At 55.8% G+C, this 461,373-nt stretch carries 383 protein-coding genes, 2 tRNA genes, 1 other RNA gene and 3 pseudogenes (2 of these 389 running past the window's edge); 198 read left to right on the top strand and 191 right to left on the bottom strand.

Going from position 1 to position 461,373, the window contains the following annotated elements; all coding sequences use genetic code 11:
* Positions 1-493: the 3' end of a lysine--tRNA ligase gene (gene lysS / locus HMJ29_RS12090; RefSeq protein WP_171591738.1), read on the top strand. Its footprint begins 1,070 nt before the window's first position; only the last 493 of its 1,563 coding nucleotides appear in the window; its start codon lies off the left edge, out of view; it ends in the stop codon at positions 491-493.
* A gap of 657 nt (positions 494-1,150) precedes the next feature.
* Here the strand turns inward: lysS and HMJ29_RS12085 are convergent.
* The gene (locus HMJ29_RS12085; RefSeq protein ID WP_171591737.1) at positions 1,151-1,525 is read right to left on the bottom strand and encodes a YtxH domain-containing protein; all 375 of its coding nucleotides are present in this window, start codon (positions 1,523-1,525) and stop codon (positions 1,151-1,153) included.
* 141 nt (positions 1,526-1,666) lie between these two features.
* Positions 1,667-2,104, bottom strand: coding sequence for a CsbD family protein (locus HMJ29_RS20690; protein ID WP_171591736.1), 438 nt, complete (start codon positions 2,102-2,104; stop codon positions 1,667-1,669).
* 261 nt (positions 2,105-2,365) lie between these two features.
* Between HMJ29_RS20690 and HMJ29_RS12075 the strand changes: the two genes are divergently transcribed.
* Both HMJ29_RS12075 and HMJ29_RS12070 read left to right on the top strand, forming a co-directional pair.
* Positions 2,366-2,602, top strand: coding sequence for a Kazal-type serine protease inhibitor family protein (locus HMJ29_RS12075; RefSeq protein ID WP_171591735.1), 237 nt, complete (start codon positions 2,366-2,368; stop codon positions 2,600-2,602).
* A 49-nt stretch (positions 2,603-2,651) separates the two neighbouring features.
* Positions 2,652-3,023, top strand: coding sequence for a cupin domain-containing protein (locus tag HMJ29_RS12070; RefSeq protein WP_171591734.1), 372 nt, complete (start codon positions 2,652-2,654; stop codon positions 3,021-3,023).
* 198 nt (positions 3,024-3,221) lie between these two features.
* Here the strand turns inward: HMJ29_RS12070 and HMJ29_RS12065 are convergent, their stop codons facing one another.
* From HMJ29_RS12065 to HMJ29_RS12055, 3 genes are all read right to left on the bottom strand, one after another.
* Complete coding sequence (locus tag HMJ29_RS12065; protein WP_171591733.1) at positions 3,222-3,974, bottom strand: LytR/AlgR family response regulator transcription factor; 753 nt, start codon at positions 3,972-3,974, stop codon at positions 3,222-3,224.
* Positions 3,955-5,016, bottom strand: a complete 1,062-nt coding sequence (locus HMJ29_RS12060; protein WP_171591732.1) for a sensor histidine kinase — start codon at positions 5,014-5,016, stop codon at positions 3,955-3,957. Before HMJ29_RS12060 ends, HMJ29_RS12065 begins: the two co-directional genes overlap by 20 nt.
* A gap of 77 nt (positions 5,017-5,093) precedes the next feature.
* Complete coding sequence (locus tag HMJ29_RS12055; protein ID WP_171591731.1) at positions 5,094-5,867, bottom strand: hypothetical protein; 774 nt, start codon at positions 5,865-5,867, stop codon at positions 5,094-5,096.
* A gap of 191 nt (positions 5,868-6,058) precedes the next feature.
* On the opposite strand from HMJ29_RS12055, the gene HMJ29_RS12050 reads away from it, so the two are divergent.
* Together HMJ29_RS12050 and HMJ29_RS12045 are read left to right on the top strand one after the other, a co-directional pair.
* Positions 6,059-6,919 (top strand): dienelactone hydrolase family protein, encoded by an 861-nt coding sequence (locus HMJ29_RS12050; RefSeq protein WP_171591730.1) that lies wholly within the window; start codon positions 6,059-6,061, stop codon positions 6,917-6,919.
* 4 nt (positions 6,920-6,923) lie between these two features.
* The gene (locus HMJ29_RS12045) at positions 6,924-7,559 is read left to right on the top strand and encodes a hypothetical protein (RefSeq protein WP_171591729.1); all 636 of its coding nucleotides are present in this window, start codon (positions 6,924-6,926) and stop codon (positions 7,557-7,559) included.
* An 82-nt stretch (positions 7,560-7,641) separates the two neighbouring features.
* On the opposite strand, the gene HMJ29_RS12040 is transcribed toward HMJ29_RS12045, so the two are convergent.
* Complete coding sequence (locus HMJ29_RS12040; RefSeq protein WP_171591728.1) at positions 7,642-9,210, bottom strand: M28 family metallopeptidase; 1,569 nt, start codon at positions 9,208-9,210, stop codon at positions 7,642-7,644.
* Positions 9,211-9,545: 335 nt separating this feature from the next.
* Here HMJ29_RS12040 and HMJ29_RS12035 point away from each other — a divergent pair, with 335 nt between their 5' ends.
* From HMJ29_RS12035 to HMJ29_RS11980, 12 genes are all read left to right on the top strand, one after another.
* The gene (locus HMJ29_RS12035; protein ID WP_171591727.1) at positions 9,546-12,782 is read left to right on the top strand and encodes a PAS domain-containing protein; all 3,237 of its coding nucleotides are present in this window, start codon (positions 9,546-9,548) and stop codon (positions 12,780-12,782) included.
* A 31-nt stretch (positions 12,783-12,813) separates the two neighbouring features.
* Positions 12,814-13,221 (top strand): response regulator, encoded by a 408-nt coding sequence (locus HMJ29_RS12030; RefSeq protein ID WP_171591726.1) that lies wholly within the window; start codon positions 12,814-12,816, stop codon positions 13,219-13,221.
* A 239-nt stretch (positions 13,222-13,460) separates the two neighbouring features.
* Entirely contained in the window at positions 13,461-14,279 is an 819-nt protein-coding gene (locus HMJ29_RS12025) for a formate/nitrite transporter family protein (RefSeq protein ID WP_171591725.1), read from the top strand.
* A 144-nt stretch (positions 14,280-14,423) separates the two neighbouring features.
* Positions 14,424-14,714 carry a putative quinol monooxygenase gene (locus HMJ29_RS12020; protein ID WP_171591724.1) on the top strand — a complete coding sequence of 97 codons (291 nt, stop codon included), beginning with the start codon at positions 14,424-14,426 and terminating at the stop codon, positions 14,712-14,714.
* A gap of 16 nt (positions 14,715-14,730) precedes the next feature.
* Positions 14,731-15,381, top strand: a complete 651-nt coding sequence (locus HMJ29_RS12015) for a DUF4279 domain-containing protein (protein ID WP_171591723.1) — start codon at positions 14,731-14,733, stop codon at positions 15,379-15,381.
* Positions 15,382-15,438: 57 nt separating this feature from the next.
* The gene (locus HMJ29_RS12010; RefSeq protein ID WP_171591722.1) at positions 15,439-17,250 is read left to right on the top strand and encodes an ABC transporter ATP-binding protein; all 1,812 of its coding nucleotides are present in this window, start codon (positions 15,439-15,441) and stop codon (positions 17,248-17,250) included.
* A 29-nt stretch (positions 17,251-17,279) separates the two neighbouring features.
* Positions 17,280-17,543 (top strand): barstar family protein, encoded by a 264-nt coding sequence (locus tag HMJ29_RS12005; protein ID WP_171591721.1) that lies wholly within the window; start codon positions 17,280-17,282, stop codon positions 17,541-17,543.
* Positions 17,544-17,615: 72 nt separating this feature from the next.
* Complete coding sequence (locus tag HMJ29_RS12000) at positions 17,616-18,620, top strand: hypothetical protein (protein ID WP_171591720.1); 1,005 nt, start codon at positions 17,616-17,618, stop codon at positions 18,618-18,620.
* A gap of 50 nt (positions 18,621-18,670) precedes the next feature.
* Positions 18,671-19,492, top strand: coding sequence for an alpha/beta fold hydrolase (locus HMJ29_RS11995; RefSeq protein ID WP_171591719.1), 822 nt, complete (start codon positions 18,671-18,673; stop codon positions 19,490-19,492).
* Positions 19,493-19,647: 155 nt separating this feature from the next.
* Positions 19,648-20,343 (top strand): hypothetical protein, encoded by a 696-nt coding sequence (locus HMJ29_RS11990; protein ID WP_171591718.1) that lies wholly within the window; start codon positions 19,648-19,650, stop codon positions 20,341-20,343.
* Positions 20,344-20,461: 118 nt separating this feature from the next.
* Entirely contained in the window at positions 20,462-20,872 is a 411-nt protein-coding gene (locus HMJ29_RS11985) for an ACT domain-containing protein (RefSeq protein WP_171591717.1), read from the top strand.
* Positions 20,873-21,037: 165 nt separating this feature from the next.
* Complete coding sequence (locus HMJ29_RS11980; protein ID WP_171591716.1) at positions 21,038-21,766, top strand: hypothetical protein; 729 nt, start codon at positions 21,038-21,040, stop codon at positions 21,764-21,766.
* 227 nt (positions 21,767-21,993) lie between these two features.
* Here the strand turns inward: HMJ29_RS11980 and HMJ29_RS11975 are convergent, their stop codons facing one another.
* Complete coding sequence (locus HMJ29_RS11975; RefSeq protein WP_171591715.1) at positions 21,994-22,626, bottom strand: class I SAM-dependent methyltransferase; 633 nt, start codon at positions 22,624-22,626, stop codon at positions 21,994-21,996.
* A gap of 119 nt (positions 22,627-22,745) precedes the next feature.
* Between HMJ29_RS11975 and HMJ29_RS11970 the strand changes: the two genes are divergently transcribed.
* On the top strand, positions 22,746-23,426 hold the full coding sequence (locus HMJ29_RS11970; protein WP_171591714.1) for a metallophosphoesterase: 681 nt from the start codon (positions 22,746-22,748) through the stop codon (positions 23,424-23,426).
* A gap of 186 nt (positions 23,427-23,612) precedes the next feature.
* Here HMJ29_RS11970 and HMJ29_RS11965 read toward each other — a convergent pair whose 3' ends face one another.
* The 11 genes and pseudogenes from HMJ29_RS11965 to HMJ29_RS11915 form a co-directional block, all read right to left on the bottom strand.
* Positions 23,613-24,029: a TerB family tellurite resistance protein gene (locus tag HMJ29_RS11965; protein WP_171591713.1), complete on the bottom strand. Its 417-nt coding sequence runs from the start codon at positions 24,027-24,029 to the stop codon at positions 23,613-23,615.
* 141 nt (positions 24,030-24,170) lie between these two features.
* Complete coding sequence (locus HMJ29_RS11960) at positions 24,171-25,145, bottom strand: pectinesterase family protein (protein ID WP_171591712.1); 975 nt, start codon at positions 25,143-25,145, stop codon at positions 24,171-24,173.
* A gap of 550 nt (positions 25,146-25,695) precedes the next feature.
* On the bottom strand, positions 25,696-26,517 hold the full coding sequence (locus tag HMJ29_RS11955) for an enoyl-ACP reductase FabI (protein ID WP_171591711.1): 822 nt from the start codon (positions 26,515-26,517) through the stop codon (positions 25,696-25,698).
* Between the two features lie 176 nt (positions 26,518-26,693).
* Entirely contained in the window at positions 26,694-28,367 is a 1,674-nt protein-coding gene (gene recN, locus HMJ29_RS11950; protein ID WP_171591710.1) for a DNA repair protein RecN, read from the bottom strand.
* A gap of 152 nt (positions 28,368-28,519) precedes the next feature.
* Positions 28,520-29,440: a type IX secretion system protein PorD gene (gene porD / locus HMJ29_RS11945; protein WP_171591709.1), complete on the bottom strand. Its 921-nt coding sequence runs from the start codon at positions 29,438-29,440 to the stop codon at positions 28,520-28,522.
* Positions 29,433-30,083 carry a phosphopantothenoylcysteine decarboxylase domain-containing protein gene (locus HMJ29_RS11940; protein WP_171591708.1) on the bottom strand — a complete coding sequence of 217 codons (651 nt, stop codon included), beginning with the start codon at positions 30,081-30,083 and terminating at the stop codon, positions 29,433-29,435. The genes porD and HMJ29_RS11940 overlap by 8 nt, the downstream gene beginning before the upstream one ends.
* Before the next feature lie 77 nt (positions 30,084-30,160).
* Complete coding sequence (locus tag HMJ29_RS11935; protein ID WP_171591707.1) at positions 30,161-30,604, bottom strand: DUF4844 domain-containing protein; 444 nt, start codon at positions 30,602-30,604, stop codon at positions 30,161-30,163.
* Between the two features lie 36 nt (positions 30,605-30,640).
* Positions 30,641-31,189: pseudogene (locus tag HMJ29_RS11930) on the bottom strand (flavoprotein); the annotation flags it as partial.
* Between the two features lie 26 nt (positions 31,190-31,215).
* On the bottom strand, positions 31,216-31,566 hold the full coding sequence (locus tag HMJ29_RS11925) for a DNA-directed RNA polymerase subunit omega (protein ID WP_171591705.1): 351 nt from the start codon (positions 31,564-31,566) through the stop codon (positions 31,216-31,218).
* Positions 31,567-31,681: 115 nt separating this feature from the next.
* The gene (locus HMJ29_RS11920; RefSeq protein WP_171591704.1) at positions 31,682-32,509 is read right to left on the bottom strand and encodes an outer membrane protein assembly factor BamD; all 828 of its coding nucleotides are present in this window, start codon (positions 32,507-32,509) and stop codon (positions 31,682-31,684) included.
* A 93-nt stretch (positions 32,510-32,602) separates the two neighbouring features.
* On the bottom strand, positions 32,603-34,276 hold the full coding sequence (locus HMJ29_RS11915) for an OstA-like protein (RefSeq protein ID WP_171591703.1): 1,674 nt from the start codon (positions 34,274-34,276) through the stop codon (positions 32,603-32,605).
* Between the two features lie 190 nt (positions 34,277-34,466).
* Between HMJ29_RS11915 and tilS the strand changes: the two genes are divergently transcribed.
* A complete protein-coding gene (gene tilS / locus HMJ29_RS11910; protein ID WP_244679292.1) occupies positions 34,467-35,828 on the top strand; it encodes a tRNA lysidine(34) synthetase TilS in 1,362 nt (453 codons plus the stop codon).
* A 108-nt stretch (positions 35,829-35,936) separates the two neighbouring features.
* Here the strand turns inward: tilS and HMJ29_RS11905 are convergent, their stop codons facing one another.
* The 3 genes from HMJ29_RS11905 to HMJ29_RS11895 form a co-directional block, all read right to left on the bottom strand.
* A complete protein-coding gene (locus tag HMJ29_RS11905; RefSeq protein WP_171591702.1) occupies positions 35,937-37,019 on the bottom strand; it encodes an FUSC family protein in 1,083 nt (360 codons plus the stop codon).
* Positions 37,020-37,161: 142 nt separating this feature from the next.
* Complete coding sequence (locus HMJ29_RS11900; RefSeq protein ID WP_171591701.1) at positions 37,162-38,688, bottom strand: beta-helix domain-containing protein; 1,527 nt, start codon at positions 38,686-38,688, stop codon at positions 37,162-37,164.
* Between the two features lie 57 nt (positions 38,689-38,745).
* Entirely contained in the window at positions 38,746-41,601 is a 2,856-nt protein-coding gene (locus HMJ29_RS11895; protein WP_171591700.1) for a TonB-dependent receptor, read from the bottom strand.
* Positions 41,602-42,269: 668 nt separating this feature from the next.
* Here HMJ29_RS11895 and mdh point away from each other — a divergent pair.
* Positions 42,270-43,211: a malate dehydrogenase gene (gene mdh / locus HMJ29_RS11890; RefSeq protein ID WP_171591699.1), complete on the top strand. Its 942-nt coding sequence runs from the start codon at positions 42,270-42,272 to the stop codon at positions 43,209-43,211.
* 250 nt (positions 43,212-43,461) lie between these two features.
* Here mdh and HMJ29_RS11885 read toward each other — a convergent pair whose 3' ends face one another.
* The 3 genes from HMJ29_RS11885 to mutL all read right to left on the bottom strand — a co-directional run bounded on the left by HMJ29_RS11885 (position 43,462) and on the right by mutL (position 47,597).
* The gene (locus tag HMJ29_RS11885) at positions 43,462-44,361 is read right to left on the bottom strand and encodes a rhomboid family intramembrane serine protease (protein ID WP_171591698.1); all 900 of its coding nucleotides are present in this window, start codon (positions 44,359-44,361) and stop codon (positions 43,462-43,464) included.
* A 192-nt stretch (positions 44,362-44,553) separates the two neighbouring features.
* Entirely contained in the window at positions 44,554-45,336 is a 783-nt protein-coding gene (locus HMJ29_RS11880) for a rhomboid family intramembrane serine protease (protein ID WP_171591697.1), read from the bottom strand.
* A 188-nt stretch (positions 45,337-45,524) separates the two neighbouring features.
* Positions 45,525-47,597, bottom strand: a complete 2,073-nt coding sequence (gene mutL, locus HMJ29_RS11875; protein WP_171591696.1) for a DNA mismatch repair endonuclease MutL — start codon at positions 47,595-47,597, stop codon at positions 45,525-45,527.
* Positions 47,598-47,901: 304 nt separating this feature from the next.
* Here mutL and HMJ29_RS11870 point away from each other — a divergent pair, with 304 nt between their 5' ends.
* The 3 genes from HMJ29_RS11870 to HMJ29_RS11860 all read left to right on the top strand — a co-directional run bounded on the left by HMJ29_RS11870 (position 47,902) and on the right by HMJ29_RS11860 (position 52,925).
* Positions 47,902-50,853, top strand: coding sequence for a serine hydrolase domain-containing protein (locus HMJ29_RS11870; protein ID WP_171591695.1), 2,952 nt, complete (start codon positions 47,902-47,904; stop codon positions 50,851-50,853).
* A 260-nt stretch (positions 50,854-51,113) separates the two neighbouring features.
* Positions 51,114-52,253 carry an N-acetyl-alpha-D-glucosaminyl L-malate synthase BshA gene (gene bshA, locus HMJ29_RS11865; protein ID WP_171591694.1) on the top strand — a complete coding sequence of 380 codons (1,140 nt, stop codon included), beginning with the start codon at positions 51,114-51,116 and terminating at the stop codon, positions 52,251-52,253.
* Between the two features lie 144 nt (positions 52,254-52,397).
* Positions 52,398-52,925: a hypothetical protein gene (locus HMJ29_RS11860; protein WP_171591693.1), complete on the top strand. Its 528-nt coding sequence runs from the start codon at positions 52,398-52,400 to the stop codon at positions 52,923-52,925.
* A gap of 145 nt (positions 52,926-53,070) precedes the next feature.
* Here HMJ29_RS11860 and HMJ29_RS11855 read toward each other — a convergent pair whose 3' ends face one another.
* Positions 53,071-53,607, bottom strand: a complete 537-nt coding sequence (locus tag HMJ29_RS11855) for a DUF7935 family protein (protein ID WP_171591692.1) — start codon at positions 53,605-53,607, stop codon at positions 53,071-53,073.
* Between the two features lie 296 nt (positions 53,608-53,903).
* On the opposite strand from HMJ29_RS11855, the gene HMJ29_RS11850 reads away from it, so the two are divergent.
* On the top strand, positions 53,904-54,257 hold the full coding sequence (locus HMJ29_RS11850) for a HesB/IscA family protein (RefSeq protein ID WP_171591691.1): 354 nt from the start codon (positions 53,904-53,906) through the stop codon (positions 54,255-54,257).
* Positions 54,258-54,390: 133 nt separating this feature from the next.
* Here HMJ29_RS11850 and HMJ29_RS11845 read toward each other — a convergent pair whose 3' ends face one another.
* A complete protein-coding gene (locus tag HMJ29_RS11845; protein WP_171591690.1) occupies positions 54,391-54,717 on the bottom strand; it encodes a hypothetical protein in 327 nt (108 codons plus the stop codon).
* A 188-nt stretch (positions 54,718-54,905) separates the two neighbouring features.
* Here HMJ29_RS11845 and HMJ29_RS11840 point away from each other — a divergent pair, with 188 nt between their 5' ends.
* Positions 54,906-57,101, top strand: coding sequence for a penicillin acylase family protein (locus HMJ29_RS11840; RefSeq protein WP_171591689.1), 2,196 nt, complete (start codon positions 54,906-54,908; stop codon positions 57,099-57,101).
* Between the two features lie 143 nt (positions 57,102-57,244).
* Here the strand turns inward: HMJ29_RS11840 and HMJ29_RS11835 are convergent, their stop codons facing one another.
* The 5 genes from HMJ29_RS11835 to HMJ29_RS11815 all read right to left on the bottom strand — a co-directional run bounded on the left by HMJ29_RS11835 (position 57,245) and on the right by HMJ29_RS11815 (position 62,954).
* The gene (locus HMJ29_RS11835; protein WP_171591688.1) at positions 57,245-58,126 is read right to left on the bottom strand and encodes a 3-keto-disaccharide hydrolase; all 882 of its coding nucleotides are present in this window, start codon (positions 58,124-58,126) and stop codon (positions 57,245-57,247) included.
* Positions 58,127-58,225: 99 nt separating this feature from the next.
* Positions 58,226-60,331: a glycoside hydrolase family 97 protein gene (locus HMJ29_RS11830; protein ID WP_171591687.1), complete on the bottom strand. Its 2,106-nt coding sequence runs from the start codon at positions 60,329-60,331 to the stop codon at positions 58,226-58,228.
* Between the two features lie 104 nt (positions 60,332-60,435).
* The gene (locus tag HMJ29_RS11825; RefSeq protein WP_171591686.1) at positions 60,436-61,299 is read right to left on the bottom strand and encodes an alpha/beta hydrolase; all 864 of its coding nucleotides are present in this window, start codon (positions 61,297-61,299) and stop codon (positions 60,436-60,438) included.
* A 239-nt stretch (positions 61,300-61,538) separates the two neighbouring features.
* Entirely contained in the window at positions 61,539-62,459 is a 921-nt protein-coding gene (locus HMJ29_RS11820; protein ID WP_244679293.1) for an MBL fold metallo-hydrolase, read from the bottom strand.
* Between the two features lie 54 nt (positions 62,460-62,513).
* Entirely contained in the window at positions 62,514-62,954 is a 441-nt protein-coding gene (locus HMJ29_RS11815; RefSeq protein ID WP_171591684.1) for a GNAT family N-acetyltransferase, read from the bottom strand.
* A gap of 127 nt (positions 62,955-63,081) precedes the next feature.
* On the opposite strand from HMJ29_RS11815, the gene HMJ29_RS11810 reads away from it, so the two are divergent.
* Together HMJ29_RS11810 and glpK are read left to right on the top strand one after the other, a co-directional pair.
* The gene (locus tag HMJ29_RS11810; protein WP_171591683.1) at positions 63,082-64,704 is read left to right on the top strand and encodes a glycerol-3-phosphate dehydrogenase/oxidase; all 1,623 of its coding nucleotides are present in this window, start codon (positions 63,082-63,084) and stop codon (positions 64,702-64,704) included.
* 268 nt (positions 64,705-64,972) lie between these two features.
* Positions 64,973-66,502, top strand: coding sequence for a glycerol kinase GlpK (gene glpK / locus HMJ29_RS11805; protein WP_171591682.1), 1,530 nt, complete (start codon positions 64,973-64,975; stop codon positions 66,500-66,502).
* Positions 66,503-66,574: 72 nt separating this feature from the next.
* On the opposite strand, the gene HMJ29_RS11800 is transcribed toward glpK, so the two are convergent.
* From HMJ29_RS11800 to HMJ29_RS11770, 7 genes are all read right to left on the bottom strand, one after another.
* The gene (locus tag HMJ29_RS11800; protein ID WP_171591681.1) at positions 66,575-68,038 is read right to left on the bottom strand and encodes a carbohydrate-binding protein; all 1,464 of its coding nucleotides are present in this window, start codon (positions 68,036-68,038) and stop codon (positions 66,575-66,577) included.
* Positions 68,039-68,494: 456 nt separating this feature from the next.
* On the bottom strand, positions 68,495-69,139 hold the full coding sequence (locus HMJ29_RS11795; protein ID WP_171591680.1) for a hypothetical protein: 645 nt from the start codon (positions 69,137-69,139) through the stop codon (positions 68,495-68,497).
* Between the two features lie 192 nt (positions 69,140-69,331).
* Entirely contained in the window at positions 69,332-70,210 is an 879-nt protein-coding gene (locus HMJ29_RS11790; protein WP_171591679.1) for a ChaN family lipoprotein, read from the bottom strand.
* Between the two features lie 128 nt (positions 70,211-70,338).
* Positions 70,339-71,733, bottom strand: a complete 1,395-nt coding sequence (locus HMJ29_RS11785) for an ABC transporter permease (RefSeq protein ID WP_171591678.1) — start codon at positions 71,731-71,733, stop codon at positions 70,339-70,341.
* A 69-nt stretch (positions 71,734-71,802) separates the two neighbouring features.
* Complete coding sequence (locus HMJ29_RS11780) at positions 71,803-72,750, bottom strand: ABC transporter ATP-binding protein (protein WP_171591677.1); 948 nt, start codon at positions 72,748-72,750, stop codon at positions 71,803-71,805.
* An 84-nt stretch (positions 72,751-72,834) separates the two neighbouring features.
* Entirely contained in the window at positions 72,835-73,482 is a 648-nt protein-coding gene (locus tag HMJ29_RS11775) for a hypothetical protein (RefSeq protein ID WP_171591676.1), read from the bottom strand.
* Entirely contained in the window at positions 73,482-73,985 is a 504-nt protein-coding gene (locus HMJ29_RS11770) for an RNA polymerase sigma factor (protein WP_216634051.1), read from the bottom strand. The genes HMJ29_RS11775 and HMJ29_RS11770 overlap by 1 nt, the downstream gene beginning before the upstream one ends.
* A 277-nt stretch (positions 73,986-74,262) precedes the next feature.
* Between HMJ29_RS11770 and HMJ29_RS11765 the strand changes: the two genes are divergently transcribed.
* From HMJ29_RS11765 to HMJ29_RS11750, 4 genes are all read left to right on the top strand, one after another.
* Entirely contained in the window at positions 74,263-75,411 is a 1,149-nt protein-coding gene (locus HMJ29_RS11765) for a DUF4856 domain-containing protein (RefSeq protein WP_171591675.1), read from the top strand.
* Positions 75,412-75,504: 93 nt separating this feature from the next.
* Positions 75,505-76,617 carry an imelysin family protein gene (locus HMJ29_RS11760; RefSeq protein ID WP_171591674.1) on the top strand — a complete coding sequence of 371 codons (1,113 nt, stop codon included), beginning with the start codon at positions 75,505-75,507 and terminating at the stop codon, positions 76,615-76,617.
* On the top strand, positions 76,617-77,984 hold the full coding sequence (locus tag HMJ29_RS11755) for an HTTM domain-containing protein (RefSeq protein WP_171591673.1): 1,368 nt from the start codon (positions 76,617-76,619) through the stop codon (positions 77,982-77,984). The genes HMJ29_RS11760 and HMJ29_RS11755 overlap by 1 nt, the downstream gene beginning before the upstream one ends.
* Positions 77,985-78,003: 19 nt before the next feature.
* Positions 78,004-80,442 (top strand): TonB-dependent receptor, encoded by a 2,439-nt coding sequence (locus tag HMJ29_RS11750; RefSeq protein ID WP_171591672.1) that lies wholly within the window; start codon positions 78,004-78,006, stop codon positions 80,440-80,442.
* A 321-nt stretch (positions 80,443-80,763) separates the two neighbouring features.
* On the opposite strand, the gene dnaJ is transcribed toward HMJ29_RS11750, so the two are convergent.
* Both dnaJ and HMJ29_RS11740 read right to left on the bottom strand, forming a co-directional pair.
* Positions 80,764-81,903, bottom strand: a complete 1,140-nt coding sequence (gene dnaJ, locus HMJ29_RS11745) for a molecular chaperone DnaJ (RefSeq protein WP_171591671.1) — start codon at positions 81,901-81,903, stop codon at positions 80,764-80,766.
* Between the two features lie 27 nt (positions 81,904-81,930).
* The gene (locus HMJ29_RS11740) at positions 81,931-82,515 is read right to left on the bottom strand and encodes a nucleotide exchange factor GrpE (protein ID WP_171591670.1); all 585 of its coding nucleotides are present in this window, start codon (positions 82,513-82,515) and stop codon (positions 81,931-81,933) included.
* A gap of 86 nt (positions 82,516-82,601) precedes the next feature.
* Between HMJ29_RS11740 and HMJ29_RS11735 the strand changes: the two genes are divergently transcribed.
* On the top strand, positions 82,602-83,072 hold the full coding sequence (locus tag HMJ29_RS11735) for a hypothetical protein (protein ID WP_171591669.1): 471 nt from the start codon (positions 82,602-82,604) through the stop codon (positions 83,070-83,072).
* Between the two features lie 3 nt (positions 83,073-83,075).
* On the opposite strand, the gene obgE is transcribed toward HMJ29_RS11735, so the two are convergent.
* The 5 genes from obgE to HMJ29_RS11710 form a co-directional block, all read right to left on the bottom strand.
* The gene (gene obgE, locus HMJ29_RS11730; protein WP_171591668.1) at positions 83,076-84,071 is read right to left on the bottom strand and encodes a GTPase ObgE; all 996 of its coding nucleotides are present in this window, start codon (positions 84,069-84,071) and stop codon (positions 83,076-83,078) included.
* A 109-nt stretch (positions 84,072-84,180) separates the two neighbouring features.
* Entirely contained in the window at positions 84,181-84,804 is a 624-nt protein-coding gene (locus HMJ29_RS11725) for an adenylate kinase (protein WP_171591667.1), read from the bottom strand.
* 110 nt (positions 84,805-84,914) lie between these two features.
* Positions 84,915-85,547 carry a hypoxanthine phosphoribosyltransferase gene (gene hpt / locus HMJ29_RS11720; RefSeq protein WP_366670393.1) on the bottom strand — a complete coding sequence of 211 codons (633 nt, stop codon included), beginning with the start codon at positions 85,545-85,547 and terminating at the stop codon, positions 84,915-84,917.
* A gap of 78 nt (positions 85,548-85,625) precedes the next feature.
* Positions 85,626-87,857 (bottom strand): sodium-translocating pyrophosphatase, encoded by a 2,232-nt coding sequence (locus HMJ29_RS11715; protein WP_171591666.1) that lies wholly within the window; start codon positions 87,855-87,857, stop codon positions 85,626-85,628.
* A gap of 203 nt (positions 87,858-88,060) precedes the next feature.
* The gene (locus HMJ29_RS11710) at positions 88,061-88,975 is read right to left on the bottom strand and encodes a M20/M25/M40 family metallo-hydrolase (RefSeq protein ID WP_171591665.1); all 915 of its coding nucleotides are present in this window, start codon (positions 88,973-88,975) and stop codon (positions 88,061-88,063) included.
* Positions 88,976-89,192: 217 nt separating this feature from the next.
* Between HMJ29_RS11710 and HMJ29_RS11705 the strand changes: the two genes are divergently transcribed.
* Positions 89,193-90,338, top strand: coding sequence for a tol-pal system protein YbgF (locus HMJ29_RS11705; protein WP_244679298.1), 1,146 nt, complete (start codon positions 89,193-89,195; stop codon positions 90,336-90,338).
* Between the two features lie 11 nt (positions 90,339-90,349).
* On the top strand, positions 90,350-91,720 hold the full coding sequence (locus HMJ29_RS11700; protein WP_171591663.1) for a hypothetical protein: 1,371 nt from the start codon (positions 90,350-90,352) through the stop codon (positions 91,718-91,720).
* Here HMJ29_RS11700 and HMJ29_RS11695 read toward each other — a convergent pair.
* A complete protein-coding gene (locus HMJ29_RS11695; protein ID WP_171591662.1) occupies positions 91,672-92,739 on the bottom strand; it encodes a glycosyltransferase family 4 protein in 1,068 nt (355 codons plus the stop codon). The two genes, HMJ29_RS11700 and HMJ29_RS11695, sit on opposite strands and share 49 nt — an antisense overlap.
* Positions 92,740-92,910: 171 nt before the next feature.
* On the opposite strand from HMJ29_RS11695, the gene HMJ29_RS11690 reads away from it, so the two are divergent.
* Both HMJ29_RS11690 and rffA read left to right on the top strand, forming a co-directional pair.
* Positions 92,911-93,840 carry a glycosyltransferase family 2 protein gene (locus HMJ29_RS11690; RefSeq protein ID WP_171591661.1) on the top strand — a complete coding sequence of 310 codons (930 nt, stop codon included), beginning with the start codon at positions 92,911-92,913 and terminating at the stop codon, positions 93,838-93,840.
* A 1-nt stretch (position 93,841) separates the two neighbouring features.
* Positions 93,842-95,002 carry a dTDP-4-amino-4,6-dideoxygalactose transaminase gene (gene rffA / locus HMJ29_RS11685; protein WP_171591660.1) on the top strand — a complete coding sequence of 387 codons (1,161 nt, stop codon included), beginning with the start codon at positions 93,842-93,844 and terminating at the stop codon, positions 95,000-95,002.
* A gap of 18 nt (positions 95,003-95,020) precedes the next feature.
* On the opposite strand, the gene HMJ29_RS11680 is transcribed toward rffA, so the two are convergent.
* The 25 genes from HMJ29_RS11680 to asnB (HMJ29_RS11560) all read right to left on the bottom strand — a co-directional run bounded on the left by HMJ29_RS11680 (position 95,021) and on the right by asnB (HMJ29_RS11560) (position 123,479).
* Complete coding sequence (locus HMJ29_RS11680) at positions 95,021-96,256, bottom strand: glycosyltransferase (protein WP_171591659.1); 1,236 nt, start codon at positions 96,254-96,256, stop codon at positions 95,021-95,023.
* A 22-nt stretch (positions 96,257-96,278) separates the two neighbouring features.
* Entirely contained in the window at positions 96,279-98,135 is a 1,857-nt protein-coding gene (asnB, locus tag HMJ29_RS11675; RefSeq protein WP_171591658.1) for an asparagine synthase (glutamine-hydrolyzing), read from the bottom strand.
* A 74-nt stretch (positions 98,136-98,209) separates the two neighbouring features.
* A complete protein-coding gene (locus tag HMJ29_RS11670) occupies positions 98,210-99,124 on the bottom strand; it encodes a glycosyltransferase family 2 protein (RefSeq protein ID WP_171591657.1) in 915 nt (304 codons plus the stop codon).
* 38 nt (positions 99,125-99,162) lie between these two features.
* The gene (locus tag HMJ29_RS11665; RefSeq protein ID WP_171591656.1) at positions 99,163-99,936 is read right to left on the bottom strand and encodes a hypothetical protein; all 774 of its coding nucleotides are present in this window, start codon (positions 99,934-99,936) and stop codon (positions 99,163-99,165) included.
* A 26-nt stretch (positions 99,937-99,962) separates the two neighbouring features.
* The gene (locus HMJ29_RS11660; protein WP_171591655.1) at positions 99,963-100,766 is read right to left on the bottom strand and encodes a glycosyltransferase family 2 protein; all 804 of its coding nucleotides are present in this window, start codon (positions 100,764-100,766) and stop codon (positions 99,963-99,965) included.
* A gap of 9 nt (positions 100,767-100,775) precedes the next feature.
* Positions 100,776-101,651: a hypothetical protein gene (locus HMJ29_RS11655; RefSeq protein WP_171591654.1), complete on the bottom strand. Its 876-nt coding sequence runs from the start codon at positions 101,649-101,651 to the stop codon at positions 100,776-100,778.
* 13 nt (positions 101,652-101,664) lie between these two features.
* Positions 101,665-102,789 (bottom strand): glycosyltransferase family 4 protein, encoded by a 1,125-nt coding sequence (locus HMJ29_RS11650; protein WP_171591653.1) that lies wholly within the window; start codon positions 102,787-102,789, stop codon positions 101,665-101,667.
* Between the two features lie 17 nt (positions 102,790-102,806).
* Complete coding sequence (locus HMJ29_RS11645) at positions 102,807-103,712, bottom strand: glycosyltransferase family 2 protein (protein ID WP_171591652.1); 906 nt, start codon at positions 103,710-103,712, stop codon at positions 102,807-102,809.
* 31 nt (positions 103,713-103,743) lie between these two features.
* The gene (locus HMJ29_RS11640) at positions 103,744-105,462 is read right to left on the bottom strand and encodes an ABC transporter ATP-binding protein (protein ID WP_171591651.1); all 1,719 of its coding nucleotides are present in this window, start codon (positions 105,460-105,462) and stop codon (positions 103,744-103,746) included.
* 106 nt (positions 105,463-105,568) lie between these two features.
* Positions 105,569-106,573: a glycosyltransferase family 2 protein gene (locus HMJ29_RS11635; protein ID WP_171591650.1), complete on the bottom strand. Its 1,005-nt coding sequence runs from the start codon at positions 106,571-106,573 to the stop codon at positions 105,569-105,571.
* A 436-nt stretch (positions 106,574-107,009) separates the two neighbouring features.
* Entirely contained in the window at positions 107,010-107,969 is a 960-nt protein-coding gene (locus HMJ29_RS11630) for a glycosyltransferase family 2 protein (protein WP_171591649.1), read from the bottom strand.
* 494 nt (positions 107,970-108,463) lie between these two features.
* Positions 108,464-109,453 (bottom strand): glycosyltransferase family 2 protein, encoded by a 990-nt coding sequence (locus tag HMJ29_RS11625; protein ID WP_171591648.1) that lies wholly within the window; start codon positions 109,451-109,453, stop codon positions 108,464-108,466.
* Between the two features lie 51 nt (positions 109,454-109,504).
* Positions 109,505-110,530, bottom strand: coding sequence for a hypothetical protein (locus HMJ29_RS11620; protein WP_171591647.1), 1,026 nt, complete (start codon positions 110,528-110,530; stop codon positions 109,505-109,507).
* A 68-nt stretch (positions 110,531-110,598) separates the two neighbouring features.
* Positions 110,599-111,156, bottom strand: a complete 558-nt coding sequence (locus HMJ29_RS11615; RefSeq protein ID WP_171593315.1) for a GNAT family N-acetyltransferase — start codon at positions 111,154-111,156, stop codon at positions 110,599-110,601.
* A gap of 24 nt (positions 111,157-111,180) precedes the next feature.
* Positions 111,181-111,882 carry a WbqC family protein gene (locus HMJ29_RS11610; protein ID WP_171591646.1) on the bottom strand — a complete coding sequence of 234 codons (702 nt, stop codon included), beginning with the start codon at positions 111,880-111,882 and terminating at the stop codon, positions 111,181-111,183.
* On the bottom strand, positions 111,879-112,952 hold the full coding sequence (locus HMJ29_RS11605; RefSeq protein ID WP_171591645.1) for a DegT/DnrJ/EryC1/StrS family aminotransferase: 1,074 nt from the start codon (positions 112,950-112,952) through the stop codon (positions 111,879-111,881). Before HMJ29_RS11605 ends, HMJ29_RS11610 begins: the two co-directional genes overlap by 4 nt.
* Positions 112,953-112,988: 36 nt before the next feature.
* On the bottom strand, positions 112,989-114,107 hold the full coding sequence (locus tag HMJ29_RS11600; protein WP_171591644.1) for a DegT/DnrJ/EryC1/StrS family aminotransferase: 1,119 nt from the start codon (positions 114,105-114,107) through the stop codon (positions 112,989-112,991).
* 24 nt (positions 114,108-114,131) lie between these two features.
* Positions 114,132-115,070: a glycosyltransferase family 2 protein gene (locus HMJ29_RS11595; protein WP_171591643.1), complete on the bottom strand. Its 939-nt coding sequence runs from the start codon at positions 115,068-115,070 to the stop codon at positions 114,132-114,134.
* 64 nt (positions 115,071-115,134) lie between these two features.
* Positions 115,135-116,061, bottom strand: a complete 927-nt coding sequence (locus HMJ29_RS11590) for a GNAT family protein (protein WP_171591642.1) — start codon at positions 116,059-116,061, stop codon at positions 115,135-115,137.
* Entirely contained in the window at positions 116,058-116,453 is a 396-nt protein-coding gene (locus HMJ29_RS11585; protein ID WP_216634049.1) for a sugar 3,4-ketoisomerase, read from the bottom strand. Before HMJ29_RS11585 ends, HMJ29_RS11590 begins: the two co-directional genes overlap by 4 nt.
* A 90-nt stretch (positions 116,454-116,543) precedes the next feature.
* Positions 116,544-117,530 (bottom strand): UDP-glucuronic acid decarboxylase family protein, encoded by a 987-nt coding sequence (locus HMJ29_RS11580; protein WP_171591640.1) that lies wholly within the window; start codon positions 117,528-117,530, stop codon positions 116,544-116,546.
* A 44-nt stretch (positions 117,531-117,574) separates the two neighbouring features.
* On the bottom strand, positions 117,575-118,912 hold the full coding sequence (locus tag HMJ29_RS11575; protein WP_171591639.1) for a UDP-glucose dehydrogenase family protein: 1,338 nt from the start codon (positions 118,910-118,912) through the stop codon (positions 117,575-117,577).
* 137 nt (positions 118,913-119,049) lie between these two features.
* Positions 119,050-120,765 (bottom strand): hypothetical protein, encoded by a 1,716-nt coding sequence (locus HMJ29_RS11570; protein WP_171591638.1) that lies wholly within the window; start codon positions 120,763-120,765, stop codon positions 119,050-119,052.
* Positions 120,766-120,767: 2 nt separating this feature from the next.
* Positions 120,768-121,535, bottom strand: a complete 768-nt coding sequence (locus tag HMJ29_RS11565; RefSeq protein ID WP_244679302.1) for a glycosyltransferase family 2 protein — start codon at positions 121,533-121,535, stop codon at positions 120,768-120,770.
* 36 nt (positions 121,536-121,571) lie between these two features.
* Positions 121,572-123,479 carry an asparagine synthase (glutamine-hydrolyzing) gene (gene asnB / locus HMJ29_RS11560; RefSeq protein ID WP_171591637.1) on the bottom strand — a complete coding sequence of 636 codons (1,908 nt, stop codon included), beginning with the start codon at positions 123,477-123,479 and terminating at the stop codon, positions 121,572-121,574.
* A 127-nt stretch (positions 123,480-123,606) separates the two neighbouring features.
* Between asnB (HMJ29_RS11560) and HMJ29_RS11555 the strand changes: the two genes are divergently transcribed.
* On the top strand, positions 123,607-124,137 hold the full coding sequence (locus HMJ29_RS11555) for an acyl-CoA-binding protein (protein WP_171591636.1): 531 nt from the start codon (positions 123,607-123,609) through the stop codon (positions 124,135-124,137).
* Positions 124,138-124,216: 79 nt separating this feature from the next.
* Here HMJ29_RS11555 and HMJ29_RS11550 read toward each other — a convergent pair whose 3' ends face one another.
* Positions 124,217-125,626 carry an FAD-binding oxidoreductase gene (locus HMJ29_RS11550; RefSeq protein WP_171591635.1) on the bottom strand — a complete coding sequence of 470 codons (1,410 nt, stop codon included), beginning with the start codon at positions 125,624-125,626 and terminating at the stop codon, positions 124,217-124,219.
* A 192-nt stretch (positions 125,627-125,818) separates the two neighbouring features.
* Between HMJ29_RS11550 and HMJ29_RS11545 the strand changes: the two genes are divergently transcribed.
* The 3 genes from HMJ29_RS11545 (at position 125,819) to HMJ29_RS11535 (ending at position 130,158) form a co-directional block, all read left to right on the top strand.
* Positions 125,819-126,346 carry a C40 family peptidase gene (locus HMJ29_RS11545; protein ID WP_171591634.1) on the top strand — a complete coding sequence of 176 codons (528 nt, stop codon included), beginning with the start codon at positions 125,819-125,821 and terminating at the stop codon, positions 126,344-126,346.
* A 236-nt stretch (positions 126,347-126,582) separates the two neighbouring features.
* On the top strand, positions 126,583-129,687 hold the full coding sequence (locus tag HMJ29_RS11540) for a TonB-dependent receptor (RefSeq protein WP_244679304.1): 3,105 nt from the start codon (positions 126,583-126,585) through the stop codon (positions 129,685-129,687).
* 213 nt (positions 129,688-129,900) lie between these two features.
* Positions 129,901-130,158 carry a hypothetical protein gene (locus HMJ29_RS11535; RefSeq protein WP_171591632.1) on the top strand — a complete coding sequence of 86 codons (258 nt, stop codon included), beginning with the start codon at positions 129,901-129,903 and terminating at the stop codon, positions 130,156-130,158.
* Between the two features lie 4 nt (positions 130,159-130,162).
* Here the strand turns inward: HMJ29_RS11535 and HMJ29_RS11530 are convergent, their stop codons facing one another.
* From HMJ29_RS11530 to HMJ29_RS11520, 3 genes are all read right to left on the bottom strand, one after another.
* Entirely contained in the window at positions 130,163-132,364 is a 2,202-nt protein-coding gene (locus HMJ29_RS11530; protein ID WP_171591631.1) for a bifunctional alpha,alpha-trehalose-phosphate synthase (UDP-forming)/trehalose-phosphatase, read from the bottom strand.
* Between the two features lie 88 nt (positions 132,365-132,452).
* Entirely contained in the window at positions 132,453-133,283 is an 831-nt protein-coding gene (locus tag HMJ29_RS11525) for a cyanophycinase (protein WP_171591630.1), read from the bottom strand.
* A 296-nt stretch (positions 133,284-133,579) separates the two neighbouring features.
* The gene (locus tag HMJ29_RS11520) at positions 133,580-133,828 is read right to left on the bottom strand and encodes a hypothetical protein (protein WP_171591629.1); all 249 of its coding nucleotides are present in this window, start codon (positions 133,826-133,828) and stop codon (positions 133,580-133,582) included.
* Between the two features lie 490 nt (positions 133,829-134,318).
* Between HMJ29_RS11520 and HMJ29_RS11515 the strand changes: the two genes are divergently transcribed.
* Positions 134,319-137,816, top strand: coding sequence for a TonB-dependent receptor (locus tag HMJ29_RS11515; protein ID WP_171591628.1), 3,498 nt, complete (start codon positions 134,319-134,321; stop codon positions 137,814-137,816).
* A gap of 167 nt (positions 137,817-137,983) precedes the next feature.
* A tRNA-Ala gene (locus HMJ29_RS11510) sits at positions 137,984-138,057 on the top strand.
* 302 nt (positions 138,058-138,359) lie between these two features.
* Here HMJ29_RS11510 and cysK read toward each other — a convergent pair.
* Positions 138,360-139,280: a cysteine synthase A gene (gene cysK, locus HMJ29_RS11505; protein WP_171591627.1), complete on the bottom strand. Its 921-nt coding sequence runs from the start codon at positions 139,278-139,280 to the stop codon at positions 138,360-138,362.
* 89 nt (positions 139,281-139,369) lie between these two features.
* Complete coding sequence (locus HMJ29_RS11500; RefSeq protein WP_171591626.1) at positions 139,370-140,200, bottom strand: serine O-acetyltransferase; 831 nt, start codon at positions 140,198-140,200, stop codon at positions 139,370-139,372.
* Between the two features lie 188 nt (positions 140,201-140,388).
* Here HMJ29_RS11500 and HMJ29_RS11495 point away from each other — a divergent pair, with 188 nt between their 5' ends.
* Complete coding sequence (locus HMJ29_RS11495; RefSeq protein WP_171591625.1) at positions 140,389-140,730, top strand: cupin domain-containing protein; 342 nt, start codon at positions 140,389-140,391, stop codon at positions 140,728-140,730.
* 298 nt (positions 140,731-141,028) lie between these two features.
* Positions 141,029-141,244, top strand: a complete 216-nt coding sequence (locus HMJ29_RS11490; RefSeq protein ID WP_171591624.1) for a T9SS type A sorting domain-containing protein — start codon at positions 141,029-141,031, stop codon at positions 141,242-141,244.
* A 78-nt stretch (positions 141,245-141,322) separates the two neighbouring features.
* Here HMJ29_RS11490 and HMJ29_RS11485 read toward each other — a convergent pair whose 3' ends face one another.
* The 3 genes from HMJ29_RS11485 to HMJ29_RS11475 form a co-directional block, all read right to left on the bottom strand.
* Positions 141,323-143,308, bottom strand: a complete 1,986-nt coding sequence (locus tag HMJ29_RS11485) for a peptidylprolyl isomerase (RefSeq protein WP_171591623.1) — start codon at positions 143,306-143,308, stop codon at positions 141,323-141,325.
* Between the two features lie 68 nt (positions 143,309-143,376).
* Positions 143,377-144,450 (bottom strand): MJ1255/VC2487 family glycosyltransferase, encoded by a 1,074-nt coding sequence (locus tag HMJ29_RS11480; protein ID WP_171591622.1) that lies wholly within the window; start codon positions 144,448-144,450, stop codon positions 143,377-143,379.
* A gap of 250 nt (positions 144,451-144,700) precedes the next feature.
* Entirely contained in the window at positions 144,701-145,642 is a 942-nt protein-coding gene (locus HMJ29_RS11475) for a hypothetical protein (protein ID WP_171591621.1), read from the bottom strand.
* A gap of 374 nt (positions 145,643-146,016) precedes the next feature.
* Between HMJ29_RS11475 and HMJ29_RS11470 the strand changes: the two genes are divergently transcribed.
* The 4 genes from HMJ29_RS11470 (at position 146,017) to HMJ29_RS11455 (ending at position 151,474) form a co-directional block, all read left to right on the top strand.
* The gene (locus HMJ29_RS11470) at positions 146,017-147,501 is read left to right on the top strand and encodes an FAD binding domain-containing protein (RefSeq protein ID WP_171591620.1); all 1,485 of its coding nucleotides are present in this window, start codon (positions 146,017-146,019) and stop codon (positions 147,499-147,501) included.
* Between the two features lie 156 nt (positions 147,502-147,657).
* Positions 147,658-149,964: a xanthine dehydrogenase molybdopterin binding subunit gene (locus tag HMJ29_RS11465; protein ID WP_171591619.1), complete on the top strand. Its 2,307-nt coding sequence runs from the start codon at positions 147,658-147,660 to the stop codon at positions 149,962-149,964.
* The gene (locus HMJ29_RS11460; protein WP_171591618.1) at positions 149,925-150,401 is read left to right on the top strand and encodes a hypothetical protein; all 477 of its coding nucleotides are present in this window, start codon (positions 149,925-149,927) and stop codon (positions 150,399-150,401) included. The genes HMJ29_RS11465 and HMJ29_RS11460 overlap by 40 nt, the downstream gene beginning before the upstream one ends.
* Positions 150,402-150,478: 77 nt before the next feature.
* Positions 150,479-151,474: an XdhC family protein gene (locus HMJ29_RS11455; RefSeq protein WP_171591617.1), complete on the top strand. Its 996-nt coding sequence runs from the start codon at positions 150,479-150,481 to the stop codon at positions 151,472-151,474.
* Between the two features lie 249 nt (positions 151,475-151,723).
* On the opposite strand, the gene HMJ29_RS11450 is transcribed toward HMJ29_RS11455, so the two are convergent.
* From HMJ29_RS11450 to HMJ29_RS11435, 4 genes are all read right to left on the bottom strand, one after another.
* Positions 151,724-152,260, bottom strand: a complete 537-nt coding sequence (locus tag HMJ29_RS11450) for a DUF4136 domain-containing protein (protein ID WP_171591616.1) — start codon at positions 152,258-152,260, stop codon at positions 151,724-151,726.
* Positions 152,261-152,376: 116 nt separating this feature from the next.
* Positions 152,377-152,874 carry a GNAT family N-acetyltransferase gene (locus tag HMJ29_RS11445; protein WP_171591615.1) on the bottom strand — a complete coding sequence of 166 codons (498 nt, stop codon included), beginning with the start codon at positions 152,872-152,874 and terminating at the stop codon, positions 152,377-152,379.
* 63 nt (positions 152,875-152,937) lie between these two features.
* Positions 152,938-153,891: a bifunctional helix-turn-helix transcriptional regulator/GNAT family N-acetyltransferase gene (locus HMJ29_RS11440; protein WP_171591614.1), complete on the bottom strand. Its 954-nt coding sequence runs from the start codon at positions 153,889-153,891 to the stop codon at positions 152,938-152,940.
* 144 nt (positions 153,892-154,035) lie between these two features.
* Entirely contained in the window at positions 154,036-155,913 is a 1,878-nt protein-coding gene (locus HMJ29_RS11435) for an ABC transporter ATP-binding protein (protein WP_171591613.1), read from the bottom strand.
* 351 nt (positions 155,914-156,264) lie between these two features.
* Between HMJ29_RS11435 and HMJ29_RS11430 the strand changes: the two genes are divergently transcribed.
* Positions 156,265-157,863 carry a hypothetical protein gene (locus tag HMJ29_RS11430; protein WP_171591612.1) on the top strand — a complete coding sequence of 533 codons (1,599 nt, stop codon included), beginning with the start codon at positions 156,265-156,267 and terminating at the stop codon, positions 157,861-157,863.
* 98 nt (positions 157,864-157,961) lie between these two features.
* Here the strand turns inward: HMJ29_RS11430 and HMJ29_RS11425 are convergent, their stop codons facing one another.
* Positions 157,962-159,644 (bottom strand): catalase, encoded by a 1,683-nt coding sequence (locus HMJ29_RS11425; protein WP_171591611.1) that lies wholly within the window; start codon positions 159,642-159,644, stop codon positions 157,962-157,964.
* A 177-nt stretch (positions 159,645-159,821) separates the two neighbouring features.
* Between HMJ29_RS11425 and HMJ29_RS11420 the strand changes: the two genes are divergently transcribed.
* From HMJ29_RS11420 to HMJ29_RS11400, 5 genes are all read left to right on the top strand, one after another.
* Positions 159,822-161,003, top strand: a complete 1,182-nt coding sequence (locus tag HMJ29_RS11420; RefSeq protein WP_171591610.1) for an MFS transporter — start codon at positions 159,822-159,824, stop codon at positions 161,001-161,003.
* Positions 161,004-161,109: 106 nt separating this feature from the next.
* The gene (locus HMJ29_RS11415) at positions 161,110-163,137 is read left to right on the top strand and encodes a DUF3858 domain-containing protein (protein ID WP_171591609.1); all 2,028 of its coding nucleotides are present in this window, start codon (positions 161,110-161,112) and stop codon (positions 163,135-163,137) included.
* A 407-nt stretch (positions 163,138-163,544) separates the two neighbouring features.
* Positions 163,545-165,602: a transglutaminase family protein gene (locus HMJ29_RS11410; RefSeq protein WP_171591608.1), complete on the top strand. Its 2,058-nt coding sequence runs from the start codon at positions 163,545-163,547 to the stop codon at positions 165,600-165,602.
* A 2-nt stretch (positions 165,603-165,604) separates the two neighbouring features.
* Positions 165,605-167,560: a DUF3857 domain-containing protein gene (locus HMJ29_RS11405; RefSeq protein ID WP_171591607.1), complete on the top strand. Its 1,956-nt coding sequence runs from the start codon at positions 165,605-165,607 to the stop codon at positions 167,558-167,560.
* Between the two features lie 356 nt (positions 167,561-167,916).
* Positions 167,917-171,513: a reprolysin-like metallopeptidase gene (locus HMJ29_RS11400; RefSeq protein ID WP_171591606.1), complete on the top strand. Its 3,597-nt coding sequence runs from the start codon at positions 167,917-167,919 to the stop codon at positions 171,511-171,513.
* A gap of 112 nt (positions 171,514-171,625) precedes the next feature.
* On the opposite strand, the gene HMJ29_RS11395 is transcribed toward HMJ29_RS11400, so the two are convergent.
* From HMJ29_RS11395 to HMJ29_RS11385, 3 genes are all read right to left on the bottom strand, one after another.
* Entirely contained in the window at positions 171,626-173,740 is a 2,115-nt protein-coding gene (locus HMJ29_RS11395) for a helix-hairpin-helix domain-containing protein (protein ID WP_171591605.1), read from the bottom strand.
* Positions 173,737-174,645: a hypothetical protein gene (locus HMJ29_RS11390; RefSeq protein WP_171591604.1), complete on the bottom strand. Its 909-nt coding sequence runs from the start codon at positions 174,643-174,645 to the stop codon at positions 173,737-173,739. Before HMJ29_RS11390 ends, HMJ29_RS11395 begins: the two co-directional genes overlap by 4 nt.
* Before the next feature lie 151 nt (positions 174,646-174,796).
* On the bottom strand, positions 174,797-177,097 hold the full coding sequence (locus HMJ29_RS11385) for a S46 family peptidase (protein ID WP_171591603.1): 2,301 nt from the start codon (positions 177,095-177,097) through the stop codon (positions 174,797-174,799).
* 155 nt (positions 177,098-177,252) lie between these two features.
* Here HMJ29_RS11385 and yidD point away from each other — a divergent pair, with 155 nt between their 5' ends.
* The 3 genes from yidD to fbaA all read left to right on the top strand — a co-directional run bounded on the left by yidD (position 177,253) and on the right by fbaA (position 179,820).
* Positions 177,253-177,474, top strand: coding sequence for a membrane protein insertion efficiency factor YidD (gene yidD, locus HMJ29_RS11380; protein ID WP_171593313.1), 222 nt, complete (start codon positions 177,253-177,255; stop codon positions 177,472-177,474).
* 206 nt (positions 177,475-177,680) lie between these two features.
* Entirely contained in the window at positions 177,681-178,562 is an 882-nt protein-coding gene (locus tag HMJ29_RS11375; RefSeq protein WP_171591602.1) for an SdiA-regulated domain-containing protein, read from the top strand.
* Between the two features lie 169 nt (positions 178,563-178,731).
* Entirely contained in the window at positions 178,732-179,820 is a 1,089-nt protein-coding gene (gene fbaA, locus HMJ29_RS11370; RefSeq protein ID WP_171591601.1) for a class II fructose-bisphosphate aldolase, read from the top strand.
* Between the two features lie 246 nt (positions 179,821-180,066).
* Here the strand turns inward: fbaA and lgt are convergent, their stop codons facing one another.
* The 7 genes from lgt to HMJ29_RS11335 form a co-directional block, all read right to left on the bottom strand.
* Positions 180,067-181,059 (bottom strand): prolipoprotein diacylglyceryl transferase, encoded by a 993-nt coding sequence (lgt, locus tag HMJ29_RS11365; protein WP_171591600.1) that lies wholly within the window; start codon positions 181,057-181,059, stop codon positions 180,067-180,069.
* Between the two features lie 118 nt (positions 181,060-181,177).
* A complete protein-coding gene (locus tag HMJ29_RS11360) occupies positions 181,178-181,462 on the bottom strand; it encodes a hypothetical protein (RefSeq protein WP_171591599.1) in 285 nt (94 codons plus the stop codon).
* On the bottom strand, positions 181,455-182,087 hold the full coding sequence (locus tag HMJ29_RS11355) for an RNA polymerase sigma factor (RefSeq protein WP_171591598.1): 633 nt from the start codon (positions 182,085-182,087) through the stop codon (positions 181,455-181,457). Before HMJ29_RS11355 ends, HMJ29_RS11360 begins: the two co-directional genes overlap by 8 nt.
* Positions 182,088-182,296: 209 nt before the next feature.
* Positions 182,297-184,231, bottom strand: coding sequence for an NAD(+) synthase (gene nadE, locus HMJ29_RS11350; protein WP_171591597.1), 1,935 nt, complete (start codon positions 184,229-184,231; stop codon positions 182,297-182,299).
* 138 nt (positions 184,232-184,369) lie between these two features.
* Complete coding sequence (rnc, locus tag HMJ29_RS11345) at positions 184,370-185,092, bottom strand: ribonuclease III (protein ID WP_244679312.1); 723 nt, start codon at positions 185,090-185,092, stop codon at positions 184,370-184,372.
* A gap of 26 nt (positions 185,093-185,118) precedes the next feature.
* The gene (fabF, locus tag HMJ29_RS11340) at positions 185,119-186,366 is read right to left on the bottom strand and encodes a beta-ketoacyl-ACP synthase II (protein ID WP_171591595.1); all 1,248 of its coding nucleotides are present in this window, start codon (positions 186,364-186,366) and stop codon (positions 185,119-185,121) included.
* A gap of 173 nt (positions 186,367-186,539) precedes the next feature.
* Positions 186,540-186,776: an acyl carrier protein gene (locus HMJ29_RS11335; protein ID WP_019948606.1), complete on the bottom strand. Its 237-nt coding sequence runs from the start codon at positions 186,774-186,776 to the stop codon at positions 186,540-186,542.
* A 162-nt stretch (positions 186,777-186,938) separates the two neighbouring features.
* Here HMJ29_RS11335 and HMJ29_RS11330 point away from each other — a divergent pair, with 162 nt between their 5' ends.
* Both HMJ29_RS11330 and pyk read left to right on the top strand, forming a co-directional pair.
* The gene (locus tag HMJ29_RS11330) at positions 186,939-187,367 is read left to right on the top strand and encodes an IPExxxVDY family protein (RefSeq protein ID WP_171591594.1); all 429 of its coding nucleotides are present in this window, start codon (positions 186,939-186,941) and stop codon (positions 187,365-187,367) included.
* 181 nt (positions 187,368-187,548) lie between these two features.
* The gene (pyk, locus tag HMJ29_RS11325; RefSeq protein ID WP_171591593.1) at positions 187,549-188,988 is read left to right on the top strand and encodes a pyruvate kinase; all 1,440 of its coding nucleotides are present in this window, start codon (positions 187,549-187,551) and stop codon (positions 188,986-188,988) included.
* Between the two features lie 194 nt (positions 188,989-189,182).
* Here the strand turns inward: pyk and rpsT are convergent, their stop codons facing one another.
* Together rpsT and HMJ29_RS11315 are read right to left on the bottom strand one after the other, a co-directional pair.
* Positions 189,183-189,440, bottom strand: coding sequence for a 30S ribosomal protein S20 (gene rpsT / locus HMJ29_RS11320; protein ID WP_135529209.1), 258 nt, complete (start codon positions 189,438-189,440; stop codon positions 189,183-189,185).
* 361 nt (positions 189,441-189,801) lie between these two features.
* Positions 189,802-190,524, bottom strand: coding sequence for a DUF4142 domain-containing protein (locus HMJ29_RS11315; protein ID WP_171591592.1), 723 nt, complete (start codon positions 190,522-190,524; stop codon positions 189,802-189,804).
* Between the two features lie 290 nt (positions 190,525-190,814).
* Here HMJ29_RS11315 and HMJ29_RS11310 point away from each other — a divergent pair, with 290 nt between their 5' ends.
* Positions 190,815-191,801, top strand: a complete 987-nt coding sequence (locus HMJ29_RS11310) for a YheT family hydrolase (protein ID WP_171591591.1) — start codon at positions 190,815-190,817, stop codon at positions 191,799-191,801.
* A 261-nt stretch (positions 191,802-192,062) separates the two neighbouring features.
* On the opposite strand, the gene rsmG is transcribed toward HMJ29_RS11310, so the two are convergent.
* The 3 genes from rsmG to HMJ29_RS11295 form a co-directional block, all read right to left on the bottom strand.
* Positions 192,063-192,695 (bottom strand): 16S rRNA (guanine(527)-N(7))-methyltransferase RsmG, encoded by a 633-nt coding sequence (gene rsmG / locus HMJ29_RS11305; protein ID WP_171591590.1) that lies wholly within the window; start codon positions 192,693-192,695, stop codon positions 192,063-192,065.
* Between the two features lie 155 nt (positions 192,696-192,850).
* Positions 192,851-193,468, bottom strand: coding sequence for an RNA polymerase sigma factor (locus tag HMJ29_RS11300; RefSeq protein ID WP_171591589.1), 618 nt, complete (start codon positions 193,466-193,468; stop codon positions 192,851-192,853).
* Entirely contained in the window at positions 193,459-194,580 is a 1,122-nt protein-coding gene (locus HMJ29_RS11295; protein WP_171591588.1) for a glycosyltransferase, read from the bottom strand. The genes HMJ29_RS11300 and HMJ29_RS11295 overlap by 10 nt, the downstream gene beginning before the upstream one ends.
* 165 nt (positions 194,581-194,745) lie before the next feature.
* On the opposite strand from HMJ29_RS11295, the gene tgt reads away from it, so the two are divergent.
* The 4 genes from tgt (at position 194,746) to HMJ29_RS11275 (ending at position 198,417) form a co-directional block, all read left to right on the top strand.
* The gene (tgt, locus tag HMJ29_RS11290) at positions 194,746-195,876 is read left to right on the top strand and encodes a tRNA guanosine(34) transglycosylase Tgt (RefSeq protein WP_171591587.1); all 1,131 of its coding nucleotides are present in this window, start codon (positions 194,746-194,748) and stop codon (positions 195,874-195,876) included.
* A complete protein-coding gene (locus HMJ29_RS11285) occupies positions 195,834-196,232 on the top strand; it encodes a hypothetical protein (protein ID WP_171591586.1) in 399 nt (132 codons plus the stop codon). The genes tgt and HMJ29_RS11285 overlap by 43 nt, the downstream gene beginning before the upstream one ends.
* Before the next feature lie 54 nt (positions 196,233-196,286).
* Positions 196,287-197,366: an LptF/LptG family permease gene (locus tag HMJ29_RS11280; protein WP_171591585.1), complete on the top strand. Its 1,080-nt coding sequence runs from the start codon at positions 196,287-196,289 to the stop codon at positions 197,364-197,366.
* Between the two features lie 136 nt (positions 197,367-197,502).
* Positions 197,503-198,417, top strand: coding sequence for a DMT family transporter (locus HMJ29_RS11275; RefSeq protein WP_171591584.1), 915 nt, complete (start codon positions 197,503-197,505; stop codon positions 198,415-198,417).
* Positions 198,418-198,502: 85 nt separating this feature from the next.
* Here the strand turns inward: HMJ29_RS11275 and ispE are convergent, their stop codons facing one another.
* Positions 198,503-199,315 carry a 4-(cytidine 5'-diphospho)-2-C-methyl-D-erythritol kinase gene (gene ispE, locus HMJ29_RS11270; protein ID WP_171591583.1) on the bottom strand — a complete coding sequence of 271 codons (813 nt, stop codon included), beginning with the start codon at positions 199,313-199,315 and terminating at the stop codon, positions 198,503-198,505.
* A gap of 67 nt (positions 199,316-199,382) precedes the next feature.
* Between ispE and HMJ29_RS11265 the strand changes: the two genes are divergently transcribed.
* The 3 genes from HMJ29_RS11265 (at position 199,383) to HMJ29_RS11255 (ending at position 202,044) form a co-directional block, all read left to right on the top strand.
* Positions 199,383-200,036: a sugar transferase gene (locus HMJ29_RS11265; protein WP_171591582.1), complete on the top strand. Its 654-nt coding sequence runs from the start codon at positions 199,383-199,385 to the stop codon at positions 200,034-200,036.
* The gene (locus tag HMJ29_RS11260) at positions 200,033-200,746 is read left to right on the top strand and encodes an acetyltransferase (protein ID WP_171591581.1); all 714 of its coding nucleotides are present in this window, start codon (positions 200,033-200,035) and stop codon (positions 200,744-200,746) included. Before HMJ29_RS11265 ends, HMJ29_RS11260 begins: the two co-directional genes overlap by 4 nt.
* Positions 200,747-200,886: 140 nt before the next feature.
* Positions 200,887-202,044, top strand: a complete 1,158-nt coding sequence (locus tag HMJ29_RS11255) for a DegT/DnrJ/EryC1/StrS family aminotransferase (RefSeq protein ID WP_171591580.1) — start codon at positions 200,887-200,889, stop codon at positions 202,042-202,044.
* Positions 202,045-202,153: 109 nt separating this feature from the next.
* Here HMJ29_RS11255 and HMJ29_RS11250 read toward each other — a convergent pair whose 3' ends face one another.
* The 3 genes from HMJ29_RS11250 to atpD form a co-directional block, all read right to left on the bottom strand.
* Entirely contained in the window at positions 202,154-203,278 is a 1,125-nt protein-coding gene (locus HMJ29_RS11250) for a trans-sulfuration enzyme family protein (RefSeq protein ID WP_171591579.1), read from the bottom strand.
* A gap of 132 nt (positions 203,279-203,410) precedes the next feature.
* Positions 203,411-203,656: an ATP synthase F1 subunit epsilon gene (gene atpC / locus HMJ29_RS11245; protein WP_171591578.1), complete on the bottom strand. Its 246-nt coding sequence runs from the start codon at positions 203,654-203,656 to the stop codon at positions 203,411-203,413.
* An 80-nt stretch (positions 203,657-203,736) separates the two neighbouring features.
* Positions 203,737-205,242, bottom strand: coding sequence for a F0F1 ATP synthase subunit beta (gene atpD, locus HMJ29_RS11240; protein ID WP_216634048.1), 1,506 nt, complete (start codon positions 205,240-205,242; stop codon positions 203,737-203,739).
* A 267-nt stretch (positions 205,243-205,509) separates the two neighbouring features.
* Here atpD and HMJ29_RS11235 point away from each other — a divergent pair.
* The 4 genes from HMJ29_RS11235 (at position 205,510) to pth (ending at position 208,211) form a co-directional block, all read left to right on the top strand.
* Positions 205,510-205,582: transfer RNA gene (locus HMJ29_RS11235), tRNA-Gln, on the top strand.
* A gap of 175 nt (positions 205,583-205,757) precedes the next feature.
* Positions 205,758-206,687 carry a ribose-phosphate pyrophosphokinase gene (locus tag HMJ29_RS11230; RefSeq protein ID WP_171591576.1) on the top strand — a complete coding sequence of 310 codons (930 nt, stop codon included), beginning with the start codon at positions 205,758-205,760 and terminating at the stop codon, positions 206,685-206,687.
* A gap of 170 nt (positions 206,688-206,857) precedes the next feature.
* The gene (locus tag HMJ29_RS11225) at positions 206,858-207,430 is read left to right on the top strand and encodes a 50S ribosomal protein L25/general stress protein Ctc (protein ID WP_171591575.1); all 573 of its coding nucleotides are present in this window, start codon (positions 206,858-206,860) and stop codon (positions 207,428-207,430) included.
* Between the two features lie 214 nt (positions 207,431-207,644).
* Positions 207,645-208,211: an aminoacyl-tRNA hydrolase gene (pth, locus tag HMJ29_RS11220; protein ID WP_171591574.1), complete on the top strand. Its 567-nt coding sequence runs from the start codon at positions 207,645-207,647 to the stop codon at positions 208,209-208,211.
* Positions 208,212-208,383: 172 nt separating this feature from the next.
* Here the strand turns inward: pth and metG are convergent, their stop codons facing one another.
* Positions 208,384-210,429, bottom strand: a complete 2,046-nt coding sequence (gene metG, locus HMJ29_RS11215; RefSeq protein WP_171591572.1) for a methionine--tRNA ligase — start codon at positions 210,427-210,429, stop codon at positions 208,384-208,386.
* A 212-nt stretch (positions 210,430-210,641) separates the two neighbouring features.
* Here metG and HMJ29_RS11210 point away from each other — a divergent pair, with 212 nt between their 5' ends.
* The 10 genes from HMJ29_RS11210 to HMJ29_RS11165 all read left to right on the top strand — a co-directional run bounded on the left by HMJ29_RS11210 (position 210,642) and on the right by HMJ29_RS11165 (position 223,595).
* Complete coding sequence (locus HMJ29_RS11210; protein WP_171591570.1) at positions 210,642-211,292, top strand: hypothetical protein; 651 nt, start codon at positions 210,642-210,644, stop codon at positions 211,290-211,292.
* Positions 211,293-211,433: 141 nt separating this feature from the next.
* Positions 211,434-212,786, top strand: a complete 1,353-nt coding sequence (locus tag HMJ29_RS11205) for a sigma-54-dependent transcriptional regulator (protein ID WP_171591569.1) — start codon at positions 211,434-211,436, stop codon at positions 212,784-212,786.
* Positions 212,787-212,973: 187 nt separating this feature from the next.
* Positions 212,974-214,044 carry a TlpA disulfide reductase family protein gene (locus HMJ29_RS11200; protein WP_171591567.1) on the top strand — a complete coding sequence of 357 codons (1,071 nt, stop codon included), beginning with the start codon at positions 212,974-212,976 and terminating at the stop codon, positions 214,042-214,044.
* Between the two features lie 307 nt (positions 214,045-214,351).
* A complete protein-coding gene (locus HMJ29_RS20350) occupies positions 214,352-214,477 on the top strand; it encodes a potassium-transporting ATPase subunit F (RefSeq protein ID WP_216634047.1) in 126 nt (41 codons plus the stop codon).
* 101 nt (positions 214,478-214,578) lie between these two features.
* Positions 214,579-216,279 (top strand): potassium-transporting ATPase subunit KdpA, encoded by a 1,701-nt coding sequence (gene kdpA, locus HMJ29_RS11190; protein ID WP_171591566.1) that lies wholly within the window; start codon positions 214,579-214,581, stop codon positions 216,277-216,279.
* A 94-nt stretch (positions 216,280-216,373) separates the two neighbouring features.
* On the top strand, positions 216,374-218,419 hold the full coding sequence (kdpB, locus tag HMJ29_RS11185; RefSeq protein ID WP_171591565.1) for a potassium-transporting ATPase subunit KdpB: 2,046 nt from the start codon (positions 216,374-216,376) through the stop codon (positions 218,417-218,419).
* A 57-nt stretch (positions 218,420-218,476) separates the two neighbouring features.
* Entirely contained in the window at positions 218,477-219,046 is a 570-nt protein-coding gene (kdpC, locus tag HMJ29_RS11180; protein ID WP_171591563.1) for a potassium-transporting ATPase subunit KdpC, read from the top strand.
* A 222-nt stretch (positions 219,047-219,268) separates the two neighbouring features.
* A complete protein-coding gene (locus tag HMJ29_RS11175; RefSeq protein ID WP_171591562.1) occupies positions 219,269-220,402 on the top strand; it encodes a porin in 1,134 nt (377 codons plus the stop codon).
* An 88-nt stretch (positions 220,403-220,490) separates the two neighbouring features.
* Complete coding sequence (locus tag HMJ29_RS11170; protein WP_171591561.1) at positions 220,491-221,672, top strand: sensor protein KdpD; 1,182 nt, start codon at positions 220,491-220,493, stop codon at positions 221,670-221,672.
* A 156-nt stretch (positions 221,673-221,828) separates the two neighbouring features.
* Positions 221,829-223,595 (top strand): HAMP domain-containing sensor histidine kinase, encoded by a 1,767-nt coding sequence (locus HMJ29_RS11165; RefSeq protein WP_171591560.1) that lies wholly within the window; start codon positions 221,829-221,831, stop codon positions 223,593-223,595.
* Here the strand turns inward: HMJ29_RS11165 and HMJ29_RS11160 are convergent.
* The 3 genes from HMJ29_RS11160 to msrB all read right to left on the bottom strand — a co-directional run bounded on the left by HMJ29_RS11160 (position 223,588) and on the right by msrB (position 225,653).
* The gene (locus HMJ29_RS11160; protein WP_171591559.1) at positions 223,588-223,947 is read right to left on the bottom strand and encodes a hypothetical protein; all 360 of its coding nucleotides are present in this window, start codon (positions 223,945-223,947) and stop codon (positions 223,588-223,590) included. The two genes, HMJ29_RS11165 and HMJ29_RS11160, sit on opposite strands and share 8 nt — an antisense overlap.
* 173 nt (positions 223,948-224,120) lie before the next feature.
* A complete protein-coding gene (locus HMJ29_RS11155) occupies positions 224,121-224,918 on the bottom strand; it encodes a DUF3050 domain-containing protein (RefSeq protein WP_171591558.1) in 798 nt (265 codons plus the stop codon).
* Positions 224,919-225,077: 159 nt separating this feature from the next.
* On the bottom strand, positions 225,078-225,653 hold the full coding sequence (gene msrB / locus HMJ29_RS11150; protein ID WP_171591556.1) for a peptide-methionine (R)-S-oxide reductase MsrB: 576 nt from the start codon (positions 225,651-225,653) through the stop codon (positions 225,078-225,080).
* A gap of 256 nt (positions 225,654-225,909) precedes the next feature.
* Between msrB and typA the strand changes: the two genes are divergently transcribed.
* Positions 225,910-227,718, top strand: coding sequence for a translational GTPase TypA (gene typA / locus HMJ29_RS11145; protein ID WP_171591555.1), 1,809 nt, complete (start codon positions 225,910-225,912; stop codon positions 227,716-227,718).
* 69 nt (positions 227,719-227,787) lie between these two features.
* Here the strand turns inward: typA and HMJ29_RS11140 are convergent, their stop codons facing one another.
* Complete coding sequence (locus HMJ29_RS11140) at positions 227,788-228,069, bottom strand: acylphosphatase (RefSeq protein WP_171591554.1); 282 nt, start codon at positions 228,067-228,069, stop codon at positions 227,788-227,790.
* A 110-nt stretch (positions 228,070-228,179) separates the two neighbouring features.
* Here HMJ29_RS11140 and nagA point away from each other — a divergent pair, with 110 nt between their 5' ends.
* The 4 genes from nagA (at position 228,180) to HMJ29_RS11120 (ending at position 233,788) form a co-directional block, all read left to right on the top strand.
* Positions 228,180-229,313 (top strand): N-acetylglucosamine-6-phosphate deacetylase, encoded by a 1,134-nt coding sequence (gene nagA / locus HMJ29_RS11135; RefSeq protein ID WP_171591553.1) that lies wholly within the window; start codon positions 228,180-228,182, stop codon positions 229,311-229,313.
* Between the two features lie 216 nt (positions 229,314-229,529).
* Entirely contained in the window at positions 229,530-231,710 is a 2,181-nt protein-coding gene (locus HMJ29_RS11130) for a TonB-dependent receptor (protein WP_171591552.1), read from the top strand.
* A gap of 249 nt (positions 231,711-231,959) precedes the next feature.
* Positions 231,960-232,703, top strand: a complete 744-nt coding sequence (locus HMJ29_RS11125; protein ID WP_171591551.1) for a YqjF family protein — start codon at positions 231,960-231,962, stop codon at positions 232,701-232,703.
* Positions 232,704-233,122: 419 nt separating this feature from the next.
* Positions 233,123-233,788, top strand: a complete 666-nt coding sequence (locus HMJ29_RS11120; RefSeq protein ID WP_171591550.1) for a hypothetical protein — start codon at positions 233,123-233,125, stop codon at positions 233,786-233,788.
* 1,464 nt (positions 233,789-235,252) lie between these two features.
* Here the strand turns inward: HMJ29_RS11120 and HMJ29_RS11115 are convergent.
* Together HMJ29_RS11115 and HMJ29_RS11110 are read right to left on the bottom strand one after the other, a co-directional pair.
* Complete coding sequence (locus HMJ29_RS11115; protein WP_171591549.1) at positions 235,253-236,035, bottom strand: DUF1223 domain-containing protein; 783 nt, start codon at positions 236,033-236,035, stop codon at positions 235,253-235,255.
* Between the two features lie 515 nt (positions 236,036-236,550).
* Positions 236,551-237,357 carry a TrmH family RNA methyltransferase gene (locus HMJ29_RS11110; RefSeq protein WP_171591548.1) on the bottom strand — a complete coding sequence of 269 codons (807 nt, stop codon included), beginning with the start codon at positions 237,355-237,357 and terminating at the stop codon, positions 236,551-236,553.
* A gap of 188 nt (positions 237,358-237,545) precedes the next feature.
* Here HMJ29_RS11110 and HMJ29_RS11105 point away from each other — a divergent pair, with 188 nt between their 5' ends.
* From HMJ29_RS11105 to HMJ29_RS11055, 11 genes are all read left to right on the top strand, one after another.
* The gene (locus HMJ29_RS11105; RefSeq protein ID WP_171591547.1) at positions 237,546-239,060 is read left to right on the top strand and encodes a sensor histidine kinase; all 1,515 of its coding nucleotides are present in this window, start codon (positions 237,546-237,548) and stop codon (positions 239,058-239,060) included.
* A gap of 31 nt (positions 239,061-239,091) precedes the next feature.
* Complete coding sequence (locus HMJ29_RS11100; protein WP_171591546.1) at positions 239,092-239,502, top strand: response regulator; 411 nt, start codon at positions 239,092-239,094, stop codon at positions 239,500-239,502.
* 480 nt (positions 239,503-239,982) lie between these two features.
* Positions 239,983-240,186, top strand: a complete 204-nt coding sequence (locus HMJ29_RS20345; protein WP_216634046.1) for a hypothetical protein — start codon at positions 239,983-239,985, stop codon at positions 240,184-240,186.
* A 17-nt stretch (positions 240,187-240,203) separates the two neighbouring features.
* Positions 240,204-240,962: a hypothetical protein gene (locus HMJ29_RS20340; protein WP_216634045.1), complete on the top strand. Its 759-nt coding sequence runs from the start codon at positions 240,204-240,206 to the stop codon at positions 240,960-240,962.
* A gap of 105 nt (positions 240,963-241,067) precedes the next feature.
* Positions 241,068-241,811, top strand: a complete 744-nt coding sequence (locus tag HMJ29_RS11085; protein WP_171591545.1) for an endonuclease III domain-containing protein — start codon at positions 241,068-241,070, stop codon at positions 241,809-241,811.
* A gap of 67 nt (positions 241,812-241,878) precedes the next feature.
* Positions 241,879-242,079 carry a DUF5683 domain-containing protein gene (locus HMJ29_RS11080; RefSeq protein WP_171591544.1) on the top strand — a complete coding sequence of 67 codons (201 nt, stop codon included), beginning with the start codon at positions 241,879-241,881 and terminating at the stop codon, positions 242,077-242,079.
* 9 nt (positions 242,080-242,088) lie between these two features.
* On the top strand, positions 242,089-242,361 hold the full coding sequence (locus HMJ29_RS11075) for a DUF167 domain-containing protein (RefSeq protein ID WP_171591543.1): 273 nt from the start codon (positions 242,089-242,091) through the stop codon (positions 242,359-242,361).
* A gap of 77 nt (positions 242,362-242,438) precedes the next feature.
* Entirely contained in the window at positions 242,439-243,236 is a 798-nt protein-coding gene (locus HMJ29_RS11070) for a ZIP family metal transporter (RefSeq protein WP_171591542.1), read from the top strand.
* 319 nt (positions 243,237-243,555) lie between these two features.
* Positions 243,556-244,920, top strand: a complete 1,365-nt coding sequence (locus HMJ29_RS11065) for an ATP-binding protein (protein ID WP_171591541.1) — start codon at positions 243,556-243,558, stop codon at positions 244,918-244,920.
* Between the two features lie 18 nt (positions 244,921-244,938).
* Positions 244,939-246,042 carry a tetratricopeptide repeat protein gene (locus HMJ29_RS11060; protein WP_171591540.1) on the top strand — a complete coding sequence of 368 codons (1,104 nt, stop codon included), beginning with the start codon at positions 244,939-244,941 and terminating at the stop codon, positions 246,040-246,042.
* Between the two features lie 102 nt (positions 246,043-246,144).
* Positions 246,145-247,353, top strand: coding sequence for a tetratricopeptide repeat protein (locus HMJ29_RS11055; RefSeq protein ID WP_171591539.1), 1,209 nt, complete (start codon positions 246,145-246,147; stop codon positions 247,351-247,353).
* Between the two features lie 136 nt (positions 247,354-247,489).
* Here HMJ29_RS11055 and HMJ29_RS11050 read toward each other — a convergent pair whose 3' ends face one another.
* The 4 genes from HMJ29_RS11050 to HMJ29_RS11035 all read right to left on the bottom strand — a co-directional run bounded on the left by HMJ29_RS11050 (position 247,490) and on the right by HMJ29_RS11035 (position 252,594).
* Positions 247,490-248,872 (bottom strand): ammonium transporter, encoded by a 1,383-nt coding sequence (locus HMJ29_RS11050; protein WP_171591538.1) that lies wholly within the window; start codon positions 248,870-248,872, stop codon positions 247,490-247,492.
* Positions 248,873-249,325: 453 nt separating this feature from the next.
* Positions 249,326-250,522 carry a threonine synthase gene (locus tag HMJ29_RS11045; protein ID WP_171591537.1) on the bottom strand — a complete coding sequence of 399 codons (1,197 nt, stop codon included), beginning with the start codon at positions 250,520-250,522 and terminating at the stop codon, positions 249,326-249,328.
* A 65-nt stretch (positions 250,523-250,587) separates the two neighbouring features.
* The gene (locus HMJ29_RS11040; RefSeq protein WP_171591536.1) at positions 250,588-251,493 is read right to left on the bottom strand and encodes a LysR family transcriptional regulator; all 906 of its coding nucleotides are present in this window, start codon (positions 251,491-251,493) and stop codon (positions 250,588-250,590) included.
* Between the two features lie 231 nt (positions 251,494-251,724).
* Positions 251,725-252,594, bottom strand: a complete 870-nt coding sequence (locus HMJ29_RS11035) for a M28 family peptidase (RefSeq protein WP_171591535.1) — start codon at positions 252,592-252,594, stop codon at positions 251,725-251,727.
* A gap of 207 nt (positions 252,595-252,801) precedes the next feature.
* Here HMJ29_RS11035 and proB point away from each other — a divergent pair, with 207 nt between their 5' ends.
* Together proB and HMJ29_RS11025 are read left to right on the top strand one after the other, a co-directional pair.
* Positions 252,802-253,893 carry a glutamate 5-kinase gene (gene proB, locus HMJ29_RS11030; RefSeq protein ID WP_171591534.1) on the top strand — a complete coding sequence of 364 codons (1,092 nt, stop codon included), beginning with the start codon at positions 252,802-252,804 and terminating at the stop codon, positions 253,891-253,893.
* A gap of 25 nt (positions 253,894-253,918) precedes the next feature.
* Positions 253,919-255,163, top strand: coding sequence for a glutamate-5-semialdehyde dehydrogenase (locus tag HMJ29_RS11025; RefSeq protein WP_216634044.1), 1,245 nt, complete (start codon positions 253,919-253,921; stop codon positions 255,161-255,163).
* A 157-nt stretch (positions 255,164-255,320) separates the two neighbouring features.
* Here the strand turns inward: HMJ29_RS11025 and HMJ29_RS11020 are convergent, their stop codons facing one another.
* Positions 255,321-255,851 (bottom strand): RBBP9/YdeN family alpha/beta hydrolase, encoded by a 531-nt coding sequence (locus tag HMJ29_RS11020; RefSeq protein ID WP_171591532.1) that lies wholly within the window; start codon positions 255,849-255,851, stop codon positions 255,321-255,323.
* Positions 255,852-255,925: 74 nt separating this feature from the next.
* On the opposite strand from HMJ29_RS11020, the gene HMJ29_RS11015 reads away from it, so the two are divergent.
* Positions 255,926-256,144 (top strand): hypothetical protein, encoded by a 219-nt coding sequence (locus tag HMJ29_RS11015; protein WP_171591531.1) that lies wholly within the window; start codon positions 255,926-255,928, stop codon positions 256,142-256,144.
* Between the two features lie 46 nt (positions 256,145-256,190).
* Here HMJ29_RS11015 and HMJ29_RS11010 read toward each other — a convergent pair whose 3' ends face one another.
* Positions 256,191-256,685: a hypothetical protein gene (locus HMJ29_RS11010; protein ID WP_171591530.1), complete on the bottom strand. Its 495-nt coding sequence runs from the start codon at positions 256,683-256,685 to the stop codon at positions 256,191-256,193.
* Positions 256,686-256,786: 101 nt separating this feature from the next.
* Between HMJ29_RS11010 and HMJ29_RS11005 the strand changes: the two genes are divergently transcribed.
* Entirely contained in the window at positions 256,787-262,354 is a 5,568-nt protein-coding gene (locus tag HMJ29_RS11005; protein ID WP_171591529.1) for an alpha-2-macroglobulin, read from the top strand.
* A gap of 224 nt (positions 262,355-262,578) precedes the next feature.
* Entirely contained in the window at positions 262,579-263,361 is a 783-nt protein-coding gene (locus HMJ29_RS11000; protein ID WP_171591528.1) for a protease inhibitor I42 family protein, read from the top strand.
* Between the two features lie 97 nt (positions 263,362-263,458).
* On the opposite strand, the gene HMJ29_RS10995 is transcribed toward HMJ29_RS11000, so the two are convergent.
* Entirely contained in the window at positions 263,459-266,200 is a 2,742-nt protein-coding gene (locus HMJ29_RS10995; protein WP_171591527.1) for a S8 family serine peptidase, read from the bottom strand.
* A gap of 736 nt (positions 266,201-266,936) precedes the next feature.
* Here HMJ29_RS10995 and pbpC point away from each other — a divergent pair.
* From pbpC to HMJ29_RS10970, 5 genes are all read left to right on the top strand, one after another.
* A complete protein-coding gene (pbpC, locus tag HMJ29_RS10990; protein ID WP_366670354.1) occupies positions 266,937-269,222 on the top strand; it encodes a penicillin-binding protein 1C in 2,286 nt (761 codons plus the stop codon).
* 469 nt (positions 269,223-269,691) lie between these two features.
* On the top strand, positions 269,692-271,035 hold the full coding sequence (locus HMJ29_RS10985; RefSeq protein ID WP_171591525.1) for a TolC family protein: 1,344 nt from the start codon (positions 269,692-269,694) through the stop codon (positions 271,033-271,035).
* A 126-nt stretch (positions 271,036-271,161) separates the two neighbouring features.
* Positions 271,162-272,307, top strand: coding sequence for an efflux RND transporter periplasmic adaptor subunit (locus HMJ29_RS10980; protein WP_171591524.1), 1,146 nt, complete (start codon positions 271,162-271,164; stop codon positions 272,305-272,307).
* A 199-nt stretch (positions 272,308-272,506) separates the two neighbouring features.
* On the top strand, positions 272,507-275,734 hold the full coding sequence (locus HMJ29_RS10975; protein WP_171591523.1) for an efflux RND transporter permease subunit: 3,228 nt from the start codon (positions 272,507-272,509) through the stop codon (positions 275,732-275,734).
* A gap of 100 nt (positions 275,735-275,834) precedes the next feature.
* Positions 275,835-276,752 carry an alpha/beta hydrolase gene (locus HMJ29_RS10970; RefSeq protein ID WP_171591522.1) on the top strand — a complete coding sequence of 306 codons (918 nt, stop codon included), beginning with the start codon at positions 275,835-275,837 and terminating at the stop codon, positions 276,750-276,752.
* Positions 276,753-276,805: 53 nt separating this feature from the next.
* Here the strand turns inward: HMJ29_RS10970 and HMJ29_RS10965 are convergent, their stop codons facing one another.
* On the bottom strand, positions 276,806-277,270 hold the full coding sequence (locus tag HMJ29_RS10965; protein WP_171591521.1) for a hypothetical protein: 465 nt from the start codon (positions 277,268-277,270) through the stop codon (positions 276,806-276,808).
* Between the two features lie 339 nt (positions 277,271-277,609).
* On the opposite strand from HMJ29_RS10965, the gene HMJ29_RS10960 reads away from it, so the two are divergent.
* Entirely contained in the window at positions 277,610-278,482 is an 873-nt protein-coding gene (locus tag HMJ29_RS10960) for an EamA family transporter (protein WP_171591520.1), read from the top strand.
* A 223-nt stretch (positions 278,483-278,705) separates the two neighbouring features.
* Here HMJ29_RS10960 and HMJ29_RS10955 read toward each other — a convergent pair whose 3' ends face one another.
* Entirely contained in the window at positions 278,706-280,418 is a 1,713-nt protein-coding gene (locus HMJ29_RS10955; RefSeq protein ID WP_171591519.1) for an OmpA family protein, read from the bottom strand.
* A 266-nt stretch (positions 280,419-280,684) separates the two neighbouring features.
* Complete coding sequence (locus HMJ29_RS10950) at positions 280,685-280,999, bottom strand: hypothetical protein (RefSeq protein ID WP_171591518.1); 315 nt, start codon at positions 280,997-280,999, stop codon at positions 280,685-280,687.
* Between the two features lie 184 nt (positions 281,000-281,183).
* On the opposite strand from HMJ29_RS10950, the gene HMJ29_RS10945 reads away from it, so the two are divergent.
* Both HMJ29_RS10945 and HMJ29_RS10940 read left to right on the top strand, forming a co-directional pair.
* The gene (locus HMJ29_RS10945; protein WP_171591517.1) at positions 281,184-281,717 is read left to right on the top strand and encodes a YMGG-like glycine zipper-containing protein; all 534 of its coding nucleotides are present in this window, start codon (positions 281,184-281,186) and stop codon (positions 281,715-281,717) included.
* Between the two features lie 106 nt (positions 281,718-281,823).
* Positions 281,824-282,285, top strand: coding sequence for a YybH family protein (locus HMJ29_RS10940; protein WP_171591516.1), 462 nt, complete (start codon positions 281,824-281,826; stop codon positions 282,283-282,285).
* 118 nt (positions 282,286-282,403) lie between these two features.
* On the opposite strand, the gene HMJ29_RS10935 is transcribed toward HMJ29_RS10940, so the two are convergent.
* From HMJ29_RS10935 to HMJ29_RS10920, 4 genes are all read right to left on the bottom strand, one after another.
* Entirely contained in the window at positions 282,404-283,303 is a 900-nt protein-coding gene (locus HMJ29_RS10935) for a manganese catalase (protein ID WP_171591515.1), read from the bottom strand.
* 188 nt (positions 283,304-283,491) lie between these two features.
* Entirely contained in the window at positions 283,492-283,899 is a 408-nt protein-coding gene (locus HMJ29_RS10930) for a DUF779 domain-containing protein (protein WP_171591514.1), read from the bottom strand.
* A gap of 152 nt (positions 283,900-284,051) precedes the next feature.
* Positions 284,052-284,330, bottom strand: coding sequence for a hypothetical protein (locus tag HMJ29_RS10925; protein WP_171591513.1), 279 nt, complete (start codon positions 284,328-284,330; stop codon positions 284,052-284,054).
* Positions 284,331-284,479: 149 nt separating this feature from the next.
* The gene (locus tag HMJ29_RS10920; RefSeq protein WP_171591512.1) at positions 284,480-286,006 is read right to left on the bottom strand and encodes an aldehyde dehydrogenase family protein; all 1,527 of its coding nucleotides are present in this window, start codon (positions 286,004-286,006) and stop codon (positions 284,480-284,482) included.
* Positions 286,007-286,185: 179 nt separating this feature from the next.
* Here HMJ29_RS10920 and HMJ29_RS10915 point away from each other — a divergent pair, with 179 nt between their 5' ends.
* The 3 genes from HMJ29_RS10915 (at position 286,186) to HMJ29_RS10905 (ending at position 289,884) form a co-directional block, all read left to right on the top strand.
* Complete coding sequence (locus HMJ29_RS10915) at positions 286,186-287,112, top strand: AraC family transcriptional regulator (protein ID WP_171591511.1); 927 nt, start codon at positions 286,186-286,188, stop codon at positions 287,110-287,112.
* Between the two features lie 138 nt (positions 287,113-287,250).
* Positions 287,251-288,486 carry an MFS transporter gene (locus HMJ29_RS10910; protein WP_244679318.1) on the top strand — a complete coding sequence of 412 codons (1,236 nt, stop codon included), beginning with the start codon at positions 287,251-287,253 and terminating at the stop codon, positions 288,484-288,486.
* 315 nt (positions 288,487-288,801) lie between these two features.
* Complete coding sequence (locus HMJ29_RS10905; protein ID WP_171591510.1) at positions 288,802-289,884, top strand: fatty acid desaturase family protein; 1,083 nt, start codon at positions 288,802-288,804, stop codon at positions 289,882-289,884.
* A gap of 107 nt (positions 289,885-289,991) precedes the next feature.
* Here HMJ29_RS10905 and rfbD read toward each other — a convergent pair whose 3' ends face one another.
* The 5 genes from rfbD to HMJ29_RS10880 form a co-directional block, all read right to left on the bottom strand.
* Positions 289,992-290,849, bottom strand: coding sequence for a dTDP-4-dehydrorhamnose reductase (gene rfbD / locus HMJ29_RS10900; protein WP_171591509.1), 858 nt, complete (start codon positions 290,847-290,849; stop codon positions 289,992-289,994).
* Between the two features lie 228 nt (positions 290,850-291,077).
* Positions 291,078-292,010 (bottom strand): TIGR03915 family putative DNA repair protein, encoded by a 933-nt coding sequence (locus HMJ29_RS10895; RefSeq protein WP_171591508.1) that lies wholly within the window; start codon positions 292,008-292,010, stop codon positions 291,078-291,080.
* 10 nt (positions 292,011-292,020) lie between these two features.
* Entirely contained in the window at positions 292,021-292,905 is an 885-nt protein-coding gene (locus HMJ29_RS10890; protein ID WP_171591507.1) for an alpha/beta fold hydrolase, read from the bottom strand.
* Between the two features lie 51 nt (positions 292,906-292,956).
* Positions 292,957-293,142: a hypothetical protein gene (locus HMJ29_RS10885; protein ID WP_171591506.1), complete on the bottom strand. Its 186-nt coding sequence runs from the start codon at positions 293,140-293,142 to the stop codon at positions 292,957-292,959.
* Between the two features lie 132 nt (positions 293,143-293,274).
* Complete coding sequence (locus HMJ29_RS10880) at positions 293,275-294,540, bottom strand: putative DNA modification/repair radical SAM protein (protein ID WP_171591505.1); 1,266 nt, start codon at positions 294,538-294,540, stop codon at positions 293,275-293,277.
* 221 nt (positions 294,541-294,761) lie between these two features.
* Between HMJ29_RS10880 and HMJ29_RS10875 the strand changes: the two genes are divergently transcribed.
* The 4 genes from HMJ29_RS10875 (at position 294,762) to HMJ29_RS10860 (ending at position 299,194) form a co-directional block, all read left to right on the top strand.
* Positions 294,762-296,675 carry a BamA/TamA family outer membrane protein gene (locus HMJ29_RS10875; protein ID WP_171591504.1) on the top strand — a complete coding sequence of 638 codons (1,914 nt, stop codon included), beginning with the start codon at positions 294,762-294,764 and terminating at the stop codon, positions 296,673-296,675.
* 139 nt (positions 296,676-296,814) lie between these two features.
* Complete coding sequence (locus tag HMJ29_RS10870) at positions 296,815-297,648, top strand: CvfB family protein (RefSeq protein WP_171591503.1); 834 nt, start codon at positions 296,815-296,817, stop codon at positions 297,646-297,648.
* Between the two features lie 240 nt (positions 297,649-297,888).
* Positions 297,889-298,551, top strand: coding sequence for an NAD-dependent epimerase/dehydratase family protein (locus tag HMJ29_RS10865; RefSeq protein ID WP_171591502.1), 663 nt, complete (start codon positions 297,889-297,891; stop codon positions 298,549-298,551).
* A gap of 73 nt (positions 298,552-298,624) precedes the next feature.
* Complete coding sequence (locus HMJ29_RS10860) at positions 298,625-299,194, top strand: hypothetical protein (RefSeq protein WP_171591501.1); 570 nt, start codon at positions 298,625-298,627, stop codon at positions 299,192-299,194.
* 79 nt (positions 299,195-299,273) lie between these two features.
* Here the strand turns inward: HMJ29_RS10860 and HMJ29_RS10855 are convergent, their stop codons facing one another.
* The 7 genes from HMJ29_RS10855 to HMJ29_RS10825 all read right to left on the bottom strand — a co-directional run bounded on the left by HMJ29_RS10855 (position 299,274) and on the right by HMJ29_RS10825 (position 305,230).
* Positions 299,274-299,588 (bottom strand): hypothetical protein, encoded by a 315-nt coding sequence (locus tag HMJ29_RS10855; RefSeq protein ID WP_171591500.1) that lies wholly within the window; start codon positions 299,586-299,588, stop codon positions 299,274-299,276.
* A gap of 359 nt (positions 299,589-299,947) precedes the next feature.
* Positions 299,948-300,604 (bottom strand): OmpH/Skp family outer membrane protein, encoded by a 657-nt coding sequence (locus HMJ29_RS10850; protein ID WP_171591499.1) that lies wholly within the window; start codon positions 300,602-300,604, stop codon positions 299,948-299,950.
* A gap of 113 nt (positions 300,605-300,717) precedes the next feature.
* On the bottom strand, positions 300,718-301,779 hold the full coding sequence (locus tag HMJ29_RS10845) for a succinylglutamate desuccinylase/aspartoacylase family protein (protein WP_244678662.1): 1,062 nt from the start codon (positions 301,777-301,779) through the stop codon (positions 300,718-300,720).
* A 281-nt stretch (positions 301,780-302,060) separates the two neighbouring features.
* Positions 302,061-303,005 (bottom strand): 30S ribosomal protein S6--L-glutamate ligase, encoded by a 945-nt coding sequence (rimK, locus tag HMJ29_RS10840; protein ID WP_171591498.1) that lies wholly within the window; start codon positions 303,003-303,005, stop codon positions 302,061-302,063.
* Positions 303,006-303,083: 78 nt separating this feature from the next.
* Positions 303,084-303,548, bottom strand: a complete 465-nt coding sequence (locus tag HMJ29_RS10835; protein ID WP_171591497.1) for an ATP-dependent zinc protease family protein — start codon at positions 303,546-303,548, stop codon at positions 303,084-303,086.
* Between the two features lie 147 nt (positions 303,549-303,695).
* The gene (locus HMJ29_RS10830; protein WP_244678663.1) at positions 303,696-304,823 is read right to left on the bottom strand and encodes a PQQ-dependent sugar dehydrogenase; all 1,128 of its coding nucleotides are present in this window, start codon (positions 304,821-304,823) and stop codon (positions 303,696-303,698) included.
* A gap of 122 nt (positions 304,824-304,945) precedes the next feature.
* Positions 304,946-305,230, bottom strand: a complete 285-nt coding sequence (locus tag HMJ29_RS10825; RefSeq protein WP_171591496.1) for a 2TM domain-containing protein — start codon at positions 305,228-305,230, stop codon at positions 304,946-304,948.
* A gap of 286 nt (positions 305,231-305,516) precedes the next feature.
* Between HMJ29_RS10825 and HMJ29_RS20475 the strand changes: the two are divergent.
* Positions 305,517-305,871: pseudogene (locus tag HMJ29_RS20475) on the top strand (macro domain-containing protein).
* A 146-nt stretch (positions 305,872-306,017) separates the two neighbouring features.
* Positions 306,018-306,476: a DoxX family protein gene (locus HMJ29_RS10810; RefSeq protein WP_244678664.1), complete on the top strand. Its 459-nt coding sequence runs from the start codon at positions 306,018-306,020 to the stop codon at positions 306,474-306,476.
* A 13-nt stretch (positions 306,477-306,489) separates the two neighbouring features.
* Here HMJ29_RS10810 and HMJ29_RS10805 read toward each other — a convergent pair whose 3' ends face one another.
* The 6 genes from HMJ29_RS10805 to HMJ29_RS10780 all read right to left on the bottom strand — a co-directional run bounded on the left by HMJ29_RS10805 (position 306,490) and on the right by HMJ29_RS10780 (position 310,922).
* Entirely contained in the window at positions 306,490-307,287 is a 798-nt protein-coding gene (locus HMJ29_RS10805; protein ID WP_171591493.1) for an alpha/beta fold hydrolase, read from the bottom strand.
* A gap of 133 nt (positions 307,288-307,420) precedes the next feature.
* Complete coding sequence (locus HMJ29_RS10800; protein ID WP_171591492.1) at positions 307,421-307,975, bottom strand: DUF502 domain-containing protein; 555 nt, start codon at positions 307,973-307,975, stop codon at positions 307,421-307,423.
* Positions 307,976-308,117: 142 nt separating this feature from the next.
* Complete coding sequence (locus HMJ29_RS10795) at positions 308,118-309,005, bottom strand: 4-hydroxy-3-methylbut-2-enyl diphosphate reductase (RefSeq protein ID WP_171591491.1); 888 nt, start codon at positions 309,003-309,005, stop codon at positions 308,118-308,120.
* A gap of 47 nt (positions 309,006-309,052) precedes the next feature.
* A complete protein-coding gene (cmk, locus tag HMJ29_RS10790; RefSeq protein WP_171593307.1) occupies positions 309,053-309,796 on the bottom strand; it encodes a (d)CMP kinase in 744 nt (247 codons plus the stop codon).
* 35 nt (positions 309,797-309,831) lie between these two features.
* Positions 309,832-310,227: a hypothetical protein gene (locus HMJ29_RS10785; RefSeq protein ID WP_171591490.1), complete on the bottom strand. Its 396-nt coding sequence runs from the start codon at positions 310,225-310,227 to the stop codon at positions 309,832-309,834.
* Positions 310,228-310,241: 14 nt separating this feature from the next.
* Positions 310,242-310,922, bottom strand: a complete 681-nt coding sequence (locus HMJ29_RS10780; RefSeq protein ID WP_171591489.1) for a hypothetical protein — start codon at positions 310,920-310,922, stop codon at positions 310,242-310,244.
* 303 nt (positions 310,923-311,225) lie between these two features.
* Here HMJ29_RS10780 and ade point away from each other — a divergent pair, with 303 nt between their 5' ends.
* Positions 311,226-312,881: an adenine deaminase gene (gene ade / locus HMJ29_RS10775; protein ID WP_171591488.1), complete on the top strand. Its 1,656-nt coding sequence runs from the start codon at positions 311,226-311,228 to the stop codon at positions 312,879-312,881.
* A gap of 91 nt (positions 312,882-312,972) precedes the next feature.
* Here ade and HMJ29_RS10770 read toward each other — a convergent pair whose 3' ends face one another.
* Together HMJ29_RS10770 and HMJ29_RS10765 are read right to left on the bottom strand one after the other, a co-directional pair.
* Positions 312,973-313,392 carry a response regulator gene (locus tag HMJ29_RS10770; protein WP_171591487.1) on the bottom strand — a complete coding sequence of 140 codons (420 nt, stop codon included), beginning with the start codon at positions 313,390-313,392 and terminating at the stop codon, positions 312,973-312,975.
* A 39-nt stretch (positions 313,393-313,431) separates the two neighbouring features.
* Positions 313,432-314,406 (bottom strand): annotated as a pseudogene (locus HMJ29_RS10765) (PLP-dependent cysteine synthase family protein); the annotation flags it as partial.
* A 253-nt stretch (positions 314,407-314,659) separates the two neighbouring features.
* On the opposite strand from HMJ29_RS10765, the gene sucD reads away from it, so the two are divergent.
* Both sucD and HMJ29_RS10755 read left to right on the top strand, forming a co-directional pair.
* The gene (gene sucD, locus HMJ29_RS10760) at positions 314,660-315,541 is read left to right on the top strand and encodes a succinate--CoA ligase subunit alpha (RefSeq protein ID WP_171591485.1); all 882 of its coding nucleotides are present in this window, start codon (positions 314,660-314,662) and stop codon (positions 315,539-315,541) included.
* A 115-nt stretch (positions 315,542-315,656) separates the two neighbouring features.
* On the top strand, positions 315,657-316,796 hold the full coding sequence (locus HMJ29_RS10755; protein WP_171591484.1) for a beta propeller repeat protein: 1,140 nt from the start codon (positions 315,657-315,659) through the stop codon (positions 316,794-316,796).
* Positions 316,797-317,222: 426 nt separating this feature from the next.
* Here the strand turns inward: HMJ29_RS10755 and HMJ29_RS10750 are convergent, their stop codons facing one another.
* On the bottom strand, positions 317,223-317,960 hold the full coding sequence (locus HMJ29_RS10750; protein WP_171591483.1) for a hypothetical protein: 738 nt from the start codon (positions 317,958-317,960) through the stop codon (positions 317,223-317,225).
* Positions 317,961-318,107: 147 nt separating this feature from the next.
* On the opposite strand from HMJ29_RS10750, the gene HMJ29_RS10745 reads away from it, so the two are divergent.
* Positions 318,108-319,502, top strand: coding sequence for a mercuric reductase (locus HMJ29_RS10745; protein WP_171591482.1), 1,395 nt, complete (start codon positions 318,108-318,110; stop codon positions 319,500-319,502).
* An 11-nt stretch (positions 319,503-319,513) separates the two neighbouring features.
* On the opposite strand, the gene HMJ29_RS10740 is transcribed toward HMJ29_RS10745, so the two are convergent.
* The 7 genes from HMJ29_RS10740 to radC form a co-directional block, all read right to left on the bottom strand.
* Entirely contained in the window at positions 319,514-320,194 is a 681-nt protein-coding gene (locus HMJ29_RS10740) for a hypothetical protein (RefSeq protein WP_171591481.1), read from the bottom strand.
* A 210-nt stretch (positions 320,195-320,404) separates the two neighbouring features.
* Complete coding sequence (rny, locus tag HMJ29_RS10735; protein ID WP_171591480.1) at positions 320,405-322,102, bottom strand: ribonuclease Y; 1,698 nt, start codon at positions 322,100-322,102, stop codon at positions 320,405-320,407.
* A gap of 126 nt (positions 322,103-322,228) precedes the next feature.
* The gene (locus HMJ29_RS10730) at positions 322,229-322,519 is read right to left on the bottom strand and encodes a cell division protein ZapA (RefSeq protein ID WP_171591479.1); all 291 of its coding nucleotides are present in this window, start codon (positions 322,517-322,519) and stop codon (positions 322,229-322,231) included.
* A 32-nt stretch (positions 322,520-322,551) separates the two neighbouring features.
* Positions 322,552-322,848 (bottom strand): hypothetical protein, encoded by a 297-nt coding sequence (locus HMJ29_RS10725; protein WP_171591478.1) that lies wholly within the window; start codon positions 322,846-322,848, stop codon positions 322,552-322,554.
* 126 nt (positions 322,849-322,974) lie between these two features.
* Positions 322,975-325,410, bottom strand: a complete 2,436-nt coding sequence (gene pheT, locus HMJ29_RS10720; RefSeq protein WP_171591477.1) for a phenylalanine--tRNA ligase subunit beta — start codon at positions 325,408-325,410, stop codon at positions 322,975-322,977.
* 272 nt (positions 325,411-325,682) lie between these two features.
* Positions 325,683-326,333 carry a DUF1684 domain-containing protein gene (locus HMJ29_RS10715; RefSeq protein WP_171591476.1) on the bottom strand — a complete coding sequence of 217 codons (651 nt, stop codon included), beginning with the start codon at positions 326,331-326,333 and terminating at the stop codon, positions 325,683-325,685.
* A gap of 270 nt (positions 326,334-326,603) precedes the next feature.
* The gene (radC, locus tag HMJ29_RS10710; protein WP_171591475.1) at positions 326,604-327,368 is read right to left on the bottom strand and encodes a RadC family protein; all 765 of its coding nucleotides are present in this window, start codon (positions 327,366-327,368) and stop codon (positions 326,604-326,606) included.
* 114 nt (positions 327,369-327,482) lie between these two features.
* Here radC and HMJ29_RS10705 point away from each other — a divergent pair, with 114 nt between their 5' ends.
* From HMJ29_RS10705 to HMJ29_RS10680, 6 genes are all read left to right on the top strand, one after another.
* Complete coding sequence (locus HMJ29_RS10705) at positions 327,483-328,730, top strand: metallophosphoesterase (RefSeq protein ID WP_171591474.1); 1,248 nt, start codon at positions 327,483-327,485, stop codon at positions 328,728-328,730.
* Positions 328,731-328,910: 180 nt separating this feature from the next.
* The gene (locus HMJ29_RS10700; RefSeq protein WP_171591473.1) at positions 328,911-329,579 is read left to right on the top strand and encodes a hypothetical protein; all 669 of its coding nucleotides are present in this window, start codon (positions 328,911-328,913) and stop codon (positions 329,577-329,579) included.
* A 188-nt stretch (positions 329,580-329,767) separates the two neighbouring features.
* The gene (locus HMJ29_RS10695) at positions 329,768-330,409 is read left to right on the top strand and encodes a carboxypeptidase-like regulatory domain-containing protein (protein ID WP_171591472.1); all 642 of its coding nucleotides are present in this window, start codon (positions 329,768-329,770) and stop codon (positions 330,407-330,409) included.
* A gap of 143 nt (positions 330,410-330,552) precedes the next feature.
* Positions 330,553-331,470 carry a UV DNA damage repair endonuclease UvsE gene (gene uvsE / locus HMJ29_RS10690; RefSeq protein ID WP_171591471.1) on the top strand — a complete coding sequence of 306 codons (918 nt, stop codon included), beginning with the start codon at positions 330,553-330,555 and terminating at the stop codon, positions 331,468-331,470.
* Between the two features lie 35 nt (positions 331,471-331,505).
* On the top strand, positions 331,506-331,871 hold the full coding sequence (locus HMJ29_RS10685; protein WP_171591470.1) for a hypothetical protein: 366 nt from the start codon (positions 331,506-331,508) through the stop codon (positions 331,869-331,871).
* A 317-nt stretch (positions 331,872-332,188) separates the two neighbouring features.
* A complete protein-coding gene (locus tag HMJ29_RS10680) occupies positions 332,189-333,523 on the top strand; it encodes an NAD(P)/FAD-dependent oxidoreductase (protein ID WP_171591469.1) in 1,335 nt (444 codons plus the stop codon).
* Positions 333,524-333,641: 118 nt separating this feature from the next.
* On the opposite strand, the gene HMJ29_RS10675 is transcribed toward HMJ29_RS10680, so the two are convergent.
* From HMJ29_RS10675 to HMJ29_RS10665, 3 genes are all read right to left on the bottom strand, one after another.
* Entirely contained in the window at positions 333,642-334,730 is a 1,089-nt protein-coding gene (locus HMJ29_RS10675; RefSeq protein WP_171591468.1) for an acyltransferase family protein, read from the bottom strand.
* Between the two features lie 140 nt (positions 334,731-334,870).
* Positions 334,871-335,240: a transfer-messenger RNA gene (gene ssrA, locus HMJ29_RS10670) on the bottom strand.
* A 282-nt stretch (positions 335,241-335,522) separates the two neighbouring features.
* Complete coding sequence (locus HMJ29_RS10665) at positions 335,523-337,697, bottom strand: prolyl oligopeptidase family serine peptidase (RefSeq protein WP_171591467.1); 2,175 nt, start codon at positions 337,695-337,697, stop codon at positions 335,523-335,525.
* A gap of 227 nt (positions 337,698-337,924) precedes the next feature.
* On the opposite strand from HMJ29_RS10665, the gene HMJ29_RS10660 reads away from it, so the two are divergent.
* The 5 genes from HMJ29_RS10660 to HMJ29_RS10640 all read left to right on the top strand — a co-directional run bounded on the left by HMJ29_RS10660 (position 337,925) and on the right by HMJ29_RS10640 (position 346,493).
* Complete coding sequence (locus tag HMJ29_RS10660; protein WP_171591466.1) at positions 337,925-338,683, top strand: helix-turn-helix transcriptional regulator; 759 nt, start codon at positions 337,925-337,927, stop codon at positions 338,681-338,683.
* A gap of 60 nt (positions 338,684-338,743) precedes the next feature.
* On the top strand, positions 338,744-340,915 hold the full coding sequence (gene dnaX / locus HMJ29_RS10655) for a DNA polymerase III subunit gamma/tau (RefSeq protein ID WP_171591465.1): 2,172 nt from the start codon (positions 338,744-338,746) through the stop codon (positions 340,913-340,915).
* A gap of 229 nt (positions 340,916-341,144) precedes the next feature.
* Positions 341,145-344,207, top strand: a complete 3,063-nt coding sequence (locus HMJ29_RS10650; protein WP_171591464.1) for a M16 family metallopeptidase — start codon at positions 341,145-341,147, stop codon at positions 344,205-344,207.
* Between the two features lie 112 nt (positions 344,208-344,319).
* Positions 344,320-345,582 carry an NADP-dependent isocitrate dehydrogenase gene (gene icd, locus HMJ29_RS10645; protein ID WP_171591463.1) on the top strand — a complete coding sequence of 421 codons (1,263 nt, stop codon included), beginning with the start codon at positions 344,320-344,322 and terminating at the stop codon, positions 345,580-345,582.
* A 74-nt stretch (positions 345,583-345,656) separates the two neighbouring features.
* Positions 345,657-346,493 carry a hypothetical protein gene (locus tag HMJ29_RS10640; protein WP_171591462.1) on the top strand — a complete coding sequence of 279 codons (837 nt, stop codon included), beginning with the start codon at positions 345,657-345,659 and terminating at the stop codon, positions 346,491-346,493.
* 13 nt (positions 346,494-346,506) lie between these two features.
* Here the strand turns inward: HMJ29_RS10640 and HMJ29_RS10635 are convergent, their stop codons facing one another.
* Positions 346,507-348,000 carry a serine hydrolase gene (locus HMJ29_RS10635; protein ID WP_171591461.1) on the bottom strand — a complete coding sequence of 498 codons (1,494 nt, stop codon included), beginning with the start codon at positions 347,998-348,000 and terminating at the stop codon, positions 346,507-346,509.
* A 364-nt stretch (positions 348,001-348,364) separates the two neighbouring features.
* Here HMJ29_RS10635 and HMJ29_RS10630 point away from each other — a divergent pair, with 364 nt between their 5' ends.
* The 3 genes from HMJ29_RS10630 (at position 348,365) to HMJ29_RS10620 (ending at position 354,909) form a co-directional block, all read left to right on the top strand.
* Complete coding sequence (locus tag HMJ29_RS10630; protein WP_171591460.1) at positions 348,365-348,664, top strand: DUF3817 domain-containing protein; 300 nt, start codon at positions 348,365-348,367, stop codon at positions 348,662-348,664.
* Positions 348,665-349,248: 584 nt separating this feature from the next.
* The gene (locus HMJ29_RS10625) at positions 349,249-350,553 is read left to right on the top strand and encodes a DNA/RNA non-specific endonuclease (protein ID WP_244678666.1); all 1,305 of its coding nucleotides are present in this window, start codon (positions 349,249-349,251) and stop codon (positions 350,551-350,553) included.
* A 54-nt stretch (positions 350,554-350,607) separates the two neighbouring features.
* Positions 350,608-354,909: a T9SS type A sorting domain-containing protein gene (locus tag HMJ29_RS10620; protein ID WP_171591459.1), complete on the top strand. Its 4,302-nt coding sequence runs from the start codon at positions 350,608-350,610 to the stop codon at positions 354,907-354,909.
* Between the two features lie 159 nt (positions 354,910-355,068).
* On the opposite strand, the gene HMJ29_RS10615 is transcribed toward HMJ29_RS10620, so the two are convergent.
* Positions 355,069-355,605, bottom strand: coding sequence for a DinB family protein (locus tag HMJ29_RS10615; protein ID WP_171591458.1), 537 nt, complete (start codon positions 355,603-355,605; stop codon positions 355,069-355,071).
* 188 nt (positions 355,606-355,793) lie between these two features.
* On the opposite strand from HMJ29_RS10615, the gene HMJ29_RS10610 reads away from it, so the two are divergent.
* The 3 genes from HMJ29_RS10610 (at position 355,794) to HMJ29_RS10600 (ending at position 359,227) form a co-directional block, all read left to right on the top strand.
* Positions 355,794-356,990, top strand: coding sequence for a pyridoxal phosphate-dependent aminotransferase (locus HMJ29_RS10610; protein ID WP_171591457.1), 1,197 nt, complete (start codon positions 355,794-355,796; stop codon positions 356,988-356,990).
* Positions 356,991-357,122: 132 nt separating this feature from the next.
* Complete coding sequence (locus HMJ29_RS10605) at positions 357,123-357,611, top strand: hypothetical protein (protein WP_171591456.1); 489 nt, start codon at positions 357,123-357,125, stop codon at positions 357,609-357,611.
* A gap of 65 nt (positions 357,612-357,676) precedes the next feature.
* Positions 357,677-359,227 carry a serine hydrolase gene (locus HMJ29_RS10600; RefSeq protein ID WP_171591455.1) on the top strand — a complete coding sequence of 517 codons (1,551 nt, stop codon included), beginning with the start codon at positions 357,677-357,679 and terminating at the stop codon, positions 359,225-359,227.
* Positions 359,228-359,440: 213 nt separating this feature from the next.
* Here HMJ29_RS10600 and HMJ29_RS10595 read toward each other — a convergent pair whose 3' ends face one another.
* Positions 359,441-360,481, bottom strand: coding sequence for an NAD(P)-dependent alcohol dehydrogenase (locus HMJ29_RS10595; RefSeq protein WP_171591454.1), 1,041 nt, complete (start codon positions 360,479-360,481; stop codon positions 359,441-359,443).
* 177 nt (positions 360,482-360,658) lie between these two features.
* On the opposite strand from HMJ29_RS10595, the gene HMJ29_RS10590 reads away from it, so the two are divergent.
* Positions 360,659-361,315 (top strand): cytochrome b/b6 domain-containing protein, encoded by a 657-nt coding sequence (locus tag HMJ29_RS10590; protein ID WP_171591453.1) that lies wholly within the window; start codon positions 360,659-360,661, stop codon positions 361,313-361,315.
* 110 nt (positions 361,316-361,425) lie between these two features.
* Positions 361,426-362,376 (top strand): multidrug resistance efflux transporter family protein, encoded by a 951-nt coding sequence (locus HMJ29_RS10585; protein ID WP_171591452.1) that lies wholly within the window; start codon positions 361,426-361,428, stop codon positions 362,374-362,376.
* 12 nt (positions 362,377-362,388) lie between these two features.
* Here the strand turns inward: HMJ29_RS10585 and HMJ29_RS10580 are convergent, their stop codons facing one another.
* Both HMJ29_RS10580 and HMJ29_RS10575 read right to left on the bottom strand, forming a co-directional pair.
* The gene (locus tag HMJ29_RS10580) at positions 362,389-363,117 is read right to left on the bottom strand and encodes a DUF1990 domain-containing protein (RefSeq protein ID WP_171591451.1); all 729 of its coding nucleotides are present in this window, start codon (positions 363,115-363,117) and stop codon (positions 362,389-362,391) included.
* Positions 363,110-363,679 (bottom strand): hypothetical protein, encoded by a 570-nt coding sequence (locus tag HMJ29_RS10575; RefSeq protein ID WP_171591450.1) that lies wholly within the window; start codon positions 363,677-363,679, stop codon positions 363,110-363,112. Before HMJ29_RS10575 ends, HMJ29_RS10580 begins: the two co-directional genes overlap by 8 nt.
* A 368-nt stretch (positions 363,680-364,047) precedes the next feature.
* Between HMJ29_RS10575 and nfi the strand changes: the two genes are divergently transcribed.
* Positions 364,048-364,734, top strand: a complete 687-nt coding sequence (gene nfi, locus HMJ29_RS10570; protein ID WP_171591449.1) for a deoxyribonuclease V — start codon at positions 364,048-364,050, stop codon at positions 364,732-364,734.
* Between the two features lie 52 nt (positions 364,735-364,786).
* Here nfi and HMJ29_RS10565 read toward each other — a convergent pair whose 3' ends face one another.
* Complete coding sequence (locus HMJ29_RS10565) at positions 364,787-365,695, bottom strand: glutamate--tRNA ligase family protein (RefSeq protein ID WP_171591448.1); 909 nt, start codon at positions 365,693-365,695, stop codon at positions 364,787-364,789.
* Positions 365,696-365,954: 259 nt separating this feature from the next.
* Here HMJ29_RS10565 and HMJ29_RS10560 point away from each other — a divergent pair, with 259 nt between their 5' ends.
* From HMJ29_RS10560 to HMJ29_RS10540, 6 genes are all read left to right on the top strand, one after another.
* Positions 365,955-366,671, top strand: a complete 717-nt coding sequence (locus tag HMJ29_RS10560; protein ID WP_171591447.1) for a pirin family protein — start codon at positions 365,955-365,957, stop codon at positions 366,669-366,671.
* Positions 366,672-366,842: 171 nt separating this feature from the next.
* Positions 366,843-367,421: a nitroreductase family protein gene (locus HMJ29_RS10555; RefSeq protein WP_171591446.1), complete on the top strand. Its 579-nt coding sequence runs from the start codon at positions 366,843-366,845 to the stop codon at positions 367,419-367,421.
* A gap of 3 nt (positions 367,422-367,424) precedes the next feature.
* The gene (locus HMJ29_RS10550) at positions 367,425-368,135 is read left to right on the top strand and encodes a pirin family protein (RefSeq protein ID WP_171591445.1); all 711 of its coding nucleotides are present in this window, start codon (positions 367,425-367,427) and stop codon (positions 368,133-368,135) included.
* A 187-nt stretch (positions 368,136-368,322) separates the two neighbouring features.
* Positions 368,323-369,768, top strand: coding sequence for a hypothetical protein (locus tag HMJ29_RS20470; protein ID WP_253805638.1), 1,446 nt, complete (start codon positions 368,323-368,325; stop codon positions 369,766-369,768).
* A 28-nt stretch (positions 369,769-369,796) separates the two neighbouring features.
* Positions 369,797-370,774 (top strand): alpha/beta hydrolase family protein, encoded by a 978-nt coding sequence (locus HMJ29_RS20465; protein WP_253805637.1) that lies wholly within the window; start codon positions 369,797-369,799, stop codon positions 370,772-370,774.
* A 190-nt stretch (positions 370,775-370,964) separates the two neighbouring features.
* Complete coding sequence (locus tag HMJ29_RS10540) at positions 370,965-371,252, top strand: YMGG-like glycine zipper-containing protein (RefSeq protein ID WP_216634043.1); 288 nt, start codon at positions 370,965-370,967, stop codon at positions 371,250-371,252.
* A gap of 232 nt (positions 371,253-371,484) precedes the next feature.
* Here the strand turns inward: HMJ29_RS10540 and HMJ29_RS10535 are convergent, their stop codons facing one another.
* Entirely contained in the window at positions 371,485-372,534 is a 1,050-nt protein-coding gene (locus HMJ29_RS10535; RefSeq protein WP_171591444.1) for a methyltransferase domain-containing protein, read from the bottom strand.
* A 142-nt stretch (positions 372,535-372,676) separates the two neighbouring features.
* Between HMJ29_RS10535 and HMJ29_RS10530 the strand changes: the two genes are divergently transcribed.
* On the top strand, positions 372,677-373,609 hold the full coding sequence (locus tag HMJ29_RS10530; protein ID WP_171591443.1) for a D-2-hydroxyacid dehydrogenase: 933 nt from the start codon (positions 372,677-372,679) through the stop codon (positions 373,607-373,609).
* A gap of 138 nt (positions 373,610-373,747) precedes the next feature.
* Here HMJ29_RS10530 and HMJ29_RS10525 read toward each other — a convergent pair whose 3' ends face one another.
* Positions 373,748-374,272, bottom strand: a complete 525-nt coding sequence (locus HMJ29_RS10525; protein ID WP_171591442.1) for a GreA/GreB family elongation factor — start codon at positions 374,270-374,272, stop codon at positions 373,748-373,750.
* 131 nt (positions 374,273-374,403) lie between these two features.
* Between HMJ29_RS10525 and HMJ29_RS10520 the strand changes: the two genes are divergently transcribed.
* Entirely contained in the window at positions 374,404-374,805 is a 402-nt protein-coding gene (locus tag HMJ29_RS10520) for an NUDIX hydrolase (RefSeq protein ID WP_171591441.1), read from the top strand.
* Positions 374,806-374,890: 85 nt separating this feature from the next.
* Here the strand turns inward: HMJ29_RS10520 and HMJ29_RS10515 are convergent, their stop codons facing one another.
* Positions 374,891-375,613: a DUF72 domain-containing protein gene (locus tag HMJ29_RS10515; protein ID WP_171591440.1), complete on the bottom strand. Its 723-nt coding sequence runs from the start codon at positions 375,611-375,613 to the stop codon at positions 374,891-374,893.
* A gap of 208 nt (positions 375,614-375,821) precedes the next feature.
* Positions 375,822-376,568 carry a DUF72 domain-containing protein gene (locus HMJ29_RS10510; RefSeq protein WP_171591439.1) on the bottom strand — a complete coding sequence of 249 codons (747 nt, stop codon included), beginning with the start codon at positions 376,566-376,568 and terminating at the stop codon, positions 375,822-375,824.
* Positions 376,569-376,826: 258 nt separating this feature from the next.
* Here HMJ29_RS10510 and HMJ29_RS10505 point away from each other — a divergent pair, with 258 nt between their 5' ends.
* The 6 genes from HMJ29_RS10505 to HMJ29_RS10480 all read left to right on the top strand — a co-directional run bounded on the left by HMJ29_RS10505 (position 376,827) and on the right by HMJ29_RS10480 (position 385,151).
* The gene (locus HMJ29_RS10505) at positions 376,827-377,465 is read left to right on the top strand and encodes a (2Fe-2S)-binding protein (protein WP_171591438.1); all 639 of its coding nucleotides are present in this window, start codon (positions 376,827-376,829) and stop codon (positions 377,463-377,465) included.
* Positions 377,462-378,445, top strand: a complete 984-nt coding sequence (locus HMJ29_RS10500) for an FAD binding domain-containing protein (RefSeq protein ID WP_171591437.1) — start codon at positions 377,462-377,464, stop codon at positions 378,443-378,445. Before HMJ29_RS10505 ends, HMJ29_RS10500 begins: the two co-directional genes overlap by 4 nt.
* A gap of 223 nt (positions 378,446-378,668) precedes the next feature.
* Positions 378,669-380,891, top strand: coding sequence for a xanthine dehydrogenase family protein molybdopterin-binding subunit (locus HMJ29_RS10495; RefSeq protein WP_171591436.1), 2,223 nt, complete (start codon positions 378,669-378,671; stop codon positions 380,889-380,891).
* A 33-nt stretch (positions 380,892-380,924) separates the two neighbouring features.
* Positions 380,925-383,171: a xanthine dehydrogenase family protein molybdopterin-binding subunit gene (locus tag HMJ29_RS10490; RefSeq protein ID WP_171591435.1), complete on the top strand. Its 2,247-nt coding sequence runs from the start codon at positions 380,925-380,927 to the stop codon at positions 383,169-383,171.
* Between the two features lie 303 nt (positions 383,172-383,474).
* Positions 383,475-384,488: an alpha/beta hydrolase gene (locus HMJ29_RS10485; RefSeq protein ID WP_171591434.1), complete on the top strand. Its 1,014-nt coding sequence runs from the start codon at positions 383,475-383,477 to the stop codon at positions 384,486-384,488.
* A 66-nt stretch (positions 384,489-384,554) separates the two neighbouring features.
* A complete protein-coding gene (locus HMJ29_RS10480; protein WP_171591433.1) occupies positions 384,555-385,151 on the top strand; it encodes a hypothetical protein in 597 nt (198 codons plus the stop codon).
* A gap of 398 nt (positions 385,152-385,549) precedes the next feature.
* Here HMJ29_RS10480 and HMJ29_RS10475 read toward each other — a convergent pair whose 3' ends face one another.
* Both HMJ29_RS10475 and HMJ29_RS10470 read right to left on the bottom strand, forming a co-directional pair.
* Positions 385,550-385,936 carry a DUF3037 domain-containing protein gene (locus HMJ29_RS10475; protein ID WP_171591432.1) on the bottom strand — a complete coding sequence of 129 codons (387 nt, stop codon included), beginning with the start codon at positions 385,934-385,936 and terminating at the stop codon, positions 385,550-385,552.
* Entirely contained in the window at positions 385,914-386,705 is a 792-nt protein-coding gene (locus tag HMJ29_RS10470) for a HipA family kinase (RefSeq protein WP_171591431.1), read from the bottom strand. The genes HMJ29_RS10475 and HMJ29_RS10470 overlap by 23 nt, the downstream gene beginning before the upstream one ends.
* Before the next feature lie 210 nt (positions 386,706-386,915).
* On the opposite strand from HMJ29_RS10470, the gene HMJ29_RS10465 reads away from it, so the two are divergent.
* The 3 genes from HMJ29_RS10465 to HMJ29_RS10455 all read left to right on the top strand — a co-directional run bounded on the left by HMJ29_RS10465 (position 386,916) and on the right by HMJ29_RS10455 (position 389,904).
* Positions 386,916-387,869: a 1-phosphofructokinase family hexose kinase gene (locus HMJ29_RS10465; protein WP_171591430.1), complete on the top strand. Its 954-nt coding sequence runs from the start codon at positions 386,916-386,918 to the stop codon at positions 387,867-387,869.
* A gap of 139 nt (positions 387,870-388,008) precedes the next feature.
* Positions 388,009-388,800 carry an SDR family NAD(P)-dependent oxidoreductase gene (locus HMJ29_RS10460; protein ID WP_171591429.1) on the top strand — a complete coding sequence of 264 codons (792 nt, stop codon included), beginning with the start codon at positions 388,009-388,011 and terminating at the stop codon, positions 388,798-388,800.
* 333 nt (positions 388,801-389,133) lie between these two features.
* Positions 389,134-389,904 (top strand): DUF3891 family protein, encoded by a 771-nt coding sequence (locus HMJ29_RS10455; protein WP_171591428.1) that lies wholly within the window; start codon positions 389,134-389,136, stop codon positions 389,902-389,904.
* A 109-nt stretch (positions 389,905-390,013) separates the two neighbouring features.
* Here the strand turns inward: HMJ29_RS10455 and HMJ29_RS10450 are convergent, their stop codons facing one another.
* On the bottom strand, positions 390,014-390,505 hold the full coding sequence (locus HMJ29_RS10450) for a hypothetical protein (RefSeq protein WP_171591427.1): 492 nt from the start codon (positions 390,503-390,505) through the stop codon (positions 390,014-390,016).
* A gap of 519 nt (positions 390,506-391,024) precedes the next feature.
* On the opposite strand from HMJ29_RS10450, the gene HMJ29_RS10445 reads away from it, so the two are divergent.
* The 9 genes from HMJ29_RS10445 to clpB all read left to right on the top strand — a co-directional run bounded on the left by HMJ29_RS10445 (position 391,025) and on the right by clpB (position 402,816).
* The gene (locus HMJ29_RS10445; protein WP_171591426.1) at positions 391,025-393,313 is read left to right on the top strand and encodes a DUF6311 domain-containing protein; all 2,289 of its coding nucleotides are present in this window, start codon (positions 391,025-391,027) and stop codon (positions 393,311-393,313) included.
* Positions 393,314-393,360: 47 nt separating this feature from the next.
* Positions 393,361-394,098 (top strand): glycosyltransferase, encoded by a 738-nt coding sequence (locus HMJ29_RS10440; RefSeq protein WP_171591425.1) that lies wholly within the window; start codon positions 393,361-393,363, stop codon positions 394,096-394,098.
* Between the two features lie 360 nt (positions 394,099-394,458).
* A complete protein-coding gene (gene bla / locus HMJ29_RS10435) occupies positions 394,459-395,166 on the top strand; it encodes a metallo-beta-lactamase (protein ID WP_171591424.1) in 708 nt (235 codons plus the stop codon).
* 370 nt (positions 395,167-395,536) lie between these two features.
* Positions 395,537-396,661 (top strand): hypothetical protein, encoded by a 1,125-nt coding sequence (locus tag HMJ29_RS10430; RefSeq protein WP_317240696.1) that lies wholly within the window; start codon positions 395,537-395,539, stop codon positions 396,659-396,661.
* 369 nt (positions 396,662-397,030) lie between these two features.
* Positions 397,031-397,600 carry a hypothetical protein gene (locus HMJ29_RS10425; RefSeq protein ID WP_171591422.1) on the top strand — a complete coding sequence of 190 codons (570 nt, stop codon included), beginning with the start codon at positions 397,031-397,033 and terminating at the stop codon, positions 397,598-397,600.
* Between the two features lie 50 nt (positions 397,601-397,650).
* The gene (locus HMJ29_RS20335; RefSeq protein WP_216634042.1) at positions 397,651-398,115 is read left to right on the top strand and encodes a hypothetical protein; all 465 of its coding nucleotides are present in this window, start codon (positions 397,651-397,653) and stop codon (positions 398,113-398,115) included.
* 164 nt (positions 398,116-398,279) lie between these two features.
* Entirely contained in the window at positions 398,280-399,005 is a 726-nt protein-coding gene (locus HMJ29_RS10415; RefSeq protein ID WP_171591421.1) for an NADPH-dependent F420 reductase, read from the top strand.
* A 483-nt stretch (positions 399,006-399,488) separates the two neighbouring features.
* The gene (locus HMJ29_RS10410) at positions 399,489-400,049 is read left to right on the top strand and encodes a DUF4142 domain-containing protein (protein ID WP_171591420.1); all 561 of its coding nucleotides are present in this window, start codon (positions 399,489-399,491) and stop codon (positions 400,047-400,049) included.
* A gap of 148 nt (positions 400,050-400,197) precedes the next feature.
* A complete protein-coding gene (clpB, locus tag HMJ29_RS10405) occupies positions 400,198-402,816 on the top strand; it encodes an ATP-dependent chaperone ClpB (protein WP_171591419.1) in 2,619 nt (872 codons plus the stop codon).
* 86 nt (positions 402,817-402,902) lie between these two features.
* Here the strand turns inward: clpB and HMJ29_RS10400 are convergent, their stop codons facing one another.
* The 3 genes from HMJ29_RS10400 to HMJ29_RS10390 form a co-directional block, all read right to left on the bottom strand.
* Entirely contained in the window at positions 402,903-403,466 is a 564-nt protein-coding gene (locus tag HMJ29_RS10400; protein WP_171591418.1) for a hypothetical protein, read from the bottom strand.
* Positions 403,467-403,480: 14 nt separating this feature from the next.
* Positions 403,481-403,924 carry a hypothetical protein gene (locus HMJ29_RS10395; RefSeq protein ID WP_171591417.1) on the bottom strand — a complete coding sequence of 148 codons (444 nt, stop codon included), beginning with the start codon at positions 403,922-403,924 and terminating at the stop codon, positions 403,481-403,483.
* A 124-nt stretch (positions 403,925-404,048) separates the two neighbouring features.
* On the bottom strand, positions 404,049-404,732 hold the full coding sequence (locus HMJ29_RS10390; protein WP_171591416.1) for a hypothetical protein: 684 nt from the start codon (positions 404,730-404,732) through the stop codon (positions 404,049-404,051).
* Between the two features lie 848 nt (positions 404,733-405,580).
* Here HMJ29_RS10390 and HMJ29_RS10385 point away from each other — a divergent pair.
* The 4 genes from HMJ29_RS10385 (at position 405,581) to HMJ29_RS10370 (ending at position 409,817) form a co-directional block, all read left to right on the top strand.
* Positions 405,581-406,192, top strand: a complete 612-nt coding sequence (locus HMJ29_RS10385; protein ID WP_171591415.1) for a HupE/UreJ family protein — start codon at positions 405,581-405,583, stop codon at positions 406,190-406,192.
* A gap of 308 nt (positions 406,193-406,500) precedes the next feature.
* The gene (locus HMJ29_RS10380) at positions 406,501-408,864 is read left to right on the top strand and encodes a M1 family metallopeptidase (RefSeq protein ID WP_171591414.1); all 2,364 of its coding nucleotides are present in this window, start codon (positions 406,501-406,503) and stop codon (positions 408,862-408,864) included.
* 138 nt (positions 408,865-409,002) lie between these two features.
* A complete protein-coding gene (locus HMJ29_RS10375) occupies positions 409,003-409,377 on the top strand; it encodes a PH domain-containing protein (protein WP_171591413.1) in 375 nt (124 codons plus the stop codon).
* A 71-nt stretch (positions 409,378-409,448) separates the two neighbouring features.
* Positions 409,449-409,817 carry a hypothetical protein gene (locus HMJ29_RS10370; RefSeq protein ID WP_171591412.1) on the top strand — a complete coding sequence of 123 codons (369 nt, stop codon included), beginning with the start codon at positions 409,449-409,451 and terminating at the stop codon, positions 409,815-409,817.
* A 141-nt stretch (positions 409,818-409,958) separates the two neighbouring features.
* On the opposite strand, the gene HMJ29_RS10365 is transcribed toward HMJ29_RS10370, so the two are convergent.
* Positions 409,959-412,001: an alpha/beta hydrolase family protein gene (locus HMJ29_RS10365; RefSeq protein ID WP_171591411.1), complete on the bottom strand. Its 2,043-nt coding sequence runs from the start codon at positions 411,999-412,001 to the stop codon at positions 409,959-409,961.
* Positions 412,002-412,240: 239 nt separating this feature from the next.
* On the opposite strand from HMJ29_RS10365, the gene HMJ29_RS10360 reads away from it, so the two are divergent.
* A complete protein-coding gene (locus tag HMJ29_RS10360) occupies positions 412,241-413,107 on the top strand; it encodes an urease accessory protein UreD (RefSeq protein WP_171591410.1) in 867 nt (288 codons plus the stop codon).
* Positions 413,108-413,368: 261 nt separating this feature from the next.
* Here the strand turns inward: HMJ29_RS10360 and HMJ29_RS10355 are convergent, their stop codons facing one another.
* A complete protein-coding gene (locus HMJ29_RS10355; RefSeq protein ID WP_171591409.1) occupies positions 413,369-414,079 on the bottom strand; it encodes a DUF1353 domain-containing protein in 711 nt (236 codons plus the stop codon).
* A gap of 253 nt (positions 414,080-414,332) precedes the next feature.
* Entirely contained in the window at positions 414,333-416,528 is a 2,196-nt protein-coding gene (locus HMJ29_RS10350) for a sensor histidine kinase (protein ID WP_171591408.1), read from the bottom strand.
* Between the two features lie 693 nt (positions 416,529-417,221).
* On the opposite strand from HMJ29_RS10350, the gene HMJ29_RS10345 reads away from it, so the two are divergent.
* The gene (locus HMJ29_RS10345; protein ID WP_171591407.1) at positions 417,222-418,400 is read left to right on the top strand and encodes an acyltransferase family protein; all 1,179 of its coding nucleotides are present in this window, start codon (positions 417,222-417,224) and stop codon (positions 418,398-418,400) included.
* 47 nt (positions 418,401-418,447) lie between these two features.
* On the opposite strand, the gene ureG is transcribed toward HMJ29_RS10345, so the two are convergent.
* From ureG to HMJ29_RS10310, 7 genes are all read right to left on the bottom strand, one after another.
* Positions 418,448-419,200, bottom strand: a complete 753-nt coding sequence (gene ureG / locus HMJ29_RS10340; protein WP_171591406.1) for an urease accessory protein UreG — start codon at positions 419,198-419,200, stop codon at positions 418,448-418,450.
* Between the two features lie 5 nt (positions 419,201-419,205).
* On the bottom strand, positions 419,206-419,889 hold the full coding sequence (locus HMJ29_RS10335) for an urease accessory protein UreF (RefSeq protein ID WP_171591405.1): 684 nt from the start codon (positions 419,887-419,889) through the stop codon (positions 419,206-419,208).
* Positions 419,890-420,085: 196 nt separating this feature from the next.
* Positions 420,086-421,801 carry an urease subunit alpha gene (gene ureC, locus HMJ29_RS10330; protein ID WP_171591404.1) on the bottom strand — a complete coding sequence of 572 codons (1,716 nt, stop codon included), beginning with the start codon at positions 421,799-421,801 and terminating at the stop codon, positions 420,086-420,088.
* Positions 421,802-421,844: 43 nt separating this feature from the next.
* Positions 421,845-422,543 carry an urease subunit beta gene (locus HMJ29_RS10325; RefSeq protein ID WP_171591403.1) on the bottom strand — a complete coding sequence of 233 codons (699 nt, stop codon included), beginning with the start codon at positions 422,541-422,543 and terminating at the stop codon, positions 421,845-421,847.
* 25 nt (positions 422,544-422,568) lie between these two features.
* Entirely contained in the window at positions 422,569-423,225 is a 657-nt protein-coding gene (locus HMJ29_RS10320; RefSeq protein ID WP_171591402.1) for an urease accessory protein, read from the bottom strand.
* Between the two features lie 171 nt (positions 423,226-423,396).
* The gene (locus tag HMJ29_RS10315) at positions 423,397-424,782 is read right to left on the bottom strand and encodes an NAD(P)/FAD-dependent oxidoreductase (RefSeq protein ID WP_171591401.1); all 1,386 of its coding nucleotides are present in this window, start codon (positions 424,780-424,782) and stop codon (positions 423,397-423,399) included.
* Positions 424,783-425,060: 278 nt separating this feature from the next.
* The gene (locus tag HMJ29_RS10310; RefSeq protein ID WP_171591400.1) at positions 425,061-425,750 is read right to left on the bottom strand and encodes a carboxypeptidase-like regulatory domain-containing protein; all 690 of its coding nucleotides are present in this window, start codon (positions 425,748-425,750) and stop codon (positions 425,061-425,063) included.
* A 120-nt stretch (positions 425,751-425,870) separates the two neighbouring features.
* On the opposite strand from HMJ29_RS10310, the gene HMJ29_RS10305 reads away from it, so the two are divergent.
* The 5 genes from HMJ29_RS10305 (at position 425,871) to HMJ29_RS10285 (ending at position 429,159) form a co-directional block, all read left to right on the top strand.
* On the top strand, positions 425,871-426,269 hold the full coding sequence (locus tag HMJ29_RS10305; RefSeq protein ID WP_171591399.1) for an ArsR/SmtB family transcription factor: 399 nt from the start codon (positions 425,871-425,873) through the stop codon (positions 426,267-426,269).
* 24 nt (positions 426,270-426,293) lie between these two features.
* Positions 426,294-426,620 carry a (2Fe-2S) ferredoxin domain-containing protein gene (locus tag HMJ29_RS10300; protein ID WP_171591398.1) on the top strand — a complete coding sequence of 109 codons (327 nt, stop codon included), beginning with the start codon at positions 426,294-426,296 and terminating at the stop codon, positions 426,618-426,620.
* A 195-nt stretch (positions 426,621-426,815) separates the two neighbouring features.
* Positions 426,816-427,508 carry a YjjG family noncanonical pyrimidine nucleotidase gene (locus HMJ29_RS10295; RefSeq protein WP_171591397.1) on the top strand — a complete coding sequence of 231 codons (693 nt, stop codon included), beginning with the start codon at positions 426,816-426,818 and terminating at the stop codon, positions 427,506-427,508.
* A gap of 127 nt (positions 427,509-427,635) precedes the next feature.
* Positions 427,636-428,184, top strand: coding sequence for a hypothetical protein (locus tag HMJ29_RS10290; protein WP_171591396.1), 549 nt, complete (start codon positions 427,636-427,638; stop codon positions 428,182-428,184).
* A 456-nt stretch (positions 428,185-428,640) separates the two neighbouring features.
* The gene (locus HMJ29_RS10285; RefSeq protein ID WP_171591395.1) at positions 428,641-429,159 is read left to right on the top strand and encodes a CAP domain-containing protein; all 519 of its coding nucleotides are present in this window, start codon (positions 428,641-428,643) and stop codon (positions 429,157-429,159) included.
* A gap of 35 nt (positions 429,160-429,194) precedes the next feature.
* Here HMJ29_RS10285 and HMJ29_RS10280 read toward each other — a convergent pair whose 3' ends face one another.
* Positions 429,195-430,199, bottom strand: a complete 1,005-nt coding sequence (locus HMJ29_RS10280; RefSeq protein ID WP_171591394.1) for a glycoside hydrolase family 43 protein — start codon at positions 430,197-430,199, stop codon at positions 429,195-429,197.
* Positions 430,200-430,348: 149 nt separating this feature from the next.
* On the opposite strand from HMJ29_RS10280, the gene pruA reads away from it, so the two are divergent.
* Positions 430,349-432,019: an L-glutamate gamma-semialdehyde dehydrogenase gene (gene pruA, locus HMJ29_RS10275; protein ID WP_171591393.1), complete on the top strand. Its 1,671-nt coding sequence runs from the start codon at positions 430,349-430,351 to the stop codon at positions 432,017-432,019.
* A 57-nt stretch (positions 432,020-432,076) separates the two neighbouring features.
* Here the strand turns inward: pruA and HMJ29_RS10270 are convergent, their stop codons facing one another.
* Complete coding sequence (locus HMJ29_RS10270) at positions 432,077-432,676, bottom strand: Uma2 family endonuclease (protein WP_171591392.1); 600 nt, start codon at positions 432,674-432,676, stop codon at positions 432,077-432,079.
* 129 nt (positions 432,677-432,805) lie between these two features.
* Between HMJ29_RS10270 and HMJ29_RS10265 the strand changes: the two genes are divergently transcribed.
* From HMJ29_RS10265 to HMJ29_RS10215, 11 genes are all read left to right on the top strand, one after another.
* Entirely contained in the window at positions 432,806-433,195 is a 390-nt protein-coding gene (locus HMJ29_RS10265; RefSeq protein WP_135432825.1) for an NADH-quinone oxidoreductase subunit A, read from the top strand.
* A gap of 73 nt (positions 433,196-433,268) precedes the next feature.
* Entirely contained in the window at positions 433,269-433,823 is a 555-nt protein-coding gene (locus HMJ29_RS10260) for an NADH-quinone oxidoreductase subunit B (RefSeq protein WP_244678677.1), read from the top strand.
* Between the two features lie 96 nt (positions 433,824-433,919).
* Entirely contained in the window at positions 433,920-434,486 is a 567-nt protein-coding gene (locus tag HMJ29_RS10255; protein WP_171591391.1) for an NADH-quinone oxidoreductase subunit C, read from the top strand.
* Between the two features lie 17 nt (positions 434,487-434,503).
* Entirely contained in the window at positions 434,504-435,772 is a 1,269-nt protein-coding gene (locus HMJ29_RS10250) for an NADH-quinone oxidoreductase subunit D (protein ID WP_171591390.1), read from the top strand.
* A gap of 22 nt (positions 435,773-435,794) precedes the next feature.
* The gene (locus tag HMJ29_RS10245) at positions 435,795-436,364 is read left to right on the top strand and encodes an NADH-quinone oxidoreductase subunit NuoE family protein (protein WP_171591388.1); all 570 of its coding nucleotides are present in this window, start codon (positions 435,795-435,797) and stop codon (positions 436,362-436,364) included.
* Between the two features lie 20 nt (positions 436,365-436,384).
* Complete coding sequence (nuoF, locus tag HMJ29_RS10240; RefSeq protein ID WP_171591387.1) at positions 436,385-437,725, top strand: NADH-quinone oxidoreductase subunit NuoF; 1,341 nt, start codon at positions 436,385-436,387, stop codon at positions 437,723-437,725.
* A 144-nt stretch (positions 437,726-437,869) separates the two neighbouring features.
* Complete coding sequence (locus HMJ29_RS10235) at positions 437,870-438,871, top strand: NADH-quinone oxidoreductase subunit G (RefSeq protein WP_171591386.1); 1,002 nt, start codon at positions 437,870-437,872, stop codon at positions 438,869-438,871.
* A 10-nt stretch (positions 438,872-438,881) separates the two neighbouring features.
* Positions 438,882-439,964 (top strand): NADH-quinone oxidoreductase subunit NuoH, encoded by a 1,083-nt coding sequence (gene nuoH, locus HMJ29_RS10230; protein ID WP_171591384.1) that lies wholly within the window; start codon positions 438,882-438,884, stop codon positions 439,962-439,964.
* 54 nt (positions 439,965-440,018) lie between these two features.
* Positions 440,019-440,594, top strand: coding sequence for a NuoI/complex I 23 kDa subunit family protein (locus HMJ29_RS10225; protein ID WP_171591383.1), 576 nt, complete (start codon positions 440,019-440,021; stop codon positions 440,592-440,594).
* Positions 440,595-440,696: 102 nt separating this feature from the next.
* On the top strand, positions 440,697-441,206 hold the full coding sequence (locus tag HMJ29_RS10220) for an NADH-quinone oxidoreductase subunit J family protein (protein ID WP_171591382.1): 510 nt from the start codon (positions 440,697-440,699) through the stop codon (positions 441,204-441,206).
* A 381-nt stretch (positions 441,207-441,587) separates the two neighbouring features.
* The gene (locus HMJ29_RS10215) at positions 441,588-443,222 is read left to right on the top strand and encodes a serine hydrolase domain-containing protein (protein WP_171591381.1); all 1,635 of its coding nucleotides are present in this window, start codon (positions 441,588-441,590) and stop codon (positions 443,220-443,222) included.
* A gap of 88 nt (positions 443,223-443,310) precedes the next feature.
* Here HMJ29_RS10215 and HMJ29_RS10210 read toward each other — a convergent pair whose 3' ends face one another.
* Positions 443,311-443,685 carry a hypothetical protein gene (locus HMJ29_RS10210; RefSeq protein ID WP_171591380.1) on the bottom strand — a complete coding sequence of 125 codons (375 nt, stop codon included), beginning with the start codon at positions 443,683-443,685 and terminating at the stop codon, positions 443,311-443,313.
* 95 nt (positions 443,686-443,780) lie between these two features.
* On the bottom strand, positions 443,781-444,389 hold the full coding sequence (locus tag HMJ29_RS10205) for an RNA polymerase sigma factor (RefSeq protein ID WP_244678679.1): 609 nt from the start codon (positions 444,387-444,389) through the stop codon (positions 443,781-443,783).
* 291 nt (positions 444,390-444,680) lie between these two features.
* On the opposite strand from HMJ29_RS10205, the gene nuoK reads away from it, so the two are divergent.
* The 4 genes from nuoK (at position 444,681) to HMJ29_RS10185 (ending at position 450,091) form a co-directional block, all read left to right on the top strand.
* Positions 444,681-445,013 carry an NADH-quinone oxidoreductase subunit NuoK gene (gene nuoK, locus HMJ29_RS10200; protein ID WP_171591379.1) on the top strand — a complete coding sequence of 111 codons (333 nt, stop codon included), beginning with the start codon at positions 444,681-444,683 and terminating at the stop codon, positions 445,011-445,013.
* A gap of 132 nt (positions 445,014-445,145) precedes the next feature.
* A complete protein-coding gene (gene nuoL / locus HMJ29_RS10195) occupies positions 445,146-447,104 on the top strand; it encodes an NADH-quinone oxidoreductase subunit L (RefSeq protein WP_171591378.1) in 1,959 nt (652 codons plus the stop codon).
* Between the two features lie 60 nt (positions 447,105-447,164).
* Positions 447,165-448,634, top strand: coding sequence for a complex I subunit 4 family protein (locus HMJ29_RS10190; protein ID WP_171591377.1), 1,470 nt, complete (start codon positions 447,165-447,167; stop codon positions 448,632-448,634).
* Positions 448,635-448,681: 47 nt separating this feature from the next.
* On the top strand, positions 448,682-450,091 hold the full coding sequence (locus HMJ29_RS10185) for an NADH-quinone oxidoreductase subunit N (protein WP_171591375.1): 1,410 nt from the start codon (positions 448,682-448,684) through the stop codon (positions 450,089-450,091).
* 452 nt (positions 450,092-450,543) lie between these two features.
* Here HMJ29_RS10185 and HMJ29_RS10180 read toward each other — a convergent pair whose 3' ends face one another.
* The 5 genes from HMJ29_RS10180 to aspS all read right to left on the bottom strand — a co-directional run bounded on the left by HMJ29_RS10180 (position 450,544) and on the right by aspS (position 456,729).
* Positions 450,544-451,809 (bottom strand): OmpA family protein, encoded by a 1,266-nt coding sequence (locus tag HMJ29_RS10180; RefSeq protein ID WP_171591374.1) that lies wholly within the window; start codon positions 451,807-451,809, stop codon positions 450,544-450,546.
* A gap of 274 nt (positions 451,810-452,083) precedes the next feature.
* Positions 452,084-452,875 (bottom strand): 3'-5' exonuclease, encoded by a 792-nt coding sequence (locus HMJ29_RS10175; protein WP_216634108.1) that lies wholly within the window; start codon positions 452,873-452,875, stop codon positions 452,084-452,086.
* Positions 452,876-453,426: 551 nt separating this feature from the next.
* Positions 453,427-454,092, bottom strand: a complete 666-nt coding sequence (locus HMJ29_RS10170; RefSeq protein WP_171591373.1) for an SdpI family protein — start codon at positions 454,090-454,092, stop codon at positions 453,427-453,429.
* Positions 454,089-454,361, bottom strand: coding sequence for an autorepressor SdpR family transcription factor (locus tag HMJ29_RS10165; RefSeq protein ID WP_171591372.1), 273 nt, complete (start codon positions 454,359-454,361; stop codon positions 454,089-454,091). The genes HMJ29_RS10170 and HMJ29_RS10165 overlap by 4 nt, the downstream gene beginning before the upstream one ends.
* Positions 454,362-454,965: 604 nt before the next feature.
* Complete coding sequence (gene aspS / locus HMJ29_RS10160) at positions 454,966-456,729, bottom strand: aspartate--tRNA ligase (RefSeq protein ID WP_171591371.1); 1,764 nt, start codon at positions 456,727-456,729, stop codon at positions 454,966-454,968.
* A 374-nt stretch (positions 456,730-457,103) separates the two neighbouring features.
* Between aspS and HMJ29_RS10155 the strand changes: the two genes are divergently transcribed.
* Entirely contained in the window at positions 457,104-458,003 is a 900-nt protein-coding gene (locus tag HMJ29_RS10155) for an ABC transporter ATP-binding protein (RefSeq protein WP_171591370.1), read from the top strand.
* Positions 458,004-458,129: 126 nt separating this feature from the next.
* Positions 458,130-461,373 carry the 5' portion of an ABC transporter permease/M1 family aminopeptidase gene (locus tag HMJ29_RS10150; protein ID WP_244678680.1) on the top strand. The gene runs 293 nt beyond the window's last position, so 3,244 of the gene's 3,537 nt are visible here — the first part of the coding sequence; its start codon is at positions 458,130-458,132; its stop codon lies beyond the right edge, outside the window.

The raw sequence follows: 461,373 nt of genomic DNA, 5'->3' as shown, positions 1-461,373 counted from the left end.
CAAGGAGCTGAAAGTAGGCCTGGACCCCAGCATGGGCAAAGCCAAAATCATCGACGAAATTTTTGGAGAGCATGTGGAGCCCAAGCTGATTCAGCCCACCTTCATTACCGACTACCCAGTGGAAATGTCGCCGCTGGCCAAGAAGCACCGCAGCAAGCCCGGCTTGGTAGAGCGCTTCGAGGCTATTTGCAACGGCAAGGAAATCTGCAACGCTTTCTCGGAGCTGAATGACCCGATTGATCAGCGTGCCCGCTTTGAGGAGCAGCTGGAGCTGGGCAAGCGCGGCGATACGGAGGCTATGGTACTCGACGAGGATTTCCTGCGCGCGCTGGAATATGGTATGCCGCCAACCGCTGGCCTAGGCATTGGCATCGACCGCCTGAGCATGATCATGACCAACTCTACCTCCATTCAGGACGTACTGTTCTTCCCGCAGATGAAGCCGGAGTACACCAAATCAGAAAACGCACCCAAGCCCGAAGGAGAAGCCTAAGCAGCAGGTGGCCTAGGCCATAAAAAGAGAAAGCCTCCCGCTAGTAAATGGCGGGAGGCTTTCTTTTGTAACAAGCTTATTGGTCCGTTGAACAGCCTTTGCCTGAAGAAGCTTGCGATGGGCAAGTAAATTTTACTCTCAGGAATAATAAACCAGTTCCTAACAGAAGCTTTACAGCCGGCAATTTTACGACAGGTGCGTGTCCAACTTCTATCAAGCTGGTTATATATTCTTTAACGTGGCTAAGCTGACAAGGTTACGCATGCCTCAAAAAAACTGTATGATTAAGTATCAGGCCTCTTTTGCTTAGTGTTTACATGTAACGGCAGCCGTTATTCTGCCTTATACTGTAGCGTGAACCTTGGGCTGAGATTCGTGCTCTGAGCAGGTATAAAATCAGAAAGCCTCCCGCTAAAATAAATGCGAGAGGCTTTCCTTTTCTAAAACACAAAACAACTTACCAATCAGAAAGGGGATATCGGAGAACTGTGCGATGGACAGCGTATGATTTTACTGACGGGTTGATTGACCAGATCCTGTCAGAAGCTCTACGGTCGGCAATTTTACTCCAATATCTTCTCCAGTCTTCACTTTAAGCTGGTTTGTATAGTCTTTTACGCCGCAGTTACCGTAAGGTTACGATGGGCAGAAAATAAATTAATGCGAAGAGCTTGGTGAGTGCCGGGCATCACCGCCAATGCCATCATAGTCGGAGTCGCCATCGTGAGTGAAACCGGCATCTGAGACAGAAGGTCCGCTAGGCCTATCCATGGAACTGAGCAGGTCATCGGCCGCTGAGCGGTTAGCCTGGTGCTGGCTGGTGGCAGAGCCAGGGGCTGATTTTAAGTTACCGGCGCTGGCTAGGCCACTTTTGAGCAGCTTACTCAAGTCGTCGGTGAGTTTAGCAGCCGACTTTTTCAGGCCTGAACGCGTTTCATCACCCGTTTCGGGCGCCAGCAACAAACCCGCCACAATACCTGCGGTGGCGCCAGCCAGCAGGGAGAGAATTACTTTTCCTTTCGTGTCTTGCATGGTAATAGAAACGGTTGGGTACATAAAAAAGCCGTGGTGGCAACCATGGCTCATCCTATATACCAAATTGCCTACGTTCTGGTTAAGAAAAAGCCCCTGCTCTCTAACAGAAAGCAGGGGCTTTTTTTAGTGCTGAGTGGCCTACAGGTCGTTCAGCATTTTTACTACTTCCGCCTTGGCTTTGCCTAGCTTATTCTGCAGGCGGCCTACTAGCTCATCGCCCTGACCTTCGGCGTACTCCAGGTCTTCGTCGGTGAGTTGGGCGTACTGCTGCTTCAGTTTGCCTTTGGCTTCATCCCAGTTGCCTTTTAGCTTCAGTTTCGAGCCAGCGCCGGTCAGGCCCAGGTCTTCTAGCTTCTCGATGTAGCCTTTGAAGCGGGTATCGAGGTCTTCGCCATACTTAGAAAGCTGGTCGCCGAGTTGGCCGCTGTACTTAGTAGCCGTAGCGCCGAGCTTTTCACGAGTAGCTTTGCCTTTATCGGGAGCCATCAGCAGGCCAGCAATGATACCGGCACCGGCACCAGCTAGAGCAGCGAGGAGGATTTTACCCGAGTTGTCTTCTTCTTCGTAATGCGACATAATAGTGGAGAGAGAAAGGGAGTGAAAAATTAGAGTTCAGCTTTGAGGTGCCTACCGCAGCCTGGGAGAAAGCCAGTAGCTTTTCCGCCTGCTTAAGTAGGCGCCAATGTTCGAACTATACGAAGCTCCGTAGTCCAGGTTATGCTGGCGAGGTAAAAATAGTTGCTTCAAAATATTCGTCTAGGCTATTCACTACGGTTGAGGTTAGCGTATGGAGAACTGATTTATTGATTTCTTGCCAACTCTCTAGTTGATTACGCTATGAAAACCCTCCTGACGGCTCTCGCCCTCGTGCCTTTACTGGCTACATGCCAGCGCCCCGCCCCTACCACGGCCGCAACACCCTGCATTGATCCTGCTAAAATCAAGACCGATGCCATGTGTACCATGCAGTACGACCCCGTGTGCGGCTGCGACGGCAAAACTTATGGCAATGCATGCCAGGCCACCAATGCTGGTGTCACAAGCTTTACTAAAGGGCCGTGTGCCGGTAAGTAAGCCAGCCACTCCTCCCTTGCTCACCCATCCTTTTTTCTGACCTCACTTTATGTCTGAGAAGCGTTATTTCCGCCAGCAAAACCCTTTTATAGTTCCCACCACGGATGGCAAGCTCATTGAAGAGCATATTGGACACGCCAGCACCGGCACCGGCGAGTACAGTGTGGCCTACATGATAGCGCCTCCACACTGGAGCGAGCCACACCAGCGCCCGGAGTTTGATGAAGTAACCATTGTGGTGCGGGGTCGCAAGCGGTTTGAGATAGATGGCGATATAGTGGAGCTGGGCGCCGGCGAGTCACTGCTGATTAAAGCAGGTGCGCGGGTGCGCTACTCCAACCCGTTTGAGGCGGAGTGCGAGTACTGGTCTGTCTGCGTGCCGGCCTTTAGCCCTGCTACCGTTAACCGGGAAGAGGAATAAGCCCGGCGCAAAGCTTATCCTCTCATCCCTCGGTTAACGGTAGCAATTGTATTGTTGCAGTGTGCTTTCTACTTGGCCTCGCTTGAATAGCCAGTGGAGGTGGAGGGTACGCTGCGCAATAACAGGCAGTAACTTTCGCAGGCTCACCACAACTAAGAGCTCAATACGCTGTTCAGTTAGATCAAGAAGTCTTGCTTATTACCCATGCAGCCACTTGCGTAGTTCTGGCGTACGGTGTGAGCTGCTGGTTAAAGTACCCGAGAGCGGTGCCTTCAGATGTAAAACGAGCGTGTCGTTGAAATAGGGTTCAAACCGCTCAACAACGCGTAACTGTACTATTTCGGTCCGGTTCAGCCGGAAATACAGGGCGGGGTTAAGTACCGCTTCCAGCTGGCTTAGGGTCTCGTTGAGTACAAATGCCTTGCCCTGCTCACTTACGGCATGCGTAACGCCATTACGTAGTTGGAAATACGCCAGATCAGCCACTTCAAGCAGATAGATTCCCGCGCGGGTCTTGCTCACGAGTCGGGCTTTATAGCGTGGAGCGGGCGCTAGGTGTGCCGCTAACTGCTGCAACGCTGCGCCCTGTAGTGATTGCCGGAGCCGCTCATACTTTTGCAGGGCGGCCGCAAACTGCGTGTACTGCACGGGCTTCAATACATAGCCAATGCCGTTTTGCTCAAAAGCCTGCACCAAAAAGCTGTCGTAGGCGGTGATGAATATGATGGGGCTCGTAACCTGCACCTGACCAAACAGCGCGAATACATTTCCATCCAGCAATTCAATGTCGGAGAGAATAAGGTCGGGGGCGGGATACTGGCGCAGGTAAGCTACTGCTTCGCTTACTTGCTGGCACTCCGCCACAATGGTTGCCGCCGATTGGTATTGCTGCAGGAACCGGCGTAGCTGAGCTGCGGCGGGCTCTTCGTCTTCAATCAGCAGGATGCGCATGTGCAAACATGGGTAAAGCCGCTACCAGAGGCAACGTCACGGTAAAGGTGGTATCAGTAGCAAGTATGCGCACGGGCGTGGCCGCCACCAGAGCAAGGCGTGCCTGCAGGCCTGCCAAGCCGCTGCCTGCACCCACGGCCGGCTGCGGCCGGGGGCGTTGCTCGTTGCACACTGCCATTTCGGTGGCTAACACCCGGATACAGATACGCAGAGACTGGGTCCGGCTAGCGAGGTTATGCTTCACGGCATTGGTAAGCAATTCCTGCAGCACGCCGGGTGGCACTAGTTGCGTGCGGAGCTGCTCGCCGGTGGCTTGCACATCTTCCTCAAACTGATAGGCCACGCCAAACCGGTAGCGCAATAACTGGCAATAGTCGCGCGCAAAAGCTAATTCTTCTGCTACAGGCACTACCTCCTGGTCGCGGGTACGGACCAAATAGCGGTACACTTCAGCCAGGTGCTTCACGTAGGCGTGAGCATCATTATTGCCTGGTTCGATAAGAGCCGCCAGAATGTTAAGGTTATTAAAAAGAAAGTGCGGGTCTACGTGCTGCTGCAAGGCCTGTAGCTTAGCTCGGGTGGCTTCCTTTGCGAGGCGCTCCAGCTCTAGGCGCACTTGGCCAGCATGCTGCTGATACAGAAACGGCAGGTAAATACTTCCGATCAACAAATACAGAAACGCGTCAGATGATAAGCTGCGCACTGCTGAGTACCAGCTCCCAAAGTTGCCTTGGCCTACGCCAACCAGCATTAGTACCGCGCTCAACAGTTGTAACCCTCCCACAAACAATAAAGCGCCACGCCACAACAGGCCAAAATAGTAGTTGGCCCGGCCACTGGCTTGGTTCTGGCGCGTAGCGCGGACATGCAGCCGGTCAAGTAAAAATACCACCAGCAGGGCCTCCAGGAACAGCCAGAGCGGCGCATCCGGGAATAAGTAAAATTCCTCGGGACTCGGTGCCATGGTCAGGCGCGTGTAGAGCGCCAGCAGCACTGACAGGGCCAAGACAAACAGGTAAAACAAGGGCTTTTTGCGTATCACAGACGGAAAGTTACTGCCCAGCGGCCAATGTTAAGCAGAGAGCCCATACCAGCCGCCGAGCAGGCGAATTGGCTATATTACAGGCCCTGTGCCTTCACCTCCTTGCCCTGCTCATTAAGAAAGCGAAGTACTGGTTGATTGTTCTTATCAACCCCAATGGTCAGGCGAGTACGCCCCTGGTTGTCCTTAAAATCAAGGGTCGACTGCTCGGTATTGGCTACCAGCATCATACGGGTTTCACCGCGCTGATCAGCCATAATCATGGCCGAAGACCGGCCAGCGGTGGTACCCACATATACGCGGCGCATCAATCCTAATTTGCCTTCTTTTATGGCCTGCTGCCTCTGCTCAGCGGTGGCATTTTTATATTTCTCCTCCACAGTCGTCATAGACTCATCCGGAGCATCGCTGAATGTAAGCCCGGCCTTATATCCTCCTCCCTGCTCCTGGTAATTGAGCGCAATAACCTGGTCCTGCCCGAACCGATCAAGTGATAAATGGCTACCAGCTGACACGTTACCATTGGCATCTTTCTCGCCGCCGAAGATCAGGCCACCACACTCTTCGCCCTTGTCATTGTAAAATAACATGCCTGGGTGCTCGCGCTTGTAATCAATATGCTTGCCATCGATGGTGACACCCTGCGGAAAGCGAGCTTTATTACTCAGCAGCATTTTCACGGTTCCATCGCGCTCCACCAGGTTTAAACGCTCCACCGATATTTCTCCAAAGTGCACTGGCTTATCAGGTTTGCTGAAGGCGCAGAGCAGAACAGCCAGCGGAAGAATGGTGGTAGCCAGGGCGTAAGTCTTAAGAAATTTAACGTCGCGGGTTAGTTTGCAGGTATTCATCAGAAGCGGGGATTAGTGTGAGAAGATGCCCAAACTTGCCTGTCCTCACGCTCCCAGGCAGGTGAAATCGGGGGAGTGCCGGAAAAATCGAGGGAGTGCCGGAAAACCCAGAGTGAATCCTGTTTCTCCTACCGGCAAGAAGCGGCAAACCAGTACCTTGCCATTCTAACTCTATTCCCACGCCACTCCCTATGGACCAGCGCATCATTAACCTCTTTGACGAGTACACCCACGTTCCGCTAACCCGTAAGGAGTTTATGGAGCGCTTGGTGAAACTAACCGGTGGTACCGCCCTGGCCGCCGCCGCCCTGGCCGTGCTGGAACCCGGTTACGCCAAAGCCGCAACTATTGCCACCGATGATAATGACTTGGTAACCGAGGAAGTAACCTGGCCCGGCGATGCAGGCGTGACAATGAAAGGCTACCTAGTGCACCCCAAGGGCAAGAAGAAACGGGGCGCCGTAGTGGTTATTCATGAAAACCGGGGCCTCACCCCCCACATCAAAGATGTGACACGCCGCGTGGCCAAAGCCGGCTACTTGGCTTTAGGAGTAGATGCCCTATCGGTGTTTGGCGGCACTCCTGCCAATGAAGATGAAGGCCGCGCGCTCATTGGCAAGCTCGATAAGCAGCAGAACCTGAACAACTACCTAGCAGCACTGGCCTACCTGCGCCAGCGCCCCGACTCTAATGGCAAAACGGGCTGCGTGGGCTTTTGCTGGGGCGGGGCCATGGCCAACAGCCTTGCCACCCACGACCCCAAGCTGAATGCGGCAGTGGCCTACTACGGCACCCAGCCAGCCGCCGAGGAAGTTCCTAACATTAAAGCCGCCCTCATGATGCATTACGCCGGCCTTGATGAGCGCGTGAATGCGGGCATGGTGGCCTACGAGGCCGCGCTGAAAGCCGCAGGCGTGAAGTACGAGCAATTTGTATATCCCGGCGTAAACCATGCCTTCAACAACGACTCCTCCCCCGCCCGCTACAATGCCGAAGCCGCCAAGCTAGCCTGGGACCGGACGTTGAAGCTTTTCAAATCAACGCTGAGCTAACCCTATGATGCAGCTTTTACACAAAGGAGCCACATGTCTGACAGCCTTCGCGCTAAGTGGCCTAGTGCTGGCCGGCTGCCAGGATTCTGGCTCACAAAACGCTACCACTACAACAGACACTACCGCCGCTAACGATACCACCGCCCTTGAGCAGGAAATGGTTTTCGCGCCCGGCGAATATATTGACTGGAATACTGCTACCCTCAACGGCAAGCAGCCCGTGTTGGGCAAAACCGCTGAGCTGTACCGCGTGCTAGGCCAGCCTGATAGCTTGGTCAGCCCCAACATGAACGACGTGTGCGTATCATTCTATGACCAGAAGTTTCAGTACGCCTACTTCAAGCACAGCCAACTGGAAGTGTATGGTGATACGGCCGTAATCGGGACGCTGGATTTTCGCAGTAATCCGCAACTGGCGCTTCATACCTCCACTATGCGCCTGAACCATACTACCACGCTAGATGATGTAGCCAAGGAATTTCCGGAAGCGGTGAAGGGCCAGCATATGGTTACTGTTGAGAACTTGGGCCAGCTAACGGCCATACCATTGGCTACTGGCGAAACTCCCGGTGATGATGCCTGGATTCTGTTCTTCGACAAAGGTAAACTGGTACGCATAGATTATTGGATGCCCTGCTAGCCTCTAGGCCAGTGCCGCCCACAAGAAAAACCCCGCCAAAGTTACTCTGGCAGGGCTTTTTACTTTTTAGTTAATCAACTGACTAGAGGCGTTGCGTTTCCGGCTTGGCGGCGGGCAGCGGCTTGCGAGGCAGTTTCTGGTCGCGCATGGCAGCCTGGTACACAAAGGAGGCTACCAGCACCGAGGCCTGCTTCAGGTCGTCGGCGGGGAGACGCTCATAGGTGTCCATGTTGGTGTGGTGGGTGCGGGTGCCATAATCCAGGGGGTCCTGAATGAACTGGAAGCCCGGCAGGCCTACGGCATCAAAGGAGAGGTGGTCGGTGCCGCCGGTATTGCGCGGCGACACGGTAGTAGCGTCCAGCTCACCGAAGGGCTGCAGCCACTGCTGAAAAATGGGCATTACGGCCTCGTTGCCCTGGGCATAAATACCCCGGATTTTACCCGCGCCATTGTCGAGGTTAAAGTAAGCGGCCAGCTTCTCATGCTCGGGCAGCAGCTTCATGGTGGCGGGGTCGGCGAAGTGGTTTTTTACGTAGTTGCGCGAGCCAAACAGACCCTGCTCCTCCTCGCCCCACAGCGCAATCCGGATAGTGCGGCGCGGCTGCATGCCAGTGGCTTTCAGAATACGTACGGCTTCCATCATAACGGCGCAACCCGCGGCGTTATCGGTGGCGCCGGTAGCAGCGTGCCAGGAGTCGAGGTGGCCACCCAGCATTACAACCTCGTTTTTCAACTTCTTATCGGTGCCCGGAATCTCGGCTACTACGTTGTAGCCCTTCAGGTCTTTGTCCTGGAAACGGGTGCGGGTTTCCAGCTCAATCTCTACGGGAATGCCAGCGTCGGAGAGGCGGATCAGGCGCAGCTGATCTTCGGGGGCCATTTCCAGCTCGGGCAGCACGGGCTTGGCATCGGCGGCGTAGGGTGCACCGTTAGAGGTGAAGAATGTACCATCGGAGCCACCGCGGGTGCTTAATACGGCTGCGGCCCCTTCGGTCTGTAGCATCTCGGTGAGCTTGTTGCGCAGAGCCAGCCGGGCCCGATACGTAGCCATGCGGTCGGCATCGGGGGTAGCATTAGCCGCTGGGGCCGCCGGCTTTTCGGTCATCTTCTGTAGCTCCTCGGTGGTGTAGCGCTTAGCATCAGGCTCGAAGGAGGGCTTGGGCGGGTTAGGCACTTCCAGCAGGGCAATTTTATCGCGCAGCTGGCCTTTGTATTTGTCGAGGTCGGCTTCCGTAGTGGCCTTCACCACAATCACCTGCTTTTTCAGGGTACCGTTGGTGCTCGGCGTCCAGGCTTTGGGGGCACCAATAAGGGTGTGGTAGTAGGGAGCCGTCATGGCCACGTACGATTTCTCAATGTCCCAGCCGCGCCCGAAGGTACCCCAGGGCTCTACGTTAGCCTTCACTAGGCCCCAGCTGGTCAGCTGCTTTTTCGTCCATTCATTAGCGCGCTGCAGCCCCTCGGAGTTGGCGAGGCGGGGGCCGCATACGTCAGTGAGGTAAAAAGCCGTTTCCATCACTTTGGAACGGTTCATTCCTTCATCCTTGATTTTGGCCAGCGCGACCTGATCAATTTTTTCGGTTTGCTGAGCCAGCGAGGGGGCCGCAACCGCCAGGCTACCCGCCAAGGTTAGTAGAGTTAGTTTATTCATTGGGCTGAGATAGAGAAAAGAAGCTTCAACAGCTAAAGTACCCGGAAAGGCCCAAGTGTTGCGCCTGCGCGCTGAACATTCGAGTTCCGAAGCATTACCTCTTTACCTTACCGCCCGCTACGGGCCCTACCAACTGACATTGCGCTGCCTAGCTAAACCTAGAGCCGCTAATTTCAGTTTGTACCTAATGCCCCACGGTTGCACATCAGCTGCTTGGCTTACGGGGCAACCGCCGTATGTAATTCTGCCGTTATCACCACCTCATGAATCCTGCTCCCTCCGGGTTTGATCTCTCTGCGCTGCTACCTGTTTTTAACGCACTTCCCGGGGCGTACTTGCTACTTTCTCCTGATTTGCTGATTAAGGCGGCCAGTGATGCCTATCTGCTTGCCACGCTTACCACGCGAGAAGCAGTAGTAGACCGGCACGTACTGGAAGTTTTTCCAGATAACCCCGCCGCCCCCCATAGCAATGCGGTACGCAACCTAAAAGCTTCATTGACGCAGGTACTGGCCACGGGCCAGCCCCATGAAATGGTCCGGCAGCGGTACGACGTACCCGACCCAGAACATCCTGGGCAATTTATAGAGCGGCATTGGCTACCCCTTAATACGCCCGTGCTTGATGAGCAGGGCACGGTGCGCCACATTTTGCACCGGGTAATAAACGTTACGGAAAAGGTACAAGAGGAGGAGCAGCAGCGCTCAGCCCAGGCCGTCGTTGCTAAGGTTAAGCGTGAGAGTGCCCGCCTGGAAAGCCTCTTTATGGTGGCCCCTGCGGCCATCTGCTTTTTGAGCGGCGCTAACCTGGTGTATGAGCTGGTAAACCCTAGCTACCAAGAGCTTTTTCCTCACCGGGAACTTTTAGGCCGGCCCATTCTGCAAGCTCTTCCTGAGCTGGCCTACCACGAAGTGTACCGCACCCTGCGGCTGGTATATGACACGGGCATCACTCATAAAGAGCTAGGCATCCTTATACCGGTAGCCCAATCTGAAAATGGGGAGCTGGAAGACCGGTACTTCAACTACATTCAGCAGCCCCGCTACAACGAGGCCGGCCACATTGATGGCGTACTGGTGTTTGCTTTCGAAGTTACGGAGCAGGTGGTAGCGCGCCAGCAGAGCGAGGCTACTATCCGGCAGCTGCAGCTACTAACAAATGCGCTGCCGGTGCTCATTAGCTACGTAGACCGCAACCAGCGCTACCAGTTTGCCAACCAAGCGTACGAAACATGGTTCCGCCTCCCCGCCGACGAGTTCATAAACCAGCCAGTGCGAGACATAGTAGGTGAAGAAGCCTACAAGCGGGCGCAAGGGTATATGGAGCGGGCCCTGGCAGGCGAACGGCTGGAGTTTGACGTGACCATGCCCTACCGTCACGACTTTGTGCGGCATATCCGTACCAGTTATATACCCGACGTGCAGCAGGGCACGGTAATGGGCTTTTATAGCCTGATAACGGATGTCACTGAGCAGGTGCAGGCCCGCGAACAAGTACAGGCCCTCAATGAGGAGCTGGCCTCAATCAACGAGGAGCTGGCCGCAACGAATGAGGAGCTACAGACCTCCAACGAAGAGTTGCTGGCCAATCATGCTCAACTGGTGAGAAGTCAGCAGGCAGTACTGGAAGAAGCCCAACACCGCATACGGGAGCGAGAAACCTTTTATCAGATATTTGAGCAAACGCCCGCTTGCATTGCGCTGTTGCGAGGTCCCGTTCATCGGTTTGAGTACGTAAATGAGGCCTATCAGCAGCTGTTCCCGTCACGGCGGCTGGTGGGGCGCCCCGTGGCCGAAGCATTGCCTGAAACGGTAGGCCAGGGCTTTTTGAACCTGCTTGACACAGTATACCGGACCGGCGAAACCTTCTTTGGCACCGAGCTGCTGCTGCAGGTAGAGCAGCCAGATGGCCACCCCCCGCAGGACGTGTACTTCACCTTCACGTACCAGGCGTACCGCGAACAGGAGCAGATTGTGGGCATTTCTATTTTTGCCCATGATGTTACGGAGCAGGTACTGGCCCGGCAGGGGCGCGACGTTCAGCAGCGCCAGCTTCGTGATTTGTTTATGCAGGCGCCGGCCCCCATTGCTATTCTTGAGGGCCCGGATATGCGCTTCCAGCTCGTAAACCCGGCGTACCAGGCTATTTTCCCGGGCCGCGACCTGCTCTACCGTACCGTGCTTGAGGCCCTGCCGGAACTAGCCGACTCCCTCATCCCGAGTGTGCTGCAACGGGTGTACACCACCGGCGAAACCTATGTAGCCAAGGAAATGCCCCTCATGACGGCACGTCACGAAGGCGACCCATTGGAAGAGCTTTACTTTACCTTTACTTACCAGGCCCGCCAAAATGCCCAAGGCATTTCCGATGGCATTCTGGTATTCGCGCACGAAGTAACTGACCAGGTACGGGCCCGCCGCGTGGTAGAAGAACGGGAGGAATCATTCCGGAAAATGGCGGATAACGTGCCGGCCATGCTATGGGTGACTGCCCCTGATGGGCAGTGCCTCTATTTAAACCAGCAATGGTACGCCTACACGGGGCAAACCGAAGCCGAAGCGTTGGGCTTTGGCTGGACCAACGCCGTACACCCCACTGAAGCTGCCGCCGCTGGTGCAGCCTTTGTAGAAGCCAATGCACGCCGCATTCCGTTTCATATTATTTACCGGTTGCGCCGCCACGATGGCGTGTACCGCTGGGTAAGCGACTCCGGGCTGCCGCGTTTCAATGAGGCAGGCGAGTTTGAAGGAATTGTAGGGATTGTGATTGACCTGCACGAGCAAAAGCTGGCGGAGCTGGCCCTGCAGCGCCTCACCAAAAAGCTGCGCGTATCTCGCGACGAAGCCCAGGCACTCAACGCCGACCTGCGTGCCTCCAATGAACAGCTGATCCGGACTAACATCGACCTCGACAACTTCATCTATACGGCTTCGCATGACCTAAAGGCCCCCATCACAAACATTGAAGGGCTTTTGCATACGCTACAAAGTGAGCTGCCCGCGCAAAATCAATCGGGAGAGGTGGCCTACATCCTGTCTTTGATGCAGGAATCAGTAGACCGCTTTACCCGCACCATTGAGCACCTGACAGACGTAAGTAAGCTGCAGAAAGAGCACGACCAGCCCGCCAGCCAGGTGCTGCTGGCCCAGGTGATTGAAGAGGTAAGGCTTGATCTGGCTCCGTTGCTACAGGCAGTACATGGGCACCTTCACGTAGCTGTAGAGGAAATCCCGACGATTGTTTTTCCCGAACGAAACCTGCGCTCCGTAGTGTATAACCTGCTCAGCAACGCCCTCAAATACCATCACCCCGACCGGGCCCCCGAGGTATACATCAGGGGTAGAACTGAGCCCGACTTCCTGGTGCTGGAGGTGCAAGACAATGGCCTAGGGGTTGACCTAGCACGCGAACGGCAGCTGTTTGCCATGTTCCAGCGGCTGCATACCCACGTGGAGGGCTCTGGGGTAGGCCTATACATGGTTAAGCGCATGGTGGAAAACGCAGGAGGCCGAATTGAAGTACACAGTGAAATAGATCAAGGCTCTACGTTTACGGTATACTTCAAGCGCTAGCCCAGCTACCTTTTACTCTTATTACTTCCGCATGTCGCTTACTTTTCCCTCCACTCTACTCGTCGACGACGACCCTACCACCAATTATTTAAACCGCAAGCTACTGGAGAGAATAGGGTTTACTGATCAGGTGATGGTGGCCTTAAATGGGCAGGAAGCGTTGCAGGTGCTAAACCAGCACTGCCAAGACAACAGCCCAACCTGCCCCACGCTATTGTTTCTGGACGTGAACATGCCCCTGATGGATGGCTTCGAGTTCTTGACGGCTTACCAGAAGCTACCCCTGGCCGAGCGCCAGGCCATTGTGATAATGATGCTCACTACCTCTGTGCACCCGCGCGACCTGCAACGGCTGGAGCAGCTGCCCGTAGCGGGTTTCCTGAGTAAGCCACTTACCGAGGACAAAGTAAAAAAGGTACTGGCCGAGAATTTCAACTGAGCACATTGTGCTTCTGGTGGCGGTAGGGGTGAAAACCGGCTGCAGGTGGCCTGGCGTACCCGTGATAGCGCCTTGAACTGAACCACCAGATGGCGCTAGGCCACTTCCTTTTTGTTGTGTGAGCTGTGCTTGCCCAGAAACTGAGCAACCTGGCAGTTAGGTCACTATTATCAAACACGTTACCGAGAGTAGGCACGCGCCATCATCCTTAGCGCCTCTTTATCCGTAGTATCTTGCCTATGAGCGAAAAAAAAGAGGTTGAGGAGCAGCAGGTAGAAGACCGCAGCTCGCCCACGGGCAGAGTTATCTACAAGAGCATATTAAAAGAAGGTAAAACGGAGTTGGAACGCCCTTCGCCTTCGCTTTTTTGGTCGGCATTGGCATCGGGCCTGTCTATGGGGTTCTCCATGGTGGGCCAGGGTCTGTTAGACACCTATCTGCCCGATGCTCCTTGGCGGCCCTTGGTATCAAGCTTCGGCTACAGCCTCGGCTTCCTGATTGTGGTACTGGGGCGGCAGCAGCTGTTCACTGAAAACACCCTCACGCCTGTTCTGCCGCTGCTGCAGCGCCCTACCTTTGGTATGCTGGGCGAGGTATTGCGGCTGTGGGCCATTGTATTGGTAGCTAACCTGATAGGGGCAGCTCTTTTTGCCCTGGCAGTAACCCACTCCCCCGCTTTCGACCCCGATGTAAAGCAGGCCTTTGCTGAACTCGGGCACAAAGCCCTGGAGCACAGTTTTGGCACTACATTAATACGCGGCATTTTTGCGGGTTGGCTTATCGCCCTCATGGTATGGCTATTACCGCTGGCCGAAACGGCCCGTGTCTGGATAATTATTATTCTTACCTACTTCGTAGGCCTTGCCCATCTTAGCCACGTCATTGCCGGCTCGGTAGAAACGTTTACGGCGGCGGCTATGGGCTACGCATCCTGGGGCAGCGTGCTGGGCAGCTTCGTGGCTCCGGCCCTGATTGGTAACATGATAGGCGGAGTTATGCTGGTAGCCGTACTCAACCACGCCCAAATAGTAGCCGGCGGCGCGGGGGATGATATCTAAATGATAGTCGGTTTTCTGCTGACAGGCCTACACCTGCCCCGGAGGCGTGCTGGTATGCGGCACAACATCCTGACTTTAGATGAGTTTTCGCGGAAAACGGAGCGAAAAGAGTAACTTATTCAACGCACTCAACTAGCCTCCATCATGACCGTTGAATATATCCGCTACCGTATTACTGCGGAGCAGCAGCCAGCTTTTCTCGAAGCCATCCGCAGCGCCAACCAACTGCTTTCTGCCGCTCCCGATTGCCTTAACTACCAGCTTGGGCATTGTGAAGAAGATCCCACACTATTCATCTGGCGCATTGAGTGGACCTCCGTGGAGCGCCACCTCAGCGGCTTTCGTAAAAGCCCGGAGTTTGGGAAGTTTTTCCAGCTAGTGAAGCCTTTTTACCAGAGTATTCAGGAGATGAACCACTATGCGGTGGTTGAGTAGAGGTTGTCATATCACAATGACAGAACAGCAAATCAAACAACTACTTGCTCAAGAATTGGCCAACCCGACATTCGGCGTGACTCAACAGTTTTTGGCTATTCATCGCATCCTTCACGAGGAAGGCTTACCGGTAGTCCGAAGAATTGCAGAGGCTGAGGCAGGAATTGTAACAGCCTACATGGCAGTTGAGGGGCACAAATTCTACCTTGCTATCAGTATTGCCACTACAGCTGCTGAAATCGTTGACATAACCACGGAGGCTTTTCACGACATCTGGCTCCGAGCCTCTTCCGAGGAGTTGACTACTGCCCAAATGCTGACGCTAACTCATCTTACACCGATAAGGCAGTATAATAAAGGGGACGTCCGTATGGGTACCTTTAAGCACAAGCAAAGTGTCATTGATTTTCAGCCTCGTTATGAGCCGGATACCGTCGGAAGTAATCTCTACAATCTGCTTAGCTTATTAGAACAAGACACGAAAGGCATCAGAGATTTGGCCGCTAAAACCGAGTGCGTAGTTCGTGTGGCATCTTATTTTCATAACGGGAACGGCATGTTAGGCGGGCATTTTATAGATGCTTCCACACTAAAGCGAATCAGCAACCTAAACGTATCCGTTGATTTCGACCTGTATGCTGAGGGCAACAGTTACTTAGATGAATAACCCCACGCCCTGCTCCCGCGTCTAGCCGGCTACTCCTCAACCTAGCCCTGTTTACCCATGAGTCTCTGGGAGATTATAAAGCGCCTCTTCCCATACGTGCGCCCCTACCGGCCGCTGGTCATTGGCACGTTGCTGCTCACGCTGGTAGGCTCTTTGGCGGCGCAGGTAAACCCGTTTGTGCTGCGCTACACCGTGGATACGGTGCAGGGCTTGCTCGACCGCAACCAAGGGCTGGCAGCAGGCCTAGACCTGCTGCTGATGGTGAGTGCGCTGCTGCTGGGCAAGGAAATCATAAATACCTTCATCCAGTTTGGGCAGAAGTACTACGGCGAGAAAATCCGCATTAGTGTCTCGAGTACGCTTTCTCAGGATGCCGTGCGCAAGGTGCTGGGCTACCAGCTGGGCTTCTACGCCGATAACGGCAACCAGACCGGCAAGCTCCAAACCCGCATTGACCGAGGCGTGGAGAGCCTGATGAAGCTGGTGCAGAACTTCTTTATTGATATTCTGCCGCTCTTCGCCAATGCCATTGTGGCGCTGGTAGTCATGTTCATGAACAACCTGTACGTAGGCCTAGTGGCCGTGGCGGTGCTACCGGTGTACTTCTGGCTGAGCTACCGCCAAGCCGACCGCCTCAACGGGACCCGCCGCGCCTTACGTGGCCTACGCGAGGCCAAAAGCCAAGGGCTGGTAAACCTGATCGACTCGGCGGTGGTGATCAAAAGTTTCGTGCGCGAAGACTACGAGGAACACAAGCAGGCTGGCCTACAGCAGAACCTGCAGGAAGCCCAGCTCCAAACCCGCAAAGTCAACTTCCGCTACGATGGCCTCAAGACCTTCACCGAGCAGATTGGGGTGGTGCTTATCATCATCCTGACGGCGTATCTGGTGCTGGACCGGCAAATTTCCATCGGGGCCATCATGTTCCATATTCTGCTGTTTAATAACGTATCGGCACCCATCCGGCAGCTGCACCGCATTTACGATGAGATGAACGACGCCCTCACCTACTCCGAGGGCTTCTTTGATATTCTAGACGCCGACGACGCTACTGAGCAAACCGGCACCCTGCAGCCCGACCACCTCCGCGGCCGGTTCGAAATCTGCAACGTGGACTTCACTTACCCTAGTGGCACCCAAGCACTGCATGATGTGTGCCTGACCGTTGAGGAAGGCAAAACTACCGCCCTCGTAGGTCTGTCGGGAGCCGGTAAGAGCACCATCATCAACCTACTCTGCAAGTTCTACGAGCCCGACCACGGCAAAATGCTTCTCGATGGCAAGCCCCTGGCCGACTACGACACCCACGCCCTCCGCCAACAGATAGGCTTAGTGCTCCAAAAGAACCACATCTTCAAAGGCACTATTGAGGAAAACATCCGCTACGGCGTGATGGATGCCACTTTCGAGCAGATTCAGGCGGCCGCTAAACAGGCCTACCTGCACGAGCAGATTATGCAGTTGCCTAAGCAGTATGAGTCGGATGCCCAGCAACTTTCCGGCGGGCAACAGCAGCGCATTGCCATTGCCCGGCTGTTCCTCAAAAACCCGCCCATCATCTTCCTCGACGAGCCCACCGCCTCCCTCGACGCCATTGCCACCGAGCAGATTAAGAACTCCCTCGACGCCATCAAGAAGGGCCGCACCGTGGTCATCATCTCCCACAGCCTCGCCCAAATTGTAGATTCTGACTGCATCTACGTCATGAAGCAGGGCCGCATGGTGGAAAGCGGCACCCACGAAGAGCTCTACGACATGCGCGGCACCTACCGCGAAATCTTCGACGCCTCTGCCCGCAGCCTCAACATTGAGAAGCTGGCCCGCGTGATGGTGGATGACGAGGATGAGGTGAGCGATACAGCGGCGTAAACTACTTGTAAATCTCTCCCCCTCCCACCATGACCTTCGACCTCACCGGCATTACCAGCAAAGCCGCCTTACACCAGTTGTTCAAGGAGAAGCTAGGCTTTGAAGAGTGGTACGGACCGAGCTGGGATGCTTTCTGGGATTCTATTGTTGCCATTGTCGAAATGCCACCCGTGCTGACGCTTACCAACTGGGAGGAATTTGCCGATTGCTGTCCCCGCGATATGGAGATTTTGCGGCAGGTAATTCAGGACTATGCGATAGAAATGGCGCCAAAGCGCATTGTACTGGCCTAGTGTACTAGTGCTACTTACCGTTGCCCAGTATTCCATCGGCCCTACCTTTGAGAGCTGACTTGCTTTGCTCCTATGAAATACTTCTTGCTGGCGGCCCTATTAAGCACAAGCCTCACTACTTGGGCGCAGAAGCCGCAGTTTACCCCCCGGACCATTAGCCTACCCCAGGAAATTGCTGACCGCAACAACCAGTTTTCCGGGTTATTTATTCGCGGGGGTCAGCTGTTTCTGCTGGGGGAGAGCCGGCTGCAGGAGCGCGCCGAGGCCAAGGTATACGCCGTAGACTTGGCCAGCATTGACGGCCAGCTGGCGCAGAAGTCACAGGAAGTGGCCTACAAGAAGTACAGCATCCGAAACCTGGATAAAGTCAGGGCCCACATTGATAGTCTCTGCCAAGTGTACGAAGGGCTGGAGGGGCTGACCATGGTAGGCAACACGGCCTATTTCACTATCGAAACCACTACGCCCTCGGCCTACTGCTACCTAATTAAGGGTACCGTAGACGATGCCGGCGCTACCATCACCATCGACACGCGCTACCTGGTACCGCTGGCCAAACCCGCCCTTACCGACGGCTCCCACATTCACAACGCGGGCTTCGAGGCGGCTACGGGGTACAATAAGAGCCTGCTGTTGCTATTCGAGTACAACTACTTCACGCACGACAACTACGCCTTCCGCATCCCCGATGCCACCGACCTGCCCGATATTCCGCAGTACGTGCCCGTGGCCCGCTTACCCTTCCGCGTGACGGACCTAGTATACGAAGGCAAGAACCGGTTCACGGCCATCAACTACTTCTACAACGGCGACGATGACCAGGTATACCGCACACCGGCTCCCGATCCAAACGCCCACTTGGTACTACAGGATGGTAAGTACCAGAACTACTGCCGCCTAATCAGCCTGCGCTACAAGCGCAACAAAATTAGCTGGAAGCCTCTGTTTGAGCTGCCCCGAGAATACATGACTTACAACTGGGAGGGTCTGGCGGCTTACAAAAGCGGCTACTTCCTGATGAACGACAAATACGGGCCTTCCAATCAGTCTACCCTGCTGTATCTGCAGAAGCGTTAGGTAATACTCTTTGGTTGCTATCAATCACTCAAAAGCGCTAGCTTGGGTACATGGCTCGTTACTCGCTGCTTCTAATTCTGCTACTCTTCACCCAGCTGGCGCTAGGCCAGGTGGTGCCTTACGGCAATAACCCCGCGGCGGGGAAATACGCTACGGTGCGCGGCGTTAAGCTGTACTACGAAACGTACGGTGCGGGGGCGCCTCTGCTGCTACTCCACGGCAACGGCGGGAGCAGCAAAGCCTTCCAGAAAACCATCCCTTACTTCGCTAAGCGCTACCGCGTACTAGCGTTGGATAGCCGCGCCCACGGCAAATCAGTGGACCGGACCGACTCGCTGAGCTTTGAGATGATGGCCGACGATTGCGCGGCGCTGCTCACCCACTTGCGCCTCGACTCGGCCTACGTGCTGGGTTGGAGTGATGGAGGCATTACGGCGCTCTTGCTAGCCCAGCGCCACCCGGAGAAAGTGAAACGCTTTGCTGCCACCGGCGCCAACCTCTGGCCCGACTCTACGGCCCTGGCGCCGGAGGTGTGGCAGCAGATGAAACGGGGCTACCAGGAAGGTCGCACGCAAACGTTCACCGACCCCACCCGCCGCAACGACTGGAAAGTGTTTCTGCTCGACTGGCGCCACCCGCACATCTCCCTAGCTTCGCTGGCACAAGTCAAAGCTCCGGCCTTCATCATTGCCGGCGACCGAGACGTGATTCGGGCGGAGCATACGCTAGCCATTTACCAGAACCTGCCGCGCGCCTGGCTCTGGATAGTGCCCAACAGTGGCCACGCCACCTTACAGGAACACGCCGAGGAATTCAACCGCAAGGTGGACGAGTTCTTTCAGGCTAAGTCGGTGCCGGCACCAGCTCGCTAAGAGTACCTAGCTCCGCAGGTAGTCAGTTGAAGGTGTTGGTTTTATTCTCCTCATTTTATGGGTGTTTGCTGGGTAATGCCGTAAGCTGAACCAGTAGGGTGCGGACGTTCCGCGCCTTCGCGGCTGTTTCCAGCCGTTTGTCAGCCCCCCCATTCATGCAAACATTCACCGTAGAGCGTCTATCCTTCGATTCCCTAACTGAGCTACCTAACTCCTGGCAGCCCGCAGACTATAAGGCCCTCTTAGCTAAAACCGGCTACGACAACCCCGATGAGGTTGCTCCCGAAGAGTTACTGGAGATGACGCACATGGCCCTCACGGATCTGGAGCCCACCGAGGCGGCCCGGCTCGTGCTGGAATATCTGTTTGCCGATCAGCTCACCACGGGGCAAATTGATAACCTGGCCCACCAGATGCTCACGGAAAAGCTGTGGGAGGAAAACCCGGAGCTAGAGCAGCATGAGGGCTTTTTCAAGGCCACACAACTGCTGTACACCGCTTACAACGGTAAATTCCCAAGAGCCGAAGCCGTGCAGTTTCAGGTGCAGCTCACGGCCGCTGATGATGACGGTCTACAATTGTTCGATGCCAACCCGGAGGCGCCGTTACTGCGCTTGCTAGGCCAGGGTATGCCTGATAATACCCTGCTGAAACGCCTGTTTCATGAGCAGCTGGACGGTGCTAGCTTCCCCGAAGCCGCCTCTATCATCTGGCAGCTGCACCCCAGCAGGCGCACTGAGCAGTCCATTGTGTTTGAAGTGGTAAGTTCAGCCTATTGGCTCGATGACTTCAAATACGCCGATACTTATGAAGCCCAGACCCAGGCCGACGAGGTAGTAGAAGAAAGCTAGGCCACTCATTGTCTCAACAAGTAAACGGCGCCCGTCAATGACGGGCGCCGTTTACTTTTACTGGCAGGCCGCGCGGCGGCAGTTTGCCTTCGTATCAACCACCAGTATTCTTACTTCTATGCCTACAGGCGAAACCAACCTCTCTCGGCTGATCCGCACCATGAAGCCCGAGTTGCAGCCGGGCACCTACGTGTACTGCACGGTAGCCTCCTTAACTGGCCTAGAGCTTACGGAGTGCCTGGGTATGTTCCGGGAACGGGAGGGCATTACGCTCATTCTGCCCCAGACCACCGCCGACCGTCTGCACCTCTCCTACTCCTTCCGGGCCGCCTGGATAACCCTGACGGTGCACTCGGCGCTGGAAGCGGTGGGACTAACGGCGGCCTTTGCCCGGGTGCTAGCCCTGGCCGGCATTAGCTGCAACGTAGTAGCCGCCTATTACCACGACCACATTTTTGTGGCAGCTGAGGACGCGCAAAAGGCGCTAGGCCACTTGCGCCGCTTAGCCGAAACAGGTGGGGTAGCCTAGTACAGAACAATAAGCCCGCGCTGCTTTCTGTAGCCCATTGTGTTCTTCGCAAAATCCTACCAAGGTGGCTTCAATGTATAATCCGACAAAATAGCGGGAGCTGATCGGTACTGCTACTCCAACTTTACTATACCTTCGCCTCATTATCCGACCATACTCTTGTCCATGAGATTAATCTCTACCTCGTTATTAGCTACTCTTTTGTTGCTTGGTGCCTGCTCTAAGGATGATGATACCATTCCGATGCTGATGGGTCAGTACCGCACCGAATCTACCATTAAGGCCGGCACGATGCAGCTGCACACGAGCACCGGCATCATTACCAACCAGACCACTATTACGCGTTTCCTGCGCCGCCTAAACGGGGCCTCTACTACATTCCTGCGGCGGGATAGTACAATAACAGGGGCTTCACTAGAGCTACATTTCCGCGAGAACAACCGCGTAACGCTGGCTTCGGTGGTACCACCCGGCGCCGACGACCACATGACAGAGATGGAAGTGACAACTCGCGCCCGGGAGTACTACCTATTATCTGACCTAGATTCAGTATCAATCTATACTTCGCCCTCGGGATACAACGCTAATCCGTGCAATGAGCTTCCCGATAAGATTCGGCAACACCGGCCTGCCAGGAAGTGCTTCAATGTGTCACAGGCAAGCGGTTTCGGGCAGATGTGTCGGCTGCGGCCCCTCCGGATGCTTACCATCCGGAAAGGCCAGCCCGTGCTGTCGTTGTTCAGCTGGCTGGGCAAATCTGGCAGCAATGGGCGCTGGTGCTGGATAGCCACTGGCTTCGATTGGAATAGCCTGAACCCCAACTTGCGCAGCTCCCTCGCCCCCGGCGACACTGTGGTGGTTCAGACCAATGAATTAGCCTTACACAAGCAATAATACCGCGCTAGGCCACCTCGCTTTCATGGAGCAGCGCAACAGGCGTAGCTAACGGTAGAAGGGTCAATTATCTGATTGTCGCACAAGTGCTTAGAGTTTCAGCTAGACGCTTGCCCAGATGGGTGAGAAACCACCTACGCAACGAAGCACAGAATCAGCCCACAAAGCTTTTATGATCCTACGCTTTCTACTAAGCTAAACCCACAGTGCCTTTCGAGGCGGCCTGCTCAGTCTTCCCGCTGAAACAGGAAGGAGATAATGCGCGGCATGCCGGTACGGTCGTGGGTATCAAACCATTCCTGCAGGCGCGCACACCGTAACCCATGCTGGCGGGCGGCTTCGGTGTAGTCAGAAATGTGGTGAACGTGGCACTCCAGCTCACAAAGTGAGCCGCCGGCACGCTCAAAATGCGCCTTAGTGCCTTGGTATTGCTTGAAGGGGTGCAGCTCGCCCACGTAAAACAATCCGCCCACCCGTAGGGCTTGCTGAGCTTGGGCAAACACGGCATCGAGGTGCTCAATGTGCTCCAGAATCAGGCTACACACCAGCAGATCGGCGGGGCGTGAGGCAAAGAACCACGGCTGGGTAATATCAGCGGGCTGAAAGTTGATGTGCGGGTGCGGCAGCTTCTGGCGGGCGCGGTCCATCATCTCCTTCGATAGGTCTACCGCCGTGAGGTGACCGGCTTGGGTAGCGAGCCACTCGGTGTTTTTACCAGTGCCGCAGCCCAGCTCAATCACCTCGGCGTAGGGCCCCGGCGGAATAGTGGCCCGGATAGCCTGTGCCTCCAGGTCGCGGGTTCGGTTGGTGCCCGTGTCGTAGCTACCCGCCCACTCATTGTATGCGTCTTCAATTTTCATTGGTGGTGTAGTATTAGTACGCTTTTGCTTGCCCCTGAGAGCCCTAAGCTCGTCTGGATGTGGAGTAGCCCGCAAGCGCTACTGTAGCTTCTGTGGCGGCAGTGCCGTAAGAAGTAGTCATGGACACGTATGTATTAGGAGACATTCATGGGGCTTACCGGGCACTCCTGCAGGTGTTGGAGCGCAGTCCCTTCCGGCCGGGCCTCGACCGCCTGGTTCAGCTAGGTGACGTGGCCGATGGCTGGCCTGACACGCCGGAGTGTGTTAACCTACTGCTAAGTATTCCGAAGAGCATCTGGCTGCAGGGCAACCATGACTGGTGGCTGGCGGAGTGGATGGCCGCCGAAGCACCGCATGAACCAAGCAACAAAATCTGGCTCCGGCAAGGAGGACAGGCTACGGTTGACGGCTACCTGCGCGGCCTCCAGGGCCAGATCCGGCAGCATTTCCAGTCGTTTTTCTCTAAACAGCTGCCCTATTATGAGGATAAGAACGGTAACCTCTTCGTGCACGGCGGCTACGAGCCCAACGAGCCTATTGCCCAACAAGACCCTTATGACCTGATTTGGAACCGAGCGCTGTGGCGCTACGGGCAGCAGGCTCCTCACTACTCAGAGTGCTTTATTGGACACACGCCCACCTGGCCTACCAGCCCCACCCCATGCCAGCGCGCCAACGTTTGGAACCTCGACCAAGGCGCTGGTTACTCCGGCCGCTTAACCCTTATGAACGTGCGCACCAAAGAGTACGTGCAGAGTGACCCTGTGCCCACGCTCTACCCCGGCGTACAAGGTCGGTAAAGCTCCTCAAACTAGCCCAGACTGCCCCCCCTGACAGGAGAGATAATCTGAGGCAGATAATAGGGTTACTATCTCTATCCTCACATTAGCTTACCTGAAGAAAGGATCTTGCCACGCGGAAAAAGCTGGCCTACACCCGTTGCCTCCCGCGTGACAAGATCCTTCTATAAGCTGCGTACTACCCGCTTAGCTGACGGTAGGTGGGTTGCGGTTGCCCGACGGTTTGCCACCCGCCAGCTGGCTGACCATGTCATCGAGGATATCCTTGCTGTACCCGATGCGGTTCGCATATTCCATGCAGAGGCCGTATTCGCGGGCATCAATGTTGCCGTCTTGTAGCATCATCTGCACCAGGGTTTGCAGCTCCATGGTACGCTGGAGGCCCTCGGTGGGCACAATGAAGCTCAGCACGGCCAGGTTGTCAGCAATGGGCTGCACCTCCTCTGACTTGAGCCCCAAGCGGTTACCAATCTGCAGCAGAAACTGACTTTCGGCCTTGTCTAACTGCCCATCGGCGGCAGCAATCAGTACCAGGTTTTGAAAGAAAGCGAGCTTTTTTTGCTGGGTGTCCAGCACTCGTTCCAAGGAATGTTGCGCCTGCATATGCGGGAGAAATTCAGGGTGGATAATGAGCACAGAATAAAGTGCCTTCTATCAACGGTACCTCTCCCGGATAAGTTATTGCAGGGCAGCATCACCAAGGGCGGCACTGGCTACCCACCCTAAGCTGCCAGGCCACCTCCGCTATTTCTTCTCCGGACTCCAGGGCTGCTGGCTGGCAAAAATGTGCTTGATCGTGTATTGCTTAGCCTCTTTAGCCGTAAGCTGCCGCGACCAGCTCACCCGCTGCCCCACCGTGGCGCCGGGGCCCGATGAGCGGTATTCCACATACGAAGCCGTTTTCTCATTTTCCGGCTTCTTCCAGTTGTCCCAACCAGCCGGCCTGATGTGGGAGCCCATGTAGGTATTTAGGTAAGCCACCTTAGCATACGGCCGCCAGGGTCGCCCCAACGAGACATTGTTCGCCTGGCTAGTGTCGGCCAGCAGGCGGCAATTCAGGAACACGAAGCCGTAGGCCTGCTCCTGCGGCGTAGAGGCCGCCGTGATATGGGAGTTCTTCTTGCTGTAGATGTTACAACGGTCGAAAACGGCCGTTGCAGCCCCGAAAATGAAGTCAGTAGTGCCCTCGATGTAGCAGTCATGGAAATACTGGCGGGTGTGGTTACTGGCCAGGAAGAGCGTGTCCTGGTCGCCCAGTATGCGGCAGTTACGGAATACGCAGCGGTCAGCCTCCACGTGCAGGGCCACGGCCTGGCCGGCGCCCCGGCCGGCCGTATTCTGGAAGGTGATATTCTCCGCCCGGAAGTCGTTGCCCTGAATCAGGACGGAGTGTGAGGTATAGGTATTAATGTCGCCTTTGCCGGTATGGTCGTCGAAGGTAATGATGGTGGTAGCAGCGTTGTCGCCAAGTAGAGAGATATGCGTTTTGAGCGCCGGCACCACCAGCTTTTCCTTGTATACGCCCGGCTTCACCCGGATGATTACCTGCTGTTGAGACTGATTGGGCACGGCATTCACAGCCTCTTGCAGGGTTTTAAACTGCCCGCTACCATCTTGCGCGACAAGGATGGGGGCGCCGGCCGCAGCTACCTGAGCGTAGCCCGGAAGAGTGAGCAGGAGCAGCAGGCTCAAAACCAGAGAAAGCAGAATACGAGGCATAGTGGGAGTTTAAGCAGGATGGCACAGCTAGAGGCTGACGCAGAAAAGAGAGCCATACTAGCGAAAAGCTGCGGCGCTTGGCCGCAGACCCGAAGCAATTTCGTCGGAAACGTTGCCGGGAACGTTGTCATTCAGCTCTATTCTTGCTTCCTAAGCTTCAGTTAAACCTGTAGGCATGTGCCTTGCTTGATACCTGCCAGCCGGGTAAATAAAAACTGCAAGCTACCGGATACAGGTAACTCACCTTCTTGCCCTCCCACCCGAAAGCGCGTTTCCAGTACACCAGGCCACTACCTGCAGTAGAATGGGCAGTCACCAGCTGCTGCGGTTGCAACGCTGGGCAGCCCTGCTGCTGGCGCAGCTGTACCGGTCCGACGAAACTTGGTCATTACAAACCCACTTTGGGGTAGCGTGGGTACACGCGAGAGGTTGTGTAGTTCAGGTCCTGTGCCGGTACGTTGTAAATAACAGCATCATTGAGGCCACCATCCGACCACAAAAAAGCCCGACCATTCCTGGCCGGGCTTCATTTTTCATACTAACGACTGGCCTAGGCCTTGCTGTTGGTGATGAGCTCTACAATTTCCTCCGAGATGCCGGTGGTGCTGAAGCCACCATCGTGCATGAGGTTCTGCATGGTCACGTAGCGGGTCAGGTCCGAAAACAGTGAGATGCAGTAGTCGGCGCAGGCCTCAGCGGGGGCGTTGCCCAGCGGCGACAGACGGTCGGCGTACTCGTAGAACGCATCGAAGCCACTGATGCCGGTGCCAGCGGTGGTTTTGGTGGGCGACTGCGAAACCGTGTTTACGCGCACTTTTTTCAGCTTGCCGAGGCGCTGGCCGTAGCTGCGGGCAATGCTCTCGAGCATGGCTTTGGCCTGCGACATATCGGTATAATCAAGGAAGGCCCGCTGGGCGGCGATGTACGACAACGCTACTACTGAGCCCCACTCATTGAAAGCATCCTGCTTTTCGGCCACGGCCAGCATGCGGTGCAGCGACATAGCCGATACATCCAGCGTTTTCTGGTACCACTCGTAGTTCAGCTCGCCGTAGTGCTTGCCCTTGCGGATGTTGGCGCTCATGCCAATGCTGTGTAGCACGAAGTCGATTTTACCGCCCAATTGCTCCTGGGCGCCGCTGAACAGCTTTTCTAGGTCCTCCATAGAGGTAGCATCGGCCGGGATAATGGGCGCGTTGCATTGCTCCGAGAGCTTATTGATTTCGCCCATGCGCATAGCGAGGGGGGCGTTGGTCAGCACAAAGCGGGCGCCTTCGGCGTGGGCCTTCAGGGCTACCTTCCAGGCAATAGATTCTTCATTCAGGGCACCAGAAATGATGCCGATCTTACCAGCAAGTAGGTTGTTGGACATATGGCGAGTGGAATTGATTAGGGTTTGGATTACAAAAGAGGCGAAAAAAATAAAGAACGTCATGCTAAGCGCCTTCGAAGCGCCTCTACTGCGGGCCAACTTGATTAATTAGCCTCGGTAGAGATGCTTCGACTAGCTCAGCATGACGTTCTGTTTCTCTTTTGTTCTCGGTATTTCTACCCCACCAGTTCTTCCCCGCGCATGGCCAGCAATTCGCGGGCACTTTGGAAGGCATTTGGGCTGGGGTTGGCGCCTGAAATCATCTGGGCAATTTCCTGGATGCGCTCATTCAGATCCAGAGTCCGGATGCGGCTCACGGTACGGTCGGCGCGGTCTTCCTTGTACACGAAGTAGTGCGCGTCGCCGGCGGCGGCCATCTGAGGCAGGTGACTGATGGCAATGAGCTGGTGCTTCTTAGCCATTTGCTGCATCATACGGCCTACTTTCACGGCAATTTCTCCGCTGATACCAGTATCAATTTCGTCGAACACGATGGTTGGCAGGGCTGTTTTGTCGGCCAGCATGTACTTTATGCATAGCATGAGGCGCGAGAACTCCCCGCCCGAGGCTGACTTGCTCAACGTTTGGGGCTGAGCACCTTTATTGGCCGTGAACAGGATGCTGATGATATCAATACCGCTGGCGGCGGGGGCACCGGCCTGGTGCTGCACCACAATGCGCGAGTGCGGCATGCCCAGCTCGGACAATAGGCCTACCAGCTCTTTCTCGAACTTGGGGAACACCTTGCGGCGCGCCTCCGACAAGCGGGCAGCCTGCTTGGTTACGGTAGCCAATGCAGCTTCAGCGTCGCGGCGGAGACGGGAAATCTGCTTGTCCAGGTTCAGCACGGAGCCTACTTTGTCGCGCAGATCTGAGCGTACGGCCAGCAGCGCCACTACATCGCGCACCTGGTGTTTGCGCTGCAGGCTGTAGAGCACATTAAGGCGGCCTTGCAGCTCATCAATGCGGGCGGGGTCACCTTCGGTGCGACGCTCGGCGGCTTCTATTTCATCCGAAATGTCATGAATCTCGATCAGGCAGCTATCCAGGCGCTGCTTCAGTTCTTTGAACGAGTCGGAATAGGCAGCTACCTGGCCTAGCAGCGTGGCGGTTTCTTTCAGGCCGCTGGTTACGCAGTATTCGCTTTCCGTTAGGCTTTGCATGGCCTGGGTGAGCTTGTACTTGATTTCCTCGGCGTGCTCCAGCTGCTTTACCTCCTGCTCAACTTCTTCCTGATTTTCGTTGTCGAGGCGCGCATCTTCCAGCTCACTAAGCAGAAACGTGTGGTAATCGAGCTCCTTATTGGCCTGGGCTACCTGGTCTTCTAAGGTTTTCAGATCGGCTTCCAGCTTACGGTACTGGCGGTAGGCGTTGCTGTACTGCGCGCGGGTGGGGACCAGGCCAGCGTACAGGTCCAGGAGGTTTAGCTGAAACACTGCGTCGCCGAGCAGTAGGGTGTCGTGCTGGGAGTGGATGTCCATCAGGTTGGCCCCGATGTTCCGCAGCGTTTCCAGCGTTACGGGCGTGTCATTCACGAAGGCCCGTGACTTACCGGCCGGGCTTATCTCACGGCGCAGAATACACTGGGTATCGTAATCAAGGTCTTCCGACTCAAAGATATCCTGGAGCTGGTAGCTGGAAATATCAAACTGGCCCTCAATCACGCACTTCTTTTCCGTGTCAAAAAGCATGCGCGAGTCGGCGCGGTTGCCGAGTAGCAGGCCAATGGCGCCGAGCATTATGGACTTACCCGCGCCGGTTTCGCCGGTAATGATATTGAGTAGAGCCGAGGGTCGCAGCTCCAGCTGCTCAATCAGGGCATAATTGCGAATGCGAAGGTCAACCAGCATAGCAAACCAAATGAGGGCCGGGCAAGCGGCCGTAGCTGACAAAGAGAAAAGCTACCACACCAGCCCAGATAAAGCAGGCGTAGTAGCTTCCCAAAGCTACTAACTCATTTAGCCATTTACCAATTAAATTCGCAAATGAATTTTTTATACCTCTACCGCTGCTGCATAATAGCCTGGTACTTAGCCGAGTTGGTAGGATCAACCTCTGACAGCAAGGTGGCTACCTGTACCTTCTGCTGCTGATCGGGGCTGCTGCGAAATACGTTGGCTATTTCGTCGGATTTCGTGGTGAAAAAGGCTCGGGCCAGCAAAGTACCGGGCCTACGCTGCACGGCCTGCTGCACTCCCTGCAGGGCCGTAGCAATGTTGGCGCGGGCTTCTTCAGGCTTGGTAATGAAGATGTCCATACCCTGCCGGTAGTAGGCGTACATACCACTCCGAAAGGCTTCCAGCTGCGGATCCTGCAGGTTGTTCAGCAGCCAGTACCGGTTGCCCGACTCAGTATCCTTCCAGCCAGCATCCTGTTCATTCGTCGAGTTCTGCGAAGCGGCATTCGTGAGTATGGTGCGGGCCCGGTCGTAGTAGGCAGAGCCCCCCAGGGGCGAAAAGCTGTCTTGGTCCATGCCAATAATGGTAAAGGCATAAAACGTTAGCAGCGACGACAGATTACCCACAAACGTATTTTCGGAATAGTCTATCGGGTTCTGCGGCGTATAGTTAAACACCCAGCCTTTATCAGCGAAGCTCAGCAGATTGGTTTCATAGCCGGTACCATACACCGGGCGCGTGCTCAGCACCCGCACCGTAGCGCGGTAAGTACCGTTCTGCGGAATCTCGGTAATGCCCACGAAGAAGCGACACCGGATTTTTTCCTGGGGGCGGTAGGTCTGCCGGGTAAAGGAGCGCGTGTTCAGAAACGTCTGCATGTCGTTCTGCATCTGCTGCACCAGTTGGCGGTCGGCAATGGTCACATTTTCCGTCGTAACGCGCACCTCGGCCAGGAGTTCCTGGGCGTGGGCCGGCGCAGCCAGCAGCAACGGTAGCAAAAGGAGCAGCAGAGAGAATTTACGCATGATGGGAGTAGCGGGCAAGAACAGTCTCAACAATGTCGCGGGCCACGGCAACTTTGGGCTTTAACTCAAAGATAGTCATTTGCCCTCCGGCTTCCAGCAGCGTCACCTTGTTGGTATCATGGCGGAAACCCGCTCCGGCGTCGCGCAGGGAGTTCAGCACTACCAAGTCGAAGTTCTTGCGCCGGAGCTTGTCGAGGGCGTAGGCCTGCTCGTTATTCGTCTCCAACGCAAAACCCACGGAATATTGTTCAGGGCGTTTGGTGTGGCCTAGCGTACCGGCAATATCCACGTTCTTCACCAGCTCCAATGTGAGCGTGTCGCCGTCCTTCTTAATCTTGTTTTCAGCCATCTGCCGCGGCTTATAGTCGGCCACGGCCGCAGCAAATACCCAAATATCTGCCGCAGGCGCTACGGCAGCGGCAGCGGCGTACATTTCGTCGGCGGTTTGCACGCGCTGGGTGGTAATACGCGCATCAGCAGGATCAGGCAAACTGGTGGGCCCGCTCACCAGTGTTACTTCCGCTCCTTCGGCGGCAAAGGCTTCGGCCAGCGCGTAGCCCATTTTGCCGGTGCTATGGTTGCCGATGAACCGAACGGGGTCAAGGGGTTCATAGGTGGGGCCGGCAGTGATGAGGACGTGCATGGTGGTGATTATGGAATAAGAGGAGTTACGGTGCGACTCTGCATCCGTCATACAGTCTGTTCTCTTGCCTCGGATTTCTACGGTCTATCCGGCAGATTAAGGCCGTACATAAACTTGTTCAAGTGCCCACCTGAGCTCTCCAAACCAACAATATCCATCAGTTCCTCGAAATACAAACAGATCCACTCTCGGTCTTCTGTATCTAGATCTAAATAAAGGTCATCAAACTGGCGTAGGCCAGTAGCTATGGCTGCCTGGTACTCTTGAGGCGTAACAGTTGGCTGCTGCACGAGGCGCTCAAAATCATTGGCTACCCGGTTAAGCTTACGGTTTAGCGCCGGCCGCAGGGTCGCATGGGATAAGCGCGGGTGCGTGTCATCGACGAACTTTTTCTTTTTCCGAAAGGCCTCCAGTTTGGTTATAGTAGCACTTCTGTCCTGCCCATTTGTCTGCGTTTCACAACTCACCAACATCATGATGCTGATTAGCAACCAGCATTCTGCGCGTATAATTCGCCACATTCTTGCTTAATATGTTGCTGACAGGCCAGGTGCCGCATTAAAAAACTGCTCCAGTGCTGCCTGTATCTCCTCCGGTTCCAGCATGCGGCCAGGGCCCGCCAGGCCACTGGCCAACTCCCCCGAAGGTGAATCCCAGACGGTATTGCCGTACTGGCGCAGGCGGGCCAGGTTAGCCTGGGTGGCGGGGTGCTGGTACATGTCAAGGTCCATGGCGGGAGCCAGAAACACCGGGCAGCGGGCCGATAGATACACCGCATCGAGCAGCGTATCGCAGAGGCCGTTGGCCAGGTGGCCTAGCGTATTAGCCGAGGCGGGCGCAATTACCAGGGCATCGGCCCAGAGGCCCAGGTGCACATGGTTGTGCCACTCCCCCGCCCGTTCATCCTTCAGAAAACCCTGCAAAACAGGGTTTTTGGAGAGCGTACCCAGTGTTAAGGGCGTGACAAAGGCCGGGGCCGAGGGTGTCAGGAGTACCTGTACCTCTGCCCCGGCCTTCACCAGGAGCCGCACCAGCAACGCCGATTTGTAGGCCGCAATGCTTCCGCAAACGCCCAGCAAAATCTTACGCCCGTGCAGCGACGACATATGTGCTTGTCTAGAAACCGTGCAGATTACTCAGCCCGACGAGCAGCCTCTGGCAACTGTGGCACTTCCTCTTCGGTGCGGTACATCACTTTGCCCTCCAGGAACTCCTCAATAGCCAGGTTAGTAGGCTTAGGCAGGCGCTCGTAGTGCTTCGAAATCTCGATTTGCTCGCGGTTCTCGAATACTTCTTCCAAGTTGTCAACGGTAGTGGCAAACTCAGCCAGCTTGCCATTCAGCTCTTCTTTCAGCTTTACGGCCAGTTGGTTGGCGCGCTTCGAGATGATGGCGATGCTCTCGTATACGTTGCCGGTATCGTTGGCGAGTTCCGACATGTTGCGGGTCACGATGGAAGCAGAAACGTTGTTAGGAGTTTTCATATGACTTTGATCTTCTGATGTGCTGATTGTTGATGTAGGAATGCTAATGTGCTGATTTTTTGGTGAGCTGACGGGTTAGCAGAGGCTATCTATCAATTCGCTAAGGGCAGCGCATTTACTTGGCCGCGGTAGTTTCAGCAGTCTTCAGCTTGTCTACTTCGGCGCGGGCCGTATCGTACATCCGCTCAGCGTCTTTGAGGTTTTTGCTTTGCGGATAGGTATCAATGAAGCTCTGGTAGAAGGCAATAGCCTCCAGGTACCGCTCACGCTGCTTTTCTGGTACGCTCTCCGTAGCCAGATCAAACTGTGCACTAAGCTTGAGAAACGCAGCCTGCTCATTCAGGGCCGAGGCAGGAAACTGCTGCTGAAAGCCCGTGAAGGCCGTTACGGCCGACTGGTAGTAGCGCAAATCGTAGTAGAGGCGGGCGCTGAGGAATGCTTTGCTTTCCAGCTTTTTCTGCAGCTCCTGCGACATGCTTTCCGTTTCCTGGCGGAACTGGCTCTCGGGGTAGCGGTTCAGGAATTCCTGAATGCCTTCCAGCGCCGTAAAGGTGTTGGTCTGGTCTAGCTGAAACTCCGGAGAGTCGCGAAACAACGACTTAGCGTGCAGAAACATGGCCTCCTCGGTGAGGGGCGAGTTCGGGTACGTCTCGTAGAATGTTTTGAAGTAGTAAGCGGCCAGCGTATAGTTGCGCTGCTTGAAGTTGGTATTGGCGAAGTAAAATTGCGCTTTCTCGGCCTCAGGGCGGCCCTTCAACAGCGGAATTAGCTCTTCGAGCAAGGTGCCCGCCTTGAAGTAGTCGCCTTTATCGTAATACTGAATGGCGGCTTCATACTTCTTGTTCACGTCGCCGCTCTTGAGCAGCTTTTGGTAGCCCGTGCAGGAGCCGAGCAGCAACGTGCTCAATAACAGAACAAAGAAGGTAGGGCGAAAAGAGAGCATAAGGGGCGCAAAGGTAACGAAATGGTCTTAATTCACAGATAGCCGGGAGCGGGCCACTAAAGCTAGCCCCAGATACAACCGCTATTTGTTCATCTACTTTTTAAGCGTAACCGCTTTGGGGGCGGGAGCGGTAGTTTTAGGCTGTTTTTTAGGCGGAGCAGCAGGTGTTTTTTTCTTAGCTGGAGCTTTCTTGGTTGGCGCCTTTTTCTTGGGCGAGGCGGCAAAGTGTTTTCCTAACGTTTGCCGACGGGTGGGGCGTTCCGTAGGTCGCCACCGAAAGCCAGTCAGCTTGCTATCCTCAGCTTTCAACTCATTCGGAGGAATAAAGCTGGCATCGGGGTTGGTGAGAAAGGTAATGGTCTGCAGCTTGCTGTCGGCGAAGCGCATGGCCATGGTTGCGGAAAGGGCCCGGTTGACGCCCGATATGGCCGTGTCACCATCAAGAGCATAATAGAGGCTCTCGGCGTTGCCAAGCACGTCAATTTTTTTTATGGCCTTCTCTCCGAAGTAGGCTACCATATTGCGGCCCTTCACCTGGTTGAAGTTTAGCAAGGTATCCTGGCCAATGGTGAAGGCGTGCCCATATAGGCGCATCTGGTCAATCTTGCCTTTCCGCTGCTGAATCTCCATGCTGTCGGCGGTGAGCTGGTTGTTATTATTCCAGAGCACCGGGTCGTGGCTCAGATAGATGATGGAATCCTGCCGGTCGTAGGTCAGCGAGTCACAGCGGCCCTGCAAGTCGGAGCGGAAGATGCGGACTTTCCGGTAGGCATAGATTACCCCGGCCTTGTTCAGGGGGGGCTTTCCTTCTAAACTCACCAGCGTATCGGCGGCCAGGTATAGCGTATCCTTGTCGTTGATGTTGCGCATTACCGGAGCGCCATAGATCTTGGCCCTCCCCTGCCCCCGCCAGTAACGGCCCACATCGCCGCGAATGACGATGTTATCCTTTTTGGCGGTCATTGAGACGTTGCCGGTGGCCACGCCATACTGCCGGGCTTCGTCGTAGAACAGCTTGTCGCCACCCAGCAGGTAGTTGGGCGTTTCTATTTTAGCGTTGCGAGCGAAGTTTGAGACCTTGGTTACGGTGTTGTAGTTACCGTTCTCAGCATAGAGGTTACCCTGGGGGCCCTTGATGCGCGTGGGGCCGAAGAAGTAGGCCACCTTGGTAATAGTGTTGTACTGCAGCGTATCGGTGTCAATGGTATTCTCCTTGGTAATCAGCTTCACGTCGCGCTTGAAGCTGAATATCTTGGAGGCCGTGTTGTAGTAGCCGAACTGACTATCCAGGGTGTTCTCGGGGTCTTGAAGGTGGCCGCCGGTACTGTAGTAGGCCAGGTTACGGTTAAGGTCGTAGTCGAGGAGCTGAGTCGTGAGCGTCATGCGCGGGTCGCGCAGCGTCACGTTGCCGGTCATGCGGGCCTTGCGGGTGTCGCCATCATAAAAGCCCCGGTCGCCGGTAATAGTAATGGTGTCGTTTTGAATGATGCGCACATTACTGAACGCCTCCAGAGCATTGCGTTCCGTGTACTGATAGGCTGAGTCGCAGTAAAGCAGCGTAGTGCCCTGCTTCAGGCTCACGTTGCCGAGCAGTTTGCGAATCTGAACCCCATTAAAGCTGCCGCCTTGCAACTGGTTGGCTCCAATCAGTTCAATAGGCTGCCCCTTCGGAACCGGCGCGGGCCGCGAACCGGGGCGCTGCTGGGCCGCTGCCAGAAACGGCAACAGCGCGAAAAACAACAAAAAAAGTGACTTCGGGAATGACATTTCGGGGCAAAGGTACAGAAGGCCCGTCGGTAACGGTTTTCTTTGTGAAATAGTACGGATCTAGGCCAGTTATCATGGCAGTAATCCGCCCGTCATGCTGAGCGGAGCCGAAGCATCGCTACCGCTTCATTGCAATAGGCCTAGGCCAGTAGAGTTAGCCACAGGTAGCGATGCTTCGGCTGCGCTCAGCATGACGTCCTTCGTTCGCTTGAAAATACCTTCCATGCTCGACCGCATTCAACACTTCATACAAGAACAAGACCTCTTCTCCCCTACTGATACCTTGCTGGTAGCTGTGAGCGGGGGCATGGACTCAGTGGTGCTGGCCGATGTGCTGCACCGGCTGGGCCAGTCGTTTGCCATGGCGCACTGCCACTTCGGGCTGCGCGGCGAAGAGGCCGACGCCGATGAGCAGTTTGTGCGCAAGCTGGCCAAGAAGTACGACGTGCCCTACTTCGCTGAGTTCTTCCAGACCAAGCAGTTTGCCGAGCAGGAAGGCATCTCGACGCAGATGGCCGCCCGCGCCCTGCGCTACGAATGGTTTGAGCGCCTGCGCCAGACCCAGGGACTGGCCTACATAGCCACCGCCCACCACCAGCGCGACGCCGCCGAGACCATGCTGCTTAACCTCACGCACGGTACTGGCCTAGCGGGCCTGCATGGCATCCGGCCCAAGAACGGCTACCTCGTGCGCCCCTTGCTGCCCATCGGTAAAATGGAGCTCTACGACTACTTGGTGGAGCACCACCTGATGTGGCGCGAAGACGCCAGTAACGACAGCCCCGTGTACCAGCGCAACCGCCTGCGCCTGGAGGTGCTGCCGGTCCTGCGCGACATCAACCCCAACCTCGACCAGACCCTGCAGATTACTGCCGAGCGCGTGGGCGGGGCCGAGGAAATTGTGCGCCGCTACGTAGAAGATACCGCCGCCGAGGCCCAGCGCGAAGAAGCCGATGCCACCTACCTGGATATCCGGATGCTGCAGAAAACGGCCGCTACCACGCTGGTGCTGCACGAGCTACTGCGCCCCTTCGGTTTCTCCTACATCGTGACCAAAGACATTGTGCAAAGCTTCGGGGCTGAGCCGGGCCGCCGCTTTGAGTCGCCGACGCACCGGCTGGTGAAAGACCGGGAGCAGCTGGTCATCACCCGCAAAAACCTCACGAAGTTTGGCACGCATCAGCTGGCGCTAGGCCAGGAAGCCCTCAAGATTGATGGCCTGCACCTGCGCACGGAGCTACACGAGGTGGCAGAGGGCTTCGACATCCCGCGCGGTAAAGCCGTAGCCGCCCTTGATGCGGACGCGCTGAAGTTCCCCCTCATTGTGCGGGCCTGGCAGGAAGGCGACTGGTTTATGCCCATCGGTATGAAGGGCAAGAAGAAGCTCTCCGATTTCCTCATCGACCAGAAAGTACCGCTCAATCTTAAAGACAACGTGCAGGTGCTCTGCTCCGCCGACGGCAAAATTGCCTGGGTTATTGGCTTCCGCCCCGACGAGCGGTTCAAAGTGACCGAAGAAACGGAGCGCGTGCTGGTAGTAAAGCGAATGTAGTGGCCAAAGCCTGTTTGATTAAGTAGCAATAAGGGTGTCAGGCTGATTTTGCCGCTGCCTGACACCCTTATTGCTACTTAATCACGAGCCCTAAATAGCATCTCCCTTCTATGCAGCAGTTCTATCATGGCGTGGGCGCAATAGCAACTCACTAAACCAGAACAGTACCAAGGCAATACCTGCTCCTAGCAACGTATCCAGCACCCTGCCTTCTACTGTAACCAGCGTATTGCCGGCATGGCCGGCAGTGGCGTTTAACAGGGCTATGGGCGTGATAAAGAGCAGCGCAAAGGCGTAGTTTCGGGCTACCACAACTTCAGTGGCGCCTTGCAGCAGCATGAGCGCGGCCACTAGCCCCAAACCTATTGGGTGCAACAGTGAAAGCAGCTCAAACAGGCCTATCCCTAACAGCGTGCCCACTACCCGATGTACCGCCCGCAGGCCAGTAAGCTGCCGCGAGGGGCTGGACTGCAGCACCGCCACCGCCGATAGCACCACCCAGTATACTCGGTGCGCGCCCAATGGCCTAGCCACTAAGCTGGCTATTAATACAGCCACTACCACCCGTAAGGCAACAGCAGCAGTATCCCTGTCAAAGCTTAACCGCGGCAGTAGTACGCCTAACCCCACCGATGCTGAATAACGCCGCCCCGGTATCAGTAGCGGCATCACTACCACAAAATAGGCCAATCCGGCCCCTGCGGCCACTAGTCCCAGCAGCCGTAGGCCAGGCTGGCCGGCGCCATCCAGCGCAGCAGGCGCGGCAATGTGGCCACTCACGGCTGCCACCAGCACAAACATCATGGGGCCGGGCGGCCCCAGCCGAAAACCCAATACCAGTGTTGAGGCAAGCGCACTTACCAGCACCAAGCACGCTACGGGCAGCCATTCATTGCCAGCACAGGCAATACCCAGGGCCGCCGCCAGCACCAGCCCAGCTGCCACAAACGGCAACAACAGGGCGCGGTTTTGGCGACTAAGCGAGGCGCCGTACAAAGCGGTGAAACTTCCTAAAGCGGCCTGCAGACCCCATGCTTGGTTGCCAGCCAGCGTAAACACCGCCACGGGTAGGCCAATGGCTAAGCTGGCCTCCAGCCCTACTTTCCAGCGCCACGGCGCATCATGCAGCTTAACCAGACTTCTGACGGCTCGACGGGTGCGGGGAACGTAACGCGCAACAGACAACTTCATAGGGGCATGAGCAAAGTAGGCTACCCAGAATACGAACTTCTCCGGTACAGGATCGGCCGCTTGCCCCGCCTGCTTAACGCAAAAGCCCAGGCTATGTGGTAGCCTGGGCTTTGCTCATTGCTTCTGTACAGGCGCAGATGACCTAGTAGTCGGTTTGCTGCGGATCGAAGTTCGTCCAGGAAGCCAGCCAGTTATCGGCGGAAGCACCGGAACCGGAGAAGGCACCAACGTAGGCCACTTTCGTGAAGAAGGAATCCGTCACCTTGCTATCCGTAAAGTCGGGAGCGATACCGCCTGTGGTTGCCACAATGGGCGAAGCGCTCCGTGGAATGAAGCTCGGTGAGGTCAGGCTAAACGGGTTCAGAAGCTGCACGTTGTCTGACGTGGCGAAGCGCTTGTTGCCGTTGGCTTTCAGCCAGGTCAGGGGGCCTACCGCGCTACCCCAGGCCGACGAGTCGGAGGCCATAACGGTGTTGGTAGTCAGGCTACCCGCGCCACCGCTGCCGGCAATGTATAGTAGGCTGCGCTGCCCACCGGCAGAGTTGGAGCCCACCAAGCTGCCCGCCACAATGTTGTTCTTGAAGTGCAGGTTACCGCTGGCAGCGTTGCCGGCCGTCTGGGAGTTATCAATGAGCACGTTGGTGGGGTAGCCCATGATAACCGAATTCAGAATGCTGATGCTGGAATTGCGGCGAATGTGGGCCCCTGCCGTGTATTGCGAGCTATAGTTACCCCCGCTGGTGTTAACCACGGGACCAACGGCCGTTACGTTTGAGAACACGGCTGAAGTCTGGGGCTGCGCCGTGGTTGATTTGCTGTCGTTATCCGACTCGAAGGCCTTGGAGCCCGACTGGTCAGCCTGCAGTGGGTCGCGCAGCGACACGGCAAACTGAATTTTACCCGAGAAGCCGTTATCGGTATCGAAATCGTCGTCGAAGGTGCGGTGCGACACCAGATACTTGGCGTTTACCGTGCCCCCAAACCATTCGTAGGAATCATCACCACTGTAAGAAACCTGAATGTGGTCGATGGTAGTACCGCTTCCTACGGCAGCCAGGGTCAGGCCATTTACTTCGTTATCGGGCGAGAATGCTACCCCACCAAACTCAATGCGCACGTATTGCAGGGTGCCAGAGTTGTCATTGGCCACATCGCCCCCATACTTGGTAGAAGGCCCGCCCTCAATCTGGGGCTTAGAAGTGGCCGTCATGCTGTTTACCGGGGCATTGCCCGCAATAATGAGTCCACCCCAGTCGCCATAGTTGCGTGAGCCTCTGGGCTGGTTAGAGGTAAATACAATGGGCTTCTCAGCAGTACCAATGGCTACGATCTTGGCACCGGGCTCCACAATCAGGGTGCCTTTGGTGTCTTTGTCGCCTTTGATAATGGTACCCGCTTCAATAGTCAGGGTAGCGCCCGACTTCACGTACACGAAGCCTTTCAGCAAGTACTTGTTGCTCGCCGACCACGTAGTGTTTGTGGTGATAGACGATTCGCCGCTGCCTCCTACCGTTACTACCTGCCCGGTGGAGGGGGTGGTAGGCGTAGTGGGCGTAGTGCCGCCGCTACCAACAATGTTGGGGGCGGGCGTGGTGTCTTCCTTGCTGCACGATGCCAGTCCGGCCAGCAGAGTGGCTGCCAGGGCGAGGGAAAGGGTATTCTTTTTCATACGAAAGGGTGAAACGAAAAGCAGACTAGGAAAGGAGTTGGAAAGGAAGGCGAAGAGTTAGGGTAGCGGGGTGAGCTGACGGGCGCGGGGCTCCAGGTTGAAGCGCATTCCCACGGTGTAGTAAGTGCCCCGGCGGTAGTTGCTCAGCGAGGGGTCAACTTTTGATTCGTACTTCTTGTCGCGGTTGAAGTCCTGCACCAGGTTCACTTTCTGGTTCAGCACATCCTGAATACCGGCGTTCAGCGTCAGGCGGGGGCTCACCGTTTTCGTCAGGGACAGGTCTACCGTGTGGCGGGGCATTTCTACCACATCGGGGTAGTCGACGCTACCCGCGAACAGGATGCGGGGGCCAAACACGTTGTAGAGAGCCGTTACCTGCCAGCTGTTGCTGGGCGTGTTGTAGTAGAGGCCGCCGTTGAACACGTAAGGCGACTGACCCTGCAGAGCGCGCTTGTTGTCCCAGGCCACAAACTTGTCGCCGAGCTGCACTTGGCTCTTGATGAGGGAGGCATTGAACACGGCCGAGATGTTGCGCAGGCCAGTAGTGCCGAAGGCATCATCCAGGAAACTCAGGCTCTTCTTCAGGTCCAGCTCTACCCCGTAGGCGTAGGCGCTAGGGGCATTGGCGAAGGTGTAGGCCAGGTTAGTGGTCAGCACCACCGTGTTTTCGATGGGGTTCGTAAACTTCTTGTAGAACGCGCCGATGTGAATCAGCTCCCCGCTGGAGGGGTACAGCTCATAGCGTACGTCCAGGTTATCGATAGTCGCGACCTTCAGCGGCGTCTCCGGGTTCAGGTACAGCGAACCGTAGTTGAGCACGTTGAAGTCGAAGTCATAGTAGAAGAACGGCGCGGCTTCGCGGAACTCGGGGCGGTTAAGGCTGCGGCCGTAGGAGGCGCGCACCAGGTTCTTCTCGTTAAAGTTGTAGCTGAAGTTGGCAGAGGGCAGCACAAAGTTGGTCGTCACGTCCTGCTGCACGGGCTGGCCGTTGATGCCCGTTGAAATCGACTGCACATTGCGCTCGTAGCGGGCACCCGTCACCAGTTTCAGCTTTTCCGTCAGGGGAATGTTGAAAGAGAGGTAGCCGGCTTCCAGCTCGTTGCTGGCGTTGTAGCGGTACGTAGAGTTAAGGTCTTCCGTGAGGCGGAATCCGTCGCTGCCAATGTTCTGCGGATCGAAGATGTTGCCTACAGCCTCATTACGCAGCCCCTGCAGGCCATTCGCGTTCAGAGAGTAGCCAAAGGCCCGGGCATGGAAATCGCGCTTGCGGTACTCCAGGTAGGTGCCAGCTCCAATTTCTACGGCCCGCTCCCCCACTTGCACCTGGTGCTTCAGGTTCGCGTTGATAGTGTAGTTGCGCTCCGTAAGCTTCTGGTACAAGCGGCCAGCATTGTTCACGTCTACCTGGCCGGTACCGGGCGTCAGAATGGTTTCCGTGGGCTTACCACCTTCGTTAACTGCTGGCAGAGATTGGTAGGATGCCCGCCGCAGGTCGGGCTCGTTGCGGTTAGAGTATCCGTAGCCGGCTACCCAGTCAAAGCTGGTTTTATCTTCGTTGAAAGAATGCTGGCCGGCAAGCTGGCCAGTGTACGTAGTGCGGCCCTGGTAGCCTAGCTGGTAGCTGTTGCGCGTTGGGCGACCATCGTCATCGTAGCTCCGGCGGGTGGTTACCTGGTTGCGCGACTGCTGGTTAAACAGGTTGCGGAACTCCAGCCGGTCGCCGTTGCCTAGCACCATGTTAAAGTTCTGGATGGCACCAAGCCGCACGTTGTTCGACGACTGCTCATCCTTGATCTGATCAGTGCGCTGACCAACCCCATCATACAGGTTGCGGTTGATGTTGAAGCTGGTGAAGGTATTGGTGTAGTTCACCGACGTGATGCTACCTATAGCCAGGTCCTTGACGTTGATCTGGTCCATGTAGGCCGCATTGAAGCGGATATCGGGCATGGCCTTCAGCTTATAAATCGGGAAAGTGTTCTCGATTTGCTTGGCATAGAAGTCCCGCTCGTACTGCTGGTAGGCGGTGCTCAGCTCAGGGAAGCCGCCGGGCAGCTGGCGCTTCACCGCCCCAAAGCCAAAGGCATCGCCGGCCTGGGTTTTATCGGTGAAGAAGTCTTTGCCTGTGGTACCGTTGCGGTAGCCCGAGGAATAGTTGGCCGTGAATAGACGCTCGTTCTGAGCGGGCTTGCGCAGGTATACCTTTACTAGGCCCCCCGCGAAGTCGCCGGGCAATTCCGGTGAGGGATCTTTGAAGACCAGCACCCGATCAAGCAGGGAGCTGGGCACAATATCAAAGGAGAAGGACTTGCGGTCGGTTTCTGAGCTGGGTGCCGCTACATCATTCAGCCACACCGCGTTGTACCGGTCACTGAGGCCCCGAATCTGGATAAAGCGATTATCCACGATGGTTACGCCCGGAATACGACGGACCACTTCGGCCGCGTCGCGGTCCTGGGTTTTCACAATTTGTTCTGAGGAAACCCCGCTAACCACTACGTTAGCCTGCTTGATTTCCGAAATTACTGATACCTCAGTGTTGGTGCGGCGCACACCAGTTACTACCACTTCGTTTAGCTGCTGCTGATCTGATTCCAGCTTGTAGTTAACGGTAGTAGCTTGGCCGGCTTTAACGGCTACCTTTTGAATAGAGGCCGTTTTGTACGACACCGATGACACGATAAGCGTGTACTCGCCCACTGGCACTTTCTCCAACGAAAAGCGGCCATCCACATCGGTGGGGCCGCCAATTCCTGTGTTGTCCAGATGTACCGTGCCGCCTATAATACCCTCTTGGGTTTGGGCATCGGTGATGGTTCCTTTTATGCTGCCCGTACCCTGTGCGACAGCCGACGACAGGGCTCCGAAAAACAGCAAAAAAACGAGTGTGATTTTGGTAATTGTGTCCTGCATAGTGGCGGCAAAGGTAGAGTCGCCTTATTACCCCAATATGCCGCTTTGTTTACTGAATTGTTACGTCCAAACCCCTGCCTACGCTAGGCCTATCAGGGCCGCAACCAAATTTGAAATGTCTAATTTTCAGCAACTTACATTCATACAATATATCTGATTTTGGGGTATAGCAAGTAGTGGCCAGTAAGTACTGGCAACAGATCAGGCACCTGTGTTACACGCAGGGAATAGATCAGCTTGAAGCTATTTATGCCCCTCACTGTTGCCGCTACTCCCTGCCAGTATTTCGGGGGCGTTTGTAGTCCCGTATCTTATGCTGTCAAAGCAGCAACACGCACCTTAATAGCAGTAAAACGAATGCATAGTTACTTAGCCCCCATGCGGCAGGTAGTATCAACCACTGGCTCAGAGCTTCCCTGAGCCTGTGGGGTGCAGGCCACGCGGGCCGTATTATATAGGGTATGTGAGGCACGGTGCGCCAGCGGCCAATAAATGGGCAAACAACGCTACGGATTACGATGGCTGCCCCTCCTAGGCCAGTATTTTTTTCGCTTTCTAAAGAGCAGGTTACGAGCCGAAGGCGAACTTTCGCTGGATCTGGGTTTACCAGAACTGGTTTTGGGTTAGCTTTACGGCCTAACCCACATCTCACACCATATTCCATCCCAATGAAAGTTACCGTAGTTGGAGCTGGCAACGTAGGCGCAACCTGCGCTGATGTACTAGCCACCCGCGAAATTGCTAATGAGATTGTACTGGTAGACATCAAGGAAGGCTTCGCCGAAGGCAAGGCCCTCGATATCTGGCAGAAGGCTCCCGTAATTGGGTATGATTCCCGCACCGTAGGTGTAACCGGCGACTATAGCCGCACCGCTGGCTCCGACGTGGTAGTTATTACCTCGGGCCTGCCCCGCAAGCCCGGCATGAGCCGCGACGACCTGATTTCAACCAACGCGGGCATCGTGAAAACGGTAACCGAGCAGGTGGTAAAATACTCGCCTAACGCCATCATCATTGTGGTTTCGAACCCGCTGGACGTGATGACCTATCAGGCTCACCTCACCTCGGGCCTGCCCCGCGAGAAGGTGTTTGGCATGGCTGGCATCCTCGACACGGCTCGTTACCGCGCGTTCCTGGCTGAGGCGCTCAACGTAAGCCCCAAAGACATTCAGGCCGTACTCATGGGTGGCCACGGCGACACCATGGTGCCCCTCCCCCGCTACACCACCGTGGGCGGTATTCCCGTAACTGAGCTCATCGGCAAAGAAGAGCTTGACGCTATTGTGCAGCGCACGGCCGTTGGTGGCGGTGAGCTGGTGAAACTGATGGGCACCTCAGCGTGGTACGCCCCAGGCGCAGCTGCTGCCCAAATGGTAGAAGCCATTGTGCGCGACCAGCGCCGCGTGTTTCCCGTGTGCATTGAGTTGCAGGGCGAGTACGGCATCAACGGTGTATACCTCGGCGCTCCAGTTATCCTCGGCAAAAACGGCATCGAGAAAGTTATTGAGCTGCAGCTGAACGATGAGGAGAAAGCCCTTCTGGAAACCTCCCGCGGCCACGTGAAAGAAGTTATGGACGCCCTCGACAACATGAGCAAGGCAAACGCTTAGGTTTCCTGTTCTTCTGAAGGCTCTCGACCGGCCGTCTCACTTGCGTGGGGCGGCCGGTTTTTTATTTCTTGAGCGCCAGGCCACATTAGGCTAGCACGGATATATATCAACAATCATAATAACACGTCATCCTGACGTAGGAAGGATCTTGCCACGCGAGAACGGTTGGCCTAATGCCTCGTGCTAGCGTGAGAAGATCCTTCCTACGTCAGGATGACGTGCTTGTAATACTATGTTATTTATAAGGTCACTATTTCTGACTAGCTCGGAACAACTTCTGCTTTTCGTCCTTGGAGAGGCTTTCGTAGCCGGAGCGGGAAATTTTGTCTAGAATCACGTCAATTTCATCCTGCTCAGGTTTAGGCAGAGTGCCTTTCTTAACTGGCGCGGCAGCAGCAGGCGCAGCCGTGTTGCGGTGCGTTACACGCAGGCGAGGCCGGCCACTCAGTAGGCCACCTACAAACTCGCCCACGGCCTGCACTGGGCGGCCCAGGTCGCGGCCCGCCTGCAGCTGCTTGATGAACAGAAAGCCTATCAGCGCCCCCCCGATGTGGGCAATACCGCCGCCGGGGTTGCCCTGGTTGATGGCGATGATGGAGAGCAGAATAACTACAGCGGCAATGTACTTAATGCGTACCGGCCCAATCAAAAGCAAGTTGAAGGTGTACTCGGGCAGCAACGTAGCCGCCGCCATAATAATAGCAGTAACCGATGCCGACGCGCCCAGCAACGAGACATTAGGATATATGCGCAGGGCCGGAATGAGGTTGAAGCTCAGCAGAAAAAAGGCCGCGCCGGCTAGTGCGCCTAAAATGTACAAGCTCACTAAGCGCCGGTCGCCGAGGTATTCGCGCACCAGGGCACCAAACCAGTACAGGTTCAGTAGGTTGAACAGGATATGAAAGAAGCCTTCGTGCGTGAAGGCGTAGGTGAGCAGCGTCCAGGGGTGGCGCAACAGCGAGGATAAGTCGGCGGGCAGCTGAAACTGCCGAATGACGTTGGGGTAATACTCGAGGTAAGTACCCGTCAAACGCATTATGGCCTCAATCAGCACCAGCCCTACAAACACCAGCACGTTAATCAGCAGCAGCTGGTTTAACGCATTATCGCGGCGGCTGAAGGCAGTGCGAATGTCATTGGCAATACTCATAGGTGGACAAACAGGGGTAGAACGGAAAAATCAGCCAGACCAATAGATAACGGCCCACTGCTCCGGATGATGCAGGCAGGTGTCGCAATTTTCAGGCAACCTTTCCACAGGTGGTATTTTGCTGCCAAGCTGGCGGTAAGACTGGCAAGTATAGCACTAGGTTTTTGATGTTGAGCGGTTACTTAGCCTGGCTCAGTACATGCGAGTGCGGTTGCGCTGCCAGAACAGCAACACTATCAAACCTACTAACAATCCTCCGAGGTGAGCAAAGTGCGCCACATTGTCGCCGGGCGCTTGGTGCACGCCAGTATAGAGTTCGTACAAGCCGTACAAAACAACTAGGTATTTGGCTTTAATAGGGAAGGGAAGTGGGAATATGATCAGCGGCGTATTAGGGAAATAGAAAGCGAAGGCCAGCATTAACCCAAACAATGCCCCCGATGCGCCCACCATAGGTCCGTTTATGCTGCGTTGGTAAACGTAGTCCATGCTCTCCAACGCACTCCTGATCAGCCCTTGGTCATCAGGAGTAGCGTGTAGCTGACGCACCACAGCCGCATATTGGTCGCGGTAGTCTGATGCGTTATGGTCTACAAAATCCATCAGATTCACATCCGTGGGGTCGGCCCGAAACGCCTCTATATCTTGGCGCATTTGGCGCACCTCATACGTGCGCAAACCATTGTAGAGTATACCGGCACCTAGGCCACAAATCAGCCAGTACGTCAAGAAACGCTTTGCTCCCCAGCGCTGCTCTAGCATGGGGCCAAATACTACCAAGCCCAGCATGTTAGAGAAGATATGCCCGAGGTTAGCGTGCATAAACATATATGTCAGGAACTGCCAGGGCTGAAATAGCGGAGAGCCAATAGGGTACAGCGCTAAAAAGGCGAGCGGGTTAAGTTGCATCGCAGCGAAGAACACCACCACATTAGCGATGAGCAGGTTGCGAACCGTAGGAGTTAGTTGAAACATGTAGGGCGAAGTTGCGCTGGTAGAGGTAACAAAGCAGCAGTAGAAAGTAAACCTCTTCCGCTGTTCCTGCTGAGTACGGCTGAAACGGACTTTTGGCCGCCTCATAGCACGAGCTTCTGCCCATAGCTCCCCAAAGCCAAAACTGGAGAAGCTACGGGCTGAAGCTCACACAGTAGGTGCTAGGCCACTTAGCGGGTGAAGAAGGCCTGTAGCTCGCTGAGCTCCAGCAGCACCAGCGTGCGGCGGCCATCGGGCGTGTAGTTGGGCACGGAGCAGGCAAAGAGCTTATCTACCAGCGCCGTCATCTCAAAGTCAGAGAGACGGCTACCGGCAGCACTGGTAGCTACCCGCCGGGCCAGGGCGCGGGCCATCTGCTCACGCCGGTCCAGCTTCACTGGCCCAGCGTGCGTGCGAAACTGTTCAATGAGACCTTCCAACAACTCTTTCTCGTCGCGGGCCGGCACATCGGCCGGGATGCCTTCCACCGCAATAGTGTACTTACCAAAATCGGAGAAGCGGAAACCTAAGGCTTTCAACGGCTCTTCCACTTCCCGCAGAATGGCAAAGTCCTGGGGCGTAAATGTAACCGTGCGCGGAAACAGCAACGTCTGCGAAGCACTGGTTTCGCGCTCCAGGGCCTGCGCGTACTGCTCAAACAGAATTCGCTCGCGGGCAGCTACCTGGTCAATCAGCATTACCCCCGATTTTACCGGCACCATCAGATACTGCTGGTGCAGTTGCAGCACCTTATTACCAGGCGCGGCGGTTGCGGAAGCCTCGCGCAAAGGCAGCTCCGGGGTGGCCGCCGATGGCGCGGGCAGCACGAAGGGCGCCGCACCCTGGCCTACTGGCTCCTCAGATCCAGCTAGGCCATTCGTTACGTTGCTGGGCAACTCCGGCGCCGTCTGCTGGGCGGCTTCCTCTGCCTGGCGCGCGGCCGCAATGGCCGCCGCCGAAGGCACCGGTACCCCAATAGCAGTGGCCTCACGCTCCACATCGGGCACCTTCACTTGCTGTAGGCTCTTATAGAACTCTTCCAGCTCCCGCTTGGCCTGGTCGGTGGGGCGGGGCGGCAGCTGGCGCTCATACGCATCAGCGCGTCCCGACTTCGACTCATTCTTACTGGGGGTGCTGGCGGCGCGGGCTGCGGCCGAGGCCAGCGCATCGGGCTTAAAGTCGCCGGCAAAGGGGTTCTGCTCATTACCCGACAGGCGCAGGGGCTGAATGGGCGCAAAGTTTACGTCGCCGTCAAAGTCCAGCGATGGAGCCATGTTGTGCAGGCCTAAACTCTGTTTCACGGCGGCCCGCACAATGGCGTATACAGTCTTCTCGTCCTCGAACTTGATTTCCGTTTTGGTGGGGTGCACGTTGATGTCAATAGTCTTGGGGTCGAGCTCCAGGAACAGCACGTAGAACGGGTGCGTGTCTTTGGGCAGCAGGCCCTCGTAGGCCGTCAGTACGGCATGGTTGAGGTAAGCCGAGCGGATAAAGCGGTTGTTCACGAAGAAAAACTGGTCGCCGCGGCTCTTCTTCGCCGACTCCGGCTTACCGATGTAGCCCTTCACCGAGATAAAGGGCGTTACCTCCTCTACCTGCGCCAGCTGCTCTTTGTAGCCATTACCCAGCAAGGCTACAATGCGCTGGCTCAGCTTGCCGGCCGGCAGGTTAAACACCTCCAGATCATTCTGAAACAGCGAGAAGCTAATCTGCGGATTTGCCAGGGCCACGTGCTGAAACTCATCTAGAATATGGCGCATTTCCACCGCATTGCTCTTGAGGAAGTTACGGCGAGCGGGCACGTTAAAGAACAAGTTCTTCACGCTGATGCTCGTGCCATCGGGGCAGGCCACGGGCTGCTGGCTGGTAATCTGGGAGCCTTCTACCAGCAGCAGGCTGCCGGTATCCTGGCCGCGCTGCTTGGTGCGCAGCTCTACCTGGGCCACGGCCGCAATACTGGCCAGCGCCTCGCCCCGGAAACCCAGGGTGCGAATACGAAACAGGTCATCGGTGGTGCGGATTTTACTGGTGGCATGGCGCTCCAGGCTCATGCGCGCATCCGTAGCCGACATGCCGGTGCCATTGTCTACTACCTGCACCAGCTGCTTGCCGGCTTCTTTAACAATAAGCTGCACTTGGGTAGCCCCGGCATCCACGGCATTTTCCAGCAGCTCCTTCACTGCTGAGGCCGGGCGCTGCACTACTTCGCCGGCGGCAATCTGGTTGGCTAAATATTCGGGAAGCAGCTGAATAATATCCGCCATAAACAACTAAAATCAGAAGAAAAAAGAGGTGAAGCGCTGGCCTGAAAATGACAGCTATCCGCCTGATAACAACCGGCGTCGGGAAAATATCCGTAAGTTTGCGGCCAACTTTTGTGTGTGCTGCATGAGACGGATTCTTCCGCGCATACGTTAGGGGCTTGAAAAGGCAAAGTGCGAGGGCCAACAAAAAGGGCTCTTGGCCTAACCAAATCCAGCTCCTCACACGCTTCTACGAGGAGGCAAAAGTAGGGCTTTTGCCTCGCTTTTCACCTTACATTAACCTCAGCACGAACTACGGGAGCCGATGCTCAAAGACTTTAGGATTGGACTCTTCTTGCTCCTCCTGGCCATCACGGGTCTGATCATCTCCTCCTCCGCTCCCCGGGTAGAAGAGGTGCGTCCCATGTCGGTGGCGGAGCAAAATTGGGTCGATAGTGTATTCAGCTCCCTGACGCCCGACCAGCGCCTGGGGCAGCTGTTTATGGTAGCCGCGTACTCTAACAAGGACCGCAAGCACACCCAGTACATCGACTTCCTGGTAAAGAACTATAACATTGGTGGGGTGATGTTTCTGCAGGGCGGGCCGCGCCGGCAGGCCATTCTTACCAACCGCTACCAGGCCAGCGCCAAGGTTCCCCTGCTGGTAGCCATGGACGCCGAGTGGGGCCTGGATATGCGCCTCGACAGCTCCATGCACTTCGCCAAAGGCATGACCCTGGGCGCCATGGACGACGACCAGTACGTGTATCAGATGGGCCGCGAAATTGCCCTGAAGATGAAAACCCTGGGCGTACACGTGAGCTTCTCGCCCGTTATCGACGTCAACTCCAACCCCAGCAACCCGGTTATTGGCAACCGCTCTTTTGGCGAAAACAAGGAGCAGGTAGCCAAGCGCGGAGTGGCCTACATCCGGGGGCTGCAGGACCACGGCATTATGGCCGTAGTAAAGCACTTCCCCGGCCACGGCGACACCGATGTTGACTCGCACGTGGCCCTGCCGGTCATCAACTCCGACATGGCCCGCCTGACCAACGTAGACCTGTACCCCTTTCAGAAGTCGTTTGAGGCGGGTGTGATGGGCGTGATGGTAGGCCACCTTTACATGCCCCTTTTCGACACCGTCCGGACGCTATCGGCTACCATCTCCAAGAATCTGGTGACAGGCCTGCTGAAAGAAAAAATGGCTTACCGCGGCCTGGTGTTTACGGATGCGCTGAACATGAAAAGCGTATCTAACCTCTACAAACCGGGCGAGCTGGATGCCCTGGCCTTGGCGGCCGGCAATGATGTGCTCCTGTTTTCGGAGGATGTACCCATGGCCATTCAGAAGATCAAGGACATTCTGGCCGCTGGCAAGCTAGACCAAGCCGACGTAGATGCGCGGGTGCGCAAAATCTTGCGCGCCAAGTATTGGGCGGGGCTTAACCGATACCAGCCTGTTGATGTGCCTAATCTGATGACCAACCTGAACCGGCCGGTTAGCCGCATGGTGCAGCAGCAGATTTATGAGCACGCCACTACTATAGTTAAAAACGACGACGACCTCCTCCCCTTCCTGCGCCTGGATACACTGCGTATTGCCTCGGTGACCATCGGGTCTGACGCGCCAACGTACAAGGAGATTATGGGCAAGTACCAGAGCGGCCCCGTGTACGCGGTACCCAACCGCTACGCCCCCGACTCGTCGTTTGCCCGCTTGCTCACGCGGCTTACCCCCTACAACGTGGTGGTGGTGAGCTTGCACAACATGAACAACACGCCCGCCCACAACTACGGTATTGGGGATGGGGCGCTGAAGTTCCTGAAAGCATTGCAGGCTAACCCGAATCTTAAAACGGTGGTGGTAGCCTTCGGCAACGCATACGCTCTGAAGAACCTGGCCGATGCCCGGACACTGGTGTGCGGCTACGAGGATAACTACGCCTCGCAGCTGGTGATGCCGCAAATACTATTTGGCGCCCTACCCGCTAAGGGCCGCTTGCCTGTTACGGTATCGGAAACGCTGAAGGCGGGCCTGGGCCTACCTACTCCCGACTACAAGCGCCTGCGCTATGGCACTCCTGAAGCCGCTGGCCTAGACTCGCGCGTGCTGGCTCAGATTGATAACGTAGCGCTGGAATCAGTGGCCTATGCGGCCGCGCCTGGCTGCCAGGTTCTGGTAGCCAAAGACGGCATGGTGGTCTTTGATAAGAGCTACGGCTACTGCACCTACGATAAGTCGCAGCCGGTAAACAGCAGCACCCTTTATGATCTGGCTTCCGTGACCAAGGTGGCGGGCACCCTGCAGGCTATTATGTACCTGAAAGACCAAGGCAAACTTAGCCTGGATGAGCGGGTATCCTCGTACTTGCCGGAGCTAAAAAGCACCAACAAGCGCGAAATGACGGTGCGAGAGGTGCTTATGCACCAGGCGGGCCTCAAGCCTGGCATTGCCACTTGGGAGAAAACGGTAACCAAGACCGGCCCAAAACCCACGTTCTACGCCAGCACCGCCTCCCCAGACTTCCCTCGTGAAGTAACCCCCGATCTGTTCAGCCTGAAAACCGCCGACGACTCCGTTTGGGTGTGGGTGCAGCGCTCTAGTCTGTTGCCTAAAGTAAAAGGCAAGTACCCTGTGGAGTACAGCGACCTGAGCTTTATCATGCTGAAGCGCTTAGCTGAGAAGCTGCTCCAGGAGCCCATTGACGCTTTTCTGCAAAAGAATTTCTACCAGCCGCTCGGGTTGGGCACCATGACGTACAACCCGCTGGATAAATTCCCGAAGTCGTGCATTGCACCTACTGAGAACGACACTTACTACCGCCACACGCTGCTTCAGGGCAGCGTGCACGATCAAACGGCTGCCATGCTCGGGGGCATTGGGGGCCACGCGGGCCTGTTTTCGAATGCCAATGATCTGGCCATTCTGATGCAGATGAACCTGCAGAATGGCCGCTACGGTGGCAAGAAGTTCTTTCAGAGCCCGGTGGTATCGGAGTTTGCGACTAGCAAGGAAGCCGGCAGCCGCCGCGGCCTGGGCTGGGACCGGGGCGACCCATCGAAGCCGGAAGGACCAACCAGCAACCTCTCGCCGGCCAGCACTTTTGGGCACACCGGCTTCACGGGAACCTGCGTGTGGATGGACCCCGAAAACAAAATCCTCTACATCTTTCTTTCTAACCGTGTGTACCCTGATGCAGGCAACAACAAGCTGCGTCAGTTCAACATCCGGACCCGTATTCACGACGTGATTTACAAGTCGTTGCAGAAAACATGATCTGTTGTCAGACTCTTTTGCTTCTCTGATCTGCCCCGGCGGCAAGGCATCCAAGCGGGATGACTTGCCGCCGGTTTTTTTGTGCCGCTCACCTTTTGGCAAGCGGTACGTAACCAAATATTAATGCGGAGCTTCCTGTTAGCGGCCGCAACGGTTCGGCTTCGGCTGTGTCCGTTGCACGTTGAGGTAATTCCCCTTTCACATTCACACTCCCCTCTTCGCCTATACCCACCGCGGTAGGGCGCTAGCTGAAGCTCCCCATGAATATCGGCATTGTCTGTTACCCTACTTTTGGCGGCTCCGGCGTCGTGGCAACTGAACTAGGCAAGGCGCTGGCCCTCAAAGGGCACCGCGTGCACTTTATCACTTACAGTCAGCCCGTACGTCTCGACTTCTTCAACGAGAACCTCTTTTACCATGAGGTGTACATCCCGCCGTATCCGCTGTTTCAGTTTCCGCCGTATGAGTTGGCCCTGGCCAGCAAAATGGTAGACATTGTGCAGAATGAGAAGCTTGATGTATTGCACGTGCACTACGCCATTCCACACGCCTCAGCGGCGTACATGGCCAAGCAAATTCTCATAACCAAAGGCATTCGGGTACCCGTCATTACCACACTGCACGGCACCGATATCACGCTAGTAGGCAAAGACGCGAGCTACGAGCCGGTAGTTACCTTCAGCATCAACCAGTCGGATGGCGTAACGGCCGTTTCGGCCGATTTGCGCCGCGAGACCTATGAGTACTTCGCCATTGAGAAGGACATTGAGGTTATTCCCAACTTTATCAACCTAGAGCGCTTCAAGAAGCAGAACAAGAGCCACTTCAAGGCAGCTATAGCTCCCGATGGCGAAAAGCTACTTGTGCATACCAGTAACTTCCGCTCAGTAAAGCGGGTGGAGGATGTGGTGCATATTTTCGACGGGGTGCGCAAGCAAATCCCAGCCAAGCTCCTGCTAGTAGGCGACGGCCCTGACCGGCCCCGCATCGAGAAGATTTGCCGTGACTTAGGCCTGCTCAGCAACGATGTGCGCTTCTTGGGTAAGCTAGAAGCCGTGGAAGAGGTATTGAGTATTGCTGACTTGTTCCTGATGCCCTCAGAGAAAGAAAGCTTTGGCCTAGCGGCGCTGGAGGCTATGTCGTGCGAGGTGCCCGTCATTAGCACCAACGCGGGTGGCATTCCGGAGCTGAATGTGCACGGGGTTACGGGCATGGTTAGCAACGTGGGCGACGTAGCCGATATGGTAAAAAACTCGCTTTACGTTCTCGAAGACGACAACCTGCCGCGCTTCAAAGAAGCAGCCCGGGCCCGGGCCGAGGAATTTGCCGTTGATAACATTGTACCTCGCTATGAGGCTTGCTACCAGCGGGCTATTGACGCGCAACTGGCAGCCGTATAAGGTAAGAACACACTCTATGTTGAGCCCGGAAGCCAGAAATGGTCTTCCGGGCTCATTTATTATACTTTATTTGCATTATGGTATTCCAACGGGATACTGCCTTATCTGTTTCCGGCTCGCAGTAGGGCCGTCTTTTGCATGCTTATGAAATCTCTTTCCGCCGTTATTTGCTTACTCACGCTGCCCGTAGCAACCGCTTTGGCCCAAAGCAGCGAACCTGGTCCTCAGACCCTCGATGACACTTATGGATTTCAGGGTGCCCGCTTTGAAACCTCCGTTTCTAGCTATAAAGACATGGTGCTGGCAGAGAAAGCCGGAAAGACCCAGTACTACCGGCGCACCGGCGAGCAAAAGAAGCTCGGCAACGGCGAGGTAACCGATATCACGTATGGCTTTTACCAGGGCAAGCTAGCTGTGGTTATGCTAAAAACCTATGGCCAGACCAATAGCCAGCGTGTGCTGGAAGCCCTGCAGGAGCAAGCTGGCCCCGGCGTGCAAAACAACCGCTTTGCCCAACGCTACGCCTGGAATGCCAAACGGGTGCACATGAGCTACGACGAAAACGCCATGAGCGGCGACGCCCTCATTCTCATCACCTGCAAAAAGCTGAAGGAGCAGGAGATGAAGCAAGACCTTCGCTCCCGCCCTACCGCACCCCTGGGTAGCCGGTAAGACACTGAGTGGCCTAGGCCAGTAGCGCGAAAATCCGTTTTGCGACAAGCGGAGCGAGTATCCGGGGGTATGATCATCCGGAGAAACTCGCTGCACTCGTCGCGAAACGGACTTTCGCGTTACTTATACCTACTTTTTATGCAGGCTAAAACATGGCCACGGCCTCGCGCTTTACTGCCAAGAGGGCCTGCGCAGTAGGGTCGGCCTCATCGGTCATCAGGCTTTCGAGGATGCGCTTAGCCAGCTCCGGGCCACGGGCCTCTTTGGCATTTGGCAGGCTGCGGAATTGCGTGTTAATAAGATTCACCACGTTTTCCTGCCCTTGTTTGACGTAGGCCCAGGTTTCGGGCTGCATATAGAGCTGCTGGCTGAGGTTATGCTCTACCTCCGCCCGAATTTCCTGGAGCAGTAAGCGATGGTAATCAACGGCCGGAATACCAGCGCTGCTCACGCGTACCAGCAGGTTGCTGGGGGTAATACGCTCTAGCAGCATGGTTACGCGCTCCAGGGCCTGCAACCGTAAGGGTAGAGTGGTTTTGCTGGCTTCCATGCGCAGCTCAACCAAGCGGCGTTGCTGCTCTTTTTCGAGAAACTGCTGAAAAAGGAAATAAATGGTACCCGCCACAATAAGGGCTGGCAAAATGATTTTTAGCAGATCAAAAAAGTACGCGGTAGTATCCATGAGGGGATAAAGAAATAGAAAAGGCAGAAAGAATTTCGTGACTGGCCTAGCCAGATTTTACCAGAGTACAGTGAGCATACCCTAGCAGAAGTTGCTGCCTAGGCATTGCTCAATACGCTGAATAGTGGCCTAGGGCTGCACAAATATAGATGGTGAACCGTAGGCCCCGGTTTGTTGTTAAGGTAGCAAACGAAGTACGTACTCCGGTAGTACCCGGCACGCTCTGAGCGATGCATGTGGCTACTGCCGCCGTCTTCGTATCTTTGTCGCCTTACTTCTCTAACGACGAACACACTATGGCAACGGCCGTCTCCACGAAACTTGCTCCCATCACCCTCACCTCGCGCGCCTTGGTGGAGGTCCGGAATATCTTAACTGAGAAAAACGTGCCCGCTGAATACGGCTTGCGCGTGGGTGTACAGGGCGGTGGCTGCTCTGGCATGAGCTACCTGCTCGGTTTCGACAAAGCCAAAGATCAGGACGAAACTTTCGACCTGGACGGCGTAAAGCTGATCATGGATAAGAAGCACGCCATGTACGTTATGGGCATGGAAGTTGACTTCCAGGATGGCCTGAACGCCCGCGGTTTTGTTTTCAACAACCCTCAGGCCAAGAGCACCTGCGGCTGCGGCTCTTCGTTCTCAGCTTAATTTTTCAGAAGTTACTGGCCGCCCCTTACCCGGAAAGCCTTCTAATACTAAAAGCCCTGGCCTAGCGGTCAGGGCTTTTTTGTTTCTGGCTGTCTGTACCTAATGGTTAGGCTTTGGCTGGACTTAGCAGTTCTTACACGGCGGCCGCGTTTTCTACCTCGATGATAAGCTCGTCGTACTCATCGTGCTCCAGCTCAATGATGAGGGCGTTTTCGGCGTTATGCACGTCCCAGAAGATGCGCTTGTTATGCTGCAGGAAAGTACCCGCCGCAATAATACCAGGGATGTGGGTGCCAGGCATCCGGAATCCCTTCCACCACCCTTTTAATACTTCCGGGTCTTGCCGAATGCTTTTGATGTGGCCTACCGGAATCTGCAACTGGCTTTTAAAGGACCAGAGCTTATGCAACCCTTTTACCTGGAACAAGACGATGTCGCCTTCTTTACTCACTTCTACCATGATACTTTTACAGATAAGGGCAATGGAAGATATTGGCCGTAAGTTAGCGTTTCAGCCCAACCATCTGTCGTGTTGTAGGTACCAGAAAAGTTGAGTTAACCGTTGAGGCTCCTCCGCTGATTGCCTTAACCAGCTTACCATGTAGCACGCTCAGAATGGCACCGGTTTCCACCCAACTTCCTTCCATCATGCGCACTTTTCTACCTCTAGGCCTATTGCTCATTGCCGTGGGTGCCCAGGCCCAAGCCTTTACCCCCACGGAAATTGCTCGTTGGCAGCAGCAAGCCAAGCAGGTAACCATCACCCGCGACAACTGGGGGGTGCCGCACGTGCAGGGCAAAACCGACGCCGATGCCGTATTTGGCCTGCTTTACGCGCAGTGCGAGGATGACTTCCCGAGGGTAGAGACCAACTACCTTGATGCTATTGGGCGGCTGGCGGAAGTGGAGGGTGAGTCGGCTATTTACCACGACTTGCGGGCGCGCCTATTTATGGATAGCACCCAGGCCATCAGCATCTATAAGAAGAGCCCCAGCTGGATGAAGCAGCTCTTGGACGCCTTCGCCGATGGCACTAACTACTACCTCTACACCCACCCTACGGTTAAGCCCCGGCTGCTGCGCCGCTTCCAGCCCTGGATGCCGCTCATGTTCAGTGAGGGCAGCATTGGCGGAAACATCAGCGTGGTGCCCCTGGAGCGCCTGAAGAACTTCTACGCCAACCGTAAATCCACCTCCTGGCAGCGGCCCGATTTTGAGAAGGCAGAGCGGGAACCGGTGGGCTCCAATGGGTTTGCCATTGCCCCGGCCAAAAGCGCCAGCAGCCACGCCCTGCTGCTCATCAACCCCCATACCTCCTTCTATTTCCGCCCCGAGGTGCAGGTGACCAGCGAGGCCGGCCTCAATGCGTATGGGGCCGTGACCTGGGGCCAGTTTTTTGTGTACCAGGGCTTCAACCAGAACTGCGGCTGGATGCACACCTCCAGCCAGGCCGACTCCATGGATGAGTACCTGGAAACCATTGAGCAGAAGGATGGCAAGTACTACTACCGCTACGGTAAGAAGCTTCGCCCCGTGCAGGTCACTACCGTGTCTATTCCCTATCTGCAGGGCGGCAAACTGGTGCGGAAGGAGTTTACCACCTACCGCACCCACCATGGCCCCGTGGTAGGTCAGCAGGCCGATGACAAGTGGGTGACGGTACGCATGATGGATATGCCGCTGGAGGCGCTGGAGCAGTCGTACCTGCGCACCAAAGCCACCGACTACGCCAGCTTCAAGGAGACCCTCAAGCTCAACGGTAACGCTTCTAACAACACCGTGTTTGCCGACAGCAAGGGCACCATTGCCTACTGGCACGGCAACTTCATGCCTCGCCGCGACCCGCAGTTTGACTGGAGCCAGCCGGTAGATGGCAGCAACCCCAAAACTGACTGGAAGGGCCTGCATACGCCTGAGGAAATTGTGCAGGTAATGAACCCCGCCAGCGGCTTTATCCAGAACTGCAACTCCACGCCCTACACCGTATCGGGCCCCAGCAGCCCCAACAAGGCCAACTACCCCACCTACATGGCCCCCGATGCCGAGAACTACCGCGGCATAAATGCTGTGCGCGTACTCAGCCGCAAGAAGGTATTTACGTTGGATACACTCATTGCTGCCGCCAAAGACCCTTACCTGGCTGGCTTTGAAGAGCTGATTCCGGCGCTAGCCAAGGATTTCCAGTACGTACTGGATAGCACCAACCCGCCACAAGGCGAGGTAGTAGAAGCCATGAAGCTGCTGCAGGCCTGGGACAAACGTTACAGCAAAACCTCGGTGGCGCAAACGCTGGCTACTTACTGGGGCGAGAGAATCCTGCGTTTGGCCCGCCCCCGCGTACCCGCCAACCAGGTGCTGGACTACATTAGCCTCATCAAGTTCACCATTGCCAACACTACGCCCCAGGAAAAGGTAGCCGCCTTGCAGGAAACGCTCGATGAGCTGACCCGCGACTTTGGCACCTGGAAGAAGCCCTGGGGTGATATTAACCGCTTCCAACGCCTTACCGGCAACATTCAGGAAACCTACGACGACCAGAAGCCCAGCCTGCCGGTGGCCTTCACCTCCTCGGCCTGGGGCTCGTTGGCTGCGTTTGGCTCTCGCACCTTCCCCGGCACCAAGAAACGCTACGGCTACGTAGGCAACAGCTTCATTGCGGTAGTGGAATTTGGTCCGCGGGTAAAGGCTCGCTCGGTGCTGGCCGGCGGCAATAACAACCAGCCTTCCTCCCCGCACTTCACCGACCAGGCCGGCCTGTATGCAGAGGAGAACTTTAAGGATGTGCTTTTCTACCCCGAGGACGTGAAGCAGCACGCAGAACGGACGTACTCGCCGGGTCAATAGTGGCCTAGGAAGATTAAAGGTTACGTTTGAACGCGAGATGCTTCAGCTCCGCTCAGCATCTCGCGTTCAAACGTAACCCTCTTCGACTAACTAGCTTTACTTACCGCTGCGCCGCAAGCTGCAGCTTGCGCCTATTTTGCTACTCATTTAAAATATGTAGCATACTGAGTGGGCATTGCATCTAGCGGCTTAATCAGTATGTCTTTATAGAACACTTCAGCAGCTTCGCTTTGCAGTTGAATTTTGCCGTGCGTAAGCGGCTGACGCTGCCCGTTGACTACGGCTCCGGAGTTATCAACTGCCAGCACTACATGCCCATTTACAATATGTATGCTGCGGCCGTTCACGTTAATGAGCTCCAGCTCATTCCATTGGCCGTTAGGCACTTCGTAGTTACCAGATGCTTGGCAAAACCCAGGCCCACCGCGACCCATCGTTACGGGAGCTGCCTTAGGGTTGTAGCGTAGGGTATCCTTGGTCTTGTTGTATGCCGCTTTGATGTTGGCAGTGGAGTTGGCAATGCACCAGAAGTCGCCCATAGCGTTACCTCGTTGCCCTTCTGATACCTGAAACTCCTGGCTTAGCATCCAGCTGCGCCAGTAGTCCACGCCGCATTTGCCCTGGCTGTTGTACAGAATGCCGCTATCCAAGGGCTCATCGAGGCGGGGGACCCATTTTTTGGTGCCCCATTTCACTTTTAGCTTCAGGTGGTAGTTGGTGAAATCCTGCTTGGTAAACACACAGCCGTAAATTTCGCCGCTGATGCGCAATACCGGCTCTCCCGCCTGCATCATGACCGAGAAAACGTTTGCCTCGTTTTTGTTGTAGCCAATGGGAGTCAGGAGTTTACCCTGAGCATCGGTGGGCTGCTGCCCTTTATAGCCCAGCTGGTGGCGGTAGCTCTGGTAGGTCTGCCACTTGCTGAGGTTTTTGTCGAGCAGCGGCTCCCATCCTTTTGGTGCGGTGGAGGCAGTAGAAGTCAGGAGCAGGACGGCACTGGCTAGTAGGATGCGCGCATTTTTCATTATTCGGAGCAGATGAACGATAACAAGGTGTATTAGCTAGCCAATCTACTGATTTCGAGCAATCCTTAGTCGGGGCAGTAGGCCTAGCCACCTTTTACGTTACCTCCCCACTGGCTTGAAGCTGATAGCCGCCCCGCCACCGGGCGCCAACTGCAGCCTCAGCGTAGTTTTGCTATTTACCTTCTGCTTGCGGATTTGGTAGGCCTGGGGGTTTTGGTCCCAGGAGGCGCCTTTGCCATCAGCGTAAATAGTGGCTTCGTAGCGCTGGCCGGGGTTCAGGAAATTGAGCTTGACGGTTTGGGTGCGAGCATTTTCGTCGGTGATGGCGCCGAGATACCACTCTTCCTTGCCCTTAGCTTTGCGGGCGGTGGTGATATAGTCGCCGGGTTCCGCGGCCAAGATGCGGGTGTCGTCCCAGTCCACGGCTACATCCTTGATGAACTGGAACGCGTCAAGGTGTTGCTCATAGGCTTCGGGCAGGTCGGCGGCCATTTGCACGGGGCTGTACATCGTTATGTAAAGGGCCAGCTGCTTAGCCAGCGTGGTGTGCACCTGCTTGCCCTGGTTACGCTCGGGGTTCCAGCCTTCCAGCTTGATCTGGAAGATGCCGGGGGTATAGTCCATGGGTCCGCCCATGAGGCGGGTGAAGGGCAAAATGGTTTCGTGCTCGGGTGGGTTACCGGTGCTCCAAGCATTAAACTCGTTGCCACGGGCCGCTTCCGAGGCCAGCCAGTTAGGGTAGGTGCGGTGTAGGCCAGTCGGGCGTACCGACTCGTGCATGTCCACCATGATCTGGTTTTCACCGGTTTTCTGGGCGGTGCGGTTATAGTGATTCACCATCCACTGGCCGTCGTGGTGCTCTCCGCGCGGGATGATGCGGCCCACGTAGCCGGTTTTCACGGCGTTGTAGCCGTACTGCTTCATAAAGCGGTATGCGGCATCCTGGCGGCGCTCATAGTTCGTGACGGAGGAGCTGGTTTCGTGGTGCATCATCAGCTTCACGCCTTTGCCGGCAGCATAGGCCTGTAGCTCCTGCACGTTGAAATCAGGGTAGGGCGTTACAAAGTCGAAGACCTCCTCCTTCCAGTTATTGGCCCAATCTTCCCAGCCCACGTTCCAGCCTTCTACCAGCACGCTGGCCAGGCCATGCTGAGCGGCGAAATCGATGTAGCGCTTCACGTTGGCGGTGTTGGCGCCGTGGTGGCCGTTGGGCTTGAGCTTGCTCCAGTCGGTGGTGGCCAGCTTGATGTTGCTGGTATCGGCGTAGTTCCAGCTAGAGCGGTTCACGTGCATTTCCCACCACACGCCCACAAATTTTTGGGGCTTAATCCAGTTGGTGGTGGCGAAGGCGGTAGGCTCGTTCAAGTTCAGGATAAGCTTACTGGCCAGCACCTCGGGAGCTTGGTCGCTGACCACAATGGTGCGCCAGGGTGTATGCTCGGGTGCTTGCAGATAGGCGGCTGCGCCGGTAGCGGAGGGCACCAACTGGCTGCTTAGGCTGAAGCTCTTGGTATCCACGTTCAGCATCATGGCCGGATAGTTCACCAGGGCCGCCTCATGGATGTTCACGTACAGTCCATCGTCGGACTTGAGCATGAGCGGCGTTTGGATGCGTTGGGGCGCCGCCTTCTCCTGAATGGGCTCAATGGGCGTGGTGTTTACCTCGCTCAGGCGGGTATGGCTGTAGGTATACTCGTTGGAGTCGTAGTCGCCGGGAATCCAGAAGGCCTTGTGGTTGGCGGGCAGGTTGAACTCGGTTAGCTCCTGCTGCACCACAAAGTATGTGAGGCCGGGCTGCTGCGGAAACTCGTAGCGGAAGCCCAGGCCATCCTCATACAGCCGGAAACGCACCACTACGCGGCGGCCGTTGCTGGCGGGTTGCTGCAGCGTCACGGCCAGCTCTTTGTAGCGGTTCCGGATGTTTTTCACCTCGCCCCACACCGGCTGCCAGGTATCATCGTGCTGGCTGGAATCGACTTGCGCAATAGTCAGGCCCTTATCCAGCGCCGGCTGGCCTTGCAATAACATGCCTAAGCGACTAGGCTTCAGGACTGGCCTAGCTCCAAAGCGAAGCTGATACGTGGGCTCACCGCTGGGGCTGAGCTGAAAGCTGAGGGTGAGCTTGTTATTGGGCGAATGAACGGTTTGCGCCTGGGCAGAGAAACCAAGGAAACCAGCCAGTAGCAGGAAGGAAAGTCGTTTCATAAACGGAGCAGGAATGGAATAGGAAAGATACGTTGCCGCTTTCCAAGCCTGCTAGGCCAGTGTTGCCCGCTTGTGGTAGTGTGTTACCCAACGCGCTTCCCCAATTATTTCTGCTTCTTATACAGCGTCTCAAACCCTTTGTACACCGCCCGGTGCAGGATAGTGGCATGCGTTTCTTCGGGGAACGGCACGTATTCAATGCGCCCTACCCGGGCCGGAGTGGCGCGTAGCAGTGAAACCATCGACTCCGTAGCTTTCTTCATCTCGGGGCCTTCGTTGCCGAGGGCGACAAATACGTTGGCGGGAGTAGCCGAGGAGGTCTGTTTCAGCAACGTGGGAGCCTGCGCTACCAACGACTCATCATCCCACCACAGGCTGGGGCTGGCGATGATGTAGGTGTTAAACAACGTGGGCTTTTTCAGCAGCACCTCCATGGCAAACAATCCACCCAACGACTGACCTATGAGCGTTTTCTGCCCATTGGTGCGGTACGTTTTCTCTACATATGGCTGCAGGTCCTTCTCCAGAAACCGCATAAACGCGGCTGACTTACCCGTGGTCGGGTAGTCCTTCAGGTCCTTGGCATTGTGAGTGGGAAAGGTAAAGTCGCGCCGTCTATCCACCGTTGCAATGCCCACCACAATGGACTTGGGCAGCGCATCAATCCAGGGAAACGTCAGGTACTGCACCAGCCCTACGATGTGGATGAAGTCTTCGTCGGCGGAGCCATCCAGCAGGTAAATCACGGGGTACTTTACCTTGGGGTCGGCGTCGTACCCGTCGGGCAGGTAGATGTTCAGTACCCGGTCCTCGTTCAGCTGCACCGATTTGATACGGTCGATGTGGCCTAGCACAAACGGTTCACGCTTTGGCGCCGGGCTTTGTGCATTTGCGGCAGGAGTGGCCAGAATTAGCAGGAGCAGCAGGCCGTAGCTCAGCGCTACTTTAGAGAAGTTGGGTAGAAGCATGCAGCTAAGCTACTAGAGAAATACATCTGAAAGTCAAACGAACCGGTCATGTCGAGCTTGCAGAGATACTTCGCGTGCTGATGTTGCCAAACCATCTGTCATGCAGAGCTTGCCGAAGCATCTCTACCTCTGACTAATCAACTGGCCTCGGCTTCTAGCAACGAAGCGGTAGAGATGCTTCGACAAGCTCAGCATGACGTTCCATTGTTTCTTCTAGATCCAACGGTTCATGAGCCACCTCAAAACTCCAACCGCCTTCCCTGTTCCGGGAACACCAGTTTCAGTTGGAGCTTGTTGGCTTCGGTGAGCTGCTTTTTGATGAGAGCCTCGTTGCCGGGCGAAGGCTTGAGGTGGGTGATGATGACGGGCAGTCCGCGCAAAGCGGCCGGGCCGGTTAACTGGCCTAGCGCGTCCATTTCCTGCATCAACAGCGCCGGTGTAAGGTGGCCGAATAGCTGCTTCTCCGGCTGCGTATTGGGGTAGGAAGCTTCGATGAAGATAGCCTTGAGCTGGTGAGCCTTGATGAGCGGCTGCACGGCCTGCCATACGGTGCGCAGGTTCTGGCTTTGCTCCACGGCATCGGCGCCCGTGTCGCCGAGGTAGAGCAGGTAGCTACTGCCGTGGCGCACCAGAAACGCGGCGCTTTGGTAGGGCTTGCCGTGGCTGAGCGGAAACGCCTGCACCTGAAGCGCAGTGTTTGCAATGGCTGTTTCCTGCTGGGGTACCAGCGCCCGCAACTGGTATTTCTTTAGGGCTGGTGGGTTGCCGCCATCACCGAAGTTCGGCCAGGCTTGCCAGTTGAAGTAGTTGTTTTGGATGGTGGTTAGGCAGCTCTGAAGGCCATAGATGCTCTTAGGTGAATCATCGGGAGCACCAATCAGCATTCCGGCGACGTGGTCGAGGTGGGCGTGAGAAATAAGGTAGGCCTTAATCTGGTTGCGTACTACCTCACCAGCTGGCACGGAGAACACCTTGTTGCTGATGGCTTTCTCTACGCCGCTGTACACGGTACCGGCATCCAGGCAGATGTAGGAAGCGGAGCCAGCTGGAGCCACCAGATAGGCCGAGAGGTTGTTTTCCTGTAGGCCACCTTTTACACCTAGCGGAACTACCGTGAAGCTCGGCTGAGCTACAGCCGGCAGGGTAATCAATATGCTCACTACAAGCCAACTCCCTATCACCTTTTGTAAGGTTCTTTTGTCAGCATTCATTATTTACGCCTTCTGGTTCCACTCCCCCACTGTCATTTCAAAGCGCACCTCACCGCTCTTGGTGAGGCCCGTATCCTGCCAGCCTTGACGACGGTAGAACTCTTCAGCGCGAGTACCGCGCGCTGTGCTAAGCCACACGGTTCCGGAGGTTTGGGCGAAATACCAGTTTAACATCAACTCATGCAGCTGCTTGCCGATGCCAAGCCCGGCAAACTCCGGCTGCACAAAAAGCGCCCAGATGCTGTGGCCTAGCCTATCCGCAATGCCAAACCCCACAATGCCCCCGTTTTCCTCGCACGCCCAGCCTTTGCCGCGCTGGGTGAGGTAGTCGACGTAGTCCTGGGTTGTGACCAGGGCCGGGTTAGACAATCGGTTTTCCAGCACCGACAGCCTTACTACGCTGAGCTGCGGAATATCTGCCACTTGGGCCTCGCGGAATAGCATAGGAGCGCGCTTCAAGGTTTTTTGTGGCTTACCAGCCGCCGAGTATGGCTGAAATTATCTATTTCCGCGACAATCCGTTGATGTAGGATAGTGAGCAGAGCCGTTGAGCTAGGTTTACTACCTCCCTATGCAGCAAACCCCACCCGAACTACTTTTCCAGCGCGAACACCTTCTACAACAGCTTACCCAGCACCCGCTCTGGGATTTGCTCGTGATTGGCGGCGGCGCAACTGGCCTAGGCATTGCCCTCGATGGCGCCAGCCGGGGCTATAAAACGCTGCTGCTGGAGCAGGCCGACTACGCCAAGGGCACCAGCAGCCGCAGCACCAAGCTGGTACACGGCGGCGTCCGTTACCTCGCGCAAGGCGACGTAGGCCTGGTGCGCGAGGCTCTTTACGAGCGTGGCCTCCTGCTGAAAAACGCGCCGCACCTCGTCAAAAACCAAGATTTTATCATTCCGAACTACGACTGGTGGGGCGGCCCATTCTACACTATGGGCCTGAAGATGTATGATCTGCTGGCCGGCGAGCTAAGCCTGGGCGCCTCGGTGCACCTTAGCAAAGACGAAACCCTGCAGCGCCTGAGTAACATCAAGCCGCAGGGTCTGCGGGGCGGCGTGCTCTACCACGATGGGCAGTTTGATGATGCCCGCCTGGCCATCAACCTGGCGCAAACGGCCATTGAGCAGGGCGCCGTGTTGCTCAATCACTTCGGGGTGCACGGGCTGCTGAAAGATGCGCTAGGCCAGGTGGCAGGCGTGTCGGCTACCGACGAAGAAACCGGCACCACGTACGAACTGCGAGCGAAAGTCGTGGTGAATGCCACCGGCGTTTTCGTAGATGATATTCTGCAGATGGACCAGCCCGGTGCCCGCAAGCTGGTGCGGCCCAGCCAGGGCGTGCACATTGTGGTGGAGAAGTCGTTTCTGCCCGGCGATGATGCCCTGATGATTCCCAAGACCGAAGATGGTCGCGTGCTGTTTGCAGTGCCCTGGCACGGCCGCGTGGTGCTGGGCACTACCGATACCCCACTCCAGGAGCACAGCCTGGAGCCCCAGGCCCTGGAAGAGGAAATCGACTTCATTCTGCGCACTGCCGCCCAGTACCTCACCCGCGCCCCCCAGCGCAGCGATGCGCTGAGCATCTTTGCGGGTTTGCGGCCCCTGGCTGCTCCGCAAGACGGCTCCGAGAAGACCAAGGAGATTTCGCGCAGCCACAAAATCCTCGTCTCACCGGGCGGCCTCATCACCATCACGGGCGGCAAATGGACAACTTACCGCCGCATGGCCCAGGATACGGTCGACAAAGCCATTGCCCTCGGTAAGCTCCCCCTCGCTCCCAGTCAAACCGCTTACCTCTCCATCCACGGCGCTCAGCCTACTTCCGACCGCAGCAGCCACCTCTACGTGTACGGCTCCGACCTACCGGCCCTTCAGCAGCTCATAACCGAGCGGCCCGAGCTAGGCCAGAAGCTGGATGAAGCACTAGAATTCCTGCAAGCCGAGGTAGTGTGGGCTGCCCGCCACGAAATGGCTCGCACCGTGGAAGACGTGTTGGCCCGGCGCGTCCGGGTGCTGTTCCTGGATGCTCGCGCCGCCCTGCGCATAGCCCCAACAGTAGCCGCCCTGTTGGCTCAGGAACTCGGTAAAGACCAACAGTGGCAGGAGCAGCAAGTAGCTGGTTTTACGAGGGTAGCACAGCATTACGTGCTAAAGGAGAAACCAACAACGTTAGAAAATGCAGTCGTTTGAGTGGCCTAGAACGAGTACAGTGGACCCTCATGCTGAGCGGAGCCGAAGCATCTCTACCTCTGACTACCTCAACTGGCCTAACGACGGCTCAACGAAGCGGTAGAGATGCTTCGGCTCCGCTCAGCATGACAGCTAGTAAGGCGACGTCAGCATACGTGATACTTTGGCTCCGCTCAGCATGACAGTCTTTTCATTATTTGATAGAAGCTGGTTTTCATTTCAATAATTATCTATTTCCCATCCCTACCTCACCTCTACCCTACTTCCCATGCCGCAGTACATCCTTGCGCTCGACCAAGGCACGACCAGCTCCCGGGCTATTCTGTTTGATAAGAGAGGTCGCATTGTGGCGCAGGCGCAGAAGGAGTTCACCCAGATATTTCCCCGGCCGGGTTGGGTGGAGCATGATCCGTTGGAAATCTGGTCGACGCAGGCGGGCGTGGCGGCGGAAGCGACAGTGAAGGCGGGCCAGAACGGGAAGAGCATTGCCGCCATTGGTATCACCAACCAACGCGAGACGGTGGTAGTCTGGAACCGTAAAACCGGCAAACCCATCTACAACGCCATTGTGTGGCAAGACCGCCGCACCGCCGAGTACTGCGACCAGCTGCGTGCCGAAGGCCGCGAAGACCTGATCCGCAACAAGACTGGCCTCCTGCTCGATGCATACTTCTCAGCCAGCAAGGTGAAGTGGATACTGGACAACGTGCGCGGAGCCCGCAGAAAGGCCGCGGCCGGGGAGCTGGCGTTTGGCACCGTGGATAGCTGGCTTATCTGGAACTTCACCCAGGGCGAGCTGCACGTCACAGACGTCACCAATGCCTCCCGCACCATGCTCTTCAACATCCACACCCTGCAGTGGGACGAGGAGCTGCTGGGCCTGTTTGACATTCCCAGGAGCATGCTGCCCGAGGTACGGCAGTCGAGTGAGGTGTATGGCGAAACCAAAACCACCGTCTTCGCCTCCAAAATCCCCATTGCGGGCATTGCCGGTGACCAACAGGCGGCCTTGTTTGGGCAGCTGTGCACTAGCCCCGGCATGGTGAAAAACACTTACGGCACCGGCTGCTTCATGCTGATGAATACGGGACCGGAGCCGAAAGCATCGAGCAACAACCTGCTCACCACGGTAGCCTGGCAACGCAACGGCCAGGTAGAGTATGCCCTGGAGGGCAGTATTTTTATGGCGGGAGCCGTGGTGCAATGGCTGCGCGACAACCTCGGTATCATTAAAACCTCGGCGGAGGTAGAGCAGCTGGCCAAGCAGGTTAACAGTACTGGGGGCGTGTGCTTCGTGCCGGCCTTTGCCGGCCTGGGCGCCCCCTACTGGGACCCGTACGCCCGAGCTGCCATTTTCGGGATGAGCCGCGCCACCACGGCGGCCCATATTGCGCGGGCGGCCCTAGAGTCCATTGCCTTTCAAACCATGGACGTGCTGGAGGCCATGAAAGTCGACTCTGGCCTGCCCATCGCGGAGCTGCGCGTTGATGGGGGCGCGGCGGCAAACAAACTGCTCATGCAGTTTCAGGCCGATGTCCTCGACACGAAAGTTATCCGGCCGCGCATCACCGAAACCACGGCCTTGGGTGCCGCTTACCTGGCGGGCCTGGCCGTGGGCTACTGGCAAAACCTCGAAGAGCTTCAAGCCCTAGGCCAGTCCGATACCTTGTTCAGCCCGAACGCTTCCCAGCCAGGCATTCGGGAAAGCATCGAGAACTGGCACCACGCGGTGCAGGCCTTGCGGGTATGGTCGCACGCCCCACAGGGTAGCGCTGCCGAGCCCCCCCGGCCTAACTAAACACAAGTGGGCACTGCCAACATTCATTGACAGTGCCCACCAAGCAGCTCTGAGGTATAGGCCTAGAAAGCGCTATTTGATGAACCGTTGCGTGAAATTCTGGTTGTCGGCCGTAGTGAGGGTTAGTTGATACACACCTTTTTTGAGGGCCGATACATCAATGCTTTCCGCCTGTAACTGTCCGCTGCTCACGGTTCTTCCAACGCCATCAACAATTTTGTACTGGCTGCCCATCAGGTTCGCGTCGGTTTGAATGCGCAGGCTGCCGTTTTCCACCGGGTTCGGATAGATCTGCAGACCAGCCGCTCGTGAACTGGCAGTACCGTCGGCACCCACGGCCGACGATGCTTGCGTGGCTGTTAGTGCGGTAGAGGTGGCCTTCGTAATCCGGATCCAGTTGATGTTCCAGCCGCCGGTTTGAGCAAATACGCCGAAGTTGTAGGTACCAGCATTTACGTTTACCGTCTTGGAAACCGTGGTCCAGTTCTGCCAGCCGCCGGTAGCCGGAATGGTAGTGTTGCCAAGCTGAATAGAGCCCGCATTCAGGTCTGATGATAAGGTGCCACCGCTGGGGCTGGCCACACGGTACTCAATGTTGTAGGCGCCCGACGTGGGGAAATTAACGTTGCTGTACGCCATCCAGTCGCCGGCGTCAATGTAGGCCACATTCTGGCCGCCACCTGTATCGGTAGTGGTTTCAGTTTGCACGCCGTTCATGGAGCTGTAGGCCTCGGCCTGAATAGTGACAGATGAGGTAGTAGGCGGCGGCGTGGTAGTTGAGGTCAGCTGGTACACCCGCACATAGTCAACGTACATGGTGGCGGGCAGCTTGCTTTCGTCTACCGTCTGGCCAGGCCAGTTGCCGGCTACGGCCAGGTTTAGGAGCAGGAAAAAGGGGCGCTGAAATTCCTCGGTGCTGCCGGTACCGTTGGTGATGTTGATTTCGTGATACTTGGTGCCATCAACAAACCACTTAATGGCACTGGCAGTCCACTCAATGGAGTACACGTGGTAATCCTGGGGCGTGGTGATAATGTTGCCGCCGTACTCCGCGTGCCCGTTGCTGTCCCAGTGCACAGTACCATACACCTTGTTCTCGGCGTTGATGTGCTCCATCACGTCAATTTCCCCGCAGGCGGGCCAGCTAACTGTGTTGATGTTGGAGCCCAGCATCCAGAAGGCTGGCCACAGGCCCTGGCCCAACGGAAGCTTCATGCGAGCTTCAATTTTGCCGTATTTGAACTCCTTGAGGCCCTGCGTTTTCATGCGCGAGGAGGTGTAGGGCATGCCGCCTACGTTCTCCTTCTTGGCCGTAATCTGCAGAATGCCATTGGCCACGGTAGCGTTGGCGCGCTGGTAATACTGCTTCTCGTTGTTGCCCCAGCCGCCGCCGCCGGTTTCAAACACCCAGCTGGAGCTGATGCCGTTGGTAAACTCATCGGCCCAGACCTGCTGGTAGGTTTGGGCTTCGGCCTTGCCATGGCTTAGCAGTGCTAAGGCAGCTGCGCCCAGGGTAGTTAGTAAGAACTTTTTCATGGTGTTTTGGTGGGTATTGGTGGAAAGAACTGGAGCGGAGCAAGGCAATAGGCACGGGCAGAAACTACAACGGCCGCCTTTTAGGGCAGCCGCTTTTCGCTTCAGTAATCCAAACTACAACTACTCCCGGATGAGGTACCTCATCTTACTTGAATACAGCGGGGCAGCAGAGGTAGAGTTCAGACGATAGGCAGACGAAAGGCGGGTTAGAATACCCTAACATACGCACTTTGCATCCTTAAGTCCAGCACTAAAACACGCCCTGAAGCTCACAAATGGCTTTTTACAGTTCCCGCAATACACTTAGTGCACACACGGCCCAAAGCCTAATATGGCAGTAAGGCCCACCCGCCAGCCCATCAACCCAGGCAAAGCATCAGTTAAAAAACACTACAAAAAATTATGGCTTGCTGTTATTTTACTATTGCCACCCGGTTCACAGGTAGTCTAGCTGAGTTATTGTTGCTTAAAGTTAAAGGGGTACTGAAGATCGGTCAGGTCCTGGCTTAGCTGCTCCCAGTTGGGTACGTGCTTGGTTATTGCCAGCACGAGTTCCCGGGTGAGGGTTTCGCCTGCGTACACCCGCCGCACGGCCTCTGCGGAGATGCCCGATTCAGGCAGGGTTTCAGGCTCGTAATACTCCTGGGCCCAGTCTACGTAGGTGTGTGGGTCGCCATCGAAAATGCCCAGCATATCCTCGGAGCCATCTTCGTCGGTGGTCAGCTCGCCGGTTTGCCATTCCCCCTGTTCGGTGGTCCAGAGGCAGAAGGTGGTACCAATGGAATTTACGGGCTCCCCAAAGATGAACTCCTGATACATGGCCGGCAGCCCGCGCGTTACGGCCTCCTTCGCTGGCTCATCAAGGCCTTCGCCGTACCCATTAATCACGCACCCACCGGCTCGGAAAAGCACCAGCATTTGGTCGCCTTCGCCATCATTCATTTCAAATACAGCTTCCTGCTCATCCCAGGCGGGGTTGTAGGTGTAGTAGCGGAACTCAGGCTCTGGCGAAACAATAGCATCCAGAGCGGCTACTGCCTTGCAAATACGTTGCAGGTTCTCGCTATCCGGAAGGTCAGTGTAATTCTGCGTCGAAAGCATGTTGATCATGGTTGATGGTAGGCACTTTTTACGCCTAGGCCAGTAGTTTAGGTACAGTAGCAGATCAGGCTGTTCGAGGCAGTTCCTTGAAAAAAGAGTTGCTGTCAGCGTGGGGAAAGAAATACCTCCGGGTAGTGGCCTGGAGGCTAATTCCGATTATGCGTTCTGCTCACGCTGCCAGCAAGTGCCCACTTAATACGTGCGGGTCATGTCCTGGGGTACTGCCAGCACAAAATCAGCCTTTTGCTCATTTTCCTGTTCCAGCTTGCCCAGCTGCTCCTGCAGCACCGTACTGATAGTGAGCACGCGGAGCTTGGGGGTTTGCTGCCGCAGGTAGGCCAGTATGCCGTCGTGGTTATCAGAGTGGTAGCTGCCGTTGAGGTGCAGCAGGAGGTGCCCTTCCGGGCGGGCCTGGGCCAGGAAGTGGGCCATGGTGGCATCTTTAAGCGCCTGGGCCTGGATGATGTTTTGCACACCCGCGGCGTGAGCCGCATCGCCTCCAAACATCTTGGCCATGTTCTGGTAGCCGGGCAGCTCATAGTCAACGGTAAGCGGCAGCGGCATCAGCCAGACCTTTTCCTCCGTGGGCAAATCGTTTAGTACGGTTAGGCTGCCCTTAGCCACTTGTGAGGCGTAGCGGCGCGGCACGTTGGTACCCACCACCCGAAACTTCTGCTGCTTGGCTAGCTGCAGCAGGGGCTTATAGTCGGTAGCGTAGTTGGGCCAGGGGCGGCTCTGCTCCTCAAACTCCTTGTCGGTTAGCTCACCAGTGGTGTATTGGTCTACAAGCGGCTGCACATCGCGCTCAAACATCTCCAGGCCCAGCACCACCTGCCCCTGCTTCAGGCGCAGCAAGTCTTTCGTGAGCTGCAGCTCCAGCCAGTGGGCAATGGGGTCGTTGTGCTGCTCGCCAAAGAACACCACGTCGGCGGCGGCCAGCTCCTTCAGCATCTTATCGTAGGTTACTGGTTTACCAGCCGCCGTAAACAGGCGGTAAGCGGGTTTATCGTCCTTCATGGTGAAGCTAAGCAGCAGCAGGAGCAGCGGAAGCAACAGGAATTTTCTGGTCATCGGGAAACAAGGCAAAGCCAATGGGTACTACAAAACTGCCAACGCAAGTAAGCACAAAGCCCTGGCAGCTGCAGTATAACAGCTACCAGGGCTTGGTACGTTCAGCTATAAGCTACACCTGAAGTGGCCTAGCCTTTGTAGAACATCCACTTAGAGAGCTCTCCGTAAGTTACCTTCTTACCATACATCAGGATGCCCACGCGGTAAATGCGGGCGGCTACCCATACCGTGCCAATAAACCCAATTATCAGCAGCACAATAGAGAGAGCCAGCTGCCACATGGGTACCCCAAATGGCAGCCGGATAACCATGGCAATGGGCGAGGTAAATGGTATCATCGACATCCAGAAAGCCACGGGCCCATCGGGGTTGCGCAGAATAACGCTCACGCCAATGATGTAGCTCAGAATCAGGGGCAGCGTAATCGGGAACATGAATTGCTGGGTATCGGTCTGGTCGTCTACGGCGGCCCCAATGGCGCCAAACAGCGCCCCGTAAAGCAGGTACCCCCCCAGGAAGTAAATCACGAAGCCAAAGAGAATGGTGCCAATGGGCAGCTCCCCCAGCACCTTAAATACGCTGAACCGGTTGCCTATGGCCGTGGCCGCATCGGGCGCTTGCCCGGGTGCCATAGTAGCTCCCGCTCCCGCCGATGAGCCAGCCGCCACCGTGCGACCATCTTCGGTGGTGGTAGCACCAGCGGCAGCAACCTCCGTTTTCTTGGTCGACATTTTATCCAGCACGTAAGTACCCACAATGGTGGAGGCACCCCAGGAAAGTATGCCCCACAGTAAAAACTGCGTGAGGCCTACGGCGGCAATACCAATGATTTTGCCCATCATCAGCTGAAACGGCTTCACCGACGACAGCATCACCTCCATAATCCGGCTCGATTTCTCCTCACCTACCCCGCGCATAATCTGCACGCCGTAAATAAAGATGAACATGTAAATCAGCAGAGCCAGCGCGTATGAGATACCCGAGGTAGCCAGCGCGTTGCTGTTCTTCTCCTTCCCGCTTTCATCCAGGTTGATGCTGGTAACATCTACGTTCGACTTGAGCTGATCCAGCTTCTCCTGTGAGAGGCCCGACTGCTGCATCTTCAGATCGGAAAAGGTCTTGTTAAGGGCCGACTCTACCGCGGCTTGCTTTTTCAGGCTTACGTTGCCTTTAGCAAATAGCTGTACGCCCCCGGTATTTTGGGGCGAGAGGCCCGCGGGCAGGTACAGCAGCCCGGCATCATCAGACTTGAGGTAGGTCTTTTTGGCATCTTCCAGGTTGCCCTGCACGGGTACAAACTGGAGTTGTTTAATGGAAGTAAGGCGGCTACCTACGCCTTGCCCGCTGGCATCAAGCACGCGCACCACATCCACGGTGTCGTTGTCTGACATGGCAATTTTAGCCACGAAGAAACCGAAGCCCGCAATCAGCAATGGCACGAGCAGGGTTAAAATCAGAAAGCTACGCTTGCGTACCCGGGTAAGATATTCGCGTTGAGCAACAAGCCAGAATTTAGAGTCCATAGTAGTAGAGAGAATAGAAGTCAGGAATATGCCGTGAGCAGAAAGTGGAGCGACTACTGGCTTAGGCCACTAGCGGCTGGTTTCCAGCTCCTCCACCAGGGTTTCCGGCATCGTTTCGCGCACACGGCGAATGAAAATCTCGTTGATGCTCGGAATCTGCTCGCGAAACGCATGCACCTCCACCTGACTGATGAGGTAGCGTAGCAAATCGTTAGGCGTGGTGCCGGCGTGCAACTGAATACGGTCGTAGAAATGGCCGTTTTCGCGCTCTTTGTGTTCCAGCACCTCAAAATCGGGGTGCATTACCATCAGGCGGCCCTGGCCCTCTACCTCATAGGTGTGGGTTTTAAACTGATCCTTAATGGCGCCCACGGGCCCATCAAGCACCTTGCGGCTGCGATTAATCAGGGCAATGTTGTCGCACATCTCCTCCACCGACTCCATGCGGTGCGTAGAGAAAATGATGGTGGCCCCCTTGTCGCGAAGGTTCAGGATTTCGTCCTTGATGAGGTTGGCGTTGATGGGGTCGAAGCCGGAGAAGGGCTCGTCCAGAATAATCAGGCTGGGCTCGTGCAGCACGGTAGCCACAAACTGCACCTTCTGCTGCATGCCTTTGCTCAGATCTTCTACGTTCTTCTCGGCCCAGGCTTTAATATCGAAACGCTCCAGCCACCCTTTAATGCGCTGGGTAGCATCGGCGCGGCTCAGCCCCCGCAGACGGGCCAGGTAGAGCAGCTGCTCGCCCACTTTCATTTTCTTGTAGAGGCCTCGCTCCTCGGGCAAATACCCAATCTGGGCAATGTGGCTGGGGTTCAGCCGTTCACCTCGGAACCGGATTTCGCCGGAGTCGGCGCCCGTAATTTGCGTGATGATGCGGATGAGAGAGGTTTTGCCGGCGCCGTTTGGGCCTAGCAGCCCAAAAATGCTGCCTTCCGGAATATCCAGGCTCACGCCATTAAGAGCAACGTGGGCTGCGTAAGCCTTGTGCACGTCGATAGCTTGTAGAATTGATTGCACGGCGAAGAAGGGTAATGGTTGATCTGCAGCGAATGTAGAATTTTTACTATGTCTTGTAGGATGGATTTCAACCAACGGGCTGCTTTAAGCCTCTAACTCACGCAGGGCTCCTTCCAGTTGGTCGAGGTAGCGGCCGTAGCGGCGCTGCTGCTTGGCCTTGCCCACAACAAACAGCGCCGTTACTACAGCCGCAAACCCGGTGCAGCCCAAAATGAACACCGTAACGTTCCGGCCCCAGTGCTCGGCTCCGGGGCTCAAGTAAGCTAGCATTTCTGCGTGCGTCTTGTACAAAAACATCCCGCATACCACTAGCAGCACTCCAATGCCCATCATCCAGCTTGTTCGCAACACCTGACGCAGCTTCTGGGAAGTCGTTTTCAGTTGGTTGTAGAGGTCGGCGCTACCGCCTTCCATTTGCCGCACCAGCTGCAGGCGCCGGTACATAGACGCCGCCAGCATCACCAGCAGCGCCGCCACCAGCCCCACAAACATGAGGCGCGATTCGGTGGTGAGAGACTTCCGGTTGAGGATGTTGAGGAGGTTGAAAAGATTCAGCAACAGAATAGGAATGCTAAGCTTCATGTCCCGCTGAACATTTTGCTTTAGCTGGGCAATAGGACCGGTGGTGCGTTGGGCTAACATAGCGCGTAAATTTTGTTCAGTGGTTTCGGGAGTAGGTGCCGGGCCAGATGGCTGCTCCTGCCAGCGGCGGCGAAAATCATCGAGTTCCATTAGGCTGGTTGAGTTAGTAGGTGGCGAAGCTTGTCTTGCACGCGGTGCATTTTCACGCGCACATGGTTTTGGGTGATGCCCAGGATGTCGGCCATTTCCTCGTAAGTGCGCTCCTCCAGATACAGCAGCACGAAGGCCTTTTCCACATCCGAAAGCCGCTCAATGGCGCGGTATAACTGGCCTAGGTCTTCCGCATCGGGGCCCGCATCGGGCGGCGGAGCCACGTCCGGCACCGTGTCGCCGAAGCGCTCGGCCACTGGTTTACGGCTACGCTGGCGCAGGTCGGAGATGGCTACGTTCAGGGCAATGCGGTAGAGCCAGGTGCTGAACTTCGCCCTCGCCTCATACTGCGGATACGCCCGCCAGAGCTGCAGCACAATCTCCTGGTATAAGTCTTGGCGGTCGTCGGCATCGGCGCAGTACATCCGGCAGATGCGGTGCAGCATCGGCTGGTGGGCATTCACATAGGCCACAAACGGCTCGGCAGAAAGGGGGGTTGGCACAGCGAGGAGACAAGGGAAGCAATGTACACTACATGAGTCGGCGCGCTAGGTCAGGCATTACACTTCAACGCAAAATTATTTTGGAGCCTTGCTGCTTAGCTATAGGAACACTTGCTGGGACGAAGTTCCTCTGTGTATCAGCCTGCTTCAACAAGAGGCCTAGGCTACGTTTCTTAACACTGTTCAGAAAAATTCTAAATAACAGCCAGTCTATTTACAATGATTCCAAATAAGGTTTTATCTTTGTGCTACTGTCCACCTACCTACTGTTGTATTTATGACATTCAAGTACGCTTCGCTGGCACTAGTTGCGCTGGCTTTTGGCTTTTCTTCCTGCGATAAAAACGATAGTGAGTCAGCACCAGCTTTGCGGACTAAGCTGGATGCTAGCACATTAACTAGCTCATCTAAGTACACCGAATCGTTTAAGGATGCCAACGGGCAGTCAACGGTAGATCTGACCACTGCTAACCAGCGGCTGGATATGTTCTCGGAGCTGAACTCGTACATGTCACTGGTGGCTGTAGCCGCTCCGGCTACTCCCCAAACGCTGGATGTAGTTAAGCTGCGCGGATATTATGCCAACACTGGTGGCTACTTCACGGGTGCTGGCCTAAACTCTTCGGGCCTGCAACTCCGCAACACCACAGCGGCTTCGTTCCCAGCGAACAACGCAGAAACCGTCCGCACTTATATTGATACCAAGCTAGCCCAGCTGGCCACCGCCAGCCAGTCAGTAAACAACGTTGCTACGCCCGGCAACGCTGGTCGCCTGGGTCGTTACCTGGTTGATGCCAACGGATTCGAGGTTAACCAGATCATTCAAAAAGCTCTTCTTGGCGCTTTGTTGCTCGACCAAATCGACAACGTGCTGCTGACTGACAACGCACTATCAGCCAATAACAGCAAGGTGGTAGACGGCAAAACTTACTCTGAGCTGGAGCACAACTGGGACCTGGCCTACGGCTACCTCACCAGCAACGCCATCATGACCACCGACATCAACGCCACTCCTCGGGAGCGTTTCTTGGCTGGCTACCTGAATGAGAAGAATGGTCCGGCCTCTCCCGGCGTGTACCTGGCCTTCCTGAAGGGCCGTGCATCCATCGTCAATAACGATGCGGCCGGCGTGAAAACCCAGGCTGGCATTATCCGCACCGAGCTGGAAAAAACCATTGCCTTGGCGGCCGTATCGTACCTGACGAACTGGAAAGCTGCTTCTGCGCTTGATGTGAAGGCACACGCTCTGGGCGAGGGTATCGGTTTCATCTACTCGCTACGCTTCTGCAGCAAGTACGGTGCTGATGCAGCCTTCTCCGACAACATCCTCAACGGCCTGACGAGCGGCGCTCAGGGTGCTTGGAGCCTGACCAATGCCCAAGCTGACGTGGCCATCAACGCCATCAAAGCCAAGTTCAACATCTAGTAATTTCAACCTATTTGTGCAAGTGGCATTAGGCCAACGGGTGAGACAGCCGACGCTGCTTTTCCCGTTGGCCTTCGCCGTGCCCCTCTTCCGATGAAAAAGTCTGTATTATTTGCGCTGGCCCTCGTGTTTGCTGCGCTTGGTATTATCAGCTGCGGTAAAGACTCGGGCGGCGACCAGCCCAGCCCAGACGCCTCTGTTGATCGTAAAGCGCTGCTCACGCAGTGGGCCGATAGCTTGGTGAAGCCAGGTTACCAGCGCCTCAACGACAAGCTGGTGACACTGAAAGCCAAAACATCAGCCTTTACTGCCGCCCCTACTGCGGCCACGCTAGTGGCCGCTCGCCAAGCATGGCAGGCTGCCTATGTGGAATGGCAAAAAGTGGAGCTTTACGAGTTTGGCCCCGCTGAGCAGGTAAGCCTGCGCAATCACTTCAACATCTACCCCGCCGACGCAGCTGGCATTAACAGCAACATCACGCGCGGCACGTACAACTTTGAGTTGGCAACGGCTATTCCCCAGCAGGGTTTTCCAGCGCTTGACTACCTGCTTAACGGCATTGCCGCCAACGACGCGGCCATTGCGCAGCAGTACGCCACCTCGGCGAATCATCGCCGGTACCTGACAGATGTAGTAGCCAAGATGGAGCAAACCTTTGGTACGGTATACACCCAGTGGAACGGCTCCTACCGCGAGACGTTCATTAACAACACCGGCACCGACGCTAGCTCTTCCCTCTCGCGGGTTATTAATGCTTACTCGCAATACTTCGAGCGGTACCTGCGCGCTGGCAAAGTGGGCATTCCGGCCGGCACAATGAGTGGCACGCCCAACCCCGAAAAGATGGAAGCGTACTACCTGAGCGGTGCACTGCCTTTACAATTGGCTACCACGGCGCATACCGCGGTGCAGCAGTTCTTCAATGGCCGCGCTGGCCAGCCTTCTCTCAAGAGCTACCTTGATGCCGTAGGCGCCAAGGATAGCCGCACGGGACAATCCCTGAGCAGCTTCATTAGCACCCAGTTTGGCGTGTCATACCAGCGGCTCAGCTCCCTCGGCCCCGATCTGTACACCACCCTAACCGCACGCAATACTGACGCTGTAGCTTCCTACAACGAGATGCAAAAGGCCGTGCGCATGATCAAGGTTGATATGACCTCAGCGCTGGGCATTACGGTTACATATGTCGATAACGACGGCGACTAATGCTTAGTAGCTCCCTGCAGCGCTACTTCTCTTCACTTACCCCAGTGGCTCCGCTGGCTACGTTCCGGTTGGCTTTCGGGCTGCTGGTACTGGCCAGCGTAGTGCGTTTTTGGGCGAAAGGGTGGATTGCGGAGTTGTATCTGCGCCCGAAGTTTTTCTTCAGCTACTATGGCTTTGAGTGGGTGCGGCCGCTGGGCATGTACACGTATGGCCTGTTTGTAGTGTGTGGGTTATGTGCGCTGCTGGTAGCCGTGGGCTACTGGTACCGCACTGCCAGCATTGGGCTGTTCCTGAGCTTCACGTACATCGAACTCATGGACAAGAGCACCTACCTGAACCACTACTACTTCGTGAGTCTGGTAGCGTTGCTACTCATCATGCTGCCAGCCGGACGCTATTTCTCCTTCGACGCCCACCGGCACCCGCAACGCTGGCGTAACGAGGTGCCGCGCTGGACCGTTGATGCTCTGCGCTTGCTCATGGGCATAGTGTACTGCTACGCTGGCCTAGCTAAACTTAACTCCGACTGGCTGGTGCACGCTATGCCACTACGCATCTGGCTACCGGCCAAGAATGATTTACCCCTGATTGGGCCTTTGCTAGGCCAGTTGTGGGTGGCTTACGCTTTCAGCTGGTTCGGCGCCCTCTATGACCTGACAATACCGTACTTCCTGCTTAACCGCCGCACCCGGCCCCTGGCCTATGTTACCGTAGTGGTGTTCCATGTGCTGACGGCCATCCTGTTTCCCATTGGCATGTTCCCATACGTGATGATGGTGGCGGCGCTGATTTTCTTCCCAGCTGAGTGGCACGAGCGGGTACTGAAACGCCTACAGGGGCTGCTGCGCCGTGACTCCGCTCCTCAGCGGCCGGTGGTTCCCTTGCATTACAACCCTGTGCAGCGGCAGTTGTTACTCGGCGCACTGGGCGTCTTTTTCCTGGTTCAGTTGCTGTTGCCGTTCCGCTACCTGCTGTATCCTCATGAGCTGTTCTGGACGGAGGAAGGCTACCGTTTTTCCTGGCGGGTGATGCTGATGGAAAAGATGGGCCAGGTGCAGTTTAGGGTGGTCGACAGCCAAACTAAGCGGGCTTTGCTGGTTAACAATTACGAACACCTGAGCGTGCTGCAGGAAAAAATGATGAGCACCCAGCCTGACATGATTGTGCAGTTTGCTCACTACCTGCGCGACTATTATGCACGCCAAGGTGTGTATGCTCCCCAAGTGTACGCCGATGCCTACGTCAGCCTGAACGGGCGACTGGGCAAGGCGTTCATTGACCCTTCCGTGAACTTGGCCCGCATCCACGATGACCTGCGGGCCAAGCCCTGGATTTTACCCTTCGACGATGAAATTACCGGTTTATAGCGCGGCGCTAGTCGCTAGTATGCTCACAGGTACCGCCGTAGTAGCCCAGCAGGTTAGCCTGCAGGGGCGCGTACGTGAGGCGGGTAAGGGCCAGCCCGTTAGCGGCTGCGAGGTATATGTGCGTGGCTCTCGCCAAATTGCCCGCACCGACAGCGCCGGCGTGTTTACCCTGAACCGCTTGGCTCCCGGCCGCTTGCAGCTTCAACTTTCCTCTATCGGCCACGAGCCGCTACGCACTGAGGTAAAAGTGTCTGCCGAGGGCGGCGAGGTTGATTTTGAGCTAACCCGCCGAGAGCGTCAGCTCCGGGAGGTGGTAGTGGCCGCCCAACAGACCAAGTTCGGGCAAACGCGCTTGCGCGAAGTGGAAGGCACCGCCATCTTCGCGGCTAAAAAGTCGGAGGTCATCATCCCCGACAACCTAGTGGCCAACCTAGCTACCAACAATGCCCGGCAGGTTTACTCGCGAGTAGCGGGGCTAAACATCTGGGAAAGCGACCAGGGCGGGCTGCAGCTGAGCATTGGCGGACGAGGCCTAGACCCCAACCGCACAGCCAACTTCAACGTCCGGCAGAACGGCTACGACATTTCTGCCGATGCGCTAGGCTACCCTGAAAGCTACTACACCCCGCCCACGGAGGCCATCAAGCGTATTCAGCTGGTGCGTGGGGCAGCCTCGCTGCAGTACGGCACCCAGTTCGGTGGCTTGCTCAACTTTGAGCTACGTCAGCCCGAGCCTGACAAGACCGTAAGCGTAGTATCGCGCCAGTCGGTGGGCTCCTACGGCTTCTTTAATTCTTTCAATAGTGTGAGCGGCACGGTAAAGAAGCTCAGCTACTACGGCTTCGCCCAGTACAAGCGTGGCGACGGGTGGCGTCTCAACTCCCACTTCGACAGCAAAACAGCCTATGCCGATGTGCGCTACCAGCTAACGGAGAACTTGAAGCTTGGGGGCCAGTTTACTCACATGGATTACCTGGCTCAGCAGCCAGGGGGCCTCAGCGACCGGCAGTTTGCGCGCGATGCGCGGCAGTCGAACCGGGCCCGCAACTGGTTTGATGTTGACTGGAACCTGTTTAACCTGTCGGCCGATTGGAAACTCAATCCACGCGCAAATATTAACCTGACCACCTTCGCCCTGGTAGCTTCGCGTAAGTCACTGGGCTACCGGCCTAACTTCGTGGAGCGCGCCGACGACGATACGCAGCTGCGCGACCTGATTTCGGGTCAGTTCCGTAACGTAGGTCTCGAGGCCCGCTACCTAAATCGGTACGGCCTCGGCGACAGCAAGAGCGGAGTGCTGCTGGTAGGCACGCGCCTATACCGTGGCTACAGCCATAACGTGCAGGGCTTTGGGCCGGCGGGCCGCAAAGCTGATTTCCGCTTCGTTGACCCTTCGGAGGGCCTGAGCAGCCAGTCGTCTTACTCCGACTATCGCTTTCCTAACTACAACGCGGCGCTTTTTGCCGAAAACATCTTTTACTTCGGCGAGAAGTTTTCTCTCACCCCTGGCCTACGCTACGAGTACATCCGGACTCGCGCTGAAGGCAGCTATGGCAGCGTGGAGCGCGACCTGGCCAACAACATCATTGCCAGCAATACCTACCGGGAGCAGCGCACCAGCCCCCGTGGGTTTGTGATTGGAGGGCTGGGTGCCAGCTTTAAGCCGGTGGAACAGCGTGAGTTCTACGCCAACATTTCGCAGAATTACCGCTCCATTACCTTCAGCGACATGCAGCTTGCCAACAACTCACTGGTAATTGACCCTAACTTACGCGACGAGCGTGGCTACTCCGCCGACCTAGGTCTCCGTGGCGAGCAGGAACAGTGGCTGACTTACGACCTGAGCCTGTTTGCCCTGCGCTATAATAATCGCATTGGGGAAGTGCAGACCTTCGACGCAAACGACCGTATCCTCCGCTTCCGCGGCAACATTGGCCGAGCCCTAATTCTAGGCGTGGAGTCTTACGCGGAGGTGGATATGCTGCAACGCCTTAACCTTGCCACTGGGTCAGACCGTTGGCGCTGGTCAACGTTTGGCAACGTGGCCCTGATTCGCAGCCGCTATACAGCCAGCCAGAATAAGCAGGTAGTAGGCAAGCAGGTGGAGTTTGTGCCTAGCGTAAATCTAAAGGCGGGCATGCAGGGCGGTTTCGGTCCCTTCAAGGCCTCCGTTCAATTCACCTACCTATCGGACCAGTTTTCGGAGGCCACTAATGCTCCTAACAGCCCCCAAGACCGCCTGCCCGATGCCAATTCCGCCGTGGTAGGCCTAATTCCGGCTTATCACATTTGGGATGCTTCCCTTTTATGGGAGCGGCGCTGGCTGAAACTGGAAGCTAGCGTCAACAACCTGAGCAACACCATCTACTTCACCCGCCGCGCCACTGGTTACCCTGGTCCCGGCATACTACCCTCCGATCCGCGCAGCTTCTTCCTGACAGCGGCTGTCAAGTGGTAGCCTGAACGCGTTGGAACTACTCTCAACGCGGCAGCTCTACACTCCTTGATACAGTAAGCTCTAGGCTACCTTTCAGAAGTGGCCTAGGGGTCATAAGACCACAATGGTTTTATGACTTGACTTATCCTCTCTGCTATGTGTATAGCTAGCAGGTGGTAGTGTGTCAAGTCGTAATAATTTGTTTTGCTGCTCATCGCAACACAGATTGTCACGTTACAACCCACTTCCCGGAAACAAAGAGCCCGCCTTCCTCTTCAGGAAAGCGGGCTTTTTGCTGTAAACGGAATCCGGAAAATCCGACGAATTCGTCTATATCCTTGATTACTGGAAGTACTCCTTCACTTTCTCGAAGAAGCCTTTCTCGTTCTTGCCGGGGTTCGGAGTAAAGTTCTGGGCGTTGCGCAGCTTCTCCAGCAGCTCCCGCTCTTCACCCGTTACGCTCTTGGGCGTCCAAACGCTGAGATGAATGAGCTGGTCGCCGCGGCCGTACCCATTAATGTCCTTGATACCCTTGCCGCGCAGGCGCAGGATCTTGCCGGGCTGGGTACCCGGGTCAACCTTGATCTTTACTTTGCCCTCAATGGTCGGCACCTCAATGCTGGCACCCAAGGCCGCGTCCACAAACGAGATGTACTGCTCGAACATGATGTTGTTGCCATCACGCTTGAGCAACTCGTGTGGCTCCTCCTCAATCTGAATGAGCAAGTCACCGGCCACACCACCACGCTCGGGGTAGTTGCCTTTGCCGTTCATAGAAAGCTGCATGCCTTCTGCTACCCCAGCCGGAATATTGATCGGGATAACCTCTTCGTGGAGCTGGCGGCCCTCGCCGTGGCAAACGACGCACTTGCTGGTTACTACTTTGCCTTCGCCGTTACAAGTGGGGCACGTAGCGGTGCTCACCATCTGGCCTAGCATGGTGTTCACCACGCGCTTTACCTGGCCTTGGCCGTGGCAGGTGCCACAGTCGCGCAGGTCAGTGCCGTTTTTAGCGCCTGTGCCCGAGCAGGTGTTGCAGGCCACGTAGCGCTTCACCTTAATCTTTTTCTCGACGCCGTTGGCTACCTCCTCCAAATCAAGCTTTAGCTTGATGCGTAGGTTAGACCCTTTGCGCACACGCCGGCCACCCTGGCCACGACCACCGCCGCCGAAGAAGCCCTCGAAGCCGCCGCCCCCGAAGATGTCACCGAACTGGGAGAAGATGTCCTCCATGTTCGGGCCACCACCGTTGCCGCCCATGCCCTGATGGCCGTACTGGTCATACCGGGCGCGCTTGTTCTGGTCCGACAATACCTCGTAGGCCTCAGCGGCCTCCTTGAACTTGTCTTCGGCCGTGGGGTCGTCGGGGTTTTTATCGGGGTGAAACTTGATGGCCACCTTACGGTAGGCCTTCTTAATCTCATCACCCGACGCGTTTTTGGCTACGCCCAGCACCTCATAATAATCTCGCTTCGTTGCCATGGCAATAGAAATGCGCGTCGTTTACTGTTATTGGCCCAATACCACCTTTGCGTGGCGGATTACCTTGTCGCCGAGGTAGTAGCCCTTTTCAATCTCGTCTACAATCTTGCCCTTCAGCTCATCCGATGGGGCCGGAATCTGAGTAATGGCTTCATGCAGCTCCGGATCGAATGCGCCCCCTTTAGCTTCCATCGGAACAAGGCCCTTCTGGCTTAGGGTTTTCTGGAGCTTATTAGAAATGATATCAATGCTCTCGCGCACGGCGCTGGCATCGTCGGTGTCTTTGGTGTGATGGCGGGCCCGGTCAAAGTCATCGAGCACGGGCAGTAAAGCCACCATTAGCTCCTGGTTAGCCGTCTTGAACAAGTCAGCGCGCTCCTTGGTGGTGCGGCGCTTATAGTTCTCAAACTCAGCGGCCAGGCGCAAGTATTTGTCCTTCAGGGCACTCAACTCGGCATCAACGCCAGAGCTAGCAGCCTGAGCGGTATCGTCTGAGGCTTCTACTTCCCCTATTTCGGGGGCATTAGGCTCCTGAGGCAGCTCACCAGTTACGTGGTCAGCTGCTTGATCGAATTGAGTTTCTTCTGATTGTGGTGTTTTATCGTCAGCCATTTTCGCTTGAAATCGTCGGAATGGGTTGAATCTTGAGGACATAGGTGACAGCACAGGGCGCAAGGAACCTGCCAAAGCCCTCTTCTGTGTCAATTTGGCACGAGAACTACGAACAGCTGGTGTTTAGTTCAGACGAGGTGGCGGGCTATTGCTTCACCCTCGTATTTTCGACACAACTTATCTGCTTCATCATGACTATCTGCTTAACGCGTGACAGTGTCGCCAACGGCGATGATGACAACGCGCCGCATATTTGCCGTTTTATAGTTCCTGACAACACTTCACTAGCTGAAATACTACGGCTTATCCCTACACAAGCTTACTTAGCTACCATTGGCGGCGGCAAAGCAACTTGGTCGGTAGTGTCTGGTAGGCCAGTGGCAGTTGTTGCGCAGCAATGGTCAGAGACTAAGCTTCTCTCCTGGCAAACTTCTCGCCTCACAAGTCTGAATGTTACCGACAATACTCTCTATCTGCATTTTAATTACCATGCACAAATAGAGCCTGAAATTGTCTATCAGGTTTTGTCACGCTTGAAGCTTACTAGTAGCAGATAATGCTTACTCCGCGTGCAGCGCCTCCCAAATCATATCCTTTAGCTTCTGGATATTTTTGTTGGTGAGGCTAGAGATGAACACAGAAGGCAAATCGGTGGGCAGGGTCCCACGGATTTCTTCCTCCAACTCTTCATCAAGCATGTCGGATTTTGAAATGGCCAGCAGGCGCTTCTTCTCCAGCAGCTCGGGGTTAAATTGCTGTAACTCACTCAGCAGCACCTGATACTCTGCCGCAATGTCCGGCGAGTCGCAGCTGATCATAAACAGCAGGATGGAGTTGCGCTCAATGTGGCGCAAGAAGCGTGTACCTAAGCCTTTGCCTTCTGCTGCGCCTTCGATGATACCCGGAATATCGGCCATCACAAACGACTTATAGTCGCGGTAGGCCACTACCCCAAGATTGGGCGTGAGCGTGGTAAAGGCGTAATCGGCAATCTTGGGCTTGGCCGCCGATACAACTGAGAGCAGCGTGCTTTTACCAGCATTCGGGAAACCTACCAACCCCACGTCGGCCAGCAGTTTCAGTTCCAGAATTACCCACTCATCAATACCGGGCTCACCGGGCTGGGCATAGCTGGGGGCCTGGTTGGTAGCTGACTTAAAGTGGTCGTTGCCGAGGCCACCCCGCCCACCGGGCGTCAGGATTAGGCGCTGGCCGTCTTCGGTTATTTCCAGCTTTTTCTCGCCGGTTTCCGCGTCACGGGCAACAGTACCCAATGGCACCTGAATAATAATATCATCACCCTGAGCACCTGAGCGCAGGTTTTCGCCACCATTCTCGCCGGGTTTAGCAATCAGGTGTTTCTGGTACTGCAGGTGTAGCAGCGTCCAGAGCTGGGAGCTGCCTTCCAGAATAATATGCCCCCCACGGCCGCCATCGCCCCCATCGGGTCCGCCGTTAGGCAGGCCTTTGGCCCGAAAGAAGTGGTGAGAACCAGCTCCGCCCTTGCCCGAGCGACAGTTGATTTTAACGTAGTCAATGAAATTATTGGAAGCCATGCTGCTGCGCGTACTTAAAAAAAGTCATCCTGACTATTCCGCCCTTGCGGCGGAATAGTCAGGATGACAGAGGATTCTGCCACCACCCAAGCGGGTAGCAGCTGCAAAGTTACGCTTTTACTTCGTCGGTTGCCTGTCGGCTATCTTGAGCAGTAGCCGGCTGGTGCTTGTTAAGGATGCCACAGATCTGACCGTATATGTCTTCAATAGCGCCAATACCGTTTAGGGAGTGAAATTTACCCTGCTTAGCATAGTACCCAGCCACCTGCGCCGTTTCAGTATTATATACCGTTACCCGCTTACGAATTTTGGTTTCGTCCTGGTCATCGGGCCGGCCGGAGGTTTTACCGCGCTCCAACAGCCGCTTTACTAGTTCCTCCTCGGCCACTTCCAGCGCCACCATGCATGACACACTGGTGTTGTGCTGGGCCAGCAGTTGGTCGAGGCTCTCGGCCTGAGGAACTGTCCGCGGGAAGCCATCGAAGATGAAGCCGGCCGCCTGCTTGTTATTTTTCAACGCATGGTCAATCATGCCGATTACCACTTCATCAGGCACCAACAGACCTTCGTCCATCAGTTTTTTTGCCCGTAGGCCTAGGTCAGTACCCTGCGCAATTTGAGCACGGAGCAGGTCGCCGGTGGAAAGATGTACCAGGTTGTATTGAGCAATGAGCTTCTGGCTTTGCGTTCCTTTACCGGCACCGGGAGGGCCGAAGAGCACGAGATTCAGCATGGCAAGCGGGTATTTCGCGAGGAAAGGGAAAAACAGGTGGTTGAGGAAAGATAAGCAATGCGGAGGTAAGCCGCTGTACGCAGCCCAGCGAATTTTAGCTAGGAACCGCGTTATACTGCTTTATACACGTCGGGGTAGTTGCGGCCTAAGCCATCATAATCAAGCCCGTAGCCCACAATAAAATCGTTGGGAATACTCAGGCCTACGTACCGGATCGGCAGCTCATGCTGCAGGCACTCTGGCTTCAGAAACAAGGTAGCCACTTCCAGAGAAGCAGGCTGCTTGGCCGCAAGGGTATCCAAGAGCATACGCATGGTGTGGCCGGTATCCACAATATCCTCTACAATGATAACGTGCCGGCCTTTGATGTCTTCTGACAGGCCTAGAACTTCTTTTACGCTGCCGGTGCTGCTAGTACCTTGGTAAGAAGCTACTTTGATGAACGACACCTCACAATCGAAACGGAGGCCTTTCATTAAGTCAGCCACGAACATGAAGGAGCCGTTGAGCACTGCCACGAACAAGGGCGTTTTGTCAGCGTAGTCTTGCGTAAGCCTGGTGGCCAGTTCCTGAATAGCCGTAGTTAGTTGCGCAGCTGGCAGGTACGGCTCAAACTGCTTGTTATGCAGTGAAATATGGTCCGGATTCATCCGTATGGGGTTAGGGCCCTGGGCGAAGATGGGCCCAAAGGTAGTAGAAAAAGCCGCCCCACTTGTTTGGCAGAGCGGCTTAACCCACCACATGTTACTTTTATTTGGGCTCGAAGCCCCTATGCCTGAACGGTGCTCCTAGCATAGATGGCACGTAATTACGCGTAGGATTTAGAGCTGGCGCATGCGCACAAATACTGCGTCGGTGGCCTTGGGAGCCAGATCGGCGTACTTCACATTTGGCCGCGCGTGCATCTCGGTTTTGGGCAGTACTTCTCTACGCACTACGGCCCGGCTTGGCGCGGCAATGTGCGGTGCAATTACCAACGACACAATGCTCATGAGCTTGATGAGAATGTTCATGGAAGGGCCAGATGTATCCTTAAACGGGTCACCTACAGTGTCGCCAGTTACGGAGGCCTTGTGCGCCTCAGAGCCCTTAAACTCCATCTTCCCATCAATCATCACGCCCTTCTCAAACGACTTCTTAGCGTTATCCCAAGCCCCACCGGCGTTGCTCTGGAACATGGCCATCAGCACACCCGAAACGGTAACTCCCGCCAAGGTACCACCCAACACCTCAGGCCCGAAGCTGAAACCAATGATAACCGGTACTACCAGCGCAATGGCCCCCGGCAGCATCATTTCCCGGATGGCCGCCTGAGTGGAAATGGCCACGCACTTCTCATACTCCGGCCGGCCGGTGCCTTCCATAATCCCAGGAATCTCCCGGAATTGCCGCCGTACCTCCTGTACCATGGCCATAGCAGCCCGCCCCACGGCTGAAATTGCCAGCGCCGAGAAAATAAAGGGAATCATAGCCCCCACAAACAGCCCGGCCAGCACGCGCGCATTGCTGATATCAATGGAGGTGATGTTAGCCGTGCCCATAAACGCTGCGAACAGCGCCAGTGAGGTTAGCGCCGCGGAGGCAATAGCAAAGCCTTTGCCGGTAGCGGCCGTGGTATTACCTACGGCATCTAGAATATCGGTCCGCTCCCGCACTTCCTTGGGCAGCTCACTCATCTCGGCAATACCGCCGGCATTATCGGCAATGGGGCCGAAGGCGTCAATGGCCAGCTGCATGGCGGTAGTAGCCATCATGCCGGCCGCCGCAATAGCTACGCCATACAGGCCCGCACATTCATAACTGAGCACGATACCGGCTGCCAGCACGATAATAGGCAGTACCGTAGACTCCATGCCCACGGCTAGGCCACCTATCACCGTAGTGGCGTGCCCCGTGCTACTCTGCCGCACAATGCTGAGCACCGGCCGCTTGCCCATGGCCGTGTAATACTCCGTAATGATGCTCATGAGGGTACCTACTACCAGGCCTACCAGCACGGCGTAAAACACGTTCATTGCGCTGAAGGTGATACCACGAATTGTTAGGTCTTCGGTAGGCAGCATCCAGCGGATAATAAAGTAAGACGCCACTGCCGATACCAACACGGAAACGTAATTGCCCAGGTTTAAGGCCGCCTGTACATTCCCGTTCTCTTTCACCCGCACCATCAGAATCCCAACCAGCGAGGCCAGAATACCCATGCCCGCAATTACCATGGGTAGCAGAATGGGGGAAAGTCCCTGAAACTGGTCTCCGCGGGCTACCACTTCCCGGCCGAGCACCATAGTGGCGAGAATAGTAGCCACGTATGAGCCAAACAGGTCGGCACCCATGCCAGCCACGTCACCCACGTTGTCGCCCACGTTATCGGCAATGGTAGCGGGGTTGCGCGGGTCGTCTTCCGGAATGCCCGCCTCTACTTTGCCCACCAGGTCAGCTCCTACGTCGGCAGCTTTGGTGTAAATACCCCCTCCCACTCGCGCAAAGAGCGCAATGCTTTCGGCACCCAATGAAAAGCCCGTTAGCACCTCCAGTGCCTTTTCCATCTCCACCCCGTTGGCTCCGCCATTCTGGCTCACTACAAACATCTGATAGAACACAATGAACAGCGAGCCTAGGCCTAGCACCGCAAGGCCCGCTACCCCCATCCCCATCACAGAACCTCCCGAAAAGGATACGTTCAGGGCATTGCTTAGGCTCGTGCGCGCCGCCTGGGCTGTCCGCACATTAGCCTTGGTAGCAATCTTCATCCCGATGAAGCCGGCCAATGCTGAAAATATAGCTCCAACTAAAAACGCCCCCACAATAACAGGGCTTGATTTCTCGCCCGTGCTCCCCAAATAGAACAGGAAGGCACTAGCTATCAAACCGAAAATTGTTAGCACTCGGTACTCTGCTTTCAAGAAGGCAAGGGCTCCATCAGCAATGTAGCCGGCAATTGTGCGCATGCGTTCATCGCCAGCATCCTGACGAGTAACCCAGCCTGAGCGCACCCAGGTATACAATAAAGCCAGCACACCAAGCGCTGGCACCACGTAAAGAACATTCATCATACACGGTGGGAATAGGGTGAGGTGTTGGGTTGAAAGCAGAAAGAGATGGATTCTGAGGGTAAAATATAATTTATTACCTAATCCTCAAGCTTTCAGCAACTACCGCTACCCCCTCCTCAAGCCTGATATTTTCACCCAAATGCGCAAAAAGCCGCCCAGATTAGTCTGAGCGGCTTTTTGCGCGTCATGAAATTAGCAGTGGCCTACAGCTTCTGCAGCAATACCTGATATAAGGCAAGCATGCTCTCAATGTCGCGCTTGTCCACTATCTCGTCTGGCGAGTGCACATTGTCTTCCGGAGCCCCTATAAAACACCAGTCCCACGGTTGTGAGCCGTGTTGCAGCTCCTTAGCATCAGAGCCCCCGCTGCCTTCCACCTCCAATTGGTGCGGAATACCGGCCTCTTGCGCAAGACGCCGGATACGCTCCACGTAGCTGCGACGCGGAATCAGGGAGTCGCGCAGAGAAATAACCACTCCCTTACCAGGCCGCACGCCCTCCGTTACCCACGTAATATCCGAAATGAGTGCCTGTCGAACCCCATATGTCTCGTAAATGTACTTAGCCAGGTAGGCCACGGAGCCTCCCCCATGCTCTTCCCAGCAAGAGAAAACAATGACACCATCCTGCAGCGTCTCACATAAGCGAAGCGCATTCCAAACTCCCAGTCGGTTATCCAAATAGCAGCTCTGCACCGTGGTGTCTGTTTCCCTAAAATCACAGCGAAATGTTAGCTCAGTACCTCGCTCAATCTCCCGCTCATATTCGTAGGTAAGTGCTCCATCTCGCTCGCTTACTACAAGCGTGCACTCAATTTTTCCCTGAGCATCTTCGCCCACTAGTTGGTAGCCTGTTTCAGCATCGGGGCCTCCAATTCGAACTAACTGCTTCCCGTACCGGACGGTGAATCCAATGCTATCAATGTGCGCAAAAACGGCAGTACGAGGTCTTCCGAATACCAGGATAATACAATCCTGAAACTCTTCACCTTGTAAAACGGTTGGTTGAGTCTTCCACCTTTCTTTATTCTGCTGAATATAATTTAGTAGGAATTCAGATAAAGGAGCTTCGTTGCCGGAGGGTGCGGCAATCTGACATAGGGTGTGTAAAAGCTTCATAGCGGGGGGCTTGTTTGTCCAAAACCAGGATAAAAGTCCTAATTTAGCCTTTTGGGAGGCAGTTTCGCCAGTTAGAATTGTAAGAGCGAAGTCGACATTAGTTGTGATTATGATTCAAAAACTCAGTTTTATCCTGTTGCTCTTCCTACTCCCATTATCGGTTTGGGCACAGCAATCCGGAACGAACCGAGCATCCTCGCTAGATACTACCCGCCAGGTGCAACTCGAGAACGTGGATGTTGCCCCCAATGCGGTTGACACCAAGGGCTGGCTCTTGTTAGACAAGGATATTCAGACCGAGCTAGAGGGGGCGGTATACAACCTGTATAATTTCAAGTATGACAAGGCTGAGCGGCAGTTTCGCTCCTTGCGGCGGCGCTACCCCAACCACCCAATGCCTTACTTCTTACTAGGCCTTAGTACCTGGTGGAAAATAGTACCCACTAACAACCAGACGAAACAGTACGACAAGCTGTTTTTCGCCTACATGGATACGGCTATTACAAAGGGCGAAAAGCTCTATACCGCCGATAACCGCAACTACGAAGCGTGTTTCTTCCTAGCAGCTGCGTATGGCTTTGATGGCCGCCTCCACGCAGACCGCCGCGACTGGCGCAAAGCTACCGTCAGTGCCAAACGCGCCCTCGATTATCTGGAGATTAGCAAAGAAGCGAATGGACTAAGCCCCGAGTTTCTGTTTGGCCAGGCGCTATTTAATTATTACTCTATCTGGATACCAGATAACTACCCTTTACTGAAGCCCGTTCTGCTGTTTTTCCCGAAGGGGAACAAGGCACTAGGCCTACAGCAACTTCGCAACGTGGCCGACAACGGCTTTTATGTAGGGCCAGAGGCGCGGGTATTTCTCATGAAGATTCTCCTTAATGAGGAGAACAAACCAGAGGCCGCGATGCCCATTGCCCGCTACATGGCTTCTACCTATCCCGATAACGCGTATTGCCAGCGCTTCTATGCCTTAGTCTGCTTCAATCAGGGCGAATTTCGGGAGTGCGAACGTGTAAGTCGTGAGATTCTGGACAAGCTCAACCAAGGTCTTCCTGGCTATGAGGCTATCAGCGGGCGCTATGCTACCTATTTCCTGGGTTGGCTCATGCAGAACAAGTACAAGGATTTTACAAAAGCAAAGGACTACTACTTGCGCTGCATCGTTTTTGCGGAGAGCACTGCTGAAACATCTGGTGGCTTCTACCTCTATGCTACCTTGGCCTTGGCACGTATAGCCGACAAAGAAAAGGATGTCAAAACCGCAATCCGGTATTACACGATAGTACGTGAGAAATCAGAGCGTAACTCGGAGCAATACAACGAGGCAAGAGCGTACTTGAAGAAAAACAAAAAGTAAGGCCTTCGCGCATGGAACTCAAAGACCTATTTCTAACGCCGCTTTACCTAGGCCTATTTTATGGCTTAGCTTTCGCCTTTCGCAAGCGTTTCACTAATGCGCTTACCAAGAAGTATTTTATTCCGGCGCTTTCATTAAAGTTTTTAGGTGCAATTGGGCTAGGTCTTATTTATCAATTCTATTATGGTGGTGGGGATACTTTTAACTATTTTAACCATGTAAAAGTGGTACATGCTGCCTTTATGGACTCTCCTGTAATTGGCTTTAAGCTATTACTATCACATGGAGAGTTCGATCCAGAGACTAGTCGATATGCGTCGATGATGGAATGGTATCGCGCTCCTACAGAATTTTTTGTTATAAAAGTAGCCGCCTTTTTTTCGCTATTTTGCTTTAATACTTATACAGTTATAGGGCTTGGGTTTGCCATACTTAGCTTCTCCGGAATGTGGGCTATGTACCTGACATTTTTGCGAATATTCCCTCTTGCCCATAAAAAGTTGGCAATAGCTGTATTCTTTTTACCATCTGTCTTTTTTTGGGGCTCTGGATTAATGAAAGACTCTCTCTGCATGGGAGCATTAGGGTGGGTGTTCTATGGATTTTATCACGGCATAATTATCCGTCGCAATGTTCCTTCTGCAGTAGTAATGGGGTTACTTGGCGCTTATATAATTGCGTCAGTCAAGATTTACATTTTATTATCTTTCCTTCCCCCTGCACTATTATGGGTATTTAACGAATACAACCAAAAAATCAAATCAAGTGCTTTGCGTTTAATTTTAAAGCCAGTGTTTATTGGTTTAGGTATAATAGTGGGCGCTTTTGGCGCTACTACTTTAACGGCCGGCGACGAAAGATATGATGTAGAAAAAATTGGTGAGCGCAGCAAAATCAACAACTATTACCTTACTCAGCAGGTAGCAAGCGGCTCGGCCTATAATATAGGCGAGTTTGATGGTTCTGCTTCCTCAATTGTAAAGGTAGCACCACAAGCCATTGTGGTTTCGCTTTTCAGGCCCTTTTTATTTGAAGCCCGAAATCCCGTCATGTTACTTTCTGCACTTGAGGCTACCTTATTTATATATTTAACGATCAGTTTATTTTATAAAACAGGGATAATAAAGAGCCTGCGGTTAATCGCAGGCGAACCTATTTTGTCCTTTTGCTTTATTTTTTCGATAATATTTGCCATTGGTGTTGGCGTAAATAGCGGTAATTTCGGCACGCTTGTACGCTATAAAATTCCGCTTATGCCTTTTTACTTAGGTGCACTTTATATTATGCAGTTCAAAGCGAGAGCACCCAGACGCGTGGTGACACGAAGGTCTCCTCAAGTGAACAATGCCAGAAAATTGGGCAGATTAGCCGTTACTGAGTAACGCTCTTCAATAGTATGTCGTGCATGTTTACCTAGCTCGCTGCGCAAAGGTGGAGCCTGCAGTAGCAGGCGCAATGCATTTTCCCAATCCGCAAGATCTGTACAGACATACCCATTATAGCCATCTTGAACTACTTCGGTATTCATGCCCACCGGCGAAACCAGCGCAGGCTCTCCCAAAGCCATATACTGTAATGCCTTAAAAGCGCATTTGCCTTTTGCCCATATATCGTCTTCCAGCGGCATCAGGCCTACATGAAATTGCAAAAGATCAGCAATTTCTGTTTCTTTTTTCCAAGGCACGAACACCAGCGACTTAAGCGGCAACTTTGGCGGCTCGTTAGAAATAACCCTAAATTCAAAGTCGAATTCCTGCTCTAGCTTACTCAAAACAGGTACTACCTGCTCAATATACTTTAGAGTAGAGTGTGTACCCGTCCAGCCAATCACTAATCGTTCGGGGGTGAGCTGGTTGCGCACCTGATTGTGCAGGTGAACAGTGTCAATAGTTGTAGGATTCACCATTACACAGTTGTTAAACTGTCGGGCGTAGGTGGCTAGGTACTCATTGCCGCAGCTTATTTTATATGCCCACCGGCAAATGCTCCCTACTTTATGATGCCACTTTACCCCGGCCACTATTTTATTGGCCTCCGAGGTATTTGGCAACCAAATAGCATCGTCGAAATCATATATTACTCTCTTCCTAAGCAGTTTAGCAATTATCCATTCAAACACAGGCGGCCCAATAGGTGAAGCTTCTCGGTGAATAAACACATAGTCGTACTGAGCTACACTAAAAAGCAATACAAACCGGCGTAAAAAGCCCAATACTATACCGGTAGCTTTTGCTAATGCGTGGCCCGGCTTGTACAATATATCCCAAGTGGCCAGATCAATGAACGAAGTTAAATGCCAGGTGTGTCCGGCTTCTGTGAGCAGCGGTAGATACTGTTCAAACCGGAATCGTTGGGAGGGTGCTTTTCCAACCGGGTAGGGAACCACAAAGAGTATTTTCATAGAAGGCAAGAAGATTCGCCTAACCCGTTAGATGGTCTGGCTGCAGTTAACAAAGGTACAAGATGCCTTGCGTGTTGTTGATGCTAGGCCAGCGTTCGTGCATTAGTATCTTTGATACAGTCTAGGAGTAGTAGCAGGCTCGCTGCACTACCGTGGCCTGAGTCCTATCACATGCCGTCACCTCCCCCCTACCTCTCTATCGTCAGCCCCGTCTATTGTGCTGAGCACACGCTGCCTGAGTTAGTTCATCGGCTGGAGGACAGCCTTGCCGGTGCCGCCTTGTCTTACGAAATCATTCTGGTAGATGATGGCAGCCCCACCCCCGATTGGCCTATTATCACAGAATTGGCTTCCCACAACGAGAGGATAAGGGGTCTTCGCCTTTCTCGAAATTTTGGACAACACCACGCTATTACGGCTGGGCTTACAGATGCTCAAGGAGAATGGGTAGTCGTGATGGACTGCGATTTGCAGGACCAGCCTGAAGAAATTTTGCGGCTATTAACAAAAGCGCAGGATGGCTATAAGGCTGTGCTAGCTCGCCGCGGCCAGCGCACTGACTCCTTCCTCACTATTTGGGTGGCACGTATATTTTACCGCATATTGGGTTACCTGACGGGTCAGCCTCAAGACCCAGAAGTAGGCAACTTTGGCATCTACCATCGGCAACTCATCGATACGGTATTGCGGCTCCCTGAAAGCACGCGCTACTTTCCTACTATGGTGCGTTGGGCAGGTTTCCGTCAAACGTCTATCTCCGTTCCTCATGGTATAAACGGCAGGCCTCCTTCTTATACTTTCTCCCGCCGGTTTCAGCTAGGCCTAGATATTTTGCTTTCTAATTCCGACAAGCCACTTCGACTAACAGTTTTCTTCGGTTTGTTCCTGGCTTTAGGAGCATTCGCCCTAGGTCTTGTTATGCTGGTTCGTGCATTTCTGGGTCAGATTGTAGTTTTAGGGTACGCAAGCTTGATTGTTTCTATTAGCTTTTTCTCTGGAATTATTATAACTGTACTCGGAATTGTAGGGCTTTATGTCGGGAAAACATTCGAGGGGGTTCGAAACCGCCCTTTGTATGTTGTTGCCGAAACAACCCCATAGCATGCTTACTGAACTTCCCTTTCACATTCCTTTCAACAAGCCTTACCTTACAGGTAATGAGCTACGTTATATTGCGGAAGCGGCGGCCCAAGGCAAGCTATCGGGCAACGGGGCTTTTACGCATCGCTGCCAAGAGTTCTTTCAAGAGGAGTATGGGTTCGGCAAGGCTTTACTAACCAATAGCGGCACAGCTGCTCTAGAAATGGCAGCCTTACTGCTGGATCTGCAGCCCGGCGATGAGGTCATTTTGCCCTCTTTCACATTCACATCCACTGCAAATGCGTTTCTATTGCGCGGCGCTACCCTACGATTCGCCGATAGTAGTGCCCTCCATCCCAACCTCGACCCGGCCGAAATTGCCCGCCTGATTACACCCAGAACGCGCGCCGTAGTGGTGGTACATTACGCCGGTGTAGCCTGCAACTTAGCTGCCATCCTACCCCTAATTGAGAAGCATCACCTCATTTTGATTGAGGATGCTGCCCAAGCCATAGAATCGTTTCATGACCGCCGTCGGTTAGGTTCTGTGGGCCACTTCGCTGCTTTTTCTTTTCACGAGACGAAGAACATCAGCGCTGGTGAAGGTGGCCTACTAGCCATTAACGACGCCAAATTTGCGCGACGAGCCGAAATTATCTGGGAGAAGGGCACTAACCGCGCCGCATTCTTTCGGGGTGAAACAGCCAAGTATCAATGGGTTGATATTGGATCTTCCTTTCTGCCTTCTGAGATGACTGCGGCCTTTCTGTGGGCACAGCTAGAGCATCGGCAATGTATTCTGCAGAGACGGCGGCAGCAGTGGATAACTTATGAGCAAGGGTTAGCTCCACTGGCTGCTCTGGGCCTACTACTTCCCCACATTCCAGTATATGCGCAGGAACATAATGGGCATATTTTCTACCTTATTTGCCGCTCCTTCGAAGAACGTCAACAGCTGATTCAGTACTTAGCTGATCAGAATATTCTGGCTGTATTTCATTACCAACCACTTCACAATAGCCCGTATTTCCATTCTCAGTATTCTGGCCCCAACCTAAGGAATTCAGAAAACTATGCCCAACGGCTACTCCGACTACCATTGTACTATGAATTGAGCGAGCAGCAGCAGTCACGTGTTATCAACCACGTGCTTGGTTTCTATACCACCCAGCATCTCCACTAAGCCGTTAATAGTCTACTGTTACTGACCTAGCAAACGCCGATACTCACCCCGATACCGCCCAATGGCCGTCTCCAAGTCATAATACTCCTGCGCCTTGTGCCGCAGCTCGGCTCCATCCTTTTGTAGCAGTTCCGGAATACTTCGTGCCGCAGCTTCGTAGCCAGCCATATCCAGATTAGATACAACCGTACCACCGTCCGTCTGCCGTACAATGTCTGCCACGTCTCCTACGCCATCGTTGCAGATAACAGGCAATCCCATGGCTAGAATTTCCCCGAGTTTGGTTGGTGAGCTTGCTTTTTTGGAATAACTCTGCTTAATAAAAAACAGGTTCAAGTTGGAAGCAGCTACTAACTCAGGCACTTCTTTACGTGTGGCAGGGCGCACAATAAAGTCGGTCTCTGCTAGGCCAGATACTTGGCGCGCCGCTGCCAGCACCATCTCTTTGGGTTCTTGGGTGATAAACAGCATTTTTGCCCCAGAGTAATGCTGCTTAATTACCGCAAACTGCGCCAGCATCTCATCTAATAGGTACCATGCTCCGATGGAGCCTAGGTAACTTATTACTAAATCCTCGTTGCCATAACCTAACTTTTGGCGCGCCACCTGCCGATCATGCGCCGTCAGTAGCGGAAACACCGAAAAGTCTGCGCTGCACGGAATCACAGTAATTGGTGTACCGGGGTAAGCAGGCCAGGTTTGCATCTCGCCTTTGCCATTCTCCGTCAGGCTGATAATACCGTCGGCGGCAGCAATAAACTCTGCCTCCTTGCGCTTGTAGGTTTTGTAGGCCCGGCGGTATATGGGGCTCTGTAGATTCCACATTCCACCCTCTACCCGCTCATCTACCCAGAACCCGCGCATATCAAACAGGAATTTGACCCCAAACCTCCGCTTCATTAGCAGCCCCACCTCGGCGCTAACGTAGCTGCGGCAATGCGTCATATCAAACTGCAGATCTTTATGTAGACTCATCGCCTTCTGCTGAAGCTGATACCGGTCATACATCTTGGCCAAAACAGGTGGCTTCCGCGTGAAAAAGATATACTCCCAGCGAATACCTGCCTGATCCGTTATCTCACGAATGATTCTTTCATGCTGAGCAAAGCGTTCCTTCTTCTCGGTAGAAAGTAGCGTGATGCTATATCCGGCCTGGGACAATCCCACCAGGTACGGCAGTACCTGCGACTGGCCTAGTGGGTCAGTCATGCCATCGTAAGAAATAAATAGAACGTGAGGTGCGGAAGAACTCATGGAACAGTTGTCAGGAAATATGTTAAGCTGTCATTTGATGCGTAGTGGCCCATTGATGCAGCACAATGAGCAGCCAAACGCGGTTGTATAAGTGGTCTTCTCCCCCTTCAAATCGCTTCACCAATCCTTGCACTACCTCTGGCCGTACGAAGCCTACTTGTTCCAATACCTGCGGATTCAAATACTCATCAATCAGATAGTGCAGATCCTTTTTCAGCCAAGTGCCCAAGGGTATCGAAAAACCCCACTTCGGCCTATCAAATATGTGAGCGGGCACATAGTCGTAGAGCACCTGTTTGAGCAGATACTTGCTGACCCCGTTTTTCACCTTCAACGCCGGATCCAAATTCAACGCAAATTCTGCAATGCGATAATCCAGAAGCGGCCCCCTCGTTTCCAGGGAATAACGCATGGATGCACGGTCCACTTTCACCAATAGATCGTCCTGCAGGTAATACTGCATGTCAAAAATGGCTTGCTGCTCAGCAGGCGTCAGCGGCCGCGGGCTAGGCCACTGCTCCGGTAGTGCTGGCAAGTCATTTAGGCCCGGCCGCAATAAGTTTCCAATTTCCTTTTCCGAAAACAGATACTGTTCCTGCGAGAAAATATGACTTCGCAACCGCTCTTGGGCGGGGTAATTCAACAGATCGGCTACTCGTTTGTATCGGTTGCTCATCTGCTGCATTACAAGCCGTGCCGGATGACGCAGCAGCTTCACGCTGCCCTGGGCCATACGATTCGCCCAAGTGTACATTCCGTAGCCGTGAAACAGTTCATCCCCTCCATCCCCCGATAAAGCCATAGTGACGTGTTGCCGGGCCAGCTTCGAGACCATTAGCGTTGGCACGGCCGAAGAGTCAGCATAAGGCTCATCATAGATAGTAGCTAGTTCTGCCATACTCTCGCGAGCCTCACGCTCAGTCACAGTAAAACTGTGGTGGTCAGTTCCAACGTGCTTAGCTACCGCTGCTGCAAAGTTTGACTCATTATGTTTAGCTGAATCGAAACCAATTGAGAAGGTCTTTACTGGTGTTGCTGACACATCTTGTGCTATGGCTGTAACCAAGCTAGAATCGATACCACCGCTGAGGAATGTACCGAAGGGCACATCGGCAATCATTCTGTATCGTACAGAGCTATGCACAAGATCGTGCAGCTGCTTCTTCGCTTCCTGCTCATCACGCAGTACTTCGGCACTAACCTTCTCCTCTAATTTCCAATAGCGCTCTTCGTTAAACTGGCTCCCGTTTACACGAATGTGCGCTCCGGAATCCATCTTCTTGATTTCGTTGTAGATGGAACGTGGGCGTGGAATGTATCCAAGATACAAGAACTGGTTTACTGCTGCTTTATCTACCGTCAAGCGCTGTCTTATAGGCGACAGATTCACTAATGATTTCAGCTCTGAGGCAAAGGCAAAAGTGTTAGCATCTAAATAGTAGTAAACCGGTTTTTTACCCAGCCGATCCCGAAACACATCCAATTGCTTGGTTTGCCTGTCGTAGATGGCAATAGCAAACATACCATTCAACTCTTGCACAAAGCTCGATCCCAACTTCACAAAAGCTTCCAGTATAACTTCTGTATCGGAAGTTGTGCGCATGTGTAGGCCTAGGCGGTCACGAATCTCTTGAAAATTGTAGACCTCGCCGTTGAAAACCGTGACGTACCGCTCGTTATGCGAGAACATCGGCTGATTGGCCGCCGAGGACAAGTCAAGAATGCTTAGACGTCGGTGGCCTAGGCCTATTTGTCCGTCAAAATAAAACCCGTCGGCATCAGGTCCCCGGTGTGCCAGACACGTGGTCATGCTCCGAAGCATCTCTTCAGTGAGAGGGGCGGCCGTTGTAAGATTCAAAAAACCAGCAATACCGCACATAGGCGAAAAGAATATAGTAACAAGAAAAAGAGCCGCTAGTAGGCGGCCCCGGCAAGTGTAGACAGTACGAGAATCTAAGAACGCTTAGCAAACTTCTTCAGTAAGCCCACTCCTCCAACGCCTATCATACAACGGGCAACCAATACGGCCGCCTGCCGAACAGATAACGCTGGCAATGCTTTCCAAGCATACAGTAATGCCTCATTACGGGCATCGGCAGCATAGGCATGGATGGCACAAAGGTAGTAAATATGCCCTAGCAGTTGCTGTCGTTGCACTTGGGTCAGATGTAGATGTTCGTCAAACCAAGATGGTAACTTGAGCCAACGATCAGACATAGTCCGGTGGTCGGCTCGCATCGAACGATCATCATGGTCATTCATTATAACTGTGGCGGCGTCAACCAAGTACAAGTGATCATGCTCCATATTTTGTAGCATAAACATCCAGTCTTCCACAGATGCATACTTGCGGTCCTCCTCAAATAGTATTAGTTGTGGATTTTCCCGGCGAACCGCAAAATTACAAGCCAAAGGATTGCCATGTAGAAATATATCCAGCCCATAGTAGCCGGCAGGCCGAGATGCTAGGTCGCTCGGCGTCAGTTGACCATCGCGCTCCAGCTGAAATTTACAGGCAATAAAGTTAGGCTGCTTCTGCTCCTGTATAGCCTGGTATAAGGTAGCTAAGTGATCTGGAAGCCAGCGATCATCAGAATCCAGAAACAAAACATACTCACCCCGGGCACGGGCCATCCCATAATTACGGGCAGCGCCCCGCTCAGCATTACACTTTGGGAAGTACTTTATTCGAGTGTCAATCAGAAAAGGAGCTACGATATCTGCTGTCTTGTCAGTGCTTCCATCATCAACAATTAGAATCTCAAAATCAGAGTAAGTTTGCGATACAACTGACTCAACTGTTGCACGGATAAACGATTCACGATTATACGAGGGAATTACTACTGAGAAAAAGCAAATCTCTTTCATTCTTCTTGTTTAGACAGGGCAATTATTAACCTAATATTTCATCTTCCAAAACGAAGTTTAATAAATCTCCTAAAAGCATTCTTAGGGAAGTTCTCATGTATATATGATACATGCTTACTAGTAGCTCGAATCAAATTTTTATTTTTCATATAAGAATATATTCTCTTTTCGAATAGCTCCCCTCCATAAGCAGGATACTTTTCCGAATCTGCATGATATTCTTTGTAAATATGTTTTTTAAAGTCGCTTAATCTAATAAGATAACATTGATCAGAAAAACCATAGGAATAAAACCAATCTTCATCCTCAGAGAAAGATTCATATTTGGCTTCATCATACTTATAATTCCATGCCGGGTTAACCGTGATAACGCTCTCATCATGAGCCAAAAGCTTAAGCCCCCTCTCAATCCAGTTCACAGTATCATTTTGAGTAACAACCCTTGCATCACTTGAGAAATGCAAAAGATAATCCGATGAATTTAAGTAAATACTTGTAAGCTCGGCTATTGAATAATAGTATCCCCCTTTAAAATCATCTTTTGCAAGATCAAAATAATCCAAAACCTCTTTTTCATAGTCTTTAACAATATAAAACTTGTCTATAACACCTTTACCTATTAATATATCAGCAGCTTTAGAGACTTTAATGTAATCATTTACATTATTAATCATTAAAACTTTTTCATCAAATTTAAAATTACATTTTTCTACCATCTCTTGCAGCAAACCCTCGCGAAGCAAAAAACGCCAATCTTTTTCGTAACACTTTGTTTCAAATGTCACAGATCCTAATGTTTGGTTATTGCTCATTATTAGAAGATTTTATTTCAGGCAAGTTACAATACCTTTTCTAGTGCTGTGATTATCATTCGTTCAATGGCGCTATAATTCTTATTCAAAAATATAATCCTATTTCCATTGTTCATTGCGGTTTTATTTCCTGAACTGCCACCCATTATATGCACAACCTCTGCCTCAGCATAAAGATAAATTTTATATCCTAGCTTTTTAATATCCCAACACCACTGCATATCTTCACAATACATAAAGAAGTCCTCGTTTAATCTATTTCCTGGTAGCTTGTCTAAAATTTCTTTCCTAAACATAAAAAATGTACCCCACACCCAATCAACCTCAACTGTTTGTCTGTTATCGAAGAAGGACCCAAGCATAAACCTACCTCTATACGCCTTTGAAAAAATTTTTTGCAACCGCAATAATTCAAAAAGAGTGTATTTAATAGATGGAAATCTTTGTGCAGCAGATTGATGTCTTCCATCAGGAAAAACTAATCTAGATGAAACCACTCCGATTTCAGGACTTTGATTTAAAAAGGCAAATGCTTTTATAATAGAGTCATCTTTGACAATAGTGTCACTGTTTAACAATAATATGAATCGACCCTTACATTCGCTAATTCCAAGATTATTGCCACCAGCAAAACCTAAATTAACTTCGCTTTTAATCAATTTTAAACGAGGAAAATTGATTAAAAAGACATCAGGGTCAACCTCTATAGATGCATTATCAACTAACACAACTTCGTATTCAAGTCCCACTGTACTCCTATACACCGACTGAATACATTGCTTCGTCAGCTCATAAGTATTATAATTTATTATTACAATTGACAAGTCCATTTTTAATACTTATTTTAAGAGTGACTTCAATCTTGAAATCCAAAGTGAGTTCATGAAAAATTGCTGGAAGGCATTAGGGACTTCCAATTTTTTTTCCTTATAATACTCAACTAAAGACTCCAGACCTTGAGCAGGCACCAATTCAAGCTTAGACCAGACCGCTGGCTGTATTGGGTGAAAATTTTTGACATTTTTATAATTTTCTTGGTCTAATCCCTTCCAGAAGTTGGTGTATTCATTAGTATCAAAATCCAACTTATGACCCCAGTTGCTTACTTTCTGCTGAATTTCTTCTTCAGATCTGGCCCACGATTGGTGTAGTATATAAAACGGATACTGTATATTAAACCAATCGCTAATCCTAGCATACTTATATGCAGGAACGTTTGTTGCTACAGGAAATTTTTCAGCTTTACTGTAACCACCATTATCGATAACTAAGAAACCAGAACCTAGTCTTTTGTATAAAATAACCAAAGCACAGTTGATATTTACCGGATAGGAATATTTTGTATTACGCAACCGCTTGGCGAACCCTTCAAAATCAATAAAATACTCATCGGCGTCAAGTTGCACGAACCATCCTCCATCTCCCATTCGCTCTGACATTAATCGGCGTTGCCTTGTATCATTATCGATCGGGCTTAATTGAGTAATGTGAAAGTCATCTTCATAGATATCAATTTTACCGTCAACATCTAGTTCTTTAACAAATTTATAGAATTCATCATCATTAAAAGCATATTTTTTACCAGACCATCCAATCCTATCTTTATCAATAGACAAGCATATTTTATCTGCAGAACTGTATACAATAGGCAAGGATGTTTTGAGAAACTCCCAATCGTAAGCAACATTAAAACCAACTTTAATTAATTCGCTCATTTTAAGTTTGAATTTAGTTTAGGTACAAAGCCTGTAACTTCATAATAAAGCTATTTATACCAAATAAACTATTTACATCTTTATATCCGTTTTCGGTAATATTTTTTTGCAAAATTTTATCGTCTAATAAGCGTTCTATTGCTTTCGAAATACTGCCAGAGTCTTTAAAGGGAACAACTAATGCATTATATTCATTTCTAATAAACTCGTTTGCAACACCCGATAAAGTAAAAACAGAGGGAATTCGTGCAGCTAATGCCTCAACGTATGTCTGTCCAAAGGCTTCACAATAAGGGTCTATTGGGACATGAACGTAAATATCAAATTGAGCATATAAAGCGGATAAATCTTTTTCAAATTTTATTTGCCTAAAAGCAGAAATTGGCAAGGACGAAATTAACAATCTTTCGATTTCAGCTTGATAATCACCTTGTGCATTAGCTAATACTAATACTAATTCAGGATATTTCTTACGCAGCGATTGAATAGCAGGAATTACGTATTGTATGCCTTTCAGGAATGTCTGCCTAGCTATGATTCCAATAACAGGCCCGCTAGTAAAAATATCATAATCCTTACGGACCCTGTTAACCGAGTCAAGGTTTAAATCCTCAATAGCTTTTAAATCGAAGCCGTGATGTATAAGAGAGATTTTTTCCTCTTTAACCCCTTCTCTATCTACAAGTACATTCTTCACAACCTCACTAATTGCGACTATTTTAGTGGCTAAGGCGTTAGTGAATTTATCGTAATAAACCGCCCTTGGGTAATAATCATGATGAAATGTTGAGTGATGACGCGTGAGAATTCTCTTACTTATACCACATATTTTTGCAGCGATTAGACCAACTATGTTTGCATCAAACAAGTGTGTATGAACCACGTCGCTACCCCATTCTCTCAATTGTTTGGCAACTTTGTATATCGCAGAGAATACATCTTGCTTTCCGCGATAGAAGATGCGTTTTGATTTAATATGATTCTCCTGCAAAAAATATCCCAATGCTGTATCGTGATCATCAAGTAAAATAAATGAAAGCTCTATTCGCTCACTGTCAGAGTATTTTACAATCCACTCAAATGCCAGGGATTTTTCAATCCCTGACACTATATATGTTACTTTGATGGGGCTTTTCATTAAAGCACGTTATTAATTTAATTAATGAACTTTACCCCTGCTGCGGTAGTCACAACATCATACAACCTGTAACGCATACTCTGTGGGAGTTTCGCTATTAAGGTACCCTCATCAATTATATTGATCCAGAATTCATGAGCAAAAAGCTTAAATAATTTATCTTTATAAGCCCTATTCATTTCATCTTTTTCAGAATATTTAATGTATAAACTTGGCTTTATCGCCTTAAGTTTATTATGAGCGCGCTTATATTCACGTAACCTCTTGATGTATGTTTTACAACTCACTGGCTCATCGTGCCAAGCTAAAGCATTTGATAAAAAATAGATAGGTATATTGTTTTCAGAAGCTCTCATAGCCAAATCGAAATCTTCAATATCCGTTAACAATTCATCAAAGCCATCTAGCTTAGCAAACAGAAGTTTAGTTATAGAGAAATTTGCAGCTGTAATAAAAGGCCTTTTTGAATTTATTAATGTTGTATCCTCTGAAGTAAATTGAGACATCCACTTTCTGCTTAGCCAGGCCTTATAGCGTTGAAAGTCTGTTTTCATCACCTCATAATCTTCCATAACATTTCCTACCGCGATGGAATTCGGCACTTTACTATGGTGAATGACATGACGTCGTATGCAGTCCGGCAAAGGACGCATATCATCGTCAAAGAAAACTAGCAAATCAGAACTGGCTTCTTTAAATCCTCTGTTGCGAACTACTGCTCTACCCTTATTGAGTTGCTCAACTACTTTGAGCTTTTTGAAGCTAAATTCGGTTCTATTTATTAAATCGATCGTATTATCTGTTGATCCATCAACGACCACTATCACTTCATCAGGAGCCCAGTCCTGTCCCTCCAAGGCTCTAAGTATATTTAAAATTTTATGGGCCCCATTATATGTCGGAACCACCGCAGAAACTGTCATATGCAGGAAATTAAAGCTACTTGGTAATTACTTACGACAATTGCTTTTGTATTAATTCATCATACTGATGCTCTGCAATTACTTTGCCGTCACGTAGCTCATATATCCGGGTACAATCTCTAAGCGTGGTGATTCTGTGCGCAATGATAAACATCGTTATGTCAGTACTAGACAATCGGCTAATTGCTTCATTAACCTCTCTCTCGGTCTCACTGTCCAAAGCGCTGGTTGCTTCGTCCATAACCAGAAGCTCTGTCTTCTTGTACAATGCTCTTGCTATTCCTATGCGCTGTCTCTGCCCACCAGATAGCCGGGATCCTCTTTCCCCAATATTTGTTTTAATGCCATCGTCAAGCGAGTTTATAAACTCTGTTAGTGAGGCCTGTTCAATAGCATACTCCAACCGATCATAGTCTACCTGGTCATCGCTCAACGTTATGTTGTCCTGAATGGAAGCTTCCATCAAAAAAGTATCCTGCTTCACGTATCCAATTTGCTTATACCACGATTGCAAATTAGCTTCTGTCAATTTTTTCCCATCAACACTTATAAAACCCTCTTGCTCTATATAGAACCTGAGTAAAATATTCATTAGAGTAGTCTTGCCCGATCCAGAGGCACCAATAATCCCAACTTTCTCTCCTTTTTTAACCTGCATATATATATTCTGCAAAACAGGAGCAGGGCTCTCAGGAAAAGAGAATGATACGTTGTTAATAACAATCATATCAGAAAACGAAACATCAATTTGCTTGGGAACTTGATAGATTGAGTATTCAGAGAATTTATTAATAGTTTCGTATGTGAATTTAAATTGCTTAAAGGACACTAAAGAAAGAATCAACCTATTTGCTGATGGCATCAAACGATAAGCAGCGGCTGCAAACAATCCTATTATTGTTACCAAATTTTCAGGAGAATCAGCAAAGAATAACGAATATAAAAATATTGTAACAACAGCCAGTATAGCCACCATCTCAATTACTTTAAGAGGCAACTGATTATATAAATTAGATTTAGCTTCCAGCTCCTGTATTTTCGCCTCATTTACCAGAAGTTTGTTTTTAAATTTTTCCTGTTTATTTGCTAATCTCAACTCAATAAAACCATGGAAAAGATCATGGAGCACATTGAATGACTGTGGACGCACTGCATTTATCTCATCTCCTATTCTAGTGGATCTATCACGCAAAAAACGATAAGTCATTAATGCCGATGGCACTAAAACTATAACTAATATCAGAAATAGCGAAGGCTGATAAATCAATATGCCCCCAACAATTACCAGTATTATTATCAACTCAGAGAAGAAAGCAAATAGCTGCCTAATTATATTATTAACATAAATTTGCGGAACAGACACCGTATCATTTATCAAATGTCCAGAACCTATCCGCATATACTCCCAAAAAGGAATATTATTATGTTTGTTCACTTGATGAGTAACAATATTAAGCGCCAAGTGCGCAGTAAATCTCACTTGCTGATAATTAACAAAAACGGTAAATAAATTCTTAAATAAGAAGAAAGCAAATACAGCCAGAATAAGAAACACTAAGAAATTGCGCTCAGATTGAAAGCTTAATGCATGATATACATAAGATGAATATTTATTCTCAAATATTGAGCCTGGACGCGATGCAGCCATTATCACTGGAATAAGTGATGCCAATCCAAAAACATCCAACAAAGAAGCTATTATTAAAAGAAAAAACTGTCCTACCGCTTTTCTTTTATCTGCGACGGACATGTGCATTAATGCACTACTAAGTGCGTCTAGTACAACACCTCTGTTCCCTGAGTTCGACTTCATATTGTTGTTAGATTTTTTTACTTTTATTTAGTAAAAAATCATATTACTTACGCTCCTTTAAAATACCGTCGCCAATTATCTGACGAATGCCGCTCATTTTATTTGAAAACAGGAATAATAAACCGGCTTTAACTAAATATTTGGTGAAATTGGGCTGGGTGCGTTTAAGCTCCTTATATATATACTTATTATAACCACTTGAAATATTATAGTTAATCAATCCATAAAACCACCTAGCTATAAAACTATTTATCCTTAGCTCATAAAAGCTAGTATTCAATGGAGTGTATTGCTGCATCAAACCCAGTAAGTGAGCCTCTTCTTTCAACCCTTGACCATTAGTTACAGCCCCGCTGCGCACATTGTTGGTGTGCTGACGAAAATAGTTTAACGGCTTAGCCACGAATGCCAATTTGCACTCTGCTAATACTTGCACCCAATACAACCAATCGCCGATTACTTTCATAGTCTCATCGGCCGGCGGAATGGATAGTAATACTTGTTTGCGTAATACTACTGCACTAGCGTTCGGAATTATATTCCTATAAACCAAATAGCTTTTCACAATTTCTATTCCAGAAATGATAAAGTCTTTACTCCAGAAATCAGGATTGATGTCTGCATAAAATGCTTGGTTATCTCTGTGCAGATTATTATTTTCATCAACTTCCCATGAGGTACAGAAAGCAATACCCACTTTGACATCTTCTTCAAGAGGCTTTAGTAGAGTAGACAGGAAAGTTGGATCTGCATAATCATCACTTTCTGCAATCCAGATATACTTACCTCGGGCCAGTGATACCCCCTTATTCCACTGCTTAAAGGTACTGCCGCTGTTCTGGGTGTTATACTCTACTCTTATTCTTACGTCAGTAGCCGCATACGCATCGATAATATCACGACTATTATCAGGTGAACAATCATCGAGGATAATCACCTCAATGTCTTTATAGTCCTGATTTATGACGCTTTCTATTCGCTGAGGTAAGTGGCGAGCGTGGTTGTAATTCGGAATAATTACCGACACACTAGGCTCTTTATTTTCCATACCTTGCTGCTTGGCTTGTGCTCACATTATAGGAATTCTACAGACCCTTATATGGGCTGGTAAACAACTGTTACCAAGAACACCTTCATGCAAAGGTAAGCATTATAGTCTAAGCCACTATGAGGGGTAGCTTGCGCAGAAATGAGCAGTCCCTTCATACATTATGAAGGGACTGCTCATTTCTGCCATACTATAGTAACATACTATTGCCTACACCCTCATACAGCGAAGCTGTTACCACTCCAACCGTATGACTTCATTTCCTAGCTGTTAAATGTAAGGGGCTTGACTACTCTTACCAACTGTCAAGAAGAAAGACCATTAAAGCTAAAAATGAACAATAGCTATCAGTTGGTAAGGTGAAGACCAGTAATACAGAAGCAGGCACCAAGGTTAGACCACCTTGGCGCAGATTCACTGAAACTGCGTCTACCTTTTACAGCGACAAACGGTTTAGTACTCGCTTCATGTAGAAGTTGGTGGTGAAGCCTGGATATAGAAAAGCTTGCTTGCCAATTATTTTGAGAGCACTCGCCCACTGTTTGTTTTTACGCATCATGGCAAAAGCCGAAAAAGCGTGCTGCTTTTTGATGGTCGTTAAGAATGTATCAGCAAGCGCCTCTGGAAGCAGGTTTTGATCCTTGTAGTAGGAGATTATACAGTATTTGGTTTCGTACACCTTAACATCTAGCAGAAAGCTGGAAGCATCTAACGCACTAATTGAGCTGTTATGCACTCTGTATTGGTAGAGTACCTCATCAATACAGAAAATGTCGTAATGAGCTCCTACCCGAAAATAGAACTCCGAATCGGTAGCAGCCTGTGTAGCTTTGGTAAGTAAGTACCGGTATAACCCTACTTTATCAAATACACTCCGGCGCATTACGGAAAGCCCTTGTCGCAGAATTGGATAAGACAGCATTTTATCAGGCCCTTGCTTAACTACATCGAGGCAGCTGAACGCTTTGCCACGGGCAAAATCAGGCAGGGGCTGGTCTGATCCAGGTATAAATTCACCGGTAGTAGTAATATTTACAAAGCGAGTGAACACCAAGCCTACGTTTTCGTTTTCCTGTAGCACCCGCATCGATTTTGCAAGTATGGTATCCATCCAGATATCGTCTGCATCCAGCTTAACGAAGTAAGGCGAGTGACAAAGGCTGATACCATAGTTCCAGTTTTCAAGCATACCAAGATTGGTAGCGTTCTGGTATACCTTGATCCGGCTGTCCTTAGCGGCCCATATGCACGCCTGCTCGTACGTGTTATCAGTAGAGCGGTCATCTACTATTATGAGTTCCCAATCGGCGAAGGTCTGGTTTATAACCGACCGGATTGTTTCGGAGATATAAGTACCCGCGTTATATGCAGGAATTAGAATACTAAGCGTGGGCATTTTTATTTTTTTAAACGAGAGCTTTAGCTTGCAAAAGTAATACCAACAGCTACTCAGTGCTGCTACCTGCTAAGTACAACACGGTAATAGTCAGCCATTACAATTTATAATAGAAGCCTGACACGTACAGATGGCTGCCTTTACTTAAACTACTTCCCGCTTTTCACATACAACAAACTTTCAACGTGCAGTTTGTCCTGAACAGCTAAGCAGCTGAAGTACTTATTGCATTCAGCTACTTCACAAGTCATACATCTTATAGTTCTAACTCAGTCGGCATAGTGCATAAGCTAACCGAGTTATAACCGGCCACATTAGATTGATGCTAGCGTAACTGAGGTGTACGTTTAAAAAATATAATAAGTTATTTCTATTCCAAACCAGGAAGACGTGTCGGTTCAATACAGTAGAGTTATTGTGAGCTATCAATCAACAACTATCTTTAATTATCTTATTTTTTACTACATATTAAATTAGTTAAATCCCAATTATAATTACTTCTTGATCATTTTATAAATTACTTTATCACCAATTATCTGGCGCAAGCCACTACATTTGTTTTTGAATAGAAATTTAACAAAATCAACAGTTAAATGCTTATTATAATCTTTATCCATTTCGCACATATATTTGTATATATTTTTATTGGTTGATTTTGAGAGATTATAATATAACAGTGAATAGAACCACCTATTATTCATTTCGGATACTTTATCACGCAAGCGCGATTTTTCAATTGGAACTATACGCCCGACGTATGCTAGCAAATACGCTTCTTCTTCCAGAACAACTCCATTAACATAAACATTGCTTCTTACATTATTACTATGCTGACGAAAGTAATTTAAGGGTGCAGCATGGTAGGCCACGTTACCCTGTTGCATAATTCGAATCCAGTATTGCCAATCGCCAACTAGCTTTCTATCGCTGTTCGGCATACCAACAGCGTCTATGCAGCTACGACGTAGTAATACTGCACTTGCATTAGGCACAACATTACGATAGGACATAAAACGTTCTATCACTTCAGTGCCATCAAGGATAAAATCTTGCTGCCAAAATTCCAGCCCTAAGCTCTCGTAAAATGCATAAGGCCCGCATAGCACCTTGTTTTGCTCATCCACTTCCCAAGAACTGGAATAAGACAAGCAAACGCTGCTATCTGACTCCATTTTTGATAGTAACACCTCTAAAAGGTTTGGCTCAGCATAGTCGTCGCTTTCAGCTATCCAGATATACTCGCCCTTAGCTAGGCCTATGCCTTTAATCCATTGTTTAAAGGTACTGCCACTATTATGCTCATTCAGTACAACCTGAATTCGGGTATCTTGAGCAGCATAGCGGGCGATTATGTCACGACTGTTGTCCGTTGAGCAGTCATCTAACAATAGCACCTCTATATCGCGCTCTGTTTGCTGAAGCACACTTTCAATCCGCTGGACCAAGTAATTGGCGTGATTAAAATTTGGTATGATAACCGTCACCTTGGGCATCGAGTAGAGTATTAAAGTATTGGAAAACTGTAATATTACAAATTAAGGAATGGTGTACTTTTCTTCATAAAACAATTTAACATTATTCTTGAAGTCGTGGTAATTAAATTTCGAATCAATTATCTCATATGCAGATAAGCGCACATTTTCGTACAATAATTTTGTATCATTATTTTCGATAAATGAAACAACATTTTGAGCCAATGTATCAAAATTGTCAAATATATTAGGAAGGTTTAAAAATTCTTCAGTAAAAAATTCTTTATTATATACTGCAAATCCTATACCTCCCCTTAATGTTGGCCCAACTATATATCCATCCAATCCTTCTCCAAAGGATATTGACCATTTAGCTTTGGATTCTAATAATTTATAATCCTCATATCTCATATCACGTATTATTACGAATTTTAGTTTAGGTATTTTTTGTGCAATATAATTTAATATATACTGCTTAAGAGGATGCGAATCAGGCGAAACAATGAGAATATCTTCCTTTAGTTCATAAGGCAATACCAATACTTTTTCTTTATCAAACCAGGAAGACAGTTTATGGATTGGCAATCCATAATAATCTCTGAAATAAGCATTAGTATAACTATCATGTGCGGTAGTAGAAGTTATTCGATTTGATATGACTCTGAGTCTATCAATTACTATTTTATCAGGCATCATTTCAATATTTTGATTTAAAATATTGAAATGAACATTTTTGAAATCAGATAAAGTTTTTATTTGATCGCATGACAATAGATCAAAAAATTCCCCAACATAATATTCAGGCAAATGAATTATCAACTCAATTCCTTGATATCTTTTCTTTATAAGAAGATCAAATGGATAAATAGAAACATTGTTATCAAACCATGTATATTTAGAGATTTTTGCACTATTAGGATAAGACATCATTAAAACTGAAACCCTTTTATTCTTAAAAATCGAAATAGTTTCTCTAAAAATTGAGAATATTGATAATATACCTCCACTTTTGGTTTCCGTACCTGGAATTAAAAATATTATAGATTTATCATGTTTCTCCAATAACGCAAAAGAAATTTTTTGCCACATGATTCTTCCTCTATAAGAAAGGGAATTAACAATTCTATTTAGCATAATAGAAATTTTAACAAGTTATGTTAAGCCCAATATTTGTTTTGCTCTACCAATGTAAAGTAGTCTTCCCTTGTTATTCCAACCAGCATGTTGTCCCAAAATCTATTCCTTCTAAAATACCATCTGCGTCTCACCCCTTCAATTTTCCATCCACACTTTTGAGTGTAAATATTAATTGAAGCTTTATTATACTCTATAATATCCGTATCCAAACGCTCAAAATACAATTCTTCGAAAGCGTATCTCATGATAGTCATGATTGTATCAAACCCATAACCCTTACCTCTAACATCGTTATCACCCAACATTATTCCATGATACCCTCGCCTATTTTTCCAATCAATATCGACAATATTAGCTGTCCCGATAAGTCCTAAACCGGGAACATCGATAGCAAATCGTTGACTGGATTGATTATTCATTAAATTATCAAACCACTTCTTTTGATATTCAAAATTACTAGGAAAATGCCATCCAGCTAACATATTCCAAATATCTGGATCATTTGCCCATTTATGAAGGGCAGGCAAATCATGTTCTTCGATAGCTCTAATAAGAACGTGTTTTCCAAATATATTCATCTGCACCGTTTCAAAAGTTAGAATTTATTTAATTAATGTAAATTGGCTTAATAAACACTTCACTTGATCTATAGAATTATTCATCAACACATCTATAATAGACAGGGAGGCAACAAATTCTATTGAATTTTGACTATATGCAACATTATTACTCTTAATAAATGAGAGCTGTATATTTCTATCATTAAATTCATTTTTATTATACAAATCAATGCCTCCAATAGGATTGATATAACAATCGGCCTTTTCTTTAGAACAAATATCTAAAATCCTATCTTGCCCTTTCAAATAAGCATTATTATACACAGAAGAAGATTCCACCACATTAGTGTATATTTCAAGATATTGAGACACTTGTATTATAGAATCATAAGCCATAGTTGATATAGACCCACTGAAACCATCAATTACGTTAACCACAATTGGATAAACATTTTCGAAATATGGGGACTTTTTATAAGACAATTCTATTGACTTCATAAGCTTTGAAGCCCACTTATTATCGTTTACAACATTAATATCTTTTATCAACTTATTTTGACTTGCCTCTTTGAGCGGGACAGTAAACATTGATGCTTTATTATTTACCAATATATTATTTCTATTAATCCATCCTTTATTAATAAAATTAACATCATCATAAATGATGAATTTATCAACGATATTTAAAAGTTGGAAATACCCAATATATGGGAACAAATAAGGTTGCATTATAGCCAATTTCATACCACTACATTTTTTATAATTTCACATATATATTTAACATCCAATCTGTCTATATCTTGATAGAAAGGTAAACTTAACACTCGGGATGCAATGTCTTCAGAAACAGGGCATATAGCCCCACTATGATATGGCAGCTTGTTTAGTGATGGATAGAAATACCGCCGCGTATTAATGTCATTGGAAACCAAAGCATCTTTTACGCGATGCATAACCTCTTCACTTGGTAACACAATCGGGAAGTATGCATAGTTATACTCCAAACCCTCAGGCATTGTAGGATACTGAAGAGGCATATCAGCTAGTTCCTGCATGTATAGCTTAGCTAACTCACGTCTAGCAGCAATAAAGCTAGCAACTCGGGGCAGGTTACATAATCCCATTGCAGCATGAAACTCCGAGTTCTTACCATTCACACCTAGAGTAAAATACTCATCACCCCTGTGGCCGAATGATTTGTAAAGCCAAATTTTATCAGCTAATTCTTTATCTCGTACTATGATTGCCCCCCCTTCAGATGTATGAAATAATTTAGTAGCATGGAAGCTACAGGTTGAAATATCTCCATACGTAAGAAGCGGCTTGCCATGGTAGTTGACGCCAAAGGCATGTGCACCGTCGTAGATGACCTTTAAGCTATGACGCTGCGCTATTTGCTCAATCTTATGTACATCACAAGGGTATCCATATACATGTGTCGCCAGAATAGCAGAAGTTCTAGGCGTAATAGCAGCTTCAATTTTATCAGCGTCTATACAGAACGTGCGGTTTTCAATATCGACAAATACTGGCTCACAATTTTCCCATAGAATAGCAGTAGTTGTAGCAACATATGAGAAGGGAGTAGTAATTATCTCTCCCGTTAATCCCAAAGCTTTGATTGCAATCTGCAGAGCAATAGTACCGTTTGATGTAAACTGCACTTGAGCGCCATCGAGCTCATCGCTAAGTTTAGCTTCCAGTTCCTGTACCAAAGGCCCATTGTTTGTTAGCCACCCTCTCTCCCATATTCCTTCTAAATAGCTAACGTACTCACTTAGGGGTGGTAAGTAACTCTTCGTTACGTTGATCATGTAGATGCAAAATTATGAGAACTACAAAGGTAAGAGTTATAATCTGAGAACCCTTTGCAGAAAGACTTGAATAGACTGGGCAACTGCTAGCACCTCATCTCTCGTCATTCTAGGCCACAAAGGCAAGCTAAGACTAGTACGTGCCAGCAGTTCAGCAATAGGGAAATGTTCTTGTTGCCATTGTAAGGTTCTATAGGCCTGTTGCTGATGAGGCGGAACAGGATAATGAATCAACGTGCCAACTCCTGAGGCAGCTAAGTGCTGCTGCAACGCATCGCGGTGCGCGGTGCGTACCACATATAGATGGTACGCGTGGGAGCTATCGGGAGCTGTATATGGCAACGTAAGCTCTGGTACATCTGTGAGTGCCTCATGGTACCAAGCAGCTATTTGCTGGCGCTGGGCCGTCCAGACCGGAAGGTAAGGCAGCTTAACACGAAGCACAGCCGCCTGCAGTTCATCAAGTCGGGAGTTGTAGCCGATGATGCTATTATGATATTTCTCGGTGGAACCATAATTGCGCAACGCTTTAACGCGCTGCGCTAGAGAGGGGTCATTAGTGGTAATGGCCCCTGCGTCACCTAAAGCTCCAAGGTTTTTGCCGGGGTAAAAGCTAGTGGCATTTATATGACCAAAGCTGCCGGTTAGTTGGCCGTTATATGTGGCGCCTTGCGCCTGGGCATTGTCTTCTACCACATATAAGTTGTGGCGGCGCGCAATGCTCATAATAGCTTCCATCTCGCAGGCCTGGCCATACAAGTGCACCGGCATGATGGCGCGGGTCCGGCTGGTAATAGCCGCTTCAAGCAAGTCTGGATTAAGATTATAAGTATCAAGGCGCGGCTCAACGGGCACGATGGTAGCGCCCACGTGCGTAACGGCTAGCCACGTAGCTATGTAGGTATTGGTGGGTACAATCACTTCATCACCTGGTCCAATTCCTAACGCTCGGAGCGACAGTTCTAAGGCATCAAGACCATTACCTACCCCTATGCACAACTGCACTTGATTGAAGGCGGCGTAAGCTTTTTCAAACTGCTCAACCTCCTGGCCCAGCACATACCGATGGCTGTCGTAAACGCGTGCCATAGCAGCCAACACTTCTGTCCGGATGGGGTCGTGTTGTCCGGCAAAGGAAAGAAAAGGAATCTGCATGACAGGAGCTTATAACGTACAATCCTAACCTTGTGCCTTTGTAACCTCCTTTACTACATACAACGGCCGGTTACGGGCGGCATCGAGGCCTCGCCAGACGTACTCTCCAATAACGCCGAGGGCTAGCATCTGGAAGGCTGAAACGAAAAGCACGACTACCATCAGCGATGACCAACCGGCGGGCTCCTGGGAGCCAAGCAGGCGAAGGGCTATTATATATGTGCCGTAGAGTAGAGCGAGCGTACCCAGTAGTAGGCCAGCCACAGAAATAAGCCTAATAGGAAGAAAAGAAAACGAGACGAACGAATCAATGAAAAGCTTGACCCGCTTGGCCAGAGTCCAGCGTGACTGGCCTAGCTGCCGTGGGCGCCGAACGTAAGGCAAATTGACGTAGGGATACCCTAACCAGAGCATCAGATAAAATATGTTACTGTTCCGCTCTCGCATTCGTAGTACTTCGGTGGCTATTTGCCGGTCGAAGAGCACAAAATCAAAGCCCCCGGCAGGCACATTTCGGAGAGCAAAACGGCGCATCAGCCAATGGAAAGTGGTAGCCAGCACGCGAGGCAGACCAGTTTCAGGCCGATCTTGGCGGCTACCTATTACCAGCCGGATTCCCTTTTTCCAATACCCATACATGTCGGCTAATAAAGCGGGAGGATCTTGCAGATCGGCGGCTAATACTGCCAGACAATCACCGGTGGCATACTCGATGCCTGCCACCACGGCGTTATAGGCCCCTACGTTCCCGGCTAGCTCTACCACGCTTACTTGGCGTGGATACCGACGCCGAAGAGCATGCAGTGTTGCCACGGTACCATCCCCGGAACCATCGTCCACGAAGATGTATTCAACGTTTACTTCCTGCGGAAGTAAGCTCTTATCAGCTACTAGTTCTGCCTCTAGCGTTGGAATATTTGCTTCGTTGTAGTAGCACGGGATAATGACAGACAGCTTGGGCATGTCGGCAAGATACGCAGCATTGAAATGGGTATTCCAGGCCTGTTGCACAAGACCCACACAGATATCAAGAGCGCGACCAGCTAAGAATGTGCGTCACGGCTACCAGACGGAAACCTAACTGCTCCTTGATATGAATTATAGCTCTGTTCGTAGTTTGGGTAGTGGAGAAGATAGTATGCTCACCGCGGTCGTGCGCCCGGTGAAGCGCTTCCGCGAATAATTTGCGGCCCCATCCCCGGTTTTGCCCACCTACCGCCATGAGCATAATGCGACCGATGTTGTTAGTCCTGCTTATTGCGTCTCGCTGTTGGTAATTAATGGCGATAAAGCTATCCAGCGAGACCTTGTCTTGGTTGGGCACTAAAACCTCTTCACAGTACCCATTGACAGCCGCAACAGCATATTCCGCCAGAAAAGCATTTGCCTCTTCAAACGAGAAAAATGGATCCGCATGAAATCGGTCGTATGGGTTAGGATTGTGAGCTGCAATGCAGCCTAGCACTGTTTGCTCAGACTGCAGCGCTTGCCTAACATTGTACCGCTCAGCAGGAATATGAGATAGGTTTTCGTGGGCGTACTGCAACCTCGTTTCGGTTAGCATCCACCCTATCTGGCCTAGAGCCTGCAGTACCTGAATATCCTCAGTGGGTATATCAGCAATGCAATGCTGCACTCCGCGCGTGACCAGATGCTCCGTAAAGCGTGCACATCCCGTTCGTAAGTTCCCGACTGAGTTGAACAGCACTGTGCGCAGCCGGGCCATAGGGCGGCCAAAGAAAGCAGAATCCCAGGGCAAGTCTGTGTACAAAAAATAACAGCCGTTGTCACTGTACCAGCAGTGCTCATTCTCTTCAGCACCAAAATTAAGGAGCTGCGCACGAAGTGTTTGCCAGGGCGATTTATTATCTGACAAATTGCGTAAGCCGTAATAAGGTGAGTAAAACCTTAGTATGCTAGCTCGTTCCTCCACCATTGCCTCCAATGCGCTCATAACCGCCTGAATTCAGTATAGTCGCGGATATAATCGGTAGCCTCGTATAGTGTGGAAGCTAGCGCCAACTGCACGGCCGTGTGTGAATATTGCATGGTATGCCAGCAATAGGGTGGGATGTAGACCCCCTGGTCGGGCCGTTCCAGCACAAAGGTTTGTATGTCGCCATTGCGTAGCTCTGTTACAATCACAATCCGCCCCGTTACGGCTACTAATACTTGTTCTGTCTGATGATGGGCATGGCGCCCGCGCACAATGCTTTCCGGCGTGTGATAGGTCCAGAAAACCCGCTTTACCTCAAATGGGATAGTAGCTGCAATCTCCCCTACTGATATAAAGCCAATATCTGAGGCACCTATTTTCGGAAAATCAATCAAAAACGGCTTACTCATGCAAGGCAATGTACTGGTTGTTCTTTCAAAGAAAGTAAAAAAGCCGGCTGCCTTGGGCAGCCGGCTTTTTTATACGCAGTTTTCAGTGGCCTAGAAAGAGCGGGGAGTGTTATCTACCTGCCCGGCACTAACGCCCTGCACGTGCTCTTTAAAGTACTCAAGCGTCCGGCGCAAACCTTCGGCGCGGCTTACCTTAGGCTCCCAACCCAGAATTTCTTTCGCCTTCGTGATATCCGGCTTGCGCTTCATCGGGTCATTCTGGGGCAATTCCTGATAGGTGGGCTTAAACTCTACACCCATCAGGTTGGCAATTTCTTCACCAAACTCCTTGATGGTGATTTCATCAGGGTTGCCGATGTTAACAGGCAGAGGATAATCGCTCAGCAGCAAACGGTAGATGCCCTCAATCAGGTCATCGACGTAGCAGAATGAGCGGGTTTGGGAGCCGTCACCAAATACCGTTAGGTTCTCGCCGCGCAGAGCCTGCGAGAGGAAAGCTGGCAATACGCGGCCGTCGTTGAGGCGCATGCGTGGGCCATAAGTGTTAAAGATGCGCACAATACGCGTCTCAAGGCCATGATGATTGTGGTAGGCCATGGTAATAGCCTCCTGAAAACGCTTGGCCTCGTCGTAGCAGCCGCGGGGGCCTACGGGGTTTACGTTGCCGAAGTATTCCTCTACCTGGGGATGAATTTCGGGGTCACCGTACACTTCCGAGGTGCTGGCAATCAGCATTCGGGCACCTTTCACGCGGGCCAGGCCTAGCAGGTTGTGCGTACCCAAAGAACCAACCTTCAGTGTCTGGATTGGAATTTTCAGGTAGTCGATGGGTGAAGCGGGCGAGGCGAAGTGCAGGATATAGTCCAGCTTGCCGGGCACAAACACAAACTTGGAGACATCGGCGTGGTGAAACTCAAAGTCCTCTTTGCCGAACAGGTGCTCAATGTTGGCCAGGTCGCCGGTGATTAGGTTATCCATGGCAATAACATGGTATCCTTCAGCTAGAAACCGGTCGCAGAGGTGCGAGCCCAGGAAGCCTGCGCCGCCGGTAATCAGTACACGTTTTTTATCAGACATGGGGATGTTGCTTAAAAGATGAAAGCTCCGCCTTAAGCCAAAGCTTAAGCGGGCTCATGATGCGCCGTGCGAATACCAATGCAATGGTAAGCAAAGCCCGCTTCCTTCATCTCGGCGGGGTCGTAGATGTTACGACCATCGAAGATAACCCGCTGCTTGAGCAAGCGCCCTACTACCTCAAATGAGGGCGACCGGAACTCGGGCCACTCCGTTACCACCAACAACGCATCGGCGTCGACGAGAGCATCAAACTGGTCTTTGGCATAGGTAATGCTGTCACCGAGCGAATGTTTTGCTTCGGGCATAGCCACTGGGTCGTACGCAGAAACGGTGCAGCCTTCAGCCAAAAGCTTCTCGATGATAACCAATGAAGGAGCCTCACGCATGTCGTCCGTTTTGGGCTTGAAAGAAAGACCCCAAATAGCCATCTTTTTGCCTTTCAGATCCCCCCCAAAGTGCTTCTTCACTTTGCTGAACAGCACTTCCTTTTGTGCCTCATTTACGCCTTCTACGGCCTGCAGCACCTGCATTTTGTAGCCGTTTTCAGAGGCAGTTTTGATGAGCGCCTTTACATCTTTGGGGAAGCAGGACCCGCCGTATCCGATACCCGGATAGATAAACTTGGTGCCGATACGAGCATCAGAGCCGATACCCTTACGCACCATGTTTACATCGGCCCCCATGATTTCACATAGGTTGGCGATGTCGTTCATGAACGAAATTTTAGTGGCCAGCATAGAGTTAGCCGCGTATTTTGTCATCTCAGCCGAGGGAATATCCATGAAGATGATGGGGTGCCCATTGAGCAGGAAGGGCTTGTACAGCCGGCTCATCATCTCTTCTGCCCGCTCCGAAGACACGCCAATTACTATACGGTCGGGCTTCAGGAAGTCGTCGATAGCAGCGCCTTCTTTCAGGAACTCCGGGTTAGAGGCCACATCAAACTCAATGTTTGCGCCGCGTTTAGCCAAAGCATCCTCAATTTCCTTGCGCACTTTGGCGGCGGTACCAACTGGCACAGTGCTTTTGGTTACTACTACTGCGTAGTCGGTCAGGTTCTCGCCAATGCTGCGGGCTACTGCCAGCACATACTTCAGGTCAGCGGAGCCATCCTCCCCGGGAGGGGTACCTACGGCAATGAAGGCTACATCGCAGTCCTTGATGGCCTCCCCGATATTGGTAGAGAAATGCAACCGGCTTGCTGCTACGTTGCGGGAAACCATTTCCTCCAAGCCGGGCTCATATATTGGCAGAATGCCTTTGTGGAGGTTATCAATCTTTTTCTGGTCAATATCGATGCATGTAACATCAATACCGACTTCAGCGAAGCATGTGCCTGTCACGAGGCCAACATACCCGGTACCTACTACTGCAATTTTCATATGAAAGGGAAATATGAGAAAGGGGGCGTGTGGAAAGGAGTGAAGATAATTTAAAAAGGGGCTTCATTTTCTTTAACAATTGATCTTTTAGTTTCCATCAACTGAATTATAAATTATTTAAGAATAAAATACAGCATTTACATAGGCATAATCCTAGCAACTGAAATCAAACTATCATTATAAATTACTTCTTTTTTATTTAAATTTAGTTTCCCAAAAAAAGAACTATTTTTATCATGAATCCACACAAAATCCTGTAAATGATGATCTAAATCATGAATAGCGTGAAGCCTGACAGGATTATAATAAATTTTGTTTTTTACGAAAAAATAGTTTAAATACACATCGACAAAATCACTATCAATCACTAACTGTTTTTTATTTACCACTATAATATCATATGATTTTTTAATAGAACTATATAAAGCATTTTCTTTTTTATATCTCTTTATATTCAACATATTTGCATATATGAAGTATATAAAAAAAATTGGAGTTAAAACACTTATTAAAGAAACGCGCACAATATATATATCTTCAAATGATTTCAAAACAACACATTGGCCAATAACAATAATAAATATCAAATATACCCATGTCCTCGGAAAAGGAATTACCGCCTGCAAATACATAAACACAAAGGGCAATAATACAAATCCCATTAGGACAAAACCATATAAATGTTTTTTTCTTACAAATAAAACCACAATACCTGCAACACTCAGTATCATGAAAAAATATAACTGCGCATCATTAACGAAGAATGAACGAGCAGTTTGAGTCACATGTCTGTTAAACATAGATAATACAGTCTGCCGTGGAAGAGGCAACACATACTTATTCTTTAATACACTTTCGAATCCCGATATCAATAAAACAGGTGCATAAAAAAGCAGAACAAATACTCCAACTATAAATGAATAATATATAAACGCTATAGTCATCTTTCTTTTTCTAGAGATTTCGCTTAAAAAAAGAAAGACTAGCGCTTGACTCACGAAAGCATATAAATATGTAGGAATAGATGCGAATCCGATTACGGAAAAGGCAACGAAACCGAGCCAAAACATATAATTCAACTTTGGCTTTTGCTTACTTAATTCAATAAGCGCCCCAGTACTACCAACAAATGCAAGAGTAATATATATATACCCTCTAGCATTCATAGAATAATAATCAATCATATAAAATGAGAAAAACAAACACACCCCTATAACAGCTACATAATTTGACTTAAACAATCGATACAATACAATTAATAAAATCCAGAATAAAACCAAAGCAGCCAGAAAGCTTGGAAGCCTTAATCCAACTACACCGCTATCAAGATAAAAAGTAATACTTGACAAAACAGAATACAAAATATGATTATTTGGCGCAGGGTAATAAGCAATAGAAACTAAAATACCTCTCGAAGCAAAGTTTAACCAAGTCCAAATCTCATCATATCCAAGAGGAAGATACTTCACTTGATATAACAACATTCCTAATAAAACTATAAATAAAAATAAAATATATGTTTTATTTGCGGCATTTATTTCAAGTGTTGTCTTTTTTAAATACAAAAATAATATCTTAAACTCTACCACTAAAGCACAACACGCGTTTTTTATACTCCCCCTGAATAAATACCCTAATGATATAAATAAAATTGTTGCAACAATAGAGAATAATTTAATTAGATATAAATTATGTCCAGATAAAAAAGACGATACAATTTTATCAGAATAATTTATCAAACCTGCCCAATCAATCAAAACCCTGACATCAACAGCACAAATCAGGAAAGATATTAATATAAAAATGGAACTTATAGTGAAGTAAGTTAAGTATGCAAATCTATACAGATTCATATTTATTTCTTAAAAAGTCCATACTTAACAATGCAATATATAGCCCTGAAGCCATCACGCCAACCAATTTTTTTTCCTTCTGCATATGTGCGACCGTAATAACTTATACCAACTTCATATATGCGTACATCTTTGACACGAGAAACTTTAGCCGTTACTTCGGGCTCAAACCCAAAACGGTTTTCCTGTAATTCAAGGCCTTGGATGATATCACGACGAAATAACTTGTAGCAGGTTTCCATATCTGTCAAATTTAGGTCTGTGCACATATTGCTTAAAAAAGTAAGCATGTGATTACCTATGCTATGCCAGAAAAACAGAATCCGGTGGGGGTTGCCGCCCATGAAGCGCGAGCCAAAGACGACATCGGCGAAACCCTTGAGGATGGGCTTGATCAGTAGGTTGTACTCTTCCGGGTCGTACTCGAGGTCAGCATCCTGAATTATAACGTAATCGCCGGTGGCTTCGCGGATCCCTGTGTGTAGGGCCGCGCCCTTACCTTGGTTGACAGAATGCTGCAGCAGGCGCAGCCCCATCTCGGGGTAACGCGCGGCGTAAGCATTAATGACCTCCGAGGAGTTGTCAGAGGAGCAGTCATTAACTAGAATGATCTCCTTCTGAATGTTATTAACTAGTTGCAATTCTCTTAGCAGATCTAGAATCTGGTGGATTGTGCGAGCTTCGTTATAAACAGGAATGACAATGGACAGAGTACGGAACTGAATTCTAGTCGCGACAGTGGTAGAACTTGTAATCACTAAGAGAAGCAAACAAATGAGTTAAACAATTTTTTAACCTGTTATAACCTAGCTCATCATCCATTTCTTCCACCACCACTGAAATACAATCAGCGCCCAAATACGAGCGTGCACATCTCCGGGGTTACGGGAAAATAGCTGAGCTTTGAGGTCTTGAATTGCTGGCACGCTAAATACTCCTTGCGCTTCAATAAACGCATCAGAGAGTAAGTCATCCTCAATAAGTGGGCGCAACTCGCCGCGGAACCACTTTAGTAGGGGAACTTCAAATCCGTGCTTCGGGCGCTTATACAGCTCCTCGGGCAGCATAGGGCGGAAGGCATCCTGTACAATCTTCTTCTTCATGTTTGCGTCGATTTTACTCTCGACTGGCAAGGAGAAGGCAAAGTTGACTACGTTCGGATCGAGAAACGGTGGGCGAACTTCCAGGGAGTTAGCCATGCTCATCAGATCAACCTTCGTGAGCATATCGTACGGCAGCACTACTTTGGTATCGGTGAGCAACACTTCGTTCAGGTCGCCATCGCCGTGCAGGTCTTCCAGCAGCTCCTTGCGGCGCTTGTCGGCTAGCTTCTTGCCGATTTTGCGACGAGAAGCAGCACTGAGCAGACCACGGGCGTCCTTTTCAGAGGCAAAAGAAGCCCAATCCCAGTAGCGGTCTTTGGGCCCGCTGAGCATGCCCCGGGAGAAGCGCTGAAACTGCCGGATCTTGTTACCGAAATACGAGTTTCTGGACTTGGGCAGAATATCCCAGAGCAAGTTTAGGCCAGTCACGGCTTCCGCTTTAAAGCCGCCCTGACGCACCTGAAACTCGCCCATGTGCTTGTTGTACCCTCCAAATAACTCATCGGCGCCATCGCCAGAAAGAGCTACGGTAGCCTTCTCGCGCGTGCGCTTACTGAGGATATACACGGCCAGCGCTGAGGAGTCGGCGAAGGGTTCATCGATGTAGTTGAGAACATCGAAAATATGATCGTAGAGGTCTTGATTGGTAAGCGAAAAGACAGTGTGGTTCGTCTTATACCTGTCCGCTACCAGCTTGGCATACTTTGTTTCATCAAAGAAGGGCTCATCGCGGTACCCAATGCTGAAGGTATTCAGGTGAGGGGTGTGGCGCGAAGCCAGCGCCACGATGACAGAAGAATCAATGCCTCCGCTCAGGAATGCTCCCAGCGGCACATCGGCTACCAAGCGGCGGGCCGTGGCGTCGTCCAGTAGGTCTACCAGCTTCTTTTGCTGCTGCTCATACGTCAGCTTATTCTTTTCAACTTTTTTCGGGTCGTAGGGGATTTTGTACCAGCGCTTACGTACTACCTTTTTGCCTTTAATATACAGGTAGTGGCCCGGCAGCAGTTTCTTGACGCCTTTGAAGATGGTAGCAGGACCAGGGATGTAGTTCAGTTGCAGGTAGTGGCTGAGGGCTACATAGTCTAGCTTGCGCGGAATACCCAGCGCCAGCAACGACTTCATCTCCGAGGAGAAAAGCAGCTTATCTTCATCACGATAGATGAGCAAGGGCTTCTCCCCCATCCGGTCGCGGGCGATAAAGACTGAATCTTCCTCTTTATCGTAGATGGCAAAGCCAAAAAAGCCGTTGAGCTTTTTGATAAAGCTGCGCCCTTCTGCAATGTACAGGCGCAGAATTACCTCCGTATCGGTTTGCGAATGGAAGCGGTGGCCTTTGCTGATAAGCTTCTGGCGCAGCTCTTTAAAATTGAATATCTCGCCATTGAAGACGATAGTATAGCGGCCTGATTCATCCGTCATGGGCTGGTTACCATCGGCGGTGAGGTCAAGGATAGCGAGACGACGAAAGCCTAGGCCACACCTATCGTAGACGAAGTGCCCCTGAGAGTCGGGGCCGCGGCTAACAATGGCGTCGGTTGAGGCATGCAAGGACGCCAGCGAACTGCGGCCTGCGTCAGTAAAGGCGAATACTCCGGTAATTCCACACATAGGGCGGGCAAAAGTACGAACTATCAGGACTTGAGTTCGGAAAAACTACGGTCGCGGCTCGCAACCAAAGCCGTGCCACGTTAGTACACCCTCTGTATTCTCCCCCATTTTTACTTTGACCTTCGCCATGAACTTACAAGACCAAATGACTCTGCAGCAAGAGTTTGAAGCCGCTGTTACACGCGTTGACGGCCTACCTGGTGACCAAGCGGCCGCTCATATGACTGACTTATATGGTTTATATAAGCAAGCCACCGACGGCGACCATGATGCCAAGCGCGACGAAGTAGGCGACGACACCCCCGACAATCCCAATGGCCCTAAAGGCCTTTCTCAAGCTCAGTGGGACGCCTGGAGCAAGTACAAGGGCGTTAGCCAGGATGATGCGCGCCGCCAGTATGTTGCGAAAGTGAAGGAAATTGCAGGCCCCGTAGGAGAGCAGACTACCGTTATCACTGGTAACGGGCAGCCAGCTACTGGGTCGCAGGTAGGTGGAGCTGATGCTACTTCCGGCCCTGAAGTACAGGCCAACGACAACACTACCCTCTCGCAGCAGTCAACTACGCGGCCAGGAATTTCACAGGGAGGTTTACGCGGCGATATTACGGCCGGCGCTCCTTATGGTGGTGAGGATAAATTGAAAGGTGATCAAAGCTAAGCTTGCTAAGCCACGGCCATAAATCCATAAAAAAAGCCTCTCACAATTGTGAGAGGCTTTTTTTATGGAATAGACATTCTTAAAATATTTTCCCGGGGTTCATGATGCCGCGGGGGTCAAACACCTGCTTGATGCCGCGCATCAGATTGAGTTGCACCTCCCCGATGGCAATACCGATGTAGGGTTTTTGTACTAGGCCTATTCCATGCTCACCGGAAATAGTTCCTCCGAGACTTACGCACAGACGGAACAGTTCTTTAATAGGTTCCTGCAGGCCGTGGTGCCACATGTCATCATCCAGGTCGCCACGGATAATGTTTACGTGCAGGTTACCGTCGCCGGCATGGCCGTAGCATACGGAGTTGAAACCGTAGCGGCTCCCGATTTCCTTCACCCCCTTCAATAGCGTTGCTAGCTCGGCGCGGGGCACAACGGTATCTTCTTCCTTATAGACGGAATTGTAGCGCACCGCATTTCCAATGTTCCGCCGAATCCGCCACAAATCATCCTTCTGCCCGGCAGTATCAGCCAGCAAAATCTCATCCACGTTATAGCTTTCCAGCACCGCGTAAACGGCTTCGGCCTCTTTATATAACTGATCCAGATCTTGCCCATCAAGCTCAATAAGCAAGTGTGCCCGGATATCGGCTGGCAGACTAAGCGGAATATTCAGGTAGCGCGACGACCATTCAATGGCTTCGCGCTCCATGAACTCAAGGCCGGAGGGTACAATGCCAGCTCTGAAAATAGCTGAGACAGCCGCCGCCGCCTCGTTCTCATCGCGGAAGGGTGCCAGCAACAAAATATTTTGTTGCGGGTAAGGCAGTAGCTTGAAAACAATACGGGTGATGATGCCTAGCGTACCCTCAGAGCCAATCATGAGTTGGGTAAGGTTATACCCAGTGGCGTTTTTGAGAGTATTTGCTCCCGTCCAGATGATGTCGCCGGTAGGCAGCACCACTTGCATGTTCAGCACATAGTCTTTGGTAACGCCATATTTCACGGCCTTTGGGCCCCCACTGCTCTCGCTGAGGTTACCCCCCAGGAAACAGCTGCCCTTGCTGGCGGGGTCAGGTGGGTAAAACAGGCCTACCTCTTTCACCGCATTCTGGAACACCTCAGTTACTACGCCAGGCTCTACCGTGGCCTGCAGGTTTCGCTCATCAATCTCGATGATTCGGTTGAGCCGCTCAGTGCTCAATACCACTCCGTGATGAATAGGTAGCGCCCCACCTGACAGGCCGGTACCGGCCCCACGAGGCGTAACCGGAATGCGGTGCTCATAGCACAGGCGCACAATTTGGCTTACCTCCTCGGCGTTTGCCGGACGAACCACTACATCGGGTGCGAAGTGCAGGTCCTCGGTATGGTCGCGGCCATAATCAGCGTATACTTCCGCATCCACACGCTGGGCCGTCAGGACGTGTGCTTCGCCTAAAACCGCTTCAAACTGGGCAATAAGCGCCGGGGTTAAAACTTGATATTCCATATATAGAGGAGCAAAATGACCTGTTCACCTATCTTTGCAGCGATGCGGGAACACGTTACGAAGGTACGGCATTCGGCGCAGTGGCGCCGGTGGCTGCCAGTGCTACTGATAGGGTTGCTAGGTTGGTTAGCCGCTTGCAGCGGTGCCAAGAAAGTAAATTACCGAAACGGGCGGTACTACTCAGCCCGCGATATGGCCCGAATTAAGGCCACGGAACGCCGGCGCGGTATAGCACCTCATAGCAAGGCCAAGACCAAGCTAGCCACTACCAGAGGTAAAAGCAAGGTAGTAGTAAAGAGGCCTAGCGCCCGGCCGCTGCCCGCTAACATGAAGCGCGAAATTGCTTCCGTGATTGAAACAGCCCGCTCCTTTGAGGGAACCCCCTATAAATTTGGCGGTACTACCCGGCTAGGGATGGACTGCTCGGGGCTGCTGTTCATGTCGTTTGCGGCCATTAACGTAACCATTCCGCGCTCCAGCAATGAGCAAGCGTTGTGGGGTGAACCAGTTAAGCCACAAAATTTACAGCCGGGCGATTTGGTATTTTTCGGAGGTTCGCCGGGTAGTTCTACTATAACTCACGTAGGCCTGGTTACAGAAGCCTCCGACGAAAGTGTGCATTTCATTCACGCTTCCAGCTCTTTAGGTGTAATTGAGAATGCTCTGGAGACTGATTACTACCTCAGCAGATTCATTAAAGCAGTACGACCTAGGTTGTGAGATTCCCTCTTACCTTTGTGGCCGAAAACAAACCTTGTGTTGCTTAAGGCTTTACAAAAGCGAGTCAGCCTCACGCTACACACACCACCCTCTCACAAAGTTCACCCTTACTTAAAGTACACTTTTTCACCAATCCCCCCTTTATGAGACGCAATCTTTACGCCTCTGCGGCTTTAGTCCCAATGGCGATTCTGTCAGCCCATCTCAGTTGGGGTCAGGGTGCCACCACGTCGGCTATGAACGGTGTTATCACCGACAAGTCGGGAGCGGGCCTACCAGGTGCTACGGTTATTGCCGTACACACCCCGACCAACACGCAGTACGTTGCCCCGACCAACTCGGAGGGCCGCTTCAACATTCAGGGCATGCGCGTAGGTGGTCCCTACACCGTGCGCGTAACCTTTATTGGTTATGCTGATGCAATCCGCGAAAACATTACGCTCTCACTAGGCCAGAACCAGCGCTTAGATATTAACCTGAGCGAAGCTACTCAGCAGTTGAACGAAGTAGTAGTAAGTGGCGCTCGTGACCGGGTAATTAACTCGAGCCGCACAGGTGCTGAAACCACGGTTAGCCGGGAGCAAATCCAGCGTCTGCCCACGCTGAGCCGCTCGCTAAACGACTTCACCCGCCTGACCCCACAAGCTAACGGTGGTGGCAGCAGCTCAATTGGTGGCTCTAACAACCGTTATAACAACATCACCATTGACGGCGCAGTTAACAACGACGTTTTTGGTTTGGCAGGCAGCGGCACCCCAGGTGGCCAGTCGGGCACTACTCCTATTGCCTTGGATGCTATCCAGGAGATTCAGGTAGTAGTTGCTCCGTATGACGTAACCCTGGGTAACTTCACTGGTGGTGGCGTTAACGCTGTTACCCGCTCCGGCACCAATGAAGTACAAGCCTCTATTTATGGCTTTGGGCGCAACCAGAATTCAGTTGGCAAAAGTGTAACGGAACCCCGTACCAAAGCCGATGAATTCTACAACTACCAGACGGGCGCTCGTGTTGGTGGTGCTTTGGTGCGAGATAAAGTCTTCTTTTTCCTGAACGCAGAAATTGCTCGTCAGAGCACTCCCCTCTCGTTCGAGCCTGGCACCTCCACTTCCCGCTTCCGTACCTCTGCGCTTGACTCTATTACCAGCTACGTAAGCTCGCGCTATGGCTACGACGTGGGGGAATATGGCAGCATCAATGCGCGCCGCGAGAGCAACAAGATTTTTGGGCGCTTAGACTTCAACTTGTCGCAGAACCATCAGCTCACGGTTCGCCATAACTATGTAAAGGCATTTGATGACAACATCTCGCGTTCTTCAACGCAGATACGCTTTGGCAACAATGCTTACAAGTTCAATAACGTTACGAACAGTTCTGTAGCAGAACTGAATAGCGTATTTGGTCGATTCTCCAACAAGCTGCTGTTGAGCTACTCGCGCATTCGCGATACTCGCGGCACTTCAGGCGGTCTGTTCCCTACCTTTGAAATCAACGACAAAGGCCTGCGTTATACTCTCGGCACCGAGCGTAGCTCATCAGCTAACCAGCTAGACCAGGACATTGTAGAGGTAACTGACAACGTAACGGCGGCTTTTGGTAAGCATACCATTACGTTGGGCACGCACAACGAGTGGTTCAAGTTCCGTAACCTGTTCATTAACAACGGCAACGGCTACTACCAGTTCAACTCACTGCAAAACTTTTACAACGGAACGTCAAACCGCTTGCAGGCTGCTTATCCAACGGCTGATAACGGCGAGGCTGCGTTCAAAGCTATGCAGTTGGGCTTCTATGCTCAGGATCAATATTCGCCCGTTGAAAACCTTCGTTTAACACTGGGAGCTCGTATTGACGTACCTGTATTCATTGATAAGCCTGCTTATAATGCTGACGTAGAGGCCCAGACGGCATTCGCACAGTACGGTAAAATCAACACCCAGAATGTACCTAGCGGCCAAGTGTTATTTGCTCCCCGTGTAGGTTTCAACTGGGATGTAAACAACGATCAGAAGATTCAGGTACGTGGCGGAACGGGTATTTTCACCGGTCGTGTACCTTTCGTATGGATTTCGAACAGCTACACTAACAGCGGTGTAATCCAGGGCTCGGTTGACGTGAACAACCCTGCTAGCACTACTAATGCTGCTGGTCAGAAAGTGGTACTGACTGACATTGGTCAGTTCCCTACATATTACCAGAATGGTGCTGTAAAAACGACGCAGATCAACGTTTTAAGCGACGATTTCAAACTGCCACAGGTATGGCGTTCCAACTTGGCTGTTGACTTCCGCCTGCCCGGTGATATCGTGGCTACCCTTGAAGGCATATACTCGAAAACCGTTAATGATATCTACTACAGAGATATCAACCTGGCTGCACCTGTTGGTCGTTTGGCTGGTGCTGATCAGCGTCCGGTGTATTCTTCAGTTACGGCTAGCTCTAACCCATCGGTAGCGGTTCGTCGGATTGATCCAAAGTTCACTAACGTTTACCTATTGGATAATACCAATAAAGGTTACCGTTACAATGCTACGGCTCAGTTACAGAAGCAATTCAAAAATGGCTTGAATACTTCGGTGGCCTATACGTACGGCAAGTCGAAGGAAATCAACAGCGGCTCTAGCAGCACTGCCTCGTCTAACTTTGGCTTCAACCAAATCCAGTTTGATCCAAACAACCCAGAGCTAGGTTACTCACGCAACGACCAGCGTCACCGCGTGTTGGCAACGGGTGGTTACACGTTCCATTATGCAGGCGACAAGCTGGCTACCGGCCTCTCCGTAGTATATGAAGGCTTGTCAGGTCAGCCATTGACTTACCTGTACAACCGCGACCTGAACAACGACGGTAGCACGGGCAACGACCTCATTTACATCCCACGTGATGTGCGTGACGTCAATGAGATTAAACTTGCTGCTTCAGAAGGGCGCACTTTAGCTCAAGTGCAGGATCAATTGGATGCTTTCATCAACAACGATCCTTATCTGCGTAGCCACCGTGGTCAGTATGCTGAGCGTTTTGCTGCACGGCTGCCTTGGACTCACCAGATTGACATGCGTCTGACGCAGGACTTCAACTTCCAGGCTGGTGGCAAGAAAAACACCATTCAGATTACCTTCGACGTTATCAACGTTGGTAACCTGGTGAACAAGGACTGGGGTCATCAGTATTCAGTAGCTAACAGCGCTACGGAACTCCTGTCGGTAGTTGGAACGAATGCTCCGAACGTACAGCCTACGTTTACTTTCCCTAGCGCATTTGCCACTAACAACCGCTCCTACGACATTGCTCCTTTCAACTCACGTTGGCAGGGTCAGTTGGGTGTGCGTTACATCTTCAACTAAGTCTACCTGACTTCTTAATTACCCAAGAGGGGCGGAGATATTCTCCGCCCCTCTTTTTGTGCCCTTATATCTCGAACCTGTTTTGGGGTAAACTACCAATAATTCAACGGCGGCAATTATATATACAGCTGGGCTACGGATTGGCTCATCCAGTTTTTCCAGTCTGATGGATAAGCAGCGGTGCGTGAGGCAAAGCGCTATACTTTCCGTTTTATGCCATTGCACCGTGAGCTAGACAAAAAGCTCAGCAAGAATTTTGAACCTTCATCTCGAATTAACGACATGTTCAAAGGCTACAACATCACCTTAGTGACAAACGAACACGGTGAGCCGGCAAACCTTTTCTTCGGCAAGCGTCGCCCTGACGGGTTTATTGTGCGTGAGTGGTACATGCGCACTAATATGCGCCAACATGGGAGCCTCAAGGTAGCATCCAGCCACTGGGACTTGCGCGGAAAAATACTGGCCTAGTCAGCTAGGCCAGTATTTCTACTTCTCCTATAACTAGCAGGCTTTGTAATAAGCTGCGAACATCGTCTGAGTCGCCCACACAGTAACGCGCCAACGACCTAGCGGCATTCCCCACTTTTATAGTGTAGGCCTCAGCAGGCAGTGCTTTAAAAGTATCCTCATCGGTACGGCCGTCGCCGAGGGCCAGAATAAACTCTGGTGGCTCTGGCTGGAGCCACCGAGCTACAGCGGTGCCTTTGTTTATGCCGGCATTTTTCACCTCCAGCACCTTACTTCCTTCCAGCACCTGCAACTCAGTATTGGAGGTGATAAAAGACAGGTGGCTGAGCAGTTCACGGGCCCGAACCGCTCCTAGGTCGGCATCAACCCGGCGGTAGTGCCAAGCTAGAGAATAGTCCTTCTCTTCTATGGAAGCCCCAGCCGTGCGGCGCACATATAACTCCATAAGGAGGCGCACTTCTGGTTTCCAGTCGGCACGGAGCTCCTGAAACAGCTGCCACTCCTCGCGCGCGCGCCGCAACCAGACGCCATGCTCTGCTATAAAATCAACAGGCAAGTGGCCTAGCCACTTTTCCAGGGTGGCCCGGTCGCGGCCACTGATGATAACTACGCGGTTGCGCGGATCGTCAGCCAAGGAGCTCAGCAGTCGAAGCAGTTCCGCATCAGGCTGGGCCCGTTGCGGATTAGACTCGAAGCGCACCAAGGTACCATCGTAATCCAGCAAGAGTAGTCTGCTGTTGGCCGTTTCATAACGTGCTTGTAGCTGGGCTCTGGCCTCCTGATCAAGTGAATCAGTAGCGTAAATATGCTGCTTGATCTTGCTGTAGGCCAGTCTGTCCATAAATAACTTGGTCCAGGCAAACACATCATATTGCTCTACCAGAGCCCGCAAATGGCCCATACGCCGGCCTTGTTCTTCCTCTGGCATCAGCAGCGCTTCATTCAGCGCCTCAACTAAGTGGTTGGTATCAGTGGGGTTGATAAGTAAGGCGTCGGAGAGTTCATGGGCGGCTCCGGCCCGCTCACTTAGGATGAGTACGCCGCGCTCATCATTTCTGCAGGCAATGTACTCTTTGGCTACCAGGTTCATGCCGTCGCGCACAGGCGTTACGAGTGCAATGTCGGCTAGACGGTAAAGTGCTACCAGTTCTTCGAAAGGAAAGGAGCGGTAGAAATAATGAATAGGCGTCCAGGACATGGTGCTGAACTGTGCATTCAGGCGCCCTACCAGCTCATCAATCTCTTCTTTCAGGCTCTGATACTGGGCTACCTGGTCGCGGGAGGGTACCACCACCATCAGTAGGCTAACCTTTCCGTGCCATTCTGGGTGGCGTTGCAGCAAGCCTTCGAAGGCACGCAGGCGCTGCGCGATTCCTTTGGTGTAGTCAAGCCGGTCAATTGAGAGAACGATCCTGCCTTCCCGGAAACCCTCGCGGTAGGCCAGTATCTGCCGAGCCACTGCCTCTGTGTTGGCTGTTTCCGCATACTGCTTAAAGTCGATACCCATGGGAAACGCGTCAACCAAAACAAGCCGGGAGGGCGTTTCCACCTGTCCGCTTTGGTTGGGGTAGCCCAGCATATGCGAGACAGCACTAAGAAAGTGCCGTTGGTAGCTGAACGTGTGAAACCCAATCAGATCGGCCCCTAACATGCCCTCCAGCAACTCGGCACCCCAAGGTAACTCCCGCAGTAGCTCATAAGAAGGAAACGGGATGTGCAGGAAGAAACCAATGGTTGCGCTTGGCCGCTCCCGGCGCAGCATTTCAGGCAGCAGTAGCAGCTGATAGTCGTGCACCCAGATAGTATCATCGGGGCCGGCTAGTTCCAGCACTGCCTCGCAGAATTTTCTGTTTACAGCTACGTAAGCCTCCCAGTGGACCTCCTCATACAGGGCGTACTCGCTGAAATAATGAAAGGTAGGCCATAGAGTGCCGTTGCTGAAGCCTTCGTAATAGTCCTGTATTTCGCGCTCAGTAAGGAATACAGGGGCCATACTATCAGCTTGCAGGCGTTGCGTTACTTGCTGCTGCTCACCTGGATCACTAACGACCAGGCCGGGCCAACCAATCCAGACGTTATCGGCGGCCCGATAAATGGAGCCGAGGCCAGTAGCTAATCCGCCTTCGCTGGGCTGAAATGTGAGCCCGTTAGCCGTGCGCTGCACCTTGGTAGGGAGCCGGTTAGAGACAATAATCGTTCGGGACATGTAGCAGAATGCTTAAGCCGTGCTTACGCTGGCACAGTTACGTTATACGAGGACGCCGAATAAACGTCAGTGGCCTACAGACCCAGCCCTATTCTGGCAGGCTATAACACTCTCCCTTAGCCAGCAAATGCACCCGCAAGTCACGAATAGAGAATACTTCACCGGGCTTGATTGCAGCAATGGTGTTACCGCTGCAGTCATGCCCATCTACGAGCACCACCAAGCCGTTGCCTAATACTTCCAGCTCGCGGCCTTTAGTCACGAACACGGCTGTATCTTCTTCCAGGCCTAGGCCTATACACCCAGGATTGGTGGCAATTATCTGAGCCATCCGGACGATGCGCCCCCTGGCCACAAAATGCGTATCAATGGCAACATCTCGGAGAAATTGCAAGCCGGTGGTGATATGAATTTCGTCTTTGAGCATGCCGGCATCGTTACGGCCCTGATAAATCATGGGCGTGCTCATGGCGGCAGCGCCGGCGCTGGTACCCGCAATTACGATGGGCTCTTGCTGATAGCGCTCGGTGATGCGCTTAAGCAGGGCGGTACCGCCAAACGTGGCGGTTAGCCGTAATTGGTCGCCGCCGGTAAACAGAATGCCATCGGCCCGATTAATCATGTCCAGCGCTTCAGGGGCTTTGGTTTGCTCCCGAGTCTGAACGTTCAACACTTCAACGCTCTCAATACCAAGCGCAGTAAACACCTCTATATACTCTTGAGCAGCCTCTGCGGGCTCTTCTGAAGCGGTTGGAATTACAACTACTGTTTTTTTAGCGGGCAATTCCTGTACAAAACGTTCAAGAATAAAGTCGGCAGATTGATCGATATCCGAGGCTTCTGTCTTATTGGTCTGGCGTTGTTCATGGCCTCCAATTGCCAGCAGGCGGCCTTTAGGAGCAGAAGTTTTGATTGTCATATATAGGAAATAGGAGAAGCATTGCCTGCGAGACCAGTATGCCCGTTTACACAGACAGTGCGTGCTACTCATTTGCACCGGAAGCCCGCAATAGTAGCGTGCAGGCCAAGCAACGACAGTGTTTACGGGCTTACTCCTCCCCTGCCACTTGGTATAAATACGGAATTGCGCCTTCGGTAAACGCGTAATTAGATTACACAGATATTACGCATGACAGCTGCCCCAAATCCAAGGAAGTGCGCGGCTCTTTCGTTGTAGCTTACCTGCCCGCTAACTGCCGCTAGTACGGGGGCTACCTACATAGCCCTTCGCTCATTACGTACGAGGCGTAGCAGCTCTGCCTGTGTATGCACCGGCCCACGGTAGCGCAACTCGCTTTCAAACAGGCTGCCGCTGTATACCTCAATTCCCTCACCTGCTACGGGAATAAACACCCGAACAAGCTCCTGGGCAGAAGGCCGCACATATGTGATACCGGAAGCAGGAGCCGATGCCGCCCAGTTAATCTGAAAAAATCCGGCCTCGTGTAAATGCGTCAGTAACATGTAGAGCGTGCTGGTAAGCGTTTACTTAACGGAAGCAAAGCTCTTGACAATAAAGCCATTGGCTTTCAGCACAAACCCGGAAAAGGCAGTACCTGATTATGCGGATTTTTTAACTACGTATTAGCCGCGCGCCATCCAACCTTTCTGGGTACCTACAAATGGCCCGTTTTCTTCCCGCTAAATACCACCAAGCTCAGGCAAACAGCCGCTCCCTACCCAGAGCAGCCGCAGCTGGTTGGTTACCTGGTGGCCGCTGGGTTGCGAGCCATGGGTAGCCTTGCCGCACGCCCGTACGCATTACACCTGTCACTATCTGAATTCTTGCTCATCTCACGCCACCTACCTTCCCTATAACCTTAATCCACATATTCTTACACAAATGGTTTTGCCCGTATTTTTCGTGAATGCCGTTGGTTTAATAACATTAAAATAATATTAACCTGAACTATAGCCTAGTAATTTTGCGCCTGATTTTCATCAATCCCCCTTTATGAGACGCAATCTTTACGCCTCTGTGGCTTTAGTGCCAATGGCGGTTCTGTCGGCCCACCTCGGCTGGGCACAGGGCACCACTACGTCGGCTATGAACGGTGTTATCACCGACAAGTCGGGAGCTGGTTTGCCAGGTGCCACGGTTATTGCCGTGCACACCCCAACCAACACGCAGTACGTAGCGCCCACCAACTCAGATGGCCGCTTCAACCTGCAGAATATGCGCGTAGGTGGCCCGTACACTATCCGCGTGACGTTTGTGGGGTACAAGGAGTCAGTACGGGACAACATTTTCCTGACCCTCGGGCAGAACCTGCGTCTCGACATCAACCTGAGTGAGTCGGAGCAGACGCTGGGCGAAGTGGTCGTAAGCGGACGGCAGGACCCAGTTATTAATGCTGGCCGGACGGGTGCTGCTACTACGGTGCAGCGCGAGCAAATTGAGCGTTTGCCTACCCTAAACCGCTCACTGAACGACTTTACTCGCCTTACCCCTCAGGCCAACGGCCAGAGCTTTGGCGGGCGCAGCAGCGGCTTCAACAACATTACGGTTGATGGCGCTATTTTCAACAATGCCTTTGGCCTGCAATCAACGGTAGGTGGCCAGGCTGGTGCCCAGCCTATCTCGCTCGATGCCATTGATCAGATACAGGTGAGCATTGCCCCCTACGACGTTCGTCAGGGTTCGTTCACGGGTGCGGGTATCAACGTGGTAACCCGCTCGGGCACCAACAAATTCTCGGGCTCCATCTACGGCTTCTACCGCGACCAGGATCTGGTAGGCAAAAAAGTAGGTGATTTCAAGCAGGCTTACCCCAACTTCCGGCTGCACAACGAAGGCTTCCGCGTTGGTGGCCCCATCATCAAGGACAAGCTGTTCTTTTTCGTGAATGCGGAGCGCGAGCGTCGGAACGACCCGCCAACGGGTAACTTCACTGCCAACCGCTCCGAAACGCCTCCGGTTTCTGGCTCGCAGACTTCGCAAGCCTCAGCTCGTGACCTGGAAACGCTGAGCAACTTCCTGCAGCAGCAGTATGGCTACAATGCCGGTGCTTTCGAAAACTACAAGCTCCGCTCAAACAGCGACAAGGCCACAATCAAGATTGACTGGAACATTAACCAGAATAACCGTTTCAACATCAAGTACAACTACCTGAAGTCGTACGCGGATATTCCACCAAGCACGTCGGGCGCAATTAACAACCAACGCTCACAGTCGCAGTTCGGTCTGCCCTTCTCGTCGTCGTACTACACGATTAATAACAACCTGAACTCGTTCATTGCAGAGCTGAACAGCACCCTGGGTGGCGGTAAGTTCTCAAACAACCTGACGGCGGGTTACTCTGCTTTCCGTGATTACCGGGAGAGCAGCGGTGGTATTTTCCCGCTGGTTGACATTGGTACCAGCGTAGGGCGCAGCACTTCTACGGCAGCCCTGAATGGCATTAACGCCGCTAACTCGCTGACCTCATTTGGCTATGAACCCTTCTCGGCGTTCAACATTCTGAACTCCGACGTATTCCAGGTAGGTGACAACTTCACGGCCTACTTGGGCAAGCACAACGTGACGGTGGGTACTTATAATGAGTACTACAAGTTCCGGAACGGCTTTGCGCCAAACTACTACGGCAACTACTCCTTCAACTCCCTCGAAGACTTCTATGCTTCGGCGGGCTTCAGCTACGACCGTGCTACGGCTAGCTACGCACCGCTGGCGGCTGGTACTTCGCGCCCCGGCCCAGCGCGTTACAACTTACAATACTCTGCGCTGCCTGGAGGCGAGTTTCCCTTCGCCGACATTAAGGCAGCTCAGCTAGGCCTGTATCTGCAGGATGAATGGTCGCCGCGCAACAACCTGCGGGTAACCTACGGGGTACGTGCTGACCTGCCGTTCCTGACTTCAGACCTGACCCAAAACACTAACGCGGCCAACCTGACTTTCCGCGATGGAGTTAAAATCAACACCGGCGACGTTCCCAAGAAGAATGTGCTGTTCTCGCCCCGCGTTGGTTTCAACTGGGATGTGATGGACAACAAAAAGACCCAGGTACGTGGCGGTACCGGTATCTTCACGGGTCGGGTGCCCTTTGTATGGCTTTCCAACCAGGCCAGCAACAACGGCGTGCAGTTTGGCTCCTACAGCCTAAGCGGCTCCAACACTGTTAACCCAGTCACCGGCACGCCCTCCTACTTCAGTTCGAACGTAGATGCTTACCGCCCACAGAATGCTACGGCCAACACGGCCTATAACCTGGCAGTAACTGATAAGAATTTCAAATTCCCGCAGGTATGGCGCTCTAACCTAGCCATCGACCAGCAGCTGATTGGCGGCATCATTGGTACGCTGGAGGCGTTCTACACCAAGGACCTCAATGCTGTTTACCACCAGAACGTAAACCTGCCTGGCAGCGAGGAGGCTCCTTTTGCTCGGGCTAATGGCCCCGATAACCGGCCCATCTTCTACACGTTTGGGGCTCCCCAAACGGGCAACAACGCCGGCTTGGTCACTGCTACCCGCAACTACCAGATTTACGGCTCAGTGCCAGCTTCTCAGGGTGGCAATACGGCGGCTCGCCCTAACATCAGTGATGCCATCCTGATGAAGAACACCAACAAGGGCTATTCTTACGCCCTGACGGCGCAGCTGCAGAAGTCGTTCAATAACGGCCTCTACTTGAGCGCAGCTTATACCTACTCAGACTCCCGCTCGGTAAACGATGGTGGCTCAATTGCCCAGTCTATCTGGCGTGACCGCTCTATCTCGGGCGACCCGAACGCCCCAGCTTTGAGCTACTCCAACTTCCTGCAGCAGCACCGGGTTATTGGCTCAGTATCGTACCGCAAAGAGTATCTAGGCCACCTGGGCACCACTTTCTCGATGTTCTACGAGGCTGCTCCGGCGGGTCGTTACTCGTACGTGTACTCGGGTGATATGAACGGTGACAATCAGACCTCTAACGACCTGATGTACGTACCACGCAACCAGAGCGAAATTAACCTGCGTGATATCACGCTGACGGCAGCGCAAGGTGGTGGTGTCTATTCGGCTGCTCAGCAGTGGGCAGACCTAGATGCTTTCATCAACCAGGATAAGTACCTGAGTGGACGCCGTGGGCAGTACGCTGAGCGCAACGGTGCCGTACGCCCCTGGCAGAACCGCCTGGATGTACGCTTGCTGCAAGATGTGTTTACCAACATTGGTGAAAACCGCAACACGCTGCAGCTGAGCCTGGATATCTTCAACGTAGGAAACCTCATCAACAGCGACTGGGGAGTATTCCAGACGGCGAACCGCGTGAATCCGCTCACTTTCGACGGGTACAATGCGCAGGGTCAGCCCGTATTTGAGTACCGCTACCTCACAAACCCAGTTGGCACCGCTGCTGGGGGGGTAACTACTCCGGCCGTACCGCTCACCAAAACCTTCCGCAACGATACGGGTGGTCTTGGCTCACGTTGGCAGGGCCAGATTGGCCTGCGCTATATCTTCAACTAAACCAACAGCTTAGCTTAAAAAAGTGGGTTAGCGCTAGCGCTAACCCACTTTTTTTATGGCCTAGGCCACATCTTTTTTGCGTTTTTTTGGGTGTACCACTTGCAGAATCAAAAACACAACGTACTTTTGTCACACCAAACGCAACCGGCGGGCGGTAAGCAATAAACGGGGGATTAGCTCAGCTGGCTAGAGCGCTTGCATGGCATGCAAGAGGTCATCGGTTCGACTCCGATATTCTCCACTCTCGTTCAAAAAAGCCTAACCTCACGGTTAGGCTTTTTGCTTTTCACCCCCCCAACTGGGTGGGTTGTACTATATGAGTTCATTGCCACCAGAGTAAAAACAACAGAGCCACCCTGTGTGAGGTGGCTCTGTTGTTTTTACTCTGGTGGCTTAAGGCCCGTGAGCGGTAGCTGAAAACGGGTGCTGAAGCGGAACTTAGCCTGACGTTCTTCGACCTACTGCCCATACCCCCTGGTAGAACCGCCAGCTGCCTCAACAATGGCGGCCCAATAGAAGCAGAAGCGCCGCCTACATCTGTGATCAGACAAACAAACCTTCTACAGAAAGGTACCGCTCACCGGTATCGTAGCAGAAGGTGAGTACACGCCCCCCTTCAGGAACTTCATCGAGCTTTTTGGCTACAGCGGCCAATGAGGCCCCAGATGAAATGCCCATAAAAATGCCTTCTTCCCGGGCGGCGCGGCGCGTCATATCAAAGGCTTCCTGTTGACTTACCTGAATAGTACCGTCTAGGACCTCGCGGTGGAGGTTGGCGGGAATGAAGCCTGCCCCAATACCTTGAATGGGGTGCGGACCGGGGGCACCGCCGCTGATAACGGGAGACAGTTCAGGCTCTACCGCGAAGGTCTTCATGCGCGGGAACAGTGGCTTAAGCACCTCCGTTACGGCCGTAATGTGGCCACCGGTGCCTACACCAGTGATATGATAGTCAAAACCCTCAGGCATGTCACGCAGGATTTCCTGGGCCGTAGTTTCGGCGTGTACCCGAATGTTGGCGGAATTTTCAAACTGCATGGGCATCCAGGCGCCAGGTGTGTCGCGTACAATCTCGCCGGCTTTCTCAATAGCGCCCTTCATGCCTTTTTCGCGGGGGGTGAGCTCTAAGTTAGCGCCGTACGCAGCCATAAGGCGGCGCCGTTCAATAGACATGCTTTCTGGCATTACCACGGTAATCTTGTAGCCTTTCACGGCGGCCACCATGGCCAGCCCTACGCCCGTGTTGCCGGAGGTAGGCTCTACAATCAGAGAATCGGGGGTTAGCAGGCCGTCTTTCTCGGCCTGCTCAATCATGGCCAGGGCAATACGGTCTTTGATGCTGCCGCCGGGGTTAGTGCGCTCCAGCTTTACCCACACTTCCACATCGGGGCGGTGCGCGAAGAGGCGGTTAAGACGCAGCAACGGGGTGTTGCCAATGGTATCCAGAATGGAAGTAGCTTTCATAATGAAGTAAGCTGTGAGTTTAGAGAGAAGCAAAGATCAATAACAAGCCTAGGGGGTGTCTTGTCTATTCCAGGCTCTGTTAAAGATGGTTAAATGGAGAAGGTGATGTCGGCGGCGGGGTCTTCGGCGCGGGTAACCTGAATCTGGGCCCGGTGGTACACCCGCGAATGCGAGGGCACGCTCTCCGTCAGCCACACGTTGCCGCCGATGATGCTGTGGCTGCCGACTACTGTATTGCCGCCCAAAATAGTAGCCCCGGCGTAAATCACCACATGGTCTTCGATGGTGGGGTGCCGCTTGATGCCCTGCAGGTGCTTGGCCACACTCAAAGCACCCAGGGTAACCCCCTGAAACACCTTGGCGTGGGCTCCAATTACGGCCGTTTCTCCAATCACAATGCCCGTACCGTGGTCGATGCAGAAGGATCTGCCAATCCGGGCTCCCGGGTGAATGTCGATGCCGGTGCGCTGGTGGGCATACTCACTAAGGAGGCGGGGCACGCGGGGAACTCCGCGCTGGTAGAGGCCGTGGGCAAAACGGTGCAGGGCAATGGCATAGAAGCCCGGGTAGGTAACCACTACTTCAGCCAGGCCTCCAGCGGCAGGGTCGGCGGCCACAATAGCTTGCGCATCAAGCAGCAACATCTCTCGCAGCACGGGTAAACTGGCAACGCAGTCGGCGGCTAGCTCCGCGGCGGGTTGGGGCGTTTGCACGGCCAACAGCAGGGTGGTTAGATCATCTTGCCAGATGCCCAGAGTAGCGGCTACGGCGTCGGCGTTACGCAGGGGGCGCTCGGCCCGTTCAGGAAACAGCAGGTTAAGAAGCTGCTCAGCCAGGTGACAAAAGCCGGGACCGGGCAAGGGCGCGGCGGCCTGCTGGTGGGCCTGCGTCAGGGCCTGAATAAATGCATCGTGCGACATGCGATGGGAAACTACAAGCGTGGGCCAGCGAGCAGTACGCTGCGCGAAGCCGTAAGATATAGGCCTAGGATCAGTCAGCAACCTGCTTAGCGGGCCGAAGGTTTAGAATGGACTCAGGCAGCAACCGCTACAGACGACTTTGCGTTAGCCTACCTGATTCCTTCCATTTACTTAAACCACACGGCACCATGTCTGATACGACCATCACGAAAGTAGATTCCCGCCACTCTCCTAAAGGCGCTGAGGGCGAAAAATATTTAGCTTCGGGCAAAAGCGTATCTATGCGCATGTGGGAAAACGAGTCGCCGGCAGAGGCCAAAGAGCCCGCCGCCCGGCCCTACGAGACGGTAGGCTACGTGCTACAAGGGCGCGCCGAGCTGCACATAGAGGGGCAGATGGTGTTGCTGGAACCTGGCAACTCCTGGGTAGTGCCTAAAGGTGCAACGCACACGTACAAAATTTTAGAATCCTTCACGGCCGTAGAAGCTACCTCGCCCCCAGCCCAAGTGCACGGGCGCGACGAAGAGTAACCCATAATATCTGGTAATCTTACCCGAGGCTCTTGGTAAGAGGCCTGGTTCTGTTTCAGAGCCAGGCCTCTTCCTTTTCCAGGGTACAAGCACTGAAAACAACTTGCGGCAGCCGCACGTGACAGGTAACGTTCTGACCTCATTATAAGCTAATAACCAATCAGTACTTCTGCTGGCTGCAAGATTGCTGCTGCCTGGCCTACGGGCAACAGTTTCTGCGCATAAACCTGTACGTTAACGACCTTTGCCCGGCGAGTGATGTATCGCCGCCCCTGGCAATGATATTACGGGCACTGGCATGGCCCATTTTGCCACAGCCGCCGCAGCCCTGGCCGCGGCGACTCAGATTCAGCTTCGCGACCTTACTGGCCGGCTCGTGCTCACCCAAGTGGTTCCGGCCAATGCTACGGAGGTAACGCTGCAGCTCTCCACTGGCCTAGCTAAGGGAACGTATCTGGTTCAGGTAGCTGGCCTTAAGAACAGCGGTAAACCAGTGTGTTTGATTAAGCAATAAGCCTTACTTAATTGCTATAAAAAAGGCCTCCTTAGTTAAGGGAGGCCTTTTTATGTTACAGGGCAGTTGTAAACTCGTTCAACGAATCAACTCAACCTTATCAATACGGTCACCTATTTCAAGGCGGCTGACTACGTCCATTCCGTTTACTACTTGAGCAAAGATGGTGTAGCGCCCATCAAGGTGCGGGGTGGGGGCGTGCGTGATAAACCACTGGCAGCTCTCGGTATCCTTACCCGCTGAGGCTAGTCCAACGGCGCCTTCCCCGTAGCGCCGGTCTCCCAGCTCCGAGCGAATGTTGTAGTCGGAACTACCCCAGCCGTCGCCGCGTGGGCAGCCGCCCTGGGCCACAAAGTTGGGTACTACCCGGTGAAAATTGCGGCCGTTGTAGAATCCCTGGCGCGTAAGCTCCACAAAGTTGGCCACGGAGCCAGGAGCCTCTTCCACTAGTAAGCGCAGCGTAATATCACCCTTCTCAGTATGCACCACGGCGCGTTGCGCGGCTGGCAACTCCCCTACCAGCGTCCAATTGATGGGATGCGTGGCGGCAGTGGCTACTGGTACCGGGGTGGCGGGGCGCTTTTGCAGGTAGTCAATGGTCTGCTGCAACGATTGCCAGGCCTCCAGGTCGCGGGGCAGCACTAACCGGTCGCGGGCCTGCACCAGAAAATCGGGGTTTGGTAGCAGGCGGCGCAGGTCCAGCTTTGGGTCGCGGATGGCCTCGGCGGCAATACCCATACGGGCTACATCCTGGCTTAGCACGCCCTGGCGTAGCGTGAGGGCAAATTCGGCGTGTTGACTGGCCGGAAAGTTGGCTTGATGGCGCATAGCTACCAGCGCTTCCATACCATAAGTGCCAATTACTACTGATTGGTTAGGCGCAAAAGTGGCCTGACGTACAAACTCAAACGCCGCCGGGTCTTCGCTCAGGGCTTTCAGCAAATAGCCCTTTTCATAAGGGCTGGTAGCCGCGGCATAGCGAGCTTGCACTGCCGATCTGATAGCCTCACGGCCCGTAGTCTCCTGTTTGAGCGCGGCCGCTAGCAACGTGCTGCGCACTCGCCACTGCGTGAGTTTATCCGCCTTCTCCAGAAAGAGAGTACCAGGTTCGTTGGTGGCGTAAGCCAGAAAATACTCAGCTGCTGATAAAGCTACCTGGGCGTTGGCATCAGTCAGCGCCGCCCAGGCAGCCTCCTTCACGGGAGTATACATGGCCGCATTCATGGCACGTAGCGCACTCACCCGCACCCGGTAGTCAGGGTCGCGGCGGGCGAGGCTGGCCAGCAAGCCAGGTACGGTGGGTGCCTGCGCGGCCTTTCCTAGCGCGGCGGCCGCCGCGCTGCGCACTTCATACCGAGGGTCTTGCTGAGCCGCCGCACTAATAGCGGCGGCAAAGGGCAGCAGGTTGAGGCCTCGTGTGCGAGCCAACGCGTTAGCGGCTGCTAAACGGGCCCCATACGGGTTTGAGCTTCCCAGTAGCTGAACCAAGCGGCCCACTGCTGCCTCAGATGTTAAGCCGCGCAAACCTGCCCGGTAAAGCCCCCAAGCCTGCCCGCTGAGGGCCGCCGTATCAGAGGCAAGAGCTGCTGGTAAGCGCACCAGGGCTCCTAGGCCACTACGAGAGGTGCAGCGGCCCAAGGCCTCCAGCTCGTAGCGCCGAACGGTAGGGTTGGTTTCCTTGAGGATGTAGCTATGTAACCCAGCCTCAGCGGTAGAGTCGGCGGTTTGACCCAGCGCATAAGCAGCAGCTTGCCGTACAGATGCCTCTGCATCCTGCAGCCGGGCCAGCAAGGCAGGAGTGGCCGTTTTGCTCTGCACCGATGCTAGTGCCATGGCTGCCTCGCGTCGGTACGTAGCATCAGGCCCCTCCAGAAAGGGCAACAAGGCGGCCGTGTTACGCTCATCTTGGGCAGTGGCTATCTGGCGCAGGGTGGCATCCTGAGTAAACTTGTTGAGCGTGGTGGGTACAGTTGCAGCCGGCGGCTGCGCAGTGCAGGCCAGCAGCAGTGCGCAGCCTGTACCAGCCACCGTAGCTGCCAAGCGGCAGAGGGCAGAATGAGTCATGGTTGCCCAAAATACGGGTTTCGGCGGAGGTAGCGGCGGCTTTGGTAAAAAGTAGCGTGCTCGGCCACTTAATCTTGGTGCAGAGTTTGGCTCACTCCCGCTAACACTTCCTGCAGCTGGGTAAATAGTATCTCGTTGCCGTGCTGCTCATAACGGCGGAGGGCCTCTTCGAAACTGCTCAGGTCATAGAGGAAGGCCTTCAGATTATCGGGGGTGATGGTGCTGAAATGGCGGCCGTAGCCTAGCTTCTCAATTTCAGCGGCATTCAGAAACTGTTCAAACTGCGCCGGAATGGGCACGGCACATACGGGCTTATGCAGATAAACGGCTTCGCTGATCAGGGAAAAGCCACCGTTGGTTACTACTGCACGGGCGCTGGCTAAATCATCAATAAAACCCTGCTCGCTGAAAGCCTGCAGGTGCACATTGCCGTGCGTTTCCTCTTTATTGAACCCGTACACCCGAAACTCCTGCCCCGGCAGTTCCTGGAGCATGGGCACCAAGTCTTTCTGGTTAGTGGCTGACTGGTACACCAGCACATGGGTACCCGTGCCAGGGGTAGCTCGCACAATTTCGGGCCGAATAATAGGCGGCACCAGCGTGGTATTCTCCTTAATTAAGGGCAACTCGAAAAAGCTGGTTATCAGGTAATGCTGGCTGCGCGGCAGTTTGGCGCGCACTATCTCACGGGCTACTGTGAGGTTACCCCGCTCTGAGGCGGGCACCGTGATATCTAGCTTAGCCCTGCTGATAATCTGGATATTATCAATGCTGATTACCGGGAGCCGACGCCACTTGGCAAAGAAATAACTAAACGACTCAAAGTCGGAAATCACCAGCTCAGGCTCAAAGTCGCAGAGCAACTCCTGGTACTTGCGGAAGTTGACAACCAGGTTTTCCGGGGCGGTGCGCAACGTAAGGGTGGCGGTGCGCAACTTAGAAACGGTGAGCTTCCGGTAAGCCAGGTGAAACCCTCGTATCTCGTGCACCCGACCCGGAAAATTGGCTGCCAGCATCTGATACGCCCGCGCGCTGCTTACCACGCATACATTATGCCCCTGCTCCAGCAAATGCGCAATAACCACTTTGCTGCGGGTAGCGTGGCCCAAGCCCTCGCCCGGAACCCCGTAGAGAATATTCATATAGCTTTTTGTTAGGACGAATGCCCGGGCGCTAAAGTGGGGCTTTTGCTCGACTTCATGCACTGATCTGCGGCATTCGTTTTCGCGCTTCTCTTCCTCAAGAAGTGAGTCTTGAACTCTTAGCAAAATACGGGCGGTAAAAGCCGGCTCTAGGCCACATGCAAACGCCGAAGGCACAATAAAGCCCGCGTACTGCGCCTGGCGAAGCCAAACCGTACGCGGGCTTTTTCATGAGTTTACTGGCCTAGGCCTATCGCCGAGACGTGGGCACCCGGAATTGCAGGCCCAGGCTCGGAATGAACGTTACGCCTTTAAGCGAGGCAGTGCGGTTGTTCAGCAACTGATACTCACCGTAGTTCTGGTAGTACACCGACAAAGCCGGGATAACATAAGCGTAGCGGTAGCCCAGCTTCACGTTGATGAAGCCACCAAAAGACGAGAAGTTTTGCTTAGCCACGGGCAAGTCCGGAATCTTATCGGCTACGGAGCCACTGCCGGGGCCGTTGTACACGTTGCGCGGCTCAAAACCGTAGCGCAAGAAGCTGTGAGCATACATTACGCCGTAAGAAATGGCGCCAATTTCCTCCTCAGCTCCAAACGACTGGCTGAATACCAGCGGGATGATCAGGTCGTGGCGGCTAGCCTTGAAGCCCAGCACATCGTTCACATTGTCGAGAAAGGGCACGCTGGGCAGCTTGGCGCGCTGGGTGGCGTATTGCAGCCCAATGCTCCCGTATGTAACGCCGGTTTCGCGGCTGCCGGGACTCTCAGGCGTACCCGTTGGGCCCAGGAACTGATACATGGCATCAAATACGTGCGAGCCGAAAGCGTATTTATAGCCTACATCGAGGCGGTCGATGACACCATACCGCACATACAGATCCGAGGAGGGCCGCACAGGGTCGAGTACATAGGCTATGGCAGCTACCTGCAGGTTTTCAATGGTCTGGTTGTAACGTACGGTGTCCTTGTTAGCGGCCTCACGGGCGGCAGTAATCAGGGCCGAACCGGTCTTGCTGATGGTTTCGGTGGGCACATTGAAGGCCAGGTTACCACCTACTTTAAACTCGCCCCTGGGCGTAACCTTGCCAGTACTAACAATGGCGCGGGGCGCTGTGCAGGAGGCCATAGCCAGCAGGCCGGCCACCATAGCCAGCCCGGATACCGAGCGGAGAGAGGAGAATGCTTTCATAAGAGCGAAACAGGGAAGAACTGGCCACCAGCCACTGATGGGGCTGCTGGCGAAAACCGGGCCGAAAGTAGGCAATGCGCACGTAGCCTTCTGTGAGGTAGCGGTGATATTTCCACTCGCAAGGGTATTGCATGCTTGAACGCTGGCGGTGGCAGGGCATTGTTCAGCAGCGCTTTCTGACTTAACTTTCCCTTATACCCGTTGGCTATTTGGTTGAAGCCAGCCAAGTGAGGGGGCTTCAACCCACGCTTGCCTTTTGGGTAACAATGAGGCCATACGCCTACCTGCGGGCCCACAGCTATGTTACCGAATTGTTACGCCAGAAGGTTAAAAAGCCGTAACTTTCCCTTCCGCTTCTGTTTTCTGCCTTGCTCATGCTTCAGTTTTATCTTAACGATCAGCTCATCCGGACCACCCAACCGGCGGGCAGTACCCTGCTTGATTTTGTGCGCTATAACCGCCACCTGACGGGCACAAAAATTGGATGCCGGGAGGGCGACTGCGGGGCCTGCACCGTGCTGGTGGGTGAGTTGCAGCCAGGCGGACAAACAGTGGCCTACCAGTCGATGACTTCGTGCCTAACGCCGCTGGGCAACGCCCACGGCCGTCATGTAGTAACGGTAGAGGGTATTAACGCAGCACGGGGCACGCTCACGCCCATTCAGCAGGCTATTGTAGCGGAAGGTGGCTCGCAGTGCGGGTTTTGCACGGTGGGCTTCGTGATGTCGTTAACGGGGCACTCACTCAGCCAAAAGCCCGGCACCCCAGAAACGGCGCTAGCGGCCATTGATGGTAACATCTGTCGCTGCACGGGCTACAAGTCGCTGGAGCGGGCCACGCTGGCTCTGCAGCAGCAGCTTACTGATAGGCCTACCGAGCAGCCCCTGGCCTGGCTGGCAGAGCAGGGCTTTGTGCCAGGCTATTTCCAGGATATTCCGGCTAAGCTCACCGCGTTGCGAAATGCTACAGAGACGGTGGCAGCAGGCATTAACCAGTCTCAGAATGGTCACACTGCTACCGTAACTGGCCTAGATGCAGCCACAGCAGCCCGCGCCCAGGTGCTGGGCGGCGGCACTGATCTGCTGGTACAGCGCCCCGAGCAGCTGCGGGAAATGCCAGTGCAGTTGGTGTACGGCCAGCCCGAGCGCCGCGGTATTCGTCGGGAGGGCAACAACATTGTACTGGGGGCTGCCACTACGGCCCAAGAGCTTATGGAGTCGGGGGTAATGCGGGAGTTGCTGCCGCGCCTGCCCGAGCACCTGAAGCTGGTTTCCAGCACGCCCATTCGCAACATGGGTACGGTGGCGGGCAACTTCATCAACGCCTCCCCCATCGGCGACCTAACCATTCTCTTCCTAGCTCTTGGAGCCAGCATCACGCTGGAAGATACTGGCCTAGGTCAGCGGCGAGAGCTGCCATTGCAGGAGTTGTATGTGGGCTACAAGCAGCTAGCCAAAAGCGCCGACGAGCAGGTGCTACACATTCAGTTTCAGGCGCCCCAAGCCGCTGACTTTTTCAATTTTGAGAAGGTTTCGAAGCGCACGCACCTGGATATTGCCAGCGTGAACTCGGCGGCGTGGCTACGGGTGCAGGGTGGCCTAGTAGAAGCGGCGCGCCTCTCAGCGGGTGGCGTAGGCCCAATTCCGCTGGTGCTGCCTCGTACGGCCGAGTTCTTAATTGGGCGTGAAATCAGCATTGAAACCGTACGTGGTGCGCTGGAGCTGGCTCAGGAGGAAATCAGCCCGATCAGTGACGTACGCGGCACCGTGCAGTACAAGCGGTTGCTATTACGGCAGTTGCTGGCAGCTCACTTCCTGCAGTTCTTTCCGGAGCAGTTGAGCTTGACGGATTTACTGTAGAGACGCAAAGAAGGAACGTCATACTTCATCGGGCGTCGGCTTGCCGAAGCATGACGTTCTGAGGAGTTTGTAAAGCCGCCGCAATTGCTCACCAACTGGCCTAGGTCAGTTTTTAAAACCACCACGTAGCGAAAGCCTCGTGTCATTTTCTTCGTCATGAATCACCTCGACCCGGCCCGCCATGTGCGCGGCGAATCGCAGTACCTCGATGATATTTTGGTGCAACAGGGCACCCTCTACGCGGCCGTGGTGGAGTCGCCGGTGGCACATGGTAAGCTATTGAACATTGATTTCGAAGCCGCTTTGCAGCTACCGGGAGTGGTGCGCGTGCTTACGGCCCAGGATATACCCGGGGAGAACCAGATTGGTGGTATCGTGCCCGATGAGCCCCTGCTGGCGGAAGGCCACGTGCACTTTCGTGGGCAGCCCGTGGCGCTGGTGCTGGCCGAAACCGAGCATCAGGCTCATGCCGCGCTAGGCCACGTGCGGGTGGAGGTTTCGCCCCTACCCATCATCACTGACCCACGCGTAGCCGCCGCGCAAAATGAGCTGATTGTGCCACCGCGCACTTTCCAGATCGGTGACACGCAAGCAGCCTGGGCGCAGTGCGCGCACGTATTTGAGGGCGTGGCAGAATCGGGCGGGCAAGAGCACCTGTACATAGAAACGCAGGGTGCTTACGCCTTCCCCACCGAAATGGGCGGGGTGCGCATGGTGTCCTCTACCCAGGGGCCAACGGCCGTGCAACGCCATACGGCGCGGGTGCTAGGCATTGGTATGCACCAGGTAGAAGTTGATGTTACGCGCCTTGGGGGTGGTTTTGGGGGTAAAGAAGACCAGGCTACCACTTGGGGTGCCTTGGCTGCGCTGGGGGCTTTTGTGGTACGTAGGCCAGTGAAGCTGGTGCTCGACCGCATGGCCGACATGCGCATGACCGGCAAGCGCCACCCCTACTCTTCCGACTTCAAAATTGGCCTCGATAAAAACCTGAAGCTAGTGGCCTACGAGGCTACCTTCTACCAGAATGCCGGAGCCGCCGCCGACCTCTCGCCAGCTGTGCTGGAGCGGACGCTGTTTCATGCTACCAACAGCTACTTCGTCCCGAACGTGACGGCCACCGCCTATAGCTGCCGCACTAACCTGCCGCCTAACACCGCTTTTCGGGGTTTTGGCGGTCCGCAGGGCATGTTCGTGATAGAGTCGGCGCTGACGTGTGCGGCGGAGCAGTTGGGCGTGCCGGTGGCAGAGCTGCAGCGGCGCAACCTACTCCGGGAGGGTGATGTGCTGCCCTACCGCCAGCCCACCGAGGGCTGCCACGCTGAGCAAGCCTGGGACACGACCGCCAGCCTGTATAACCTGCCTTCTCTGCGAGCCGAGGTAGAGGCCTTCAACGCCCAAAACAAGCAGTTCAAGAAAGGCCTTTCCGTAATGCCCATTTGCTTCGGCATTAGCTTCACCAAAACCCCCATGAACCAGGCCCGCGCCTTGGTGCACATCTACACCGATGGCTCGGTGGGTGTGAGCACCGGCGCGGTGGAAATGGGCCAGGGCGTGAACACCAAGATTATGCAGGTGGCGGCACGCACCCTGGGCATCTCGCCGGAGCGCGTGAAAGTGGAGAGCACCAACACCACTCGCGTAGCCAATACCTCCCCGTCTGCCGCCAGTGCCACCGCCGACCTCAACGGCAAAGCCACTGAAATGGCCTGCCTGGCCCTGCGCGAGCGGCTGCTGCGCCTGGCGGCCACCGACCTGCAGATGGACTATGAGGGCCTCACCATTGAAGGCGAGCAGGTGCTGGCAGCCGGCACGCCCGCCGATACTACGTGGGAGAAGCTGGTTTCAGCAGCCTACTGGCAGCGGGTGAGCCTGACGGAAAACGCTCATTACGCCACGCCTGGCATTCATTTCGACGCCCAAACCAACCAGGGTCACCCCTTCGCTTACCACGTCTACGGCACGGCTCTTACCACCGTCACCGTCGACTGCCTCCGGGGTACCTATACCTTTGATGCAGTACAAATTGCCCACGACTTCGGCCAGAGCCTGCACCCCCAGATTGACCGCGGGCAGATTGAGGGCGGCCTCGTGCAGGGCCTCGGTTGGATGACGCTGGAAGAATTGGTGTTCAACGACGAAGGCCGCCTGCTCAGCAACTCCCTCAATAGCTACAAAATCCCGGACCTGTACTCAGCGCCAAAAGTCATTGACGTGCATTTCCTGGATACTCCTGGCCACCCTAACGCCATCATGCGCTCCAAAGCCGTGGGCGAGCCCCCCCTGATGTATGGCATTGGGGCCTACTTCGCCGTGCGCGACGCTATCCGCAGCTTCCGCCCCGGTGCCTCCCTCCCGTTTTCCGCTCCTATCACCCCTGAAAAGGTACTGCTCAGCCTGTACCCCGACGCTTTACTCACCCCCGCTTGCGCTTCAACTACCGTAACCACGTCCGTGGCTCTCTGATTTACGCCGCCGGCGATACGGCCGCGGCTCTGCTTCAACATGAGTTTTCCTGGTCACGCCTGCTGGGCGTTGCCTTCATTGCAGGCACTATTTACGCCTGGGAAGTACCCACTTATTTCCGCTGGATTGACCACCGGGTGCCTCACCGCCCCGGCTGGACGGCCCAACTCCGGCGGGCCTCCCTGGCCCTGGCCTACTTTAATCCTCTCTGGATTGCGCGCCATTTTGTGTTCATCCGGCTGTGCGCAGGCCAGTTCGATCAAATAACCTGGGACCTGCTCCCAATGGCTGCCCGTTCGTTTCTGCTGAACGCGCCGGTGTCGTTGCTGGTGAACTACTACATCCAGAACAAGCTGCAGGCTGACCGGCGGTTTCTGGTCAGCGCTTTATTTTCGGGTGTCATGGCCGTTTATTACGCTCTTAGCGCCAACTGGTAACTGCAAGTAGCCCGTTACTCTTGGCGGCTTTCCTGTGAAAACTGCGGGCTACGGCAACCGGGCCTACCTTAAACTCCATGTTAATTACTCCTGAGCCTTACACCTCTCCCGCCACACCGCGCGACTTACCTGTTTGGCAGCACGCGGCCGCCAACTTGCGGGCCGGAGTGCCGGTAGCGCTGCTGTGCGTGCTGGCCAGCGAGGGCAGCAGCCCGGGCCGGCAGGGCTTTAAGATGAGCGTAACGGCTACTGAAACGGTCGGCTCTATCGGGGGCGGCGTTATGGAGCACAAGTTTGTGGAACTGGCCCGCACCCGCTTACTTGACCCGCAGCCCAGGCCACTCCTGCGCCCACAAATCCATCGTAAAGACTCCCCCACCGACCGCTCCGGCATGATTTGCTCGGGTGAGCAATGGGTGCTGTTCCTGCCCTTATCCCTGCCTGACCTGCCCGCGGTGGTGGCGTGCGAAGAGGCCCTGAGCAAGCACACGGGCGGGTTACTGGCCTTGTCGGGGGCTACTGGCTTACGGGTGCTGCCGGTACCGCCAGGCACGCCGCGGTACCGCTTTCAGGCCGGAGAGCAGTGGCAGTATCAGGAACGGCTGGGCTTTGCCTCCCGGGCTACCATCATTGGGGCGGGCCACGTAAGCCTGGCGCTGTGCCGCGTGCTGGCGGCGTTAGATTTTGAGCTAACGGTTCTTGACGACCGCCCGGACCTACCAACACTCCTAGCTAACCCCTTCCCTCACCACAAGCGCACAGTGGCCTACGAGGCCATAGCCGCCGAAATACCGGAGGGCCCCGACGAGTACGTACTCATCATGACCGTTGGGTACCGCTCCGATCTGGTGGTACTGCGGCAGCTGCTAGGCCACCAGGTCCGGTACTTGGGCGCATTGGGCAGTCAGGCCAAAATCACTGAGCTCTTGGGCACCCTCCGCAGTGAAGGAACCCCAGAGCAGCAGCTGGCCCGCATCTCAGCTCCCATAGGCCTACCAATTCACAGCCGCACCCCTGAGGAAATTGCTATCAGCATAGCTGCGGAGTTGATCCGGGTTAGGAATACGAAGTGAACTTATGAAGTGGCTTAGCGTGTCAGTGGAACGAAGCACTAGCACGCTAAGCAAGTGCTGCTATTCCTTCTTTTCGCAGTGAAAAGCCTAGAGACTGGAAAAGCTCTTACCTCCTTGGTAGAAGTAAGAGCTTTTGACTAGATCAGGATGGCAGAGAGCCAGTTAAGAATGTTGCCGCTCCGCTCGCAAGAACGGAGTTGTTAGGCTTCTTTGCTCATGCACAAACTCACAACTTCACAATTTCACCGCTTACTCCCCGCTGTTGTTGCCTTGCAGGTAGCCTTCGGTAAAGACGTGGTATTGGTCGAAGATGGAGCGCACTGAGCGGCGCAGGATAAGCTCACCCTGGGGGCCCGTGGGTACGGAAACTCCGGAAGCATAACCGTTCCAGACGGCCCGGTTGGTTTGGTTATCGATGAGGGTTACCAGCAGGGTACCATCAAGTAGTAGCATCCGGACGGGGCTATAGCCCTGGCGCTGTTCATTGGGGGTTTCATCATCATCGGCGTAGCCTGTTTTTACCCAGCGGGAGAAATCGGGCTGCTGATAGCCGCGAAACCGCATGGTGCCCTCAAACAGCCGAAAGTTTACCAGCAGATCGGGGCGCCTCCGGGCTGGGCGATACCCCTGCACCTTCATGCGGGTACGAATGGCATCGCGCACAGCCTCACCCAGCCGGCTGGTGTCGGAGGCAATACCGTCGCCGGTCACAAACTCATAGGTGCGGTAACGCCGGAACTGCCCCGAAAAGCTGTAATCAGACTCTACACGAGCCTCCCGAGACATCAAGCAGCTGGAAAGGGCCATACTGAGCCCTACTAGCAGAAGTAAAAACCATTTCATAGACAAAAAGCACAGGGTGGAACCTTGCCTAAGATACGGCTCTCCGTGCCAATTATCAACTACTTTTCACTAGCATAACTTTGTGCCTCAGCAGTTTTGGTTGGCAGCACTGATTTTTCCAATACAATAACTAAGCCGTATGCCCCCTGCTGCGTTCCTACAATATCAAACCCCGATTTTAGGTTTAGCAGCAGCATGGCGCGCCACTGGTTGTAGGTTTGGGTACGAATGCGTTGGTAGCCTTGCAGCCGACACCAGGTGTGCTGCTGGCGCAGTAGCTCGGCAGCAATGCCCTGCCCCCGGTAAGCGGGCTCTACGCCGCCCAGCCAGCTGTAATAGTGCTCCGGCTTGCGCTCATAGCCTAGCTTGCACCCCACCAGTTTTCCCTCGGCTTCTGCCAGCCACACCTGCACCGGCCCGCGGGCTTGTTGGTAGCGTAGCTCAGCCGCTTGCCGCCCTTCGATAGTGGAGAAAATAGTAGTGAGCAGCGCCAGCAGGTTTTCCCAGTCGGAGCCAGGGGGCGGCAGGTCGGGCAGAAAACGGAAAACAACGGGCATAAAGCGCAATATGGTGAGGGTGGCCTAAGGCTCAGGTAGCAGGTGCACATTCGCGCTGCCCGTTTAGGCAGTTAATATTTTCTCCATCTGAATATTACACCGCTCATAGGGCGAAGGCTGCCCGGCCACGGTTTTGCGAAATCCGAGCTTGTGGTAGAGCTGCAACGCCGGCGCAAGCTTGGTATTACTCTCTAAGTACAGGCGCCGGGCCCCTAGCATTTGAGCTTTGGCAATAGCCGCCTCGCCCAACCGGAACCCAATGCCCAGGCCTTGCGCAGTGGGCGAAACGGCCATTTTTGCCAGCTCAAACGTGTCGTCATCCATGCGCAGGAGGGCGCAGGTGCCTACCACCTGGCCGTGGTATTCAGCTAGCAGTATGTGGCCGCCCCGCTGCAGAATGTATTCATCTGGGTGGTTTAGAGCTTTGAGGTCGGCTTCTTCCACGCGGAAATAGCGTTCAATCCATTCCACGTTGAGGCGCTTGAAATCGGGATGGTAATGGGGCTGGTACTCGAGAATATGTACCTCTCCGGCCACGCGAGCATCGCGAATGGCTTTCACCCGGCTCGCCAGGCTTTGGCGCGACAACGCGTATTCCATCTCGCCCAGGGCTAGCCACAGGTTATGCCGCGTTTCTGCCAGTAGTTCTTCCGTGGCTTGGCGCACATCGGTGGTTTGCTGCTGCAGACCCGTCCATAGCTCAGCCCCCCTTTCAGTAAGCGACACTTCACTGCGGCGCTGATCCACTTGAGCGCGCTGTACGGTTACCAGCTCATGCTTTGCTAAGTCCTTTACCACCTGGCTTACCGCCGCATGGGTCTGGCCGATGCTTTCGGCAATATCACCAATGTGGCGGCCAGCCGCTGATGCCACCGTGTAGAAGACTGGAAACCAGCGGGGCTCAAAGGGCACGTGGTACAAGCTGTATACTTCCGCAGCCTGACTGGTCATCATGTCGTTGAGGCGCCGCAGCCTGCTCCCCAGCGCGGCAGTACCCACTTCCTCGAAGAAATTCATGACACAAATAAAAGCATTTATGTAAGTACTTACAAATACTATTAAACCCTTTATGAGCATTAATTAAATTGACTACTGATCCAACTCCCACGCACATAAAACAGGCCTAGTATCTTATCCTAGGCCTGTTTTATGTGCTGTACATTAACGGTATCCAGCAGCCTGCAGCTGAAACAGCTCTGCGTAGCGGCCACCTTTGCCCAGCAGTTCTTCGTGGCTGCCTATCTCCACAAATTGCCCGTTCTCAATAACCAGAATCCGGTTGGCCATACGCACAGTGCTGAACCGGTGCGAAATAAGAACAGCGGTTTTGCCCTGGGTAAGGTCGTTGAAGCGTTGGAACACCTCGTACTCAGCGCGGGCGTCGAGGGCAGCAGTAGGCTCATCAAGAATCAACAGTTGTGCTTCACGCATATAGGCGCGGCCCAGCGCAATCTTCTGCCACTCGCCCCCGCTCAGGTCAACGCCCCCATTGAAGCGCCGGCCAATCATTTGGTCGTAGCCCTGAGGTAGCTTGGCAATTACGGAGTCGGCGAGACTTTGGGCTGCTGCTTGCTCAATGCGCGGACGGTTGTCTTTCTGCTCAATGCGACCAACAGCCAGGTTTTGGCCAGCTGGAAGCTGGAAGCGTACAAAGTCCTGGAAGATAACGCCAATTTCCTGGCGCAGTTCGGCGGGGTCGTACTCACGCAGGTCGTAGCCATCGAGCAGGATTCGGCCTTCAGTGGGATCGTAGAGGCGGGAAAGCAGCTTCACGAGGGTGGTTTTGCCGGCGCCGTTCTCACCTACCAGCGCCAGCTTCTCGCCAGCCTGCAGCGTGAAGTTAAGGTTACGCAAGGCCCATTTTTCGGCATTGCGGTATTTAAAGCCTACATTCTCGAAGGTAAAACCCTGCCGAATAGGGTGAGGAAATGGGCGCACCGGCTGCGTGTCATCGCGCCGGATACGGGGCTGCAGGTGAAAGAAATCGAAAAAGTCCTGCAGGTACAGGGCACCTTCAGCCACGGAGCTGAACCGACTCAGGATGCCTTCCAGCAAACCCCGCATACGGCCAAATGAGCCCGCCAGAAACGTTAGCTGGCCAATGCTCACGCGCCCGTACACGGCCTGGCTGATGATGTAGACATAGGCAGCATAATACCCCCCAGCGCCCACGGCCGCGAAGAACGTACCCCAGCCCGCCCGACGAATCACGAGGTCTTTGTTCTTCTGGTAAAATTCATCTGAGAGGGTCCGGAATCTATCAATCAGAAAGCCCGACAGCCCAAAGATTTTTACCTCTTTGGCCGTTTCATCGGAAGCCCCGGTCTGGCGTAGGTAGTCTAGCTCACGCCGTTCCGGCGTCCAGCCATGCACCAGCGAATAGCTACGCTCATTAAAGTGAGATTCGCCGAGGAAAGCCGGCACCACCGCCACCAGCAGCAACAGCAGCAGCCACGGGTTGAAGGCCGTGAGGCCAACGGCCAAAAAGCCCATGGTGATGAAGTCCTGGGCCTGACTGAGCACCTGGGCCATGAGCACGGTGCGCGACAGGGTCTGGCGGCGGGCGCGCTCCAGCTTATCATAGAATACGCTATCCTCAAACTGATCGAGGTCGAGTTCGGCCGCGTGCTCCATCAGGCGCACGGAAGTCTGATTGGCAAACAGGTCGCCCAGCAGCGAGTCGAGCAGAGCCACACCGCGGCCCAGCGCATCAGAAAGAATTGCCAGACCAAACTCCAGTGCCACTAGCCCCATCACCGGAGCTAATACCCGGTCTGGGGCGGGTTGCCGGCTTAGCTGCACTACCGTGTCGAGAATCAGCTGGCCTATGTAAAGCATGGCCACGGGCAACGCCGCGCGCAGCAGGCGTAGACCTATATTGCCGAGGGTTAAGGCCGGGCTGGTCTGCCAAACCAGACGCAGAAACTCCGGCAGGTTTTTCAAAGCCGAAAACCGCTCCTGCACCGAAAGGGCCGGCTTACCATCGGGCCGCGGTTTTTTGGCGGATATTGTAGAAAAAAAAGAGTCAGAACGAGCCATAGTCCGTGTACGGCACACTTCGCGCCGAAACCATAACGCGGCCGTTTTGGCAGTATTACCGGTAATATTTTAGTGGCCTAGGGGGGCCTTTTGCGCAGCCTAGCTATAGCCTTGCCGATTGAGGGCGTTCCGTTCCTATCAGGGGCCCTCGGCATCACGCTGGCTTACTCCCGTCACCGTGTTGTATAATGCAGCTGAAAACTGCTGCGTTATGAACCAGCAACCAAAGCCCGCTGGCTCAGGTAAGTTTCCAATCAACGCTTACCCAACGCAGTACATTACGGCGTACCCGCTGCGGCTCTTTAGCAGCTGATGCGCGGCAGTTACCGCTTTTTATATTTCAACTACCTCATGCTGCACAGCCTTTTGTATACCCCCTTTGCTGACGCGGCTCGCCAGGCCCAGTACGAGGCTGTGCGTGCGGCCCTGCTAGCCGACACTGCCCCTACTACGGCCCTGCTGCTCGGTAATTTTGAGGTAGAAGGCGAGGTGATTGATGCCCTGGTAGTGCGCCCTCATAGCATTACGGTACTGCTTTTTGTGCCTGAGGGTGGGCTGCTTGAAATTTCTACGCAGCCAGATGCCGCCTGGCAGCTGGGCCCTTACACCCTGCACGGCGACGAGCACGCCGCCAATCCCTTTGAGCAGTTTTTGCACCAGCAGGAAGCCGTAGCAACCTGGCTAACCGCCCAGCTTCCCCGCATCAGCATTCTACCCGAGTACATTACAGGTATTGTGCTTTTTGCCGAAACCGTGCAGTTTGGGCCAAGCGTGGAGGCATACCTGCGCCGGCAGCCGGGTGCCGAGAACTTTCAGCTCCTGGGGGCTACAACCCAATTACCCCGCCGCCTGCGCCAGCTAGGCCACTCTGCGCTCAACTTCTCCGAAGATGAACTCCTGACCTGGGCCCACGACCTCGCCACCAGCGCCGCCGCAGGCAGTGCGCCCGAGGAAACTCCTGAAGCCGGTTTTTGGGAGCAGAAGGCCCGCCAGCTGTGGTACTGGCTGGGCGCGGTTGACATTCCGGAAGATGCCCCTTACGGAGCCCCCGCCGAGGCTGTGGTGGCAGGCCAGCAGGAAATGCAACGGCTAGAGCAGCTCAGCCAACAGGTACACACTGAGCTAAATGCCCAGCGCCAGGCTATGGAGGCGCGGGAGGCTGAACGCGAGCAGAGTATTGCGCAACTGCGGGCCCAACTGGAGCAAGCTCCCTCAGCCGCCGCTGAGGCCGCCGAGCTTCGTGCCCGGTTGCAGCAGGAAAGCCAGGAGAAAGCGGCTTTAGAAGAGGCCATCAAGGCTGCCCGAACGGAAGCCGACGCCCGCAACCGGGAGCTGGATACCCGCATTCAGCAGCTAGGCCAGCTGATTGAGCAGATGCAGCAACGCCCACTCACCCCACCAGCTGCTGCTCCGGCGGTGGTGGCTCCAGCAAGCTCAGCCAAGCCTGTGGTAGCTCCGGCTGGCATGCCTACCGCCACACCTAAGCCAGCGGCAGCTGCCCGCCCTAAGGCGGCCGCGCCCCAGCGCCAGCCTCAAACACCCCCGGCTCTGCACGGGCTGCGGCGCCAAACCGTACATCTGCGGTTGCCGCGCGTGGCGCTGGTGGTGGCAGTGCTGGTATGCGTAGCGCTGGCTGGCTGGGGAATTGTGCGGTGGTCTGGCAAGCTGCTGCGGGAAACCACCCCCACTCCAGCTCATACCGTCAGCCGCCCTGAATATCAGCCAGAGGCCGACACGGATGAAGCAGAGGCTACGCCGCCCACGATTGATGATATTCAGCCTGATACCATTGACCTGACCACCGAAGGTCGTTCATTGCCGGAACCTGTTGCTCCCAGGGTCACCACCGAAACCATTACTCCCGAATCTGATTCGGCGGAAACCACCGAAGCTCCTGCTGAAGCAGAGCCAGCTGATTCTGTAGGCTCATCAGGCCCCATCGCTCCATAAAATAGCCTCTCCGCAGTCAACCCTTACCAGTCAACAAGTAAAAAGGGTTCCTGCCGCGGCAGGAACCCTTTTTACTTGTTGTTTTACTCTTGTGAGGACTAGTACGGCTTTGCGTCGTGAGCAATGGCCTCGGCTTCGGCGGCTGCCTCAGAGGTTTTGCTTTCGTTGTACTGGTTGCCACCTTCAGCTGTTTTGCCGGCGCGGGCAGCTTTCAGGCCTTCTTCCAGGCGGCGGCCCCAATCAGGGTCGCAGTTGGTGCACAGCTCTACCATTTTATCGCTCACCTTACGGTCGGCATCGGCGAGGGCACCTACCATGTTGCTGATGAGGTCGTCACGCTCCCAGTCTTCGTGCAAACGGTACCGCTCACCGGCTTGCTTGAAGTTGTTTTCGCGGTCAATGGTCTGCCGTATCAGGCGGCCCTTGTACTCGGGCATGTGGTCGGGGGCCGAGCGAGGAGCTTCCTTCAGGCCGTTGAGGCTGCTGGGCTCGTAGTTCACGTGCAGGTTCTGGCCGGGCGCCGAGTCAACGTGGTAGGCCATCTGGCCGTCGCGCTGGTTGGTAGCCACGTGCTTTTTGGGCGCGTTGATGGGCAGCTGCAAATAGTTGGTGCCTACCCGGTAACGCTGCGTATCGGAGTACGAGAACGTACGCCCCTGCAACATCTTGTCGTCGGAGAAATCGAGGCCATCTACCAGCACGCCCGTACCAAACGCCGACTGCTCCACCTCAGCGAAGTAGTTCTCGGGGTTTTTGTTCAGGGTCATCATGCCCACGGGCAAGTGCGGAAACTGGTCTTCGGGCCAGATTTTGGTGTCGTCAAGCGGGTCGAAGTCCAGCTCCGGATGCTCGTCGTCGCTCATAATCTGCACGCGCAGCTCCCACTTCGGGAAGTTGCCCTTCTTGATGTTCTCGTACAGGTCTTGGGTGGCGTGGTTAAAGTTTTTGGCCTGGATGGCTTCTGCTTCAGCCGCCGTTAGGTTTTTGATGCCTTGCTGGGGTTCCCAGTGGTATTTCACCAGCACGGCTTCACCGTCCTTGTTCACCCACTTATACGTGTTTACGCCCGAGCCCTGCATCTGGCGATAGTTAGCCGGAATGCCCCAGGGCGAGAACAGGAACGACACCATGTGCATGGCTTCCGGCGTGTTCGAGATAAAGTCGAAGATTCGCTCGCCGGTCTGGCGGTTGTGCACCGGGTCGGGCTTCTGCGAGTGAATCAGGTCTGGGAACTTCATGGCATCCCGGATAAAGAACACCTTCAGGTTGTTGCCTACCAGGTCCCAGTTGCCGTCTTCGGTGTAGAATTTCACGGCAAAGCCGCGGGGGTCGCGCAGGGTTTCTGGCGAGTGGCCGCCGTGGCCTACCGTGCTGAAGCGCACGAATACCGGCGTTTGCTTGCCCGCGGTGTTAAACAGCTTGGCGCGGGTGTACTTCTCAATTGGCTCATCGCCTACCTTGCCGTAGGCCTCAAATACGCCGTGGGCGCCGGCTCCACGGGCGTGTACTACCCGTTCTGGTACCCGCTCCCGATCAAAATGGCTGATTTTCTCAATGAACTGATAGTTCTCAAGGGTAGCCGGCCCACGGTTGCCCACGGTGCGGGTGTTCTGGTTATTGGTGAGTGGGTGACCCTGGCGGGTGGTCAGCGTCTGGGCATTTTCACCAGCGGCGGTACGCGTATCCTCAGAGGTTCCGGCGCCGGTTACGGCCGTACCTGTACCATTGCCATTGGCGGCATGGCCATTGGATCCGGTGTGGTTTTCTGGTTCTTGACTCATGGTATCGGAAATGAAGGATGGAAAACTTGCCTAAACTACCAGCTAGGCCAGTAGGCTGTTTGAATTCAGGCTTATAAAATTTGGGGGTTCGGTTGGCATAAGGCTACCCGCAACGGGAGTTTTCTGTGGCTTCCGGGCCAGGGCCCTACCTTTGCAGTCTAATTGCCCGCGTAGCTCATGCCCTCTTTTCGTTCTTCTACGTATACCATCGGCTTCTGGCTGATGTGCTTGTCGTCGTTTTTGTTCTTCATGAGCTTCAACATGCTCCTGCCAGAACTACCCGACCACCTCACCCGCCTGGGCGGCGCCGACTACAAAGGGTTTATTATTGCCCTCTTTACCCTCACAGCCGGTCTTTCGCGCCCCTTCAGCGGCAAGCTCGCCGACACCGTGGGCCGCATTCCGGTGATGGTATTTGGCTCCCTGGTGTGTTTTATCTGCGGTTTTTTTTATCCCTGGGCCACTACCGTTACCGGGTTCCTGCTGCTGCGCCTGCTGCACGGCTTCAGTACGGGCTTCAAACCTACCGGCACCGCTGCTTTTATTGCTGATATTATCCCGTATGAGCGCCGTGGTGAGGCCATGGGCCTGCTAGGTGTGGCGGGTTCTTTGGGTATGGCGGCCGGCCCCGCCATTGGGGGCCTGCTGGCTCAGCACTTCTCGCTCAATACCATGTTTTATGCTTCTTCGGGTATGGCCCTACTGAGCTTAGTTGTGCAGGGCACCATGACGGAAACCTTGCCCCAGGCCCAGCGCGAGAAATTCAGCTGGAGCTTGCTGAAGCTGGATTGGAGCGAAGTGCTGGAGCCCCGCGTGCTGGCCCCGGCCCTTGTTACGCTGCTGTGTCTCTTCCCGTATGGGGCCGTGCTCACCGTTATTCCCGACCAAAGCCGGCTGCTGGGCATTGAAAACAAGGGGTTGTTTTTCACCTGCTTCACGGTGGCCTCGCTGGTAGTGCGCCTCATAGCGGGTCGTACTTCTGACACGTATGGCCGCGTGCCGGTACTGCGCTGGTCCTCGGGGCTGCTGGTGGTGGCGCTGGGCCTGTTGTCGTTTGCTACTACGCCCTTGCTGTTCCTGACCGCGGCCGTGCTGTTTGGGCTTGCTACTGGCCTCAACTCCCCCACCCTCTACGCCTGGACGATTGACCTGAGCCACCCTGAGCGGCGGGGCCGGGCCGTGGCAACCATGTACATTGCCCTGGAAGCTGGCATAGGTCTGGGGGCCCTGCTAGCCGGTTGGATTTACACCAATCTCTCAGAGCGCCTGCCTTACGTGCATGCCCTGAGTGCCAGCTGCGTGCTGCTGGCCCTGGCCTACCTGTTAGTAGCCGTGCGCGAAAAGCCGGTAGTGGCCTAGCTCATCCTATTTGGCCCTGTGCTGAATTACGTGCAACTTTAGCCAGCTCTATACTGCGGCCCCTTCCTTGGGGAAGGGGCCTGGTGTTTCATCCTATTTTATCTTCATGCTAGCAAAAGTTACCCGTTTGGGGCTCGTAGGCCTCTGCATGCTATTGAGCGGCCGCGTGTTGGCGCAAAAAGCCGCTGCTCCGCCTATCAAGTTTGGCACGGTTACCAAGACCGATTTTGACTCCCGGCCAGCTACCACCGACAGCACCGCTGCCCCCGCCGAATATCTCTGCGACTATGGCATCAGCAAAATAGTAGGCGGGAATGGCGACTTTAAGGTGGTGTTTGAGCGCACGGCCCGCCTGCGCATTCACCAAAAAGCCGGCTACGAGTACGCTACGGTGCGCATCCCGCTCTATACCCGCGACGGCAAACAGGAGCGTATCACCTCGCTTAAAGGCCTCACTTACAACTTAACCGATGGCCGCGTAACGCAAACCAAGCTGGTAGCCGATCCGCAGGTAGCCAAGGAGAAGCTCGATAAAAACCACGTGCAATTCTCCTTCACCATGCCCGAGGTGCGCGAGGGTTCCATTGTGGAGTTTACCTATAGCGTTACCTCCGATTTCATTTTCAATCTGCAGGACTGGCAGTTTGAGCACGATATTCCGGTGCGTTGGAGCGAATACAGGGCTAACATTCCGCAGTTCTACTCCTATAAAACCATTACCCGCGGCTACTTGCCTTTTGCCGTGCAGGAGTCCTTAACGGTGCCCTACTCTACCAGCTACACCTCCGCCTCTGAAGGGCTGGCGCCAGGCGTAACTTCCCAAATTTCGGGGCTGGCCCTGCAGCTACGCTGGGTACTGAAAGATGCGCCGGCTTTCCGGGAGGAGCCGTTCATGACCACCGACCACGATTATCTGCGGAGCGTGCACTTTGAGCTGGCCGGCACCAACTTCTCGGGCAATGATTACCACGATGTAACTGGCAAGTGGGCTGCTCTCTGGAAAATTCTGCAGCAGGATGATGAGTTTGGCAACGCCATTTCGGGCGCAGCCCCGTTAGCGGCCGAAGCCCAGGTGTTGAAAGCGCGTTACCCCGACCAGAAGGCCCGGGCAGCGGCGGTGTTAGCGCTTGTGCAGCGCAGCATTAAGTACAATGACCAGCCCGCCGTATTTGTGTCGCAGCCGCTACGCCGGAGCTTTGAGCGTCACGCCGGCAACGCCGCCGATGTGAACCTGTTGCTGGTGCAAACGCTGCAGGCCGCAGGCCTGGAGGCCACGCCCCTGCTCATCAGCACCCGCAGCCACGGCATGGTGCAAACCGATTTGCCCGTTATCACGCAGTTTAACTACGTGGCCGCCCACGTAGCCCTGCCCAACAACACCGAGGTGCTGCTGGATGCCACCGAGCCCAGCCTGCCGTTTGGGGTGCTGCCAGAACGCTGCCTCAATGGGCAGGGGTGCCTGGCAAATGCCGCTGGCCGCTGGGTGTCACTTAAGTCAGCTACCTCGTATACTGAGCTCTGGACAACCCGCCTGCGCCTCACGCCCCAGGGTGACCTGCAGGGCAATACCAAGCTGGAGTACGCCGGTTACGCCGGGCTGCAGGCCCGCCGCCAAATCAGGCAGAGCTCACCCAGTGAGTACTTGGCCTCGCTAGGCCACCGGTGGGCAGAGTGGCAGCCCTCTAAGCTGCACCTCATCAACCCCGACTCCGTGCATAAGCCGCTGGCCGTAGAAATGGAGCTGAATTTTGCGGGCCCTGAAAGCCAGCCTGAGCTGCTCTATATCCCGCTGCTGAAATCGTTGGGGGCAGTTTCTAACCCGTTTAAGTCAGATGACCGGCGCTACCCCGTCAATTTTGGGATGCCCCACGAGTACACCTCCCTGGTTACCCTCACGCTGCCCGCCGGCTACTCAGTGCAGGAGATGCCCACCTCAATAGCCCTGAACTTACCTGATAATGGTGGCCGCTTCCTCTACCAGGTGTCGCAGTCGGCCCCCGAAACGGTGCAGCTTGTTACCCGCTTGCAGCTGATGAAGGATGAGTACACTCCCAGCGAATACGCCGCTCTACGCGCGCTGCATCAGCAAGCTACCGCCAAGTGCGCCGAGATGTTGGTAGTACGCCGGAAATAGGGGTATCCAGCAGTTTAGTGCCCGTTTCGAGCAGCCCATACTTCTGATACATGTAGGCCTGCACTGCCTGATGACCAATGCAGGCCTACATGTACTGCTAGGGCTACCGCAATTCTGCCGGATGCGGTCAACCACCCGCTGCCCATATACCTACATGTGCTACTAAGGCTACCGCAATTCAAAAACGAAAAAAGCCAGCCACCGGATTTAGGATTAAACCAAGACACTTAATTTTACAGCAGGGGCTTCACTATTTCTTCATCTGAGGCGTAAATACAGCCATATATTTCCCACCTTTATGGCCTGTATCAGTACCAGTGCTTTTGCACTACGTTATTCTACTTATCGTCTACTCCAGCTACTAGCTCGGATCAGCGTGCCGAAATTGCCTTCCTAACCTAATTTATATGATTCTACCTATACTGCGCCGGCTGGCTTTGCTAGCTGTACTAGGTGGTGGTGCCGCCGTGCCCACCCTGGCCCAAGCTCCCGAGCCTATCAAATTCGGGAAACCAAACCTCGAGGATTTCAACCCGAAAAATTTCGTTGCTGACAGCACTGCGGAGGCAGTAGTGCTCTGCGACTATGGGGTGTCTCGCTTTGCGTACTACGACGACGATTTTCACATCGTGTTTGAACGCGTAACCCGCATCAAAATCCTCAAGAAATCGGGCTACGAGCGGGCCACGGTTAAGGTACCTTTGTACCACAAAAACGCCAGCGAGGAAAAGCTCACCAAACTCCGGGGCTTTACTTACAACATGGTGAACGGGCAGCTGGTAAAGGAGAAGCTGGAATCGGAGGCCATGTTTCGGGAAGAGGCCAGCCCCAACGTTACTGTTCGCAAGTTTACGCTGCCCAACGTGCGCGAAAACTCAGTGATAGAATACGCCTACACCGTCAGCTCCGATTTCACCTTTAATTTCCAGGACTGGCAGTTTCAGGATGATATTCCGGTACGCTGGAGCGAGTACCGCGCCAGCATTCCGAAGTATTACGACTACAAAATGCTGATGCAGGGCTACGCCAACGTAGATGTTTCGGAGCATACTACGGGCACTATGCAGGTTACCGTGCAAGAGGGCGGCGGCTTTGTTGGGAGTGGTTTTAACACCCAACGGGTTTCGGGCTCCAGCACCACCATACCGGTGGAGGTAAAGGAACACCGCTGGGCCATGAAGAATGTACCTGCCTTCCGTGATGAGCCCTTCATGACCTCATCAAAGGACTATATCTCACGCATTGACTTTGAGCTGGCCGGCATGCAGTGGGAAAACCAGCCGTATCGGGCGGTGGCCAACACCTGGCACAAGATCAATGAGGAGCTGATTGACAACGAGAATTTTGGGGTGCAGCTGAAGCGCTGCAGCTTTCTGAAAGACCAGCTTACGGCCCTAATGGCCAAGGAGCCCACCCCGGCCGCGCAGGTAGCCGCCATTCATAGCTTGGTGCGCAAGGCCGTAAAGCACGATGGCCAGAACTGGATGTATAGCTCAGGCCCGTTGCGCAAAGCCTACGACCAGCACCGGGGCAGCTCCGCCGATATCAACCTGTTGCTGATTGCGGCCCTGCGTGAGGCGGGCTTCCAGGCCAACCCTGTACTGCTCAGCACCCGCGACCATGGCTACGTTGACCCCGAAATCATGCCGCTGCTCTCCCGCTTCAACTACGTAGTGGCCCACATAGCCCTGCCTGATGGCCAGGAAGTACTAGCCGATGCTACCGATGAGCTCCTGCCAGTGGGGATGCTGCCCACACGCTGCCTCAACAGTGTAGGCCGCTTGATTATGCCCACCGCCTCGGCCTCGCGCTGGATTAGCCTGGCCCCCCAGCACCGCCTGACGGAGTACCAGCAGATACAGCTTACCCTGGATGAGAAAGGTGGCTACAGTGGCAAAGTGCACGCTGAGCATGGTGGTTACGCCGGCCTGATGCAGCGCGACAAACTACGCGACAAAGGCGAAAAGAAGTTTGTGGAAGAGTTGCTGAAAGGCCGTGAGGGCTGGAGCATTGATAAATTTCAGTTTCTGCAGCGCGACGCGCTGGAGAAGCCTCTAACGCTCGACTATGAAATGACCGTAGCCGGGGGCGAGGCTCCGGCGGGTACGCTTTATCTGCGCCCCTTGCAGCACTTTGGCAACACCCGCAACCCCTTTGTGCACGAGAGCCGCTTGTTCCCGGTTGATTTTGGCTTCCCGCTTGATGAAACCTTGCTCTTGACCGTCAATCTCCCGTCAGGATATGAGGTGGAGGAATTACCGAAACCCACTTCCCTGGCACTTCCTGACAACGGGGGCCGCTTCATATTCCAGGCGCAGCCAAGCTTGGGCGTGCTGCAAATCACGAGCCGCCTGAACCTGAGCCGCCCAATCTACAGCGCCGAAGAATACAGCTCCTTGCGTGAGTTCTACCGCCTGGTGGTAGCCAAGCAAATGGAGCAAATCGTTCTGAAGAAAAAATCGTGAAAGTGACTTTATCCCCCCGGACCCGCACCCTACTAGGCCTGTTGGTCGGGGCAGCTATTCTCCCAACTGGCCTACTGGCGGGGCCCGCCCCCAAATATGCGGTGGCTGCTATGGCGGGTGAGCTGCGCGAAAACGCGCATGCTGTAATCCGCGAGGCCGACGAAACCTTTCTGGTGAAATCAGTGGGCCGCACGGTGCAAACCGTGCGGCGCGCGGTAACTATCCTGGATGAGGCGGGCTCAAACTACGGCCGGGAGCTGGTGGTGTACGACCAGCTGAACAGCGTTAGCTACTTCCGTGGCTCCGTGTATGATGCTGAGGGCCGGCTGCTACGCTCCCTGCGTGCCGCCGACATCAAAGACATTGCTCTTTCTGATGGCTTCAGTCTGGCCAACGACGGCCGGGGCCGCGCCGCCGACCTGCGCCAGCCGGTGTACCCCTACACAGTGGAGTTCGAGTATGAAATTGCTTCTTCCAACACCCTGTTTTACCCCGTTTGGCGCCCCCAAGACGATGAAGAAGTCTCAGTAGAACATGCCTCGTTCCGGGTCCTGACGCCCAGTAACCTGCCTTTGCGCTACCAGGAGCGCGACTTGCCCGCGGGCGTAGCCCTGCGTAAGTCAACCCAGCCTGGTGGCCTAGAGGCCTATGAGTGGCAAGTGAATAGCCTGCCCGCCGTAGAAGAAGAAGTAGACGGACCGCCCATTACCGAGATTACTCCCAGGATATACACCGCTCCCAGTACTTTTGAAGTGCAGGGCCACACGGGTATGCTTACCTCCTGGCAAACCCTGGGCCAGTGGAACTACGAGCTGAACCAGGGGCGCGATGAGCTACCTGAGGCCGTGCGCACTAAAATTGCCGCTCTGGTGCAGCAAGAGCCCGATGAGCGGGCCCGCATCCGGAAGGTGTATGAGTGGCTGCAGGCCAACACGCGCTACGTTTCAGTACAGTTGGGCATTGGTGGCTGGCAGACGTTCCCGGCCAGCAGCGTGGCCAGCAATGGCTACGGCGACTGCAAGGCCCTGACTAACTATTGCCAGGCCTTGTTAAAGGCCGCGAACCTATCCTCCTACTGCGCCCTGGTAAGAGCCGATGCGCCTGATATCCGGACAGAGTTTCCGAGCCAGCAGTTCAACCACGTGGTGCTGTGCGTGCCCCTGCAGAAGGCCGCCAAACCCGATACGGTGTGGCTGGAATGCACCAGCCAAACTAACCCTTTCGGGTACATGAGCAGCTTCACGGGTAACCGCCATGCCCTGCTCATTACGCCTCAAGGTGGTAAGCTGGTGCGCACCCCCCGCTACGGCGCGAGTGACAACCAGCGCGAGCGACGGACGGATGTGTACGTGGATGCCACGGGCAACGCCACGGCCAGCATTTCTACGCGCCGCACTGGCCTGGAGCAGGATATGTACGCTCAGCTCACAAACGCGCTCAACGCCGCCGATCAGAAAAAGTACATTGCCGAACACTTGCCATTTTCCAGCTTCAGCATCAACAAACTGGCCTACACCGCCGACCAACACGCGGCAGTACCAGCCCTAACAGAAACATTGGCCCTCACCCTGCCAGGCTGGGCGTCGGTATCGGGCAAGCGGGCGTTTCTCACCCCCAATCTGCTGAGCCGCTGGAGTGCGCTGCCCGCCGCCGTAGGTGAACGTCGTACGCCCATTTGGCTCGATAACGCTTACACGTACACCGATACCGTGCGCATTCACGTGCCCGCCGGTTTTCGCCCCGAAAGCCTCCCCACGCCGGTACAGCTAACTACCGCATTTGGAACGTACTCCAGCCAGCTGCAGCCCCTCCCCGATGGCACGCTGCTTTACGTACGACGCCTGCTGATGCCTCACACCCGTTTTGCCCCCACTGACTACCCAGCCTACCGAGAGTTTCGGCGCAAAATCAGTGCAGCCGATAAGGCCCAGGTAGTACTGGTGAAAACCGATGCCTAGCGCCTAAAGAAGGGCTCCGCAAGCACAGCAGCTAGGCGGCGGATAGAATAGCTCTGTGTAGTGCCCCTATCTTACTTATATAGCGGCTTTACAGGACTGGTACTGCGCAGTATATTTCCTCTCAGAGGCTCCTGAACCCGGGCTCGTCTGAGGGGAAATTTCTGTATTCAGTAGTTAGCAGAGTAGCGCTTATTTATCCCTTGAGTTTGCAAGAGATGCTCCGGGCATTGCGCGCAACCATCTATTAAAACACCTAAGCTGCAGATAATTGCCTTGTCTGGCTCATAAAACGCTTACATTAGTATAACTCCCCCGTACCTCTCCTCCGGTACCATTCTTCCTTCTTTCAGGCTTCCATGTTCAAACAGTTTACTCTCCTCCGGCAGTGCCCTAAACCGGCGCTGCTGGGTGGCTTGCTACTGGCCGCGCTGGGCGCGCCCCTGACGGCCGCGGCCCAGCGTGTGCTCTGGAGCGATACGCAAGTGCCCACGTCTGCCCGGGCGGCTACGCAGCCACTGTCACACTTCAGGGCGGTTAACTTTCAGCTGCAGGCTGTGCGCGACGTGCTGAGCACGGCCCCAGCTGAACAGAAAGCCGGTGCCCGCGCTTCTGCCACGGTGGTGTCGTTGCCACTGCCCGATGGCACCTCTCAGCGCTTCCGTATTGTGCAGACCACTGTGATGGCACCTGCCCTGGCCGCTCGTTACCCTGCCATCCGGACGTATGCGGCCCAGGGTATTGATGATCCTGCTGCCACTGCCCGCCTCGATGTAAGCCCAGCTGGCCTGCACGCCATGATTCTGGCGGCTGATAAAACAGTGTTTATTGACCCAGCCGGCCAGAACCAGGAAACCCACCTGGTGTTTGAGCGCCGGGCCATGAACCGGAACGCTTTCTCCTTTGTGTGCGCTACTCCCGGCACCGATGAGCTGGATATAGCGGCCTCAGCAACAAGCCAGGCTCTACTAGCCAATGGCACTACCCTGCGCACGTACCGCCTGGCCCTGGCTTGCACCGGCGAATACGCCACCTACTATGGTGGCACCAAAGAGGGTGCGCTGGCGGGTATGGTAGCCTCTGTGAACCGCGTAAGCGGCATCTATGAGCAAGAGCTGGCCATACGGCTGGTGCTGATTCCGCAGACCGATGAGCTTATCTACCTCGACCCTGCTACCGACCCCTACACCAACGATGATGGCACAGTTATGCTGAACCAGAATCAGAAAACAATCAGTACCATAATTGGGGAGCCCAATTACGATATTGGTCACGTTTTCAGCACCGGCGGGGGTGGCATTGCGCAACGGCCCTCTGTGTGCCTGCCCACCAACAGCAGCTTTACCCAAGGCAAGGCCCGCGGAGTAACTGGCCTACGGGCTCCCATTAACGATGCCTTTAACATTGACTACGTAGCCCACGAAATGGGTCACCAGTTTGGCGCCGACCACACATTTAATAGTGTAGTTGGCAGCTGCGGAGGCGGCAACCGCTCAGCCTTCTCCGCCTACGAGCCGGGCTCTGGCACCACCATTATGGCCTACGCGGGCATTTGTGGCAACGACAACATTCAGCCCAATTCCGACCCGTACTTCCACTCCCGCAGTATTGATCAGATTGTGGCACACATTACGGGTGCTGGCAACTGCTCCGTGAATACGCCCACCGGCAATACGCCTCCCGTAGTAGATGCCGGCCGCAACTACGCCATCCCCGTCAGCACACCGTTTGTACTAACGGGCTCCGCTACCGACGCTAATGGCGATGCCCTCACCTACTCATGGGAGCAGTACAACATTGGCGCTTCGGGGTCGCCTAACCTCCCCGCGGGAGACGCGCCTATCTTTCGGTTCTTTACCCCTACCCCCAGCCCAACCCGCACGTTTCCGCGCCTGGCCACGCTGGTTAACAATTCGCAGATAATTGGAGAGTTGCTGCCCTCATACGGCCGGCGTCTGATTTTCCGCCTGGTAGCCCGCGACAACCGCGTGGGCGGCGGGGGCATCGACTACGATTCTATGAACGTGGTGGTAATTCCTAGTGCTGGGCCGTTTGTGGTAACGCTGCCGAATACTCCCACCACGCTGCTGGCTACCGCTCCCCAGCAAGTAACCTGGGATGTAGCCAATACCACTGCAGCGCCCATAAATGCTGCCACCGTGGATATTCTGCTTTCTACGGACGGCGGATTTACCTACCCCACCACGCTGCTGGCGGGCACTCCTAACGATGGTACTGAAACGGTAACGATTCCGGCCAGCGTGGGCAATACCAGCACGGCACGCATTCGGGTGCAGGCCACCGGCAATATCTTCTTCGATATCTCAAATCAAAACTTCAGCATTCAGGTGCCTACGGGCCCTACTTTTTACCTGAATGCCACTGCTCCCGCTACCATTCCCGTATTATGCCCAGGCACCAGTTCTGCTAGCCAAACTCTAGCAGTAGGGGCGTTGCAGGGCTTTGCGGGCGAGGTAACGCTGGGGGCCACAGATTTACCCGCCGGCGCTACCATAACGTTTGGCACGGCCAGCCTGAACCCAGGTGCTACCACCACGTTTGTTGTTAATACGGCGGCCTCCACGCCAGCAGGCACGTATACCGTAACCCTCACCGGCACGAGTGGCAGCGTTACGCAACGTCAGCAAGTACGGTTTACGGTGTTGCCGGCCACTACGCAGGCGGCAGTTATTACGGCCCCAACGGCAGCATCGCGCACCACGTTGCGCCCGGCCTTTACCTGGAATGCCGTGCCCAATGCCACCTCTTACGATGTGCAGGTAGCCACCGACCCAAACTTTACTACACTTGTGGTTAACCAAACCGGCATTACCGGCACCTCCTTCACGGCAAGCTCTGCGCTGCAGCCTAACGCTACCTACTACCTGCGGGTGCGGGGAGTGGGCGCGTGCGGCGTGGCCCCGTTCTCAGCTACCACTACTTTCCAAACGGGTATACAAGTTTGCCAGACGGTAGCCGCTACCTCAGTACCCGTGACCATCTCGGCAACTGGCACGTCTACGGTCACGTCGGTTATCAATATTGTTAACACTGAGCGGGTGTCCGATATACGCATCCGTAACCTGGCCATCACTCATCCGGATATTGGGGAGCTGGAAATTTCTCTCACCAGCCCAGCCGGTACGCGGGCAGTGCTGTATTCGCGCAACTGCCCTGGTACGGCCAACCTTTCCATCTCCTTTGATGAGGCAGCCTCAGCGGCGCTGGCTTGCCCGCTGGCCCCAGGCAGTACCACCCGGCCGGCCAACACCCTCAGCGCCCTGCTGAACAAGCCAGCCAATGGCAACTGGACGCTTACCATCACGGATAACGCGGCGGGTAACGGCGGCACCCTAACGGGCTGGTCGCTGGAGCTATGCACGTTGGCTGAGGCACCTACCGCTCCTACCAACCTGGCTACTCTGGCGCCTGTTACGGCCAATAACCTGGCTAGCATTGATCTGACCTGGCTGGATGGCTCAACCAATGAAACGGCCTTTGAGGTGGAGCGCTCCACTGATAACGGGGCATTTACCCGTATTGCCACGCTGCCCGCCAACAGCTCCTTCTACACTGATCAGGTAAGTGCTAACAGCCGCTACTGCTACCGCGTACGAGCCACTAATACCACTGGCAACTCAGGGTATAGCAATGAGAGCTGCCAGACGGTTTCTACGATTACGGCTGTGCGCAATGCCTCCTTACTTCAAGGCATTGAGGTATACCCCAACCCCAGCACGGGAGTGTTTGAAGTCAAAATTGATAATGCCCAACGGGGGCCAGTTACGTTGCGCGTTACCGATGCCTTGGGCCGTACGGTTTCAGCCCAAACCCTCACCAAAGGAGCCGCCAGCCTGAGGCAGGTGCTTGACCTGAGCAACCTCAGCAACGGCGTCTATTCCCTGCACCTTGACTTGCCCAACGGCTCTACCGTGGTGCGGTTGCTGAAGCAATAAAAAGGGTAAACTACTAGCTACTAAAAAAGGCGGCTCCCACTTGGGTGCCGCCTTTTTACTGAATCAAAGGCTCAGATATATGCTGGTCATTTTACAAGGGCACTAGCCTGGGCTAAAACCGGTACCGCACCTGAGCTTTTACCTCTGAGCGGCGTGAGCCTCGTATTTCCTCTAGCCCGGAGCCAATAGTCTGCTGATGGCGGTAGTGCGTTTCAGCGTACCGCAGCCAAATGGTGAGGTGCCGGTTTACATCTACCTGCGTGAGCAGATAGGTACGGGTACCGCGGCCAGCCAACACGGGCACTGAGAAGGCGTAGAGTACATCCTGCTCATACACGTATTGCCGGGTGTCGTAGTCGTCGGTGTCAAAAAGGGCGTAGCGACCGGAAAAGCGCAGGTGGGGCCGGGGGCTTACGGTTACATCCTGAGCCAGCACGTAGCCCTGGCGGCGCGGCCCCTGGTCTTCACGGTACTGGGTGCCCTGCACACGGGTACGCAGACTGAGGATAGGCAGGGGGCTGGCATCATAGAACAGTAACAGGCTCCGCCGTTCAGTAGGCACGGGTAAGGGCACCAGGCGCAGCGTGTCGGCATCATAAGCCTTGGTGCGCTGCCGTAGCTGTGCGTAGAGAAGGCTGGTTTTGGTAGGACTGTAGGTAACCCGCACCAGCCAGTCGTGCCCCTGGGAGGGGGCCCCCACCTGATATTTCAACCACGGGAAGCTGAACTGATCATAGTAGGCTGAAACTTCCCACCGTGCCAGTGGGCGCAGCTTCAGGCCCAGGTACAAACCTTTCTCATTAATGTTGCGCGTGTTTTCGCTCAGGGCATTGCCGTAAAACGTGTGAAAGCTGCGGGCATAAGAGCGATGCAGCACCGATACATCTAGGCCTGGAGCGAGGCTGGCCAGCAGCCCATTTACCGTCCCTAGGCCACCACTGCTGGTCCGGGCAGTTTCACCAAACAGCAGCGCGTTATGCCATACATAGCTGTAGTAAGCACTAAGGGCCAGGTTCTGGCGGCCACTGAACTCATAGGCATTGTACGCTTCAGGCCGGCGCAGGAGCGGTTTATCAAACTGCGTGTTAATGGCCGTGAGGCCTAAGGCCAAGTCGCCGGATCGACTGGCATAGTTGAGGTTGCCGCCCAGTACCGTTTCGCGGAGTGCCTGCCGGTTTGCCAGCTCCGAGGGCGTGCGGTGCATACCCGCTAGTTGCAGCGAAGAAGCTACCTCAGAGTAATCTCCTAGCGTATCCTGGCGCTGGCTAAAGCTGGCATCAACCCGCTTACGAGTGACAAACGCAGTGGCCCGCACGGTAGCGTTTACCGCCACCGTGGCCGCCGCACCCCGAAAGAACGTGTTTTCAAGCACCGAAGAATAGGGCCGCAGGCCCACAGAGCTGCGCCGCAGCGTAGTAATGGTTTCGGCCCCCTTCCCTACCGCCAACCCCGACGACAGCAACAGACCCTGCCCGAACTGCAGCTGGTAGTCGCCGAGGGCAAGGGACTTGAGGCGCCCGCGCTCCTGCACCAGAAAGTGACCCGAGTAAAAATCGGCGCCGTACCGGTGGGTGCTGGGGCTCCAGGCCAGCTGCTCGCCGGCGTCTTTTTCGGCCGTGAGGCCTAGGCTAAAATCCCGGGCCCTGCTTACGCGGTAACGCACCAACAGCTTGTCTGGCGAGCCAAGGTAGCGCGTAGCCAGCTGGCCACCGCGCACGGTATCGGGGGTGGTGTACCCACGGCGGGTCTGTAAGCCGCGCTCATAGCGCACAAACAGGGCATTATTCTCTTCCTGCTGAATACGCTGCCAGAGCGGGCCCCGCGCCGCGTTGGGGTCAGGCGTATGCACCGTCACGAAGGGGGCCGTCCGGTAAATGGTGCGCAGGTCAAACCCATCAATACTCTGCAGCTCATACAGGCTCAACAGCCCACCCGTGCGCTGACGGTGGCTGAGCAGGTTGGTGATTTGGGTTTCCGAGAGCAGCAGCAGGCTCCGCAGCTCTTCGCGGGTAGCCACGTTAAGATTCAGTGGCGTTTGGTAATACTGTAGCAGCGTCTCGTACAGGTCCTCATGGGGCACTTGATCGTTCTGCGCTTCCGCAAACAGCTCCTGAGTCAGGCGGTCGAGGTCGGGCACGGCGGGGCGTGGGTATTCCTGCGCCTGGACCCGGTAAGCCAAGCCCAGCAGCAGGCCTAGCCCCACTATGGCCCTCTGGGTGCGCATCATGGCTGCTTCTGCTCCCATTGCAGCGCTATGCTTACTTGCTGGCTCAGGCCCAAAGCTTGCTGCCACGCGGCGGCATAATCCACCTGAAACACTCCGCTCTTAAACCCAACTCCGCCGGTGGTTTGATGGGTACGTGTTGCTAGGCCACCCCGGAGCGCCAGCACCGGAACCGGGCGGTACTCCAAGCCCGCTTTGAAATTGGCATCTTGCTCCACATCCTTCTCCGTCTCTACCAGCACCAGCACTTTCTCAGAAGTGCGCCACCCCAGACCGGCCCGCAGTACTGTGGGCACGCGCTCATCCTGGTAAGGCGCCAGCCGAGCCTGGTTCAGGTTGTAGAGCGTGGCCCCAAACGTGAGCTTACGTGGGATAATATCGGCCTGTCCGGCCAGGGAAGCCGCCACCGTTCGGCGGCTGCCCAAGCCTTCGAGGCTGGTTTGCAACACCTCCACGCGGGCTCCTACGCGCACGGTACCCAACTGGTAGCCGTAGGCCACTCCCAAGGCCTGCTCAGCGTACAGCTTCCCTCCGAACCGTTGGGCCATGACGCCTACCACGCCAAAGCGCGGAGCGTCTGCGGCAGCTACCACAGCCGGCACGCCAGCAGCGCTTCCGGCGGCGGTGGCTCGGTGGCCTAGCGGCACAGCCGCCACTACTGAAGCGGTATTCAGGGAAGGCAGCAAAAATTTATTGGCGGCTCCGAAGCCTACCATTGGGCGGGTTAGGACACCTAGTGCGGCCGAGTTGTTGGTAGCCGCCCACACGTCGTTTTCCAGCACGGTGCTTACCTGGCCTAGGCCAGCGGCGCGGGCACCTCCCGTGCCCAGCGTGCTTGCTTGCGCCTGTGCCTCATGTACTCCTGCTCCTAAACAGAGCAGGTAACTAACTGCGTATAGTTTCACCATCAATAAGTATTAGACAACTACAAAAGATTCTATTCCGGAAAAATACTACCTCGCTTCAGCGCCCACAATCATTTTCGACCAACGCCACAAAAAAGCCCCTGTACCAATTGGCACAGGGGCTTTTTATTTCAATTAGCTGGTTAGGCCTGTCTTACAACATGGCAGAATCTTTTTTGCGTTTGATCTTGGTTTTGCCACCTTTTTCGGTTTTCACCTTCATCTTCTCCACGTCGCTCATATCATTGGTGGCAGATGCTGAGGCCGCGGGTCCTACTCCGGGGTTGGGGCCATTATTAACGATAGTCATTTCATCAACCAGGCTTTTGGCGCCGCCCAGCTTCTCTATGCACCACAGCACGTACCGAATGTCAACGTTGATGCAGCGCTTCAGCTCGGGGTCGTAGGCCAGGTCGCCGGTCATGGCTTCCCAGTTGCCATCGAAGGCAATGCCGATTAGCTCGCCCCGTCCGTTGATAACCGGCGAGCCGGAGTTGCCGCCGGTGATGTCGTTGTCGGTAATAAAGGCCACGGGCAGGTTGCCCTGCTTATCGGCGAAGCGGCCGTAATCTTTCATTTTCAATAGTTCCAGCTCCTTTTTGGGCACTACAAACTCGGGGTTGGTGGGGTCTTCCTTTTCCAGAATGCCCTGCGCCGTGGTCTTGTAATCGTAGCTTACGGCGTCGCGGCCTTCGTAGGGGCGCACGGTACCATAGCTCAGCCGAATGGTGGAGTTAGCATCGGGCGAGTACACTTTCTGGCTGTTTTTCTCGCGCAGAGCGGCAACGTACAGGCGGTTGGCGCGGCCCAAGCCGGCCTGCATGCCCTGCAACTTGGGCAGAATGTTCTGCACATAGTTCGTGTACACTGACTGATACGTCTTGAACCCAGGATCAGCTTCCAGCTTTGCCAGCGTAGGGTTAGCCAGGAAAGCATTCACTTTAGCTTCCGAGGTCAGGAAAGAGTTGGCAAACACATAGTCGGCGTACTTCTGCATAGAGCCGCCATACTGCTTCTGCACCGTCTGGAATACATCGGGCTGCTGGTCTTTGGGTACGTCCTGCATGTAGAGGCCCATGAGAGCGGCAAACACCTTCTTGTCGGTAGGAGCGCTGTAGTCTTTGAAGTAATCGGTCAGGGGCTCCTTCAGGTCGGCTACGGCCTTGCTGATGGCGGCTTTATCCGCGGGCGAGTTTTTCAGGGTGGTGTAGAGCGGCATCATGCGGGCAGCCAGCGTTACAATCTCCGTCCCGAAGGCCGCCTCCTGTATGTATTGGGTGCTGAGGTTGTACTGGCGCATGCCAGCGTAGGCCTGGTTGATGGTGTTCAGAGCCTCGCCGTACTGCTGAGCACGGGTTTGATCCTGGCCAATCCACTGCATAAGGGAGTTTTCTTCGGCCTGCTTGGCCTGTACCGTTTTCAGGCGCTTCATGCCTTCGTTCTGGCCAATGTAGTACTTCCAGTAGTTGGCAATGCCGGCATACTTGGAGGCATACTTCAGGCGCAGCGCGGCGTCTTGGTCCATGTCCTCTTTCCAGAGCTTCAGGCGCGTGTCGCGCAGCTTGATGCGGGCGGGGTTGGTCTGGTCCAGAGTCATCTGCAAACCAGCAGCGGGCAGAAAACGCTGGGTGCGGCCGGGGAAACCAAACACCATGGCGAAGTCGCCTTCACTCACCCCCTGCAGGCTTACGGGCAGGTGCTTTTTGGGCACGTAGGGCACGTTATCAGCCTGAGGCTGGGCGGTAGGCTTGTTGTTTTTATCGGCGTACACGCGGAACATGGAGAAGTCGCCGGTGTGGCGGGGCCACATCCAGTTGTCGGTGTCACCGCCAAACTTGCCCACGGCTTCCGGCGGCGCGCCTACCAGGCGTACGTCGCCAAAGCGCTGATACACGAACAGGTAGTACTCGTTGCCACCAAACATGTCGCGCACATAAGCCACATACTGGCCGTTTTCTTTGGCAGCATCGGCTAGCTCACGCTGGCGCTTCTGCACGGCGGCCACGCGCTCCTGCTCCGGCGTACCAGGCGTAATGCCTTCCAGCACTTTGCCCGTTACGTCTTCCATGCGCACCAGAATATCCACGAACAGACCGGGGTTGGTTTTCTCTTCCTGAGGTGTGGTGGCAAAGAAACCGTTCTGGAGAATGTTGTTTTGGGGTGTGCTGTGGGTTTGCAGCGCGTCGTAGCCGCAGTGGTGGTTGGTCAGCAGTAAACCTTGCTTACTTACAAACTCACCGGTGCAAAAGCCGCCAAGCTGCACCACAGCATCCTTCAGAGAGGCGTTGTTAACGTCATAAATTTCTTCCGCGGTCAGCTTCAGGCCTTTCTTCTGCATGTCGGCCTGGTTAAGGCGTTTCACGAAGAGGGGCAGCCACATGCCTTCGTCGGCGTGCGCCGCGAGGGGTAGTAGCAGCGTCAGGAGCAGGATTTTCGCCCAGTGATTTTTGCGCATAGTAAGGGTGGGTTGAGGAAAGGGAACTAGTTGGCTAGGCCAGTTTGCGAATCTACAAAAAGCCTAGTACTCGGCTGTTGGCTTAGCAGCCCCAGCTGCAGTGGTGTATGGCCACGACTGCAATCATTCGGGGCAGGTTGTGGTTATTTGCTGATATGTCGTACCTGTTCCGCCAGCTACTGCTAGGCCTGCTCTGGGTGTACCGCCACCTGATTTCGCCCCTCACACCGGCCAGCTGCCGCTATACGCCCACCTGCTCCGCTTATGCCGTGCAGGCCATTCATAAATATGGCCCCTGGCGCGGCGGCCAGCTGGCCTTACGTCGCATCAGCCGCTGCCATCCCTGGGGCGGCAGCGGCTACGACCCAGTACCGTGATGCAGTAAAACGGTGAGTTGGAGAGGGACCGAAGCGGTACTGTTCTGTTCTTACTTCAACACTGGCTTGTTGCCCCATCTGCTCGCAATGACAGGCCTTGGCCATTTTACTAAATCACTTATTCACTTAATCACCGTATAAGGTGCCCGTGTGCGGCTGTGGCCTTAGGGTTACTGCGGCTTTATTTTCTGACATTATTGCTCTGTATGCGCGTTCTATTTCTTGCTACCCTCTTCGCCGGCTCTCTTTTGAGTGGCAGCTGCTCCGAAGCTCAAACCGGAAATCAACCCGAAAAGCAGGAGAAATCCGGCAAGAAAAAAGGCAAGAAATCGAAGAAGGATGCCGACGTTGAAAACCTGAATCGAGTGGGCACCCTGGATCAGGTGCCTGAAAGCTCAGGCTTAGCCCTTACCGGCCAGCCGGGCTCCTTCTACACGCACGGCGACGATGGCAACCGCGCTATTCTTTACAAGATTGACACTAAAGGCAAGCTGCTGGAAGAAATTGAGGTGCAGACCGACAGCTTCGATTGGGAGAGCGTGACGCGCGACGATAAAGGCTACGTGTACATCGGCGACGTGGGCAACAACAACAATAACCGCAAGAACCTGGTCATTCACCGCCTGAAGCCCGAAGCGCCCAACCAGGTAGCCGATATCCATCTTAAGTACCCCGATCAGAAGGATTTCCCGCCCTCTAAGAGCGAGCGGAATTTTGACTGCGAAGCCACCTTGTGGCACCAAGGCCAGATTTACCTGTTTACCAAGGACCGGGCTCAGTCCTCTACTAGCAAGGTATATACCGTACCCGACCAACCGGGTTCTTATACGGCCAAGCTCCTTACCAAGCTGGCTATTCCGGGTGAGGTAACGGATGCAGCCTTGAGCCCCAACGGCCGCCGCCTGGTGCTGCTGGGCCGGCAGGAAATGTTTGTACTGGAGGGCAACAGCCTCGCTGATCTGCTGAAAGCAAAACCTCATCAAATTTCCCTCAAAGGGACAGGCCAAACCGAAGGGGCCGCTTTCACAGATGATAACACTCTCTATATCAGCAGTGAGCAAGGTTCTCTGTACGAATACGCGTTCTAAAAGCCACTATTTCGTACTATCGGGGCCTAATCATGGCAAATGAGCAGAAAGGTTTTACCCCCTATGCTTGTTAAGCTGTGGATAGGCCCTGTTCTTTTCCTTAAGTTTGGCTTCTGATTCCGAAACCCGGCGCGGCCTTCCCCTGTTCCGCGTCATCATCCCCCAGCATATGGCTGAACAATCCACTCTTACTGGCCTACGCGCCGGTGTGCTGCACGGCGACGAAGTGCAGCAGCTCTTCGAATACGCCAAGGCCAACAACTTTGCCTTGCCCGCCGTGAACGTAACCGGCACCGACACGGTGAACGGTGTGCTGGAAGCCGCCCGCGACCTGAACTCGCCGGTTATCATCCAGTTTTCTAATGGTGGTGCCCAGTTCTTTGCGGGTAAAGGTCTCCCTAACGACCAGCAACAAGCGAGTATTGCTGGCGGCATCTCGGGCGCGCAGCACGTGCACCTGATGGCTGAGGCGTACGGCGTGCCCGTAATTCTGCACACTGACCACGCTGCCAAGAAGCTGCTGACCTGGATTGATGGCTTGCTGGAAGCTGGTGAGAAGCACTTCGCTCAGTACGGTCAGCCCCTGTACAGCTCGCACATGCTCGACCTCTCGGAGGAGCCGATTGAGGAGAACATCGAGATCTGCAAGGAATACCTGAAGCGGATGGATAAGATGGGAATGACGCTGGAAATCGAGCTAGGTGTTACCGGCGGCGAGGAAGACGGCGTAGACAACTCCGATGTTGATTCCAGTAAGCTCTATACCCAGCCTTCGGAAGTGGCCTACGCCTACGAGGAGCTCAGCAAAATCAGCTCGCGCTTCACTATTGCGGCGGCTTTCGGTAACGTACACGGCGTGTACAAGCCCGGCAACGTGAAACTGCAGCCCGTTATCCTGAAAAACTCTCAGGACTTCGTGAAAGAGAAATTCAACCTGACGGAGGAGCGCCCCATCAACTTCGTATTCCACGGCGGTTCGGGCTCTTCGCAGGAGGAAATTCGCGAGGCTATCAGCTACGGTGCCATCAAGATGAACATTGACACCGACCTGCAGTGGGCGTTCTGGGATGGTATCAAGAACTACTACCAGAAGAACGAAGGCTTCCTACAGAGCCAGATTGGCAACCCCAACGGTGAGGACTCGCCCAACAAGAAGTACTACGACCCCCGCGTATGGCTGCGCGAGGGTGAGAAGACCTTCATTGCCCGTTTGAAGTCGGCCTTCGAAGACCTCAACGCCGTAGGTAAGCGCCCCTAAGTGGCCTAGAACTTAGCTACAGAAAAAGCCCCCGCACTCAGCTGAGCGCGGGGGCTTTTATGTTTAAAGTTCGTCATGTCGAGCTTGTCGAGACATCTCGCGTGCTGACGTCGATAATTTGACCGTCATGCTGAGCGCAGCCGAAGCATCTCTACCGCTTCTCTAGGCCACTTGGTTAGCCAGTGGTAGAGATGCTTCGACTCCGCTCAGCATGACGTTTCTTATTAACTGCTTGCAGGGACTGGCCTAGCGGCTTGTAATGGCCTCCTTGGCTTCCTCCTGGCCTAAATCACGGGGGGCGTAGCCGTAGGGGTTATTCGGGTTTTTGCCGGCACGCCAGAACACATATAGCCCTATAAACACCAACGGAATGCTCAGCCACTGGCCCATATTCAGGGTCATGCCTTTCTCGAAAGCCACTTGATCTTCCTTCAGGAACTCTACCAAGAAGCGGAAGGAGAACAAGAGCACTACAAACAGCCCAAATAGCTGGCCGCGGGGGGTGCGCTCTTTGGTACGATTCCACATACTGTAGAGTAGCACGAAGAGGAACACACAAAACAGCGACTCATAAATCTGGGTAGGGTGGCGTGGTACGGCTACTTCTGAGCCCGGCGTTACGCTGGTGCCCATCGGCTGCGCATCTACTTTAATGCTGCCATCGGCCTGCCGCGTGCGTTGCACCTGGTAGGAGCCTTCGGGCACGGGCTGGTCGGGGCTGTAAGGCTGCAGGTGCTCCACATCGCGCGGAAACACGAAGGCCCAGGGCTTATCCGTCGGCTGGCCTACAATCTCGGAGTTCATCAGGTTGCCCATTCGGATGAGGGCCCCGCCCACGGCTACTACCAGCACAATGCGGTCGAGGGTCCAGAGCACATCAAACTTGTTGTTGCGGCTGAACAGCCATACGGCGAAGATGATACCAATGGTGGCACCGTGGCTGGCTAGGCCACCGTGCCAGATCTTCAGAATTTCCCAGGGCTGGTCTTTGTAGGAAGCCCAGTCGTAGAAAAACACGTGGCCTAGCCGCGCGCCCAGCACCGTACCAATCAGCACGTAAATGGTAATAACATCAACCCACCGCGGCGACGTACGCTCCGACTTATAGACGTGCGACAAGATGAACGTGCCGACCACAAAGCCCGACATGAACAACAATCCATACCAACGCAACGTCAGTGGCCCGATGTTCACGATGTCGGGGTCGGGGCTCCAAAGAATGGCGCTTAGAAAGCTCATAAGCAGAAAAGGAAGAATATAGGCCCGAAAGTACGGAAACGGTTTTAGCTGCGCCTACAGTGTAACATTAAGGCAAGCGCGGAATCTGATAGGTGGCCTAGCAGCATTGGAAAAGAGCTCATCGACCATCAGGGTAGACTTGATAGTGGTTAGCAGGCTCAATTGAGCGCTCCACTGCACCGTCGCCGCTTAACATCAGTATGATGGCCAGCATAACGGCGTAGCTAGGCCAGCGCAGCCACACGGGAAACGGTTGAGGCCCCTTAAATTCTTGCTCGACGAGCCGGGCACGTACCCGACTATAAAAAAAAGGCTGGGGCTGGGCAGTTTGCTGCGTGCGCCATTGGTGCAGTAAGTTGTCCCAGTCTTCGTCGGCAGTAGGGCGAGGGGCGGAATCAGACATGGTTCGGAGGGAGTGAAAGATAATGGCGAAGGGTTTTGCGGGCGCGGAACAGCAGCGACTCTACGCCTGGCACCGTGGTGTTGAGAACCGCCGCTATTTCCTCGTAGCTCAATTCCTGCTCATGCCGCAACGTAAAGGCCACTTGTTGCTGGCCGGGTAACCGGGCAATATGCGCCCGGAGCAGCTCTACCTGCTGCTGCCCCTCTAGTTGCGCCTGCGGGTGGGCATAATCTGGTGGCTCGTGCAGCACTTGGTTGTTAAGGCCCAGCAAGCTGGTGAAATAGGCAAAGCGCTTTTGGGCCCGCAGCCGCTGCTGGTGTTTGAGGGCCCGCGAAGTAGCCAGCCGATACAGCCAGGTACTTAGTGCAGCCTCACTCCGAAACCGATCAATAGTTTGGTAGACCTCCACGAATACTTCCTGCGCTACGTCTTCGGCATCTTCCGGCGAGCGTACCAGGGCCAGTACTGTGCGGTAAACACGATGTTGGTATTGTTCTACCAGCGTGCGAAATGCCTCCTCACTTCCCTGCTGCAGCTGCGCTACCAACTCGGCCTCAGCAGAAGCGGGGATGTATGGCGCAAGGGGCAGGACGCTGCGAGCAGCAGGTAATGAAAGGGTGTACACCAGCGAAGCGAGAACAGAAAGATAGAAACGACACCTACTCAGTGCCCGTTTTTCCCGCGACTACTGAGGTTACATCTGCTTAGGCCAAATTAACGCGAAATACTTGCGCTACCCTTCTATGTTTTTTGTAGAATACTGAGCTACAGCACAGTATTCTACAAAAGCAGTATTGCCTTCTCACAGAAGCCTAGCCACTATCTCTCAAGCAACTACAGCCCGTTCAGCTCCTCAGTGTAGCCGCCGCTCAAAATGGGGAAACGCAGCCACGAGCGCGGGTCTACGTTGTAGTCGTCGAGGTGGAAGGCTGGGGCAAACCGCTCACGCTTCCACTGGTTGCGGCTCCAGAGGCTATAGAAGCGCTTCACGTAGGTTTTCAGCAGCTCCGGGTCGGTGGCAGATTCCTCGCCTTTCAGCACACTGAAAACCTGGCGCGGGCTGAGCCGGTCATAGAAGGCCAGCCGCTCAATGCGGTTGAGCAACGGGTATGGCATCAGGTCCCGCTCGTCGGTCTGCTTGTCTTCCAAGGGGCGCAGCTCGGCGGTGGGCTGCAGGGCATTCACGTGGCGCAGAGCCGGGTAGTTCAGCGCCGTTTCGGCCCACCGCAGCCAATCTTTCACAAACGCCTTGTCAACGCCGGCAATAGGTGAGATAGAGCCAGCCGTATCACCATCCATAGTGCAATAGCCTACGCTGGCCTCTGAGCGGTTTGAGGTGGTTATCAATAGAGCATTCTGGATGTTGGCCAGCATCCAGATGGCGGGAGCCCGCACCCGGGCCTGGATGTTCTGCAGCGTCAAATCATCGGTCTTCCAGGTCAATTCACGGCCAAGGGCGTGCTCAATTTTACCCACGTAGCCCGTCACTTCGTCGTCAATAGTCCAGTTGTAGAACACTGCTCCAATAGAATCAGCTAGCTCCTTAGCTGAGTTGAAGGTATCATCGGAGGAGTTAACGGTGCCTTGGTAAGCGCAAGTGAGCAGACGGCCTGTTAGGATCTGGTTCACGCGGGCCTGCTCCTGGTCGGGCTCAGAGTGCGAGGCATCCTTGGGGCCGGGCGCATTCTGGTCGGGTACCGGCGCTACGGGGCCCGCCAGCTGCTCTATGTCATCGGCAGTAAAGCAGCCCGCCCGGCGCATAAACTCGGCGGTGCCCAGCTCTGCAGTGCCCAAGCGCACTAGCTCGGCTACGGCCACGGCACACATCACGGAGTCGGCGCCGCCACTCAGGCTGAGCACGAAACCTCGGCTCCGGGCCTTGCGCAGGTAGTCAAACAGCGCCAGGCTCAAGGCCTGGTTTAGCTCGCGGTATTCGTCGGGGGTAGGTAAGGGCTGTATTTCCTCAGCGCGCGCTTGCTCAGTGGCGAAGTCTACGTCCACGCACTCCATGTCTACCTCCTTGAAGCTCATGAGCTGGTTGCGCAGCAGCAAGTGCCCATTGCGGGCCACCAGAATCTCACCGTCGTAGATGATGCGGCCGGCCTCGTTGCCGAGCAGGTTGGCGTAGAGGTAAGTACAGTTGAAGTTGCGAGAGGCATTCAGCACCAGCTTGTACCGCAGGTCAGTCTTGCTCATCGCAAAGTGGCTAGCCGATGGATTCACAATCATATCCACCCGGCCCTTAAGGCGGCAAGCGGGCCGCACATCATCGGGCCGCCACGCATCCTCACAAATCTCAAAACCGAACTTTACGCCTTTATGCTCGAAAATCATGTCGCCCAGCGTCCACTCCTCCCCTTCCCACTGCACGGTGGTAGTCTCGCTAGCCGGCCATGGGTGAAAAAAACGTGGCTCATAGTGCACACCATCATTGGCCAGGAACTGCTTAGCGGCAAAGCCCAGAATCTGCCCATCGCGCAGCACGGCGGCGGTGTTGTACGTGCGGTGGTTGAGGCGCACGGGTAGGCCTATCACCACGCAGATACCGTCGGTCCAGGGGCGCACCTGCTGCAGGTGCTCCAGCGCCGACTGCGGCAGCCAGTCGCTCAGAAACAGGTCTTCGCAACCGTAGCCCGTAAGGCACAGTTCGGGCAGACAGAGCAATTCCACGCCCGAGGCCTTGGCTTGCTCAATGGCTTCGCGGATGGTCCGCAGGTTATGGGTCCAGTCGAAGGGTATCTGGTTGATGGCGGCGCCGGCTATTCGCATAAGTCAGGAAGTCGGAAGGGAAGTATGTTCTGCAAAACAACTCCATTTTGCGAGTTGAGGTTGCCCCTAGGTTACCTCTACAACGCAAAAAAGCCCTGACCAAAGCCAGAGCTTGAAATTCATAACTAGTAAAGTGGCCTAAACGCCTAATACTTCCAGGGCGCGCTCGGCGGCTAATTGCTCCGCTTGCTTCTTAGAGAGGCCCATGCCGGTTGCCACGGGGTTTTCATCTACTACTACGGTAGCAGAGAATTCCATAACACCACCTGGCCTAGGCTCGCCGGTCAGGTCGTAGCGCATGTTTTTGCCATTGCGCTGGGCCCACTCAATTAGTTTGCTCTTGAAATTGGTAGTGGTAGTCGTCATCGATTTCACATCGATGAACGGCTTAACCAACCGGCTGAGCACAAACTTACGCGCTGTTTTGTAGCCGTGGTCGAGATAAATAGCTCCTACCAGTGCCTCCAGTGCGTTGCCGTTCACGGAACGCGAACGGGCGGCGCGGCCCTGAGCGGGATCTAGCTGCACCAGCTTATCAAGGCCTATTTTCAAGGCCAGGCCATTGAGGCTTTCTCGATTTACAATGCGGCTGCGCATCTCCGTCAGGAAACCTTCCTGCTCATAGGGGAACTTGCGGAACAGGTACTCAGCTACCACTGTGCCCAGCACGGCGTCGCCGAGAAACTCCAGTCGCTCATTGCTCTGGTGCCGCCCTACTTCCGGCTGCTGCCGAATAATGGAGGAGTGCGTAAATGCCAGATGATAGAGCCGAATATTATCGGGGGTGCTGCCCGTGACGGTGGCAATAGCCTGCCGAAAGGCCCGGTCATGGCCCAGTATCCGGCGAAAGAAGCCGAACAACGGAAGGGGCTGACCGGGCCTTGGCATTAGGCGCTGATTTTACGAAAAATGACCGACGTGTTGTGGCCACCGAATCCAAAGGTGTTGCTCATGGCCACGTTCACCTCGCGGGGCTGGGCCGTGTTGAACGTGAAGTTCAACTTGGGGTCCAGCTCGGGGTCGTCGGTGAAGTGGTTAATGGTAGGCGGCACGAGGTTGTGTTGCATCGCCAGGATGCAGGCCACGGCCTCAATAGCGCCAGCACCACCCAGCAGGTGGCCCGTCATGCTCTTGGTAGAGCTGATGTTGAGCTTGTAAGCATCTTCACCGAACACCTTCTGGATGGCCTTCACCTCCGCCCCGTCGCCGAGGGGAGTGCTGGTACCGTGGGTGTTGATGTAGTCTACATCTGCGGGCGTGATGCCAGCATCACGCAGAGCGTTCTGCATTACCAGTACCACACCGTTGCCCTCGGGGTCGGGGGCCGTAATATGGTACGCATCCGCCGACATACCGCCGCCGATGAGCTCAGCGTAGATCTTTGCTCCGCGGGCTTTGGCGTGCTCGTATTCTTCGAGCACCAGCGCACCGGCACCTTCACCGAGCACAAAACCATCCCGCTCCTTATCGTAGGGGCGAGAGGCCAGCTCGGGAGTATCGTTACGCTCACTCATAGCCTTGAGGGCGTTGAAACCACCTACTCCCGACTCAGTGACAGCTGCTTCGGAACCGCCCGTTACCATTACATCGGCCATGTTCAGGCGGATGTAGTTAAAGGCGGAGATGATGGAATCAGAAGAAGACGCGCAAGCCGAAGTCGTCACGAAGTTCGGACCACGGAATTTGTGCTTGATGGAAATATTGCCCGACGCGCTGTCGGCAATCATCTTCGGAATGAAGAAAGGATTGAAGCGAGGGGTGCCGTCGCCGTTGGCAAAGGCAATGCACTCAGCTTGCAGGGAAGTAAGGCCCCCGATACCGGAGCCCCAGATAACACCCACGCGGTCTTTGTCCACTCCCTCCAGGTTGGCGTCCTGAATGGCCTCATCGGCGGCAATCAGACCAAACTGGGTAAAGATGTCCATTTTCCGACCTTCTTTGCGCTCGAAGTAGTCATCCGGATTGTAGTCCTTCACTTCACACGCAAAGCGAGTCTTGAACTTGGTGGCATCGAAACGGGTGATGGGCGCGGCGCCACTAACGCCGGCCTTCAGGCCCTCCCAATAAGCGGGGGCGGTTTTGCCGAGCGGGGTAATAGCACCCAGGCCGGTCACGACAACTCTCCGAAGAGACATAGGCTGGCTCAGAGAAGCGAAAGAAAGGAATGGTAGGAAAGCAAACGGCCGGCGGCGAGCCGGCCGGTAAGCACTATGAAAAGTATTGAGTACTGAGTAGCTAGTAGGAATGCCCTGTAGTACACCACGGGGCAGGAGAGGCTAACTACTCAATACCAAGTACCCAATACTGCTTATTTAGCGTGCTCTTCGAGGTAGCTGATAGCTTGGCCCACGGTACCGATGTTCTCGGCCTGGTCGTCAGGAATCGACACGTTGAATTCTTTCTCGAACTCCATGATCAGCTCGACAGTATCCAGCGAGTCAGCACCCAGGTCGTTGGTGAAGCTAGCTTCGGGGGTTACTTCAGAAGCTTCTACGCCGAGTTTATCGATGATGATGGCTTTTACTTTTTCTGCAATTTCAGACATTTCCGTGGGGGTTTAAGGAAAACTCGGCACAAATAACACCATCTTCCCTAACATTGTCAAACTTCGCCCCCCTAATCTTCCGGGTACAAGATTATGGCCGGGGTGATTCCATAGGGCTGCCAGCCTCCTTAAATTTGCCCTCTCTGCCCCCTATCACGCCTCATGAAAACCCTTACCCTAGACGTAGAATACACCTGCGACTTCGACTTGTTCGGGCTCGTTTCGTCGTCGCGGGAGCACACGCTGGCTTGGACGCTTAACCGCCTGCTGCACCTGCGCCTGGTAAAACAGCAGGATCTGATTTACGATTTGCTTACGCGTGGCCGCCTCGTTATCAGCAACTACCTTCATGCTACAGAGCACTATACCCTACGCTTGTTGCGCAACCGCTCCGTTGATCCCTCGCCCCTGAAGAAACCTTTTCTAGCTCCCGATATAAAAGAGTATGATTATTTACTCCAGGTCAGTAACGGGACCGGAACCTTAGCTCCGGAGGCGTTGCTCTCGTGCCTGGCGGCCCTGCCGGAGGTGCAACTCGTCAGCCAATTGGATCCGAATGATCTAAAATTCAAAGAAAATCTGCTCTTTTGAGCTTCCATTGCGTCCATTTCCTACCTAGCGCACGCGCGGCGAAGGACCTTCTTACGTCTGCCACACCGGCAACAGAGCCTCTGTTTCTGCGTCCTGGCTTGCGTAAGAAGGTCCTTTGTTGCGCGGCTGCCAGCTACGGAATTGACATCACACCATTTTTAAACAGCCCATACCTCACTGCATGGAACCTCGTCCGCATTTCAATAGAACAAAAATTGTGGCCACTGTTGGCCCCGCTTCCAATACGTACGAAAAGCTGGGTATGCTCATCCGCGAGGGAGTGGATGTCTTTCGCCTGAATTTCTCCCACGGCAGCCACGAAGACCATCTCTCGGTGATCAACACAGTGCGCCGCCTGAATAAAGATATGCGCACCCACGTAGGCCTGCTCCAGGACCTGCAGGGCCCAAAAATCAGGCTGGGTGAAGTAGAAGGCGGGGCCGTAGAAATTAAGGCCGGCGACCGGATTAAGCTGGTTTGCGGCGAGAAAGAAATTACTACTGCCACCCGCCTAAGCACTATCTACCTAGGCCTGGCCCGCGACGTGAAGGCCGGCGACATGATCCTGATCGACGACGGCAAAATTGAGCTACGCGTGCTGGCCACTGACCGCGACAAGGAGGTTGACGTTGAAGTTATCTACGGCGGTACTGTGAAGCCCCGCAAGGGCATCAATTTGCCCGATTCAGAAGTGTCGGCGCCGTCAATGACGGAGAAGGATATTGAGGACCTGAAGTTTGGCTTAGAGAACGATGTAGACTGGATTGCCCTCTCGTTTGCTCGCCGCGCCGAAGACATCCGCTTCATTAAGAGCCTGATTGCCGAGAGTGGCAAGACTGCCAAAGTAATTGCCAAGATTGAAACCCCCGAAGGCCTTAAAAACCTCGATGAAATCATTGCCCTCACCGATGCCGTAATGGTAGCCCGCGGCGACCTGGGTGTGGAGGTGAAGATGGAAGAGGTGCCGATGGCCCAGAAGCTGATTGTAGAAAAGTGCAACAAGGCCGGTAAACCGGTTATTGTGGCTACCCAGATGATGGAAAGCATGATTACGGCCCCCCGCCCTACTCGCGCCGAAACCAGCGACGTAGCCAACGCCGTGATTGACGGAGCCGATGCCGTAATGCTGTCGGCCGAAACGGCCGTGGGTGCCTACCCCGCCGAAGTTATCCGCTCAATGGTGGCCACTATCATGAGCGTGGAAACGCGCATGCCGAGCCTTTATAACCACTGGTTCCCCATCGACCCCACCTCGCAAACCTTCATGGTGGATAGCGTGCTGTCGGCGGCTTGCCACTTAGCCAAGAATACCGGCGCCAAAGCCATTACCGGCATGACGCACCGCGGCTACACCGCCTTCCAAATTGCCAAGTATCGGCCCAAGGCGAACATCTTTATCTTCACTGATAACCGTTCCCTTCTGACTACCCTAAGTCTGATTTGGGGTGTGCGTGGTTTCTATTATGACCGCATGATCAGCACCGATGGCACCGTATCGGATATCAAGTACGCCCTAACGGCCTCCGGACACCTGCAGAAGGGCGACGTGTTTATCAACACTGCTTCTATGCCGATCAACGAAAAGGGCAAAACCAACATGGTGAAAGTAAGCGTGGCCTAGCGCCTCCGCTACAGCGTTAAAAAAAGCCCGACCAAAAACGGTCGGGCTTTTTTATGCTTCTGCCGCCGGCAAAGCACTAGCTCTTGACCAGCTTGACCAGCTTTGTGGTTTCTAGGCCACCCTATACGCGAAAAAGCTCCGCGCTGCAGCACGGAGCTTTTTCTATAAAAGAGCAGAAACGCCAGTTTTGCCGTTTAGGCAGCCAGCGTCTTCACGAACTTAGCCAACTTCGACTTGTTGTTAGCGGCTTTGTTCTTGTGAATGATGTTCTTCTTGGCCAGACGGTCCAACATCGATGATACTTTCTGCAGCAACTCTTGTGCAGCCGAAGCATCAGTGGTAGCACGCAGCTTCTTGATAGCGGTGCGAGTGGATTTAGCCTGGTAACGGTTCAGCACGCGCTTCGCTTCATTGGAGCGGATGCGCTTCAGGGCCGACTTATGATTTGCCATGGGTTAAGAAAAATGGTCTTCTGCTCGAAATCAATTCAATTGGGTTGGCAAAGGTAAGGGTTTGGTTTGAAATAGCAAACCCTTATCCCGGATGGGTATAGCATTTATCGCGCAGAACAGCTAGCTGAGCCCCCTGGCAGACAACCCCACAAACAGTAAGGCCGGCAATACTCTATAGCAAGACAGTAGTAGGTTCTACTTACTACTCAAGCCCCAACGCCAAGTGCCGTATTTTCATAGGCTCTGTCAGCACAAAGCACTGTGCTGATACCTACCGCCTACATAACACTGCCCGCTTGCGCTAGTGCAAGCGGGCAGTGTTATGTAGGCGCAACTGGCCTAGAGCTTATTTTTGAAGGTCTTAATCAACCTTCTTTTCTATTTCGTTGGCCATGGTCTCATGTGAGCGGAGCAGAGGCAGCGTCTGAGAAGCAAATGATTTTACGGTGGGCGTATCAGCGGCTTTCTCTTTTACCTCAAACATGGCTACGTCCATCTTATGGGCCGTTTCCATGGCATCCATGTAGGCCTCATCAAACTCTTTGCCTGACTTTGCCATTACCTTATCGGCTATTGCTTGGTGAATGGGCATCATGGTTTGGGGTAAGTCAACACCGAGGGGTATAGCAACACTTTTCAGTTGCTGAGTGGCTTTGGTGTGATGGTCTACCATCATCTGACCGTAGCGCTTTACTTCAGCGTTGGAGGCTCGTTGGGCAGCCAACTGGCCCAGCTGAATTTCCAGTAGGTTGCTGCTGGCGGCTGTCATCAGGAATACAGGGTCTTTCATCGTGGCAAACGTGCCCATGAAAGCGGCCATATCGGTTGAGGTGGTTCCTCCGGTGGGAGCTACCCCTGGGTACGAGCTGGATGAACGCATATCAGTACCAGGGTTGTTAGTGCCCAGCGTGGCACCGGTATCGGCCGTGCCCGTAACGCCGTTGGTACTCATGCCCGTGCCAACCGAGCTCCCCGATGTTGTGCCAGCGCTGGTGCTGGTACCGGTGTTTGAGGTGGCACAGCCCGTGCTAAATAGCAGGGCACTGGCAACAAGAAATTGTGGAAATACTTTTGTTGTCTTCATAGTGTAGAGAGGTTGAACTGAGAACCCGTATACGGATTTTATAAAAAAACGATGAACCCTTCTCTTCTAGTTAGACTACACTAGCATTGCCTTACCGATACTGTTGAGCTAATAAAGCCCAATAATTTCACGCTTCGAGTTTCGGCCTCAACCTCACAATATCCTATTTGCCAGCACTCAGATAATGTTAAAGTATACCTCGTAATTGCCTGCCTGATTTGTATGCATGCCTACTTTTTTGCCGTATATTACTTTATCTGACGACGCCCTTCATTTTTTGCCCGTTTACTATGCCTCTCGTCGCTGCCTCGCCCTACCACCCTCCCTTCTACCTGTTTAATGGCCATCTGCAGACTATTGTACCCAGCTTGTGGCGTACGGTGCCGGATGTGCGCTACCAACGGGAGCGAATAGAAACCACCGACGGTGATTTTCTAGATCTTGATTGGTCTCGGTTGCCAGCCGGAGAAGCTTCTGATGCGTTGGCAATTGTGTCGCATGGGCTGGAAGGCGACGCCTCCCGGCCCTACGTGCGTGGCATGGTGCGCGCCCTGAACCGCGCTGGCCTGGATGCGCTGGCCTGGAACTACCGTAGCTGCAGCGGCGAAATGAACCGTCTGCTCCGCTCCTACCACCTCGGCGACACCGACGACCTGGACTTTGTGGTGCGCTATGCGTTGAGCACCGGCCGCTACCGCCGGGTGTACCTCACGGGCTTCTCGGCGGGCGGCAACGTTACCTTGAAATACCTAGGAGAGAAACCAGAACGGGTACCCGCTGAAGTAAAGCGGGCCGCGGTATTTTCAGTACCCACTGACTTGAAGGCCAGCTCCTACCAGATAGCCCGCCCTGAAAACCGCATTTACCTCAAACGCTTTTTGAAAAGCCTACGCGCTAAAATGCGGCAGAAGGCGGAGTTGCTGCCCGGCCAGGTAGACCTCCACGACTTAGATCAGCTTCAGGACTTCCCGCAGTTTGATGAGCGCTTTACCGCTCCTATGCACGGGTTTAAGTCGGCTGACGACTATTACGAGCACTCCAGCTCCGGGCGCTACCTTGGCAACATTCAGGTGCCCACATTGCTCGTGAATGCGCAAAACGACCCATTTCTCTCGCCTACCTGCTTTCCGAGGGAGGTAGCGGCCCAGAGCCCGTATGTATTTCTGGAAACGCCCGCGAATGGGGGGCACGTGGGCTTCGCCGAAGGATCACCTGACGGGATATATTACTCAGAACGGCGCGCCGTAGAATTCTTAACTGCCGAAGTGCCGGCTTAAAGCAGTTGCTTTGCTCTTAGCAGAGCTAGTTCGCGTAAGGCAGCACTGTAGCTATAAGTAGAGCATCTTCTCTTCATCTCACCAGAAGGGCCCTACTTCCCGTGCAGAAGTGAGGGCCTTTGTAATTAGGCTGCCAGATTATATAAATAGCAAGCAAAGAGCATTGCTGCCACATTGCCTGCCTGCCATAAGGCGCTGCTATCACTCACTATCTAGCGGAGAGGTATGCTGGTTTATCCTGTTACAGCGGACTATAGTGGCCTAGCGCTGCTTAGCCGAGCTGGCGGGTACGTACACCACCTTCTTCGTCTCAAAGAATTCTTCCTGGTAGAAATCCTTAAGGTCATGGATAGTGGCTTTCAGGCCCGATTCTTCGATTTCTTCGGCCAGGTCGCCGCCTTTCAGGTAATATAGGCCGCTGTTGGCGTGGCCGTTGGGCTTATAGCGGTGAGCAATCCAGGTATGGAAAGTAGCCAAGCGGGCCACTGCGCGGCTTACCACATAGTCGTATTTGGTACGTAGCTGCTCGGCCCTGATCTGCTCGGCCGTAACGTTAGAGAGGCCTAGGTCGCGGGCCATTTCCTGCACGGCGTGAATTTTCTTGCCAATGCTGTCCACGAGGTGGAACTTCACCTCCGGAAACAGGATAGCCAGCGGCAGGCCCGGTAGGCCACCTCCCGTGCCCACATCCAGCACCGACGCGCCCGCCGGAAACTCCACCACTTTCGCAATGCCCAATGAGTGCAGGAAATGCCGCTCGGCAAGATTGTCTACATCAGTGCGGGCAACCAAATTGAGGCGCTCATTCCAGCCGCGAAACTCTGTTTCGAGCTGCCGGAATAACCGGCGCTGCTGGTCAGTAAGGTCAGGGAAGTAGTGGTTGATAATATCCATCGTGAAAGCAAAGGTAAGGCTACCGCCTTATGTAGCCCAGGCTTTAATCTGGGTCCTTCCAACACCTGTTCAAATTCCGGAGGAGCACCGTTGGCTAAATCTCACCCTATATGCGCTGCATAAAAAAAGCCCTGGCCTAGGCCAGGGCTTTACTACTAGATGATTTCTTTTTTGTTCTTCACCATGTCATAGAGCAACTCACGGGCGCGGTGCAGTTGCGCTTTCACGGTGCCAAGGGGAGCTTTAAGCTCCTGGGCAATTTCTTCGTAGCTCAGTTCATCGAAGTAGCGCAGGGTAACAAGGCGCTGGTATTTCTCGGGCAGCCGTGATACCACGTGCTGCATGATTTCGATCTTCTGGTTCTTGATGGCTGACTCCTGCGGGTTCAGATTCTGGTCGCGGAAATCAATGGTGATTTCGTCGCCGTTATCAATCTTGATAGCGGAGTCAATTGACATCGTCTTGATTTTATTCTTGCGAATAAAGTCGATGCAGTTGTTGGTAGCAATGCGGAACAGCCAGGTGCTGAAGGCAAACTCCGGGTTGAATTTATGCAGGTTTTTAAACGCCTTGGCGAATGCTTCAATCGTTAGGTCCTCGGCATCATCGGGGTTGCGCACCATCTTGAGCACCACATGATACACCGGCTTCTTATAAATCTGCATCAGCTCAGCATAGGCCTTTTCATCACCTTGCTCAACAGCTGCGCGAATCAGCTTAAAATCATGCTTTGCTTTAGTGGAGAACTGTTTTTCCTGATTGTTTACTTCCATCGGAGAGTGCGGTAGAGGAACAGCGAGATTCCCAGAGCGAGATAATAAAAAAAATAGACAGCATCGAGAATCGGCAGCCACGCCAGCGGCAGCCGGTCATCGAGCCGGCGGCCAAGCCGGGCGTACACCGCCGAGAGACACCCGGTACGTATAAGCCAGACTATAGCCAAATATACCCAATTGGGCGGGGAAAACAGCAGGCCGATTGCCGTGCCATAGAAAACCAGGTTGGCTCCCATAAATATTCCAACCCGGAGGCGGTCAGAGAGTTTATACCGGCGCCCCGCGGAGAGATGCCGGCGCTTTTGCCGCCACCATGCACCCCACGTTTGCACCGGCTCACTGAGGGTGTGAGCCCCCGGTTCAGCTACCACTGCTACCCGCGCGCCCTGCGCCACGGCATCCTGCACCAGCAGGTCGTCGTCGCCGCCGAGGCTGCGGATATGGGAGGCAAAGCCTTTGGTAGAATGAAAGACCTGACGCGTGTAGGCAAGGTTGCGCCCGACTCCCATATAGGGAAAGCCACGCCATGCGAAAGACAAATACTGTGCCCCTGTCAGGAAGGTTTCAAACCGAATCAGCTTATTTAAAAACCCCGGTTCGGGGGCGTAGGCGGAGTAACCCACTACCATGTCAGCCGGGCGCCCAAAGCCGCGCTGCATATAGTTGAGCCACTGGTTAGTGGCCGGAATACAGTCGGCGTCGGTGAACAGCATGCGCGGGTAACGAGCCGTTTTTATTCCGAGCGTAAGAGCGTATTTTTTTGGTGACAAACCGTCAGGCGTGTTCTTGACAGTAACCATCCGGACGTGCGGATAGTACTGCGTGAGCTGCTGCACGTACAGAAATGTGTCATCCTCGGACCGGTCATCTACCAGAATAATCTCGAAGCCGGCGGGGTAGTCCTGCTGCAAGATTAGCGGTAATAGCCGGCGCAGGTTTTCAAGCTCATTGTGGGCACACACCAGCACCGATACGGGCTCCGGAGTTGGGCCTTCGGTGGGCTCGGGTGCCCGGCGGGCAAAGGGCAGAAAGTAGTAGGCCAGGTAGTAGAGCTGCACTGCTACACTCAGCAGCAACAGGCCCAGGGCCGGAGAAACGTAAAAAGACAAAGCGCGGAACGTGAATTAGTCCGCAAAAGTAGGCATTCGGGGTGGGCAGAGTACCTTTGTAGTTGGATCAGTTGTCGGTGGCGGGTTGCCTGCGGCCGGGTTGTTTTAGTAAAACCCCTTCGGCTTGGCAACGGCAGCGCGCAACTGTAACTCACTTCTGCTAGGATGACCTTCGATTTAGTAACTCAGGACCCACATACCAAAGCTCGCGCTGGCGTGGTGCACACCGACCACGGCGCCATTGAAACCCCGATTTTTATGCCCGTAGGCACGGCGGGCACCGTGAAGGCCGTGCAGCAGCGCGACCTCAAGGACGATATTCAGGCCCAGATTATCCTCGGCAATACCTACCACCTCTACTTGCGCCCCGGCCTGGAGGTGCTGAGCAAGGCGGGTGGCCTACATAAGTTCAACGGCTGGGACCGACCCATTCTCACCGACTCGGGCGGGTACCAGGTGTACTCGCTGAGTGGCACGCGCAAGATCAAGGAGGAGGGCGTGAAGTTTCGCTCCCACATTGACGGTTCGCAGCACCTGTTTTCGCCGGAGGGTGTGATGGACATCCAGCGCACCATCGGGGCCGATATTATCATGGCCTTCGACGAGTGCACGCCCTGGCCCTGCGAGTACGACTACGCTGCCCGCTCCCTTGACATGACGCACCGCTGGCTTAAGCGCTGCATCCAGCGCTTCGACAGCACCGAGGGCCACTACGGCTATTCGCAAACCCTCTTCCCCATCGTGCAAGGCTCCACGTTCAAAGACCTGCGCGTAAAGTCGGCGGAGTTTATTGCCGAGCAGGGCCGCGAGGGCAACGCCATTGGGGGCCTAAGCGTGGGCGAGCCTGCCGAGATGATGTACGAGATGACGGAAATCGTCTGCGACATTCTGCCTCAAGACAAGCCGCGCTACCTGATGGGCGTGGGCACGCCGGCCAACATCCTCGAAAATATTGCGCTGGGCGTAGACATGTTTGATTGCGTGATGCCCACCCGTAATGCCCGCAACGGCATGCTGTTTACTACCCAGGGCATCATGAACGTCACCAATAAGAAGTGGGCCGAGGATTTTGAGCCGATTGATGCCGAGCTGGGCGGCTACGTGAGCACCTTCTACTCGCGTGCTTACGTGCGCCACCTGTTCCAGAGCAAGGAGATGCTAGGGCCGCAAATTGCCTCTATTCACAACCTGAGCTTCTACCTGTGGCTGGTGAAACAAGCCCGGCAGCAAATCCTGGCCGGCACCTTCCGCGAATGGAAAGAGAAGATGGTGAAACAGGTAATGACCCGATTGTAGGCCACTATCCGTTTGTCATGGAATACAGGAACTGGCTGATTACCATACTTATTCTTACCCTGATAATGTGGGCCATGTCAGTAGCAGTTGAGAATTTGGCCGCCCAAACCGATCCGAAGTTTCTGAGACAATACCTCACAGCAACTGAAACTGACGCCAGAGTAAAAGCTCATGTTGGTGACGTAGAGTCTTCTTACTACGAATTTCAGACAACTAGCTCCTTACCTGATACTATAACTTTTGCAGTAACAGTGGATGGAAAGAAAGGAACGGTGATTGTTCGTGGCCGAGCAGTTTCTAATAAGGCCAACGACCAATGGCATCTTGTTCAAGCAGATACTATTTTCTCATACTGAGTGTTGTGTTCATTAAGCACCGGTACTCTTCGTATTGATCGAATATTTAATTGAATGCTAAAACTGCTCGATAAATACATTCTCAAGAAGTTTCTCACCGCGTTTTTCTTCACGGTGGTGCTGCTGGTGTCGGTTATCTGCGTGATTGACTTCACGGAAAAAAACGACGACTTCATTCAGCACAACCTCGGGGCCTGGCAGATTATCTCGGAGTACTACGTGAACCTGTTCCCGTACTTCGCCAACCTGCTCTCCCCCATCACGGTGTTTATTGCGGTGGTGTTCGTGACGGCGCAGCTGGCTTCCCGCACCGAGGTGGTAGCCATGCTGGCTTCGGGCATCAGTTTTAAGCGGTTTCTGCTGCCCTACGTGATGGGTAGTGCTATTTTGGGCGCCCTCACAATGGCCATGACGGGCTGGCTGATTCCGATTGCCAATAAAACGCGCGTGCAGTTCGAGAAGGCCTACATTAAAAACCCATACCGCTTCAGTGGGCGCAACGTGCACTTCAAGATTGGGCCCAATGCCTACGCCTTCATGGAGAGCTACGATAATGTGAATAACGTGGGCTACAAGTTTGCGCTGGAAACCGTGGAGGGCACCCTGCTTAAGCGCCGCCTCACCGCCGAAGCCATCAGCTGGGATTCTACCAAGCACGCCTGGAAGCTCACGCCCCAGCTCATCCGTACCTTCAGCGGCGAAAAGGAAACCCTGAAAAGCGTGCCCGCCCGCGACACCACTCTCAACCTCTACCCCAAGGACTTCGCCAGCACCTACCGACTCGCCGAAACCCTCACGCTCCCGGAACTCAACAAGTTTATTCAGCAGAAGATAGACCGCGGCGCCGACGATACGCAGCTCTACCTGAGTGAAAAGTATGAGCGTTACGCCTACCCCTACGCCATGTTTATCCTGACGGTGATTGGGGTGATTATGAGTGCCCGCAAGAGCCGGGCCGGCGTGGGTGGGCAGATTGCGCTGGGCTTCGTGCTGGCCTTCGTGTTCATCATCTTCGTGATTTTGAGCCGCAACCTTGCCTCAGTGGGCACGCTGCCGCCGCTGCTCGCGGCTTGGGTGCCAAGCATTGTCTTCACTGGCATCGGCCTGATCCTTTACCGCGTCGTTCCGCAATAACAGTGTTTGACTGACTACGTGATGAAATGAGTTTGATGAGCTAGTGGCCTAGGCTGTGCATGTGTGGCGCTGTTCGCGCCGACAGAGTGCTACACTTACTTCATCACGTAGTCACTTAATCACCTCTTTCCCCTCTATGCTCAAAGACTACCTTCGTCTGCATTTCATTGTACTGCTTTGGGGCTTTACGGCCATTCTGGGCAAGCTTATTTCGGTGCCGCCGGTGGAGCTGGTTTTCTGGCGCACTCTGCTGGCCTCAGTAGGCCTAGCCGTGCTGCTGTTGGCCCGCAAGCAGCCGTGGCAGATACCGGCTGGTGAGGCCGTGCGCCTGTTAGGAGTTGGCGTGTTGGTGGCGGCGCACTGGATTACCTTTTTCCTGGCAGCCCGGCTTTCCTCGGTAAGCGTGTGCCTCGCGGGCATGGCTACCCTAGCCCTCTGGACGTCGTTCCTGGAGCCATTACTGCTCTGGCGTCGCATCCGGCTGTATGAAGTAGGCCTGGGCCTGCTTACCATGGTAGGCCTGTACCTGGTGTCGCAGGCCGAGTTTGACCAGATGGCGGGTTTGCTGGTAGCTATTTTATCGGCGGGCCTGTCGGCGCTCTTTAGTGTGCTGAACGTGAAACTGGTGAAGCGCCACGCCCCGCTCCGGCTTACGTTTTATGAGATGAGCGGCGCCTGCCTCAGCATTGCGCTGTTCTTTCCGGTGTACGGCCGTTATTTCACTAATGGCACTGGCCTACAGCTGGCGTTGCACGGCTTCGATTGGCTGTGGCTGCTGGTGCTGGCTGGGGGTTGTACGGTGTACGCCTTCTCCACATCAGTTGAGTTGATGAGGCGTCTATCCGCATTCGTCATCAACCTAACCATCAACTTAGAGCCTGTGTACGGCATTCTGCTGGCCGTCCTGATCTTCGGTTCGCAGGAGAAAATGTCCATCGGCTTCTACATGGGCACCTTGGTCATTCTCTTCAGTGTGCTCATTCACCCGGTAATTGAGCGATGGAACAAGCCCCGGCAGCGCCAGCCGGAGCCTGTGGAGGCCGTTATATAGGTATTTTATAAAACAGAACGACTTGCTTTGCCGTGGCAAAGCAGGTCGTTCTGTTTTATCCTGACGTGACGGGTCATGGCTTAGCTCACAGCCGGCCATTCCATACCGTGTATTCTGCGGGGAAAGCTACTTGCGGCGGCACTTCCAGGCCGGGGAACAGCCCATACACCGCCGAGCCGGAACCCGAGAGGCTGGCGTAAGCTGCTCCTGCCGCGTAAAGTGCCTGCTTAATTTCCCCTAGTACCGGATAGAAGGGCGTCAGGGCGTCCTCAAAGTCATTGCTGACGGTTTCACGCCAGGTCTCTGGTGGTTGCGCCAGCGCCGCCCGCAATTCGTGGCGGGGCGGGCGGGCCATTACGCGGCTGTAGGCCTCGGCTGTGCTGATGTGCAGGCCAGGGTACACCACTTTGCAAGCCACGCCGGTCAGGTCCAACGCAATATCCTCGAACACGTCGCCCTTCTCGTAGGCAAACACGGGTTGGTTGCGAATGAAGAACGCACAGTCAGAGCCCAAGCGGCGGGCATAGGCCTGTAATGCTTCTGTGGACAGTTCTAGCTTGAATAGCTCGTTGAGGGCGCGCAGGGCAAACGCGGCGTCGCCGGAGCCACCGCCCAGGCCGGCTCCAATAGGCACCAACTTGTGCAGATGTATCTGCACCGGCGGCAGGTTGAAATCCGCATTCAGCAGCTCGTATGCCCGTAGGCACAGGTTGGTATCCGGCTCACCGGGAATTGGGATGCCCGTAAGCGCAAGACTGGTTTCAGTGGCTGGCAGCACCTCCAGCGCATCAGACCAGGGCAGCGGCACAAACACCGATTCAAGGTTGCGGAAGCCATCGGGGCGCTGCCCCGTGATGTAGAGGCCCAGGTTAAGCTTGGCATTGGGGAAAACGAGCATACGGCAAAGCTAGCGCTCCGGCACTACTTGCGCTATCTGTCCCCGCAGACAAGTAGATTTGCCCTGCATGTCTACTGCCCCATCTGCTTCCTGGTACGCCCGTTACGGCAAGCGCCTGCTCGATGTAGCTGTGGCGGCTCCGTTGCTGCTGCTGAGCCTGCCGTTGCTGCTGCCGGTAGCGCTGGCACTGGCCGCACAGAACCAGGGTGCCTGGCTATTTCGCCAGCGTAGGCCAGGGTTGGCCGGACAGGTTTTCACCTTGTACAAGCTCCAGACCATGACCTCCCACCGAGATGCGCTAGGCCAGTTGCTACCCGATGCGGACCGCCTCACCCGGCTCGGCCGCTGGGTGCGGGCTACGTCCCTGGATGAGCTGCCTCAACTCTGGAACGTGCTTCGCGGCGACATTAGCTTAGTGGGCCCTAGGCCACTACTGGAGCAGTATTTGCCCCTGTACTCCCGTGAGCAAGCCCGGCGCCATGAGGTCCGGCCGGGTATTACGGGCTGGGCCCAGATAAACGGCCGCAACGCCATTTCCTGGGAGCAAAAGTTTGTGTTCGATGTCTGGTACGTGGATCACCTCAGCTTCTGGCTCGATTTGCGTATCCTATGGCGCACTGCCTCGCGGGTGCTCGGCGCTTCGGGCATCACGGCCCCAGGCCAGGCCACCACCACCGCTTTCACCGGCTCCTCTACTTCATCTGATCCTCCCTCCGCATGAGCCACGCCCAGCTCCCTTCCCATACCACTTCAGAAGCAACCGGCTTGCCAGCCACGGCAGGTTTACCGCGCCTGGTAATTGTGGGCGCTGGTGGCCTAGGCCGGGAAGTGCTGGTGCTGGCGCGTCAAATCAATGAAGCCCGCTTAACCTGGGACATCCAAGGATTCTATGACGACCGGGTACCAGCCACTCCTACCATTCACGGGCTTCCTTATTTAGGCTCCAGCGCTGATTTGAACGCTACCATTGAGCCGGCGCACGTCGTTATTGCCGTAGGTAATGGGCAAAGCCGAGCTGCCGTAGCGGCCCGGCTCACCTCGCCCCGGCTCACCTTCGCTACCCTCGTCCATCCGGGGGTGGCCTGCCAGCCGTACCAACAGCTCCAGTTTGGGCCAGGGTGCATCATCAGTCAGGGCTGCGTACTTACCTGCGACATCCGGCTTGGTTACCATGTACTGCTTAACCTCGGCTGCACCATTGGCCACGACGCCGTGCTGGAAGACTTCTGCTCCCTTATGCCCCACGCCAATGTGGGCGGCGAGGCTTATCTGGAGCGCGGCGTGTACTTGGGCACCAATGCCACGGTTATCAATCAAGTGCGCATTGGGGCCCGCACCATCATTGGAGCCGGTGCTGTAGCCGTCCGTGACTTGCCCGCTGACTGTACAGCGGTGGGAGTTCCGGCGCATGCCATTAAGCAACATAAGTAGCCAACGGCCTCCCGTAGTAAGGCTAGCGCGCTGTTTCCAAAAGATATAGGCTAAGCAGGCAGGCCCCTGCCTGATATTCCTATCTTGCAGCAGTTGCTTCGGTTTTACCTACCGCCCGCAGCGCCAGCTTACTTCTCTTTATGCGCAGTCAGGATTACGACCGGATTTTTCTTTCCCCACCCCACCTCGGCCGCCACGAGTTAAACTACCTGCACAAAGCCATTGAGGACAACTGGGTAGCCCCCGCCGGCCCAAATCTCGATGGCTTCGAGCGAGACATCTGCGACTTTACCGGCGCTGGTCACTGTGTGGCGCTTACCTCAGGTACAGCGGCTATCCACTTGGGCTTGCGGCTGCTGGGCGTGGGCCCCGGAGATGAAGTGCTCTGCCCTTCCTTCACGTTCGTAGCCACGGCTAACCCCATCCTGTATTTAGGCGGCACTCCTGTTTTTGTTGACAGCGAGGCCGATACCTGGAATATATGTCCTCAGCGGCTTCGCGAGGCTATTGAAGACCGTATCCGGAAGGGCCGCAAGCCTAAAGCTCTGCTTCTGGTGCACCTCTACGGTATGCCCGCCAAAGTGCGCGAGGTACTGGAAATAGCCACTGAATTCGATATTCCGATTCTGGAAGACGCCGCCGAGGCTCTCGGCGCCCGCTACGACGGCCGCCCTTTAGGCACCTTTGGCGCGGTGGGGGTCTTCTCTTTCAACGGCAACAAAATACTCACCACGAGTGGGGGCGGTGCCTTGGTTACCAACAGCCAGGAGTGGGCACAAAAAACTAGGTATTGGGCCACACAAGCCAAAGACCCGGCACCGTATTACCAGCACTCCGACGTAGGCTACAACTACCGTCTCAGCAATCTGCTGGCGGGCATTGGTCGGGGGCAAATGGAGCTGCTGGAAGACCGGGTAAAAAAACGCCGCGAAACGTACCTGTGGTATAAAATTAACTTGCAGTCCGTACCCGGTTTAACGCTTAGTCAGACGGAGCCCGCCGGGGGCCGCTCGAACCGTTGGCTTACTACCCTACTCCTTGACCCGGCGCAAACTGCTACCACTCCAGAGCAGCTACGGCTGCACTTAGAGTCTCACAATATTGAGAGCCGGCCGCTGTGGAAGCCTCTGCACCTGCAGCCACTTTTCGCAACGGCTCCTATGTATGGTGGCAGTGCGTGCGAAGAGCTATTCGCCCAAGGCTTGTGCTTGCCATCTGGCACTGCCATGACAGAAGCGGATCTGCAGCGCATAGCTGAGGCCATTAAAGCGGCTGTAAAGCCTACTGCTACCACCTGAATTCAGTATAAAACTCCTGCCAGCAGTACATAAAGTTCCTTGAGCAGTACTAGCAGCACAAAAGGAAACGCGCTTGGTACAACGGATGGAGAGCTAGCACAAAAAAAAGCTAGCTTTCCAGCGCCTGCTTTAGATCCGCTATCAATTCTTCTACTGGCTCAATGCCGATAGACAGGCGAATCACGCCAACGCTGATACCCAGCTCTTCCTGCTGCTCTGGAGTAAGGTATCGGTGCGAGGTCCCGAGCGGGTATGACAAGGAGGAGTCTACTCCGGCCAGCGAAGGCGCGAAGGGCCACCGCTGACACCGCTGCATAAACCGGTTTACCACCTCCGGATCGTCGGCCAGCTTTATGGACATCATGCCACCAAACAGACCGCCGCCCTGCTCCTGAGCCAGCGCGTGCTGCAGATGGTCGGCTAGGCCAGGGTAATACACGGCCCGCACAGCTGGGTGCTGCTGCAGAAATTGCGCAATGGCTAGGGCATTGTGGCTGTGCTCCCGCATGCGCAGGCGCAGAGTCTTGAGTCCGCGCACCGCCAGCCAGCTCTCCATAGGGCTCAGCGTGAGGCCGTACACCACACCAATCTGTTTGAGGCGGGCTGCCACTTCCGCATCAGCCGCCACCACTACGCCAGCCGTCACATCAGAGTGGCCCGAAATGTACTTGGTTACGCTGTGCAGCGTAATGTCTGCCCCTAGGCCTATCGGCTGCGTTAAGATGGGTGAGGCAAAGGTGTTATCTACCACCAGCTTCAGCTTATGCTCGTGGCACTCAGTAGCCAGGCGGCGCAAATCAGCTACGCGCAGTAGCGGGTTACTCAGCGTCTCCGCCAGCATCACGCGCGTGGTAGGCTGCACGTACTGGCCTACGTCGTAGAGCTTTTCAAATGGCACGTACGTTACCGTGATACCCATGCGGCTCAGTTCCGCATTCAGCAGGCTCGAGGAGCCCCCGTAGATATCGGCCGCGCAGAGCACATGGTCGCCGGCCTGGCAGAACGCCAGCAGCGCCGCAAAAATGGCGGCCATACCCGACCCCGTAGCAATAGCTCCTGCACCACCCTCTAACCGGTTTACAGCCGCCGCCAACTCATCGGAGTTGGGGTTGCCGTTGCGCGAATACATGTACCGGCTCCCGGGCTCTCCAAAGTATTGTTCCAGCTCATTAAGATCATCAAACTTGAAAACAGAGGTCTGATAGATAGGGGTAATTTTGGGGTGGATTTCCATGCGGCGTGAGGGGTGGGAGCTGGGATAAAGCGAGGGAAGACAGAGTAGTGGGTGCTACACTAGCCTAGGGCTAAAAAGCAAAAAAGCCTTCCCCGCAAAGGAAAGGCTTTTTACCATGTGTCTGGGCTTAAATTACACCGAAGCGCCTTCAGCCAGCACGATAACGTTGTTGCGAAGCACCTCAACCACGCCGCCCTCAATACGGAACGACTCGCGGCCGGCGCCACCATTCACTACTACTTCACCAGCCTTTAGGGCCGAGATAAGCGGTGCGTGGTTGTTCAGAACTTCAAACAGTCCATCGGTACCCGGAAACTGAGCCGACAAAACTTCGCCTTCAAATACTTTCCGGTCCGGCGTGATAATTTCCAGATGCATATGCTTGGTTGTTGATGGTTGACAGCTGACTGCTGGAAGCTGAGTGACGCGCAATCAACTTCCAGCAGTCAACAACCAAATTACTTGGCTTCCGCCATCAGTCGCTCACCCTTGGCTACGGCATCTTCGATATTGCCTACCAAGTTGAAAGCAGCCTCGGGCAGGTGGTCGTACTTGCCGTCGATGATTTCGTTGAAGCCTTTGATGGTGTCTTTGATGTCAACCAGTACACCTTTCAAGCCGGTGAACTGCTCAGCCACGAAGAAGGGCTGCGACAGGAAGCGCTGTACCCGGCGGGCGCGGCTTACTACCTGCTTGTCCTCTTCGGAGAGTTCGTCCATCCCCAGGATGGCGATGATGTCCTGCAGCTCTTTGTAGCGCTGCAGAATCTCCTTTACGCGCTGAGCGGTGTTGTAGTGCTCGTCGCCGAGAACGGCGGCGTCCAGAATGCGAGAGGTTGAGTCCAGCGGGTCAACGGCGGGGTAGATACCTAGCTCGGCGATTTTGCGGCTCAACACCGTGGTGGCATCCAAGTGAGCGAAGGTGTTAGCCGGAGCCGGGTCAGTCAAGTCATCGGCAGGTACATATACCGCCTGTACCGAGGTGATAGAACCACGCTTGGTAGAGGTAATACGCTCCTGCATGGCACCCATTTCAGTAGCCAGCGTGGGCTGGTAACCTACGGCCGAAGGCATACGGCCCAGCAGAGCCGATACTTCTGAACCCGCCTGGGTAAAGCGGAAGATGTTATCGATGAAGAACAGGATGTCGCGGCCAGCGCCGGTGCCATCACCGTCGCGGAAGCTCTCGGCAATCGTCAGACCCGACAGGGCCACGCGAGCACGGGCTCCGGGGGGCTCGTTCATCTGACCGAACACGAGGGTAGCCTGCGACTGTTCCAGCTCAGCCTGATCAACTTTTGAGAGGTCCCAGCCACCTTCTTCCATCGAGTGCTTGAACTCCTCGCCGTAGCGAATGATGTTGGCCTCGATGAATTCACGCAGCAAGTCGTTGCCTTCACGGGTACGCTCGCCTACGCCAGCAAACACCGACAGACCCGAGTAGGCCTTGGCTACGTTGTTGATGAGTTCCTGGATCAGTACGGTTTTGCCTACACCGGCACCACCGAACAAACCAATTTTACCGCCCTTTACATAAGGAGCAAGCAAGTCAATTACTTTGATGCCGGTGAAGAACACTTCCGAGGAAGTAGCGAGTTCTTCAAAAGCAGGAGCCTGACGGTGGATAGGCAGACGGGTAGTGCTGTTCGGCTGCGGAATGCCATCAATGGCATAACCGATTACGTTGAACAGACGGCCCTTGATGCTGTCGCCGGTGGGCATGGAAATGGGGGCGCCTAGGTCGCTAACGATAGCGCCGCGGGTCAGACCTTCCGTCGAGTCCATGGCGATGGTACGCACACGGTCTTCGCCTAGGTGTTGCTGGCATTCCAGTATCACCACCTGGCCGTTGTCTTTCGTGACTTGGAGGGCGTCGAGGATGTTGGGAAGCTTAGAGCCTTCACCCGCGAAGCTTACGTCCACGACGGGACCAATAACCTGGGTGATTTTGCCGGTATTCGCCATTGCGTTCTTATATAAGGGATGGGGTGCAACGTTTGAGGCCGCAAAACTACGGCTTAATCCCGGCATTGCCAAAGCCGTAGACTAGCCACAGCGTTCAACTTTTTTTTCAGGCTCTGAGACGCTGAAAATCAGCGCCCAAAGCCCTTCCACGGCCCTTTCGGGCTAAACTCTCGCAAAAAATTTTTGCAAGAATATTTGCCTTGAATAAAAGCCGTGGTACATTTGCACACCGAAACGGCACAACCACTTGGTTACCGTAAGGGAAATTGTCCGATGGTGTAACTGGCAACACGCTTGATTTTGATTCAAGAAAGTCCAGGTTCGAGCCCTGGTCGGACAACCGACTACCCAACGCGAAAGGCGCTGATTCTTCCTCCCGGAAGAGTCGGCGCCTTTCGCTTTTTCAGTTTCACCCGCTCCCAGCGCCGCAAGCAAGCCGAACGGTTAACTTTGAGCCGTTTAGGTGCTTTGCTGCACTCGGAGTGGCAGCCTTTCCTCCTCTACCCCCTACCCCCATGTCACAGCAGGTAAAAATATTCGCGGGCAATGCATCCCGCGAACTGGGTGAACAGATTGCCGCCGCCTATGGTACGCCCCTCGGCGACCTGAGCATCCAGCGCTTCGCCGATACGGAGCTTGGCCCCAGTTTCAACGAGAGCGTGCGCGGCTGCGCGGTATTCCTGATTCAGAGCACCAACCCCCCGGCCGAAAACCTGATGGAGCTGATGCTGATGGTAGATGCTGCCAAGCGCGCCTCAGCCTACAAGGTGAACATTGTGATGCCCTACATGGGCTATGCCCGCCAAGACCGCAAAGACAAACCGCGCGTGAGCATTGGGGCCAAAGTGGTAGCGAACATTGTGCAGAGCGTTGGCACCGACCGCCTCATGACCTGCGACCTGCACGCGGGTCAGATCCAGGGTTTCTTTGATATTCCGGTAGACCATCTGGATGGCGCCACCGTGACGGCGCCTTACATCAAGTCATTGAACCTCGACAACCTCATCTTCGCCTCTCCCGACGTGGGCGGTGTAGTACGCACCCGCGCCTTCGCCAAGAAGTTTGGAGCTGAGATTGTGGTCTGCGACAAAATGCGCCTGCGGGCCAACGAGATTGCCTCTATGCAGGTGATTGGTGACGTAGCCGGTATGAACGTGGTGCTGGTGGATGACATCGTGGATACGGCCGGCACTATCTGTAAAGCCGCGGAGCTGCTGATGGAGCGTGGCGCAAAGTCTGTACGGGCGGTTATCACCCACGGCGTGCTGAGCGGGCCCGCCCACGAGCGGATCCGTAATTCAGCCCTAGAAGAGTTGGTTATTACCGACACTCTCCCCCTGAAAGAGGAAAACCATAAGATTAAGGTTATCTCGGTGGCTGGTCTCTTTGCGCAGGCCATCCGCAATGTAGTAACCCACGAGTCTATCAGCTCGCTGTTTATCTAGGCCTCTAGGTAGTTACGCGGTAAGATTAGAACCTCATACAGAGCACAGCCGACGGTGCTTTGTATGAGGTTCTTTTATATATAGCCTTTTCTTTCCGGAACAATCCACCTATCTTTGCGGCCCGTTTACCTGCTTTGGGTAGGCGTTATTTTCCTCAAAAGCACACTTTTATGAAAAGCCTCGAGATTGTAGGGTTTAAAAGAGCGAATCTCGGTAAGAAGGACGCCAAGGCGCTGCGCCTGGATTCGTACGTTCCTTGCGTACTGTACGGCGGCACTGAGCAGATTCACTTCTCCTCGCCAGCTATCCTCTTCCGCGAACTGTTGTACACTCCTGAAGTTCACATCGTTGAACTGAACATCGAAGGCGACATCCGTCGCGCTATCGTGCAGGACGCTCAGTTCCACCCCGTAAACGAAATGCTGTTGCACGTTGACTTCCTGGAGCTGCAGGATGGCAAAGAAGTGAAAATGGACGTTCCCGTTAAGTTCGTTGGCGTTTCGCCCGGCGTTCTGGCTGGTGGCAAGCTGGTTAGCAAGCTGCGTAAGCTGAAAGTGAAGGCTACTCCTGAGAACCTGCCCGATTCCGTAGAAGTAAACATCTCGGACCTGGAGCTAGGTAAATCAGTGAAGGTGAACAAGGTTGAGCCTAAAGGTTACACCATCCTCACCAACTCGTTGGCTCCTATCGCCACCGTAACCATCCCACGTGCTCTGAAAGGCCAGATGCAGGCCGACAAATAAATCACGGATTCAGACGGATTTATCGGATTACACGGATGTCGTGCCCGAGTTCTTCCGTCTACCGAAAAAGCCGTTCTGCTTGCAGAGCGGCTTTTTTATTGTCTACAACTTGCTCTACTGGCCTAGGCCACTCCTAGCACCCTGCTGGAAACAGAGATGTAAGTTGACAACTGAATCCGTGTTATCCGTTTAATCCGTCTAAATCCGTGATTTTATGAAGTTTCTAGTTCTGTGCCTGGGCAACATTGGGCCGGAGTACGCTGATACGCGGCATAACGTAGGCTTTATGGTGGGCGACTACCTGGCCAGGAAGCACGAGGCGGCACCCTGGACGCTGGGTCGCCATGCCTTCACCACTGAAATCAAGCATAAGGGCCACACATTTGTACTGGTGAAGCCTACTACCTACATGAACCTGAGTGGCAAGGCCGCCGCTCATTGGCTCAGCACCCTCAAGCTCACCAAAGAGCAGATGCTGGTGGTGACGGACGACCTGGCCCTCCCCTTTGGTAAGCTGCGCCTGAAAGGTAAAGGTTCGGCGGGTGGGCAAAATGGCCTGAAGCACATTCAGGAAACGATTGGGTCCGACGAATACGCCCGCCTACGCTTCGGCATTGACTCCAGCTTTAGCAAAGGGCGGCAGGTTGACTACGTACTCAGCCCCTTTTCAGCAGATGAGAAGATTGATCTGGATGGCCGTCTGGAAAAGGCTGCGGAAGCGGTGCTGCTGTTCGGTACGGTAGGCCTAGAACGCGCCATGAACGTGGTGAATGTGAAGTAAGGACCTCACCCCCCGGCCCCCTCTCCTCAGGGAGAGGGGGAGCCTAATATCTTCCTGATTCATTTATGCGTAAATAGCAAACGAGCCGCTGAAGTTTTCAGCGGCTCGTTTGCTTTATAGATTTGTTTGACTTCCCCTGTCCCAGAGGAGAGGGGGCCGGGGGGGGTGAGGTCTAGGCCACTCCGGAACCCGGGCGCACGGGGCTGCTGGGCTGCATGAGGCTGAGCACCCCATCAGCGTTTTCGGCCATCAGGAGCATGCCCTGGCTTTGGATGCCTTTGATTTCGCGGGGTGCGAGGTTAAGCAGCACCTGCACCTGCTGGCCTATAAGGGCCTCGGGCAGGAAGTGCTCAGCTATGCCCGACACGATGGTGCGGGGCTCATCGAAGCCCAGGTCTACGCTCAGCTTGAGAAGCTTTTTGGTCTTAGCCACCTTCTCGGCGGCCACAATGGTGCCGATGCGCAGGTCCATGGTCTGGAACTGCTCGAAGCTGACGTCATCCTTGGCGGGGGCAGCTACGGCGGCGGCCAACTCGTTGGCTTTCTTCGTATCGAGGAGCTTTTGCACCTGAGCTTCCACGGTGCTGTCTTCGATTTTGGTGAAGAGCAACGCGGCTTCTCCCAACTGATGGCCAGCCGATAGGGCGTCGGGGCGACCAGCGGCCTGCCAGGTGCCTTTCTCGAGGTTCAGCATGTGGCCTAGCTTCTCAGCCGAATAGGGCAAGAAGGGCTCCATGAGCGTCACGAGGCTAGCGGCGAGCTGCAGAGCCACGTGCAGGACGGTGCCGGTGCGCGCCTCATCCGATTTGATGAGCTTCCAGGGCTCCGTGTCGGCGAGGTACTTGTTGCCAAGGCGGGTTAGGTTCATCAGCTCATTCAGCGCATCGCGGAAGCGGTAGGCCTCTATCAGGTCACCAACGCGCTGCGGAAATTCGCGGAGCTGGGCCAGCACGTCCTCATCCTCAGTGGTGAAGCCCACGGCAGCGGGCACTTTCCCCTCGAAGAACTTGTGCGTGAGCACCAGGGCCCGGTTCACAAAGTTGCCCAGGTTGGCTACCAGCTCGTTGTTGTTGCGGGCCTGAAAATCCTTCCAGGTGAAGTCGTTGTCTTTAGTTTCGGGGGCGTTGGCGCAGAGCACGTAGCGCAGCACATCGGCCTGGCCGGGGAAATCCTGCATGTACTCGTGCAGCCACACGGCCCAGTTCCGGCTGGTGCTGATTTTGTCGCCCTCCAGGTTTAGGAACTCGTTGGCGGGCACGTTATCGGGCAGGATGTAGTCGCCGTGGGCCTTGAGCATCGCCGGGAAGATGATGCAGTGGAACACGATGTTGTCTTTGCCGATAAAGTGCACCAGCTTGGTGCCCTGGTCTTTCCAGTAGGTTTCCCAGGTGTCGGGCAGCAGGTCTTTGGTGGCCGAGATGTAGCCAATGGGCGCATCAAACCACACATAGAGCACTTTGCCTTCGGCACCGGGCACCGGCACGGGCACGCCCCAATCCAGGTCGCGGGTTACGGCACGGGGGTGCAGGCCCTGGTCAATCCAGCTCTTGCACTGGCCGTACACGTTAGTTTTCCAGTCCTGCTTGTGGCCTTCCACAATCCACTCGCGCAGCCAGGGCTCATACTGATCGAGAGGCAGGTACCAGTGCTTGGTTTCGCGCAGCACGGGCTGGTTGCCGGAGAGCATGGAGCGCGGGTTGATGAGCTCGGTGGGGCTCAGCGAGGAACCGCACTTCTCGCACTGGTCGCCGTAGGCATTCTCGTTGCCGCAGTTGGGGCAAGTACCCACAATGTAGCGGTCGGCCAAGAACTGGTCGGCCTTCTCATCATAGTACTGCTGCGAGGTCTGCTCAATGAATTTGCCATCTTCGTACAGCTTTTTGAAGAAGCCGCTGGCCACCTCACTGTGCGTTTTGGAGGAAGTGCGGGAGTAGATGTCAAACGACACCCCGAAATCCTGGAATGAGTCGCGGATGATGGCGTGGTACTTATCTACTACTTGCTGAGGCGTAACGCCCTCTTTCTGGGCCCGGATGGTGATGGGCACCCCATGCTCATCGGAGCCACAGATGAATTTTACGTCGCGCTGTTGGGCGCGCAGGTAGCGCACATAAATATCGGCGGGCAGGTATACGCCGGCCAGGTGGCCGATGTGTACGGGGCCGTTGGCATACGGCAAAGCGGCCGTAACGGTATAGCGTTGGGGTAGGCTGGACATGAGAGAGAATTCGGGAATTCAGAAATGGAACAGGCCACCGGAGCAGACTATTCGGGCGCAAAGGAACGAGTAAAAAAGAGGAAAGGTGCGCGGTGACTACTCTATAAACAACGGAACCTGCAAATCCTTCTATATTTAACAGACTACTGCGGAGTTTGCCCGTATCTAGCTGAACTACCCCTGCACCATACTACCCCTCACGCTATTCCGTCATGAAAAACACCGATCAGGAAAAACCTGCCAAGAAGGGCAAGAAGGAAAGAAACGCCGCAGAGAAAGCAGAGCGCAAAGCCGCAAAAGCCGCGCAAGCCAGTACCGCCAGCCTTTCGGACCCACGCACTGGCAAGAAATCAGACCACAAGAAGGCGCTTAAAACGGCCGCCAAACAGCTGCAGAAAGAGCTGGATGGGCGGATGAAAGAGATGGTGAAGCGCATCCGAAAGGAGACGAAGGCCAAACTTCAGGAAGTAGTGAAAGAAGCCACTCGCCGCCTCGATGCCGATACGGAGCGCTTGTTTGAGCAGGCTCTGCACTCCATGGTGCAGCACCAAGAAAACGGTACCCCCGCTGCTTCTGACAGCATCTCTACGGATACTGTAGCGCCTGCGGAGGCCAAAGCGCCGGCTACTCCTCGTTCTCGCCCTGCTACAAAGCCCGCCGCAACGCCTCCGGCGGTGGCAGCTCCTGCGGCCGCCCGGCCCAAGCCAGCTGCCAAGCGCCCTACTGCACCCGCTTCTTCGGCGGCTAGCCCGGCCCGCAGCCGCAGCCGCTCGGCGGCCAGCCGCAAGCCAGCCGCTCCCGGCCAGAACAGCAACGGCCTGGCTCAACCCAGCGGAGACACTTCCAACGACACTATCCAGTAAGCTGCTTACTTGCTTTACGCAAGCCCGTTGCCCTTTTAAAGGCGCAACGGGCTTTTTGCTTTCCCATAGATTGGCTAGGCCTCTTCGCAGCTAGGTGCCTACCTTGCTGCCCTGATAGCTCACGCTTATACTGTTTGCACCATGCCCAGTGGCACCCTGCTCATCATCGACGACGAAGTAACGCTTCGCCAGGCCACCAGCCGCATACTGGAATTAGAGGGCTACACGGTGCTACAAGCCCTTGATGCTCGTAGAGGCCTAGAGACGCTGCGGCAGTACGCGGAGGATGTCTTGGTGGTGTTGTCAGATGTGAAGTTGCCCGATGGCTATGGCCTCGACCTGTTGCCCCGCTACAAGCAGGCCGCGCCGCTGGCGGAAGTTATTCTGTTGACTGCTTACGGCACCATCCCCGACGGCGTGCGGGCTATGAAAGAGGGTGCCTTCGACTATCTGACCAAGGGTGATTCCGACGACCAGCTGGTGGTAGTGGTAGATAGGGCCGCGGAGAAGGCTCGGCTGCAGCGGCGCGTGAACGATTTGGAGAAAAAAGTGGGCTTGCAGTACAGCTTCGAGAGCATGATAGGTCACTCGGCAGCGCTGGAGCAGGCTAAGAAGCTGGCCCAGCGCGCCGCTCCCACCGATTCTACGGTGCTACTAGAGGGACCTACGGGCTCAGGGAAAGAGCTGTTTGCCCAGGCTATTCACCAGGCCAGTGCCCGCCGCAGCAAGCCCTTTGTGGCCGTGAACTGCTCAGCCTTCCCGAAGGATTTACTGGAGTCGGAGCTGTTTGGCTACCGTAAGGGGGCCTTTACGGGGGCGCTGACCGATAAGAAGGGCCTACTGGAAGAAGCCAACGGCGGCACCTTGTTTCTGGATGAAATTGGGGAGTTGGAGCTAAACGTGCAGGCCAAGTTCCTGCGAGTGCTCGAAAGTCAGCAGTTCACCAAGCTCGGCGACACTAAGCCTACCAGCGCGAACGTGCGCTTGGTGGCTGCCACCAACCGCAACCTGCGCCAGGAGGCCGAACTAGGTCACTTCCGCCCCGATTTATACTATCGTCTCTCCGTATTCACGGTGCCGGTACCGGGCCTGAATGAGCGCCGCGAGGACGTGGACGTGCTGGCAAATTATTTCTTGCAGTTCTTTGCGGCCAAGCTGCGTCGCCGCCTACGGGGCCTAGAGCCCGAAGCACTGGACCAACTGCGCCGCCACGACTGGCGCGGCAACGTGCGGGAGCTGAAGAACGTGCTGGAGCGCGCCGCCATCCTCGCCGACGGCGACACCCTCACCACCGACGACCTACCCGCCGAATTTCACCACTTCGCCCCAGAACCCACCGCCGACGAAGCCACTGACCGCACCTTGCGCACGATGGAGAAGCGGCAGATCCGGCTGGTATTGCAGGAAACCGGAGGCAACAAGATGGAGGCTGCCCGCCAGCTTGGTATTGGCACCAAAACACTCTACCGTAAAATTCAGGAATACGGGCTGTAATTGAGCGAAATAGATGCTCATATAGCTAAGCTGTATATACTATAACTAAATTTTTAGTTATTTTAACTGCGTGGGCATGTAGTGACCATATGCTCAGTAGTTGTTCCACTATATCTATCTTCTTTTCACAATGAAAAAGCTCCTATTATGCTTCCTGCTGTCCACACCGTGGTTAGCCAGCGCGCAAATGACTACACCCTTCATTATCAAGGGTAAGCTGGGTACGCTGAATGCGCCCGCCAAAGTTTACCTAGTGCGGGGAATGGCTATAACTGACTCAGCTACACTGAAGAATGGTGCCTTTGAACTGAAAGGCACCACCGAAACACCTGTTACCGCCGACCTTGTTTTTCGGCGCAAGGGCCGTTTGACCAGCATGTATGGACAGTTGGACCGCACTCGCGTTTTCCTGGAGCCCGGTACGCTGCTCGTCACCAGCCCCGACTCACTAGCGCATGCTACCCTCAAGGGCGGCCCGGCTACCACAGACTATGTACGCCTCACTGAGTCAATAAAGCCCATTATTGCGAATATCCAGGCTTTTGGGGCCGAGGCTCAAAAGGCCACTGAACAGCAGCGGCAAGACGCCGCCTATCAGGAGCAGATGAGGGGTAAGTTCGAGGCCTTTAACAAGCAGATTGCCACTTCCTATTACACGTTTATTAAGGCTAACCCGAACTCCTGGGCCAGCTTAGATGCCCTGCTAGGCCTACAAATGCTGGATTTGCCGCAGTACAATACGGTAGGACCGCTCTACGAAGCGCTCAGCCCAGCCCTTAAGAACAGCCCTCAGGGCCGTGAATACGGCGAGTTGGTACGCGGCCTGAAGGCAGTGGCTATTGGGGCCCAGGCCCCCGACTTTACCCAGAAAACGCCCGACGGCAAAACCGTGTCGTTGCGCGACTACCGGGGCAAGTATGTGCTGGTTGACTTCTGGGCCTCGTGGTGCGGACCCTGCCGGCAGGAAAACCCATCTGTAGCTAAAGCTTACAACGAGTACAAGGGCCGCAACTTTGAGGTACTGGGGGTGTCGCTTGATAATGAAAAGGATCGGGCCAAATGGGTGAAGGCTATTCAGGACGATCAACTACCCTGGACGCAGGTATCGGACCTGCGCGGCTGGGAAAACGAGGCCGCCCGGATGTACCAAGTGCGCGGCATTCCGCAGAACTACCTGATTGACCCCACCGGCAAAATCATTGCCGCCAACCTGAAAGGCGCAGACTTAAGAGCTACTTTGGCGCAGCTTATCAAGTAGCTCTTTCTACTTCCCGAGGCAGCTACCGTAGCTCCTCCCCAACCAAACCGGGTTGTTCTGACCGATATACCGAGTCAGAATGACCCGGTTTTTTGCGTCTGGGCCTATCCGCATCCATGCTTTGCAAAAATATTTATTCTGACAATCAAGCACATACTAAACAATAAGTTACCCAGAAGCCATAGCGGGCCAGGATTGGCAAGTAGGACGATACACGCTTAACCACACTTGCTTATGGCACCTGCCTTATTAATTCCGCTGCTCACGGCCGTAGGCTGCGCTGGCTTCTGGCTCTTCTACAAGTCCGTTGGGGTATTCGGGCGCATCTGAAACCAACTTACTGCTCCTTGCCATGATGATTGCCCTGTTTGTGCTCGCGCTGGCCGCTTTCGGCTACCTCAGCTACGTGCTGCTCCGCCCCGAGCGCTTTTAACCGCTCGTCCGCATTTCTGCGCTGCTTGCCCAATAGGCCTAGCACCCTCCCTCACTAGGCACTACTGACGCAGCGCAGACTGACCCCCAACCTCATTCATAATGAACACTGAACTTCTCGGCATTGCTGGCATTTTGCTGGCGACGGTGGTGCTGGCCATACCGCTGGGCCACTACTTGGCAGCCGTGTACCGCGGCGACCGTACCTGGACTGACTTTCTGGCCCCGCTGGAACGCGGCCTGTTTCGCGTGGCAGGCATCAATCCCGCTCAAGAAATGAGCTGGCAGCAGCACCTGATGGCGCTGCTGACCATTAACCTGCTGTGGTTTTTCTGGGCTATGCTGGTGCTTTGCACCCAGGGTAGCCTGCCGCTGAATCCCGATGGCAACGCCTCTATGTCGCCGGATCTGGCCTTCAACACGGCCATTTCCTTTCTGGTGAACTGCAACCTGCAACACTACTCCGGCGAAGCAGGCCTGACTTACCTCTCGCAGATCATGGTCATCATGTTTCTGCAGTTCGTGACGGCGGCTACTGGCCTAGCGGCCTGTGTGGTGGTATTTAATGCCCTGCGGGAGCGTACCACCGACAAGCTGGGCAACTTCTATGTGTACTTCGTGCGCAGCATCACCCGCGTGCTGCTACCGCTGGCGCTGGTAGTGGCCCTGGTGCTGGCCTTCCAGGGCACGCCCATGACGCTTCAGGGCAAACAGCCTCTCCTCACGCTGCAGGGTGACTCTGTGCAGGTTAGCCGCGGCCCAGCGGCGGCCATGATTGGTATCAAGCAGATTGGCACCAATGGCGGCGGCTTCTTCGGCGTCAACTCGGCCCACCCGCTCGAAAACCCCACGTACCTGACCAATGCCGTCGAGAACATCGGCATTATCCTGATTCCGATGGCTATGGCCCTGGCGTTCGGCTACTACCTGCGCCGGCCTAAGCTGGGCTGGATGGTGTTTGGGGTGATGATGGCTGGCTACCTGCTGCTGCAGCTACCCACCGTGTACCTGGAAATGCACGGCTACCCCGCTATCAGTCGCTTGGGCATCAACCAGAGCCTGGGCTCGCTGGAGGGCAAGGAAATGCGCCTGGGAGCGGCGGCTTCCGCCCTCTGGGCCATTCAGACCACCGTTACCAGCAACGGCTCAGTGAATGCCATGCACGACTCGCTCACGCCTCTTTCCGGCATGAACGCCATGCTGGGCATGATGACTAATGCCTTTTTTGGCGGGGTGGGCGTGGGCTTCCTCAACTTCTTCGTGTTCATCATCGTGGCCGTGTTCATCGCGGGGCTGATGGTAGGCCGCACGCCGGAGCTGCTGGGCCGCAAGATTGAAGCCCGCGAGATGAAAATTGCCCTCATCATCGCGCTGCTGCACCCGCTGCTGATTTTGTGCGGCACGGCCCTGGCCACGTATCTGCACGCTCACGATGCGCAGGGCCTGAGCGGGTGGCTGGCCAACCCCGGCTTCCACGGCTTCTCTGAGATGCTGTATGAGTACACCTCGTCGGCGGCCAACAACGGCTCCGGCTTCGAGGGGCTCGGCGACAACACCCCCTGGTGGAACATCAGCACGGGTCTGGTGCTGCTGCTGGCCCGCTACCTGCCCATTATTGGCCCAGTAGCCATTGCTGGCCTGCTGGCCCGCAAAAAGTACACCCCCGAATCGGTGGGCACGCTCCGCACCGACACGACCACCTTCGGCGTGATGATCTTCTTCGTGATTTGGATTATTGCCGCCCTGGCCTTCTTCCCAGCCTTGGCCCTTGGCCCATTAGCCGAGCATTTTAGCCTGTATTAGCCTGCTTCAGAGCTGAGAAGTGTGAGCCTAGAGCCTAACTCTAACACACAGCCACTCTCAGCTCTAAGTTCTACTCTCTGAGTTCTCTACTCTCATGTCTTCCAAATCTCAATCTCTCTTTCAACCCGCGCTGGTTTCGGAGGCCCTAAAGCAGGCCTTCGTGAAGCTCGACCCGCGTATCATGTTCCGCAACCCGGTGATGTTCACCGTGGAAATCGGGACGGTGGTCATGCTGCTCGTAACGCTAGGCCTGTTGGTGAACCCCGACGCCGCTCAAGGCTCATTCGGGTACAACTTCACCGTGTTCCTGGTCCTGTTCCTGACCTTGCTATTCGCCAATTTCGCCGAGGCTATTGCCGAAGCCCGCGGCAAAGCTCAGGCCGAGAGCCTCCGCAAAACCCGCGAGGAAACGCCTGCCCGCGTTATCGACGAAAAAGGTACCATCTCCTCCGTTTCGTCTTCGCAGCTGCAGAAGGGCCAGGTGTTTCTGGTGGAAGCCGGCGAAATCATTCCCACCGATGGGGAAATCATCGAAGGCCTGGCTACCATTGATGAGTCGGCCATTACGGGCGAGTCGGCGCCGGTCATCCGGGAGGCCGGTGGTGATAAGTCGTCGGTGACGGGGGGCACCAAGGTGTTGTCAGACCGCATTAAAGTGGTAGTGACGACGGCTCCCGGCGAGTCGTTTCTGGATAAGATGATTGCGCTGGTAGAAGGCGCCTCGCGGCAGAAAACGCCCAACGAAATTGCCCTTACTATTCTGCTGGCAGGCTTTACGCTGGTGTTCGTGATTGTGTGCGTGACGCTGCAGCCCTTTGCGGAGTACTCGCACGCGCCCATCGCCATTTCGGCCTTCATTGCCTTGTTCGTGTGTCTGATCCCGACCACCATTGGCGGGCTGCTCTCGGCCATTGGTATTGCTGGCATGGACCGCGCGCTGCGGGCCAACGTCATCACCAAAAGCGGCAAAGCCGTGGAAACCGCCGGCGACATCGACGTGCTGCTACTGGACAAAACCGGCACCATCACCATCGGCAACCGCAAAGCCACCCACTTCTGGCCCGCCCCCGGCGTAGAGGAACGGCAGTTTATAGAACTGGCTACCCTCTCCTCTCTCACCGACGAAACGCCCGAGGGCAAGAGCATTGTGGAGCTGGCCCGCGAAAAGCAGGTAAGCCCCGAGGCCCTGCAGCCGCGCCTGCAAGGTGCTGAGTTGATCAAGTTCACGGCCGAAACCCGCAGCAGCGGTGTGACTCTGCCCAATGGCGTCCGCATCCGCAAAGGTGCTTCCGACGCCGTTCGGCAACTGGCCAACAGAGCCAACCAGCCTTTCCCGCAGGAAACGACTCAGCGCGTAGAAGCCATTGCCAGTAACGGGGGTACGCCGCTGGTGGTGAGCGAAAACGACCGGGTACTGGGCGTGGTAGAGCTCCAAGATATCATTAAGCCCGGCATTCAGGAGCGGTTTGCGCGCCTGCGCAACATGGGCATCAAAACGGTGATGGTAACCGGCGACAACCCACTCACGGCCAAGTTTATTGCCGAAAAAGCGGGCGTCGATGACTTCATTGCCGAAGCCAAGCCCGAGGATAAAATGACCTATATCCGCAACGAGCAGCAGCAGGGCAAGCTGGTCGCTATGATGGGCGACGGCACCAACGACGCCCCCGCTCTGGCCCAGGCCGATGTGGGAGTGGCCATGAACTCCGGCACCCAGGCCGCCAAGGAGGCCGGCAACATGGTCGACCTCGACAACGACCCCACCAAGCTCATTGAGGTGGTGGAAATAGGAAAGCAGCTGCTCATGACCCGCGGCACGCTTACCACCTTCTCCATCGCCAACGACGTGGCCAAGTACTTCGCCATTGTGCCGGCCCTGTTCATGGTGGCCATCCCGAGCCTGCGTGCCCTGAATATCATGGGCCTGCACTCGCCGCAGTCGGCTATTCTGTCGGCCGTCATTTTCAACGCCCTCATTATTCCGGCGCTGGTACCGCTGGCCCTGCGCGGAGTGGCCTACAAGCCCATTGGCGCCTCGGCGCTGCTGCGCCGCAACCTGCTGGTGTATGGTTTGGGCGGGGTGCTGGTCCCCTTCATCGGCATTAAGCTGATTGACCTGCTGGTGGGCGTGTTTGTGTAGCCACTCGCCAAGCTGAGTTGCGGCCTGAGCCGCTTGCATCCTTATTTCCCTTCCCTCATGAAAACACATCTGTTTCCGGCGCTTCGCCTTTCCCTAGCCATGCTTGTGCTGTGTTGCCTGATTTATCCCGCGCTGGTATGGACCGCGGCCCAAGTAGCGCCCGGCCACGGCCAAGGCGTGCAGCTGACGCACAACGGCCGCGTAGTGGGCTTTGCCAACGTAGGCCAGAAGTTCGACCGGCCCGGGTACTTTAACACCCGCCCCTCCGCCGTAAACTACGCTGCCGACGGCTCGGGTGGCTCCAACAAAGGGCCCAGCAACCCCGAGTACCTGGCCACAGTGCATACCCGGGTAGAAGCTTTCCTGAGCCATAACCCTACCATAGCACTATCCGAAGTGCCCGCGGAACTGGTCACGGCCAGCGGCTCTGGTCTCGACCCGCACCTCTCGCCGGCCGGAGCCTACGCGCAGGTAGAGCGGGTGGCTCGCTTGCGTGGCTTGCCCGTTGCCCGGGTGCGGGCGCTGGTGGCAGCTCAGGTGGAGGAGCCGCTCATTGTGTTCTTCGGCCCCGCTAAAGTAAATGTGCTGCGCCTGAATCTGGCGCTTGATTCCCTGCAAGGCCGATAGTGGGTTGACTAGCCTGGAACGACCTGCTGCAAAACTTTCCGCCTTGGAGGGTCATGCCGAAACACGCCGCTTGAGCAGCTAGCTGCCTGGCTCTAGGCCACTTGTGGCGCCTCCCACTAACCGTATTCAATATTTATTCTGTTGCTTTAGCGCCTGGTTACGCTACTGCTATTCCTCCCTTCTTCGCGCTGGTAAAAAGTTGATTTGCGGCGCCCTCCTCTCATGAAAGCTCTTTCGCTTCTCACTCTAGGCCTGTTCAGCACCGCTGTCACATTGGCCCAGACTACCCCGACCACCGACTCCACCCTGGCGGTACCCCTCGCGGCGGTACCCAGTGAGGCTACTCCCAACCCGCTCACCACGTATGGGTTTGTGGATGGATATTATGGCTACGATATCAAGCACGTGGCTTCTAACACGCGGCCCGGCTTCTTGTACTCCCACAACCGCCAGAACGAGTTCACGGTCAACAATGCCGTACTTGGGATGCGCTATGATAACGGGCAGGTGCGCGGGGCAATAGGCCTGCACGCGGGTACATACGTGGCCGCTAACTATGCCAATGAAGACCAGGTGTTCAAGCACATTTATGAGGCCTACGCGGGCTTTCGGCCGCTTGAAAAAGCTTGGCTGGATGTGGGCATCTTCGGCTCCCACATTGGCTTTGAGTCGGCGCTGAGCAAAGACAACTGGACGCTGACCCGCTCCCTGATGGCGGAAAACTCGCCCTATTACGAGGCCGGGGCGCGCTTTACCTACGAGGTTGACCCCAAGCTGACGCTGACGGCCCTGGTGCTGAACGGGTGGCAGAACATCCGGGAGAACAACCAGAAAAAGGCCGTGGGCACCCAAATTCAGTGGAAACCCACTGATAAATTGCTTATCAACAGCAGCACGTTTTACGGCAACGAGCAGCCTCAGGAGCTGGTGAAGCGTCGCCGCTACTTCCACGATTTTTATATCAGCTACGCCGCCACCGACCGCCTGAGCGTAGCGGGTGTGTTTGATGTAGGCAAGCAGGAGAAAGCCACCCGGGGCAGCAAGGCCGATACCTGGCACACGGGCGCTGCTTTTGTACGCTATAAGCTGGCCGACACATGGACCGCTGCCGCCCGCGCCGAGTACTACTACGCCGACCACGGCGTCATCATCAACTCTATTTCTCCCAGCACCACCGACGCCAACTTTAATGTAAAGTCTGCCTCTCTCAACCTAGACTACCTGCCCACCAGCAACGTGGCGTTTCGGGTGGAAGGACGCGTATTCCACTCGGGTCAGGATTTCCTGACGGACCGCAATGGCCAGCCCACCAACAGCTACGGCAACCTCACGTCGAGCATTGCTCTGTCGTTCTAGCGGCGGGGCCTCACCCCGGGGGTAGGCCCCGCCGCCAGAACTGCCTTAATAGCTTTCATTAACATCTGCTAGGCCACTCTTCCTTCTCATGACACTGCGTGATGATCTTTCGGCTGATGCGGCCCGTGACCAATCGGCGGAGCGGTTTCTGCGGCTGGTGCAGCAGAAGCGCCGGGGGCGGCTGAAAGTATACCTGGGGCTGGCGGCGGGCGTGGGCAAGACCTACCGCATGCTGCAGGAGGCTCACGAGCTGCGCCAGCACGGCGTAGACGTAGTGCTTGGCTACATCGAGACCCACGGCCGCCTTGAAACCGTGGCCCAGCTCCGCGACCTGCCGCAGGTGCCCCGCAAGACGCTGTTCTACAAGGGGCGTGCCCTCGAGGAAATGGATGTAGCCGCCATTGTGCAGCGTCGGCCGGCCGTAGTGGTGGTAGATGAGCTGGCCCATTCCAATGTGCCCGGCTCCCAGCACGATAAGCGCTGGCAGGATGTAGAGGCGCTGGTAAAAGCCGGGATTTCGGTGATAACGGCCGTGAACGTGCAGCATCTGGAAAGCCTGCACGACCAGGTACTGCGCATTACGGGCATTGATGTAACGGAGCGGGTACCCGATCTACTGCTTAAACAGGCCGATGAAGTGGTGAACGTGGACCTGACGGTAGGCGAGTTGCGGGCTCGCCTGGAAGAGGGCAAAATCTACGACCCGCAGAAAATACCCAGGGCCTTACAAGGGTTTTTCCGGCCCGAACACCTGCTGCAGTTGCGGCAGCTGGCGGTGCGGGAAGTATCGTTGCTGCTAGGCCACCAGATTGAGTCGGAGGCGGGCGGGGCCGCGCCGGTGGCTCCGGAGCGCCGCAACACCGACCGGCTCCTGGCCTGCATTAACTCCAACGCAGCCGCAGCCAAAGAAATCATCCGCAAAACCTCCCGCCTCGCCGACCGCCTTTCCGCCGCCGTCTGGTACGTGCTCTACGTGCAGACCACCCGCGAATCAGCGGATCGGATTGGGCTGGCTACGCAACGCCATTTGCTGGGCAACCTGCAGCTGGCCACCGAGCTGGGCGCCCAGATTCTGCGCGTAAAAGACGATGACGTGGTGGCAGCCATTCAGCGCACAGCCCGTGAGAAAAACGCTACGCTGCTCGTGTGCGGCGTCACCAGCGAAAAAACCCTGTGGAAGAAAATCAGCCACCGCGGCCTCACGCAGGATCTGGTGCGGGCAGTGGCCCTTTCTGGCCTGGAGCTAGACATCTTTCTGGTCACGTACTGAAGAGTGTAGCCAGTAAGTAACCAGACCATCAGGCTGAGTGCAGCCGAAGCATGGCAGTCTAGAAAATTTAAGCCCACGAATTCAGGCTATTATAAGCAAGCTATAACCCATTTTTCTGCTGCCCTTTTTTCGCCTGACAATCATCATTTCTGCGTCATGCAACTTAAAACCAAAATTACTCTGGGCTTTGTGGCTATGCTGGCGCTGTTGCTGCTGATTGGCGGGTATGCCTACTATGCGGTGCAGCGGCTGGATGCCAGTTCGCGCACTATTCTGCGGGCGAACTTCTACACGATTGAGCTGGGCCAGCAGATGCTACGTGCCCTCGACAAGATGGAAACGACGCCGACGGCCCCCAATGCGCTACCCGAGTTTGAGCGGGCCCTGACCCGCGAAGCCGGTAACCTCACTGAGCCCGGCGAGCAGGCCTTGGTTGACTCGCTCACGCACAACCTGGCAGCCTACCAGCGGCTACTAGTGGCGGCCCCGGCCGCCGCTCAGCAGGCCCAGCTGGAGCAACTACGGACCCAAACTCACCGCATGATTGGCTTGAACGTGCAGGCCCTCACCACAAAAAACTCTGCTTCCAACCAAGCCACCGAGCGCGCCAGCCACTACCTGCTGGCCTGCATTTCCCTGGCCCTGCTGATAGGCCTAGGCCTGGTGCTGAGCGTGCCCGAAGCCGCCGTAACACCCTTGCGGAAGGTAACGGCGGCAATTCGGCACGCCAGCCAGGGCAACTACCACCAAACTATTCCGGTGGAAAGCCACAACGAGTTTGGGGCAGTAGCCGGTGCCTTCAACCACTTACTGGTACGGCTGCAGGAGTTCCGCTCCTCTACCACCGCCGACCTGATTACCGAGCGCAACCGGATGGAAAGCCTGGTGAACAGCCTCGATGAAGGCCTCCTACTCATCGATCAGCACCGGCGCATTCTGTTGGCTAACCCCACGGCCGCCGAACTGCTGGGCGTGCCGGTTGCCCAGCTCGTGGGACAGCCCGCCGACGAGCTGGCAAAACAGAACGACCTGCTCCGCTCCTTGCTCGCGCCCCTGGAAGCCCCGCGCCGTCAGCAGGCCCTGGCCGAGGCTCCGCTATTCACCATCACCCAGAATAATGAGGAAGCGTACTTCCGCCTCACCGTTCACGACATCGTTTCATTTAACAAGGCCGCTGATGAAATGCAGTTCGTAGGCCACATCCTAGCCCTGCACAACGTGTCAGACTTTAAGCGGCTGGATCAGGTAAAGTCGAACTTTCTGGCCACGGTTTCGCACGAGCTAAAAACGCCTCTATCGAGCATCAATATCAACTTAAAGCTACTGCAGGATGAGCGCGTGCCTGCTGAGGAGCGCCAGCGCATTACCAGCAGCATCCGGCAGGAAACGCAGCGCCTGCAGCGCATGGTGAGTGAGCTGCTGAACGTTTCGCGCCTTGATGCCGGAGCTGGTATCCAGCTCGACGTGCACCCTACTGACCTGAGCCAAGTAGTACGCTATGCCACCGATACGGTGCAGGCGCAGCTGGATGACAAGCAGCTCCGCCTGGAAATTGCCCTCCCACCCAACCTGCCTAAAGCCTGCGCCGACGTTGAAAAAACTACCTGGGTGCTTATCAACCTGCTCGCTAACGCTATCCGCTACTCTCCCACGGGCGAAACACTGACTGTTTGGGCTGAGGTAGCCGGGCCAATGGTGCAGGTGTGTGTGCAGGACCGCGGACCCGGTATCGCGGCCGAACACCACGACCGGATTTTCCAGCGCTTCGCGCAGATTCCGGACAAAACCGGCTACCGCGGTGGCTCAGGCCTGGGGTTAAGCATTGCCCGCGAGTTCATCACCAGCCAGGGCGGGCGGTTATGGGTAGAAAGCGAGCTGGGCATGGGCAGCACCTTCTGCTTCACGCTGCCCCTGGTTAGTTAGGTGCTCCTGGGAGTCGTATCGTGTCAACGGGGGCACCATTGAGGCGCTGCAGGCGGGTTTCGGGCGTGGTATTATTGTTATCATTGGAGTTCAGGGTTTCGGGGCGCTTGCGGGAGTTGATGCCGCTGGCCTGTTCCCGGATGAGCACGCGCCCAGGCGTAGCATCGGGTACGGAGCCCCCGTAGCCGGCGCCGCTGTTGTAAGCCGCCTGCCGGTCGGCATCGGTGCGGATTTGGGTGGGTACGCGCGCGGGGCGCTCTTCGGCGCTTTCCTGCGTGGCAGTGCAGGCCGATACGCATAGGCCTAGCCATACAAAGGCAGCCAGCGGGCAAGAAGGAACTCGGGCTTTCATCACACTATACAACAAGAGCTCACCCGGTAGTGGATGAGCTCTTGCTACAACGGGCCGCAGCTTCAGTAAGTTGGCCTATGGTGTCATTCCGAGCGCAGCGAAGAATCTGGTGCACTCATAAGAGGTTACCCCAGGTTCCTCGCTACGCTCGGAGTAACAGTTTTAGGCTTGTTCTAGGCCACTTCCGGCTGGCCCAGAGCTGCCCGGATCCCGTCCCAGAGGGCTACGCGGGCCTGCATGCAGCGAGTGGCTACCTCCTGGCTTTCCTGCCAGCGCTGCGGGTCGTGGCCGCACAGGTCGCGCACCATTTGCTGGGCCAGCGGAGTGTGCACTTCTTCATCCAGCTGAATGTGGCGGTTGAGGTAGTACGTGAAGGTGTCGAGCTGGCCGGGGAAGCGCCGGCTCAGGTCGCCCACCAAATGGCGGAACATGTCGGGAATAACATCCTCGCGGCCGAAGGTGAATGCCGCCGCCACGGCATGCGGCTTCCCCGACTCAATGACGCGGAAAGTGTCCAGCACAAACTCCCGCACCGAAGCGGGGGCCTGGGCCTGCTCCAGCGCCTGGCCTACGGAAGCGCCTTTGGCCAGGGCGGCCAGCAGACGCTCAATGGGAGCCGTATCGGCGCCGCACTCGCGCATGGAGCGCAGGTAGAGCTCGAAGTGGCTGGCGGGGTTGCCCTCGGGGTCTACGTCGGTTTCCTCTTCCAGCACAATGTCGTTGATGAGGCGGCGCGTGGCGGGGTTACCGCGCGGCACCCACGGCACCTCAACGCAGGTTAACTCCCGCTGCAGGGCCTTGAGCAACGACATAAAATCCCACACCGCAAACACGTGGTGCTGCATAAACACGCGCAAATCTTCCAGCGAGTGCAATGACTGGTACACGCCGTGGGCCACAAGCTGCTCGCGGGCCGGGGCCAGGGCGTTCTGTAGCTCAGCAATTGAATCTGAATGAACTTGAGTTGACATAAAGCAAGGAAAAAGATACGGCGGAGCTTACGCTCTAAGCCATTAACAAACGAAACGGCCCGCTGGCTTGGATTGCCAGCGGGCCGCTACAAAATTATACCCGGACGGTATCCTGAACAGGCGGGCAGGCTAATGTTCTGCTATCTCTCTGCTCCCGGGTTACTTCGCTTTTTCGAAGATCATGCCGTCCGAGTCCATGCAGTAGCGCTGGCCGGTGGGCTTAGGGCCGTCGTCGAAGACGTGGCCCAGGTGGCCGCCGCACTTGGCGCACACCAGCTCGTCGCGGCTCATGCCCAGGCTATTGTCGGCCGTTACCTTCAGGCTGTTCTCGGTGGCCGGGGCCCAGAAGCTAGGCCACCCGGTGCCCGACTCAAACTTGGTTTCGGAGGAAAACAGCAGGTTATGGTCGGCAGCGCAGTAATAGTTACCCTTCTCGTGGTTGTTGGCATACTTGTTTACATACGGCCGCTCAGTGCCCTGCTCCCGCAGAATGAAATACTGCGCGGGCGTTAGCTGAGCTTTCCACTGTGCATCAGTCTTGCGAATGGGGAATTCATCAGGCTTGCCCGTTACGGGCTTGGGTTTAGGGTATGCTTTAGCTGCCGCCGACGGGTTAGTTACGGGGCGGGGTGAATCGGCCAGGTCCATTTTCGCATCGCGCTTGCTTTTATTTTGCGAGCAGGCGGAGTTGAGGGTCAGGGCAGAAAGCAGCAGAATCAAGAGGGAAGAACGCATAAGACGTGGTGAGGAGAAGGGGTTCAATGGAGGCAGCCAGCGCACATATGCGGGCTACTTACTCAACATACGGCACTGGCCTATGGTTCGGTCTTAGCCCGGCAGAAAGTTCTGGGCCAGCCCGTTGGGGAACCTCAGCTACCCAAGCAGTTGTCTTGCTATCCGCGCGCAGTTTCTTCCCCGCTCATTAACAATTAATTACCCGCACGTTTTTGCGGTAAACATTCCGTACCTTTGCGCCCGGAAAACCCTTTGTATGCAGAACATTCGCAATATCGCCATCATCGCGCACGTTGACCACGGCAAGACTACGCTCGTGGACAAGATCATTCACGCCTCCAAGCTGTTCGACGAGCACCAGCAGTTCGACGACCTCATCCTGGACAACAATGACCTGGAGCGTGAGCGAGGCATTACCATCGTTTCGAAAAACGTATCGGTACGTTATAAAGACGTAAAAATCAACATCATCGACACTCCTGGTCACGCCGACTTCGGTGGTGAGGTGGAGCGCGTACTGAAGATGGCCGACGGCGTATTGCTGCTCGTTGATGCCTTCGAAGGCGCCATGCCCCAGACCCGTTTCGTACTGGGCAAAGCCATCGACCTGGGCCTGAAGCCCATCGTGGTGGTGAACAAAGTCGACAAGGAAAACTGCCGCCCCGACGAGGTGCACGAGCAGGTGTTCGACCTCATGTTCAACCTGGGTGCTACGGAAGATCAGCTGGACTTCGTGACCTTGTACGGCTCGTCGAAGCAGGGCTGGATGAGCACCGACTGGAAGACCAAGACCGACAGCATCATCCCGCTGCTCGACGCTGTGGTGGCTTCTATCCCTCCCGCTCCTACCCTGGACGGCACCCCCCAGATGCAGGTTACCTCGCTCGACTACTCGTCGTTCGTGGGTCGTATCGCCATTGGTCGCGTACACCGCGGCACGCTGAAGGAAGGCGCTAACATGAGCCTTGTGAAGCGTGATGGCACCATCAAGAAAGTTAAGATTAAAGAATTGCAGGTTTTCGAAGGCCTGGGCCGCACGAAAGTAGCCGAGGTTAGCTCGGGCGAAATCTGCGCCGTAACGGGCATCGAAGGCTTCGACATCGGCGACACCCTCGCTGACGCTGAAAACCCCGAAGGGCTGACCACCATCAGCATCGACGAGCCGACGATGAACATGCTGTTCACCATCAACAACTCGCCCTTCTTCGGTAAGGAAGGTAAGTTCGTGACCTCCCGCCACCTGCGTGACCGTCTGTTTAAGGAGACCGAGAAAAACCTGGCTCTGCGCGTAAAGGAAACCGACCGTGAGGACTCGTTCCTGGTGTACGGCCGTGGTATTCTTCACTTGTCAGTTCTCATCGAGACCATGCGTCGCGAAGGCTTTGAGCTGCAGGTAGGCCAGCCCCAGGTGCTGTTCCGTGAAGACGAGAACGGCAACCGCCTGGAGCCCATCGAGCACCTGGTAGTTGACGTACCAGAAGAAACGGCTGGTAAGGTTATCGAGCTGGTGACCATGCGCAAAGGCGAGCTGACCATCATGGAGCCTAAGGGCGACCTGCAGCACCTGGAGTTCAACATTCCTGCCCGGGGCCTGATTGGTCTGCGGAACAACGTACTGACCGCCACGGCTGGTGAGGCTATCATGAACCACCGCTTCTCGGCTTACGAGCCGTACAAAGGCGTGATTCCGGGCCGTATTGCTGGTTCGCTGATTTCGATGGATACGGGTGCAGGCACCGCGTACACCATTGACAAGATGCAGGACCGCGGTGAGTTTTTCGTTGATCCAGGTGAGGAAGTATACGCTGGCCAGGTTATCGGTGAGCACACCCGCCCCAACGACCTGACCATCAACATTCAGAAAGGCAAGAAGCTCACTAACATGCGTGCTTCCGGCTCCGACGACAACGCCAAGATTATTCCGAAGCGTCAGTTTTCGCTGGAAGAAGCCATGGAATACATCCAGAAGGATGAGTACCTGGAGGTGACGCCTAAGTCGATGCGGATGCGTAAGATCCTGCTCGACGAGAACGAGCGCCTGCGCTCGGCTAAGAAAGTAGACTAGTTCGCTGGTTGACTAAGGTAAGAAAAGGGGGCAGCCGGTGGCTGCCCCCTTTTTCGTTTTAGCACTTGCTTAGGCCTCTCGCTTCACCTCAAACGCTTCGTAGCCTCTCACCAAGCCAGGTTGTGCTTCTATTTTCTCAACTTTAGCGGCAGGAGGCCCCTGCTGGCACCAGGCCGCCAAAGCATCCAAGGCTGCGGCCGGGCCTTCCGCTTCAATCGTGACGGTGCCGTCGGGGTTGTTGCAAACGGTGCCGGTGAGGCCCAAGCGGCGGGCCTCGGCGCGGGTGCTTTGGCGGTAGAAGACGCCCTGCACGCGACCGTGCACGTGAATAGTGCGGTGTTCGATGGACATGGAATTGGTAGTTTTGATTGGGTGCTTGTACGAAATAACCCTGGCAATAGGTCAGTTAGCGGCCGGCTCCCGTTCTACTCTACGCTACCTACTTCTTCTCCCCTTTCCTGATGCGCTACCTGCTCCAAAATTGCACGTTTTACACCGGTACGGCCATTCTCACCCACCATGCCCTGCTGGTTGAGAACGGCCAGATTACCACCCTCCTGCCCCAAACCAGCAGTTTGCCGACCGATGCGCCCGTGGTTGATGGCCGGGGCCTGAACGTAGCCCCGGGCCTGCTTGATCTGCAGATTTATGGCGCGGCGGGGCACTTGTTTTCCGTGGCTCCTGGCCCCGCGGCCCTGGAAGCACTGGCCCAGCATACCTTTCGGCACGGCACCACTGGCTTCATGGCTACCATGCCCACCAACTCCTGGGAGATGATGCGCACAGCTCTGGAAGCAGGCCGTGAGTTTCAGCGGCGCCACCCAGCGCTAGGCCTATTAGGTATCCACCTGGAAGGGCCCTACATCAACCCCATCAAGAAGGGCGCGCATCAGGAGGAGTTTATTCATGTGCCCACGGGAGCGGAAATTGACGAGCTGCTGAAACTGGCCGATGGGGTAATGAAAATCATGACCCTAGCCCCCGAAATGGCTACACCCGCCGTAGTGGCGCGGCTACGCGAGGCGGGCGTGGTACTGTCGGCGGGACATTCTAACGCCACCTATGCCCAGGCTGCGGCTGGTTTCCGAGAAGGCTTTGCGGCGGCCACGCACCTGTTCAATGCCATGTCGGCGCTACAAGGGCGGGAGCCGGGTATGGTGGGTGCCATTTATGATGCCACTGACGCCCACGCCAGCATCATTGCCGATGGCATTCACTGCGACTTTGCCTCCGTGCGTATCAGCAAAAAAATACTGCAGGAGCGGCTGTTCCTCATCACCGATGCCGTAACCGACAGCCAGCACGGCGCTTACCGCTTCCAGCTCCGCCACGACCATTACGTAGATGAGCAGGGCATCTTGGGCGGCTCAGCCCTCAGCATGCCCCAAGCCGTGCGTAATTGCGTGGAGCACGTAGGTCTGTCACTGGACGAAAGCCTGCGGATGGCTTCCCTCTACCCCGCTCGAGTAATTGGGCAAGATGATAAGCTAGGCCTGTTGCAAGAAGGCTGTACCGCTGATTTCTTTCTGTTTGATGCTGATTTACAGGTATACGCCACCGCTCGCCAAGGCGAGTTACATTGGCATCAGGTCTAGGCCACTTTCCCATCCCCTCTCCTCGGGGAGAGGAGTGCCAGACGCAAGACAATAAGTAATGGACAGGGAGGCATTGCTCCTTGATAATTGCTCCCTGTTCATTACTCATTGCCTCCCGAACGTACCCCTCGCCCGGGGAGAGGGGCCGGGGGTAAGGTGCTACTTCAGCCATTCTTCATGTAACCTGGCGACCTTGCGCCGTACATTCCCTTTCCTATGCGATTTCTCATCTTAGCGTTGCTGCTGCTAGCCGGCCCAGCAGCGTTGGCGCAATATTCCGTCCGTGCCGTGGTGCGCGACAGCCTCACCCACGAGGTGCTGGTAGGTGTGAGCGGGGCCGTGCGTGGTACCTCCAATGGGGGGGCCACCGATGTGCAGGGCCAGCTTACACTGGATAACATTTCTGGGCCCACTGCCGAGCTGGTGTTTAGCTACCTGGGCTACCGCGTGAAAACTGTGACGGTGGCTTTGCCCCAAGCCGGCGAGCCGCTGACGGTGCTGCTCGGGCCCGACTCCAATGCCCTGGAGGAAGTAGTGGTAACCAGCACGCGCACCAACTCCCGCATCGAGGATTTGCCTACGCGCATTGAGGTACTGGGCGCCGAGGAGCTGGAAGAGGAAAGCGGCATCAAACCGGGTAACGTAGCCAGCATTCTGGGCGACGTGGCCAGCATCCAGATTCAGCCCACCTCCGCTACCACCGGCAATGCCGACCTGCGGATTCAGGGCCTGCAGGGCAAATACACCCAGATTCTGCGCGACGGTTTGCCGTTGTTTGGGGGCTACGCGGGCTCCTTCGGGATTCTGCAAATTCCGCCGCTTGATTTGCGTCAGGTAGAAATTATCAAGGGGGCCAGCAGCACGCTCTACGGGGGCGGCGCCATTGCGGGCATGATCAACCTTATTTCCAAGGAACCCCAGCTTAATGGCCCCGAGCGCACGGTTCTGGCCAACATCAGCACCCTGCGGGAGTCTAACCTCAACGGCTTCTTTTCGGGCCGCAACGAGAAGGTGGGCTACACCCTGTTTGTGGGCGGCACTCGCCAGCAGGCCGTAGATGTGAACGGGGATGGCTACTCCGATGTGCCGCGTCTGGGCAGCGTGCTCATTCACCCGCGCCTGTTCCTTTATCCTACCCCGCAGAGCAAGCTGGTACTTGGCTACACCGGCACTTATGAGCGCCGCCGGGGCGGCGACATGCAGGTGCTGCGCGAGCAGCCCGACGCCACCCACCAGTTCTTCATCAACAACGACAGCTGGCGCCACACCGCCGATGCCCGCTACGACCGCACCACCGCCGCGCGTGGCGACCAGCTAGTGCTTAAAGGCAGCCTAAGCAGCTTCCAGCGCAACGCCACCACCAACACCACCGGCCTGAATGCCCGCCAGCTCTCCTACTACACCGAAGGCAGCCAACTCCTGAAACTGTCCCACCACGATGTGGTGCTGGGCGCTAACGTTACGGGCGAGTCGTTCAGGCCAGTGCAAACTCAGAACCTGCAACTGCGCGCCTACGACTACGTTACGCCGGGCTTGTTTGCTCAGGACGACTGGAAACCCACCCCGGCTTTCACTCTGCAGAGTGGCCTACGCATTGACCACCACAATCGCTATGGCACCTTTGTGCTGCCCCGCCTGAGTGCGCTACTGAAGATTGGGAGCCACTTCTCCTCCCGCCTTGGAGGTGGCCTAGGCTATAAGGCGCCGTCTTTCTTCGTGAATGAGCTGGATGAGCGTGACTTTGCCCGGGTGCTGCCGTTCACAAACGCCAACAAGGCGGAGCGCTCTACGGGGGCCAACTGGGATGTGAACTACACGGCGGTAGCAGGCCAGGGCGAAGAAGCCTTGCACATCACCATCAACCAGTCGTTTTTCCTGACCCAGATTCAGCACCCGCTGCTGCTCAACACAGATTCTCGAACGGGCTTTATCACGTTTTCCAACGCCGCCCAGCCCTTCCTCACCCGTGGCTTCGAAACCTACGTGCGCGTGCGCCAGGACGAAACAGAGCTGTACCTGGGCTATGTATTTACCGATGCGCGCCGCCTCGATCTGCCCGGCAACCCGCGCCTGAGCCTCATTGCCCGCGACAAGCTGGCCAGCGTGCTTTCCCGCGAGTTCAACGAGCATTGGCGGGCGGGCCTGGAGGCCGCCTACACCGGCCGCCAGCACCGCGATGATGGCCCCCTGACGCCCGGCTACCTGTTCCTGGCCGGCATGGTGCGCTACAGCACCGGCCCTATCAGCTTCGTGCTGAACGGCGAAAACCTGCTCGATTACCGCCAGACCCGCAAGGAAACCATTTGGTCGGGTGACCGAACCAACCCCACCTTTCGCCAGCTCTGGGCCCCCATTGAAGGCCGTGTGATTAACCTCTCAGCCACCGCGAAGTTCTAGGCCACTCTTAGCCCAACCCACGCTGGCTTGATATACATTACCTGCGGGAGAAGGGGCGTTCTGAAGGTAATGGGCAATAGGTACTATCCATTATCGTCAGGCTTCCCCTCTCCCCGAGGTAATGCGCATCAAGCATTTGCGGGGGACGGGGGGTGAGGTCCAAGGTACTTTCTAGCAGAACTCTCCGGCTTTAGCACTACTTTCCTGCCATCAACTCAGCCAAAAGCCCCCTGGAGTTGTTGACTGGATATGCCTGACGCTCACCCCGCCCGCCCGACTCGTATTCCGCTGCTGCATCAGCGGTGGAGCGAACTGCTATTTGCCCACTGGCCTACCAGCCCCGAGCTGCTTCGCCCTTATCTGCCGCCGCGGCTGGAGTTGGATTTGTTTGAGGGACAGGCGTGGCTGGGCGTGGTGCCGTTTTCCATGAGCAAAGTGCGGCCTCCAGGCTTGCCGGCGGTACCAGGCCTACGCTCCTTGCACGAGCTGAACGTGCGTACCTACGTCCATCTCGATGGTGTTCCGGGGGTGTGGTTTCTTTCCCTGGATGCCAATAGCCCGGTGGCTGTGGAGCTGGCACGGGCGCTGTTTCACTTGCCCTATCTGCACGCCCGCATGTCGTTTACGGAGCAAGCTGGCAAGCTGCATTTTGAGGCCAAACGCACGCACCGCCGAATGCCGCCGGCCACGTTTGCGGCCTCCTGGACGCCCGGCGCCGCTCTACCCCGTGCGCAACCCGGCTCCCTGGAATACTTCCTCACCGAACGCTACCACCTCTACACCTCTGGCCCCAACCTGCTGCACGATATTCAGGGGCCTCAACTATGGCGCGGTACGCTCTGGCACGAGCCCTGGCCCCTACGGCAAGCCACACTACATCACTGGGACTCCACTCTAGTCGAATCACACGGCTTGCCTACGCCCGCCGGCCCTCCTCACCTACTAGCCGCCGACGCGGTTGATGTACGGGTAATGGGTCTGAAGCGAGTATAGCAGTAGTCATGCGGTTGCACTGGCCTAGGGGCTTCCTTTTGCTCAGAACTCCAAATTGTTGTTCTGTTACGCTCTATATCGCACCTAGGCTTACATTTCACAGGGGTAAACAGTTAGCCTTCCCTATTGAGAAATATAATTCAAGACTTATTTCTCCCTTCAACTAAGGACCGATAAGTTATGGGGCGCTTATCAGTCCTTAGTAGTGGAGCTAGAATAAGGCCTTGCCTCACTTCTTGGGACATGGCAGAACCCACGGCTGGAGCAGGAAGCGCAGCGTCCGGTGACTCAGACGCGCGACCACTAGGCAGGGCAGTACCGCCTCATGGTTGAATAAGCTGAGAAAGGCCCTTCTTGGCTTAGACCACCGAGCTTGTGTATGCATCGGAAAACAGTTGCCGCCGCAGTATCTTGCAATCATGGCCCGCTTAACTGACCTGACGCTCCACGACCAATTTCATCCGGCGGAAGGCCAGCGCCAGTTTCAGCATCGCGCCAATTACGTTAGCGACCTGTACCAGCAGTTCCTGCACGGCTACAAGCCCCCCAACACCTCGCGCATCAGCATCACTCTGGTAGCGGAGCAGAAGCCTACTCAGGCTTGGATAGTCGGTTCGGTGGCGGTCCTAGATCAGTACGCGCATGCGCCGACTTACGACGCCCTATCTGACCCGGCCAAGCTGAGTTTCCTGTTGGACCGCTTGCACGAGGCGGTGGGGAACTTGTGCCGCGCCTTCCACTGGGACGAGGCCGTATTTGATCACGCCTACCACCAAGTGCAGAAACAGCGCTTCGTATTTCGATTCGAGTTTCCGGAAAAAGTCACTCGCGACGGGAAAAAGCGCGCTCACCTGCTGCTGGAAAAAACGCTTACCCACTCCCGTCTGTCGGCATGCCTCGACGCCGGAGGCTCGACCGTGCGAGCGACCCTATACGAAGGGCCCAACCGCTGGTGGTACGACCCAGTTTATGCGCTCACAAAACGGGGCAAATGGATTACCAACGACCAATTTGGCGTCCACACTACATGTCCCTATTTCCGGGCATGGTACTCGCTGCCATTAGGCATTGTGGGGACAGAGTAAAGCGACTAATAGGGCTACTCGGCAAGTAACGGGTTGCGCTTCATGAATACCCTGATTGAGGCTCTCCTCTCCGCAAATTAACATACTAGTAGCCCCCGCGTTGTAAGGCAGAAACTGCCACTTTTTCGAGGCGGGGCATATAACTGAAATTATGTCAAGGGACGAAAACTAGATGAAGATCGGAGTTTCTAGAGGGCCTCAACCTGAAAAAAGTCCTGTTTGTCTAAACCCGGGAAAGCATCTGGCTCCGAGTTTATGAAACTCATCCCTCCGGCCAGCTTCCTAAACATTGAATCGTAGACGGGTTTATTAAACTCGCCCTTCCCTATTGGAGTAACTGGCCACTAGGTGCCAAGCTGATTTATGCTGTTCACCGAAAAGAGCGTTATTTTGAGTGTAATTGCTCCTATTCGCTCCAAAAAGGTACGCCCGTTGCTTTGTTCTGTACGTTAGGAAATGGCTGTATACATTGTTAACGAACACCTTCACGCCGCCGCTATGGGTGCAGCGCTCTTTGCACCCATCTTTTTCTCAATTGAAGTATTCCAGCTGTATTACTTCCAAGAGAAAAGAACGAATTGGCGGTATGTCTTATCGGGCGCTTACTTCATAATTGCTTTCCTGCTGTACATCGTGGTGTTGAACAGCAAACAGCGCCTCTTTTTAGGGGGTAATACGCTCGTACTCCTATGTGTATTTTATGCAGGCTATACGTATAATCTGTTCAAAAACAGGTAAAGCCTCTCGTCTACGAAAAGGATGATTTAAGTAGCGACTGGCTTTAGAATAAAGTGCGATAAGGGTCTGTAAACGGGAAAGTAGAGGTACCAGTGCTGTCTAATAAGTCAATTTATGTTTACTAGCAACTATATGAGCTTGGATTGGGGCCTTTACAATGTGAGATGAAGTAGACCCGGGTAGGCGTCGATCTACCAACCCGCCAGTGCTCTTCTCACACGCCTATGAAACACTTCCATTTCCTGGGGAAATAAGCGAAGTGCTTCTTCCAGAGAGACTAAATTGCGAGTGTCATATACCATCTCCACAACCTCAAACTCGGAGAGGCGCTAGGCCAGTCATTGGAGAGTGGGGGTTGAGTGTACTTGGTAGATCAGGTGCCAGATAACCCAGTCGTATACTAAACCTACGGCACCAGTTGAAGTGGGCTCATAGGTGAGCGAATCTGGCGGGCTTTGGCGGCAAGAGCTTCGTGGTGTACCACTGCCGCAATAGGGCTTGTTGCTGTTCCGAGTAAGGAACTGGTTGTGGCCAGGGCAAGATTCCGGTAATCTCTACGCGCCCAGTAACGGCGTTTCGTGGCTACTGCCGGGTTTCTTGGGTTAAGCACTAGGTGCGTAGTACTAGTAGAAAAAGCACTATGCGCAAGAGATACCACGGAAAGTTCGTGCGGTAGGGTTCTGGCGCTACAAGCCGCCGCCTAAGCTGGTCTAGCTGTAGCAACAGCTAGTTTACTGCGGCTTCTTGCGCGCTTAGGGGCAGGCTGGCTACGCCTACAATGTGGCGCGAGGCATTTTCCTGCACTAGCACTACTGCCTTCAGGTGGGCAACTTTCCACTGCGGGTTGAGCGCCAGCGCAGGCGCAGCAGTAAATGTGCCGTTGGGCCCCAGGTTGCCCAGCGTTTGCAGCTCACGCACCACGGCAGCATGGTGCAGCAGGCGGCCTGAATTCTCACCGCGCCCAACCTGTGATGAGAGGCCACTCTCAGTAAAGGCTAGCAGCACGGTGCTGGCACCCGTACCGGCGGGTAGCTGCCCTACTCGCACCTTCAAATTTGCGCCGGCACGAGTGAGCTGCACGGTAGCCCGCGGAGCTTTGGCGGCCTGCTCAATAGCCTTCACCAGCGCCCACTGCCGACTGCCTACTAGCTCGGTGCCGCCGTCAACTACCGCTTGCGGCGTGTAACTGTTGGTGTTGAAAGCCGCCGCGTACTCCCGCTGCCGCGCCGTGAAAGCCGCCGAAGAAAACGGGTCTTTCCAGCCCAGCCGATTCCAGTAATCCACATGCTCGCCGAGGGCCAGTACTTCTATCCCATCTACTGACTGATCCGTTTCCAGTTGGCGCAGAGCATCATCGGCGGCGGGGCAGCTGGAGCAGCCTTCTGAGGTAAAGAGCTCCACCACTACGGGCACCCGGTTACCTGCCGCGGCAGGCCGCGTGGTGTTAGAAAGGCTGAATACACCACCAGCGGCCACAAGGGTACAAATAACTAAGGCAGTACGAAGCATAGGACATGGGGCAAGGTGATACGGTGCATTATTCCTGTAATAGACGAAGAACCAGCTGATCTCGTATGTGAGCTCAAAAGCAGTTGCTGATTCGGGCAGAAAACAATATACGTGAACTAGCTGGCCAAATACCGTTTTGCAGTAGTTTGTGGCGCCAGACAATACGGCTGAGCAGCTCTGAGCGCTGGCATTGTGCCTACCCCAACAGGCGCTTTAATTAGCAGCTATTCATCTGACACCCGGATGCATATTTTTTGCTTTTGTCATTTTCCCGGCACCCACCTGCTCCATAGCACCTGGCAGCCACCCGCTGTTTTATTAGGCACCTTTTCTGGTAGTGGCCATGGTACCGCAAACCGGCATACCAGGCCAACGGTGTACCCTACACGCGCGCAGCATCCTTTTGCTGAGGCCTGGCCAATAGTGTAAGCGAGTGAAACAACCTGCAGGTGACACAATGGATTAGTGATACCTACCCACCTTCAAGTGTCCAGCCAAGCTCCAATAAGCAACGTTTATCCCTCCCGCTGGCGCACAGCCTCAAAGGTGAGAATGGCGGTGGCGGTACTTACGTTGAGCGAGTCAATGGCCCCGCGCATGGGAATAATGATGGTCTGGTCGCAGGCCTGCATGAGCGCGGGCGTAAGGCCGTCGGCTTCGGTGCCCATTACCAGGGCCGTGGGGCCGCGGAAGTCGCAGGTGGTGTAGGCCACGGCCTGGTCGGTGAGGGCGGCGGCGTAGGTTTTGATGCCGTGCTGCCGGCACCAGGCTAGCAGCTCCTCACGGGTAGTGGCAATGGTGGGCACCGTGAACGAGCACCCAATGCTGCTCCGGATGGCGTTGGGGTTAAACAAGTCGGTGCGCGGGTCGCAGACGATAACGGCCGTGGCCTGGGCCGCATCGGCGGTGCGCAGAATGGCGCCCAGGTTGCCGGGCTTCTCCACGGCTTCCAGCACCAGCAGCAAGGGGGCCGCGGGCAGCTGCAACTGGCCTAGCGTGAGCTGGGGCGGCTTGGCCAGAGCCAGCACCCCGTCGGAGCCTTCGCGGTAGGCCACTTTCTCAAACACCGCCTTCGATACCTCAAACCACTCGGTTTCGCCTTTACCAAACAGGGTGCGCAGCTCCTGCTGCCGCTGCTCACCGGCCAGCTCGGTGCACACAAACAGAGCAGGCACGGCCACGCCGGCCCCGTGGGCAATGGTCAGCTCCCGCAACCCCTCAATAATGGTGAGGCCCTGCGCCCGGCGCTCCGACGATTTTTGCTGCAGCTTCAGCAGGTTTTTAATGCGGGGGTTCTGGGGGCTGGTAATAGCGTCGGGCATGGGGGCAACGGGGGGGTGAATACGGCGAAACTAGCGGCGGCGGCTGGTGGCCCCGTGAGAGGACCAGCCCGGTTGCGCCGCCGCGAAGATACGCAGGCCAACCCGCCAGTGCTGCGGCCCGTTGTAGGCCACTACTGTGCGCTGGCTTGTATCATTGCAGTCAGCGCTTTTCTCATCCTGATTTTTGCATGCGTTTACAGCTAAACACCAAGATTATTCTGGGCTTTACCATTGCGCTGAGCGTGCTCATGCTAACCTCGCTTCTGGCCTGGTACAGTATTCAGCAGCTCAGCTACTATACCCAGCGCGTAGAGCACACCTACCAGGTACTGCAACGCACCTCCGACCTGCGTATGCGCATGCGCGACGCGCAAAGCCAGGTGCGCGGGTACCTGCTCATGAACGACTCTACCCAGAACTCTACCTTTCAGGAGGTGTTGCAACAGGCACACGCAGACTATGACACCCTCCGCCTCCTGACGCTGGACAACACCTCTCAGCAGCTGCGCCTGGATACGCTCAAGACCCTTATCACGAAGGAGACCCAGTACCTCAGCACCTTCCTGCAGGTGAAGCCCTCAGTAGAAGCGGTGCGGCGCCTGATTAAGGGCGACCGGGTTATGCAGGAAAAGCTGCGACAGCTAGTTGAGCATATGAAGGCCGAAGAGGAGGGCCTGCTAAGTCAGCGCCGCCAGCGCCAGGATATTTACCAGCACACCACCCCGGCCGCCATTATCACGTCGGCGGTGCTGGCCGCCATTATTGTGCTGTGGCTCTTCAACAAGATTTATCAGGAGCTCAAGGCAAATGCCGACTTGCAGCAGCAGCTCACGCAAACGAATGAGGAGGTGGCGCGCCGTATTCAGCTGATTGAGGGCCTGGCGGAGCGTGTGGTGCAGGGTGATTACAAGGTTAAGATCAATGACCGCGGCCAAGACAGCCTGAGCAACCTGGCTACTTCGCTCAACCGGATGACCCAAACCCTGGATGAGAACTTTACCGTGCTGGAAACCCGCAACCGGGAGCTCGACCAGTTTGCCTACGTGGCCTCTCACGACCTGAAGGCCCCACTCCGGGGCGTGTTAACGGTGGTGAAGTGGATTGAGAGCGAAATGCCCAATGAGCTAAGCGACCAAATGCGGCAGTATCTGGACATGATGAAGGGCCGCCTGCACCGCCTCGAGGATCTCATTAATGGCCTGCTGGCCTACGCCCGGGTGGGCCGCACTGAGCAAAAGCTAGAGGAAGTACAGGTAAGCCAGCTGGTGCGGGAGGTGCAGGAAATGGTGGTGCCGGCCAGTTTCCGGGTAGAAACGCCCACCACGCTGCCCACGCTGGTTACTGACCGCCTAAGCCTGCAGCAGGTGTTTACCAACCTCATGGGCAACGCCGCCAAGTACCACCACAAGCCTGAGGGCACCATCACCATCAGCTGCCAGGAGCTGCCCCACGACTACGAGTTTACCGTTCGCGATGATGGGCCCGGAATTGCGCCGCAGTTTCACGAGAAGATATTTCTGATGTTTCAGACCCTGCGCGACCGTAACACGGCCGAAAGCACGGGCATCGGCCTGAGCATCGTCAAGAAAATTCTGGACGAACAAAAAGCCAGTATTCGGGTAGATTCTCAGGAAGGCGAGGGTACGGCCTTTATCTTTACGTGGCCGAAGCAGCCCACCTCCGTGGCTCAGCCCGCACTTTAACCAGTGCGGGCCTAGCCTTACTCCTTCCCTTATGCGTTCCGTTCTGTTAGTTGAAGACGACTTTTTTGACACCATGACGGCCCAGAAAGCCTTCGAGCGTTTCAACGTGCCGCACAAGCTGTACACGGCTTTCAACGGTATTGAAGCGCTTGATTTGCTGCTGGGCCGCAACAATGTGGAGCCCATTCGGCCGCTGCCCGAAGTTATTCTGCTAGACCTGAACATGCCCAAAATGAATGGGCATGAGTTCTTGGCCGAGCTGCGCAGCATGCCTGAGCTAAGCCAGATTCCGGTGTTCATCACTACCACCTCGGGCATGGATGTAGACCGCCTCAGCGCGCAAAACCTGGGCGTAAGCGGCTACATTCTGAAGCCGCTTGATTTTGAAACCAGCACCGATATGGTTGACAGCATGAACCTGCTGGAGCAGCTGCTGAAATAGCCCGTTACCATATCAGGCTTACTGTAACCGGCGAGGTGCCCTGTATAGGGTGCCGCGCCGGTTTTTTGTTGGACAGCCCTACAACAGGCCTGGGCCTGTTCCCTGGTAGTAGTCGCACACCCGGCAGCCTTAGCCGTTGCAACCTCCCACCTACGAGGCCCTTCCGGGCTTACCCGCAGGCTGCGCTTGCCTGCTCTGCTGGCATACTACTCCTAGGGAGTTGTGCGTTAGAATGCAGTAGAAGATGCGCCCGCTCAAACAGGCAAAAACTGCGTGCAACTTTTAGCCGCATGGCACAATCCTGCGGTTGGCGGTGTCTCTGCGAAAGCAGTGGTTTGCTCCGGCCGTGCGCGCATTCTGCTTACATTTTTTAAGTTGCTTCCGGCTTCCTTGTGCAGCTCGGCGGCTTGGTGGGCGCTCTTCACCATATTTCCACCTCCCGCCTGGCTTTTTTGGTTTCTTGCTACCTTAAGTTCCTATATGCAGCTCCGCTCTCTCCTATTAGCCGTGCTCTGCACGCTCACTGTTCCGGCCCTGGCCCAGCAGACGCCCCGGCAGCTTAATACGCTTCCGGGGGCTCCTACCCCACCTCCGGCTACCACGCCCGCCGCACCCGCCGTTACGGCCTCACCGGCGGCAGCACCGGCACCTACCGCCCTCCCCCCGACACTGCCCGCCGGGTAGCGGCCCAGCCGCGCACTTTGGCGGCGCCACCCGTACTGCCCGATTCAGTGCAGCAGCAGCAACGGCGTCAGCAAATGGCCCTGCCGCCGGCCAATACCACCCGCTACGCCGTAGGCCTGAAAAGCGGCCAGGTAGTGCGTGGGTATGATGTGGAGATTAAGCAGCCCGTATTTGGGCGCAGCTTCCTGCTCGTGGATGGGCAGCAGCGCCTTGACCTGGACCAGGTGCGCTACTACGAAGACGAAACCGGCTTTTATGTGCGTACCACGCTCCCGGGCCGCTCCAACCGCGAGTCGACGCTGCGCCGCGACCGGGTGGGGCGCATCAGCCTGTACTCCATCACCAGCACGCAGTACATGAACAACCCATATGGCGGCTTTGGCGGGTATGGCCGCTACGGCTACGGTGGGTACCCGTATGGCGGCTACCCCTACGGTGGCTACCGCACCGTAAAAACCGACTATTTCAGCAAGGATAACGGCCCCATTGAAAATCTCACCCTCAAAAACCTGCAGCTAGCTACCGCCGACAACCCCGGCAGCGTGAAACTGCTGCAGGATGCCCGCCGCTACCAGACCTACACCACGCTCAGCTACATTGCGGCGGGGGGGCTGATGCTAGCCGGTACGTTTTCTAGCTTTGGCGGCAGCAACGGCTTTGCCGTATCGCCGCTGGTGTACGCGGCCATTCCGCTGGCTATTGTGCCGCTGGTAATTGGTGGCAAGCAGCAGAACAACATCAAGCAGGCTATTCTGCTTTATAACCGCGGGCAGTAGCCAGCCACCTACTGCGGCCCCTCACCCCCACCTGGCCTGGCCCGGGTGGGGTTTATTTTTGCGCTTTTCTTAACCTCCAAGGCGGTTCTGAGCGTAGGCAAGTTCGTGAAGCCTGCCCCCACCTCCCCCGCCGATTTAGATGCCCGCCGCGAACTGGCCCTCTGGGCTCACGAGCTGCTGTGCGCTGAGTACGGGGCACCGTTCCGGTTTTTCAGCACCAAGGATCCGCTCAGTGAGCTGATCAGCGCCCTGCTCTCGCACCGCACCCGCAACCAGGACTCGCACAAAGCCTACCAGCAGCTGCGGGCGCGGTTTGACACCTGGGATGCCGTGCGCGATGCCCCCACTGAGGAGGTACAGGAAGCCATTAGCCCCTGCACCTGGCCTGAGCAGAAAGCCCCCCGCCTGCAACATGTGTTGCGCGAGGTAGGCCAGCGCTGCGGTGGCCCCTGCAACCTGGAGTTTCTGGCCGATATGCCTATTCCGGAAGCGCGGGCCTGGCTGGAGGCTCTGCCCGGCGTAGGGCCCAAAACCAGCGCCGCCGTACTACTCTTCAGCAATCTGCGCCGCCCGGCTATGCCCGTAGATAGCCACCACCACCGGGTGGCTCAGCGGCTGGGCTTAATTGGCCCCAAGGTAGGCGAGGCGGCGGCCCATGCGCAACTGGAAGCCTTGTTGCCGCCCGGTTGGGATGCCCAGCTCGTGTACGACCACCACGAGGCCCTTATGTTTCATGGGCAGAAGTGCTGCTATTTCCATACCCCCGCCTGTGGGCGGTGCGTGTTGCTGGAGCGCTGCCCCACTGGCCAGGCCCGCACCAACCAAAGCGCCGCGCCGGCGCTGTTGTAATTTTAAGTAGTTTGGCCGGTGCCTGCTGCGCACCGCGGCAGTATCTTCTCTCTTCTGAAAATAAGTCATGAAACAGACGTATGGCCTACCGGCCCTGCTTTCCATCTTCATTCCTGGCCTAGGCCAGTTGGTAAAAGGCCAGTTTATTAAGGCTTTCCTGATTTGGGCTATTGGCGGCGTGTTAGGTTTCCTGCTGGCCTGGACGCTGGTAGTTCCCTTCCTGATCTGGGCCTGGAACGTGTACGACGCGTACAACTCGCCTGCCTGATTGTCGGCAGTGCCAGTTCTTCACCTGAAAGCCAAGCCTAACGCCCAGGCCAACCAGCTCTCGGTAGCGCCCGATGGCACCATCACGGTGCGGTTGAAAGCGCCGGCGCAGGATGGCAAAGCCAATGCGTGTCTACTAGCCTACCTAGCTGAGGTGTTTGGGGTGACCAAAGCAAACCTTACGCTGGTTTCGGGCCACACGGCCCCGTTCAAGAAAGTAGACGTTGCGGGCCTGACCGAGGAAACGTATCGCGCTACGCTGGAGCGGTATCAGGGGGCCTAGGCCACTGCTTACAACTTGCGTCATTGGGGAACCGTACGTGAGGGACAAGACCTACCCGTACTCTACTCCCCTCACGTATGCATTTTCCTACCTGGGCCGTGGCTGGCTTCTGGGGCCTGGTATCAGGCTCTGCTTTGCTGATTGGCGCGGCCATTGGCTACTTTCTGCACGTTCCGCAACGCCTAGTGGCCGCCATCATGGCATTTGGCAGCGGCGTGCTTATCTCCACCCTCTCCCTGGAGCTCATGGAAGAGGCCTACAAAAAAGGCGGCTTTGATGCTACGGCAATTGGGTTTGTGGGAGGCGCGGCAGTGTACACGTTTGCCAACTGGCTGCTGGCCCGCCAGGGCGCTAAGCACCGCAAACGCTCCGGCGACCAGCAAAAGCACGAACGCGCGGCGGTGCAGTCGGGTGAGAAAGCCGGAGCCGATAATGGTGACGACAACGGCATGGCCCTGGCAATTGGTGCCCTGCTCGATGGTATTCCAGAGAGCATTGTTATTGGCTTGAGCATGCTGGCCGGGGGCGCCGTGAGCATGGTAGCCGTGGTGGCCATCTTCCTCTCTAACCTGCCCGAAGGCCTTTCCAGCGCAGCGGGAATGAAAAAGGCCGGCCGCTCGCCGCAGTATGTGTTGCTGCTATGGGCCGGCATTATGATCATTTCGGGCATATCGTCTTTGCTGGGCTATACTATTTTCAGCGGCTTCTCGGAGAATACCGTGGCCGCAACCATGGCCGTTTCTGCCGGTGCGGTGCTGGCCATGATTGCCGACACCATGATTCCGGAAGCGTTTGAAGTTGCCCACAACTTCACGGGTCTGATCACAGTGCTAGGCTTCCTCGTATCCTTCGTGCTGAGTAAAATGGGAAGCTAAGCTGGGAAATAGTGATAAAGTAATGAAGTGATAATTGGGTGATGAAGTAAGCTGTCATTGCGAGCGGAGCGAAGCAATCTTTCCTATTAGCAGCGGAAAGCCTCAAGACTAGAAAAGCCCTTACGCCCGTCATGGGGCTAAGGGCTTTTGAATAGGGCAAGGGTAGTAGAAAACTAAAGACTGCTCCGCTCGCAATGACAGCTTACTTCATCATTTCATTACTCTATCACTCCATCATCACCTCACTAAATCACTGAACCACTAAATCACTATTTCACTACTCCCTTCGTAGCTTGCGGTATCAGATAGAGCATCCGCTATGGCCCTTCCCCCCGATCCTGCTGCTATTCAACCGTTATTAGAAGCCCTGGCTTTTTCACCCGATAACCTGGCGCTACGCAAGCACGTGGCGGGCTTGCTGCTGCAAAGCGGGCGCCTGCCCGAAGCGGAAGAGCTCTACCGCACCGGCCTACGCCAGGCCCCGCAGGATGCCGACCTGCAGCTTGGCCTGGCCGAGGCGTACGCTGGCCTGCGCAAAACCTCCGCGGCGTTTGTGGTGGTAGAAGAACTACTGGCAGCCCAGCCCGAACATGCCCGCGCCCACCTCCTCCATGCCCGCCTGCTGGCCGATACCGACCAGCTACCAGCCGCCGTTGAGGCCTACCAAACAGCCTTAGCCCACAACCCTACCCTGGAGGATGCCGACCTAGCCGCCCGCCTGCGCGGCCGGGCACCTGCTCAGGGCAGCGCACAAGGGTACCCTGCCGCCCCCGACGACCTCATCAATGAGCAAGCCCTGTTTGGTGGCCTGGAGCGGCCCAGCATCAACTTCTCAGATGTGGGCGGCATGGAAAGTCTGAAGGAGGAAATCCGCCTCAAGATCATTCATCCGCTGCAATACCCTGACCTGTACAAAGCCTATGGCAAAGCCACAGGCGGCGGACTGCTGCTCTATGGCCCGCCTGGCTGCGGCAAAACCTACTTAGCCCGCGCCACGGCCGGTGAGGTAAAAGCCTCGTTTATCCACGTTGGCATCAACGACATCCTGGATATGTGGCTGGGCAATAGTGAGCGAAACCTCCACCAGATATTCGAGCAGGCCCGTTTGCAGGCACCGTGCGTGTTGTTTTTTGACGAGGTAGATGCCCTGGCCGCCAACCGCCACGACCTGCGCCAGAGCGCCGGCCGCACCGTCATCAACCAGTTCCTCTCGGAGCTCGACGGTGCTACCCGCTCCAACGAAGGCGTGCTCATCATGGCCGCTACCAACGCGCCCTGGCAGCTCGATGGGGCCTTCCGCCGCCCCGGCCGCTTCGACCGCATTCTGCTGGTAACGCCCCCCGATGAGCCCGCCCGCGCCGCCGTGCTGGAGCTACTGCTGCGCGAGAAGCCCGTAGGCCAGTCGGTTAACCTGCCCAAGCTAGCCGCTCAAACTGCCGGCTACTCCGGCGCCGACTTAAAGGCTGTGGTAGATGTGGCCATTGAGAGCTGCCTGCGCGAGTCGATGAAGGCCGGCAAGCCGCTGCCACTGGAGCAGCGCCCCCTGCAGGATGCCATCGGGAAAGTGCGCCCCAGTACGCGCGAGTGGTTTGCCACAGCTAAAAATTACGCCCTTTACTCCAACGAAGGCGGCCTCTACGACGACATTTTGGTGTACCTCGGCATTAAAAAACCTTCGGCGTAAGCTTATTTACCCTTCAGCATGGATCACGCTGCAACCGACCGCTGGCAGAACGCGGTGCGGCACTTGCTGCACATAAACCGGCCTGAGCAAGCGGAGCAGCTAGTACGGCGCCGGCTGGCGCATCACCCACAGGAAGCGTATGCGCATGTGCTATTAGCGCTAACTATACTGAATCAGAAGGGGCGCTTAGCGGAGGCTATTCCGGTGCTTCAGGATGCTATTGCGCTAAACCCTCAAAGCAGCGATGCACAGTATTTCAATAGTGTGGCACTGCTGCGCGGTGGGTATTCAGAGGAAGCTTTACAGGCAATTGACGAAGCACTGCGCTTACATAGCTGGAGTGCGACTTACTTGGGGCACAAGGCGGTTATACTAAACACCCGCGATCAGCCTAAAAAGGCGTTGGAGGCCACAACTATAGGCTTGCAAATACACCCAGGGCATGATGAATGCCTGTATCAACGCATCCTAGCCCTCCAAAAACGTAGAAAATATAAGAAAGCGACCCTCGTCATAGCCCAATTAGCCTACTGGCATCCTGATTCTGCCTTAACTCATTTCCTTTTAGGCGAAGATGCCATGCGAGCCCAGGAGCTTGAGAAGGCGGAAAAACACTTGCGAGAGGCGCTGCGGTTGCACCCCACTCACACGCAAACGCAGCGGAGTTTGCTGCACGTAAAGGTACAGCTCGGGGAGCAAGCGTATCGGCAGCATCAACCAATGGAAGCAAATCAACACTTTCTGGAGGCGTGGCAGCTCTCCCCAGGTAATGAGGCGGTTCGTAGTAACTTAGAGCAATTGGCCAAAGAAAGCTTCTGGCTGAAACGGCAGTTGCTACGCCTCGATGCAAAGTCGGCAAGTATACATGAGCAAATTGCCAACCATAGCAATAGGGCTACTTTTCAACTGTTCTTTATACTGGTTCCACTGGTTTGCCTGTTTTGCATTCCACTGATTCTGTTATCCTGCTACGCAGCCGTACAATGGCGCTGGCACCCTACGGTACGTATGCTCAATAAATCGTCGCGAAAAAGCTTTACCGAACGGGTTCTGCCAATAGTCGCACTTGGCGCCACTCTAATAGGTCTAGTGGTTTCTATTTGCTATTGGATGGCTGTATAGTTGCTATGTTTTTACCCCTATACTGCGTTTCATTTACGGTATCCGCTTGACGTACCATAGCAATTGCCGTCGTTTATTACTGTATCGCCTGCTACTCACCTAATGGAACAACCCAACTGGCCCGACCGAATCTTACTACTGCTTCGCCAGGGCCGCGCCGTGCAGGCGGAGCAGGAACTGCACCGGGTATTGCACGACGACCCCAACGATGCCCATGCCCACGCCCTGATGGCGCTGGCCCTGTTGGAGCAAACCCGCGCAGAAGAGGCCCTTACGCACGCCCAAACTTCCGTAGGCCTCTCGCCGGAGCATGACTTTGCTTACTACCTGCTGAGTCTGACCCACCAGCGCCTGCAGCACCCTGCTGAGGCGCGCGAGGCCATTGAGCAAGCCCTTTCCCTCGACCCTACTGACCCCAACTACCACCATACGTTGGGCATTTTGCGCTTCACGCAGGGCCAGTGGGCCGCCGCCCTGCGCGCCGCCGAAATGGGCCTGGCCTACGACCCCGAGCACGTAGACTGCCTGGGGCTGCGGGCCCGCTGCCTCGCCCGCCTGGGCCGCTCCGATGATGCCGCCAGCTCCCTTTCCCAGGCCCTGCACTATGACCCCGATGATGCCGGCACCCACGCCGACGCCGGCTGGGTAGCACTGGAAACCGGTAAGCACAAAGAGGCGCTGGAGCATTTTCGGAACGCCCTGCGGCTGGCTCCTACCTCTGAGTACGCTCGCAGTGGCCTCGTTGAAGCCCTGAAGGCGCGCTACTGGCTGTACCGGGCCTTTCTGCGGTTCACAGTCTGGAGCGAAAACCTGAACGGGGTAACCCGGCGGGTGCTGTTCGTGGGCCTTTACATTCTGGTGCGCTTTGTGCCGCTCCTGCTGCCGCTGTATCTGCCGCTGGTATTTATGAGCTGGTTCGCCGATCCGTTATTCAATGGTTTGCTCCTGCTCAACCCCTATGGCCGCCATGCCCTCTCCCCTGAACAGCGCCGCCAAGCGCTGGGCTTTGGGGTAGTGCTGGTGGCCGCTACGGCGGCGTTTACGGTTTCGGCACTGGCCCACCAGGCTTGGCTGGGCGCCATAGGCCTGGGCTTGCTGGCGGCCATTTTCCCGCTGATGGTGACGCTGCGCCCCCGTGCCCCTAAACGGACGCAGCGCTGGGCAATGGCCGCTACAGTAGCCTTGGTGCTGCTAGGCCTGTTAGGAGGCGGACTGCAACTGGTTGCTCCGGATTCGCAGGCGCATACCGGCGTCATGGGTCTGCTGTTTATTATCTGGCTGCTGTTTATCTGGACGATGGCGCTGAGTTAAGTCCCACTGCTGTTTGCCAGACTTAATTACATATGAAAAGGCCACCGGTTTCCCACCCGGTGGCCTTTTCTTCCCACGCTACTTTTACTTGTACTTCCTCACGGGCTAGCGGCCCAAACCGGGCTCAGAAGCTGATTTATGCGTTTAACACCTCTGGTTCGCGGCGGTACGTGCGCTCAAAGGCCTCGTCAATGTGGTAGGTAGATTCTTCGTGCTGGCTTAGGTCGAGGCCCAGTTCCTCTTCCTGCAGCTTCACACGCAGCCCAAAGATGCGGTCGGTAACTTTCAGCAGCACCCAGGCGCCCACGAAGGAGTAAGACACCACAATCACGAGGCCCAGCACGTGGTACCCAAACAGGCTGGTTTTGCCGTAAAACAACCCATCGTTGGCGGCGAAAACGCCCGTGAGCAGCATACCTACAATACCCCCGAGGCCATGACAGGGGAACACGTCCAGGGTGTCATCAATGGTGGTGCGGCTGTTTTGCCAGTGCACGGCGGCGTGGCTTACCAGAGCCCCCACCACCCCAATCAGAATGCTTTGGCCATAGTCAACGTAGCCAGCGGCGGGCGTAATGGCCACCAAGCCTACCACCGCGCCCGTGCAGGCCCCCACGGCCGTAGGCTTGCCGCCCCGCACAATTTCTACCAGAATCCAGGCCATGAGCGCAGCGCCGGAAGCCAGGTTGGTGTTTACAAACGACACGGCTGCCAGCTCATTCGCGCCCAGCGCCGAGCCGGCATTGAATCCAAACCAGCCAAACCACAGCAGCCCCGTACCCAGCAGTACGTAGGGCACGTTGGGGGTTGAAAAAGATGTAGGACGCAGATTAGCGGAGCGGCGCCCCAGCACCATGGCGCCCGCCAGCGCAGCCACACCCGCCGAGATGTGCACTACGGTACCGCCGGCAAAGTCCAGCACGCCCCACTTATGCAGAAAGCCCTCGGGGTGCCAGGTCCAGTGGGCCAGGGGACAGTAAATGAACAGGCTAAACAGCACCATAAATGCCAGGTACCCTTTGAAGCGCACCCGCTCAGCAAAAGAACCCGTGATGAGGGCCGGCGTGATGATGGCAAACTTGAGCTGAAACGCGAAATAGAGCACAAACGGGATGCTGGCCGCAAACGCCGGGTTTGGGGCCGTGCCCACGTTGCGCAGCATGGCAAACGTGAAAGGATTGCCAATGAGCCCGTGCCAGGAGTCGCCGTAGCAAAGCGAGAACCCCACAAAGTAAAACAGCACCGATATCACGCCCAGCGCCACAAAGCTCTGCAGCATAGTACTGATGACATTCTTGGGCCGTACCATTCCGCCATAGAAGAACGATAAGCCCGGCGTCATGATCAGCACAAAGGCGGTGGCCGTAAGCATCCAGGCTACATCGGCAGCGTTGAGCGTACCGGGGGCTGCGGCTGGGTGGGGCACCTGAGCCACTGCCGCCAGAATAGCAAGGCCTAGCAGCGCAATCAGTGTGAACAAACTATAACTAGGCCGGAGAGCTGATTTAGCATATCCCATTTTGATGCATTTTTCGTTATACCCCCTATTTTACAAAGGCAATATAAGCCAACGACGATAATTTTAGCATAGAACACTATGAAATTTAAAGCCGAATTTCATGAATGCAGTATTTATTCTTCAATATGACTTAAAATAATTACCCCGCTTATTAGACTAATAACTCAGAGGTAGGCCTAACGAGCAGACGATTGCTCAAGGTGTTCTTGTGAGGGTTGCCTTCGATCAGCATGACTCATCTTTGTGATGCAGCAGCTTTATAGCCTTAGGGTTTAGCTTATGGTAGCCTTTCTGGGGCTGTGATAAGCTCATTTTGAGCTGCGCCTGTTAGTGCCATTCTCAGACAAGCTGGCTGACTTGGTTGGCCATAAAACGGACTGGCCTACAACATCTATGTAGATGCTGTAGGCCAGTCTGGGGCTTGGGTAGGTTGTGGAAAAGGGTGTTTACTGCTTAATAATGCCCCTCCACGTTGTCGAGGTATTTCTGGCCGGAGCCGGTATTGAGCAGCAGGATTTGCTCTTCGGGGCGCAGCCAGCCGGTTTCCAGCAATTGACGGGCTGCCATCCAAACGGCAGCGCCTTCGGGCGCTACAAACATGCCTTCCAGGCGCGCCAGCTCCCGCATGCCTTCCAGCATCTGCTCGTCGGTGATGGCTACGGCTAAACCATTTGATTCATCGAGAACCTGCAGCATCAGTGGCTCACCGAGGGGGCGGGGCACCGCCAGGCCGTTGGCAATGGTGGGCTGGCCTACGTAGCTGTGGCAGTTGGTTTGGTGGCCGGCGCGGGTTTCTACCAACGGACAGCAATTGGCCGACTGTACTGCTACCATGCGGGGCAGCTTAGCGTCGGCGGGAAGCCAGCCCAGGGCCTGCATTTCGCGCAGCGCTTTCCAGATGCCGATAAGGCCGGTACCGCCGCCAGCGGGGTAGAGCAATACGTCGGGCAACGTCCAGTTAAGCTGCTCGGCTAGCTCATAGCCCATTGTTTTCTTGCCCTCCAGGCGGTAAGGTTCCTTCAACGTCGATACATCCAGCAAGCTGTTATCGGCGTTGAGTTCCCGCACGCGGGCGGCGCAGTCGTTGATCAGGCCATCTACCAGGTGTACTTCGGCCCCGTACCAGTAGCACTCCTCTTTAAATGCTTTGGGCGTGTGGCTGGGCATGGCCACCACGGCCCGCATGCCGGCCCGGGCGCAGTAGGCGGCCATGGCCACGCCCGCGTTACCGGCCGTCGGGATGATACAGCCCGTAACGCCCAGCTCCTTGGCTTTCGATATAGCCATGCTCAGTCCGCGGGCCTTGAAAGACCCCGTGGGGTTCAGGCCCTCATCCTTCAGGCGCAAATCACGCAGGCCGTAGCGGCTGGCCAGGCGCTGGAGTGGCAGTATAGGCGTCCAGCCTTCACCCAGGCTTACGCGGTTGGCATCATCAAGCAGGGGCAGCAGGGAGCGGTAGCGCCACATGGAGTTTTCGGCGCGCTCAATGCCCGTTGCGCGGGTCAGGGGCTCGTGCAGATCGTAGTGGGCTACCAATGGCTGCCCGCAGCACGCGGATACCCGCTGGAGTTGGAAGGCCGAGTAAGGCGTATCGCAGGCGGCACAGTGCAGATCCTGCAGGCGAGTTTGGGTGTCGAGGAGAGTTTGCATAACGGAGAGTTCAACGCAAAACTCTTCGGCTGCTATTCCTAAAACAAACGGCTATTTGGAATAGGCTATTCCTTTCTGGAATAATAGCGCCGGGCAAACTGCACGAAATCTTTGTAGGGCACATTGTTCTCGGTGCCCTTGCGCTGCACAAAGTCAAAGTGCCGCACCAGGTTCAGGTCCCGCACGCGTACTTCCATTAGCTCCCCCGAGGCCAACTCCTTCATCACCGCCTGGCGGGGCAGGAAGGCCAGGCACGTATCTACGCGCACAAAGTTTTTGAGCGCCTCAGTGCCGCCCAGCCGCACTTTCACGGGCAAATCGGTGGCCTTAATCTGCTTTTCGGCCAGGGCTTCTTCCAGCACCGCCAGGGTGCCGGAGCCAGCTTCGCGCAATGCTACCGGCACGCGCAGCAAGTCCCGCGCCTCCAGCTCCTGCCGGTACAGTGGGTTGCGGCCCGAGCATACGGCTACTACTTCATCGGTGAGCAGCGGCGTGTAGGTTACGTTACTGACTTTGTGAATTCCCTCAATGATGCCGAGGTCAATCTCATGGTCCAGCAGGGCCTTCAGAATATTCTCGGAGTTGCGGTTTTTGAGCGTGAGCTGGGTGTTTGGGTACTGACTTAGGTAAGCAGATAGCACCGGCGGAATCACGTAGAGCGAGATGGTAGTGCTGGCCCCGATAACCATGTGCACCTGGGGTGAGAAGTCGGGGCTGAGCTCCGTAAACTCCTGGTGCAGCTCATGCTGCAGCTGCTTTGCTACCAGCAGCTTGCGGTAGAGCAGCTCACCGGCTGGCGTAAGCACCACGCTGTTGCCGAGGCGCTCAAACAGGCCAGTTTTATAGTGTTCTTCCAGCGCCTTCACCTGCTTGCTCACCGCCGACTGGCTCAGGAACAGCGTTTGCCCCGCCTTGGTAAAGCTGAGCTGGCGAGCCACTTCCAGAAATATTTCGTGTGGGTGGGAAAGCATGGCCTAAGCCTGTTCAGAGGGAAGGAAGATGAACGAAAGTAGAAGAATATGATGTATCGGGAGTCTGGTATGCCACTAAAAGGCTGACTTACCGAGCATGTGGCGCGCCAGGCCATAGGCTCTGAAGCATCTCTACCTTTCGTTGCTTAACTCACCGTCCGGCTTGGTCTGGCGTCTGCTTTTCTAAGCCAGCACTCAGGTACCTGTCTGAAGTTTGCACAGCCGACTGGCCTAGAGTCCCAGGATTGCGGCATAGGCTCCATTTACCACCTCGGCCATGCGCTTAAAGTCAAGCGTTTCAATGGTGTCGGAGGGCAGGTGGTAATGGGGGTTGCGCAGGAAGGAGGTGTCGTTGATCATGATGGCCTCGTAGCCATATTTCCAGTAGTTGCGGTGGTCGGAGAGGCCCGCCAGGCCCATTTCGGCGGGCAGGTTGATGCGCTGCACATCAATGTTGGCCTTGGTTTGCATGAGCGCCTGCACGCGCTCCGTAAACTCCTCCTGGCCGGTGCGGCCCACTACCGTGATGAAGTTGCCGGTGTTGGGGTAAAGCGCTGCCAGCTGCTCGTTGGGGAAGCGCTGGGAGCCCGGCTCATCCTGGAAGTAGCCAATCATCTCGTAGCAGAGCATGGCACGCACGGCCACGCCCGCCTCATGCAGGGACTTGGCGTGCACGGCGCTGCCCATGTATTGGGTAGCGAAGTAGGGCGGTTCCTCGTTGGGGTAGGCCACCAGCTCCACGCGGTACTTCAGGTTGGAGCCGTAGATGTGCAGCAGGCGCGCAGTTTCCAGCAGGCCCGCCACGGCGCTGGCGTTATCGTCGGCGCCGGGCGTATCGCCGCACACATCGTAGTGGGCGCCCACCACCAGGCGGGGCGCATCGCGGGAGCCAAACGCCAGAATGATGTTTCGGTACTCGCGCCCATCGGCCTTAAACGCTTGCTCCTCCACCCCACCGTCTTCTATTTCCAGCTTCTCAAATTCAGTTTTTATGTAGTCGGCGGCCTCGTTTAGCGAGCGTAAGTTGCGGTAGTGGCGGGCAGGTTTGAGAGAAGTCAGGAACTTCACATCAGCATAGAGTCGGTTTTGATCAGCACCCATAATATGGTCAGGTTGGGAAGATAGCGCAGCAAAAGACGGAGGACTGCACCGCAAGCGGGTTTGTTCACGGGCCACACAACTCAGCAGATGGAGTAGTCTGGCGAGGAGGCTTTGCAGAAGACGCCTACTCTCTAAACGAGCGGCGGGCCGATATGGCTAACCAATTCTCTCTCCCTACCTTACGGCCCAGAACCTACTGACCCAGCTATGGCGCTTGCTTATCACCGGATCATTGTCAAAATCGGTTCCAACGTCCTGACCCAGGCCAACGGCCTCCCCGATCAGTCGCGCATAGCCCACCTGGTAGAGCAGATTGCCGGCCTGAAAAAGCAGGGCAAGGAAGTTATTGTGGTGTCGTCGGGGGCGGTGGCGGCGGGCCGCAGCCTGGTGCAGGTCCCGGAAAAGGCCGATGCCGTGACCAGCCGGCAAGTGCTGGCCGCCGTGGGCCAGGTAAAGCTGCTGGCCACCTACGCCGAGCTGCTAGGCCACCACGAGCTGCTCTGCGCCCAGGTGCTGGTGACCAAGGAAGATTTCCGCGACCGGCAGCACTACCTGAACATGCAGAACTGCTTCCGGGCGCTGCTGCAGAACAACATCATCCCCATTGTAAATGAGAACGATGTAATTTCCGTCACAGAGCTGATGTTCACTGACAACGACGAGCTGGCCGGCCTCGTGGCCTCTATGCTCAACGCCGATGCCTTGCTGATTCTGAGCAATGTAGACGGCATCTTCAACGGCAACCCTCAGGACCCGGCCGCCGAGCTTATCCCGGAAATTGAGCTGACTACTACCAGCTTCTCGTCGTTCGTTACCACCCAACGCTCACAGTTTGGGCGCGGCGGTATGATTACCAAGTGCCACATGGCCCACAAGGTGGCGCAGCTGGGCATTGCGGTGCACATTGCCAACGGCAAAACCGAGAATATTCTGCCCCGCCTGCTCAACCAGGAAGTAGTAAATACGCGCTTCCTGCCCAACAAAACGGCCTCCAGCAAGAAGAAGTGGATAGCTCATTCTGACCTGGCCGCGAAAGGTGCCGTGCAGATCAACGCGGGGGCCAAAGCTGCCCTTACGGCCACCGGCAAAGCTACCAGCCTGCTACCCGTGGGTATTCTGGGCATTGTGGGCACTTTCCAGAAAGGCGACATCATCCGGATTCTGGATGAAACCAGCAAACCCATAGGCCTAGGCATGGCCGAATACAGCTCCGATAAAGCACTCGAACGGCTGGGCCACCAAAACCAGAAGCCCTTAGTCCATTATGACTACCTGTTCTTGACGGCTGATATCAGCTAGCACTACGCGCTACAAATCATTGGCTATGCACTTACAAGATACTTTTCGGGCCACTCAACACGCTAGCCGGGCCCTAGGCCAGGTCTCGGCCGAAAGCATGCGAACGGTGTTGCTAGACTTAGCAGCCGCCGCCGTGGCGGAAACACCATTTTTGCTGGCGGAGAACGAGAAGGACCTGGCCCGTATGTCTCCCGACGACCCCAAGTACGACCGACTCCAGCTTACCGCCGCTCGCATAGCAAGCATTGCCGAGGATATTCGGAACGTAGCGGGGCTACCCTCACCGCTAGGCCAGGTCTTGCAGCACCAGACCCTGCCCAATGGCCTCGACCTTTCCAAAGTGCGAGTGCCACTCGGCGTGGTGGGCGTCATTTACGAAGCCCGCCCCAACGTGACCTTCGATGTGGCGGCGCTGTGCCTGAAAACCGGCAACGCCTGCCTGCTCAAAGGGGGCAGTGATGCTGCTCATTCCAACCTGGCCATCAGCACCGTAATCCAACGGGTGCTAGGCCACCACGGCCTCAACGCAAAAAGCGTCACGCTCCTGCCCCCCGACCGCCAAGCTACGGAAGCCTTGCTGCAGGCCATTGGCTACGTCGATGTGCTGATTCCGCGTGGCAGCCAGCAGCTGATTGACTACGTGCGCCAACACGCCAAAGTACCCGTCATCGAAACCGGCGCCGGCATCGTGCACACCTACTTTGATGAAACCGCCGACCTAGCGAAAGGTCAGGCCATCATCGTCAATGCTAAAACCCGCCGCGTCAGCGTCTGCAACGCCCTTGACTGTTTGCTGGTACATGAGGCGCGCATAGCGGATTTACCTGAGTTGTTGGCGCCCCTAGGCCAATCGGGAGTGCTGGTTTATGCTGATACCCAGGCCTATGAAGCCCTCACCAACAATTACCCAGCTGAGCTGCTGCAACCCGCCACCGAGGAGCACTTTGGCACTGAATTCCTCTCCCTGAAGCTGGCCATCAAAACTGTAACCGGCCTAGAGGAAGCCCTAGGCCACATTGCTGTCCACAGCTCCAAGCACAGCGAGGCCATCATCTCAGAAAATGCCGCCCATATTGAGCAGTTCCTGAACCAGGTAGATGCCGCCGCCGTGTACGCCAACGCCTCCACCGCCTTCACCGACGGCGCTCAGTTTGGCCTCGGCGCCGAAATTGGTATCAGCACCCAGAAGCTCCACGCCCGCGGCCCTATGGCCCTGGAAGAACTCACTAGCTACAAGTGGCAGGTCAGAGGTAATGGGCAGGTGCGATGACCCCACCCCCGGACCCTCTCCTCGGGGAGAGGGGTGCCAGACGTCAGCAATGAACAAAGAGGAATTAGGAATGAGTAATAGCTTCACGACTTGCTATTCATTGCTTATTCCAATCAGAACGCACCCCTCTCCCCGAGGAGAGGGGCTGGGGGTGAGGTCACCCCACCAAATCTTGCAACAGCGCATGCCCTTCCGGCCACAGCCCTAAACCAGACTCAGAGTTGATATGGCCTAGCGCACCCACATTCACAAACCGACTGCCCCATGCCTGCGCTAGCTGCTGCGCACGCTCCAGGGTCATATACTCATCCGTAGTACTAGCTACAACAATACTTGGGAATGGCAGGCGCGCCAGCGGTATGGGCGCAAAGTTTACTACCTCCGGTGGCATGTCAGAACGGTCTACATCGGCGGGAGCAACCAGTAGTGCCCCTTTGATGCGGTGCTGCGTGGTGCCAGCCCAGTGCGCAATGGTAATGCAGCCCAAGCTGTGGCCTACTAGCACCACGTCAGGACCAGCCGCGGCTATAGCATCTTCCAACGTCTGTACCCAATCCGCCTGGATAGGACAGTCCCAATCATGCTGCTGGACACGTAGGTAGCCGTAGTGATGCTCCCAGTGAGTTTGCCAGTGTTCGGGGCCAGAATTACCCAGGCCGGGCACTATCAGAATGGCGGGTTGTTGCATGGACACGAAAGTAATAAGCTGCTCTACTAAGTTTATAGTCAAGGCCTAATTCCGGTGCATAAGCTACCAAAGCATTGAATGATTGGAGGCATTGGGTTTATCTGCTTCAAGCCCGCAAAGGCAAAGAAAGCACCGAGTCAAAAGGAGTGCAGCAGCCCATCCGCTTCGAGGATTACAATGCCATGCTCAGTAGCTCCCATGCACTAGTACACGAGGGAGATGCCTACGAAGCTATCCGCCGCATGGCCAAAACCGGTGGATACTTTCAGGCTGTGTGGAGTAAGAAGGCTTAGTTGCTTCAGTTGTACATGCTGCCGGAGTATGACATTTAAGTGTAGGTTACCTGAAAACCTTTGACTCTACTTTTTTCTGCCATTTACTAGGCATATAAATTCTTATATATCCTCTCCTCAATTTTTTAAGGACCATTATTTCCTTATTTAAAAGCACTATTTCACTAGTGTCCCCAATGAGGCTGATTTTATTACCCATGAGTTTATAATTAGCTGGATTGTAGACAACATCACCAGCAACAGTATTCATGTTGATAATTGTGGTTGAATCCAGATTCATATAATACATCAATTTATTATTTGCGGAAAATAACAAGGTAGAAGTAGGAATGCCTCGTCGCTTATCAGAATATGATCTGCCGGCCCATATGTCTAAATTGTATCTATTTAGACCATTATTAGAAGAAACAAGGTCCCAATACCTACCCTTCCCATTACCTGTTAGAATAGCTTCGCGTTTGTCTGATTTAGGTTGGTTGCAGCTTGTCATAGCAAGCGCATATAAGGCATAGAGCAACAAATAGCCACAGCGTAAAATCATCAGGTTCAGGTTGAATTTATCCCCACTCAAACCTATACAAAACCAGCTAACATTAACGTTTTTCTATACCTTCCGGCGTCTATCTAAGCTCCTCCCTATCCATGTTATTCCGTTCCGTTTCTCGCCTGCCGTTGCTGGTGCTGCTGGCATTGCTATGTGCGTGCTCTAATTCGGGCTCCGATGCCAGCCAGGACCCAAATGGTGAGGAAATTGACCCGTATCAGAATCTGGTGTTTCAGTTTGCGGATGCCGTAGCAGACAAGGACCAGCAAGACCGTTGGGATACGGTGCAGGTAGTGAAGTTTGATCCGGCCATGCGCGGCAAGTTCAAGTGGACTTCAGATCGGGAGCTGATTTTCTCGCCTACTACGCCGTTTAAACCCAGCACCGCTTTCACAGCCACTCTGCGCAAGGAGGCCCTGCCGGAAGGCAAGCGCAATGTAGAGCTGCCCGAGAACCGCCAGAAATTTCATACACCCTACTTGCAGTTGCAGGAGCCCCAGGCCTTCTGGGGCCGCTCAGAGCGGGCGGCAGGCACCGCCGAAATGCGCGTGGAGCTACCCTTCAACTACAGCGTGAAGCCCGCCGATGTGAAGCCCCTACTCCGTGTGACGCAGGATGGGCAGCCCGTAGCTTTTGACGTTTCCGGGGAGCCGGGCCAGGTAGTGCGCGTGAGCCTTAACCAGCAGGTGCGGCCCGGTAGCCCGCTCACGGTGGCGCTAGGCCAAGGCCTGCGCGCCCAGGGCAGCGACCAGGCTTCTACTTCCGAGTACGAAAAACAAGTACAAGTACCCGACCCCGAAGCGCTGGAAGTGCGCTCCATTACGGGCAACCTGCAAGCAGCTGACCCGGTCGTGACCATCCTGACCAACCAGCCGGTCACAACCGGCGACTTGCGTAACGCGCTGTCGGTGTCGCCGCAGGTGGCCTACGAGGTGGAGGAGTTGGAAAGCGGCTTCCGCCTCAAGGGCGGCTTCGAGGTGGGCAAAAGCTACCAGGTGAGCTTGCGCCAAGGGCTGCGCGGTGGCCTAGGCGGGCATTTGGGCGAAGATTTCACCCAGACGGTAAGCTTCTCCGATGAGCGGCCGACCATCAGCTTTGCCAGCGCCGAGAAGGCCATGTACCTCGACGCGCTCGGTGGGCGCAACCTGGGCGTGCGCATCAACGAGGTAGGCCAGGTGAAAGTGACTATTGCCAAGGTGTACGCTAACAACATTCAGCAACTGTTGCGCGGAGGCACCCAATACGGCTACGACGGCGAAGAATCTGGTGAGGAAGAGGTAAACGAGGAGGGCGGATACGTGGACCACTCCTACCAATACTACGACGTCGAGAACCTGGGCAACGTACTCACGGAGCGCACCTACACCGTGTCGGGGCTGCCGAAGGCGCAGGGGCTGCGGCTGCTGAATCTGAACCTGAAGGATCTGGAGTTTGCGGGTGGGCTGAAAGGCCTCTACATCATTAAGGTACAAGACACCGAGCGGCAGTGGCTACAGGTGAGCAAGTTGGTGGCTGTGTCGGATATCGGGCTGATTGTAAAGCAGGGCAAGGCCGGCAGCACGCTGGTATTTGCCAACTCCATCCGCAACGCCAAGGCCCTGAGCGGCGTGGAAATGCGCTTTATCAGCACCAACAACCAGGTGATGGGCACCGGCATCACCAACCGCGAGGGGGTAGCGAAATTTGACAGCACCGCCCAAAACGGCCGCTTCAAGCTAGGCATGGTGATGGCCCAGCAGGGCAACGATTTCACCTTCCTCGACCTGAGTCGCAGCCGCGTAGAAACCTCCCGCTTCGAGGTGGGTGGCCTACAGAGCAACGCCGCCCGCTACCAGGCCTTCCTCTACGGCGACCGGGACCTGTACCGCCCCGGCGACACTATCCAGACCAACACCGTCATCCGGACCGAGGACTGGCAAGCGCCGCCCAAGGGCCTACCAGTAAAGATTCGGCTGCTGCTGCCCACTGGCAAGGAGTACGCCAGCCTGCAAAAAACCCTGAACGCAGCTGGCTCCTTCGAGGCGCGCTTCCTGCTGCCCCCGGCCGTAATGACCGGCCTCTACACCCTGGAAGTACTCACCGGCAACGATGTGCTGCTGACCTCGCGCAAGCTCTCGGTGGAGGAGTTCATCCCCGACCGTATGAAAGTGACGGTGAAGGCGTCTAGGCCAATCGTGAAGCCCGGCCAAGCGGTGGAGGCGCAGATTACGGCCCAGAACTTGTTTGGCCCGCCTGCCGCCGACCGCAAATTTGAGGTGGAGTTTTCGCTCAAGGAAAAAGCTTTCCATCCGAAAAGCTACGCTGACTACACCTTTGCCATCAACAGTGGCGACAAGCAGCGCAGTGCTTATGGCGACCAGGTTTCCACACCCATTTCCGACCGCTTCGAGAAGACCACCCGCGAAGGCACCACCGATGTTGCGGGCCGCGGCACCGCCACCTATGAGGTGCCCGACTATAGTGACTTGGGCATTCTGGAAGGCGCAGCCTTTACGACAGTATTCGATGAAACCGGCCGCCCCGTTAACCGGCTGGCTACCTTCGAGGTGCAAACCCAGCCCGTGCTGTTTGGGATTCAACATATGGACGAACTGGTGCAGACCCGCCAGGCCCTACCGGTGCGGCTGGTGGCTCTCACGCCGGGCGGCACGCCTACCTCGGCCCAGGCCACGGTGCGCGTGGTGCGCCTGCTTTGGGAAACGGTGATTGAGCGTCAGGGCGGCCGCTACATCTACAACTCGCAGAAGCGCGAGCAGGTGGTACTGAGCCGTACCGTGACGGTAGCCAGCGGCGGCTCCGATGCCGGCTTGGGCTTTACGCCGACCTATTCCGGCGAGTATGAAATCAGGGTTTCTAGGCCAGGGGCCGTGACCTACGTGGCCCAGCGCGTGTACGCCTACGGTTACGGCGACACCCAGAGCAACTCCTTCGAGGTGAACAACGAGGGCGAGGTGACCATAGAGGCCGACAAGCCTAAGTACCAGCCCGGCGAAACCGCCAACTTGCTGTTGAAAACGCCCTTCCCCGGCCGCGTGCTCGTGACGGTGGAGCGGGACCGGGTGCTCGACCATTTCTACGTGAATACCGATGAGAAATCAGCCCGGGTGAGCATTCCTATCCGCACCGGCCACGTGCCCAACGTGTACGTAACGGCCACCGCCATCCGCGAAATCAAGGACAACCGCCTACCCCTCACGGTGGCCCGTGGCTTCGTGCCGCTCACGGTGGAGAAGCCCGGCGCCAAGCTGCAAGTGGCCATTAAAGCTCCCGCGCAAAGCCGCTCCCAAACCGCCCAAACCATTGAAGTAACCACCGCCCCCGGCGCCCAAGTGACGCTGGCGATGGTGGATGAGGGCATTCTACAGGTGAAGGATTACCGCACGCCCGACCCCTATGGCTACTTCTACCAGAAGCGCGCCCTGGAAGTACAGGCCTACGACGTGTACCCCTTCCTGCTGCCCGAACTGGGCACCAGCAGCACCGGCGGCGACGGCTACGACCTCTCGCGCCGCACCACGCCCGTGCCCAACCGCCGCGTGAAGCTGCTCGCAAAATGGAGCGGCGTGCTCACCGCCGATGCCAGCGGCAAGGTTCGCTACAAGCTGCAAGTGCCCCAGTTCAGCGGGGCCGTGCGCATCATGGCGGTGGCCTACAAGAACGACGCCTTCGGTTCCGCCGAGCACGCCATGCGCGTCGCCGACCCAGTAGTCATCAGCACTGCCCTCCCCCGCTTCCTCAGCCCCGGCGACACGATTGACGTGCCCGTAACGCTGACGAACACGACTAATAAGCCGATGAGTATTGGCGTTGGATTATCTACTAATAACCCTCTTATTAAAATTGTCGGATTAGACAATTCTAACTATTATCAAAAAGTCAACACTAACAAGGGCTTTCTGAAGCAAACAATAAGACTTTCTCCAAATACAGAAAAACGTGTATTGTTCAACTTGGCTTCTACTGAAATCGGTAACAGCAGTATCGAAGTAGTGGTCAAAGCATTTGATGTGACCTATCCGACTTACCCTGATCAAAAAGGATATCCCGAAACCTACACCGAAACCATTGAGCTACCCATCCGTCCTGCTTCGCCGCTGCAGAAGCGAACGGGAGCGGGTGTGGTGGCGGGCGGCACGGCCCAGCAGCTGAACCTGAAAACCGATTTCCTGCCCTCGTCGCTACGGAGCCAGCTGGTGGTGAGCCGCTCACCCATGACGGAATTTGCCAAAGACCTGCGCTACCTGCTGCAATACCCCTACGGCTGCCTGGAGCAAACCGTGTCGGCCGCTTTCCCGCAGCTGTACTACGGTGATTTGGCCGCCACGCTAGGCCAGAAAACGGGCAAGCCTGGCAAAGCAGGCCTGTTCAACCCCAACTACCACGTACAGGAAGCCATCCGGAAGGTGGAAGCCCAGCAGATGTACAACGGCTCCCTCAGCTACTGGCCCGGCGGCGACTACGACAACTGGTGGGCTACCACCTATGCCGCCCACTTCCTACTGGAAGCCCAGCAAGCCGGCTTCGATGTAAACAAAAACGTCCTCGACCGGGTGCTGCGCTACCTGCAAGCCCGCGTGCGCAAGCGCGAAACCGATACCTACAACATCATCCAGACCGGCGGCGTGATTCAGCCCGTGACGCTGGCCAAGAAGGAAGTGGCCTACTCCCTCTACGTGCTGGCCCTGGCCGGCCGCCCCGATGCCGTAGGCCTGAACTACTATAAAGCCAACCGCCCCCAGCTGGCCGAGGACTCGCGCTACCTGCTGGCGGCAGCCTTCGCCCTGAGCGGTAACCAGCGCGGCTACCAGAGCACCGTGCCCACTCGTTTCGGCGCCTCGCCTAGCATTGCTGGCCGTCAGCTCGACGGGGCCTTCTCTTCCCCCATCCGCGACGAGGCCCTGGTGCTCAACGCCCTGCTCGCCGCCGACCCGGCCAACCCGCAGGCAACCACCTTGGCCCGTCAGCTCAGCCGCCAGGTAAAGCAAGCCGGCTGGCTCAACACCCAGGAACGGTCATTTGCGCTGCTGGCCCTGGGCAAGCTGGCCAAGAAAAACGCGGGCAGCACCGTAGTAGCTAGCCTGCTGGCCGATGGCCAGGCTATTGGCAACTTCACTGGCAAAGACCTCACGGTAAGCAACGTGGCTAACCGCCAGCTGCAGCTGCGCACCAGCGGCAAAGGCAGCCTCTACTACTTCTGGGAAACCGAAGGCATTTCGCCTACCGGCCAGGTGCGCGAGGAAGACGCCTACCTGCAAGTCCGCCGCCAGTTCCTGGACCGTAACGGCAACCTGGTGGGCTCTACCTCTTTCAAGCAAAACGATCTGGTAGTAGTCAAAATCACCATTCAATCGGCGGAAACGGCGGGTGAGGTCAAGAACGTAGCCATTACTGACCTGCTGCCGGCTGGCTTGGAAATCGAGAACCCACGCATTGGGGCCGTCCGGGACCTGACCTGGGCCACCGACGCCGCCCAACCCGACTACCTCGACGTGCGCGACGACCGGATCAACCTGTTCACCACCGCTACCGTCAAGCCTAAGTCGTTTTACTACCTCTGCCGGGCCGTGAGCAAAGGCACCTTCAAGCTGGGCCCCATAAGTGCCGATGCCATGTACAACGCCGAGTACCGTAGCTACAATGGCGCCGGCGTGGTGCGGGTGCGGTAACTGCACGAGGTAGAGACGCAATATTTTGCGTCTCGTCGTTGAACAACTGGCCTAGAACACCTAGATAAACAATATCAGCAACGACGAGACGCAAAATATTGCGTCTCTACACGGTTAGCTCAACCGCAGCCTTTCTCGCGTGTATTTGAAGAGTTCCTATCGCAGCCGGCACTTGTTAAGTGGCCGGCTGTGTTATTGTTAAAGCCTACGTTACCGTGCGATATATGAAACCGACTTCCTTTATTACCGCAGCTCTGCTGCGCTTTTCTGTGCTGCTCCTGCTTGGGGTAGCCCTGCTGAAGCCAACTGCCGCCCAAGCTGACTTAGTCAGGCTCACGGCGGCCGACAATGGCAAGCAGGTGCAGCTTAATGTGGGCGACCAGCTCACCCTCCTCTTACCTACCATTTCGCCGCGTTTTGGCTGGCGACTCACACAGACATATCCGGGCCAGCTAACCGTGACTACCACTAATGTGCTGCCCGGCCTCAGTAGTGGTGTGCCAGGTGCCCCGGCTACCATCGAGATTCACTTTCAGGCGGTGGGGACGGGTGGCCTGGAGCTGGCTTTGGTATCAGCGCAACCAGGCACTAGCTATTCCAGCTTAAATGGCTTCTTCCATGTGTTTATCACAATTGATAAGCCCGGTGTGGCGAAGAATGTGAACATCACGGAGTACGGCAACCACAGCCAGGTAAAGGTGAACCAGGGCGACCAACTGGCTATCCGGCTCGACAATACGGTTGGCTCACAGTACACCTGGGAAGTGATGCCCATCACCGACAACGTTGTTCAACTGGTTGCTCCGCCAGCAGAACAGCTCAGGACTAGGAAGAAGTCGAAGAAAAAGGCGAAGCCTGGTAGCGAGGAAGATGTTACGTTTCAGTTTCAGGCCTTACACCCTGGCAAAACCACGCTCCGCTTCCTCTACCGGAGTGCCGCCAACAACGAAGCCCCACCTAAGCGCGACTTTGAGCTGGAGGTAGAAGTGCCCGAGCCGCCTAAATAACGCAGCAGGTACCGGCCCCACGTGCCAAGACGCCTCAACAAAAAAGGCCTGCTCCAGAAGGAGCAGGCCTTTTTTACAGGTTTAGGTAGGGCAGTGCTTATTGCACCATCAGGCGGGTGGTAGAAACCGATTGGCCGGTTTTTACACGGAACAGGTAAGTACCCCGCGCCAGGCTGCTGGCATCAAACTGGAGCTGATGGCCACCGGCAGCTTCTGAGGCCGAAACCAGCGTCTTCACTTTCCGTCCCAGCGTGTTATACACTTCCACGCTCACGGGGCCATCCTGAGCCACATAGTAGTTGAGCGTAGTGGTACCCACAGCTGGGTTAGGGTAAGCAACAGTCTCTTTGCTCTGCGCCATTGCGGGAGCAGCACCAAGGGCAGTAGCATTGCTGCTGGCTTGGGCCGTTGGCTGCGTCTGGGCTTCGTACTGCGGGAAAGTCCGGCTCACAATGACGGCAAAATCAGCGCGCGATACGTTCTGAGCAGGCTTGAAGGTAGCGTGCAGCGTGGGCTGCTGGTCATAGGCGCCTTGAGTTAGGGAGTAGTAGGCGTTGATCAGGTTCAGCTCCAGCGCAATGCTTACATAGCCTCGCAGAGCGGCCGGAATGCTGGCGGCATCATCAACCGGAATAGTCTGCCCGCTTACTTGTACCGTAAGTGGCTGGCTGTTGCGGGCCAGCGCCTGCTCCTGGAAGCCCAGGCTCTGCACCAGCGAGTAAGCCAGAGCGGCCCGGTTCACTAGGCCACTCGGCGAGAACGTGCCGGTAGCAGTGGGTAGCATTACCCCACTGGCCCGGTTAAACCGGTCGCGCAGGGCAGCTCCTTTGGCCACTACTGATTCCGTCAGGAGGATTTCAGCGGGCGTTGATACATCGGAGAAAGTGCGGGCGCCGCTGAAGGGCAGCAGCTGCCGGATGCCCTGCCCCATGAGCAGGTAGTCGGCTAGCTGAATGCGGGTGAGTGGGGCATCGGGCCGGAAACCATTGCTCAGGCCATCAACCAGGCGGTTAGCTACGGCCATCTTGATGGAAGCCTCCGCGGGGTGGCCTACAATGTCGCTCAGGTTGGTAGTGCCAGCGGCCGTGAGCACCGTAATGTTGCCATTAATAGTTTCGGGTAGTGCTACCCCTTGTAAGCCTTCTACTTTCAACGTCCAGGTACCGGCTACCGGGGCAGCTACGGCCACGCTCCGGTCAGTGGAGAGGGTAAAGGTTACGGGAATGCCCGAGCGGTACTGCACGCCATTGGGGTCCAGCAGAATCAGGTTGGTCAGGTTACCGGTTTCGCCCAGCAGGCCCGTGGTAGAAATCTTTACTTCCAGGCTGTTGGTGCCGCTGGCTACTGGGAAAGTGAACTGGTTGCCGGCGGCTAGCGCCGGGTTGTAGTTGATAGTGAAGGGAATGGCGGTTGTCCGGGCATCAACACTGCTCTTGAAGAGGCGGCTGGCATTTATGGCAGAGCCATACGCAGCTGAGCGGAAAGCCTTATCTACGGCGGCATACGCATTTACGTAGCCAGCACCTACCTCCCACGACTGACGGCCGGGCATGTTTGTGGCCGTGCTTTGCAGCAGCTCCTTCACCTGGGCCGGGCTCAGGGTGGGCTTGGCCTCCAGCAACAGTGCCACAATACCGGCTACGTGCGGCGTAGCCATGGAGGTACCGCTGCTGTGGGTGTAAAACGGAATCTCGGCGGGGCTGAGCACTTCAGCATCCGTCTGAATCCCTAACGACGATACCGGGGCAATAGCGCGGGTAGAAACCACATCTACCCCAGGCGCTACAATCACGGGCTCGTTTTTGTACGTCCAGCTTTCACCATCTACCATAAAGGTGCCCTGCTCACCGCGCACCCCGCGCGAGGAGAACTCGGCCAGCAGACCGTTCCGGTCACCTGCTCCTACCGAGATGGTCCAGGGAGCAATGGCGTACGGGTTATGGGTATCGGCACCGGGGCCTTCGTTGCCGGCCGCAAATACCACTACCATACCCCGGTCGTAGCACTTTTTGGTGGCCACGTTCAGCGGATCATTTGGATCAAAGTCGCCGCTGCTGCCAAACGAGTTGCTGATTACCCGAATGTTGTACTGAAACTGGTGGGTGAGGGCATAATCGAAACCGCCAATGGCATCCAGCACCAGTAGTGCCCCACCAGAGCCGTAGCCCAGCAGGGAAGCTCCGGGGGCTACCCCCTCGTATTTGCCGCCTGAGCGGGCTCCGGTACCACCTACTGTGCCGGCGCAGTGCGTGCCGTGACCCGAGTTCGTGTCTGTATTTGGCACCCCCTCCAGGTACGTAACAGGTAGCAAGGAGCTCAACGAGTTCAGGTTAGTAGAGCCCAGCGTGTTCTGCACCAGGTGCGTACCAAACTTCAAATCCTCGTGGGTGCCATCTACACCACTATCATTAATAAGTACACCTACGCCCTTACCTGAAACCGGCAGGCCGCCGTTGCGGGCCGTCATCTGCTGATCGGTGCGCAGGCGCTTTACGCCTGTCAGGTTGGTGTCGTCGTAGTTATAGTACTCCAGCCGCTTGTTGATGTAGAGGGAGCGAACCTCCGGGTTTTGCGCCAGTGCGTCTACTTGAGCAGCAGTAGCAACCACACCAGCCACCGGCAACGCCCGCAGCGTAATGCCGCGCGTTATGCCCAACCGCTGTAACAGGCCCAGCTGGGTGAGGCCAGGCGCCCCATTACCCTGAAAGGTGACAATTACCTGCGCCGTAGGATTAGTGGCCAGCGCCGCCCGCAACTCAGGGTCGACGGTTGCTTGCCCAAACGATACGCTGATGCTGACACCAGCCAGCGCGAGTGTGAGGAGAAATTTACTTTTCATGTAGCGGTTTGGAAATAGGTTAGGTGGTTGGGAATGTGGAACTAATGCGGAAAGTTTGATTTCTGCAGACTAAGCAGAGTGGGTGGCAAAATGGGTGATATCCTGTACTGGCGGATATTTTTTTGATGCAAACCACTTACGAAGACAGTTCAGCAGCTGGATTTCACTAAAAACAGATTTTTTATAAAAACTGCTCTATTTCTGTGAAATTGATGTATTCACCCGCTTAAACTTATAAACCCAGCACTAAAAGGGTCTATATACTGAACTTCTATGCGGCAAGTACTAGCCACTGACTTTCGTTGTGGATATGCAACATTACTTACACTACTATCCTTGTAAAAGGAAACTTCATCTACAAATAGGGCAGATGATAGCGATTACTGTTATTTTAATAACACAAACTCATAATGAAAATATACAATCTTTTATTCTTAGCCATATAAGTCTTGTCACACAAAATCTGTCTGCTATTCAACACAATACATTTAAACAGACACCTTCAGTGCCCTCATAAAATAGCGTACAAAAAGGCTCATTTTGTGACATCAGCAACCTTGTGTGAGACGAGTTAAAAGCCATATACTTTTACAGGTGTAAAGCGGAGCACCTTACGGTTCGCCGTTGAAATACCCGACATCTACCATCTCACATCGTCAGAAGGAAGTACATAGGAGGTACTAAATCCTACGCCCTCAATGGGCTGATATAGTTAGTTATGAATTGGTGGAGAAGATTGCGGCTATTAGGCACCTTGCTGGCAGGGCTCTTGGTATTGCTAGGCCTTGATTGGTGGTTTCCACTGCCGCCCGCGCCCTTATACTCGCCCGTTGTGCTGGCGCAGGATGGCACAGTGCTGCATGCTTATCTCAACCCCACGCAGAAGTGGCGGATGAAGACAGAGCTGCGCGAGATTACACCGGTGCTGCGCAAGGCTATCATTGAGAAAGAAGACCGGTGGTTTCTCTGGCATTTCGGGGTGAACCCGGTAGCGCTGGTGCAGGCGGCGGGGCGTAACCTATTTGGCCGAGGCCGCACCACGGGAGCCAGCACCATTACCATGCAGGTAGCACGGCTCCTGGAGCCCAAGGAGCGTACCTTCAGCAACAAGCTGCTGGAAATGGCCCGGGCAGCGCAGCTGGAGGTGCACTACAGTAAGGACGAGATTTTACAGCTCTACCTGAACCTGGTACCCTATGGCGGCAACGTGGAGGGCGTAAAAGCGGCGGCGCTGCTTTACTTCCAGCAGCCGCCCGATTACCTCTCCCTGGCCCAGACCGTAACGCTGGCCATCATCCCGAACAGGCCTAGAGGCCTGGTGTTGGGCCGCAACAACGCGGCGGTGCTGCAAGAGCGTAACCGCTGGCTTCGCCGTTTTGGAGCGGCCGGGCTCTTTCCGGCGCCGGCAGTGGCAGATGCCCTACTGGAGCCGCTGGAGGTGCAGCGCCACGCCGCCCCTACCCTGGCACCTCACCTCTCGCGGCGCCTAGTGCGGCAATTTCCGCGGCAGGCCATCATCCGCAGCAGCCTGCACCGTGCCAAACAACACAAGGCCGAAGACCTGACCCACAATTATGTGCGCCGCCTGCAGGAGCTGGGCATCACGCAGGCAGCCGTGCTGGTAGTTAATAACCGCACCCGGCAGGTAGAGGCCTACGTAGGTTCCGCTGACTTTCGGGATTACGGGGGCCAGGGCCAGAACGATGGCGTGGTGGCTGTCCGCTCGCCGGGCAGCACCCTGAAGCCGTTTTTATACGCCCTGGCCCTAGACCGGGGCCTCGTCACGCCCAAGCAAATGCTGCCCGATGTGCCCACCAACTTCCAGGGATACCGCCCCGAGAACTACGATAAGCACTGCAATGGCGAGGTAACGCTGGAGCGCGCCCTGGCCTACTCGCTCAACATTCCGGCCGTGCGCGTGCTCAACCAGCTCGGCGTGCCCACCTTCACCGACAAACTCCGCCAGGCCGGCTTTGCAAATGTTACCCGCAACCGGAGCCAGCTGGGCCTCAGCAGCATTCTGGGCGGCTGCGGCGCGAGTCTGGAAGAACTCACCAACCTGTACGTGACGCTGGCCGATAGCGGGCAGTATGCTCCGTTGCAGTACCGAGCACCTCACCCCCAGGCCAGTAACCAGCTTGTGTCCCCCGCCGCCGCTTTCCTGACTACCGATATCCTGGCTCAGCTCACCCGCCCCGACCTTCCGCTGGGGGCGGCCAGCAGTATGCGCCTGCCTAAAATTGCCTGGAAAACCGGTACCAGCTATGGCCGCCGCGACGCCTGGAGCATTGGCTACAACAAGCAGTACACCATTGGGGTATGGGTGGGCAACTTCAGTGGCCAGGGTAGCCCGGCGCTTAGCGGGGCCGAGGTGGCCACGCCCCTGCTCTTCGACTTGTTTAATGCCCTGGCCTACAACTCTCCCAACAACTGGTTTGTGCCGCCGGCCGCCTTAGATTTCCGCCTGGTATGCGCCGCGAGTGGCCTGGTACCGGGTGAGAACTGCCCAAATCAGGTGATTGACTACTTCCTGCCTACTATATCGAGCGGGCAGCGCTGCCAGCACGTGCGGGAAGTGTTGGTTTCGGCGGATGGCAGCTTTACGTACTGCCGGGCCTGTGCCCCGGCCGCGGGGTACCGGCGAGAGTGGTACCCAAACCTACTGCCGGAGGTAGCCGCCTACAAGGAAGCGCAAGGCATTCCGTACCGCCGGCTGCCCCCGCACAACCCGCAATGCCAACTGGTGCGCGGCGGCCCTGAGCGTGCGCCCAACATTACCTCGCCCACGGCCAATACCGAGTATGTCCTGAACCGCCATGAACAGCAACAGCTGCTGCTCACCTGCACCACCGACAATGAAGTGCGCCAGGTGTTCTGGTACGTAAACGACAAGTTTCTGCGCGCCGCCGCCGCCGCCGAGCGCGTATTTATACAGCCGCCACCCGGCCCCCTGAAAATTTCCTGCGCCGATGACCACGGCCGCAACACGAACGTGCTGGTAACGGTAACAGAGCTAGACTAGGCTAGTAGCTGCGTGTGTAGGTTCCGCCCCACCAGGCCCGCAAGGCCACGGGCACCTGCTGCGCTTATACTATATGAGGCAGTGGCTTGGCTTGGTCCCTCACTTACTGTGCTCACAAAACCAGGGTGGCACTTACCGCCGCTTGCCTACAAGCCGCTTGCTTACAATAAATATACAGGTGTTAGCTAGAATCATTTTTAGAGAGGTATAACCTTTTAGCAAGATGCCGGTTTACCAGCCTTGTAATCCTGCCAACAGGCAGTAGCCGGCGCAAAACATATCAGCTGACTACCCTTCCGACACTCAAGTGGTGCATACATTTTTGAAATAAAAAAGTGGTTGTGGGCAGCGTGCGGGCCACTGAGAGTGTCCTTCCGCGGGCTGTTTAGAACGAAGGCGGGCCCGTCAGTTGGTCGGCCAGGTTTGAGCTACGTAGTGCAGTAGCTGCTTTTACTAGAATATGAAACATATGAAACGGGCGCTTCGGCTACTGCTTGGTCTACTTCTGTTAGCCCCGGCTTGGTCGTGGGCACAACCTACGGCCCCTCCTCCCCCTAACGGCCAGCTCACGCTGGAGCAATGCTTACAATTTGCCCTGCAAAACCAGCCCGTACTGCGCCAGGCACGCATTGATGAAGAAACGAACGAGGCCAACATCCGCATTGGTCTGGCCGGCTGGCTTCCACAAATCAACCTAAACGCTACCGGGCAGCATTATTTTCAGCTTCCCTATACCGTATTCCCAAACGCCGATGGCGTGAACGTACCCCGGCAGATAGGGCTGAAAAACACCTCTACGGTTGGCCTGGCCGGCACGCAGGCGCTCTATAATAATGATGTACTGCTGGCTTTGCGTAGTGCCCGCCCCTCGCGCCGGTTCTATGAGCAGAACACCATTGGGGTGCGCATTGATGTGGTGACGGATGTAAGCAAGACATTTTACGATGTGCTGCTCTCCCAGCGCCAGCTTGATGTGCTGAACGAGGACATTGTGCGCCTGCAGCGGAGCCTCAAAGACGCTAAAGCCCGCTATGACGCCGGCATTGTGGATAAAACCGACTACAAGCAGGCCGAGATTCTGCTCAACAACTCCGTGGTGGCGCGCAAGCAGGCTATTGAAGCCATCAAGGGGAAGTCGGCGTACCTGAAGGAGCTGATGGGCCTGCCGGGTACGCAGCCCCTCACGCTGCAGTACGACACGCTGCAGCTGATGCGGGAAGCCGTGCTGGATACTACCGTGGCCCTGGACCCCACCAACCGCATTGAGCTGCAGCAGCTCCAAACCCAAAAGGTGCTGCAGGAAGCCCAGATCAGCTACTACCGCTACGGGTTCCTGCCGTCGTTGTCGGCGTTTGGCAACTACAACGCCGTATTCCAGAACAACAACTTCCGCGACCTGTACAACCAGCGCTTCCCTAACTCTTACGCGGGCCTGCAGTTGAGCTTGCCCATTTTTCAGGGCACCCGGCGCCTCCAGAACCTGCGACGCGTACGGCTGGCAGATCAGCGCATAGACCAGGATATTGTGGCCGCGCGCAACCGCATCAACACCGAGTTTGAGCAGGCCCTGGCAACCTACAAAGGCTATTATACCGACTACCTCATTGGGCAGCGCAACCTGGCCCTGTCGAAGGAAGTGTACTCAGTGGTGGACCTGCAATACCGGGAGGGTATCAAAACGTATCTCGACGTGATTGTGGCGCAAACCACGCTGCGCACAGCCCAGCTTAATTATTACAGCGCCCTCTTTCAGGTGCTTAGCAGCAAGGTTGATTTGCTGCGGGCCCAGGGTAACCTCTCTACCTCCTTCTGACCTATCAGCGCTTAGATGTTAGACGTGAGAGCCCGGCTTTCACTCTAGCAGCCCCTGGCCTTGCTGCTACTCCTTTCTGCACAGCAAAGCTCCTTCTAAGCCCTTAGCTCTACTATCTAAGCCCTCATGAAAAAGACCCTACTTGCCCTTTCGTGCGTCGCTGGCCTGTTTGCCGGGACTAGCTGCGGCAAAAAAGAAGATGAAAAAGCGGCCGGTCCGCCGCCGGCCACGCCCGTAACGCTGGTAGAGGCCAAGGCCACCGACGCCGTGTATTACGATGAGTACCCAGCCACCGTAATGGCCATCAACAATGTGGAGCTGCGCAGTCAGGTGGCGGGCTTCATTACCGGCATCTACTTCAAGGAAGGTGATGTAGTGCAAAAGGGCAAAAAGCTCTACGAGATTGACCGCCGGAAATACCAGGCCGCGTACCAGCAGGCCCTGGCAGGCCTACGCAGCACGCAGGCGTTGGTGCAAAACGCTCAGGTAAACCTGAATCGCTACGAGCGGTTGCTGGAGCAGGACGCCGTGGCCCGCCAGATTGTAGACAACGCCCGCACGAACTACGCCACGGCTCAGGCCCAGGTAGGCGTGGCTCAGGCCAACGTGGCAGCCGCCCGCACCGATCTTGATTACTCCCTTATCAACGCGCCTTTCACGGGCCGTATTGGTATCTCGCAGGTGCGCCTGGGCTCTCAGGTTAGCCCAGGTACTACCCTGCTTAACACCATCAGCGGAGAAGACCCCATGGGGGTTGATTTCGTTGTTACCGCCGCCGATCTGAACCGCTTTATCAGCTTGCAGCGCCAGTCTCCGAGCCCCTCTGACTCTACCTTCCGGTTGGTGCTCCCCGACGGCACACCGTACGGCCTGGTAGGGAAGATTCTCGCCATTGACCGGGGCGTAGACCAGCAAACCGGTACCGTGCAGATCAGGGTGCAGTTTGCTAACCCCCAACGCCAGCTCAAAGATGGCATGAGCACCGTACTGCGCGTGCTCAACCGCCAGTCGGGCCGCCGGGTGGTGGTGCCGTATAAGGCCGTGGTGGAGCAAATGGGCGAGAACTTCATCTTTGTGGCCGGCGACAGCAGCAAGGCCTACCAGCACAAAGTGCAGCTGGGTCCGCGCCTGCGCGACCAGATTGTGGTGATGGAAGGTATTAAGGCCGGCGACCAGGTAGTAACCGAGGGGTTGCAGCGCCTCCGCGATGGGGGCAAGATTCAGGTGGGCACTCCTGCTCAGGCCGCGGCTCAAAGTGGTGCCGCCAAATAACCATTCGCTGATACTTAAAACCAGCCAGCAGATGGGAGCCCGCTCTCTGAAAGGGCTATGAAACAAAGGAAAACCAGGGGTTGAACCTACCGTTCGCCCTAGGCCACCTCATCAGCTTTCCTCTCTCCTGCTCAACTCTGGGGAAAGTACCAAGCCCTACCTCTGGCTAAATAAGCGTATCAGCTAACCGCTCAGCTATATGATTGCAGAAACCTTTATCCGGCGCCCCGTTACCGCCATTGTCACCTCTCTGGTGATTGTGATGGTGGGGGTGCTGGCCATCCTGAACTTGCCCGTAGGCCAGTATCCGGAAATTACGCCGCCCACGGTATCAGTAAGCGGTACATACACCGGCGCCGATGCCCAAACCGTGGAGCAAACGGTGGCCACCCCCGTGGAGGTGCAGGTAAACGGCACCCCCGGCATGACTTACCTGCAGAGCAACAGCACCAGCAATGGGCAGATGAGCATGACGGTAAACTTTGAGGTAGGCACCGACATTAACATTGCCGCCCTCGACGTGCAGAACCGCGTGGGTATTGCCTTGCCCACGCTGCCCCAGGAGGTGCAGCGCCTGGGTCTGGTGGTACGTAAGCGGAACCCCAGCATTCTGATGCTGGTGGCGCTGTACGCGCCTAAAGGCACGCACAACACCACTTTCCTCGATAACTACGCCAACGTATTTATCAAAGACGCCCTGCTGCGCACCAAAGGGGTGGGTGATATCGTGTCGCGCGCCGATGACTTCTCTATGCGCGTATGGCTCAACCCCGATAAGCTCTCCCAGCTGGGCATTACCAGCCAGGACGTAACGGCTGCTATACAGGAGCAAAACGCCCAGATTGCTGCCGGCTCTATTGGGGCGCCGCCGGCCCAGCGGGGCCAGACGTTTGAGTACATCGTGTTCGTGAAAGGCCGCCTCACCGACACCGAGGAGTTTGGCAACATAATAGTAAAAACCCGCCCTCAGGATGGCTCCGTGGTGTATTTGAAGGATGTAGCCCGCGTAGAGCTGGGCAAGTTCAACTACGCCAGCAACTCCTTTGTGGATGGCAAGCGGGCCGCGTACCTGCTGGTATATCAGGCGCCGGGCGCCAACGCCCTGGAGACCTTCGAGAACGTAAACAACACCATGGAGCAGCTCAAAAAGCAGTTCCCGGCCGACCTGGCCTACGTGGTGCCGTTTGAAGCTGCCTCCGTGGTAAAGGTGTCAATTGAAGAAGTGCTGCACACGCTGGTAGAAGCCCTGGTACTGGTAATCATTGTGGTGTTCCTGTTCCTGCAGAGCTGGCGCTCCACGCTTATCCCGGTGCTGGCCATTCCGGTGTCCATTATCGGCACGTTCATCATGTTTATCCCGCTGGGCTTTACCATCAACACGCTTACCATGTTCGGGTTTGTGCTGGCCATTGGTATTGTGGTGGATGATGCCATTGTGGTGGTGGAAGCCGTGGAGCACAACATGAATGAACGGGGCCTGAACCCACTGGAGGCCACGCTGGCCGCCATGCGCGAGATTTCAGCGCCGGTTATTGCCATTGCCCTGATTCTGGCTGCTGTATTCGTACCGGTAGGTTTCATTCCGGGCATTACCGGGCGCCTATATCAGCAGTTTGCCATCACCATTGCCATTTCCGTGATTATCTCAGCCTTCGTGGCCTTGTCGCTCACGCCGGCCTTGTGCGTGCTGCTGCTCAAACCCCACAAGCGCGATGAGAAGTCAAAGGGCCTGGATAAGCTCTTCTTTAAGTTCAACCGGTGGTTCGACAAGGTAACTTCTAAGTACGGCAACGGGGTGCAGCGCGGCATCAAGCACTCTCGGTTTGTAGTAGTTATTCTGATCTGTATTGTGGCGGGCACGGGCCTGCTGTTTGCCAAGAAGCCCGGTGGCTTTATCCCGACCGAAGACGAGGGCCGCATCATTGTTACCTTCAACCTACCCGAGGCGTCTTCTACGGAGCGCACGGTGAATACCCTGAAGGAGGTAATGAAGGAGCTGAGCCAGATCAAAGGCATTCGGCACTACGCGGGCCTCGGGGGTCTGAACGCGGTAAACTTCTCCTCCAAGTCAAACAGCGGCACCGTATTCTGCCAGCTTGAGCCCTGGGAAGACCGCCAAGACAAGGAGCTGCAGCTGCAGAGCTTAATTGCCCAGGTGCAGCAGCGCTTGAGCCGGTTGCGGGAAGCCAACATCGTCGTGATTTCGCCCCCGGCTATTCCGGGCCTGGGCAACACCGGTGGCTTCAGCTTTGTGCTCCAGGAGCGTGAGGCCGGTGGCGACATTCAGAACTTCGATGCCCAACTTCAGAACTTCCTGGGGGCCCTGCGGAAGCGGCCCGAAATTGCGGCTCCGTTCTCCTTCTTCACCGCCAACACCCCCGGCTACCAGCTCACCATTGATCGGGAGAAGGCCAAGAAGCTGGGCGTATCTATTTCCGATATCGGCACTTCGCTGCGCACTTACCTGGGTAGCGCTTATGTAAACGACTTTACAGTGTACGGCCGCAACTTTAGGGTCGTAACCCAGGCCGACTCCATGTACCGCGCCGACATCAGCAACCTAGGCCAGTACTACGTGCGCAACAGCTCCGGCGGTATGGTGCCGCTGAGCACCGTTACCAGCTATCAGCGCACTGAGTCGGCGCCGCTTATCTCACACTACAACCTGTTCCGGTCAGCGGAAATCAACGGCAACGCCGCCCCCGGCTACAGCTCCGGCGACGCCATCAAGGCGCTGCAGGAAACGGCCGCGCAGTCATTGCCTGCCGGCTACGGGTTTGAGTTCTCAGGCCTGACCCGCGAGGAATTGCTGGCTGGTGGCCAAACGGTGTACATCTTTGGCCTGTCGCTGGCGTTTGTGTTCCTGTTCCTGGCGGCTTTGTACGAAAGCTGGTCGGTGCCGTTCTCGGTGCTGCTGGCCGTGCCGCTTGGGGCATTTGGGGCTATTCTGGCCCTCATTTTTCTGCCCAAGCTCACCAACAACGTGTACGCCCAGATTGGTCTGATTACGCTGATTGGTTTATCGGCTAAAAACGCCATTCTGATCATTGAATTCGCAAAAGAGCGGGTTGATAAAGGCATGCCACTGGTAGAAGCTACCCTGGAAGCCGTACGCCTGCGCCTGCGCCCCATCGTGATGACCTCGCTGGCTTTCATCTTGGGCGTACTACCCTTGGTATTCGCCTCTGGTGCCGGTGCGCAAAGCCGCCAGACTATTGGCTGGACGGTACTCGGGGGTATGCTCTCGGCTACGCTGCTGGCTATCTTTATTGTGCCGGTGCTGTACGTGCTCATCACGCGCTTTGCCTACGGTAAAGAGAAGCTGGCTGAGCTGGAAGCCAACTACAAGCCCGACGAGGAACACGGCGGCCCGAAAGAAGAAGGCGCCGGCGAAGGTGACCACTCAGCGGCCCCCAGCCCCGCCTAGGACACTCTAGCTCACTCATACTGAACGTCATGCTGCTACCTTAGTCGGCATGACGTTCTTATTTACATTAGCGCCAAAACTTACCTCCTACCCTCCTTCTATGCGCAAACTAGTTCTTCTCTTTTTCACCTGCCTGACTACCGTGACCTTCACGCACGCCCAAACCCAACCCGTTATTCCCCTCTATTCAGGTGCTGTACCAAACTCTAAACCGAGCCAAACGACAGAGGCCGTTACGAAGAGGCCCGATGGCAGCCCTCGCATTTCGCAGGTAGTACAGCCTACTCTTACGGTGTATAAGGCGGCCAAACCCAACGGTACGGCGGTTATTGTTTGCCCCGGCGGCGGCTACGCTATGCTGGCCATGGACCACGAAGGCCATGATGTAGCCCGGCGGTTTAACGTAATGGGCATTACGGCTTTCGTGCTGAAGTACCGTTTACCACTCAGTGCAAGCCAAACTGACAAGTCCATTACGCCGCTGCTCGATGCCCAACAAGCTATCCGGCTGGTACGGCAAAAGGCAAGCGAATACGCCATCAACCCTGCCCGCATAGGCCTGATGGGCTTCTCGGCGGGCGGCCACCTTGCCTCTACGGCGGGTACCCACTTCGCTAGGCCAGTCGGTGACACGAAAGACCAGACCTCCGTGCGTCCCGATTTTCTTATGCTCATCTACCCCGTCATCAGCCTCTCGGATAGCCTGATGCACAAGGGCTCCCGAGATAACCTCATCGGGGACAAGCCTACTGCCGAGCAAACCCGGCTTTACTCCAACGAGCTACAGGTAACGGCTCAAACGCCGCCCACCTTTCTAGTCCATGCCCAAGACGACAACGTTGTGAAAGTGCAGAACGCTCTAGTGTTTTATGCAGCCTGCTTACACCACAAGGTGCCGGTAGAAATGCATTTGTACCCCCAGGGCGGCCACGGCTTTGGCATGAACAACAAGACTACCAAAGACAACTGGACCGACCGCCTGCAGAACTGGCTTGACGCGGGCGGTTGGCTGAAATAGTGGCCTGGCGCCCCACATCGGCTGGCTGTTCAACTCCAGCCGATGTGGGGCGCCTAGGAAAGCAGCCCCGCTTGGCTGGCCGCACTGATAAGGGAAGGGGCGTTTTTGAGAGTAGCCACTACAAACCGCTTCGCCGACTCCTTGGCCTCGTCGCGGGTAATCTCCCGGGACTCCTCGCGCACAAACTCACTCATCGTATGAAAAGCCTCCACTACGGCTTGCCTCCTAGGCCTATCGGAGCGGAGTTGCGCGTGCACAATGGCTACCTGCGCCTTGATTTTTTCCCGGCGCGAGCTAAAAATAGAATCATTCTCTAGGTGCGGCTGAATTCTATCAAGCAGCTCTACCAAGGGTTGCAGTTTGGAAGCGGTATAAACCAGCTTAACGGCTAGTTTATCGCGTTTACCAGGGTGGGCAGCCTCAGTGGTCGGGCCCTCTATTCCCCACAGAACTTCCTCAGGTTCCTGAGCTGCCATTTCGCCTGTTAAGTTGATGGCCGGCTGGTTATTTGAATACATAGCTACTGATATACTAAACTCTTATGCCTCCTGGGCTTTGTGGACAGCACGCGCAAAGGGTTTGATGCTGAGCATGCTCAGCAGGACGTTCTTTTACTACTTAAACGCTTTACATCCACCTAGCCTAAGGTACTGGTAAAGCTCTTGAAAAGACAACCCTGGTTTTCTACTAAGTAGCCTCAAGGCACTTCTGGCTTAGCGGCTTACCCTAAGCAGGTTTTCATTGGGCTGTGCAACTGAGTTAGCGCTTTTCTGCTGGTTTATTTCAGGTGGCTGCAATACCGTGGCTTGCCCTTCGCCACTTTTGCGTAATAAAACACCCTCTAGCTGCTCAGGTTGATGCCTACTTCTCGCCGCTTTACGCTGCCCCCGCTGCCTGCCGTGTTACTTTCTATTGTGAGCGTGCAGGGTGGGGCGGCCATTGCCAAAGGCTTGTTTCCGGTGCTGGGCGCGGCGGGTACGGCCAGCGTGCGTATCGGCTTCTCGGCGTTGCTGCTGTTGCTGGTGGTACGCCCCCGGTTGGGTCAATTGCAGCGGCCGCAGTGGCGCGCCGTAGTGCCTTATGGCCTCGCGTTGGGCAGCATGAATTTTCTGTTTTACTGCGCCCTGGCGCGCATTCCGTTGGGGCTGGCGGTAACCCTGGAGTTTGTGGGGCCCCTGGTGCTGGCTCTAACTGGCTCACGCCGCTGGTCAGATGTAATTTGGGTGGTGCTGGCCGGGGCAGGCATTGCCCTGATTGCCCCCTGGAGCGGGCACGGCATTGATATGCTAGGCCTCGTGTTTGCCCTGGCCGCCGGTGCTGCCTGGGCCATCTATATTGTGTTGAGCCAGCGAGCAGCAGCCTTGCTGCCCGGCCCCGTAGCAGTAACCGTAGGTATGGTAGTGGCGGCGCTGCTTATTCTGCCCTTCGGAATAGGTAGTGGGCAGCTGGCTACTGTTACCCCACACTGGCTCCTGTTGGGCAGCTTACTGGCGGTATTCTCCAGCGTACTCCCTTTCACGCTGGAAATGCAGGCGCTGAAATCAATGCCTACCCGCACTTTTAGCATCCTGATGAGTCTGGAGCCCGTAGCTGCGGCTTTTTCTGGCTGGCTCTTGCTCAATGAGCATCTTACGCGCAACCAGTGGTTGGCGGTAGGGCTTATTGTAGTGGCCAGCGCAGGCGCTACTCTCACCTCTACCCCAACGCACACAGCCGTAGCCAACGAGTAAGTATTGATGCCCAGGCTTGTTCACAGCCTAAGGTTACACCCACTACTCCTACTTGCCCGCAACCAAAATGGTGCAATTAACTACGCAACTGGCAGCAGTAACACCACAGGCTCTCCTCTTTTACTCATTGAGCCCTGTCGCACCAGGGCTGAAAGCACTAGGCCTATGCCGTTGACCCAGTCAGCAGCATAGGCCTAGAACTAAAGTACCAATCTACAAGCAACTACTTGCGTTTAGCTGGAGCTGGTGAAGCGGTTTTGGGCGTTGCCTTTCGGGCACTTGTGGCGTTGCTCGCTGGGGTGGCAGTAGTAGGCTTGCCAGCAGGTCGCTTTTTTGCCGGGGCTTTTACAGATGGCCGTTTAGCAGCTGCGCCTTTTTTAGCGGGAGTAGCTTTGCTAGCCTTGGCTGGAGCCACCGGAGCCACCGTTGGCTCGGCGCCGTACTTTACCTGGGCCGCACTGGGGTCGCCGGTCAGGTACAGGTCAAACTCTACGCGGCGGTTCTGCATGCGGCCCGCTTCAGTATCGTTGGTAGCCAGGGGGTGCTGGGCCCCATAGCCCCGTAGCTCCACCCGGATTTCAGCCACCCCTCGCGAGAGTAGGTAAGCACCCGCAACGGCGGCTCGCTCCCGCGAGAGGCGCAGGTTGAAGGCAGCCGGACCGCGGCTGTCGGTATGGCCGGCTATGCTGAGGGAGTAGTCAGGGTACTCGGTGAGAATGCGGGCCAGCGTATCCAGGGTTGGGTAAGAGGCCTGCAGGAGCGTAGCCTTATTTAGCTCGAAACCAATCAGCTTGGTAGCCTCCTGCAGCCGGCGCCGGGTGGCGGCATTCACCTCGGGGCAGCCTTGGTTGGCGGCTGGTCCGGCGTGGTCGGGGCAGCGGTCAAGGGTGTTAGGCACGCCATCATTGTCTGTATCCTCTACGGTGGCCGGGGCGGGTACGGGTGCCAGGGGGCAGCCAGTACCATCCACGTCTGCGCCGGTGGGCGTATCAGGGCATTTATCTTCCTGATCCGTAATGCCGTCGTTATCGGTGTCGGGGCAGCCTCGCAGCTCGGGTTTGCCTGGCACCTCGGGGCACACGTCGTCGGTATCGTCTACGCCATCATTGTCAGAGTCGGGGCAGCCGTTGGTGGCGGCTGTGCCGGCCTGGTCGGGGCACTGGTCCTGGTAGTTTGGCACGCCATCCTCATCATCGTCGAGGGGGCAGCCGTGTTCATCTACTTCTACATCGCGGGAGGTATTGGGGCATTTATCCTTCGCATCGGGCACCCCATCCTCGTCGGCGTCGGGCAACTGGCCCAGGTTAAACGTAAGGCCTACCGTATGCTGCAGAAACCGGTCTGACCACCGGGGCGTCCGCTCTTCCCGGGAGCCATCCAGGTTGGCCCCCATGGGCATGTGCTGGCTGCTTTGTACAAACAGGCTTACGCTTCGCCCCAGGCGCAAATTGATACCTGCTCCTACCATTACATCCAGGTAGCTATGATTTTCCTCGAATCGGTTGCTATCGGGCTCGGCGGCGCGGGTGGCAAACGTCCAGCCGCCCCCGGCCAGCAGGTACGGCTGCACCGGAAAGCTTTCCTTCAGCGCCCAACCGTTAGCAAGCTTCGCCTTGAAGGCAACATTGGTATTGAGTAATGTAGTAGTGAAACGCGCCGTGGGCGTAACCGGGCCCGAAAGCTGCCCATAAAACAACTGTAGGTTTAGGTCTAGGCCACGCGTCAGGTACTGGTTCAGGGCTACGCCGGGCGCGTATTGCTGGCTATCAAACTTCCAGTATTCAGAGCCAAAGTCGCCTTTGTATTGCAGCACGCTGGTGTTAATTCCAACGCTGGTGCGGCGCTCCGCGGTCTGAGCCAGGCTGGGCAGCGAGGCCACCACTTGCATAGCTAACAGAAGTACCAGAATTTGGAAAGTAAGTAACCGTTTCTTCATCACAGGGTGGCCTAGAGCCGTTCTTCCGAAGCAGCAAGATAGTCCTACTTGCCCGTTCTTAAAAATCAAATTTTAATAAGCTGGCTTCATGGCCCTTTCCAAGCCTTTATCACATAATTATACTCACTACCAAGCTAATACGCTCAGAAATTCAGCTACTATAAAAGACAGTCAAAACTAAAAATTATCATATTTTAAATAACTGCCCTTATCTCTGTCTTCCTGTTAAAGCGCCGAATTGTATGCTTAGGAAGGCCATTCATGATTTACCAGAAGTCCACTTCCGCGCCGGTCCACCATACCTCGGTTCCGGTGGGCGGAGCGGAGGCGGCTTCCTGCGTAAGCAGCAGCACGCGCTCTGTGGTACCCTCGTCTTCGTGAGTATGACCTGGGCGCGCTACTTCCTCTACGGTGGCAATGGTGCTTTCCTCCAGGCCGCTCGGGTGGCGCAGGCGGATCTGCAGAGCGGTGTGTAAGGCAAAACCCGTTAACTCGGGAGTTTTTGAGGCGGGGAATAGTAGCACGCCTAACCCCGTAAGGCCAATACTTTCTCGTACTCGGAGCAGCAGCTGATCATTCATAAGGCGCTATACGCCTTATTGCCTCCCAGGAGTTTAAACGGAGCTTTTGCAGTGGCCTAGCGCAACAGTATTCCTGGGGCTTTCCGCCTTAACCTCCGCCCCAGACCTTGCGTATTGGCATGGTGCTTGCAAATGTTCTTCTCGTAGTTAAACGCAAGCCTCCTGAACCCTAAAGTTTTTAGTCATGAAAAAGGTCAGTGTAATTTTCGCCTTTGTGATTCTGTTCACCACTATCTTCAGTGGTTATGCGCAAGCACAGCATAAAATCAGCTCAAGTGCTAAAGGCGCCGTAATTGGCGGTATCGGTGGTGCGGCCGCAGGTGCGCTTATCAACAAGAAAAACCGCGTGGTAGGTGGCGCAGTAGGTGGTGCCGCCGGGGGTGGCATAGGCTACGTTATCGGCCGCAATGCTGATAACAAGCGCCGGGCCGAAGCTGCTCGTGTAGCCGCCGCCCGCCGGGCTGAGCAGCAGCGTGCTGCCGCTTACCGCCAGGGCCTAGCCAAAGGCGCCGCTCGTAGCAAAGCCAATACGGCCGTAGCTGCTGCTCCCGTAACGGCCGCTCCGGCTGCTGCCGCTGCTCCCGCCATGATGAACAGCTTCGCGGCTGCCGGTGCTCCTAGCACGTTTGCCATGAACTCTGCTTATCTGCCCAACACCGCTTACGGTCAGCGTGATGCTGCTTACCCTTCTTCGGAGGTGCGTCGTAAGAGCTGGTAATCATTCTTTTAATTTGCGTGCCCAGAGCCCAGGTCATAGTACCTGGGCTTTGTGTTACTTAGTATTTCCTTAGCTCGTTCTGCTCTCTTACCAAACCCCTGTTCCCATGAAACCCTTTCTTGGCCTCCTGTTAGGGGGCGCCCTGCTGGCCTCTTGCTCTGGCCCGAAAACCGATGCCACCGCTGTAAATGTGCAAACCCTCAACCAGCAGTTTATTGGTGCCTGGAACGCTAAAAACACGGCGGCGCTCGATACGCTGCTCGCCGACGACGTGCAGTACGCCCAGGGCGAAACGCGCTTCAACGGCAAATCAGAAGTATCAGACAAGTGGGTGCGTGCCACCATGGGCACCATCTCCGACCTGAAGACCTACACCACCAGCACGGGTTCTGGGGATAATATCGCCTACGAGGCTGGCACGTTCTCTACGGATGTGCTGCCCGAGGCACCCGGCCAGCCCCACGGTGAAGGTGAAGGCAACTTTATCCTGCTCTGGAAAAAGCAAAAGAACAACAGCTGGAAACTCAGCTACGTGCAGCTGGAAGGCTTGCCCGTGAAGGTCCGCTAGCCTCACATTTGGTGGCGTTACTTCAGTTGTGGTTGCCTACACAACACAAAGGCCCCGGCAGCACTTGCCAGGGCCTTTGTGTTGTGTAGGCAACAGCTAAGAGTGGTTCTACAACCTACTACTTAGACTTAGCGCTGCCGCTGGCGGTGCCTTTTACTTTATCGGTAACCTTGCCAAGCACGGAGCCGGCAGCGGTCATCTGCTCTTTTTGAGCGTGGCCCTCAGGCACGGGAGGTGCCAGTTTAGGCTCGCCACCGAGCGGGGCCGCCTTCTTCAGGTGGAACTCTCCTTTGCCATCAATGGAAGTACCCGAAATCCAGCGGCCTCCTTCGGTGGTTTTGTCGCCGATGTAGGTGCTCACGAAGGCGTAGTTGAAGTCTTTTACTTCCTCACTTTGCGGGAATGAGTTGGGGATTGGGTGTATGCCCTTGGTGCCGCCCAACTCTTCCAGCACGGCCAGCCACTGGTTTTGGTGCATAGTATCGCGGGCAATCAGGAAGGCGAGCATGTCTTTCATGCCGGGGTCGTCGGTCATTTCCCACAGGCGGGTAGCCAGCACCCGGCCGGTGCTTTCGGCCATTACGTTGGCGTACATATCGGCGGCCAGGTTGCCGCTGCCCACTACCCAGGAACCGTTGAAGGGCACCCCGTTAGAGTCAACGGCCATGGCCGCCATACCCGACGACAGAATGTGGCGCGGGTCCATGCCGCCCAGCACCGCGCCAACTACTTTATCCTTGGCAAACTCATCTTTCAGGCTGGTTGGCGCACCTTCCAGGTTTAGCGCCACGGCAGTAGCCAGCATCTCGATGTGCGAAATCTCCTCGGTGCCGGTTTCCAGCAGCATGTCGCGGTATTTCACCGGGCCACGGGCGCCCCAGGCCTGAAACATGTATTGCAAACACACTCTAATTTCGCCTTCAATGCCGCCAATAGCTTGCTGCAGCATACGGGCGAAAGCAGGGTTGGGCTTGTCTACCCGAACTTTGTACTGGAGTTCTCGGTCGTGATAAAACATGAGGTGGTAAGGTGATAGGTGAAAGAATAAGTAGATAGGCCACTGCTAATTACCAGTAGCCGCCTTATAGCTATACGCCCTCCTCCACCCTTTTTACCAGGGAGAAAATACGGGTTTTATTACGTGCTTATACGGTTTCGCCTCCGTATATACTACCACAAGCTCAGCTATTAATCCAGCACTAGCTACTACGCTCCCGGCCGATCTTGGTATTCTTCCCCATCATATACCGGGGCCATGTTCGTGGCCTCTTCCTCGGTAAACAGGCGCGAGCGAATCAGAAACCGCACCCCCAGCGGAATCTCCAGGGAGAAGCTGGCGCCCCGGCCCTTGGTCACGTCGACGGTGAGTTGGGTGTGCTTCCAATATTCAAACTGAGAGGCGCTCATAAAGAAGTCGCAGCCGTGAATCTGGCCTAGCCACACATCGTTACCGCCTACCCTAAACTCGCCAGCGGCAAAGCACATAGGCGAAGACCCATCACAGCAGCCGCCGCTCTGGTGAAACATGAGGGGGCCGTGCTCGTCGCGCAGCAGGTCAATGGTAGCTTCGGCAGCGGCTGTAACCAGCACACGTGGGGTGGGTTCAGTGGTCATATGAGAGGTCGGAGTTTTTAGGGGAGGGGGCAGGTGGGTTGCACCAGCGGCTAATGCGTAGGCCACTCTGACTTTTATTTGAGCTTCCCGCTTCGGTTAGGGGCCCGTTGATAGGTGTAGACGGTGCCAGTTTCCAGATTCTGCACTCGCACCTACCCGCGTTTCTGCTCTTCAAGGTTGTACCGAACATTATGCTCGGGGTCATACCATATGTGCCAGTTGCCAGCACTGTCGAGGGTGCCACCGCTGGTTTTAGGCGAGGGCATGGGCACTGGCCTGGGCTGCGGGGCTAGCAATTCAGCAGTGAACAGCTCTTCCGTCTTTTGCAGCTTCCAGTCGGGATTTTTCTGGCCTGGCACCGGCAATTTTTGCGCGTGGGCAGCTAGGCTGGTTAGGCTGCTAAGCCCGGTGATTATTGCGGCTAACTGCATAGGATGCATACTAGCTGGGATAAAGGATTCTTTAAATAAAGACGCACTACACCGCAGCAAGTTGCTATTCCTCAAGTAAATGAAACAACGTCTCACCACTCTGCAGTAATGAGACGTTGTTCTTTCCAGGGCCCCTGGCGGTTACTGGCCTAGAAGAAGCCGAGCTTCTGCTGGCTGTAGCTGATGAGCATATTCTTGTTCTGGCGGTAGTGCGAGAGCATCATCTTGTGGTTCTCGCGCCCGAAGCCCGACGATTTGTAGCCGCCGAATGGGGCACCCGCGGGATAGTCGTGGTAGCAGTTCACCCACACGCGGCCGGCCTGAATAGCGCGGGGCACTTGGTACAGCTCGTGGGCATCGCGGGTCCAGACGCCGGCGCCTAGACCGTAGAGGGTATCATTGGCAATGGCAATGGCCTCCTCGGTGGTGTTGAAGGTAGTCACCGACAGCACCGGCCCAAAGATTTCTTCTTGGAAGATGCGCATTTTGTTGTGGCCCCGGAACACGGTAGGCTGAATGTAATAGCCCTCGGCCAGGGCCCCGTCTTCCTGCTGGTAGGCGTCGCCGCCGGTCAGCACCTCGGCGCCTTCGGCCTTGCCAATCTCCAGGTAACTCAGGATTTTCTCGAACTGATCGTTGCTGGCCTGGGCACCCATCATGGTTTCCATATCCAGCGGGTTACCCAGCCTGATAGCTTTCACGCGCTCAATAACGCGGGGCATCAGCTCGTCGTAAATATCTTCGTGCACCAGCATACGGGAGGGGCAGGTGCAGATTTCGCCTTGGTTGAGGGCAAACATCACGGCACCTTCAATGGCTTTATCCAGGAAGTCGTCGTCGGCATCCATTACTGATTTGAAGAAGATGTTCGGCGACTTGCCGCCCAGCTCCATCGTCACGGGAATGATATTTTCGGAGGCGTACTGCATAATCAGGCGGCCCGTGGTGGTTTCGCCCGTAAACGACACCTTCTGAATGCGCGGCGACGAGGCCAGGGGCTTGCCGGCTTCCAACCCGAAACCATTCACCACGTTTACCACGCCGGGTGGCAGCAGGTCCTGAATCAGCTCCATGAGCACCATAATGGAGGCGGGCGTCTGCTCGGCGGGCTTCATTACCACGCAGCAGCCCGCGGCCAGGGCCGGGGCCAGCTTCCAGGTAGCCATCAGCAGCGGGAAGTTCCAGGGAATGATCTGGCCTACCACGCCCAAGGGCTCGTTGATGTTCATCGACAGTGTCGTTTCGTTCAGCTCGGTAGCAGAGCCTTCTTCGGCCCGAATAACGCTGGCGAAATACCGGAAGTGGTCTACCACCAGCGGGAGGTCGGCGTTAAGGGTTTCGCGGATGGCTTTGCCGTTCTCCACGCACTCCACGGCGGCCAGGTGCTGCAGATTCTGCTCAATCACGTCGGCAATCTTCATGAGCATGTTGCTGCGCGTGGTGGCCGATGAATGCTTCCAGGTTTCAAAGGCTTTGTGCGCCGCATCCAGAGCCAGCTCAATATCTTCCTTGGTGCTGCGGGCTACTTTACAGAAGGCTTGCCCATCGATGGGCGAAGGGTTTTCGAAGTACTGACCTTTCACCGGAGCCACCCACTTGCCGCCGATGAAGTTGTCGTAGTGAGACTTGAACTTGGGCCGATCAACGAGAGTGGTGGGTTTTTCTAGGGTTTCCATGGGCTAGTAAGACTGTAGGTTTTGGATAGTCCAAGCTAGGTTTCTTATTCCGACCTACGGTTCACCTATCGTCGCACAAAAGCCGCCTATAGTCGCAATCTGATGGTACTGTAAGTGATGACTCACTATCTTGTATTCTCAGTGCGCTTACTTTGGCAAGAACGTTTCAAGAACAGCCCATGCCTACCTCTCACCTGCCCGCTCCTATTGCGCTGCACCACCCTGAGCAGCTCACCACTCTCGTGGAAAACCGCACGGTATACTCACTGGAAGCTTTTGAGCTGAACGTGTTTGAAACGCACCAAACGGCCCACCGCGTGCCGCTAAGCATGGGCAACCTGGTACTCACCACTATGCTGCGCGGCAAGAAGGTAATGCACCTGACCGGGCAGCCCGCCTTTGAGTACCTGCCCGGCGAGTCGGTGATAGTGGGGGAAAACCAAACCATGGTGATTGACTTCCCCGAAGCCGACGAAGCCCGCCCCACGCAGTGCCTGGCCGTGGCCATCTCTACTGACACCATCCGGCAAACCGTTGACCTGCTCAACGAGCAGTACCCCCGCGCCGAGGAACACTTACCCTGGCAGCTTGATACCACCGAGCACGCCCACTTCCGGAACACGCCCGAGCTTACCGGCACCCTGGAGCGCCTCGTGCAGCTCTCCCGCGACACGGGCCGCGCGAAGGATGTGCTGGCGGGTTTTACCATTCAGGAAATGCTGGTGCGCCTGATGCAAACCCAGGCCCGGCAGTTGCTCTTCCATAACTACGCCCAGCACCTTACCTCCCACCGCTTCGCGCACGTGGTGCAGTACATCAAGCAGCACCTCACCGAGCAGCTCACCGTGGAAAAGCTCAGCGAGCTGGCCTGTATGAGCAAAGCCACCTTCTTCCGCGTGTTCAAGCGCGAGCTAGGTCTCACCCCCGTTGAGTACATCATTCAGGAGCGCCTCGCTGAGGCCAAACGCCTACTCCGTATCCCCCTTTCCACCGTAACCGATGTCTGCTTCCGGGCTGGGTTCAACAACACCGCTTACTTTCAGAAGCTGTTTAAGCAATACGAGGGCGTGACGCCCGGGCTGTACAAAAAGCAGTACGGCGTATAGCGCAGGCTCTCAGCTGCCTCACCAGCCAGCCCGGGCTAGGCCACTATAGTGCAGCCGGCTATAACCTTCTGGGTCAAAAACCTGTTACCTGAGGCCACATAGGCCATTGCTCTTTTCGCAGTGCCTCTTACTTGCCTCATGAAAGAAGTAGCAACGGCTGAAGTTCAGCCCGTGATAGAGGACGTACGTCCTGACTCTCCCGCTCCCCTGGCTCCGGCATTGGTTTGGCTCATGGCCATTACCTGCGGACTGGTGGTAGCAAATATTTACTATAACCAGCCCCTGCTGGCCGAAATTGGCCGCACGTTTGGCTTGTCAGAAAGCAACGTTAGTCTGGTGGCTACCATCACGCAGGTTGGCTACACGCTAGGCCTGTTGTTTGTGGTACCGCTGGGTGATAAGCGGGAGCGCAAAGGCCTGACCTTGGTGCTGCTGCTGTGCGCGGCGGTGTGCATGGCCGGTGCGGCCTTTGCCCCCACGTTTGCGCTGCTCGCGGCGGCCAGCTTGCTCATCGGTATTTTCTCGGCGGTGCCGCAGCTCCTGATTCCCATGGCTGCTTCCCTGGCCAGCGACGAGGAGCGGGGCCGGGTAGTGGGCAAGGTAATGAGTGGCCTACTGATTGGTATTCTGCTCTCGCGCACCATCAGCGGCTACGTGGGTGCCCACTTTGGCTGGCGCACTATGTTTTGGGCCGGCGCCAGCGTAATGGTGGTGCTTACGGCTATTCTGGCCCGCATGCTGCCGCGCAACCAGCCCCAGTTTGCGGGTAGCTACGGCAGCCTATTGAAGTCGTTGGGTACGCTCACGACGGAGCTGCCGGTGCTGCGCCGCTCAGCCCTGGTGGGCGCGTGCATGTTTGCGGGCTTCAGCGCCTTCTGGACTACCCTGGTGTTTTTCCTGGAAAGCGACGCTTACGGTTACGGTAGCGACATAGCGGGCCTTTTTGGGCTTATTGGGGCCAGCGGGGCCTTTGCCGCGTCGTTTGCCGGTAAAAGCGCCGACCGTAAAGGCGCCGACTACGCCCTCAACCTCGGGATACTCTTGTTTCTGAGTGCTTATCTGTTGCTGGGCTTCGGAGGGTATTATCTGCTGGGCCTCATTGTGGGGGTAATCATCCTCGACATCGGTCAGCAGATGACGCACATTTCCAACCAGGCCCGCATTTTTACGCTGCGCCCGGAAGCCCGCAGCCGCCTCAACACCGTATACATGACGGCCTGCTTCATTGGGGCATCTCTGGGCTCCTTCTTGGGCGGCATTGCCTGGGACCACTTCCACTGGACGGGCGTGTGTGGCGTAGGCCTGGGCTTTGTGGTGCTGGCTTACCTGGCCAACCGCTTTTACGGGCGTGCTGCAATTGGTGTAGTGGCTTAGAGAGGCTGCCCTGGTTGAGAAAAACGAGAATCAGCCATTCTTTTACGTAACAACACCTCGGCTACACCGCCGGGGCGTTGCTGGAAATAGGCCTACAAGGCCTGTGAACCAAACTTTTCTGCTACCGGAATTACGTTCAAAACTCATTCGTAACTCCCACTAGCCAGCCTAAAACGATAATAGAGAACCCAGGTAATTTTACAATTGCACGCCCTACCGGACCTTTCCAGTTACTGTTGGGGTTAGAACCAATACATTTACCCTTCTTCACATGGCCAAGGCAGTGCGCATTGCTTTAGCGCAGCACTGTACTTGATGACCAGACCCCTCAAATTTGTCAACACCAACCGCTCTACATTCTTCGCCACCGTGCGCGAGCGGGTTGATGTGTATTTCCACAGCCAGGAGCTTTCCAGGCACGCCAATGGGGCCATGTGGGCTAAAACCATCTTTTTCCTGGCGGCTTTTGCCGGGCTTTACAGCCTGATTATTTCGGGGCAGTTTGGCCCTTGGGTTACGCTGGGCATGGCGGGGCTGCTGGGTGCCTGTTGTGCTTTCATTGGCTTCAATATTTGCCACGATGCCCTGCACGGCGCCTACTCGGCCAATAAGCGGGTAAACAAGGTATTCAGCCTGCTCTTCAACCTGATTGGTGCCAACCCCTACGTGTGGACGATTACGCACAACATCGTGCACCACACCTACACCAACATTCCTGGCCATGATGAAGACATTGAGGTGGCGCCGGGGTTGGTTCGGTTGTCAGAAGAAGAGCCCCTGCGGCCCTGGCAGCGCTTTCAGCACCTGTATGCCTTCCCGCTGTACGGCCTAGCGTCCTTATCCTGGGTGCTGCGCAAAGACTACATCAAGTTTTTCCGGCCCAAGATTGGGCAGCATCCTACCCTCAATCACCCCCGCAAGGAGTACGTGAACCTGTTTGCATATAAGGCGCTATACTACCTGCTGTTCATTGCACTGCCATTGGTGGTGCTGGATATTACCTGGTGGCAGTTTATCATCGGCTTTCTAACCCTACACCTGGTAGAAGGACTGGTGCTAGGCCTGGTGTTTCAACTTGCCCACGTGGTAGAAGGCACCGCATTCCCCTTACCCGACGAAACCGGCGACGTGCAGGAGGCCTGGGCGGTACACCAGCTCCGGACCACGGCCAACTTTGCCCCACGTAGCGCCATTGCCAGCTTCTTGTGTGGCGGCCTCAACCGGCAAATTGAGCACCACCTTTTTCCGCGCATCTGCCACATTCACTACCCGGCCCTGTCTAAGATTGTGCAGCAAACGGCGCTTGAGTTTAAGCTTCCATACCTGGAAAACCCTTCTTTCCTTTCGGCGCTTCGCTCTCACTACCGGATACTGCACCAGATGGGCCGCACAGCTTAAAAAAACCCTGTTTCCTGAAGCTTCACCAGGCCTCTACTGCTTAGCCCAAAGCAACAGCGCCGGCCATGTGGCCAGCGCTGTTGCTTTGGGCTAAGTATTACACTACGCTACGCCTCTAAGCGGCTGATGCACACTTCCAAGCTGTCGCGCCAGTGCGGGATAGATACGCCTAGCTGCGTTTTAGCTTTTGACTTGTCCATTACGGAGTACGCTGGGCGGGTAGCCTTAGTGGGGTACTCAGCGGTGCGGATGGGCAGCGTTCGGACGGTAGTATTGCTCAGCTCAAAAATGGCCTTGGCGAAGTCATACCACGAGGTCAGGCCCTCGTTGCTGTAGTGATAGATGCCGTACTGCTGGTTCTGGGTTTCAGTGATGGTAAGAATGCAGTCTGCCAGGTCAATGGCGTAGGTGGGTGTGCCTACCTGGTCCCAGATAACCTTCATCTCGTCCCGCTCGCGGCCATACTTGAGCATGGTTTTCACGAAGTTGTTGGCATACTCAGAATAAAGCCAGCTGGTGCGCAGGATGAAGAACTGCTCTGTGTATTCTGAAATGACCTGCTCGCCCTCCAGTTTTGTGAGGCCGTATACACTGATAGGCTCAGCCTCATCAGTCTCCGTCAGGGGCTCGTTGCCGGTGCCGGCAAACACGAAATCAGTGGAAATCTGGATGAGCGTGGTGCCAAACTCTCCGCACAGCTTGCTGAGGTTGGCCACCCCATCACGGTTGATTTGGCGGGCTAGCTCAACTTCATCTTCCGCTTTATCAACGGCGGTATAGGCAGCGCAATTGATGCAATACGCGGGTTGGTGTTCAGCAAAAGCCGCTTGGAGCACCTCCGGCTTCAAAATGTTGGCCTGCTCTTCCGGCAGAAATACAATATCGGTAATGCCTTTTTCCTTTGCTACGTGCTGCAGGCACTGCCCCAACTGACCAGATGCACCAAAAACGATTATTTTACTCATACTGCGAAGAGATGTAAGGTATGCGTTGGGTTTAAGCCAACGGCGCAGGCGACTATACGCATAACACGGCCACCTGCTGTAGTTGCGGCCGCAATTTAGGGTTTTCGCTTATCGTCCAACCACCAAAATCCCTCTCTCGCTGTTATGCTTGTGGTTGGCCTTCTTCTAGGCCAGTGCCCTGGGTTACGTAAACTCCTCCCTGCTGTAGCCCGCTTCTGCCTACTGCAGCTACTTGCCCAGAGCCGATTGGCCGCCGGGTGGGCGTTTATTTTTGATGGGCTCGAAGCGTTGCTCCCGGGGCTGCTTTTCGCTGAGGTAACGCCAGTAGCGCAAAGGCATGTGGCGGCGGTGCAGCTTCATGTTCTTGCGCTCCGGAATATTTACGTGGTCGAAGTAGGACTGCCAGAGCAGCTTGAATAAGGGCTCCCGCTCATCGAGCACAGTGGCGGAAATATCGGTGTTGCGCTGGGGCGCGGTGGTTTCAAACTCTACCACATCAGTGCGCGTGAGGTCGTAGTAGAGGCCGTAGCGGCGGCGTTTGTCAAATATCAGCCAGCGCTGGTCGGCGTAGCGCTTAGTGAAATGGGGAGCAATGAGCGGCAGCACGTCAAAGTCGGGCTCGATGGTGGCGTGAAACAGCTCGTCGCTGGTTTTCTCAAAGCGCACAAAAGCCTCCATACGGTGCTTCTCACGGTACATCTGCTGGGCAATGTGGGCTACGCGGCGCACATTCTCATCAGTATAATTGTCGGAGATGTCGCGGCCGGTGCGCATGGCTAAGTCAGCGTAGCGGAAAACAAGTAGCTCCCGATCAGGCTGTTCACTCAGGAACACATGAAATAGGCGGGTGCGAGCCTCCTGGTCCATGTGCCGCAACAGGCCCTCCCAGACTCGGGCGGCGGTAGCTTCATCCGTTTCAATCTCCACGGGCTGTGCGAAGAGGCCACCCTGCACCGTGCCCAGTGGCTGAATGGTGTTGGGCGCTGCTTTGCGGTCGTAAATGGCAAACAGCACTGAAAGCAGCCCTTCAAACGAGCCATCGTACACGTAATCTAGCGGCGGGTTGCTGAGGGCCGCAACCCGGGCACGGGTACTGGCACCTCCAGTGGCAACAGGAGCCGAAGTGCTAGAACGACGGGGTGGCGTGAGGGAACGGCTCATAGAGGATAAATCAGGAAAGTGAGGAAGCAGGCTCCGCCGCCAGAAAGTCAAGCAAGAGTTTATTCACGGCAGTGGGCTCTTCCTGGTGCAGCCAGTGAGTGGCCTTGTCAAAGTACATCAGCTCGGCATTGTCGCACTGGCCTACGCTTAGCTCCGCCAGCTTGGGTTCCAGAAAAGCATCTTGGCGGCCCCACAGAATGCGGACTGGAATGGCAATGCGCCTTACCTGGCCTACGCGCCGGGCCTTTCGGAAAGCCGCTCGGTACCAATTAATCATGCCAGTAAGAGCCCCGGGCCGGGCCCAGGCTGCCACGTACTGCTTAAGGTCTTCGCGGGTGAAGGTGTTAATGCGGCTGGTGCCCCGCAGGGCCCGGCGCCCAAACTGAAACTGGCGCCGCCGAAACAGCTGCTCAGGTAACCAAGGCAGCTGAAAAAAGAAAATATACCAGCTCTTAGCCAGTTGACGGGGTGTGTGGCGCAGTGCCTGGCCTAGCACCGCTGGGTGCGGCACGTTCAGGATAGCCACGCGTTTTAGTCGCTCCGGGTGATGCCCCGCCAGCCACCACGTTACGGCCGCCCCCCAGTCATGCCCGACCACAAAAGCTTGCTGCTCGCCGGCGGCATCAAGCAAACCCAAAACATCAGCTCCTAGCTGCTCTATCTGGTAGTCGTGCACCCGCGGGGGTTTGTCGGAGAGGTTGTAGCCGCGCTGGTCGGGGACCCACACGCGGTAGCCCGCGGCAGCCAGCGCCTCTATCTGGTGGCGCCAGCCATACCAAAACTCCGGAAAGCCGTGCAGCAAAACTACCAGGGGCCCCTCTGCCGGGCCGCACTGCACCACATGCAGGGAAATGCCATTGGTGCGGACGAAGGTATACTCAAGTTCATAAGTCACCCTCTCTCCTACCACTTCCCCGGAACGGAGGTTGCCCGCCACGGGCAGTTTCTAGGCTGCCTCTGAGCGCTGGCCCCGCTTGGCGGCATGCGCCCGGGCAGCTTCCTGGTGCAATTGCTGCACTATCGGGAGTAAATCAGCAAGCTTACAGCAGCAGGCAATCCGGGCTACTTTCATAGGTTTAGCGGCTTCAGCAGTGGCGGCCGACGCGTCGGCGGCGCGATGAGAGATAGTCATGGTGTTAGTGGTTGAGGATGGCTACTAGGTTGGTGGTATGGTTGTATAAGGTTGGGATACTGTTTAATATGTAGCCATCTGCAGCTAGGCGGCGCTGCTGCCACCTCCTTCTGTAGCTCACCGCTCAGTAGGTCAGCTGGCTTGGGCAAACAGATCTAGCTGCTGCGTAACCAGCGCTGAGCGTACTGAGCCGGCTCCAAACAGAATCTGGCGACGGATAGTCTGCTCATCGTAGTCGCGCTTTTCCAGGGCCTGACCGCGGCACGTAATAAAATAGCGGGCACGCTTGAGTACCACGCCAAATTTCTGCAGGTGGTCGAGGGTGATTGGGGCAAACCGGCGAGCGGCTACAATGCGCTTGGCAGAACGGGCACCCACCCCCGGAATGCGCAGAATCATCTCGTAGTCGGCGGTATTAATATCTACCGGGAACACGTGGCGGTTGCGTAGGGCCCAGGCCAGCTTGGGGTCTACCTCCAGGTCGAGGAAAGGATGCTCAGGGTCCAGAATTTCATCGGCCTGGAAGCCGTAGAAGCGCATGAGCCAATCGGTCTGGTAGAGGCGGTGCTCCCTAATAAGGGGCGGCTGCGTGAGCTGGGGCAGGCGGGCATCGTCGGTCACGGGGATGTAGCCTGAGTAGTACACTCGCTTCAATCCATAGCCTTTGTACAGCGAGTCAGTGAGCTGAATGATCTGGTGGTCATTCTCGGCGGAGGCCCCTACAATAAGCTGAGTGCTCTGGCCAGCCGTGGCAAACTGGGGCACCTTCTTAAACAAGGCCTTTTCCTCCTTATTCTGCTGAATGCCGTCGCGGATCTGCGCCATGGGCGTCAGAATTTCCTGGTAGTTCTTCTCAGGAGCCAGTGCCGTGAGGCTCATCTCCGAAGGCAGCTCAATATTCACGCTCAGGCGGTCGGCGTACAAGCCGGCTTCCTGAATCAACTCCTCCGAAGCACCCGGAATGGCTTTCACGTGAATGTAGCCATTGAAATTATGCTCGGTGCGCAGCTTCTTAATGATGCGCACGAGGCGCTCCATCGTATAATCGGGCGAGGAGAAAATGCCACTGCTCAGGAACAACCCCTCAATGTAGTTGCGGCGGTAGAAGTTCATGGTCAGGTCCACCACTTCCTCCACGGTAAAGGCGGCGCGCTTTACATCGTTGCTCTTTCTTGACACGCAGTAGGCGCAATCGAAAATACAGTGATTGGTGAGCAGGATTTTCAGCAGGCTCACGCAACGACCGTCCTCGGTATAGCTGTGGCAGATGCCCATGCCTTCAGCATTGCCCAGGCCCTTGTTCTCGTTTTTGCGCTTTCCGCCGCTGCTAGAGCACGATACATCGTACTTCGCGGCATCTGCCAAAATACTTAGCTTTTCCTGGATACGCTCGTTCATACGGGGCGGTTTGTCGGCTTAAAAATAGCAGCTTGCGCCGAATTGCGCAATATATCTTAAGACTAATTTCATTAGAAATGTTCCCGCAAAGGCAGTCTTTCTCTCCTGACTGGCGAGTAATTTTTAGTAACCTGAAAGCAAGTAGCCGCCACAGGAAATCAAGCATGAAAGCGGGTTAAGCTGTACCTTGCAAGAGGGTAGCTGCGAGCTATTATTGCGCTATGAAGTATCTGGTTTGCTTAGGGTTCTTGTGGTGGCTGACGGGCCTGGGCCTGTGCGCGCCCGCCGTAGCCCAAAGCGCCCCTGCCGCTGCCCCCGCCGATACCATTACCCGCCCGGCCGCCCGGCGTGATTCCCTGCGCCGCCGCTTCGATGAGGAGCGTATGCTTAACAGCCTCAAGGCCTACAGCAAGCGCAAAACCATTGCGGGTAAGGTTACCTCGGCCCTGTTCAACTTCACGGAGCGCCGCGAAGACAAGGCTGGTCTGGATGCCGTACTGCTAGACCGCCAGTTTGATCAGCACAACTACAAAATTGTGCGGAGCATCAATATTCGCACGCTTGATGCCTTTGGCTTCAGCATTTCTGACTCTACGCGCATTCCGCGCAACATCCTAGAGAAAACCGGCAACACGTTTCACATCAAAACCACCCGCTCGCGCATCCGGCAGGTGTTGTTGTTTCGGGTGGGCGATGAGCTGGAGCCGCAGGATTTGTCGGAATCGGAACGTTTGCTGCGCCAGACCTCGGAGATTCTGGATGCGCGCGTATTTGTGAATGAGCGCACCGCTACCGCCGACAGCGTAGATATTCAGGTTATTACCAAGGACGTGTTCAGCATCAGCGGCTCATTTCAGCTGCGCGATGTGGGGGCCGGCGGCATTGGCCTCCGCGACATTAACTTCCTGGGCCAGGGCCACCAGATCCGGAACCGGCTCGACTACGGCCGCACCGATACGGGCCCCGGCGCCCAGAGCTGGCGCTACATCGGCAGTTACCTGGTGCCCTTTCGGAACTTTATTTATGGGCAGGCCCTCTACCGCAACGAAACCCGCAACGAAGAAACTACCCTGCGCTTCAGCCGCGACTTTTACTCGGTTAATACCCGCTACGCCGGTTCCATCAGCTACCAGCGCCGAAACGGCATTGTGGCCACGGCCGGCGACGGCTCCGACGAAGACCCGTACATCTTCCAGGCGCAGCGTTACAACGTGCAGGATGCCTGGCTGGGCCGGTCTTTTCACTTGCGCAGTTATGACTTGGGCTACGAGAACCCCGGGCGCCTTATTGTGTCGGCGCGCAACATCCGCACCAGCTTCGACCGGCGCGCCTACCCCAACGACTATAATTCCAACCTGACCTTAGGCACCATTGGCTACAGTGTGCGCCGCTACTATAAGGATAAGTACTTGTTTGGCTTTGGGCGCACTGAGGACATCCCGACGGGCACGCTGGCCAGCCTTACCACGGGCTACGAGTTTAATGAGCGCAGCAACCGCCGCTACTACGGTGCCCGACTGGCCTACGCCCGCTACAGCCCACAACACGGCTACTTGTATGTAAACGGCGAGGTAGGCAGCTACCAGCGCGTGTACGACCAGGATTGGCAGCAGGGCTCCGTGGGGCTGGAGTTGCTGTACTTCACGCGTCTCTACCACACGGGCAACTACCAGTGGCGCCATTTCTTCTGGACGCGCAACATCATTGGGCTTAACCGCCAGCTCGGTGAGCGGCCGCTGAGTATTGAGGGCGAGCATGGCCTACGGGGCTTCCGGCCCGGCGAGCTATTGCTGGGCACCAGCCGGGTAGTCGTCAACTACGAAACCACCATGTACACGCCAGTGTCGTTTCTGGGGTTCCGGATGGCGGCCATTGCCTTTGCCGACGTGGCGTGGCTGAACGCAAAAGACCCCGAGCGCCCCTTGCCTCTCTACGACTCGCCCTACACGGGCTTCGGTATTGGCCTTCGCTTCCGGAATGAATACGCCGCCCTGCGCACCCTGCAAATTTCCTTCGGTTTTTACCCGCGCGGCATGAGCACGCCCAACGGCATTCGCATCTTCGAGAACTCGCGGCCGTACTATGACTTCAGCGACTTCAGCTTCGGCCAGCCGGGTGCGGTGCGCTACCAGTAGGGTGCTAGCTGCTGGGTGGCAGCGGGGCGTGTAGGCCACTCCTTACGCAGGCTGTATTCCTCATTTTCAAAAGTACCTTTGCCCAACGGCTCAGGGCGCAAGCAGCACTCCTGAGCCGCCCAGCAATAACCGGAACCCTATGAATCTTGGTGATTTCAACGAACTGGAAGTAGCCCGCGAGGTCGACTTCGGCATGTACCTTACTTCTGACGACGGCGACCTGCTGATACCGCGCAAGTATATTCCGGAGGGCACCCAGATTGGCGACGTGCTGCGCGTATTTGTGTACCGCGACTCCGAAGACCGCCTTATTGCCACCACCCTGGAGCCGTACGCCCGCGTAGGCCAGTTCGCAACGCTCACCGTTCGAGACGTAACCTCCACCGGTGCTTTCCTCGACTGGGGTCTGGAAAAGGACTTGCTGCTGCCCTACAGCAACCTGCGCCGTAACCTGCGCCCCGGTGAGCGTGCCACGGTGTTTGTGTACCTCGATGATACCTCCGACCGCATTGTGGCCTCTGCCAAATGGGAATGGTTTCTGAGCGATGCTCCCTACCCCGGGAAAGAAGGCGATACCGCCGACCTGTTTGTAGCCGAGGAAACTGATTTAGGCTACAAAGTTATTGTGGATGGCACCCACCAGGGCCTACTCTACCACAATGAAGTGTTTAAACCCCTGCGCCTCGGCGACGTGCACACCGGCTACGTCCGCCACATCCGCCCCGATGGCAAGCTCGACCTGAGCCTGCAGCGCCTCGGCTACGATGAGGCCCTGGCCGCCGCCGACACCCTACTGGAAGCTCTGCGCCAGGCTGGGGGCACTCTTCCCCTGGGAGATAAAAGCGAACCGGAAGACATTTACCGCCGCTTAGGCATGAGCAAAAAAGTATTTAAGAAGGCCCTTGGCACCCTGTATAAGCGCGGAGAAGTGCAGCTAGAGCCCGAGCAGACGCGACTAGTGGCCGGAAAGTAACAAGCCCGCTCTTTGCGCACTACCTACTACCGCTTACACACAACTGGCCTAGCTACGGCCGCTGTTGGTAAGCGGTAGTCGTTTTTAGATAGGCGGAGGTACTCATTGGGGGGGGCGGGCAACGGACGAGCCTTATTTGGTATCTGCCGCAGCAGTGGCGCACCGTTCATGAGCGGTTTACGTATCGGGTGGAGGCGCCGGCTCTTTTCTCTTTCCTATCACCGCCGTGCGCGGGTTACCATGCAGAAAACCGCACTTATTGCTGGCGCAAGTGGCCTGGTAGGCAGTCAGCTGCTCCCCTTGCTTTTGGCGTCTGACCGTTACTCGCGGGTAATTGCTGTTGGTCGCCGCCCCTTGCCGCTGGTACATCCCAAGCTAGAACAGCGCATCTTTGATCTGGAGCAACTGGAGCAACACCGGCTGCAGCTCATTGCCGATGACGTGTACTGCTGCCTGGGCACTACATTGCGGCAGGCGGGCAGTAGAGAGGCTTTTTACAAGGTTGATTTCTTATACGTGGTGAAGCTGGCGGCCCTCACGGCAGGTAATTTTGCCGCGCAGTTTTTGCTTATCTCTGCCATGGGGGCCGATGCCAGCTCGCGGTTTTACTATAACCGGGTGAAAGGCGAAATGGAGGACACCGTGCGTGAGGCTCCCTTCCGGGCCATTCATATTTTCCGGCCCTCCCTGCTCCTGGGCCAGCGCCTCGAAAAACGGCTGGGCGAGCAAATTGGGAGCGTTTTACTACGGGCGCTCCGCCCCCTGCTGGTGGGCCCCTTGCGTGCCTACCGCGCTATCGGGGCCGATACGGTGGCCCGGGCCATGCTGCACGCCGCCGAAGATGAGGGCGGCGGCATACGGGTTCATTCCTCTGAGGCTATTGCAAAAGCAGGCAGCCAATAAGCGCGGTAAGACGGTAAAGTTCGAAGCCAACTTGTACTTTTGCCAGACTTTCACCATTCCACTCTATTTACGCATGAAGCGCCTGGTTTTAATTTCGTTGTTCTTGGGCCTGCTGGGGTGTGTTGAAGGAGCATACGCGCAGAGCAAGAAAAAAAGCAGTGGCGGGGGCGCCGGCTACACTACCGGCATAGGCCTACGCGGCGGCGGGTGGTCATCGGGCCTTTCCGTTAAGCACTTCTTAAGCGGCAAAAACAATGTAGCCTTCGAGGGCCTACTTACCCGCGAGTACGCAGCCCGTGGCGGCCGCCTCACGCTCATGCTGGAGAAGCACTTGCCAGTATATGATTTCAAGGGCCTGCAGTTCTACTATGGCGCCGGGGCGCACGTTGGCTCTTACCGGGGCCGCTACTACTTCACTGACGAGCGTTTTCGGCGCGGCAAGAAGTACGATTACTATTACATCTACCGGAACGACGATACCAACTACCTGGTAGGCGGTGCTGATCTTATCCTGGGCCTGGAGTATAAAATGGAAGACCTGCCCTTCGTTATCGGCGTCGATTACAAGCCCTTCTTCGAGGTATTTGACGGCTACACTGGTTTCTATAATGATGCCGCAGTAAACCTGCGCTTCGTGTTCTAGGCCACTCCGCAGTTTTCTTTACCAGCAAAAAAGCCCTTCCGCTAGCGCAGAAGGGCTTTTTTGCTGGCATGCTTATCGTTTATCTTACCCGGTACGAGCGGTGCGGGCGTACGTTATAGCTGTTGTAGTAGGGGCGCTGAGCCGGTACCACCCCATGCCGGCGCGGTTGCACTACCACGGGCCGACGCGGCTCAACTACTACCACCCGGGCCGGGCGTGGGCGGTAATAGGGCCGGGCTCTGTAGGGGTAGCCATAGCTATAATAAGGGTATGGAGCTGGGGCGGGGCTCACTACCACGCCGCCCGGCTGGGCCGTAGCCACGCACCCCGTGAGAGTAGCGGCAGAGAGTAGGAGAGCCAGGAAGAAAGCAGGAAATTTCAAGTGGTTTTTCATAGGTCAGGAGAGCCACCTATTGTGTGGCTGGTTACTTGTTAGACGGCTAAAAAGCCCAAGGGTTTAATCCTACTGCCAAGCTTCACCGCTTGACTGCCTTCTAGTTATAGCACCACCAGTACTCTTGCTCCGTTTAGGCCGCGCAGGCAACGCTCTGCCATACATGCCCTGTACCACCAGCTATAAGCCACAGGGGCCAGATGGTTTTTATTAAGTTATGGGCGCCCAGCAACCGGCTGCCTATCTACATTCACTGCTTGATAGTGCAACCCAATAAAGCCGTTTAGAAAGCAAAAAGCCGAGGCCTACCCTGTGGTACACCTCGGCTTTTACACTTGTAAGCTACCTATTAAGGGGCGTTACTTCTTCTTGCTGCTGTACTCAGCATTCAGGTGCTTGAGTACGGGGGTAGTTATGTCCAGGTCTTTGCGGCCGTAGGCAATGGTACCGCTGGGGGCCGCAATCAGAATGAGGCGGTAGCCGTTCTGCTTGCCATATACTTCTACTTGCTTATTGATGCGCTCCAGCACTTGCTGGGTCATCTTGGCTTCTTCCTCCTGTGCCTGGCGCTGCAGCTTTTCCTGCTCCTGTGCTACCTGCGCCTGGCGGCCCTGCAGCTGCTGTTCCGTGTTGGCGCGCTGCTCGGCAGTCATGCCAGCGGCCTGCTGCTGGTATTTCTGCACGGCACTCTGGAAGCCCTGTACCAGCGTTTGGTTCTGAGCCTCCCAGCGTTTAGCCTTGGCTTCAAAGCTGCGGCGGGCATCTTTCATGCCTTGGTAACCATCCAGCAGTTTCCCTGACTCTACGTAGGCCACTTTGTCGGTGTCGGCTACGGCAGTGAGGGCAGCGGGCTCTTCCGTTACAACGGCAGCCGCCGTAGTATCATCCGTTTTTACAGCGGCTACCGGCTGGCGGGCAGGGGCAGCCGCCGGCTTGTTGGCAAAGTGCAGGTAAAATAAAACGGCGACTGCCAGAAACAGTATCGCGTTAAGTACTAGTTGAAGCGAGTTTTTCATTCGATGAATAAGAGAGAAAGAAAGCTGCTCAGGGAGCAACGCCGGTCAAAGAAACGAAAAAAGCCCCGCTGATTATACTAGGCTACCGCACCACGGTAAACTCAGCCCGCCGTTTATACCACGTCCTCGTCGGTATCATCTATCTCTAATGGAGTGTTGGGCTTTTCCTCGTAGGGGGCTGCCAGGTCGGCTCGACTTGGGGAGAGGTCCGTTCGGCCCACGTGCACGAGGGCATCGCCTTGATTTACCACGGGCATATGGTTCAGGCCAATAATGTACCCCGCCACCGGCGACTCTAACCGCACGGAGTGTTCCCCGTAGGGGTCGGCCACCGAACCGTATACCTGGCCTTTCTCAATGTAGTCGCCCAGGTGCACGTCGCTGCGGAAAAGGCCCGCGTACCGGGCCCGCAGCCAGGTAGAGCGCATACATACCACCCCGGCAGCGGCAGGTGGGGCAGCGGCGGCCACCATACCCAAGTGGTGCAGCACCCGAAAGGTACCCGCAATGGCCAGCTCAATTCCGGGCTCATCTAAGCGCAACGACTCCCCCGTTTCATACACAATGATGCGGCGCCCTTCCTGCATGGCGGTTTCGCGCAGGGAGCCGGGGCGTAACGGGGCGTGCAACGTAAAAGGGGCCGCAAAAGCTGCCGCCAGGGCGTCGGTTTCCTCATCCTGATGTAGCAGGCAGCGCACCTGCGGAATGTTGGCCCGCGCCGCGCCTCCCGTATGAAAATCAATGCCGTAATCAATCAGGGGCATGATTTCACGCATAAAGCGGTGAGCTACGCGGCTGGCCAGCGAACCGCGCGGGTTACCCGGGAACGAGCGGTTTACATCTTTGCCATCGGGCACCTCCCTCGAGAAGTTCAGAAAGCCATAAATGTTAAGAATAGGAATAGCGATAATGGTGCCGCACAGAGGCCGGAGCAAATCGCGGCGGATCATGCGCCGGATGGTTTCAATGCCATTTACTTCATCGCCGTGCATGCCCGCCAGCAGCAACACCGTGGGGCCAGGCTTTGTGGAGCGAAATACGTGCACCGGAATATCAATCACCGTACCCGATGGCAACCGGGAAATCACCAGCCGAGTTAAGACCCGTTGCCCTGGCTTAATAACTAAATTATTGAGCAGTAAATCAGCGGGGGCAGCGGTGGGGTCAGTAAGCAAGGCGGTAGAATAGTAGCAGTGGCACTACAGTTCAACCAATCAGGCAGGTACACCCAAGCTGAACCGTTAAGTAAAGAGCACGCCCTGCGTCAATTATCGTTCCAACCGAATATAGAGCCAGGCCAGTACTACAGTATACGGAGGTTGTTGGCCTCTGTCTGATCATACTAGAGCAGGTCATCCGTAAGAGCACAAACCCTCGGCTTGCCCACTCTTACGGATGACCTGCTGTGATGCCAGGAAGTACCCGGAAAGTTTCTGTACTGGCCTAGCCGCGCTACTTAGTCTGGTTGGGTGTCGGGCAGCGCTTCAGAGTTGGTGGCTTTCACAGCCTTCGGCTTGGCTTTCTTCTTTTGGGTGAGTTGCTCCGTGTACTCAATGATTTTGCCAGCAATATCAAGGCCCGTAGATTTCTCAATACCTTCTAGGCCAGGCGAGGAATTAACCTCTAGCACCAATGGCCCACGCTTGCTTTGCAGCATATCTACGCCCGCAATGCCCAGGCCTAGCGCTTTGGTAGCGAGCAGGGCAGCAGCCTTCTCGGCGCGGGAAAGCTTCACCAAGGTACCAGAACCGCCCCGGTGCAGGTTAGAGCGGAACTCGCCCTCCTTGCCCTGGCGCTTCATGGCACCTACTACTTCGCCGTTTACTACAAAAGCACGTAAGTCGGCACCCTTGCTCTCCGCAATAAACTCCTGCACAATAATGCGGGCCTTCAGGTTATGGAAAGCCTCAATAACAGACTGCGCAGCCTTAGCCGATTCGGCTAGTACCACGCCCAGGCCCTGGGTGCCCTCCAAGAGCTTGATGATTACCGGCGCGCCGCCCACCTGCTGAATCATGGCGGGTACCTCGTCGGAGTAATTGGTGAAGGCGGTTTTGGGCATGCCCACGCCGGCCCGGCTCAAAATCTGCATAGAGCGGAGCTTATCGCGGCTGCGCACTATGGCCTGGCTTTCTACGGCCGTACGCACCTTCATCATCTCAAACTGCCGCACTACGGCGCAGCCGTAGAACGTTACGGAGGCGCCAATGCGAGGAATTATAGCGTCAAAGCCTTCGAGCTTCTTGCCTTCATATATGATACCGGGCTGGCCTTTCTCCAGAACCAGGTTGCAGTGCAGATGGTCCAAGACTACTGCCTCGTGGCCGCGTTGGGTAGCGGCTTCCACGAGGCGCGTCGTCGAGTATAGCTTCGGCTCACGCGAGAGAATCGCTAGTTTCATTGGATAGGATGCTTGGAAGAGGATAGTAGAGCAGAAGCGCGCCACAAAGATACAGGCGGGCTGCAAGCGGCGCGGCACTTAGCCAGCCGCCAGCTGACTTTTATACGAGAGATTGAGCCGGGCCACGTCTACCACCACCCGAGCCTGGCGTAGCAATACCCGCCCAATCAGTACGGGATACTTCATGTCGGAGCGGTCAGAAAGCGAGAACTCAGTGTTGTAATCCTGCCCAAACAGCCGGATGGTAGCCTGAATTACGTACCGTCTTTGCATCTCGCCGTTTGAGCTCCGGATGTCGCGCAACGAGAACTCGGCGAATTTCATGGGCTTGCCATCAAAATCCGGGTGGGAGGTATCGAGCAGTTGCACGTGCAGGTAACGCTGACCGTCCGGCTGGGTTTCAACCCGAATGTTGGAACAGTGAATAGCGCCGGTGTAGGCACCGGTATCCACTTTAGCTTCTACTCCCCACAGCTGAAAGGCCGGAAAATCTACCAGCTCCCGCCGCCCCACTATCCGTTTTGGCTCACGCTGCTTTTTCATGAGCGGCAAGTAAAGGGGAATTTGTGATTTAGTGCGTACGTGAGCCGTAGTGAAATGGTGAGATTATGAATTTGTGGAGTGGCCTAGCACCCATGCCAGGAGGCTGAGTCACTCCCTCCACAAATTCAGAACCTCACCATTTCACCTTTACCCTTTATAGCTGATGCGGTATACGGCGTCGTTTTGGTCGTCGGAAACGAGCAGGGAGCCATCGGGGAGTACCAGCAGGCACACGGGGCGGCCCCAGGCCTGCTTGCCTTGCAGCCAGCCTTCGGCGAAGGTTTCGTAGCTCTGAGCTTGCTTGCCAGTGGCATCCAGGCGCACCAGGCTAATCCGGTAGCCAAGCTTGGTGGTGCGGTTCCAGGAACCGTGCTCAGGAATAAAGAGTTGGTTGCGGTACTGCGCCGGAAATTTCTTACCGGTATAAAACTTCATACCCAGTGCGGCCACGTGCGGCCCCAGCTTGCGGGCCGGCTTAGCATACGTAGCCGCTGATTTGCCCTTACCAAACTCAGGGTCCGGCACATCGCCGGCGAAGTAATACGGAAAGCCAAAGTGCATGCCGGGCTTGGGGGCGCGGTTCAGCTCATCGGCCGGCAGATTGTCGCCGAGCATGTCGCGGCCGTTATCGGTAAACCACAATGTTTTGTCCTGAGGGCTCCAATCGAAGCCCACAGTATTTCTCACGCCATACGCGAAGGTTTCCAGCCCGGTGCCATCGGGATTTAGGCGGTTGATGGTGGCGTAGATGGGCTGTTCAGGCAGGCAACTGTTGCAGGGCGCTCCTACCGGTACGTACAGCTTACCATCGGGCCCGAAGGCAATGTAGCGGTAGCCGTGCCAGTCTTTATTGGGCAACTTATCATAGACTACGGCCGGCCTGGGCTTTTGCTTCAGGCGCTGGGCAATGTTATCGTAGCGCAAAATACGGTTGATTTCGGCTACGTAGAGGGCTCCGTTGCGCACAGCCACTCCATTGGGCGAGTTCAGGCCAGTGGCAATGGTTACTACCTCATCGGCCCGCCCATCTTTATTACGGTCGGGCAGGGCGAATACTTTATCGTCTTTGGTGCCCACGTACACAGTACCATCGGGACCTACGGCCAGCTCCCGGGCGCTTTTTACGCCCTGCGCAAAGTAGCTGATGGTAAAGCCGGCGGGCAGCTTAATCTTACTGAGGTTAGCATCGGCTGGGGGTGCAGCTGGCTTGAGAGCCAAAGCTGTGAGGGCCAGCGGAGCCAGCAGCAACGGAAAGAAACGGCGCTTTATCATCATACTGACCCAACCCTTAGCCCAGCCGGAAGGTTGCAGAGCAGCGGCAGTTTGTGCCTCGCGCTAACCCAGCCGGCCCACCTCGCGCAGGCGGCGGGGCGGCTAGGTTAGCGCGAAGCAGGCTGTTAGAGCTGATTGGAACGCCGGCGGAGGAGCCGCTCATATTCCCGCTCCGAGAGTTGCCCCCGCTCCATATTGCCGTAAGTAGTGAAGCCCTGAATGGCCACCCCAATACCCCAGAAAAGGGTAGACCACACGGGCCAGGGAAGGGGACTGAAGTTACGGTCGGTTAAGGCCCAAATGGTCCATAACAGCAGATTAACTGTGATGTAGGTGAACAGATGGGACTTAAAACGGGCGCGGGCTTTGGCCATACGCCACAGTTGGGGGTCGCGAGCAGGAGTTTCCATTAGTAAGGAAGTTTGGCGTGGTTGAATGCTCAAACATATGTCTGGCAACAATATATAAGAAACTATATTTACCCAAGCTACCAGATTACCTCCCGAAATGCAGGAAATGAGTACTGAACCGTTCCAGGCCACTTCAGCCCCGCGGCAATTTCCGCCCGTGTACACCTCCCGTACTTGCTCCATGAATACTTCCTCCCCTACTGCCAATTAGAGCGACCAGGCCCGCTCTTCCGGCCGGCTACTGCTCTACCGCGGCGGCATCACCCGCCTCACTACCGATGCTATTATGGCTGCGGCCAGCTTCAGCCTGCTAGGCGGCGTTGAGGGGGGTTATCGGGCCGGGAGCCCCGAGATACTGGCAGCCCGCCAGAAGCTGCGCGCTAACCATTACAGCAGTAGCCTGGCCACCGGTGAGGCGGTTATCACAACCGGAGGCTGCTTGCCGGTGCGCTACGTTATTCATACTGTGGGGCTCGTTTGGACCGGGGGCCACAAGTCATGAGCCCGAGTTGCTGGCCTACTGCTACCACAACAGCCTGCAACTGGCCTGTGAGAAAGACCCGGCCAGCGTGGCCTCCCCCAGTATCAGTACTGGTATATATGGTTACCTCAAGCAGGAAACCCGGCAGTTTCTGGAGTAGCACGAACAGCCCCACGAGGTGGTGTTTGTGGCGTTTGATGAGCAGGCCATCCAGTAAGCTAATCCGTTCGTTACCACTGTCTTCTTTGCGCAAAAAATGGTAACTTTAAAGACCACCCATTTCCCATCCTTTAAAACCGAAGTGCCATGGAAGTCTCAAATCACCACCCAATGGCCGAACGCAAAACCCGAAATAGCGCCAGTAATCCGGTCTGGATGGATGGCTTGCGCATGTTGCTAGGCCTGTTCCTCTTCATCAAGGGTATCTCCTTTTTAAATAACTCCAGCGACGTATTCTACTTGCTCAGCCAGCAGGAAAGCCTAGAACATCTTAAGAAAGCCTCCCTCTTTTTCAGTGTTTTCCACATTATCGGGGGGCTAATGATTGCCTTCGGATTTCTTACCCGGTTTGCCTTACTTATTCAGATTCCGATTCTGATTGGCGCCGTTTTTATTGTAAACACGCAGAATGGCCTAACGCTGCAAAACGTAGAGCTTTGGGTGTCTGCCGCCGTGCTGGCTCTGATGCTGTTCTTTATGGTTGTAGGCCCCGGCCGCTACTCCGTTGACCACAAGCTTCTCCGCCAAGAGGCTAACGAACTGTAGTACTCCTCAAGCCCTACAGCTTAGCCCTGAGCAGCGGGTGCTGACGCACATAGGCTGTTACGTCATAAATAAGGCCCGCATGCCCAGTATCCAGTAGAGTGGTAGTTGCGCTTGACAACGTAGCGGCAAACTGCTGAATACCCGCGGCCGGAATTACCCGGTCGTGGCGGCCCAGGAAGAACGTAACTGGCACGGAATGCTGATTCAGCACGCGGGCTAGCCGCTTCAGGTCAAAGGTAAGGCTGCGGAAAGCCGTCCAACTGCGGTATATGCGCAGCCGCTTTTCTCTGCTGTCAAGCTGCCACTGCGCAAAATGCACGAGGCTAGGGTCGAGGAGGCGACGCTGCCGTAGCGTGTGCAAGAATCGCAGCAGTCGTTGGGGCCGCAATACTGCGCGGCCCAGCAGCCCCCGCATCCAGGGGGGCCGCGTGGCAAGGGTATACCACAGTTGTGAGCCAATACCATCGGGGGCAATCAGCCACAGACCTTGCACGCGCCCCGGGAAATACTCGGCGGCGGTCAGGGCAAACTTGGCGCCCATACTAAACGCCAGCAGGCTGAAGCGTTCAATATTTTGCTCCGCAAGGAACGCCTGCAACAACTCGGCGAGCCGTGCTTTGGTGAGAGGAGCATCCTGCTTAGCCAAACGACTGCCGCCGTGGTAAAATAAATCAAAGGCATACACCGTGACCTCAGGGCCCAGCAACTGAATCAGGCCCCGCCAGTGTCCTTCACTCTGCCCGTACCCGTGAAAGGCCAATACAACCTTAGGGCCGGCGCCATATTTACGGTAGTTCAGGTGCGTTTTCAACAACGTATCAACATCGCCATACCCCCGGAAGTGCCCACAAAAAAGCCATTGCTTTCAGTAGCAATAAGCTATTTGCTGATGCTCCAGGCCACACTCTTGCTACCTCAGTTGCTGCCCGTACCTGGTAGCTGACCTAGGCCAGGCGCGATACCCCACCCGATACAATAAACTTCATTACCTCGCTGCTGGGCAGGTTAAGGTAAGTAACGTGGGTGGGCGGCACCAGCACCAGCTCACCAGAGAAGTTATAAGAGTGCGGGAAATACACCGCCAGCAGATCGTCGCGGTGGATGGCGGCCATGGTAGCCTGGGTCACGAAACCCATTTTAAAGGTCTGCTCAGTGGCACTCATGCGCACCAACACGGGCCGGTTAAACTTCTGGTTGTCGCCCACAAACGCATCAAACAGGTCTTTCAGGCTGGAGTAGATGATGCTGACCAGCGGCGTGCGGTGCAGTAGCCGCTCCATAATAATCAGGAAGGGCCGCACTAGGAAGGACTTCGCCACAAAGCCTACCAGGGTAATCAGCACAATGGCTACCAGCAGGCCTAGGCCAGGTATATCAAAGCTCAGGCCCGCAAACAGGTCGTTGAGCCAGCGCAGCAGCGCAAACAAAATGTACAGGGTGAGGCCAACCGGGGCCACCACCAGAAAACCGTTGAGAAAGTAGTTGAACAAACGACTCATGAGCGAAGCAAGTGGCCTACGCAACAGGCGCGGGCCGAGCACCGCAAGTTACCCCGGCCGGCCCAAAACAGCAGCGGCCCACCCGGAAATTCCGAGTGGGCCGGTGGGCCGGTGTTCTGTCTGAAGCTATGATGCTATTAAGCTAGGCCAGTTTCATCTCAGTAACTTCCTCAATGCGGTCTTTCACGCGCTGCATCAGCCACATGGGAGTGCTGGTAGCGCCGCAAATTCCCACTGATTCCATGCCCTGGAACCACTCATCCTGCAGCTCCTGCTCATTCTCCACGAAGTAGCTGCGCGGGTTAGTCTTGTTCACCACCGAAAACAGCGCCTTACCATTAGAGCTTTTGCGGCCGCTCACGAAGATGATAACATCATGCTGCACGGCAAATTTCGCCAAGGCTGGCTCCCGGTTGCTCACTTGCCGGCAAATACTATCGTTGGCATCAAACGACTCCAGGGAACCACCGGCCGTAGCAATGCGCTCCTCAATTACTTGCTTCATGTGGTAGAAGCCGGCAGTGCTTTTGGTGGTTTGGCTGAACAGCGTAACCGGACGGGCGAAGTCAATCTGATCCAGATCGGCTTCGGTCATCACAATGAGGGCCTGGTTGCGGGTTTGGCCCGTGAGGCCAATAACCTCAGCGTGGCCGGGCTGCCCATAAATTACTACCTGCCCGTTCTGGCGGGTAGTGGCATCAAAGGCGTGCTTTACACGATTCTGCAGCTTGAGCACCACGGGGCACGAGGCATCAATGAGCTCAATATTATTGCGCAACGCCAAGGCATACGTTTCGGGCGGCTCACCATGGGCCCGAATCAAAACCTTAGCATCATGCAGCTCTTCCAGCTGGTCTCGGTCGATGATGCGCAGGCCAAGCGCGTGCAAACGCTCCACCTCCATTCGGTTGTGCACAATATCGCCGAGGCAATACAGGGTATCGTCCTGGGCCAGTTCATCCTCGGCCATCTGAATGGCAAACTCAACGCCAAAACAGTAACCAGAATTTTTATCGATAGTGACGTTCATGTGTTCTGTTAACAAAGTAACCGCCGAACAGGTGCAATTATCGGGCCCTAGTCTTTAACAACCGCTTCGCCGCCATTCCGTTCGGAGTGGTCGGCCTCGGTAGTAACAGCCAAGGTAAATAGCTTCGCAGATACCCGTTCCAGCACGAAATCAACCTGCTCGTCGATCATCATGTGGGTGGTATCCAGTAGTACGGCATCGGAGGCGCGCCGCAGGGGGCTTTCTGCCCGGGTAGAATCAATGTGGTCACGCTTGCGCAGGTTTTCCACAATTTCATCTACCGGTACATGCTCATCTTTCAGGGCTAGTTCTTCCTGCCGGCGCTCAGCGCGCGTAAGCACATCGGCCGTCATAAACACCTTCACCTCGGCATCAGGGAACACCGTAGTTCCAATATCGCGGCCATCCATTACTACGCCCCGCTTGCGCCCCATGCGCTGCTGCTGGCGTACCAGGGCGTGGCGCACGGCTGGTATCACCGAGACTTCACTCACGGAGTTGGAAATACGCATCTGCCGAATCTCATCTTCCCGGATTTCGCCATCGAGGCAGAGCTCATTGCGGCCGGTTTTGCGGTTGCGCTTAAACGAGATGTGCATGTCGTGCAGGGCCTGCTCAATGCGGGGCAAATCGTCGAAGCTGATGTTGTGCTCCAGCAAATAGAGCGTTACGGCCCGGTACATGGCACCGGTATCAATGTAGGCGTAGCCCAGCTCAGCGGCCACAGCCTTGGCCGTGGTGCTTTTGCCGCAGGAAGAGTAGCCATCAATGGCAATGACGATTTTCCGCATGACAAAGTCGTTGGGTACGGTTAGGCTTAAAGGGCTCACGAAATCCAGTTTTTGCGCACGGGCTTAATGGCTAGCCGCTCAGGAATGCCCGCGAAGAACTTCACAACTGACTCGGCTTCACCCTTAGCCAGTTGCTCGCTCACGCGGAAAAATGGGTTAAAAAAATAGGCGCGGTTGATACCCACGCCGGTGGTCTTATCGGGGCCCTGGGCCCAGGTGCCGCTGTAGGTATCTACCAGGCACTGGCCCAGGAAGCACCCCAGCGCCGTAACTACCCCCTGTTTCTCTGAGTCTTTAATGCTGGGCCGCTGCTGCTCAATAAAGTCGGAGAGCCGTTGCACGGCTGCGGCATCAAAGGCATTTACCTGAAGCTGCTGGCGCACACCTTCGGCGGCGGCACGGAGAGAGGCAAGGGGTGATTCTGGAGGCATAGGCAAATTGGGAGTTAAGGGCGTACTGTTCCGGCAAGCCGCAACTGCTGGGTCACGCGGAAGTCGGCGTAGTGCGTAAGTAAACGAACGGCATCTTGCCCCGGACGCGGCCGACCGGTTTTCAGTTCCGCCACTGCAGCTGCATCATCAGCTAGCAGCACGAGAAATAGCTGCTGAAATGCGCTTTTTGAGCGGGGCACTTCCTGCCAAGGGCCAGCTTCTTGGCGAATAGCCAGAGCAGGCGCCCCCACCAAGCGCTCCAGTAAGCTGCGCCGCGTGTAACGGTAGTCAACTAACTGCACCCCCGCCCCGCGGAACTGCTGCAGGCCAAACACCCCACCGCTGAGCTTGGAGTGGCTGGCTAGGCCAGTTAGCGACAGGAGCGTATCGCCGGGGTATTTCACGAAGGCCTTTATCTCGCGCGGCAAAAACGCTTGGTAGGTGTTGCCGCCGGTATTCATGTATACTTTGTAGGCAGTATAGTCGCCGATTTGCACCGCGTGCCAGTGGCCCTCCAGATCCTGAAAAGCGCCGACCTTCCCTCCAGCCTGGCGTACCTGGGTGGGGTCGGGTGTTAGTTGATTGTAGGTACCCGGGGCCGGAAAAGCGGCCGGCTTTGTTTGTGCAACTGCCATGGGAGCTATTGTCCCAAACCCTACTACCATCAACAAGCTAAACAGCAAAGTTTTTTTCACGTGCTTGATGGATAGATGAAGTTTCGGATGGCAAAGCGCCCTGCTGCTTTTGGCAGGGCATTAGTGGCTTTCACAAGGGCAAGGCATCTTGCCTAGCTTAGCTTTACGCTTGAGCGACGACGTTTTCTTCTGCTGGGGCGTGCGGCTGGCACAGCCCGTGGAAGCTAGGCCAGTGCCTCCAATTAAGGCAGCTAATAGCAAAGTCACAATCTTTCTCACAGCGCAGATTTTCGGCAAATATACGGTTCTTTACCCGTTAGCCACTTGCCTAACTCAACTTTACCTTCGCCTTTCTCCTGCCCTATGTCCGCCGATTTTCAACTCCAGGCAAATGTTATCAATCTGTTTACCAATACGATAACCCCCGCCACCCTCCACGTAGCCGGTGGGCGTATTCAGCGCATAACCCCCTTAGATGCAGCCAGCCCCACCCCAGAGCTACCGTATGCGCTGCCGGGCTTTGTTGATGCCCACGTTCACGTAGAAAGCTCTTTACTGGTGCCCTCAGAATTTGCGCGCTTAGCGGTGGTGCACGGCACCGTGGCCACGGTTTCTGACCCCCACGAAATTGGCAATGTGTTGGGCGTGGCCGGTGTGAAGTACATGCTGGAAAATGGTCGGCAGGTACCGTTTAAGTTCTGCTTTGGGGCGCCTTCCTGCGTACCCGCCACACCCTTTGAAACTGCCGGCGCCGAAATAACCGCCGCCGATATTGAAACGCTTTTCAAGGAGCACCCCGAAATCGGCTACCTGGCCGAAATGATGAACTGGCCTGGCGTGCTGCATCGCGATGAGGTGGTGATGGAAAAAATACGGCTGGCTCAGCAGTACGGCCGCCCCGTAGATGGTCACGCCCCTGGCCTACGCGGCGAGAATGCCCGCCAGTACGCGGCCGCCGGCATCAGCACCGACCACGAGTGCTTTACGGCCGAGGAAGCTCAGGATAAGCTGGCCGTGGGCATGAAAATTCTGGTGCGTGAGGGCTCTGCTGCCCGCAACTTTGAGGCCCTGATTGATCTGCTGCCGGAGCACTACGAGCACATGATGTTCTGCTCCGATGATAAGCACCCCGATACGCTGGTGCTAGGCCACATTAACCAGCTAGTGCAGCGGGCCGTTTCGCGTGGCCAAGATGTGCTGAAGGTGCTGCGCGTGGCCTGCCGCAACCCCGTAGAGCATTACAACCTGCCCGTAGGCCTCTTGCGTGAGGGCGACCCCGCCGACTTTATTGTGGTGGACAATCTCACCGATTTCAATGTGCAGCAAACCTACCTGAATGGTGAGCTGGTAGCGGAGAAAGGCCAAACGCTGATTCCGGCCGTGCCCGTAGCAGCAGTGAATAACTTCCACACCACTCCCGTGCAGCCCACCGATTTTCAGGTGGCAGCTCCTCAGGCAGCAGCCACGGTGCGCGTTATTGAGTGCTTTGATGGGCAGCTTATCACGGCCCGCCACGATGTACCGGCCCACGTAGAGGGTGGCCTGGTGCTACCTGACTTGGAGCAGGATGTCTTGAAACTCACAGTAGTAAACCGCTATCAGCCGGCGGCCCCGGCCGTAGCATTCATTCAGGGCTTTGGCCTGAAGCGAGGGGCCCTGGCCAGCAGCGTCGGGCACGACTCTCATAACATCACGGCCGTGGGCTGCGACGACGAGAGCCTGGCCCGCGCCGTGAACCTGGTAATTGCAGCGCAAGGTGGCCTAGCCGTAGTTTCACCGGATGGGGAGGAGTTGGTGCTCCCCCTGCCCGTAGCTGGCTTAATGTCTGACCGCGAGGGTTACCATGTGGCAGAGGCCTACGCTGCCGTTGATGCCCTCTCTAAGCAGCTTGGCTCACCCCTGCAGGCCCCGTTCATGACGCTCTCTTTCATGGCCTTGCTAGTTATCCCCAGCCTCAAGCTCAGCGACAAAGGCTTGTTTGATGGCGAAGCGTTTCGGTTTGTGGAGGCGGTAGTGTAAGTCACACCAGAAACTGTAGGCCACCCTACCAGCAAAAAGCCCCGCTACCAGATGTGGTAGCGGGGCTTTTTTTGTTGGAAGCGTTGCTTCTCTAGTTATTCACGAAACGCTTTTCGAGCAGCTTCTGCATTTTCTCTTCTGTGAGCGGCTTAGCTAGGTACTCCACCCCTTCATACTGGGCCACACGAGCAGTGTCGGCGGCGTGCATGGAGGTGGTAAGCACGGCCATCACGGTTTTCTCGCGGGAGCTGGCGGGCAACTCGTTGTAGAGCTTCAGGAACTCGAAGCCGTCCATGCCGGGCATCTTCAGATCCACGAACACCAGCTCGGGCACGTCCTTCGAGGGGTTATCAGTGGGGTTGTCGCCCCACAGAAACTGAAAGGCCTGATCTGCCTTAGAGAAGGTGTGCACCTGGTCGGCTACGTTGAGCCGGCTCAACAAGCGGTTATTTAAGAAGCTGGTAGTTTCATTGTCGTCTACCAGTACAACGTTACGCAGTTTGCGAGCCATAGCTTTCGGAGTTTAAGAGGCGCAAGGATAACTGGCTTACAGCCAGCCTTGTTCACGCATCCAGTCGTCGTTATAAATTTTGCCTAAGTAGCGAGTGCCATGGTCAGGCAAAATAATGACCATCGTATCGTCTTGCTTCAGATGCTCCTTAGCATACTCCAAGGCCCCAAATACTGCCGACCCGCAAGACCAGCCTACGAATAAGCCCTCCTCTTTGGCCAACCGCCGCGTCATGACGGCAGCATCCTTATCGGACACTTTAATGAAAAGATCAATCAGGTCAAAGTTAACATTCTTAGGCAGAATGTCTTCGCCAATTCCTTCGGTTTTATAGGGGTAGATTTCGTTTTCGTCGAAAATACCGGTCTCCTTATACTTCTTGAACACGGAGCCATAGGTATCAAGGCCCACCGTCACGAGGTTGGGGTTTTGCTCTTTCAGGTACTTGGCCGTGCCGCAAATGGTGCCGCCCGTGCCTACACCCGCTGCAAAGTGCGTGATTTTACCTTCCGTCTGCTCCCACAGCTCAGGGCCGGTGGTTTCGTAGTGCGCCGCCGTGTTCGACATGTTGTCGTACTGGTTTGGGTACAGCGAGTTCGGAATTTCGGCGTTTAGCTTGCGCGCTACTGAGTAGTAGCTGCGCGGGTCGTCGGGGGCCACGTTGGTGGGGCACACAATTACCTCAGCCCCTACGGCCCGCAGAATATCCTGCTTCTCTTTGCTTTGCTTATCGCTCATTGTGAAGATGCACTTGTAGCCCTTCGCAATGGCGGCCAGCGCCAGGCCCATGCCGGTATTGCCGGAGGTACCCTCAATGATGGTGCCGCCGGGCTGAATCAGGCCGGCTTTCTCTGCATCCTCAATCATCTTCAACGCCATCCGGTCTTTCACCGAGTTACCGGGGTTGAAGTACTCAACTTTCACCAATACGGTGCCTTTTATGCCTTCGGCCAGCTTGTTGAGCTTCACCAACGGCGTATTGCCGATGGCCTCAACGATGTTATTCAAGTACATGGGGGTGGGTATGCGGTTTGTGAGAGAGGACCACAAAGGTACGCATTTCGGTTGGGAGCCTTGAGTGGTCATTCCGAACGAAGTGAGGAATCTGGATTTGTCTTCTACTGGTTTCCTCAGATTATGTACTTCGTTCGGAATGACGGCGCTTGGCTTGCCTCCGCCCCAAAAAAGGCTACTTTTGCACACCGCTAGCCTACGGCTGGCGGGCATTCCCCACCCTCAACCCGCATCTTCCTCTAACTCTTTTTCTATGAGTGTTCTGGTTAACAAGGATTCCAAAGTGATTGTGCAGGGCTTTACCGGCTCGGAAGGGTCGTTCCACGCCCAGCAGATGATTGAGTACGGCACCAACGTGGTAGGCGGCGTAACGCCCGGCAAAGGCGGCACCCAGCACCTCGATCGTCCCGTGTTCAACACCGTAGCCGAAGCAGTAGAGCAGGCGGGTGCTGACACCAGCATCATCTTCGTACCCCCAGCTTTCGCCGCCGACGCCATCATGGAAGCCGCCGACGCAGGCATCAAAGTTATCGTGACCATCACGGAGGGCATCCCCACCAAGGACATGATTGCGGTGAAGGAATATCTGAAAGGCCGCGAGGGTTTGCGCATGATTGGGCCCAACTGCCCTGGCGTAATGACCGCTGGTGAGTGCAAAGTGGGCATCATGCCCGGCTTCATCTTCCAGAAAGGCCGCGTAGGCATCGTTTCGAAGTCGGGTACTCTGACCTACGAAGCCGTTGACCAGCTCACCAAGGCCGGCCTGGGCCAGACGACGGCTATCGGCATCGGCGGTGACCCCATCATCGGCACTACTACCAAAGAAGCTGTTGAGCTGCTCATGAACGACCCCGAAACCGAAGGCATCGTGATGATCGGTGAAATCGGGGGCGGTATGGAAGCTGAAGCGGCTCGCTGGATTAAAGAAACCGGCAACAAGAAGCCCGTAGTAGGCTTCATTGCTGGCCAAACGGCTCCTCCCGGCCGCCGTATGGGTCACGCGGGTGCCATCGTAGGCGGCGCCGATGACACGGCCGCTGCTAAAATGGCCATCATGCGCGAGTGCGGTATCCACGTAGTAGACTCTCCCGCCGAAATCGGCGACACAATGCTGCGCGTATTGGGCGGCAAGTAATTGCTAGGCCAGTAGATATATAAAAAGCCCCGGCGTAAGTCGGGGCTTTTATCTTTAAGGCAGTTACGAACCATATTTGGTCTTTTGTTACCTATCTCACTATTCTCCTGGTTTTATGCACACTACTACTAAAATTCTCCTCGCTATCATCGGACTAACGGGCGGTACGGCCTGTACCAAGGAGGTTGAGAAACTTGTGATTCAAGAGCCAGTGTACAGCTGGGCGGAGGTGAAACAGCTCACCGGTAGCCAAAAGATTATCATCCAGCTTACTACGGACAAGAAGACGCTTTTCTTGCAGCAGCCAGGCATTTTTGGCCATGTTACACCGCTGGCAAACGTTCCTAGGCCACCTGATCAGGGCTACTTTCAGATTAAGTCGTATTCATCTGATCCGCTGCCTTACGACATCCAAAATCGCTTACCCATGAACGCCAGCTTATTTTTGAAGCCGGCACAGGTAGGCGACTCTGTTTTGCAGGTATACACTACTGCGAACCCGCCACTTTCCAACCAAATATCAGAGATTCGTTTGCGACGAGTCGATAAATCGGCGGATAAATTCGTCAACAACCGTTATAGTCCCTATGCTGCTTTCGGAGCCATTAGCAGCAACAATTACTCGTTGGTTGGCTACACTACTGCTCCTGCAGATAGAGCCCTGCATTTTGTTCTCAGCAAGCTCACGTTACCGACCCTAACCCGGGGCGCCGTCGACGTCACATCGCGCACAGTTTCTATACCGCTTGATAATGCCAGCGCCTTCTATACAATTTCAGCTATCGATGACTATTTCCTGGTTTCTAATGCGAATGACGGTATCTACAAAATTCGCGAAAACGGGACAGTAAGGCGGGTGTTCAGTTCTCCACAAATCTTTACCACCGCTTATTACAAAGACCGTAGCACTCTCTATGCCATACAGGGTGATAACCAGTACAGCCTTTTGACCTCAACGGATGATGGGGAAACCTGGCAACGTAGTACAGGACTACCTAATTTTTTTCGTGTTAGTACTTTTTACCCCGTCGGGGATAGTATAGTAGGCGTTTCACATGGAGCGCCTAATAACGTCTTGTACACTCTTCGCTGGCAAGGCGCTACCTATCGGGTGCGTGAGTTGAAGAGTGACGGATTAAACCAAGCCGATTTCACTGATCTGGTTCAGCTGGGCGATACGGTATACCTGGGCACTACCAACGGGTTATTTAAGCGGCCCCTCAAGACCTTCTTTGAGAGCAAACCCAAAGAGTAAGTTGCGGCTCGGCTTACAGGCTCTTCTTTTGTTTTCTATCCTGCTCCTGCTAGCTCGCGTAGGCCAGTGCCAGCAGCTCCTGGACAGCACAGCGCGTATTGTAGCTCTCCCCAATGTAGCTGTTAGTAGCACGGGCAGCCGGCTAGTGGTTGCATCGGGAGTAGAAGACCTTAATTCCAGCCACATTGTGAGCCCAGGTACTGCTGCCCAAGAAACGCCCCGGAGGCACCCCGCTACGAAATCAGGCGCCGGAGCCAGCCAGAAACGCCCGGGAGAGTTGCACCGGCAACGGCCTTCCCGAAGCTGAAAGGCACCAAACCCGATCCTACTGCTGCTGAAAGCTGGTACCGCGATGCGGTTACGCAAGTGTGGCGGCGCAGCCGCGTAGGCCAGTCGGTGGTGTTGCTTGAGGCAGTGTTTGAGTAACTACTTCTTGCCTTCCTGCCCACCTACGTTCACCACTACCCCAAACTGAAACACCGAGTTAGCCGCCTTCAGGTACTTGCGGTGGCGCAACCCAAAGTTGCTCCCGCTGATGAGCTGGAACTGCACCGGCCCTACCAATTGAATACGTGTGTAGGTAATAGGTTCGAGGAAAACGTTGTCTTCGGGAGCGTGCGCTAAACCATCGAGCCGGAAGTTATCAAGCTGCATGTAGCTGATGCGCAAGGCGGTACCATAGTTAATAGGCCAGTCGCGGCCCAGCACATGGAAGCTCTTGTGCTCTTTAGAAGTGTAGTTGGCCTGCAGGAAATATTTAGTGAGGTTTCCCTCCAATGTGCGCGTAACTCCTTCAGCAGGGGTGCGCTCGATGCGCCGAGTCTTACCCACACCCACGCCACCGTAGAACTCCAGTACCCGCGTATCGCGGATGCGGGTGTAGTAGCCCAGGCCTACCTCGCCAAAATCATGGTCTTCGGCGCGCTTCTTTTTATCGGTGTGCAGGAACGAAGCTGACCCCATTACCCCTAGGTGGTTGGTAGCCGCGTAGGCCCCTTGCAGGCTGGTGTTCTGGCTGAAGTTAGTTTGCAGGCTACCACTCCACTCACCCTGCTGAGTAAGCAACGGTACCTGGGGCGGCGGCGGAAAGTACAAAGAGGAGCAGGCGCTCAGGCACGGCAGCACAAGTAGAAGAAACAGGCGTAAGTAACGCGAAGCAAGCATAGGTAGGGAAACAGCGGTAATCAGGGGCAGAACGGCAAGAGTGTGGTTTCGTTGTATAGTCATCAGAACGGCGAGGCCGTATAGTCAGTATCTGTCCAGCTTCTGCACACCAGCACGACAACTCAAAAGCCTTAAGTTCTGCTTTTTATGCCTACTTCTTACGACGCCCTGATTATTGGCTCCGGTCAGGCCGGAAATCCTCTTGCCACCGCCTTGGCCAAAGCCGGGCGCAAAGTAGCCATAGTAGAGAAATACTTGCTAGGAGGCTCTTGCATCAACTACGGCTGCTCACCCGTAAAAGCTATGCTGGCTTCGGCCGAGCGGGTGTACCAGGTAGCCACGGCCCAAGAGTATGGGGTGCACAGCAGCTCGCCTACAGTTGATTTTAAAGCCATTATAGCGCGCAAAGACACTATCATCCAGGAAATGCGCGATGGTATCCGCAAAAACCTCACGAAGGAGCACTCTGGTATTACGTTGCTGCACGGCCACGCCGTTTTTACTGGTCCTAAATCAGTGCGCGTAACGGCTCCTGATGGCCAAACGCACGACCTGAAGGCCCCGCTGATTTTTATTAATACGGGTACCGAATCGGCCATTCCGCCCATTGAAGGTTTGACAGACAATCACTTCCTGACCAACAAGAGCATTCTGGATTTACAGGAGCTACCGGAGCACCTGCTCATTCTGGGCGGCGGCTACATTGGGCTTGAGTTCGGGCAGATGTTCCGGCGCTTTGGTAGCCGCGTTACCATCATTGAGCATGCTACCCAGCTACTTGAGCGCGAAGATGACGACGTGTGCGAAGCCATGCAGGAACAGCTTGGCGCCGATGGGGTAGAGTTTGTGCTGGGAGCGGAGGTAAAGCGAGTTTCCCGCAATGAAGCAGGCACCTACACCCTCACGGCCCACACCTCAGATGGTGAGCGGCGCCTCCGTGGTTCCCATCTGTTGGTGGCCGTGGGCCGCAAGCCTAACACCTATGATTTAGGCTTGGAGGCTGCCGGTATTGAGATCAATGAGAAAGGCTACATTCTGGTGAATGAACGCCTGCAAACCAACGTGCGCGGCGTGTATGCTCTCGGTGACGTGCACCCCGGCCCCCAGTTCACCCACCTCAGCTACGACGATTACCGCGTTGTGCGCGACAACATCATCCACCGCAAGCGTCGCTCCGCCAAAGACCGCCCCCTGCCCTACGTGGTGTTTACCCAACCGCAACTGGGCCGCATAGGCCTATCGGAGAAGCAGGCTCAGGAGCAAAAACTAGACTACCGCGTGGCTACCATGCCGGTACAGTATGTGGGCCGGGCCCGCGAAACAGGCCATACGGAGGGCTTCATGAAAGTGCTGGTAGATGCCCACAACCACATTATCGGGGCCACTATCTTCTCGGAGCAGGGCGGCGAAATCATGTCGATGATTCAGCTAGCCATGACCGGTAAAATCACCTGCGACCAGCTGCAAAATATGGTATTTGCGCATCCTACGTGGGCTGAATCCTTGAACAACCTGTTTGCGAAGCTGGAAAAGGCAGGCTAGCCACCCATATCTTATTCTTTGAAGAAGTGCGGGTAGATTACCAGCCCAAGGGAGGTATATAGCCGCCCCTCTTTTGTATCGCTGATGCGGATGTTGGGGGAGGTATGTTTTTCCTCGTCTGGCGAAAAGGAAACGCTACTTGCCAGTTGCAGTTGTAACCAGCGAAAGGTATTTCTCCCGCTAATGCGCATAAAGAACATCGGCTCTACGCGGGTCATGTACCGCAGCGGTATGGGCTGCCCTTTTTCCGTGAGTGAAGCAAACCTGACTTGCGACAAGCGAAATGCTCCGCCATACGTCACCCGGCCATCATCATTAGCAGCGTACAGGTCAGCGTACAGCTTGTGGTAGCGGGCCGCATACTCATATATACCATCAGAACCTACTCCTGGCGACTCAAACCCACGATAAAACCGGCGACTACTCTGGCCAAAGCCAACGCCCGCTAAACCACCTATCAACCACTCGTCGTTCAGGTATCGGTAGGTACCTACTCCCAGCTCCATCTGCCGATTTCTAAAATAAGCAGAGTCGCCACCGCCACCGCGTAGCCCCCCGGCCGCTCGCACCACCAACTGCTTCACGGGTGAATAGCTGGCTGATGCTTCTAGGCGCCCATTTATATACGTGCTGGCTACTACTTCTGCTTCACCCTTGTGGCGAACGAGCGGGGCGGACGGCTGCAGAGGCACATACACTGAACAACTGGCTAACAGCCAGAGGAGCAGGACGCATGAGCTGGTTTGTAAGCGTATAGGTTGCCGCATAGAATATTGTAAAAGGTCAGTCAGAACTCTGGTTGATAGTAGGTAGAGCGAACTACCAGTATAAACGTTGCATATAGCAAAAGGCCCGTTGCACAGTGCTGTGCAACGGGCCTTTATCCTTTTAAACTGCGCTGGTTACTTGGCGTAGGCCACGGCGCGCATCTCCCGAATAACCGTGATTTTGATTTGGCCGGGGTACTGCATTTCCTTCTCGATCTTCTGCGAAATCTCGTAGCTCAGCTCGGCAGCGCGCTCGTCAGTAACGTTCTCGGCGTCTACCATTACGCGCAGCTCGCGGCCGGCCTGAATGGCGAAGCACTGATTTACACCTTTAAAGCCGTTAGCGGTTTCTTCCAACTGCTTCAGGCGCTTGATGTAGCTTTCCATCATCTCGCGGCGGGCACCTGGCCTAGAGCCGGAAATGGCGTCGCAGGCCTGCACCAGCGGCGAAATCATGGCCGTCATCTCGATTTCGTCGTGGTGGGCACCGATGGCGTTTACCACGTCGGGGTGCTCCTTGTACTTCTTGGCCATCTCCATGCCTAGGATGGCGTGGGGCAGCTCAGGCTCTTCGGTGCTTACCTTGCCGATGTCGTGGAGGAGGCCGGCGCGCTTGGCGTGCTTCACGTTGAGGCCTAGCTCGGCGGCCATAGTGGCGCAGAGGTTAGCTACTTCGCGCGAGTGTTGCAGCAAGTTCTGGCCATACGAGGAGCGGAAACGCATCCGACCCACCATTTTGATCAGCTCGGGGTGCAAGCCATGAATACCGAGGTCGATGATGGTCTTCTCTCCGATTTCCACAATTTCCTCGTCGATGTTCTTGCGGGTTTTGGCCACAATCTCCTCGATGCGGGCGGGGTGAATACGGCCGTCCTTCACCAATAAGTGTAGGCTTAGGCGGGCCACCTCGCGGCGCACCGGGTCGAAGCCCGAGATGATGATAGCTTCGGGCGTGTCATCCACAATGATTTCAACGCCGGTTGCGGCTTCCAGCGCCCGGATGTTGCGGCCCTCGCGGCCAATAATCTTGCCCTTAACGTCGTCAGATTCGATGTTAAATACCGAGACGCAGTTTTCAATGGCGTGCTCGGCGGCCGTGCGCTGAATGGTTTCCAGCACTACTTTTTTAGCGTCTTTAGTAGCAGTGAGTTTAGCTTGGGCTACTACATCTTTGATGTAGGATGAAGCCTGAATCTGGGCCTCATTCTTGAGCGACTCCACTAATTGCTCACGGGCTTCAGCGGCCGTTAAGCCCGAAATGGCTTCAAGCTGCTGTAATACCTGCTCCCGCTTGGCTTTCAGGTCCTGGGTGCGCTCTTCCAATTCCTGCTCTACTTCCTGCTCGCGCTGCTCTAGCTTGGCCAGTTGGTTTTCGAGTACGGTGCGGCGCTTTTCTTCCTGCGCTTCCAGCTTTTCGCGTTGCTGCTGAGCCTGCGCTTCAATTCGCTCGCGGGTGGCTTCGAGGTCCTTCTCCTTGCGCTGAATCTGCTCCAGCTGCTTTTGGGTAGTGAGGGTAAGCTGCTTGATGCTTTGCTCCTGCTCTACTACGGCGGCGCGGCGGTCGGTCAGTTCCTGCTCCAGGGCCTGCTTCTGGCGGCGGCTCTCTTGCTCAAACTCCTGCTTTAGGTTGCGGAATTTATCCTTCGATTGCTGAATCCGCTCGTCGCGGGTACGGGTAGCCTGTACTTCGGCATCCTGCAGAATCTGCTGGGCCCGGGCTTTGGCGTCGGCTTCGTGGTCCTGCCGGGCCTTTCCGGCCAGCAGGCGCCCCACCACGATGCCGACCACAAGGGCCAGCACAGCAGCAAGAGCAATATAAACAGAGGTGGACATGAACTATGGTTTTTGGAAAGGTGAACCCACAGCAGAATGCACAGCCAACGCCCGCGCGGCCGGCAGAGCCGATTGCCCTGCCCCGCTTCGGGCTCACTCTTCGCGCCGGCCCTGACCAGGTTGGGGTCAGACCAGCACCACTCCCGACAGCAGCTCGTCCAGGCGCGCGAGGCGCTCGGTCAGGGCCGCATCGGTCCCGTCCTTTTCCTTACTGACCTTCAGGCGGTCAGCCATTGTAGATAGGGCAATCATGGCCAGCAGATCCTGCTTGTCCTGAATGCCGTACTGGTCCCGAAATTCCTTCAGCCGCTCATTTAGCAGGCGGCCCGCCATGCGCAGGCGTTCCTCGTCCTGGGGGCTTACCCGCATGGGGTAATCCCGATCAGCAACGCGGATTTTAATGGACAGATCAGACATCAGTACTTATAGGGCGCGGTGGGTTTGGTGGGTTACTCCCTCAAATAGGCAAGGCACTTATCTATTTCGCGGATGTATTCGTTAAGGCGAAGTTTCAGCTCGTTGGCGTTGGCAGGTTCTCCTGCTATGGTATTGACAAGTTTAACAATATTCTCCTGATTCTGGAAATCCTTCAACTGCCGCTCCCGGTCGCGCACATCGGCCCGTAAGTGCTGAATCGTGGTCTGGGCATCGGCTAGCTCCTCGCGCAACTGCTGATAGGCAGCCACTAAGGTGGTCACCTGCCGCTCCAGGCGGTCGAGTTGGGCTAGCTGCTTAGAGGAGGCCATAGGCAGAGAGAATATTTTTTGGTGAAGGTAACAAACCTCAACCGCACAAACACTCTCCCTGGGTCTGGCGGCTCCCGCAGGAAAACGCCGAACCCAAAGAGAGTGTTCAAGTGGCCTAGGAAATTGTTACTTCCGAATCAGGGCGCCGGCTTGCTTCTCGAACTGTTGAATGAGGCGCTGCATGACGCCATCAATAGCTTGGTCGGTGAGGGTTTGGGTGGGGTCCTGGAGCAGGAAGCTGACGGAGTACGACTTCTTATCGGCGCCTAAGTTTTCGCCCTCATATATGTCGAATACGTTCAGGCTTTGTAGGAGCTTCTTCTCGGTGCGGCGAGCAATCTGCTGGAGCTGATCGAAGGTGACAGTCTTATCGACTACCAGCGACAAGTCGCGGCGCACTTCCGGAAACTTGGGCAGCTCGCGGCCTACCAGCGTGTTCTTGTACTTGCGCATCAGCCAATCCCAGTCCAGCTCGGCGTACCACACCGGCTGCGACACATCGAGGCGCTTAAGCACCGCGTTGGATACGGCGCCCAGTTGGGCTACCGGCTGATTCTGGGCCAGCAGCGTGAGGCCGCCCGCCAGGTACGGGTGCTGCACCGGCTGCGACGTGGGGCTTGGGAAGCCCAGCGAGGCCAGTACTTGCTGCACAGCCCCGGCCAGCTGGTGGTAGGTAGCCTTCTCCGACTTCTGCTGCCAGGTTTCGGCGTAGGAGTTGCCGGTGATGTAGATGACGAGCTTGTTGTTTTCCTGATAAGCACCATCGGCGAGACGGTGGTAGGTTTTGCCGAACTCGTAGAGCTTCAGGTCGCGCTGGCGGCGGTTCACGTTGTAGCGGATTACCTCTAGGCCACTATGCAGCATAGTGGGGCGCATCACGTTCAGGTCGGCGCTGTTGAAGTTCAGCAGCGGCACCAGCGTTTCGTCCGTTTCGCCTTCCTTCTGGAAATAGAGCGAGTTGGTGATGGAGTTGGTGATGATTTCGGAGAAGCCCTGCCCGCTCAGCAGGCGCGCGGTGTTCTGGCGGATGATTTCCGGATCAGGGTTCGGGAACTTGGCCAGGAAAGAGGCCGAGTTGTGGGGACGTAAGGCCACATGGTTGTAGCCGTAGATGCGCAGAATTTCCTCAATTACGTCGGCCTCGCGGGTCACGTCAACCTTGTGCGGCGGCACCGACAGAATCCACTCGGCGTGACCGGCTTCATCCGTCAGCTCTTCCGCAATCAGAATATCGAGGTCAGTCAGAATCTGACGGATGCGCTCTGGCGCAATGAACTGGCCTACGAGCTTCTCTACGCGGGGCAGACGCAGGCGCACCGGCATGTGCCCAATGTGGGTGGGGTACACATCTACCACGGGGGCGGCCACAGTGGCGCCGGCCACTTCCTGCAACAGCAGCGCGGCCCGCTTCAGGGCTACCGGCACCATATGCGGGTCAGTACCGCGCTCAAAACGGAAAGAAGCGTCCGTCTTAAGCTGGTGCACTTGCCCGCTCTTGCGCACAGCGGCAGGCTGGAAGTAAGCGCTTTCCAGGAAAATGCGCGTGGTTTGGTCGGACACGCCGGAAGTTTTGCCGCCGAACACGCCAGCCAGCGCCATAGGCGCGCCATTAGCATCGGCAATAACCAAGTCCTCAGGCTTCAGGGTGCGCTCCAGGCCATCCAGCGTCGTGAACTTCTCGCCAGCTTCGGCCCGCTTCACCCGGATTTTCCCGCCGGTAATTTGATCGGCGTCGAAGGCGTGCAGGGGCTGGCCTAGCTCGTGCAGCACGAAGTTGGTTACGTCCACCACGTTGTTGATGGGCGAGAGGCCAATGCTGCGCAGGCGGCGCTGCAGCCACTCCGGCGAGGGGCCTACGTGCACGTTCTCCAGCAGCAAGCCGGCGTAGCGCGGGCTGGCCTCGGCATCCTCAATTTCTACGCTGATGTTCTGCGCCGCCTCAGCGGGTGCGTGGAACTGGCTGATGTCGGGCAGGTGGCAGGGCTGGCGCAACAGGGCGCGCAGCTCTCGGGCTACGCCGTAGTGCGAGGCCGCATCGGCGCGGTTGGGCGTCAGGCCTATTTCGAATACCGAATCAGAGCCCAGGCCGAAGTACTCAGCGGCGGGGGTGCCGTTGGGCAGCTCGGTATCCAGCTCCATAATGCCGGCGTGCGAGGTACCTAGGCCTATTTCGTCCTCGGCGCAGATCATGCCTTCGGAAGCCGCCCCCCGAATTTTCGACTTCTTGATTTTGAAGGGCTGCCCTTCGGTGGGGTGCAGCTCGGCTCCTTCCAGGGCCACTACTACTTTGAGGCCGGCGCGCACGTTGGCAGCACCGCACACAATCTGGCGGGGTACGGCGTCGCCTACATCTACCGTGGTCAGGCTGAGCTTATCGGCGTCGGGGTGCTTTTCGCAGGTGAGCACGGTTCCCAGCACCAGGCCGCGGAGGCCACCGGGCACGCTCTCCAGCTCCTCAATCCCTTCTACTTCCAGCCCGGAGCCAGTTAGCAGCTTGCCGATTTCCTCGGCGGGTTTGTCGGTGGGGATAAGCGTACGGAGCCAGTCAAGGGATATTTTCATGATGGAGTTACCAGTTGTCGGTTGCCGGTTGCCAGTTTCCGGGCGCGGCAAAGGTACGGATTTGGGTTGGCGGCCTCAACTGTGGCCGAGGCTCTATGAACAGTAAGCAAAAAGGACGTCATGCTGAGCGCAGTCGAAACAACTCTACCTCTGGTTAACTCCAGTTGAGAGGACAAAGCGGTAGAAAGGCTTCGACTGCGCTCAGCATGACGGGCTGATGACCAGAACATGCTCAACTGATGCTACTGCTCTCTCGCTCGTAATTGTAGTTCTTACTTGTGCTCCTCGCCTTCCGCGTGGGTAGAGTGGTCATGAAACTCCTGCTCGCCGGCCTTTATCTCGATGGGCAGCCGGTTATCGGTGGGCGGCACGGGGCAGGCGTAGCTGTTGTTGTAGGCACAATACGGGTTGTAGGCCTCATTAAAGTCGAGCACGATGTCGGTGGCACCGTTTTCGGGCAGGGCCGCGTCGAGGTATCGGCCGCCGCCATAGGTGGTGAAGCCGTTGGTGCGGTCAGTAAAGGGAATAAATAGCGTCGAATCCTTGCCGTCGGCCTTCAGGAACATGGTGAGCTTATATTCCTGCTTGTCTAGAATAAACGAGGCGCGCCCCCAGCGTAGGTATTTCTCTTCCTTACCGTCTGTGAGGGCCATTGGCACCGTGTCGCGCTGGGAAAAGGCTTCTAACTGCGCCTCAAAACGATAGTTTTTATTAGGCGCGAAGTAACGCAGGCTATCAAAAGCCTGGCGCTGCTCAGAACTCAGCGGTGAGCCTTGCACGCGGCGGTAGCCATCGTCCTTTTCCTTACGAGCCTTGCGCAGACGGGCCGCGTATTGGTCATCATTAAAAACCAGGTCCTTGAAAAAGTAGCCGAAGACAATCAGCAGCCCGATGCCGATGAGAAGTTTAGGATTAATGCGCATGAGCGCAAAGGTACGGCAGCACTTCGGCTTCGCGTAGGCCACGGGGCAGATAGCCAGGACGCCTTGTCGGCTGGCATTACCACACTAACGGTCATGCTGAGCTTGCCGAAGCATCTCTACCTCTAACTAATAAAGGTGGCCTAGGCCTCTGCAACGAAGCGGTAGAGATGCTTCGGCTCCGCTCAGCATGACCGTTAGTGTAGCAACATCAGCACGCGAGATGTCCCAACAAGCCTGGCATGACGGCCGTTTGGTTTTAATTCATGTAACCTACAGCATCCCTTCATCAGCGAAGCTGAAGTACCCTTGGTCGGTGTAGATTAAGTGGTCGAGCACGGGCAGGTCCAGGAATTGGCCGGCTTCTTTGAGCTTTCGGGTGAGGGCAATATCGGCGGCGGAGGGGTTGCGGTTGCCGCTGGGGTGGTTGTGCACCAGTATGATAGACGAAGCCAGTTGCTCCAGGGCCTCTTTGAAAATCATTTTCGGGTCGGCCACGGTGCCGGCTACTCCTCCCCTGCTGATGCTCACGCTGCGCATTACCACGTTGGCGCGGTTGAGCAGAATCACCCAGAACTCCTCGTGGGGTAAGTCCTGCAGGTGAGGCCGGATGAGCTGGTGAATATCCCGGGAGCTGGTAATAGTGACGCGGGCCGCGGCGTCGGCCTCTTTGCGGCGGCGGCCCAGCTCCAGGGCCGCTACAATGGTAATGGCCTTAGCCTCGCCGATGCCTTTTTGGCGCATCAGCTCTTTAATGGAGAAGCGCGCCAGCGTATTCAGGTCGTTATTGGCGGCATTTAATACCAGTTTAGCCACATCTACCGCCGAGAGCTTGGCGGTGCCGGAGCCGAGCAGGATGGCCATAAGTTCGGCATCGGAGAGGGCGGCGCGCCCCTTTTGCATGAGCTTCTCGCGGGGGCGGTCTTCTTCGGCCCAGCTCTTAATACCGAATGCAGCAGGAGTCTCGTAACAGACCGGAGCAGCCGACTCGGCGGGGGTATCAGGTAGATTTTCGGTCAGATTGTCAAACTCTTGCATAAGGCACTCTTGTTGTAGTGACCGGAAAATAAAGCAAAAACCCGACTCCCGCGTCTGCGTTCATACGCCCGGCCGTCTGAACCAACGGCTGCTTCTGGAGTTTCTACCCTCACTATGTCTCGTTCTCTTTCTGGTATTTTCTTCTTGCTACTGATTGTAGTGGCGGAAGTATATGGCCTGCAGGCCGTTCGTACGGCGCTTCAGAGCGCCACCCCGCTGGCCCGCCGCAGCGCCAGCATCTTTTACTGGCTGCTCACCCTCACTATTTGGGGCCTGGGCATTTGGGCCATCATGAATCGTACCCAGCACGCTTCGTTCCGCTCTTACTTCGGGGGCGTACTGCTGGCCCTCATTGCCGCCAAAATTGTGATTATGCTGCCATTGCTGCTGGAAGACGCGGTGCGTGTAGTGCGCTGGGCCGCTCAGGCCCTGGGCAACAGGCCTAGCGGTGCTTCGGGCAACCCGGCCATTACCCGCAGTGAGTTCATCAGCCGCTTAGCCTTGGTGCTGGGTGCAATTCCCTTTGTGGCCCTGATTTGGGGTATGGTGAAGGGCGGCACCGACTACACCGTGAAGCGCGTAACGCTGCGCTTCCCCAACCTGCCGGCTTCGTTTGACGGTTTTAAAGTGCTGCAGATTTCCGACCTACACACGGGCTCATTCCAGTCAAAAGAGCCGCTGCAGCGCGCTGTGGCCATGATCAATAAGCAAAACGCCGACTTGGTGTTTATGACGGGTGACTTGGTGAACAACTACGCCCACGAGGTAGAAGAGCACATCGAGACGCTGGCCGGCATCAAGTCTGAGCTGCCTATTTACTCTATCCTCGGCAACCACGACTACGCCGATTACATCAACTGGGCCGACCAGGGTGGCCTAGCTGCGAAGCAGGCTAACCTGGAACGCCTAATGCGTAACCATGCTCAAATTGGCTGGAAGCTGATGCTTGACGAAAGCCACCACATTGAGCGCAACGGCGAGAAAATAGCCATTATTGGGGTGCAGAACTGGGGTGCCCGCATGGGCTTCCCGAAGTACGGCAACCTAGCTAAAGCGCACGCCCAGTCAGATGCGCCATTTAAGATTTTGCTCTCCCACGACCCTTCCCACTGGGATGGCGAAGTGCACCAGTACCAGGACATCGATTTGACCCTTTCGGGTCACACTCACGGCATGCAGTTTGGCGTAAACCTGCCCTTCCTGAAGTGGAGCCCGGTGCAGTATGCATATCGGCAGTGGGCCGGGCTGTATAAGCGCGGTAAGCAGTACCTGTACGTGAATGCTGGTTTGGGCTTCATTGGGTACCCAGGCCGGGTGGGCTTCCTGCCCGAGATTACCGTGTTTGAGTTGCGCCGCGCCTAGGCCACTTCAGCAAATATACTATTGGCTTTGCTTCCCATAGAAGGCCTCTCTTCACCAGAAGGGAGGCCTTTCTCTTTGTACTTACTCGTGACCAGAGCAACCACAGCAGAACAGTAGGCGTATATGCGGCATTGCTAATTCTCTCCCTTTTCATTCCTCTCTCCTAACTCTCTCATTCCCATGAAAAAGACCTTGATTTTGCTTTCGTGCGCCGCTGGCCTCACGATGGCTTCCTGCTCACAGAACAAGACGGAAGACACGGCTGCCACTACCTCCGCAGATGGCACCATGACCACCACTACGACGACGACCACCACGTCGTACTCGGAGGATGCCATCCAGCGCCGCGCCGACCGTATGGCAGCCGACATGGCCGCTAAAATGAAGCTCGACGATGCCACCCGCACCAAAATCCGGACGGTGTACGTGACGCGTGGCCAGCGCATTGGTGAGCTGCAGCAGAAATACGCCTCAGATACCACCGGCATGGCCGCCGCTATGCGCGACGTATACACCTCTTCCGATGCAGACATGAAATCGGTATTCACTGACCCCACGCAGTACTCAGCCTACCAGGCCAGCCGCATGGAGTACATGGATGACCGTTATATGGACGATGATATGTCGGCCTCTACTTCTAATATGGACTCCTCTTCCATGAGCAACTCCAGCATGAGCAGCGGCACCGAATCGGGCATGGCCAGCGGCAGCGGCGAGGGCAAGCTGAAAGTGAAAAGCGACGGCGACATCAAGCTGAAAGACGCAGAAGGCAACAAGGCTAAAGTTGACGCCGACGACGCCACTATGAAAATGAAGCCCGCTGATGGTGGCAAAACCGTTATCAAATAATTATCAGGCCAGGCCACTTCGTGACCTAGCCACATTTTAAAAGCCCGCACCTGCAACGGTGCGGGCTTTTTTTATCTCCCTTATCTACTGATCTGTCGGCCGAACCTGGCTTATCGTAGGTTTAAGTGAATTTTACCAGCTAGTCTGCGTTAGTTTGTGCATTGATGTTATTTGGACTTACCCCTAGTATGTTTCGCCGCTGGCTATTGCTGTTTCTTCTTGTGCTGACGGGGGCCGGTGCCGCTACTGCCCAGATCCGGGTGACGGGCAACATCTCCGACGCCAGCACGCGTAAGCCGGTGCCAGGAGCCTCCGTTGTTATTCAGCGCAACCGCCAGGGCGTAGTTGCCAATTTTGATGGTGACTTCAGCATTTCGGCGGCCAACACCGACACACTTATTTTCCGGGCTGTGGGGTTTAAGGCCCAGCGCCTGCCGCTGGGCGGCACGGGCCTTTCCCAACTGATTGTGCAAATCAAGCTGCAGCAGGATACCGTGCAGCTCGGTGAAGTGCGCGTAACCGAGGGCCGCCCCGACCGCGCCGCCATCAATAAAGCTCTGCGCAACATCCGGCGGCCCAGCACTGCTCCTACCAGTGCCGTGAAGCGCCCACCAGCGCCCAAGCCATTGTTCCCCGTAGATTCTACGGCGCCTAAAGCCCCTACTCCTACCATAGGTAGCCCCATAAGCCTGATCTATGAGCAGTTCTCGCGCGAAGGCAAGCAGCGCCAGAAAATGATAGAGCTGCAGGCCCAAGAAGCTGCCGAAAAGGCCCGCCAGGCCCGCCAGAAGTACAACAAGAACTTCAAGGACAACCGCGGGTATGAGTAGGTGAAACAGTGAGTGAGTAACCAACTGATTTTGGCGTTCTAGCACCTCAAGGCAGTACCGCATGGGCCGCCTAGGTCACTTGCACATCAAACTCCCTACATCACGTAGTCACTAAATCACCCGTTCTTACGTACAGCCGATATATGAAAATCGGCTATCCTTGCGTAAACGAGTCTTTAGACTGCACTTCTACCAGCACCTTTCGGCTGGCTTCTTATACTGATGAGCGTCTGGAGCTCACGGTGCGTAACAACCTGAATTGCCTGCTGCGCATTCTGGAGTTCAATGTAGCTCAGGGTATGCTCTTCTTTCGCATCGGCTCGGGCGTGGTGCCTTTTGGCTCGCACCCAGTCAATACCTTTCCCTGGCAAACCCACTTTGCGGCGGAGTTTCGGGCGGTGGGCGACTATATCAAAGCCCACAACATGCGCGTGTCGTTTCACCCCGATCAGTTCGTGGTGCTGAACTCGCCCGACGCGGGCATTGTGGAGCGTAGCATTGCCGAGTTGGTGTATCAGGGCTCGATGCTTGACCTGATGGGCCTCGATAGCACGCATAAGCTCCAGATTCATGTGGGGGGCTTGTACGGCGACCGGGAGCTGGCAATTTCGCGCTTTATTGCCACCTACCACCGCCTGCCAGCGGCCGTGACGGCTCGCCTGGTTATTGAAAACGACGACCGGCTGTTTAGTTTGCAGGACTGCTTGCGGGTACACGAGGCAGTAGGTATTCCTATTCTGTTCGACAATTTTCATCATGAGTGCCTGAACCACGGTGAGTCCATGTCGGAAGCCTTGCGACTGGCGGCTGGCACGTGGCACCCCGAGCGCGACGGCACCATGATGATGGACTATAGCTCCCAGGCCCCCGGCGAGCGGAAAGGCAAACACACAACCTCCCTGGTGGAGGAGCTGTTCCGGGAGTTTCTTACGCATTTGCAGAGCGTAGACCCCGATATTATGCTGGAGATAAAGGACAAAGAAATCAGTGCCCGGCGCGCCGTTGCTATCCTGCACGAGTTGGGCCTGGCCTCTCCCACTCCACAATCACTACCGATCTAACTCCACTTCTTTCTACCGAATTTTCGACTTCCCTCATGGCGAAATCTTCCAATACCCCCGATACCAAACAGCTCGATGATACCCTCCGCGCTTTACAGGGTGGCCTAACCAGTATTCCGCTCAGCACCGCCGATACCACCATTGATCAGTGGCAGGAGGTGCTCCAGCAAAGCGGTATTCCGGCCCTGCAAGACATTGACCGAGAGCTAGGCAACCTGCAAAGCATGCTCAGTGTAGGCGGCAAGGGCCTCGATGGTAAAGCCATTGGCCGCTCCCTGAGCATGCTTGGCACTCAAACTACCCAGGTAGCTGCTACCGCTCAAGGCGACGTGCGCTCCTCCCTCACGGCCCTGGCCGATTTCCTGCTGAAAGCCGGCGGCGACCTGGAACAGGACGCGTAAATCATCAGTATTTACAGCCAAACGCCTCCTGATGAACTTCATCGGGAGGCGTTTGGCTGTATAGGCCCTTGAGGCCTGTGCAGGGAATAGCGTTGTTGCGCGAAACAGCACAGCAGGGAGTTACCAGCAGGAAATTTCACCCAGGCAACCCCTGGGCAAGAGCCCCCAGAAGTATTGTTTCTGACTACTACACCGTAAGCAACTGAATTGTTGTGAGTAGACGTAGGCTATAGATTGCGGGGCCGTTACTCTATCCTTGGGCATCTATACGTGTGCCTTTCTTACTTTAACCCGCTGTATTTGCATCCGCGTTGCTTATGAATAGCTTGACTAAGATTGAAGACCTGGGCAAACCGCGGGTGGTTATTGTAGGCGGTGGCTTTGGAGGGCTGGAGCTGGCTCAGGAGCTGCGGCACGCCCCCGTGCAGGTGGTACTCATTGACCGGCAGAACTACCACGCGTTTCAGCCCCTGCTGTATCAGGTGGCCACCGCAGGCCTGGCGGCCGACAGCATTGTGTCGCCGTTTCGGAAAATTCTGGATGAGCAGGAGAACTTCTACTTCCGTTTGGCGGAGGTACAATCCGTAAACACGGAGCAGCAACTACTGGAAACCTCCATTGGCCTGCTGCGCTACGATTACCTGGTGCTGGCCACCGGCGCCACCAGCAACTTCTTCGGCGACGCGCAGATGCAGCAGCACGCCATCACGCTCAAGAGCGTGCCCGACGCCATTGAGCTGCGTAATACCGTGCTGGCTAATTTTGAGCAGGCCCTGCAGCTCGGCGACATAGAGCAAATTAACAGTCTGCTTGACTTTGTGATTGTGGGCGGCGGCCCTACCGGGGTTGAAATTGCGGGCGCCCTAAGCGAGCTACGTACCCACGTATTTCCGCGCGATTACCGGGAGCTGGATTTCAAGGAGATGGATATCCACCTGATTCAGAGTGGGCCAGACTTGCTGAAGGGCATGTCAAAAGAGGCCTCTCAAAAGTCGCTGGAGTACCTGCAGGAATTTGGGGTGCAAGTGTGGCTGAACCGGCGAGTAAAGTCCTATGATGGCTACACGGTTACACTGAATACCGGCGAAACACTCGTTACCCGCACTCTTATCTGGGCAGCGGGCGTCACGGGCAACCCCATCAGTGGCCTACGTCCTGAAAGCTTGCTTCCCGGCAACCGCTACCAGGTAAATGAGTACAACCAGGTAGCTGGCTATGAGAACATTTTCGCCATCGGCGACATTGCCGCCATGCGCAGCGAGGCTTACCCCGAAGGGCACCCCATGGTAGCTCAGCCCGCACTGCAGCAGGGCAAGCTGCTGGCCCATAACCTCACGCAACAACTAGCAGGCCGCCCCCGGCAGCCCTTCCACTACCATGATAAGGGCAGCATGGCCACCATCGGCCGCAACCACGCCGTAGCTGATATAAAACTCTTTGGCCGCGAGTACCACTTGAGTGGCCTGCTGGCCTGGATAGCTTGGAGCATTGTGCACGTGCTATCATTGGTAAGCTTTCGCAACCGCCTGGCCGTTTTCCTGAGTTGGAGCTGGAGCTATTTTAGCTACGATAAGGGCCTGCGCTCTATGATAGGCGGCAGCAAAATACGAAAGCCCCTAGAGCAGCCGCACGAAGAGAAAGCAGTTACATAGGCTACTCGAAAGAAATCTCGCGAATCGCCGAAAAACAGCCGGGCGCTTTGTCAGCATGGTTCACAGTTTTACCTAAAGCTTAATACATTGATGCACTGGCACTGCTATTCTAACGCAGTTAACGCTCAAAAAACGATAGAATCTTTCTTGTTTGTGCTACTACTAATTTGCTATAGCGCTTTTCCACGAAAGTATGGAGCAAATAAGCAGCTAATAGCATTCCTATTACTAAGCCTATGAGGAGTGCCCATCGGTTTACTTTGACATAAAGTTGCTGAGAAATGATCCAGCCAATATTGCCATGTAGTAGATATAATGGGTACGTCAATGCCCCCAACGAAGCTAACCAACGCTGCTGAAGGGCTATTTTCCGATGACTGACCAAATACATAACAAGGAAAAGAAGCGAGATAATGCCTGCTATAATCGGCTGCGAAAAAGGCTGCTTAAACAGCATTTCATATATTTCCGCTTCAGCCCGGCCACTACGTAAGGCCAGTAGAAAAGACAGGCCTAGTAACGAGTATAATTTCCAGGTGGCTTGCAAACGGTGCTGCAACATATATAGTATCATACCAGCGGCGAAGAATGGGCTAAACTCTGGAAACAGCAAGTGAGCGAAATAGCTATTAGCTGGTAACGGCCCCACCAATGCCGTGTAGCCTAGCCACAGCATTAATACCACGTCAAGGTGCTTCATTAAGCGGAACCCAATGAACACCGCAATCAGGAAATAAAACCCTATTTCTACACGAAGAGTCCAGTAAGCTGTGTCTAGTACTTGCTGCCCAAAAAATTCCTGCAACATGGTCATGTTGTAGAGGTAGATTTTGACAGTAGCAGCGTATTCGGGCTGCCAGTGCACACTGCCCATCTTGGGTCCCCAGATTATTGTTACTAAGAAGGTAATAGTGCAGGCCACCCAGTACGCGGGATATAACCTTGCTACCCGGGAAACGAAAAAGTCACGTACGCTTTTGTCGTACGCCGACATAAGCACGACGTATCCACTGATTAAGAAAAATAATTCTACTCCTAAGTAGCCGTACTTGGCCAGCGGTAATTCGGGATACTGGACAGGGCTCAAGGGACCCAATGCCCACCCCCGGTAAGCATAATGGTAAAACATGACAGCAAATGCCGCAACGAAGCGCAGTAAGTCAATCTCGTAAAACCGGACGGGCAGAGCAGAGGGCTTGTATTCCATTCAATGCAATTAATTCAGCAAATGCAAAGGTAGCGCGACTATATGGGTCTAACACTTTCTTCATCTAGCGCAATCACAAAGTAAATCAGGGGCTGTATCCTAAAACAAAAACCCGCTCTGCATAATGCGGAGCGGGTTTTCAGTGGAGCTGCAGGGATTCGAACCCTGGTCCAGACAAGGAAGCCGTCGAGCTTTCTACGTGTGTATCTATGCTTGAATTTTCGAGACATTCCAGGCGCACATCAGGCCCTTGGTTTGTCCTTATCTGCTTTAGTTTCGCCGAAGGGTCGCAGCGCCCCCAGGACTATCCTACTACTTACGACGCCCCGAACTCACCCGTGAGAAGGAAGACGGGTGCGGGACGATGACAGTGCTTAGTACCTAGACTAGGCAGCCATGGCGTAGCTATACTCGCCGGTTGTTGTTTGGATGAATTTTTAGCGGGAGATTTATCCAACTCCCGACACGCTTACTCGCGACCTGCACAAGCTGTCAATTCCGGTCAGCCCCAATTTAGAAAGAACGAGACCCGCCACAAATGGCGGGGTGCGAATGTACGCACATCAGGGAGAAAACGTTGCTTAGGCCCAAAAATGTTCCCGCTAGGCCACCCTCGTTAACGGATAATAACCACCCTGAAGTGGCCTAGAAACGGGGGTGTACTGCAAGCAACTGGAATGGCACTCTGAGCGAAATCTAGAAATCTCGCGCACTGACGCTTAGCTAGCATAGCAACCTCAGTACGCAAGACGCCTGATAAGCTTGCCATAACGAGCTGTAGTTGATCATCGGTTACTTCATAGCCGCACTTTTAGGCTGAAAGCCAGGTTGCCCGGTTTGCCAGAGGCCAAAAGCCAGCAGATCGGCCATAGTTTCAAACTGCTTTTGCTTGGAGTCGCCGATGCCGTGGCCGGCTTCGTAGTCGGTGAAGAACAGCACAGGCTTGCCTGAGGTGGTGCTGGCTTGCAGGCGGGCGGCAAACTTGGCGGGTTGCCAGGCAATTACCCGCGGGTCGTTCATACCGGCCGTTACGAGCGTGGCAGGGTACTTGGTGCCAGCCACTAAATGCTGGTAGGCATCCATTTCAAGTAACCCCTTGCACTCGTCTTCCTTCTGCACGGTGCCAAACTCGGGGGCGTTTACTGGGCCGTTAGGAGAATTTTCCATCCGTACAGCATTCAGGCAGCCTACTTCGGGCATGGCTACGGCAAACAAATCGGGGCGCTCCGTCATGGCGCGGCCGATGAGGATGCCGCCGGCGCTACCACCGTTAATGGCAATTTTGCCTAGGCCAGTGTACTGTTTCTGCACCAGATAATCGGCGCAGGCAATGAGGTCTTTCCAGGTGTTGGGTTTGGTAGTTTTCTGACCGGCTTTGTGCCAAGCTTCTCCTAGCTCGCCGCCGCCGCGCACATGAGCCACAGCAAGCACACCCCCTTGCTGGGTCCAGAGCAGGTAAGGTGGGTAGAAGAATGGACTGGTGGAGACGGAGTATGCCCCATAGCCTATCATGAGCGCGGGCGCCGAGCCGTTGCGCGGCGTTCCTTTCTTATACACCAACGACAATGGCACCATCACCCCATCGTGCGAGGGTACCATAAGCTCTTCCACGGTAAGGTCGGCAAATTCCGGGTATTGCGCCTCCGACGATAACGGCTCGGCTGTAAATTGCTTGGTAGCGGCTGAGTAGCGGTAGCGCGTGCGGTCGGTGGTCCAGCCTACGGCGCTAATCCATAAATCTGGTGATTGGGCATTCTTAACCTGCAAGCTGAGCGTGCCCACAGGTTGCGGTAGCTTGATTTCCTGCACCGTTTTGCTGCCTTTCGCCACAAAATACAGCTTGGCTTCTACCCCATTACGGGTGCGCACAAAGTACAATCCGTCTTTATTGGCCTTTAGCTCATCGGCGTTAATGGCCTCATCGGGGCTTTCAGGTACCAGCAACTCGGCGGTAGCTACGTCGGGTTTGGCTACCGGCATGCGCATGATCTTTTCGCGCGGGGTGTTTTTGGAGGTAGTAAAGTACATGTACTGCCCGTCCGTCACGAAGTTGGTAACCTCTTGCTCAGGCTTGAAGAGTGGCTGCCACGGAATATTGGGCTTGGTGAGAGCTGAGGCCGGTGCGTAGTAGCCATGCACGTACCGGTCGACGCTGCCCAGGAAGCCGTAGGCCAGTTTGGTGTCGCGGTCGACGCCAGCATAGGCATACTCAGCGGGCTTAATGCCCAGTTTGGGGTAAAGCTTGGCCGAGAAGATGGGCTGATCCTGGCTTTGAGGAGTACCCACGCGGTGCAGAAAGGCCTGCGTATTGAGGCGGGCAGCGGGGTCTTTTACATCGGCACTGTTAAGAGGCGTGTAGGTGAAGCTCTGGTTATCAGGGAGCCACTCACCGCTGCCCCAGGGTCGGGCTACCACCTCGGGGTAGAGCTTCTGGGTATTTACCTCCAGAATGCGCACCTCTCCTATTTCACTGCCCTTTTCACTCAAGGCAAACGCTACCTTGCTGCCATCATGGGCCGCCGAGAAAGTATTGATGGTGTACACCTTGCCCGGCTGAAAATTCTCCGGATCAAACAGCAGCTTCTCGGCTCCCTTGTAGCCGTCGCGGTAGTAGAGCTTGGGCTGTTGGTCTTCGGGGCGGGTTTTCAGGTAGAAATACCGGTCGTTATCAGCAATAGACACTTGGCGGCCTACCACAGAAGCTTTACGGCTATCAAACTCCTTCATTTTGTCGATGAGACCCTGCCGCCCCGGAATGGCGTCCAGGGTCTGGCGAGCATACACGGCCTGTGCCTTCATCCAGGTTTGCACGGCTGGGTCAGTGAGGTTCTCCAGATTACGATACGGGTCCGTCACTTTCACGCCAAAGTACGTGTCGGTGGCAGATACTGAAGGGGCCGCGGGCTGGGCTAACGCAGCTATTGTTACCAGGCTCAGCACCAGTAGGAAGTATAAAGACTTAAGCATAAGAGTAAAAGAGCTGGATGTGGATGGATAAAAGCAGAGCACTGCTCACAGGCCACTGGCTCAGGGCCGAACACCCTGCTCTGAGTAGGCAGCATTGGCTGAGTGCTGGTTTCCTGATTTGACTCGGCTGCAACCAAAGCTACGCGCTGCTATCTTCCAGAAAATGAGTAATATTACCTATACCCTATTGTTTCTGGATTGTCTCTGGCTGCCTCATCCGCTTTGCCATGTTTCGTCTCCGCACCACTGATTTTCTGCGTCTCAATCAGGCTATTGCTCTCGTCTATACTGAGCTTGAGCCAACAACATTGTTCGGCCGGCTTTCCGAAGCGGCGGCGCGGGCCACCCGGGCAGAAACGGCCCGCTTTAATGGAGATAATCCCGACGGGCTCATAGGCCACCTGGGAGCTTTCCCAGAAGCCAGGTTTCTGGCGCTGCCATCACCTAGCCTAGCGGCGCACTTACCGAACCACCCCTTATTTCCAACCATTATGGGGCAGAACTATGCCCAGCCCCTGCGCAGCACTACTGTGGCGCCGCTGAGCAGTTCTACAAGCACTGCCCTGCACAAAGAATTTTATCGGCCACTGGCTATTACGCATCAGTTAGTGGTGGGCCTACCGGTGATGCACTACGGCAAGATTATCTGCGCCGTGACTCGTTCTCACCGCGACTTCACAGCCACTGATAAGACTTTATTACAGCTCTTGGTACCCCACTTTCAGGCAGCCGTACGCCTAAGCCAAACGCTGCACGCACTACGACAGCAAGTGCCCCCAGTAGCCCCACCTGCTACGCCGGAGCTTACTCCGCGTGAATCAGTAATTCTAGGCCACTTGATGCGCGGCCTGCCCGACAAGGAAATCAGCCGGGTGTGCGGCATTAGCCCCCGGACGGTGCAGAACCATTTGCAGAACATTTACGCCAAGCTGGAGGTGGATAACCGCACGGCCGCCCTGTGCCGAGTATTGGGCATGGCCGGATAAGAAGCCGCGGGTCTGGCTTCCAAACCCCGGCTTTTCGGGGTATCTTTGTAGCCACGACTTATGGAGAATTTCGTTGTTTCGGCCCGGAAATACCGTCCCGCTACGTTTCGCAGCGTAGTTGGGCAGCAGCACGTTACCACCACGTTGCAGAACGCTATTGCTAGCCAGCATCTGGCGCAGGCATTTCTGTTTTGTGGTCCGCGCGGGGTGGGCAAAACCACCTGTGCGCGTATTCTGGCCAAGACCATCAACTGCGAGTTTGTAGAGGAGCATGTGCGGAAAGGTCGGCCGGTTTCAGAGCTGCTGCAGGTGCAGCCTGATATTGTACCGGAGGTGCTGCAACAGGCCCCAGACCCGGATAATACGCCCTTCGAGCTGGAGGCTTGCGGCAAATGCAGCTCCTGCCGGGCCTTCCAGGAAAACGCCTCGTTCAACGTGCACGAGCTGGATGCGGCTTCCAACAACTCCGTGGAGGACATCCGCAGTTTGGTGGAGCAGGTGCGCTACGCTCCGCAGCAGGGCCGCTTCAAGGTGTACATCATTGATGAGGTGCACATGCTCTCGAATGCGGCCTTCAACGCCTTCCTCAAAACGCTGGAAGAGCCGCCAAGCTACGCCATCTTCATTCTGGCCACCACTGAGCGGCACAAGATTATCCCCACCATCCTCTCGCGCTGCCAGATCTTCGACTTCAACCGGATTCGGGTAGATGACATTCGGGGGCACCTGCGCTACGTGGCTACCCAGGAACACATAAAAGCTGAGGACGACGCCCTGCACCTGCTGGCCCAAAAGGCCGACGGTGGCCTACGCGACGCCCTGAGCATGTTCGACCAGATGGTGACCTTCTCGGGGCATGATTTGCGCTATAAGGACGTAGTCCAGAACCTGCATATTCTGGATTATGAGTACTACTTCCGGCTGGTTGACGCGCTGCTGACGGAGAACCTGTCGCAGACTCTACTGCTGCTGGAAGAGGTAGTGCAGAATGGCTTCGACCTGCATAATTTTGTGGTGGGTGCTGCCGAGCATTTGCGTGGCCTGCTGGTGTGCAAAGACCCCGTGACGGTGCAGCTGCTGGAGGTGTCCGATAACATTCGGGCGCGCTATGTGCAGCAGGCCCAGGCCGCGCCGCTGGCCTTCCTGCTGTCGGCCCTGAATCTGGTAAGCCAGTGCGACCGGGAGTTTAAGCAGGCCAAAAACCAGCGCCTCCACGTGGAGCTGATGCTGATGAAACTGGCCTACCTGAACGGCGCCGTGCAATTCGCCCGCGACATGGGTGCCGGCCCCTCGGCCAACGCCCAACCCGCCTCAGCCAGCAACGGCGAGGCGAAAAAAAAAAGTAGCGTAGCGCCGGCGGCCGCTCCCGCCCCGGACGGCTTGCTGAGCACTAATGGCACCGCCGAAATGGCCGCGCCCTATGCCTCTGCGAACGGCAGCGGAACGGCCAGCCCGGCCACACCTGCCAGCCCAACGCCTGAACCCGCCAGGCCACTCGCCCACGCTCCCGCCGACCCCGAGCCCATTGTGCCCGTGGAAAGCGGCGTGGAAGAACTGCATAGCACGCCCAGTATTGAGAACGAAGCGGCTACTGCCCCTCCCACTACCCAAAAACTGCGCGATACGGTGCCCCACGTAGAAATTGGGCAGCCCAGCGTAGCTGGTCATGAGCCCGGCCAGACCCCGGTTACGGCCGCGCCCCTGCCGCCGCCCCGCCCCGGCCTGCCCACGGGAAAGCCCATAGGCCTAGGCAGCAAAATCCCGGGCCTCGGCAGTCTCAACGCCCTAAAAGCTCAGATGGAGCAGCAGGCCGCCGGCAAGGCTGCCTTGGTTGACACCGAGCCAACTGGCCCCACAACTGGCCTGGCCCCTATCAATGATGAGGTGTTACAACGGGTGTGGGCTGAGCTACTGGAGGAACGCAAGCAAAACAGCATGAGTGAATACAGCGTGCTCAACCGCCCGGTGCGCGCCAATGAGCAGCATGTTATCCTGCTTCGTGTGGACAATCCTGTGCAGGAAGACCAGTTCAATGAGTTTCGGGCGGGCTTCCTAGGTGAGCTGCGCCGCCGCACCGGTTACCCGCGTCTCAACGTGCAGGTAGAAATAAGCGAGCAGGTAGATACCGGCCGTAAGCTCTACACTTCCACCGATAAGCTGGAATACCTGATGGAGAAATATCCCATGCTCTCTGAGATGAAGCAGCGCTTGGGACTGGATGCCGATTTTTAGGCCAGTTTTAGCTTGAGCTTTCTGCCCTGCTCTATATGTAAAGGACTGCTTCCGCACAGAAGCAGTCCTTTTTGCTGGGAGTCAGAGTAACCTTACTAAGCCCTATTCTCATACGCAAAATTTCGCACTTAGAGGGCTAAGGCGCCCGGCCGCGCTTTTTATTCCAGGATGGGCCGCCTATCTTTGATTCCTTTATTCCTTGGCCCTGCTTGTTGTGTCCGCGTAGATTGTGAAAAAATCCTTCCTTCTTTTCCTCCCAGCCATCGCGGCGCTTAGCCTTACCCAGTGCCAGACCAGCAAGCCCGCAGTTACTACCACTTCCTCGGTTCCGGCCAGCCCAGCGGCCACTGCGCCAAAGGAATATACGTACCAGACCGTAGAAGGCGACCCGCTGAAAGCGCGCATTTACACCCTGGATAACGGCCTGACCGTTTACCTCTCTGACTACGACGATGCCCCTCGCATTCAGACCTATATGGCGGTGCGCGCGGGCTCGAAGAACGACCCACACAACGCCACTGGTCTGGCGCACTACCTGGAGCACATGGTGTTCAAAGGTACCTCTCGCCTGGGCACCCAGAACTGGGCTGCGGAGAAAGTAGAGCTCGACAAGATTGAAGCGCTTTACGAGCAGTACCGCGCCCAAACGGACCCAGCCAATCGCAAAAAGCTGTACCACCAGATTGACTCCGTGTCGAGTGTGGCGGCCAAGTACGCGGTGGCCAATGAGTACGACAAGGTGATGGGGGCCATTGGCGCTAAAGGCTCCAATGCCTACACCTCGGTGGAGCAGACGGTGTATCAGGAGGACATTCCGAGCAACCAAATTGAAAAGTGGGCCGCGATTCAGAGCGAGCGGCTGGGCGAGATGGTGCCGCGCCTGTTCCATACGGAGCTGGAGGCCGTGTACGAAGAGAAAAACCGGGGCCTCGACAGCGACTTCCGCAAGGAGCTGGAGATGCTCAACCGTAACCTCTACCAAAAGCACGAGTACGGTACGCAGACCACCATCGGGACGATTGAGCACCTGCAGAACCCGTCCATCACGGAAATCAAGAAGTACTTCGGGCAGTATTACGTGCCCAACAACGTAGCACTGTGCCTCTCCGGCGACCTGGATTACGACCAGACCATCCGCATCATTGACCAGTACTTTGGCAAGCTGCAAAGCAAGCCGGTACCGGCCTACACACCCGCCAAGGAAGCGCCCATCACCGCGCCCATTGTAAAGGAAGTAATTGGTCCCGATGCGGAGAACGTGATGCTGGGCTACCGCTTTCCCGGCGTGGCAACCCGCGACGCGCTGGTATTGCGCATGCTGGACAAGATCCTGACCAACGGCCAGGCCGGCCTCATCGACCTGAACCTAAATCAGAAGCAGGTGGTGCTAAGTGCCGCTTCCTTCACCGACATCAACAACGACTACTCCTCGCATATTTTGTACGCCACGCCGCGCCAGGGTCAAAAGCTGGAGCAAGTACGCGACCTGCTGCTAGGCCAGTTGGAGAAGGTGAAGAAGGGCGACTTCCCGGAGTGGCTGATTCCGGCCATCATCAACAACGAACAGCTGCAGCGCACCAAGAGCTACGAGAGCAATGAGGCCCGCGCCGGCGCGTTCGTAGAGGCCTTCGTGGCCCGCGAAGATTGGAAAGACTACCTGAAACAGTTCGACGATTTCGCGACCATCACGAAAGAGGAAGTGGTACGCGTAGCCAACCAATACTACGGCCCTAGCTACGTGGCCGTGTACAAGCGCACCGGCCAAGACCCCAACAAGGTGAAAGTGGTGAAGCCGGCCATTACGCCGGTACCCGTGAACCGCGAGGTGGCCTCCGACTTCTACAAGCAGGTTACCAGCATGACCTCGCCGGAGCTGCAGCCCGTGTTCCTTGATTACAAGAAGGATATTCAGGAAACCAAATTGGCCTCGGGCGTGCCGGTGTTCTACACCCGCAATGCCGAGAATAACCTGTTCAACCTGTATTACGTGCTCGATATGGGCACGAACAACGACCCGCGCCTGGGCCTGGCCGCCGACTACCTGCAGTACCTGGGTACCGGCAAGTACAGCGCCGAGCAGCTGCAGCAAGAGTTCTACAAGTTGGGTTGCTCGTTTGCTGTGAGCAGCGGGCAGGACCGAATTTTCGTGAGCCTGAGTGGCCTAGACAGCAACTTTGAGCCGGCTTTGCAGTTATTCGAGAGCCTGCTGAACGCACCCAAGCCCGACGCTGCCGCCCTACAGAACATGGTGGCCGGTGAATTGAAGTCGCGCCAGGATGCGAAGCTGAACAAGGGCGTGATTCTGAATCAGGCCATGCTGAACTACGCGAAGTATGGCTCGAAGAACCCCTTCACTAGCCGCCTTAGCGAGAAAGAGCTAAAGGCCCTGAAGCCCGAGCAACTGACTTCGCTCATCAAGCAGATTCCGACCTACCAGCACCGCGTGCTGTACTACGGACCACGTTGGGTTGTTGAGGCAAATGAGCTTCCTGTCAAGGAAAAAGACCCTATGACGGGTAAAGAAACTAACGTAGTTAAGCAGCCAATTACGTCTAGTGGCCCGAAACGGGGCTTAGTTTCTGTTCTTGATCAACTACATAAAACTCCCGCCACGCTCAAGCCAGTTCCGGCTAACAAGGACTTCGCGGAGCAACCCATGAACTCGCGCAAGGTTTATTGGGTGGATTACAACATGGTACAGGCGGAAATCCTGTTCCTGACCAAGGGTGATATCTACGATAAGAACATTGTACCGACGGTGAGCCTGTACAACGAGTACTTCGGGGGCAGCATGGGCAGCATTGTGTTCCAGGAGCTGCGCGAGTCGAAGGCCCTGGCCTACTCCGCATCTTCGCGCTACGCCAATGCCGACAAGCTGGGCCGCAGCAGCTACAACCTCAGCTACATTGGCACCCAGAGCGACAAGCTGCCCGAGGCCATGGCCGGCATGGAAGCCCTGTTGAACGATATGCCCGTGGCTGAGGCCAACCTGCAGATTGCCAAGAATGCCATCCGCAACAGCATTGCCACGGAGCGCATCACCAAGTCGGATGTGCTATTCAACTACGAGCGGGCCAAGCGCTTGGGCCTCGATTACGACGTGCGCCGCGACGTGTATGAGAAGACCCAGAACATGAGCTTCTCCGATCTGCAGAAGTTTCAGCAGGCGAAAGTGAAGGGCCAGAACCAGACCATCTTGGTTATTGGCTCTAAAGACCGTCTCAATTTCAAGGAACTGGCCAAGTATGGCCAAGTTGAACAACTCACGCTGAAAGAGATTTTCGGCTACTAATTACACTCCTAGGCCACCTCCTGGTTAGCTGAAGGTGGCCTAGGGTTTCTACATTCAATCAAAACCCACAACTCCTAAATAACTGTCAATTTACACCTGACAACTTTTTCCAATGGCAGAGAAAATCACCATCAAAAACGGCAAGCTGAACGTTCCTGACCAACCCATCATCCCCTTCATTGAGGGCGACGGCACGGGTCCGGACATTTGGGCAGCTTCCGTACGAGTATTTGACGCAGCAGTAGAGAAAGCATATGGCGGCTCGCGCCAGTTGATTTGGAAAGAGGTACTGGCTGGGGAGAAAGCCTTTAAGCAGACAGGTAACTGGTTGCCCAACGAAACCCTCGACGCTTTCCGTGAATACTTGGTGGGCATCAAAGGCCCCCTGACTACGCCCGTAGGTGGTGGTATCCGCTCACTGAACGTGGCTCTGCGCCAGGAGCTGGACTTGTACGCTTGCCTGCGCCCCGTACGGTGGTTTGAAGGCGTGCCTTCGCCCGTGAAGCGCCCCGAGCTGACCGACATGGTGATCTTCCGTGAGAACACTGAGGACATCTACGCCGGCATTGAGTACATGAACGGTACGCCGCAGGCCCAGAAAATGCTGGAATTCCTGCAGGACGAGATGGGCGTGAAGAAAATCCGCTTCCCCGAGTCGTCTTCGTTCGGCATTAAGCCCGTTTCGAAGGAAGGCACCGAGCGGTTGGTGCGCGCAGCTATTGAGTACGCCATTTCGCACAACAAGCCTTCGGTGACCATCGTGCACAAGGGCAACATTATGAAGTTCACCGAGGGTGCCTTCAAAACCTGGGGTTACGAGTTAGCGGAGCGTGAGTTCGGCGACAAAGTATACACCTGGAGCCAGTACGACAAAACCGCTGCTAAGCAAGGCCAGGAAGTAGCCGATGCGCAGCAGAAAGCAGCCCTGGAAAGCGGCAAGATCCTCATCAAGGACAGCATTGCCGACGCCTTCCTGCAGCAGATTCTGCTCCGCCCCGCTGAATACTCGGTAGTAGCCACCCTGAACCTGAACGGTGACTACATCTCCGACGCACTGGCCGCCATCGTGGGTGGTATCGGTATTGCGCCCGGTGCTAACATCAACTACGTAACCGGCCACGCCATCTTCGAAGCTACGCACGGCACCGCGCCTAAGTACGCTAACCTCGATAAGGTGAACCCCGGCTCGGTTATCCTCTCCGGTGCCATGATGTTCGAGCACATGGGCTGGCAGGAAGCCGCCGACCTGATCTACAAAGGCCTAGAGGCCGCCATCGCCTCGAAGCGCGTGACCTACGACTTCGAGCGTCTGATGGAAGGTGCTACCCTGCTGAAGTGCTCAGAGTTCGGCGACGAGATTATCGAGCGCATGTAGTAACTTGGCAATAGCTTTAATTCTCTAAAAAAGGGCCAGTTGTTGAACTGGCCCTTTTTATTTAAAATATTGTCATGGTTGATTTACTGGCAATTTGCAAAGACTGTAAAATAGACTTCTCTAAAACAGTGGTTATTTGCAATGACCCTGGCGGAACAGCCAACTATTTGCACATTAGGCCTAAGGAGTTTACTAGATATGCAAAAGAAGATTTCCTATGCAGAGATAACAGAGCATTGATTAACGCAATATCCAATGCTAAGAGAGCCATAGACTGTCAAATTGATACGGCATTTAATCATTTTGGTATAAGTTTCGATACTATACCAAGCGCTGCTCATGACTACTGCAACCATTTTAATTTTAGTAATAAAGATTTACCGCTAAAGTTAAGGCTTATACAGTCAATGAGTTTTACGCCCAGCGGACTACTATCAAATATTAGAAATTTAAGGAATAAGTTAGAGCATTATTACGAAATACCTTCTGAAAGAGAAGTACAAGACGCCATTGAACTTGCTGAGCTTTTCGTACTATCTATGGAGCATAAAATTAGCTACATTGAAAGAGGACTAATTATAAGCAGCTCTGATTTTCATCAATTAACTGGAAATGAGAAAGACATTAGCCTAAGAAGCATTGATTATTATACCGGAAAAACATATAGTAATAGAGTTCATATTTCTTTTGATGAAGCAAAGAAGATATTCACAATTAAAGCTTATAAAAATAACAGGAAGCATAAAGAAGTATCATTTGATAGTAGTAACAAGCTTCACTATTGTTTCATCAATTTGATAAACAACTTGTCAGATGATATTGATACCCTTAATGGAATTAAAACCTTACTAAAAATCATAAACCATCCTATACCTGAATCTAGTATCAGAGTCAACTCTTATCTCTCTTAATTTACCCCATCATCTACTGCCCTAACTTCTTCAGATACTCTGCGGCGCTGGTGTTTTTGGGGTTGAGGGCTAAGGAGCGTTGGTAGTTTTTGGTGGCTAGCTCTTTGTTGCCAAGTTCAGCATAAGTTTCGGCGAGGCTGTCGTAGGTGTTAGCACTTTGGGGGTAGAGGCCTACGTTGAGCTTGAACACTTCCAGCGCGTCTTGGGGCTTGCCTTGGCTCAGGAGGCGGTAACCCCAGGCGTTTACCTCGTCCTCGGGAAGTTGATACTTGGGGTTCTTTTTCTTTTCCTGCTTCACCAAGGCGGTAGCTTGCGCGAAGCCGCGCTTGCGCAGCTCTTGGTGCAGGGCCAGGATGGTGGGCGGCAGGCCGAAGCCGGCAGTGGCGCGCATGTCGAGGAGGTAGTGGGCAGCAATTTCATCTATGAAGTTGTCGGGGTTGGCACCCTGCAGGTTCGTCAGGACGATGATGGCCAACTCATCCTGGGGGTACACAAACAGAGCGTTGCGGCCCCCTCCTACCGGCGCCACGGCCGGGTGCTCGGGGCGGGAGATGGTAGGCCACCCCAGCGCATAGCCGTTCAGGTAGCCGCTAAAGCCCCGGTGGGTACCATTGTTCAGAACGCCTGGCGTCCAGAGAATGGGCAAACTAGCGGCTTTCAGCATTTTCCCCTGTTGCAGGGCAATTACCCAGCGGGCCAGTTCCTCAGCGGTAGAGTTTAGACCAGCGGCGGTGCGCAGAAAAGGCGGAAACGTCTCAAACACATTCCGCAGCTCTTTGGAGCGGCCCATCTTCCCATCTACCATGTGGAAGAAAGTATAGCCCCGGGCGGCGTGGGGCACCACATCGTGCGCATCGCCAAACATGGTGCGCGGCATCCCAACCACGTTGAGCTGGCGCTCCTGAATAAACTGCGCAAAGGGCTGCCCACTGAGCTTATCAATGATTTTGCCCAGCAGAACGTAATTGGTTTGGTTGTAGGCGAACTTTTCGCCCGGCTGAAAGTCCATGGGCTTAGCCTGGACAGCCGCCCAGGCGGCGCTGGCAGTTGCTTCCGTCACCATATCGTCATCAGACATAATATCGGGTAGGCCGGAGGTATGGGTAAGCAGCTGCCGGACGGTTACGGGTTGCCACGCTGCGGGTAGTCCACTCAGGTAGCGCGAGGTGGGAGCTGCCAGGTCAAGCATCCCGGCTTCTACCAACTGCATTACGGCCACGCCCACGAAGGCCTTGGTGATGGAGTTGATGGTGAAGCGGGTTTGTTGGGTCACGGGCAGCGAGTCCTGAAGATTGGCCAGGCCATACTGGCCTAGCTTCAGGACTCTGCCTTTCTGCACAACAGCCAGTTGTAGGCCAGGTATCCGCTGCTGCCGCATGCGCGCCTCCAGGAAAGCATCGAGCGTATCGGCGGGGGTTTGCGCTTGGGCTTGTCCGTACCCACTTAGTAGCAGCAGCAGAACTGTTGTCACCCGGCTGAGCCAAGTAGTGCGTGTGTATTGTTTCATAGAATCGGGCGAGCGAGCATCCTGCTCAGTGCTTTTGTGGGCAAGATGCCCGCATGGCATATAGGGTTGCCTATATAGTTATTTTTCTCAGCGAGTAGCCTGGCAAATTTGGTAGTCTCTGCCTGAGCTAAGACCCATCTAGTAAACCACATTTTACTGTTGCCGCCTGTAGGCCCAGGCCTCTTTAGTAAATCTTCAGGCCGTTTGAGGAGGAGCGCTTAGGTGGCCTAGCGTTTCGCTGGTGCAGCTCTGGGGCAGGCACCTGGTGGCCTTGCTCATGAAGGAGCGGTCTGCCTCATCTATGTCTCCTCGCCAACAACGCTGGCCGCCGTATCTTGCGGCTTCATCTGCTGCAGACGGGTTTATGCTTGCTTATTTGTTCCGTACTCCGCTGGGACGCTTACGCGTAGTTGGTTTTCTGGAAGGTGTGTCCTTTTTGGTGTTGCTGGGCATTGCGATGCCCTTAAAATATGCGTTTGGGGAACCAGCGGCCGTACGGCTGGTGGGCATGGCCCACGGCGTGCTGTTTGTGCTGTATGTGCTGCTGGTAATTCAGGTGAGTATAGAGCGTAGCTGGTCGTGGCGCAAGGCCCTGCTGGCGCTGGTGGTATCGGTGGTGCCGCTTGGCACGTTCTGGGCTGAGAAGAAGCTCTTTCAGGAGTAGCACGCGAGGAGCGGAGTGGCCTAGCGCGACTTATGTGTTGCCTTGCAGTATTACCACTCGTGTATATTGTTTACAGCCTGGCAGAAGCAGTAGTTTGGGCCGGTTGGTGAAGTGAGTAGCCAGTATAATTTTTTGAATAGATGGCCCTGTAACCTGCTTTGTAAATAAAGGCGTTAGGGAGCGGTGTGGCTAGGACAATAGCAGGAGAAAGTACAGGACTGGTATAAGCGGCTGGTCGCTGGAAGCAAGATAATGAGACGCAGGTGCGCCCAAGTCCGTCAGGCTACCTAGTGACTTAGGGCTGGGCCTGTTGCTAGAAAAGCGCTTTACCTAAGCTGCAGGCCAATCCTGAGCTGTGTAAAGCAGTAGCTGTTGCGCTAAAACCCACTTCTATAATCACTTGCATAATTCTAATGACATTATGCCCGCATATATGATTGTACTATTTTATTAATATTTATCCATTAGCCATAATTATTAACAATATTATAATCTTCAAATCCTATAATTGATTTAATTTTGCATTTCCGTAAGTCCTGATAGTCAGCGCGGAAGTTGTTCTAACGTTTTTTTCTTGCTGGTGTATGCCGAAATTTTTACGACGTGCTTTGCACTGTTGGTTACTTCTGCCATGTCTGGCCTTATGCCCGCTGCTCGCCGCAGCCGATGTTCAAGAAACATTTGACACTGGCAGCAAGCCCGCTTATTCTACCGGCACGGTAGCGCTAACTACCGGCAACTGGATTCTGGATGACGCCGCTTTGGGCAGCACAGAGGCCGATCATAAAAACGGGGCCCAAGCCGTACGCCTGCAGAAGAACGGGCGCCTGACCATGGACTTCTTTGTGCTTAACGGGGCCTCTACCGTTACCGTGCAGCATGCCATTTACGGCACCGATGCCAGCAGCAGCTGGGAGCTGTGGGCGCAGCCCGAGGCTTGCAACTGCGATAAATGGACGAAGGTGGGCAACACGGTTTTCACCACCAGCGCCACGCTCCAAACGGCTGCCTTCACCGTTAATATCTCGGGTAAGGTCAAGTTTGAGATTCGGAAAACTTCCGGTGGCCTCGCCCGCCTCAACCTGGATGATTTCTCGGTAGCGGATTACGGTATTGCGCCGCCCACTTCCAATAATATCAACCTAGCCCTGGGCAACCCCAGCGGTGCCACCACCGACCTCAACTACCCCAACAACTACCTGCTGGAAAAGCCCCAGTACGTGGTAGGCTACAACCGCGACGAGGGCAAGCCCAACTGGGTTAGCTGGCACGTTGATATCTCGGACCGTGACAGTAGCGACCGGCAGAACGACTTCCGCAACGACACCTCACTGCCGGCCGGCTGGTATCAGGTGCTGGGCACGAGCTACCAGGGCTCAGGCTTCGACCGGGGCCACAACTGCCCCTCCGCCGACCGCACTTCCACGGTGGAGAACAACTCGGCCACGTTCCTGATGACCAACATGATGCCCCAGGCCCCGGATAATAACCAGGGCCCCTGGGCTAGCCTGGAGAACTACACCCGTACTTTTCTGCCCGACAATGAAGTATACATTGTGTGCGGCAGCTACGGAATAGGCGGCACCGGCAGTAACGGCGGCGTAACCAGAACTATTGACGGAGGCCGCATTACGGTGCCTAATCGTACCTGGAAGGTAATAGTTATTCTGCCCGTGGGCGACAATGATGTCTCGCGCATTTCCACTACCACGCGCGTCATTGCCATTGATATGCCCAACACCAACGGCATCCGCAACACCGACTGGGGCACTTACCGCACCAGCGTAGACGCCATTGAGGCTGCTACCGGCTACGACCTGCTCTCGAGCCTGCCCGTGGATGTGCAGGCAGCTATTGAATCGAAAGTTGATGCGGGCCCTACCAACTAAGCCTCGCATTCAGTCTCACTTCTCCATTGGTTTTTGCGGCACTGCTGTCAGTATATGAAGCATACTTCTAATCATTCCTCTTTTTCCGGGCGAGCTAGAAAGCTGATTACCGGGCTCCTGACTGGCCTAGCCACTATGGGCCTGATACCTTCGCTTTCGGCCCAAACTACTGCCCCCGCTCCCCTGGTGCTGACCAGCGCCGCCCCGGTTACGGAGAATTTCAACGGCCTGGGCACTACACTCGGAACCCAGGTGCCCACGGGCTTTGTGCTGGCCAACGGGGCCAGCGTAAGCTATAGCAACGCTGCCAACACTACCGTTACCACGCGGGTAGGAGGCACCACAGGCAGTGGTGCGCTCAACGGCACCTCGGCGGGTGGCGCCTATAACTTCGCCGATGGCATTTCGGGCAGTTCCACCGACCGGGCGCTGGGTTTCCTTTCCAGCAGCTCCTTCACCTCGCCCCGCCACCTGCTGCTTGCCCTGCAGAACAATACGGGCGCTACTATTACTGACCTGACGGTGGCCTACGATATTGAGAAGTATCGTAGCGGCACTACCTCCTTTGAATGGCAGTTTTACACCAGCCCCAATGGCTCAACATGGACGCAGGTAAATAGCGAGCCCTTCCGCGGAGACGACGTTACGGCCGTAGTTAACCCGGCTACCTCAGTATCCAAAAGCCTTACTATAACTGGGTTAAGCGTGAAGGCAGGCGACGTTACGTACCTACGCTGGTCGTACGTGGGAGCGGGCAGCACCTTCTCTCAGGGCCTGGGGCTTGATAACCTCACCATCACGCCTACGCTTTCGGGCAGCCAGCCGCCGGCCCCGGTGGCATCCATTACTACGGGCAGCGTATCCGCTTCTTCTTTCTGCGTAACGGCTTCTGCGGGTAGCCCAGCCTTTGAGGTGGCCTACACCAGCACGGGCACCTTCACGGGTACCTATAAAGTGCAGCTTTCTGACGCCAGCGGTGTGTTTGCGGCTAACGCTACCAACATTATTGGCAGCGGCTCTGCCTCCCCTATTTCGGCTTCTATTCCGGCGGGTACGGCCAGCGGTACTCAGTACCGGGTGCGGGTGCTGAATGATGCCCCTGCTACCACCGGCTCGGCTGGCAGCGCTGCCCTTACGGTTAACCTTACCTCAGCCAGCAACCCGGTTACGATTTCGCCTTCTTCGCCGCAAACCATCACCACCACGGGTACCGGAGCTACGCTTAACGCCAGCGCAGCAACGGGCTCGGCTTTTGCCTGGCAGTATAGCACTAGTGCTACGGGTCCGTTTACCCCTATTGCCGGTGCTACGGCATCCATGTATCAGCTGAAAGGCGCTGACTTTGCCGGCGCTGGCACCTATTACTTGGTGGCGCAGGCCACTACTTCTACCGCATGCGGTAATGTAGCCGGGGTAAGTAGCCCGATTACGGTAACTGTGTCGGCTCCCGCACCTACTCCCGTACTATCTGTGTCGCAGACTTCGCTGCCGGCCTTTGGTGATGTTGCGGTAGGTGCTGGTGCTCCACCAAAGAGCTTTGTTGTTAGTGGCACCAACCTCACCGATAACATCACGATTACGCCTCCGGTTGGGTTTGAAATCCGGACGGGCACCAATCCGTTTGCGTGCTGCGCCATTGTGCTGTCGCCGGTACAGGGCCTCGTTCCGAATACTACCATTGAGGTACGGTTTACTCCTACTGCTGCGCAGGTTACCCAAGCCAGCATTCCGGTTGTTAACCCTGGCTACCTCAGCCAGCAAGTGGCCGTGAGTGGCACGGGCGTGGCCCCGGTTTACCCTGCCACGCTGGCTACCAAGCCCGTAGCAGACCTGGCCCCAACCAGCTTCTCAGCGGGCGGCACCATCGCCGATGATGGCGGCAGCGCCGTAACGGCGCGTGGTGTGGTGTGGAGCAAAACCCCTAACCCTACCCTGGGCCTGGCGCGCACCGTAGATGGCGCGGGCACGGGTGAGTTCAGCAGCACCATCACCGACTTACTGCCCGGCACCACCTACTATGTGCGGGCCTACGCTACCAACGGCACCAGCACCGCCTACGGCGACGAGCTGACGGTTACTACAGTAGCCGTGCCGCTGGCCACCGAGCCCACGGCCCCGGCCGCCCTCACGGCCAGCGCGGTAACCGCCACGTCGGTGCAGCTTACCCTAACTGGAGGCGCCAGCGCTACCAAGTACCTGGTGGTAGCCCGTATAGCGGCTCCCGTTGATGCGGAACCCACCGACGCCGTGACGTACACGGCCGATGCCGCTTTTGGCAAGGGTGGCACCTTGAGCAAGGGTAATTATGTGGTGTATAACGGTATGGAGCCTACCGTAACGGTGACCAACCTCCGGCCCAACACCCCGTATTACTTCACGGCTTTTGCCTTTAATGACAACAACACGCCCTACGCTGAAAACTACCTGACCACTACCCCCGGCACCCTGACGCAGACCACGAAAGCCGCTCCTATCGCACTACTTCTGGAGGAAAACTTTGAGTACACGGCAGGCACACTGCTAACGGCTAACAACTGGACCTCGCACAGTGGCACGGGCACCAAATCGGTGGCGGTGTCGGCTACTAACCTCTCGTATAGCGGCTACAGCGCCAACAGTGGCAAATCGGCGGCGTTGGTGGCGAATGGCGAAGACGTAAACCGGACCTTTAGCCCAGTGTATGCGCGCACCCCGGTGTATGTTTCGCTTCTGGTAAATGCCTCCTCCGTTTCTACTACCGGCGAGTACTTCTTCCACCTGGGTCCGCAGCCTATTGGCAGCACGTTCCGCAGCCGCCTGTTTGTGCGCAAAGAGGCCGCGAGTGGTAAGCTGCAATTTGGTGTCAGCAGCGGCTCGGGCGAAGTGAAGTACACCGATGCGGCGTATAACCTAAGCACCACCTATCTGGTAGTGCTTAAGTACAGCTTTGATGAGGCCAGCAACACCAGCACCCTCTTTATTAACCCTGCTACGCTGAATGAGGAGCCCACTGAGGCAGCTGCCAGCGCCACTGAAACGGGTACCACGCCTGCTGCCCCCAACGACAACATCGGCTCGGTGGCTTTGCGCCAGGGTTCTAATACCCCCGGGCTGCTGGTAGATGGCATCCGGGTGGGCACTACATACCGGGTGGTTCGTACCGGCCTGACTTGTCTCGATCCGGTACTGACGGTGCCAGCTATTGCCACCGTTTACAGCACCGCCGACCAGTGCGGTGCCTCGGTGGCTTTTGCCGCTACGGCTACGGGTGCTCCGGCGCCGGCCATCACGTACACCATCCAGCAAGAAGGCGCAACTACTGCTATTACCTCGCCCTACCTGTTCCCGGTGGGTACTACCGTAGTTACGGCCACCGCTGCCAACGAGTGCAGCACCGAGACCAAGACGTTTACGGTAACCGTGGAAGACAAGCAGGCTCCTGCCGTACTGACGCAGAACCTGACGGTAGCCCTGAGCAAAGGCGCCGCCACCATTACGGCGGCTCAGGTAGATAAGGGCAGCACTGATGCCTGCGGCATTGCTACCCTCACGCTGGACCGCACCGCGTTTAGCTGCGAGAACATTGGCGAGAATACCGTAACGCTCACCGTAACCGACATTCATGGCAACGTGGCTACCAAAACGGCTACCGTTACAGTTACGGGCGAAATTCCTGCGCCGGCCATTGCCGTGGTGCCGGGGTCTGGGGTGTATACGGGTGGCGTAGCTACCAACCTGTATCTGGGTTATGGCCCCAAGAGTGCTACCCTCTCGGCTACGGGCGGAGTGGCCTACAGCTGGAGCCCGGCGGCTGGCCTGAGCAATACCACCGTTGCTAACCCCGTCTTCACCCCGGCCATGCCCGGCACGTTTACCTTTACGGTTACCGTAACCAGCGCCTCAGGGTGCACTGCCAGCAAGAGCATAACACTAACGGTAATTGACGTACGCTGCGGCAATAAGAACGACAAAGTAACTGTGTGCCATAAAGGTCGCGAGGTATGCGTTTCGGCGGCAGATGTGGCCGACCATTTACAGCACGGCGACCTGCTGGGCGACTGCGTAAGCAGCACCTCGGCGCAAAGCGCGGCGCTGGCTGGCGGGACTACTTCTCAGACCCCCTTGTTCGAGGCCTACCCCAACCCCTTCACGGCGCAAACGGTGGTGCACTTCCGCACGGTTAAAACGGGAGCTGCTCAGCTCCAGATCTACAACTCGCTGGGACAAGTGGTGAAAACCTTCTACAGCGGCGTAGCTCAGAGCGGCCAGGAGTATGAGTTTACCCTTGAGGGCACTTCACTGGCACCGGGCCTTTATACCGGTCGCCTGGTGCTCAATGGGGAGGTGCAGACCTTACGCCTGATGCTGAATAAGTAATCAGCCCTTCTAACGGCTTGCATAACCAAAAGAGGACGCCCGAAACGGCGTCCTTTTTTGGTTATTGCTGAGCGGCAAACGCTGCGTATTTCAGGAACAGAGCGCTCCAACTGGCATCGGTTGTCGGCACCGGTAGCCTCCCCGCAAGCCAAGGCTGGCCTAGGCCCCTTGCCGCCCGGCCTGCGCCACCCGCGCCGTCACCAGCAGCTGGCCTACGTGCCGGGTCGTGTGCTCGGCAGCGTGCGTCAGTAGCCCTATTACGGTGCTGGGCAGTGCCTGCCGCCCCACTGGTCTAAACTCCGGCAGCACTACCTCGGGGGTTGTGCGCAGGGTGTGCAGCATCTGCTCTACGGCCTCCTGAAAGCGTTGTACCAGCGCCGTGGTGGTATCGGGAGTGCTTGGGGTAACGGGGCCGTCTTTTTCAGCCGCGAGGTAACGGAACTGCTCTGCGGAGAGTGGCTCGTGGCGGGCGTAGGTTTGCATGCGGTCCAGCACTCCCGACAGGTGGCGCAGGTGAAAGCCCACGGAGGCCACACCGGCCGGGCGTGCCGCCAGCAGCTCATCGGGGAACTGGCCTAGGGCAGCAGTTACCTCCTCGCGGGCCTGGAGCAGGGCGTGAGCTAGGGGCTGAAGCAGCGCCGGCATATGGGGCAGCGGGCCGCGCAGCCAAACTTCGGGGAGAGTAGCAGGAGTCATGATGCGTTAACCCGCCGTACTGGCCTAGAGTTACGTTTACGCTTGTCATTCCGGGCGAAGCGAGAAATCTGGGCTGGCTTCCGGGCCAGGCATCAGCTACCTGGTTTCGCTCAGGATGACAGCTTGGGCTGCATAAGTTTTCGGGGTGTCGTAGCTGATTCCACGCGGCTCAACTTAACTTTAAGGCCATGCTTCAACCTTCGCAGCGTGGCGTGGCGTTGCCCGCCTCCCCTTACCGCAAACTCAGTCCGTATGCCGATGCCGCCCGGCAGCGCGGCATCATTGTGCATCCGCTCAACATTGGGCAACCCGATATCGAAACGCCCCCGGCCATGCTGGCAGCGGTGCAGAATGCTGATATCCGGGTGCTGGAGTACGGCCCCACGGCGGGCACCGTAAGCTACCGCCAGAAGCTAGCCACCTACTACCAGAACCTGGGGCTGGATGTGACAGCAGAGGATATTCTCGTGACCACGGGCGGCAGCGAGTCTATCTCCTTCGCGCTACTGGCCTGCCTCAACCCCGGCGACGAGTTTATTGTGCCAGAGCCCTTCTATGGGCCGTACAACGCCTTCGCCATCTCTACCGGTACGCACGTGGTAGCCGTGGCCTCACACCTGGAAAACGACTTTGCGCTGCCCCCCGTGGAAGAGTTTGAGCGTAAGATTACGCCCCGCACCAAGGCCATTCTCATCTGCAGCCCCAATAACCCCACCGGCTACGTGTATAGCCGCCAAGAGCTGGAGCAGATCAAGGACCTGTGCGTGCGCCACAACCTGTTCCTGCTCTCGGATGAGGCCTACCGGGAGTTCTGCTACGATGCTACCTTCACCAGCGCCCTGCACCTGCAAGGCGCCGACGACCACGTAGTACTCCTCGACACTATTTCCAAACGCTATAGTGCCTGCGGAGCCCGCATTGGGGCGTTGGTCACCAAGAACAAGACCCTCCGCGACATTGTGTTTAAGTTGGCGCAGCTGCGGGTGTGCCCTCCCGGCCTGGGCCAGCTGCTGGCCGAAGCCGCCGCCGACCTGCCCGAAGACTACTTCGACCATACCAAGGCCGAGTATCTGGCTCGCCGCAACCTCATGGTAAGCCGCCTGCGCGCCATGCCGGGGGTGCGGTGCCCCCTGCCGCGCGGTGCGTTTTACGTGCTCTGCCACCTGCCCATCGACGATGCCGATCTGTTTGCGAAATGGCTGTTGGAGAAGTTTTCGTACCGCAACGAAACGCTCATGGTGTCGCCGGCTTCCGGCTTTTACGCCACCCCTAGCCTGGGGCGTCAGCAAATGCGCATGGCCTACGTGGTAAACCAAGACGTTATAAACCGCGCCATGGACTGCTTGGAGGTGGCCTTACGAGAGTACCCCGGCAGAAGTCATTAGGAATGAGCAATTGCGAATGAACAGTGAGGAATGGGTTATTGCGCCTCAAGTGCTGTCCGTTTCTCATTGTTCCTTGCTCATTCTTACCTGTTCATTATTATCTTCTGGGCTGATTATTGCCTTCTGCCGCCCATGAACCGCTTTTTACCTCTCCTGCTTCTGCCGCTGCTGGGCGCAGCGGCCGGTCCTGGTCGCCAGGAATCTACTTCGGCTCGCCTGCTCACGCTGCGCATCAATGGGCAAACCGTAGCCACCGATACCACGAGCTCCCGCTTTTTCCTGAGCGACACCCGCACGCTGCGCCTGAACATCATCCGCCGCGACGACCCCGATGGTGAAGGCCTCACCATCCTGATTGACCGCTTCCCGATTCAGGCGGGCACCTACAGCTTCCAGGAAATACTGAGTGGCCGCAACCGCGACGCCTCGTACCGCTTCGGCAACACGGCCGCTTACTCCAAGTCGTGCCCCGATAACCCGGGCTCCGTGACCATTACCGCGGTGAATGGCGAGAAGCACTGGCTAGCTGGCAGCTACCGCTGCACCGTCTGCGAGTCGGGCCGTGGCGGCAAGCGTTTCACTATGGAAGGCACGTTCCGGTACCCGGTGGAGAAGGAATAACTACTGGCCACATGTGAGAGTGTGAAAGATGGCTGTTAGCTTTAAGCTTTCCTGACGCTATGTCTATGCCCCTCTCTCGCTCTCTTCGTCACCTAGCCGTGGCAACAGCTCTGCTAGTAAGTAGCACTTCAGTGGCTCTAGCTCAGAGCTCCTCCCCCGCCAACCATTTCGTAACCGATAGCCTCGACAGCTACATCCGGCGCGGCATGCGCCAGTGGCAAGTTCCGGGGCTGGCCATCGTGGTGGTGAAAGACGGCAAAGTGGTGGTGCAGAAAGGCTACGGCGTGCGGGAAGTGGGCAAGCCCGAGCCCGTGGACGCCAACACGCTGTTCATGATTGCTTCTAACACCAAGCTCTTCACGGGCACGGCCCTGGCGAAGCTCGATGGGGAGAAGAAAATCAGCCTCGACGAAAAAGTAACCAAGTACCTGCCCGACTACCGGCTCTACGACTCGCTGGCCTCGCAGATAGTGACAGTGCGCGACCTCATGAGCCACCACTTCGGGTTCAAGACCTTCCAGGGCGACTTCAGCTTCTTCAAATCCAATATAGAGCGCCCCGAGATTGTGCGCCGCATGCGCCTGATGAAGCCCGGCGGCCAGTTCCGGCGCGACTATGGCTACAGCAACTCGGGGTTTGTGGCGGCCGGCGAGGTAATACCTGCCGCTACCGGCGGCACCTCCTGGGAGAAGTATGTGCAGCAGAACCTGTTGCAGCCGCTGGGCATGAGCAACACCTATGTGAGCTCAACGGGGTTTGCGCAACGCCCCAACATTGCTTACGCCTACTCCAACACGTTTGGCCCCTTGGCCAAAGTGCCGTTTGATAACTGGGACAACATGGCCCCCTGCGCCAGCATGGTATCCAACGTAACGGACCTGGCCAAGTGGCTGCGCTTCCAGTTGGATAGTGGCCGCTACGAGGGCAAGCAGGTGATGCCCTGGGCGGCGCTACGCAAAACCCGCGACGCCAACACGGTTATCAGCAGCCGTAAATCAACCATCTACCCTACCCACTTCACTACCTATGGCCTAGGCGTGGAGGCCACCGACTACAACGGACAGCAAACGTTCTGGCACACGGGCGGCGCCTCGGGGCAGGTGAGCAACGTGTGCTTTGTGCCCGAAGCTGGCCTGGGCATTGCCATCCTGACCAACAACGACAACCAGAGCTTCTTTGAGCTGCTGCGCTACCAGCTCCTCGACAGCTACCTGGGCGTGCCCTACGTAGACCGCAGCGCCCAAGGCCTAAAGCGCAAGCAGCAGTACGAGGCCACCCAGGTTGACCCCACCAAAGCACTGGCCGCCCGGGTTGCCAAAAAGAACAAGTCAGCGCTGCCCCTGAGCGCCTACGTGGGTGAGTTTGAGAACAAGCTGTTTGGTCACATCATCATTACCCAGAAAGGCAAGCAGCTCCTGATTCAGTTTCCTACCCACCCCGGCCTGACCGCCACCCTCGACTACATGGATGGTCAGGAGTTCCGGACAACGTACTCCGACCTGGTTTTTGGAGTGATGCCCGCCAAATTTGAAGTGGAAGGCAACAAGGTAAAAAACGTGGAGCTTCGCGTGAACGACTACGTGGAATACGACCCGTATGTGTTCGTAAAGTTTTAGTGGCCTAGGCTACTATCAGCCACAAAAAAGACTGCTCCCCCTTCGCATTGGAAGGGGGAGCAGTCTTTTTTGTGGCTGACAGGAAGCAGTCCGTCATGCTGAGCGCAGCCGAAGCATCTCTACCGCTTCGGCTGGTTTGTGACTCAACGTTAGCGGTAGAGATGCTTCGACAAGCTCAGCATGACAATTATTGGCACTACGAGGCGCGGCCTATTAAATCGTAGCCAGATCCAGCACGAAGCGGTACTTCACATCGGACTTGAGCATGCGCTCGTAGGCCTCGTTGATGTAATTCATGGGAATTATTTCTACATCAGACATGATGTTGTGCTCGGCGCAGAAGTCCAGCATTTCCTGGGTTTCCTGAATACCACCGATGAGGGAACCTGCAATGCGCCGGCGCTTGGCAATGAGGTTGAAGGCATGCAGCTGTGGCGCTTCAGGTGGCACACCCAGCAGCACCATGGTGCCATCAAGGCGCAGGGTGCTGATGTAGGGCGTGAGGTCCATGGTAGCCGACACGGTGTTGATGATCAGGTCGAAGTAGTTCGATACTGATTTCATCGAGTCCTTATCCTTGCTCACCACAAACTTGTGAGCACCTAAGGCTTTGGCATCAGCCTCTTTATCAGGTGAGGTGCTGAAAACGGTTACTTCGCAGCCCAGGGCGGCGGCAAATTTTACGGCCATGTGCCCTAGGCCACCCAGGCCCATCACGGCTACCCGGTCGCCGGCCTTGGCTTTCCACTGGCGCAACGGCGACCAGGTGGTAATGCCAGCGCACAGAAGAGGTGCTACGCGGGCCAGATCCAGCTTCTCGGATACGTGCAGCACGAATTTCTCGGTAACTACCACTTGGTTGGAGTAGCCACCGTAGGTCACGGTGCCGTCGCGGTCCTGGGCGCCGTAGGTACCCACGAAGCCCTCGTCGCAGTATTGCTCCAGGCCCTCGTTACACTCAGGGCAGTGCTGGCAGGAGTTTACCATGCAGCCCACACCGGCCAGGTCGCCGGCCTTAAAGCTTTTCACGTGCGAGCCCACTTCTACCACGCGGCCCACAATCTCGTGGCCGGGTACCATGGGGAATACGGAGCCGCCCCACTCGTCGCGCACCTGGTGCAAATCAGAGTGGCACACGCCACAGAACAGAATTTCAATACGCACATCGTGGTTGCCCACGTCGCGGCGCTGGAAGTCAAACGGAACCAGGGGAGCACTTACGGCCGGAGCCGCATAGCCTTTAGCATCAATCATAGAGGAGTTGGTTGTAGAGCAGGAGCGAAAAATTTCGGTGCGAAGTCTATAAACCGCTGTACACCCCGGAAGGTTTGTGCCCCATGCAACCTAGCGGCCAGAATAGTCGTGTTTGCTTCGTTAACTCAGCTTGACGCTGTACCTTACCTGCCTCTAACCCTCCCCTCGTTTTTGCTCATGACTCCGCAAACTGAACAACTCCCTTCCACAACGGACCTGAAACGTAACTCGCTAGGCCTGCGCATCTGGCATTGGTCTAATGCTGCGCTGGTTTCGGCCCAGCTGCTTACCATCGTGTTTATGTCGGTCATTATCAAGGTGAAAGGCCTGGCCCCCGACTTCAGCAAGGCCCTGGCGAAGAAAGGGGTAGATATGGCGCCCGATCAGCTGCGCAGCCTCACCAGCATTGTGGCTCACCGCATCTGGGACTGGCACATCTGGATTGGCATCACGCTGGCCTCTTTCCTGGCCTTTCGGGTGGTGGTGAGCTTTCTGCAGAAGGGCGGACAGCGCACGGCCGGCAAGCTGGCTCGCCTGAAGGCCCGGGCTGCCCAAGGTGACCCAACCGTGGGCAAGGCTGTATGGGTTCGTTACTCTTACCGCGTGTTCTATGTGATACTGGCCGTGATGGTACTAACAGGCCTGATTCTCGTGTTCGAGGATTATTTCAGCAGCATCGAGCACACCGTGAAGGAAATTCATAATGTTACCATGTACCTGATTATTGCCTTCGTAATAGCGCACATTGTGGGCGTTGTACGCGCCGAGGTTACCACGGAGCCCGGCCTTACCTCAGACATGATTCACGGCGGCGAACCGGCTGACAACGCGTGAGCACACCTGGCCTAGTGGCCTGCCTGAAGCCCACGGCCTGCTACTGCTAGCGGCCGTGGGCTTCTTTCGTTTCCTTAGTTTTGGCGGCCCGTAGCGGCTCCTAGGCGTTCATGACTGCTTCTGCTCCTTCTACTACTGCTCCAAACGCGTGGCGGGCCATTGTGCTGGGCACGCTGGGGGCCTGCTTCTTCTCCTCCACGTTTCTGCTGAACCGGCTCATGGCCACCAGCGGTGGCCCCTGGGTCTGGACGGCCGTGCTGCGCTATTCCTACATGGCGGTGCTGCTGACGGGGTGGCTGCTGGTGCGCGGCCAGTGGCTGGCTTTCTGGCATTTCTGGCGCGGCACCTGGCGTACGTGGGTGCTGTGGGGCACTGTTGGGATTGGCATATTTTACTCGCTGGTGGCCGTGGCGGCCCAGTATAGCCCGGCCTGGCTAGTGGCTGGCTCGTTTCAGCTGGTGTTGCTTTCGGGCCTGTTGATTACGCCCTTCGTGTACCACGACCACCGCGCCCCGCTCAACTTCCGGGCCCTGCGCATGGCGTCGTTGGTGGTGATTGGCATTGTGCTCATGCAGGCCGATAACCTCCGTCAGGGCTTTTCCGGGGGCGCGCTGCTGGGGTTTGGCCTCACGGTAATTGCCACCTTCCTTTACCCGCTGGCCAACCGCAAAATTCTGGTATTCCTGGAAACGCAGCCCATCCGATTGAATGCGGGCCAGATGGTGCTGGGGCTTACCCTGGGGAGCTTGCCGTTCTGGGCAGTGCTGTCGGGGATAGGGCTAGCCACGGGTACGGGCCCTACGCCGGATCAGTGGCGCTACACCTTCATTATTGCCGTGCTGGCCGGGGTATTGGCTACCAGCTTGTTCTATTACGCCTTGGCACTGGTGGGCAACAATGCGCCCTTGCTTGGGGCTGTGGAGGCTACGCAGTCGGTGGAGCTGCTGGCCACAGTGGCCCTGGAGGTTACGCTGCTGAGTGCGCCTTTGCCTTCACTCATCAGCTGGCTGGGCATGGCGCTGGTGGTGCTGGGCATTGGGCTCTATGCCCGCCTGCGGTAGCGCACAAGTGGCCTAGGAGGTAGCTTTGTCCATTTGCGCCTGGGCATCGTGCTGGGTGGTGGCTTGCTGCACGGGTGGCGCCTCTTGGGCGCTGGGCTTCTGCCAGCCATTCTGCAGCATCTCCTCTACCTGAGCCCGCAGCCGCTTCATCGACTGCCGCGAGAACCGTTTCTGGAGCATGCGCCCAAACAGCCGGAAGCCAATCCAGTAGAAAGGGTTGCGAATGCGGCCGGTTTGGGAGAAGGCGTGAATGTGAAACAGCACCCGGCCCGTTGTGAGGTTTTTGTGGATGGTGAAGTCAATTTGTCCGCGCTCAAAATGGCCTTCCAGGGTGCGGTAGTTGTAGCCCCACACCTGCTCGGTTTCGCCGTTGGGCAGGGTGCGCTGTTCATCCGTGACGCTCCCAATGCGCACCCCAAACCAAAATGTAAAGAATAGGAACTGCCCCCGCAGCACCATCACGCGCTGTTCCAGGGGCTGATCGGGCAGAAAGATACCCGTGATAAGGCCCGGCGGTGGAAAGGTGTAGTTGCGCAGCACCTCGCGGGCTGCCGCCCAGGAGCCTTGCGCAGCCGGCGGGCCGGGCTGCTCAGGGGGCAACTCCGTTTCGTAATCATCTACGCGCCAGCCATGCTCGGGGGTATAGTCGGTGGCCTGGTCAAGGTCGAAATTAATGTCGGCGTTGGCGTAGGCTTCCAGGCGGGCTTTCTGGCGCTCATACAGTGGCACTGAGTTAGGCATCGCGCGAGACGTTGGTTTCCGAAGCAGATTGCTTTACTGTTTCTACATGCACCGGGCCCAGCAGGAGGCCACCGCACTTCTCGCCCACCCGCTGGCAGAAAGTTTCCCAGGTTTGCTGCTGCACGCGCTTGCCCATGCCCAGGGTGTCATAGGTGAAGGCCACGAGGCCGTCGCGGGAGCGGGCCCAGGAGTGAATCTCAAAGCGAATGGTATTAGGTAGCGAAGGGTGCGGGCACAGCGTGAACCGAATGCGGCCCGCCTCGGGGTGGCTCTCCAGCGTCACCAGCTCAAAATAGTCGGCCCCAATCTCAGATACGCGCACATCGCCGTTCCAGGGCCCTAGAATCTTGATGCGAAACTCGTCATCCACGTTGAGCTCATGCTCCTGGCCTTTCTGTTTTTTAAAGTCGGCCAGCAGATCAGGCGAGAACTCCGGAATGTTGTCTTTGACGTGGTTGAACAGCTCCGGCGCTGCTTGGCGCGGATGCTGCACATCAATCCAGTAGCGGCGTTCAAATAACGGGCCGCTGCCGGTATGGGCGGGTTGCTCGGGTTTGTTCATGACAGGGAGAGTGCAAGAAGCATGTAGGCCACTAACGTAGCCGCCGGAGCCGGGGTTAACGCGCGGCTGCTACGCGGAGTGGCCTAGCGGTAGTTCTGGCGGGCGGGACCTCACCCCCGGCCCCTCTCCTCAGGGAGAGGGGAGCCTGACGAAACAGAACCTGGCGCATATGCTGAGTGTACGCAGTACCTAAGGCAGCATTGTTGATTACTAATGGTCGAATGCTCATTGTCTCCGTGGCTCCCCTCTCCCTGAGGAGAGGGGCCGGGGGTGAGGTCCCGCCCGCCAGAACAAAACACTCTACACAAACACGAGAACCCAGCCGGCCTTCCGGGAGTACACGTCAACTCCCCTCCTTCCGATCTGCTATGCCGTACTTCCGCCCGTACACTCCTCCCGCCGACCCCACCATCGTTAGAGACCTCACGCGCCTGCAGGAGGACATGCGCAGTCGTGTGCGCCAGGAGCCCCTGGCTGCTGAGCCCACCCTCATTGCCGGCTGCGACTCGTCGTTTCCCACGCCCGAAACCATCCTGTCGGTGTTCGTGCTGCTGCGTTTCCCGACGCTGGAAATCGTGGAGAAAGTCTACTCTACCAGCGTGGTGGAGCTGCCTTACATTCCGGGGCTGCTTTCCTTCCGCGAAGCGCCCAATGTGATAATGGCCTACGAGAAGCTGCAGCAAAAGCCCGATGTGATAATGGTAGATGGCCACGGCATTGCGCACCCACGCCGCATGGGCATTGCCGCGCACCTGGGCGTGCTGCTTGATAAACCTACTTTCGGGGTGGCCAAGCAAAAGCTTACCGGGAACTACGTAGAGCCTGGCCTCACTAAAGGCAGCATTTCGCCCCTGACAGATAAAAACGGCGACCTGCTGGGCGAAGTAATCCGCAGCAAAGACAAAGTAAATCCGCTGTTTGTGAGCCCGGGTCACCGCTGCGACCAGGCCACCGCCACCCGCCTCACGCTGGCTTGCCTGCGCGGTTATAAGCTCCCCGAGCCCACCCGCCTCGCCGACCATTGGGCCGAGGAATTCAAAAAAGAAGTGCGGTAACGCTGCGCCCTAGGCTACTACAAGGCATCAACTGGGCGTGGCCGCATCAGCTTCACACCTGTTTAAAAGCCGTTTGCAGTTTCTCCAACGACTCCGCCGCTTCCGCCGCCAGGCCTAGCAAACGGGCAACTGCACCATATACTACTTGCGGTCCGCTGGCTTCCTCTACTATGCCTCGCTGCTGTCCCGCCTGGGTCGACTTGGATAGCTTCTGGCCCTGCGCATTTAGCAGCAGGCCGTGGTGCAGAAACTGCACCTGGCAGAACTGCTGCGCCTGCGGCAGATACTGACTTAGCCAGAGCTGAGCAGCCGTGCTGGGCAGCAAATCCAGCCCCCGCACGATGCAGGTGACGCCCAACCGCACATCATCCAACACTGAGGCTACCTGGTAGGCGGCTGCACCATCCTTCTTGCGTACCACAAAGTCGCCCAGCACCTGGCCTAGCGGCACGGCTACGGGGCCTTGCCAAAGGTCGGAGAAGGTGATTGGGGTGGCTTCCGGCACGTGGGCACGCCAGGCCGTGTCGGGGGTAGTAGCGGGCAGTAATAGGGGGCGGCAGGTGCCAGGGTAGCGGCCATCAGGCAGGGCTTGACGGGCCAGTTCAGTGCGGGAGCAGCGGCAGGGGTAGAACAAGCCAGGGTGAGCAGCCAAGGCGGTCTGCAGCGCAGCCTCGTACTGGCCTAGAAAGTGGCGCTGCGAGTAGTGCCGCTCGAACTCATCGGGGCCGGCAGGGCCAAGGTCGTAGTCGAGACCGAGCCACTCCAGGGTGCGGAAGATGTTCTCCAGGTACGCCGGCCGGAACCGGGTGCGGTCCAGGTCATCAATGCGCAGATGCAGCTGCCCGCCCGCCCGGCGCACCAGCAGCCAGGTTAACGTAAAGTTGACAGCGTTGCCCAAGTGCAAAAAGCCGCTGGGTGTGGGCGCCAGGCGCGATACAACGGGAGCAACGGGAAATTCCATAGGCCAGTCGGGTGGCAAAGTGCACTTCGAAAGGCAAATCTAACGTCTCCGCTTGTATGCCTGCTGCTTACCTCAGTCCCATTCTCTCTCCTTACATTACTGTGCATAAATCAATTGCGGGGACTGGTAGGGCCCAGCCAGGCCTCCCATAAATATATATAGCGAAAAGGCGAACTTCTGACATCAAACCTATGTATGTACATATATTAGCTGTATCTTTGATTCATCCTTACTGGCTTAGGCCACTTTTTAACTCGATATGCAAACGCTCCTTCATACCGCCAACACGCGCGGACACGCCAGCCACGGTTGGCTTAATTCCTACCATACGTTCAGCTTCGCCGGCTATAATAACCCCCAGCGGGTACACTTTGGCGTGCTGCGCGTGCTGAACGATGATACCGTGGCGGCGGGCATGGGCTTTGGTACCCACCCCCACGACAACATGGAAATCATCAGCATTCCGCTGGAGGGCACGCTGGAGCACAAGGACAACGCCGGCAACCACGGCATCATCCGTCACGGCGATGTGCAGGTGATGAGTGCCGGCACCGGCATTGCGCACAGCGAGAAAAACCACAGTCAGACTGAACAGGTAAAATTCCTGCAGATCTGGGTGTTCCCCAACAAGCGCAACGTGCAGCCGCGCTACGACCAGCAGGCCTTTGAGGCCGCTAACCGCCATAACCAGTTCCAGCAGGTGCTCTCCCCCAACTCCGATGATGCGGGCGTATGGATTCATCAGGATGCTTGGTTCCATCTGGCCGACTTCGACGCCGGTTTTGTGGCCGAGTACCAGGTGAAGAAGCCCGGCAACGGCGTGTATGTATTTGTGCTGGAAGGCGACGCCACGGTGGCCGGTCAGGCCCTGCACCGCCGCGACGGCTTTGGGGTATGGGATACCGCTTCCTTCACCGTAAAAGGCGACACCGACACCCGCCTGCTGCTGATGGAAGTACCTATGGAGCTTCGATAAACCGCTGCTTCTGGTTTGGTGCTGAGACCAGCTTTAGCCATGGGCTAAACATTTGTCCCCGCTTGCGGGTGATGATACCACTGTGCAGCAGCCCAGTGTTTTTTACTGATTTTACTCTCAACATTTCGGCCCTGGCCTATCAGGCCAGAGCCCCGGAATGCCTTTTTACCCATGAAAGACGCCACCACAGTTTATCCTGTTCAAGAGAACATCCGCAAGCGCTGGAGCCCTCGCTCCTTCGCCAACAAACCAGTAGATCAGGAAATCCTGAACCAGGTATTTGAGGCCGCCTCCTGGGCTGCCAGCGCCATGAACGAGCAGCCCTGGCGCTACATCTACGCCCACCGCTCCGATGAGGAAACCTTCCAGAAATTGGTAGACTGCCTGCTGCCGGGCAACCAGCCCTGGGCCAAGAACGCGCCCGTCCTGATTCTGTCTCTGGCCAAAACCCACTACGACAACGGCACGCCTAACGGCGCCGCCCTGCACGATGTGGGCATGGCCAACGCTAACCTTATCACCGAGGCCACAGCTCTGGACTTGTACGGCCACTTCATGGGCGGCTTCGACCGTGCCAAGACCACCGAGGTATTTCAGCTGCCCGAAGGCCTGCAGCCCGTGGTGATTATTGCGCTGGGCTACATGGGCGAGGCCGAGCTGCTGGAAGAGCCCTTCCTGAGCCGCGAGAAAGCGCCGCGTGCCCGCAAGCACCACGCTGATATTGCTTTCAACCAACACTTACCTGCCTAAACTATGCCCTTCCGCATCACTTCCGCCGCCGACCGGGGCCTCAAAGACATTGGTTGGCTGCAAAGCAACTTCTCGCTGAGCTTCGGCCCCTATGCCAATCCCGAGCGTTCCGGCTTCGGGCTGCTGCGCGTGTTCAACGATGACTTTGTGCAGCCCGGCAACGGGTTTGGCCTGCACGCCCACGCCAACATGGAAATCATTTCCATTATGCTGGCCGGCAGCATGAACCACCTCGACTCCCTTGGCTACAAGGAAGTGGTGCACAAAGACTGGGTGCAGATTATGAGTGCTGGCAGTGGCCTACGCCACGAGGAGCACAACGTAGGCGACGATGAGGTGAACTTCCTGCAGATCTGGATTGAGCCCAAGCTGCAAAACGTAACGCCCCGTTACCAGCGCCGCCATTTCCCGCAGGAGAAGCGCCGCAACCAGCTCACCACCGTGGTCAGCAATGAGGAGGGCACCGCACACTGCTGGATCAACCAGAACGCTAAGCTCTCTTTGGGATACTATGAGGCGGGCCAAACACTGGAATATTCGCTAAACCCACTCAACAAGGGCATATTTATCTTCGTGATGGATGGGCAGCTGACGGTGAACGGCCAAGCCGTTAACCGTCGGGAAAGCATAGGCCTGTGGGAAACCAGCCACCTTAACATTCAGTGCGAAGCCGAGAGCCAATTCATTGTAATTGAGGCGCCCATCAACCACTAGCCCAACCCAGAAATACCTCAGCAAAAAGCCTTTCTCCGGTGAGAAAGGCTTTTTTGCATTCAGGGTGTATAGCCCTGGCCCAGTATTCGGGCCGCAACTGGCTGATAGGTTGCAAGTATTAGTAGAAAATTTGGGGCAATGTTCCGTCATTTGTATATAATTCTCGCTTGCTTCCTGAATTGACTTTATGAAAATACCTCTCCTCACTGTGGCGTTAAGCAGTGCTCTTTGTGGTTTAGCCCACGCCCAGGAGCTGCCCTATCAGATGCCACCCCGAGCCATTGCCACCCTGGTAGATGCGGCCCCAATTCCGCGGGTGAGCTTTTCCTCTAATGGTCAGTGGATGCTGCTGCAGGATGTGCAGGCCATGCCTGCCATTGCCGATGTGGCGCAGCCGGAGCTGCGGCTGGCGGGCTTGCGCATAAACCCGCGCACCAACGGAAACAGCCGGGTGAGCTACTCTACTAACCTGCGCCTGCGCCGCCTGCCCGAGGGCAAGGAGCTGCTGGTGCAGGGTCTGCCAGCTAAAGCCCGCATCAGCGAGGTGCAATGGTCGCCGGACAACACCAAAATTGCTTTCACCCACACCACCGATAACCACATTGAGCTTTGGCTGGTGGATGTGGCCACGGCCTCGGCCCGCCTGGTGCCCAACCTGTTTTTGAATGGCATCTTCGGCTCCAGCTACGAGTGGACTTCGGACAGCAAAACCATTATTGCCCGGGCTGTAGTGGGTGGCCGCGGCGAGGCACCCAGCACTACGGTGGCACCTGCCGGCCCGGTAATTCAGGAGAACGTTGGTAGAGCCGCCGGCGCCCGCACCTACCAGGATCTGCTGCACTCACCCGTTGATGAGCGCTTGTTTGATTATTACGGCCTGGCCCAGGTAGTAAAAGTGGGTCTTGATGGCCGGATGGCTCCGCTGGGCCAGCCGGGTATTGTGCAGCAGGCATTGCCCTCGCCCAATGGCCGCTACATTCTGGTGAAAAAGCGCCACCGCCCCTATTCCTACACTCTGCCGGTGAGCAGCTTCCCCATGCGGGTAGAAATTCTGAACCTGGAAGGATTAGTAGTGAAGGAGCTGGCTGAGCTGCCCCTGGCCGATAACGTGCCCACCAGCTTTGATGCAGTGCCCACCGGGCAACGCCGCCACGGCTGGCGCGAGGATGCGCCGAACACCGTGTTTTGGGTGGAAGCTCAGGACGGTGGCGACCCTAAAACTACCGCCGACATCCGGGACCGGATTTATGCCCTGCCGGCTCCCTTTGACGGGCAGCCGCAGGAGTTGGCGGCCCTACCGCTCCGCTTCCAGAATATTTACTGGGGTTCCGATAAGTTGGCGCTGGTGGAAGGCGGCCGCTGGTCAGACCGTCACGAGACCATCTGGACCCTGGACTTAGCCACCAAAACGTCTCTGGCCCCCCTCTTCGACCGCTCTACTCAGGATACCTACGCCGACCCCGGCTCGCCCTACCTGCAGCGCAACACCTTGGGCCGCTACGTGCTGGCTACCGATGGCAACAGCGAAACGGTGTATCTGCTGGGCAACGGCGCCTCTCCTGAGGGCGACCGGCCCTTTGTGGACGAGCTAAACGTGCGCACCAAAAAAAAGCCAGCGCTGGTGGCGCTCTGAGGCCCCGTATTACGAAGTGCCCGTAGCTTTGCTTGACCTGAATAAGCATCAGTTCGTAACCCGGCGCGAGTCGGTGCAGGAGGCGCCCAACTACGTACTGCGTGACGCTCGCAGCACCAAGGTTACGCCCCTTACCAAGTTTAGTAACCCTTACGCCAGCTTAGGCAACCTGCAGAAGCAGGTGTTAAAATACAAGCGCGCCGATGGCGTAGAGCTAACCGCCAACCTCTATCTGCCCCCGAACTACAAGAAGGAAGACGGCCCCCTGCCCACACTGATGGAGGCCTACCCCGTAGAGTTTAAGGACAAGAAAGACGCCGGCCAGGTGAAAGGCTCGCCTTACACTTTCACGCGCCTAAGCTGGGGCTCCCCCGTGTTCTGGGTAACGCAGGGCTACGCCGTGCTGCAGGGCACCAGCATTCCGATTGTGGGCGAAGGCACTAAGGAACCCAATGACACCTACGTGGAGCAGCTCACGGCCTCGGCTAAAGCCGCTATTGATGAAGGTGCCCGCCTGGGTGTAGTAGACACCAAACGCGTGGCGGTAATGGGCCACAGCTACGGGGCCTTTATGACGGCCAACCTGCTGGCTCACACTAACATATTTAAAGCAGGCATTGCGCGCAGCGGCGCTTACAACCGCACCCTCACGCCCTTCGGCTTCCAGGGGGAGGAGCGCACGTATTGGGAGGCCCCGGAGGTGTACGGCCAGATGTCGCCGTTCAACTACGCCAATAAGATCAAGACGCCAATCCTGCTGATTCACGGCGAGGCCGACAATAACTCCGGTACGTTCCCGATTCAGAGCGAGCGGTTCTACAATGCCCTGAAGGGCCACGGCGCCACTGTGCGCTACGTAGTACTACCCGCAGAATCACACGGCTATGCAGCCCGCGAGTCTATCATGCACATGTTGTGGGAAATGAACTCTTGGCTTGACAAGTACGTGAAGAATCCTGCGGCCCCAGTGGCCACTCCTGAAGCCAACAATACGCCCGTAAAGTAAGCCGAGCTTACCCCTGTTTGCAGCAGCCCCCAAGCTCAACAGCTTGGGGGCTTTTGTTTGCCCGCGAGTGGCTCACAACTCTTTAACTGTAAGCACTTAAATAATCACGAACTTCTGACACAACCTGAACTTTAGCACTTACGTTTTAAGGCCCAAGTACCATTCCTTCCCCTTAAAACCCACACGTTTTATGAAGACGTTCAAAGGATATATCGCCATGGCTTCGGCCGTTTTACTGTTGGGTGCCACTGCTGCCCCTCAAACCGCCGAAGCGCAAACCAAGCCCAAGAAAACCTGGAGTAAAAAGGCTAAAGGTGCTGCCATTGGTGGTGGCGCCGGTGCTGTAACCGGCGCCGTACTGGGCGGCGGTAAAGGTGCCGTAGTGGGTGGCGTAGTTGGCGCCGCAGCCGGGGGCGTAGTCGGCCGCAACAAAGACAAAAAGAAAGACCCCGCTCGTTATCAGGCCTACAAAAAGTAGACTTACTTTTAACGCAACAAAAAAGCCTCTGACGATTGTCAGAGGCTTTTTTGTTGCGCTTAAGGGCACGAAACGACTACGTTTTACCAAGCTGTCCTATCGAAAAGTTGGTTGGAACAGCTCGCGTGCCGGTGTAGAGATGTAAATCCGCCTCTCTACACCGGCACGCGAGGAAGGTGGACTGCGCCCGTCACAACGTTCTGGGTTGTTCAGGCAGCTCTTTTAGCGTGGCCTAGCAGCCGCAGGAAACGGCGTCGCCGGAGCCGGGGCTTTCTGAGGCTGGAGCGGGGCCGCAGGGGAACAGGCCGAAGTGCTGGTCTTTATTGCCCAAGACTTTGAAGTGGGCTCCGTAGCGCGTGAGGCTGACCATGTCGGCGGTATTGCCGCACACGAGCATGGGGCGGCCGGTTTCAAAGCGGTGGTGGTCATCGAGCTCAAAGGCGTGGGGCTGGCCGGGGACGGTACCCTGGTAGATGGCCACCTGGCCATAGTCCTCGCACTTGTCTTCGAGGTCGAGTTTAAAGGCCCGCACCGTGAGGGAGTAAAACTTGATGTTGCCGACTTTGGCTTCAATCTCGGGGTTATTGATGGTGAGGCGGCGCTGGGCAGTGAGGCGGTAGTCGCGGATGCCCAGGTTCAGGAGCAGGCGGCGGAAGTCATCAATGTAGAGGGCGCCGCTGAGGCACTCACCGTAGAGCACTGGGTCCTGCCGCAGAGCTTCCGGCACGCGGCGGTCGGCAAATACGTCGGAAATATGAAGCTCGCCGCCTGGTTTCAGCACCCTGAAAATTTCGCGGTACGTGGCTTCCTTATCGGTGCTGAGGTTAAGCACGCAGTTGCTGACCACTACATCCACGCTGTTGTCGGCAAGGTCGGCGGTGCGCAGGTCTTCGATGTAACCGTGGCGAAACTCCACGTTGGGCTGGCGGTAGCCAAACTTCTCGGTGTGAGCCTGAATGTGGCGGCGCGCTACATCGAGCTGCTCCTCAGTCATATCTACCCCAATAACGTGACCCTGTTCCCCCACCAGCTTAGAGAGCAGATAGGCGTCGCGGCCGCTGCCACTGCCCAGGTCCAGCACGGTGCAGCCTTCCACGGCCGGGGGCACGCACACCCCACACCCGTAATATTTCTCCAGCACCTCCGACTCTAGCTGGGCCAGAATCAGCTTATGCTCAGCCGGAATATCATCGGTGCAACAGGCGTTGGTTTTCAGGTCTTGGCTGGTGCGCAGTTGCTGACCGTAGTAGTCTTGTACCTGCTGCTGAATTTGTTCTTCCATGGAGTTAAAAGATGCTGACGTTGCCTGGGCAAGGTACGTACCAGCGAGTTAGTTCGGTTTAGCGGCCACCTGCCCGCTATGGATTTACCGTGGCGGGGGCCGCCCATGCAACCATCGGCCCGGTTATGGTAGTATGGGGCATATGCGTTTGTTTGTCTATCCCGCCCTCTCCAGCTCGGCCCGCGCCCTGTTGCTTCAACAGCTCCCCTCCTCAGTAGTTTCAACGTTCCGGCAGGATCTGCCGCCAGAGCAGCAGCAAGCCCACTTCCGGCAGGCCGAAGTGCTACTCGGCAACCCACCCGTAGAGTGGTTTCGCACGCCCCCGAGTGGCCTACAGTTCTGGCAGATAGACTCGGCCGGCATTGAGCGGTACCGCGAGGTGCAGGTGACTTGCCCGGTAGCCAACGTGGGCGACTTTTTTGCCTGGCCCTGCGCCGAAACCATGCTGGCCGGGCTGCTGGCGGTGTACCGGTGCATTCCGCAGCTAGCGGTGTGGCAAACGGAAAAGAGATGGGTGGGTGCCCCCATTCGGCAGCAAACCGGCCTGCTGCGCAACAAGCGGGTAATTATTCTGGGCAGCGGTGCTATTGGGCAGGCCGTGGCTCAGCAGCTCTCCGGTTTTACCAGCGCCATTCAGTTTCTCGCCCGCACTGATCCAAAAGCCCAGCTGCACTCAAAAGCAGAGCTGCAAGCCGCGCTACCCGAAACGGATATCGTGGTGAACTGCCTACCCGGCAGCGCCGAAGGCTTCTTCTCTGCGGAGCTCATTGAGGCCATGCCGCCCACCAGTATCTACGCCAGCGTGGGGCGCGGCAACACCACCGACGAGCCCGCCCTGATAGCGGCCCTGCAAACCGGCCGCCTCGGCGGAGCCGTGCTCGATGTAACCGCTCAGGAACCCCTGCCCACCGACAGCCCGCTGTGGGCAATGCCCAACGTACTGCTCACCCAGCACAGCGGCGGCGGCCAGCCAGAAGAAGACGAAGGCAAAGTGCGTATCCTGCTGCGTAACCTACAAAACCTGCAGCACCAGCAGCCCCTGGAAAACGAGGTGGAACTGAGCCGCGGGTACTAAGTATTTTCGCATAGCGCCTCATCCTGACGAAGGGAGGAACTTGTCACGTTTGGGCAGGTAGTTATAGGCTGTTTAAACGTTATTAAGAGAGCGTCATGCTCAGCATGACGTTCTGGCTGTGAATCACATTCACGCATGCTAGGCCACATCGTAAGTGATATTGGTTACCTCCACTACTTCCTCTTTGGGACCGAGGCGCAGGGTAACCGTTTTGCCCAGCTTGGCGCCTTGCACGGCCCGGGCAATGGGGGCTACGAAGGCTACTTTGCCTTCTGCTACTGATGCTTCGTCAACGCCCACAATGGTGAACTGCCGTTTCATTCCGGGTTTGCCGCCGCTTTTGGTCACGAGGGTAACGGTAGCCCCGAAGCGAACCTCTTTCGCGGGCTGGCCGCGGGGGTCTACCACTTTGGCGCTGGCAATGCGAGCATTGAGGGCACTGATGCGACCATTCAAGACTGTAAGCAGGCGGGTGCGGTCGGCATCGTTTTCGCGGTTGGCTTCGGCTATTGTGCGCTCGGCTTCCAGCTCAACCAGCTCGGCGCGGAGCTGCTCCAGGCCAGTTGGCGTTACGTAGTTGGGTGAGCCCGGCGGTAGCGCCGGCCGTGGCGGAATAATAGGGGCTTCGAGGGAATCGTCTTCTTTGGTAAATGCACGGCTCATAGGGTATTCTAACGCAGCGCTGAACGCAGAGTTAAGGAAGCCTGGTGCTAGCTTCCCGGCGGCGTTCTATGGTACTCTCCCCGTACCACTCTTTTCGTTCTGACTGGCTCAGGCCACTGCTGTTCCAAACCATGAAACTGATTGACAAAATTGCCTGGCTGCATCTGGAAGAGGGCCAGCTCCTGAGTACCCGCAGCCGCGGCAAAGACCGGTACTACATACCCGGCGGCAAGCGCGAACCCGGTGAAACCGACGCGCAAACCCTGCTGCGCGAAATCAAGGAAGAACTGACCGTTGACCTTGAACCCACCAGCTTAACCTACGTGGGCACTTTTGAAGCGCCGGCGCATGGCCACGCGCCCGATGTAGTGGTGCGCATGACCTGCTACCGCGCCCGCTACGTAGGCCACCTCCAACCCGCCGCCGAGATTGAAGAAGTAATCTGGCTCACTCATCGGCACCGCCCCGAAGTATCGGCCGTTGATCAAGTGATATTTGACTGGCTCAGAGAACAAGGGTTACTGGCTGATTAGAACTGTCATTCCGAGTGATGCGAGGAATCTGGATTAGCTTCTAGGCCACTTCCCCAGACTCCTCGCTTCACTTGGAATGACAGTTTTAGCCTTGGCCCACCAACGCCTGCATCTGCTGGGCGTTGCCGATGGCGGAGGCATCAATATCGTTATTGAAATACACGTAAGCCTGTTTTACCTGCGGCGCGGCCTGTATTTCGGAGACAATGCGTCGCAGAAACTCCTCACTGTACGGCGACTTATACAGCTCCGGCACGCCGTGAAAACGGTAGTAGAGGAAATCGGTGGTAGTCACTACGTCATCGGGCAGGTGCGGGTGGCTCTGGCCAGCAAAGGCAATCCGGCGCCGCGACAGTTCCTGAAATACCTGCCCTTCCCACCAGCTGGGGTGCCGGAACTCCAGCACGTTTTGGTAAGCTGAGTCCAGACTTTCCACAATGCGCTGCAGGCGCTCCTGGGTGAAGGTCATGCGCGGTGGCAGTTGAAACAGCACCGGCCCAAGCTTCTCGCGCAAGCCTTCCTGCACGGTCCCGTAGAAGTCAGCTAGTAGTTGGGCCGTGTCGTGGAACTGCTTGTAGTGCGTAATGAGCCCGGGCGCTTTCACCGCGAAACGAAACTCCGGGATGCTGTTCTGATACCACGGCTCCAGGAACGAGAGCTGCGGAAAACGGTAGAAGGTCACGTTCAGCTCTAGCGTTTGAAAGTGCTGGCTGTAGAACTCAAACCAGCGGCGTTGGGGCAGCTTTTCCGGGTAAAAAATGCCCCTCCAGTGTTTGTAGTGAAAACCAGAACAGCCAATATGCCACATGGAGTTAGGTGATGGAGTGAAGAGGTACTGAAGTTGGACGCACTTGCTTTACGATAGCAGTGTAACTGCCCATGCACGTATGGCTCTCCCTTTTCGGAGAGAGGGCCGGGGGTGAGGTGCCCCACTAGCACAACTGACTTAGGTTGCTCCTGACCTACGACCTGATACTTGCTGGGGTTAATAGCGTTGAGCCAGGCGGCAGCTTCGTTTAGGCCACTCCGGTAGTGTTGCCCAGCAGCTTCCGCAGCTCAAAGGCGTTGAGCACGCCGGCCCCACCGATACCGTTGTTGAAGTACACGTAGGCCTCTTTCACACCCGGCGCGGCCTGAATTTCATCCGCAATGCGCTGCAAAAAATCTTCGCTGTACGACGACTTGTACAACTCCGGTACGCCATGAAAGCGGTAGTAGACCACGTCGGTATTGGCTACTACTTCATCGGGCAGAGGCATGGGGTGGCTCTGGCCCACGAAGCTGATGTGGTGGCGGGCCAGTTCCCGGTACACCTCCCCTTCCCACCAGCTGGGGTGCCGGAACTCCACCACATTGGTAAACTCCGGGTTGAGGTTGGTGAGGAGGCGCTCCATCAGCTCCTCGGTGTATGCGGCTTTGGGCGGCAACTGAAACAGCACCGGCCCGAGCTTTTCGCGCAGTCCTTCGCGCACCGTGCCGTAGAAATCGGCCAGCACGGGCTCGGCTTCGGCGTTAAACTTCTTGTAGTGCGTGACGATGCGCGGGGCCTTCACGGCAAATTGAAAGCCTTCGGGGCTCTGGTCGTACCAGTTCTCTAAGGCCCTCATTTCGGGCATCTTATAGAAGGTAACGTTCAGCTCCAAGGTATTAAATTGGGTGCAATAATACCCAAACCACTTGCGCGGAGGCAACTCCGGCGGATAAAACACGCCTTTCCAGTCGCGGTAATGAAACCCGGAGCAACCGATGTGGATAGCGGGCATGGCAGCAGCATTGGTAAGCGGAGTTTCTACGCAGCTCCTGGCCTAGCGGCTGCGGCCGGCAGACCAGCCTGATTTCATTCTTAATTTTCTCATTGCGCCTCCCAACTTCAACCTTCTGACTACGTAAGCCAAAATCTGTGTCTGAACGGCAACGGTGCGGATTGGTGCGTTTCTTTTCCAGTCCGCTGTAGCAGCTGCGGCAATCATCACGACTACTCACTGGCGGGTCTGCTGGGCCTTGCTATCATCCTTTGTATTATGGCAGACGAGAACCCTGGAACACCTCCGGAAAACGCTGGCCACGACGGTAACCGTCGGGATTTCCTAAAAAAATCTACCCTTCTAACTGCCGTTGCCCTCACCCCCGGCCCCGTGCTGCAAGCAGCCGCGGCGGAGTGGGATGAGAAAGTGGCGGCCGCTTTCGAGAAAGTGCCCTTGAAGCTGGAAGTAAACGGCGTGAAGCATAAGCTCTCGGTAGAGCCCCGCACTACGCTGCTGGACTTGCTGCGTGAGCAGCTCCACCTCACCGGCACCAAAAAAGGCTGCGACTACGGCCAGTGCGGGGCCTGCACGGTGCACGTAGATGGTGAGCGGGTAAACTCCTGCCTGCGCTTGGCCGTGATGGAAGACGGCAAGAAAATCACCACCATTGAAGGCTTGGCCGACGGCGATAAGCTGCACCCTATGCAGGAGGCTTTCGTGAAGCACGACGGCTTCCAGTGCGGCTACTGCACCCCCGGCCAGATTATGTCGGCGGTGGCGTGCATCCGGGAGGGCCACGCGGGCTCCGAGGGGGAGATCAAGGAGTACATGAGCGGCAACATCTGCCGCTGCGGTGCTTATTCCAATATTGTAGCGGCCATTCAGGACGTGAAAAACGGCGGTCAGAAAGTATGAACCAGTTCCAATACGTTCGCCCCACCAAGCAGAAAGCAGCCATTGATGCGCTAGCCAAGGACACCTCGGCCCAGTTCATTGCCGGCGGCACCAACCTCGTTGATTTGATGAAGCGGGGCGTGATGAGCCCGCAAAAGCTGGTCGACATCAACAAGCTGCCTCTCAACAAGATTGAGAAAGAAAACGGCGGCCTCCGCATAGGGGCGCTGGCCTCAAACACGGCAGTTTCAGAGGATAAGCTAGTGCTGGAAAAACAACCGTTGCTGGCCCAGGCTCTGAAAGCTGGCGCCTCAGCGCAGCTGCGGAACATGGCTACGGTGGGTGGCAACATGCTCCAGCGCACCCGCTGCTACTACTTCTATGACACGGCTATGCCCTGCAACAAGCGCGAGCCGGGCTCGGGCTGCGGCGCCCTGGAAGGCATCAACCGCATGCACGCCATCTTCGGCTTCTCGGATAAGTGCATTGCCGTGCACCCCTCCGACATGAGCGTGGCTCTAGCCGCCCTCGATGCCACGGTGCTGGTCAGTGGCCCCCGCGGCGACCGGCGCATTCCGTTCGTAGAATTCCACCGCCTCCCCGGCGACACGCCCCAGAAGGACACTAACCTGGAGCAAGGCGAGCTAATTACCGCCGTTGACATTCCCGACGGGCCCTTCACCAAAAACGTGCACTACCTGAAAGTGCGCGAGCGGGCTTCCTACGCTTTCGCCCTGCTCTCCGTGGCCGCCGCCCTCCACCTCGACAATGGCACCATCAAAGATGCCCGCCTGGCTATGGGCGGTGTAGCCCACAAGCCCTGGCGCCTCAACGAAGCAGAGAAATTCCTGGTCGGCAAGCCCGCCACAGAAGAAACGTTCCGTCAAGCCGCCGCCATCGCCATGCGCGATGCCAAGGCCTTCAAGCACAACGCCTACAAGCTAAAGCTCGGCCCAAACTCCATCATACAAGCCCTGAAGAATGCCACTGCAGCAGCCTAGAGGGCTTTTCTAGCTCTAGCGCGCCTCAACCCTAGCCCCTCTCCGAAAGGGAGAGGGGAACTAGCTCTAGTCTTCGTAGTAGTCCACTTTCTCTGCTCCTAGCTAAAGACACATAGCAGGCCTTTATAGCTCTTCCGTTCGGCTCCCCCTCTCCTTTTTCGAAGAGGGGGCCGGGGGGTGAGGCGCCCGCCAGAACAAACTCACCATCCAATTCACCCATCCCATGCCCAAGCAACCCGCTGAGACTGGAGTCGTCGGAAACCCGATGCAGCGCGTGGACGGCCGGCTGAAAGTGACCGGCGCGGCCCGGTACGCGGCTGAGCACCCGGTGGCGGGCGTGAAGCACGGGGTACTGGTGACGAGCACGGTAGCGCGGGGCCGTATCAAGGAGCTTAACACGGCTGCGGCAGAAAAAGCCCCGGGCGTACTGGCCATTGTCACGTATCGAAACTCCCCCAAAGTACCCGGCTACTCTGATGCCAAGGCCAGCAACAACCCGCGGGTAGAAGGTCAGGAGATCAAGATTTTCTACGACGACCAGATTCACTTCTACAACCAGCCCGTGGCCCTGGCCATTGCTGAAACGCTGGAACAGGCCCGCTACGCCGCTTCGCTGGTGCGCGTGGCCTACGAGCAGCAGCCCCACCAAACCGACCTGGCAGCTAACCTACAGCAAGGCACTGAGCCCAAGAAGGAAAAGGACTACTCGCGCGGACAGGCCTACGCCTACCGCACGGCCCCAGTACACATTGAGCAACAGTACGGCACGCCCATTCAGGTGCACACCCCCTTGGAAATGCACGCCGCCATTGCGCTCTGGGAGGGTGATAAGCTGACGGTCTACAACAAAACTCAGGCGCCCAAACTGGCCCAGCAAGACCTCATGCGCATGTTTCAGCTGCCCGAGGAGAAGGTGCTGGTGCATTCGCCCTTCGTGGGTGGGGCTTTCGGAGGTTCCTCGCGCATCTGGCCCCAGGAGACGGCAGCCATCCTCGGGGCCAAGCACGTAGGCCACCCCGTGAAGCTGATGCTGCGCCGCGAGCAGGAGTTTAACTTGGTGGGCTACCGGCCAAGGTCGATGCAGAAAATGGGGCTGGGCGCTGCGGCGGATGGGGCCCTGGTGGGCGTCACGCACGAGGCGTTCGGCAACACCTCCCAGTACGAGCAGTTTGCCGAGCGCATTGTGCACCCCACCAAGTCGGCGTACCGCACGCCCAACATGAACACGGTGTACAAGGTGGTGCCCCTGGACGTGAGCACGCCCTGCTGGACGCGTGGCCCCGGCGAATCGAGCGGGTCTTTTGCTCTGGAGTCGGCGATGGACGAACTGGCCTACGCGCTCAAGATGGACCCCGTGGCCCTGCGCCTGCGCAACTACGCCGAAACCGACCCCGAAAACGACAAGCCCTGGGCCAGCAAGCACCTGCGCGAGTGCTACGAGCGCGGTGCCGCTAGCTTCGGGTGGAGCAAGCGCAACCCCGTGCCCCGCGCCACGCGGCAGGGCGACTGGCTCGTGGGCCAGGGCATGAGCTCAGGCATCTACAAGTCGGAGCGGCAGGAAGCCACCGCCAAGGCCCGCCTGATGGCCGATGGCACCCTGCTCATCCAGAGCGCCACCGCCGATACTGGCCCCGGCACGGGCACCATCATGACCCAGATTGCCGCCGATGCCAGCGGCGTAGCGCCCGAGAACATTCGGTTTGAGCTCGGCGACTCGGCCCTGCCACCTGCCCCCATTCAGGCCGGCTCGCACACGGCTACGTCGGTGGGCTCAGTGGTGCATGAGGTGTGCGTGGCGCTGCGCGAACAACTGCAGAACCTGGCCCGCAACCAAACGGGCTCTGCATTCAGCCAGGTGCCGCCTGCTGAGTTGGTGGCCCGCAACGGAGAGTTGCAACTGGCTCAGGACAGCAGCAAGCGGCTTTCGTACGTGGAACTTCTCAGGCAGCAAAACCTGCCCATGCTGGAAGTCACGCGCCAGTCGAAGGGCGGGCCGGAGCTGAAGGAGCACTCGGGCAAGTCGTTTTGCGCCAACTTCGTGGAGGTGCACGTGCACGCCCTCACCGGCGAGGTGCGCGTGAACCGCGTGGTATCGGTGGTAGATGCGGGGCGGGTGCTCAACCACACCACCGCTCGCAGCCAGGTGCTGGGCGCGGTGGTGTGGGGCATTGGGCAGGCGCTCATGGAGCAGGCCGTCATCGACCACCGCTACGGCAACTTCATCAACCACGACCTGGCCGAGTACCACGTGCCCGTCAACGCCGACATGCCGGCCATTGACGTGCAGTTCATTGATAAACCCGACCCTATCATCAGCCCCACGGGCGCCAAGGGCCTCGGCGAGATTGGCCTGGTAGGCTTTGCCGCCGCCGTGGCCAATGCCGTGTACCACGCCACCGGCACGCGCGTCCGGGAGCTTCCCATCACCCCCGATAAACTGGTCTAGGCCAGTCGGTCACTCATTCGCACTTCGTTTTTTATGGATACTACTCCCACTCCCAAAAACAATATCGGCAAGCCCATGAACCGGGTAGATGGCCGGCTTAAGGTTACGGGTGCTGCCACTTACTCCGCTGAGTACAACCTGCCCAACATGAGCTATGCCGTGCTTGTGGGCAGCACCATTGCGAAGGGCCGGATCAAAAACATTGATGCCCGCGCCGCTGAGCGGGCCCCCGGCGTGCTGGCGGTTATCACCCATTTCAACTCGCCCAAGGTTCCGGGGTTCGTTCCGACGGGCAAAGACCCTTCTCAGCCCCAGACCGTAGGCGGCCGCCTCAAGGTGTTCAATGACGATCTGGTGCGCTTCAACGACCAGCCGATTGCGGTGGTAGTGGCCGACACGCTGGAACGTGCCCGCTACGCCGCCCGGCTGGTGAAAGCCCAATATGAGCAGGACAAACACGTAACCGACATGGCCGTGGGTATACAGCAGGCATTTGTACCTACCCAGGCGAAGAGAAACCCGAAGTCGGGGGTGGCTGACTACGTGCGCGGCACCGCTGATGCCTACAAAACCGGCGCGGTTCAGCTGGAATCGGAGTACGTTATCCCGACGGAGGTGCACCACCCCATGGAGCTGCAATCCATTACCGCCCACTGGGAAGCTCCCGACCGCCTGACGATTTACGACAAGACCCAGGGCACCATGGCTACCCGGCGCGACTTCGCCAAAGAGTGGGGCCTGCCCGAAGAGAACGTAAAGGTCATTGCCACGTTTGTGGGCGGCGCCTTTGGCAATGCCCTGCACAGCTGGCCCCACGAGTCGGCGGCCATCATTGCGGCCAAGAAGGTAAACCGGCCGGTGAAGCTGGTACTCACGCGCGAGCAGATGACCACCATGGTGGGCTACCGTCCCTTTACCTGGCAGAAAGTGGGCATGAGCGCCACGCCCGACGGTAGAATCACGGCCATCACCCATGAAGCCGTGGGCCAGACCTCCAGCTACGAGGAGTTCACGGAATCGACGGTGCAGCAGACCCGCATGATGTACCAGTCGCCGAACGTGAATACCCGCTACCGCATTGCCGCCCTCGACGTGAGCACGCCCATCTGGATGCGCGGCCCCGGCGAGGCCACGGGAGCATTTGCCCTGGAGTCGGCGATGGATGAAATGGCGCACCTGCTGAACATGGACCCCATGGAGTTTCGGCTGCGCAACTACACCGACAAGGACCCCGAAAACGGCAAGCCGTGGTCGAGCAAGTTTCTGAAGGAATGCTACCAGATGGGCGCCGAGCGCGTGGGCTGGAACAAGCGGCAGCTGAAGCCCGGCAGCCTGCGCGACGGCGACTGGCTGGTGGGCTACGGCATGGGCGTGGGCACCTTTGGGGCGCACCGCGGCTCCTCCCAGGCCAACATCCGGCTGCTGCCTAACGGCACAGTGCTTCTACAAAGCGCCGTGACGGACATCGGCCCCGGTACTGGCACTGCCATGACTCAGATTGCCGCCGACACGCTGGGTCTCTCACCCGATAAAATCAAGTTTGAGTGGGGCAACTCGCAGTTTGCACCCGCGCCTACGCAAGGGGGTTCCGCCATTGTAAACACGGTGGGCCCGGCCGTGCAGGAAGCTTGTTTGGCACTGAAAGAGAAGCTGCGCACCATGGCGGCCACCAGCAATACCGCCTTTGCTTCAGCTAAAAAAGAAGACGTAGTTTTTGCCGATGGCTACGTGGGCCTGAATGGTAACCCCAGCGCCCGCGCCAGCTTCGCTGATCTGCTGAAGCAGGCCGATGGCGGCTTTGTTACCGTAGAGTCGAAGCCCCAGGGCGACAACCAGAAGAACTATTCTATGTACTCGTACTCAGTGCACTTTGCCGAGGTGCGCGTGCACCAGCTTACCGGCGAGGTGCGCGTGAGCAAGCTGGTTTCCTGCGCCGATGCGGGGACTATTGTGAACGAGAAAACGGCTGGCAACCAGATGAAGGGCGGTGCCGTGGGCGGTATTGGCATGGCCCTGACCGAGCACGCCCTCATCGATGACCGGTTCGGCCGCTACGTCACCAAGGACCTGGCCGAATATCACGTGCCCGTCCACGCCGATGCGCCCGACGTGCAGGTGGCCTTCGTAAACCAGCCCGACCCCTACGTGAATGCCCTCGGCACGAAAGGCATCGGCGAAATTGCCATCATCGGCGTGGCCCCCGCCATTGCCAACGCGGTGTTCAATGCCACTGGCAAGCGCGTGCGGGAGCTGCCCATCACCCCCGATAAGCTGATTTAACTGGCCTAGGCCACTCCGCTAGTACCTAGTAAGCCTGTGCTACTAAGGTCACCTGGCACATATAGTCGCAGCTCGATAGATTGCAGTCGCTTTGGGCAACAACCGTTGCCTTAGAGAGCCTGTAGCTTATCGGGCTGCTCTGTTCAGCGCGTACTAATCCAGGAATACTAGTCCCTTTCACTTCCCCTAGCAACTGTCTACTTGATTTCAATGAATAGCCCAGTGATGCAGCCTCCGTCCTTAATACACAGTAGCATACACTTCCTTAAAACCGGGCTGCTGGTAGTACTATGTTGGCTGTTCGTGCTTCCGCTAGCGGCCCAGACACCCTCACCTCCGGCTGGGCGCGTGGTAGTAAAGACTCTTGACTCCAAGCTGCTGCGCGGTAACCCAGGTGGCGAAAACCCACGCCGCCGCGTGAGCGTGTACTTGCCGGCCGACTATGAAACTCATCCGCAGCGGCGCTACCCGGTGGTATATTACCTGCACGGTTTTACCTGGAACGACAGCCTGATCTTCAACCAGGATGGGATGAAAGGCCTGCTTGACCAAGCCATTGCCGACCGTCAGATCCGGCCCTTTATCCTGGTTGTGCCTAACGAGCAGACGCGCTTTGGGGGCAGTTGGTATGTTAACTCGGCCACCAACGGCCCCTGGGCCGACTTTACCGCCCGGGAGCTGATAGAGTTCGTTGACAAGAACTTTCGTACGCTGGCTCGCCCTGGCAGCCGTGGCCTGGCCGGACACTCCATGGGTGGCGGTGGCACCATTCGGCTGGCCATGCAATTTCCGGGTACCTGGGCAGCGGCCTACGCCCTGAGCCCCGCCTTTCTGGGGGCGCATCCCAGCTATCTGCCGGGCCCAGGCGTGCCCACTGCCCTGCGGGCCAAAGGCCCCGCCGACGTACAGGGCAGCCATGTAGCCTTCGCCACGGTATCTCTATCCCGGGCCTTCTCAGCGGCCCCAAAAAAACAGCCGTTCGGTGCCGATTTGCCCGGTTCTCTGGGTGCCGACAGCGTGGCTCGGCGTGATGCCGTGCTGGGACGCTGGGTGGGCGCTACTCCTACCGCGCAACTGCCTACGCGCATTGCGGCGCTGCGCCAGCTTCGGGCCCTGGCTTTTGACTGGGGCGCTCAGGACGAGGTACGCCACATTCCGCCCACTTGCTACACCTTCAGCTCGTGGCTTAGTAGCTTTGGCTTGCGCCACACGGCGCAGGAGTATGAGGGCACCCACGGTAGCCGCATTATGGGACGTACCGGGCGCGTGTATCAGCAGGTGCTGCCGTTTTTCAATACTCATCTTGATTTCGAGTAGCAACCTATCGGGGTTCTTATGAGTAGGTAGGAAACATTCTCCCATACTTCCCCCTCTTCCCTACTCATGGATACTGTTCGCTCTTTCTCCGCCGACACTGAGGCTGCCTTATGGCAGCAGGTAGCCGCCGACATGGCCCGCGAGACTGACCTGCTGGAATACACCGCCGACCTGCACCTACAGGGCCACACCATTCGGTTGGATATTGACATTGACCTGGGTGGCGGCTTTGAGGGAGGTTTCGAGACGACCACTTTTACGGCCCCCGTTCCGGCCAGCGTGGAGCTGCGGTTTGCCCTGCACGAGCAAGACTGGATTCATGAAATTGGTAAGCTACTGGGCCTTACCGATGTGCAGCTAGGCTACCCCGAGCTGGACCCGGCGTACATCATCACCACCAACGACCCCGCCGCCCTGCAGGCACTGCTCTCAGACCCAGCCAGCCGCGAAACGCTACAGAAGTATCAGGAGCTGCGCCTGAGTCTGGCCCCCGTGCATCACGACAATATGGATGAGCTGTACCTGACGCTCACCAAGGAGCAAGCCATTGTAGAGCCGGCGCAGCTGCAGGAAATCTATCATCTGCTGTTTAGCCTGTTACAGCAGCTGGCCCCCACTGCAGCTCCATCAGGTACAACGGCCCCTGTAAAACTAAACGGCTAGGCCACTCCTGCTACTGTGTAACTACGGCAACTGCAGTGGCCTAGCGGCGCGCACTTCCTTTCACGGCCCTGCGCATGCGCAGGGCCGTGCCTGTTTATAGCGGCACTGGCAAGGCGGCGTACCGGAGTGCAGCCTACTTTCCGGCAATAAGGCCCGCCCAATGCAGCACCCAGCCCAGCAGATACACGCCAGGGATAATAAGCCCGTAAGCCCACCAAGGTAAGTTGCCAAGCCGCTGGCCCAGCCCTGAGTATCCTGCGAATCTTCTTGGTCTCGTTTCCATGGCCGTATATGGTGTAAAGTGTTGTATATCTGAAGATACGCAACACATTCACCAAAAGCAATACACGCCTGCGACCCGGTTCTTAGCTCCCCAAGCTTTGCCCATTGCAGCGCGGCTACAGCACTAGCTGGGCGTATAGGCGCGCCAGGGTTTCAGCGGGGTCAGTGCACCTACCGGGGTGCACGGGTGAGGTTTGCACAATGGTGCTGCGCGTGGCCGTGAGCCACCGAAACCGGGAGGCAACCGGGAGTTGCCCAATAGGCCCACCCTCTTTGCGCCCCTGGCAAATGCGCTCGAAGGAGCGCAGCCGCTGGGTGAGCTCGGTCAGGTCCAGTTCATTGCCGGCAAAGGCGCGCAGGCGGGCCTCGGGCACCTCAAACCGGGCTTGCAAGAACCCCTGTGAGGAGCAGTACAGGATTACGCCCACGTTGAGGAACTCCTCGCGCTCTACGCGTGGCACCACGCGCAGCACGGCGTACTCATACAAGTGCTTTTCGGGCATTTTCGGCTTCCTGAACAAAGGTTTCGGAGGCGGCCAGACGCGTCGTCAGGAACCGCACATAATTTTCCCGCTGCTCTTCGGCATCTACCTCGGGCTCGGCCAGCCACTCAGCTGGTACCAGCGCCAGAATAGCCCTGATGCGCTCGGGCGTGAGGCGGGAGTGGCCTAGGGCATTGGCGGCGGCCAGCTCTTTGGCCTGGGGCAGCAGCACATGGTCTTTCACCTGCGGAAATGGTCGGGGCTTGGGCTCCGACCAGCTCGGGCCGGCGTGGTGCACGTACAGCGCCGCGCCGTGGTCAATCAGCCACAGCTCCTTGTGCCACATGAGCAGGTTGGTGTTGCGGGCGGTGCGGTCTACGTTCATCGTGAGGCAATCAAGCCACACAATCAGAGAGGCCAGCTCCGGCTCAATGGTATTCACCAGGGGGTCGAAGGTGCTGGCGCCGGAGAGGTAGTGCAGGGCCAGGTTGAGGCCGGTGCTGAAACGGAGCAGGTCCTGAATTTCTTCGTCGGGCTCAGTGCGGCCAAAGGCTTCGTCGAGCTGGCAAAACACCAGCTCCGGCACCCGCAGGCCTAGTGCGCGGGCCATTTCGCCCACTACCAGCTCGGCAATCAGGGCCTTCACGCCCTGGCCGGCCCCCCGGAATTTTACCACGTACATGAACCCATCATCGGCCTCTACGAGGGCCGGTAGCGAGCCTCCTTCGCGCAGCGGAGTAACGTAGCGCGTTACGTCAACGGTTCTTAGAGAAAGGGTAGCAGCCTGCATACAGCAAGAACAAGAAAGGATAGGCCGCGCAAAGGACGGACAATTCTGGAAGTTTTTGGCGGCGCTCATGCGCCTTGAGCAGGAGCCGCCCCGCAGGAGTTTACGGGGAAACTACCCGGACAGCGGCCCCGCTTCATGTAACCATGTGGCCACCTGGTAGTACAACCCCTTACACACCTTTGCCCTGGCTCTTCACTCGTTTCCTGTATTATGGCTTACATCGTCACGCTTACCCTAAACCCTACCGTTGATAAGAGCACGACTACGGGCCAGATTATTCCTGACCAAAAGTTGCGGTGTGCGCCACCTAAGTTTGAGCCGGGCGGGGGCGGCATCAATGTTTCACGGGCCCTCAAGCGGCTGGGTGCCGAGTCGACGGCAATATTTCCGGTGGGCGGCCACACGGGCCTGCTGCTGCAGGAACTTCTGAGCAAGGAAGATATTCTGCAGCAGCCCGTGGTAACGGTAGGCCGCACCCGGGAAAACTTTATTGTGGTGGATGCCTCCACGGGCCAGCAGTACCGCTTTGGGATGCCCGGCACGGAGCTGGCTGAAGTAGAGCAGCAGCAGGTACTCACCACGCTTCGGAACCTACCAGGCAACCCCGATTTTCTGGTCATTAGCGGGAGCATACCGCCCGGCGTAGAGCCTGAGTTTTTGGTCAGGATTGTGCAGGCGGCAAAAGCCCGCGGCGTGAAGGTGGTAATAGACACCTCCGGGCCCGCTTTGCACCGGCTGCTGGATGAAGGTGTGTACCTGGCCAAGCCTAACGTGGGCGAGCTAAGCCGCATGGCGAACATTGATGAGCTGGATAACGCAGCCATAGCCCAAACCGCCCGTGCGCTGGTGCAAGAGGGCAAGTGCGAAATTGTAGTCACGTCTTTGGGGCCCCAGGGAGCCTGCGTGGTTACCCGTGACCTGATAGACCACGTGCCGGCACCCGCCGTGAAAAAGCGCAGCACCGTGGGCGCCGGCGACAGTATGGTAGCCGGGCTGGTGTATGGGCTCACTACGGGCCTCTCCGTGCGCGAGACCGTGCGCCTGGGGGTGGCCTGTGGCACGGCCGCCACCATGAACCCCGGTACTGAGTTATTCCGGAAGGAAGACGCCACCCGGCTCTATCACTGGCTGCTCCAAAACACCATGCTGTCGTCGGCAGCGTAGCGGTAGGCTAGGCCACCAGCGGGAGAGCCTATGGTAGCCGAAGCTGAACAGGGCCTGATAATAAGCAAGATTTCGCAAGCTAATGCGGCTTATTATCAGTAAATTAAGGGTACACACCAACCTCCTAACCCTTTCAGCCATGAACGAACAAACCGCCCTGATCACCGGTGCCTCAAGCGGCATCGGGTTTGAGTTGGCTCGTTGCTTCGCGCGCGACGATTACCGCGTTGTGCTTGTGGCCCGCCACCTCGATGAGCTGCAGGAAGCTGCCCGCTTACTCCACCAGGAGTTTATGGGTGTAGACATCCTGCTGCTGCCCTTCGACCTGAGCCTGCCCGATGCAGCGGCGCAGCTCCACGCCGAAACCACGCAACGCGGCCTGCGCATTGATGCGCTGGTGAATGACGCCGGCTTTGGTGAAACGGGTTACTTCACGGATACCGACCTGGAAACCGAGCTCCGCATGATTCAAGTAAATGCTGCCTCCCTGGTACACCTCACCAAGCTCTATCTGCGCAACATGATGGAGCGCAATGAGGGCCGCATTCTGCAGGTGGGCTCCGTGGCTTCCTTTGCCCCTAGTCCCTGCCAGGCCGTGTACGCTGCCACCAAGGCCTTTGTGCTCAGCTTCGCCGAGGCCGTGCAGCATGAGCTGAAGCAGCAGAAATCGGCCGTAACCATGACCATCCTCTGCCCGCCTCCCACCGATACTAACTTCTTCCGCACCGCTCACGCCGAAAATACCAGGGCGGCGGCGCACACGGCCTCGGCCCGGGCCGTAGCCGAAGAAGGGTATGATGCTCTGATGGAGGGTGCCTCCCGCTCACTGCCTACTCTGGGCGCCAAAATCAACTTTGTTTCCAGCCTACTCCTCCCCGACTCTATGCTGGCCACTCTCATGAATACGCAGCTCCACGCCACCGCCCGGTAGTTGCTTTGCCGTGTGCAGCTCAGCCCTGGCCGCCTCCTACGCTACAGTAGGAGGCGGCTTGTTTTTATGTGCCATTGCCACCCCCAGCCCGCAAGGCTGTGGCGTATCCATCTGTAGTGCGCTGCGTACATGTAGGCCACTTCTACTGCTGCTCTATGGCCAACGTTCCGCAAAAACCTGAGTTACCGGCCTGGGTATTTCTGCTGCTGCGCTTTGGCTCCATAGCCTTGGTAATGGCACTGGCGTGGTACCTAACGCGCTGCCAGTCATAACTGGCCTCGCAGCCTAAGCCGTACTGCTAGGCTTAGTGGCTTCTACTGTTTCAGCACTGCCATGATTGTTCGGGAAATGCTCACCAGCTTCATCTGCCTCGCTCAACACGACCATGCCCAGATTTCGGGCCGGCTGGCGGAGCAGTGGCAGCTTGCTTACTTTGAGGGCCCCGACCGCCGGCCAGAAGTGCTGCTGGCCAGTAGGGAGCATGACCGGGCCTGGATACCCCTTGATGCAGTGCCTATCTGGAATAAGCAAACCCAGGCCCCTCATTCCTTTCTCGACTACCCCACCGCTCCTAAAGTGCAGCACTATCAGCAGGGTATTGAGGAGGTTGCCCACCTGGCACCCTATGCTGGCTTGCTGTGCAGCCTGCACTACACCAGCTTTCCCGACTTGGCCCGCAGCCCCGCCGGCCAGCAGTTCCTGCGCACGGAGGCTGAGCGCCAGCAGCACCTTAAACAACAGCTCCGGCTCACGGCTCCCACCGAGGCCGCCACCCTGGAGTTTCATAAAAGGCTGCTTCGCTTCACCGATAACCTCTCGCTCTACCTCTGCCTCAATGAGCCTGGCACCACCAAAGAGCAGGAGCACCCCTGGTACCGGGAAGGCATACCCTTCTCTGATTACTTTGCCTTCACCCGGCAGCATACCATACAGGTGGAGTGGCCTAGCCGCCACTCCGTGCGCATTCACCCCTCCCCCTTTCAGGTGCCCTTTGCTGTGCGCTTGCGCTATAAAGAGCTACCCAAAGCACAACTGACAGCAACAAGCCTAGGCCAGTGCTTTGCGGAAGCGCCGGTTGAGGAGTTGGAGGTTTGGGTGCACTGAAGGCAGGCCCGGGCTTACCTCCGCGTTGATTGCAGAGCGTCCATTGCCGTTGTTACCCCAATGAGCAGCAGCTTATACGTACACCGCACGTACCGCGCTAACTGACTTACTACGCAACCCCAGCCGGCCGCAGCCGCTGATACAGCATTTCAGCGGCGGCTTGTAGTAGCGGCAAATCGGTGGTACGCTCCTCGCACCGTTGCATATCATAGTGGCACAGCGTACCAAAGGCTTTGCCCCCGGCGTCCCGAATCAGCACCCCGCAGTAAGAAATAACCGGCGTATCAATCACGCCTTTTACCCGCGCGTCGGTGGTAGCATCGGTAATTTCCAGAGGGGCTTCCTGCCGCCCTACCAGTGAGCAGTAAGTGGCCGCCATAGGCGCGTCGTCCCCCTTCAACAGCTCCGGATTATAGCGGTCATACAGTACCTCGTTGCGTAGCGTGTCGCCATCAAAACGAAAGATACCGGTGTATTGGTGGGGCGTGCGGCTGTTGAGGTATTTAAGCGCCGCATGCACGCCGCGCTGCTGCAGAATATTTTCAAACTCCCCTATTTCACGGTGCATAGGAGCGTCCGGCTTAATGGAAGAGTTGTTCATGGCATCTGGAGTTTACAGCTTCAAAGTAGATAACTGACTTACGCTCAGCTCTGGGGTGGCCTGGCGTTTGGCAGTTGGTGGTGTAAAGGTAAAGTTTCAATTAAACTTCCTGTGCTATGACTTTAGCCAGAAGCCATATTTTCTTGGACTTTATACCCGGGCAAAATAGATTGTTCAGGCACATTGCATAGCCCTTATGCGCTACGGCGGCAATACTGTATACTCAGCCTTAAATCTACCAGGCTGCTCACCAGGGGTTTGCGTAGGCAAACCCAGTATCCCGTTGGTATACAGGGTTGCCTCAATTCCTTAACAGGCTGCCACCATGCCACTAGCGTGTGAGTGGCTGTGAGTAGCAACAACTATTTGAAGAGCAGCTCAGCTCGCTCAGCGCAGCACGGGCACCGGCTGATACAAGCTAAGGCCGCTTGCCGCTCACCGGTACGAAGCGTTGGCTTCTATCCAGACACGCTGGTACGCTTATATTTGTAGCATTCCTGTATCTTTTATCTGCTAGTCGTGTCTCTTTGGCTACCTAAAGTAACTTCGTTTCTCCGCCGTAAGCTTCCCGAAATAGTACTGGTAGTTGTTGCGCTATTCCTCCTCAAGGCTGCCTTTAAAGATGTTTTCCTCCATCCGGGCTCCTACCTGTTTAGCTCTGGTGGCGACGGACTCAAAAACAACTATACCTACCTATACCATGTATTGTGGGGCCAGGGCACCCACTTCAAGGGGATGATGTACCCCTACGGCGACCATGTGGTGTACTCCGATGGGCAGCCGTTGCTTTCCATGCTGCTGGCTGGCTGGCGGCAGCTTGGGCTGCCATTGCCTGACTCTGGCCTGGGGTTTATGAACGGCCTTATGCTTTGGGCTATTCCAATTTCGGGCTTGCTGCTGTACCGCATTCTGCGGGCTAACCTGGTTCCTGCGTGGCCCGCGGTAATTGGGGCGCTCCTCATCAGCTTCATGTCGCCTCAGCTGGAGCGTATTCTGGGGCACTTTGGCCTATCATACGGCTTTCTTATTCCGTTGTACTGGTACATACTTATTAACGCTTTTGACAGCACCAAAGCGCGTAGCGGTTGGCTGTTAGCGCTTTACGTGGCAGCTGGTTTTCTAGGGGGCCTATTGCACCCCTATTGGGTTACTATGGCAGCGTTGCTCGCCCTGGCCTACGGGCTGGTGGCTTTGCTGCAGCATAACAAGGCCTCTTCCTACTCTAAGGGGCTAGCGGTGCGCGTTATGGTAGCGGGTTTGCTTTCCGTAGGGGTATTCCAGCTTTTTATGCTGCTTACCGATAACATCCCTGATCGGCCGGCCTCGCCGTGGGGGTTCCTCTTCTATCGGGCGAGCTTTGCCAGCATCTTTTACCCAGTACTCGAACCCCTGCGAGGCTTCTGGAAAACCGCTCTTAAAGCCGAACCATCGGAGATTTGGGAAGGCTGGGCTTACGTGGGACTCATTGGCTTGGTCGCGCTGCTTCTGACTGTTGTCCGGGTAGTGCAGTACCTCATTCGGCGGCGGCCGGGCCTGATTCTGAAGCCAGTGCTGCCTTTGCCGCTGCGCATTGGCCTATTCGCGGGTATTTTGTGCGCCCTGTTTGGTAGTGGTGTGCCCTTTATCTGGGGGCTGGCTGATTTGCTAGAATACATGAAGCCACTTAAGCAGTTTCGCTCCATTGGCCGGTTTGCGTGGGTGTTTTACTACACTTACACGGTATACGTAGTTTTTTACTTCAACCTGCTTTTCCGCTACCTGCGCAACAGGAGGGCGGGCCGGTTTGCCTTGTCGTTGGCGGTGCTGCTCATTGTTATTTGGGGCTGGGAAGGCCGAAACGCTACGGCACAGTTTGCCAAACGGGTTTCGGGCCTCGAAATCACCCAAGACTTTATGCACCCCCAGGACTCTTACATGACCCACCTGGGCTGGGACCACCCCATTACCAACTATCAGGCTATTGTGCCGATGCCGTTTTACCTGATTGGGTCAGAAGTACAGCAAATGGGTGGCGGCAGCTCGGAGTACGAATCAATGCGCTCATCCATTGAAACCGGTTTGCCCCTGGTGGCGGCCTCTATGTCGCGGGCATCGCGGAGCCGCTCGGGCGCGGTTCTCCAGCTGTTCAGCCATGACGTGATACCAAAGGAAGTACTGCACGACTTTCCTAACCAGAAGCCCTTGCTGCTGCTGGTAACGCCCCACCCCTTAAGCAAGCCCGAACAGAACCTGGTAAGCAAAGCACAGCTGATCTATTCCGACAAGCGGGCTTCCCTCTATGAGTTGCCCCTGGCAGCCCTGAATGCCGAGCCGGCCCGGATAGCCGCTCTTAGTGCCATGACCAGCTACGTACCCCGCCTCGATGTAGTGCGCGTGCAATCGTGGGCCCACCCCACGGGACGCTCCCCCCTGGGCAACCCCAGCCAGGCCGGCTCCGGCAACTTAGTGCTCTGGAATGGGCCGGTACCCCAGGCCCAGGACACCACTACATACGAGGCCTCCGTGTGGATGCGCTCCGTGGGCATGGAAAGCCTGCCCGTGTTGCACCTGCGTGAATGGGATGGGCAAACAGGCCAGGAAGTGAGAAACCAGGAGATACTGGTAGCGCGGGCCACCGATGTATACCATGGGTGGCTGCGTATTGCCTTAAGTACCCGGCTTCAAAAGCCAACTAACCGGCTGGAAGTATATATAGACGGGGAAACGTTTGAAGCGGCCGATGTACTTATCAGGCCCTTGTATGCTGATGTGTACGAAACCCTGGCGTCGGGTAGGCCAACCAAAAACAACCTTCCTTTGCAGGACTAACCCCACCACCGGCAGGCTGCTTTATCTGGCGCTCTTGCTTTCCTCGTATGCCGCGTATCTCCACCGACTTAGTTCTTCCCTGCTACAATCCACCGGAAGGTTGGGCAGCCAACCTCATTGCCTGCCTGCAGGAGCTGCAGCAACGCCTACCAGAGGCTGATTTTACGGTGTACGTAGTGAACGACGGCTCCTCTAAGCCACCTACTGAGGCTGACATTGCGTTACTGCGCTCAGCGCTGCCCCAGTTCCACTACCTTTCCTATAACGAAAATCGGGGCAAAGGCTACGCCCTGCGTTATGGGGTACAGCAAGCCCATAACCCCTACTGTCTGTTCACTGATATTGACTTCCCCTACCAAGAAGATAGTGTGGCGGCGGTGTTCCGGAAGCTGGCGGACCAGCACTACGATATTGCAGTGGGCGCGCGCGATGATGCCTATTACGCCGAAGTGCCCGCTATCCGAACGGGTATCTCGCGCACCTTACGCTTTTGCACCCGCTATTTGCTGCGGCTGCCCGTATCCGATACGCAGTGCGGTATCAAGGGCTTTAACGCAAAAGGTAAGGTTCTCTTTCTGCAAACTCAGGTTGATCGGTACCTGTTTGACCTCGAGTTCCTGTTCCGCTCAGCCCGGATTCCGCAGTTACGGGTAGCTGCCGTACCAGTACAGCTCAAGCCGGGCATTATCTTTTCCCGCATGAATCCTCGGGTACTGGCCACTGAAGGGTTCAACCTATTAAAAATTATTGGTAAAAACAGCCGACGCTTGAACTCCCTTCGGTAAGAAGCCATGAGCGTATCAGTTGCCTATACTCCACTGTTACCTATTCTTTCCGGCAACTGCCTTATCCCTACGGTGCTTGCTACCCCAACTTACGCCCACTAGGCCGGCGCTCAGCCGCACCATACCAAGCCTGATGACTGCAGCTACCCTTTATAAGCAGTACAGAGGCCCATTCTCCTGATTCAGACGATGCAAAAACAAAATTTATAAGAATACGTTTGCATACTTTGAAATACAAAGTACTTTTACGGCACTTACGTATTTACTAGAGCAGCCTACACCACTTCAGCCACTGTACTCATGGCAGCAGCGAAACCACAAACTGGCAGGTGCCACAGGCGGCGCAAATGGCTAGGGGCTATGGCCGTGCTTGCCTTGGGCGTTGTGTTTCTGCTAAGCAAATGGAAAGAGGCCTCTGACCATGGTGGCCAGCTCCCCCGGAAGCCGTTCCGGATTGCTGGCAACCTCTACTATGTAGGCACCCGCGACGTAACCTCCTTCCTGCTCACTAGCCCCCAAGTCCACGTGCTGATTGATGGCGGCTACCCCGGCACGGCCCCCATGATTCTAAAGAGCATTGCTACCCTAGGGTTCAACATCAGGGCCGTAAAAATTTTACTCAACTCTCATGCTCACTTCGACCACGCGGGTGGCCTAGCAGCACTTCAGCAAGCTTCCGGGGCGAAGCTGTGGGCTAATGAGCAAGACGCCCACATTCTGGAATCTGGCGGGGCCACTGACCCAACTAGTGGTTCCTTCAGAGTACTGGCCCACCTCGGCCTGGTTTACCCCCCACCACGCGTAGACTATCGGTTTCAGGATGGGGCTCAGATCCGGCTGGGGCCCATCTTGCTCACGGCCCACCCCGAGCCGGGCCACACGCCAGGCTGTACCACCTGGGGCTTTCCGGTGCAGGATAAGGGGCGGGAGCTGCTGGCCGTATTGGCTACTGATATGGTGGTATTGCCCACCGCCTCGCTTGTTGCCCCAGAGGCTTACCCAGGCATCCGGGCCGAATTTGAGCACAGCTTCAACGTTCTGCGTAGCCCACCCACCGATATTACCTGACCTCTCACGCCCGTGCCTTTAGCCTAAATCGCAAGTCTGAAGAACGCGCCACTGCCACCGACCCCGTGGCCCCCTTTATTGACCGGCAAGGGTACCTGGATGATGTAGCGAAAGCGGAGAAGAAGTTCCGCGAAGCGCTCAAGGAACAGCAGCAGCAACAGCAGGAGTAACTACTTCGCCCTCAGAAACCGAGTCAGCGCCAGGTGCGGCTGCGCTGCCAATAGCTACGTACAATTTAACCCCACCCCAGATGAAAGCGGATGTCATAAACAACTTAGATAACCCCAGGCACCTGGAAAAGCTCTACCGGGATAATAGAGCTGCGTTCAAGCGAGAGTTTAATGCGGTGTATCCTAGTATTCAGGAAAACATGCTTGCGCAATTCTGGAATGAGCGCCTCAACTTCGAAAACGAGGGCGTTTCCTGGGGTTCTGCTCAGGACGTAGTATTTGTACTACTAGCGGCCATTGCGGCCGGACTTATTGCCAAAATCCCGGTTATCTTCTCCATTGACCCCGAGTTCTTTTACCCTCGCAACCTTGGCTTTATAGTTTTCCCGTTACTGACCATCTATTTTGCCTGGCAACAAAAGCTCCCTGCCAAAACCATTGTTTTAGCGGCTGTTATCATAGTAGCCTCTGCGGTTTACATTAACCTGTTACCCCGAAACGACAAGAGCGACACGTTTATCCTGGCCTGTATTCATCTGCCCCTGCTGCTGTGGGCCGTGCTGGGCTTCACGTATTTAGGAGATGCTCCCAACAGCACCCCTAAGCGCCTGGACTTCCTCCGCTACAACGGCGACTTAGTGGTCATGACCACTATTATCCTGATAGCCGGCGCCCTGATGAGTGGCATCACCATAGGCCTGTTTAGGCTTATTGGCCTCGGGATAGAGCGGTTTTACGTGGAATACATCGTTGTGTGGGGGCTGGCGGCGGCCCCAATCGTCGGGACCTATCTGGTGCAGACCAACCCGCAGCTGGTGAGCAAAGTATCGCCGGTAATTGCGAGAATATTTACCCCCTTGGTGTTAGTGATGCTGGTTATTTATTTGGCGGCGGTGATTTATGCGGGCAAAGACCCTTACAACAACCGAGAGTTTCTCCTGATTTTCAATTTGCTCCTGATTGGAGTAATGGCGCTTATTGTGTTTTCCGTTGCTGAAGCCTCCAAAAGCTCTCGCAACAACTTCGGGAATCTGTTGCTGCTAGGCCTATCTGTGGTAACTATACTGGTAAACGGCATCGCACTTTCCGCTATCCTGTTCCGCATTTCAGAGTGGGGCATTACGCCTAACAGAATAGCCGTTTTAGGCGGCAACATTTTAATGTTAACTAACCTACTGGCAGTTACCTATCAATTACTCAGAACGGCTCAGGGCCGCAAACAAATCAGCAGCGTTGAGAACAGCCTAGTTTCCTTTCTGCCGGTTTATGGCGTTTGGGCTATGTTGGTACTGTTTGTTTTCCCGGTGGCTTTTGGGTTCAGGTAACGCCAGGCCCTTCACAGGTTGTTCTTGCAACGGCTTCATCAGTAGCGCTCCTGTATAGCTTTTACACTGCCTATCTGTGCTGAACTGTTGCCTTGCCCCCCTTATAGCTTACTAAAGCACGTTTCCCTGAAGCATTTATGCTGAGCTAAAGAAAGACAGATTCATTACTTTGAAATACAAAGTTCTTTTATTTCCTTTGATCTACTTGAATCACCGCACCGCTGGTGGGCACGGCCTCCGGAAGCAGTTGTGAAGGTTTTCCCCTCTCGCACTTTTACACAAGCCAGCCCAAGCCAGTAGTAGTTGCCTCTATCAGCTACCTCAATTTTCAAGAGTTTTTTTCCGCTGTCCATCAAACCCAGCATTAGCATGACACTCACTAAAAGCATTCTGCGCGTTGCGCTTGGCACTGGCCTACTGCTGCTTATTCCGCTTGCGGCCAAACTGTTTGTACCGGGTATGCTCTGGAGCCCCGGCGACTTTGTGGCCGCTGGCATCCTGCTCTTTGGCGCGGGCCTTGCATTCGTCTTGATTGCACGCATGAGTAACAACACGGCTTACCGCCTGGCCGCTGGCCTAGGGGTAGCCGCAGGCCTCCTGCTTCTCTGGGCAAATATGGCCGTAGGCCTGGTTGGAACTGAAGATAACCCCGCCAACCTCCTGTATGTGGGGGTGCTGGCGGTTGCCCTCATTGGGGCCTTCGTGGCGCGCTTCCGGCCTCTGGGTATGTCAAATGCCATGTTTGCGGCTTCGCTTACGTATCTCGTGGTTACGGCTGTAGCTCTGTTTGTCTGGAAGCCTACGGGTACCGCGGCTGAGCCCAACGTTCACTTGGTGAATGTGCTGGTAGCTAATGGCGCTTTTGCTGCTATATGGGCTGTTTCGGGTTGGTTATTCCGCCGTGCCAATGCTACCGGATCTACCCAGCAACTGGCCTAGGGAGGCACACTGCTGATCCGCTTTATTTCTGAATCTCATTTACTAATCATATGACCACCTCCCAAGTTGTGATGGTTGGCATCCTGCTGCTCATTGCCGGGCTCCTATATCTGCTGGTAGCGAGCTGGAGCCGTAACGGTGCCTACAAACTGGCCGTGGGTGTGGCGGTAGCCGCATCCCTCCTGCTCGTGTGGGGCAACCTGGCCGTAGGGTTCATCGGCAGCGAAGACAACCCCGCCAACCTGTTCTACGCCGGGGTGCTGGCCGTGGGCTTCAGCGGGGCCGTTCTGGCGAAACTTCAGCCGCACGGCATGGCCAGGGCCATGTTTGCTATGGCGCTTACGCAGTTCGCCGTTCCGTTTGTGGCCATGGCTATCTGGCGGCCTGAGCTTACCCTGGGAGTATTGTGGGTGATTGTGCTAAACACTGTTTTTGCCGGGTTATGGGTGGCAGCGGGGGTACTGTTTCGGCGGGCCGGTAGCAGCGGTTTGCATTCGGGCCGGCAACTGGCCTAGGTTATCGGGGTGTCTTGTTGCTTAACCGTAACTGCAAGGGCTAGAGCTTGCTCACTGCCGGTACGGCTCATGAACGAAACAATCCGGATGAGCAGGTGGTCTTAGCACGAACGAAGCGCTTTACATAAAGCAGCTCACAAACCACTCGCTCAACTTACCTGCGTATGAACATTGGAATCATTGGGGCGGGCCACATTGGCAGCGCCCTGGCCGTGCGGCTCACCAGCCTAGGCCACTCGGTGTATATTGCCAACTCCCGCGGCCCCGAAACGCTGAAAGAGTTAGCCGCAAAAACGGGCGCTACCCCCGTAACGGCCCAGGAAGCGGCCCAGCGCGGCACCGACATAATCGTGGTAACCATTCCGCTGAAGAATATCCCCGACCTGCCCAAAGACCTGTTTGAGGGCGTACCCGCCACCGTGCCGGTCATCGACACCAGCAACTATTACCCCCTACTGCGCGACGGCCAAATTCCGGAGCTGGAAACCGGCGACCTGACCGAAAGCGAATGGGTGCAGCAGCACCTGGGCCGCCCGGTGCTGAAGGTGTTCAACAACATCTTCGCCGCTAACCTCGAAAACAACGGCCAACCCGCCGGCACGCCCGGCCGCATTGCCCTAACGGTAGCCGGCGACGATGCCGCAGCCAAGCAGAAAGCCATGGCCCTGGTGGAAGAGCTAGGCTTCGATGCCGTGGATGGCGGCAGCCTACACGAGTCGTGGCGCCAGCAACCCGGCTCGCCCCTGTACTGCACCGATCTACCGACTGCCGAAGTGAAGCAGCATTTGGCTAGCCTGGGCACCCAGCGTACACCCGAGCAGTACGCTGAATTTGCGACCAATCAAGCTGCATCAGAAAAACAGCTAGAGGCGCAAGGCGTCAAGCTGTAAGAGCTAGCTCCAAATTGGCTGCCCTGCAAGTCAGCTAATTTTCTAAGCGTCAACAAAAGAGCCCTAGCAGTTGCTAGGGCTCTTTTGTTGACGCTTATTCGGTAAGAGAATCCAGCATCGGCATTTGCGCAGTTCGCCGTTCCGTTCGTGGCCCAGGCCGTCTTGCGGCCTGCGCTGAATATGGGTGTGCTCTGGATTATTGTGCTGAATACCGTTTTCGCGGGACTGTGGGTGGTGGGGTATTTGTTTCGCCACTCTAATTCTACAGGCACAGGTTTGGATTAGCAAGTGTCATAGATGCACTATTTAAATTTCAACACAATGTCACGCCGGCACAAATTTCATTCAATATTGCACCGAGCAAGAAACTTAAAGTGACCAAATTTCCTCCCTATTATTCTAAAGTTTAAAACTTAACTACAAATTCCTGCCCCTGTTTAGCCATGGTTGGGGAACTCCAACTATTAATTAAAACACACAGTTATGGTAAAGACATTTTGTTACTCGCTTGTTTGTATTCTAAGCCTTATTTCACTGTTGAATTGTAACAACCAAAACAGAGTAGAATTAACATCTGCTAAGGGCACATCTACCTGCCCATTAGATGAGTTTGGCTGTGTGTTCATGCCCATTGCTGGCAGTGCTGGCATTTTTGAAGTTGAGCTAGGTAAAGTAGCTGCGCAACGCGCAATCCGCTCTTCTGTAAAAAAGTACGCTGCACTTATGATAGAGGAGCACAGTGCTATTAACGAAGAATACCGGAAGCTAATGCGGCGTAAAGGCATGGTGCCACCTGATACTATGATGAGGGTGCACCTGATGAAGATAGACTCTTTAAAGTGGCTACCTGCGAATCAGATTGACAGCCGCTACGCCAAGATGATGGTCGCTGACCATAAAATGGCTGTCGAGATGTTCAATAAGGCTTACAAAGAAGCCCAAGATCCTGAGTACAAAGCTTGGCTAAAGCCAATGCTAAAAGTAGTTCGTATGCACTACAAGCATGCTCAGACCCTACTAAAATCCATTGTGACCACACTATAGTTTAAATTACACTGAAAATATGTCATAAAAAATCTATATAAAAAACCATAACTCAGACAAAAAGTCAGCAAATTAATACTTGCACCCCGTTTGCTAAGCATCTCGTAGAACTTCCTAACCCGAAGCACCTACCTAGATCTTAGCAACCATGAACTTCAATAACTATACGATCAAGGCACAGGAGGCCGTGCAGAAGGCCACTGAAATTGCCGGGGGCAATCAGCAGCAGGCCATTGAAACGGGCCACCTGCTGAAGGGCCTCTTCCAGAGCGACGAAAATGTGTTGTCGTTTCTGGCCAAGAAGCTGGGCGTGAACCTCAATATCCTCACGCCTCGGCTTGATGCACTTGTAACGGGCTACCCCAAAGTAAGCGGGGGCTCGCCCTACCTCTCTAACGAAGCCGCCGCCGCTCTGCAACGGGCTACCGGCTTTCTGAAGGAGTTCGACGATGAATATGTGTCGGTAGAGCACCTGCTGCTGGGGCTGCTGGGCGGAAAAGACGCCGTGGCTACCCTGATGAAGGACGCCGGCTTCAACGAAAAGGACTTGAAAGCGGCTATTAAAGAGCTGCGCGGGGGCCGCAAGGTGACCTCGCAGACCGCCGAAGACCAGTACCAGAGCCTTAACCGCTACGCCCGCAACCTCAATGAGCAGGTGCGCACTGGCAAGATGGACCCGGTTATCGGCCGCGACGAGGAAATCCGCCGCGTACTCCAGATTCTGAGCCGCCGTACCAAGAACAACCCCGTGCTGCTCGGTGAGCCCGGCGTGGGTAAAACCGCCATTGTGGAGGGCTTGGCCCAGCGCATTGTGGCCGGCGACGTGCCCGAAAACCTCCAGGACAAAATCATCATGTCGCTGGACATGGGCCTGCTCATTGCGGGTGCCAAGTACAAGGGCGAGTTTGAAGAGCGCCTCAAGTCCGTTATCAAAGAAGTAACCGACTCCGAAGGCCAGATCATTCTGTTCATCGACGAGATGCACACCCTGATTGGGGCTGGCGGCGGCGGTGAAGGTGCCATGGACGCGGCTAACTTGCTCAAGCCTGCTTTGGCGCGTGGTGAGCTGCACTCCATCGGGGCTACTACCCTCAAGGAGTACCAGAAGTACATTGAGAAGGACAAAGCCCTGGAGCGCCGTTTCCAGGCCGTGATGGTAGATGAGCCGAGCACGGAAGACGCCATCAGCATTATGCGCGGCATCAAGGAGAAGTATGAGCTGCACCACGGCGTGCGCATCACCGACGACGCCGTAATTGCCGCCGTAGAGCTAAGCTCGCGCTACATCACCGACCGGTTCCTGCCCGACAAGGCCATTGACCTGATGGACGAGGCCGCCGCTAAGCTGCGCATTGAATTGAACTCCATGCCGGTGGAGCTGGACGAGGTGCAGCGCCGCATCATGCAGCTGGAGATTGAGCGCGAAGCCATCCGCCGGGAGGAAAACCACGACCGGGAAACTGTGCTCAGCAAGGAACTCAGCGAGCTGACTGCTAAGCGCGACACGCTGAAAGCACAGTGGGAAAACGAGAAATCGGCCCTTACCAGCATTCAGACGGAGAAAGAGAACATTGAGCGTTACAAGCTGGAAGCCGAGCAGGCCGAGCGCCAGGGCGACTACGGACGGGTGGCGGAGCTGCGCTACGGCAAGATTCAGGAAGCCGAAGCTAAGCTGAAAGAGCTGCAGGCCCAGGCCGAAGCTGATAAAGGCAAGGATGGCGGCTCGATGCTGCAGGAAGTGGTAACCTCTGAGGACATTGCCGAGGTAGTAGCTAAGTGGACCGGTATCCCGGTGAGCAAGATGCTGCAGTCGGACCGCGAGAAGCTGCTGAACCTGGAGCAAGAGTTGGGCAAGCGCGTGGCGGGCCAGAGCGAGGCTATTGCGGCTATTTCGGATGCGGTGCGCCGCTCCCGGGCTGGCCTCCAGGACCCTAAGCGGCCTATCGGCTCGTTCATCTTCCTGGGTACTACCGGCGTGGGTAAAACCGAGCTGGCCAAGGCCCTGGCTGAGTACCTGTTCAATGATGAGAACAGCATGGTGCGCATTGATATGAGCGAGTACCAGGAGCGCCACGCTGTGTCGCGGTTGATTGGGGCACCTCCCGGCTACGTGGGCTACGACGAAGGTGGGCAGCTGACCGAGGCCGTGCGCCGCAAGCCGTACTCGGTGATTCTGCTCGACGAAATCGAGAAGGCCCACCCCGATGTGTTCAACATTCTGCTGCAGGTGCTCGACGACGGCCGCCTCACCGACAACAAAGGTCGGGTGGCAAACTTCAAGAACACCATCATCATCATGACCTCCAACACGGGTGCCGACATCATTCAGAAGAACTTCAAGGAGCTGAATGAATACAACCACGATGAAGTGGTGGACCGCACCCGCGAGGAAGTAGTAGAGCGCCTGAAGCAACACATGCGCCCTGAGTTCCTGAACCGCATCGACGAGATTGTGATGTTCCAGCCCCTCAAGCGCAAGGAAATCCGCAAAATCGTGGACATCCAGTTCAAGCAGATTCAGCAGCGCCTGGAGGAAGCCGGCATTCGGCTGGAAGCCACCGACGAAGTACTCAACTACCTCGGCGAGCAGGGCTTCGACCCGCAGTTTGGCGCTAGGCCACTCAAGCGTGTGCTGCAGCGCCTGGTGCTCAATGAGCTGTCGAAAGACATTCTCTCAGGCCGCGTGAGCAAGGACGCCGTGGTAGAAGCCGTGCTGGAAGATGAGCACATTCGCTTTGTGAACGTGGAGATGCCGACCGTAGGATAGCCCCTAACGTAGCAGAAAAGCCCCGCTGGCACTATGTGTCGGCGGGGCTTTTTATGTTATCAGCTATTCACTTCAGTAAAAGTGGCCTAGCGGGGCGTAACCTGAGTTCGGAGGTGCTCACGTTCCATCTGCTGGCGTAACGCCTCACGCAAATACGCTGCTTCCGCAAAGTGGTTGGCGTTGAGCCGACGCCGGTATTTGGCCGGAATGGGCGTACCCGCGGCGTAGGCCAGGTCTACTGCGCGCAAGTGTGCCTTGTTCAGCATGGTGGCGTGCATGATGAAGCCCACTACTGTACCACCGAGTATGGCGGTGCCTAAAGGCGGCGAAATGGCCTCTTCGGCTACCGTAGTTTGCCCGTAGCTATCCGTAGAAGAAATGGGCAGGGCCAGCGACATGCCCACAATAAAGGGCACTGTGTACAACCAACCAGCAGCACGCCGACGGCGAAACATGGAAAGCAGCGCGCCGGTGGTATCGGCTTCGGTGCCCTTCGGCTGAAAGCGGGGTAGGTACCATCCGTTGTACAAAAGCACGGCGCCTGAGTCGGGGGAGGCAACGGGTGACTGCACGGGCGCTGCAGAAGTCTGGGCGAAAAGGGTGGTGGTACCGCCCCAAAGCACCACCAGAAGAACAAGTGTTTTTAGCATAACACGAGAGTTAATTACTTGGCGGGCGTAGCCTGAACGGGTGTATACTGAATAATGGGCTGTGCGAAAAAGCGACTTTTAAGCCTCCGGCGCGTGCTGCGCGGGAGCGGCTGACCAGCAGCGTATGCGGTGAGGGTTTGCTCCAGGTTCTTATTGCTAAAGCGTACCAGCTTGCTTACCCCGTAGGCCACAAAGGGCACCAACGCCACAGTACCACCACCCGCTCCGGAAGCGGCAGCCCGCCCGGCACTAAGGGCAGAGGCAGTGAGCCAGCCGGCTCCTCCACCTTGCCGGGTGCTGTAGAGGTTAATAATGGCCTGAGCCGTGTCGTTCTGCAGGTACTGCGCCCGCAGGCGCTGCTTGAACGTCTCGGAGGGGAGGTTGGTGGTGGGCGATTGGGCTAGTGCTGCCCCGGCAAACAAACATACCAGGCCACTAATAAGTAACGGTTTTATCATAGTATAGCTACAGTGAGGTGAAGACAAAATGGTGCGCAAGACAGCAACCTACGTGCTACATCCATTTCCCTCACCTTCGAATTTTTCTAAAATATGCTTACTCTCTGATTACAATAGCGCTTGACTATTTGCCAACTGCTAGGCCTATCCGAAACTCCCCGGTCAGTACTCTATCGATGTAGCTGGTATTGCCAAGCGCACTCACTACCTGGTTCAGGTTTAGTCCTAAGTTTGCATCTACGAACCCATATGGCCCTAACCGCCGCTGCAAGCCATACCGGGCGCTTAGGGCCGGGGTGCTGGCATTGTAGTGCTGGTTCTCGTTGAAGGGAGTATAGGAAGTATTGGTCCCGAGCTGAGCGGAGAAGTAGTTGGCGGAGAAATTATTGGCGCTTTTGCCCTCCTGCATGCGCTTGCTGAGATTATAATAATAGCGGCCAGCTACCTGTGTGCCCAACCTAAAATACCGGGCATTGTAGCGCTGCAGCGTCATAGTTGCCGGATCATTAACATACCGGAATACAGGTTGAGACCCGGGGTTTAGCTCAGCCAGCAGGGCGAAAGCAGGCGTGATCTTGCGCTCATAAATCAGGTACACGCCGTAGCTAAACCGTCTGACATCAGAGTCAACATCATTGAGGCCCAACTTCCAGAGCTGCGTTTCCTGCACTTGAGAACGAACAATCTGGTGATACTGCTCCTCCAGGTTAGGGTCTAGCCCATAGCTTCCTGCCCCGGTTGAGCCTGCGCCATTAGAACCAGCAGGTAGCTTTTGAGCTAGGCCAGGATGCCTAGCGCTTACCAGCACCAATAGAAATATACTTAGCCACCTGACATGAAAGTGACTAATAAAGTCCCTGAAGAGAGACTGGCAGCGCAATGGGGGCACAGAAAATATCCGTTCTCGGGAACAAACTCTATTTTGGTACTGCATGGGAAGAATTCGAGTTTATCAACCTCACTATGAAATATAAATTTGCCAAGCAACCTGTTATTTCTAAGCACTCCTGCGGATGTACCGGCTACTGACTACCTCAGCAAAAGTACGCTCATTGATTCAGTAAGAAAATAGCCAACACGTATTATTATTAAAGCAAATAGCCATTCAAGACCAGGAAACATATACCACTCTTCCGTGATAACACCCTATATCTTTATGCATCACACAACAACTTAACTCCTACTAAATGTATGCACTATAGAAAGATTGCAAGTTGCAATAGCAATACCCCTTTTTTTAGGACTACTTTTCCCAGTCAGCTTTATCTATCTCCCATTTTTATGTGGAAAGCACTGAAAAAATCAGGCCTATGACGCCAAAAATGCCAGCAGCGTTGATTTTCTGAAAATTGTCCTTTATGATGGTTAGCACAAACCAAGAACCAACACTGTAATCTTATGGCAGGGCGTAATGTCAGACGTAGTCAACAAGTTTGTTTTCAAGACATCTCCCGCCCCTATTGGCTTGGGCATGGTTCAGGTTCAGGCAGCACAACTCGGCGCTTGCGTTAGGCCAGAGGACCTGGCCGGAAGCCTCGCTTTACCTGAATGATTTCTGCGTAAATCTGGGGCAAGCCTTCAGGTAGCGTAGGTGCTCAATAGCGGTAGTTGCTTTGCAAAAGCGCAGTAATTCCGCAGGTCGTGTAGATTTGCCGCATGTCGGTATTCCAAACGTATCTGCAGCTCGGGTTCTACCATATCTTCAACCTGGGGGCCTATGACCATATGGTATTCCTGCTGGCCCTGTGCGCGCCGTACGTGCTGCGCGACTGGAAACCCGTGGTGGCGTTGGTCACGAGCTTTACCGTAGGCCACTCGCTCACGCTGGCGCTGTCTACTATGGGCGTGGTGAACTACTCACCCAAGCTTATTGAGATTCTGATTCCCATTACTATTCTGCTTACCTGCCTAGCCAATCTGCTGCGGGCGGGCCACCCTACCACCCGCATCAGCCCCAACCGGCGCGAAACCGTTGGGCCCCTACTTCTCACGCTGCCTAACCTGCTGGCCGTAGCCTTTGGGCTTATTCATGGCCTAGGTTTCTCGAGCTACCTGCGGGAGCTACTAGGCCACCAAAGCCGCCCAGTGCTGGAGCTGCTGGCCTTTAATATCGGGGTTGAACTGGGCCAGCTGCTTATTGTCAGCCTTATCCTGCTGCTGGGCCTTATAGTGCTGCGCATCTTCAACGCCGCCCGCCGCGACTGGCTGCTGGTCACCAGTGGTGCCGCGCTTGGTATTGCGCTGGTGCTGCTTCTGGGCCAGATATAGTGACGAGGTTTCCAGGCCACTAGCCCTCCCGTTGTGCGCTGAGGAAGGCATTCTCTCCTACCCATACCACTGGCCTGCCATCTCGCCCCACCTTGCTGTTACCTTCCGGCGTCGGAAGGGTGGCACCCTCCTCTCCTTTCTTTGGTTGATTACTCCATCACCTCTTCGCCCCTCACTACTTCGCAATTTCACTTCTATCCGTGCAACGTACTTCGCCGCGCGGTGTCTTTCGCGGCACGCGAGGATATCAGTCGGCAGATCAGTATCTTCGCTTCTTTTTCGGCGTCTTTCACTCCCCTTTTCATATTATGTTGAAACCTACTCTGCTGGCCGCTGGGCTGGTGGCGCTGCTAGCCGCTCCGGCGCTGGCGCAGAACACCAATTCCGGCACCGATAAGTTTGCCCAGCTCGGCCAGGAGCTGCCCACGCCCAACACGTACCGCACCGCCTCAGGGGCGCCGGGCCGCGACTATTGGCAGCAGCGCGCCGACTACAACATCCGGGTAACGCTCAATGATGCCAACCAGAGCATCAGCGGCACCGAGGATATCACTTACACTAACCTCTCGCCCGATAAGCTCAGCTATCTGTGGCTGCAGCTTGATGCAAACATCTACGCGCCTAACTCCATGACGGAGGCCACCCAAACGGCTGAGCTGCGGGAGAAAATGTCGTTTCAGACGCTGGAATACCTGCAGCGTACGGGCTTCGACGGCTCGTTCAAGATTGACGACATCCGGATGAAGGGTGCCGGCAAGCAGCTGCCTTACACCGTTAACTACACCATGATGCGCGTGGACCTGCCCCAGGCACTGGCTCCCAAGCAGTCGGTGACGTTCACGGTGAAGTGGCACTACACCGTAAACGATCAGAAGAAAACGGGTGGCCGCTCGGGCTATGAGTACTTCGAGCAGGACAAGAACTACCTCTACGAAATTGCGCAGTTCTACCCCCGCATGGCCGTTTACGACGACGTGAACGGCTGGCAGCACAAGCAGTTCCTGGGCACGGGTGAGTTTACGCTACCTTTCGGCGACTACCGCGTAGCTATTACTGCCCCCGCCGACCACGTGGTGGGCGCCACCGGCACCCTGCAGAACCCCGATCAGGTGCTCAGCGCCACCCAGCGCAAGCGTTTCGATCAGGCCAAGGCCTCTTCCAAGCCGGTGGTTATCGTGACGCAGGACGAAGCTACCAAGGCTGAGCAAGGCCGCGCCAAGGATACCAAGACCTGGGTGTACTCGGCCAAGAACGTGCGTGACTTCGCCTGGGCTTCTTCGCGTAAATTTATTTGGGATGCCATGGGTCTGAAGGTAGAAGGCAAGCCCGTGGTGGCCATGTCATACTACCCCAAGGAGGCTAACCCGCTCTGGGGGCAGTACTCTACGCAGGCGGTGGCTCACACCCTCAAAACGTACTCAAAGTTCACCATCCCGTACGAGTACCCGGTGGCTATTTCCGTGCACGGCCCCATTGGCGGCATGGAGTACCCCATGCTTTGCTTCAACGGCTACCGTCCTGAGGCAGATGGCACCTACTCTTCGGCCACGAAGTACGGTTTGATTTCAGTGGTTATCCATGAGGTAGGCCACAACTTCTTCCCGATGATTGTGAACTCCGATGAGCGCCAGTGGACGTGGATGGACGAAGGCCTGAACACCTTTATGCAGTACCTCACGGAGCAGGAGTGGGAAAGAGGCTACCCTTCGCGCCGCGGCGAGCCGGCTCAGATTGTGCCGTACATGGCCATGAACCCGAACCTGCAGAACCCCATCATGACCAACTCAGAGTCGGTGCTGCAGCTGGGTAACAACGCCTACGGCAAGCCTGCCACGGCCCTGAACATCCTGCGCGAAACCGTAATGGGCCGCCAGCTCTTCGACTACGCTTTTAAAACCTACGCCCAGCGCTGGGCCTACAAGCACCCCAAGCCCGCCGACTTCTTCCGCACCATGGAAGACGCTTCCGGCGTTGACCTTGACTGGTTCTGGCGCGGCTGGTTTTACAGCACCGAGCATACTGACCTCAGCATTGAGAACGTGCAGTGGTATAAAGTTGACTCTAAGAACCCCGACATTGAGAATGCGGCCCGTCGTGAGGAGATGAATGCCGCTCCCAAGAGCCTCTCCCAGCAGCGCAACCTGCAGGACATCAACAAGACGCTGGTAGACGAAAAGCCTGAGCTGAAGGACTTCTACAACGCTTACGACCCGCTGGCGGTGTCAGAAAGCGATAAGGCGCGCTACCAGCAGTACGTATCCAAGCTCAAGCCTGAGCAGCAGGAAATTCTGAAGAAGGGCCTGAACTTCTACCAGGTTGAGCTGAAGAACCTGGGTGGCCTGGTGATGCCGGTTATCATTCAGATGACCTACACCGATGGCACCAATGAAGTAGTGAACATTCCGGCCGAAATCTGGCGCCGCAACAACGCTGAGGTAACCAAGGTGTTCATCACCGAAAAGCCCGTAGCATCGTTCACCCTCGACCCCTTCCTGCAAACCGCTGACACAGACCTCTCGAACAACGGATTCCCGCGCAAGCTGGCGCCTTCCCGCTTCGAGCTGTTTCAGCAGCAACAGCAGCCGGCTCCCCAAAACCCCATGCAGCGCAACGTATCGTCGCAGCAGCCCAAGCAGGGCGGTGGCGCTACGGGTGCTGGTGGCGGCAACTAAGCTTTCTTTTTATTAGTTTTTACAGCCGGGCCAGTTGGTCCGGCTGTTTTTATTTTAGCACGTCCAATAGCACGCTTGTAATTCCAGATGAATCGTAGCTTTCCTTCTCCTTTCATCATCACCTAAACCTACCACCTCATGGGAATTCTCGATGCCCTCCTCGGTAACGCTTCTGAAACTAACGCCCAGGAAATTCAAGTGGAGCTAAGCCAGCTGCTGGCGCCCGGCGAAGAAGTGCGCAACGCCTACGCCGTTATCCGCGACCTGCTGGTGTTTACTACCAAGCGCCTGATTCTGGTAGATAAGCAGGGCGTAACAGGCAAGAAACGTGAATACCTGAGCCTGCCGTACCGGAGCATTGAGCGGTTCTCGATGGAAACCACCGGCCATTTTGATCTGGATGCGGAACTGAAAATCTGGGTGCGGGGCCAAACGGAGCCCATCAGCAAAACCTTCCGCAACGACAAGAATATTTATGACGTGTACCGCGCTTTAAGCCAGTTTGCGGTCTAGGGTGAGTGGCCTTCATGCAACTTCAGCGTACCTCGGCGGCTCTTACAGCTACACCGCTACCCGCCCAAACTATGCGTATTCTTTATTCAACCCTGCTAGGACTTTCTACTCTCAGCATGCTGAGTGGCTGCAAGAAGGAAGATGCCGGTGAACTTCCGGTAGCCGTAGCGCATGGCCTGGTACTTGGCCAGAGCTGCAACGGCACCCTGATTCAGCTGCTCGATGGGCCAGCTGTTGGCAGGCCTGTTACTTATAATAACAGGGCTTACTCCAACGTATTTGGCACCTACTCTACGCTAGACAATACTCCCTTTCAGGCTGGCCAAACCATAACCTTCAGCCTCCAAAAAGTCATTCCAGAGGAGGCAGCGCCCCGTATGTGCTTGGCCATTTATACCACCTATGATGTGCCTCAATTAGCTATTGCCCCCCCAATGTAATAGTGGCCTAGGCCACTCTGCGGAAACAAAAAGCCCCGTTGCATATCTGCAATGGGGCTTTTTATATAAATACTATGCTTCATCTAGCATCCGCTTATGAAAGCAGGCTGAGCCATTGCTCTTAGGTTAGACTGCTTTGGTTTACTGCCCGCCGGCAGTAGTAGTGCCAGACTTCAGGTACTTGTCGTACCAAGCCAGGTACCGGTCGTAGCGGTCTTTCACGTAACTGGGCTTATTGATACCGTGGAACTGGCCAGGGTAGATAACAAGCTGGGTGGGCACTTTCAGGCTCTGCAGGGCCTGGTACATCTGCTCAGTGTTCAGCAGGGGCACGTTGAAGTCCTTTTCACCGCACAAAAACAGCGTGGGCGTGCTGATTTGGCCGGCATGGAAGAAGGGGTACGAAATGCGCATCCACACATCGGTGTGTTCCCAGGGCGTGCCCAGCTCCGTTTCGTAGTCGCGGATGTACTGGTCGGTGCCGTAGCCGGCCAGCACGTTGGCAATACCAGCGCCGCTGGTGGCCGCCTTGAAGCGCTTGTCGCGGGCAATAAGATGGTCCGTGAGGATGCCACCGTAGCTCCAGCCCCCCACACCCAGGCGGGCAGGGTCAGCAATACCTTGCTGTACGGCGTAGTCTACCACTGATAGGGCATCTTCCGAGTCTTTGTTGCCCCAGTCGGCGTAAATAGCGCGGCTGAATTCCAGGCCCCGGCCGGAGCTGCCGCGGGGGTTACTGGCCACCACCGCGTAGCCGTGCGCCGCCAGCACCTGCCACTCCGGCGAGAAGCTGTACGCAAACTGCGACACCGGTCCGCCGTGAATGCGAAGCACCGTGGGGTACTTCTGGCCCGCCTGGTAGCCCACGGGCTTCACCAGGAAACCACTCACGAGGGTGCCATCCTTGCTCTTGCCCTGAATAGGCTCTACAGCTCCCAGCTGCACAGTTTTCAGCCAGGCATCATTCTGCTTGGAAAGCGGCCGCAGATCTTTCTTCTCGAAGGCAAACACCTCATCGGGCAGCAGCGGCTCACTGTTTACTACTACCACCTGCCCTTTGGGGCCCAGTTCAAACTCCGTGATTTCGCGCTTCCCATCCAGCACCCGCTCTACTTTGCCCCCCGAAGCAGGCACGCGAGCCAGCACCTGAGCACGGTCGTCTTCGAGCAGGAAGTACAGGCTCTTGCCATCCTTCGACCACTGCGGCTTCAGGGTGTTGCGGTCTAGGCCACTGGTGAGCAGCTTAGGCGTGCCGCCAGTAGCCGGAATTACGGCCAACTGGTGCAGGCCATACACGAGTTGGTCTTTGGGGCCCCCTTCCACAAAGGCAATCTGCTTGCCATCGGGGCTCCACACGGGGCGGCCGCTCCAGTTGCTGGGGGCGCTGTCGGCCACGTCGGTGGTGGTGAGCTGGCGCGGCTGGGCGCCGGGGGTAGCCTCCATGGCGTAGAGGTCAAAGTTATCGTGGCGGTCGGGGTCGTCGCCGCGCTTGCTCACAAACACCAGCTGCTTGCCGTCGGGGCTCCAAGAGGGCGAGTATTCGTCATAAATGCCTGAGGTAAGCTTTGACAGCTTACGCGCTGCTACATCAAACACGTACAGGTGCTGGCGCTGCTTGTTGAGGTAGCCATCTACGTCTTGCTTAAACTGAAACCGGTCTACTACAATCACCGGTGGCGTTTTCTTCTTGGCCTTTTGCACGGCCGTGAGAGAATCGGGGTCGGCGTCGCGGATGATGAGGGCCAGGCGCTTACCATCGGGCGCCCACACGTAGTCAGATACGCTACCTTTCAGCTTGGTTACTTTCTCGGCCTCGCCGCCATTGCGGTTCAGCAGCCAGAGCTGGGCGTGGCCCTCCTCCCCTTCTCCGCGGCTTGACAGGAAGCTCAGGTACAGGCCATCGGGTGAGAAGCGCGGGGCCGTTTCATTATCGGGGCTAGTGGTTACGCGCAAGTTGCGGGAGCCGTCGTAGCGGGCCATCCATACGTCGGCGTTGCCTTTGTCGGCGGCGGTATCGGCTTGGCTCACCACGTAGGTTACCCATTGGCCATCGGGCGAGAAATGGGCATCGCGCACGTCACGGAGCTGCTGTAAGTCGCGGGCCGTGAGGGGGTGTGGGTTGGTAGTTTGTGCGGCCGCGCCGAGGGGTAGCAGCAGCCCCAGTAAGGGTAGGAGGTTTTTCATCAACGGAAAGAAATGAGAGCAAAAGACTGGCCTAGCACCCGCTGGTTGCGCTTTAGAATGCTTGACTTTCTAAAGATACTACCAGATAAGAGAGATTGACACAAAGAAATTTACACAGCCAAACTCCCAACAGCCATATAGTTGCGCTTGCTGACCCATATTTGCGCTGCTTCCCTGGCAGGCCTGGCCAGACCACTTCCGGCCGGCTCACGCTTTTGTTGCTACATGCCCTTTGGTTTATGCCGTTTGTACCTGCGCCCCCCACTTGGAGTGAAATTGCTGTATCTCAGGTGCGGGGCCAGTCGGTGCTGACGACGTGCCGCAACGTGCAGCCGCTGAAGGTTCTGAACCCACGCGCCCCGGCCGGGAGCTGCCACGTGGTGCTTTCCAGCTACGGCGGCGGCATGGTAGCCGGCGACGTTATTCAGCTCCAGCTCACGGCCCACGCCGGCACCCGCCTGTTTTTAGGCACTCAGGCCAACACAAAAATTTTCCGCTCGGTAGGCGGCCAGGTAGCTGAGCAAACCATCAACGGCTTCTTAGAGAGCAATGCGCTGGTGGCCGTTCTGCCCGACCCCGTAGTGCTGCAGGCCCACAGCCGGTACCGCCAGCGCCAGCATTGGCACCTAGCCCCCGATGCGGTGCTGCTGCTCGCCGACTGGTTTCACTCGGGCCGCATAGACAACGGAGAGCAGTTTGCTTTCACGTCGTTTGAGTCGGAGCTGCGCGTTACGGTTGGGGGCCGCCTCACCGTACTTGACCGGTTTAACTTTCAGCCCGCAGAGCACATTGCCACCTCTCCCGCCAACTTCGACCGCTACCAAACCGCCCTTTCCGTGTACCTGGTAGGCCACCCCACCGACGACCGTTTTCGGCAACTGGCCAGCACGCTGGCGGAGCTACAGACCATCAGCCGGGAAGCTTTGCCCGAAGATTTGTCGGAGCAGGAGTTTGTGGTGGCAGTGGCGCCAGCAAAGCCTGGTGTGTTAGTACTGCGGGCGCTGGGTACCAGCCGCCAGGCCCTGCAACCCGTTTATGAGCGGCTAGGCCAGGCCCTGGCAGAAACCGAGCTTCTCGCCCATCATCCGGGCCAGCGCAAGTATTAAGTGTATATGCCCACCCAGCGGGGCAACTGCCATGCTAATGCACACATCGAATTGTTTTACAGCTTTTTCAAAGCCGAGCTTGAAATCAGCTACCACATTGCTCATTACTGTGCCGAGCGACAGCATACTGCGCTTAGTTACCTTACCCCCAACCACGTTAAAACATATTCTCAAACAACGTCCCAACTCTGTCTGGCTTAGTTATACCGCCACAACACGTAATGTTGCATACCCCACGTAGACCAGTTGCCATCTCAAGGCCTAATACCCTCCCGAGTTCACACGGTTGTCATTGGTTGAGTTAAGCAGGTCACCACGACCTGCTTTCTTCATCTCACGGGCCACCTTTGGGGTTATAGAGCCCGCGCGAAGAGGCAGCACTTTGCCTACGTGCACGCTATCAGCAGCGGACTGCAGCAGCGCCTCCAAGGCATCAAGCGATACGCCTCTGCGACCAGATGCCATGATGAAGTCGGCTACTTCAACAAATTGCCGATCCCGTAGCAACTGCGATACGTTGGATAAATCAAGACGCGCCGCGAGCCGGTCGTCAGACGTCAGGTCGGTCCGCTTTCGGTTCGCGAATACGAGCGGTACGGTGTCAGAGGGAACAACATTCCAACGGGGCCCACCCCAATAAACAGCGGCGTACATGAGCAAGGCTTTGCGCCTTGGCGTCTTTCCGGCCAAACAGGCCGCGTAAAACATCCGGTGCACACTTCTCCAGGGGGCCCGGTGAAATGAAGTGCCGCCGCTGTTACCAGCCCCGCAGTAAGCATCATGGACCAGCGCCGCGCCGCGCCATCGGTCGTCGTACCGGTCCCCAATCAGCGACAAGAATGCGGAAGGGATGGAAGCTCCGTCGGTTATAGTGCGATTTGGAGCAGTCCATTTGCGGTCGTTGCAATCAGTAAACACAAAGTCGGCCGTAGATATCTCATGCGGGTCATTTGGCCTGGTTGGAACCGGCATAGGGGAAAACGCTGGAGAAGCGGATGGGAAACAAGGCGGTTTAACACAGGCACTGAGGCTGACGGCACCAGCGAGGAAAGCTATCCGAATCCAAGAAGCCATGGGCAGGGAAATAAGATGAAGTAGGGTTCTGAAACATATAGCCACGCGACCCTTAACGCATCAGTATCAGCACTGAAAAGGACTTTTGCTGTCCGGTAAAACTGCACAAAACGGTCCTCGCGCAGCACTGGTACGGGTTGCCCAGCAGCCGCTATGCCAATCCGTTTAGGGGCAAGCTCACGGTGAAGGTGGCGCCTGCACCCGGCCGGCTCTCTACGGTTAAGGTGCCACCGTGGCCTTGGGCGATGATATCATGAGACAGCGAAAGTCCTAGGCCCGTACCCTCACCCGGGGGCTTGGTGGTGAAGAAAGGCTGAAAAATCTTGGCCTGCACTTCTGGCGTCATGCCCATGCCGTTATCTGTCACCTGAATTTGCACCTGCTGATGGAGTACAAGCGTGCGTACCCTCACCTGGGCCTGGTAGCCTTCATTACCCGCTTGCTGGCGCTGGCGCACGGCGTAAAAGGCATTGGCGAACAAGTTCAGCAGGACCCGGCCCACGTCTGTGCTCACTACCAGCACCTCCGGTAGATCCGCTAGGTAATCAGTGCTCAACTCGGCAGTGAAGCTCTCGTCTTTGGCCCGCAGACCTTGGTAGGCCAGGTGCAAGTACTCGTCGCAGAGGCGGTTCAGGTCCGTGGAACGACGTTCACCAGCCCGGGTCTGGCTGTGCTCCAACATGCCGCGCACAATGCCGGCCGCTCGTTGGCCGTGCTGGTGAATCTTGGCCAGGTTCTGGTGTATGTCGTCGGCCAAGGCTGTAACTTCCGCAGCGTCGCCGGCCGCCTGCGCTTCTTTCAGGTCGGCCAGCAGCTCAGTACTGACTTCGGCGAAGTTGTTAACGAAGTTGAGCGGGTTCTGCATCTCGTGCGCAATACCCGCCGTTAACTCGCCCAAACTCGCCATTTTTTCCTTTTGGATAAGTTGAGCTTGCGTGGCGCGCAGGTCGGTGAGGGAGTGCTGCAGTTCCTGGGTGCGCTGGTTTACCTCGTGCTCTAGCGTTTCGTTTTTCTGCGCCAGAAGCGCTTGCTTTTCATGCTCTTGGGCGGCGATGAGGCGATGGCTGGCGGCGGCACGCTCGTGTGCCTGCCGCAGGCGCAGCTCAGCATTCTGGCGTTGCGAATTGCGGAAGCGCACGGTGAGTAGGCCGCTGAGGGTTAAGAGCTCCAGGGTCAGGCCCCAGGCCAGAGCGTTGGGCTCGACCAGATGGATGTTAAACCACCCCGTGTGATTGAGCAGAAAGTTGCTGGCCCCAGCGAAAAAAAAGAAATAAGTAAGCCCATACAGGCGAGCCAGCTGCCGCTGCGGCTTACGCCCCTTGGCCCAAACCGTGAACACAATAAAGCAGCCGCCCAGCAGCAGCAACCACAGCATCGCCTCGCGGCCGCCGTTGAGCATAGCCAGGACCTGTGGACCGGCTTGTAAGGCCTCCTGGTAGAATAGTGCATAGGCCAGCACGTAGGTTGCCGCCCCAACACTCAGCCCAATGCTTAACCACCATAGCCGGGGCCACCCTTGGCGCAACCGCAGGAACAGGGCCATTATGCGCAGGCCGCAGGCCATTGCCAGTAACATAACTCCGTATTGACCGAGTTGCCAGCCCAGCGCGTAGGCTCTCTGAGACAGGAGTCCCCCGTCGAGGCCGTCTTCCATTATTAGAAACCACGTGCCGAACAGCACGTAGGCGGCGTACCACAGATGAATTGGATCGTGTAACAGAAAATAAAGCAGCAGATTGAGCAGGACACTGCTCAAAAACAGGCCTAGCAGCCAGGACCAGTTGCTGGTAAACAATAAGTTGTATTCATGAACCATAAATCCTTCAGCCGACGCAAAGCGAGTGGGCAGGTAGTAAGCCCCCGTATGGTTGTCGACGGCGAGGTAAAGCACCGCGCGCTCGTGAGGTTCCAGCCAAAAGGGCAAGCAATGAGGCCGCGCCGCAAAGGGCCGGCGAGCAGCCACCAGCCGGCAATTGGTACCCGCTGCATAGCGGGGTATGCCCCGCCCACCGGGCTGCACGAAAAGGGTGGCACTATCAACAAATGAGTATAGGCTCCAGACAAAGCGGGCGCGGCGGCTCAACGAGTTCACAACCACGGCTCGCAGCCATAACCGGTCCTGCGTGAAGCCAGCCTGGAAGACACGGCGGCCAACTGGTTGAAAGCGCCCGCCTGCCCATAACGCCGCTACCCCGGCTCCAGACCCAGGGTGCACGCTGGATTCCAGGCAATATTGCAGGGCGGGGGGACGAAACACGGCGGCCGTGTCACGCAGTTGTAGCGTGTCGGGGGGCAAGGGCAGCCTCGAGGAGTACTCCATGCTGATGGAGCTAGAAAGGTAAGCCACACGCAAAATATAAGTCTTGACATATCGGGCGGGCTTTCGGCAATCCGGCTGGTTTTGGCTGCTTAGTGGAACCAGCTTGTCACTGATTCCTTCACCTACTGCCTTCTCAAGCTTGCCTTGTACTTTATGAATATACCAAAGAAATCTATTGTTATATCGATAAATGCATTAGATTCAGCAGTGAAGCCTAAGAACTATAAGCCACCATCCGCGGCTTCCAGTAGAATTCGCTTACCTATTCCGGTAACTTGACCTATATGCCCGGGACAGGGTCTCGGGAACCCCCTCCTGCAGAGCATAAATTCAATTTAATTCGCAGTGCCTTTTGCCGTTGAGCAGTTGCTGACTCTGGCGCCGCATCTGCTCATCTTAGCTGCCGCCACAGTGTAAGCAGAGGAGCGCACATGTGCCCCAACCAATTCTTCACGACTTGGTTGGGGCGCTACTTACCTTATTCAGCTACGTACCATGCCTTGCGTAATCGTTTCACCCATGTGGCAGCTACAGGCTAAGCCTTCGCCCTCGTATAGCTACATGAAAGCGCAAACTGAGAAGAGCTGCCTAGCCGCTGCCAGATAGGAGCAGAAACTATACAAGTGCCATTTTGTAAGCAGGACAGGCCAACCGTTAGAATCGCCTTTCTGTGTGCTACCTTCCTTTTCTTATGAGGCCTTCTTAGCGCCATTTAGTTTTATGTCTGTTTCTACTGCTGTGGCTTCTCCCGGCGCCTCGCTTCCTACTACCAGCCGCGCGGCTGGGCGGCTTCTTTCGCTCGATGTGTTCCGGGGGCTAACTATTGTGCTCATGCTGCTGGTGAACAGCCCCGGCGACTGGCACTTTTACTACGCTCCCCTCACGCACGCCGCCTGGGATGGCTTTCATTTAGCCGACCTCGTTTTTCCGGCCTTTGTGTTTATTATGGGGGTGGCGGTGGTCTATGGAATGGCCGCCGTGCGGGAGCACCCAGAGCAGCACCGGCGGGTGCTCTGGCGGGTAACCCGGCGCGTATTGGTAATGCTGGTGCTTGGGCTGCTGATTGGCTTGCTGCCAAAATTTTACTTTACCTCCTTCCGCATTCCGGGCGTTTTGCAGCGGTTGGCCCTTGTATATGGCCTGAGCGCTTTATGTTTCTTAAAGCTAAGCTGGCGCCAGCAGGCATGGCTAACAGTTGCCTTACTGGTGGGCTATGCCTTGTTGCTGCAGGCAGTGCCGGTACCAGGCCTAGGCCACGCTAGTTTAGAGAAAGCTACTAACCTGGGAGCCTGGCTCGACCGCCTGCTCTTCACCAAAGACCACCTCTACGTAAATGAGGAAGGCTGGGACCCGGAGTCGCTACTAGGCCTGCTGCCTACCCTGGCCAGCAGCCTGCTGGGGCTACTCGCGGGCCAATGGCTGCGCGCGTCGAGCCCCGGGGCACCTACCAAGACGGTCTGGCTGTTTGTGGTAAGTAGCGGCGCCCTCCTTCTGGGCCTGATCTGGGACGGCTGGTTCCCCATCAATAAGGCCCTCTGGAGCAGCTCCTTTGTGCTTTACGCCGGAGGCATATCGGGCCTGATGCTGGCGGCATTGTATTTCCTGCTTGATGCGCAGGGTTGGCGCCCCCGCTGGACGTGGCTGCTGATTGCCTGCGGCAGCAACACGCTGGTGGTGTTTTTTGGGAGTGAGGCTCTGGAGCGCGTGCTCACGCGGCTCAAGCTCCACCACCCCGATGGCTCCGTCTTTTACCCCCGCGACTGGCTATATAACACACTTTGCCGGCCGTATTTTGCCAATCCTTACCACGCCTCGCTGGCTTGGGCCCTGGTGTATACCTGCCTCTGGATTGGCCTGCTCGCGTTCCTGTATCGCCGCCGCATTTTTATTACGGCTTAAGTAGCGGGCAGTGGCCTAGTAGTGCGCTAGGCCACTGCTCAAATTCTCTATCGTCGGTCTTCACGCACCTGCTCCAAAGCACGCGCTTTAGCAGCGTGAATCTGGGCAATGATTTCCTCTAAGCCCACGCCATGCAAGGCGCGGGCAAACAGGAATGGGCCGTTGCTACGCATTTTGCGGGCGTCGCGGTCCATCACATTTAGGTCGGCGCGCACAAGCTCTGCTAAGTCGGTTTTGTTGATGACGAGTAGGTCTGACTGCGTGATGCCGGGGCCACCCTTGCGCGGGATTTTGTCGCCGCCCGATACGTCGATGACATAGATGGAGTAATCAACCAGCTCGCGGCTGAAGTGGGCGGCCAGGTTGTCGCCGCCGCTTTCCACAAACAGGTAGTCGAGCCTATTGTCAAAGCGGGTCATTAGGCCTTCCAGCGCGTCCATGTTCAGGGATATGTCCTCCCGAATGGCAGCGTGGGGGCAGCCGCCGGTTTCCACGCCCACAATGCGGTCTTCGCTCAGGGCACTGTGCCTGATCAGGAACTCCGCGTCTTCGCTGGTGAAGATGTCGTTGGTGACCACGCCCAGCTCAAACTCGTGGCGCAGCCGCTCGCACAGGGCTTTAAGCAGGGCCGTTTTGCCGGTACCCACGGGCCCGCCAATGCCCACCGTGAAGGCGCGTTTCCGGAAGTTGCGGTAGGGCGGCAGGCGCCGCGTCTCGCGCTGGGCAAAGTCGCCCGGCGACTCGTAGGATTCGTGGGCGTGGCCGTGCAGGAGCAACGCCAGCTTATCGATAAAGGCCATAGCAGCTAGTTTTGAAAAAGACGGGAATACACCTGCTCGTGCAGTATCTGCGCGGCATCGAGCAGAGTAGCGGAGCGCGTAGCCGTGTGGTAGTTGGCCGCTTCGGCCCCGGCCAGCAGGTGGTCGAACAAAGAATAGAAATTGTGCTGTAGGCGGTGACCTTCCATGGGCCCCAGGCAGCCCAACCTAATGGCCGCACTGATCTGGTCGCGGAGCATCAGGTGTAAATAGAGCGTGTGCAGCTCGGAGCAGCTGTAGCCTAGCCGCCGCAACGCCAGGGCCAGCACCGGTACAAAGTGGAGTGGCACCCCTTCGGCTGAAAACCAGGCCCGGAGGCTGTCTAGGCCACTCTCGGGGTAAAATGAGCCGAGCAACTGTAGCCAGTTCTTGCTTTGCGCCAGGCTGGCCCGATGCAGGCCCGGCACCAGCAGCATGGCATCATATTCTTCCACAATACCGCGTAGCTGCGGCGCTTCAGTAGGCCAGTCTAGCGCAAAGCAGGAGCTCAAAAAGGGCACATCCAGACTGATAACCTGCTGCAGATATGAGTATAGGTAATTGCGCAACCCCGCTGCATGCCGAATAAGCCCAAATGTGCGGCTGCTCTCCAACCCATACGAGTACGCAAACCCACCCGTCGGCAACGCCGAATCAGCTAGGTGCAGCAAACGAGCAAGGCGAGTAGACATAAGGAAGCGATGCTAAGGTTAGAGAGCTAGTTCTCCTCCTCAGATGAGGAGGGGCTAGGGGTGGTTGACAATCGTTGTGTATCCAAGGCGTCATGCTTCGACAAGCTCAGCATGACACCCAAGGCAGCTTGTTCAAGCGTATCATTCTAGGCCAGTTCGGCTGCTTTAAACACCTCAGAAGGGTCTCGTTTCACCTCTAAAACAAGTTATACAATTGGGTTAGTGGCAGCCTCGTGGCCGGTTCACAGGTCAGGTGCACGCCATCCACGGTGACGCGGTACGTCTCCGGGTCCACGGCAATGTTGGGCAGGTAATCGTTAAGGGCCATGTCCTTTTTGGCGACGCTGCGGCAGCCTTTCACGGCTACTACCGCCTTCTTCAACCCATAAGAAGCCCGCACGTGCTCTACCGCCACCGCTGATACAAAGGCCATAGAAATAGGCCCCGTAGCGCCGCCGTAGGCCCCAAACATAGGCCTGGAGAAGGAAGGTTGCGGGGTAGGAATGGAAGCGTTGGCGTCGCCCATCTGGGCCCGCACAATTACGCCGCCCTTGATAACCATCTCAGCCCGCGCCCCGAAGAACGCGGGCTTCCACAGTACCAGATCGGCCAGTTTCCCAATTTCTACCGACCCAATTTCGTCCGCGAAGCCGTGGGCCCTGGCCGGGTTGATGGTGTACTTGGCGATGTAGCGGCGGGCCCGGAAGTTGTCGGCGCCCCGCGCGGCATCTTCCGGCAACAGGCCGCGCTGCTCCTTCATTTTGTGGGCCGTTTGCCAGGTGCGCGTGAGCACCTCCCCCACTCGCCCCATGGCCTGGGAGTCAGAGGAGATAATGCTGAGCGCACCCAGGTCGTGCAGAATGTCTTCGGCGGCAATCGTCTCACCCCGGATGCGGCTTTCGGCGAAGGCCACGTCCTCGGGGATGTTCTTATCGAGGTGGTGGCACACCATCAGCATATCAAGGTGCTCATCAATAGTGTTGATGGTGAAGGGCCGCGTGGGGTTCGTGGACGAGGGGATAACGTTGGGCTCCCCGCAGATTTTGATGATGTCGGGGGCGTGGCCGCCGCCCGCGCCTTCGGTGTGGTAGGCGTGAATGGTGCGGCCTTTGAAAGCCGCCGTGGAAGTCTCCACGAAGCCGCTTTCATTGAGTGTATCAGTATGAATACAGACCTGCACGTCGTAGTGCTCGGCCACGCTCAGGCAGGTATCAATAGCGGCGGGCGTGGTGCCCCAGTCCTCGTGCAGCTTGAAGCCTACGGCGCCGGCTTCCAGTTGCTCACGCAAGCCTTCGGGCCGGGAGGTGTTGCCCTTGCCCAGAAAGCCGAAGTTGAGCGGGAAGGCATCGGTAGCCTTCAGCATCATCTCAATGTAGAAAGCGCCCGGCGTGCAGGTAGTTGCGTTAGTGCCCGACGAAGGCCCGGTGCCCCCACCCAGCATGGTAGTCACGCCGGAAGCCAGCGCCTCGTCAATCTGCTGAGGGCAGATGAAGTGAATGTGGCAGTCGATGCCGCCAGCCGTTAGAATTTGACCTTCGCCGGCTATTACTTCAGTGGTTACCCCTACTACCATGCCGGGCGTCACGTTGGGCATAATATGCGGGTTACCCGCTTTCCCAATACCGACGATACGACCGTTCTTAATGCCAATATCGGCCTTGTAAATACCGGTATAATCAAGCACCAGAGCATTGGTGATGAGCAGATCCAGGGCCGCGGCCTGCGGAATACCGGCTGCCTGCCCCATCCCATCGCGCAGCACCTTGCCGCCCCCGAACTTGCATTCCTCACCGTAGGTGCAATAGTCCTTTTCAACTTCAATAATAAGGTCGGTATCACCCAGGCGCACCCGGTCGCCGGTAGTGGGGCCATACATATCGGCGTACGCGCGCCGGTCGAGGGAAAGTGGCATGCTAGCTGTTAATTTTTAGCTGTGTATCAGGCTGAACTGATTATCAGTCCACTTTCCCGTTAATCCGCTTATTACCGCCATACACAATTCGCTCGCCGGCCAGGGCTACCAGCTCCACTGGCTTCCGCTCGCCGGGCTCGAAGCGTACAGCCGTACCGGCAGGAATGTTGAGGCGGAAACCGCGGGCCGCCTCCCGGTCGAACTCCAGGGCTTCATTGGTTTCGTAGAATGGGTAGTGCGAGCCGACCTGCACGGGCCGGTCGCCGCGGTTGAGAACTTCCACGGTAATGGTTTCGCGGCCCGCATTCAGGGTGAGCGGCTGGTTGGTTAGTTGGTATTCGCCGGGCACAGGAGCCGCGACATCAGGAGTGAATGAAACAGGCCTAGGAGCGCGGGTAAGGCCGGAGCCGTACAGTGCCAGTTCTGGGGCGCCGTGCTCCCGGCATATGGGGTAATGCACCGTTACGAGCTTGGTACCGTCGGGGAAGGTGCCCTCAATCTGCACCTCCGCCAGCAGCGCGGCCACGCCCGGCAGTACATCCTGGTGGCCTAGAATCTGTTTGCCCTTGTTCATGAGGACCGCTACACTTTCCCCGTCGCGGATGAACTCCAGGAGCTGCGTGGCCAACAGTGAAACAGCCTCGGGGTAGTTCAGAGCCAGCCCGCGGGCGTAGCGCTTCTGCGCTACTACGCCAGCCTGGTGCAGCACCAGCTTATCGAGGTCTTTGGGCGAGAGATGCATGTAGTGAGAACTGAGATAAAAGAACCTAGAGCTTAGAAGCGAAGAACAGAAAGCTAGGGTGAGCCAACGACACTGAAGCTGACGTGGACTTACTATGAGTTCTTAGCTCTGTATTCTCACCTCTGAACAAGTTACTGTAGAGCATCCAGCCGCCGTAACCCATACTTACCAGCGCCGAGGCCACTACCATTCCCACGCGCAGGGTGTGGCTAAAACGCATGCGCTGAGTGAAAGGCACGCTCATTAGGCTTGTAGCGCCTAACATGCCCATCACCGAGCCCAGCCCAAACAGCAGCAGGTACACCATGCCCAACCCAATGCTTGGGATGCTACCCATCACCAGCAAAACCAGTGCGCCACTCCCGGCCAGCCCATGAATCAGGCCTACGGCGTAGGCTGCGCTACGCCGGTAGCGGGCAGGTGAGCCTTTGCGGTAATATTGCCGGTTAGTGAGCCGGCTAAGCCCCATGACCAGCAGCATGGCCCCCACAGCGGCTTCAAAATAATTGGAGTGTTGCAACGTCAGGCGGGTGCCCAGCAGTAGGCCACCAAAAACCACTAGCGTAGTGGTGTGGCCTAGGCCCCAATACAGTCCATCCTTTACTGCCAGCAAACGGCTGTCGTGGCGGGCCACCAGCGTGCTTACGGCCATCAGGTGGTCGGCCTCAAATGCGTGGCCCATTCCAACCAGAAAAGCAAAAGAAATGGGCAGCGCGTTCTGCATTCAGAAAATATACATTTTACAGATCAGGCCCTTAATCTAAGGGCTTTTGCTTATAAAACACACTATCTACCTATCAATACCCATCAAAAAGAAACCCCACCGTGCGGGTGGGGTTGTTGTTTTTACTGCCTAGGCCTGTGTTTTGACAGGCTCTTGTATAGCGGGCGGTGTGGGGTTGTATTGCGGCGTAGAGTTCATGTGCTCTGCATTGGCTTTTCCTTTGTCGTCCTTGAAATCACTACGCTTATAGGGACGAATGATGAGACGCAGGGCCTTGTCGGAACTCAGATAGCTGGTGGCCCAGTCCACGAACGTTACTATTTTGTTGCGGAAGCCTACCAGCGTCATTAAATGCACAAACAGCCAGGTAAGCCAGCCCAGGAAACCCCCGAAGTGCTTGTCGCCGGGCAGGTCAACTACGGCGCGGTTGCGGCCCACAATAGCCATGCTGCCTTTGTTTACGTAGTGGAACGGCTTCATGGCCTCGCCGCGCATAAAGCGCTTGAAGTTATTGGCTAGCTGCTCAGCCTGCTGAATAGCTACGGGCGCCAACATAGGATAGCCGCGGGGCATTTCCTCAGTAATCATGTTGGCCAGATCCCCAATGGCGTAGATGTTCGTGGTGCCCTGCACCCGATTTACGTGGTCAACGTTTACGCGCTTGTTGCGGGCCACTACGGCCTCGGGCAAGCCAGGTATATCGGCCCCGTTCACGCCAGCCGCCCAAATCACGTTTTCCGTCCGAATAAACTCTGTGTCTGAAGTGTAGAGCTTGCAATCCTCGAAGCGCTTGGCGGAGGTGTTGAGGCGGATATGGATGTTCATATCCTCCAGGTACTTCTTGGCCTTCTGCTGCGACTCCTTCGACATGGGCCCCAGTACCTCACCGCCGGCCTCTATCAGATAGATTTCCATCTGCTTCAGGTCGAGCTCGGGGTAGTCTTTGGGCAATACATCTTTGCGCATCTCAGCCAGAGAGCCGCAGATTTCCACACCCGTAGGCCCGCCGCCCACTACCACCACGTTCATCAGGGCTTGGCGGGCTGCCGGGTCTTCCTTCAGAAGAGCCTTCTCAAAGTTCTGGAACAGGAAGCTGCGCAAGTTTAGGGCGTTCGGGATGCTTTTGATCTGCATGGCATTGCGCTCAATGCTCTCTAGCCCGAAAAAGTTGGTGAGCGAGCCAGTAGCCAGCACCAGGTGGTCGTAACGGATGTCGCCGATGTTGGTGATTACTGTGTTGCTGGCGGGGTGAATGCGCTGCACATCGGCCATGCGGTAGAAGAAATTGTGCTGCCCGGCAAAAATCTTGCGGATGGGGTAAGCAATGTTATCGGCCTCCAGGGCCCCGGTAGCCACCTGGTAGAGCAGAGGCTGGAAGTTGTGGTAATTATTACGGTCGATGACCACTACCTGCACCGGAGCATCGGCCAGCTCTTTAGCCAGCCGGAGCCCACCAAAGCCGCAGCCTACAATCACGATGCGGGGTTGAGAAGTAACGGGAAGATTGGTATCCATAACAGGAAAGCGCTGGCCGCACTGGCGCGGCGTGCTGTGGCAACAGTGCCATAATCCTGTACCGTAAAAAGCAAGCGTAGGTTGTGGTTGAGCTTGTTGCTTCTAGATTGATAATGCAGGTATGGTCAGCACTGAGCGCCGTCAGGATAAGGCAGCTATTTCACTTTACTCTTTGCTAAACTGCCAGTTTGTGAAAAGGCCCTTACCTCCTAAGCGGAGATAAGGGCCTTTTGATTCTTCTGAAGGTAAAACTTATGCTCAACAGCAGTGGCCTAGGCCTAGTAGTCTACGCCTTCCTTCTTATTGAATTCGCCGCTCTTCACCTGGTTAATCAGTTGCAGCCAGCTGAAGGGATTCAGGAGCGGGTTGTTGGTGTAAGGCGTTGGGGCCGTACCCATGCGCCGAGACTGGTCGTACTGCTGGTTTTGCATGGTCTGGCGGTAGTTGCCAGTACTGGTAACAGGCAGGTTATTAAACATGCGGCGCATTACCTGCTCACTCAGGTTCTCGGCGGCGCTGGAGCCACGCTCTTTGGGTAAGTTTAGGGCCAGGAAGGCCTGTTTGAAGGCCCTTTCGGTGGCATACGGGAAAATTCTAACCTCCGGAAGTACGGTGGCATCTTCCCGCAACGACACAATAACGGAATAGCTCTGGCGCGGATAATCCTCCGGGATGATAACGTACTGATTACGGTAACCGAGGCTGCGTATCACAATACTATCACCGGCCAGTACCGGTATAGAGAAGTAGCCATAGGAATTACTGGCGGTGCCGCGGCCGGCTTTGGGCACGAAGATGGCCGCGCCTGGTACGCCCAGCAGGGAGTCGCCGGTGGCCACAATACCCGTGAACTGCACCACGCGGCGCTGGCCCTGGGCCTGGGCGCGGCCAGGAGCCAGCAACAGGCCTAGCGCCAGGAAAACCAGCAGGCACAGGGCTGGCAGAGAAAAGAAACGAAATCGAACCACAGCAGACATACAGGGCGTTACAGAATACAAGTATACGGCTCTTTTGGGGGCCGCTGGTGGGTTTGGTGTAAATTCGGGCCCACTCTTGCTGGTCCCTCCTTCTGCCCTTCCCCGCTAAAGATGCGCCTGAAACACTTTACCGTTGCATTTGGTCAGCAACTATTCAAAGCCTTCGGCGACGACAGCCGGGTGCGCATCCTGCATTTGCTCTGGCGCAATCAGGAAATGTGCATTTCCGACCTCGAGCAGGTGCTGGACTTCACCCAAACGAAAACCTCCCGGCAATTATCTTACCTGAAAAATGCGGGTTTAGTGAATTTTCGGCGGCTCGATAATTGGGTGTTCTACTTCATTAAGGATGAAGCCCAGGACTTCGTTCACCAACTCCTCGGATACATGGAGCGCGACCCCCAGCTGGTGCATGATCAAAAGATCTACCAAACGCTCTGGTCGAATCGGGAGCTGGCCGCGTATAAGCTGCAAAACCGCCGCTGGACCGGCCTGCCCGCTGAGCGGTAGGCCCGTCTTGTCCCCCACTTTCCCGTGAAATCAGCTTCCGCCGTCACCCACCTGTTTGTTTGCACCGCCCAAAAAGATGAAGTGGGCAAGGAGGTAGCCAAAGCCTTCAAAACCGAGCTCAAAAAGCAGGGCCTGAAAAAGCTGCTGACCGGCAATGCCCCCAGCAAAGTGCGCGTGCAAACCTGCAACTGCCTCGACCTGTGTAAGCACTGCAAAAAAGGCCCCGGTGCCGCCGTTGCCATTTACCCCGACAACGTGTATTACGGCGACGTGAAGCCCAAAGACGCCGCCGATATTGTGCGGGAACACCTCGGCGACGGCCGGGTTGTTAAACGACTTCTACTGGATTAGTAGAACGATGTAGAGACGCAAGATTTTGCGTCTCGTCGTTGAACCGTAGGTCGGCGGAGCCAACGACTGGCCTAGAACTCCCGCATTCTAAACAACGTCAGCAACAACGAGACGCAAAATCTTGCGTCTCTACTCCATTCTGCAAGTAACAGCCCTTTCCTCATTACCATTCACTTCATCACCTCATTACTCGCCTTGAAATACCGTCATATATTCTTCGACCTCGATCATACGCTGTGGGATTTTGAAGCCAACGCCGACGAAACGCTGCGGCATCTTTTTGCTGATCACCAGTTGGGCCAGTACGGCATCACGGTGGAGGACTTTATCCGGGTGTATTCCGATATCAACCACGGTTTATGGCGGCTGTACCAGAACAACAAAATCACGCAGCAGCAGCTCCGGACCACCCGGTTTCCGCGCACCTTCGTGAAGCTAGGCCTATCGGAGAGTGACTCGCCGGCTAACATCTCAGAGCAGTTCACCGATATCCTGCCGCTGAAGGCGGCCGTGTTCCCCTACACGCACGAGGTACTAGACTATCTTCGCGACAAGGGGTACGTGCTCCACCTGATTACCAATGGCTTCAGGGAAATTCAGCACGTGAAGCTGAAATCATCGAACCTCACTGACTACTTCCAGGAAATCGTCACCTCGGAGTGCTGCGGCCACCTCAAGCCCGACACCCGCATTTTCCAGCACGCGCTAGAGCGTACCGGCGCCACCGCCCCGGAAAGCCTTATGATTGGCGACAACCTGGAGTGCGATGTGCTGGGCGCCTACAACGCCGGCCTCGACCAAGTTTACTTCAACCCCGAGAAGCGCCGCCACGCCATCCAGACCACCTATGAAATAGCGTGTCTGAGTGAGCTAAAGGAAATTTTGTAGGTACGGTATGTCATTTCAATCATAAGTAGGAATCCGGACCAGCATCCAGGCCATTAACTCCTATTCCTGGCTTCACTCGGGATGACACGTACCGGGCCCTACTTCCCGACTCCCTACCTTTGCGGCCATGATAAAGTTGATTGGCTTTTCGGGGCGCCGTGGCAGCGGCAAAGACACCATTGCCCGCCTGATTCAGCAGCTGCAGCCAGAGCGGCGCTGGCATATCCGCTCCGTGGGGGAGCCCATCAAGGCAGTTTGTGCGGCTTTGGCCGGCGAAGGCACCGCGCCCTACTTTTCGCAGCAGGGCAAAAAAGAGGTGCTGCCCGCTTTCGGCCGTACCCGCGGCGAAATGCTGCAGCAGGTAGGCCTGGCCCTACGCCAGTGGGAGCCCGATATCTGGGTGCAGGCCTTCTTCTCCCAACTGCCCGCCGACCAGTTTACCCTCATCCCCGACGTGCGCTTCCCCAACGAGGCCGACCTCATCAGAAGCCGCGGCGGCCTGATGTTTCGGGTGGAAGGCGACCCGCTGCACCAGCGCGGCGACGGCACCCGCGACGACGAGCACCTCAGCGAAACCGCCCTCGACCAGTACCCGCACTTCACCAACACCCTGCACAACAATGGCTCCTTCAAGGATCTGGAGCGGCAGGTAAAAGAGCTGCTAGGCCAGTTGTAGGATGAGCAGGATAGCTTATATCCGGCAGAGCAAAGCGCCATCAGGAAAATAACTGAAGTCTAGGTGTACTCTAGTAAGCTATGAGCACTTTATTGAGGCGTTGTGTTATACTAGTTACTACCACACTCGCGTTGTATAGTCTGCTGAGAATAGGCCTGCAGTAGTTGCTAGGCCACTCTTAGTTATTTGTGTTCTCAGATGCATAACCGCAATTAATCTCTCTATTTCTTGGTGCGGGTATTCAGTTGATGTAGTCCTGAATAGCCCCCCGCTGGCTTCCTGAGTAGTAGGCGGGAAGCCCTTCTACTCCTCCCGTTGCAGCATGGTGCTTACCCTGCTCATGCTGGCCGCGTTTTTGCGTGTATTATACTCTCTGTGCTTAGTGAGCAGGCTTCTGTTACTGCAGTATGCGTGGTAGGTGGCCTAGCCGCACTCTTTGCTTCTTTAAGCATCCCCATGAAGTTCCTGCCACTTCTCGTACTCGTTCTTTTCTCAACCCTTACGCAAGCTTCGGCCCCTGCACTTACTGCCACCCGCGCCGCCTGGACCGACGTACGTGCCACCTCCACCTTGCTGCAGCAGCTGAACAGCTATCGGCGGCGGTCTGGGTTGCCACCCCTGGTATTAAGTGAAACGGCCTGCCGAGCCGCCCGGCTACAGGCTGCCTACAATCTTACGCATCATACGCATGGCCACTACCATCCGCAGTACGCCACCCCACGGGAGCGGCTGATGGCCGTGGGGCATCACTTCGAGAAGGCTTCTGGTTTTGTGAGCTACGGTTTCGAGAACTGCGTCCGGTTTCGGGGAATGCGCGCCAAGGACTTGCGCAGCATTGAAGAGCAGATTCTGCGAGCCTACCAGCAGTCGCCTAAACACAATGCAGCCCTGCTAGACCCCAACCCCACCAAAGTGGGCATTGCGACGCTCTATGATGGCGACGAACTGCAGAACTCCATTGTCTTTTGCATTTAGGGGATGCGTGCAGCAATGAGCAGCCTACTGCAGGCTCATTGCTGCACGGCAGGAGCGGGCTGTGGCTTAAAGGAAGGAGTGCCTCCCGTCACGAGCCTAGGCCACCCATCCACGTATTCCAGTTGGTCAAGCAGCATCACACGGCGGGAGTACCCTTGGTCGGCGTCAATGGCATCAAACTTGGGCTGTTGGGGGTCAATGGCGTGATAGGCCAACCAATCTGTTCCAGCGGCATCCGTGATTATGCAGTTGTGGCCAGGGGCAAGCCAATACGTATTGCCTTCTAGCAGCATCCGGTAAGGGTCGTCAGTGGCTTCGGCCAGGGTTTCGAAGGGGCCAGTGGCAGAGCGCGACCGGGCTACCAACACACCGTAGTGGGCATCGTCGCCGCAACAGTTATTGCCGGAATAAAATAGGTAGTACCATCCGTTGCGCAGCACCACCCAGCTGCCTTCCACTAACTGGTCGTAGCGCTTAGGGTCGCCGGCGCCAGCCGGCTGAATTAGCTTGCGCGTTTTGCTGCCGGGCCGGAAGGAAATTCGATCATCAGCCAACTCCCGTACCATCAGTGGGCCGAAGCCTGAGCCCCAGTATAGGAGCTTTTTACCGGTGGAGGGGTCGTCAAAAGCCATGGGGTCAATGTTCAGGAACCCGGGGCCGCACTGTAGTGGCTCACCAATATCCGTGAATGGGCCAGCGGGAGATTCTGCCAGAGCTACGGCTAGGCAGAGGCCACGCTTGGTGTTGGGCTTAGCAGAGTAGTAGAGGTAGTAGCGCCCATGATGCTCACTCACATGCGGAGCCCAAATCTTTTGGGTCTTGCTGGCCCAGGTAGGTTTCCCTGGCAAACCCTCACCCAGATAGTTCCAGTGCACAAGGTCTGCGGAGCGGGCTATTTGCAGGTTGATGATGACGCCGGCTCGCTTGGTTTGGGTGCCATACGCGTAGTACAGGCCATCCTGAGCCTGAATGATAGTGGGGTCAGGAAAGTCGTCGTTCCAGATAGGATTGGTATAGGTAGCGCCGGTTGAAATAGCCATATGCTTAGGATGAGCTGCTAACGGATGAGTCTGTACTTACGGGCATCTCCCGTACACGATGTCTGAAGACGTATCATTTGCTGTCGCTGGCTACCTTTGCCCCACCACCCGTTTCACCGTTTAACCAGCCACCTAACCTCTGCCTTCCTATGGCCACCGGATTTTTTAACGTTCCCCCTCCCATCAACGAGCCGGTAAAAGCCTACGCTCCTGGCTCCCCCGAGCGCATTGAGTTGATTAAGACGCTGAAGGAGCTGAAGCAGCTTGAGCGCGACATCCCGATGTACATCGGCGGGCAGCAGGTGCGCACCGGCAACACCCAGCGCATTTCCCCGCCCCACGACCACCAGCACACGCTAGGCCACTTCCACGAGGGCGACGCCTCCCATGTGCACCAGGCCATTGAGGCAGCCCTGGCCGCCCGCACCCAGTGGGCCGAGCTGCCCTGGGAGCACCGCGCCGCCATCTTCCTGAAAGCCGCCGATCTGCTGGCCGGCCCTTACCGCGCCCGCATGAACGCGGCCACCATGCTAGGCCAGAGCAAAAACGCCTATCAAGCTGAAATCGACGCGGCCTGCGAGCTGATCGACTTCTTCCGCTTCAACGCCTACTTCATGCAGGAGATCTACCGGCAGCAGCCTGAGTCGATGCCCGGTATGTGGAACCGCCTGGAGCAGCGCCCCTTAGAGGGCTTCGTGTTTGCCCTCACCCCCTTCAACTTCACCTCCATTGCTGGCAACCTGCCTACTTCGGTAGCCATGATGGGCAACACCGTAGTGTGGAAGCCCGCCTACACCCAGATCTACTCAGCGCAGGTGCTGATGGAGCTGTTCCAGGAGGCTGGCGTGCCCGACGGCGTTATCAACCTGATTTATGTAGACGGCCCCGTAGCCGGCGACATCATCTTCTCGCACCCCGACTTTGCGGGTATCCACTTCACGGGCTCTACCGGCGTGTTCCAGAACATCTGGAAGACCATCGGTCAGAACATTCACCAGTACCGCAGCTACCCCCGCATTGTGGGCGAAACCGGCGGCAAAGACTTCATCTTAGCTCACCACTCCGCGCACCCCCGCCAGGTGGCTACGGCCATTACCCGCGGTGCTTTCGAGTACCAGGGCCAAAAGTGCTCGGCAGCCAGCCGCGTCTACATCCCTAGCAACATCTGGGACGAGGTGAAGGGTTACCTGCAGGCCGACCTCAAGTCCATCAAAATGGGTGACGTGGAAGACTTCTCGAACTTCGTCAACGCCGTTATCAGCGAGGTTTCCTTCGATAAGCTGGCCAAGTACATTGATGCCGCCAAGGCCGATGAATCGGTAGAAATCATTGCCGGCGGTGGCCACGACAAATCGAAAGGCTACTTCATCGAGCCAACGATTATCGTGACCAAAGACCCCAAGTACGTAACAATGTGCGACGAGCTGTTCGGCCCTGTTATCACGCTGTACGTCTACGATTCGCAGGAATTCGAGAAGATTCTGGACGTAGTAGACGGCACTTCGCCCTATGCTCTCACCGGCGCCATCTTCTCTCAGGATCGTTACGCTATCGACTTGGCTTCCAAAAAGCTGGTACACGCAGCGGGCAACTTCTACATCAACGATAAGCCTACCGGTGCCGTGGTAGGCCAGCAGCCCTTCGGCGGCGCCCGCGCCTCCGGCACCAACGACAAGGCCGGCTCCATGCTGAACCTGCTCCGTTGGGTGTCGCCGCGCGCTATCAAAGAAACCTTCGTGCCGCCCGTTGACTTCCGCTACCCCTTCATGGGTGTAGAAACTGGCGAGGACCTGAACGCCACCGGTCAAGGCGGCTTCTAGGCCACTCTGTCGCAAAGCAAAAACGCCACTCCAGTTTCCTGGAGTGGCGTTTTTGCGTTAGCCAGCGTCGTTGTCCGTTACCAAGGGAATGCGCAGATTGGCGTATATGTCGGCTAACGGCAGTTTTATAGCCAACTTAGGTATTTCTACCGCTTCGTCCGGCATAGTCAGGAGCTGGCGCTGCCATTCCGCGCCTTCAGCAGGGCGGTGGTACCACTCTACGGCTTGGTATTGCTGCGAAATCAGGAGGTAATGCCGCAAAGATGGTAGCCGCTGATACCGAAACATCTTCCGGACCCGGTCCCTCTCAGCGGTGGAAGGCGACAGCACCTCAATTAGAAGTACTGGATGCTTCATCGTTCGCTCCGCCTGTACATCCTCATCATGGCGGGTCACCATCACATCGGGGTAGGTGTAGTGGCCTTCGGCTACTTCCAGCTGTATGCTCTCTGTGAAAACCCGACAGCCTCGGCTCTCCGCTCCTACCAGCAACCGCGAAGCAGTTCGTAGAACAATCGTATTGTGGTCGGCCGTGGCTCCCGACATAGCCTGAATTTCGCCCCGGTAGAATTCGTGCCGAACGTCAGACATCACTTCCAACTGCTGGTACTCCTGCACTGTGTATAGTCGAAATGTGGCAGACGCAGGCTGTAGCATAGCGAAAAACAGTGTATAGCCAAATATACACCTTTCTCCTGCTGCCGTGTTTCACCTTTGTTCCCCGCGCTTTTCGCGTTACCTTTGCCTTCCATGCCGTTCCTGAACGGCCCTTACCTGTCGACGCCTATGCTTCTCGCAGTTCCAACTAATTACCAGCCTTCTGATTTTCTGCCGATTATCGTGCAGTTTGTATTGGCCATTGCCTTCGTAGCCTTTGCCATGGTGGTGTCTCACTTGGTGGGGCCGCGCCGCAAAAGCGTGGTGAAGGATGAAGCCTTTGAATGCGGTATCGAATCGGTGGGCAATGCCCGCACCCCAATTTCGGTGAAGTACTTCCTCACGGCCATCCTGTTCGTGCTCTTCGACGTGGAAGTAATCTTCATGTATCCCTGGGCCGTGAACTTCCGCGCCCTAGGCCAGACTGGCTTCATCGAGATGATTGTGTTCCTGGCTCTACTCATGGCTGGCTTCACCTACGTCATCAAAAAAGGGGTACTACGCTGGAACGAAGCCTAATACGGGCAAACTTTTAGCGCTCGGCTGGTGTTCAAAAAGTGGAGTATTCCACTTTCTAAACTGACCTTCTCTCATGGATAATAGAGTTCCTGAAATCAAAACGGTAGAAGCACCGGAAGGCCTTGAAGGCGCTGGTTTCTTCGCTACGTCGCTGGAGAAAGTAGTGGGTATTGCCCGCGCTAACTCGCTCTGGCCTTTGCCCTTTGCTACTTCGTGCTGCGGCATTGAGTTCATGGCTACCATGGGCTCTCACTACGATATCTCCCGCTTCGGCTCGGAGCGCCCCAGCTTCTCTCCCCGTCAGGCTGACCTGCTGATGGTAATGGGTACTATTGCCAAGAAGATGGCACCCATCGTGAAGCAGGTGTACGAGCAGATGGCTGAGCCCCGCTGGGTACTAGCTATGGGCGCCTGCGCTTCTTCGGGTGGTATTTTCGATACGTACTCCGTGCTGCAGGGCATTGACCGCATCATCCCGGTTGACGTGTATGTACCTGGCTGCCCACCTCGCCCCGAGCAGGTGCTGGATGGACTGATGCGCGTGCAGGACTTGGCTAAAAATGAATCACTTCGCCGCCGCAACTCGCCTGAGTACCAGGCGTTGCTGGCCTCTTATAACATTAAGTAAGAAGCTATATGTAGAGCTTAGAAGGGAAATCTTAGAACAGAGACTGTTCAGGGCCCTATTTCTAAGCTCTTCCTTCTAAGCTCTAAGCTCTACAAAATGGCTGAACAGAACGAAGAATCCCCGGCCGCTCAGGAAACCGCGGCTGCTCTCGACCCGGCAGCGCAGAAAAACGCGCAATTGCTCGATCTGCTGCACCGCTTGTTCGGAGCCGATACCTTCACCGATGTGGAGGAGCCCTATGGCCTACTGACCGTTACTACCACGCGGGAGCGGATCCATGATATCATCAGTGGCCTACAGCAGGACCAGGAGCTTCAGTTGAACTTCCTGACTACCATGTGCGGCATCCACTACCCTGAAAATGAGGGCAAGGAGCTGGGTATGATCTATCACCTGCACAGCCTGATCAATAACATACGGCTGCGCCTTAAGATTTTCTTCCCCATTGCCGACCCGGTAGTGCCCACGATGACTGACCTCTACTCCACCGCCAACTGGATGGAGCGCGAGGCTTTCGACTTCTACGGCATCATCTTCTCGGGTCACCCCAACCTCATCCGCATCTTGAATGTGGAGGATATGGACTACCACCCCATGCGCCGGGAATATGCGCTGGAGGATGGCACTCGCGAAGACAAAACCGACCTTTTCTTCGGCCGCTAGGCCCCTGATTCCTTATCATGGCAGTAAACGACACGCTGGAAGGCACCCATAAAATCATCGAAGAAGCCCGGGCGCAGCAATCCAAGCTCAACCCGCTGGCACCTACGGTTAACGACTTCAACCAGGAGCTCACGACCCTTAACCTGGGCCCTACGCACCCGGCTACGCACGGCATTTTCCAGAATATCCTGCAAATGGATGGCGAGCGGATTGTGTCAGGAGTACCTACTATTGGTTACATCCACCGGGCTTTTGAGAAAATCGCCGAGCGTCGGCCATTCTATCAAATTACGCCCCTCACCGACCGGATGAACTACTGTTCGTCGCCCATCAACAATATGGGCTGGCACATGACAGTAGAGAAGCTGCTTGGCGTGACCGTTCCGAAGCGCGCGCAGTACATGCGCGTGATTCTGATGGAGCTGGCCCGCATCACCGACCACCTCATCTGCAACGGCATTCTGGGGGTAGATACAGGTGCCTTCACCGGCTTCCTCTACCTCATGGAGGAGCGTGAAAAGGTGTATGAAATCTACGAAGAAGTAAGCGGCGCCCGTCTCACCACCAACATGGGCCGTGTGGGCGGTATGGAGCGCGACTTCACCGACGTAGCTATTGCCAAGTTGCGTGCCTGGCTCAAGAGTTTCCCAGCCGTAATGGCGGAGTTCGAGAAGATGTTCAACCGTAACCGCATCTTCATGGACCGTGTGGTCGATGTAGGCGCTATTTCGGCTGAGCGCGCTTTGAACTACGGTTTCACGGGCCCGAACCTGCGTGCTGCTGGTGTCGACTACGACGTGCGGGTGATGAACCCCTATTCCAGCTACCAGGACTTTGAGTTTGAGATTCCGGTGGGCACCAAGGGCGACACCTATGACCGCTTCATGGTGCGCAACGAGGAGATCTGGCAGAGCCTACGCATCATCAATCAGGCCCTCGAAAACCTCCCCGAAGGCCCGTACCACGCTGATGCTCCGCATTACTACCTGCCGCCCAAGCAGGCCGTGTACAAGAACATGGAGGCCCTCATCTACCACTTCAAGATCATCATGGGTGAGATTGAAGCCCCGGTGGGTGAAGTGTACCACTCCGTGGAAGGTGGCAACGGTGAGCTAGGCTTCTACCTGATTTCTGATGGAGGCCGCACGCCCTACCGCCTGCACTTCCGTCGCCCCTGCTTCATCTACTACCAGGCCTACACCGAGATGGTAGTTGGCCAGACGCTCTCCGACGCCATCGTGACCCTGTCCTCGATGAACGTAATTGCTGGGGAGCTGGACGCGTAGTTTTTTGCTGAATTTGACCCTTATGGAGACGACTGCCGTCAAGCCGCAATTTTCTGAAGCCGCGCAGGCTGAAATCAAACGCTTACTTACCCATTATCCCGACGACCGTCGCAAGTCGGCGCTTCTGCCTGTGCTGCACATTGCGCAGGCCGAATTTGGTGGCTGGGTAAGCCCCGAAGTACAGGACCTGGTGGCCGAAACCCTCGGGTTGAAGCCAATTGAGGTGTATGAGGTTTCTTCCTTCTACACCATGTTCAACCTAAAGCCGGTAGGCAAGCACGTGCTGGAAATTTGCCGCACGGGTCCTTGCATGCTGCGCGGCTCCGATGAGCTGACCGCTCACTTGGAGCGCATCACCGGTGCTAAAGTAGGTGGTCCTGCTTCGGAGGATGGCCTCTTTACTTTGAAAGAAGTGGAGTGCTTGGCGGCTTGCGGCTTCGCTCCTATTGTGCAGGTACGCGAGAAGTACTACGAGCAGCTGGATACTCCCGAAGCGGTAGATGCCATGCTCACGGAGTTGCGCAACCAAGTGCACCGTCCCGCCCTGCCGTGGGAAGAAACTGGCCTACCAAACGCGCTGGCCAACAACTAACGTCTTTCAGCTCTGAACCTATGGGACGCAAACTGCTGACCGAACATATTAACGTTGAAGGCATTGAAACCTTTGAGGTATACCGCAAACACGGCGGTTACCGCTCGGTAGAGAAAGCCATCAAAACCATGACCCCCGACGAGGTAGTGGAAGAAGTGAAGAAGTCGGGCCTGCGGGGCCGCGGCGGCGCTGGCTTCCCCACCGGTATGAAGTGGAGCTTCCTGGCGAAGCCCGAAGGTGTGCCGCGCTACCTCGTATGCAACGCCGACGAATCGGAGCCCGGTACCTTTAAGGACCGCCAGCTGATGTCAAAGTTGCCCCACCTGCTCATCGAGGGCATGATTACGAGCTCATACGCGCTGGGCGCTAACACCTCGTACATCTACATCCGCGGCGAGTTGTTGTATGTGCTGCGCATCCTGGAAAAAGCCATTGCAGAGGCCTACGCCGCTGGCTTCCTCGGCAAAAACATTCTGGGCTCGGGCTACGACCTCGACCTGCATGTGCACCCCGGTGGTGGTGCCTATATCTGCGGTGAGGAAACGGCGCTGCTGGAGTCTCTGGAAGGCAAGCGTGGTAACCCCCGCAACAAGCCCCCGTTCCCCGCTGTGCAGGGCCTTTATGCCCGCCCCACTGTGGTAAACAACGTGGAGTCGATTGCAGCGGTGCCAGTAATCGTAAACGAGGGTGGCGACGAGTACGCCAAGATCGGCGTAGGTCGGAGCACGGGCACTAAGCTCTTCTCCGCCTGCGGCCACCTCAACAAGCCCGGCATCTACGAAATCGAGCTAGGCCTGCCCGTTGAAGAGTTCATCTACTCTGATGAGTACTGTGGTGGTATCTGGAAAGGCCGCAACCTAAAGGCAGTTGTGGCCGGTGGCTCCTCCGTGCCAATTCTGCCAACTGAGCTGATTCTGAAAACTGCTGCCGGTGAGAACCGCCTCATGACCTACGAGTCGCTGTCGGATGGTGGTTTCGTGACGGGTACGATGCTGGGCTCTGGTGGCTTCATTGCCATGGACGAGACTACCTGCATTGTGCGCAACACTTGGAACTTCTCGCGTTTCTACCACCATGAGTCGTGTGGGCAGTGCTCGCCTTGTCGTGAGGGTACGGGCTGGCTGGAGAAGGTGCTGCACCGCCTCGAGCACGGCCACGGTCACATGGAAGATATCGACCTGCTGGTGAGCGTGGCGAAGCAAATCGAAGGCAACACCATTTGCCCATTGGGCGAAGCGGCTGCCTGGCCGGTTGCCGCTGCCGTTCGTCACTTCCGCGACGAGTTTGAGTGGCACGTGACGCACGCTAAGCAAGCTGCTCAGCCGGGTGCCGTGTATCCTGGCGCGGCAGTACTGGCCTAGAGAACGTTATGCTGAGCTTGCCGAAGCATCTCTACCGCTTCGTTGCAATGCTAGATTTTACCCCCGGTAGAGATGCTTCGGCAAGCTCAGCATGACGTTCTTGTTATGCAGAACAGTCGAAATCCTAATGATTTCAACCAAGTAATGGCTAAAATAACCTTTGATGGCGTTGAGGTAGAAGTTCCGGACGGAACCACTATCCTGAATGCAGCCCGCCAGATTGGAGGCAGCATCGTTCCCCCGGCCATGTGCTACTACACGCCGCTGAAAGGCTCGGGTGGTAAGTGCCGCGCCTGCCTCGTGCGCGTAGCCGCTGGCTCTACCAAAGATCCGCGCCCGATGCCCAAGCTGGTAGCCTCGTGCGTAACGCCCGTGCAGGACGGCATGGTGGTCGAGAATACGACCTCAGAGCAGGTGCTGAACGTGCGCAAGGGCATCGTGGAAATGCTGCTCATCAATCACCCCCTGGACTGCCCCGTGTGCGACCAGGCCGGTGAGTGCGACCTGCAGAATTTTGCTTTCGAGCACGGCGTGTCTACCACTCGCTACCAGGAGGAGCGCCGCACCTTCGAGAAGATTGACATCGGACCGCTGATTCAGCTGCACATGACGCGTTGCATCCTGTGCTACCGCTGCGTGTACACCGCCGACCAGATTGTGAAAGGCGACCGGGTACACGGTGTACTGGGCCGCGGCGACGCCGCTGAAATCGGTACTTATATCGAGAACATCATTGATGATGACTTCTCTGGTAACGTGATTGACGTGTGCCCGGTAGGAGCTCTCACCGACAAAACCTTCCGCTTCAAGCAGCGCGTGTGGTTTACCAAGCCGGTGAATGCACACCGCGACTGCCCCAAGTGCTCCGGCAACGTGGTGCTCTGGTACAAAGGCAAAGACGTACTACGCGTAACCGCCCGTAAGGACGAGTACGGCGAGGTGAAAGAGTGGATCTGCAACGAGTGCCGCTTTGAGAAGAAGGAAACTTCTGACTGGACTATTGAGGGCCCAGCCCACATCGACCGTTCTTCGGTAATCTCGGCTAACCACTATGAGTTGCCCGTCCTGAACCAGTCGGTCATAGCGGACCTGCCCGAAAGCACCCAGCGTGAGCTGGAGAAGAATCCTCCTCTGAAACTAGGGTAATACCACTGAAATGATTGAACTACCCGCACTAGGCTGGCAATCCATTGTCATCTTCGTTGTATTCGCGGTTTCGCTGCTGATTGCAACGTACTGCACGTACGCTGAACGCGTAATTGCCGCGTTCCTGCAAGACCGCGTAGGCCCCGACCGTGCTGGCCCCTATGGCCTAGCCCAACCGCTGGCCGATGCTGTAAAGATGTTCACCAAAGAAGAGTTCTTCCCCGGTGGTGCTAACAAGGCACTGTTCGTCTTCGGCCCCTGCCTGGCCATGATTACTGCGCTGATGTCATCGGCGGTGATTCCGTTTGGCAACAACCTGGTTTTTGGCAATAATGCCTTCTTCCTGCAAGGCATCGAAGTAAACATCGGTATGCTGTGGATCTTCGGTGTGGTTTCGCTGGGGGTGTACGGTGTGATGATCGGTGGCTGGGCCTCCAACAATAAGTTCTCCCTGTTGGGTGCGGTGCGAGCTGCTTCACAGAACATCAGCTACGAACTGGCCATGGGTATGGCTCTGATTGCCGTGCTGATGATGTCGGGTACTCTGAGCCTGCGTGAAATCACGCTGCAGCAGTCGGTTGCCGGTGAGTGGCACTTCTGGAATATTGCCAAGCAGCCGCTGGGCTTCATCATCTTCCTGGTATGCGCTTTCGCCGAGACCAACCGTACCCCCTTTGACCTGCCCGAGTGCGAAACGGAGCTGGTAGGTGGCTACCACACCGAGTACTCCTCGATGAAGCTAGGCCTCTACCTGTTCTCAGAGTACGTAAACATCTTTGTGGTTTCGGCCGTGATGAGCGTGCTGTACTTTGGTGGCTTCAACTTCCCCTTCCAATATGAGCTGCGCGACTGGTTCGTGAACAGCCAGGGCTGGGAGTTGACTTCGGCTCAAAACCTGATTACCATTTTGGGTACTCTGGGCCTGTTCGCGAAGATCTTTGCCTTCATCTTCTTCTTCATGTGGATTCGTTGGACTCTCCCACGCTTCCGCTACGACCAATTGATGCGCCTGGGCTGGACTATCCTGATTCCGCTGGCCGTTGTCAACATCCTCATCACCGGCGGGCTCATCCTGTTCGGGGTGATTCAGTAACATCCACTACTTTGCTAGCTTCCGCAAGCGGAGGCTGGCAAAAGGACTATCTATATGCAACTCACCAACCGAGCCAAGAAACTAGAGAAAAAGCCGATGACGCTGGCTGAGCGGGCTTACCTGCCGGCCATCTTCCAGGGGCTTTCTATCACGATGCGGCACTTCTTCATGAAGAAGGCTACCATCCGTTATCCTGAAGAGACGCGGCCATTCTCGCCCGTATTTCGCGGTTTGCACGTGCTCAAGCGCGACGAGCAGGGCCGGGAGCGTTGCACCGCCTGTGGCCTGTGCGCCGTAGCCTGCCCCGCCGAAGCCATTACTATGGTAGCCGGTGAGCGTAAAAAAGGCGAAGAAGGCCTCTACCGCGAAGAAAAGTACGCCATCAGCTACGAGGTGAATATGCTCCGCTGCATCTTCTGTGGGCTCTGCGAAGAAGCCTGCCCGAAAGCTGCCGTGTACCTGCAGCCTGATAAAATGGCGCCGCCACGCTTTGAGCGCGACGAGTTCGTGTACGGCAAGGACCGCTTGGTTGAGCCAGTTTCTCCGGATCAGCGCTCCGTACGTGGTATTCAGCTAACGCCTGAGCAAGCTGATGCCCTGCGCAATAAGCTGGCTACTCAACCGGCTTAATATACACTGTCATTCCGACCGCCGGGAGGAATCTGAGTTACTGGCCTAGTGGCTCCCTCAGATTCCTCTCGGTGGTCGAAATGACAACTCTAACTACGTAGTATGTCTCCACTCTTCCTCTTTCTGTCGTTTGTGGCGCTGATCAGCGCGCTGGGCGTGGTATTCGCTAAAAACCCAGTACACAGCGTGCTGTTCCTGATTCTGACGTTCTTCTCGCTCTCGGGGCACTACCTGCTGCTGAACGCGCAGTTCCTGGCGGCCGTAAACATCATTGTTTATGCAGGAGCCATCATGGTACTGTTCCTGTTCGTGATTATGTTCCTGAACCTGAATGTAGACACGGAACCGCACAAGCCGGCTTTGGCTAAGATTGCGGCGGCAGTGGCCGGGGGCTCTTTGTTGCTGATTATGGTAGCCGCAATGCGTGATGTACGTCCTGCAGGCTACGATGCCACTACCTTCAACTCTCAGATCGGTATGGTAGATCAGCTGGGCCTGGTGCTTTACCGCCAATACCTGCTGCCTTTCGAGTTGGCCTCGGTTCTCTTCCTGGTGGCTATGGTGGGCGCCGTAATGCTGGGCAAGCGCGAAGTAGGAGAGCGGAATTTCTAATATACTGCTACACCCTTAGGTTTAAACCGGCCGCTGATTTCTCAGCGGCCGGTTTTGTTTTTTAGCTACGCCATATAACCCAACCAACCTCCTCTATAATTATCTAAGTAGCAGGTATCCAAGTGAACTTACTTTCCTGAAAAAATCAAATTTCTTCCTGCTATATACTTGCCGATTTATCAGAATTATCTAATAAAATTGCTGTAACAGCCGAGTGCTAAAAAGAGCGAATTCAGGCTGCTTTACTCACTCTTACAGCAAGTTGGTTCAGTGAAGAAGTTGCTGGTCTTTTTACTAGGCCTATTTGCCCTTCCGGCTTTAGCACAAACAGGAGTATCCACCCCAGAGCTTGCCCCCTGCGACGCCGTAGTGCAAAAATTCATGGAGCGCTGGACAATTCCGGGAGCTTCGGTGGCTATTGGCCGGCAGGGCAAGCTGGTGTATGCCCGGGGCTTTGGCTACGCCGATCTAAGCCAGTCGCAGCCTATGGAGCCCTCGAACTTGCTGCGAGTGGCCAGCGTCTCGAAGCCGGTGACTTCTATTGCCATTATGAAGCTGATGCAAGAAGGCCGGTTGGAGCTTCAACACAAGGTTTTCGGCCCTGAGGGCTACCTCAACGACGCCTACTACACCAGCGTCATCACCGACAAGCGCATTTACGATATCACGGTGCAGCAACTGTTGGAGCACTCTGCCGGCTGGAACCGCAATGCTGGCGTAGATGGCTTTGACAGCTCCGACCCCATTGATTTCCCCCTCCACGTGGCTCAGGTGATGCACGTGCCCAACCCCGTAGGCGACTCCACGCTGGTGCGCTATCTACTGAGCAAGGACCTGAATTTCAAGCCTGGCTCGCGCTTTTCCTACTCTAATATCGGGTACTTGGTGCTAGGCAAAATCATCCAGCAGATTACCGGGCAGCACTATGAGGCCTGGGTGCGGCAAAACGTGCTGGAGCCCAGTGGGGTGCTAGAAGCTCATCTAGGCCACAACTTACTGGCCGATAAGCTGGAGCGGGAAGCCGAATATTTCTGCGCCGCCACCAAGAAGTCGTGCTACGGTACGGGCAAGAAGGTGCCGTATGCTTACGGTGGCGCCAACCTGGAGGCTATGAACGCCCACGGTGGCTGGCTGTTCACGGCCCGCGACCTGGTGCGCCTGCTGATGGCCGTAGATGGCTCCCCCACCCGCCCCGATATCCTGCTGCCCGCTACCCTCGACACCATGACGGCGCCCTCGCAGGCCACCAAGCGCTACGCTAAGGGTTGGATGGTGAATAAGCACAACGTATGGTGGCACACGGGCTGCCTGAACGGCTCTACCAGCATCTTGGCCCGCAACTCCGAAGGTTACACCTGGGCCATTCTGCTGAACTCCTGCCCCAACACCAACCGCTTCTGGAATGATGTGGAGGCCCTGGGCTGGGAATGCATCAACAGCACGAGTACCTGGCCTACCCACGACCTGTTTCCAGCGGAAGAAAATGCCACCTCTCTGCGCTTAGTGGCGGCTACTACTGGCACTGCTAAGCTGAGTTGGATTAATGGTAACGGCACCCACCGGTTGGTACTGTTGCGCGAAGATCAGCCCGTTAATGCTTTCCCGAAGGACAGCCACACGTATGCCAGCGGCCAGATTTTTGGCCAGGGAGATGTGCTGGGCGCGGGGAACATGGTGGTTTCGGCGGGGCCGGATAGCACCGTAAACGTGAGTGGTCTACGGCCCGGCCACACGTATTATGCACGGGTAATAGAGTACAAACTGAGCGACGAAACCAGCCAGCAGCCAGTGTACACCCTGGAAGGCAACCCTATGCTGCAGTTCCGCACGGCTGCCCCTCTGCAAGTGGCAAAAGCAAAGCGCAGCCCCAAACTAGTAGCTAAAGGCCGGACCAGTAAAGTAGTGCAGAAACCCGCTTCGGCTAAGCCCCAGGTACCAGTGCCACTAGATCAGGCCGCTCATCCTGCATCACCTTTTCTCCACCTCCGCAGCTTGTTGAACTGGCACAAGGGATAATCTATCACACGGCTAGGCCACCCGCCGATACTGGGTATGTAATAACAAAACGCCCACCACTATTGGTGGGCGTTTTGTTGTGAGGGGGTTAGACCTGCGGCTGAGATTCTTCGGCCGTTTTGCGGCGCATCCATGGGGGGCCGGCGCAGGCACCCTGCATCTTCTGCCGAAACTTCTCTTGCTCCTCGGGCGTGAGGCTGGCCATGCGGGCCTCCACCTTGTTGCGCCAGGCGCGGCGGTGGCGGCTCCAGGCACCTGGGCGGCCGCCCCGGAAGCTTCCGAATAAAATGCGCGTGAGCACCAACAGGCCTAGCGTTTGCGGGAAGGTGATAAACGGGCCGTGGAAGAGGTCGGGCACTAGCCAGTTCCACAGCGTCATGGTGAGGTAACCGGCAGCCGCCACAAACAGGGCCGCAAAGAGAATAAACTTGAGGCCGCGCAGCAGCCAAAAAGAGCGGTTCATAAGAGAGGTACTAATGAGGTGGGACTGAGTAACTGACTACAGCATGCGGGGAATTAATAGGCACGGCCTGAGCCGTTGGCTATTCGCATCCGAACCTAGTCAGTGAAGAGCTCAGTGTAGAGAGTTTGCAGGCGCTTGCGCAGGTGCTGAACCGCGTAGTGCTTGCGGGAAATGAGAGTTTTGAGTGGGACGCCGGTTTCCTCTTCCATTTCGCGGAAGGTCTTTTCCTCCAGCTCGTGCCAGATAAACACCTCCCGCTGGGCTGCTGGTAGCTCTGCCAGGGCATCGGTGAGGGCTTCCATCAGCGTTTCGCGCAGCAGACGATTCTCCGGAGCATCGTCGGGGGCGGGCAGAATATCGGCCAGCAGCAAGGAGTTTTCCTCGTCGCCTTGGCCTGTCAATAGAAATTCATCTTCTAAGGAAGAGGTCTTTTTACGACGGTAGAGGTCGGTGATTTTGTTGCGAGCCACCCGAAACAGCCAGGCGGCGGCCTGCTCTACGGGCTTCAGGAGCCGGTAACTTTCCACAAGCTCCGCGAATACGTCCTGCAGTACATCCTCGGCCTCGGCCGGATCTGGAATGCGACGGCGAATGAACTGCAGCAGCCGGCCGCGCTGCGCGCGCACGGCCTCCTGAATCTGCTGATCCTGATAGCCTGCCGTCATAAGGTGCGGGGCGTCGAGTGTAAGAGGTAGCGTTTCCATTCTACGAGCGCAGACGGATCAGCCAGTAAATTACTTCATCTACACTCAACATTTTATTTGACGCTCCGTGGCGGAGTGGCCTAGGCCATGGCCGGGCAGACCGCACCTTTGATGTATGACTGCCCCGCTGGGTTACTGGCCTACCGCACGTAGCGAATCTTCGCCCATAGTGGCGTAAATGGCAATCGGATTTTAAGGTGGCGTTTTCCGATTTTCAGGATACCTTTGCCAGCTAATTAACGACAAGCTGAGCTTCAGTTCGCCGCTTTATTCCGCTGTCAGCCTCACCGCATGGACCAGAACATACCGCAGGTTATCCAAACGGTTCCTCTTCAATATTACGTCTTCTTCGCCACTGCCTTGTTTTCTATCGGTGTGGTGGGAGTTCTGACCCGACGTAATGCCATTATCATCTTTATGTGCGTGGAGCTGATGCTCAACGCTGTAAACATGCTGCTGACGGCCTTCTCGGCCTACCGCGCCGACCCCAACGGGCAAATCTTCGTGTTTTTCATCATGGCAGTAGCCGCCGCCGAAGTGGCCGTGGGCTTGGCCATTATCGTGATGATCTACCGAAACCTCCAGAATACCGACGTCAATCTGCTAAACCGACTGAAGTTCTAACCCCTCCCCAACCCCTCCTCTCGGGGAGAGGGGCTTATTTTATTGTTGCAACATCAGCTAGCATTGTTGCGATGCTAATCTAAGCCCCTCTCCCCGAGGAGACGGGTTGGGGTGAGGTTCACGCAGAATCTTATGCAAGAACAAGTAACGCAAGTAATTCCTGCAGCCGGCGCGCCGTACTCCACCCTGCTGTACGTGCTGATTCCGCTGCTGCCTTTCCTGGGTTTCCTGGTAAACGGCCTGCTGAACAAGCGGCTTTCCGGCACGGTAGCCGGTATCATTGGCAGCGCCACGGTGCTGGGCTCTTTCCTGATTTCGGCGATGTTGTTCGCCAACTTCAGCTACCCCTACACGGTCACGCTGTTCGACTGGATTTCGGTCGGCTCGATGCAGATTCCCTTCTCCTACCAAATCGACCAGCTCAGCCTGATTATGCTGCTGCTCGTGACGGGCGTGGGCTTCCTGATTCACGTGTACAGCATCGGCTACATGCACCACGATGAGAACGTGGGCAAGTTCTTCGCCTTCCTGAACCTCTTCGTGTTCTCGATGCTGGTGCTGGTGCTGGGCGCCAACTTCGTAATTCTGTTCATCGGCTGGGAAGGGGTAGGCCTCTGCTCCTACCTGCTCATCGGTTTCTGGAACAAGGAAACGCACAACAACAACGCTGCTAAGAAGGCCTTCATTATCAACCGCGTAGGTGACCTGGGCTTCCTGCTCGGCATCTTCCTGATTTATCTGACTTTCAACTCGGTACAATACGCCGAGGTATTCCAGAAGGCTTCGCTAGGCCAGTTCGGCACCTATGGTGTGGGTGTGGTGACGGTGATTACGCTGCTGCTTTTTGTGGGTGCTTCCGGCAAATCGGCGCAGATCCCGCTCTACACTTGGCTGCCCGACGCTATGGCTGGCCCTACCCCAGTTTCGGCCCTAATTCACGCCGCGACCATGGTAACGGCGGGTATCTACATGATTATCCGCGCCAACGTGCTGTTCACGCTGGCTCCTGAAACGCTCGAAGTTATTGCCGTTATCGGCGCGGCTACGGCGCTGTTTGCCGCCACCATCGGTCTGGCGCAGAACGATATCAAGAAGGTACTGGCCTACTCTACGGTTTCGCAGCTGGGCTACATGTTCCTGGCGCTGGGCGTGATGGGCTACAGCACCTCCCTGTTCCACGTCCTGACCCACGCCTTCTTCAAGGCCCTGATGTTCCTGGGCGCGGGTTCAGTGATTCACGCCATGAGCAACGAGCAGGACATCCGCCGTATGGGTGGCCTACGCAAGGCGCTGCCCATTACATTTATCACTTTCCTGATTGGCTGCCTAGCTATTTCGGGTATCCCGCCCTTTGCAGGCTTCTTCTCGAAAGACGAAATTCTGACCCACGTGTATGAGCACAGCAAAGTGCTGTACGCGGTAGGCCTGTTCACTGCCTTCCTGACGGCGTTCTACATGTTCCGTCTGCTGTTCCTCACCTTCTTCGGCGAGTTCCGCGGCACCGAGGAGCAGAAGCACCACCTCCACGAGTCGCCGGCTTCTATGACGCTGCCGCTTATCGTGCTGGCCATTCTGGCCGCCGTGGGTGGTTTCATGGGTGCTCCCATGTTCCTGGGCAAACACTACCTCGCCGACTACCTCGCGCCGCTCTTCACCTACTCCCGTCAACTCAATCCCGAGGCATTTGCCGGCGAGGTTGACCACGGCACCGAGCTGATGTTGATTGGCCTATCGGTAGGTGCTGGCCTGCTGGGCATCATCCTGGCCTACGTGCAGTACGTGAGCCGTGGCGCCCGCCCCGCCGAGGACGAAGCCCAGCGCTCTGCCCCTGAGAACGTGGTGTACCACAAGTACTACATCGACGAGCTGTACAATTCCCTGTTCGTGCGCCCCATCATGGGTCTCTCGAAAGGCCTGTACCGCTTTGTGGAGAATGGCATCATTGATCCGGTAGTGAATGGCCTGGGCCGCATCACGATGGGCGGCGGACAGCTGCTGCGCTACGTGCAAACCGGCTCCGTAGAAACCTACCTCATCCTGATGGTAGTGGGCATCGTGCTGGTGCTGGCGCTGAACTACGTGAAATTCTAAACTTCCTCTGACGGCCGGACCGGACGCTTTTCGCCGGCTTCATCCGCATCCAGATAACGTATGCTGACTGTTATCCTCCTACTTTGGCCCGTGGCGGCCGCCCTGCTGCTGCACTTCTTTAAAGGCGGCGCTGCCCGGGTGGCGGCGTTTGGCGCGGCGCTGGTCGAATTTGTGCTGGCGGTTTACGCGGCCCTGACCTTCAACGTAAACCACAGTGGGCAATTCTCCTTTAACCACGAGTGGATTGCCTCTGCCGGCATCAACTTCCATGTGGGCATGGATGGCCTCAGCCTGTTGCTGGTGCTGCTGACGACGTTCTTGGTGCCAATCATTCTGCTGGCCTCCTACCGTCGCAACATCGAGAACGAGTCGGTGTTTTACGCGCTAGTGCTGTTCATGGAGACTGGCCTGGTGGGTGTGTTCACGGCCCAGGATGCCTTCCTGTTCTACTTCATGTGGGAAGTAGCCCTGATTCCGATCTACTTCCTGGCTGGTGTGTGGGGCGGTGAGAACCGCGCGAAGGTTACGTTCAAGTTCTTCCTGTACACCATCGTTGGCTCGCTGTTTATGCTAGCTGGCTTCGTGTACCTCTACTTCCAGACCGGCCCCGCCGCCAGTGGCCTAGCCGCTCACAACTCTGATATTGCCTCGTTCTACAACCTGAACCTGAGCGTGCAGGAGCAGTCGTGGTTGTTCTGGCTGATTTTCGCGGCCTTTGCCGTGAAGATGCCCATCTTCCCCTTCCACACCTGGCAGCCCGATACCTATACCGAGTCGCCAGCCCCGGCAACTATGCTGCTCTCGGGCATCATGCTGAAAATGGGTATCTACGGGTGCATGCGCTGGCTGCTGCCGGTGGTGCCCTCGGGCGTAAGCCAGTGGCAGAACCTGGTGCTCATCCTCGCCATCATCGGTATTATCTACGGCGCTATCATTGCCATCCGTCAGCAGGATGTGAAGCGCCTGATTGCGTACTCTTCCCTCTCGCACGTCGGCCTGATGGCTGCGGGCGTGTTCTCGCTCACGCAGATAGGCCTACAGGGCGCCAGCATTCAGATGCTGGCTCACGGCATCAACGTGGTGGGCATGTTCTTCATTGCTGATGCCATTGAGCGCCGCACCGGTACCCGCGCCATTGCCAACCTGGGTGGCCTAACGCGCCAGGCGCCCGTCCTGACGGTGTGCTTCCTGGTGTTGCTGCTGGGTACGGTAGCATTGCCGCTTACCAACGGCTTCGTGGGTGAGTTCCTGCTGCTGGCCGGCGTGTATGAGTACAACGCCTGGATGGGTGCCGTGGCTGGCGTTACCATCATTCTGGCAGCCGTGTACCTGCTTCGCATGTTCCAGCGCGTGATGCTCGGCCCCGACTCTTCTTTCACGGCGACTTTTACTGACCTGACCGGCGCAGAGCTGGCCGTGCTAGCTCCGCTCATCGTGCTAGTTTTCTGGATTGGCTTGTTCCCGAATATGTTCCTGCACCTGTCGGAAGGCAGCGTGATGAACATTCTGAACGAGGTGGTAAAACGCTAAAACAGCTGGTAGAGCAAGGCTTTTGCCACGCGCTCCATTGAGACCATATGAATTCAATCATCCTGCTATCTGTTCTCGGCCTCGGCAACCTGTTCCTCGGGTTCCTGCGCTCCAACCGGCTGCTGCTGCCCGCCGCCATGCTTATGCTGGCGCTGGTGTTCGGCATCAACCTGATCGACTGGAATGAGGGCGCTCAGCCCTTTTTCAACGACATGCTGGTCATTGATAACTTCTCGGTGGCCTTCACCGGTGTTGTCGTCCTGACTACCTTCCTGCTCCTGCCCTTCTCGCAGAAGTACGTGCGTGACGGTCAAGCCAACCTGGCCGAGTACTACTCCTTACTGCTGTTCTCACTGGTAGGCGCCGTGATGATGGTGGCCTACAACCACCTGCTCATGCTGTTCGTGGGCATCGAGACCCTCAGCATTGCCATGTACGTGCTGGCCGGCTCCGATAAGCGCAACCTGCGCTCCAACGAAGCCGCCCTGAAGTACTTCCTGATGGGTTCGTTCACCACGGGCATTCTGCTGTTCGGCATTGCGCTGGTATACGGTGCCACGGGCACGTTCCAGCTCTCCCAGATCAGCTTCGCAGTTCAGAACCCCATCAACGATTCTCTGCAGCCCATGCTCTACATCGGCATGCTGCTGATGCTGGTGGGAATGGGCTTTAAAGTATCGGCGGCGCCGTTCCACTTCTGGACGCCCGACGTGTACGAAGGCACACCTACGTTCTTTGCGGCCTTCATGAGCACGGTGGTGAAAGCCGCTGGTTTCGCGGCTTTCCTGAAGCTGATGGTACAGGTATTCCCCGCGGCTTCGGCTCAGGGCGTGTGGCTGCCCACGCTCACTGCCATGTGTGCTCTCACACTGCTCATCGGCAACGTGGGCGCGGTGGCACAAACCAGCGTGAAGCGTATGCTCGCCTACTCCAGCGTTTCGCACGCCGGCTACCTGCTGATAGGCCTGGTGGCCTTTAATGGCCAGCTGGAAGGTGCTTCCGCCAACGGTATCTTCTTCTATTCCCTGGCCTATTCCGTAGCTACGGTAGCAGCCTTCGGGGTGCTGAAGCTGGTAGCCGATCAGCGCCAGCGCGAGGATTACAACGGTCTGAATGGCCTAGCCAAAACTAACCCATTGCTGGCCTTCGTGATGACGGTGGCTATGCTGTCGTTGGCCGGTATTCCGCTCACGGGCGGCTTCTTCGGTAAGTTCTTTATCTTCTCGGCGGCGGTAGAGAATGGCTACATCGGCCTCGTGGTGTTTGCCGTAGTGATGTCGATGGTGAGCATCTACTACTACCTGCGTCCCATCATTGCCATGTACATGCGCAACACAGACGTTACGACGGATGAGCCGATTCACGTAACCTCATTCCAGTCGGCAGCGCTGTTTTTGCTGGCTTTGCTAACGATGGTGCTGGGGGTTCTGCCCGGCTTGTTAAGCGGCATTCTGTAGGCCACTACTTCACCTTAGCTTACTGAAAAGGAGCGACCCTCAGGTCGCTCCTTTTCAATTTATATAATACCGGTTAACGAAGACCAACGTGGCGAAACTCAACAGTATTCATTAGTTGTTGGTACCCGTAGCCAACATCACTTAACTAGGCTATGTGGGCAGTAAGGCCATAAAGTAATAAAAGTACGTTCTACTGAGCTGACCGAAGTATCTCTACCCCTGGCTAACCAATAGCCTAGAACAACGAAGCGGCGGAGATGCTTCGCCCAGCTCAGCAGGATGTTCTTTGCGCGTGCTGCCCACAAAGCCCGGATAAGGCCGGACGCTCTGCTCTGGGTATTGCTCAACAACTTCACTCTCAGCAACTGGAAAAGCTGTTGCAAACTACTAAGGCACGCTAGGGTAGAACTTCTTCCTAGCGTATAGCTTCGTCCTGAGTCTGCAACCAGGCACTACTTCCTGATAACGCGGAGGCTGACGCGCCGATTCATGGCCCGTCCTTCGGGAGTGGTGTTGGTGGTAAGAAAGAACTTGGCACCATAGCCTTTGGCCTCAATTCGGCTTATATCAATGCCAATGCTCCCAAGTGCCAGCATGGCCGCTTTAGCCCGATTCTCACTAAGCTGAAAGTTCTTGAGGGAGTTACCGGTGCTGTCAGTGTAGCCTCCAAACTTGATACGTGCCGTTGGGAAGGTGCGCAGAATGCTGGCAATGTTACGCAGCTGCTCGCCGGAGCCTGCTGTTAAAATGGCCTGGCCTGGCTCAAAGTATACCCGGTCGCAGTTGATCCACCCTTTAGTTCGGTTTATCGAATCAACCTGCATTTTGGGGTCTGACAAGAACTGGTACAGCTTGCTCTCCGTGGAATTTACTCCAACCTGCTGAATAGTGCCGTCAGCGAGGCGCAAGGAAACCAGATGGCCCGTGTCGTAGATGTAGGTATCGGTTGTGGGGTTGTAATGCCCGGCGGGTAAAGCCGTCAGCTGACTTTCCGTTTTGTTTGCGCCGGAGGAAGTATTGGGTGGGGTATCGGCGGCGGCTTCGGCTACAAGCGAGGCTGAAGAAGCCGGGCTTGCCACTTCAGTGGTGGTGGGCGGTTCTGCGTCGTCGTGCCCAATGAGGTAGCCCACCCCAACGGCCAGCAACAACAGACCACCTAACTGCCACCGCATAGCAGTAGAGGACTTCTTTCTGGCATGGGTACTGGCGGGGGCCGGATGTATTCCCTCACTCAGGCGAGGCCACACCCCGTTGGCTGGGACTGTTGCCGTGCTGGCCGATGCGCTGGCCGGAAGCAAAGCCGGCTTTTTTACGAAAGAGTGCTCCAAGGGCAACCGGCTGTAGGCTGGTACGGCTTGCACAATCTCCGCTTCCTGCGACTTGAGCCAGGCGTATAGCTCGTACTCGCCCCACTGATATTGCGCTACATATTGCCCCAGGGCGCCTAACGCCATGGCCATGGTATAGCCGAGAAGCGTTTCGTTCCCTACTGGCTTAGTACCGGTTGCGGCGGCTAAACAATGTAGCGTCATGCCGTAGGCGTTGGCTAGCAGCCGCTCCATCAGGCGACTACTCCGAATACCCCAATCAGTATCAGTCAGCACGTTTAGCTCCTGCGGCAAACCAGCTGCGGCAGCCTCATGGGCCAGCTGGCCTACCGTATCGGTATGGTTTTCCTGCAGGCCCAGATCTAATAGCCCTTTTACAGCCAAGGGCACCGTATGCCCAAGCGCTTGCCGTATTCTTTCTTCGTCTACCTTAAATCGAATGCTTACCAGATGGATAGCTTCCTCAGAGAAAGATTTCCTAACTATATCTAATATCCTCTGCTCCATCACAACCAGGCATTACGTGGATGATAGTAACAAGATACCTATTTGCGCAAACAATATTATTCCCCTAATAAATATTGCTTATTCAAGCATTTTATTGACTAAACATTTGCTTGCTCTCACTCATTGCTAATGGGAAGGTAGGCGCTACGTTGGGTAGCTAGCTTCGCCTTAGCATAACAGTTTCTTCGTTGGCATAACGAATGGCATCATCTGGGAAGGGCTCATCGCCCCGAAACTTGAGCAGCAGCCGGGCTGTGGTAATAATATCCTTCTGGCAATAGCGGGCAATGCGGGGCAGGTCGTTTTCCTCGTAATACACGCGGGCCACATCCTTGCCCTGAATGTCATCTTTGGGCGTAGGAATACCAAACATGGCGGCCAGCAGCGACAGGGAAGTATAGGATTTCCGGTCTCCGAATTTCCAGAGCTCCATGGTATCCAGGTGGGCTACCTCCCAGGGCTTTTTGCCGGCAACATCCAAATGGGCAGGTAGCGGCAGGCCGTTAATGAGAATCCGCCGCGACAGATACGGAAAGTCGAACTCCTTACCATTGTGACCACACAACCGGAAGTGCGGGCGCTGGCTGATGGCCTCACTGAACTCCTGAAGTAGCTGACGCTCATTGTGCCCGTAAAACGACTTTACACTGAAACACAACTGCCCATCGGGGGCGTAGCGGAAGCGCCCTACCGATATGCACACTACCTTACCAAACTCAGCATAGATACCAGCCTGCTCAAACAGAGACGCTGCGTGCAGATGGTCGGGCAGGGGCGCAATATGGCCGGCGTGCGAAATCCAGCCTTTCTCACGCCGTAGGGCATGGCACTTGTGCTCCCACAGTTCCTTCAACATCTCCTCCAGATCGTCGTGGCAGCCCACGCAAGGCACAGTTTCGATATCGAGCACAAAAATCTCGTCGAGCTTGAGGTCGTGGAGCAGGCGCATAAGAGTGAGATAAACCGTCGGAATATCCAAGATAGGAGATTTCGAATAGGTGCCGGAAACTATATATGGCAGCAGGTACCAGTGGTAACCAACGTAAAATCCCCACGCAACGCCCAGCTATGCAGAGCCAGGCGTTGCGTGGGGATTAGTAAAGAGAGAGCTGAAACTAAATCAGCTGAAAAAGCGAGGTTGAGATGCTCTAGGCCAGTGCGGGGCTGTTATTCAGGCAAAGGCCCACCAGAGTAATCAAAAGTTGGCGTCTAGGTTTGCTCATAGTGGTACAGGCTGTGATGATTGAAGTAAGACAAAGCCCAGAACTATTCAACTCCCCAGCCGACAGCCCCAGACCCTGCGTGATATAAATATCCATAATTAATCTTCAATTCACAATAAATTTTTTTGTTCAAACTCCACAGTAACCAACTGTTTTACTGTCTCTTACTCTAAGGCCGCAACAAAGCTTAGCGCCTGTAGGGCCCAACTATGCCTGCCTGCTCACCAGCAACAGCTTTGGGGGGTGTGCAGCTATACCGGCAAAGATGACAACGCTTTTAAGCTATTCCGGTCAGCTTCCTATCTTGCCGATAAAGCCTGTATGAATAGAAGTACACTACTACTACAGTGCCCAATACACCTACCAGCAGCGCAGTGGTGGCTACTTCTCCGGGCCACACCAGGCCTAGCACCACACTTAGCATACCAACAACAACGAATAAACGGCCAGCCAATCGGTGCGTGCGGGCCCAGTTATCAGGAAACTCCAGGGCCCAGGGTGTTCGGATGCCAACGAAATAATTAGGCGGCACCGTAGTCAGGTAGTTTCCTATCAGCGCAAAAAACAGGCCTAGCACCACGTTCAAGAGTTGGCCAGGATGTTTTTGCGGGTGCAATGCGGCATATAGACTGAGCATATCAAGGCCAGCCATAAGGCCCACAAGTGCCAACGTAAGCTTCTGGAAGTTACGGCTGCCCGTATCGAGGCGCCGTTTAGGGTCAAGGCGAGGCAGCAGCAGTAGCAGCAGGTACAGGCCTAGCGGCAGGGCTACGCAGGGCAGCCACATACTCTGCTTGGCCGTGAACCCGTTGGCCTGCCCATCTGCGCCAAAGTGCGTGGGAATCTGGCTAGGCAGCACAGGCCAGGTGTAGGCCAGGTATAGCCCTGGAAGCAGAATCGCGGCCAGCGTTAGTAGCTGCCACAGGGAGAATTTTGATTTCATGGGGTAGAGTCTGAAGACGGCTTGAACTGCAGCAGCCACCCGAGCAGCTCGTCCATCACCGTCATGTTAAGGGTATAGGTCACAAATTGGCCCTGCTTGTCGCTGCTCACCAAATCAGCCTGTCGGAGCAGGTCGAGGTGGTGGCTGATAGTAGGCTTGGAGAAGGAAAACTGGTCCGCAATTTCCCCGGCCGTGAGTGGCCGCTCGCGCAGCAACTCCAGGATGGCACGCCGGGTAGGGTCGTTGAGGGCTTTGAAAAGGGTGTTCAAGTGATGTTAGTTATTTAGATAAATATCTAAATATTTTTTTAGAGAAGCAATAGTCTAATAGCAAGAATCACAAAAGCCAAAAGCGGCACCTGATGCATCAAGTGCCGCTTTCTCGTTTTCGCCGTGTTGCAAACCGTTCAACCCAGCCACTTAAATCCTCTTCGGCTATTGTTAAAGTTGAAACCTTCGCGTAAAAACGAGGCACGAAGTCAGAAGGCTTGTGAATTTCTATTGTATGTCCGTTTCGCCCATACTGTAAGCTTACTACCAACTTATTCCAGGGCTGCCAACCAAATTCCTTCGTCCAGATTTGCTCAGGAGTCAGGCGCAATAGAACGTCGCTCTCTAACAACCGTAGTCGTGCAGTATGAATTAGCACGGCACCTGTCAGCAAGAACACTGGCCCAATTATTACGCCCGGTTTTGTTAAGGTGAAGGTAATTATACCGGCGCCTATCACCGCTATTATCCCAAATACTACCTGTAGCCAGGCGCTCCATCGGTTATATCGGACTTCAACCATAGTCGACGCTACTAAGTAGGCCCTGTTATTTGCTCCAGATACAAATAACAGGGCCTACTTTATATGAATTAACCGTTACCCCTACTTCGCTACCACGTCCGTCTTAATGCTCAGTTCTTTCAGCTGGGCATCAGAAATCTGTGAGGGCGAGTCGATCATGACGTCGCGGCCGGAGTTGTTCTTGGGGAAGGCGATGAAGTCACGGATGGAGTCGGCGCCGCCGAAGAGGCTGCAAAGACGGTCGAAGCCGAAGGCGATGCCGCCGTGAGGTGGCGCGCCGTACTCGAAGGCGTCGAGCAGGAAACCGAACTGGGCTTTGGCCTCCTCATCGGAGAAGCCCAGCAGCGAAAACATGCGGGCCTGCACGGCACGGTCGTGGATACGGATGGAGCCGCCGCCCACTTCTACGCCATTAATTACCATGTCGTAGGCATTGGCGCGTACTTCCCCGATGGTGTCGGGGTTGTCGAGCAGGGCTACGTCCTCGGGCTTGGGCGAGGTGAAAGGGTGGTGCATGGCGAAGTAGCGTCCCTCCTCTTCGATGTACTCGAGCAGGGGGAAATCCACTACCCACAGCGCGGAGAAGGTGTCTTTGTCGCGGAGGCCCATGCGCTGGCCCATTTCCAGGCGCAGCTCCGAGAGAGCCTTGCGGGTTTTGTTGGGTTCACCGGCCAGCACCAGCAGCAAGTCGCCGGGCTGAGCGTTGAAGGCGGCTTTCCACTGCTGCAGCGCTTCCTGCGAGTAGAACTTATCTACCGACGACTTCACGGATCCATCGGCCTCGATGCGGGCGTACACCAGGCCAGTCGCGCCCACCTGGGGACGCTTCACGAACTCGGTCAGCTCATCGAGTTGCTTTCGGGTATAGTTGGCCGAGTTGAAGGCATTGATGCCTACTACCAGGCCAGCATTGTCGAACACGGGGAAGTTGTGGCCCTTCACTACGTCGTTGAGCTCCACGAACTTCATCTCGAAGCGCGTGTCAGGCTTGTCATTGCCGTAATAGCGCATGGCGTCGGCGTAGGTCATACGGGGCAGCGTCCCGATTTCCAGGCCCTTTACCTCACGGAACAGGTACTGCACCAGTCCCTCGAAGGTGCTGAGAATGTCTTCCTGCTCCACAAACGACATTTCGCAGTCGATCTGGGTGAACTCGGGCTGGCGGTCAGCGCGCAGGTCTTCGTCGCGGAAGCACTTCACAATCTGGAAGTAGCGGTCGAAGCCCGACACCATCAGCAGCTGCTTGAATGTCTGGGGCGACTGGGGCAGGGCGTAGAACTCGCCGGGGTTCATGCGGGAGGGCACCACAAAGTCGCGGGCGCCTTCGGGCGTGCTCTTGATAAGCACGGGCGTTTCTACTTCAATAAAGGCCTGGCCATCGAGGTAGCGCCGGGTGGCCTGGGCCACGCGGTGGCGCAGCATCAGGTTCTGGCGCACCGGGTTGCGGCGTAGGTCGAGGTAGCGGTACTTCATCCGGAGGTCGTCGCCGCCGTCGGTTTCGTCCTCAATCAGGAAGGGCGGCAGCTTGGCCGGGTTCAGCACCTCCAGCTTCTCCACCCGAATCTCGATGTCGCCGGTGGGCATCTTGTCGTTCTTGGAGTAGCGCTCGGCCACTTTACCCGTCACGCAGATCACAAACTCACGACCCAGCTGACGGGCTTGCTCGCGTACTTCCGCCGATTCTACGCCTTCCTCCAGGGCCAGCTGCGTGAGGCCATACCGGTCGCGGAGCACAATCCAGAAGATGCCACCCGCGTCACGGGTGCGCTGCACCCAGCCGCACAGCGTTACGGTTTGACCAATGTGTTCGGCGCGCAGTTCGCCGCAGGTATGAGAACGGAGCATATAGTCTATTTTTTGACGAAGATACTAGGCTACATGAACAGTAGACTATAGAAGTCGAAGCCTCTGTTAACCCCACCCCGCTGGGTGAGGGGCTTAGGCTAGCACCACAACGACTTCTTGGGCTACTGTTGGCCGACATTGCCAAACTACTCTAAGCCCCTCTCTTGGAGGGCAAGGGTTGGGGTGGGGTCGACAGAGGCTCACCAGCACTTTGCGGGAAACCTTCCCAGGCAAGCCCGTTGGCCCCCACCCAAGCCGGGTTGGTTGAAAAGCCAAGATTGGTTATAGCTCATTTCATATGTTTGACATGAGCCAGTCTATTGGGTATTTGGCTCCTCTATCCATCTGTCAACCATACTCTTTTGCTCCTTCTCATGGAACTGGTCATTGAACATCTCTCCAAGACATACCCCAACGGCACCCGCGCCCTTCATGATGTATCATTGCAGATTGCGCCGGGCATGTTTGGTTTGCTGGGCCCGAACGGGGCCGGTAAATCATCATTAATGCGCACCATTTCCACGCTGCAGGAGGCGGACTCGGGCAGTATTAGGCTGGGAGAGATTGACGTGCTGCGCCAGCCGGAGCACGTGCGGCAGGTGCTGGGCTACTTGCCCCAGGAGTTTGGCGTGTACCCGAAAGTGTCGGCGGCGGAGCTGCTGGAGCACTTTGCGGTGCTGAAGGGCATCAGCAATAAGAGTGAGCGGCGGCAGGTAGTAGATGCCTTGCTGCACCAAACCAACCTCTGGGAGGCGCGCAACAAGAACTTGGGCGGCTACTCCGGTGGCATGAAGCAACGCTTTGGCATTGCCCAGGCCCTGCTCGGCGACCCAAAACTCATTATCGTGGATGAGCCTACCGCTGGCCTGGACCCTACCGAACGTAACCGCTTCCACAACCTGCTGGCCGAAATCGGCGAGGACCGCATCGTGATTCTGAGCACGCACATCGTATCGGATGTATCAGACCTGTGCCGGCAGTTCGCCATCATCAACAAAGGCCAGGTGCTATACACCGGCGACCCGCTGGTGGCCATTGAGGAAATGCGCGGGCAAATCTGGCGGCGCAACGTCAGCAAAGACGAGCTAGGCCAGTACCAGCAGCAATTCTCCGTGATTTCGTCGCGCCTGTTTGCGGGCCAAACCATCATTCACGTGCATAGCATCGCGCAACCCGGCAACGGTTTTGAGGCCGTGGAGCCCACGCTGGAGGACGTGTACTTCGCCCGCATTCACGCCGCCGAGCAGGTAGCCGCGGAAGCTTCCAAAGCTTAAACACACGTCAGATACTGGCCTACACCCCAAAAAAGACTGACTATGTTTCGAGAAATATTCCTTTTTGAGATACGCTACCGGCTCAAACGACCGGCCACGTATATCTACTTCTTCCTACTGACTGCCATGGCCTTTCTGCTCATGCTGGCGGTGGGCGGCGTGTTTGGCGCCAACGTAACAGTAGGCGGCGGGGGCGGCCGGGTGCTGGCCAACTCGCCCTATCAGATTACGGCCATCCTGATGGTGATGAGCTTGTTCGGCAGCTTCATCACCTCCTCCATGATGGGCACGCCGGTGTATCGTGATTTTGAGCACCGCACCCACTCGCTCTACTACACCACCCCCATTACTAAGTTGGGTTACCTCGGTGGGCGCTTTCTGGGCTCGTTCGTTGTAACGGTGGGCATTTTCCTGGGTGCGGCGCTGGGCCTGTGGCTGGCCACCTACTGGCCTACGATGCTGCCCGCTAAGCTGGGGCCGAACCACCTGGCCACGTACCTGCAGCCTTACCTGCTCATTGTCATTCCCAACCTGTTTCTGACGGGCGCTATTTTCTTCACGGGCGCTACGCTCTCACGCTCGGCGCTGGCCATTTACCTGGGTGGCGTGCTGTTTCTGGTGCTCTACTCTATAAGCGCTGGCCTACGGCAAAACCTTGATAACGAAACACTCAAGAACCTACTGGACCCGCTGGGTGCCAGCGCCATCGACCTGACCCAGCGTTACTGGACGGTAGCGGAGCGCAATACGCAGCTGCTCTCCTGGAACACCTACATGGTGCAAAACCGCCTGCTGTGGGTTGGCGCAGCCCTCCTGACCCTGGTGGCGTGTTATGTCTTTTTCCAGTTTTCCTTCGCTAACAAAGGAGCTTCCGGCTCGCGGCCCAAAGCGGCGCTGGGAGTGGCAGCCCGGCCTACGTCACTGCAGCTGCCCTTTGTAACGCCGCGTTTTACCCCTAGCCTGGCCTGGGCCCAATTGGGGCGTTTGCTCCGGCTGGAGTTTTTCAGCACCATCCGCAGCGTGTACTTCATTGGTATTCTGGGGGCTGGGCTGCTGTTCCTGCTGATTTCGGGCTTGCAGGTGGGCAAGATTTATGGTACCAATACCTACCCGGTTACGCCGGTGGTGGTGCAGCTGCTGGTAGGTACGTTTGCCTTGTTCCAGCTCATTATCATCACGTTTTACTCCGGTGAGCTGGTGTGGCGCGAACGGGACTCAAACGTTCATCAGATTTACGATGCCATGCCCATGCCCAGCTGGGTACCATTCGTGGCCAAGCTGGGGGCTCTGATGCTGATTCAGGTGCTGCTGCTGGCCTTGGTGATGCTCTGCGGAATCTTGCTGCAAACCGGCATGGGCTACTTCCGCTATGAGCTGGATGTGTACGTGAAGTATCTGTTCGGCTTCCAGCTCATTGATATGCTCTTGCTGTGCGTGCTGGCCATGCTGGTGCAGGTGCTCGTGAACAACAAGTTCATGGGGCACTTCATCATGATTCTATACTACCTGTTCAACATCTTTAAAGGGCAGCTAGGCCTGGAGCACAACCTGTATAGCTACAACTCTGACCCCGGCGTGCAGTACTCGGCCATGAATGGCTTCGGCCACTTTGTGCTGCCCTACTTCACCTTTAAACTGTATTGGGCGGCATTTGCGGTGTTGCTGGCGCTGGCCAGCAGCCTGCTGTGGCCCAGAGGCACCGAAACCCGCTTTTCGTGGCGCTGGCAGCAGCTGAAATCCAGCTTCTCGCCGGGCTTGCGCGTGCTGGCGGGCGTGGCACTGCTGGCGTTTGCAGGCCTGGGGGCCTTCATCTTCTATAATACCAACGTGCTGAACACGTACAGCACCACTGCCCAACAGCAGAAGCTGCAGGCAGGCTACGAAAAAACCTATAAGCGCTACGCCAAACGGCCGCAGCCCCGCGTGGTGGCGGTAAACCTGAATGTGGACATGTTCCCGGCAGAGCGCGACATTCGGTACCGCGGCTCCTACTGGCTGCTCAACCGCAGCGGCCAGCCCATTGACTCGGTGCAGATTCTCAGCGACGGTAAGGCTGATATTAAGCAACTCACGTTGGCGCGCCCCGGCAAAGAGGTGCTTCATGATAAACTAGACGAACTGGACTTCCGGATTGTGCGCCTAACTCAGCCCCTGCAACCCGGCGACTCCGTGCAGTTGAACTTCGACCTGGCCTACACCAACCCCGGCTTCCAGAACAGTGGCTCCAACACCAGCGTGGTGTACAATGGCACCTTCGTCAACAACTTTCAGCTGCCGCGCATCGGCTACCAGGAGGCCTACGAGCTCGGCGACGATGATGTGCGCAAAGAGCAGGGCCTGCAGCCCAAGCCGCGCATGGCCTCCGTGAACGACTCCGCGGCCCGCATGCGCAACTACATCAGCAGCGACGGCGACTGGATTCGGTTTGAAGCTACGCTCAGCACCTCCCCCGACCAGATTGCCATTGCCCCTGGCTACCTGCAGAACGAGTGGACCAAAGATGGCCGCCGCTACTTCCAGTATAAAATGGACGCGCCCATCCTCAACTTCTACTCCTTCCAGTCGGCCCGCTACCAGGTGTACAAAGACCACTGGAACAACATACCCATTGAGATTTACTACCAGCCCGGCCACGAGTACAACCTCAAGCGCATGGCCACGGGCGTAAAAAAGGCTCTGGAGTACTACACGGCTAACTTTGGCCCCTACCAGCACCGGCAAGTGCGCATTCTGGAGTTTCCCGGCTACAATAGCTTCGCGCAGAGCTTCCCCAACACCATTCCGTTCTCAGAAAGCATCGGTTTTGTGGCCCACGTAGATTCTCTGGACCCTGAGGACATTGACTACCCGCTCTACGTAACGGCTCACGAGGTGGCTCACCAGTGGTTTGGCCATCAGATTGTGAGCGGCAACGTGCAGGGCGGTACGCTCATGTCGGAAACCCTGAGCCAGTACGGCGCCCTGATGGTGATGAAGCACATTTACGGCGAGGAGAAAATGAAGCGTTTCCTCAAATTTGAGCTAAACTCCTACCTCTCGGGCCGTGCCACGGAGCGCAAGAAGGAGGTGCCGCTGTACCTGGTAGAAAACCAGCCCTACATCCATTACCGCAAGGGCTCCCTCGTGATGTATGCGCTCCAGGATTACCTGGGCGAGGCCGCCGTAAATAGCGCCCTCAAGGAGTACCACGACAAGGTGGCCTACCAGCACCCGCCCTTTACTAACTCAGTGGAATTTCTGGATGTGATGCGCAAGCACACCCCCGACTCGCTGCAATACGTGGTGACAGACCTGTTTGAGCGCATCACGCTCTATGAGAACAAGGTTGACTCGGCCACTTACCGCAAGCTCCCGAATGGGCAGTATCGCG

It is taken from the genome of Hymenobacter taeanensis (genome assembly GCF_013137895.1).
GTDB classification, from domain to species: domain Bacteria; phylum Bacteroidota; class Bacteroidia; order Cytophagales; family Hymenobacteraceae; genus Hymenobacter; species Hymenobacter taeanensis.
Note: the sequence above shows the minus strand (reverse complement) of the source record. Positions and strands in the feature narration are given on the sequence as shown.

What these genes read in the sequence shown, in the direction of transcription:
- HMJ29_RS12055 (WP_171591731.1), bottom strand. Translation starts at nt 5,867, where the DNA reads ATGAATACCTGCAAACTAACCCGCGACGTTAAATTTCTTAAGACTTAC.
- HMJ29_RS10730 (WP_171591479.1), bottom strand. Translation starts at nt 322,519, where the DNA reads ATGTCTGATCTGTCCATTAAAATCCGCGTTGCTGATCGGGATTACCCC.
- HMJ29_RS11335 (WP_019948606.1), bottom strand. Translation starts at nt 186,776, where the DNA reads ATGTCTGAAATTGCAGAAAAAGTAAAAGCCATCATCATCGATAAACTC.
- HMJ29_RS11815 (WP_171591684.1), bottom strand. Translation starts at nt 62,954, where the DNA reads ATGCTATTCCGCGAGGCCCAAGTGGCAGATATTCCGCAGCTCAGCGTA.
- HMJ29_RS11535 (WP_171591632.1), top strand. Translation starts at nt 129,901, where the DNA reads ATGCCATTGCACCGTGAGCTAGACAAAAAGCTCAGCAAGAATTTTGAA.
- HMJ29_RS10245 (WP_171591388.1), top strand. Translation starts at nt 435,795, where the DNA reads ATGGAGACGACTGCCGTCAAGCCGCAATTTTCTGAAGCCGCGCAGGCT.
- HMJ29_RS10490 (WP_171591435.1), top strand. Translation starts at nt 380,925, where the DNA reads ATGGATACTACTCCCACTCCCAAAAACAATATCGGCAAGCCCATGAAC.
- HMJ29_RS11795 (WP_171591680.1), bottom strand. Translation starts at nt 69,139, where the DNA reads ATGCTTTCGACGCAGAATTACACTGACCTTCCGGATAGCGAGAACCTG.
- recN (WP_171591710.1), bottom strand. Translation starts at nt 28,367, where the DNA reads ATGCTGGTTGACCTTCGCATTCGCAATTATGCCCTGATTGAGCAGCTG.
- HMJ29_RS10700 (WP_171591473.1), top strand. Translation starts at nt 328,911, where the DNA reads ATGAAAAAGACCTTGATTTTGCTTTCGTGCGCCGCTGGCCTCACGATG.
- HMJ29_RS10995 (WP_171591527.1), bottom strand. Translation starts at nt 266,200, where the DNA reads ATGAAAAGTAAATTTCTCCTCACACTCGCGCTGGCTGGTGTCAGCATC.
- HMJ29_RS11700 (WP_171591663.1), top strand. Translation starts at nt 90,350, where the DNA reads ATGGAACTCAAAGACCTATTTCTAACGCCGCTTTACCTAGGCCTATTT.
- atpC (WP_171591578.1), bottom strand. Translation starts at nt 203,656, where the DNA reads ATGCATCTGGAAATTATCACGCCGGACCGGAAAGTATTTGAAGGCGAA.
- HMJ29_RS11690 (WP_171591661.1), top strand. Translation starts at nt 92,911, where the DNA reads ATGCCGTCACCTCCCCCCTACCTCTCTATCGTCAGCCCCGTCTATTGT.
- HMJ29_RS10425 (WP_171591422.1), top strand. Translation starts at nt 397,031, where the DNA reads ATGACACTCACTAAAAGCATTCTGCGCGTTGCGCTTGGCACTGGCCTA.
- ade (WP_171591488.1), top strand. Translation starts at nt 311,226, where the DNA reads ATGTCCGCCGATTTTCAACTCCAGGCAAATGTTATCAATCTGTTTACC.
- nfi (WP_171591449.1), top strand. Translation starts at nt 364,048, where the DNA reads ATGCCGTACTTCCGCCCGTACACTCCTCCCGCCGACCCCACCATCGTT.
- HMJ29_RS11430 (WP_171591612.1), top strand. Translation starts at nt 156,265, where the DNA reads ATGCTGCACAGCCTTTTGTATACCCCCTTTGCTGACGCGGCTCGCCAG.
- pheT (WP_171591477.1), bottom strand. Translation starts at nt 325,410, where the DNA reads ATGAAAATATCCCTTGACTGGCTCCGTACGCTTATCCCCACCGACAAA.
- HMJ29_RS11885 (WP_171591698.1), bottom strand. Translation starts at nt 44,361, where the DNA reads ATGAGTATTGCCAATGACATTCGCACTGCCTTCAGCCGCCGCGATAAT.
- HMJ29_RS10325 (WP_171591403.1), bottom strand. Translation starts at nt 422,543, where the DNA reads ATGCATCTCTCGCCCAAAGACCTCGATAAGCTGGTGCTGCACCAGGCT.
- HMJ29_RS11200 (WP_171591567.1), top strand. Translation starts at nt 212,974, where the DNA reads ATGACTACACCCTTCATTATCAAGGGTAAGCTGGGTACGCTGAATGCG.
- nagA (WP_171591553.1), top strand. Translation starts at nt 228,180, where the DNA reads ATGCGCTACCTGCTCCAAAATTGCACGTTTTACACCGGTACGGCCATT.
- sucD (WP_171591485.1), top strand. Translation starts at nt 314,660, where the DNA reads ATGAGTGTTCTGGTTAACAAGGATTCCAAAGTGATTGTGCAGGGCTTT.
- HMJ29_RS20470 (WP_253805638.1), top strand. Translation starts at nt 368,323, where the DNA reads ATGAAAATACCTCTCCTCACTGTGGCGTTAAGCAGTGCTCTTTGTGGT.
- cmk (WP_171593307.1), bottom strand. Translation starts at nt 309,796, where the DNA reads ATGCGGAAAATCGTCATTGCCATTGATGGCTACTCTTCCTGCGGCAAA.
- HMJ29_RS11165 (WP_171591560.1), top strand. Translation starts at nt 221,829, where the DNA reads ATGCAACTTAAAACCAAAATTACTCTGGGCTTTGTGGCTATGCTGGCG.
- HMJ29_RS10265 (WP_135432825.1), top strand. Translation starts at nt 432,806, where the DNA reads ATGCTTCTCGCAGTTCCAACTAATTACCAGCCTTCTGATTTTCTGCCG.
- HMJ29_RS10550 (WP_171591445.1), top strand. Translation starts at nt 367,425, where the DNA reads ATGCCCTTCCGCATCACTTCCGCCGCCGACCGGGGCCTCAAAGACATT.
- HMJ29_RS11920 (WP_171591704.1), bottom strand. Translation starts at nt 32,509, where the DNA reads ATGCTCTCTTTTCGCCCTACCTTCTTTGTTCTGTTATTGAGCACGTTG.
- HMJ29_RS10745 (WP_171591482.1), top strand. Translation starts at nt 318,108, where the DNA reads ATGCCTACTTCTTACGACGCCCTGATTATTGGCTCCGGTCAGGCCGGA.
- HMJ29_RS10800 (WP_171591492.1), bottom strand. Translation starts at nt 307,975, where the DNA reads ATGAGTCGTTTGTTCAACTACTTTCTCAACGGTTTTCTGGTGGTGGCC.
- HMJ29_RS10920 (WP_171591512.1), bottom strand. Translation starts at nt 286,006, where the DNA reads ATGGAAACCCTAGAAAAACCCACCACTCTCGTTGATCGGCCCAAGTTC.
- HMJ29_RS10630 (WP_171591460.1), top strand. Translation starts at nt 348,365, where the DNA reads ATGCTTGCTTATTTGTTCCGTACTCCGCTGGGACGCTTACGCGTAGTT.
- HMJ29_RS11785 (WP_171591678.1), bottom strand. Translation starts at nt 71,733, where the DNA reads ATGGACTCTAAATTCTGGCTTGTTGCTCAACGCGAATATCTTACCCGG.
- HMJ29_RS10750 (WP_171591483.1), bottom strand. Translation starts at nt 317,960, where the DNA reads ATGCTTGCTTCGCGTTACTTACGCCTGTTTCTTCTACTTGTGCTGCCG.
- HMJ29_RS11615 (WP_171593315.1), bottom strand. Translation starts at nt 111,156, where the DNA reads ATGAATATATTTGGAAAACACGTTCTTATTAGAGCTATCGAAGAACAT.
- HMJ29_RS10220 (WP_171591382.1), top strand. Translation starts at nt 440,697, where the DNA reads ATGTCTCCACTCTTCCTCTTTCTGTCGTTTGTGGCGCTGATCAGCGCG.
- HMJ29_RS11140 (WP_171591554.1), bottom strand. Translation starts at nt 228,069, where the DNA reads ATGTCCATCGAACACCGCACTATTCACGTGCACGGTCGCGTGCAGGGC.
- HMJ29_RS11050 (WP_171591538.1), bottom strand. Translation starts at nt 248,872, where the DNA reads ATGGGATATGCTAAATCAGCTCTCCGGCCTAGTTATAGTTTGTTCACA.
- HMJ29_RS11100 (WP_171591546.1), top strand. Translation starts at nt 239,092, where the DNA reads ATGCGTTCCGTTCTGTTAGTTGAAGACGACTTTTTTGACACCATGACG.
- nadE (WP_171591597.1), bottom strand. Translation starts at nt 184,231, where the DNA reads ATGCGAATAGCCGGCGCCGCCATCAACCAGATACCCTTCGACTGGACC.
- rny (WP_171591480.1), bottom strand. Translation starts at nt 322,102, where the DNA reads ATGTCCACCTCTGTTTATATTGCTCTTGCTGCTGTGCTGGCCCTTGTG.
- HMJ29_RS12020 (WP_171591724.1), top strand. Translation starts at nt 14,424, where the DNA reads ATGACCGTTGAATATATCCGCTACCGTATTACTGCGGAGCAGCAGCCA.
- HMJ29_RS11065 (WP_171591541.1), top strand. Translation starts at nt 243,556, where the DNA reads ATGGCCCTTCCCCCCGATCCTGCTGCTATTCAACCGTTATTAGAAGCC.
- HMJ29_RS11915 (WP_171591703.1), bottom strand. Translation starts at nt 34,276, where the DNA reads ATGTCATTCCCGAAGTCACTTTTTTTGTTGTTTTTCGCGCTGTTGCCG.
- msrB (WP_171591556.1), bottom strand. Translation starts at nt 225,653, where the DNA reads ATGCGTTCTTCCCTCTTGATTCTGCTGCTTTCTGCCCTGACCCTCAAC.
- HMJ29_RS10725 (WP_171591478.1), bottom strand. Translation starts at nt 322,848, where the DNA reads ATGGCCTCCTCTAAGCAGCTAGCCCAACTCGACCGCCTGGAGCGGCAG.
- rffA (WP_171591660.1), top strand. Translation starts at nt 93,842, where the DNA reads ATGCTTACTGAACTTCCCTTTCACATTCCTTTCAACAAGCCTTACCTT.
- HMJ29_RS12025 (WP_171591725.1), top strand. Translation starts at nt 13,461, where the DNA reads ATGAGCGAAAAAAAAGAGGTTGAGGAGCAGCAGGTAGAAGACCGCAGC.
- HMJ29_RS10565 (WP_171591448.1), bottom strand. Translation starts at nt 365,695, where the DNA reads ATGGAATTTCCCGTTGCTCCCGTTGTATCGCGCCTGGCGCCCACACCC.
- HMJ29_RS11570 (WP_171591638.1), bottom strand. Translation starts at nt 120,765, where the DNA reads ATGAATCTGTATAGATTTGCATACTTAACTTACTTCACTATAAGTTCC.
- HMJ29_RS10450 (WP_171591427.1), bottom strand. Translation starts at nt 390,505, where the DNA reads ATGAACAACTCTTCCATTAAGCCGGACGCTCCTATGCACCGTGAAATA.
- metG (WP_171591572.1), bottom strand. Translation starts at nt 210,429, where the DNA reads ATGTCCAGCCTACCCCAACGCTATACCGTTACGGCCGCTTTGCCGTAT.
- HMJ29_RS11020 (WP_171591532.1), bottom strand. Translation starts at nt 255,851, where the DNA reads ATGCAACAACCCGCCATTCTGATAGTGCCCGGCCTGGGTAATTCTGGC.
- HMJ29_RS11455 (WP_171591617.1), top strand. Translation starts at nt 150,479, where the DNA reads ATGTTAATTACTCCTGAGCCTTACACCTCTCCCGCCACACCGCGCGAC.
- HMJ29_RS11855 (WP_171591692.1), bottom strand. Translation starts at nt 53,607, where the DNA reads ATGGATACTACCGCGTACTTTTTTGATCTGCTAAAAATCATTTTGCCA.
- HMJ29_RS11160 (WP_171591559.1), bottom strand. Translation starts at nt 223,947, where the DNA reads ATGAAAGCCCGAGTTCCTTCTTGCCCGCTGGCTGCCTTTGTATGGCTA.
- HMJ29_RS10705 (WP_171591474.1), top strand. Translation starts at nt 327,483, where the DNA reads ATGTCTCGTTCTCTTTCTGGTATTTTCTTCTTGCTACTGATTGTAGTG.
- kdpA (WP_171591566.1), top strand. Translation starts at nt 214,579, where the DNA reads ATGAACACTGAACTTCTCGGCATTGCTGGCATTTTGCTGGCGACGGTG.
- HMJ29_RS12000 (WP_171591720.1), top strand. Translation starts at nt 17,616, where the DNA reads ATGAAATACTTCTTGCTGGCGGCCCTATTAAGCACAAGCCTCACTACT.
- HMJ29_RS11670 (WP_171591657.1), bottom strand. Translation starts at nt 99,124, where the DNA reads ATGAAAGAGATTTGCTTTTTCTCAGTAGTAATTCCCTCGTATAATCGT.
- HMJ29_RS10290 (WP_171591396.1), top strand. Translation starts at nt 427,636, where the DNA reads ATGATAAAGTTGATTGGCTTTTCGGGGCGCCGTGGCAGCGGCAAAGAC.
- HMJ29_RS11710 (WP_171591665.1), bottom strand. Translation starts at nt 88,975, where the DNA reads ATGAAGCTTTTACACACCCTATGTCAGATTGCCGCACCCTCCGGCAAC.
- HMJ29_RS11640 (WP_171591651.1), bottom strand. Translation starts at nt 105,462, where the DNA reads ATGTCCGTCGCAGATAAAAGAAAAGCGGTAGGACAGTTTTTTCTTTTA.
- HMJ29_RS11680 (WP_171591659.1), bottom strand. Translation starts at nt 96,256, where the DNA reads ATGAGTTCTTCCGCACCTCACGTTCTATTTATTTCTTACGATGGCATG.
- HMJ29_RS11400 (WP_171591606.1), top strand. Translation starts at nt 167,917, where the DNA reads ATGTTCAAACAGTTTACTCTCCTCCGGCAGTGCCCTAAACCGGCGCTG.
- HMJ29_RS10210 (WP_171591380.1), bottom strand. Translation starts at nt 443,685, where the DNA reads ATGAACCGCTCTTTTTGGCTGCTGCGCGGCCTCAAGTTTATTCTCTTT.
- HMJ29_RS10810 (WP_244678664.1), top strand. Translation starts at nt 306,018, where the DNA reads ATGGAAGTCTCAAATCACCACCCAATGGCCGAACGCAAAACCCGAAAT.
- rsmG (WP_171591590.1), bottom strand. Translation starts at nt 192,695, where the DNA reads ATGGATATTATCAACCACTACTTCCCTGACCTTACTGACCAGCAGCGC.
- HMJ29_RS10470 (WP_171591431.1), bottom strand. Translation starts at nt 386,705, where the DNA reads ATGCAGGCTGCTACCCTTTCTCTAAGAACCGTTGACGTAACGCGCTAC.
- hpt (WP_366670393.1), bottom strand. Translation starts at nt 85,547, where the DNA reads ATGTGGTGGGTTAAGCCGCTCTGCCAAACAAGTGGGGCGGCTTTTTCT.
- HMJ29_RS11125 (WP_171591551.1), top strand. Translation starts at nt 231,960, where the DNA reads ATGCCTGACGCTCACCCCGCCCGCCCGACTCGTATTCCGCTGCTGCAT.
- HMJ29_RS11525 (WP_171591630.1), bottom strand. Translation starts at nt 133,283, where the DNA reads ATGACAATCAAAACTTCTGCTCCTAAAGGCCGCCTGCTGGCAATTGGA.
- HMJ29_RS11520 (WP_171591629.1), bottom strand. Translation starts at nt 133,828, where the DNA reads ATGTTACTGACGCATTTACACGAGGCCGGATTTTTTCAGATTAACTGG.
- HMJ29_RS10875 (WP_171591504.1), top strand. Translation starts at nt 294,762, where the DNA reads ATGAAGTATCTGGTTTGCTTAGGGTTCTTGTGGTGGCTGACGGGCCTG.
- HMJ29_RS11485 (WP_171591623.1), bottom strand. Translation starts at nt 143,308, where the DNA reads ATGACTCATTCTGCCCTCTGCCGCTTGGCAGCTACGGTGGCTGGTACA.
- HMJ29_RS12005 (WP_171591721.1), top strand. Translation starts at nt 17,280, where the DNA reads ATGACCTTCGACCTCACCGGCATTACCAGCAAAGCCGCCTTACACCAG.
- HMJ29_RS10855 (WP_171591500.1), bottom strand. Translation starts at nt 299,588, where the DNA reads ATGAAAAACCACTTGAAATTTCCTGCTTTCTTCCTGGCTCTCCTACTC.
- HMJ29_RS11005 (WP_171591529.1), top strand. Translation starts at nt 256,787, where the DNA reads ATGTTATTCCGTTCCGTTTCTCGCCTGCCGTTGCTGGTGCTGCTGGCA.
- HMJ29_RS11755 (WP_171591673.1), top strand. Translation starts at nt 76,617, where the DNA reads ATGCTTAGTAGCTCCCTGCAGCGCTACTTCTCTTCACTTACCCCAGTG.
- HMJ29_RS20690 (WP_171591736.1), bottom strand. Translation starts at nt 2,104, where the DNA reads ATGTCGCATTACGAAGAAGAAGACAACTCGGGTAAAATCCTCCTCGCT.
- HMJ29_RS11940 (WP_171591708.1), bottom strand. Translation starts at nt 30,083, where the DNA reads ATGCACGTCCTCATCACTGCCGGCCCCACCTATGAACCCCTTGACCCC.
- HMJ29_RS11775 (WP_171591676.1), bottom strand. Translation starts at nt 73,482, where the DNA reads ATGGAACTCGATGATTTTCGCCGCCGCTGGCAGGAGCAGCCATCTGGC.
- bshA (WP_171591694.1), top strand. Translation starts at nt 51,114, where the DNA reads ATGAATATCGGCATTGTCTGTTACCCTACTTTTGGCGGCTCCGGCGTC.
- HMJ29_RS10510 (WP_171591439.1), bottom strand. Translation starts at nt 376,568, where the DNA reads ATGCCCGCTATCCACATCGGTTGCTCCGGGTTTCATTACCGCGACTGG.
- HMJ29_RS10925 (WP_171591513.1), bottom strand. Translation starts at nt 284,330, where the DNA reads ATGCAGTTAGCCGCAATAATCACCGGGCTTAGCAGCCTAACCAGCCTA.
- HMJ29_RS11155 (WP_171591558.1), bottom strand. Translation starts at nt 224,918, where the DNA reads ATGTCAACTCAAGTTCATTCAGATTCAATTGCTGAGCTACAGAACGCC.
- HMJ29_RS10255 (WP_171591391.1), top strand. Translation starts at nt 433,920, where the DNA reads ATGGCTGAACAGAACGAAGAATCCCCGGCCGCTCAGGAAACCGCGGCT.
- HMJ29_RS10410 (WP_171591420.1), top strand. Translation starts at nt 399,489, where the DNA reads ATGGTAAAGACATTTTGTTACTCGCTTGTTTGTATTCTAAGCCTTATT.
- HMJ29_RS11835 (WP_171591688.1), bottom strand. Translation starts at nt 58,126, where the DNA reads ATGAAAAATGCGCGCATCCTACTAGCCAGTGCCGTCCTGCTCCTGACT.
- HMJ29_RS10505 (WP_171591438.1), top strand. Translation starts at nt 376,827, where the DNA reads ATGGCAGACGAGAACCCTGGAACACCTCCGGAAAACGCTGGCCACGAC.
- HMJ29_RS10610 (WP_171591457.1), top strand. Translation starts at nt 355,794, where the DNA reads ATGCTTCAACCTTCGCAGCGTGGCGTGGCGTTGCCCGCCTCCCCTTAC.
- HMJ29_RS11055 (WP_171591539.1), top strand. Translation starts at nt 246,145, where the DNA reads ATGGAACAACCCAACTGGCCCGACCGAATCTTACTACTGCTTCGCCAG.
- HMJ29_RS11980 (WP_171591716.1), top strand. Translation starts at nt 21,038, where the DNA reads ATGAGATTAATCTCTACCTCGTTATTAGCTACTCTTTTGTTGCTTGGT.
- HMJ29_RS11475 (WP_171591621.1), bottom strand. Translation starts at nt 145,642, where the DNA reads ATGAAAGCATTCTCCTCTCTCCGCTCGGTATCCGGGCTGGCTATGGTG.
- HMJ29_RS11965 (WP_171591713.1), bottom strand. Translation starts at nt 24,029, where the DNA reads ATGCAGGCGCAACATTCCTTGGAACGAGTGCTGGACACCCAGCAAAAA.
- HMJ29_RS11990 (WP_171591718.1), top strand. Translation starts at nt 19,648, where the DNA reads ATGCAAACATTCACCGTAGAGCGTCTATCCTTCGATTCCCTAACTGAG.
- HMJ29_RS11310 (WP_171591591.1), top strand. Translation starts at nt 190,815, where the DNA reads ATGCCTCTCGTCGCTGCCTCGCCCTACCACCCTCCCTTCTACCTGTTT.
- HMJ29_RS20345 (WP_216634046.1), top strand. Translation starts at nt 239,983, where the DNA reads ATGCAGCTCCGCTCTCTCCTATTAGCCGTGCTCTGCACGCTCACTGTT.
- HMJ29_RS10215 (WP_171591381.1), top strand. Translation starts at nt 441,588, where the DNA reads ATGGAGCGCTGGACAATTCCGGGAGCTTCGGTGGCTATTGGCCGGCAG.
- HMJ29_RS10175 (WP_216634108.1), bottom strand. Translation starts at nt 452,875, where the DNA reads ATGCGCCTGCTCCACGACCTCAAGCTCGACGAGATTTTTGTGCTCGAT.
- HMJ29_RS10170 (WP_171591373.1), bottom strand. Translation starts at nt 454,092, where the DNA reads ATGAAATCAAAATTCTCCCTGTGGCAGCTACTAACGCTGGCCGCGATT.
- HMJ29_RS11210 (WP_171591570.1), top strand. Translation starts at nt 210,642, where the DNA reads ATGAAAAACACCGATCAGGAAAAACCTGCCAAGAAGGGCAAGAAGGAA.
- ureG (WP_171591406.1), bottom strand. Translation starts at nt 419,200, where the DNA reads ATGGCCTTTATCGATAAGCTGGCGTTGCTCCTGCACGGCCACGCCCAC.
- HMJ29_RS10910 (WP_244679318.1), top strand. Translation starts at nt 287,251, where the DNA reads ATGAAAGAAGTAGCAACGGCTGAAGTTCAGCCCGTGATAGAGGACGTA.
- fbaA (WP_171591601.1), top strand. Translation starts at nt 178,732, where the DNA reads ATGGCTGAACAATCCACTCTTACTGGCCTACGCGCCGGTGTGCTGCAC.
- HMJ29_RS11450 (WP_171591616.1), bottom strand. Translation starts at nt 152,260, where the DNA reads ATGTCTCGGGAGGCTCGTGTAGAGTCTGATTACAGCTTTTCGGGGCAG.
- HMJ29_RS11545 (WP_171591634.1), top strand. Translation starts at nt 125,819, where the DNA reads ATGGCCCGAATTAAGGCCACGGAACGCCGGCGCGGTATAGCACCTCAT.
- HMJ29_RS11765 (WP_171591675.1), top strand. Translation starts at nt 74,263, where the DNA reads ATGACATTCAAGTACGCTTCGCTGGCACTAGTTGCGCTGGCTTTTGGC.
- atpD (WP_216634048.1), bottom strand. Translation starts at nt 205,242, where the DNA reads ATGGCGAATACCGGCAAAATCACCCAGGTTATTGGTCCCGTCGTGGAC.
- HMJ29_RS11255 (WP_171591580.1), top strand. Translation starts at nt 200,887, where the DNA reads ATGCGCAGTCAGGATTACGACCGGATTTTTCTTTCCCCACCCCACCTC.
- HMJ29_RS10385 (WP_171591415.1), top strand. Translation starts at nt 405,581, where the DNA reads ATGTCGGTATTCCAAACGTATCTGCAGCTCGGGTTCTACCATATCTTC.
- HMJ29_RS12030 (WP_171591726.1), top strand. Translation starts at nt 12,814, where the DNA reads ATGTCGCTTACTTTTCCCTCCACTCTACTCGTCGACGACGACCCTACC.
- HMJ29_RS11275 (WP_171591584.1), top strand. Translation starts at nt 197,503, where the DNA reads ATGCTCAAAGACTACCTTCGTCTGCATTTCATTGTACTGCTTTGGGGC.
- HMJ29_RS10905 (WP_171591510.1), top strand. Translation starts at nt 288,802, where the DNA reads ATGACCAGACCCCTCAAATTTGTCAACACCAACCGCTCTACATTCTTC.
- HMJ29_RS11080 (WP_171591544.1), top strand. Translation starts at nt 241,879, where the DNA reads ATGAAACAGACGTATGGCCTACCGGCCCTGCTTTCCATCTTCATTCCT.
- HMJ29_RS11900 (WP_171591701.1), bottom strand. Translation starts at nt 38,688, where the DNA reads ATGAAAAAGAATACCCTTTCCCTCGCCCTGGCAGCCACTCTGCTGGCC.
- HMJ29_RS11960 (WP_171591712.1), bottom strand. Translation starts at nt 25,145, where the DNA reads ATGCCTCGTATTCTGCTTTCTCTGGTTTTGAGCCTGCTGCTCCTGCTC.
- HMJ29_RS11110 (WP_171591548.1), bottom strand. Translation starts at nt 237,357, where the DNA reads ATGCCCGACGCTATTACCAGCCCCCAGAACCCCCGCATTAAAAACCTG.
- HMJ29_RS10315 (WP_171591401.1), bottom strand. Translation starts at nt 424,782, where the DNA reads ATGGATACCAATCTTCCCGTTACTTCTCAACCCCGCATCGTGATTGTA.
- HMJ29_RS11000 (WP_171591528.1), top strand. Translation starts at nt 262,579, where the DNA reads ATGAAACCGACTTCCTTTATTACCGCAGCTCTGCTGCGCTTTTCTGTG.
- HMJ29_RS10985 (WP_171591525.1), top strand. Translation starts at nt 269,692, where the DNA reads ATGAAACGGGCGCTTCGGCTACTGCTTGGTCTACTTCTGTTAGCCCCG.
- HMJ29_RS10850 (WP_171591499.1), bottom strand. Translation starts at nt 300,604, where the DNA reads ATGAAAAACTCGCTTCAACTAGTACTTAACGCGATACTGTTTCTGGCA.
- HMJ29_RS10915 (WP_171591511.1), top strand. Translation starts at nt 286,186, where the DNA reads ATGCCTACCTCTCACCTGCCCGCTCCTATTGCGCTGCACCACCCTGAG.
- HMJ29_RS10660 (WP_171591466.1), top strand. Translation starts at nt 337,925, where the DNA reads ATGTTTCGTCTCCGCACCACTGATTTTCTGCGTCTCAATCAGGCTATT.
- HMJ29_RS11630 (WP_171591649.1), bottom strand. Translation starts at nt 107,969, where the DNA reads ATGCCCACGCTTAGTATTCTAATTCCTGCATATAACGCGGGTACTTAT.
- HMJ29_RS11035 (WP_171591535.1), bottom strand. Translation starts at nt 252,594, where the DNA reads ATGGGTGCTGATCAAAACCGACTCTATGCTGATGTGAAGTTCCTGACT.
- HMJ29_RS10400 (WP_171591418.1), bottom strand. Translation starts at nt 403,466, where the DNA reads ATGCTAAAAACACTTGTTCTTCTGGTGGTGCTTTGGGGCGGTACCACC.
- rimK (WP_171591498.1), bottom strand. Translation starts at nt 303,005, where the DNA reads ATGAAACTAGCGATTCTCTCGCGTGAGCCGAAGCTATACTCGACGACG.
- HMJ29_RS10270 (WP_171591392.1), bottom strand. Translation starts at nt 432,676, where the DNA reads ATGCTACAGCCTGCGTCTGCCACATTTCGACTATACACAGTGCAGGAG.
- yidD (WP_171593313.1), top strand. Translation starts at nt 177,253, where the DNA reads ATGTCGTACCTGTTCCGCCAGCTACTGCTAGGCCTGCTCTGGGTGTAC.
- HMJ29_RS11465 (WP_171591619.1), top strand. Translation starts at nt 147,658, where the DNA reads ATGAATCACCTCGACCCGGCCCGCCATGTGCGCGGCGAATCGCAGTAC.
- HMJ29_RS10460 (WP_171591429.1), top strand. Translation starts at nt 388,009, where the DNA reads ATGAACGAACAAACCGCCCTGATCACCGGTGCCTCAAGCGGCATCGGG.
- HMJ29_RS10580 (WP_171591451.1), bottom strand. Translation starts at nt 363,117, where the DNA reads ATGCCTAACTCAGTGCCACTGTATGAGCGCCAGAAAGCCCGCCTGGAA.
- HMJ29_RS10225 (WP_171591383.1), top strand. Translation starts at nt 440,019, where the DNA reads ATGCAACTCACCAACCGAGCCAAGAAACTAGAGAAAAAGCCGATGACG.
- HMJ29_RS11280 (WP_171591585.1), top strand. Translation starts at nt 196,287, where the DNA reads ATGCTAAAACTGCTCGATAAATACATTCTCAAGAAGTTTCTCACCGCG.
- HMJ29_RS11025 (WP_216634044.1), top strand. Translation starts at nt 253,919, where the DNA reads ATGCACTTACAAGATACTTTTCGGGCCACTCAACACGCTAGCCGGGCC.
- fabF (WP_171591595.1), bottom strand. Translation starts at nt 186,366, where the DNA reads ATGTCTCTTCGGAGAGTTGTCGTGACCGGCCTGGGTGCTATTACCCCG.
- HMJ29_RS10975 (WP_171591523.1), top strand. Translation starts at nt 272,507, where the DNA reads ATGATTGCAGAAACCTTTATCCGGCGCCCCGTTACCGCCATTGTCACC.
- HMJ29_RS10375 (WP_171591413.1), top strand. Translation starts at nt 409,003, where the DNA reads ATGGGAATTCTCGATGCCCTCCTCGGTAACGCTTCTGAAACTAACGCC.
- HMJ29_RS11300 (WP_171591589.1), bottom strand. Translation starts at nt 193,468, where the DNA reads ATGGAAGTAAACAATCAGGAAAAACAGTTCTCCACTAAAGCAAAGCAT.
- kdpB (WP_171591565.1), top strand. Translation starts at nt 216,374, where the DNA reads ATGTCTTCCAAATCTCAATCTCTCTTTCAACCCGCGCTGGTTTCGGAG.
- HMJ29_RS10785 (WP_171591490.1), bottom strand. Translation starts at nt 310,227, where the DNA reads ATGCCTCCAGAATCACCCCTTGCCTCTCTCCGTGCCGCCGCCGAAGGT.
- HMJ29_RS10465 (WP_171591430.1), top strand. Translation starts at nt 386,916, where the DNA reads ATGGCTTACATCGTCACGCTTACCCTAAACCCTACCGTTGATAAGAGC.
- HMJ29_RS11995 (WP_171591719.1), top strand. Translation starts at nt 18,671, where the DNA reads ATGGCTCGTTACTCGCTGCTTCTAATTCTGCTACTCTTCACCCAGCTG.
- HMJ29_RS12040 (WP_171591728.1), bottom strand. Translation starts at nt 9,210, where the DNA reads ATGAATAAACTAACTCTACTAACCTTGGCGGGTAGCCTGGCGGTTGCG.
- HMJ29_RS10335 (WP_171591405.1), bottom strand. Translation starts at nt 419,889, where the DNA reads ATGTCTACTCGCCTTGCTCGTTTGCTGCACCTAGCTGATTCGGCGTTG.
- HMJ29_RS10430 (WP_317240696.1), top strand. Translation starts at nt 395,537, where the DNA reads ATGCTTGCGCAATTCTGGAATGAGCGCCTCAACTTCGAAAACGAGGGC.
- HMJ29_RS10960 (WP_171591520.1), top strand. Translation starts at nt 277,610, where the DNA reads ATGCCTACTTCTCGCCGCTTTACGCTGCCCCCGCTGCCTGCCGTGTTA.
- HMJ29_RS10415 (WP_171591421.1), top strand. Translation starts at nt 398,280, where the DNA reads ATGAACATTGGAATCATTGGGGCGGGCCACATTGGCAGCGCCCTGGCC.
- HMJ29_RS10355 (WP_171591409.1), bottom strand. Translation starts at nt 414,079, where the DNA reads ATGCCGGTTCCAACCAGGCCAAATGACCCGCATGAGATATCTACGGCC.
- HMJ29_RS11695 (WP_171591662.1), bottom strand. Translation starts at nt 92,739, where the DNA reads ATGAAAATACTCTTTGTGGTTCCCTACCCGGTTGGAAAAGCACCCTCC.
- tgt (WP_171591587.1), top strand. Translation starts at nt 194,746, where the DNA reads ATGACCTTCGATTTAGTAACTCAGGACCCACATACCAAAGCTCGCGCT.
- HMJ29_RS11605 (WP_171591645.1), bottom strand. Translation starts at nt 112,952, where the DNA reads ATGATCAACGTAACGAAGAGTTACTTACCACCCCTAAGTGAGTACGTT.
- HMJ29_RS11895 (WP_171591700.1), bottom strand. Translation starts at nt 41,601, where the DNA reads ATGCAGGACACAATTACCAAAATCACACTCGTTTTTTTGCTGTTTTTC.
- HMJ29_RS11575 (WP_171591639.1), bottom strand. Translation starts at nt 118,912, where the DNA reads ATGAAAATTGCAGTAGTAGGTACCGGGTATGTTGGCCTCGTGACAGGC.
- HMJ29_RS11330 (WP_171591594.1), top strand. Translation starts at nt 186,939, where the DNA reads ATGAAAACCCTTACCCTAGACGTAGAATACACCTGCGACTTCGACTTG.
- HMJ29_RS10945 (WP_171591517.1), top strand. Translation starts at nt 281,184, where the DNA reads ATGAAAAAGGTCAGTGTAATTTTCGCCTTTGTGATTCTGTTCACCACT.
- HMJ29_RS11010 (WP_171591530.1), bottom strand. Translation starts at nt 256,685, where the DNA reads ATGATTTTACGCTGTGGCTATTTGTTGCTCTATGCCTTATATGCGCTT.
- typA (WP_171591555.1), top strand. Translation starts at nt 225,910, where the DNA reads ATGCAGAACATTCGCAATATCGCCATCATCGCGCACGTTGACCACGGC.
- HMJ29_RS11360 (WP_171591599.1), bottom strand. Translation starts at nt 181,462, where the DNA reads ATGTCTGATTCCGCCCCTCGCCCTACTGCCGACGAAGACTGGGACAAC.
- HMJ29_RS10555 (WP_171591446.1), top strand. Translation starts at nt 366,843, where the DNA reads ATGAAAGACGCCACCACAGTTTATCCTGTTCAAGAGAACATCCGCAAG.
- HMJ29_RS10860 (WP_171591501.1), top strand. Translation starts at nt 298,625, where the DNA reads ATGAAGCGCCTGGTTTTAATTTCGTTGTTCTTGGGCCTGCTGGGGTGT.
- HMJ29_RS10495 (WP_171591436.1), top strand. Translation starts at nt 378,669, where the DNA reads ATGCCCAAGCAACCCGCTGAGACTGGAGTCGTCGGAAACCCGATGCAG.
- HMJ29_RS11750 (WP_171591672.1), top strand. Translation starts at nt 78,004, where the DNA reads ATGCTCACAGGTACCGCCGTAGTAGCCCAGCAGGTTAGCCTGCAGGGG.
- kdpC (WP_171591563.1), top strand. Translation starts at nt 218,477, where the DNA reads ATGAAAACACATCTGTTTCCGGCGCTTCGCCTTTCCCTAGCCATGCTT.
- HMJ29_RS10965 (WP_171591521.1), bottom strand. Translation starts at nt 277,270, where the DNA reads ATGTATTCAAATAACCAGCCGGCCATCAACTTAACAGGCGAAATGGCA.
- radC (WP_171591475.1), bottom strand. Translation starts at nt 327,368, where the DNA reads ATGCAAGAGTTTGACAATCTGACCGAAAATCTACCTGATACCCCCGCC.
- HMJ29_RS11375 (WP_171591602.1), top strand. Translation starts at nt 177,681, where the DNA reads ATGCGCGTTCTATTTCTTGCTACCCTCTTCGCCGGCTCTCTTTTGAGT.
- HMJ29_RS11800 (WP_171591681.1), bottom strand. Translation starts at nt 68,038, where the DNA reads ATGAAAAAGTTCTTACTAACTACCCTGGGCGCAGCTGCCTTAGCACTG.
- HMJ29_RS11985 (WP_171591717.1), top strand. Translation starts at nt 20,462, where the DNA reads ATGCCTACAGGCGAAACCAACCTCTCTCGGCTGATCCGCACCATGAAG.
- asnB (WP_171591658.1), bottom strand. Translation starts at nt 98,135, where the DNA reads ATGTGCGGTATTGCTGGTTTTTTGAATCTTACAACGGCCGCCCCTCTC.
- HMJ29_RS10770 (WP_171591487.1), bottom strand. Translation starts at nt 313,392, where the DNA reads ATGGCTCGCAAACTGCGTAACGTTGTACTGGTAGACGACAATGAAACT.
- HMJ29_RS10835 (WP_171591497.1), bottom strand. Translation starts at nt 303,548, where the DNA reads ATGAAAAAGCAGCGTGAGCCAAAACGGATAGTGGGGCGGCGGGAGCTG.
- HMJ29_RS11225 (WP_171591575.1), top strand. Translation starts at nt 206,858, where the DNA reads ATGAAAAGCCTCGAGATTGTAGGGTTTAAAAGAGCGAATCTCGGTAAG.
- HMJ29_RS10530 (WP_171591443.1), top strand. Translation starts at nt 372,677, where the DNA reads ATGCGTTTGTTTGTCTATCCCGCCCTCTCCAGCTCGGCCCGCGCCCTG.
- HMJ29_RS10825 (WP_171591496.1), bottom strand. Translation starts at nt 305,230, where the DNA reads ATGGAAACTCCTGCTCGCGACCCCCAACTGTGGCGTATGGCCAAAGCC.
- HMJ29_RS11530 (WP_171591631.1), bottom strand. Translation starts at nt 132,364, where the DNA reads ATGTCCCGAACGATTATTGTCTCTAACCGGCTCCCTACCAAGGTGCAG.
- HMJ29_RS10540 (WP_216634043.1), top strand. Translation starts at nt 370,965, where the DNA reads ATGAAGACGTTCAAAGGATATATCGCCATGGCTTCGGCCGTTTTACTG.
- HMJ29_RS11250 (WP_171591579.1), bottom strand. Translation starts at nt 203,278, where the DNA reads ATGGAAATCCACCCCAAAATTACCCCTATCTATCAGACCTCTGTTTTC.
- HMJ29_RS10260 (WP_244678677.1), top strand. Translation starts at nt 433,269, where the DNA reads ATGGATAATAGAGTTCCTGAAATCAAAACGGTAGAAGCACCGGAAGGC.
- dnaX (WP_171591465.1), top strand. Translation starts at nt 338,744, where the DNA reads ATGGAGAATTTCGTTGTTTCGGCCCGGAAATACCGTCCCGCTACGTTT.
- HMJ29_RS11390 (WP_171591604.1), bottom strand. Translation starts at nt 174,645, where the DNA reads ATGGTGAAACTATACGCAGTTAGTTACCTGCTCTGTTTAGGAGCAGGA.
- HMJ29_RS10365 (WP_171591411.1), bottom strand. Translation starts at nt 412,001, where the DNA reads ATGAAAAACCTCCTACCCTTACTGGGGCTGCTGCTACCCCTCGGCGCG.
- HMJ29_RS11120 (WP_171591550.1), top strand. Translation starts at nt 233,123, where the DNA reads ATGGCCCGCTTAACTGACCTGACGCTCCACGACCAATTTCATCCGGCG.
- HMJ29_RS11105 (WP_171591547.1), top strand. Translation starts at nt 237,546, where the DNA reads ATGCGTTTACAGCTAAACACCAAGATTATTCTGGGCTTTACCATTGCG.
- aspS (WP_171591371.1), bottom strand. Translation starts at nt 456,729, where the DNA reads ATGCTCCGTTCTCATACCTGCGGCGAACTGCGCGCCGAACACATTGGT.
- cysK (WP_171591627.1), bottom strand. Translation starts at nt 139,280, where the DNA reads ATGAAAGCTACTTCCATTCTGGATACCATTGGCAACACCCCGTTGCTG.
- HMJ29_RS10380 (WP_171591414.1), top strand. Translation starts at nt 406,501, where the DNA reads ATGTTGAAACCTACTCTGCTGGCCGCTGGGCTGGTGGCGCTGCTAGCC.
- HMJ29_RS10585 (WP_171591452.1), top strand. Translation starts at nt 361,426, where the DNA reads ATGACTGCTTCTGCTCCTTCTACTACTGCTCCAAACGCGTGGCGGGCC.
- HMJ29_RS12010 (WP_171591722.1), top strand. Translation starts at nt 15,439, where the DNA reads ATGAGTCTCTGGGAGATTATAAAGCGCCTCTTCCCATACGTGCGCCCC.
- HMJ29_RS12050 (WP_171591730.1), top strand. Translation starts at nt 6,059, where the DNA reads ATGGACCAGCGCATCATTAACCTCTTTGACGAGTACACCCACGTTCCG.
- HMJ29_RS11315 (WP_171591592.1), bottom strand. Translation starts at nt 190,524, where the DNA reads ATGAAGACAACAAAAGTATTTCCACAATTTCTTGTTGCCAGTGCCCTG.
- proB (WP_171591534.1), top strand. Translation starts at nt 252,802, where the DNA reads ATGGCGCTTGCTTATCACCGGATCATTGTCAAAATCGGTTCCAACGTC.
- HMJ29_RS10560 (WP_171591447.1), top strand. Translation starts at nt 365,955, where the DNA reads ATGCAAACGCTCCTTCATACCGCCAACACGCGCGGACACGCCAGCCAC.
- HMJ29_RS10590 (WP_171591453.1), top strand. Translation starts at nt 360,659, where the DNA reads ATGACTCCGCAAACTGAACAACTCCCTTCCACAACGGACCTGAAACGT.
- HMJ29_RS10205 (WP_244678679.1), bottom strand. Translation starts at nt 444,389, where the DNA reads ATGGAAACGCTACCTCTTACACTCGACGCCCCGCACCTTATGACGGCA.
- HMJ29_RS10755 (WP_171591484.1), top strand. Translation starts at nt 315,657, where the DNA reads ATGCACACTACTACTAAAATTCTCCTCGCTATCATCGGACTAACGGGC.
- HMJ29_RS11420 (WP_171591610.1), top strand. Translation starts at nt 159,822, where the DNA reads ATGCCCTCTTTTCGTTCTTCTACGTATACCATCGGCTTCTGGCTGATG.
- HMJ29_RS11650 (WP_171591653.1), bottom strand. Translation starts at nt 102,789, where the DNA reads ATGAAAAGCCCCATCAAAGTAACATATATAGTGTCAGGGATTGAAAAA.
- HMJ29_RS10870 (WP_171591503.1), top strand. Translation starts at nt 296,815, where the DNA reads ATGAATCTTGGTGATTTCAACGAACTGGAAGTAGCCCGCGAGGTCGAC.
- HMJ29_RS11810 (WP_171591683.1), top strand. Translation starts at nt 63,082, where the DNA reads ATGCAGCAAACCCCACCCGAACTACTTTTCCAGCGCGAACACCTTCTA.
- glpK (WP_171591682.1), top strand. Translation starts at nt 64,973, where the DNA reads ATGCCGCAGTACATCCTTGCGCTCGACCAAGGCACGACCAGCTCCCGG.
- HMJ29_RS10480 (WP_171591433.1), top strand. Translation starts at nt 384,555, where the DNA reads ATGGATACTGTTCGCTCTTTCTCCGCCGACACTGAGGCTGCCTTATGG.
- HMJ29_RS10190 (WP_171591377.1), top strand. Translation starts at nt 447,165, where the DNA reads ATGCTGACTGTTATCCTCCTACTTTGGCCCGTGGCGGCCGCCCTGCTG.
- HMJ29_RS11870 (WP_171591695.1), top strand. Translation starts at nt 47,902, where the DNA reads ATGCTCAAAGACTTTAGGATTGGACTCTTCTTGCTCCTCCTGGCCATC.
- HMJ29_RS10930 (WP_171591514.1), bottom strand. Translation starts at nt 283,899, where the DNA reads ATGACCACTGAACCCACCCCACGTGTGCTGGTTACAGCCGCTGCCGAA.
- HMJ29_RS11645 (WP_171591652.1), bottom strand. Translation starts at nt 103,712, where the DNA reads ATGACAGTTTCTGCGGTGGTTCCGACATATAATGGGGCCCATAAAATT.
- HMJ29_RS11550 (WP_171591635.1), bottom strand. Translation starts at nt 125,626, where the DNA reads ATGGAATATCAAGTTTTAACCCCGGCGCTTATTGCCCAGTTTGAAGCG.
- HMJ29_RS10685 (WP_171591470.1), top strand. Translation starts at nt 331,506, where the DNA reads ATGGCGAAATCTTCCAATACCCCCGATACCAAACAGCTCGATGATACC.
- HMJ29_RS11060 (WP_171591540.1), top strand. Translation starts at nt 244,939, where the DNA reads ATGGATCACGCTGCAACCGACCGCTGGCAGAACGCGGTGCGGCACTTG.
- ispE (WP_171591583.1), bottom strand. Translation starts at nt 199,315, where the DNA reads ATGCTCGTTTTCCCCAATGCCAAGCTTAACCTGGGCCTCTACATCACG.
- HMJ29_RS10440 (WP_171591425.1), top strand. Translation starts at nt 393,361, where the DNA reads ATGCCGCGTATCTCCACCGACTTAGTTCTTCCCTGCTACAATCCACCG.
- tilS (WP_244679292.1), top strand. Translation starts at nt 34,467, where the DNA reads ATGACGTCCTTCGTTCGCTTGAAAATACCTTCCATGCTCGACCGCATT.
- HMJ29_RS10605 (WP_171591456.1), top strand. Translation starts at nt 357,123, where the DNA reads ATGAACCGCTTTTTACCTCTCCTGCTTCTGCCGCTGCTGGGCGCAGCG.
- HMJ29_RS11825 (WP_171591686.1), bottom strand. Translation starts at nt 61,299, where the DNA reads ATGCTTCTACCCAACTTCTCTAAAGTAGCGCTGAGCTACGGCCTGCTG.
- HMJ29_RS10620 (WP_171591459.1), top strand. Translation starts at nt 350,608, where the DNA reads ATGAAGCATACTTCTAATCATTCCTCTTTTTCCGGGCGAGCTAGAAAG.
- rfbD (WP_171591509.1), bottom strand. Translation starts at nt 290,849, where the DNA reads ATGAGTAAAATAATCGTTTTTGGTGCATCTGGTCAGTTGGGGCAGTGC.
- HMJ29_RS10830 (WP_244678663.1), bottom strand. Translation starts at nt 304,823, where the DNA reads ATGATGATAAAGCGCCGTTTCTTTCCGTTGCTGCTGGCTCCGCTGGCC.
- HMJ29_RS10320 (WP_171591402.1), bottom strand. Translation starts at nt 423,225, where the DNA reads ATGGGCCACGCATTTGAGGCCGACCACCTGATGGCCGTAAGCACGCTG.
- HMJ29_RS11600 (WP_171591644.1), bottom strand. Translation starts at nt 114,107, where the DNA reads ATGCAGATTCCTTTTCTTTCCTTTGCCGGACAACACGACCCCATCCGG.
- HMJ29_RS11595 (WP_171591643.1), bottom strand. Translation starts at nt 115,070, where the DNA reads ATGCCCAAGCTGTCTGTCATTATCCCGTGCTACTACAACGAAGCAAAT.
- HMJ29_RS11880 (WP_171591697.1), bottom strand. Translation starts at nt 45,336, where the DNA reads ATGTTTCAACTAACTCCTACGGTTCGCAACCTGCTCATCGCTAATGTG.
- HMJ29_RS11415 (WP_171591609.1), top strand. Translation starts at nt 161,110, where the DNA reads ATGCTAGCAAAAGTTACCCGTTTGGGGCTCGTAGGCCTCTGCATGCTA.
- HMJ29_RS10280 (WP_171591394.1), bottom strand. Translation starts at nt 430,199, where the DNA reads ATGGCTATTTCAACCGGCGCTACCTATACCAATCCTATCTGGAACGAC.
- HMJ29_RS11230 (WP_171591576.1), top strand. Translation starts at nt 205,758, where the DNA reads ATGTCACAGCAGGTAAAAATATTCGCGGGCAATGCATCCCGCGAACTG.
- HMJ29_RS11445 (WP_171591615.1), bottom strand. Translation starts at nt 152,874, where the DNA reads ATGCCCGTTGTTTTCCGTTTTCTGCCCGACCTGCCGCCCCCTGGCTCC.
- uvsE (WP_171591471.1), top strand. Translation starts at nt 330,553, where the DNA reads ATGAAAATCGGCTATCCTTGCGTAAACGAGTCTTTAGACTGCACTTCT.
- HMJ29_RS11385 (WP_171591603.1), bottom strand. Translation starts at nt 177,097, where the DNA reads ATGCGCAAAAATCACTGGGCGAAAATCCTGCTCCTGACGCTGCTACTA.
- HMJ29_RS11440 (WP_171591614.1), bottom strand. Translation starts at nt 153,891, where the DNA reads ATGAATTTCTTCGAGGAAGTGGGTACTGCCGCGCTGGGGAGCAGGCTG.
- HMJ29_RS11130 (WP_171591552.1), top strand. Translation starts at nt 229,530, where the DNA reads ATGCGATTTCTCATCTTAGCGTTGCTGCTGCTAGCCGGCCCAGCAGCG.
- HMJ29_RS12085 (WP_171591737.1), bottom strand. Translation starts at nt 1,525, where the DNA reads ATGCAAGACACGAAAGGAAAAGTAATTCTCTCCCTGCTGGCTGGCGCC.
- HMJ29_RS11490 (WP_171591624.1), top strand. Translation starts at nt 141,029, where the DNA reads ATGGCCCATTTTGCCACAGCCGCCGCAGCCCTGGCCGCGGCGACTCAG.
- HMJ29_RS11725 (WP_171591667.1), bottom strand. Translation starts at nt 84,804, where the DNA reads ATGCTGAATCTCGTGCTCTTCGGCCCTCCCGGTGCCGGTAAAGGAACG.
- HMJ29_RS11470 (WP_171591620.1), top strand. Translation starts at nt 146,017, where the DNA reads ATGCTTCAGTTTTATCTTAACGATCAGCTCATCCGGACCACCCAACCG.
- HMJ29_RS10515 (WP_171591440.1), bottom strand. Translation starts at nt 375,613, where the DNA reads ATGTGGCATATTGGCTGTTCTGGTTTTCACTACAAACACTGGAGGGGC.
- HMJ29_RS10980 (WP_171591524.1), top strand. Translation starts at nt 271,162, where the DNA reads ATGAAAAAGACCCTACTTGCCCTTTCGTGCGTCGCTGGCCTGTTTGCC.
- HMJ29_RS10455 (WP_171591428.1), top strand. Translation starts at nt 389,134, where the DNA reads ATGATTGTTCGGGAAATGCTCACCAGCTTCATCTGCCTCGCTCAACAC.
- HMJ29_RS11590 (WP_171591642.1), bottom strand. Translation starts at nt 116,061, where the DNA reads ATGAGCGCATTGGAGGCAATGGTGGAGGAACGAGCTAGCATACTAAGG.
- HMJ29_RS11905 (WP_171591702.1), bottom strand. Translation starts at nt 37,019, where the DNA reads ATGAAGTTGTCTGTTGCGCGTTACGTTCCCCGCACCCGTCGAGCCGTC.
- nuoK (WP_171591379.1), top strand. Translation starts at nt 444,681, where the DNA reads ATGGACCAGAACATACCGCAGGTTATCCAAACGGTTCCTCTTCAATAT.
- pruA (WP_171591393.1), top strand. Translation starts at nt 430,349, where the DNA reads ATGGCCACCGGATTTTTTAACGTTCCCCCTCCCATCAACGAGCCGGTA.
- HMJ29_RS11480 (WP_171591622.1), bottom strand. Translation starts at nt 144,450, where the DNA reads ATGAATATTCTCTACGGGGTTCCGGGCGAGGGCTTGGGCCACGCTACC.
- dnaJ (WP_171591671.1), bottom strand. Translation starts at nt 81,903, where the DNA reads ATGGCAACGAAGCGAGATTATTATGAGGTGCTGGGCGTAGCCAAAAAC.
- HMJ29_RS10525 (WP_171591442.1), bottom strand. Translation starts at nt 374,272, where the DNA reads ATGAGCCGTGCATTTACCAAAGAAGACGATTCCCTCGAAGCCCCTATT.
- HMJ29_RS11655 (WP_171591654.1), bottom strand. Translation starts at nt 101,651, where the DNA reads ATGAGCGAATTAATTAAAGTTGGTTTTAATGTTGCTTACGATTGGGAG.
- HMJ29_RS11845 (WP_171591690.1), bottom strand. Translation starts at nt 54,717, where the DNA reads ATGGTAGAAGTGAGTAAAGAAGGCGACATCGTCTTGTTCCAGGTAAAA.
- HMJ29_RS11840 (WP_171591689.1), top strand. Translation starts at nt 54,906, where the DNA reads ATGCGCACTTTTCTACCTCTAGGCCTATTGCTCATTGCCGTGGGTGCC.
- HMJ29_RS10500 (WP_171591437.1), top strand. Translation starts at nt 377,462, where the DNA reads ATGAACCAGTTCCAATACGTTCGCCCCACCAAGCAGAAAGCAGCCATT.
- HMJ29_RS11660 (WP_171591655.1), bottom strand. Translation starts at nt 100,766, where the DNA reads ATGGACTTGTCAATTGTAATAATAAATTATAATACTTATGAGCTGACG.
- HMJ29_RS10635 (WP_171591461.1), bottom strand. Translation starts at nt 348,000, where the DNA reads ATGAAACAATACACACGCACTACTTGGCTCAGCCGGGTGACAACAGTT.
- nuoL (WP_171591378.1), top strand. Translation starts at nt 445,146, where the DNA reads ATGCAAGAACAAGTAACGCAAGTAATTCCTGCAGCCGGCGCGCCGTAC.
- HMJ29_RS10360 (WP_171591410.1), top strand. Translation starts at nt 412,241, where the DNA reads ATGCCGTTTGTACCTGCGCCCCCCACTTGGAGTGAAATTGCTGTATCT.
- HMJ29_RS10395 (WP_171591417.1), bottom strand. Translation starts at nt 403,924, where the DNA reads ATGATAAAACCGTTACTTATTAGTGGCCTGGTATGTTTGTTTGCCGGG.
- HMJ29_RS10615 (WP_171591458.1), bottom strand. Translation starts at nt 355,605, where the DNA reads ATGACTCCTGCTACTCTCCCCGAAGTTTGGCTGCGCGGCCCGCTGCCC.
- HMJ29_RS10625 (WP_244678666.1), top strand. Translation starts at nt 349,249, where the DNA reads ATGCCGAAATTTTTACGACGTGCTTTGCACTGTTGGTTACTTCTGCCA.
- HMJ29_RS12065 (WP_171591733.1), bottom strand. Translation starts at nt 3,974, where the DNA reads ATGCGCATCCTGCTGATTGAAGACGAAGAGCCCGCCGCAGCTCAGCTA.
- HMJ29_RS11395 (WP_171591605.1), bottom strand. Translation starts at nt 173,740, where the DNA reads ATGATGCGCACCCAGAGGGCCATAGTGGGGCTAGGCCTGCTGCTGGGC.
- HMJ29_RS11830 (WP_171591687.1), bottom strand. Translation starts at nt 60,331, where the DNA reads ATGAAACGACTTTCCTTCCTGCTACTGGCTGGTTTCCTTGGTTTCTCT.
- lgt (WP_171591600.1), bottom strand. Translation starts at nt 181,059, where the DNA reads ATGAGCTTTCTAAGCGCCATTCTTTGGAGCCCCGACCCCGACATCGTG.
- HMJ29_RS11170 (WP_171591561.1), top strand. Translation starts at nt 220,491, where the DNA reads ATGACACTGCGTGATGATCTTTCGGCTGATGCGGCCCGTGACCAATCG.
- HMJ29_RS11515 (WP_171591628.1), top strand. Translation starts at nt 134,319, where the DNA reads ATGAGACGCAATCTTTACGCCTCTGTGGCTTTAGTGCCAATGGCGGTT.
- bla (WP_171591424.1), top strand. Translation starts at nt 394,459, where the DNA reads ATGGCCGTGCTTGCCTTGGGCGTTGTGTTTCTGCTAAGCAAATGGAAA.
- HMJ29_RS11435 (WP_171591613.1), bottom strand. Translation starts at nt 155,913, where the DNA reads ATGGCTCGTTCTGACTCTTTTTTTTCTACAATATCCGCCAAAAAACCG.
- HMJ29_RS11175 (WP_171591562.1), top strand. Translation starts at nt 219,269, where the DNA reads ATGAAAGCTCTTTCGCTTCTCACTCTAGGCCTGTTCAGCACCGCTGTC.
- pth (WP_171591574.1), top strand. Translation starts at nt 207,645, where the DNA reads ATGAAGTTTCTAGTTCTGTGCCTGGGCAACATTGGGCCGGAGTACGCT.
- porD (WP_171591709.1), bottom strand. Translation starts at nt 29,440, where the DNA reads ATGCGTAAATTCTCTCTGCTGCTCCTTTTGCTACCGTTGCTGCTGGCT.
- HMJ29_RS20335 (WP_216634042.1), top strand. Translation starts at nt 397,651, where the DNA reads ATGACCACCTCCCAAGTTGTGATGGTTGGCATCCTGCTGCTCATTGCC.
- HMJ29_RS12015 (WP_171591723.1), top strand. Translation starts at nt 14,731, where the DNA reads ATGACAGAACAGCAAATCAAACAACTACTTGCTCAAGAATTGGCCAAC.
- HMJ29_RS10185 (WP_171591375.1), top strand. Translation starts at nt 448,682, where the DNA reads ATGAATTCAATCATCCTGCTATCTGTTCTCGGCCTCGGCAACCTGTTC.
- HMJ29_RS11790 (WP_171591679.1), bottom strand. Translation starts at nt 70,210, where the DNA reads ATGACCAGAAAATTCCTGTTGCTTCCGCTGCTCCTGCTGCTGCTTAGC.
- HMJ29_RS10475 (WP_171591432.1), bottom strand. Translation starts at nt 385,936, where the DNA reads ATGCCCGAAAAGCACTTGTATGAGTACGCCGTGCTGCGCGTGGTGCCA.
- HMJ29_RS11665 (WP_171591656.1), bottom strand. Translation starts at nt 99,936, where the DNA reads ATGAGCAATAACCAAACATTAGGATCTGTGACATTTGAAACAAAGTGT.
- HMJ29_RS11410 (WP_171591608.1), top strand. Translation starts at nt 163,545, where the DNA reads ATGATTCTACCTATACTGCGCCGGCTGGCTTTGCTAGCTGTACTAGGT.
- HMJ29_RS10520 (WP_171591441.1), top strand. Translation starts at nt 374,404, where the DNA reads ATGAAACTGATTGACAAAATTGCCTGGCTGCATCTGGAAGAGGGCCAG.
- pyk (WP_171591593.1), top strand. Translation starts at nt 187,549, where the DNA reads ATGGAACCTCGTCCGCATTTCAATAGAACAAAAATTGTGGCCACTGTT.
- ureC (WP_171591404.1), bottom strand. Translation starts at nt 421,801, where the DNA reads ATGCCACTTTCCCTCGACCGGCGCGCGTACGCCGATATGTATGGCCCC.
- asnB (WP_171591637.1), bottom strand. Translation starts at nt 123,479, where the DNA reads ATGTGTGGAATTACCGGAGTATTCGCCTTTACTGACGCAGGCCGCAGT.
- HMJ29_RS11425 (WP_171591611.1), bottom strand. Translation starts at nt 159,644, where the DNA reads ATGAGTCAAGAACCAGAAAACCACACCGGATCCAATGGCCATGCCGCC.
- HMJ29_RS11285 (WP_171591586.1), top strand. Translation starts at nt 195,834, where the DNA reads ATGGAAAGAGAAGATGGTGAAACAGGTAATGACCCGATTGTAGGCCAC.
- HMJ29_RS10285 (WP_171591395.1), top strand. Translation starts at nt 428,641, where the DNA reads ATGAAGTTCCTGCCACTTCTCGTACTCGTTCTTTTCTCAACCCTTACG.
- HMJ29_RS11715 (WP_171591666.1), bottom strand. Translation starts at nt 87,857, where the DNA reads ATGATGAATGTTCTTTACGTGGTGCCAGCGCTTGGTGTGCTGGCTTTA.
- HMJ29_RS10940 (WP_171591516.1), top strand. Translation starts at nt 281,824, where the DNA reads ATGAAACCCTTTCTTGGCCTCCTGTTAGGGGGCGCCCTGCTGGCCTCT.
- HMJ29_RS11495 (WP_171591625.1), top strand. Translation starts at nt 140,389, where the DNA reads ATGTCTGATACGACCATCACGAAAGTAGATTCCCGCCACTCTCCTAAA.
- HMJ29_RS11585 (WP_216634049.1), bottom strand. Translation starts at nt 116,453, where the DNA reads ATGAGTAAGCCGTTTTTGATTGATTTTCCGAAAATAGGTGCCTCAGAT.
- icd (WP_171591463.1), top strand. Translation starts at nt 344,320, where the DNA reads ATGGCAGAGAAAATCACCATCAAAAACGGCAAGCTGAACGTTCCTGAC.
- HMJ29_RS10795 (WP_171591491.1), bottom strand. Translation starts at nt 309,005, where the DNA reads ATGAACGTCACTATCGATAAAAATTCTGGTTACTGTTTTGGCGTTGAG.
- HMJ29_RS11260 (WP_171591581.1), top strand. Translation starts at nt 200,033, where the DNA reads ATGAGCCACGCCCAGCTCCCTTCCCATACCACTTCAGAAGCAACCGGC.
- HMJ29_RS10595 (WP_171591454.1), bottom strand. Translation starts at nt 360,481, where the DNA reads ATGATTGATGCTAAAGGCTATGCGGCTCCGGCCGTAAGTGCTCCCCTG.
- HMJ29_RS10895 (WP_171591508.1), bottom strand. Translation starts at nt 292,010, where the DNA reads ATGAGCCGTTCCCTCACGCCACCCCGTCGTTCTAGCACTTCGGCTCCT.
- HMJ29_RS10345 (WP_171591407.1), top strand. Translation starts at nt 417,222, where the DNA reads ATGTCTGTTTCTACTGCTGTGGCTTCTCCCGGCGCCTCGCTTCCTACT.
- HMJ29_RS10600 (WP_171591455.1), top strand. Translation starts at nt 357,677, where the DNA reads ATGCCCCTCTCTCGCTCTCTTCGTCACCTAGCCGTGGCAACAGCTCTG.
- HMJ29_RS11955 (WP_171591711.1), bottom strand. Translation starts at nt 26,517, where the DNA reads ATGTCCAACAACCTACTTGCTGGTAAGATCGGCATCATTTCTGGTGCC.
- HMJ29_RS10865 (WP_171591502.1), top strand. Translation starts at nt 297,889, where the DNA reads ATGCAGAAAACCGCACTTATTGCTGGCGCAAGTGGCCTGGTAGGCAGT.
- HMJ29_RS10235 (WP_171591386.1), top strand. Translation starts at nt 437,870, where the DNA reads ATGGCTAAAATAACCTTTGATGGCGTTGAGGTAGAAGTTCCGGACGGA.
- HMJ29_RS10675 (WP_171591468.1), bottom strand. Translation starts at nt 334,730, where the DNA reads ATGGAATACAAGCCCTCTGCTCTGCCCGTCCGGTTTTACGAGATTGAC.
- HMJ29_RS11925 (WP_171591705.1), bottom strand. Translation starts at nt 31,566, where the DNA reads ATGAAAACTCCTAACAACGTTTCTGCTTCCATCGTGACCCGCAACATG.
- HMJ29_RS10305 (WP_171591399.1), top strand. Translation starts at nt 425,871, where the DNA reads ATGCGCCTGAAACACTTTACCGTTGCATTTGGTCAGCAACTATTCAAA.
- HMJ29_RS11500 (WP_171591626.1), bottom strand. Translation starts at nt 140,200, where the DNA reads ATGTCGCACGATGCATTTATTCAGGCCCTGACGCAGGCCCACCAGCAG.
- HMJ29_RS11610 (WP_171591646.1), bottom strand. Translation starts at nt 111,882, where the DNA reads ATGAAATTGGCTATAATGCAACCTTATTTGTTCCCATATATTGGGTAT.
- HMJ29_RS11115 (WP_171591549.1), bottom strand. Translation starts at nt 236,035, where the DNA reads ATGCTTCGTACTGCCTTAGTTATTTGTACCCTTGTGGCCGCTGGTGGT.
- clpB (WP_171591419.1), top strand. Translation starts at nt 400,198, where the DNA reads ATGAACTTCAATAACTATACGATCAAGGCACAGGAGGCCGTGCAGAAG.
- nuoF (WP_171591387.1), top strand. Translation starts at nt 436,385, where the DNA reads ATGGGACGCAAACTGCTGACCGAACATATTAACGTTGAAGGCATTGAA.
- HMJ29_RS10155 (WP_171591370.1), top strand. Translation starts at nt 457,104, where the DNA reads ATGGAACTGGTCATTGAACATCTCTCCAAGACATACCCCAACGGCACC.
- HMJ29_RS11580 (WP_171591640.1), bottom strand. Translation starts at nt 117,530, where the DNA reads ATGTCTGATAAAAAACGTGTACTGATTACCGGCGGCGCAGGCTTCCTG.
- HMJ29_RS11205 (WP_171591569.1), top strand. Translation starts at nt 211,434, where the DNA reads ATGCCCAGTGGCACCCTGCTCATCATCGACGACGAAGTAACGCTTCGC.
- obgE (WP_171591668.1), bottom strand. Translation starts at nt 84,071, where the DNA reads ATGGCTTCCAATAATTTCATTGACTACGTTAAAATCAACTGTCGCTCG.
- mdh (WP_171591699.1), top strand. Translation starts at nt 42,270, where the DNA reads ATGAAAGTTACCGTAGTTGGAGCTGGCAACGTAGGCGCAACCTGCGCT.
- HMJ29_RS11975 (WP_171591715.1), bottom strand. Translation starts at nt 22,626, where the DNA reads ATGAAAATTGAAGACGCATACAATGAGTGGGCGGGTAGCTACGACACG.
- HMJ29_RS12045 (WP_171591729.1), top strand. Translation starts at nt 6,924, where the DNA reads ATGATGCAGCTTTTACACAAAGGAGCCACATGTCTGACAGCCTTCGCG.
- HMJ29_RS12070 (WP_171591734.1), top strand. Translation starts at nt 2,652, where the DNA reads ATGTCTGAGAAGCGTTATTTCCGCCAGCAAAACCCTTTTATAGTTCCC.
- HMJ29_RS10885 (WP_171591506.1), bottom strand. Translation starts at nt 293,142, where the DNA reads ATGACTATCTCTCATCGCGCCGCCGACGCGTCGGCCGCCACTGCTGAA.
- HMJ29_RS11635 (WP_171591650.1), bottom strand. Translation starts at nt 106,573, where the DNA reads ATGGAAAATAAAGAGCCTAGTGTGTCGGTAATTATTCCGAATTACAAC.
- HMJ29_RS11070 (WP_171591542.1), top strand. Translation starts at nt 242,439, where the DNA reads ATGCATTTTCCTACCTGGGCCGTGGCTGGCTTCTGGGGCCTGGTATCA.
- HMJ29_RS11555 (WP_171591636.1), top strand. Translation starts at nt 123,607, where the DNA reads ATGAACTTACAAGACCAAATGACTCTGCAGCAAGAGTTTGAAGCCGCT.
- HMJ29_RS11040 (WP_171591536.1), bottom strand. Translation starts at nt 251,493, where the DNA reads ATGCTTTCCCACCCACACGAAATATTTCTGGAAGTGGCTCGCCAGCTC.
- HMJ29_RS11265 (WP_171591582.1), top strand. Translation starts at nt 199,383, where the DNA reads ATGTCTACTGCCCCATCTGCTTCCTGGTACGCCCGTTACGGCAAGCGC.
- HMJ29_RS10950 (WP_171591518.1), bottom strand. Translation starts at nt 280,999, where the DNA reads ATGAATGATCAGCTGCTGCTCCGAGTACGAGAAAGTATTGGCCTTACG.
- HMJ29_RS11620 (WP_171591647.1), bottom strand. Translation starts at nt 110,530, where the DNA reads ATGTGGCAAAAAATTTCTTTTGCGTTATTGGAGAAACATGATAAATCT.
- HMJ29_RS10880 (WP_171591505.1), bottom strand. Translation starts at nt 294,540, where the DNA reads ATGAACGAGCGTATCCAGGAAAAGCTAAGTATTTTGGCAGATGCCGCG.
- HMJ29_RS10575 (WP_171591450.1), bottom strand. Translation starts at nt 363,679, where the DNA reads ATGAACAAACCCGAGCAACCCGCCCATACCGGCAGCGGCCCGTTATTT.
- HMJ29_RS12075 (WP_171591735.1), top strand. Translation starts at nt 2,366, where the DNA reads ATGAAAACCCTCCTGACGGCTCTCGCCCTCGTGCCTTTACTGGCTACA.
- HMJ29_RS10715 (WP_171591476.1), bottom strand. Translation starts at nt 326,333, where the DNA reads ATGCGCATTAATCCTAAACTTCTCATCGGCATCGGGCTGCTGATTGTC.
- HMJ29_RS11970 (WP_171591714.1), top strand. Translation starts at nt 22,746, where the DNA reads ATGGACACGTATGTATTAGGAGACATTCATGGGGCTTACCGGGCACTC.
- HMJ29_RS11540 (WP_244679304.1), top strand. Translation starts at nt 126,583, where the DNA reads ATGAACGGTGTTATCACCGACAAGTCGGGAGCGGGCCTACCAGGTGCT.
- mutL (WP_171591696.1), bottom strand. Translation starts at nt 47,597, where the DNA reads ATGGCGGATATTATTCAGCTGCTTCCCGAATATTTAGCCAACCAGATT.
- HMJ29_RS10695 (WP_171591472.1), top strand. Translation starts at nt 329,768, where the DNA reads ATGTTTCGCCGCTGGCTATTGCTGTTTCTTCTTGTGCTGACGGGGGCC.
- HMJ29_RS10640 (WP_171591462.1), top strand. Translation starts at nt 345,657, where the DNA reads ATGGTTGATTTACTGGCAATTTGCAAAGACTGTAAAATAGACTTCTCT.
- HMJ29_RS11045 (WP_171591537.1), bottom strand. Translation starts at nt 250,522, where the DNA reads ATGCAAACTCTCCTCGACACCCAAACTCGCCTGCAGGATCTGCACTGT.
- HMJ29_RS10935 (WP_171591515.1), bottom strand. Translation starts at nt 283,303, where the DNA reads ATGTTTTATCACGACCGAGAACTCCAGTACAAAGTTCGGGTAGACAAG.
- HMJ29_RS11850 (WP_171591691.1), top strand. Translation starts at nt 53,904, where the DNA reads ATGGCAACGGCCGTCTCCACGAAACTTGCTCCCATCACCCTCACCTCG.
- nuoH (WP_171591384.1), top strand. Translation starts at nt 438,882, where the DNA reads ATGATTGAACTACCCGCACTAGGCTGGCAATCCATTGTCATCTTCGTT.
- HMJ29_RS10535 (WP_171591444.1), bottom strand. Translation starts at nt 372,534, where the DNA reads ATGGAAGAACAAATTCAGCAGCAGGTACAAGACTACTACGGTCAGCAA.
- HMJ29_RS11740 (WP_171591670.1), bottom strand. Translation starts at nt 82,515, where the DNA reads ATGGCTGACGATAAAACACCACAATCAGAAGAAACTCAATTCGATCAA.
- HMJ29_RS10680 (WP_171591469.1), top strand. Translation starts at nt 332,189, where the DNA reads ATGAATAGCTTGACTAAGATTGAAGACCTGGGCAAACCGCGGGTGGTT.
- HMJ29_RS10370 (WP_171591412.1), top strand. Translation starts at nt 409,449, where the DNA reads ATGCGTATTCTTTATTCAACCCTGCTAGGACTTTCTACTCTCAGCATG.
- HMJ29_RS11760 (WP_171591674.1), top strand. Translation starts at nt 75,505, where the DNA reads ATGAAAAAGTCTGTATTATTTGCGCTGGCCCTCGTGTTTGCTGCGCTT.
- HMJ29_RS11860 (WP_171591693.1), top strand. Translation starts at nt 52,398, where the DNA reads ATGAAATCTCTTTCCGCCGTTATTTGCTTACTCACGCTGCCCGTAGCA.
- HMJ29_RS11935 (WP_171591707.1), bottom strand. Translation starts at nt 30,604, where the DNA reads ATGTGGCGAATTATACGCGCAGAATGCTGGTTGCTAATCAGCATCATG.
- HMJ29_RS10955 (WP_171591519.1), bottom strand. Translation starts at nt 280,418, where the DNA reads ATGAAGAAACGGTTACTTACTTTCCAAATTCTGGTACTTCTGTTAGCT.
- HMJ29_RS10250 (WP_171591390.1), top strand. Translation starts at nt 434,504, where the DNA reads ATGGCAGTAAACGACACGCTGGAAGGCACCCATAAAATCATCGAAGAA.
- HMJ29_RS10665 (WP_171591467.1), bottom strand. Translation starts at nt 337,697, where the DNA reads ATGCTTAAGTCTTTATACTTCCTACTGGTGCTGAGCCTGGTAACAATA.
- HMJ29_RS10970 (WP_171591522.1), top strand. Translation starts at nt 275,835, where the DNA reads ATGCGCAAACTAGTTCTTCTCTTTTTCACCTGCCTGACTACCGTGACC.
- rpsT (WP_135529209.1), bottom strand. Translation starts at nt 189,440, where the DNA reads ATGGCAAATCATAAGTCGGCCCTGAAGCGCATCCGCTCCAATGAAGCG.